Consider the following 461,373-nt stretch of genomic DNA (forward strand, 5'->3'; position numbering starts at 1 on the left):
GGTCCATGCAGGCGAGGCAGATGGCGCGGCGATTTTTCACCGGAAGGTCTCGAGTGGCAAGCTGCTGCAATTCTTGCCATCCATCGAACCCTGCACGGTCGCGATGGAGGCTTGCGCCGGCAGCCATCAATGGGGTCGCGATTTCGCAAAGCTTGGGCACGACGTCAAATTGATCGCGCCGATCTATGTCACAGTTAGCGCTCGCACCCTTCCTCAAGGATCGCCGCCCTCACGGAGAGCGGCGATAAATGAATCGTCTTGGGCGTCAGGCCGGCAGTTGGAAGATCCAGTTCGCGATCAGGACTATCGCCAGACCGCCGGCAAGTGCGACATAGGGAAGGATGCCCGCCTTTTTCGTGCCAAGGTCCTGACCCGTCAGGCCCAGATCGTCCATCGCTCCTGCAGGGAATTTGCCGCCGTCCCGCACATAATGGCGATAGGCAAAGACCGGGAGGATGACGGCGGCGAAGGCGAAGCCGACCCAAAGTGCGTTGGCATAACCCCAGACCTTTGCGCCGGCGCCTAGGAAGAGGGCATTGACGAAGGCGAGAACCGTGTTAAGGCCGATCAGCCAGCTCGGCGCCTTCCAGGGACGTTCGATGTGGCCGGAATCCATGCGATGGATCCAACCGGAGTTAAGGTTGAGGAAGTTGAAGATAATGTAGCCGACATTCGAGACGGCGAGCACGAAGAAGTAGCCGCCGACATCCGATGCGATCGCCAGAAGGAAGAGGTTGAAGGCGAAGTCCGTCCACATGGCACGGGTCGGCGCGCCGTTCTCATTCACATGGTCGAGGTATTTCGGCAGCCAGCCGTCTTTGGCGCCCTGATAGAGCGTGCGTGAGGATCCCGCCATCGCCGTCATGATCGCCAGGAAGAGTGCCATGATCATCAGGACGACGAGAAGCTGGGTGATAATGCGGCCCGCGCCGATCAACCCACCGAGGGCTTCCGCTACACCGGTACCGTCGATGATTCCAGGTGCCAGCATGCCGGCATGGCCGAGCACACCCTGGAAGGCGAAGGGCACGAGGAAGAAGAACAAGCAGCATGCCAGTCCGGAATAGAAGATCGCCTTGAAAGTATCGGTCTTCGGGTTCTTCAGTTCCCGGGTATAGCAGACGGCCGTTTCGAAGCCGTAAGTAGACCAAGCGGCGATATAGAGGCCGCCAAGGAAGAGTGTCCAGCCGCCGTTGCTCCATGTACCGTCCGCGTCTGAATATGCTGCCGTCGGTGGAAGGAGGCCTGTGACGTTCGCAGCAACGATCTGACCGCTGAGGATAGGGTAGATGCCGATCAAAAGCAGCGGCACGAGCACAATGATCGCCAGCCACTTCTGCACGCTTGCGGTTTCCGAGATGCCGCGATGCTGGATGGCGAAGATGATCAGCATCAGGATGCCGCCGATGAAGAAAGTGGCGTTGATGTTGGCGGTAGCGAGGAACGGAATGCCGAAGCTTGCGAGTGACCAATTGCGGACCGCCGGCGTCAGCGCCGCTACCGCATCCGTGCTCAGCAAGGCTTTGATGGCATCGTCCGGCGCCGTGCCGGCATGGGCTGTTATGTATTCTGCGACGCGCGGGCTATCGGCCGTGATTGAAGCGGCATGCGCGGCAATCCAGTCGAGGGCTGCTTGCGAGTCAGCTGCCGGAATCGGAAAAAATGCATTGAGAATATAACCGGCGGCGATGGCGCAACCGAGCGAAAGCACCGGCGACCAGGCAAACCAGTTGCACCAGACCGAAAGCGGCGCAATGAACTTCGAATATCGCAGCCAGGCGGTCGCGCCATAAACGGAGGCGCCGCCGGATTTATTGCCGAACATGCCGGCAATCTCTGCATAGGTGAAGGATTGCAGGAAGCCCATGATCATGGAAATGATCCATACGACAAAGGCGAGCTTGCCTGTCGTGCCTGCAATGCCGCCGATGGAGAAAAGGACGAGCGGCGGCACTCCCGCAGCCACCCAGAATGCACCCTTCCAGTCGAGGGCACGTATAAGCTTACCTTCGGTGCCGGCCGAAATCCCGGCGTCCACTACGTCTGTCATTGCTGAAGTTCCCCATTCGATTGTTCCGGACGTCTCTTCGTGCGTCTCCCTGAACGTGCCTCTCCCGGTATTTCCGGGGCCAGCCTGGTTTTTGGCGATCCGCGTTCCCGCACGGATTCTGAGCTTTGACCCTTGATGCATAGTGAAGATATTTTCTTTTTAGTCAATATGGGTTTACTTTCCGACGGCATTTTGTAACGTTGTTTGGCGGGCGAAAGCGTGCTTCCAACCCCATGAGGGTCAAATGCGAGATCTCCATCCGGCGATGACCGGGGTGCGGCCGGCGTCCCCGAGCATCGTCCGCTATCCGGGCATTCAAGCGCTGCCGCAGGGCACGGAGCGCTACCGCGTCAAGGGCGGCGGCTCGTTGGTCGTGCGCGTCGAGGTCGGTGACAACGTGACCGTCACCGACATGGAAGGCGGTCAGCCTTGTGAGCTTTCCTTCGTCGATGAGGCTGGGCGCTTCTTGTCGGTAGGTCTCGGAGCGACGTTCACCAATGCCGCCGAGGGACTGAAGGCCATCCTTTCGACGGGGGAAGACAGCGCTATCCGTACCCGCGCTGCGCTTGCCCGTCGCGGCGCTGATCTTGCGGCGGCCGGCGCGCTACATCTCTTCGGAGCGGCAGCGACGCCGGGAAGCTCCGCGGAATTCACCATCGCCCTGAAAGGTCTCTTGATTATCGCTGCTCCCGCAGGCGTGATGTTACCGGAGGCGCAGGATACGGCGACGCCGATCGAGATTAGGATCAGGCGGAGCCAGCTCATTCACGATTATTCCTCGGCCTTGCCCGAGCCGATGGCCGATCCGATCGAGGATATCCGCGTCAAGGCGGCAACAGCCTCAGCCTATTTCGTCCGCGCTGGCGAATTCATTCAGATCATCGACGTCTATGGGCGGCAATGCACGGATTTTCAGGCTTTCGCCGCCCGCAAGGTGGATAAAGGCCTCGATCTGGCCCTGGATTCGACGGTCACCCGCACCCTGCTCGGCCGCAGCTACCCGATGCCCGGCCTGCCGTCAAAGGCGTTCGATCGCGATTTCGAACCTCTCGTGGAGATCGTCCAGGACACGGTCGGTCGTCACGACGCCTTCGCAACCGCCTGCAACTCTCGCTATTATGACGATATGGGCTATCCCGGCCACGTCAATTGCACAGACAACTTCAACGCCGCGTTGGCGCCTTACGGGATTGCGCCTCGCAAGGGCTGGGAAGCGCTCAACTATTTCTACAATACAAACATCGATCACAATAACCAGCTGTACCTCGACGAGCCTTGGTCGCGCCCGGGCGATTATGTGATGATGCGGGCGCTGACCGATCTCGTCTGCGTCTCCTCCTCATGTCCAGACGATATCGATGCCGCGAACGGCTGGGATCCGACGGACATCCATGTCCGAACCTTTTCCGGAAAAGAGAAATTCTCACGAGCGGTAGCCTATCGCATGACACCTGACTCCGACGCTGAACTGACGCGCGAAACGGCCTTCCACCCACGCCTTTCTGCACTCACGAGGGATTACGCGGAATATCGCGGCTACTGGCTGCCGAACCGCTTTTCCTCCGAAGGCCCCGTCGAAGAATATTGGGCCTGCCGGGAGAGGGCAGTCGTCATCGACCTCTCGCCGCTGCGAAAATTCGAAGTGACCGGTCCCGATGCCGAGGAACTGCTGCAATATTGCCTGACGCGCGACGTGCGTAAGCTGTCGACCGGACAGGTCGTCTATTCGGCCATGTGCTACGAAAACGGTGGCATGATCGATGACGGTACGCTTTTCCGTCTTGGCGACAAAAACTTCCGCTGGATCGGTGGTGATGATGCAAGCGGCATCTGGCTGCGCGAGCAAGCGGAAAAGAAAGGCTTTAAGGCCTGGGTCCGCTCCTCAACCGACCAGATGCACAATATCGCTGTGCAGGGACCGAAGAGCCGCAACATCCTGAAGGAAATCCTCTGGACGGCGCCGCGCCAGCCGGCGATCGGCGAACTCGAGTGGTTCCGGTTCACGGTTGGGCGCATCGGGGACTTCGAAGGCGCGCCTGTCGTCGTCTCGCGCACCGGCTATACGGGCGAGCTCGGTTACGAGATCTTCTGTCATCCGAAGGACGCGCTTAAAGTGTTTGACGCGGTTTGGAAGGCAGGTGAGCCGCATGGCTTGAAGCCTATGGGTCTCGAAGCGTTGGACATGGTGCGCATCGAGGCGGGGCTGATATTCGCCCATCATGAGTTCACCGACCAAACCGATCCATTCGAGGCCGGCATTAGTTTCACCGTGCCGCTGAAATCCAAGGCGGATGATTTCATCGGCCGCGAAGCGCTGATTCGGCGCAAGGAGCATCCGCGTCATCTGCTGGTTGGGCTCGACGTGCAGGCCAATGAGGCGGTTGGCCATGGAGATTGCGTTCACATCGGCCGCGCTCAGGTGGGTGTGATCACCAGCGCTACCCGCTCACCAATCCTCGGCAAGACCATCGCTCTCGCCCGTATCGACGTCACGCATGCGTCTGTTGGAACGGCGGTGGAACTCGGCAAGCTGGACGGCCACCAGAAACGCTTGCCGGCGGTCATAGTACCGCTCTCGCATTATGATCCTCAGAAGACGCGGCCGCGCTCTTAAGCTTCAGCTCGACTTGAGCTGGGCGTTCGAGATAGCGCGGGCGGCCTCCTCAGAGGCGTTGGCAAGCGCGCGCATTTCGGCTGCAAGCACGGCAAAGCCCGACCCTGCCATACCGGCACGTGCCGCCTCGATGCCGGCATTGACGGCAAGCAGTTTCAAGTAGCGCAGTGATTGCAGGATCTCATTGGTTTTCGACGCCGTGACGCGCATATCTGCCGTTTGCTCGTCGATCCGCTGGTAAAGGGACTCAATGTTTATGATGCTGCCTTCGAGGTAGAGCAATTCGCCTTTTTCGTCCCAAACACCGCCGCCGGTTTCCGTCACCCAGATGAAATTCCCGTCCCGATGGCGGATCCGGTACTCCATCGTCCAGTCGGTACGCCGTTCGAGCGCCAGGCCGACGACCTGGTCCATGATCGGCACATCCTCCTCACACATGATGGAGGTGAAGGTCCGCGTCCGGTTGCCGATGATCTCGTCAGCGGGATGGCCGAAGATGCGCTCGATGCCGTTCGTCATCTCCAGCATAGTGTAGTTTTCGTCGGCACGGCAGCGGTAGAGAAATCCGCTCATGCGGCTAAGAATGCTCGTTTGAAAATCCATCATGGCCCGGTTCGAAGTGAGTGCAGGTGAAATTGCTTCGTCTCATTTCAAAAACCCACGAAAGGGGTCGTGATGAACGACCTTTTCGCGGTTAAGGGAGGACTTGGAATGCGTCAGTTGCGCAGATACTCTTCCATCGAATCGTCGAGAGCTTCAACCCAGGGCGTATGGTGCCTCGGCGACATATTTCCGGTCATCAGTGATCGATAGGCGTGATCACGAAAGCCCATGATACTTTCCGCCTTATGGTGTTCCCATTCCATGAAGGTTCTATTCGTGCCTTCGATGTCGAAGCTCGGGTAGTCGGTCTCGGCGAGCAACTCCTTCACGTAGTCTCCCTGATACCAGATCATCTGCTCGGCATCTTCGAGCATCTCCTCGCGGGCACGCCACATGTCGAAATTCGCCTTCAGTTCTGCTTCCGGCGGCAGCTTGATGCGGCCCATCATGACGTCGCGCGCCCACCAGGCTTGTACGTCGAACATGTTGAAGGTGTAAAATTGGTCCTGCATGCCGATGTAGAAGAGCTGTGGGTTCTTGTCGAAAACAACGCCCTTGTAGAGGCCGTCTGCCCAGAGCCGGTTAGCAGTCTTCAGTCGTAATTCGTCCGGCAGAAAGGGAAAGTGGTGCTGGTAGCCGGTGCAGAGGATCAGCGCATCGACTTCCTTCATGGAGCCGTCGAGAAAATGCGCAGTCTTGTTTTCGAGCCGGGTCAAGAGCGGCCGCTCCTCGAAATTCTCCGGCCAATTGAAGCCCATAGGCTTCGACCGGTAGCTCGTCGTTACCGACCTGGCGCCGTATTTCCAGCATTGCGAACCAATATCCTCGGCCGAATAGCTACGGCCGACGATAAGGATGTCCTTGCCCTTGAATTCCAGCGCGTCACGAAAGTCGTGCGCATGTAAAACACGGCCGTTAAAGGTCCTGACACCCTCAAAATAGGGAACGTTCGGCGTCGAGAAATGACCGGTCGCAACCACGACATAATCGAATTCCTCGTCATACATGCGGTCCTCGATGCGGTTGTGGGCCGTCACCGTGAATTTCTTCGTCTCCTCGTCGAAGCGCACCATGCGCACGGGCGTGCTGAAGCGCACCCAATGGCGGACATTCGCCTTTTCGACACGGCCCTTGATGTAATCCCAAAGCACCGCGCGTGGAGGATAGGAGGCGATTGGTTTGCCGAAATGCTCCTCAAAGGAATAATCGGCGAATTCCAGGCACTCCTTCGGTCCGTTCGACCAGAGGTAACGATACATGCTTCCGTGGACCGGCTCGCCATATTCGTCAAGCCCCGTGCGCCAGGTGTAATTCCAAAGCCCGCCCCAATCTGCCTGCTTTTCATAGCAGACGATCTCCGGGATTTCAGCCCCGTTCTGGGCAGCCGATTGGAAGGCGCGCAACTGTGCCAGTCCGGAGGGACCGGCGCCGATAACGGCAACTTTTGTCATGAAGCATTCCCCTCTTGGTATATTGCATTGCTTCGGCGCATCGTTGCGCGTTAATCCGGGAAGATGCCGGGGCTGGTGGGCGCCCCGTCATCATATTTCGCAAGCCAGTTGATCGTGTCCTCGCGGTAGCGGGTGAGCCCCTTGTAATCGATGAGTTCCGGTGGCAGGGTTCTCAGCACGCGTGGCATGCGTCGCGCCCATTTCGGCACGGTGACCAGCTCGCCCATGCTCATGAGGTAGCAGCGGATGACAAAGAGGATGGCGTTCGAACGCGGCAGGCGCCACAGGCTCTGCAGCTCGACGCGCAGATGTACCTTCTCGCCAACATTCTCTGGTGTTACGGTCGTGCGATCCGGCCCCCATTTGTGGTAGTTTTCTGGGCTGGTATCAAGCCGTGGATTGATCGTCATCGTCCAGTTGAAGCGGCGCGTCGGTTTGCCCTGCTGCAGATTCAGGAGGAATTTTAATGCGCGGTCGAAGACGCCGATCTGGTGGGCGAGTGGCACGGGTCCGTGCCACTCCATGAAATTCATGCCGATGTCGAAATCGAGCGACCAGTCGGCCTGGGTCGTCACCATCCCTGCGTCCATCCAAAGATTGCCGTCGCGCTGGTCTACGATGCAGAAATCACCCTGCGCCTGCCGCGTGATATATTCGAAGGGCTCGTATGGCAGCGTCGAGGCATCGCCGAAGGTGAAAGTGTCGTCGATGCCGAGCGGCCGGTTGATCCAGCGCCACTCGTCGCCATTCCTCGTGAGGGAGAAGTGCTCGGGATAGCCAGCTGCCTGCTCTTCCATCAGAAGCTCGAGCGTATCCCACTGCGCACTCATCATATGGGGGAGGGCCTGATAGCGGAGCGGATCCTCCTTCAGCACCAGCGTCCGGTCATGCATCTCGGCGACATAGTGCTCATCGACGTCGATCAGGTTTTCGAAGACGGTCCCCGGTCTGCCGCGCACGTGCGGCTCCATGTTGACGGAATACATGTACTCGTCGCGATCGAAGGGGAACGGGAAACGGCTGATGTTCTCCGGGCTGTTCCGGTAGCTGAAATCGTCGCGGAAACTTTCCTGCTTGAAGGCGATTGCCATGTCCGTTCTCCTTGTTCCGCTTTCAGGGCCGCTAGAGGTCGAGATGCAGCGTTTTCCCCTCGAAGCGGGAGACGCAGATCATCACCTTGCGGCCGGCCGCTTTTTCCTCATCGTTCAGATAGACGTCGTGATGCAGCAGCTTGCCATCGCAGGTGACGACCCCCGTCTCGCACTGACCACAGGCACCACCTCGACAGAGGAAAGACGCATCGACGCCCGCCGCTTCGATGGCCTCCAACATGCTTTCGTGATGGCCAACCCTCACGGTCTTGCCGGAGCGCACGAGCTCGACGGTGAAGGGCTTGCCCGGCAACGAGGAAAGGAAGCGCTCCGAATGCAGGTTCTGCTCCGGCCAGCCGGCCTCGATCCCGGCCCTTAAAACGCCGTCGATCATCCCCGATGGGCCGCAGACGTAAAGATGCGTGCCGAGCGGCTGGCTGTCGAGCAGACGGCCGAGCGGTATCGTTATGCCTTCGGCGTCGCAATAGATCTTGATCCGTTGCGAGCCGTAGCGCTCTGCCAGTTCCTTCCAATAGGCACCGCGATCGCGCGTGCGCACGGCATAATGCAGCTCGAAATTGGCGCCTTCGCGGGTGAACTGCTCCATCATGGCGATGAAGGGGGTGATGCCGATACCGCCGGCGATCAGCAGATGCTTGCGGGCCCGCCAATCCGGCTGGAAAAGGTTGACCGGATAGCTGACGTTCAGCTCGTCGCCTTCCTTGACCCTCTCATGCATGAAGGTGGAGCCGCCGCGCGAATCCTCGACATGCAGCACACTGATCTCATAGGCCGCGCAATCATGCGGCGGCGACATCAGCGAATAGGCGTTGCGACGCACATGGCCGTCATCATTCATCGCGACAATGATATGCGCACCGCCTGAGAAATATGGCATCGGCTTACCGTCCAGCCGCTCGAAGCGGAAGCGCTTGATGCGCTCGGCAACCGGCGTCACCTTCGTCACGCGGACGGGAACTTCAGTACCACCACTCAAAGGAACAACTCCTCTGGATCTGGCGCGCTGCCCGGCTCTTCCGCATCGATGTTGACGCCCTGAAAGGCACCGAGCCGTCGCGAATAATGATCACGCACGAGAAGCGTCAGTCCGCAATGGCTGCAGGTGAAGGGGCTCGCAGTCACGTCGTCAGTGATCCCTTTGCAATGCACGCACTGGACACGCCGCGCCAGCGAGCCGCGATGTTCGGTGATGATCGAGGCGTAATCCATGCCATGTTCGAGCCCCACCGTCATTGCCTGCCCGATGAAACCTTCCGTTCCAGCGATATAGAGGCGAATGCCCATGTGGGCGGTTGCCAGCAATCCCTTCAGCCGGAAGAGGAGCGTCGCAATCGTCGGCGCCGTCCAGAAGACATCTGTGCCAAGGCCGAGTAGCGTCGTGTCATGGCCTTTGCCCTTCGACCCGCACGCGACATAGAGGATTTCGCTCCGTGACAGGATCGTTTCGTCGAAGGCCCGTTTCTGGTCGATGAGCGCGGTCGCACCCTCACCTTCGAGCGCGAAGATATGCCGCTTGGCATGCGGCTCGATGGTCAGACCTTTGTAGACCGGACGGCTCTTGATGCCTGCAACGAGCATGGCGCGCTCCCTAACCTAAGGCGGTCCGCTTCTTCTTTTCCGGATCGTCAAAGGGAAGCGTATGCGCGCTGGCCATGGCCTTCACGCTCTTGCCGCGCACTTCGAGCTTCGTGTCATGAACAGCCTTGTCGACATCGAGGCGAGCGATCGCCATAGATTTCTTCGTCAGCGACGAATAGCTCGGGCAGGTGATGACGCCGACCTTTTTGCCGTCGGCCCAGACCTCATCGCCGAGATCGGCCGGGCGATCGGCATCGATCAGCATGCCGAAGATCTTGAAACGTTCCTTGCCTTTGAGGCGCGCGTGCTCCTCGGCACCGCGGAAGCCGGTCTTGCCGGGACTGACGGTGAAATCGAGGCCAAGTTCCCAGAGGCTGTCGCCGGGGGGCTGATCGGCAAAGGGATACATCTGCGAATTGTCATAGGGATAGAAGAGCAGATAGCTTTCGACCCGAAGCATGTCGAGCACGCTGAAGCAGCAGGGAATAATGCCCATATCCTTGCCCTCTTCGACGACCCGGTCCCAGACCATGACAGCATCCTGGCCGCGCACGAAGATCTCGTAGCCGCGCTCACCGGTATAGCCGGTGCGCGAGATCATTACCGGAGCGCCGAAGAGCGTCGCTTGCAGGTGATGGAAATATTTGAGGTCGCGGATGCCGGGCACATATTTGGCGAGGTAGTCGACCGCCAAAGGTCCCTGGAGCGAGAGATCATGTAGATCGTCGTCGAAGAGCACCGCACAATTGCGGCCAGCCGCCTGCTTGACGACCTCCTCGTGACCGGACCCGGACCCATGCACCAGCATCCAGGAATTCGGGCCTGTGCGGTAGACGATGCAATCGTCGGTGAAATGGCCGCGATCATTTAGCATCGTGGCATAGACCGAGCGACCAGGATAGATCTTCGTCATGTCGCGGGTGGTGACGTAGTCAAGCACAGCGATGGCATGGGGGCCGACCAGATGCGCCTTCTTCAAGCCGGAGACATCCATGATGCCCGCCTTGGTGCGGACGGCGACGTGCTCTTCCGAAATGTCCTTCTCATAAGTCCAGGCGGTTCCCATTCCGCTCCAGTCCTCAAGCTTCGATCCGAGAGCGCGATGCCGATCCGCCAAGGCGGAGAAACGCCAAGATAAAGCCATTCTCGTTCCCTCTTATTTCTTCTACGGAATATTTGTTTCCTGACTATATTCGTCTTTTGCGTCGTGGCAAGCCTGCCTGAGCACGGATTCCTTCAAATCTTCAGCGGCGTCTGCCCCCGGCGCGTTGGGCGGCGATGACGATGTTGGCAATCCGACGCCGCCAGGAACCGGGATGATGGTGCTTGCGACGGTTGAGGGAATTCCTCGACGGTGAGCTCACCGCCGAGCCCGGGCCTCGCCCTTGTCCGGTGCGCCAATAGAGTTGATGCTGGCGTCGACAACCGCGGCGACCGGCTTGACTCGTAGCTGCTAGGGCTTGCCCGGAAGACCGGATTTCGTTCGCGTTCGGAAAAGGACCAGCGGGTCTTTGTGGTCAACTTGCAAGAATAGTTTGTTCTTTTGGAGCAATCTATCCCGTCTTGCCCCGCTGGGGATAACAGATGATTGAGAGGTAGCGGCTCGGCAGTTTGACCAGCACTTCCGGCCCGTGCGGCGCATCGGCGTCAAAGAACAGGCTGTCGCCCGGCTGCATCGGAAAAAGCTGGTCGCCGTGGCGATAGACGACTTCGCCTTCCAGCATGTAGAGAAATTCCATGCCCTCATGCTGAAAGGTCGGGAAGACGTCGGAATCGGCCGTCAGCGTGATGAGATAGGGTTCGACGATGACGCCGCTGGAATTGTTGTCGATATGTCCGAGCAGATTATATTGATGTCCCGCCCGCGTGCCGCGCCGCTCGAGCTCGATGCCTTGGCCGGCTTTGACGAAGACGGCATTATGCGGCTCCTCGTAACGCCGGAAGAAGGCGGTGAGGGGCACGCCGAGGGCGCGGGAAAGCGATTGCAGCGTCGTGAGCGATGCCGAAATATTGCCGTTTTCGATCTTCGAGAGCATGCCGAGCGAAATACCGGTTGCGGCGGCAAGATCGGTGACCGTGATGCCGAGCCTCTTGCGATAGGCGCGAACCTCGTGGCCGATCGCCATTTCGAGGTTGTTTTCCTTCGGTTCGCGGACAGCATGCGGATCCTGGGAAAGAGCGATCCGGTTCCCGTGCGGCTGCTCCGCTTGGCTCAATTTGTCATCGGGCTTGGCCTTCATGCACCGTCCTTTCGCGTTTTCCTCTCCCCGGAAATCCTATCGCCGTAGTGAAATTTTCTCAACCGTGAAGAAAGTCAGGATCTGCGGATATGGCTGGCGCCATACCAATGGAGTGCGATAGGCGGCGCTGACATGCTGTTTAACTTCTGTGCTTCGCCATGGAACGATCGAGATGGAGCGGGCAGCAGTCGATGCGATAGGCGGCGCGGGCCGGCGCGTAGCGCGTGGCCGAGAATTTGAGAGCACGTTCGACCTCGGCAAAATCACCACGAACACCTGCTTCGATGGCAACGCACTTGATTAGGCGGCGTCCCCCTTGCCTCTCGTGGCGCGGCGAAGAGACGGCCATGGGTAATCGTCGCGTGCTTCAGCCAGGTATTGATCCGCAAGCCGTATTCCCGGATGGTTTCAGCCATCGTGGGCGGGCTCTGCGTCGGCGGTCTCGCCCTCATCACGCTCGCCGTCCTGTCTTCGAGCCACTCTGCCTGCTGATCGGCTTTAGCGCCTATTACACCGCGGCGGCGGAAGATCTACCTATCGCCGCCCTCCCACTTCGTCGACATGATAGAGCAGATCGGCAGGATCCTCGTATACCCGGATCGCTCCAGCATCCCGGAGTTCCTCGCGACCGTAGCCTCCACTCAACAACCCGACGCCGAGCGCCCTGCAACGGGTAGCCGCCAGCATGTCCCAGATACTGTCCCCGACAACAATGGATTTTTCGATCGCAACCCCTAAGGCCTCGGCCGCAGCGACAAATAGATCCGGATCCGGCTTGGCATATTTCACCTGATCGCGTGTGATCACGGGAAACGATCCCGGATCGACGCCAAGTGCCGCTAGATTGACTGCGGCCGTCTCCATACGGCCGCTTGTTGCAATCGCGTAGGGGATATTCTCACTCGAAAGCCATTGAAGCAGTTCGCTCGCCCCAGGCAGCGGTTTTATTTGCGCTCCCAGTCGGCGATACGCGGCCGCATGAAGCTGACGCAACCGTTCGTTCTTCTCGTCAGTAATCTCGATCCCGGTTTCTCGAAGCAACTGATTGGTGAATAGTCCCCCGCTCATCCCGATCTTTCTATGGATCCGCCAGATGGATAGTTCGATGCTCTCGGCCTCGAGTGCTTCTTTCCAGGCCAGGACGTGTTGGTAAACGCTGTCGACTAGAGTGCCGTCGAGATCGAAAAGGAAAGCGTGTTCTATCCGCATTTTCCATACCTCTTCCATTGTTCTTGTTCGATTCGAGCCGTGAACTTAGATGGACAGACTCGATTGTTCGGCAAGCGCCGATAAATTGGCAAGAGTCGCGGGGCTTCTTGTCGCCACGGACACCCGATTGCGCCGGCGCCACTAGATTCAGCCCCATTCGCCGCAGAGAAGCGGCACGATGGCGCTCGATCCTTTGCGGTTGTTTCGAAGTCAGTTAGTCTCTCTACATGAGGACACCGATCAAACGAGACGATCTCGAAAGCGCGAGAAGCGACCTTCTTGCAACGGCGGTTGGCTGGTTCAAGAGAGAGCAGGACGTCGTGGGTATTTTCCTGGGAGGGTCGGTCGCTGCTGGAAGCGCCGACGCCTATTCCGATATCGACTTGCGCATAGTCGTGCAACCCGAGCACCATTTGCACTATGTGGAGAGGCGCAGGGAAATTCCAACGCAGTGGCCGGGTTTTCTCTTCAACGAATGGCTTCCCAACACGCAGCATTGCGTGTCGCATTTTCAGCCATTCGGGAAGATCGACATCTTTTATTATGATGCCGCCAAGCTGACACCTTCGCCCTGGTATCGGCTGCCGATCAGGATTTTGCACGACCCCAGAGGCATCGTTACCGATCTCGTGAAGCGATCGGAAGAGCTGCCGTTCTTGGTCGGAGAGAGCGACGTGGACCTTTCAATTAGCAAGGGCTTGGCGGCGGCTCATGAGACATATCGGCGGGCGAAGCGTGGCGAGCTGTTTTACGCGCAGACGCTCTTGGACGAACTGCGTCACCACGTGATGCAGGCCGACGATTGGCTGCATGATCGAACTCCTGAGACGACAGTGATGGCGAAGTTCGACAATCGAGCGAGTGGGGAGGTACTTAGCAGTCTCGCGATGTCCTATTGCCCATGCCTAGACGAGGCGATTTTGGCGGCATTGTCCTCGCTCGCTCGCGCCTATCGCAATCAGGTGCTGGCGCTGCATGAGAAGTTTCAACTTTCCCGACCGCTGAGAAATGATGTCGCGGCTCTTGATATGGTCGCGTAACTGCATCCGCTTTAGAGCACTGCAGGCCCGCGTTCGTGCTCTATCGGACCATCAAACACTTTCACGGTCCCGTTCGGACTTAATTATGTGGATGAGAGGAACCTCGGCAGATACTGCTGAAATGATCCGCAATAGCGCTTTCGGCGTCATCTCATCGATGTTCAGTGCGCTAGAGCGTCCAGTCCTCCCAACTTTGGACTTCGCCAGCTTTATCCTCGCGGCAAATCGTTTCCAGCGCTAACGAGGCACGACTAGAGTGCCGTTGTTTATGCCGCAGGATTGAGTTGAATTCCGCCTATCACAAGGTGATGCCGAGCACGCTCTGGAACACGCAATCGCTGTTCTCGCTCGGGATAACGGCGATTGTTCTTTCGATCATCGGTGTCTTCACTGCCAATCGCATTACCCGGCCGCTGCGAGGGCTTGCCTCGGCCGCCGAGGCTCTTGGGCGGGGCGAGACCGTGGAGAAGCTGCCCGAATCCGGGCCCGACGACATCCGCCAGACAGCGGAGGCGTTCAATCGGATGCAGTCGCGGCTGCATCGTTTCGTTGAGGATCGGATGCGCATGCTTGCGGCGATCAGCCATGACCTGCGCACGCCGCTGACATCCTTGCGTCTGCGCGCCGAATTCGTTTCGGATCCCGACGTACAGCAACGCATGCTGGCGACGATTGACGAAATCCAGACGATGACGGAGGCGACGCTTGCCTTTGCACGAGGGGAGGCGACCGTCGAGGAAACCAGGACGATCGAGCTCAACGCGCTTGTTGGAAGCCTTTGTGACGACCTTGCGGAACTAGGGCAGAACGTGGAATTTTCCGAAGGCGCGAAGATCAACTATCGCTGCCGCCCCGAAGGCCTGCGCCGGGCCATCCGCAACTTGGTCGAAAACGCGGTCCGCTACGGCGGCGAGGCCAGGGTCCATCTCTTTCATACGCCTACGACGATCGACATCGTCGTCGAGGACGACGGCCCCGGCATTCCCGAAAACGCAACCGAACAGGTGTTCGCGCCCTTCTTCCGCCTCGAGCAGTCGCGCAGCCGCGAGACTGGCGGCGTCGGGCTGGGGCTTTCGATCGCCCGAGCCATCGTCCGCCACCACGGTGGAGATATCGTACTTTCCCAGAATCGGCCGGCGCAGAAGTGGCCGGGGTTGCGGGCGTCTGTCTCTCTGCCCAATGTGATGTCTGGTTGAAGTCGATGGGTAAGGTAGCAGTTGCCGCCGAAGTTTACGCCAGTCGATGACTGTATCTCATTTGACGTGTGCTACCCGCCGGCCTTAAGCCCGTGCCGTCTTTAGCTCGCTGATAGCCGCTTCGTTGTCTTCGCATCGAAAAGATGCACTTTCGTGAGATCGGTTTTACGGCGATGACATCGCCTGCTCGCAGGTCAAGCCGCTCTCGAACGTGCCCATTGAGTCTCGGCGCCTGGAGGTTCGATCACCGAACCTTGGCGCTTGTTTCTCCCTGATTGGCCAGGCGGTCTGGACGGATGCCATAGATGACTTCTTTTCCTCTCGCCATCGACACATTCCCAGAACCGGCAGCCTGCGCCTCCATCGGCAACGAATTCGAGTGGTCCCGAAGCGCTGATCGTTCCTTGATGAAGTTCATACCAGGCGAACCGACGAAACCGGCAACGAACAGGTTGGCTGGTCGGTCATAGAGCTCGAGCGGCGATCCAATCTGTTCGACGTAACCATCTCGCATTACAACGATCCGGTCGGCCGTCGTCATCGGAATGACGGGTCTTTAGTTCAAATCCTGTCAAGGCAATATCATGATCCTATGGCAGCTGAGAGCCGGTCACAGCGACGTAAAGTGCATAGAGCGAGCGGGTGGCCGCGATGAACAGCCGGTTGCGTTTGGGCCCGCCGAAGGTGAGGTTCGCGACGGTTTGCGGTACGCGGATCTTGCCGATCAGTTTGCCCGTCGGGTCGAAGCAATGCACGCCATCACCGGCGCTCGACCAGAGGTTTCCGTTCACGTCTGTGCGGATGCCGTCTGGAATGCCGTTGTCGATGAGGCAGAAGACACGGCCGTTCGCGAGCCGACTGCCATCGACCACGTCGAAAGCGCGGATGTGACGCGGTAGGCTTTCGTCATGGCTTGCTGCCGAATCCGCCACGTAGAGGATTGTCTCGTTGGGCGAGAAGGCAAGGCCGTTCGGCTGGATGAAATCCGTGACGACCGCCGCAAGCTCGCCGGTCGTCGGATCGAGCCGGTAGACGTTGCGGGTCGGTTGCTCCGGCTCCGCGCGATAGCCTTCGTAGTCCGACATGATGCCGTAGGTGGGATCGGTGAACCAGATCGTGCCGTCGAACTTCACCACCACGTCGTTCGGCGAATTGAGCCGTGCGCCCTCGAAACGGTCGGCGAGCACGGTGATCGAGCCGTCGACCTCGGTGCGTGTGACGCGGCGCGTACCATGCTCACAGGAGATGAGCCGTCCCTGCCTGTCGCGCGTATGGCCGTTGGTGAAGTTGGACGGTTGCCGATAGACGGAGACGCCGCTCTCGGGTGTCCATCGCATCATGCGCTGGTTGGGAATGTCGCTCCACAGGAGTTGGTTCGCGTCGTTGAACCAGACGGGACCCTCCGCCCAGCGGCAGCCGGAATAGAGTTCGTCGAGACCGGCGCTCATCACGATCATCTGCCGGAAGCGCGGGTCGTGGATTTCGTAGATGTCGGCCTCGGCCATGGCGGTCTTTCCGTTTATCGCATGCCAGGCCGGCGACCGCCGGCGAGCATGATGACGCTGATGATGATGAGGCCGGTCATGATGAGGCGGATGCCCGCGCCGAGCCCGTAGGTGTTGAGCATGGAAACGACTAGGAACATGAAAAGCGATGCGCCCCAGATGCCCGGCACGTTGGAATCGCCGCCGGCGACCGCCGTGCCGCCGATGACGACGACGGCGATCGACATCAGGAGATATTCCGAGCCCATGTTGAGCGCTGCGCCGCCGGAGAAGCAGGCGAGCAGATAACCTGCGACCGATGCGAGCACGGCGCAGAAAAGGTAGGTTACGAAGCGCGTGCCGTCGACCGGTATGCCCGCCATGCGCGCGGCCGGCATGCTCTGGCCGATTGCTGAGATCCAGCGCCCGTAGATCGTCTTCTCGAGCAGGAACCAGGCGAGGATCGAGATGAGGAGCGCGACGATCGCCACGTTCGGCGCGCCGAGCGTGTTCGACGTGGTGAACTCCGCAAGCACGCTCGGAGGCTTGATGCGCAATCCCCGATTCGTCCAGATCGCGGCGGACTGCACGATGAAGCTCATGGAAAGCGTCGCGATGATCGGCGGAATGCGCAGCGCCTTGATGAGCGCGTAATTGCAGAGGCCGACGACGAGGCCGATGACGATGACAACAAGAAGGCCGGGCAGGATCATGCCGTTTTCGACATTCATAAGCTTCAGCGCCACCGTGCCGGCAAGCGTCATGGTGGCGGGAACCGAGAGATCGATGTTGCCGGGACCGAGCGTGATGACGAACATCTGGCCGATCCCGACGATGACCGAGAAGGCCGCGAAGGTGAGCGCGGCCTGCGATAGGCCGAGCGTGCTGGCGCCGAGCGTCACCATGATCGTCAGGAACCACACGATAAAGGCGGCAAACCACGACCAGATCCAGGGTTTGCCGAAAAGGCGCAGGAGGGGGGTCATCGGCGTTTCTCCCGCTTCTCGAGGCGGTTCAGCATCAGGCGGAGCGCGAGCACAATGATCAGGATCGCGCCCTGAGCCCCGATCTGCCAGTCCGGCGAGAGGCGTAGGAAGGACAGGAACGAGCCGGCGAGCGTCAGGGTCAGCGCGCCGATTACGGCTCCGATAGGGGAGACGCGGCCGCCGATGAACTCGCCGCCACCGAGGATCACGCCGGCGATCGACAGCAGCGTGTAGCGCAGCGCGATATTAGCATCGGCTGAGGTGGTCAGGCCGACGAGGGCAATGCCAGCAAGAACCGCGAAAAAGCCGGCAAGGCCATAGGCGGCGGCGCGCGCCCCGACAATCGACCAGCCGGCGCGCTCGACAGAGCGCTGGTTGCCGCCGATGCCGCGGATAAGCACGCCGAGCGAGGACCGCATGACGACGAGATGGGCGAGGGCGGCGACGACAATGCTGGCGACGATAGCCATCGGCGCCAACGGGGGCTTGACGGTCATCAGCCAGCGCACCCAGTCCGGCGCCTGCCCACCCGGTGATGGCAGCAGCAGTACGGCAAGGCCGCCCCAGACGAAGCTCATGCCAAGGGTCACTACAATGGACGGCAGGTTGCGCAGATGGATGACGACGCCGAGCGCCGCATAGGTTGCGATCGCGCCGGCAAGGATCAGAACGCCGGTCACGGGGGCATCCCGCAGAAAGGTCGCGGTTACGCAGGCGATGAAGCTGACGAAGGTGCCCATCGATAGATCGAGATCGTTCACGGCCATCACGAGCATCTGGGCGATCGTCGCGAGCGCGATGGGCACAGCCAGGTTGAACAGCAGGTTGAGCCCGACATAGCTCATGGCGCGGGGCTGCAGCCAGAAGACGGCGGCGAGCAGCATCGTCAGCGACAGGGCGGGAATGGCAAGACGCATGGCGTCGGACGAGAGCCGGAACGTCATGCGGCGACCCCCTCGAAGGAGGCGGCGATAATGTTCGTCTCGTTGACGGCGTCGCCGGCGAGTTCGGCCGCGATGCGGCCCTCGCGGAAGACGTAGACGCGGTCGCAGAGGCGGACCTCGTCCATCTCCGTCGAGTACCAGATGAAGGTGCGGCCGTGCGCCGCTTCCTCGCGGATGATCGCGTAGACCTCCTGCTTGGTCCCGATGTCGACGCCGCGCATCGGATCGTCCATCAGGACAATCGGAGCGCGCGTCGCAAGCGCGCGCGCGAAGAGTACCTTCTGCTGGTTGCCGCCGGAAAGCGACAGGATGCGGTTGTCCATATCGGGCGTGCGGATCTCGATCCGCCGCTTCCAGTCGGCGCCTTTCGTCCCCTCTTCGCTTGTGAGGATGAGGCCGCGCCGGGACAGGTCGCCGAGCGATGCGATGGAGAAGTTGCGCAGGATGCTCCACAGCTCGAAGACGCCGTTGAGGCGGCGGTCGCCGGCGACGAAGGTGACGAGCGGATCACGCTCAGGCAGCCAGTTGCCGGACTGGGAGGCATGCAGGGCGAGCAGGAGCTCGGTCTGCCCGTGGCCCGCCAGACCCGCCAGTCCAATGATCTCGCCCTTGCGCGCCATGAAGGAAAGACCCGCTGCCTGATGAGACAGAATGAGCGGAGCGGTGGACTGTTCGCGCGCCGAGCGCTGCCCGGTCTCCTCTTTCGCAACGGTGCCCATGGCTTCCACGACGCCATGATGGTCGAAGCCGTGCGCCGGACGTTCGGCGACAACGCGGCCGTCCTTCATGACGACGATGCGATCGGAGGTTTCGAGGATCTCGTGCAGGATATGCGAGATGAAGATGACGGACCCGCCCGCGACAACGAAGCGGCGGACATGGTCGAGCATCTGGCGAGCAAGGCTTGCATCGAGCGACGAGGTCGGTTCGTCGAGGATCACTAGCCGCGGCGGAATGCCGGCGTCGGAAAACGCCATGGCGATCTCGACCATCTGCCGCTCGGCGATCGAGAGATCTCCCACGGTCCGAGTGCTATCGATGCCATGGCCGGGAAAGACGGTGTCGAGGCTCTTCTCAATGATTTTTGCGGCGCGCCTCCGCCAGCCAAAGCCACCGAGATCGCGATGCATGATGCGCGCGTTCTCGACGATGGAGAGGTTGGGGCACAGCGAAAGTTCCTGGAAGACGCAGCGCACGCCGCGGGCACGTGCGACGTTGATGCCATAGCGCTCCAGCCGCTCGCCGTCGCTCGTGACGCTTCCTTCGTGCGGTGTGAGGCCGCCGTTGATCACGCTGACGATCGTGGACTTGCCAGCTCCATTATGTCCGACGAGCCCGACGCATTCGCCCGGCATGACATGGAGCGTCACGCCGTCGAGTGCCCTGACCGCGCCGAAGCTCACCTTGGCGCCATCGACCGCGATCACGGCCTTCAATACGTCATTCATGCTGCCCGCCTGCTCGCAAAGAATGCCACGCGGCCATTTGCGGCCGCGCGGCAGTCGCCGGGAGATTTACTTTGCCGACTCGATGACCTTGACTGCATCTTCCTGCGTGTATTCGACGTTGGCAACGCCGCCGGCCTGGGTATTGGCGAGGTTCGTTTCGAGATTGTCCTGGTCGATGCGCAGGAAGGGCACGACGAGGTCCTTCTTGACCTCCTTGCCGTCGAGGATCTGCTGGGCGACCCAGAAGGCGAGCGTGGAGACGCCCGGCGCAATGGATACGGACATGGTCTCGTAGCCCTTCGCGTCCTTCTGCTCTTTCCACCACTTCAGTTCGTCTTCGCGGTTGCCCATGACAATGATCGGCATCTTCCGGTCGGTCGCGGCAATCGCCTGGGCCGCGCCATAACCGTCGCCGCCCTGGGTCACCACGCCGACGATGTCGGGCAGGCTTGGCAGGATGCCGGCAACAGCCTTCTGCGCCACGTCCTGCGCCCAGTCTCCGTGAACGGAGCCGACTACCTTGAACTGCGGAAACTGCTTGGCGCCCTCGTGGATGCCCGCCGAGATCTCGTCGTCGACGAAGACACCGGCAAGGCCGCGGATCTCGAGCAAGTTTCCGCCGTCTGGGAGCTTCTTCGACAAGTACTCCACCTGGCTGCGGCCCATTTCCTTGAAGTCGACGGCGATGCGCCAGGCACAGGGTTCGGTGACGATGCCGTCGAAGGAAACGACGGTGATGCCGGCGTCGCAGGCTTCCTTGACCGCGCCGTTTAGCGCCGTCGGCGAGGCGGCGTTCAGCACGATCGCGTCATAGCCCTGCAGGATCATGTTCTGGATCTGCGCGGCCTGTTCCGTCGCCTGGTTCTCGGCGGTGGTGAAAGCGTCGGCTGCGGCAACGACGCCAGTCTTCACGGCCTCGCCCGTCACCTTTCCCCAACTCGTCAGCATGGCTTGGCGCCACGAGTTGCCGGCATAGTTGTTGGACAGGGCGATCTTCTTTGCCGACGTCTCGGCAAAGGCGGAAACGGGCATCGCGGCGCAAGCTATAGCGGCCGATGCCAGAAGCATCTTACGGATTGTCATGTCTCTCTCCCTCATGATCGCGCCGATCAGCGGATCGCTTCACTCCTGCCTGCCCAAAATGGGTTCGAGTGAAAATTGTTCTTGCACTGAGCATCCTCCTCTCAGTAAGGGCAGGATGCGGGAGATCGACCGGCCTGTATAGGGGCAAGGCGGCAAGTCGTTTGCGGGTTTTGCGCAACAAGCTGCGGGTTTCCGCAAGACGGCGGCGCTTCCGCGGGCGCTTACTGCGAAGCGATCGCGGCGGGTTGAGGAGCCTGCTGCCGTCTCGGGGAGGAAATGACAATGCTGCATCTCGCACCCGCAGCCATGTTCGACCACTATCTCGGCATTTCCCGGCTGCTCGCGGGCCAGCTCGACTTCCGCTCGGCCATCCGTTCAGTCGCGGCCGAGGTCGCCCATATCATCCCGCACGATCATCTCGATGTCTGTGTGCTCCTTGAGGGCGGTAACTACCACACGGCCTACGAGACGGGCATCGAGACTGCCTGGGGCGACCTTGCCGGCGCGCCGGTGGTCAACAGCCCCATCCGCTCGCTGCTCTGGGGCGAGGTGGACTTTCTCCTGGCGGACGACGCCATGACGGACCCGCGTTTCCATTTCGAGGGCGCGTTCAAGCGGCCGATCGTCGAACAGTCGCTGAGGAGCCGCTTGCATGTACCGATGAAGGTGCAGGGCACGATCATCGCGGCGCTCTCCTGTTCGTCGCAAAGGGCAGATGTCTATACGATGGAGGATATCGAACGCGCCCGCATCATCGCCGACCTGCTGACGCCCTATTTCTTCGCGCTGCAGGCGGCCGAGCAGGCGCAGCGCTCGGCCATCGTGGAGGCGGAGGCCCGCGCCCGCGAGGAGGGCTTGCGACAAGGCGCGCTGAAGCTGACCGAAGCACTGGAGCAGGAACGCCAGCGGATCGGCATGGACCTGCACGACCAGACGCTCGCCGACCTGACGCGGCTCGCCCGCCGGATCGATCGGCTGTCGCGCAACGCCGAGGTGGCGCCCGAGGCGCTGGAGCCCATCTCCCGTTCCCTCCAGCATTGCATGCAGGATCTGCGGCAAATCATCGAGCAGGCAAAACCCTCCGTGCTCCAGCTCTTCGGCCTCGCCCAAGCGATCGAGCATCATCTGGATCGATCGACCCGCGACACGGGATCGGGCATCGAATGGGGCCTCGTCGACGAGACGCACGGCGCACTGGAGCGACTGGAACCGACTGTCAGCGTCGCGCTGTTCCGTATCGCGCAGGAGGCGATCAACAATGCGGTGCGCCATGCCGCCCCGCTGGCCGTCATGGTTCGGCTCGAGGCCGACGATGACCGGCTGTCGATCGAAATCTCCGACGACGGGACCGGGCTCGCCAAGACGCGGGGACGGATCGGCGGAGGCATCGACAACATGAAGACCCGTGCGCGGCTCATCTCGGCGCGCTTCACGACCGGGCCCGGCCACAACAATCGCGGGACTGTGGTGCGCGTCGTGCTGCCGCTGGTGCCGCACGACCCGGCGAGCGGGTCAAACTGAGGAGAAGCGCACGATGAAGGTTCTGATCGTCGAGGACGACCCGCTGCACCGGTCCTATCTGCACGAGGCGGTCAACGCTGCCCTGCCGGAATGCGACACGGTGATCGAGGCGGAAAACGGAACCGTCGGCGAGAAGCTCGCCCGCGACCACAAGTCGGCGCATATCGTCATGGACTTGCAGATGGCGAGCCGCAACGGCATCGAGGCGGCGCGCACGATCTGGAAGGAGCGGCCGGAAACCCGCATCCTGTTCTGGTCGAATTACTCGGACGAGGCCTATGTGCGCGGCGTCTCCCGCATCGTGCCGGACGGCGCCGCCTATGGCTATGTGCTCAAATCCGCCTCCGACGAGCGGCTGAAGCTTGCGCTACGCTCGATCTTCATCGAGAGCCAGTGCGTCATCGACCGCGAGGTGCGGGGCCTGCAGCAGAAGAGCCTCGGCCAGACGAACGGCTTCACCGATTCCGAATACGAGATCCTCGTCGATATCGCGCTGGGCCTCACGGACCGGGCCATCGCCAAGCGTCGGGGCCTCTCGTTGCGCAGCGTGCAGAACCGCTTGCAGCAGCTCTACGACAAGCTGGACGTCTACCAGACCGCGGGCGACGACCACGAGGACGGCCGCTTCAATCTCCGCGCCCGCGCCGTTGCGGTCGCTTTCCTGCGCAAACTCCTGAACTACAGCGCTCTGGAGCGGGCTGAGGCAGAGGTGCAGGAGTGGCTTGATGGATTGCATGACAGCCCGCGCGACAGGCATCGCAGGCGGGCTCGAACCTGAACTCGCCGCAGCTATCGATGTGTTCTTCCCATTATCGGCGATCGCTGATGGTTCGCACGATTTTCGAGAAGAATTCCCGGCGACCCGGTTGCCGCTCTCGCCTGATTGAACTGTCGATCCAAATACTACCCCGGCGGGCTAAAGCTGCCGATGTCTGCAGTTTACGGCGTGGTCGCTCCGCCAGGACCCGCGGGCGGTGGATAATTGACCGTCTCAAATCGTGTTCTGGCGGCAATCTTAAAACAGTCAGCCTTTTGAATTGTTCGGCGCCGCAGGCGCGAACACACTTTGGAATGCATGACGACCACAGGCGAGAGGTCTCGCAGCATATTCGCGCTGTTGGTTTGAAAACGACCTCGGATTGGCTTCGTTTCAAAGGATATCCGGTCCGCCGGGACGACCCGCCCATCCAGAACGGTATTTCGACTTGCTGGCCACGGCCGGTCGTTCTTTTGCGATCACGCCACGGAGCAGGTGAGAAGCCAAAAGGCCCGGTCCGTTGTCAAGCTCCTTCATCATCGCGCTGGGTGCGCAGATTGGAGACAACGCGCCGGTTCTGCACCTTGCACGAGCGCTCCGCGCACTCGCGGACTTCGCGGTCCTTGCCGTAACCCTTGGCCCACATGCGCCTGGCGTCCACGCCCTTCGAGGCGAGATAGGCCATTGCCGCATCGGCGCGCTTCTGCGACAGCGCCACCATTTTGGAGGCGGAACCGGAATCGTCGGCAAATCCCTGCAATTTGACCAGCCAATTCGGGTTCTTGTTGAGCCAAGTGGCTTGGTTATCCAACGTCGCCATGGCGACGGAATCGAGCGCGGCGGAGTCCTGCGTGAAGTAGATCCGTCGACCGGCATTGAGGATAAAATCCTCTTCGCTGCCAGCCGTGATGTTCTCGAAACCTGGCGCGGGATCGTTGGTCTGACCGGTCATCGGCGCCGCGGCAGGTTCTTCCATGGAGGCGATATGGGTGGTGGTGCAGGCGGCGAGCACCAAGAGCATGGCCGCGGCAACAACGCTCCTCGTGTATCCGATGGTAGCAGACATCTGGATGATATTCCTTATTGGACCGGGGCTATTTCGCCAACCTGAGCGGCATTTTCAGCCTGGTCGGCAATATGCGGCAGAACCTGCACAGCGGTGCCGATCGGGCAACGCTGGTAAAGATCGATGGCGTCTTCGTTGAACATGCGGATACAGCCGCTGGAGGCGTCCTTGCCGATGCTCCCCGGCTCCAGCGTGCCGTGAAAGCGATAACCGGTGTCGACGCCGTCGCGAAGCAGGTACATGGCGCGGGGGCCGAGTGGATTCTTCGGTGAGCCTCCCGCGACAAATTCGGGCAGTTCGGGATGACGCTTGCGCATTTCCGGTGGCGGCGTCCAGCGCGGCCAAAGCGATTTACGATCAATCGTGGCGCGGCCAAACCATTTGAAGCCCTCGCGGCCGACGCCGACGCCGTAGCGGATGGCTGTCTTGTTCTCCATGATCACGTAGAGAAAATGGTGCCTTGTATCGACAACAACGGTGCCGATAGGCTCGCTGCTGAAATATTTGACAACCTGGCGGTGCCACCGCTTATCGATCTTGGCGAAGTTGGTCTTTCGGAACGTCACGCCATTGTCGACGGCGGTTCCGGCAAAATAGGAAGACGCCTGGGCGAATGCCGGTTTTTGCACCGCGCCGGTGCCAAGTAAAGCCAAACCACCAAGTAACACATCCCTGCGGGTCCACACCATCGGCAATATCCCCCTCAAAGCCAAACAGCGAAGTGTCAGTAAATCAGATTTTGAATTGGCCACAACAGAAAACTCCGTTCCTGCTAAAAGACCGTGGTCGAGTTGCGGCTGTTCTGTATCTGTTTCGTTTGATCGTTACTTAGGAGGTTGCAACCAACAAACGCAAGGATCACTTGAACGGATAGACGAAGTTGTCAGCGGTCGTGACGCTGCGTCAAAAATATCTGTCATGTTTGCGAAGGCCACCCGCGCCTGTTCGACTGCGTGTCGCGCGCTAAAATCCGAATACTTGATTTTCACGGTCACCGTCTTGCCGCTGATCTCTGCGCCTCGCAGGTGCCTCAGACCTTCGGTAAGCGGCTTCAGCTCCGCCGTTGCAACGTCGAACTCGTCAATATCCTGGACGACGGTATCCTCGGCGCTCACAGATTTTCGGATCGGCTCGCCGTCGCATTCCGATGGAGGAGGCGAGTTCAGGCTGCCCTTGACGGCAGAAAAGTGAATCCCCATCTGCGGGCTAACCCGTTGGTCCGGGCCCCTCTGGCGAGAGCCTCGGCACTCTTGCGATGTCGGACCGTTTTCCGACAACCAGTGCCGATTGGGGGTTATCTTTGGATCTCTCGTTTTTGCTTGTCGAGTGGCTGGGAACGCCGCGAATATATTCGCGATCCTCGGTCTCCGAACCCTCTATTTTGCCCTCGCGGCGATGATCCATCGCTTCCGTTATCTGAAGCCTGCGCTTGCCGTCGTCCTCATCTTCATCGGCTCGAAGATCTTCGTCGCCGATCTTCTCGGTCTTGAAAAGTTCCCGGCCGCGGTGTCGCTCGGCATCACCTTCGCCATCATCGTCGCCGGGGTGGTCTGGAGCCTCCTCAAGACGCGGGATCAGCAGCAGCTTGCATGATCGGCGCTGCTCATAGGAACACCGTTAGCTACCGAACAAGAAGGAAATAGATATGTTCTCGGATTTCATCGGCTGGATTTTTGCCGTTCTCGTGGTCGATCCGCTGCAGGCTCAGATAGTGGAACAAGCCGAGCGCGCGAAGCTTCCCGTGGAGATCGTTCGCCAGTCCCAGTCCTGCCTCACGTCCCAAGGCCCGCAGCTGATCGATCGTGCCGCCGGCGACTACGGCTGGGCGGCGGCTACTGTCGTCAACATTGCGATCGGCCGTACATCGCCGGCGGAGCTTCTCGATAACCAAGACCCGCAATGCGCAGCCCTCCTTCGCGTTTTGGGGGGTGCCGGCGAGGGTGCGTAATACGATTGAAATGGCTTGAGTAAGATGTTCGAACAAGACGGGCACAAACAGTCGCGCGGAGTGGCCTCCGCGCAACTGAGGAAGATGCTGGAACTCGCCAGGGCGAAAGGCGGCCTCTCAATCGGCGAGGCTTTGGAATCCATGGGGCCGGCCGGCATCGCTTTCACGGTCCTGTTTCTGGCAATCCCGGCCCTGACGCCGATACCTGGCCCGTTCGGCATGGTGTTCGGCACGACGCTTGCTCTGGTCTCGCTCCAGATTAGCGCGGGCCGTCGGACGGTGTGGTTGCCTGCCATCGTCAGAAACCGTCAGGTTTCGTTCGCGACGCTTGATCTTATAGTCCGTCACTCGGTTCCGATGATCGCAAGGGTTGAGAAAGTCGTGCGCGCCGATCGGATAGAAGTCCTCACCGGGCCGACGGCGCAGGCCTTGCTCGGCTTGCCCATCTTCCTGCTCGCCCTGGTGATTGCCCTGCCGATCCCCTTGGCAACGTGCCGCCGTGTTGTCGCTGGTGATCCTGGCAGTTGCCATGATGGAGGGCGACGGCCTCGTCACTCTGATTGGGCTGCTGCTCGCATCGGCGACGATCGTCACAACCGCGGTTCTGCTCAACTTGATGGCGTCAATGGTCTTTGCGGCGTAAAGGCGCCACCTGGCGAGTGTCGACCTTAACGTCCTCAAGAGCCGTGGTCGCCTGCAGTCAGCCCGTTCCTATCTACTCCACCGGCGGCGGCGCCCGAAGCACGGCCGCCGGATCGTCCTGGCGCGGATAGGATGCGAGTGTACGGAAGCAACTGGCTTGCCCTGATCTTGCCGGCAGCCATCGTGGCGGCGCAGCGGAACGAATCGGGCCGGTTCGCCGCGCAGTTCCTTGGGCGTCCGGCGGGATTAAACACGCAAAGCCGCTTCGAGGGCAGATCGCGGATGCGCAGCACAGCCGATCCGAGCATGGCGCTGATGCCGAAGAGGTGATCGGTGAACCCGGACGACCTGAAGCGGCTGGCGCGTGCCGCTCGCGATGGGACTATCCCCGTGGTAGCATAAGCTCGCGATCTTGCGAGCGCTTCCGCGCTCGCTGTCGGCCGCTACGACGCTGTCTCCGTCGCGCGAGCCCTCATTCCGAACCGAAGCTGATCGTCGCCGATGGGCCGGTCTTAATGGTAGACACTTCACTTCGCATGTCGATCGTCAACCTCTTTCGCGGTGTGCGGAAATGGGGATGTATGCGCCGGCGCCGAGTATTGATGCTGCCTTCCCAAAATCGCCATGCAAGAACGGTTACAAAGCCGACGGTTATGCCTAAATACTCTGACATCTTCATCGATCCCGAACTCAGATGCTGCTCTCACTCCGCAATGTCAGAAAATCCTATGTGACCGCAGAAGGACCTCTTGAGATCCTGAAAGGCATCGATTTCGATCTCAATGCTGGCGAAAGCGTCGCGTTGACCGGGGAGTCCGGAAGCGGAAAGAGCACCCTGCTTCACCTTGTCGGCGGGCTTGACTATCCCGATGTCGGACAGATCCTTTCAGCGGGCCGAGATATTGCCGCTCTGGATGATCGGGAAAGGGCCCAGTATCGACGTTCGGCGGTCGGGTTGGTGTTTCAGCAGTTCAACCTGATTCCGTCGCTCGATGTCGCGGCCAACATTTCCTTTCATGCAAAGCTTGCTGGCCGGCACAATCCTTCCTGGGAGCGGCAGCTCGTGGAAAATCTTGGCATCGAGGCACTTCTCGCCCGATACCCCGAGCAGCTTTCCAGCGGCCAGCAGCAGAGGGTGGCGATCGGCAGAACGCTTGCCGCGCGGCCGCCCCTGGTTCTCGCCGACGAACCGACCGGCAATCTCGACGAAGCGACCGGGGACGCGGTGCTCGGCATCATGCTGTCGCTGACGAAGAGTGCAGGTGCTGCGCTGTTGATGGTGACGCATTCTTCGAGGCTGGCACAGATGCTCGACCGCAGCGTTCATCTCAGTGGCGGAAGGATCGCCTGATGCTCTGGACCGCCGCAACGGCTCTCGTTTCGCATTGGCGGCGTCGGCCTCTTCAGCTTGTTACGCTTATCCTCGGTCTTTCATTGGCAACCGCGCTTTGGTCGGGTGTCCAGGCGATCAACGCAGAGGCACGGGCGAGTTATGCCCGGGCAGCCTCCGTGCTCGACCAGAACGAACTGACGCAACTCGTACCGAGTAACGGCCATTCCGTTCCCCTAAGCACGTATTCCAAATTGAGAAGGGCAGGCTGGAATGTCTCGCCCATTATCGAAGGCGACCATCGCTTCGGAAATGTCCGTGTGCGGCTTATCGGCAGTGATCCGTTGACGATGCCAGCGCAGGCGCGGGGCTTTAAAACCGGGGAATGGAATGACCTGGCTGCCTCCATGGTGGATCCGGGTACCCTCGTGGTTTCCAAGGCGACCGCCCTGAAGCTCGAGGGGCAAACGCAGATGCAGGTCGAGGTGTCGCCGGACCTGCCGGACGGAGCCGCGTTCACCGATATCGCCGTCGCCGAGCAGGTTCTCGAGAGACACGGTGAGTTGAGTCGTCTCGTCGTTGCGCCGGAACAGCGACCGAATCTGCCTTCGCTTGACACTCTCGCACCCGAGGTCGCAGTCAAGCCACCGGGCGACCGGCCGGATGTCGCCCAGCTCACCGACAGCTTCCACCTCAACCTCACGGCATTCGGTTTCCTCGCGTTTGCCGTCGGTCTGTTCATCGTCTACGCGACGATCGGCCTGGCGTTCGAGCAGCGCAGAGCGACCTTTCGGACCTTGCGCTCTCTCGGGCTTTCCATGTCGTCGCTGAACCTCCTGCTGATGACGGAGCTTCTGACGCTGGCCTTCCTTTCCGGGCTTATCGGCGTCGTGATCGGATATTTCGTGGCCTCCCTGTTGCTCCCCGGTGTAGCGGCAACCCTTAAGGGGCTGTATGGGGCGAGCGTCCCGGGTGCGCTGACCATCCGGCCGGAATGGTGGGCAACAGGGCTGGGAATAGCGATCGGCGGAACGATCGTGTCGTCGGCCCAAAGCCTCTGGCGGGTCCGGCGCATGCCGTTGCTGGCTGCAGCGCAGCCTCGTGCCTGGGCCCGTGCGACGGCAATCGGTATCCGACTGCAGCTTTTGGGCGGGTTGGCTCTGCTGATCACATCGGCCACTTTGGCGAGTGTCGGACACGGGCTGATCGCGGGCTTCGCGGTCCTGGCTTGTCTCTTGCTCGGAGCGTCCCTGATGCTGCCGGGCATGCTGTCGGCGTTTCTTGCCATCATGCAGAGAAACTCGTCACGCGTGCTCGTCACGTGGTTCTGGGCCGATACGCGGCAACAGCTGCCTGGGCTTAGCCTGGCCCTGATGGCGCTGCTTTTGGCGCTCGCCGCCAATGTCGGTGTCGGCACGATGGTCTCCAGCTTCCGCCTGACTTTCATCGGCTGGCTCGACCAACGGCTGGCGGCCGAGCTTTACGTCACGGCGCGAGAGGAGAACGAAGCGATGCGCTTGCGAACATGGCTGCTGGACCATTCGACGTCGGTTCTTCCCATCTGGAGCGTCGAGGGTGAGGTGCTTGGAGACAGGCTGCAGATCTTCGGCGCGGCAGCAGGCGATCCGACCTATCGCAACAACTGGCCGCTCCTGTCGGGCACGATCAATGTCTGGGACCAGGTCGCCGCAGGGCAAGGGGCGCTCATCAACGAGCAGCTCTGGCGTCGCAAGCGGCTCGCAATTGGCGATAGTCTGGTCTTACCCGGCGAATGGAAACTCCCGGTCGTCGGGGTCTATTCCGACTACGGCAATCCAAAAGGACAGGTCATCGTCGGCGTCGAAGCCCTTGCGGCACATTACACTGACGTTCCAAAGCTGAGGTATGGCGTGCGTGTTCCGCCGGTCGACGCCCCGGCGCTGAAGGAACGCCTGACGACCGAATTCGGTCTGCCTTCTGAAAACATCATCGACCAGGCTTCCCTGAAGCGGCAATCTCAGGCGGTCTTCGACCAGACGTTTGCCGTGACTGGAATGCTCAATCTCTTCACCCTCGGCGTTGCAGGTTTTGCGATGTTCTCCAGCCTGCTGACCTTGTCGGGCATTCGGCTGCCGCAGCTTGCACCTGTCTGGGCGATGGGGATCAGGCGGCGCGATCTTGCCTTGCTCGAAGTGCTGCGCACTCTGGCGTTGTGGCTCGCGACCTTCGTTGCCGCGGTCCCCGTCGGCCTTGCGCTTGCCTGGGTGCTGCTGTCGATTGTCAATGTCGAGGCTTTCGGCTGGCGGCTGCCGTTGCGGATTTTTCCGATGGACTGGCTCGTCCTAGGGTTGGTGGCGCTGGCTGCGGCGATCCTGTCTGTCTTTATTCCACTCCGACGGCTGGCGACGGTCGCGCCATCGGATTTGCTGAGGGTGTTTGCCAATGAACGCTAGAGGTCTTCTGGCCGCCTTTGTTTTCGTAGCCACGGCAATCTCCGTTCCTGCCGCCGCTATTTCGCAAGGGTTTGCCGGACTGGGCTCGACCGCCGAGGGCTTCGCTGTTCCACGCCCCGGCATACAACTCCGCTTTCCGGCAGATCACGGCCCCCATCCTGAATTCCGCATCGAATGGTGGTACATTACTGCAAACCTTGAGAGTGAGGACGGGACGCAGTACGGCGTACAATGGACGCTTTTCCGCGCCGCCCTGGCGCCGAAGACCGAGGGCGGCTGGTCCGATCCTCAAGTCTGGATGGGCCATGCCGCGATCACCGCGAAAGATCGGCATCTCTTGGCTGAAAAACTCGCCCGCGGAGGGGTCGGCCAAGCAGGTGTCGTGGCCGTCCCCTTTTCTGCCTGGATCGATGATTGGGAAATGAAAGGCCTGCCCAAACCGGGCGCCGACCAGCTAGACAAGGTTAGCCTGCACGCAACCGGAAAAGATTTCGCCTACACGCTCGAACTCTGGGCCAGCGGTCCTCTCGTGCTGCAGGGAGACCAAGGCTATTCGGTGAAGTCGGCCGAAAGGCAGGCGAGCTACTATTACTCGCAGCCATTCTATGAGGTGTCGGGTTCTCTCGACATTGCCGGCAAGACCGTCCGGGTCAGCGGCAAGGCATGGCTTGATCGGGAATGGTCTTCGCAGCCCCTCGCTAAGGATCAGACCGGATGGGAGTGGTTTTCGCTCCACCTGGATTCCGGCGAAAAGGTCATGGCGTTTCGGCTCCGCGACGGCCGCGGCGGCTACACGTCGGCGAACTGGATTTCGTCGGATGGCAAGCCTACCCCTCTGCCGCCTGGATCTCTGCAGATAACCCCTTTGCGAACAGCACGCGTCGGCGACCGGGATGTCCCGGTTGCATGGCGCGTCCGGATCCCCGAGCGCGGCTTCGACGTCACGACTAGCCCTTTGAACGACCATGCATGGATGGCGACTACCACGCCCTATTGGGAAGGTCCAATTTCATTCAACGGAAGTGCTGGGGGGCATGGCTATTTGGAAATGACGGGATACTAACGATGATCGGCCGCGATATGCGCGGCCGAACTTTATGTCGCGCCTCGGGCCGGAGACGTCGAGATAGCGTCGAAGAGCCCCACCCTCCCAGGCGACAGGTTCGAAGCGTTCATCTGCACATACAGCCTCGCTGAAATGCAATTACGCAAGTCTCGCGGTGTTCCACTAGGCTGTGATCGCATTCGGCGCATCGGATCTCTCACTTCGTCCAACTTGCTTCAGCTCACAGAAGGGCAGCGAGGAGGATGCCACTGCAAATTAGCAAGGCGATGCCGCTCAGCAGATTGAGGGTCGCTCCCTGGAAAACGGCCCTTGAGAGGCTCCGGCTGAAGAGCCGGACCAACAGCGCCAACGCAGCAAAGTAGCATACATTAACTATCTGAAAAATCGCGCCCAACGCATAGAATCCCAGTAAGGTTGGCTGGTGGCCGAGCGGTAGAAATGCGGGAAAGAAGCCTGCGAAAAATATAATCGGTTTGGGATTGGAAAGCGTCAGCGCAATTCCCTTGGCAAATTGGTGCCGAGGCGGAACAACTTGACCGCGTTTGTCCATGCTGCCCTGGGAACTCAACGACTGCCTGATCAGCCCTATTCCGATGTAGGCTACATAAGCTGATCCAAGGACCTTGATTGCATCAATTAGAAAAGGCCATTGGGCGACGAGGGCCGCAAAACCTAGGCCTGCACATGTAATAAGGACTATGTCGCCAACGACAATTCCCGCAATGCCTCCGGCGGCGGCGGCAATGCCCCGTCCGGCCTGTCCCATCACAAAGAAGGTTGCTGGGCCTGGCACGAGGATTACGAGGCTAGAGGCAAGCACGAACGAAGCGATCGTTTCCATTGCGAACATGCTGGGCCTACCGTCCGTGCTCGAGGTGTGCGGCAATAACACCGGGCAACCACTGGGAAACATCTGGCGCTTTGTAGCCGAGAGAAATAGCCCTCGCGCTCGACATCGCGTAATCGGCCGGGAAGTCATATGGACTGAGTACTGCGGCGCGGCTAATCCCGGTCATGGACTCCGATTGAGCCTCTCTTCCCATGACTGATGCGACGGCTTGATGTATCTCCAGAGCCGTCAACGTGCCGTTCGCGCATGCATTGATCGCACCAGTAAAGGTCTGCTGCCCAGCCCAGTAAAGAAAGTCGGCAATTCCGGCGGGATTGAAAAACGAACTCGTGCCCTTGTTGATCGAATAGAAGAGCGGCCGGCCGCTGGATACCCGATCAACATAGCTTCGAAGCCGGCCGGTGAAATCGTCCGGCCCAGACAGAATATGCCCGATCCGAACGCTGACCACCGGCAATATGCCAGACTGATGAAACCAAACCTCAGCAGCGCGTTTGGCCTCCCCGTAGAGGCCTTCGGAGTATGTCTCGTCGCGCCAGGGAAAATCGGGATTTGTGCGCTCGTTGCTTAGATCGATGAGATCTTCGTCGAACGGCGCTTTTTTGGCCCAGAGCAATTGCGCATAGACCTCGATGGTCGACGCCATGATGTAACGGCCCACTCTCCCGGCGAAGACAGATTCCGATATCCGAGCGTCGAGCGGACTGTAGCACATCTGGTCGAAGATGACGTCATAGTCTCCTCTTCCAGCGAAAGCACGGTCCATGGCATCTTCGTCGCGCCGGTCCACCGTGACGCGGCTAACGGTAGACCCGAAGTCGTCCGAGGTGATCCCCCGGGTCGCCACGGTTACATTGAGGCCAGCTTCGAGAAGCCGCCTTACCAACAGCCGGCCGAAAAAACGGGTTCCGCCAATGACTAAGGCATTTTTTTGCATGGTGGTTGTAGCTCCTGAATTAATCCTTGATTCCCATGCATCTATTGACCGCGCAACCGACAAATACTAAGCCAATGAATAAGAATTTCTATGTCTTTATGGACTGACAAATGCGCAGCCTGGCGGGACTTCTTGACTTCGAATGCGCCGCGCGCTGGCAGAGCTTCAAGCTTGCGTCGCTTGAACTTCATAAGACGCCGGCTGCCGTGAGCCAGCAGATCAAGACTCTTGAACAAACGCTGGGCTTCCCCCTGTTCGAGCGGCACCCGCGCGGCGTGACGATTACCGATAAGGGCAAAGAACTTGCCGAGACTGTTGCCAAGGCAGTTCTGCTACTCGACCAGAAAATAAACGACCTTGCTGATGGCGGCGGTGACCGGGTGCTACGGGTTTCGACGACTCATTCATTCGCAATGAAATGGCTCATCCCAAGACTTCCGCGCTTCAACCTCGCCTATCCAGAGGTCGACTTTAGGCTGGAGGCGACAGATGAACCGGTACCGTTGAACTCGGGCAAATGTGACGTCGTGGTACGACATGCCAGGTATGAACCGCACGCGGCAGACGACCTGACGTTCCCGGATCGCTTCGTGATGGTCGCGAGCCCAAGCCTTCTTGAAAGGACAGGGCGCCCGGACCTCTTGATCGATGACATAGATGGCCTTCCAATAATCTATGAAGGTTCAACGCACCCTTGGATGCTATTGCTGGAAGCGCGGGGCATGCTTGGGAAGACATTGTCTTTCACCCGAGCCTTTAGCCATGCTGGGTTGCTCGTCCAGGCGGCGGTTTCGGGTGACGGGGTGGCACTGGTATCTGCAGCGATCGCGTCTGACGACATTTTGGCGGGCAGACTTGTTATGGCTGCCGATCTGTTCGTTCCGTCGTCCTACTGCTACAGGGTGCTGACGGCCTCCTCTAGTGCCACTAAGATCCAGGTGAAGCATTTCCGATCATGGATCGGCGAGGAAATGAGGCGATGCACTTAACCATGAGTCCGTTGCTCTACGAGTTCCCCAGATTCGTGATCCCTGCGGAAATGGCCGAGAGAACATGGCTGACCAAAAGGATCCACCGCCACTGCACTCGATACTTTTCCCCAATTGTCTGCCTCGCATGAGAAAAATGCACGGAAGTTTGACCCCTTTCGGCGCAGAACATTGACCCTTGCGGAGGCAGGGTATCTCATTTCTTCGATTGCTGAATTTAGTGGGCTGTTGAATGTTCAATGCAGACGGCGAACGTCTATGCCGAAATACACTCGTCAACTATGCCTTCGCGGCGGAGCCGTCATTCAGGCGTTTCTCCAGCTCTTGAATGCTCGAAAACACCTCGTCGGACGTGGGCGGAGTTTCAAAATCATGGCCGACATGCGCTCGTAGTCCGCCTCCAGCCGCTTGTGCACGTCGGCGCTCGGCACCAGACGATAGGTTGCAGGTATGGCCGGTCGTATCGATGATCGGGCGCCCGAAACATTAGCTCCTTGTGCTGTCGGCTCGCCTCGGCGAGCTCGCGCTTTGAAGCCGTTGCGACACCATAGTCGGCATGAGTCCAGATCTGATGGACATCGAAATACTGGCGCGAGTGCCGGTCGAGGTCGGGCACTGTTCCACCGCCATGACGCAAAGGTAGGCTGGATTGCGGAACGTCCAGAAGCGGAAAAAATTATCTTTTGTTAATTACAGGTCTCGCTGACAAGGTTCTATCCTGTCTCGCTGCAGGTCGAGAACCGCCGGCGATGAGTGACCACCGCGACACGACGGAACTGGACGACACTGCAGACGGGAGGATGAAAAGACAATCGTCCTCCAAATTCGGGAGATGCAAAATGCGCTCTTTGATCGTTAAGACGGCGCTCACCGCCATCCTTATATCTGTCCCACTAGCAACCGCCTTCGCTGCGTCCCATGCTTCCCGTAATTCGCACGGTGTGCGCGCCGGCGAGCATGATCGTCGCGATCATTGGGTTCGGACCGAGCCCGGCGACGATGACCCGCTGGTGGATCCAATGCCGATGTTCATCCCCGACAGCCGATTGCACACCATACTTGCTGAGATCCGTGCCGCCGACGGCCGTATCGCGGCTGACAGGGGCCGAAGGCTGCTCAGCGCCGCTGAAGTTCGTGATCTCCGTTCGGAAGAAGCCGCGATCCACAGGCAAGCCATCCAGATGGCTCTGAGCGACGGCATGATATCCCCGTTTCATTATCACGTGATAGAGCATCAGATCGCCAATCTCGATGGAGCGATTTCACGCGAGGCCCGCCACGCCTGACCGCTATCATCGCGCACCTGAAAGCCGCTCCTCTGGGCGGCTTTTCTCTTCCTTATAAGTGTTTTGAACTGGCAAGGTCAGAGTGGCCGGCGCCGATCGTGGGCCGCGCTCAGCAAGCGGCCAATTTTTGTAAGCCGTGGCGGCGGGTGGCTCTGCGTCTCGGCTGCCAATCGCTTGAGTGGGCTGAACTGGCCGACATTCGCATCGGAGTTTGAGTCATTCTTCGTGACAGAGGGAAGTTGCAACAATATACAGTCAATGTCGATGAAGAAGGACATGGCGATATTCCGATGAAAGACTGGCGACCCGACCTCAGCCGCAGCAACAGCCCCCGCTACATGGCCATCGCCGACCTTATCGAGATGGATTTGCGCAGCGGTCATCTGGCCATCGGTGATCGTCTGCCGCCGCAGCGCGAGTTGGCGAAACATCTGGATATCGATTTCACCACCGTAGCGCGTGGTTATGCCGAGGCGCAGAAGCGCGGACTGGTGGATTCGCACGTCGGCCGCGGCACGTTCGTCACCGGCGGGGCCGACAAGCGCCGGAGCTTTGGGTCCGACACCGTCCCCGATCCGCGCCGTACGTCTGCGATCGACCTTTCGATGAACATGCCGCCGGAGCCAACCGATCCGGAATTGATTACGCGGATGCGCGAGGGCATCTCGGCGGTGGCTTCCAGCCTTATCCCGCTTCTGCGCTATCAGGGATTTGGCGGCTCGGGCATGGACAAGGAGGCCGCAGCCGCCTGGCTCAGCCGTCGCGGCCTTGTCCCTTCGCAGGAGCGTATTTTCGTGACGCCCGGCGCTCACCCGGCGCTGCTGGCGATTTGCGGCCTGCTGGCAAAGCCCTCTGAAACCATCCTGTCGGAATGCATCACCTATCCCGGCATCCGCTCGATTGCGGCGCAGCTGCGTCTCAATCTTTCGGGTTTGCCGATGGACGCTGACGGCATTTTGCCGGAGACCTTTGCCGAAGCCTGCGAGAGATTGAAACCTAAGGGAATTTATCTCAACCCGACCCTGCAGAACCCGCTTACCCTGACTATCCCGGAGCGGCGGCGCGAAGAGATTTGCGCGGTGGCGCGCAAATATCACATCCCGATCATCGAGGATGACGCCTATGGCTTCATTCCGCTGCATGCGCCGCCGCCGTTTGCAGCAATGGCTCCGGACCTCACCTGGCATATCGGCGGCTTGGCGAAATGCATTGGCGCCGGGCTCCGGCTGGCCTATGTCGTTGCACCGGATACCAAGGCGATCTGGCCCTTCGTCAGTGCCATGCGTGCCAACAATGTCATGGCGTCGCCGCTCAACATGGCGCTTGCCACGCGGTGGATCGAGGATGGCACCGCCGATGCCATCCTTCGATTCATCCGCAAGGAGGCAGCGGCACGCCAGGAACTGGTCGCAGCCATCCTTCCGCCCGGTAGCTATCGTGGCGATCCCATCAGCTTCAACATCTGGCTGCCGCTGACGAACGGCTGGACGCGGTCGACCTTCGGTAGCCACATGCGCGCCTCGGGCATTGGCGTCGTTGCCAGCGATGCATTTACGGTCGAAGGTCAGGCGCTGGAAGCGGTGCGCGTCTGCCTTGGAGGCCCTATCGACCGCGAGAAGCTCCAGGGTGCTCTTGAATTCATGGGGCACGCACTCGAAGGCTCGCCTGAACTCGCGGCGTCCTTCTTCTAGGTTGTTCCGCATGTCAATTGATCCGAAGTGAGAGCACCGCGGCAATATGCCATATCGCACCAATTGGAGAAATGTACTTATTTTGAATGCAGTCAATGAATTCAGTCAATACATGCATACGTGCATGCACTGTATAAGGATCGTTCGTCATGCAAACGGAGTGGCCACCAATTCCGCCGACGACAACCGGGCTCAAAGGACGATGCCCGCGCTGTGGCCAGGGGCACATTTTCAACGGCTTTCTGAAAATTAGGCCCGAATGCGAAGTCTGCGGCCTCGACTACGGTTTCGCCGATCCGGCGGATGGTCCCGCATTTTTCGTCATCTGCTTCGCTTGCGTGCCAAGTGTCCTGCTCGGCGTGTGGCTCGAGATCCAGTACAGCGCGCCCTTGTGGGTCCATCTGCTGGTCACCGGTCCCTTTATGCTGGCTACTTGTATCCCGCCCTTGCGGCCGCTGAAGGGATGGTTGGTCGCCAGCCAATATTTCTACAAGGCGGAAGAGGGCAAGCTAGCCCGCACCTCTCCTGCGTCGAAAGAGGTTTAAGCCCCGTTCCCGCCGCATACGCAAAGCTGGCTCATGCTATTGGCAGCCGGGCACACTGAATTCGAAACCTCGATCAAGCTACTTGAGAGCAACGCGCATAAATCGGCGGCGTTACTCAAGCTCAATTCAGATCGCTGCGCGTGGTTCGAATACGCTCAAGGCGAGCGCGGGAGCGTTAGCTGCTTCGCCAATCTTCTTATACGAGCGTTGGCGCCGCGTCTCAGCGTGAGCTATCCATGGCGCGCTCATGTTGACTCCGTCTTTCACTCAGCTCAAAAGAACTCTTGCCTACAGAGGGAGATAACTGATGGCTGACGAGAACAATACGGGCTCCATTACCGAAGTCGCAGAGAAGGATGCAACGGCAAAAGTGCCGGCGCCTAAAAAGCCGCGCGCACCACGGGGCCAGAAGGCCCCTGCCGGAGCAACGGTAGCTGCATCACTTGGGAAGACTGCGCAGCTGCCGAGTGGTCGCAGGAAGCGTGGTCAAGGAGCCGGGCAGGCAAAGCTGACGCCCCAAGAAATGCAAATCACTGGCAAGAGCACGAGCAAGGACGCCATCAAGGACACCGGTAGAAAGCCGACGCCAAAGCAAATCGCGCAAACAGCCAAGACGCCGCTACCAGCTCTCGATGAGATGGCAGATCTTGCTCAGCTTGAAGAAGAGAATAAAAGGCTTCGCAAAACCCTGGCAGATAAGCTTCGCGCGGAAAATACCGACCTGCGCAAGCGGCTCGGGCTCGTCTGATCGACTAGGGTGGGAGCGATTGGGCGATCGACGGTAGAAAAACTCGCCGGCCCCAGTCGCGAGCCCGGATCTAAAGCTGCGGCAACGCCCTGCTGCGGATTGCTCGAGGTTGAAGCACTATGAAAACACCATGGAAATTCCTTGCTCAGTTAGCGTCGCGAAGACGGCCGACAGAAACACGAGAGAGTTCGGTTGGGGATGATGCCGATACCGAGGCGAGCGAAAGCGGCGTACGACACGCCTCGGCGCTTTCGTCAGACTCAACGGAAGTATCCGGTCGTCCTGACCACGATGAGAATCCTGCTGTTGATCTAGTGGCAACGACGACTTCAGATGAACCCGACAGCGATCTCGATGTTCCCCAGGCAATCTCGCCGCCAAAAGATGGGAAAGAGGTCCAGAGGCCCACTCGTCATGAGATTAGCCGACCCGGTGCCGATGCGCATGCGTTGGTGCCGGAAAGCAAGCCAAGTAAAAAATCTCCACGAACACCGCGGACAAAGCGGCCAGAACGCCGCCCGAAGAGAACCCGCGCCGACATGGTTTCGGGGAGCGCTACCATCGCAAACAGTGATCAAAGCGCGCAATCCTCGTCCCCTCGAGAGGCTTTCTTCGATGAGGTGGCAAGCCTGGACGAGGAGATCACGCAACTGAGAATCCAATTAGCGCAAAAGCTGCATTTGCAGAATGTTCAACTTGTAAGGATGCTTGAGCGATTCGACGGATCGTGAGCCTACATATCTCCTGGCGGTTGCCCGGACAAACCGGGTGGCCTGGATGGCAGAGATATCACTATCGACGATCCGCGCTCCGAGAGGATCACGCCAACATCTCCGCATAGCTGTCGCGGCAGTGGCTTGCAGAAGGCGCTCTCCACTGGCGGGCGGTGCCGGAGAGCGCCTTCCTTCACGCAGCGGCATCGCAATAATCACGCGGTCGGTTGTCGCTGGTCGATGATCGCTCCGATGCAGGCTGCAAGCGTGAGCGCTACGGCCGCAAAAGATGCCCATGCCTCCGGCGCTCCCATGCTCCAGAGGGTTAGGCCGCTCAAGAAGCACCAGAGGAGGGGGATCGGAAGGAGCAGAGGTAAGAACTTGCTGCGGGCGAGAAGCAGAAAGCCCAACGTTCCGATCGCTGTCGGATCGGGCGCGACGCCAAAGATCTCGGACGAGGTCCAGACCCGTCCCTGCAGCGGCGCAAGCAGCGGCTGCCCGGCGAGCGCGAAGGCGAGAAGCGCATATCCCGTCCAGGCGGCGGGTCCGCGCCGGCAAAAGACAAGACCGTTAAGCAGCGTGCCGATGACGAGGAGAAGCAGGGCCTCAACGGCAAATGCGGGTGCGACGTAGGCGGCGGTCCAGTTTATGGTCGCGTAACGGTTCCATAGAAAAGACCATCCGACGAGGGCCCAAAGGATCGCGAGAACGAGCGCGACGAAGCGCCCGGAGGCAGAAGACTGTCGCACGATAAGGGTAACCATTGCAAAGCCGGAAGCCAGTGTGAGCGCCTGTAGCGGCCATAGGATCGCATTGTGCAACTCGAACATCCGCCAGTAGACGCGTGGCGAAAAGAGCAGAAAATCCTCAAGGCTGTAGGTCCACCATTCCGACATCAAAGATCCTGCACATGGGCTGCCATGCGCTCGCGAGTGGCGGCGTCTGGCAAGGGGCCTGTCGCCGCCGCGACGTTCTCACGCACATGGTCGGCACGGGTCGTTGCTGGGATCGCGACGGTGACGGCCGGGTGGGAGAGAATGAATTTCAGGAGAAACTGAGCCCAACTCGATACACCTAGTTCGGCTGCCCATTCGGGCATAGGTTCGCCGTCGAGCCGGCTAGTCAGCGCGCCTTGCCGGAAGGGCCGGTTGATGATCACGGCAATTCCACGTTCCGCCGCCAGCGGCAGGATCCGCTCTTCCGCCTCGCGATCGATGATATTATAGGAGAGTTGCACAAAATCGATGGCTTCGTGCCGCATGATCTGTTCAAGAAGATCATGACGGCGCCCTTCGGAGGTCGTAATCCCGACATAGCGCACGGAGCCAGCCGCCTTCATTGCGAACAGGGTTTGCAGATGCGCCTCCCAGGCAAGGAGGTTGTGGACCTGAATGAGGTCGAAGCGCGGCACATCCCAGAGACGGCGGGATTGCTCGATCTGGCTTGGACCGTCAGCGCCCGCGGACGTCCAGACCTTCTCCGCGGAAAAAAGCGCCGCTGGTTGCCCGAGCTTTTGCAGGCCATGGCCGATGACTGGCTGCGATGATCCGTACATGGGCGAAGAGTCGATCATGCGTCCGCCAGCCTCGAAGAAGGCTGCGATGACGTCCGCGCATTCGTCCCTAAGCGTCGGATCGTCGCCGACATTGAAGGTGATCCAAGTCCCAAGTCCGACGGCCGGAATCGCCTCGCCCGTCGAAGGGATGCGGCGCGCGACAGGCCGCTGATCCTGGGAATGTGCCAAGAGCGGCGGGAAATTTATTGCGGCCATCACAGCTAGGGAGGCCTGCACCAGCATTCGACGTGTCGTCAGCATCCGGTCTCCGTGATATCGGCGGCAACTGGCGAACCCCATGAGGCGATGGCCGATCTCGATCGTCTCGGGCTTTTACCGGGATTTTAGAACGTTGCCGAGGGTCTGCAAAGCGTCGGCCGCAGCCGATAATATAATGATACCCGCCGGCAGTCGTTGTGGACTTCGCCGAGCAACGGCTTTCAGCGACTCTATGGCGGAATGGAATGTCGCGAGGCGCACGTCGTATCATCTCGGACGCGGACGCATGCGCCCTCGCTAGGACGCGAAGCCGAGCCGCCGGACACGTTGCCACAATCTCGCCTATGCCCACCGCCCAGGAGCTTGTCTTCAGAAAGTGCCGTCTCGAGAGTTGGCCAAGGCTGGCAGCCACGAGTTCCCGTTCCGCGGCGCCGAATGGACCGAAGGTCCGCCGAACCGGGCCTTCGAGCTGAAGCCGGTGAGGGGCATTGAGTTCCGGTTTGGATTAGGGGTTGCGTGAAACAAGGGCAATCTGCGTCGCGTGAGGTAACTTCGCTCTTAGATGATGCGCGATTGACTCCGACAACCTTTGTGCGACTGTGCGCAAACCGGAATCACTTGCCAGAAAATGTCCGCAACCATGACACCCGAACGATTTTCCGAATGCCTTCTGCACATCCGTTGGACGCCGATCAACATTGCGTCCGCGCTTCAATGCGAGTTGTCATGGATCGAGGCGCTTGAAGCGGGAAACGAGGAAATTCCAGAGGGTCTGGCAGCTTGGTTGGAGACGCTGGCGCAAGCACACGAAGCTCTGCCGCCACCAAAGACATATCGCGGCAAGAGGTCTCAGTTATAAGCAGGGCGCCGGAACGGTATAGCGCTGTGAAGCTTGGCGCACTTGCATCCGACATAGGTGCGCCCGTACAGGCCTCCTTAAAACGTTCTCTCGCCCGCGCCGGGTCGACCGCCACTCTCCATCTCGATGAAATCTTCCTAGATTCCTGCAGCCGTATGCTCCTCTTCGTCACATGCTTGCTTGTGAACTTTCCCAGAAGTTTGACCCCTTTCGGCCCAGAACATTGACCCTGGCGGAGGTAGGATATCTCATTTGTTCGATTGCAGATTTAAGCGGGCTGTCGGGGTCAATGTCCAATTCATACGGTGGGGTCAAACGCTATGCCGAAACACACTCCGACTGCGGCAAGGAAGAATAACTATGGACAAAGCTATGGGAGCCGACCTCCGGGAAAGTACTATCAGGAGCCCGCAATCGAGATCGAACGCTTAGCGTCCGCTAACGATAGACCAGAAATGACGCGGTACCGTGCCTCCACAAGATTGTATATTCCGAAAGCTGCCAACCCAAAGGCGACGGCGATGTAGAGGAAGGATCCTAACGGAAGCTGGAGGAGCCATTCCAGGGCATCACCCATGCTTCCGGCTTGTCCCGGATCCACTCGGAAACCTGCATATGCGAAAAGTACGCCGGTAACCACAAACACTACGCCGCGAGCGACGAGACCGTAGATGCATACCAATGTCACGATACGCTTGCTATCAGGTATCTGAACGTAGCGCTCGAACTTCCTGGTGATGCCCTTCACAGCCGTCACGATCCCGCCGATGACCAAGCCAGCCCCAACGGCGATCGCAAAGTAGGAACCGAACGGCTGCGACATAATCCATCCTGCCAGACCCTTCTCACCGGAACCCTCGCTACCTCCTCCCAGGAACAAGGCATTCCCAAGTGCGTATCCGGCTAGCCCGAGATAGGTGATGGCGCTGCCGAGGAGCGCGGCCCGGATCGCCAAAGCCGTTCCGTCCCTCCCGTGGCCGTCGCTATCCGCTAGGGACTGGGCCAACCTCCAGGCAACAAATCCTAGCAGACCGAGGCCAATCAATCCGACCCAGACGCGGCCGAGCGGCTGGCCAAGGAGCGTTGAAAGCGCGGACTTCGTTTCTGGTCGGCCCCCCTCCACGCCGGAGAAGAGGGCGAGCCCTGCCACAAGGAGAAAGACCACGCCGCGCGCCGCATAGCCGCCTTTGGCAAGTACATCAAATCGAAATTCTTTGGTCATCGGCGTTCCCTGTCCGTCGCAATGCGCGATGTTAACGCGCCAACCCTCCGAAAGTTTGCTGAAGGACTCGCAGAGGTCCCCATGGATCGTAGACATCGACCTCCTTTGGTGGATAGCTAGTGGACCTGTGCCGTCACTGCCTTACAGGCATGGAGGATGCGATGCTGCGCAAGGGCGAACGGACGTTCGTGGTACGGGAAACGGGAGGTTTCGTCGCGCACCTCAACATGCCGGGGTGGCTGAATCCGAAGCCGACCGATCATGGCCAAGGCCCTCTCGCCATGGTCGTTGAATCCATCCTCGATCCTGGTCGCCTGATCGAGATGCACGAGCATAAGAACGACGAAATCATTTCCTGGGTGCCCGAAGGCGTCATGCGTCACAACGACAAGGCCGGTGGCCGACTGGTGATCGATCGCGATCATCTCATGGTGATGAATGCCGGAGTAAGCTTTTGGCATTCCGAAGAGACGATGGCATCCGATCCACCTCTGCGGATGCTGCAGATATTTGTTCGCCCTCGGGCGGCCGATCTCGAGCCGAAGATCCAGCACGGACCGATCCCGGTGACGGCGGCAAACTCCTGGCGGCACCTGGTCGGTCCGGAAGGGGAGGAGGCGCCATTTTATGTCCGTAACGCGATCGACTTCTTCGACGTGCGGCTGGATTCGGGCGCACGGGTGAAGTTCCCGCAAAAGCAAGGCCGGGACCTCTATTTTTACGTCTTCAGCGGTTCCGTGGTCGTCGATACGCAGACCTTTGCCGGAGGAGAGCAGGGGCTTCTTTCATCTGATGATAACCCCGAATTAGAGGCGAAGGCTTCAAGCAAGTTGGTCGCCTTTCTTCTGGATTCGAACGCACCGGTCACGAAGCGCGGGACTGTTGGCGACCATAAGAAGATCCCGTCGTCAATCGTCATTCGGGCGTTCCTGCGATGGCGGAAACTTCGCCACAGGTGGCGTCTTTTCGGATCGTGATCGACCGGAGATCGCTGCCTCAGGTCTCTTGCTGCATTTCCCGACGTTCCAAGGGTCGCGGAACAAACAGGCAGGCTGGAACGATCAATAAGGCAGTCATCAGCATGACCAAGAAGGTAGAATGTAGTGCATGCTGAAGGACGAGCCGGAGCTCTTCTGCACTAGCGACGACGGCACCCGTGCCATTCAAGAGCGCCCGCAGTTGCTCCGGCGTTATCGCCTGGCCGCTGGCGGTGTGCGCCAGGCCATATGTCAGTACTGCACCGAGCACGGCTGCGCCGAGCGTGCTACCGAGGTTGCGCGAGAAGACGTTCGAGGCGGTAGCACTGCCGCGCTCAGACCAGTTCACGCTTTCCTGAGTGAGGATCAAGGCACAGATGTTGAGCAATCCCATGCCGAAACCCATCACCAATGAACCAGCGCCAGCCAGGACAGCCGAACTCGAGGGCGTCAGCAGAACCAGCAGGCACGTGCCCGCCGGAATGCAGACGCTGCCGGCGATCATGATGGGTCGCAAACCGAAGCGGGCAAACTGACGGGATGCGATCGTTGCACCGCAGGGCCAACCCAGCAGCAACATGGTCAACGCGAAACCTGCCACGAGAGGCGAGCGGTTGAGAACCGTCTGCACGTACATCGGAAGGAAGGTCGTCAGACCCATGATCGACATACTTGCGAAAAAGACCGCCAGATTTGCGAACGCTATCGGCCGTTTCAGCCACAGGTCCGGAGCGACCATGGGCGCCTCGGCACGACGCTCCTGCCAGATGAAAGCCGCCAGAGTGACGAAAAAGACGACGAGGGCAGCGATGGCTTGGCCGGAAACGGCACTTTCCATTTCCGTCAAAGCAATCATCAGGGAGGAAATCGAAATGGCGAAAAGTGCGGCGCCGAGCACATCGACAGAGACCACTCGGGTCTGCTTCTCCTCGTGCAAAAACAGGATGAACCCCAATGCGGCGAGAAGTCCGACCGGCACGTTGATCCAGAATACCCAGGCCCATGGGAGATTGTGAATGATCAGGCTGCCGAGGAGCGGGCCGACGACGGCAGACAGCGCCCACACGCTTGCGAGGTAGCCTTGGACCTTGCCGCGCTGGTTTCCGGGAAAAAGATCGGCAACTACCGTCATGGCGACGGGCTGAATCGATCCTGCACCAATACCCTGGAGCAGCCGAAAAGCAATCATCGACGGCATCGACCATGCGAAGCCGGCAAGCACGGATGCGAACAGGAACAATCCGATACCCAGGAGGATCATCGGTTTGCGGCCATAAATATCCGCGAGCTTGCCGAATACAACGGTTGTCGCCGTCTGCGTCAGCAGGAATGACGAGAAAACCCAGGAATAGAGGTTGATCTGCCCCAGCTGGGCGGCGATTTGCGGCATCGCCGTCGAAACGATCGTTGCTTCGATGGCAATCATCGCCATGCTTGCCATGATCGCGACCACAACGAGCCCGCGATGGGAAGTTTTTTCAGACATAGATGGCTCTTCAGAAAAAAAGGGGGGCCGTGAGGGGCTTGGCAGCGATGACGGGCTATTGCATGAGGACCTAACTACTCCTCAGGTCCCTCGCGTCAAGCAACGATTTGAGCGCTACCGACCCAGGCTACCCAGCAATATCTATTCCTGCCGATCATCAGGTCTTGTTCGCAGGCAAGCAGAGACGTGTTGGACTTAAATTGCGATGGAATCAGAGAGTTGCTGACCAAAATCAGGTACGAAAGCACCATGGATCGCAAGTGAATCGCCGGATTCGACTGAGCAGACTGACGTCAGCTTGGAGATGCGTCTTAAGCGCGCGGATGACCGAACAAAGCGAAACTCCTTGACATTATTCCGTCCATGCGCGTTACCGATCAATCACTCGCGGTGGATTGGATCAATCCAGCGGACCTCTTCCGGCTTTTCGACCGGTTCGATATCAAGGTTGACGACCACCGGTTCCTGGCCCGAGCGGACGAGGACGCATTCCAGGGTCTCGTCCCGACTGGCGTTGATTTCTTGATGGGGAACGAATGGCGGCACGTAGATGAAATCGCCAGGACCAGCTTCAGCCGTATACTGAAGCTCCTCTCCCCACCGCATCCGGGCTTTGCCCTTGACCACGTAGATGATGCTTTCGAGATCGCCATGATGGTGAGCGCCGGTCTTGGCATTGGCATGGATCGTCACGGTGCCGGCCCAGATCTTCTCCGCTCCGGCGCGCGCCTTGCTGACGGCGGTGGCGCGGTTCATGCCAGGTGTCTGCGCCGTATTCGGATCGAGCGAATTGCCGGGAATGACTTTGACACCATTCTCGCGCCAATGGTCTTGCGCATGATGGTGCTGGTCGTCGTCGTGATTGTGGTCGTGAGTCACTCTATTCTCGATTCTCGTCTGTTTTGGGATCTGGTTTGCTCGGTCAGGCGGCCTCCCGTAGGTTGAGTTTGCGAACAGCGTCGATGACATCGGCAGGCTCGGTGCGGACCAGCCGGCCGGGTCTGACATCTGATCGACAACAATGGTCGCCTGCATCGGCAGTTCCCAGTGCCGGTACACCGTTCACCTCGCCGATCGGAGAACCACTGGCGATCGAAGACCGCTTCGCTGGTTCGTCGAGAGTGTAGATGATACCGAAGCGGTGACCAAGCCTATTGTCCGTGTCGCTGGCGTTCGGAAAATCGAACTTGTGGCGCTCGCCAATCTCGGCCGACCTTAATCAGTTCGAATGGTTCGACGGTATCGCCGGCCTTGACGAGACCGTCGCGGTTGCTCGTATCGACCAGCAATTGACGCTGATCGACATTGATCTTCAGTTTATCGGGCGCCATCTGGTGCGTCGGCAGCTCACGTCTTACCGAAATCGAGGTGGCGCGGCACTATGGCAGCCGCTTCGTGACCGCCGCGGGATCACGCCCGGGGAACCGATGCCGCCGCTCTCCGCATAGTCCAGACGGATCGCGGATCGTCGTCACCCTCGTCTGCGACGGCCTCGATCCCGGCATCACCCGCCGGCACATGACCTGACCGCGAGACTAGCAGGAACTACGCCGCCCGGCATCCGCTCGTGCGGCTCCATTGGGTGCTTGCAGGAGCGGACTGCCGTTCCTATCTCAATTGCGGGAGCGTAAGAGGAGTGAAAAAAATGGCCCCGTCATCAGTTGAACCTTCCTGTTACGAAATCGAGATATTGCCGCCGCAACGATGCGGGACGTCGCAGAGCTCCTTTATCTGTCTGTGTTGCCGCCGAAGCCAGCTTATGGACCCGGACGGCTGCGGAATCTGCGACGATTGCCTGAGCCCTGGCCTGCTTCCTGAACGTCCTTCGGCAGTTCACAGCACGATGTTCTCCGAGAAGCTCGCCCTATCACGTGTAGGGGTGGCGAGAACAACTAAAAGATGACGCGTACATCAACGACAAACTAATAGTTGACGGCGCGGCTTAGGTCAGTTATATGTCTGATTGTCGAATTTTGCTTGCTAGCTTGGTTATCGCGCGATTGGCACCGCGGCCTGAACGAACTTCCTTTCAAAAATCGCTATCCCGTCCGCATCGCTTTGGCGCTGCGGTTCTTCAATATTGCTATGAAAGGGTTCATCATGACCACTGGCACAGTTAAATGGTTCAATTCCACCAAGGGCTTCGGCTTCATTCAGCCGGACAACGGCGGCGCTGACGCCTTCGTTCACATCTCTGCCGTCGAGCGTGCCGGAATGCGCGAACTCGTCGAGGGCCAGAAGATTGGTTTCGATCTCGAGCGCGACAACAAGTCGGGCAAGATGTCGGCCTGCAATCTTCAGAACGCTTAAATCGATATCTGCTTTCCTTTGACCACGGATGTACTGGCACTGCCGGAAGCAGGTTATCAATTCGGGGCCAGGCGATTTGCCTGGCCTTTTTGCTTTCGCTCGCGCGTCGAGCCTGCCCTATCGGAGCCAAGATGACAGAGACCTACAGCAAATCTCGCCAACAGGCGGAGATTGCCTTCGGCAGTATCCAGACGCAGTTCTTCGCAAAGAACAAGGCGGTCGAAGAGCTCGACTCCGTTGCCAAGTCCCGAGAGGCGAAGACCTTACGGCTTCGTGAGGCGCGCCTTGCAAGGGAACTCAATGACCCCGTGTTGGCAACCTCCGCCCTGCTTGCAAAACGCGCCAAGGCCAGATGACCGCTATCACACCCCCATTTGGATGAAAAATAACGAGCTTTCAGACCGGCGCGCCGAAGCTGCGGGGGCCAAGTCAGCTCAGCTTGACGCATATCGTGTCGCAAAGACTGTGGCCGAGCCCGATCGGGTGGCAAGGCAAGGCCGAGCGCACGACGATTGCTGCGGCGCGGGATGCTCGACGCCTCGAGCGCACGCGACTGAAGCTCGATGAGCGGAGCCGCCTTGAGATGGAAGCAACTGGCTGCTGGGCTAGCCGAAAATCATACCCGGGAGAGCCGAAAAGGTTCGCATCGCAGGTATGCCAACCGCAAGGCAAAACAAGCGTAATTGATCGGCGGCGCTCGGAGATCGCCCTCGCTGAGACTTCCCCGCATCGCCCTGTCTTGAACGTGAAGCACCCTGGAGATGCACCTGTGCGGTTGAAGGGGCACCAACAGCATTGGCCAGAGGCATGCTGACAGTTCACTCACACCAAAGGAAGCCTCAATGGCACAGGATACGAAGGAACTTCAGTCGATCAATACGGCCTGGCAGATCGCTATCCAGGAAATTCTGCGCATGGTTATCAGAGACATGTATCACGGCGGCGGCGAGGCTTCATTCAAGACGCATATCAAGCGTATCGAAGAGGCAGCCGTGGACAGCATTTACACGGACCTGAGGCTGCGGGGGACAGATGAATGGACGGAAGTCCTGGTTAAGGAAAGGGCGAGTAATTTCGTTACGACCCTGCTGACCTCGTTTACATATGATCGGACATGACAACAGCTGCTGGCAATCTCCAGCCGGCTCTGCCGTGAGCAGTCCGGGAGCAAACGAGCTGATGTCATCCTCTTCGGCCGCGCCGGCCACGCGGCCTGTGAGCTGCTTCTGAAATTGTCTGCAACGATCGTCGGTCAGGCGGATGTGGAAGTGGAAAGCGGGGCTTCCCGATCGTCGTAGCATGCCCATGGCGCACCCGTGCCGCTCTGACGATCGTGGCATTGGGCAATCTCCGGATCCGGCTCCATCGTCTGCATGGATTAACGGGCCTTGTACTTCGCGTCGAGATCATCCATGGCTTTGACATTACCGGCAGACCGACCGTTCTCGTCGAAGGTATGGGCAAGAAACGCATCAGCGATCGACTTTGCAAGCTCCGTTCCGATGACGCGGGCTCCCATCGTGATAATCTGCGCATTATTGGAAAGCGCGGCGCGCTCGGCAGAATAGGTGTCGTGCGTCAGGGCGGCGCGGATGCCCGGAACTTTGTTGGCCGAGATGCAGACACCGATGCCGGTGCCGCAAACGAGGATCGCTTTGTGGTAGGTGCCGTCGATGACGCCTGAGGCGACGCGATCCGAGAGGTTGGCGTAGAAAGGATCGGCACCGGCGCTGGTGTGCGAGACTTCGTGCACTTCGAAGCGGTCTTTTAGATGGTCGGCCAGAACTTTGGCGAGGCCTTCGCCGGCGCTGTCTCCTGCAATGGCAAGCTTCATGGTTCTTTCTCCTCAGAGTTTGGCGGCGCATTTTGTCAGGATGTCGAGGTAGCCTTCGACATTCCAGGCCGAACGGCCGATGAAGAGCCCGTCGATATGCGGGCTCACGATCAGTTCTTCGCAGTTCTGTGGGTTGACTGACCCGCCATAAAGGCAGGGGATCTTCCGGCCGAGCACAGCTTCGGCAACGGCGATTATTTCAGACTGGCGGGCATCTGCGTAATCCGCAGTCGCCGGAATGCCGTTTTCGCCGATCGCCCAGACGGGCTCGTATGCCAGCAGGATCTCGGCGCTCTTCTGGCCGCTCGAAAGTTTCGAAAGTGCACCACGCACCTGGGCCGCTAGGATTTCGGCAGCCTTCCCGCTTTCACGGTCGGAGAGCGTCTCGCCAATACAGATCAACGGAATGAGACCGTGGCGAACGGCCGCTTCGGTCTTCAGGCCAACTGTCTCGTCGGTCTCTCCAAAATGTTCGCGCCGCTCTGAATGGCCGAGCTCGACGAGATCGAGATCGCAGTCCTTCAGCATCACCGGCGAGACTTCGCCCGTCCAGGCTCCCTGGTCGGCCCAGTGCATGTTCTGCGCGCCGACCTTCACGGACGTTTTGGCAAGCATTGCCTTGACCTCGCGTACCGCCGTGAAGGGCGGAATCACGAAGCGCTGGATGCGCGGGTCGCGCGCGGCATCCGCGGCTTCGAGGCCGCGCGCGAAATGTTGAGCTTGCGCAAGCGTCTTGTTCATCTTCCAGCTGGTGCCAATCCAGAAGCGTGGTTTTTCGGTCATGTCGGATCCTGCGTTGATGCGATGGTGAGCGTAATGCCCGCCTGCTCGAATTCCGCCAGGAAAGCAGCATCCGGTGCGATGTCGGTTATAACGGCGTCGAAGTCGGCGAGATCCGCCATGACATGCAGTGCGGTGTGGCCAATGCGCTGGTGGTTGACCAGGAGGCAGGTCCTGGCCGACGACGCGATCATCGCCCGCTTGGCGCGCACGACGTTGTCGTCCATGTGGTAGGCAAGCCTGCCGCTGACGGCTGGCGTGGAAATGAAGCCGATGTCGGCCCTTAGTCGCGACAGTGCCTCTTCGGTGACGACGCCGAGATAGGCGTTGAACTTCGCCGAATAGATGCCCCCGAGCGCGATCAGCGTGATGCCGTTTTCGCCTTTCAGTCGCTCCATGATCGCCGCGTTGTTGGTGATCAACGTCAGCGGACGCTTCTGCAGCAACATTTCCCCGAGCACGGCCGCCATTGAGCCATCGTTTACCATTACGGTCATTCCCGGCTCGACCAGTTCCAGCGCGGTCTGTGCCATTGCGAGCTTGGCCTCAGTGCCCTGGCGCTCGCGAATGCGAAAGTCGCTTTCGAACTGCATTCCGGCATCGATGGTCGCGCCCCCCCGAACCTTGCGCAGGACACCTTCCTGCTCGAGATCGTCGAGATCGCGATGGATCGTCATCTTCGACACGGCGAAGCGATCGGCAAGATCGTCGAGATCGACGGTCTTGTTTTCGACGAGCAGGTTGACGATCAACTGCTGCCGCTCTTCCCTCCTCATCTCGGTCTCCGCCTTGTTTGATAACAAAATAACGATTATCTCGTGATAATCAACACTAATTGTGTTATTTTGCGATGAAAACTTGTTGTCTTGATATGCTAATCCAACAGTGCCTGCGCGGTTCGCTCGTCTGTTATAAGCCCGAAAAGGCGGCGGCTGTTGAGAATTGCCCGGATGGCCGGCACCTTCGCCTGTCCACCCGCCAGCGCCACAAGCCGCTCGCTCGTGGTTTTGGGGAATGACGCGGAGAGCGTGCGCGCTGTTAGCGTCGTCTCAAGGATGTGGCCGTCGGCGTCGAAAAAGTGCCCGAGGATTTCGCCGACACCGCCTGCGGCGGCAATGTCCTCCATTTCACGGGGCTCAACCACACCGGACAAAACAAGCTGCGCCTCTGCATCGACAGTCCCCAGGCCAACGAGCTTCAGATCGGCGTTGTTGGCCAGATCGAAGACTTCTTTGACGGCACGCTGCGCCTTCAACACTTCGCGGTCCTCGCCGGTATTGGCGAAGAAGGGAACCGGCATGACATAGGCATGGGTACCGGTCTTTTCGGCGATACGGTGCATCACGTCATAGGGATTGGCGCCGTAGTTTCGTGTCAGGCCGCCAAGCAACGAGACGAAGCGCAGGCCCTTCGCGTTCACCCTCGGCATATACTGGACGGCGGCGGAAAGCGTGCGGCCGTGACCAAGGCCGATGACCGTATTGTCGCCGCGCTCGATCTCGCGCTTGAGATAGCCGGCGCCTGCATGGCCGAGAGCGCGAAGCGGTAAGCCTTCCTCGCCGAGATCGGGTGCGACCTCGCAATATTGGAGCCCGAACCGTTCGGAAAGCCGCATCTCCAGCTCGACGCATTCGACGATATCCCCGTCGATGGTGACTTTGACGACGCCATCGGCAACCGCTCTCGCGATCAGGCGATGCGCCTTTACCGATGGCACGCCGAGGCGCCGGGCGACGTCGGACTGCGTTAGCCCGCCCGCATAGTGAAGCCAGGCAGCACGCACGGCCAGCGTATCATCGGCGTCCGTCATCACGGTTCCCTTTCGAATGTCACAGGCGGCGATTCCGCCGCATCGCAGTGCTGCCTTTTAAAGATGCCCGCCTTAGATGTTCAAGTCGGCGACGCCAGTGTCGATATGCGGCGCCCAGAAGGCGACGCTTTCGGCGATCTGCGGGATGACCTGACGATCGTTCGGCTCGCGTTCCTTGAAGGAGAGTTCCAGGCAAATTTCATTGTCCTTCGCCCCACCTTCGGCAAGTGCCTGGAGCAGAGGCGCGGGCTGAATGCGGCCCTTAGCATTGAATTCTGCAGTAAAGGGCCGGTGTCCGCCCTTGTCCATCAGGCTCTGCTTGATGTGGATGATCGGCGATACCGGCGGGACGGCCCGTGCCCAGGCATAGGGGTTGTAGTCGTCGGGGTTGGGGGAGGTGATGTCGCCATGATCGATATCCGCCATCATCCACATCGGGATGGCCAATCCGGCGGCTGCCAGCCGCTTTTGCAGCGACAGGCATGCGGCAATCGTCTCTCCGAACTCGCGACCGATGCTCATCGGTTCCCAGAAGATGCAGGAAAGGCCTGCGGCGCGTGCGTGGTCGGCTATCTCGGCCCAGCAGTCGATCGCGATCTTGACCAGTTCCTCGCGTCTGACCGGATCGTCGAAGTCCTTGTAGGTGAAGATTGCAAACTGCGTTCCGACGGAGTGGCCGCCGAGATCGGCGGTGATGTCGGCAAAAGTCTTGAACCATTCGATGTAATAGCGGCGCACATCGGCATCTGGATGTCCGAAGTGGTTGAGGCGACCATAGGGCCCCGTCATGCCTGATGTGATCCGCACACCCGTGCGCTTCAGCGCGGCGTTCATCGTGCGCGCCAGACGGCGGATCACGGGCGCCTGCCAGCTCGGATTGATGAATTCGTGGGTCAGCTGGAGGTCGCGGATCCTCAAGTCTCGCGCGACCGTCTCGATGAGGTCGTCGGGGTCTGCGAAGCGGTTCACAAGTGGATTGGTATTGAGCGAAAGGGTCAGCGGCATGGCAATATCCTTCAAGCTGCGGCAAGGCGGATTGAAGCAAACCACTCGTCAAAGGCTGCACGTTCCGCTTCGCTCAGATGCAGGTAATGCTTGGTGCGGCGGTAGAGGATGTCTTCGGCCGTCGCGGCCCATTCCGTCGCAACGAGATAGCGGGCCTCGGCCTCATAAAGCTGCCCGCCGAAATGCCGCCCGAGCCCTTGGATGCCAGTCGCACCCGCAATCACATTCTTCGTGCGGGCGCCATAGAGACGGCCGTAGTGATGCACGAGCTTGCGCGGCATCCATGGATAGGCATCGCGCAGGCTATTGGCGAAGGTCTCGTAGTCGGCATTCGGAATTTCGCCGCCGGGCAACGGCGCCTTCTCCGTCCAGTCTCCGCCCATGTTCGGAAAAATATGCCTGAGACGTTGCATGCCCCGTTCGGCAAGTTCTCGGAATGTGGTGATCTTACCACCGAAGACGTTGAGCAGAGGAGCGCCGCCCGTCTCGTCGAGATCGAAGACATAGTCGCGGGTAACGGCGGACGGATTGCCCTTGCCGTCGTCGAAAAGTGGACGAACGCCGGAGAAGCTATGCAGCACATCCTCCCGGCGTAGCTTCTCCTTGAAGTAGCGATTGACCGCCTTCAGCAGATAATCGATTTCCGCATCGTCGGCGGACACATCCTCGGCGCGGCCTTCATAGGCGATATCGGTCGTCCCGATCAGCGCCTTGTCGCCCTCATAGGGGTTGATGAAAATGACGCGCTTGTCGTGGTTCTGGACCAGATAGGCATTGGAGCCGGCCCAGAACTTCGGCACGATGATATGGCTACCCTTCACGAGACGGACGTTGCGGCCGGAGTTCGAGCCGGTGACACGATTGATGATGTCCATCACCCAGGGGCCGGCGCAGTTGACGAGACATTTTGCGCGGAAGGTTCGCGTCTCTCCGGTGAGGCTGTTTTTTGTGGTAACGATCCAGCTGCCGCTCTCACGACGCGCCGAGATTGCTGCCGATCGAGTGAGAATAGTAGCGCCCTTTTCCGCCGCGCTGACCGCATTCAGGATCACGAGGCGGGCGTCATCGACCCAGCAATCGGAATACTCGAAGCCGCGCGTGTATTGATCGAGGATCGGGGTTCCCTCCGGATCGCGCAGCAGATTGAGCGTGCGTGTCCCCGGCAACTTTTTGCGGCCGCCAAGGTGATCGTAAAGGAACAGGCCGAGCCGCACGAGCCACGCCGGACGATCCTGCGGGCTGTGTGGCAGGACGAAGCGCATCGGCCAGATGATATGCGGCGCGGCATTGAGCAACACTTCACGCTCGATCAGCGCCTCGCGCACCAGGCGGAATTCGTAGTATTCGAGATAACGCAGACCGCCATGCACCAGTTTGCCCGAACGAGACGAGGTTCCCTGTGCCAAATCGTCCTTATCGCACAGCGCGACTTTCAGCCCGCGGCCCGCAGCATCGCGTGCGATTCCCGCGCCATTGATGCCTCCGCCGATGACGAAGAGATCCAGGAGGTCGGGTTCAGTCATGTCATGCTCCTTCGATGCCTGCTGCATCAAAACTTGATTTACTCGCCTACCGGCGATGTCGTTGCGGCTCGGGCGAGCTTGCCCCAGGCAGGCGCCATTGCCTGGCGCACATCGGTGTAGGCGGAAAATAGCCGGTCGAACCGGGCAGCCTCGTTTACATCCGGAATCTCCGCGTCGCCGAGCAGCGGCGTCACCCAGTCGGCAATGCATTCGTCCATGCTGGAATAGACGCCGACGGCCACTGCGGCCATCATCGCCACGCCGGCGGCCCCCGTCTCATCGCGGCGCGACTGGCGGATCGGTGCGTTAACGGCGGCCGAGAGTGAACGGCGAAGGGCGAGCGAGCGTGTTGCGCCGCCCGTGACCCGCAACTCTTCGGGCATCGCGCCCATTGCCGCGTAGCAATCGCGGGTGGCAAGCCCCAACCCTTCGACCACACTGCGCAGCAGGTCGGGGAAGCCGTGGCGCGTAGAAAGCCCCGTGAAGCCCGCGCGCGCATTGGCGTTGACGAATGGCCCACGTTCCCCAGCTTCGGAGATGTAGGGATGGTAAAGCACCGAACCCGGCCGGCTTTCCGCAAACCAGCCGTCGATGCGCGCAATCAGGTCTGCATGCGAAGCAGGCTTGCCCGCCTCGGCCATCAAGTAGGCGGCGACGTCCAGGATCCAGTCGATGTTGATCGTAGCGCCCATGTTGGTCTGGACCTGGGTGACGATGCCGGGGATGGGCAGGGCGATCACATAGCCCGTTCCCTCATGATTGAGCTGAACGTCAGCAACGGGCTTGGCACGCATGTGCACGCCCGTCGAGCCGATCGTCGAGCAGGCGGCATTGCGAGCGCCGCTGCGCACGCCTGCACCGAGCGCCGTCATCGCCATGTCCACATAACCAAGGCAGACCGGCGTACCGGCAAGAAGTCCGCAGGCCCTCGCCGCCTCGGACGTCAGCGGGTGACTGATCTCGGTGCCGTCGATGATTTCAGGCAGAAGCGCCCGTCTATGGCTCAGGCCGAGCGCATCGATCACCACCGCATCATATTGCCGGGTCCGGAAGTTGCCGAAGGTAAAGCTCGCTTCGGACGGATCGGTCGCCCGCACGGTTGTCAGGTTGAGATAAAGCCAGTCCTTGCAGTGCAATGCCGTCTCCGCTCGGTCGAGAAGGTCCGGTGTGAAGCGATCCATATGGGCGAGTTGCGCACCCTGCTGGCAAGTGTTGAGGCCGGTGCCCGTTGCCTCGAAGCGGGCACGGTTCTCATTTCCGCCGGCAAGCGACGTGACGGTCGGTGCGGCGCGCGCATCGAGCCATAGCCAGGCATCAGCGACCGGCGTATTGCCGCGGCCGACGAGCCAGGTGCCGTCGCCTTGGCCGGTGACCGCGACGGCTGCGGTGCGTGATGCGAGATTGGGTACTTTTTCTCCGAGGCCACGTAACGCGCTGGCGCAATCAAGCCAAGTCTGACCCAGCGACTGCGTTGCGGAGCCGTCGTCTCCCGTCGTGTATCTGTTGCGTACGGAGGCCGTGGCGATCTGGCGTCCGGACAGATTAAAGGCCACCGCCTTGATGACGGAGGTACCGGCATCTATCCCGATGATGATCTTCTCAGTCGATGTCATCGCAGGACCATCCCGCCTCTGTTGCGAGCGCCTCGGCGGCTGTTACGCGCGTCCAATTCATCTGAAGTCCTCCCGATCGGCAAGATTCGTTGGGGATTCGGCATCCGGCTGCCAACTACTTCGGTCCTTCTGGCCTGCGGCAAGCTGCTCTGCCTTTTGAAAATCCTGGATGGAATATGTGGCCGAACCTCCGACAGGTCGTTGCGGAACATAACATAAAGATACCATAAGGCTAGTAAGATTTTGCTGGCATTGAAATTTTTTTCAGCTAGAATAAATCGCATAAGAGTGTAGAAAGCCGCTTGCGAAGTGATGGGCCGCAACGTCATCATCGCCAGTCTCCGCTGCGCCGGATCTGAATAATACGCAATCTGTACAGCGAGTTATATGCCTCTGCCGGGTACGAAGCGTAGAGGAAAGTTTGTGCGTTTGCTTCCAATTATTCCGCGCTGCAGCGGGAAAAACTGAACGCGAAGTCACGCGTTTTTGCTCAGGTTCTCACCAAGTAGCCGTTGACACGTGTCGAAAATTATAACATCGTTTGCGACGTAAATAACATAGTTCTATCACGGAGGTGCGCTTCCGGATCGAGAGCTGCAGGTCCAGGTGGTTGGAGGAGTCAGTCGCCGGTCTTGCTGAGGAGGCTTCCAAATGAGGATTTTTGTCCACGGTTGCGGTCCTGCCGGTGATTCGCCGATTTTTTGCTCTGGTGCGGCACAACGGGTCCGCCGGTCTGCGATTGCTGCCGCGCTCGCCCTTCTTTCCTCGCCATTCAAGTCAAAGGCCGTCCGGACATGAGTACACCGCCTGATTATGCAGCATCAAAGCCGAGCAGCGGCAATTTCAAACTCATCGCAAGCGCAGCGCTTGCCGTCATCGTCGTTGGAGCGATTGCGCTCGATACCACGGTCGTCAAGATCGGCTCCGCCGACGATGTCCGCCAACAGGCATTTTCCGCGGAGACTTTCGGCGCAGACCAGTTCCCGAAGATTAAGGCGAATGTCGAGGATCGGGCCGTTGCGGTCGCCGAGCTTGCGGCCGCAATCGCTGCCGACAAGAAGGCAGCCGCCGAAAAATACGGCACTGCGACGAGCACCGGACCGGTGATTCCGGTTACGCTGACGGGTGTCTTCGGCGCCCGCAAGGCGAACATTAGCGAGATAAAAGTCGATGGGTTGCCTCCCGAGACGGTGGTCCGTGTCCAGACCGGTCCTGCGGTCAATGGCACGGACCTCCGTGACGCGACCGGAACCATCGAATTCGGGCAGTTTACCAACCAGATCCAGTATCAGGATGCCGGTTCGGCCATCAACAACGAGATGAAGAAGACGGTCTTTGCAGGCCTCGATCCTGACACGCTGGATGGAAAGACGGCGACCGTGGTGGGTGTCTTCAAGCTCATCAACCCGAAGAACTGGCTCGTCACGCCGGTGAAGGTCGAGGTCAAATGAGCCAGCCGCTATGCAACTCCGGAAGCCGGGGCGAGGTCGTTCTTGCCGCTCGCAACATCGCCAAGTCCTATGGCAATGTTCACGCCCTGAAAGGAGTGAACTTTGACATCCACCGCGGCCAGGTCACGACTCTGTTCGGAGAGAACGGCGCGGGCAAGTCGACTTTGATGAAAATCCTTTCGGGGGTCGTGCAGCCGAGTTCTGGCGAGATCATCCTCGACGGCTCGCCTGTCAGCTTTGCATCGTCGACCCATGCGCGCGGGTGCGGGATTTCTATCATTCACCAGGAGCTCAGCCTGGCACCCAATCTCAGCGTCCGTGACAACATCTTCATGGGTCGAGAGATCATCAAGGGTGGGGTTGTCGACTTCGCCGAGGAAGAGCGCCAGACACGTGCGCTCATGGAAGAGCTCGAGGAAGACATCGATCCGCTGACGCGTGTCGAGGATCTCCGCCTCGGCCAGCAGCAGATCGTCGAGATCGCGCGCGCCCTTTCTATCAATTCGCGTATCCTCATCATGGACGAACCGACTTCGGCTTTGAGCGCCACCGAAGTGGAAGTGCTCTTCAAGGTCATCCACGACCTAACCAGCCGCGGCGTCTCGATCGTCTACATCTCGCATCATCTGGAAGAGGCCCTGCAGATCACCCACCACGCCGTTGTCCTGCGCGACGGGAACATGACGGCCTATGCGGAGCGCAAGGATATCGACCTCGAATGGATCGTCCGCAACATGGTCGGCGATAACTTTGACCTTGGCAATCCACCGCAAGGCCATCAGTTCGGCGCAGTGGCGCTTTCCATCGAAAACCTGAGTGTTCCCGGTCCTTTCGGCGCTGCCTATAATGCGGTCGACCGCCTATCGCTGCAGGTGCGCACCGGCGAGGTCGTCTGCATATACGGGCTGATGGGGGCCGGGCGGACCGAACTCCTTGAATGCATTGCCGGTCGCCTGCGTTCGAACGGCGGCAAGGTTCTGCTCGAAGGACAGGACGTCGGCGGGCTCAGCATCGCCGGACGCATCGCCGGCGGTCTCGTCCTTGTACCCGAAGATCGCCAGCGCGATGGCCTGGTCCAGACGATGACGGTCGGATCCAATCTGTCGCTTGCGAGCATCGGCGCCTTTACGAAGGGGCTGTTCACCTCCGGCCACCGGGAGCGCGATCTCGTCAACGATGCGATCCGCCGGGTGCATGTGAAGACCGATGGCGGCGCGGCAGCGATCGGTTCGCTGTCCGGCGGCAACCAGCAGAAGGTCGTCATCGGCAAGATGCTGGCAACCCAGCCGAAGGTGATCCTGCTCGACGAGCCGAGCCGCGGGATCGATATCGGCGCCAAGGCCGAAGTGTTCAAGCTGCTCGCGGAGCGCGCCAAGCAGGGACTGGCGGTCATCTATTCGACATCCGAAGTCAATGAATGCCTGAGCATCGCGCACCGCATCGTCGTTATGCACCGCGGCAGGATATCGGCCGAGTTTGGCTCGGACGTCACCAAGGAAAAGATCATGGCAGCCTCCGGCGAAGCCGTGGTCGCGCACTAGCCTGGAACTATGGAGCGCTGAGTATGTCAGTCACAAACATCGTCGAGAAGAAGTCAGTTTCCACCAGGCAGAAGCGCAATACCAACGTCGTGCGTCTCATCCTGGAAGGCCGGGCATTCTTTGCGCTGATCGTCATCATCGCAGTCTTCTCGTTCCTGTCACCCTACTATTTTACGCTGAACAACTTCCTGATCATGGCGTCGCACGTCGCGATCTTTGGCATTTTGGCAATCGGCATGCTGCTGGTGATCCTGAACGGCGGCATCGACCTGTCGGTGGGCTCGACGCTGGGGCTCGCAGGCTGCATCGCCGGCTTCATGATGCAAGGCGTCACGCTCAACTATTTCGGCGTCATCCTCTATCCGCCGGTCTGGGCCGTCGTCATCATCACATGTGCGCTTGGTGCTTTGGTGGGTGCCGTCAACGGCGTGCTGATCGCTTACCTCAAGGTGCCGGCCTTCGTCGCTTCACTGGGTGTGCTTTATGTAGCCCGCGGAATTGCGCTATTGATGACCAATGGCCTGACCTACAACAATCTCGGCGGCCGCCCGGAGCTCGGCAATACCGGGTTCGATTGGCTCGGCTTCAACCGGCTCGGAGGCATCCCGATCGGCGTGATCGTGCTTGCGGTTCTGGCAATCGTCTGCGGCATCGTGCTGAGCCGCACGGCCTTCGGCCGTTGGCTCTATGCCTCGGGTGGTAACGAACGTGCGGCCGACCTTTCGGGCGTTCCCGTCAAGCGCGTCAAGATCGTCGTCTATGTGCTGTCGGGTGCCTGTGCCGCGATCGCCGGCCTGGTGCTGTCGTCGCAGCTGACCTCCGCCGGTCCGACTGCCGGCACCACGTACGAACTGACGGCCATCGCAGCCGTCGTCATCGGTGGTGCAGCGCTGACCGGCGGCCGCGGTACGGTTCGCGGCACCATGCTCGGGGCCTTCGTCATCGGCTTCCTCTCTGACGGCCTCGTAATCATCGGCGTCTCAGCCTACTGGCAGACCGTCTTCACCGGCGCGGTGATCGTTCTCGCCGTCCTCATGAACAGCATCCAATACGGCCGCCGGGTCAAATCGTCCTGACGGCTTCAACTGAACTTATCCGCGACGGCAGGCTGGATTCCATGAAGGCCGATTGGGGAAAGCACCGCCGGGTCTCCGGCAATAACTGAGCTCACTAATGGGAGAGAGACTATGTTTAAAAAAGGCATGCGCATTCTTTTTGCCGCCGCGACTGTGGCGCCGCTTCTTGCAAGCTCGGCCTGGGCGGCCGGGATGATGACGATCATCGTCAACGACCCGTCGAACCCGTACTGGCTGACAGAAGGCAACGTTGCCAAAGCCGCCGCCGAAAAGCTTGGCTATACCGCCTCGGTCAGCGCGCACAAGGGTGACACCAACACCGAAAGCAACCTGATCGATACAGCCATCACCAACAAGTCGGTTGCGATTATCCTTGATCCGGCGAATGCTGACGGTTCCGTCGGTGCGGTGAAGAAGGCCGTTGCCGCAGGCATTCCGGTTATCCTCGTCAACGCGGAAATCAACCAGGAAGGCCTGGCGAAGGCGCAGCTCGTTTCCAACAACGCCCAGGGTGCAGCACTCGGTGCCCAGCAGTGGGTCGAAGCTATCGGCGACAAGGGCAACTATGCCGAACTCTTCGGCGCACCGTCGGACAACAATGCCGCGACGCGCTCCAACGGCTATGAGACCGTGCTTTCGCAGTATCCGGACCTGAAGAAGGCTGCCAAGGAAGTCGCCAACTGGGACCGTACTCAGGGCCATAACAAGATGCAGTCCATGCTGCAGGCAAACCCGGACATCGTCGGCGTCATCTCTGGCAACGACGAAATGGCGCTGGGCGCCATCGCCGCTCTCAAGGAAGCCGGCAAGCTCGCCAACATCAAGGTCGGCGGTTTTGACGGTTCTCCGGATGCTGTTGCGGCCATCAAGGCAGGTGAACTCCAGTACACCGTCCTGCAGCCGGTTGCCGTGTTCTCCGAAGAAGCGGTGAAGCAGGCAGACAGCATCATCAAGACTGGCAACACCGGTGCAAAGAGCGAGAAACAGCTCTTCGATTGCCTGCTGATCACCAAGGACAATGTGGATAAGTACACGGGTCCGTTCGTCTTGTCGCAGTAATCATCGAAGGGGCGCTCGAAAAGGCGCCCCTTTCAGCGACGGCGGCACAGGCTGCTCGGCTCTTCGGATGCCGGAAACGCTAACTTGTGGGCCGCAACCGCCCGTTCCATGTCGCCTTTTTGCCTTGGGGCGGCAATCACTGTACGAAGCTGGGATCCAGAGTTCAGCGACAAGGGTGACCCGTGACACAGAAGACGAGCCAGGGCGACGATCTGTTGGACCAGCTTACGAGCGACAGCCGCCAGACGCGCCAGATCGCTCGCCGGCGCATGATTGCCGAGGCCGTCATGAATGAAGGCTCGATGCGGATAGAAGACCTCACCGACCGTTTCGGGATCAGCCTGATGACTGCTCATCGCGACGTGGACGAACTTGTCAGCCGCGGTCTCTTCAGGAAGACGCGCGGCATCGTCACTGCGGCTGCCACCAATCTCATAGAATCAAGCGAGGTCTATCGCTCGAACCGCCAGTCGGCGGAGAAGAAGCTGATCGCCGAAGCGGCGATGCAGTTCGTTGAGCCGGGGCAGGCCATTTTTTTCGATGATTCGACCACGGTATTACAGATGGCGGCGCATCTGCCGTCGAAGGTACCGGTCACGGCCATCACCAATTCGCTGACGCTCATGAACGCGCTGAAGGGCATGCACGACGTGACGCTGCTCGCACTCGGTGGACAGTATTACAACTGGTGTAACGCCTTCATGGGTCGCATGACCATAAACGAGATCAGAGGTCTCAGGGCCGATGTCGCGTTCATCTCCATGTCGGCGATCAGCGACGGCACGGTTCTGCACCAATCCCCGGAGACGGTCGATACCAAGCGTGCCATGTTCGACTGTTCCGTCAAGCGCATCCTGCTTGCTGATCACACGAAGTTCGAGCAGCGGGCGCTTCACAGTTTCGCGGCACTGGACGAGTTCGACGTCGTCATCGTCGACGACAAGACGCAGCCGGTGCACATCGACCGCATGCGGTCCAGAGATATCAACGTTGTCATCGCCAAGGGCGCCGGAGGGCGCTCGTGACCGGACAAGCCCGTTGCTGATAGCGAGGTAAAAGCGAATGCCGAGTCTGCTCGGGATCGATAGTGGCCTGACGGTCACCAAGGCCGTCATCTTCGATATTGACGGCACGCCGCTCGCAGTCGCCCGGCGCCGCGTCACGCAGTTTATCCCAAATGCCCGCCATATCGAACGGGACATGGACGAATTGTGGAGCGCGACGGTTGACGCGATTCGGGAGGCGATCACCCTCAGCAATCGGCCGGCAAGCGACATCCAGGGCATCGCGGCAACGGCCCACGGGGATGGCATCTATCTGCTCGACCACGAACGGACACCTTTGGGCCGGGCCATCCTGTCCCTGGACAGCCGGGCCGGTGCCGTCATCGATCGGTGGATGGAAAGCGATGTCGCCGACCAAGCCATCGAGCTCACGGGTCAGATCCCGCATGTCTCCGCACCATCGACACTGCTTGCCTGGATCCGCGACATGGAACCCGAGCGGTTCAAACGCATTGGTCATTTCCTGAGCTGCAAGGACTGGCTGCGGTTTTGCCTGACAGGCATCGTCGGTACGGATCGCACGGAGGCAAGTACCTCCTTTACCGATGTGAAGACACAGGAATACAGCCAGGAGGCCCTGAGGCTCTTTGGGCTGCAGAAACTTGTCCATGCTCTGCCGCCGGCCGCGCGTTCCGATCAGATCATCGGGCGGGTGACACGTGAGGCGGCGCATCTGACCGGCCTTGCCAAGGGAACGCCGGTCGTTGCCGGGCTGCATGACGTCACGGCCTCCGCGCTCGGGGCAGGCGGCTATGCCAAGGGCGTCGTCGCCGTCATTGCCGGTACCTATTCGATCAATGAGACGCTATCGTCGGAACCGCGGGTCGACCGGCGTTGGTTCTGCCGCAACGGCATCGCGCCCGGCATCTGGAATAACATGTCGATCTCGCCGGCATCGACCGCGAATTACGACTGGTTTCTCGACAAGCTGTGCGCCGGCGAGCGGACGAAGGGCGAGGCGCAAGGCAGCTCCATTCACGCGTTGCTCGCGCCGGAAATCGATGCGGCTTTCGATCGGCCATCGACGGCGCTCTTCCATCCCTACCTGTTCGGCTCGCCCTATGGTGCTTCGGCAAGTGCCGGCTTCTTCGGCCTCGGCGGCTGGCACGATCGCGGCGACATGCTGCGGGCCGTGCTTGAGGGTATCGCTTTCAATCATCGCATCCATGTCGATGCACTTGGCGACGGCTTTGAATTTGAAGAGGCAAGGCTTGCCGGGGGTGTCTCGCGCAATCCGCTGGTCGTTCAAATGTTCGCCGATGTGCTCGGCATACCGGTGACCGTGACCGAAACGGATGAGGCCGCCGCCTGGGGTGCTGCTCTTTGCGCCGGATCGGGCGCTGGCGTTTATGCTGATCCGCAGAGCGATCCGCGCGACATCTCCCGCATCGCGAAGACGTGCCAGCCGGATGCGGCACGCAGCGCGGACTACGACAAACGCTACCGGGTCTTCCGCCAGATCGCCGACGCTATGACGCCCCTTTGGCCGAAAATTGCCGGCCTTGCGCCGGAGCAATCGGTAACCGACGAGGCAGAACCCCGGCACTGATGCGTGGGCGATTTAGGACGACAAGATCATGACTCCCGACATGCAGCAACGCTTCTCGAACCTTGGAGAGGGCGACATCGACGTCCTGATCATCGGAGCGGGCATCAATGGTGCCGGACTGTTTCGCGACCTTTCGACGCAAGGCGTCAATTGCGTGATCGTCGACAAGGCCGATTTCGGCTCCGGGACGAGTGCTGCGCCATCGCGCCTTATTCACGGCGGCCTGAAATATCTCGAGACGGGCGAGTTCGGCTTGGTCGCCCAGTCGACGTTGGAGCGCAATTTGCTGCTGAAGAACGCTCCGCATTGCGTCGAGCCATTGCCTACTTTCATACCGGTATTCTCCTGGACACGGGGTATTTGGGCAGCGCTGCGCACGCTGCTTGGCTCCAAGACTGCGCCACGCAGCCGGGGGGCCGTTCTCATCAAGATCGGGCTTAGGCTCTACGATTTCTTTGGATCACGCGACCAGGTCATGCCGCGCCATCGGCTGATCCTGAAAAAGAAGGCGCGCAAGGAAATGCCGGACCTCACCCCGGCAATCGTCGCCGGCGGAATTTATTACGACGCCAAGATCAGCAGGCCTGAGCGGCTCGTCTACGAACTCGTCATGGACGGGCTCGAGGCAAATACGAAGAGCCTTGCCGCCAATTTCGCGACGCTTGCGGCAGTCTCCGGCGGGCGGCTGACATTCAGGCAACCGGACGGCGGCGAATTTGCTGTGTCTCCCAAACTGGTGGTGAACGCCGCCGGTCCCTGGATCGATCATGTCAATGGGGCGCTCGGCGCTCCCTCTCGGATGATCGGCGGTACCAAGGGTTCCCACATTCTGCTGGATCATCCTGAGCTGGTTCGCGGCCTGAACGGCCACATGATCTATTTCGAGGCCGATGATGGGCGCATCTGCCTCGTCTACAGCTATCTCGGGATGGCGCTCATCGGTTCCACTGATATCCCTGCCGACGACCCGGATAATGTCCGCTGCGAGGAACCGGAAACCGAATATTTTCTCGATAGCGTCCGCTCGCTGCTACCGACGCTTCGCTTCGATCGTGATCAGATTGTCTACAGTTATAGCGGCATCCGTCCGCTGCCGGCCTCCGACGCGACCGCCCCGGGGCTGATCAGTCGCAATCATTCCGCACCGGTGAAGGAGCCGGAAGAAGGCAGGCCGTTTCCGATCATCTCGCTGGTCGGCGGAAAGTGGACTACTTTCCGCGGTTTTGCCGAGGAAGTTGCCGATTCCGTTCTCGCGCGCCTGCAGCATGTTCGCAAGCAGTCGACCCGCTACCTGCCGATCGGTGGCGGAAAGGCCTTCCCAATGGATGTGCAGCAACGAAGCGTCTGGATCAAGGAAATCGCGGCGCGGACCGACGCGCCGGTCGAGCGCGTGGACGAACTGCTTGGCCGCTACGGAACGACGGCTGCGGCCGTGCTCTCTTTCTCGTCGGCATATTCCGATGAACAGCGGCTGACGGGCGCGGGGCACTACAGTTTCAAGGAAGTCGACTGGATTGCTCGAAACGAACTCGTCGTACACCTCTCAGATATCGTCCTTCGGCGCACGACGCTTGCTATCGAAGGCCGCTTGAAGCTCGAAGGCTTGCGGGAAATCGCCGGTGTCGCCGGGGCTGCGCTCGGCTGGAACGCCGAACGCATTGCAGGCGAGATCGAGGACGTCGTCAACCAGCTTGAAAATTTCCATGGCCAGACGCTCGCAAGCAGGATGCCTGCCGCCGGGCCTAAGCAGACACAGCACCCCGCGTCAGCATAGGCTGCAGCTCAAGAGAAGACCGGATCGAGCGAACCGGATTTGTAGCGCTTGGCCATTTCCGACACAGGAAGCGGCGCAATCCGGCTTGCCATTCCGGCCGTGCCGAACTGTTCGAAGCGCTCCTTGCAGAGCTTGCTGAGCGCAGCCATCGCCGGCTTAAAATATTTGCGCGGGTCGAATTCGCTCGGATCTTCCTGCAGCACTCGGCGGATCTGGCCGGTCATCGCCATCCTGCCATCGGTATCGATGTTCACTTTGCGCACGCCGTTCTTGATGCCGCGCTGGATTTCTTCGACCGGCACGCCCCATGTCGGCTTCATCTGGCCGCCGTACTTGTTGATGATCTCCTGCAGTTCGATCGGGACTGACGACGAGCCGTGCATGACGAGGTGCGTATTCGGCAGTTTGCGGTGGATCTCTTCGATGACGCTCATCGCCAGCACGGATCCGTCCGGCTGGCGGGTGAATTTGTAGGCACCATGGGACGTGCCCATGGCGATCGCCAGCGCATCGACCTTGGTTTCGCGCACGAATTTTACGGCCTCGTCGGGGTTTGTCAGCAGCTGGTCATGCGACAGCTTGCCTTCGGCGCCGTGGCCGTCCTCGGCCTCGCCCATGCCGGTTTCCAGCGAGCCGAGAACGCCGAGTTCGCCCTCGACTGAGATGCCGCCGAAATGCGCCATGTCCGTCACCATCTTGGTGACGCCGACATTGTAGGCCCAGTCAGCCGGTGTCTTGGCATCCGCCTTCAGCGAACCGTCCATCATCACCGAGGTGAAGCCTGCCTGGATCGCCGTCATGCAGCTCGACGGATCGTTGCCGTGGTCGAGATGAACGCAGACCGGAATATGTGGATAGATCTCGACGACGGCATCCATCATGTGCTTCAGCATGATGTCGTTGGCGTAGGCGCGCGCTCCGCGCGACGCCTGCATGATAACCGGTGCACGAGACGCGTCCGCGGCCTCCATGATGGCGAGTGCCTGCTCCATGTTGTTGATATTGAAAGCGGGAACGCCGTAGCCTTCCTCCGCAGCGTGATCGAGCAGCTGCCTCAGCGTGATGCGTGCCATTCAAGATTTCCCCATATCGATGGTCGAACGGAACGCCGCCATCCTGTCGAAAGTAGAGCCCCCGGCGCGCTGGCTGTTCGCGCGCCCAATTTGTAAAGGGCAGAATGGCATAGGAGGAGGAATGTAACAAGCAGGAATAACAATATCACAAGCAGTATGATATTTGCGGGGAACCATCTTCGCATGCGCTCAACCGATCGGAGCAGCGTGGGCGCAGGGAGTGACAAACCCTGGCTGCGTCAGTAATCTCGCGCGACTAGCCGGCAATCCCGTTGCGACAACCGAAACAACGCCTATAGAGAGGAACCATGAAGCGAACCTGTTTTGCGGCCACGTTGGTGGTGGCGTGGAGCCTGACATCGGCACTGACCTTCGCGGCGGACGACGCTCTATCGGAAATCAAGAAGGCTGGCGTGATCAAGATCGGCACGACGGGCGACTACAAGCCCTTCAGCTACAAAGCTGCTGATGGCACCCTCACGGGCGCGGACATCGCCATGGCCAAGGATCTTGCCGCCGATCTCGGGGTCAAGGCGGACTTCGTTACCACGACCTGGAAAACAATGTTGGACGATTTCAAGGCCGGCAAGTTCGACATCGCACTCGGCGGCATTACCGTAAACGCCGCTCGTGACGAAGTGGGCGACTTCTCGGTGCCCAATGTGACCGACGGAAAGCGACCGATTGCCCGCTGCGAGGACAAGGAAAAATACACCACGCTTGATGCGATCGACCGGCCCTCCGTGCGGGTGATCGTCAATCCGGGCGGGACCAACGACAAGTTCGCCCACGAGCATTTCGACGAGGCGTCGATCGAGGTGTTTCCCGACAACAAGACAATTTTTGACCAGATTGCGTCGGGCAGGGCCGATGTGATGGTCACGGACGGCGTGGAGGTGGACCTGCAGTCCAAGCTGCATGCCAGCGTCTTGTGCCCGGTCGCCGTCAAAGAGCCGTTCACGCATTTCCAGAATGCCTATCTGTTGCGCGAAGACCCCGCCTTAAAGGCGGCGGTGGACGCTTTCATGCGCAAGCAACTGGAAAGCGGTGGGTGGAAAGAGAAACTCGACGCGGCAATGCAGTAAGGAATCTCTGCTGCGTAATAGCGGACGAAAAGAGTATTGTCCGCACTCATCTGCTGGGATCATCGGCAGCGCTCAGCGGAACCAATAGGCCTAACTTGACGTCCCTCAGCACTACATTCGTGTGCATGCGCCGGATCTGCGGGTTTTCTTTCATGATCAGCGCCGCGATGTCGTCATAATGTTCGACGTCGCGGGCCGTGATAATGGTGATCAAGTCCACCGCTCCGGTAACGTAGTAAACTTGCTGGATGTGATCCTGCTTTTCCGCCCAAAGGCGGAACTTCGCTAGGGCATCGTAGTTGTCACGCTCGATCTCCAATCCGGCGATGAACACCATCGGTGTGCCCGTCGCCTTGCGATCGACGACGGCTACTTCTGCCTTGATGATGCCGTCCTCGCGCAGGCGTTTCAGCCGCCTCTGCACCGCCGAGGTCGAAAGCCCGACCTTTTCGGCGATGGTTTCCGCCGTCAGCTGACAATTGCGCTGAATGATGTCGAGAATATCGCGATCAAAGCCATCCAATCTTTCCATGCTGCTCCCTCCGCTTTCCGACGGCGAAATTACCCGGCGACACCGGTGTTCTGTCATATTAAACGCATTTGAAACAGATTTCTGCATAATAAATGCAAAACAATCAGAATTTGCGCGCAAAAACCGCAGCTATCCGCGATATTCTCCAAACATTATTTGAACCGGTACCGCGCATGACAAAACCGTCTATCCAGGCACTTCGTGTGGATGATCTTCACAAGAGCTACGGCCCACATGAAGTCCTCAAGGGCATTTCGACAACAGCCCGTAAAGGCGACGTGATTTCGATCATCGGTTCGTCGGGCTCCGGGAAGAGTACATTCCTGCGCTGCATCAATTTGCTGGAGATACCGGATCGGGGCCGCATTGTCGTGAACGGCGAGGAAATCGCTTTGAAACACAGCCGCAGCGGGCAGATGCAGCCGGTGAACTGGCGGCAGATCGAGCGGCTGCGCACCGGCCTCGGCATGGTTTTCCAGAACTTCAATCTCTGGGCACATCGAACGGTTCTTGAGAACGTCATCGAAGCACCGGTCCAGGTCATGGGATATGCTCGCCGCGAGGCCATCGAGAAGGCGGACGCTCTCCTCAATAAGGTTGGGCTCTACGAAAAGCGCGACGCGTACCCCGCCTTTCTTTCCGGCGGCCAGCAGCAACGGGCGGCCATCGCCCGGGCGCTTTGTGTCGATCCGGCCGTCATGCTGTTCGACGAGCCGACCTCGGCGCTCGATCCCGAGCGGGTCGGAGAGGTGCTCAAGGTGATCCGCGAGCTCGCCGAGGAGGGCCGCACAATGCTGATTGTCACCCATGAGATGCGCTTTGCCCGCGACGTCTCAAGCCACGTTCTCTTCCTGCATCAGGGCCTGATCGAGGAGGAGGGATCGCCTCGGCAGATCTTCGACGCCCCACTCAGTGCCCGCTGCCGGGAATTTACCGGCATGCTCGCCCATCATTGATCCGCCGCTTGGTCACAGATACCCCCAAACAGGAGAAATCCACGAATGAAACTGCTCCCCCTGCTGCTCGCCGGCGCCACGCTTGCCATTTCTGCCATCACGGCTCAGGCTGAAGTCCGTTTTGGCGTCATGAACGAATCGTATCCTCCCTTTTTCGCCAAGGATGCCTCCGGTGAGTGGCAGGGCTGGGAAATCGACCTGATGAACGCCGTGTGCGAGCAGATGAAGGAGAAATGCTCAGTTGTCGAGGTATCCTGGGATGGGCTCATTCCGGCGCTGCAGAGCAAGAAGTTCGATGTCATCTGGTCGTCGATGTCAAACACTGCAGAGCGCTCGAAGGTCATCGACTTCACCGACAAGTATTACAACACGCCGAGCACCTTGATCGGCCCAAAAGACCAGAAGCCGGGCGCGACGGCCGACGACGTGAAGGACAAGACTCTCGGCATTCAGGTCTCAACCATCCAATCGGAATACTACAAGAAGTATTTCGCCGATGTCGCTGACGAGAAGACCTATCAGACCCTGGACGAGGCATTCCAGGATCTTGCCGCCGGCCGCATCGACTATGTGTTCGGGGATTCCCTTGCCCTTGATGCATTCCTGAAAAGCGACGCCGGCAAGGATTGCTGCGTCAAGATGGGTGACGTCGCCGACGACGGGGCGATTCTCGGAGCCGGCGTTTCCGGCGGCCTGCGAAAGGAAGATTCCGAGCTCAAGGCAAAGCTGAATGCTGCGATCGCCGCCGTGCGCGCCAGCGGCAAGTACGGTGAAATCACCAAGAAATATTTCGCCTTCGACATCTACGGTACGAACTGACCTCGATCCCGGATCCGGCCGGACGATGGCAACCGAACCACGAGGCATATTAGACCTGCTTTCCCCCTATCCGCCCGGATGGGGTGGAACCCTGCTTGTCGGTGCCGTCTCCACGATTGCCATCTCCGCCGGCGCTTTCCTGATCGGCATTCTGCTCGGGACGGGAGGCGCGCTTGGCAAGCTTTCCGGCAACAGGCCGCTCGGCTTGCTGCTCAATGTCTATACGACAGCTATCCGCGCCATTCCGGAACTGATTTTGATCGTCGGGCTCTATTATGCGGGAATGGACGGCCTCAACCGGCTTTTGGCCGGGCTCAATCTGCCTGCGATCGAAGTGAACGGCTTCGCCGTCGCCGTCGCCGTGCTCGGCTTCGTGCAGGGTGCCTATATGACGGAAGTGCTGCGCGGCGCGATCCTCGCCATCCCCGTTGGTCAGATCGACGCGGCGAAAGCCTTCGGCATGGGGCCGATGCTGCGTTTCCGCCGAGTCATCCTGCCGGCATTATTGCCAAATGCCCTGCCGGGCCTTGCCAATCTGTGGATGTCGGTCACCAAGGACAGCGCGCTGGTTGCCGTCGTCGGCTATCAGGAACTGGCGCTCGCCACTCGCCTGGCTGGCGCGAGCACCAAGCATTATTTCATCTTCTTCCTCGCATCTGCCCTTCTCTATCTCGCTCTCACGCTCGTCTCCAATATCGTCTTCAACCTGATCGAGCGCCATGTGCGGCGCGGACAGCCGAAGCCTGCCTAAGGAGCACACGGCATGACCTTCTCGTGGATAGCCTCCTATTGGTCGCTTCTATTGGCGGGCGCCGCGCAGACGGTGCTGCTGCTGGTGATCTCGGTCGTCTTCGGATTCGTCCTGGCGATCGGCCTCGCCTTCGCGCAGGTGAGCGGCGGCCCGCTGACGCAATATCTCGCTCGCGGCTACTGCACCTTCTTCCGCGGCACGCCGCTGCTCATCCAGCTCTGGCTTTTCTATTACGGCGTCGGTTCGCTGCTGCCAATGATCCCAGGCCTGCGCCAGAGCCTGTTCTGGCCCATCCTGCGTGAGGGCTTCTTCTTCGCGGCCGTGAGCTTTACGCTAAACTATGCCGCCTACGAGGCGGAAGTGCTGCGCGGCGCGCTGCTCGCAGTGCCCAAGGGCGAGTTGGAAGCGGGCCGAGCCTTCGGCATGCGGCCCTTCACTCTGATCCGGCGCATATGGCTGCCCCGGGCCATTCGCATCGCATTGCCGACAATCGGCGGCGAAATCGTCATGCAGCTCAAAGCGACACCACTCGCATTTACCGTCACAGTGATGGATCTCTACGCGGTGGCGAGCAAGGTGCGCCAGGACACGCTGCTCGTTTATGAGCCGCTGATCGTCGTTACTGTCTTCTATCTCATTCTCACGGCAATCATCGCTCGCGCCTTCCGCCTCCTCGAGGCGCAGGTGCCATCGCGACGCTAACGCCAACGCGGAAATGAACGGTCATGACTCCACACCTTCCGGACTTGTTTCGCCGTGCTGGCAGAAATGAGTGCTGGAAGGCCGTCCGCCAGAGACGCTTCCGGTTGTCGATCGGCTCGAAACTGCGGACGACATCATCGCCCACTCGCGGCCAGGCTTTGCGGCCGGCTTTGGTTCAATTCCCCTACGGAGACTTATCCATGAGCAGACTGTGCATTCTCGACGGCGGCATGAGCCGCGAACTCCTGCGCCTCGGTGCCGAACTGAAGCAGCCGGAATGGTCGGCACTGGCGCTAGTCAATTCGCCAGACATTGTCCGAAAGGTCCACGAGGAATTCATCGCCGCCGGCTCGGACGTCGTCACCACCAACAGCTATGCGCTGGTGCCTTTCCACATCGGCGAGGAGCGGTTTCAGAAGGAAGGGGCGGCGCTCATCGCGCTCTCAGGCCAATTGGCACGCAAAGCCGCCGATGCCGTCAAGGATCGGAAAGTCCTGGTTGCTGGTTCGCTGCCGCCAATCTTCGGGTCCTACGAACCCCAGAACTTTGATCCTTTGCGGGTCCAGGACTATCTCAAGGTGCTAGTTGAACAGCTCAGCCCCTTTGTGGACCTGTGGCTCGGGGAAACCCTCAGCCTGATCGCCGAGGGCGAGGCTGTGCGCACTGCAGTCGCCGCAAACGGGAAGCCGTTCTGGATCTCGTTCACGCTGGCCGATGACGAGGTACAAGTAAAAGGAGGTGAACCGAAGCTGCGTTCCGGCGAGCGGGTCGACGATGCGGCGAATTGGGCAGCCTCGTCTGGCGCGCAGGCGCTCTTGTTCAACTGCAGCAAGCCAGAAGTCATGCGGGCGGCGGTTGAAACAGCATCTCGTGCATTTAAGACTAGGGGCTCCACGGTAGAGATCGGTGTCTATGCCAATGCCTTCGAAGGGGAGCAAAATGATTCCGGCGCGAATGAAGGCCTCCATACTACCCGCAACGATCTGAACGATGATGGCTATTCGCGCTTTGCCTGCTCTTGGGCGGAGGCCGGTGCAACAATAATCGGCGGCTGTTGCGGCATTGGTGCCAGGCATATCCATCGCCTTAAGCAGACCCTGGCGGGTGAATCTGTATGAGCGAATGCTGCAAAGCCGCGTTTGTGTCGCAGGTTTCCTAAGTTTACACAGCCGAGGCTGTGATGAGTGTACGACCGATCAGGAGGCATATACCTTGAATCTTATGCGTCGCGTGCTTTTGGGATCGATGTGGACCATGATCGGCTGGAAACCTTCGTTGGCGCAGGAATTCGGTCGAGATTCGTCTGACGGGGAAACAACGACGCAAACCGAGGCGAAAGGATCGTCAGTAACGCCCCGGCATGTTCTCTGTTTTCTCGGCAACGAGCGCAACCTGACGCCTTTGTCCGGTGCGGCATCGCAGGCCATCCGCGACTTCGCCACGGGATTCAGCGTCGACGAGGACTATTCTCAGGCCGAGCCGGATGATCGTGTGGAGCAGTCATTCGCCGTGTGCTGGGATCGGGTCGAACCTAGAGCGTGGAACGCGGCAGACGAGGAAGGCGTCGCCAATCACCAATCCGTGCTCTATGTCCTTGGGCCGAGCATGACCCAGGTGGAGACGGTGAAGGTTTCGATGGCAGCCGCGCGCCTTGTCGGACGGTTGATCGACGCGGGAGCGGTTGCCGTAAAGGGAGAAAGCGCTGGCGTCGCCCATGGGCTTGATCGATGGAGAGAACTGATACGCCAAGGAGCCGAAGCGCTCAAGGCCGGCGACCTTTTGGCTCAACAGCGGGTCGGACGCCTGGCTTTCGCGAAACGCACGCTATCAGCTCGGGGATATTTTGAGAGTGTCGGTTTTCATCTCGTGGGGCTTCCGGAAGTGTATGTGCCGGAACCGGTTGGCTCTGAAAGGCAGGCTGTCGCCACGATGGATGCGGTCGCTGACGAGATCGCAAAGCGGGGGCTCGAGCCGACACTTAAGATACGCCATGCAACCCTTTCCTTTGCTTCAACTTACGACGTGGACGAGTTCAAGTTCAATCCATATGGAATTGTCAGGCTCGCCACGTGAGCTGGGCGAATCCAGGCGAGGGGCCGTCGTCAAAAAGAAGGCGGTAGGCCCTCATGTTTGCCCACCGCCCTCCGCCTCCGAGCGTTCGCCGCCACGCGCTCAAGAGAGAGGCTGAGTCTATCTCAGCGGGGCCTCGGTTTGTATCGAAGCCGACAAACAAATGCATAGTGTCATCCAACAGTCACATAGCAATTGTGTGTTGTGATTACCGTCACGCAAATGTCATTGAAGTTGCTGCGGTCGTTGTCGCCATTGCTGTGGACAAGCTGTGGATAATCGGTGGATAACGCAATCAGTCAGCGCATGATATGGTCCCCAAATCCGATCCCATGTTGCCTATCCGTTCCGAATCTCTTCATCTTGTCGGTGCCTGCTGTCGACCTCCGCCGCAAACGTCGTCGACCGCATGCTACGGGCGCTCCGACATGAAGTCGTGGAGCGCCCTTTCTCTTCCGGCAAGATCGCTGCAAAGCTGGCGGGTGAGCCAGAACCCGATATGTTGCATTACCTTGTCGTGCAGTCGCTGGATCAAGTAATTGCCGAAGCCCCCCGTGATCCTCCGGCACCACCAGAGGCGTCGTTCTCTGAGCATTACCGTGACTACTACGGGAGCGCGGCTTGCGCGGACATTTGCGGATACTGATAAGTCTGCTACCGTCTTCCTTCTATCCAAACGGTGCTTCAACTCCCGGGAATTTCGGGCAGACAGCCCCGCGCGATCACGTAAAGCGCACTCTTCAGTGAAAGTGCTTTAATCGCACATCTCTGCCTGCACGCAAGAACTGACAAAAAGGCTTGCGGAAGATGAGTTGGTAGGCAGCACCGGAGGTGTAGTCAGCGGAGAACCTACGATTGTCGGTCTACAACCTACAACGTCGGACGCAAATATAGGTGACTTATCTTTCCCCCGTAGGTATCCAAAGCACAGGGACGACTTGTCCAGGCCGCCATGTCACAACGCGACATATCCCGTTTCCGATCTTTGCAGGAACTTGCCATCGAACGCGGCACCCTCTACCCCTGCATCGGGACGCAAGGGCGAACTCTAGGGCAATGGAAACGTCCTGGGCTTAGTGGAGGATGGAACCGAGACATCCCGACGACGATTGAATGGGCGAAAATCAGAGCTCGGTCGTCAGTGTAATTCAAGATATCAGAGCTAGAATATGAATGTGAAGAACTGCCACAATTTCCATGATTTCCGCCAATTGGCCAAGCGGCGCCTCCCCGGGCCGATCTTCAATTATATCGACGGTGCGGCTGACGACGAAGTCACCTATCGTCGCAATACGACATCCTTCGGTGACTGCGACCTGGTGCCTAACGTATTGCGCGGCGTGAGCGATGTAGACATGTCGGTGACGATCATGGGCCAAAGGCTAGCAATGCCAGTCTATTGCTCGCCGACGGCGCTGCAGCGGCTGTTTCATCATCAAGGCGAGAGGGCGGTGGCTGCAGCAGCAGCCAAATACGGCACTATGTTCGGGGTGTCGTCACTGGGAACTATCAGTTTAGAAGAAGCACGTCAGATCAGCGACGGGCCGCAAGTCTATCAGTTCTATTTCCACAAGGACCGTGGCCTGAACCGGGAAATGATGGCACGCTCCAAGCAGGCCGGCGTAAACGTGATGATGCTGACCGTCGACAGCATCACCGGCGGCAATCGCGAACGCGACAAGCGCACGGGCTTTTCGATTCCGTTCAAACTGAACCTCGCCGGCCTCACCCAGTTCGCGGTCAGGCCGGCTTGGGCCATCAACTATCTCATGCATGAACGTTTTCGTCTGCCGCAACTCGACAGCCACGTCGACATGAGCGGCGGCGCCATGTCGATCAGCCGCTATTTCACGGAAATGCTGGATCCTGCGATCTCATGGGCCGATGTCGCCGAAATGGTACAGCATTGGGATGGACAGTTCTGCTTGAAAGGCATCATGTCGGTTCAGGATGCTCAGCGAGCAGCCGAGATAGGATGTACCGGCATCGTGATCTCCAACCATGGCGGCCGCCAGCTGGACGGCTCGCGTAGCGCGTTCGACCAACTCGCCGAAATCGTCGACGCGGTCGGCCACAAGATCGACGTGATGATGGATGGCGGCGTTCAGCGTGGCACCCATGTGCTCAAAGCATTGTCATTGGGCGCGAAAGCTGTCGGCCTAGGTCGATACTACCTATTTCCGCTCGCCGCCGCGGGGCAAGCGGGCGTCGAACGCGCGCTGGATTTGATGCGTAGCGAAATCGCGCGCGATATGGCGCTTATGGGATGCACGTCCGTCGATCAGCTCACAAGACAGAACCTGCGCTTCCGTCAAAACCTCCCATATTAGATTGACCAGCAACCAACTCGCTCAAGTTTTGGCGACTTCGCCCGTGCCGCAAACGACCCATCCTGCCTGCGGGTTTGTTTGTAAAACCGGCTTCCTGATCGTGGAAAACCTGCTGCGGGGATAGGCGCGGCGTCGGTTCCATCGAGACGCAAGATGCGAATAGCACGGTCGATCTGCCGGTGGCGGACCGCATGCATGTGCAGTGGCGATAGCGGAACATCTGCGCTCATGCAGAGTTGAGACGCGATGAAACATGATGGTGACCATCAGCCGACGTCCAATCTATATTGACTGGCTTCAAGGGAAGATGCCCCAGATGCCAGCAAGGCCACCTGTTCGGGAGCTAAAAGCTTGCTCCCCCTGCGATGTGTGGGGTCGACTATTCCTTCCCCGACCCGGCGGATGGACCAGCTTATTCCTCCATGATTCTCGTAGCGGTCCCGGCACTAGCTTTGCCCTCTGGTTCCAGCTTGGGATCCGCCCCTTTGGCTGCATGTGTTGTCACGTTACCAATTCCCTTCTCGCATGCGTCCTCCTCTCAGACCGCTGAGGGGCTGGCTCGTCTGCTCCCCGTCTTTTCATAAAGCGGAGGAAGGAAGTATCGATGTCGAGCGGCACACCGCCGCGGCTGAGCTTCGTTCATAGTAGCTACCAGCCGACCTTGGGTTTCGAAATGCGAGAACTGCCGGCGCTCGCTTTTCCAGGCCTCACAACCTGCATGCAGCTAGACAGCCATCGATTAGTCAATGCCGCTCGGCAGTTTTGCTTTCGTGGCATTATAAAGGCGCCGGGCCCTGCGGCGTTGTGGAACAAGTTGCCGGTACCGGCCATTTGTTGTCCATGAAAACAGCCCTGCCGATGTCGCTGCTCGCTCTGGTCTTCACCGTTGGTGGTGGCGGCGCGCAGGAACTTCGGCGCGAAGCCATCGATGCCGCTTCGATTGCTTCCATCGTTGCAGAAGGGCCGACTAAGGCGCCCGCCGATCCAGATCCAGCGGTCGTCCGTCTTCAGGTCCTGCTCGACCGCGCGGGCTCGTCTCCAGGTGTGATCGACGGCTTCTACGGCGAGAATGTCCGCAAAGCCGTGGCCGGGTTCGAGATGATGAACAGCCTTGTCGTCGATGGTAAGCCGGATCCGGAGGTGGTCGCCCGCTTGGAAGGCAATTCGCCCATCGTTGAGAGCTACGTCGTCTCGGCAGAGGATGCCACGGGCCTCGTCGACAAGATCCCTGAAGATTACGACGAGAAGGCGAAGATGCAGAGCCTTGGATACACCAGCGTTGCCGAGAAGCTTTCCGAGCGGTTTCACATGGACGTCGGCCTTATGCAAGCGCTTAATCCCTCTTCGCGGTTCGCTCCTGGTGACACGGTTTGGGTCGTGACGCCCGGCCCTCCGAAAGAAGGAAAGGTCGAGAGGATCGAGGCCAACAAGAAGACAGGGCAGATCTTGGCCTATGCCGAAAACGGATCGCTGCTTGCAGTCTATCCTGCGACGATCGGAAGCGAAGACAATCCGGCCCCGTCGGGCAAGCACAAGGTGAAAGGCGTCGCGAGGATGCCATCGTACAGGTACGACCCAAGGCTCAACTTCAGGCAGGGGAAGAATAACAAGGTTTTGACGATACCAAAGGGGCCGAACGGTCCGGTCGGCAGCGTCTGGATCGACCTGACCGAGCCGACTTATGGAATACATGGGACGCCTGAACCAAAACTCATCGACAAGGTTGGATCGCACGGTTGCGTGCGTCTGACGAACTGGGACGCCGAAGAGCTGGCCGGAATGGTCAAGCCAGGAGTCGTGGTGGAATTCGTCAATCAAGGTCCGGCCGCTCCTAAGTGAAGCGTATGGCATTTCGGTCGGTCGAAAAAACCGTGCGACTGGCGGTAATGAGCGCCACCCTTGCTCGGTCGCGGATTTTGGCCGGTCTTTCCGCTTTTGACGAGTGCTTGGCTCACGGCAAGCGATGCCTGAGCGCCGCCTCGAAAGTGGGCGGGGTTGTTTCTGGCGATCGACGTGCAAGGTATACGAACTGCGGCGCTGGCGTTGACCGAGTGTCCTAAGGGGCTAGCGCTCACGACAATTATGGCCGCGTTGACAAGTGCTCGGAATCCAAACACCGCGGGCGCCAGTTTACACTGTGTTTACCAACTTTAAGGCGAATAATAGCCCTATATGATTAATTGACTTCGCCTTCTAGCTGTACGAATTATCCCGCGGGCTGGAAAACGGAGGGTGTTGCCAATGGCAATCGTTTTTCAATCACACGGGGGTACAGAGCAAAAGCGCACCGTTTCTATCTCAAGCCTTCGCGCCGGGCCGCCAGCGACAGGTGACGTCGCGGTCGACGAAGAGGCGGACTTCGGCTATTTCGTACCGCCACTGGATGCGCCCGAGAATTACTTGCCCAGCACGGCGGAGACGGTGGGGGAACTCGATGAACTGGGCGCAATGTTGATCGACGTTGTCGCTACGCCGACGAGTGAGGACCCGACTGAAGATTCTACGCTCCCGCCGGTTTTCACATATTGGGGGCAATTCCTGGATCACGAGCTGACAGCCCGAACCGATCGCGAAGGGGCGATTTCGAGCATGGTCAACGCACACCCGCCTGTCGCCTCGTCGACAGTGGAGAGCCAGTTCAGGAACGCCCGCTCGCCCCGCTTCGATCTTGATAGTGTCTACGGCGGATCTGCCGTCGGTGACGGAATAGATGCAGACGTTGTCAAAGTGATTTCTGGTCTTCGCCACCCCACGCTGAAAGACAAAATGCGTGTCGGAACAGCGATCGAACCGGGGCCTTTGCCCGACATGCTCGACCAACATCGAGACCTGCCTCGGTATGGCCAGGTCCAGTCGTCTGTCCGGGAAGCGGCTTTACGTCTGGCTCAGGCGGCGATGAACCCTGAGGCGTTTCAGAAATTCTCCGATACGTTGCCCCAGCGCGCGATAATCGGGGATAATCGCAACGACGAAAATCTCGTCGTTGCGCAGTTCCATCTGAGCTTTCTTCGGTTCCACAACAAGGTCATCGACTACCTTGCGTCGCACGACACGGGCTGGATCGCCGATTTCAGCTCAGCGCAGGCTCTAACCAGACTCCATTATCAGTGGCTGATCGTTGATGGATATCTCAAGGGCGTGTGCGACCCGGTTGTGGTGGACCGCGTCGTCAACGATCGGGCATCTCATTTCTTCAAGTTTAGAGCCGAATTCGATGCCCGAAGGCAGAATACCCGACTTGGAAATGCCTTGCCGTTAGAATTCTCCGCGGCGGCTTATCGGTTCGGTCATTCCATGGTCAGAGCCTTCTATGACTACAACAAGAACTTTGGGCGACCGGGCACTGGTTTTCTACCGCGCGCCACCTTGCGGTTGTTTTTCGAATTCACCGGCGGCGGCGGCAGGCTGGATGACGAGAAGAAGCTGCCCAAGAACTGGATAATCGACTGGGCGCGCTTTACAGGGGTCGATCCCCACGACGGGAGCGACGGCGAGCCGGCCCGTCTTGCCAGAAAGATCGACACGGAACTCGCTCCGCCATTGCATACGATGTTCAAGGAAGGCGAAGACCAGGGCGATCAACAGCTCAAGGCGTTGTTCAAGAACCTGGCAAGGAGGAACCTTCGTCGAGGCTACAATCTCAGGCTTCCGACGGGCCAGGCGCTACACAAGCATCTCAAACAAATCGGCGCAGTGGAGTCCTCGCCGATCCAAGATGTCTCAGCCCTGTTTGCCACGAAGCCCGATTTGCAGAACTTCCTCGCCAGCACCGCGTCGCGCTTCCACGAACGCACACCCCTGTGGTTCTACATTCTTACCGAAGCCGAGGCTGCAGGTGGAAACCGATTGGGCGAAGTTGGGAGCTGTCTCGTGGCATTGACATTCGTGGGCGTGCTGCTTGCCGATCCCGACTCGGCCCTTTCGCGCGGGTTCACGCCCGATCAGAGCCCTCTCAAGATGCCGGACAACGCACCGATCGACTCGATCGCCAAGTGGATGCAGTTCGCCGCGGTTATGCAGTAGGGGCTCTTGACACTGCTGCCTCGCCGCATCGCGGCGAGGCAAAGAGACATACTTGCTGCTTTGGAAATCACCGGAGACGAGCTCAAGGCTGCCGCCGGCAGTGGCCGGCACGACCAACACCGTCTAACCGGCGTGCTGACGGCGTCCTGTCCGCTGGTGTCGCTGATCTTGGCATCGGCTTTGCGCCGGAATGGACCGAGGGCTGCCGAACCGGTCCTTCGAGCTGAAGACGGTCAGGAGCATCGGTTCTAAGGATCGGATTGGGTGTTGCCCGGAACAAGTAAGATCCGATGACTCGTGCGAGGACATTCGTCGATATTGCACGGTCGTTGGTACAGATGGTGATGTGAGGGGGCATCTCAGTGCCTCCAGCCGAACAGCTTGCCGGACGCAGTCGATCCCGGTTTCCGCCTTTCCACGTGGCGCTCGCTAAACCCCTGCGGCTGCCCTTACCGGCCCACACTGAGCTCGAACTGGCTCTGCGCATGGGCGCTTGCGCTTTGTATGCTCATTGTTTGAAGTAGCGTGCTTGCTGTGGCAGGTACGACGTCGACCCGAATGGCCGGCAACTGTTCTTCCCGGCGGATCGAGTTGGCGGCCGCGTTGCCCACGCGATTTCCGGCGTTCTGTGTGGCGTTGACGTATTGGCGGTGTCACGAACCCATGCCGCGGATCGTGTTACCGCAGGCGGAGAGTGAAAGCAGGATGCCGCAGGCGGCCGCAATTGTTGTCACGGTCTTCGTCATCTTCTCTTTCCTTTTGCCATGATCAGGGTTGCTCACGGGTGCCGGGCGCGGCCTCGCGCTGATCGGCATCTTCAAGGTCGGTTGCAACCAGGAACGCGTCGGTATGTTCGCGTGCGGCTTCTCTCAGGGCGTCCAAGCTTGGAAGGTCGTCGCCTTCGATTTCCCCGGCCTCCCGTTCGATCTCCCCCTTCGCCTGGATCCAGTGATCTTCCTGACGACCCTCAGGTCGTCCTTCTCGCTCCCAAATGGCATGAGCTCGTCTCCGCACTTCGTCTTCGTGGATGGAGCCATGCCGTCCTCCATATTCATCAATACTCTGCGATCGAGCGTCATTTTGCTCTCCTGCCATGTCATTACCTCCAATACCGATTTCTGGTGGAGACGGACGACCTGCCCAGCAGGTAGCCAATGCCGAAGGCTGCCGCTCCAATACCGAGGATGAGTGAGCTTGCGGCCTGCGGATGGTCTGTCACGCCGACTGCGACAGCGTTGGCCTCCCGCTTGATTGCGGAGGCCGTGTCAGATGCGACTTTCCGGATGCCCTCAGGTTTTTCAACTGGCGATCCGGTGAAGCCGGCTTCGAGTTCATTTGCCATTGAGTTTTCCTTTCATAAAAGGAGAACTGGCGGGGAGGGGTGTCGGTTCCTCAGTATTTTACCGGCCGATGCGGATACTCCCGAGGTGGTCCGGACAAAGTTCCTGATCGCGTCCAATGAGGCGTTTGCAGGATGCGGCTTTTAAGATCGGCGGTTAGATGCCATTCAGGCGTCTGCTTAAAGAGCGAGCCAATGGCGATCGTCGCAAGAACTCCGGACCATATGCGGCAGACGCATAGCTGCGGTGACGGATTGTTTCTGTTTTAAAACGATTGAAACACCTATATTCCAATCATCGAAACGACGCCAGAGCCCAAGCACGGTTGCTGACGTCAGACAGCCCTCGGGAAAGGGGATTTATCATGAACGTGGCACGCTCTTTCAACAACTGGCGCAAGTTCCGCCAGACCGTTTCCGAACTTGGCCGGATGTCCAGCCGTGAATTGCAGGATCTCGGCATCGACCGCGCCGATATTCGTAGCATCGCCCGGGCATCGATCGCTCGCTAATAGCGCTGCTCCAAGCTCGCCGACACTGCCGACGCCCGCTCATGCGGGCGTTTTCGCGTCAATTTTCATGTTACCATATTCTCTAGGGCTTTTGCCGGTCGCGAGCCTGGTGGCTTGTGTTTCTTGCATAGCTGCAGTGCAACATAAAGCCTATCAACCGCCGAGCGATCGCGTATGATCTCTCTCAACGAAGCAATTGCATCTCCTCCCGCAGAGCTTCGTGTTTCAGGCGGCCCACTCCTCCTCCCAAGGGACGTCTGTAGGAACGGCGGCACTCCTCCTCCCAGTCGCTGTTCGGTTTTTTTGAGAAAGCCTGCCGCACCTCCTCCCGCGGCAGGCTTTTTCGTTTCTGGGCTCTGCTTGAGCACCACGTAGCGATGGTAGCGTATGTGAATTATAATTCACGAGATGAATTATATTGACAGGCGCGGCGCATTGCGTTTAGCTACCCCTACCGGACTTCGAGGAGGAAATCCGGTCATCACTGCGATCACCGGCGCCGGTCTGGCGCCCTTCGGGCTTTTTTGGGAGGGGCTTTGGCCCCGAGGAGGACACTTGCGCACTTTTTTCAGCACGACCGCGATGGCGGTCCTTGCGTCGACACTCTTTGCCGGTTCCGCGGCCGCCGAAACGGAAAACCCGTTCCGCTGCAAGCCGGGCGAAAAATACGTCATGAACGTCATGGTGTCGGGCGTGGAATACTGGTTCCCCGTCTATGAAATGTTCAAGCAGGCCGGCCAGCAGCTCGGCTGTGAGACGGAATATACCGGCACGCCGGAATATGACGTCAACAAGCAGATCGCCACCTTCGACCAGGCGTTGGCACAGAACCCGGCCGGCATTCTCGTTCATCCGATGAATTCCGATCCCTTTATCGAGCCAATCAACCGCGCGATCGACCAAGGTACGGCGGTCGTCACGTTTGCGGCCGACTCGCCGCTTTCCAAGCGCGTCTCCTTCATCACCTCGGACAACACCCGCGAGGGCACCTATGCCGCCGACGCGATCGCCGAGAAGATGGGCGGCAAGGGTGAATATGCGGTTCTTGAAAATCCGGGCCAGGACAACCACGACAAGCGTATCGCCGCCTTCATAGCCCGTATGGAAGAGAAGTGGCCGGACATGAAGCTCGTCGGCCGCGCTGCTTCCAACCAGGACCCGACCAAGGCTTATCAGGGGCTTTCGAGCCTTATCCAAGCCAATCCGAACCTCGGCGCGGTCTTCATGCCCGAAGCGAACTCGGCGATCGGCGCCGCACAGGCAAACAAGGAAAGCGGCGGCAAGGTCCTCGTCATGTGCGCAGATGTCAACGCCAACATCCTCGACATGATCAAGGCCGGTGAAGTCTTCGGCTCGATCAATCCGAACCAGGGCATGCAGGGCTATATGGGCTTCATGCTGCTGTGGTTCGCCGAGCATCCGGAACTGATCGACCCGATGAACGACGCCAAGCGCTCCGGATTCAACCCAATGAGCATCCCGGTCGTCGATAACGGCCTGTCTATTGTGACGGCGAAAAACGCCGACGACTTCTACTGGGACAAATACCTGAAGCGTCGCGGCACGAAGGGTATCGAGGAATAAGCTTCTGAAGATCGCCATCCGCACCCTTGAGTGCGGATGGTCGTGATGGAGAGGGAGGAAGACGATGGCAGAGCCGGTGCTCAGCATTCATGGCGTGACCAAGCATTTCGGGGCGGTGAAGGCGTTGACCGACGTCGATTTCACGCTGGAGCGCGGCGAAGTCCATGCGCTCTGCGGCGAGAACGGCGCCGGCAAATCGACGCTGATGAACATTATCGCCGGCGTGCTGCAGCCGAGCGAAGGCGAAATTCGCGTAGATGGTAAGGTCGTGCGCATATCCTCCCCTGCCGCCGCCCAATCGCTCGGCATCGGGCTCGTGCATCAGGAAATCGCCCTCTGCCCGGATGCGACCGTGGCCGAAAACATGTTCATGGCGGCGACCAACTGCCGCCGTGCTCCCTTCATGAACTATCGCGCGCTGGAGCGCGATGCACAGGCCGTCATGGATCGTCTCGCCGCGATCGACGTCCGCCGCAAGGTCGCGGACCTGCCGATTTCCAGCCAGCAACTGGTCGAGATCGCCAAGGCTCTGACGCTCGACTGCCGCGTACTGATCCTGGACGAGCCTACCGCGGCGCTGACCGAAACCGAGACGCGGCAGCTTTTTGCAATCATCCGCGACCTCAAGGCGAACGGCATTTCGATCATCTATATCAGCCATCGCATGGCGGAGATTTTCAGCCTGTGCGACCGGGTTACCGTGTTCCGCGACGGCCGCTACGTGTGTACCGACCACATCGCCCACATCACGCCAGACGACGTGGTGCGCCGCATGGTGGGGCGCGAGATCACGCAGCTCTATCCGGACAAGCTCCGTGCGGACGACGCGTCCGGGGAGGCGATCCTCGAGGCCGACAATATCGGTGACGGCGAGCGGTTCCATGATGTGAGCTTCGACCTGCGCAAGGGCGAGATCCTCGGGATCGGCGGCCTCATCGGCTCCGGCCGCACGGAAATCGCCGAAGGCATCTGCGGGCTCAAATCGCGCTCGGCGGGCACGGTGCGCCTGCATGGCAAGGCGCAGTCGATCCGCGCCTATTCCGATGCCGTGAAGGCCGGCATCGTCTATCTCTCCGAGGACCGCAAGGGGTCGGGCGTGTTTTTAGAGATGTCCATCGCACAGAACATCTCCGTACCGGACCTTAAGTCGCTGACCAATCCGATCGGTCTGCTCAACCGTCGCGCGGAAGCCGCACTGGCAGAGAATTTCGCGCGCCGGCTTGGGGTGCGCATGGGCGGCATTGAGGCGCCGGTCAAATCGCTCTCCGGCGGCAACCAGCAGAAGGTTGCGCTCGCCAAGCAGCTTGCGGTGAAGCCAAAGGTCATCCTGATGGACGAACCGACGCGCGGCATCGATGTCGGCGCGAAAACCGAAATTCACCGCCTACTACGCGAGCTTGCGCGGTCGGGCATCGGCATCATCGTTATCTCTTCGGAAATGCCGGAGCTCCTCGGGCTATGTGACCGCGTGCTTGTCGTCCGCGAGGGGCGCATCGCCGGCGAGCTCGGCGTCGACGAGATGACGGAGGAGGCCGTGATTCGCCTCGCTTCGGGGGTGGGCACGGCAAAGGCGGCGAGCCATGCCGCGTGAGGACAAAGTGGGAGAGACGGGAATGGCAATCGACACGTTGGCGACAGGCGCACCGAAGACAGCGTCCTTCAAACGCATCGGCACAATGCGCGAGGCGGGGCTGATCGCGATCATCCTCGCGCTCTGCGTGATCATGAGCTTTGCCTCGCCGCACTTCCTGACGCTTGGCAATTTCCGCGCCATGCTGATGAGCTTTTCCGTTGAAGGCATCGTTGTCGTGGGCATGACGATCCTGCTCATCGTCGGCGGCATCGACCTCGCGGTCGGCTCCGTGGTCTGCTTCGCGATGGTGCTCTCGGGCTCGCTCTTCCTCGCCGGGCTCGACCCGTGGACGGCCTCGCTCATCGGCATCCTCGCGAGCAGCACGATCGGTGGCATAATGGGCTTCTTTGTGACGGTCGTGGGTCTCAACCACTTCATCACCTCGCTTGCGGCAATGGTGATCGTGCGAGGCCTTTGCCTCATTATCACAAAGGGCACGCCGCTCTCGCTCTTCACGCTGCCGGCGGGCTTCAAGGCGGTGGGGCAGGGCACGTTTTACGGCGTACCCTACGTCATCTTGATCTTCGTCGCCGTCGTCATCCTGTTCGATTTCCTGCTGCGCCGGGCCACGGCCTTCCGCAAAGTCTTCTATACGGGCAGCAACGAGAAGGCCGCGCTCTACTCCGGCATCAAGACCAATCAGGTGAAATTCTGGGTGACGGTGCTCTGTTCCACGCTCGCCGGTGTCGCAGGCGTCATCTACATGTCCCGCTTCGGCGCGGCGACCCCCACCTTCGGCGTTGGCATGGAACTCAACATCATCGCTGCGGCGGTGATCGGCGGCGCCTCGCTCAACGGCGGCTCCGGCACGATACTCGGCGCCATCCTCGGCATCGCGCTTCTATCTGTCGTCACCAGCTCTCTGATCCTGCTCGATGTTTCAGTCTATTGGCAGGACATGATCAAGGGGTGCATTCTGCTCGCTGCCGTTTCGATCGACCATTTCCTGCACAAGCAGAAAGCTGCCTGACATGCCAATTGCGAAATTGAAACCCAAGACGACAGTACCGCGCGAGGAGATTGTCATCGCCCGCCAGATGCACCAGGCGCTCGTCCTTCACTTTATGGAGGGCCTGACGCAGGCACAGATCGCCGGCCAGCTCGGCATCTCGCAAGCCACCGTCAACCGCCTCATCAAACGCGGCCGTCAGCTCGGCCTCGTCGAGATCAAGATCAAGTCCCCGGTCGAGCCGCTGGTCGACATGGAGGAGCGGCTTCTGGCACTCGGCGGCATCAGCCGCGCGATCGTGGTCCCGACCGTCTCCGACAATCCGCAGACCGCGCTCCAGGCAGTCGGGGAGGCGGCGGCGCGCCTACTGATGGAGGAGCTCGGCGACGGCGACACAATCTGCATCACTGGCGGCAAAGGGGTGAGCGCCGTCGTCGCCGGTCTGCAGCCGCCGCGCCGTTTTGATGTCGAGGTCATTCCGGCAACGGGATGCGTCCAGGGCAAGCACTATACCGACGTCAACCATGTTTCGACCCTGATGGCCGACCGGCTCGGGGGTCATTCCTACCAGATCCACGCGCCCCTCTTCGCCGACGATGCCGAGCAGCGGGCGATGCTGATCAACATGCGCTCTGTCGCCGACGTCTTCAAACGTGCGCGCGAGGCGAAGGTGGCGGTGGTCGGCATCGGCTCGATCCTAACGGACGACTCCAGCTATTACGACCTGCATCCCTCCTCGAGTACTGATCGGGTGGCGATCGAGCGCTCGGGCGCAAGCTGCGAATTGCTTGCCCATCTGCTCGATGACCAGGGCCGGGTCTGCGACTACAGCCTCAATCGTTCGCTGGTGTCGCTTACCCTGGCGGAATTCGCCTCGATCCCGATGAAGATCGGCGTCGCCAGCGGCCCGAACAAGGCGGGCCCGATCCTCAGCGTCCTGCGCGGCAACCATCTCGACACGCTTGTCACCGACGAGGCGACCGGGGCACGCATTCTTGAAATTGCATCCAAGGAAGGGGTTTCGGCATGAGCGGCGAACAACTGATCCGCGAGATCGGGCGCTCCGGCGTCAAGGCGTCGGCCGTTGGGCTCGGCACCTGGGCGATCGGCGGTTGGATGTGGGGAGGAACCGACGAGGCGCAATCCATCGCCGCCATTCAGGCCTCGCTCGAAGCCGGCGTAACCCTGATCGATACGGCGCCCGCCTACGGGCTCGGCCGCTCAGAGGAAATTGTCGGCAAGGCGCTTGCCGGCCGGCGTGACAAGGCAGTGATCGCCACGAAATGTGGCCTCGTCTGGCACACGCATAAGGGCAATCACTTCTTCGACCAGGACGGTAAGCCGGTTCACCGCTATCTCGGCGGGGATTCGATCGTCCATGAAGTGGAGGACAGCCTGCGCCGGCTCGGCACGGATTATATCGACCTCTACATCACCCATTGGCAGGACGTGACGACGCCGGTCGAGGAGACCGTCGCGGCGCTGGAGGAACTGCAGCGGGCCGGCAAGATCCGCGCCATCGGCGCCAGCAATGTCAAACGGTCCGCGCTTGAGCAGTACATAGCCACTGGCTCGCTTGACGCGATCCAGGAGCGGTACAGCATGATCGATCGAGAGATCGAGGCGGACCTTTTGCCGCTCAGCGTTGCAAACGGCGTATCGACGCTCAGCTATTCCTCGTTGGCGCTCGGGCTACTTTCGGGCAGCATCGGGCCGGACCGGATCTTCTCCGGCGACGATCAGCGCAAGGACAATCCGCGCTTTTCCGTCGCCAACCGGCAGAAGGCCCGCGATTTCTCCGACGCGATCCGGCCCGTCGCGGAGCGTCACGATGCGAGCATCGCCCAGACGGTGATCGCCTGGACACTGGCGCAGCCAGGTGTGACTTTTGCCCTTTGCGGCGCGCGCAACCCGGCACAGTCACTCGACAATGCCCGGGCCGGCACGCTTCGGCTGTCTCCGGAAGATCTCGCGGCCATCGACGCCGCCCTATCGGCGAAGCTGGCCAACATGGACGGATAACGGATTGTCATGATGAACCGCGAACAGACATTGGACGGGCTTCGCCGAAGCCCGAAGGTGGACGTGTGCGTCCTTGGCGGCGGCATCAACGGTCTCAGCGTGTTCCGCGAGCTGGCGCTGCAGGGCGTCAACGTGCTCATCGTGGAAAAGGGCGACTATTGCTCCGGGGCCAGCGCCGGGCTCTCGCGCATGGTGCATGGCGGTCTGCGCTACCTGGAAAACGGTGAGTTCAACCTCGTGCAGGAATCGCTCGTCGAGCGCGACCGGTTGCTGCGCAATGCCCCTCACTATGTCGCCCCGCTGCCGACCATGGTGCCGATCTTCGATATCTTTTCCGGGCTGGCAAACGGCATCGTGCGCTTTCTGGGGCTCACCCGTCGGCCGAGCCGCCGCGGCAGCGTCGCCATCAAGGCTGGACTGAGCATCTACGACTTCCTGACGCGCAAGCGCGCCCTGATGCCGCGCCATCAGTTTCGCGGTCGCAGGAGCACGCTTTCGAAATGGCCGGCGCTCAATCCGGCGATCCGCAACTCCGCCACCTATTATGATGCCTGGGTGAGTCACCCGGAGCGCATCGGCATTGAGCTCCTGCTTGATGGGCTCTTGGCCGGCCCGAGCGCCGGCGCCTTGAACTATGCGACGATCGAGCATGCACCGGCCGGGGCGTTTCTGCTGCACGACGGGATTTCGGGCGAAACCTTGGCAATCAAGCCGTCACTGGTCGTCAACGCGACCGGCGGCTGGATTGACATCGCCAATGGCGCGCTCTTTCCTGAGGCAGCTCGTCCCGCGCCGCTGATCGGCGGCACGAAGGGCTCGCACCTCATCATCGACCATGCGGGGCTTCGCGACATGCTCGATGGCCACATGATCTATTACGAGAACGAGGACGGGCGCATCTGCATCCTCTTTCCTTATCTCGGCAAGGTGCTCGTCGGCTCAACGGATATCCGCGTGGACGACCCCGGAACGGTGCGCTGCGAGGCCGACGAGCGGGACTATATCCTGCAATCGCTCGCCTTCGTGTTGCCGGGTGTCCGCATCCGCCCGGAAGAGATCGTCTTCCAGTTCGCAGGCGTGCGCCCGCTGCCGGCAAGCAATGACAGCTTCACCGGCCGCATCCCGCGTGACCATTACTGCACCGTTCTCGAAGGCCGCGACGGCGGGCCGCCAGTGCTCTGCATGATCGGCGGCAAGTGGACGACCTTCCGCTCCTTCGGCGAACTCGCCGCGGATATGGCGTTGGAACGGCTTGACCGGAACCGCCGCCTCGACACGGCCGACCGCACTTTCGGCGGCGGACGGGCATTTCCGGTAGACCGTAGCGGCTGGATTCGGGACCTGTCGGAATCGACAGGCCTTTCCCTCGATCGCGCCGCAACGCTTTTCGAGCGCTATGGCACAGATGCGAAGGTCGTCGCCCGCTTCACCGCCGCGGGGCCGGACAACCTCTTGCCTCATGCCGGCTACAGCGCCCGGGAGCTCCTGCATCTCATCCGCACGGAGGCGGTCGAGCATCTGGACGACCTGCTCCTCCGGCGCACGACACTTGCCATCACCGGTGAGCTTTCCCTCGACATGGCCGAAATCGCGCTCGACCTCCTCGCCGACGAGAAAGGCTGGCCAGTACAGCGCAAGGACGAAGAGCGCACCCGTTTTCTCACCCTCATGCGCGAGCGCCACGGCGTCGCGGAGGCAACCCTTTCCGCAAGGAACAAACAAAGGAGTGAACCATGCGAGACAACCGCAAGATCCGGATGAACCGGCTGTTCGGCAACGGCCGTTGCCTGGACGTGGCGATCGATCACGGCGTGTGCAACGAACCGTCCTTCCTCGATGGACTCGAGAACATGCCGGCCATCGTCAACGCGCTGGTCGATGCGAAGCCGGATGCGATCCAGATGAACTACGGCCAAGCCGACCTGCTGCAGGACATTGCCGGCAAGGAGAAGCCGGCGCTCGTCATGCGCATCGACATGGGCAACCCCTATAACCGGATCCGCCATCGCGACATGTGGGCGGTGTTGCAGAACGAGGCGGAGCCGCTGATCGGCCCGTTGCAGATGGATGCCGCCTGCGTGGTGGTCAACCTCTTCATGCTGCCGGACGAGCCGGATCTCTTCCGCCAGTGCGTGCAGAACATTTCTCGCGTACGGGCAGACTGCGAAAAGTACGGCGTGCCGCTGATGATCGAGCCGCTCGTCATGCAGCCGGTCACCGAACGCGGCGGCTACATGGTCGATGGCGATGCCGACAAGATCGTCACGCTGACGCGGCTTGCCCGCGAGATGGGCGCGGACATAGTCAAGGCGGACCCGACGACGAATACGGAAGATTTTCACCGCGTGGTCGAGGCTGCGCGCTGCCCGGTTCTGGTGCGCGGCGGCGGCAAGGAAGACCTGCGCGCCGTGTTCGCCAAGTCCGCGGCCTTGATGCGGCAAGGCGCAGTGGGCATGGTCTATGGGCGCAACATCTACCAACATGCCAATCCGAGCGCCGTCGTGCGCGGGCTCATGGCGATCGTGCACGAGGATGCGAGCAGCGAGGACGCCTTCGCGCTCTATCAGCAGGGGTGAAGGCGTAACCAACCGAACCTGGGAGGGGTTGCGAATGGGAGACTATCTTTTAGGGATCGACGCCGGCAACACCGTCATCAAGGCGGTGATCTTCGACCGGACGGGCCAGGAACTGGCGCATGCGGGGGAGGAGGGCCACAGCCGCATGCCATACCCCGGCCATGTCGAGCGCGATCTCGGCGAGCTCTGGGCCCATGCCAAGCGCGTCATCCGCACCTGTCTGGACAAGGCGGGCATCGCGGCGACCGATATCGCCGCAATCGGCTGTGCCGGCCATGGCAACGGGCTTTATGCGCTCGACCGGAACGGCGAACCGTTCCTCGCCATCCAGTCGCTCGACACGCGGGCGATAGGTCTCGTCGAAGAATGGGCGGCGGAAGGCGTGGGCGACCGGACCTATCCGATCGGCCGCCAGCGCCCCTGGCCGTCGCAGACGCCAACGCTTCTTGCTTGGCTGAAGCGTCACAGGCCGGAGCTCTTCGAGCACATCGGCACGGTGTTCTTCTGCAAGGATTTCGTCGTCAACCGTCTGACCGGCCGTCGCGTCAGCGAGGTCTCGGACATGTCCGGCGCCGGCCTTATCGATCTCGCCGCCCGCCGGTACGACCGGACGCTGATGGCTGCCTATGGGCTGGCTGACTGCATGGACCTGCTGCCGCCGCTCATCGAAAGCGCCGACATCGCTGGCACCGTGACTGAAGAGGTCGCAGCGCAAACCGGGCTTGCAGCCGGCACGCCAGTCATCGGCGGGTTGTTCGACGTCGTCGCTTCAGCACTCGGCTCGGGCGTCTCGCGCACCGGCAGCGCCTCGATCATCGCAGGCACCTGGAGCATCAACCAGGTGATCATCGATCGCCCCGCCCTCGACGGGCCGGTCTTCATGTCCGCGACCTTCGACCGCAGCCGTTACATGGCGATGGAAAACAGCGCGACCTCGGCCGCCAATCTCGAATGGCTGGTGCGGGAATTCTTCGAGGGGGAACATCAGGATGGCGTATCGCCCTTCGACGCCTGCTGCGCTTTGGCGGCTGCGATCGAGCCTGCGTCCGACGATCCACTCTACCACCCCTATCTCTACGGTGCCCAGCAGGACGGCCATGCGCGGGCGGGCTTTTATGGAGTTGCGGGCTGGCATGGCAAGGGGCACCTGGTTCGCGCGCTTCTGGAAGGCGTGGCCTTCGGGCATCGTCAGCACATCGAGACGATCCGCAAGGCGGGCGCCATCTTCGACGAGGCCGTGCTGTCGGGCGGCGGATCGCGCAGCCGCCTCTGGCCGCAGATATTCGCCGACGTGCTGGGTATGCCGGTTTCCGTCGCTGTCTCGCGGGAAACGGGCGCGTTGGGCGCGGCGATTGCGGCGGGAACGGGCGTCGGCCTCTTTGCAGATTTCACGGAAGGGGCGAATGCCATGGTGCGGGTCGAACGGCACTACAAGCCGAACGATGCGCTGACGGCGCGCTACAACAGGCGCTATGCGCTCTACAAGGATATTGCAGAAGCGATGACCCCCCTCTGGCGGCGGCTTTCGGCAACCAAAGGCCAGGTGGCGGGAGCTGCGGCATGACCATGCATAGCACTGAAATGCCGGTGGACGAAGGCAGCTACGATTTCATCGTCGTGGGTGCCGGCTCGGCCGGATGCGTCCTGGCAAACCGGCTGTCCGCCGATCCGAAGAACCGGGTCCTGCTGCTCGAAGCCGGCGGCTCGGATCGCTACCATTGGGTCCATGTGCCGATTGGCTATCTCTATTGCATGGGCAACCCGCGCACCGACTGGATGATGAAGACGGCCGCGGAAGCCGGCCTCAACGGCCGCGCGCTGAACTATCCGCGCGGCAAGCTGCTTGGGGGCTGCTCGTCGATCAACGGCATGATCTATATGCGCGGGCAAGCCGCCGACTACGACGGCTGGCGGCAGGCCGGCAATGTGGGCTGGGGCTGGGACGACGTACTGCCCTACTTCTTGAAGTCAGAAGATAACTATCGTGGCAAGTCCGCCGCGCACGGCGCCGGCGGCGAATGGCGCGTCGAGCGCCAGCGCCTCTCCTGGCCGATCCTCGACGCCTTTCGCGACGCGGCGGAAGAACTCGGCATTCCGAAAACCGGCGACTTCAACGACGGTGACAACGAGGGTTCGGGTTATTTCGAGGTCAACCAGCGCGGCGGGGTGCGCTGGAACACAACAAAAGCCTTCCTGCGGCCGGCGATGAAACGCACGAATCTGCGCCTGCTCACAGGCGCCGAAACTGAACGACTTGAATTCAACGGAAAGACGGTCACCGGCGTGCGCTTCCAGCATCGCGGCCGCCTCTGTTTCGCTCGCGCATCCCGAGAAGTCGTGCTGTCGGCTGGCGCGATCAACTCTCCGAAGATCCTGGAGTTGTCCGGCGTCGGCCGGCCGGAGGTGCTCTCGGCCAACGGCATTCCCGTCCACCACGACCTTCCGGGTGTCGGAGAAAACCTTCAGGACCACCTTCAGATCCGCACGGTTTTCAAGATTGAAGGCGCGCGCACACTGAACCAGCTCTATCACAGTCTCTTCAGCCGCGTCGGCATGGGTTTGCAATATGCCATCAGCCGGTCCGGCCCGCTCTCCATGGCGCCGAGCCAGCTCGGTATCTTTGCCAAGAGTGATCCGGCCGTCGCGACGGCCGATCTCGAGTACCATGTCCAACCGCTCAGCACCGATCGGCTTGGCGAACCGCTCCATCGCTATCCGGCTGTAACGGTGTCCGTCTGCAATCTCCGGCCCGAAAGCCGCGGGACGGTGCATGTGACGACGCGCGACGCGGCGCTGCCGCCAGAAATCCGCCCGAATTATCTCTCCACCGCCGGCGACCGGATTTTGGCGGCACGGTCCATCCGCCACGCCCGCAGCCTTATGAAAACGAAGGTGCTCGCGCGCTTCCGGCCGCAGGAAATCCTTCCCGGTCGGGAGCACGACAGCGACGAGGATTTGATCCGCAGGGCGGGCGACATCGCGACGACCATTTTTCACCCAGTCGGCACATGCAAGATGGGGAATGACACTTTGGCGGTGGTGGATCCGACGCTGAACGTGCACGGGATCGATAGATTGCGTATCGTCGACGCCTCTATCATGCCGACGATTGTCTCCGGCAACACGAACTCACCGGTGATTATGATCGCGGAGAAGGCTTCGGGAATCATTCTGAAGCGGTTGTGAGCATTAATTGAAAATGTGCCAGCGCTGACGTTCGCGTTCAATCGCAGTGAGCGAGGCTCCAGTTCTGATCCGTTTAAGGCGCCTAATCTGTGCAGAGCGATTCTACGAGAGGCGAGCCAGTTTCTGTGTTGTGCTGGTGATTGTGCGGCAGATCAGCCGCCATGGACCATCACTTGACGAGTCCACCCATGAGCTTAAGACCGAGACTTGATCCAGCCTCGCGGGTTCTCCGGCAACCGACCCCTCTCTGTCGTCTTCGTCATCGCATAAAGAATGGGGACCTTTTTCCCAGAAAGGGCGCTCGCCATTGAGCGTCATCACATCTGCGGTTCGACGGGAATGGATCCGATTGATGCGTCTCTTTCAAGCGCACGACGGCGCACGGCATGACCTCCACTCATGTCAAAGGCGCTCCTGTGTGGTTAGATTTGGCGGCTGATGGCTGTTGCCTGCGACCAGACGACCGTCCAGACGCCGTCGCGATGCTCGTAAGCGTCCGTGTGCCAGTAGTCTCCGGGCGGAACGGGATGCCCGTTGAATACGACTTCGAGGCGTGCGCGGTAGCGTATCACCGCCGCGAAGCTGTAGAGGCGGACCGCGATGTCACCCGCTTCCCAGGCGCGATATTTGATCTGCCCGGCTGCGATCGCACCGAGATATTCGTCCCCCAGCGAAACGCTTCTTCCTCGGAGCGTGGCTGCCGTTGAAACCGCTTCTCTGCCATTGCGAGCTATCGTGGTCAACGACGCGCAGGGTTGAGCGCCTCCATTCACCCATCTATGTCCGCGGCTGTGCACCGCCTTGTAATGCAGACGGGCACCTCTTATCTTTTGGCAATCACCCACATATCCCATACCGCGCGGCTTGCTCCTGATGAGGTCGACAATCCGCGTGTCAAAAGGGCGGCCGAGGTGTGGCCGCCTGTACTGCTAAGGTACTCGATTGAACAAGACAAGCATTGCTACCGCGCCTGCGGTCATGAAGCCGCGCGAGCGCGGTGACGTCGTCGCTCGGCCGGACAACAACTGGAAGCCGTACCCCTGCCTTCTAACGCGCAGGGAACTGGAGGCGATCATTGCCAAGCAACTCGGCTGAACATAAACCACAATGATAAGGGAAGAAGCAGATGCAGGTCATCGTCAGAGAGATGTCGAACAGGCCAGCCGCGCGGTGAAAAAGATATACAGCGCGAAGGCCTGTTCCTCGAGATGAAGGAACGCCGCGCTTACGAGAAACCGTCGGAACGTCGGGTTCGCGAACGAGCCCAGGTGATTGCCAAATGGCAAAAGGCAGTCCGCAAGAAGATGCAGCGCGAGGGCCTTCTGCCTATCGCCATGCGCCGAGCGTCTGCCCGTAAATGATTTTGGCCCGCCGGCACATTGAGCCGGCAGCCGAAACCTTGAAAGGTCGAACGATGGAAGAATTGCACAGCATAACAATCTCGGACGAGCGGCTCGAAGATTGCCGCGATGTCGTCGAGCCTGATCTGCAGGATCTGATCCGCACTACGATCGCTTCTGGCTTCTCGGCCGAGGAAGTCCTGATTGCGATCAGCGAACTGGTGGCAGAAGATTTCGCCGCAGTCGTCAAAACGCCGCGTGTCCACTGACACGCCGGCGAGGAACTGACCATGAGCATTTCGCCGCAAGGAGACTTGTTTGCTGAAGCGGAGACGCGATTGCCCGAGGGCTTCCGCTATCAACCCGCCGTCGTTCCCGAGGCGGTCCAGTCGGATCTGCTTCGAGAGATAAGACAATTGCCGCTGAAACCCTTCGACTTTCATGGCTTTGAGGGCAAACGAAAGGTCATCTCCTATGGCTGGAAGTATGACTTCGATAGGGAGCGGGTGAGGCGCATTGACGACGTTCCGCCGTTCCTTTTGCCCGTGCGCACCCTTGCGGCAGATTTCGCCGGTATCGAACCCGATGGATTGCAACAGGCGCTGATCACCGAATATGCGCCGGGCGCGCCGATCGGCTGGCATAAGGACAAAAAAGTGTTCGGCAGGGTCGTCGGTGTCTCATTGCTATCGCCATGTACTTTCAGGTTGAGGCGCCCCGCCGGCCCGAACTGGGAGCGTGTCTCGGTGATTGCCGAGCCGGGCTCCGTCTACCTGCTGTCGGGTCCCGCCCGGAGCGAATGGGAGCACTCCATCCCGCCTGTCGGGCAGCTTCGCTATTCCATTACCTTCCGGGAGATCGGTTGACGGAACCGTGCAGATTCCCTGAACAACGGCGCGATGATCTGGTTGGCCTCACGGTCTTGAACAGTCGGAGACAACTCCCAATATCATTTCGTCAGGATCATTGGTGGCATGAAAGGAGGAAAAGATGCCGCTCAACGATGTTCCATGGACCCGGCCGGTAAGGATTCGGCTGCAATGCGGTTTGGAGCGGACCTTCACAGGCGCTTACGACGCGTTGGATTTTCTCGAAAACGAATGGCCACTGCGCCACGGAGAGCGCCATGAACGCGCGGTGAAGACGTGCCGGGGTGCCCTCAACGGAACCATTCCCGCTGTGATCGCGCGCGAGGCATTCCTGGCGGCTTGTCTCGAAGCCGGCATGCCTGCCGTCATGGCCCCGTGGAAGAGAAGGCCGGCCATCCACGCGGCCCGGCCAGCACGTGTAGCCATTATCTAGAGCATCAGCGATGGTCTCGTCTCCGAAGAGACGAGGCCTGGTACAAGCTTCCTGTTTTCCAATGATCGGCTGGAGGAACGCCATCATGGAACTTCCAGCTGCCAACCAGCATTTCGCTGTCGGACGCTGTTTGCGGGAACAATCATGGCCAGTGACAAACTATCGACCTATCGATCGAAGCGCGATTTTCAAAGGACTGCTGAGCCGAGCGGTGAAGGGCGCATTGCGCGCAGCAATCGCCCTCGTTTCGTCATCCAGAAACACGACGCGACCCGCCTTCACTACGATCTGAGGCTCGAGTTCGATGGGGTCTTCAAGTCCTGGGCCGTCACGAAAGGCCCGTCTCTCGACCCGCACGACAAGCGGTTAGCGGTCGAGGTGGAGGACCACCCACTCGATTATGGCGATTTCGAAGGGACGATCCCGAAAGGCCAGTATGGCGGCGGTACTGTGATGCTATGGGACCGCGGCTATTGGAAGCCGGAAGGAAAGAAGAGCCCGAAGCAAGCTCTGGAAAGGGGCGACTTCAAATTCACCCTCGAAGGCAAACGCCTGCATGGCGGCTTCGTGCTGGTGCGCATGGGCAACGATCGCGAACGTGGTAAGCGAACCAACTGGCTGCTGATCAAGCACCATGACGCGTTCTCGGTCGAGGAGAATGGCGCGGCGATCCTGGAGGACAATGACACATCGGTCGCCTCCGGCCGAACAATGGAGATGATCGCCGCTGGCAAAGGGCGCAAGCCCAAACCATTCATCGTCGCAGGAGGCGACGTTCAGGCTGATGCGGTCTGGGACAGCCATCAAGGGCTGGCCGCTGACGAGCGAAAATCGGATGTGCGAGCCGGCAAGGCGTCGGTTTCGCCTGTCGACCTGCCTGACTTCGTCGCGCCACAGCTCTGTCAGACCCTGGAGCGCCCTCCCGTGGGCAAGGGCTGGATCCACGAGATCAAGTTCGACGGTTACCGGATCCAGATGCGCGTGCTGGACGGTGAGGCGACACTGAAGACCCGCAAGGGCCTCGACTGGACAGCCAAATATCGCGAAATAGGCGAGGCGGCATCTGCACTGCCCGATTCGATTATCGATGGTGAGATCTGCGCCCTCGACGAGAATGGTGCGCCCGATTTCGCAGCCCTGCAAGCGGCGCTTTCGGAAGGCAAAGCCGGCGATCTCGTCTACTTCGCATTCGATCTTCTTTACGACGGTGGTGAGGATTTGCGATCTCTGTCAGTTGTAGATCGGAAGGCGCGGTTGCAGAGCCTGCTGGCCGAGGCAGGCAATAATCCCCGCATCCGGTTTGTCGAGCATTTCGAGACTGGCGGCGACGCGGTCCTCAGATCTGCCTGCAAACTGTCGCTGGAAGGCATCATCTCAAAGCAGGTGGACGCGCCGTATCAATCCGGCCGAACCGAAACCTGGGCCAAATCCAAATGTCGGGCCGGCCACGAGGTCGTGCTCGGGGCTTATGCCAAGACGAATGGCAAGTTCAGATCCTTGTTGGTCGGCGTCTACCACGGCGACAACTTCGTCTATGTCGGCCGCGTCGGTACCGGATACGGCGCGAAGAAAGTGGAAACGCTCCTTGCGAAGTTGAAGGCGCTCGAGACGACGAAATCGCCCTTTACTGGCATCGGCGCGCCGAAGAAGGGGGCGGAGGTCACTTGGCTGAAGCCCGAACTCGTGGCGGAAATCGAATTCGCAGGCTGGACCGCCGACGGTCTTGTCCGCCAAGCTGCTTTTAAGGGACTGCGCGATGACAAGCCGGCCAAGGAAGTCGAGGCCGAACGGCCGGCGAAGCCTTCGAAAACCGACGTGCCCGGGCCGGCTCTGCTAGTTCCGGCGGCCAGGTCAACGCGGCGGAAGGGTGTTAAGGCGGACGTGATGGGCGTGCTGATCTCCAACCCGGACAAGCCGCTGTGGCCGGATGCCAATGACAAGGGACCCGTCACCAAGGAAGAGCTGGCCCGTTATTACGAAGCCGTCGGCTCCTGGATGATCGAGCACATCAAGGGGCGGCCCTGCTCCATTATCCGCGCGCCCGACGGGATCGGTGGCGAGCAGTTTTTCCAGCGACATGCCATGCCTGGCACCTCGAGCCTTCTCGAACTGGTAAAGGTCTTCGGTGACAAGAAGCCTTATCTGCAGATCGACCGGATCGAGGGTTTGGCTGCCGTCGCTCAGATCGGTGCTGTCGAACTGCATCCTTGGAATTGCGAGCCGCAGCAGCCGGAAGTGCCGGGACGGCTCGTCTTCGACCTCGATCCTGGTCCGGACGTACCCTTTTCCACAGTCGTTTCAGCAGCCCGCGATATGCGTGACAGGCTTGAGGAACTCGGCCTGATCAGTTTCTGTAAGACAACTGGCGGCAAGGGCCTTCATGTGGTCACACCGCTTGCCATCAACAAACGCAAGCCACTCTCCTGGTCGGAGGCGAAAGGGTTTGCGCATGCCGTCTGCCAGCAGATGGCGCGCGACCATCCCGAGCTCTATCTGATCAAGATGACCAAGAGCTTGAGGAACGGCCGGATCTTCCTCGACTATCTGCGCAATGACCGCATGGCGACGGCGGTTGCACCATTGTCACCACGGGCCCGAGCGGGCGCCACCGTCTCGATGCCGCTGACATGGACGCAGGTCAAATCCGACCTCGATCCGAAGCGATTCACGGTCAGGACTGTGCCGGTTCTGCTCGCAAAGACATCGGCTTGGCAGGGCTATTGTGATGCCCAGCGGCCGCTGGAGCAGGCGATTAAGCGTCTGGGCAAGACAAGAGCCGCCGCATGAGCGGCATCTGCAATCACTCTGCTGCGCATCGTATTGCCTTGATGGCCTGAGTTGCCGTCATGCCAAAGCGCACGACGGCTGGCTTATCGCCATAGCCGATGATTTCATGCTGGCATCCAGCTCGCGCTTGAGAAGTGGCTTCACCTCATCATTGACGAGCCGAAGCCGCTCTCCTCCAGGGAAGCAATCGCCGCCTATATCATCTCGACGCCTTTAAACAGGTTCCGCGAAGCGCGGCTCGCCTGTTCCTGCGCCGACGGTGTGATCTATTACCATCACCAATCCGTCACATCGAAGACGGCCGCGTTGTCTTGGACCTCCCGAAGCCCCTTGTAGGAAGCGTGTCGTAGATTGCGGTCATGCGTCCAGCCGCGAAATTCGATCTCGACGATCAGTGTCGGCTGCGCGAAGACGAAGCGCTTGCCCTTAAGCGGAACCACCGGCATGTTCGTTCTCAGCTGATCGAGCGTCTTTTTCAAATACTCGGCATCGCTCCTGGTGAAACCGGTGCCGACCGACCCGACATAAACCCAGTCGAAGCCCTTCTTGCCGGCCAATAGCAGACTGCCGATGCCGCCGCGCGCTGATGCCGATTGTTCATAGCCGACGACCATGAAGCTTTCACTCTGGATGCACTTGATCTTCAGCCAGTCGCCAGTCCGACCGCTGCGGTAAGGCTGATCCCGATGCTTGGCTATGATCCCTTCCAGGCCGACCTGGCATGCGTGCTCAAGGAGATCTTCGGCTGGCAGTTCTATCGCTTCGGAAAGGCGGATCGTCCCATTGCCGCCTTCTGGTATCAGATCTTCAAGAAGGCGCCGGCGCACGGCAAGCTCGGTGCGAGTGAGATCGTATCCGTCGAGATAGAGAAGATCGAAGGCGTAGAGGATGGACTCGGTCGAGATCCGTTTGCCGCCCCGACCTCCGAGCGAACGCTGCAAGGCGCCAAAGTCCGACCGGCCCTGATCGTCGAGAACAACGGCCTCGCCGTCGAGAATGGCGGTCGTCACCCCGAGGTCTTTTGCCGCCGCGGCGATCGAGGGAAAGCGGTGCGTCCAGTCATGGCCGCCGCGGGTAATGATGCTCACACCCTTTGGTTCGATATGGATCGCGAGCCGATAACCGTCCCACTTCACCTCGTAAAGCCAATCCGGTCCCAGCGGAGCCACGCTCTTCAGCAGCGCGAGGCAGGGTTCCACGCGCTGCGGCATCGGATCGAAAGGCAGGTTCGGCTGCTCAGGATCGCGCTTGCGGATTGGACGAGACTGCAGCGCCGAATGAGACACGTCGAGCAATGGCAAAGAGGGTCGGCGCGGGCGCGTCATGAGGCTACTGCCTCTCCGAGCGGTTTTCAGCTTCGACCGATTTGCGCAATGCATCCATGATGTTGATGACGTTGGTTGGCGCCGGCTCTTCCTTGTCCTTGCCTTTCGGCTTTGCCCTGGCGGGTTTCTTCATCAGCTTCTTCTTCGCCTCGATGATGTCGAGGAGCTTATCCTGGACAGGGTCGGAGGCCATCATCGGGTTCCAGGGTTGTGTCTGCTTTTTGATGAGTTGCTGGACCAGGGGCATCAACTCATTGTCGGTCATCTCGTCATCGATCTTCTCGAAGTAGGTCTCGGCGTCGCGGACCTCATCCCCGTAACGCAGCGTCCAGAGCACGATGCCCTTACCGCGCGGCTCAAGCATGACGGCGCGTTCCCGCCGCGAGATGACAAGTCTGGAAATACCGACCATATTCTCGGCCGCCATGGCGTCGCGAATGACCGAGAAGGCTTCCTGGCCGACAGGATCGTCCGGCGACAGGTAGTAAGGCGTGTCGAGCCAGATCCATCCAACGCTATCGCGCGGCGCGAACACCTCGATGTCTATGGTTTTGGTGCTCTCGAGTGCAACATTTTCGAGTTCCTCGTCTTCGAGAATGACATAGTCGTTCTCGCCTTTTTGGTAACCTTTGACTTCGTCTTCGTCCTTCACCTCCTTGCCGGTGACGGAATCGACATAGTGGCTCACGACGCGATGCTGGGTTTGCCGGTTCAGCGTGTGGAAGCGCACCTTTTCGTTTTCCGACGTGGCCGGCATCATCTGTACCGGGCAGGTAACCAGCGAAAGCTTCAGATAGCCTTTCCAGTAAGGGCGGAGAGCCATGGTGTCCTCTTCGATCAGCCAGCACGACGCTGGTGGGCGCCACCAGTGCTGCGGGCCGTGGATGCGGCGGCCCGATTGGCTTTTTGCCGGCCTTTGCCGGCGGTGGCGTTTGCCGCAGTGCGTTTGCTCTTGGCAGGCGTGGACATTCCGGCACTTTCACGCAGGGCCTGCAGAAGATCGCCCGGTTTGGATGCTGGGGGTGCCTCTTTCTTCGGCAGCGTGCGGCCTTCCATCTTTGCTTTCACGAGCTCGGCCACCGCCTCCTCGTAGCGGTCGTCGAACTGTTTCGGGTCGAACTCACCCTTCTTGGTGTTGATAATGTGCTTTGCCAGCTCCAGCATCTCGCCTTCAATCTTCAGGTCCGGCATCTCCTCGAACGCCTTTTCGGATGAACGCACCTCGTAGTCGTAATTCAACGTCGATCCAATCAGGCCCTTGCCGTGCGGTCGGATAAGTAGGGTGCGCAGGCGCCGGAACAGGACCGTGCGAGCGATTGCGGCGACCTTGGCTTTTTTCATGCCGTCGCGCAGGAGCTTGTACGCATCGCTGCCCATCTTGTCGGGCGCAAGATAATACGGTTTGTCGAAATAGACGTCGTCGACCTCGTCGCAAGGAATGAATGCCTCGACCTTCAGTGTCTTGTCGCTATTTGGAATCGCAGCTGCGACTTCTTCGGGTTCGAGGACAACATAGCGCCCGTCCTCGATCTCGAAGCCCTTCACCTGTGCACCGCGCTCCACCGGATCGCCGGTTTCGCTATCGACGAATTCGCGGCGGACGCGATTGCCGGTCTTGCGATTCAAGGTATTGAAGGCGATCCGCTCGGAGGACGAGGCGGCCGTGTAAAGCGCGACCGGAAACGCAACTTCACCGAACTTGATGTAGCCCTTCCAATTCGCTCGCGGGGTAACCATTTATGCGGACTCCTGACTCCAACTAATCGCGAATCAACCGAATCACTGATCGATTGTTCCGATTCGAAACGAATCTAATTTCAATGACTTAGCCTTGCGTCGCGGCTCGTTTTCCGAGTCATCATCATAGCCTTGATTCGATACATCTTTTTGCCCCGGCGTGCGTTCTTCGTTAGTCGCAACTGACGGATGGATGATGACCAAGCCCGAACTGATCGATACAGGCAGCGACGAACGCTATGTCCGCCGCAATGAAAAGGGACAGCTCAAGGAGAGCGACGACCTCGGCGGCTCTCTTTCTGCCGATCGCCGCCGGACGGCAAAACCAAAGCAAAATCTGGTGAGGGCGACCGGGGCGATTGGAAGGTTAAGCACTGACCAGGTTTCGCCGTTGAACTGGCATCAACGGCGGGTAAGAGCTTTAAGCGTCTGCGCGGCGAAACGGGGGGATGTCATTGAAGTGCTTCGATCGGTTCCCCGATCGTCCGGATTGGTCGGTGCTATGCGGCCACTTGCATTGTGACTTGTCTCCAGTCTTGATGAGGTTACTCGCGAAGATTCCCATGAGAAATTCGCCAGCGGTCAAGGCAGGAGTGGCGATTCGTGCTATAGGGCTGAATCGGTGAGATGATGCAAAGCATTGGGAGGACCTGGAATGGTTGAAGCCGGCTCCAATAGCCGTCTAACTGGCGGTTGCCGTTGCGGCGCCGTTCGATATGAGTCGGATCGACCTGTTCACGCCGCGATCTGCCACTGCGAGGACTGTCGTCGTTCGTCCGGTGCGCCGATGGTCGGTTGGATGGGGGTAGAGGCCGGCAGCTTCCGAATTACCAAAGGCGAACCTCGCATCTGGTCATCCAACGGCCAAGCGCACCGCCATTTCTGCGCGACATGTGGAACAGGCCTTATCTATCTGAACGAAGCCCTCATTCCCGGGATCGTTGACGTGCAAATTGCCACCCTCGACGACCCAACGATGGTTGCCCCTGACATTCAGGTTCAGGTCGCCGAGCGCTTGCCTTGGTCCGCGCACATTCATGCGCTTCCAATATTCGATCGGTATCCAGATTGAGGCGGCCGCGAGAGGAAACCGCGGAAGAGAATGCTCAAGCCTAAGCCGCGAGAGGCGGGTAATATAGTCTTTCCAGCTCGGTCTCTCCTGAATGAAGGTTCCAATGACGCGTTGGGGAGGCCATCGGCTTAATGCAAAAACGGAGACATTATGCGCCGTACAACGGCACCCCTCTTGACCCCATTTTGCCACTAAGGGATCGCTGAATGGCAGCACCGCGGATGGGTTCGGGCCGGTGAAAAGCTTACAATATTTGAGCGCGGTCGCAGTGGATTGAGGCTACTCGACAAGCTGGATCTCCGGTTTCGGCTCGTACCAGCCATGGCGGCGCCGTGACCAGAAGATCGCAGCTGGCGGCGCGAAATCTGGCTCGGCGAAACAGCCAATCGAGACGACGATCTGCTCGTCCAGCACCTCAGCCTCCATGTAGATCAGCGTGCCGCAATTCGGGCAGAAGATCTGATCCATCCAGCGGCCCTTGTCGGTGAGGCGCCGGAAGCGCCGTCGCTCGCCGTCGTCGGCGATGATGGCCCGTTTGCGATAACGCGCCCGGTAGGAAAATGCCGAACCAGTCGCTTTCTGGCAGTCCAGACATGCGCAGGCATAGACCCGTTCCGGCGCGCCGCGGAGGCTCAGCTTCAGGCTGCCGCAGGAACAGCGTGCCGTGCGGACGACGGGCTTTTCCGCACCGGTCATGGCGCCCTCATGAAACGAGCCAGTATCGCGAAATCGTCGCCGACGTGACCATTTTGGATGGCGGTTCTGAAGAGGCTGTCGAAGGCATCGGCAAGGACCGGATTCAGGCCGCGCTCGGCGTTGATATGCCGCAGATGCTGGAGAGCGACATTGTGAGCAGCGATTGTTGCAAATGTTTCATCGTCACCGCGGTCGCGGCCGTCGCGGACCCGTTGCATGAGGTCCCGCTCGGCCCCGTCGATGACCGGCTGGACGAGCTTGAGGTACCTCGCGTAGGTGTCGGCATTAATGTTTTCTGCCCTGTTAATGGCGAGCGCTTGAAGCGTGCCGAACAACGTGCCCCACATCTGCCCAAGAAGGGCGCTGTCGAGGGCCGATGCAGCCCCGAAATCCTCGCTGAGGAAGGCGGATTTGCCGCCGAGCGCCACAAATACCCTTTCGTGCTTTTGGTAAAGCGACTTCGACCCGGCGAAGAGGATCAGCGTTTCGGGTTCTCCGATGACATTTGGTGTCGCCATAATGGCTCCGTCGAGATAGGCGATCCCGTGGCCGGTCGCCCAGGCGCCGGTGTCGCGCGCCGCTTTTGGGGAGCCCGAGGTGAGCTGCACCAGGAGCTTGCCCTTCAGCGTCTGTGTGACCTCCGGCTTTCTCAGCTGTGCGTCGGAGGCAGCATAGTCTAGCAGGTTGACGAAGACGATCTCGGCCTCAGCCGCCGCCGCTTCCGGCGTTAGTTTCGGCTGCACACCGAACGGCGCCAGCGCTTCCGCCTTCGCCGCCGTTCTGTTCCAGACATGCACCTCATGGCCGCTTTTTGCGAGCGTCCGAACAAGTGAAGCTCCCATCCGGCCCGCGCCGAAGAACCCTATTGTAGTCATCGAATTGAACTCCAATATTTGAGACGTCATTTGATACGGCTGCAAGTCGGTGAGGTAAATTGCGTTCCTTCAGGTAAGCGGTTACTCTGCAGTAAGGGGAGAACGGAAATGAAACGCCTGCCGGACGACGATTGCGGCTTTGCAAGTGCACTCAACGTGGTCGGTGGAAAGTGGAAGACTGACATCCTCTGGGAGATCAATCTCTCGCCCCGCCGCTTCGGCGAGTTGAGGCGCATCCTGTCAGGGATCAGCGAGAAAGTCCTCGCCCAGCAGCTCCGCGAGATGGAGGCGGACGATCTCATCAGCCGCGGTATTTCCGGGGAAGGTGCAGCGGGTGGAATATTCTGCGACCGAGTTCGGCCGCAGCCTCAACCATGCCGTGACCGTGATGGCACACTGGGGTAAGGCATACGAAATCCGCATGGCGGAGAAGGCAGAGCAGGAGCGTCGGCCCGTCTTGGCGATGGGGGCTTGAGGCAGATCCTGCCGAAAAATCGCCGTTCCGCGCTACGGCTTCACCGTATTTGTTGAGCAGCCGATGACGCTTGTCTTGTCGCTCAAGCGGGACAGCACCACCACCACTGCGGGTAAAGTTTCAGTTCTATGGGAGCCGCCAGGCCAGTTCGTGGGACCTTCTTTCAAGCATCGTGCTGGATCATGATGCCGTTCTGTCCGTCGGAATAAGGGCATCTGCGAATCACCGGCGAGTTCGGCGGCGGGACCCCGCGCGAAGGCGTGGATCGCACCAGTTCGATCTTGGAATTCGCGACGTGAGCGGCAATCAGCCAGATCACGTCTTGTTCAAAAAATGTTGCGACGCAATATGCTGCGAGACTCTTTTTTTGCTCTCGTTCTGCCCTTTATTGTGCATCTGCGAACAGATCGCTTCTGCAACCCGCCGGATGAGAGACATCCTCCCAGTCCGACGTCCGGCCAGAAAGAGGATCCGATATATGGGTGACTTCCTGAAAGGTATCTCCAGTTTTCGTGGCGCCGTGTTTCCGAATCATTCGGCCCTTTACCGCAAGCTGGCGCGCGAAGGCCAGCAGCCACATGCCCTGATGATATCTTGTGCCGACAGCCGAGTGATGCCGGAAACGATAACACAGTCCGGTCCAGGCGATCTCTTCGTCTGCCGCAATGCCGGCAATATCGTTCCCCCCTTCTCGACCCTCAATGGTGGGGTCTCTTCCGCAATCGAATATGCCATCCTGGCGCTCGGCGTCAGCGACATTGTCGTTTGCGGTCACTCCGATTGCGGGGCGATGAAAGGGCTGTGCCACCCGCAAATGCTGGAACCAATGCCGAATGTCGCAGCCTGGCTGCGGCACAGCCACGCCGCCTATTCGATTGTTTGCCAAGCCTATCCCGACGATCTCTCCGAAACTGACCGCGTGCGTGCGGTAGCAATGGAAAACGTCGTCGTGCAGCTCGACCATTTAAAGACCCATCCGTCGGTGGCTGCGAAGCTTGCGACCAACGAGATCACGCTGCACGGCTGGTTCTTCGACATCGGGACGGGCGAGGTCCAAGTCTATGACGGGGTTTTGGCGACGTTTACCGAGGTGCAGGAGGGCGAGCCGCTGCCGGTCGCCATCACAGGACGAGACCACCCGCATGTCATGCCGCGGGTTGCCGCAACGCTTGGCGGGGAGTAGTGCCATGATAAACAACGGCTCTGCATTCTCGCGCGACCTCGCTTCGTCTCTGGTGGTTTTTCTTGTCGCCATTCCGCTCTGCCTGGGAATTGCGATCGCCTCCGGGGTACCAGCGGCCATGGGGCTTATCTCCGGTATCATAGGAGGCCTCGTTGTCGGCCTGCTGGCAGGCTCGCCTCTTCAGGTCTCCGGGCCTGCCGCCGGTCTTGCCGTCATCGTCTTCGGCTTCGTCGAACAGTACGGCGTTGCCATGCTCGGTCCCGTGCTGCTCATCGTCGGCCTCCTGCAGATCTTGGCGGGTTTCCTCAGGATCGGCTCCTGGTTCAGAGCAATTTCGCCGGCCGTCGTTCATGGCATGCTGGCCGGCATCGGCATTTTGATCATCCTCGGACAGGTCCATGTGCTCATGGATGCCAAACCTGCCGCCGGCGGCATCGAGAATGTCACCGCGATAAACGAGAGTGTCGGTAGATTGTGGGGCGCCAGCGTGACCAACGAGGCCGTCGCGCTACTGGTCGGTCTAATCGCCCTCCTCGCCATGGTCTGCTGGGAACAATTCCGGCCCAAATGGCTGGCGCTGGTTCCGGGGGCGCTTGTCGGGGTTGCTGCCGCGACGGTCCTGACGACCACTCTTGAACTCCCGATTGCCCGTGTGGAAGTGCCTGCCTCACTGGCAGAGAGCATATCGATACCGACGGCCGAGAATTTTGGCCAGCTAGCGCAGCCCGGCATTATCTTGACGATCCTGATGATTGCCGTCATTGCGAGCGCCGAAACGCTTCTTTCGGCGGCCGCTGTCGACCGCATGCATGACGGGGGACGCACGCGCTTCAACAGGGAGCTTTTCGCCCAAGGCGTCGGTAACGGGCTTTGCGGATTGCTTGGGGCATTGCCTATCACCGGTGTCATCGTCCGTTCATCGTCCAACGTCCAGGCTGGGGCTCGCACGCGGACCTCGGCAGTATTGCATGGCGTATGGATCCTCGGCCTTGTTGCGCTTTTGCCGGGATTGCTGGAAATGGTACCCTTGACGGCGCTCGCCGCCGTGCTGCTCGTCACCGGCTGGCGGCTGATCAGCCTTCACCATGTGCGCCACCTGTTCGAACACCATGGTCTCATGCCGGTTGGAATCTGGGCCGTCACGGTGGCCATGGTCGTCCTGCAGGACCTGCTGGTCGGGGTGGCGCTCGGCCTTGCGCTGTCGATCCTCGAGATTCTTCCTTATCTGCGCCGAAAGCTCGCAATCAGGCATTCCGAGGTCGACGATGAAATTCATGTCCGACTGGGCGGAGCGGTCACCTGCAAGGACGTGCCGGTGCTGCTTAGCACGCTCGAAGGGCTGCCCGAAGGCCGTAAAGTCAGTATTATCGGCAAACACCTGCTCTACATGGATCACACTAGTGCAGAGACCATCAGCGAATGGCTCAGGCGCGAGACGAAATCCGGCCGAACCGTAGAGATTCATCCGCCTCAGGCGGCGCGTCATCCTCGCCTTAAGCCGCTATTTGCACGTTTCTCTGCAGAAGCCGCCTGATTGTTCGCGGGAGGGCAATTCTTCCGTTGCCCTCCCGTCTAAAGCCCGTCTCACTGAACCGGCAGCCTGTAATGAACCCGCCATGATGGCGGGAGCTAGAGAACGCTCCAACCGGGTGCGATCACGTCGCATTTGTGGATTTTGCTTCCGTAATTGCGAGGATGATTTGCCGCAGAAATGCCACCCAGCTCGTGGAGCTCTATGGATTGCGCGGTGCCCAGGCCCACCTTATGGCCCAACCGCGCAAGAACGCGAGCCCCGCTCGCATGAAGCCGGCTGCTCAGAGACAGAGCCTTTGGAAGAGTTCGTTTTTAGATCCTCTTCCGCATCGATTTCTCCGTCAGGCTCCTCCGGCCACTCAATCGATTTCGCGACCCTTGCCGTAGTCTTCGTCGGAAACCTTCTCCATCCAGGTGACCGAACTGCCGTTTAGGGCTTCGGCCACTGCAAAATGTGTCATCGGCTCGCCTGCCGAGGCGCCGTGCCAGTGCTTGACCAGCGGCGGTATCCAGACCACGTCGCCCGGTCCGACCTCCTCGATAGGCTTTCCTTCTGTCTGAATCCAGCCGCGGCCGGAGATGATGAAGAGCGTTTGACCAAGCGGGTGGGTATGCCATGCCGTGCGGGCTCCAGCCGGGAAGGATACTGTCGCTCCTCCTATGCTGGCGGGCGTATCGCCCCGATAGAAGCCAGAGGTCTCAACCTCGCCCGTGAAATATTGTTCGGGAGCCCTGGCCCGGCCCTGATTGACGCGGGTTATCTTAAGATCGGCAGAGGCCGCAGATGCTTTAGAGGCGGCCTCCCGACTATCGAACGCCCGCTGGAGCACCTGAACTGCGGACATGGCTCGTGGCCAACCCGCGTAGAAGGCAACCTGGGTTACGACCTCGGATGCTTCCGCGCGGGTCAAGCCGTTGTCCATCGCCCGGTTCGCATGGAAAGGAAGCTGCTCCGGTTGTCCAATGGCAATCAGCGCCGACATCGTTACCAGGCTGCGGTCGCGGGCCGAAAGATCTGGCCGCTGCCAGAGGTCCCCGAAAAGCACGCGGTTTGTGAGATCGGCAAGACCCGCGGCGGTCGGAGCGACGGAGGCATTGACCGTCGCTGCGCGAGCCGCCTCGGCGGCAGCCTCGAGCTCGATCCGGGCCGTCACACTGTTCTTGACCGGAGCGATGTTGCGCTCGTCAAATACCGTTTTAGTCTCTGCTACGGCGGAGATGGCGTTCGGCCAACCGGAATAAAAGGCGAGCTGGGTGATCAGTTCGCCAATCTCTTCGGCTTTGACGCCGTTGTCGAGGGCGCGCCGGACATGACCGCCGATCTGCGCCGTCTTGCCAGTCGAGATGATCGCCGAGACGGTGACGAGGCTGCGATCGCGAGATGCAAGTTCTGCTCGTTCCCAAACCTCGCCGAAGAGCACATCGTCGGTGAAGTGAGCAAGGCCGGGCGCGACGTCGTAGACGGCGGGTGGAGCGACCCGGCGACGTTCCTGAGCCTCGACTCCTGCCGCGGCGAGAGCGGAAATGGCGATGCCTGCGGCAATGTTCTTCATCTGGCTTTCCTCTTCCATGGTCTTATCCCTGTGACGCGCTAAGCTCTCTAGGAGCGCGCCCTTTGTAAGGTGTGAGATGGGCGACGCGACCCATTCGATTAGATGGCTGCATTCAGTTAGGTCCATATTTCCCACGGGACTGTGTACCCGTCCCGCCGCAGTTGCGGGACGCCGACGTTGCAATTAGACCCTGAGCAGCGTCTTTATTGCGCGGCGTTCGTCCATCGCGCTATAGCCTTCGGCGACATCGGCAAGCGGCAGTTCGAGGTCGAAAACCCTGCCTGGGCCGATGGTGCGGTCGAGCACCAGGTCCATCAGCTAGGGCAGGAAACGGCGGACTGGGGCCGGACCGCCGAGCAGGCTCTTCTGCGCGAAGAACAGGCCCTGTCGGTCAAGCTGCACGCCGTGCGGGACCCCGACGAAGCCGATCTTGCCATCCGGGCGGGCACAGTTGTGCGTCAACCCGCCCAAGCGTCAGCGCCCGGTAGTAGCCATCAATTGTTCCGGATAGCGTTCCCCCTCGATTTCGATCGTCGCGGCGGCATCCTCGATCTCGGCAAGGTCCGCGGCCGTCAGGGCGACGTCGACTGCTCCCAGATTCTCTTCTAGGCGATGCAGCTTCGTGGTGCCCGGAATCGGCACGATCCACGGCTTTTGGGCAAGCAACCAGGCCAGAGCGATCTGAGCGGGCGTCGCGCTTTTCTCTCCTGCGATGCGTTTCAACAGATCGACGAGGGCCTGGTTCTTTTCAAGCGCTTCAGGAGTGAAGCGCGGCAGAATTTTACGGAAGTCATTGTCTCCGATCTCCGTGTCCTTGCTGATCGCACCGGCGAGGAAACCCTTGCCGAGGGGACTGTAGGGAACAAGACCGATACCGAGTTCCTCGCACGCGGCCAGGATTCCGTTGGTTTCCGGCCCGCGGGTCCAAAGCGAATACTCGTTCTGTAGTACTGCAACGGGCTGGACGGCGTGGGCGCGGCGGACCGTCTGCGCGCCAGGTTCGGACAGTCCGAAGTGCCTGACCTTGCCCTCTGCGATCAGTTCTTTCACCGCGCCGGCGACATCCTCAATCGGCACGTTCGGATCCACGCGGTGCTGGTAAAAGAGGTCGATGACCTCGACACCGAGCCGCTTCAGCGATGCGTCGCAAACCTCGCGTATGTGTTCCGGATGGCTGTTCAGTCCCGCCATCTTCCCGTCTTTGATGTTGAAGCCGAACTTGGTTGCGATGACCGCGCGGTCGCGGACCGGCGCGAGAGCTTCACCTACGATCTGCTCGTTCGTAAATGGGCCGTATACCTCAGCCGTGTCGAAGAAGGTCACGCCGCGTTCGACCGCGGCGCGGATGAGCGCGACGCTGTCCTGCCTGCTCAGGGAGTGACTGTAACTGAAGTTCAGCCCCATGCACCCGAAGCCGAGAGCCGATACCTCCAGGCCACTCTTTCCAAGGACACGTTTCTGCATTTGCTTTCTCCATTTTTGCGTGGTGGGGTCGGGGCTACACCTGCCATGGCGCAATCTCCGATGATGATAAAACGCGTGACCTAAAATTTAGCGCTGGTAGGGACGAGCTGTTAGGTGCTAGGTTCGGCATGAACCTATGCTGTGGATTCATGAATGAAGCGGGACGAACTCGGGGATCTTGTCGCCTTCCTCGCTGTCGCGGAGGAGCGTAGCTTTACCCGCGCGGCTGCACAGCTCGGAACTTCTCAGTCTTCGCTGAGCCACACCGTGCGCCGTCTGGAAGAGCGCATGGGCGTGCGGTTGCTCACACGAACGACGCGTAATGTCTCTCCCACTGATGCAGGCGAGCAACTGGCCGAAACTCTGCGCCCAGCCTTCAATGACATCCGGAGCAGGATCGATGCCCTGAGCGCGTTGCGTCAGCGGCCCGCCGGAACGATACGCGTCACGTCCAGTCGACACGCGGCCGAGACCATACTCATGCCTGCCGTGAAACGTCTGATGGCCGAATTTTCTGAGATCAACGTGGAAATATCGATCGAGCAAAGGTTCGTTGATCTGGCCGCTGAGCGCTTCGATGCTGGCATACGGCTTGGAGAGGGCGTTGAGAAGGACATGATCGCTGTGAGGATCGGACCGGAGCTTCGCATGGTGGTTGCCGGATCGCCGCAGTACTTCGAGCGTCATACGAAGCCTCGGACACCCCACGACCTGACGCAGCACTCCTGCATCAATCTGCGCCTTCCTACGCTCGGCGGGCTCTACGCATGGGAATTCGAGAAAGATACACGTCCGCTGAACGTCCGCGTCGACGGCCAATTCATCTGCAATGATGTGCCGATGATAATCGACGCCGCTTTGAGCGGTATCGGGTTGACGTGTCTCCCCGACGATCATCTCGGTCCGCTGGTGAAGGAGGGTAAATTGGTTTCGGTGCTGGAGGACTGGTGCCCTCTATTCCCTGGCTATCACCTCTACTACCCGAGCCGCCGCCTGGCTTCGCCCGCGTTCGCGCTTCTGGTCGACGCTTTGAGATATCGCTCGGCCTAGAGCCAAAGAAAAAACAACTCTGAGTGTTACACCAGCTCTCGGGCAGTGCTCCTTCGGCAGCACTGTTTACAAATCGAAGCCCCGTCGATTTGGGATTTGGCGGAGCTGATTGAGACGGAGGAATGTCCATGAAACCGCGAATTTCTGTCTTGACGCTGGGTGTTGCCCATCTTGAGCGCTCGCTTGCCTTTTACCGTGACGGCCTGAAACTGCCCACTCAAGGGATCGTCGGCCGTGAGTTCGCGCATGGCGCCGTCGCGTTCTTTGACCTTTCCAGCGGGGTTAAACTTGCGATTTGGGCTCAGGATGATCTAGCCCACGACAGCGGTCTGACGAAAGCGCCCGCGAGCAGCACCTCGTTCTCGATCGGCCACAACGTCTCGCATCGACGTGAGGTTGACGAGGTCATGGAACAGGCCCGGCTTGCGGGAGCAGACATCGTAAAGCCCGCTGAGGAAACGTTTTACGGTGGATACGCTGGATACTTTACTGATCCGGACGGCCACCTTTGGGAAGTGGTGTGGAATCCGGCCAATCTGCCACCGCAGGATTGAATGACTTGACGTCCGCTACTGCGAACGGAACGGATGCCCGCATCCTGGCCAACGCGCCGCGCCGGGGGATGCTGCCCTGCAGATTGTGCGGCCGTAGGCTCTGAGCCCTGCACAGTACAGAACTCAGCCCTTAAATCAGCCGGCCTTCTAAACTGTCCAACTTAATGGGGTCAGTTCAAAGGCGGGCCTCCTTGATCCGAACGATCACTTGTTCAGAGCATCCTTCACTGCCTTGGCCGGCGTGAAGGCGAGCTTCTTTGCGGCAGCGATCTTGACGGTGGCCCCGGTTGAGGGATTGCGGCCTTCGCGCTCCGGCGTCTCCTTTACCTTGAACTTGCCGAAGCCCGGGATCGAGGTCTCGGCGCCAGATGTGGCGGCCGACGTGATGGAGGCGAAGACCGCCTCTACGACGGCTTTGCTCTGGGCTTTGGTAAGGCCATGTTCACCGGCAATCTTGTCTGCGATTTCGTTTGTCGTCGTCATGTAAGATGGTTCCTTTTGAATGTTTCCTATCCACCTTGACACATCAGCTTCGCAAAAGGGTAGAGAGGGATCGGGTTCAACGGCGTCAATCCACTGATTTGATGCGTACTTCCCTTCGGCGGTCATGAAACGAGAGGCTGAATTGCAGCGTGTGCGTGAATGCCTAACATCCTGCTCGTTGAGCTCTGGGAGCGTTGAAGCCTATGGGACGGGAAACGAGACGGTGCGTCCACGAGCTACGATTGGATCCAGACGAAGAGTATCGTTCGCTATCCGTATCTCTTGGCCCCCTGGCGAGACCGAAGAACGCAAAAGGAGGGTCGCCTCAGGTGTTCGTCTGGCCGACCTGAGGACCGCAAAACACCAAAGCGGAGATTTGGCTTCAGGCGCCGAGGCGCACTTTGCAGATGGGTCGGCAAGACGCAATGATAAAAGCGCTCTGTCGATTGGTGAAGGTCGAATGCGGCGCTGCGCCTCATCGGTTGGTGCGCACCTAAACTCTTTACGTGCACAATTTGTAAACTGAAACTGGACTTCGGGCGGAAAGTCGTCTGGATCCCAAACTTCACCTCGATCCCGCGAGGCTCCGGATTCACTTTCGAGCAGTTCCGCTGCCCTTTCGGCCGCGCCCACTTCAAAGTGACAGGCAATTGCGCGTGAAGCGCTGTGTGACAAAGGATGCATGGCCGGCATAACCTTGCACTAGCCTGTCGGAATGCCATTCATGAATCAGATCGATAAGAGTATGCAGCAGGAAGGCCTAATCATCGCTCGTTTCTGCTCTACCTAGCCTGCTGGCGCCTTTACCGGATCGACTGGACGCGCCCCCATGCAATGAGCGTGAAGTGGAGCTGCACATGCATAACCCCATTCAACTCGAAATCTCCCGTCGGGATTTACTTATCTCGTCTGCCGCGACCGTCGCGGTCACCGGCGTTGCAGCCGGGGGAGCGGCGGCACAATCTGCGGAAACCGCAATGCACTACACAACGAAGATGTCCTTCACCGTCAACGGCGAGAGGCGTGATCTCGACGTTGACAATAGAACAACGCTCCTCGACGCGCTGCGCGAACACCTCCATCTGACGGGTACGAAGAAGGGATGCGACCACGGTCAGTGCGGCGCGTGCACAGTCATGGTCGACGGCCGTCGCGTCATCTCGTGTTTGACGCTTGCCGTCATGCATGAAGGCGACCAGATTACGACGATCGAAGGTCTCGGAAAGCCAGGCGATCTCCACCCGATGCAGGCGGCCTTCGTCAAGCACGACGGATTTCAGTGCGGCTATTGCACGCCTGGGCAGATCTGTTCCTCCCTGGCGGTGCTAGAGGAGATCAAGGCGAACATCCCGAGTCACGTCACTGGCGACCTAACCGCCAAGGTGGCTGTCACCCCGGCCGAGATCCGCGAGCGCATGAGCGGCAATATCTGTCGTTGCGGCGCCTATTCCAACATTGTCGACGCCATCGTCGAGGTCGCGGGGACAAAAGCATGAGAGCCTTCACCTACGAACGGGCCTCGTCCGTCGAGGCCGCGGCCCAAGCGGCCGCCTCCAATCCGGAAGCGAAGTTTATCGCCGGGGGCACTAACCTTCTCGACCTCATGAAGCTCGAGATCGAGACGCCGACGCATCTGATCGACGTGAACGGCCTCGGATTGGACAAGATTGAACCCACTTCGGAGGGCGGACTGCGTATCGGAGCCCTGGTTCGCAACACGGACCTTGCGGCACACGAAACCGTTCGTCGAGATTACGAGCTCCTGTCCCGAGCGCTCGTCGCGGGCGCTTCCGGTCAACTCCGCAACAAGGCGACGACGGCGGGGAACCTCTTGCAGCGCACGCGCTGTCCGTACTTCTACGACCCGAACCAGCCGTGCAACAAGCGTCAGCCAGGCAGCGGCTGTTCGGCCATCGGCGGCTTCACCCGCCAGCACGCCGTCGTCGGCACGAGCGACGCCTGCATCGCCACCCATCCGAGCGACATGGCGATCGCCATGCGAGCGCTGGATGCCGTGGTCGAAACGGTAAAGGCAGACGGCAGCCAGCGTTCCATCCCCATCGCCGACTTCCACCGCCTGCCGGGCAACACCCCGCATATCGAGACGGTTCTCGAACGCGGCGAGTTCATCACAGGGGTCATTCTCCCACCGCCGATCGGGGGGCGTCACATCTACAGGAAGGTCCGCGATCGCGCCTCCTACGCCTTCGCACTCGTTTCCGTGGGCGCGGTTATCCAACCTGATGGGACCGGTCGCGTCGCCGTCGGTGGCGTTGCCCATAAGCCTTGGCGCGTCGAGGCGGCCGAAGCCGAGCTGCCAAAAGGGGCCCGCGCCGCCGCTGGTGTCCTTCTCGCGGACGCCCGTCCTACCGAACAGAACCGTTTCAAGGTCGACCTGGTCGAGCGCACGCTCGCAGCGGTCATCTCGCAAGCCAGGGGGTAGCCATGCAGTTCAATACGCCAGCAACTACGAACCCGATCGACCAGCTCAAGGTCGTCGGCCAGCCGATCCACCGCATCGACGGCCAGCTCAAGACGACAGGCCGGGCGATGTACGCCTACGAATGGCACGATGCCAAGGTGCCGTACGCCTACGGCTATCCCGTGGGCGCGGCTGTCGCCAAGGGCCGCATCAAATCCATGGACGTCTCTGCCGCAAAAAAGGCGCCAGGCGTCATCGCCGTTGTGACCGCGCCTGAAGTCGGCGAACGGAAGAAGGGCAAGTTTAACACCGCCAAGCTCTTCGGCGGTGACGAAATCCAGCATTACCACCAGGCGATCGCCGTCGTCGTGGCCGAAACCTTCGAACAAGCCCGCGCAGCCGCAGCACTGGTAAAAGTCGACTATGCCGAAGAGAAGGGCGCCTTCGACCTCAGAGAGGCGAAGGAATCGGCGGTGAAGCCGGACGAGTCCCAGCAGCCGGACTCAGCTGCCGGCGACTTCGATGCGGGTTTCAGGACGGCTCCGATCACTTTCGACGAAACCTACACGACGCCGGACCAGTCCCACGCGATGATGGAGCCGCATGCCTCCATCGCAGCCTGGGATGGCGACGAGCTAACAGTCTGGACCTCGAGCCAGATGATAGACTGGTGGCGGTCAGACCTGGCGACCACCCTCGACGTGGAAAAGGAGAAAATTCATCTGATGTCGCCATTCATCGGCGGCGGGTTTGGAGGCAAGTTATTTCTTCGTGCCGACGCCGTCCTTGCCGCGTTTGGAGCAAAGGCTGCGAAGCGACCTGTCAAAGTGGCGCTGCCGCGTCCGTTCATGATGAACAACACGACCCACCGCCCGGCGACCATCCAGCGCATCCGCATCGGAGCGGAACGCGACGGCAAGATCACCGCGATCGCCCATGAAAGCTGGTCAGGCGATCTGAAAGGCGGACAGCTCGAGACGGCCGTCAATCAGACCAGGTTGCTCTACGCCGGCGCGAACCGCATGACGGCGATGCGGCTGGCGACGCTCGACCTTCCCGAGGGCAACGCGATGCGTGCTCCAGGCGAAGCGCCTGGCTTGATGGCGCTGGAGATCGCCATCGACGAGATGGCCGAGAAGCTCGGTCTCGATCCCGTGCAATTTAGGATTATCAATGACACCCAGGTCGATCCCGAGAAGCCCGAGCGGCCGTTCTCGCACCGCGATCTCGTCGGATGTCTGAAGCTCGGCTCCGAGCGGTTCGGGTGGAGCGCGCGAGGAAGACCGGGGTCGAAGCGTGAGGGCAACTGGCTGATCGGCATTGGCGTCGCAGCCGCCTTCCGCAACAACCTGCTGCTTCCTTCCGGAGCACGCGTCCGCCTCGACCGGGAAGGGGGCGTTACCGTCGAAACCGACATGACCGATATCGGAACGGGCAGTTACACCATCATCGCGCAGACTGCGGCCGAGATGATGGGCGTCACCGTCGACAAGGTCGCGGTCCGGCTTGGCGACTCCCGCTTTCCGGTGTCCGCCGGTTCCGGCGGGCAGTTCGGGGGCAACTGCTCGACGGCGGGTGTTTACGCAGCCTGCGTGAAGCTGAGGGAAGCCATTGCGCAGAAACTTGGTTTCAATTCCGAGGATGTCGTCTTCGAAAACGGCGAGGTCCGCTCCGGCAACCGGTCGGTGTCACTCGCAGAGGCAGCGGGCGCCGAGGGACTGGTTGGTGAAGATACGATCCAATGGGGCAAGCTTTCCGAAACGCACCAACAATCGACCTTCGGCGCGCACTTCGTCGAGGTCGGCGTGGACGTCGCCACGGGAGAAACGCGCATCAGACGGATGCTGGCGGTGTGCGCGGCGGGACGCATTCTCAATCCGATTACCGCGCGCAGCCAAGTGATCGGCGCGATGACCATGGGGGCGGGCGGGGCTCTTTCGGAGGAGCTCGCGGTGGACGCGCGCCGCGGCTTCTTCGTCAATCACGATCTTGCCGGCTATGAGGTACCAGTGCATGCCGACATCCCTCATCAGGACGTTATTTTCATGGACGAGACGGATCCGATGTCGTCACCGATGAAGGCGAAAGGGGTCGGTGAGCTCGGCCTGTGCGGTGTCTCCGCCGCAATCGCCAACGCCATCTACAACGCGACCGGCGTCAGGGTCCGGCACTATCCGATCACAATTGACAAACTGATCGGCGGCCTTCCAGACACCGCTTAGCGCAGGCAACACGGAACCGCCGTGCACGAGGTCTTGAGCCGCCGTCGACATCAGGTGCAGCATTTACCCGGAAATCCTTGCGTTCGACTTCTGCGAATGTAGGCACAACACCGAACGTCGTCGAGGGACAAGCTGGTTGTCGCAGCGCCATCACATCACCCGCTCGCTGTTTCGAACCTTTGCCGGCTTGCTGATCTGGCTGGACACGATTTCCACAAGGCACGACGCTTCATGGGAGGATTACAAACGCCTGCAGGACGGCGGGTTTCGTACCGAATATCGTCCAGGAAGCAAGGCACATGCATACGATTTTGAGCTTGGTCGCCGCTGGGCTCGGCGTATCGTTGGTGCCCGTGGGCGCGACGACGATGAAGATCGCTGGTGTAGCATTCATCCCACTGATTGACGCACCTGTAGAGCTGGCCTGGGAACTGGCCATGGGATGGCAGCCACGAGGTGCGCGAAAAGCACTGCGAAACTTCCTGGAAGCGGTACGATCAACAAGTCAGGAGCTGAAGTCCGAAATAGCCTGCCTCCCTAACCAACGCTCAAACTCATGACGTTTCGAGGCATAGCTGCCGTCCCGCTCCACGGTTCGGAAGAGGAGCCGCTTTAGTGAGTAGGTACGGAAGAATAACCCCTTTTCGGAGGAGCACATGGACCCTGGCGGAGGCAGGATATCTCATTCGTTCGATTGCAGAGGTTAGTGCCGCCGGCGTCAATGTTTAAAGCGCGCGGTGGGGCCGAACGCTATGTCGAAACACATCCTTGAAAACGAGGGGAAGCCTCGGCTTTCAACGAGTTGCACAAGCCACTCGTCGGCGCTCACGGTCTTCGAGTGAGCTCCGATGCGGTCTTCGTCAGCCGTCCCGCTTCTGGCCTTGCGCTTCCGATCCTAGAGACGCAAGCGTTGGCCAACCGGCGGAAAGTCCGCCCGCGAATTTGGCCCAGGGATGGCCGAGAACGGGGCGCTTACTGTGCTTGCCGCTCAATTCGCCGCTGCTCTGCCTACCCGATTTCCGGCACTTTGGGTGGCATCCACGGTATTGGCAGCATCACGCCCCACGCCGCGGATAGTGTTCCCGCAAGAGGAAAGGGCGAGAAGAACGCAGCAGGCGGCGGCGATTTTTGTCGTCAGTAACATTGCATAGATCCTTGGAGTTTAAGGCCGTTTGCGAATTCGCGACGCCTTCTGTTGGTCGACATCCTTGGTACTCTCGGAGAGAAACATGTCGGTGTGCCTGCGCGCAGCTTCGCGAAGCGCGTCCATCCTCGAAAGGTCGTCTGCGTTGGCGCCGGCTGCGCCTTGACCGATCTTCGGTAAAGCCTGGCCCCAGTGCTCAACGCTTTTGCCCTCTTGCCGGCGTTCCTTCTGTCCGGCGCGCAGGCATAAAGGCCGTCCTCCGTTTTCATTGACACCCTCCCATCGGGCACCTTTTGTTCCGCTGATCATGATGATCTCCTTCCATGAGAGGAGAACTGCCGGGGAGGGCGTGTGTTCCGTCGCGGCGAGAATAAGCGCGGCGCGCCTAGAGGTAGTTCCTCGACACCCGTCATATTAAACCTTCCTCTTCAGCGAGGCTTGCCTGAAGGAGAGGGATCGCGTCCTTCAGACCCAGCTGCTTGGCCCAGGCGATCAGCGTGCCGTAGCGGTCGATTTCGTAGTGTTCGACGGCCTGGGCCGCAGAGATCAATCCTGCGTCGAGTGCGGCAGAGCCCTTGAACTCTTCGATGATCTCTTCGCTTTCGGCGATGATGCCCTTCAGGAAACCCACTTTGCCTTCCTCCGATTGCGCCGCGCGCGCCATCCTCGGCAAGGCTTTGAGGATTTGCTTCTCGGCGAAGTAAATGTCCTTCAGGGTGTCGTCGAACAGGTCGGTTTAGCGTCTTTGCAGCCATTCTGCTCTCCTATATGGGGTAAGTCGCCAACCCGCCGCGTAGGGCGTCGCGGGATGTTCCGCTCAGCAACGATAGGCGCATTTTTCGAGCTCGCCTCTGGATGCAATCAATCGGAAGAATGGAATTCCGGCCGGCAACCAGCTCATACCTGCGCCGGCTGGAACTTAAAGCGCACCATGGTGTTCTCCGGTCATGGATCGGACATGAGGTCCGCAAAAAAGGAAACACCGATGAAAAACATCATTCTCGTGGCGGCCCTCGGGGCATCCGCGCTCTCGGCATTTGCCCAGACAACCCCCGCTCCCTCGTCGAACGGAAATACCCCTGCGGTAGCGACCCCGGACACGAAGAACCCGGCGGCGCCTGTCGAAGGTGCCAACAGCTTTACCGAAGCCCAGGCCAAGGAGCGCATCGAGAACGCAGGTTACACCGATGTCAAAGGCCTGAAGCTCGATGACAAGGGGATCTGGATGGCGTCCGCCACCAAAGACGGCAAATCGTTATCGGTCGCACTCGACTACCAAGGAAATGTAGTCGCCAAGTAACCAGCACCATCAAGGAGAAGAACAATGAGAACTGTAAACGGACTATTCGACGACTATTCCGACGCGCGCTCGGCCGTGAATGAATTGGAGTCGGCCGGAGTTCCCTCCGATGATATCAGCATCGTCTCGAACAAGGGGCGCGATCAGGATAACGCCTCTGGCGCAGCAGAAGGTGCGGCGACTGGCGCCGGTATCGGCGCGGCGGTGGGTGGCACCGGTGGACTACTTGCCGGGTTGGGCCTTTTGGCCATTCCAGGTGTCGGGCCTGTCGTTGCAGCCGGTTGGTTGGTCGCGACCGCGGCTGGCGCCGCTGCTGGCGCGTTAGCTGGCGGAGCTGCGGGCGGTCTGATCGGAGCGCTCACCAGTTCGGGAGTCTCGGAAGAAGATGCTCACCTCTATGCAGAGGGCGTGCGTCGGGGCGGGACGCTTGTGAGCGCAAGGGTGGACGAGGGTCGGGTCGCTGAAGCCGAAGCCATCCTCCGGCGTTCCAACTGGGTGGATCCGAGCGAACGCCGCCGTGCCTATATGGAGGAGGGCTGGACACGGTTCGACGACAGCCTCGATCCCTATAGCCCCGAGCAGATCGAACAGGAACGGAACCGCTACCGCCGTACCGCACCCTAAGGAAAGCGCAGGATTGAGAGCACGAATCTCTTTGGACTCTGCTTATGATGTCGTGCGACTTGCGTTAGGCGGGACACTTTTTTCGGGAAGCGGCAACCAGACGACTGGCGATCGCGCCTGGGCCCCACATCGAGCCTTTCCATAACCGTCCGGTCGTTGCCCCCGAGCCCTGGGGCACGTGGTTCGATCTCATCCGGTCAGAAGCGGGACTCCTGCGACCCTATGGGCGGGCAGCCCTGGAGGTAGCAGCTTGGGTCAGCAAGCGATTGAGCGAGACGAGATGCCTGAGGGATGGAGTGGGCAATGCCTTCGCATTTGATCCGCGACACCAATTATGATGCGGCGAGCCGCACACTCTCGGTCTGGCTGGTCACCAGCGAGAACCGCTACGACTACGAGGATGTTCCTCCCGAAACATATGCGGCGTTCCGGCGGGCCTTCTCGAAGGGACGGTTCTTCAACGCCCATATCAGGAATCGGTTCACATATCGAATTTCCAAGGAGGAGTGACGTGTTGGCCCTCTGGTGGTTGGCGCTGCTGGGTGTGGCGAGAAGGGTCCGAGCCACTAGGGACGGTACGCCCGTATATGGCAGACGGTTGACCTGAACCACTGCCGAGCGAGCGTTCTTGTCCTGTCTGGAGGAAAAGACCTAACGCCGGATTGTCGTGCGTAGCAGCGATTGCACGGGCAGAACGTGCCAATCGCTATCGGCAAATCTGTGCCAACATGTATCGACTGTTTCATCTTGCTCGCGAAACCACTTAACTTGACCAGCTAAGTTCGGACTGGCAGTCGACGTACCCTCATCGGTACATGGCGCATAGGAGTGAGAGCTGCGATTGGGCCCAATCGCGGGCCATCTGTTGGGTTTCTGTCAGTCCGGACAAGAGCGCGCCAATTTCGCCGCTGATTTCAAGGTTCGTATCTCTTATCCGGCATTCAACCGTATCAAGCGTTATCGTGGCCACAACCTGACTGTCGAGTGGCGGCGTCTGAAAAAGCGCCTCTGAATCAGCCTCGCACGTCAGCAATGCCCTTGCTGTGACTGAGGAGACACTGCTCGAAACGGAGCAGAAATCGACCGACTCCACCTGAAGCCGGGCGGTTTGATTTGGGCCGACGGGAATCTGTTCGCACAACTGCAAGGAAGCAATTGACTTGGCGATCCTTGGCCACTCTGGGTTGTCGAGGGCTGATCGGCAGTCTGCTGAAACTGGAGCATAAGACCAAAACGAGATTGCTGCCGCAAGGCAGCAAGCTTTGGATTTTCTGGAAAATCGTCCCCTCATTGACCATCCTCGTTGGCCGAGAGGTCGATTTTACGCTACTTGGGGACAGTCAACAAAGGGTTCCCTCCAAAAATTGAGAACTGGGCTCTTGGAGGCTGCCTTCGGTAGCGGCCGCAGAAGTCCTGCTTCGGGTTTGTGAGCTCCAGCCGGTGCCACCAGCGTGCGGCTTCAGGACGACGATCTGTCGTGCACGACGCGGGGTGGCTGCTTTCGCCCTCCCGCCAAAGGCTGCCGATAGCCATGAACGGTGCGCCGACAAAGGTGAACCGATGCTCCGCCTTACGATATTTCGTGACCAGCCCCGTATCGCCGAACTTGATGTCGTCGGCCAGAGGCAAATCGAGCTCGGATTGGTGATCCGGTAGTCCGAGCGCGAGATACTGCATCATTTTGCAGTGGCGCCATCGAGCGGCGACTGACCCCGCCAACGGATAGTTGGCTGCGCTCCGATCGAGCCGCTCAGGTCTTGTCTGTCATTACGGCCCGCAATGTCTCGTTGATCCGATCCTGCCAGCCGGGGCCGTCTTCCTGGAAATAGGCGAGCACATCGCTGTCAATCTTGAGCGAGACAAGCTCTTTAGTTTTTGGGAGCGCTGGCCGGTCGATCGCAGGTGCTGCGGCCTTTCTCGCTGGTTTGAACAGCGCTTCGGCCGCGTCCATTGGATTGAGGGGTCTACGAGGCGGGTTTGCCATGAGCGAATCTTTCTATTCTGACAGCAGCCGTAACCGTCTGATCTGTTAAAGGCATATCACCTTTTCGCCGGTCATGTGAACCGCTCCTACCCGCCGAAGATGTGTGCAAACGATGTCTCGTTACTTGAAATGCCCGCGTCGCCATCACACCTATCGAGCGCCTTTTCGTTTTCAGACGGGTGCCTGACCGCCTGAGTCATTGATTTGTCCTCGTGGAATGCCGGAAGTCCGAAAGCTAATTTGATGCGTGCAGATGGGGGACGCATCCCTTGAAATTGGCAAGCACAGGCCGTCGTCGCGCCGAAGCGGCATTCTGACACCATTTGCCGCCCTCTCCGAGTTGGCTTCGAGCGATGACTGGCGGGCGAAGGACGAGGCAACCTGAAAATCTGTTTCCAGATCAGTGTCTCTTAGTCGAGGAGTTCAAGCACCTTCAGGAAGTGCGGATGACGACGGATCGGGTCGAGATCCGAGTCGTATTTCACCCACCTTTTTGTTTCGTGGGTGGCGCGCGGGAGAAGCTCCACTAGCAGGCCGATGGCTCGTTCATGTTCACCCTCGAGCGAGTAAAAGCAAGCCACGTTGTATTTCGCCAGGCGGTCGTCGGGATCGATGGTCAAAGCGCGTCCTGCCCATTCCTTAGCACGATCAAGCTCACCAAGGGCCGCGAGACCCAAAGCCCCCAGGTAGGCGGCCCTCGCGTTTTCCGGACGCAAAACGAGCTCGCGCTCGGCGCGTGCAACACCTTCACGCGCCGCTATCTTCATTTCCTGCTCGCGCCCGAGCGATCGGAGAACGTTAATGAGCACAAGCAAGGCCTGGTAATCGTCAGGCTTGATCTCTGCGGCGCGCTGGAAAAGCCTGGCCGCTTCGTCCAGTTTTCCCTGGGTGAAGCAGGCGCGGGCATAGAAGTAATAGGCTTCAAACAGATTGGGATCGAGGGCAATTGCCTGATCGAACTCTGCCATCGCTTCCGGATGTCGCTCGCGAAGCGAAAGAGCGAGGCCGCGTGAAGCATGCGCTTCTGCGAGACCGCTCTCAAGATCCAGCGCCTTGGCGCTGGCCGCCAGAATGCCGTCGATTGAGACATCAGCGTTATAGTGAAGGAAGAGAAAGGAATCGCAGTCCGCAATTCCGGCGTAGGCCCGGGCATAGAGTGGGTCGAGTTCGACGGCCATGGCGAACATGCGCTTCGCCAGGACGTAATGAGATTTGGAGTGCCAGTGCAGGAAATGCCGTCCTCTAAGGTAGTACGCATAAGCCTCGAAACTCCCGGTCGGGGCCTGACCGATGACCTTCTTCTCCTCGGGCAACAGCTTGACCTTCAAGTGGTCCACGATGGTATGGGTGATCTCGTCTTGAAGGGCGAAGATGTCGGTGAGATCACGGTCGTAGCGATCGGCCCAGAGATGACCTCCGCCCTTTCCCTCGACGAGCTGCGCGGTGACGCGCACACGCGAGCCGGCCTTGCGGACGCTTCCTTCCAGAATATAGTTCACCCTGAGATCCTGGCTCACCTGCTGTACCTTCGCCGGCTTGCCCTTGTAGGTATACACCGTATTGCGCGCGACGACGAACAGACCGGAGATTTTCGACAGGTCAGTAATTATGTCCTCAGTGATCCCATCACTAAAATATTCTTGCTCGGGGTCGCCGCTGATGTTGTTGAATGGCAGGACCGCGATGGACGGCTTTTCGATCTCCCAAGGCTCATCTTGGCTTGCATCCGAGCCGCTCGGAGCCGGAGGAAAGTCCAGGGAGATACCATAAGCGCGCACGGGCCTGTCGATGTTCTTGAGCGTCTGCTCGCCCATGTCCTCGAACCGAAGATCGAGCCGGTTGCCGACATTATCTCGGACGGCTGCAGAGACCGCGATTCCGCCCGGCGCCGCTATGCTTTCGAGCCTCACCGCCACGTTGACGCCGTCCCCGAAGATGTCGTCGCCCTCAACGATCACGTCCCCAAGGTTGATGCCCATGCGAAGCTTTATTCGGCTGCGCTGCGGCACACCCGCATTACGCTCTAGCATGCCCCGCTGGACTGTGGCCGCGCAGGTGACCGCATTCACGACGCTCGGAAATTCCGCCAGAAATCCGTCGCCGGTGAGCTTCACGATGCGACCCTCACATTCGGCGATCTTGGCGTCGATCAGTTCCTTGCGATGCGCTTTCCAAGCCGCGTGAGTGCCTTCCTCGTCCCGGCCCATGAGTCGGCTATAAGTTACAACGTCTGCGGCGAGGATTGCCGTCAAACGTCTGTGCACCGTCGGATCGTCCATGTGACCATCTCGTCTCCGTGTACTGCCACGCTCGGGGTGCCATATTTCCAGGCCGATCCGATCATACTCCAGCGGTTGATGAATGTCTCTTTTTGCTGCCGCCAAGACCGCGAACTTGCGCTTTCTGGTCGTTACCGACCGCCGATATTCAGAGGGTGCGGATCAAGTTCCATAGTTTTTACGCGGACTTACGAGAGAGCCTTGCTCTTCCAAAGAGTTGAAACCGCAGCGCGTCGAGATCTGGCTCACGGGCTAAGGAAAAAGACGGCAATCGACATGACTGCGGCCGGTTTTCGGATGCCGAGTAAGCTAATCCACTCTGTTGAGGTCTAACTGGATACGTGATCTGGACGGTGGCTTTTGGGATTCCCTCCGGGAGATGAGACCACGGCCTTGGAACCACGACGGTTTTGGCTATAACTGATAGGGTTCCAACGAGGCTCTTCCATGACGAAGGTTTTCAATCCGCCGTCGGTTCGCCGACCCTTCGGAAACTATAATCACGGCATGCTGGTGCCGCCCGGAGCTTCGTTGCTGGTGACATCCGGCCAACTCGGGATCAGCCTCGACGACACGGTGCCCGGGGACGTGACGGCGCAGGCCGCGCTGTGCTTCGAGGCGATCAGGGCTATACTCGAAGAGGCGGATATGAGCTTTGCCGATGTCATCCGCATTTCAGGCTTCCTGACGCGGCGCGAGGATTTTCCGGCCTATATGGCCGTGCGCGACCGCTTTACCGCGGACCTGAAGCCCACGTCGACGCTGATCATCGTCAGTGGCTTTACCCGGCCGGAATTTCTGGTCGAGGTCGAAGTGACCGCTGCTAAGGTTTTCTAGAAACGCTCCATTGCCGTCTTCACCTTACCAAGGAATGCAGCGCGCGTTTCCGCCGTGCAGTTGTTCATGTCGTAATGGGCGAGGAAAGTGACCGGCCTCAGTGGGTTTATCTGGGCGCGCAGCACCCGCTTGACGATCTTCTTCGGCGGATTGCCGGCGACGAAGGCGCGAAAAGGCGTGGCGCCGTAAGTCAGGACGGCTGCTAGTTTTTGGATGTGCCGGAGCCGCGATTGCACCTGTCCGTCAACCAGCTCGAAAGATACACCCGGTAGCCAGACGCGGTCGAAATATCCTTTGAGGATCGCCGGGAAACCGAAATTCCACACGGGTGTGACGATGACGAGCCCTTCCGCCTGCTTGAGGCGATCGACATAGGGTTTCACCAGCGCGATATTCCCCGGATATTCGTGATAGACGAGGCGATCGTCACGGGAGAGCACCGGATCGAAGCTTTCCGCATAAAGATCGCAGCCATCGACCGTGTGTCCGGCCGTGGCGAGACTTTCGAGCGTCTGTCGGTAAAGGGCTGCACCGTAACTTGCTTCCACCGGATGGGAATGAAGGACGAGAACCCTCATGAGGGCTCCATGATGCTGGCAAGACCCGGGAACAGATAGTTCTTGCCTGCCGAGAAGTCGAAATTCGGGTTCTCCCAGGCAATCATCTTGCCGGGATTGAGTAAGCCCTTTGGGTCCGTTTCATGCTTGAAAGCAAGCTGAACCTTGTCGGTCCGCTTCATGCCGCCCTCCTCCAGCGTATAGCGGTGCGGATTGAAGATCGGGCAGCCATGGTCCTGATGGATCTGAATGATTTTTTCGAGCCGCTCTTCCGTCGTGTAGCGCACCAGCGGCAGGCCGGAGCACTGGATCTGACCGTCGAACCTGATGAATTCGAGATGCCCAGGCACTTCATCGCCGAAGATTTCGACCATCTTCTGAACCTTCTCGACATGGTCCGGTCCCGGATACTGGACCTGAAGATAGGTGAATTTCGGATCGATCTTCAGCGCACGGAGCGTCGTGTGGTTCCAGGCAAGCTCGTAGGCATGCGGAATACCCCGCATGCTCTCCACCTTGTCGGAACGGAAAATGATCTCGCCGTTCTGCGATGCCGCAAAGGCAAGGAACGCATCCATGGAATGCGGCGCAATCATCAAGACGACGACTGACTGATCCTTGCGGATGTAGGGCCTGTGGCGGGTGAAGTAGTCATGCGGGATCGGGGCGGCAATCGGCGCGATTTCCTTGACGAGGATGCCGTTGCACCGCGCGAGCTTATCGGAGAAGCGGACGGCCGTCATGAAATCGTCGTAGCCGACCAGCACGTCCACCCAATCGTAGGCCGGCGCGAGCGGCATTTCGATCTCGGTGATGATGCCGTTCGTGCCGTAGGCGTGGCTCACCTTCTGCAGGTCCCAGCCCGTCAGGTCGAGCACCCGCGGTTCTGCTTCCATGGTAACGACGCGCAGCCGCAGGATATTGCCGAGGTCGCGCAGTCCACCCCAGGTGATCGAGCCGACGCCGCCGGAGCCGCCAGCAATGAAGCCACCGATCGTTGCGGTCTGGGCCGTCGACGGGTGGAAGCGCAGTTCCTGGCCGGAATGGGCCCTCGCCTCTTTGTCCAGTTGCGCCATGACGATGCCCGGCTCGCAGATGACGCGCCCTGGATGGATTTCCTTGATCTTGTCCATGGCCGCAAGATTGAGCACGATACCGCCGGAAAGCGGCATGGCCTGGCCGTAATTGCCGGTGCCGGCGCCGCGCGGCGTCACGGGTACGCCGTGTGCGAAGGCGACCTTCAGCGCCTGGATCACCTCGGCTTCATTTTTCGGCGTGACGACGAGATCAGCGGTCACGTTGTCGAGCTGGGCCTTCAGGATCGGCGAGTACCAATAGAAATCGCGGCTCTTTTGACGCACGAGCGCTGGATTGTCCTCGATGGCTATGCCTGCAAGTTCCTTTTTGATCTTTTCGTAATCCGGCATGTCAGGCTCCAACGACACTATCGAGTTCACGGTAATCCGGCAGGCTGCGGTCGATCACCTTGCCGCGCCGAAGCACGACGCGGTCAGACTGCGGACGGGAGAGAAATTCGCTCCAGCGCCGGGCGCTGAAGAGGACGAGATCGGCCGGGCTTCCGGGGGCGATCCGGCCGATATCCGGGCGGCCGACGATCGACGCTGGCGACGTGGTGATGATGCGAGCAGCCGTATCCAGAGGATGATCGAGATGCAGGATGCGTACCGCCTCGCGGAAAACCTCGACCGGATCAAGATCGCCATAGGCATAGAACGGGTCGCGGGTATTGTCGGAGGCGACGGCGGTCTTGACTCCGGCTTTGGCAAGCTCCTTGAAGAGCGTTACCCCACGCCATCGCGGCGTGCGGTCCGGATAGCGATCCTGGAGATACATGTTGCACATCGGAAGCGAGATGATCGACAGGCCGGCCCTGGCGACCAATTCGACAGTTCTCTGAGCAAGACCGTCGTCCTGTCGGGCGAGCGAGCAGCAGTGGCCTGCCGTGACCTTGCCCTGAAAGCCGTTGCGGATCACCGAGTCGGCGATTGCTTTTAGCGTTTCGGCGCCCGGATCGTCCGTCTCGTCTACATGGAGGTCGACGTCGAGCCCACTGTCTGCGGCCGCACGAAAAAGCGTATCCAACTGCCAGACGAGGTCTGGTCCCACCTTCGTGACCCCGCCAAGCAGGCCGCATTTATTGCGAACGACCGTCACGAGATCGGCGAAATAGGCCGCATCGGTCATGAGCTCCATGGGAAAGAGCGCGACCGCTTGCAGTGTAATCCTATCCTTCCAGGCATCCCGCACGTCGTCGAAGACATCGAAGGAAATCCTGTGCTGCGGAGCGATAGAATCGAGATGCGTGCGGATGAGGCTGGTGCCGTGGGCGTAGGCGGAGCGTAGCGAGAATTCCATCCGCATTCTGACGTCTGTGGCGGACCAATGCGCCTCCCGATCGACGCGCACCGCCTCCAACGCTCCCATGAAGGTGCCGTCGAGGTTGGCGTTGCGGGACCATATATGTCCCTTGTCGAGATGCGTATGAGCGTCCACGAAGCATGGCCAGGCCATGCCGCCCTTAAGATCGGACCTTGCATAGTCCGCGGGTGCTTCGCCTGGCGGCAGAACGGCGGAAACCAGACCGTCTGCGACGACGATATCAGCCCTGACGAGACCCTCTTCGGCCGGTGCGGCGTACCCGCTGACAGCTGCCGCCGGAAGCGTCGCATTGCTCAGCACGAATCGGCCGGCATTGGGAGGTGAGATGAAGGAATAGGTCATCAGTTTTCCCGTCTCAGGCTGCTTTCATGCCAGCGATGCAGGCTGAGCCACGAGATGAAGGACGTGACGGCAAAGATTGCGACGCCGAGCAGCGACAGCATCAGCAAGGCCGCGAAGAGTCGGGGTATGTTCAGCCGATACTGGGCCTCGAGCAGGCGAAAGGCGAGGCCGGAACCGGCGCCGGCTGAGCCGGCGGCGAATTCCGCCACAACAGCGGCAATCAGCGCAAGCCCGCCACCGATCCTGAGCCCTGTCATGAAATAGGGCTGGGCTGCAGGCAGCTTGAGATAGAGCAGCGTCTGCCAACGCGAGGCACCGTAAAGCTCGAAGAGATTGATCAGATTGTGATCGACGCTTTTCAGGCCCTGGACCATGTTGGAAAGGATCGGAAAGAAGGCGACGAGGAAAGCGCAGATGAGGAGCGCCACCTGCGTCGATGGTGCATAAATGAGGATGAGAGGCGATATAGCCACAATCGGTGTTACCTGCAGGATCACTGCAAGCGGGTAGAAGGCGATCTCGATCCACCGGGATTGAACGAGGAAGATCGCAAAACCGACGCCGCCGACCAGTGCCAGCATCAGCGACATGAAGGTGATCTTGGTTGTGACCCAAAGGGCGGGGGCGAGCGTGCCCCAATCGGTGGCAAAGGCATTGGCCACAGCGATCGGTCCGGGGAGGATATAGGGCGGAACACCGGAGAGCTTGACATAGAGCCCCCAAATCAAGACAACGACGGCTATGACGGCGAAGGGTACGGCAATGCGAAGCGCCAGATCACGCCGCTTGGGGTTGGGCCGATTGGGGATCGACGGCGCGAAGGCTTCGGCTGTGTCCATCTTCAACGATCTTCCTTTGCGGCGTTAATTGCCCCGATCAGCGAATGGGAGACCGTTTCGCAGGCGCGCCGGTATTCTTCCGAGGTGCGATAATGCGCGTCGCGCTCCCGGCTCGTCACAAGCGAAAGATCTGCATGAACCCGGCCGGGGCGCGCCTTCATGACAACGATGCGGCTAGACAGATAGGCGGATTCGAAGACGGAATGGGTGACGAAGATCACGGTGATGCCCGTCTCCTTCCAGAGCCGCAGTACATCGTCGTTCAGCTTCTGACGCGTGATTTCGTCGAGTGCCGCGAAGGGCTCGTCCATCAAAAGAAGTTTCGGCTTGGTTACGAGCGCACGGGCGATCGAGACGCGCATCTTCATGCCGCCGGAGAGCTCGCGCGGATAGGCGCCGGCGAAATCATGCAAGCCGACGGTCGCGAGCGCACTCATGATCTGATCGCGTGCCGCGGCCCTTGAAACCCCGCGCAGCTTTAGTGGCAGATGGACATTACCGAAGACATTCTTCCACGGCATCAGCGTCGGCTCCTGGAAGACGAAACCGATATCGCCTTCGGGAAGTCCCTTTGCGTTGATGCGCGAACTTGGCCAGTCGATGCCGCCGGACGTGATATCACCAAGGCCGGCGATGATGCGAAGCGCAGTCGACTTGCCGCAACCCGACGGGCCGAGCAGGCTGATGAACTCGCCAGTCTCGACCGTGAGCGACATGCCAGAAAGCGCGACCGTTCCGCTGGAGAAAACCTTCGAAACGGATTGCATGGCGACCAGCGGCCGTTTGCGTTTTTCAGTCAGCGGCGCCGTCTGGACTTCGGCTAGGGGCATTGCGGGTCTCTTTGTTTGAAGAGGATGCAGCTTGACGCTTGGCGCGGCAAGCTCTTCACACAGCCCTGTGGCTTACTTCTTGAGCGACATGCCGGTGCCCTTGCAGACGAACTTGGTCGTAAAGGCCTTGGTATAGTCCGTGTCTGCCTTGAAGATCTTGATCGCCACCATTTCGTCGAAGAACTTCTTGTAGTGCGCGTCGGTGATGCAGCCGATGCCCTTGTCCATGGCGTCGCCGGATTCAACGATGCCGAATTCCTTCATCTTGGCAATGGAATAGGCGATCTGACCATCCGTCATTTCCGGATTGTCATTCTTGATCAGTTCATTCGCCTTGCTGTTGTCACTGTAAAGGTAATTGTACCAGCCTTCGATCGAGGCATCGACGAAGCGCTGGACGATGTCCGGCTTCGTGTCGATCATCATCTGGGTCGTTGTGATCATCGTGGAGTATGGGGTATAGCCGTTGTCGGCGAGCAGGAACACCTTCGGCTCCCAGCCCGTCTGCTTCTGGATTTCGTAGGGTTCGGACGTCAGGTAGCCTTGCTGGGCAGACTCCTTGTCGGCGATGAACGGTCCAGGATTGAAGTTGTAGGGTTTGTACTGTTCGTCCTTGAAGCCGTTGTAATTGGATTTCATCCACTCGAAGTAGGTCAGGTAACCGTCCTTGCCGAGGAAGAGCGTCTTCAGCTTGGCCAGATCCTCGAACGTCTCAATGCCGGCATTAGGATGCGCAATCAGCACCTGCGGGTCTTTCTGGAAGATGGCTGCGACATCCACCAAAGGAATGCCTTGCTCGACGGCGGTGATTTCGCCCTGTGTGCCGCCCATGTAGAAGTCAATCTTGCCGGATATCAGCAGCGCGCTGTTTGCTGCATTCGGGCCGCCCTGAACGATGCTGACGTCGAGACCGTACTTCTCGTAGGTGCCGTCGGCGACCGCCTGATAGAAGCCACCATGCTCGGCCTGCGCCAGCCAGTTGGTGCCATAGCTTACCTTGTCGAGCGCGTGGCCCGGCACGGCCGCGGCGATCGCGCCCCCGATACCAAGGAATGCGGTGAGTGCAATGTTTTTCAGTGCATTGGACATGTTCGGCGTTCCCCTATGGTGCCAGGGATTGCCCCTACCGGCACCCCATTTTCTTCATTTGAGCGATTGCGTTGCTCTTTGAAAAGCATCAAAATTCGTCCGCAACGATGCCTTTTTGGCATCTCAAACGGTGCGCGTTCCTTATTTGGGCTGCGTGCTTAAATTTGATGCACCGAGGGCGCGCGATGCTGCATTCCAGGAAGCTTCTCTACATCAACGAAATTGCGCGGTCGGGCTCTATTCGCAAGGCAGCGGCACGGTTGAACGTTGCTTCCTCTGCCATCAACAGGCAGATCCTGGCGCTGGAAGCGGAAATGGGCGCTCCGCTCTTCGAGCGCCTGCCGCGCGGCCTCAGGCTGACTGCGGCCGGCGAACTGTGCATAGAACACATTCGCGAGGTTCTGAAGAATTACGATCGTTTGGAGGGCCGCATCCGCAGTCTCAGGATGCAGCAGGCGGGCAAGGTGCGTCTGGTAACGACGGTCGGGCTTGCCGCTGGGCCGCTGGCGGAAATCATCAGCCGCTTTCAGTTGGAACATCCGCGTGTTTTCTTTCAGATCAGAAATGATGCCGGCACGATGACGGTCAATCCCGTGCTGTCGGGTGAGGTGGATATCGGCCTCGGCTTCAATATTCCGGCGACACCTGGAATACGCACTCTCGGAACTTTCGACATTCCGATCGGCGTCGTCCTGCCACCCGGCCATCGGCTTATCGGTCAAGGCCCGATCAACCTGACGGACGTGGTGCAGGAGCGACTGGTGCTGGCCCAACAGGGCACCAGCCTGCGCGAAGTGATCAATCTTGCACTTGCGCGGCTCGATGTTCATGTCGAGCCGGTGCTCGAGACCAATGCTTCGGAGATGCTGAAGAAGCTGGTGAAATGCGGAGCAGGGTTATCGATGCTCAATCCGCTCGACGTGATCACCGAGTGCCGAAAGGGCGAACTGGTTTTCCGTCCGGTCGCCGAGCCACATGCGCGCCAGCAGCCGATGAAGTTGTTTGCCCGTGTGCGTGCGCCGCTGGACGCCGCAACGAGCCTGTTCGTGGAATACCTGCTGGCAGAGCTTGCCGGCCTTGTACAGGAACTTCAGGTCAAGGGGCACATCGCGCCCGACAAGCCGGCTGCCAGTTGACCTTACTTCGTGTAGAGATTTGAAAGAGGATAGAGCTTCAAATCATAGAGCATCTCGATGAAGCCCTTCACTTGATGGCGGCAGATGGCTGCGCCCTTTTCCGCCGTGCCGCGCGAGGCGTCGCCGACGACGCCGTTGGGATTGAGATCATGCGCAATCCACGCCAACGAATGCGGGGGTAAAGGCTGAATATAGTTCGACCGTTCCCGCATCCATTCGGCTTTCGAGGCAAAATTCTGCGCCTTGTCCATGCGCACCAGGTCCGGCCGGAAACGCAGCATCAGGGAGGTCTCCACCTCGCCGCCGTGAATACCGTATTTTGCTTCGTGTTCGCTGATCATGCCTTCCGGATGTCCGAACCGGCCCCACTGCGTCGACAGCACGGCCATCTGGTGACGGACGCGCAATTCGCGCGCAACGATGCTCATGATGTCGACATTGCCGCCATGCGAGTTGACGATTACCATTTTGCGGATACCAGCTTCCGCGACCTTTGCGCCAATCGCAGTCCAGACCGGGATCAAAAGTTCGGCTCCAAGCGAGAGCGTGCCCGGGCCATAGATATGTTCGTTCGCCTTGCCGATCTCCTGCGTCGGCAGGACCAGTATGTCAAGGTCTTCGGGCCGCTCCTTGCGCAACTCCGCAAGCATTCCGTGTGCGATTGCGACATCGGTGGCGATTGGCAGATGCGGCCCATGCTGTTCTGTCGACGCGATCGGCAGGATGGCTATGGTCGTGTCGCAAGAAAGCGCCGCGAAGTCAGAGGTATTGAGCTCGTTCCAGTAAAATGGCATCGCCATTGCCGCGTCCCTTCCTTGGCCTTCCACTATTGAGTAGGGAACCTGCGTGCATGCGAAAAGCATCAATTTGCGCCAATGCCGATGCCTTTTTGCGAGAGGTGCCGAGAGTACAGTCTAAGGCTTGCCCAGGTGGCGCTCGGAATAATTTTTCGGACGCAGGTGCTCGACCACAATCCGAAGAGAAAATGCGGTTCGAAACGCGCGCGTTCGGCCAATGGGCGGTTGCGCTGCAACGCAGGTTCATGGTCGAACTCTCCTCACACCTGAATTTTCAAAAGCCGCTTGGCGTTATGCTAGCGTTCGAAAGGCTCGCCGAGCGAGGCGACGCCATTCAGCTTAAGCAGGCGGCGGTCTGCCGAAATGATGCCCAGCACGATAATCGTGACGAGATAGGGCAGGCTCGCAAGCAGTTGTGATGGGACGTCCAGTCCGGCCGCCTGGGCTGCGAGACCCGTCAGTGACACGGCTCCGAAGAGGCACGCCCCCAAAAAGATCCGACCGGTGAGCCACGTCCCGAAGACGACGAGCGCGATTGCGATCCAGCCACGACCGGCGATCATCCCATCGGCCCAAAGCGGTGTGTAGACGACCGACGCGTAGGCGCCGGCAAACCCTGCCATCGTTCCGCCGAATGCGATGGCGGCGAAGCGGACGGCGATGACTGAATACCCGACAGCATGGGCGGCTTTGGGGTTCTCGCCGATCGCCCGGACGACAAGACCGGCCTTCGTATAGGCAAACATCGCCCAGATGGCGAATGTTGCGGCAAGGGAAAGCCAGACGACGGCGTCTTGGACGAAAAGGTTGCCAATGACTGGGATATCGGAAAGCCATGGAAAGGCAAACTTTGGAAGCCCCTTGACCGTGAGGCTTTCATAGGTCTTGCCGAAGAGCGCCGAGAGGCCTTGACCGAGAATGCCGATCGCTAGACCTGTCGCTACTTGGTTTGCCCGAAGTCCGACCGCGATGACGGCAAATACGATTGAAAGCGCGGCGCTGCCGAGACCGGCGGCGACGAAACCCAAGAGATGGCCCCCACCATGATAGACGATGATGAAGGCGAGCACCGCACCGAACGCCATCAAACCCTCGGCGCCGAGGTTGAGAACCCCGGCTCGCTCGACCACCAGCTCGCCGAGAGCTGCAAGGAGGAACGGTGTCGCAGCCGCGAGCATCCCGGCAAGAATGAACTCGATGGCGTTCATGGCTGGCTCCGATAGGCGGAAAGGCGCCATTCGAGACGGTACCGCACGAAGGCGACGGCGATGAGATAGGCGACGAGGAGACTACCTTGAAATACGCGGACCGCGGCAATCGGCAAGTTTGCCGACACCATGGCATTGTCCCCCCCGATGTAGAGCGCCGCCATGAACAGCGCAGAGACCACGATCCCGATTGGATGCAGACCGCCGAGATAGGCGACGATAATAGCCGCATAGCCATAACCCGTCGAAATCGAGCGCTGCAACTGGCCGAGGGGACCGGCAACCTCGGCTGCGCCAGCAAGCCCTGCGGCGCATCCGCCGATGAGAAGGGAAAGCCAGATCGCCCACCCTTCGTTAAAACCGGCGTAGCCGGCGGCACGCGGCGCGAGGCCGCCGACCTGGAGCTTATAGCCGGTGAAGCTCTTCTGCATGAAGATCCATGCCACCATCGACAAGACGATCGTCAGGAGCAGGGAAACGTTGATGCGGGTGCCGGAGATCAAGATCGGCACCATCGCGTCATACTGGAACATCACAGATTGAGGAAAGTTAAACCCGTTGGGATCCTTCCAGGGACCAAGCAGCAGGTAGTTGAGCAACTGCGCAGCAACGAGGCTCAGCATCAGGGAAACGAGGATCTCGTTCGCGTTGAGCCTGACGCGCCAGAAGGCGGTAAGCGATGCCCATGAAGCACCACCGAGTGCGCCAAGGAACAGCATCAGTGGCCAGATCCATTGACCCGTCGCCTGCGGGAACCATACGGGGATGGCCGAGGCGACGATCGCACCCAGAATGAACTGGCCCTCGGCACCGATGTTAAAGACCTTGGCGCGAAAGCCGATCGCCAGGCCCTGCGCGATGAGGAGAAGGGGGCCTGTCTTTAGCATGACTTCGGAGAACGACGCCCAAGAGAGGAAGGGTTCGAGAAGCATCGCGTAGAAGACAGCGACCGGATCGCGGCCCATCAACACGTAAAGTCCAAGATTGAGAATGGTAGCCACCCCCAGAGCAACGGGAGGTGCAAGCAAGGTGGCGGTCAGCGAGGCGCGCTCCCGACGGACAAGGGTGGGAAGGATAGCTGCCAATAAAGCCCTCATGCCAGAGCCTTCTCCTGCGAAGAATGTGCACCGATCATATATCGGCCGATGTCCTCCGGCCGCGTGTCCCGTGTGACGAGAGCCGGGCTCAGCGTGCCGTGGTGCAACACGTGAATGATATCGCAGAGTTCGAAAAGCTCTTCGAGCTCCTCTGAAATGATGAGGATCGCCATGCCTTCGTTACGCAGCCCGACAAGCCGCCTGCGGATGGCCGATGCAGCGCCGATGTCGACGCCCCATGTCGGCTGTGCGATGAACAGTAGTTTCGGAGACAGCATGATCTCTCGGCCGACGATGAACTTCTGCAGATTGCCGCCAGAGAGCGAGCCGGCTTCCACCTCTGGGCCGGGCGTGCGGACATCGTACTGGCGGATGCACTCATCGGTGAATGCCATCGCCTTCGCTTCGTCAACGAGACCGTATCTGAGAAGGTTGAGCGGATGAGCAGTCAGCAGGCTGTTTTGGGTGAGGGACATTTCGGGTACGGCGCCACGCCCAAGCCGGTCTTCGGGAACGAAGGCAAATCCAAGCTGCCGGCGTGCAGCCGCATCGAGCGTGCCCACGTCCTTTCCCATCATGTAGATCCGCTCGCGCTGTTCTCCTGGCAGGACCACTTCGCCGGAAATGAGCGAGGCAAGCTCGCTTTGCCCGTTGCCGGAAATTCCGGCTATGCCGAGGATTTCGCCCGAACGAACCGTGAGGCTCAAAGTGGAGAGCGGCACGGCAAAGGGGTCATCCGGCCGATAGTCGAGGCCTATGATTTCAAGCCGCTTTTCCCCGCCAGAAATGGGCAACGCCGGCATTGGCTCCGGCATGTCGCGGCCGATCATCATGCGGGCCAGGTCATGAGCATCGTGTTTTCGCGGATCGACATGCCCGGTAACGCGCCCGCCGCGCAGAATGGTCGCCCTGTCGCAGATCGCGCGGATTTCCTCCAGTTTATGCGAGATGAAGAGAATGGAGACGCCACCGTCGCGCAGGCGACGCAATGTCTCGAAGAGTCTCTCCACCGATTGCGGCGGCAGGACGGAGGTCGGCTCGTCGAGGATCAGCAGCTTCGGGTTTGTCAGCAGACAGCGGATGATCTCCACCCGCTGCCGCTCGCCGACGGAAAGCGTGTGCACATGGGCGAGGGGATCGACTTCGAGCCCGAAGTCGCGCCCGATCTTCCGGATGCGCTCAGCGAGATCGGCTTTCCGGCCCGGAACGACCAGTTGCGTGTTCTCCACCACCGTCAGGGTCTCGAACAGCGAGAAGTGCTGAAAGACCATGCCGATACCCTTGCGCCTCGCCTCTGCAGGGGATGCGAGGCTCAAAGGTTCTCCTTCCCAGATGACGGTTCCGCTGTCCGGTTGCTCGACGCCATAGATCAGCTTCATCAGCGTCGATTTACCCGCCCCGTTTTCTCCGAGGATTGCATGGATCGACTGCGGGGCCACGTCCAGGTCGATGGCTTGATTGGCCCGGTTCTGGCCGTAGCTCTTGGAAATGCCGCGCAGCGACAGGAGCGGAACGGTCATGGCTCACTTCGGCAGAGGCGTAGCGACGCCCTTGACGTGCCAATTCATGGCGACGACCTCGCCATCGGTGAGCGTTGCACCGGAGGGCGCCGCTTCGCTGCCATCGGCCTTGGTGATCGGCCCTGTGAAGGGAGTGAAGCTGCCGCTGGCGATCTTCGCCTCGATCTCCTTGATCTTGGCCATGGCGTCGGCCGGGATATCCGGATTCCAGTCGACAACCTCGACGACCTTTTCAGCGACGCCGAGGAAGGCATTGCCGCCCTTGAACGTGCCGGCGATATGAGCGTCCACCGAGGCCTTGAAGAACGGCGACCAGTCGGTTGCGACACAGCCGAGATAGGTCTTAGGCGCGTACTTCTTCATCGACGAGTTGAGGTTGAACGCGTAAACGCCGGCTTCCTCGCAGGCAGAGATGACCGACGGCGTGTCCTGCGCATTGGAAAAGATCACATCGCACTTCTGCGCCATCAGCGCCTTCGCAGCTTCCTGCTCCTTGGCCGGATCGAACCACGAGTTCACCCACACGACCGACACCTCGATATCCGGTTTCACCGACTGGGCACCGAGCGTGAAGGCATTGATGGACGTGATCAGTTCCGGGATGGCAAAGGCGGATACTGAGCCTAACTTACCGGTCTTGGAGAGCGCAGCGGCAGCCATGCCGAGCAGGTAGGTTCCCTGAAAATACTTGGCTGCGAAGGGCGAGAAATTCGGTGCTACCTGGAAGCCGGAGGCATGCAGCACGGTGACCGCCGGATTCCGGCGGGCGATCTGCAGGGCGCCGTTCTGATAGCCGAAGGAGCCGGCGATCAGGAATTTGTTTCCGTCGGCGACCGTCTTGTTCATGATGCGGTCGGCATCCGGACCTTCCGGAATGTTCTCGATGACCGTGACCTTTACCTTGTCGCCGTACGCAGCCTTGACGGGTTCGAGGCCGGCGGCAAGGGCGTGTCCCCAGCCAACGTCACCGACCGGCGAGGGGATCACGAGAGAAATACCGAGCGGCTCGTCGGCTGCCATGGAGGACCGGCCGCCAAGTACGCTTGCGAGGCCGGAGGCGGCAACAGCCTTTATCAATGTTCTGCGGGTGAGGTTTTTCAGCATGTCAGTTCCCCTGTTTCGTTTTTAGAATTCCATTGTCGCGAGAGCGGCCTCGGCTTCGGCGAACAGCCGCATTTCGTCGAGCCCGATGAACTCGCCCTTGGCCCAGACGATGCGTCCATTGATCATGGTCATGTCGGTAGGCATTCCGATGCCTACTTTGGCAATCAGGCTCAGCGGGTCATGCCGCGTGCCGATGTAGTCCATGCGCCGGGTGTCGATTGCAAAGAGGTCGGCGGCCATCCCGGCAGCAAGCCGGCCGACATCCCGGCGGCCGAGGAGGGCCGCCCCGCCGGTCGTCGCATAGCCGAGAAAATCGACCGGAGGCGGGACGGGATGGGCGCGTGTCGAGGCTGTCAGGCACTGCAGCATGTAGGCGGAGTGCAAGCAGTGCATCAGGTTTGAATTGTCGTTCGAGGCGGCTCCATCGCAGCCGAGACCGACGCGGAGACCGAAGGCCGACATGGCCGGAATATCGGTGACCTCGGCGCCGACCAGATAGACCGGCTCGGGGCAATGGGAGACACCGGTGCCGCTTGCCGCCATCATGCGCAGTTCGTCATGGGTGAGTTCCCAGCAATGGGCATAAAAGGTATCGGGACCGGCAAATCCAATTTCTGCGCAGTAATCCACCGTCCTCATGCCGTGCCGAGCCTCGATGACGGGGCTTTCGCCTTCGCCGACATGGGTATGGAGTTGCACGCTGCGGTCGCGCGCCAGCGCTGCCGCCTCGACGAAGGTCTCTCTATAGCAGTTGACCGGCTGACAGGGCGCGACCACGACCTGCCGCATGCTGAAGGGGCTTGTATCGTGGTAAGTGTCGATCAGGCGCGTACAATCGGCGATGAATTCGTCCGTCGTCTCCAGCATGGCGTCCGGGATGGTCGAGCCTTCGGACTTCGGCAGCGTGTTGCCGCCGCGGCCCGCATGAAAGCGCATGCCCAGCAGGTCGGCTGCCTCGAACTGACGGTCTATCAGTTGCTTGCCAGCGCGGCGCGGGAAGCAGTACTGGTGGTCGAAGGCCGTCGTGCAGCCGTGCTTGATCATCTCCGCCATGGCGGTGACAGAGGCATGGTAAAAGCAGTCCTCGGTCAGGCGCGAGAAGATTGGATAGATGCGATCAAGCCATTCAATGACCGTCAGCTTCGTCCAATCGAGATCCGCCCGGTTGCGCACGAAGCACTGGAAGAAGTGGTGGTGGGTATTGACGAGCCCCGGATAAACGAACCAGCCGGTCGCGTCTTGGGTGATGGTCCCGGCCGGCAGCTCTCCCTTGTAGAGGTTTTCGCCGATCGCTTCGATCGAAGGACCGTTTGTCAGCAGGTCCACGTTCCGGCAGACACGCAGCCCCTCGCCATCGTTGGCGATGACGGCAGCACAGTTCGTTAGGAGATAACCGGCCACGTCACACCTCGCCCGGTTCTGCGTAGGGTTCGGGCGTTAACTCGTGCAGCCTATGGATGCCAGGCATCTCGACAAAATTATCGAGGCTGCGGATTGCACGCGACCAGAGCCTGATGGCGGGATAGGGGTCGAGCGGGATGCCGCCATCCGGCGCGAGCGCCACGTAGGGAAAGCAAGCGATATCAGCAATTGTCGGGCGGTTCGACGCGAGGAACTGAAATCCCCGCAAGCCCTGTTCGACCAGGTTCGCTTCCAGTTCGCGAAGCGCAGCAATCCCTTGTGCTTGAAGCGAGGCGATGTCCCCCGGCCCCAGAAGCATTTCATGAAGGCGCGCGCCTCCGAGGTTGGCGGTCAGCCGGTGTGAGAACGAAAGCCATTGCTGGACGCGCGCTGTTTCTTCCGGCGTGCCGCGGCCCAGCCACTTTGGCGCCGTCTTGGCGGCGAGGTAGGTAAGCATGGCGGCGGATTCGGTCAGGATCAGATCCCCATCTTCCAAGATCGGGATCGAGCCCGCCGGATTAAGCGCCATGAGCTCGAGGCTGCGATGCTCGGCGCCGGGATGAAAATCTACTGGCCGGATTTCCAGCTTCACGCCGGCCAGTGCCGCCATCAGCCGAACTTTGTAGCAACTGGGTGAGAGAACGTAATCATAGAGCTTCATTGCGCCACCAATTGTGCCCCATAGGTGTAGTGGTGGCGTTTCAGCCAGCGTCTGTAAGCGATCGAAGTCAGGTCGGCTCTGGTGGGGATTTCCATTCCGGGATCGAGGGGCAGGAGCCTGGGGATCTGGTTTTCGAGAATGGACCGGTCCTGCAGGAAGATCGTCTGCTGAAAGTGAATGAGGTCGGTCATCGGCGTGACATCGTCGAAGAGCGCCATCCACGGCCAGACGTCGCACAGGTCTTCGGCGAGGGGTTGGACGAAGAGGGCGATAACATCCCATTCACCAGGGCGGGGCGGACAGGTCTTGTAAAGGACGGAGCAGGTCGGCGCCGGCACGCGGTACATGTATTCGGTCGTGATGCCGCCGCTTGCCGACTTGGCAGCCTGCGGTTGGTAGAATTTGACCTGCGTGGCCCAGACCTCATCTACTTCATCGCGGATTTCGACCTTGTAGTCCTGAACCTCGGTGTGTGGCTCCGCGCCTAAGATGTCGGTGTGCACAAAGGGAAAGTGCGCTATGTCGAGAAAGTTCTCCACTGCGCGCAGCGGCGAGCAGCGCACGCGAGCGACACCCACATCGACAAACCGGCGGCCGGGCTGATCGGCCTCGGGGATCGGAAAAAGATCCGTTCGAGGTTTGCCGAGAGAGGACCAGATGTGGCCGTAGCGGAGGCAAACGGGGAGAAAGCGCCCGTCGCCGGATTTCACGTTGATGTTTCCGTGGGCGTCAAGCGCCACTTCGATAGGCTCTCCCATCAGGGCGGTCTTGCGCCCATCGATGTCGAGCTGGCTGAAGAGACCGACGGGATACCACTCGTCGATCATCGCGTTTTGCCTCATGACGCTTTCCCTTTCGTCTGAAGCTCCTCGGCCATCCGCCGCAAAGTTTCGGATGCCCGTGACGCGGCAATGCGCGCGGCCAGGCAGCTATCATTGTCCAGCAGGATATGAATCAATGTCTGGCCGTTGTCTTGCGGGACGAGCAACAGCCGGATCGTCTGGCTATTCTGCGCATGCCAGACAAGGCCTTCCGGGCCTGCCTTTCCGTTCGCAGCAGCCTCGACCGCCTCAGTACCGGCATCTGCCACCAGGGAGCGCAATGGAACAAGGCCTTCAAGCCGCGGGGGCCCAGCCATAAGTTGCTCTGCGGCAACCCAGATGACGCCGTCAGACTCTTCGACCTGTTGCGTCTCCAAGCGGATCGTTTCGGGCGGCGTGAGGCCTGGATGGGCCGGGATGCGCAGGCAGGTTCCGGTCCGGGTGTAGCTCCAGCCGTGATAGATGCACGAAAGTGCCTCGCCACGCACGAAGCCGTGAGACAAGCGCATGCCGCGATGCGGACACCGGTCTGCCGATGCTGTCACGTGCCCCGACCGACTTCGCCAAAGAGCAATCGGCCCGGCTGGCGTCCGTGCCGGAATAACGGTTCCCGCTGGCAAATCCGCGGACAGGGCGACTGGCGTCCAAGAGCCCGTCGTGTCAGACAGCATCACTCGGCTTTCTATATAAAATCAATGGCCTGGTTGGTGAAGCCGCGGCTAAGCGTCGGCGGTCCGCCAATCAGTGTGGTCACGTTTGCATAATTTTTTCGCATTGGCAATATTGATTAAATATAAGGCATACAATGCGCATGCAGCCAAAAAAGGATCGATCGCGACGTCAGCCGGCTCCCCTGTCGATTGGTGTGCGGTGTATCGTCTCGACCCAGACATCGATGGGCCCGAGCAAACATCCGATCTCCATCATGTCGATCAGCTCCACGGGCCCGGTGATGTCGAGCTCGACCCGATCGGAACTGGTATGGGCGATCGCCTGCGCAAGCCCGAGCTTAGCGGCATGGCGTCGGATCCAAGGAAGGAAGGAGGCGGCGTCAAGTTCGCCGAGGATCGTCATTCGCTCCCGAAAGTCGCTTTGATGTTGGTCCGTCATGAAAGGCCCTAAGCTTGGTATCTTGGCATAGAGCATAGCGCCCAGGTGGACTTATGAAAGGGTGGTCATCAAAGCGCGCCTCAGCCGCGCTGGCTGTCGCGTTCTGCGGCTCGTGTCACACAAGGCTGCGCGCCTCTATCGGTAGGCACTGCCCTTTGCCGCCGATCAGTCACGCAAAGAAAAGGCAAGCAGCGCTTTATAGTTCGTTCTCCTGGCCGGGATCCAGCAGATCAACAAGCCGCGCAATTCTTCCCGTCGGCAACGGACGGCCTTCATCGGCCAGAGCTTCTTCAGCATTCACCCAGGCCCAGGCTTCTGCCAGTTCCTTTGCCGAAGCTCCTGTCGCCAAAATGTCTGCAAGCAAGACCTCGTCAACCGGGCCGATGATGGCCCTTACTTCTCCTGACGATAGGGTCATTTCAATCACCTCCCTCACGTTCGGCACTTCATGACTGCGGCTGTGCCAGCACACTGTGTCGCTGCTGGCAGCCAATAGGACACGCATCGCATCCAACCGCGGCAATGCCGCGCCGGGTAAAAGCCCGGCGCGGGTCGTCGTCATGTTCGATCAAGCCACCTGCTTTTCGCCTTCGATCTGTAGCGGCCCAGTCTCCTCTTTGGCCTGCTTGGCCTCATTCGTTCCGATAGCAATGCGCCGCGGCTTCATCTCTTCGGGGATCTCGCGTTTCAGCTCGACCGACAGAAGGCCGTTCTTCAGGCTGGCACCAAGCACCTTGACGTGGTCGGCAAGCTCGAAGCGTCGTTCGAATGATCGGCCGGCGATGCCGTGATGCAGATATTGCATATCCTCCTTGTCGGGCTTCGCACCGGCAATAACGAGCACGTTTCGCTCATGTGTGACCGACAGATCTTCCTCGGCGAAACCTGCAACTGCCATGATTATGCGGTACTCGTCCTCGCCTGCCTTGACGATATCGTAAGGCGGCCAGGTATCGACAGCTTGAAATCGCTGCGCATTGTTGAGGAGATTGAAGACGCGGTCAAAGCCGATGCTGGACCGGTAAAGCGGGGCGAAGTCGAATTCGTTTCTCATAGCCATATCCTCCGTAAAGCAACATGGAATGGAGACGCATGGAAACTCGCGTCTCCAACATCAGCCCCGTACGGGCGGCTGACGGAACTGATTTGGTTGCGGAGTTTTCAGGTTCAAGAGCGTTCAGACAAAAATTGGCACTCCAGGCCCGAGAGTGCTAAAAAAGCGTCGCCGCCGTTCTTGAAATGCCGTCTTCCACATTGTGACAGCTGCGCCTAAATAATGAGCAGTTGCCGCTCGGTGCCGCTGTGAGAAAGCCGAGACAATAGAAAAACCTTTATAGAATCAATTTAGCAGAAACTGGCACGCGTCTTGCTTTGACAATACTGAGTTGGTGGCTAGGGTTCCGGCGCTTGACAAGCGTGCTGGTCCGAGAGCTGCCGTCGGTGGGAGAGAAATCCCGCCGGATGCACGGCGGGACAAAAGCCCGGGAGACCTCGTAAGCCAAGGGATTGGCGGCGCGATGGTCTTTGCCAATCCCTTTTTGAAAAAAGCAAAAGGGGAATTTCAATGCAGACTTTTTCGAAGCTTCTTTCCATCACCGCCTTGACCGCCTACTTCATCCTGGGCCTCGGCCCCACCGTCGAGGCTGCCCAAAAGACCGAGTTCAAGGTTGCATGGTCGATCTATGTGGGCTGGATGCCCTGGGGCTATGCTGCCGATCACGGCATCGTCAAGAAATGGGCCGATAAATACGGCATCAAGATCGACGTGACCCAGTTCAACGACTACGTCGAGTCGATGAACCAGTATACGGCCGGTGCCTTCGACGCCGTGACGCTCACCAACATGGATGGCCTTTCCATTCCGGCCGCCGGCGGCGTCGATACGACCGCCGTGATCGTCGGCGACTTCTCGAATGGCAATGACGCCGTAATTCTCAAGGACAAGACGAGCCTTGCCGATATCAAGGGCCAGAATGTCAATCTGGTCGAGTATTCCGTCTCGCATTACCTGCTTGCTCGCGCGCTCGAAAGCATCAAGCTGACAGAGCGCGACGTGAAGGTCGTCAATACGTCCGACGCCGACATGGTCGCCGCCTATAAGACGCCCGACGTCACCTCCGTCGTCACCTGGAATCCGCTGGTCTCCAGCATCCTTGAGGATCCTTCGGCCAAGAAGGTATTCGACAGTTCGCAGGTTCCTGGCGAAATCATCGACCTGATGGTCGCCAATACTGATGTGCTCAAGGACAATCCGAACTTCGGCAAGGCGCTGGCAGGCATCTGGTATGAGACCGCGGCGCTGATGGAGGCGGATACGCCGGACGGCAAGGCGGCCCGCGAGACGATGGGGTCGGCCTCCGGCACCGACCTTAAAGGTTTTGAGGCGCAGATCGCTGCGACCAAGCTCTTCGCCAAGCCCGCTGACGCCGTCGCCTTCACCGTGTCCCAGAGTCTTCCCAAGACGATGGATCTGGTGCGCAACTTCCTCTTCGAGAAGGGCCTGCTCGGCAACGGTGCGCCGTCGGCGGATGTCATCGGGATCGAAATGCCGGACGGCAAAATCCTCGGAGACAGCGGCAACGTCAAGCTGCGCTTCACCGAGACCTACATGAAGGCGGCCGCTGACGGGACGCTCTGAAGTTCGACCGGCGGCGCGGGAAAACTGCGCCGTGTCATTCCTTCATCAGCGGAGCTTTCCTCATGCGCTGGATCAATATCAAGCCAAGTCGGGGCGCGCAATTTGCCCTGATGCTGATACCCTTCGTGCTGCTGATCGTAGCCTATGCCTTCGGCTCGGCGGCGCGCCTGTCCGAGAATGCCAACGACAAGCTGCTGCCCACTCTCTCCGGCTTCGCCCAGGCGATCGAACGCATGGCCTTCATCGCGGATCAGCGTACCGGCGAATACCTGTTCTGGTCGGATACCTGGGCGAGCCTGATCCGGCTTTTCGCAGGCCTCGGCATCTCCACAGCGACAGCGCTGCTGATCGGAATGCTGATCGGCATGCTTCCGTATCTGCGGGCGCTCCTCGCTCCCTTCATCGCTGCCGTCTCTATGGTGCCGCCGCTGGCGCTGCTTCCGATCCTCTTTATCGTGATGGGTCTCGGCGAGATATCCAAGATCGCTCTTATCGTGATCGGCGTCGCGCCGACGATGATCCGCGACCTGGCGCTGAAGGCGCTGGACTTGCCGCGCGAGCAGGTCGTCAAGGCCGAGACGCTTGGCGGCTCCTCGTGGCAGATCGCCTTGCGCGTGGTTCTGCCGCAGATCCTGCCGCGGCTGATCATCTGCCTCAAGCTGCAGTTGGGGCCTGCCTGGCTCTTCCTGATCGCGGCCGAAGCAATTTCCTCGGAATCCGGCCTCGGCTACCGCATCTTCCTCGTCCGCCGCTATCTGGCGATGGACGTGATCTTTCCCTATGTCGTCTGGATCACGCTCCTCGCCGTCTTGACGAACTACGTCCTTGATCGCATCCGCGTCGCCGTCTTCCCCTGGTCCGAACTGGAGAAGCAGGGATGAGCGAACTCAGGATCGAAAATCTCTGGAAGGAATATGGCGACCAGATCGTGCTCGAGAACGTGTCGCTGAGCGTCCCCTCGCGCGCCTTCGTCGCACTTGTCGGGCCTTCCGGCTGCGGCAAGTCGACGTTCCTGCGTATGTTGCTCGGTCAGGAACAGCCGACCAGGGGCCGGATTTTGCTCGATGGCGAGCTTCTTCCGGCGCAGCCCGGCCCCGATCGTGGTGTCGTCTTCCAGCGCTATTCTGTCTTTCCGCATCTAACCGTGCTCGGCAATGTGTTGCTCGGCAAGGAACTTTCCGGCGCGCGCTACATGGCGAAGCTCTTCGGAGCGGCGCGGCGCAATGCGATTGCCGAGGCGCAGCAATTGATCGGCGAAGTCGGCCTGGCCGGGGCGGAGGACAAATATCCGGCACAGCTTTCCGGGGGCATGCAGCAACGGCTGGCCCTTGCCCAGGCGCTAATCATGAAGCCCAAGGTAATGTTGCTTGACGAGCCATTCGGCGCGCTCGACCCGGGTATCCGCGCCGAGATCCACATACTGATGAAACGGCTCTGGCACGAAACGCAGATGACCGTCGTCATGGTTACCCATGACATGCGCGAGGCTTTCACGCTTGCAAGCCGCGTGGTCGCCTTCGAGCGGCGCCGCGATCGACCCGAGGAGAAGCTGCACTACGGCGCGACCATCACTAAGGACATCTCAATCTGGCCGCCACGCCAAGCCGGAGCGCCTTCGATCTTCAGCCCCGACCGGGACGGCCTGGTCGCTTACCAGGGGCATTGCCGGGACGACCTGGCTTCGTCAGGAGAAACCCAGCCATGACACGCGTCAGACGTTCGCCGGAAGAAATCGCTGCCAACCGCGCGCGTTACGAGGAGCATCAGAAGAAGGGGCTCGAATTTGCACCCAAGGCACTGCCCGGTGCAAGCCCATTGCCGGCGCCCGGGATCGCGCCCGACAAGATCATCCACCGCGAGGTAATCCCCGGTGGCTGGTATTGGTCGACCCATATCAAGAAGCACGAGGCATTCCGTGTCAGCCTCGATAGCGGATTCTCGACCATTTCCCTCATCGCCTGGAGTACCGCCGACACCAGCGAGCGGTTGAACCTGCCCGATACAGTGAAGGTGCAGTGGACAACTGCTCTGGGGAAAGGCCGTGTGATTTTCTCTGACATGGGGCGGGTGATGTTTTCGGTGACGGAAGACTCGTCCGGCGCCCACGACGGGCTGATGGGCGGTTCCACATTCACGTCGAACGCGGCAAAATACGGAGAGGGGACACGCAACACCCGTGACAACCTGATCCTCCTTGCAACCAAAGCCGGGCTCGATAAACGCGACATTCCGCCGGCCCTTGCACTCTTTGCTCCGGTCCGCGTCGACCGGAACGGGGCATTTTTGTGGAAGCCGGAACTTCTGCACGAAGGCGATTATGTCGAGTTGCGCGCCGAGATGGATATGATCGTCGGCTTTTCCAACTGCCCCCATACGCTCAATCCGGACACGGTCTATCGACCCAACCCGGTGACCGTCACGCGTATCGCGGCGACCGAGCCCCCGAGCGGCGACCTTTGCCGGACTGCGACCGCCGAGGCTGTTCGCGGCTTTGAAAACAACGCGCGGGCAGCCGTGTGAGGGAAACATGACCATGACCGATTTCATTCAGACAGCGCCGGGCCGTACGCTCGAAAACGCCGCACAGGACCATTACATCCCGGCTGAGGCACCATTTTCGGCGGTGGTCCGGAAGGGCCAGACCATCCGTATCGAGGACACATACGGCCAACAGGCGATCGACACGCTGTTCTACAATGCCGAGGACTTTTCCGAGCGCTACTCCAACCAGGATACGATGCGCGAACAGGGTGCGGCCTATATTTCGACCGGCACGAGGATCATCTCCAATGAGGGCCGGGTGATGCTGACAATGACCGCCGACAGTTGCGGGCGCCACGATACGTCCGCTGGTGCCTGCTCCTGCGAGAGCAATACGGTACGCTTCGGCCACGGCACCAAATATCTCCATGCCTGCCGGGACAATTTCGTTCTTGAAGTCTCCAAGCACGGCATGAGCAAGCGCGATGTCGTCCCCAACATCAATTTCTTCATGAACGTCCCGATCGAGCCAAGCGGCGAGATGACGATCGTCGACGGGATCTCCGCGCCGGGTGACTATGTGGAACTGAAAGCGGAGATGGATGTTTTGCTCGTCATTTCCAATTGCCCGCAGATCAACAATCCCTGCAACGGTTTCGATCCTACCCCGATCCGGGTGCTGGTCTGGGACAGCGAGATCTAACATGTTCAAGAAGGTTCTGATCGCAAACCGGGGCGAGATCGCTGTCCGGATCATCAAGACGTTGCAGCGCATGGGTATTGCATCGGTCGCTGTCTTCTCGGATGTCGACCGCTTTTCCAAGGCGGTGTTGATGGCAGACCAGGCGGTAAGGCTCGGCCCGGCGCCGGCGGCCGAAAGCTACCTCGACGTCGAGGCCGTCATCGCGGCCTGCATGGCAACAGGTGCCGAGGCCGTCCATCCCGGCTACGGCTTCCTTTCGGAGAATATCGACTTCGCCGAGCGGCTGGCAAAGGTAGGCATCGCGTTCATTGGCCCGACGCCCGGCAATATCGCGGCTTTCGGGCTCAAGCACACCGCCCGCGAACTGGCGCAAGCCTGCGGGGTGCCGCTACTTCCCGGCAGCGGCCTCCTGGAGACGAGCGAAGCCGCGCTCACGGCCGCAGCCGACATCGGATATCCGCTGATGCTGAAATCGACCGCCGGCGGGGGCGGCATCGGCATGCGACTCTGCGATGACCCCGAACACCTGACGGCGGCCTTCGAGAGCGTGCAGCGCACTGCGCGCGCAAGCTTCGGTGATGCGCGCGTCTATCTCGAGCGTTTTGTCGCCAAGGCCCGCCATGTTGAAGTGCAGATCTTCGGCGATGGCAATGGCCGAGTGATCGCGCTTGGCGATCGCGACTGCTCGTTACAGCGCAGGAACCAGAAGGTGATCGAGGAGACACCGGCGCCGGGATTGCCGGATGTGGTTCGCACGCGGCTGCATGCCGCGGCCGTCGCGCTCGGCGCCTCCGCCGGCTACCGCTCGGCGGGAACGGTCGAATTCATCTACGATCCTGCGCGTGAGGAATTCTACTTCCTCGAGGTCAATACCCGCCTGCAGGTCGAACATCCGGTGACCGAGGCCGTCTTCGGCATCGATCTCGTCGAATGGATGATCCGCCAGGCGGCTGGGGAGGATATGCTGGCCGGTAACGCGGCCCTTATACCCAGCGGCGCGGCCATCGAAGCGCGCATCTATGCCGAAATGCCGCATGCGGAGTTCAGGCCAAGCGCTGGACTGCTGACCGAGGTCGTCTTTCCGAAAAACGTGCGTGTCGATGGATGGATCGAGACCGGCACCGAGGTCAGCCCCTATTACGATCCCATGCTTGCCAAGGTGATCGTGAAGGCCGAAGATCGTCCCGCCGCAATCGCGGCACTCGGCAAGGCTCTTAAGGAAAGCGCGATTTCCGGAATCGAGACCAATCTCGATTATCTGAGGGCGATTGCGGCTTCGCAGCTCCTGTTAAGTGGTGATGTGGCGACGACGGCGCTCAATGATTTCGCCTTCGTGCCCGAAGTCGTCGAGGTGATCGCGCCAGGCGCCCAGTCGAGCTTACAGGAATTGCCCGGGCGGCTGGGTCTCTGGCACGTCGGGGTACCGCCATGCGGGCCGATGGACGAGCGATCCTTCCGCCATGCCAACCGGCTGGTCGGAAATGCAGACGAGGCGGTAGCTCTCGAACTCACCGTATCCGGCCCAGTGCTCAAATTCCTCGCGGATGTCAGGATCGCACTTGCCGGCGCGCACATGCCGATGACCCTCGACGGTACGTCGATTCCGCAGGGAGCGGCGATCCTCGTCAAGGCGGGCCAGACGCTTGCGATCGGGACGATTGCTGGCGCCGGCCAGCGTTCGTATCTCGCCGTCGCCGGCGGATTTGCAGCACCAGTAGTGCTCGGTTCACGAGCAACCTTCGGCCTGGGACAGTTCGGCGGCCATGCGACCGGCACGCTTCGCGCCGGACATGTGCTGCGGCTTGCCCGCACGCCGCAGCCGACATCGAAGCCGGCCAACGACCCAGCCGAGCTCACGCGCGCCTGGGAGGTCGGCGTCCTCTACGGCCCGCATGGCGCTCCCGATTTCTTTTTGAAGGAAGACATCGAAACGCTGTTTTCGACGGAATACGAAGTCCATTTCAACAGTGCCCGCACCGGCGTGCGGCTGATCGGTCCGGCGCCGACGTGGGCCCGCGCCGATGGTGGCGAGGCGGGGCTCCACCCGTCGAACCTGCACGACAATGCCTATGCCGTCGGCGCAATCGACTTCACCGGCGACATGCCGATCATCCTCGGCCCCGACGGCCCAAGTCTCGGCGGTTTCGTTTGCCCGGCGGTGATTGCGCGCGACGAACAATGGAAGATGGGCCAATTCAAACCGGGCGACAAGATCCGCTTCCACGCGGTGAAACGCACCGGAGACCCGATCGCCGGGCCGATGGTCAAGCGCATCGGCGATGCCGCCGGCTGCCCGATCGTCGGACGGAACGAGACGGGGCCGGTCCCCGTGATCTATCGCCGGCAGGGAGACGACAACCTGCTGGTCGAATATGGGCCAATGCAGCTCGACATTGCGCTCCGCTTGCGTGTCCATCTTTTGATGCAGGCGATCAAGGAGGCGAAGCTCACCGGGCTTATCGATCTTACCCCCGGCATACGATCGCTGCAGATCCACTATGGCGGAAGCGGCCTCACCCGTACACGCCTTCTTGGCCTGCTCGCCGAGATCGAAGCTTCCCTGCCGCCGGCGCAGGCGGTGAAGGTGCCAAGCCGGATCGTGCATCTGCCGCTCTCCTGGAACGATTCAGATGCCGAACTTGCGATGCGCAAGTATCAGGAACTCGTCCGGCCGAATGCGCCCTGGTGCCCGTCGAATATCGAGTTCATCCGACGCATCAACGGCCTGGCCGACGAACAGGCGGTGCGCAAGGTCGTCTTCGACGCCAGTTATCTCGTACTCGGGCTCGGCGACGTCTATCTCGGCGCTCCGGTTGCCACACCGGTGGATCCCCGGCATCGGCTGGTGACGACAAAATACAATCCCGCCAGAACCTGGACGCCGGAAAACGCCGTCGGCATCGGGGGCGCCTATATGTGCATCTACGGCATGGAAGGTCCCGGCGGCTATCAGTTGTTCGGCCGGACGATCCAGGTCTGGAACACTTGGCGCCAGACGCCGTTCTTTTCCAAGGACAAGCCCTGGCTGCTCGATTTTTTTGACCAGATCCGCTTCTTCCCCGTGAGCCACGAGGAACTGACCGAGGCGCGCGCCGCCTTCCCTTATGGCGGTTATCCAGTCCGCATCGAGGAAACCGAATTCAGCTATGCGGCCTATGAAGCGGAGCTTTCTGCCAATGCTCAGGCGATTGGCGCCTTTAAGGCCAATCAGCAATCGGCGTTCGAGGCCGAACGCAAGCGCTGGAAGGATCTTGGCCTTGACAGCTTCGTCGTCGACGAGGGCAGCGGCAGTGGGCTTGGGGGCGAAATACCCGATGGCTGCTTTGGCGTCGAAAGCGCCGTACCCGGAAACGTCTGGAAGATCCTCGTCGAGGAAGGCCAGCCGATCGCCGCCGGTCAGACGCTCGCCATTATCGAATCCATGAAGATGGAAATTAATGTGACCGCCCATGCCCCAGGTCGCGTCCGCGATCTGCGCGCAGGCCCCGGCCGCAACGTGAAAGCCGGCGATGTCCTCGTCGTGCTGGAGGAAATCTGATGCTCCCTACCATTCTCGATCTCGCTTCGCTCCAATCCGCCTATGCAGCCGGACTTTCGCCCCTTGATCTCGTCGAGCAGGTGATCGCCCGAAGCAGAGCTGCCGATGATCCGGCGATCTTCATCACACAGACCCCCGACGATGATTTACGCGCCGCCGCCAGGGATCTGATGGCCCGCGCTCCCGAGCCAAACAGTCTCCCGCTCTGGGGCATCCCCTTCGCGGTCAAGGACAATATCGATGTTGCCGGCTTGCCGACGACGGCGGCCTGCCCGGCCTTTGCTTATCGCCCCGAGCAGGACGCGACGGTGGTGGCGCGGCTGACAACCGCCGGCGCGTTGGTGATCGGCAAGACCAATCTCGACCAGTTCGCCACCGGCCTCAACGGCACGCGGTCTCCCCACGGCGCGCCGCGCTCGGTCTTCGACAGAAACTATGTGTCGGGCGGCTCGAGTTCCGGGTCGGCCGTAGCCGTTGCTTCGGGCCTGGCGAGCTTCGCGCTCGGCACCGATACGGCCGGTTCCGGCCGCGTGCCGGCAGCCTTCAACAACCTGGTCGGCATCAAGCCGACGCCGGGGCTCGTGCCGAATGTCGGCGTGGTTCCCGCCTGCCGCAGCGTCGATGTCGTCACCGTCTTTGCCGCGACGGTCGGCGACGGCGTTGCGATCCGCAAAGTGATGGAGGGTTATGACGCCGCCGACCCCTTCTCACGCAAGGCAGTTCCCGCCAGCCTGCCCGCCTCCGGCCTGAGAATCGGCGTGCTCGACGGAGCCGAACGGGAATTCTTCAGCAACAAGGATGTCGAAGGCCTCTATGATGCGGCCATCGAAAGGGCGCGTGCTCTCGGTGCCACCATCGTTCCTTTCGATTATGCCCCGTTCCGGCAGGCGGCCGAATTGCTGTATAACGGCCCCTGGGTCGCCGAACGGCTGGCCGCGGTGAAGGATTTTCTCGCGACGAATGCCGGTGATTTTGATCCGACGGTGCGCACTATCATCCAGGGTGCGAAAGCCTATGATGCCGTTGCCGCCTTCGAGGGCAGATACAAGCTTGAAGCGCTCCGGCAGAAGACCAGGCAGGAATGGCAAAAGGCGGATATTTTGATGCTGCCGACCTCGCCGACTACTTATACGGTCGAGCAGATGATGGCGGATCCGATTGTCAAAAACGGTCATTTCGGCCGGTACACCAACTTCGTCAACCTGCTCGATTGCGCGGCGATCGCCGTCCCAGCCGGATTTGATGCGGACGGCCACCTGCCGGCCGGTGTGACGCTGATCGGCCCGGCCTTTACCGACGACGCTCTCGCCCCTTTAGCCGACGCCATGCACCGGACCTTGAACATGGGGATGGGTAAGGACCGCGCGGCCGTCATCCCCGAGGTAAGCCACGTGCCGCAGGCCGATGATCGCTCGGTGCCGATCGCTGTCGTCGGGGCACATCTGACTGGCATGCCGCTCAATTCCGAGCTCACGGGAGGAGGTGGGCGCCTTGTCAAAACTTGCCGGACTGCAGGTGACTACCGGCTATTTGTCCTTCCGAATACAGCCCCGCCAAAACCCGGCCTGGTGCGCCAACCTGGGTATCAGGGAAAAGGCCTCGAAGTCGAAGTCTGGGCGCTGCCTCCGGAAGCCTTTGGTCGCTTCGTGCAGAATATCCCCGGACCGCTCGGCATCGGCAAGCTTGTTCTCGATGATGGCTCCAGCGTCTCAGGATTTATCTGCGAAGCCTATGCTGTCGATGGTGCGCACGAGATTACCGAACTCGGCGGCTGGCGACACTACATGCGAATGAAGACCGAAACAGAGGAAATGGACAGAGGATGAGGACATCACTGGCGAGTCGGCCCCCCGCGCAAAGACGACGCTCCCCTCCGAGACTAGGTATGGCTTTTTTGCCTTCGTGTCGTTCGCCTCGTGCGATCCCCAATGGATAGCGGCCTTACACGACGTTATGGGAGGACGTGAAGCGCTGAGTTCACAACCAGGCGCCGCAAGCAATAGCCCTCACAGAAGCAGCACGATCTAGCGAAAGCCACTTGCGGCCTGGCACATCACGCCACGCGTGGCCGAAGGTTTCGAACTGGAAATAGTAGTCAGCCGGTTCTTTTTTCGTCGCCCGCGAGAGACGAAGGATGGCCACCGGGCGGTGGCGCGCAATCATGGTTGAGCCTCTCGACCAATGTATCCGACGACTTGATGCCACAGCTAACAAGCTCAATGGCGCGCTTGACCGCGTCCTGGCCGCGCTCGCTGTGGATTTCAACGCGATGTTTTTGCGACCACCGGCGCAGGGCGGAGGTGATGAGATCGACCTCTTCGTCCGTGAAGGAGAGGAGTTCAAAGAGAACCATGACGCCCTCCCATGAAGCAAAACAGTCGTCCGAATACAACCTCGTCGGGGCCAGGAAAAACTATGGCAGAAAGCACGAACGGCTAAAAGGCATTGTGCGTTTTCGGACATACCGGATCCATCAAGCCAGCCACGGCGCTGCCGGACCGGCTGTTGGTCAGCAGCGTTGAAAGCCAGCCGCAGGGCCAGCTTGACTGATCCAGAGCTTCACGCGCCCAGGATCTTGGTACAACGGCCCCCGCGCTTACCCAACGCGATGTTTCGAGCACAAAAGGACTGAGCGCTGATCTCCCTACGCTGGAAGAGGCGCGTCCTGCGGGCGCTGCTGCTCGGTCCGGGAAGAGGCGGCTTCGCCAAGCACACCGAGATCGTCAGCGGACGTGTCACCGACAATCGACACTGCGAATTCCGAAAGCCGGCGGCGCAAGCGAACTGAGTATTGCGCTTCATTCGGCGTTAAAGAAACATCTTGAATTCAATCGAAGTCTTTGCCACCTGATCGATCGTTTTTTTCATCATGGGAGATCATGACGTATGACGACGACCGCCACGCACGACACTGCCGAAAACCACATCTTCGAAGCCGATGTGGCGCGCCTTCTGCATATGATGGTGCATTCGGTCTATTCGGATAAGGATGTCTTTCTGCGTGAACTGATCTCGAACGCCGCCGATGCGTCCGAGAAGCTGCGGTTCGAGGCGATTGCCACACCCACAATGCTTGCAAACGATCCGGACAGCCGGATCACGCTATCGCTCGACGAGGAAAAGCGCCAGTTGGTCGTCGAGGACAACGGAATTGGTATGAGCCGTGACGAATTGATCGAGGCGCTCGGCACCATTGCCCGCTCGGGAACCCGTGCCTTCATGGAGCGCATTGAGGCCAACAAGACCGGCGAGAGCGCACAACTGATCGGACAGTTCGGTGTCGGCTTCTATTCCTGCTTCATGGTTGCCGAACGCGTCGACGTGGTTTCCCGGCGTGCGGGCGCCGATGAGGCTTGGTTGTGGTCGTCTGATGGTCGGGGCAGCTATAGCGTCAGCCCCGTGGACGTGGTGGATGCTCCGCCGCGTGGCACGCGTATCACTTTGCATTTGATGGAGGACGCCAAGACCTACACATCCCGTTGGTCGGTCGAGCGGATCGTCAAGGAGCAATCCGGCCACGTTCCCGTGCCGATCACGATCATTGAAAAGCCGGGCGCCGAACCGATCCAGCTCACCGACGGTACGGCTCTTTGGACTCGTTCGAAAAGTGACATTTCGACCGAAGAGTATACGGATTTCTACCGCGGAATTTCCGGACAGTACGACGAGCCTGCCGTGACTGTTCATTTCCGGGCCGAAGGACGGCATGAGTATACTGCACTAGCCTTTGTTCCGGGATCGCAGCCGTTCGACATGTTTGATCCTGACCGCAAGGGCCGGATGAAGCTTTATGTAAAGCGTGTCTTCATCACCGATGACACCGAACTCATGCCGCGTTATCTTCGCTTTGTGAGAGGCCTGATCGATACCGCAGACCTTCCCCTCAACGTTTCGCGCGAGATGATCCAGGCGAGCCCCATTCTGGCGGCGATCAGGAAGGGCGTCACCAGCAGGGTCGTAGCAGCAATCGAAAAACTCGCCGAGACCGATGCGGACGCCTTCATCAAGTTTTGGGAGAATTTCGGTTCAGTCGTTAAGGAAGGCATTTACGAGGATTTCGAACGCCGCTCGCAGCTGATTGCCCTATCGCGCTTTAGAACCACGGCCTCGAGTGACGGGTATCGCTCTCTGGCAAATTATGTGAAGGATGCCAAACAGGATCAGAGCGCAATTTATTATTTGACCGGCAGCAATCTGGATCAGCTGAAGGCATCGCCGCAGCTAGAAGGATTTCGCGCTCGCGGCATCGAGGTCCTGCTGTTGACCGACTCCATCGACAGCTTCTGGGTGATGAATGCACCCGAATTCGAAGGAAGGACCTTCAAATCGATCACGCAAGGGGCAGCTGACCTGGCGCAGTTCGCCACGTCCAATGACGAAGCAGCCACGAAGAGCGAAACGTCGGCGGATCTCGAGAGCTTCATCGCCTTTGCCCGCGAGACGCTCGCAGACCAGGTGTCGGATGTTCGTGCCTCCGATCGACTGACGGAAAGTGCGGTTTGCCTTGTCGCATCTGAGCAAGGCTACGACCGCCAGATGGAAAAGATACTGCAGGGCGCAGGGCGGCTCCAGTCGGCTGCAAAGCCCATCCTGGAGATCAATCTCGAGCATCCGCTGGTGAAGGGAATTGCTGCCAAAGACGACGGCTCTTCGCTAAGGGAGGATGCAGCATTGCTCCTGCTTGACCAAGCACGGATCCTTGATGGCGACAGACCCGTCGATCCCCGTGCCTTTGCCGAGAGACTGACACGGGTATTCCAAAGAGCGTTGCAATCTTGATGGAGAGCTGGCGGTAGGCTTACTCTGCCGCAATAGTCAACATCACCGGTAACGCTTGCGGAACCGTGCTCGACATGGGCAGGACGCGGTACGAATGTCACCTTGCCGGCGGACGGCATGTCCGCCGGGAATGGGCCACGTAACTGTTTTCTTTGCTGCGATAGACGTCCGGCAGGATAAAGATCTCATCGGCGCGGCCGTAACCGCCGTCCTTCACCTCCTCGATTAGTACCATGGTGTGCGGCCTTGCGGCCTCTGAAAAATACTCGACGAGCATGTTCGTCGTGCGGTGCACGATCTCCTGCTTCTGGGCGCGGTTCAGCGCGCCTTCCGGCGTCTTGATGTTCACGAATGGCATGGTTTTATCCTCGGTTCGGGCTTGCTTCAGATCATGCCGCCATTGACGCGAAGTACCTGGCCGTTCACCCAGGCACCTTCGGAGCTGGCCAGGAAGGCAACGACCGAAGCGACATCCTCCGGTTGGCAAAGCCGGCTCAGCGGTATCGTTCTGACGATGGACTGGACCAGTTCATCCGATTTGCCGGTCATGAACATATCCGTTTCGACCGGGCCGGGCGCGACCGCGTTGCTCGCTCTGAGACGTGGCTGTCTTACTACTCCTTCGCTTAAGCCTTTGGGACAGGCTTCGATGCGCGAGAAATATGTTATTCTTCGATCTCGCGCGCTCTCGCAGACCATCGACGCCCACGGGACGTGCGTTCCGCCAGTCCTATTCTGGCATCTGGCCCTGCCCCGTCTGCCCCCAGCCCGCAGGGCCTTTTTTGTGAGGGGTATCACTGCGAGCCGACGTTCCACCACTTTGGAGGAATTGAATGGGTCATTCCGTCTGGGCATTGCGAGCAAGCCCAGTCGTGCATCGTGCTTTCATCTGTCAGCCCGAGCAGTAATCCCGAACGCTGCAAGAACTACAATTTGCTTGTGGAAATGGTCCTATGAGGGAAGTCAGCTGGGGATCCGAGCGACATCCCGATATGTCAAAGGGCTGCGCGGCGGCGCGCTCTTCTAGACGAGTGGCCTACCACCTTGGCCGTCGACGATCACGAACGGCTGCCGCGGAAGCATGTGTCAATCCCGAAAGAAAGCAGCCATCGCAATGCCTTGTGCGCGACCAGCCTACGCGCAATTCCCTGTTGCCAGCATTGTTATCGATAACATACCATGTCTTGCAAGTTCACAGAGCTTTGGGAGGAGCGCCGATGTCGAGCGAAAAACTGCTGGAGTTTCGCTCCATCACCAAGGAGTTCGGCGGCACTCGGGCCTTGTCGCAGGTATCGCTGGATTTGCATCCGGGGGAGATCCTGGCGCTTCTTGGAGAAAACGGCGCGGGCAAATCGACACTCATCAAGACCTTGGCCGGCATCTACAGGCCGGACGGCGGCGATATTCAGTTCCGTGGTGAACCCTATGTCCATCGGCCGCCAAAGCCTAACGAACGTCAGCCTCTCGCCTTTATCCACCAGGACCTTGGCCTGATCGAATGGATGACGGTCGGCGAAAATGTCGGATTGGCGCAGGGTTTCTCCATGCGTTCGCGCCTGATCGACTGGAAGCGAACGGAGGAGCGGGCCAGGGAGGCGCTGAATCTCGTCGGCTGCGACTTTGATCCGTCGACGCGTGTCCAGGATCTCACCCGTACCGAAAAGTCGCTTGTGGCGATTGCCCGCGCGCTCGCCGTCGAAGCGGACGTGCTTGTTCTCGACGAGCCGACCGCCAGCCTTCCGGCTGATGAGGTGGAGCGTCTCTTCCATGCAATCCGTCCGCTGAAAGCGCGAGGGGTGGCGATGATCTACGTTTCGCATCGGCTCGATGAGATTTTCCGCATCGCCGACCGGGTCGCGGTCTTGCGCGACGGACGCCTGGTTGGCCAGAAGCCGGTGGCACAGACGACGCCGGACGAATTGATTGAAATGATCGTCGGCCGCAAGACGGACCAACTCTTCGCCAAAGCGACAAGCAATCCGGGCGAGACGATCGTCAGCATTCGGGATCTTGCCTGCCGCAGCGCCGGACCTGTCTCCTTTGATATCCGGAAAGGAGAGCTGCTTGGGTTGGTTGGCTTGCGCGGCGCCGGTCAGGAACTGATCGGTCGGGCCCTTTTTGGCTGCGAAGCTTTTTCCGGCGCAGTAAATGTCGGTGGGGCGGTACCGGACCTGTCGAGCCCGGTCGCTGCAATGAGGTCCGGCATAGGCCTGATTGCGCGCGACCGCACCGAAGAATCCGTTGCCATGTCGCTGTCGCTTCGGGAAAACACCTTCCTCAATCCGGCAGCGTCCGGACGCAGGCTCCTTTCTTTCCTGACGCCGTTTAAAGAAGCGTCCCTGGCGCGCACGATCGGCGAGAGTGTCGGATTGAGGCCGAACGACCAGAGCATGCCGATCGAGGCGCTATCGGGGGGCAACCAGCAGAAGGTGGTTGTCGGCCGCTGGCTTGCAACTGGTCGCAAGCTCCTGATCGCCGAGGATCCGACCGCAGGCGTCGATGTCGGCGCCAAGGCCGACATCTATCGGCTGATCGCCCGTGCACTTGAGGCGGGTCTGGCTGTCGTCGTCGTGTCGACGGATTTCGAGGAAATCGCACATATCTGCCATCGTGCCTTGGTGTTTTCACGCGGACGGATTGTACGTGAATTGCAAGGTGCGGATTTAACCACATCGGCGGTGATCGCTGCCGCGTCGGCTTCAGAGGCCGCTTGAGTTCCGGGAGAAGATAATGCAGTCGATCGAATCCACCGCCCTTGAGCCGACCCGAGCCGAACTGGCGGGCCTCAGCTATACGCAGAAGCTCCTGCGGTTCCTGCCGGTTTACGGCCTGGTCATCCTTACTTTGCTGCTTATCGTGCTGTTTTCGCTTCTCCTGCCGCAGACCTTTCCGACGGTTCTCAATCTTCGCTCGATCGTCTCCGACAAGGCGATCATCGCTCTCCTGTCGCTGGCGGCCATGATCCCGATGGCTGCCGGCCGCATCGATCTTACGGTCGGCTACGGCATCGTGCTCTGGCACATTCTTGCGATCAGCCTGCAAACCGTGTTCGGCGTGCCTTGGCCGGTCGCAGTCGTCATCGTGCTTGCGCTCGGTGCTATCACCGGCTTCCTCAACGGTCTTCTGGTGGAGGTCGCACGCATCGACTCGTTCATTGCGACGCTCGGCACCGGCACGGTCCTCTACGCGCTGGCACTCTGGCACACCGGCGGGCGCCAGGTCGTTGGCGTCTTGCCGGAGGCTTTTTACTCGTTGAACGGCACCATGGTATTCGGCCTGCCGATCACCGGCTTTTATGTGCTGCTGCTTGCCGTTGCGCTCTGGCTCATTCTCGAATATCTGCCGATTGGCCGCTATATCTATGCGATCGGCGCCAATCCGAAAGCGGCAGCGCTGAACGGCATTCCGGTCCGCCGCTTTGTCATCGCCGCTTTTGTCTCCTCGGGCACCCTTGCTGCGCTTGCAGGCGTCCTGCTCGCCTCTAAGCTGCGCATCGGCCAGGCCAGTGTTGGCCTCGAGTACCTGCTGACGGCGCTCGTCGGTGCCTTTCTCGGCTCAACCACCATCAAGCCTGGACGCGTCAATGTCTGGGGCACGATGACCGGTGTCATCATTCTTGCCGTCGGCATTTCCGGCATCCAGCAATTCGGTGGCTCGTTCTTCGTCGAACCACTCTTCAACGGCATCACCCTGCTCGTGGCCATCGGCATCGCCGGTTATGCGCAGAGGAAACGGGGTGCAGTTGGAAAAACGGCAGCCACCAATCCGGCATCTGCAAACCCACCGAAAAACTGATCGCCGTCGGCACACAAACTTCAAAGGGAGGAAGAACCATGAAACGCAGAACGCTTATCCAGAGTTCCGTCGCCGCACTGGCCTTGATGCTCGCGGGACCGGCACTGGCAGATGCCATGTCCGACGCCAAGGCGGTGGTCGAAAAATATGCGACCCGCGTCACCACCTGGGACGGACCGAAGACAGGACCCAAGGCGCAGTAGGGAAAGACGATCGTCGTGCTCGCCGGCGACCTGAAGAACGGCGGCATCTTGGGCGTTACCACCGGCGTCGAGGAGGCTGCAGCCGCCATCGGTTGGCAGGTCAAGGTTCTCGACGGTGCGGGCTCGATCGGCGGCCGCACGGCAGCGTTCGGCCAGGCCATGGCGCTGAAGCCCGCCGGGATCATCATCAACGGCTTCGATGCCGTCGAGCAGGCGCCGGCTCTTGAGCAGGCAAAGGCTGCGGGAATTCCGCTCGTCGCCTGGCACGCAGGCCCGGTCATCGGCCCTGACGAAAAAACCGGCCTTTTCGCCAACGTCAGCACCGACGCGATGGAAGTTTCCAAGTCGGCCGCGGACTGGGCCTATGCAGATGCGAAGGGCAAGCCAGGCGTCGTGATCTTCACCGACTCGACCTATGCGATCGCCATCGCCAAGGCCGACAAGATGAAAGAGGAGATCGAAAAACTCGGCGGCAAGGTTCTTGAATATGTCGATACGCCCATTGCCGAAACCTCCCAGCGCATGCCGCAACTGACGACATCGTTGCTGCAAAAATACGGCGACCAGTGGACTCATTCGCTCGCCATCAACGATCTTTATTTCGACTTCATGGGCCCGTCGCTGGCAGCCGCCGGCAAGGGTGGTACAGACGAGCCAATCAATGTCGCTGCCGGTGACGGCTCGGAATCGGCCTACCAGCGCATCCGCGCCGGCCAGTTCCAGAAAGTTACGGTCGCCGAGCCCCTCAACCTGCAGGGCTGGCAGCTTGTCGACGAGTTGAACCGCGCCTTTGCCGGCCAACACTGGTCTGGCTATCTCTCCCCGCTCCATGTCGTCACCGCCGACAATGTCGAATTCGATGGCGGCACCAAGAACTCGTTCGATCCAGAAAACGGTTACCGCGACGAGTATAAAAAGCTCTGGGGCAAGATGTAGCAGCCTCCCTCCCGGAAACTGGGCACCGCGAATGGTGCCATTTTTTTGCACGTTGCGTCGCAAGCGATATTGACGGAAGGATGAACGGGCGATCGATTATCGTTTCGTCGTCGTGTTGCCCTGGATGAGCTGGATCTCAGCCCGCCACGATCTGTTCACGTGCACGTGTGCAAGTATATTCAAGAGCGCCTGAGCCGCCGTCTTTCCGATCTCGGCGCGAGGTACATCAACGGTCGTAAGTCTGGTTCGGACCGTGTTGGGGAGGGACGTGCCGTTAAATCCCACCACGGACACCTGCTCTGGAACTGGAATTCCCGCTTCGTGCAGATAGGAGAGGCCACCAAGCGCCATCGCGTCGTTCAAAAAGTGAATAGCCTGGATCTCGGGATGATCGCGGATCAATTCCTGCGTAAGGGCGCGTCCTGTTTCGGCCTGTCTCGGCCGATTTTCGCAAACCATGCTGATCACGTCGATGTTGGCGCTCGCAAGCGTAGACCGCAAGGCAAGGTAGCGCCAGCGGGCGCAGAGATCCTTCTCCAATTCGGCGCCGACATAGGCAACGCGCCTCAGGCGGCGCTCCAGGAAATGCGCAGCAACGAGTTGCCCTGCCTCCATGTGCGAAGGGCCTGCGCTGAAATCGAGATCTTCATTGTCGCAATCCCACAATTGAATGGCCGGGCAGGTACGTCTTTCTAGCAATTTGTCGCAAGCGGCGCTTCGTGCCATGCCGCCATTTAGCAAAAGCCCTGCCGGGCGGAAGGACAGCATCTCGCGCACGAGGTCTGCTTCGATGCCGGGATCGAAATGCGATTCTCCGATGAAGGTATGAAGTCCATTGGGGCGCAGGATGGCGTTTACCCCACTCAGCACTTCGGAAAAGACGATGTCGCTCATCGAGGGGATAATCACTGCTACCATCCGGCTCTTGCGCGAACTCAATGATCCGGCAAGGTTGTTCGGCAGATAGCCAAGCTCGTCTGCGGCACATCTCACCCTTTGTTGCGTCGCCTCGGAAATGTTGCCGACGCCTCGCATCACCTTTGAGACTGTCATGCTGCTTACGCCTGCCTTTGCCGCCACATCAAGCAGCGTGACGATCCGTGTCTTATCCTTTGCCACTTGCCTCGTCCCCACGCCTTGAAAAGTAAAAACTGGCTTGACAGTCCGATTGTTATCGATACCATAAAATGAGGTTAACGATAACCCTTGCATGATTTAGATGCAATGCCCGGTGCAAGGGAGTCCAGAGGAGGCGAGCAATGGAGCGGTTTCTGTCGCTCCAGAGATCGCATGCACGAGCAAGAGCTCAGTCAAATAAGGTGGAGGAATGTCATGAATGTTCTTAACTCTATGCGCGCGGTTGTAATGGCAGCCGCACTCGCCATCACGTCCTTGGCGATGACCGCCGAAGCCGGGGCGGTCACGCTCAATGACATCATATCACGCGGCACCGTCCGGATCGGCGTTCTGACCGGTGCGCCGCCGATGGGGATGGTGGATGAAAAAGGTAATCCGACCGGCTACGACGTTGACGTCGCCAACTTGATTGCCGGATATCTCTCGCTGCCTGTCGAACTCGTCCCACTGACGCCGCCGGCCCGCATTCCGGCGCTCCAGACCGGCAAGGTCGATTTCCTCGTTGCGACGCTGGCCCCGACAGGTGAGCGGGCCAAGACCGTCATGTTTACGCAGCCCTACAGCGCCTTTAACATGGATATCATATCCGGTCCCGACCAGAAGTTTGCGAGCCTTGCCGATCTTCAGGGCAAGCGCGTCGCGGTCAATCGGGGTTCGTCACAGGAAACCGCTCTTCGCAAGGCGGCGGTCCCCGGCATGGAGATCGTGGTTTTCGAAGACGACTCCACCAGTGCGCAGGCGCTGATTGCCGGTCAGGCGGACGCGGTCGCACTGCCGTCGACTGTGGGAGAAGCGATCATCAAGCAGCGTCCTGACGCTGGCCTCCAGGTCGGCTTCACCTTCTTCCAGCAAGGCAACTCGATGGCGACGAAGCTCGACGATTTCGAACTGCGTCAATGGCTGAATACGTCGATCTATCTGATGAAGATCTCCGGCGATCTCGACAAGATCGCGACGAAATGGACAGGCCGTCTGATGCCGACCCTTCCGTCCTTCTGATTGAGCTTGCGTGAGAGCCTGCCGGTGAGGCACCGGCAGGCCGCGAAACTTCGACGGAGCTCGCTTATGTCCTACACATTTCAATTCGGCGTGCTGGCCCAGTATCAGGGCGAAATCCTGAGCGGTATCTGGCTGACGATCAAGCTGTCGATCCTTTCGATCGTTCTCGGTTCGGCAGCAGGTGTCATGCTTGCATCCTTGCGCTCCATAAAGGGCGGTGCCGTGCGGTATCTTGTCGATGCCTACGTCGAGGTGATCCGCAACACGCCCTTTCTGGTCCAGCTCTTCATCGTCTATTTCGGCCTGCCTGGGCTTGGTATTCGCGTGGGCGCCGATACGGCGGCGCTGATCGGCATGACCATCAATCTTGCCGCCTATTCAACGGAAATCATCCGTGCCGGCATCGAGGCCGTGCACAAATCTCAGATCGAAGCGGGCGAGGCGCTTGGCTTCTCGCGTTTCCAGATCTATCGCCACGTCATTCTGGTGCCGGCGGTCGCCAAGGTTTATCCGGCGCTGTGCAGCCAGTTCGTGTTGATGATGCTGGCCTCCAGCATCTGCTCGGCAATTTCGACCCATGAGCTTGCCGCCTCGGCCGCTTTCGTCGAATCGCAGACCTACCGGTCTTTCGAAGTCTATATTGTCGTCACGCTGATCTATCTCGCGCTGGCGCTGGCGCTGCGCGCAGCCCTGGCATTCATGGGCATGTGGCTTTTTGGCAGGCGGGTTGCCCGCCGCACGATGACGGCCCTGCCGGAGGTGCCGGCATGACGCTGAGAACATTCGGTTTCGATGAATTCGGTTTCCTGCTGCAAGCACTGCAGTGGACCATTCTCCTGACGGTCATCGCCCTTGTCGGTGGAGGTCTGCTCGGCTTTGCCGTGGCGCTTGCCCGAACCTCACCCGTCAAGGCCGTGCGCTTTGCCGCAGGTTCCTATATTCAGGTTATCCAGGGCATTCCGGTGCTGATGATCCTGTTTTTGTCCTATTACGGCCTCAGCCTTGCCGGGCTTGAGCTGCCGCCGCTCTTTGCCGCCGGCGCATCGATGACGATCTACGCATCAGGTTATCTCGCGGAAATCTGGCGCGGCTGCATCCAGGCGGTGCCGAAGCAGCAATGGGAAGCGTCGGAATCGCTTGCCATGACCCGCCTTCAACAATACCGCTACATCATCCTGCCGCAGGCAATCCGTGTTTCGCTGCCGCCAACCGTCGGCTTTGCGGTGCAGGTGGTCAAGAATACGTCGATCACATCGATCATCGGCTTCGTCGAACTCGCCCGCGCAGGGCAGCTTGTCAATAACACGACTTTCCAGCCATTCCGCGTCTTCATCGCGGTGGCCGCTCTTTATTTCGTCGTCTGCTACCCATTGTCCCAGCTGTCGCGTTGGCTGGAAAGGAGGCTTCATGCCGGAAGTAATCGTTGAAAATGTTCACAAGAGCTTCGGTGCGCTCGAGGTTCTCAAGGGCGTATCGCTCAGCGTCGGGCGCGGAGAGGTCTTTGCACTGATCGGCCGGTCCGGTTCTGGAAAGAGCACGCTGCTACGCTGCATGAACGGTTTGGAAAAGATCAACTCCGGTCGCATCGAGATCGCCGGCCATGCGCTTGGAGGAGATGCAAAGGCGCTGCGAAGCCTGCGCACCGATGTCGGCATCGTCTTCCAAAGCTACAACCTCTTTCCACATTTGACCGTGGGCGAGAACATCATGCTGGCGCCCCGCATTGTCAAAGACGTTGCGAAGGCGGAGACACGGGAGATCGCCCGCGAGGTTCTCCAGCTCGTGGGCCTGTCGGAAAAATTCGATGCCTATCCGGACCAGCTTTCTGGCGGCCAGCAGCAGCGTGTGGCGATTGCCCGTTCCCTTGCAATGCGCCCGAAGGTGATGCTCTTCGACGAAGTCACCTCTGCGCTCGATCCGGAACTGACCGAGGAAGTGCTGACGGTCATGGAGAAATTGGCCCGCGATGGAATGACCATGATACTCGTCACGCATGAGATGGGTTTTGCGCGACGGGTGGCTACGCAGACGATCTTCATGCACAAGGGCACGATCTGGGAGCAGGGGGCATCCAAGGAGCTGTTTGTTAATCCACAGACGCCCGAGTTGCGGCAGTTTGTGAAATCGGACGTTAAGTAATCGTGACAGCGGGTGGGCAAGCAATCTTCTTCCGGCCCGCTATTTCCTCAGCGGCTTGTTTGACGCAGAATCAAATCCGGTCGGATCGTTATCACGCCCGCGCTGTCCGAAAGCGACCCGTCCAGGACGTCGAGAATGAGCCGCGCCGTTTTTGCTCCGATCTCGGCTGCAAAGGCATTGATCGTTGTCAGACTGGGAACGCAAATTGCGCCGATCTCGTAGTCGCCGAAGCCGCCGATGGCAATCTGGTCCGGCACCGCAATGCCGCGCCGTTGACATTCGGTAAGGGCGCCGAAGGCCGAAAGATCAGAAACGCAGATGACCGCTTCGGTATCTGGGAAATGCTCCAGCAACCGGCCCATCGCGTTCGCGCCCTCGCGCATTGAAATCGGCGGCGGCCCGGCGGCAATCAGGCGCGTCGCGTCCAACCCGTGATCCTCCATCGCGGTTATGAAGCCGGCTCGCCGATCGCTGCCGCGTGTGTCTCGATCAGCATCACCACCAATGAAGGCGACCTTTCTATAGCCGACGGTGACAAAGTGATCGATCATCTCGCGCACCGCCAATGCGTTGGAAAACCCGACCACGTGTCCAATCGGGTCTTCCGGAAGATCCCAGGTTTCAATGACGGGGATGCCGGCATTCGACAGGAGTTTGCGGGCTCGCGATGTATGCTTGCCGCCCGTTACCACGATTGCTTCGGGCTTGCGCCGCAAGAGCTGCTCGATCAGCCGCTCTTCTTCACGAACGTCGTAGTTCGTGTAGCCGAGCAGGACCTGCAAGCCCTTATCCGACAAGCCGTCCGACAGCGCCCGCACCGTATCGGCGAAATTGGCATTGTTGATCGAGGGGATCGTAACGGCCACGAAGTCGGTGCGCTGTGATCGCAGATTGGAAGCCGTGCTGTCGAAGACGTAACCAAGTTCCTCGGTTGCGCGTCTGACAGCCTCGCGTGTCTCTTGGCTGACGGAGGTGTCGCGCTTGAAAGCGCGCGACACCGTCATCGGCGACACGCCTGCCATGCGGGCGACATCCGCCATGGTTGGTGGTTTACGAATATTGGGCATTTGCATCCATGTTATCGTTACCAGATTGATACAACCGCCTTTACGCTTAATTTGCAAGCAGGTTGTGATTTCGCCTCGTTCAACGCGAAGCCAAAGGCCGATGCTTTGGGCCTCGACGGTTCGGTCTTTGGGTCTGCCCCTTGCCGGTAGTCGAACAGCCAAGAGGGCAGCTAGCCGCCACGGCGTCGAGCTTAGAGCGGGAATTCGTTCGCCTGGGTCACATGATGATGGATTCGCCCGTCAAAAAAGCGCGCCAATACCTCCTCCGTCGCTGCCTTGGCCGCAGTGCGGGCTGGACTTGCAAGCGCGGCCTCGACGGTTGCGAGATCGGGATAGTTGATCGCAAGGATCATGGGAATTTCCGGCGCTCCTTCATCGCGGGCATCGGCGAAGGTTACCCGGACATCGAGGGCGCCGGGAAAGGCCTTCCATTTCGGCAGGATGTCGTTGAGCACTGCGGCCCGAAACGCCTCCGTTTGACCGTCCTTCACTTTTCCTTCGAAGAGGGCATAGCGTGTTATCATTGTACGATGTCCTTGTTGGGTCCCTTGAAAAATTCCATAAGGGCGGCCTGGTCCTCACCGCCGAGACCGGCGGCAGTCAGCATGCGGTGAATTTCGGCGCACAGCGCCGTCAGCGGCATGGCGGTGTTGGTGCGGCGGGCGAGATCCTGCGCCCCGCTCAAATCCTTGACCATGTTGTCAATCCGGCCGGTGCGACGGTAATCTTTGACGACAAAGCGCGGCATGTATTCTTGCAGGATTGCGCTGTCGGCCCGGCCGCCTTTCAATGCCTGCGGGATCTTTGCCGCATCCACGCCGGCGTCGAGAGCCAATTGCGTCGCTTCCGCCACGGCCAGAAAATTGAGCCCGCAGAGAACCTGGTTGATCAGCTTCGTGGTCTGGCCGGCGCCGGAAGGCCCCATATGCGTGTAATTCGAGGCAACGTGCCGCAGCACCTCATGTGCATCAGCGACATCTTGTTCCTTGCCGCCGGCCATAAGCGTAAGCTGTCCGACCAATGCCTTGGGCGCGCCGCCCGACAGGGGACTGTCGACCCAGCGCAGGCCCTTTTCCGCCGCGTCGGACGCCAGGGCTTTCGTCGCCTCCGGGTCGATCGAGGACATGTCTATGATGACAGTTCCGGGCCTGGCGCCGCCTGCAACGCCGCCTTCGCCGAAGACGGCGAGCCGGACGATTTTCGCCGAGTTGAGGCTGAGGATGACATAGTCCGAGCCGGCGGCTGCTTCCGCCGCGCTTGCCGCCGGTAGAGCGCCTTTGTCGACCAGGTCGCGCATCTTGGTCGTGTCGAGATCAAAGACCGTCAAATGATTCCCGGTTTCGACGAGCCGCGTTCCGATGGCGCTGCCCATCGCGCCGGCGCCGATCAATGCAATCTTGTTCGTCATGTTTTCATTCCTTCCAATTGCGTGACGATTGCTTCGACGATCGCGCCGAGCGGCCGGTCGATATCTACGCTGAACGCGTTTTCGTCCGCGTCCGGTGGTTCGAGCGCTGCGAACTGGCTCGTCAGCAGGCCGGCCGGCATAAAATGACCTTTTCTTGCATTCATTCGCGCCTTGATGACCTCGGGCGTACCGGCAAGATGAACGAAGGTGATCGTCTCTCCGGAAGTTTGCGTGATGTGAGCGCGGTAGGCTCGCTTGAGCGCCGAACAGCCGACGATCTGCGGCCCTTCGGACTTGGCCAGAGTCTGGCCCACGAGGGTCAACCATGGCCAGCGATCCTCATCGTCCAAGGCCATGCCGCGGCTCATCTTGTCGATGTTCGCCGACGGGTGAAGGTCGTCGCCATCGAGATATGCCGCCCCCAATCGTGCGGCGAGCGCGGCCCCGACCGAGGACTTGCCGCACCCTGCAACCCCCATCAGCACCATTCGCTGCGGAACCTCAAAGAGAGGCCGTAATGCCACCGTCAACATAAAGCACATGTCCGTTCACAAATGAGGATGCGTTGGAGGCGAGGAACACGCAGGCGCCGACCAGTTCGTCCACCTTGCCCCAGCGGCCGGCCGGCGTGCGCTTTTCCAGCCAGGCGGAAAAGGCGGAATCGGCAACCAATGCGGCGTTCAATGGCGTATCGAAATAGCCGGGCGCAATGGCATTGCATTGCAGCCCGTATTTGGCCCAGTCGGTTGCCATTCCCTTGGTCAGATTGCCGACGGCGCCCTTCGTCGCCGTGTAGGGTGCAATGCCGGGACGTGCCAATGCAGTCTGTACGCTGGCGATATTGATGATCTTGCCCGCTCCGCGTTTGATCATGTGCCGTGCGACCGCTTGGCCAACGTTGAAAACAGTGGAGATATTGGTCCGCATAAGCTGCTCGAACGCGTCCGCCGGAAAGTCCTCGAGAGGCGTGCGATGCTGCATTCCCGCATTGTTTACGAGGATGTCGATCGCACCGATGGTTGCTTCGAAGCCATCCACTGCTGCGCGAACGGCCTCATGATCGGTCGCGTCGAATGCCAATTGATGCGTGCTGCCGCCGAAACCTCTCGCGGCTTCCGCAAGTTTTGCGGCGTCGCGGCCATTGAGCACGATTTCGGCACCGGCATTGGCAAGACCGCGCGCAAGGGCAAGGCCGATCCCCTGCGACGATCCCGTGACGAGGGCTCGGCGGCCCGTCAAATCAAACAAGTCCTGCCCCATTGGCTTCCCTCATTTTTTGTCTCGACATTCGCAATGCTCACCTTTATGTTATCGATAACATTAATTGTCAAGGGACGGAGACACCGAAATGAGCAAACCCCAGATCCTTCAAGTCGGGCCCTATCCGGAATGGGACGAAGCGCCTCTGAATGCTGCATTTTCGGTTCATCGCTACTTCGAGGCCTCCGACAAGTCGGACTTTCTTGCTGCTGTCGGTCCCAATGTCCGGGCGATCGCTACGCGAGGCGAACTCGGGGCCAGCCGGGCCATGATCGGGGCTTGCCCCTCACTTGAGCTGATCTCTGTCTATGGGGTTGGTTTTGATGCCGTCGATCTGGCTGCTTGCCGGGAACGTGGCATCCGCGTCACCAACACACCGGACGTGCTGACGAGCGACGTAGCGGATCTTGGCGTGGCGATGATGTTGTGCCTGTCGCGCGGCATGATTGGCGCGGAAAGCTGGGTAAAGGACGGAAGCTGGGCGGCAAAGGGGCTCTATCCGCTGAAGCGTCGCGTGTGGGGCCGCCGCGCCGGCGTACTCGGCCTTGGCCGGATCGGCTATGAAGTGGCCAAACGCCTTCAGGGCTTCGATATGCAAATCGCTTATTCCGATGTGGCGCCAAAAGATTTTGCCGCCAATTGGGAATTTGTCGCCGATCCGGTAGCGCTCGCGGCGCGTTCGGATTTCCTGTTCGTCACTTTGGCCGCTTCCGCCGCCACCCGCCACATCGTCGGCCGCGAGGTGATTGCGGCTCTCGGCGGGGAGGGGATGCTGGTCAATATCTCCCGCGCTTCCAATATCGATGAAGAAGCCCTGCTTGATGCACTCGAATGCGGTGCGCTGGGCTCCGCCGCCCTTGACGTGTTCGAAGGTGAGCCGAAGCTCAATCCACGGTTTCTCGCCCTCGACAATGTGCTCTTGCAGCCACACCACGCATCTGGAACCATCGAAACACGCAAGGCCATGGGACAGCTTGTTCGTGACAATCTCATGGCGCATTTTTCCGGTCAGCCCCTGCTGACCCCGGTTCTTTAAGGAGCGCGCCGATGAAAGCCATTGTCATTCACGGTCCGAAAGACCTGCGTATCGAGGAGCGCCCGATCGAAGCGCCAGGTCCCGGAGAAGTGCGCCTGCGCCTTGCGACCGGTGGCATCTGCGGCAGCGATCTGCACTATTACAATCACGGCGGCTTCGGCGCAGTCAGGCTGCGGGAGCCGATGATCCTTGGTCACGAGGTGTCCGCGTATGTGGAAGCACTCGGCTCGGGCGTTGAGGGATTGAAATCGGGCCAGCTCGTCGCTGTTTCTCCGTCCCGGCCGTGCCGATCCTGCCTATATTGCCAGGAAGGGCTTCACAATCAGTGCCTCAATATGCGGTTTTATGGCAGTGCCATGCCTTTCCCGCATGTCCAGGGAGCATTTCGAGAGGTTCTCGTCGCCGATGCCGTTCAATGCGTGTCGGCGGACGGTCTTACCCCAGGCGAAGCGGCGATCGCAGAACCCCTGGCCGTTACTCTTCACGCCACTCGCCGGGCGGGAGAAATATTGGGCAAACGGGTTCTGGTGACCGGCTGCGGGCCGATCGGCCTTCTGTCGATCCTCGCAGCCCGCCGTGCTGGCGCTGCCGAAATCGTCGCAACGGATCTCTCGGATTTCACCCTCTCGCTGGCACGCAAGGTCGGCGCGGACAGGACCATCAAAATGGGAGGCGAGCCGGATGCGCTGACCCCTTACGCAGCCCAAAAGGGCTCATTCGACGTCCTGTACGAGTGCTCCGGTGCCGCGCCTGCCTTGGTTGCCGGCATCGCTGCTCTTCGCCCGCGCGCCGTCATTATTCAGCTTGGCCTTGGTGGAGACATGAACCTCCCGATGATGGCGATTACAGCCAAGGAGCTGGACCTGCGTGGTTCCTTCCGCTTTCACGAGGAGTTTGCGACCGGTGTCGGACTGATGCAAAAGGGGCTGATCGACGTGAAGCCGCTGATTACCCACACACTTCCCCTATCAGACGCTGTGACGGCCTTCGAACTGGCAACTGATAGGAGCCAGGCGATGAAGGCGCAGATTGCCTTCAATTGACACCAGTCCCAACTCGCGTCCGGCTGTCCGAATAAGAATGGCCCGGTAAATCTGGGAGAAGAACGCAATGCCATGTTTCGAAGTGCTTGATCCGCTGTTTAGCACCTATGTGCTCGGCAATGCGCCGGTCAAGCAGATCGCCACCGGCTTTGACTGGGTCGAGGGCCCGGTCTGGTTCGGTGACGCGGGATTCCTACTGTTCTCGGACATTCCGAATAATCGCATCCTTCGCTGGTCCGCGGGCGCTGGGGTATCGGTATTCCGAGAGCCGTCAAACTTTGCCAATGGCAATACGCGCGACAAGCAGGGCAGACTGGTGACATGCGAGCATGGAACGCGGCGGGTGACACGGACGGAACTCGACGGTTCCGTCACTGTAATTGCAGACAGCTACCAGGGCAGGCGGCTAAACTCCCCTAACGATGTGGTGGTAAAATCGGACAATTCGATCTGGTTTTCCGATCCGCACTACGGGATCATGACCGACTACGAGGGCTATCGTGCCGAGCAAGAACTGCCATGCCACGTCTACCGGGTGGAGCCCTCCGGAAAAATCGAAGCCGTTCTGACGGATTTTGCCTGCCCGAACGGCCTGGCCTTTAGTCCAGACGAATCTCGCCTTTATGTTGCCGATACCGGGCGGATGTTCAGCTCAGATCCGCGACATATCCGGGTCTTCGATGTTGCGTCCAACGGCAGGCTTGCCGGCGGAGAGGTGTTTTGCGCCATCAATCCCGGATGCGCGGATGGTTTTCGGATCGATGGTGAAGGTAACCTGTGGTCTTCGGCAGCCGATGGGGTGCACTGCATCGCTCCAGACGGTCATCTGATGGGCAAGATCCTCGTCCCGGAGCTTGTGTCGAACCTTTGCTTCGGGGGTCGTGCAAAACATCAGCTCTTCATCGCTGCGACAACGAGCATTTATGGAATCGTCCTCAATCGAAGAGGCGCTCAAAATCCGTGAGTTCACCCGATCGCGCGATCAAATCTGAAATCGAACACGACGGTTTTCAGGTCGAACCTTTTCAAGGCGATTTTGCTGGTGCATTTGTCTCGCACACCGCCGTTGAAGCTGCCTGTTACGCCCCGAACGACTTTGGAGGTTGCTAAAGCAGTCCGGTGGTGCAACCGACCGCTCATCGCCTCATGTCGACAAACCTGCCCCCTGAAGATCACCGCAGCCAGTGCTGCCCCTTCGAAGCTTGCGGCAGCCTCAAGAAGCCACCGGGGCACCCACGAATGCGAAATAGAGCCAGGCGACCGCAAACAAAACAAGCACGCCGAGTACAATGAGAATCTTGCGAAGACGGGGATCTCGCTGACGGGGCGGCCTGGGCTTGCGAAACTTGATGACATTGTCGTCCATCACACAGGCTTAGCGCGATTGCCGGGCGAAGTGCAAGTCGATCGAAATTCCGCCGCCTCTCTTAAAGCTGCGTCAAAATCCGTCGGCATCTCTTGCGGCCCTCGTGCACGATCCGCTCCAGTACTCGGGCTGGATCACCGGCTCCTGTGACGATCTGCTGGGGAACATCTCCGCAGACCTGATCGACCTTGGCGGCAAGTTGGCCAACGCGCTTTACGGTCGATGCCGGGCTCAGCCCAGTCTCTTCGGCGAACGCTTTCCACTGCTTCCCATGTAAATCCGCCGCGAGAAAGCTGCCGCCAATATTTTGCGGCAGGTGTTGATCTACCCGGTCGTAGATTGCCGCGCAGATCAGATCGTAGGGCGCAAGCTTTGCAGTTCCGCCCGCACCGATCAGGACTGAGCAGTTCTTCGCCTGGGAGTCGGAATTGCAGATCAACACGAAAGATCACTGCGTCCAGCAGCCCCCAGGCGCTCTGCGGGAGAGACGAGATCGGCGACGGCCTTAAACATCTGTGGTAGCGTGACGCCGGATCCACCTGCCGCATTCTCATATTCCTGCGATGGGAAGTGACCGGTGCGCTGGCAAAGATCCTCCTGATGGAGCGTGCGGATTTGCAATCCCTAGGACTTGGGAAGACTTGTCGGCGACGAAGAAATGTCGGATGCCTGAGCGTCTCGAGCGCGTCGGACCATCGCGAAAGAGACCGATGGTTCAGAACTCTGCAGTGTCTGTATCGGGGTTCGTGGGGCGCTCTTTGCCTCTCATGGTCTGGGCGTCGCCAGCCGCTTCGGAAGAACCGGTTATATATCGGTGTGCCTGGGCGGCTCGAGTTCGTCTGCAGATCCTTGCCAGCCCGCCTGGAGTTCGCGACTGAGAGAAGAGTACAACAAGCGGGAGTATGTGCCGACCAGCCAGAAGGTCGAAACCTATAGCAAATGCTTCTCATCGAAGTCGCGACAGCCAAGGTAAAGATGAAGAGGCCGTGCGTCGTCAAGAGATCGATAACGCCACCATGAGCGCTGCGGCCCAGAACAGGGCCGACAGTTCAGCTGCCACCATGAAACCAACAGCGGTATCGCTCATAATCTAAACCCTCCTTAGGCAACCTCCATTGCTGAAAGGAAACTATAGGGCACAGCTGGAGGTTCGGCTACCCAACGGGTGTCAACTATTCCTCGAGCAATCGAATCAAGACCCGGCCGGGAGGGACGAGTTTCGCAGAACGCCTTCACGTAAGCAGGGAGTACATCAGAACGCCGACGGAACCCCAGAAAACAACCATCACGAGTGACATCGCAACAACGAAGATCTTAGCCATAGCGAAAACTCACAACCCTTTTGCGTACAAACATATTGTAGCTGCCGAGAGGTGGTATCGGCACGAAGTCTGAGAAACGGTCGGACTTTGGTCTGATATTCGCTCTTTACACCTGCCCGACCGGGCCTGACGGTGTTTCGGCGCGGCATTTGAGCCCATCTCCATGAAGGACCGTGGCAAATCTGGCAGCCGCAATCCTAAAGGAAAGGGCCGGGCGACACGCGCACCGGCCCTTCCCGATCAATCGACGACGGCTGCCAGTACATCCGTGGTCAGCCGTCAGTACGAATTTGATGAATCCATGATAGCGTCTTCGACGAGAAGCGCTATTACCCAAGGGTAGTACATTTGGCGGACGTACCGGTCACCACCCCACTGGCCGAGGGAGGGCCCATCGGAGATGGGCTCGGGAATGTCCTCATCGGTGCCCGACAGTGTGCTCTGACCGCACACGCGCCGGTCGCAGCTATCCTGGGCGCAGAACAGGGCGGAACATTAGGCCGGGATTGAAAGGCACGCCTGTCATTGAAGAGAACGGATCGGGCGATTGGGAGGGACACCTCTTCAAGAACTAGCTAGATTGGATCAATCGACAACGTTTCCACACTGGCACAATTTTAATTCCCTGAGGCGCAAAGGAAAGATCATGAATAAAGCCGTTAATGCGAAGGAGCCAAGTGCAGTCGACATAGAAGTCGGAAGGCGAATCCGTATGCAACGACGGGTGCTTGGCATGAGCCAGTCAGCGCTTGCTGAACGGGTCAGTGTCACATTTCAGCAGGTGCAGAAATACGAGAAGGGAAGCAACCGGGTGGGGGCGAGCCGGCTTCAGGGCATTGCCGACTGTCTGAACGTGCCTGTTTCATTCTTTTTCGAAGGAATGGCCGGAGCGGATGAAAGTGAATCAGGTTTAGTGAAGGGCATGGACGATCTGACGGGCTTTATTTCCACCGCCGAGGGGCTCGCGCTAAACCGCGCATTCCTTGCTGTAAAAGACGCCCGAATACGGCAAAAGATCGTGGGTTTGGTAAAGTCGCTTGCGTCGCTGGAAGGCGACGACTGATACTCACGGATTCCAAGAATAGGATGCTTCCGGCCCATGGCGGTTGTAGGCTTGCTGTTCACTTCAGTTGTGAAAACCGACAACAGCAAGATGCGGTGGTTGGGCCGGAGGCGAGGCGACAGCCGGGCAATTGACGTGGCCTGGCCGCCATTCACGTAGTTTCCGCCGCTTAAGCAGGACCGATCATTAATCCTCACACCCTTTGATCCGGGCGACTTTGCCGCCAGGAGATAGACCGAAACGACAAACGACCGGCATGGCGGGCGTGTAGGTAGCGGTGCCCCTCAACTCGACGCGTGCCCCGTCCTTGGAAAAAGTCATTTCTGGCGTGCCTATGCTGTAGAAGCCACCTTTAACCAATTCCAGGGAATGGACGATTTGGGCGTCATCTGTTTCAGTCGGCACTGATTTCCATTCCACCACGACGCGCGACGATACGTGCTCAAAGCCCTGGTTCACAACGATGATGCGGTAACTTCCTTCGCCGACGCCGTCTTCTTGCCAGTGTCCGCCTTCAACGACAGACACGACATTCGTGTCTACGAAGGTTTCGGCGAATGCCGCGTTTGCAACGAGCAGAAAAATGCCCCCACATAACCTCGGGATCGTTGGGTACGCGCCGCCGACACATTTGCCGTTCATCATCATCATCATCAACAACGCAAGAATACCTTTAGTAGAAAGGCCTGATCCTAGCACGATCAAGACGCCTCGCGAGCCGCGATTGCGCCTCGCCCGGCAGAGGATCCAAATCAGCCGCCGTCGACCACGCACGAGCAGCGAACTCTTGACCGTCGCGCCCGCCTCCTGTCTGCTGACCCTGCCATTCGACCCGAGTGAGGGGACGCCAAGAGGTGGAAAAGACCGACAAAACGATGGAGGACGCCGACAGAAATGCCATTAATGCATGGAAGGCTGCGCTCGATCCGACGACGCGCAAACGGGCGCTGAAGCTTCTGACGAAGGAGGTGGATGATATCTTTCTGCCGCTCGGCTTTGTCCGGAAAGGGGTCCGCTGGCATCGCACCGGCTGGTTCGCGACGACGTTTGTCGAGATCCAGAAGAGCCGCTATGGCAATGCCTGCTTCATCAACTTCGGCCGAGACGCGAGGGATGCCGACTGGCGCGCGCCGAGCTACCGCAACAACACGCATTGGCGAATCGCATCGCTCGCGCAGAGGGACGCCGCCTGCCGGCTCGACCAGCTTCCCTAAGCCGAGCTCGATGGTGCTTCGGAGCTGCGTCTCGAGGTGGTCTTCCTCCTGCGCAACGGGGCAGCGCCCTTCCTTGAGCAGGCGCAGGGATTGTTTGGTTCTATCCTGCGGCCCCGGCGATCCGTTGAAGATGAACTCCGCCGCAGGCCCGCCGCTGTCTTCCGACGCGTACTGTCGGCGCTGCTGTTCGGTCGCGACGACAACAGGGGCGCCGGGAGCGGCCACTGATCTTTTCAGGCCTCAACTTTCTTCCTGATTTGTTCGAGCGGATGTCTTATAGCGACTTTGGCGGATGATGCAGTCCGGAGAACCATTTGAGAATTAAGCCGAGATAGCGAATGACGCAGCAGTTCGATCTGTTTGATGCTAACGGGGCAGCACCTGCAAAGGGCGCAGGCTCATCGACGAAGCGCCATTCTCCGGCTGCGTTGAGCGAAGATGATATGGTGCGGCAACTCCACGAGACTGGCCGCTACCGTATCCTGAGAAAACTCGAGCCGCGTTTGGTGATCACGGTTGCGCGACCCGGATTTCCGCTGAAAGGCGTGATCATCGACACTGAAACAACCGGCCTTAATCATCGCAAGGACGAGATTATTGAGATTGGCGCGGTTGCGTTCACATTCGATGAGACGGGAAATATCGGCGATGTCATCGGCGTCTATAGCGCTCTTCAGCAGCCCAGCATTCCAATCCCGGAGGAGATCACACGTCTCACCGGTATCTCCGACGACATGGTGGCTGACCAGATGATTGATCTTTATCAGGTTCGTGCCGTCATCGAGCCTGCTGATCTCGTAATTGCCCACAATGCCGGCTTCGACCGGCCGTTCTGCGAGACGTTTTCACCAATCTTTGCCGGAAAAGCCTGGGCTTGTTCAGTCTCTGAAATCGACTGGGCGTCGCGCGGCTTTGAAGGAACAAAGCTCGGTTATCTGATTGGGCAGGCCGGTTATTTTCACGAGGGCCACCGAGCGGTTGATGACTGCTTTGCTCTCCTTGAGGTTCTCGCGGAGGGTGGAGGAGAATCGGGACGAACACCTTTTGCCGAGCTCTACGAAGCAAGCCAGCGATCACGCGCCCGCATCTTTGCGGAAAACAGCCCCTTCGACATGAAGGATCAATTGAAAGCACGCGGCTATCGCTGGTCGGATGGCAGTGACGGCCGTCCGAAGTCCTGGTGGATCGAGGTTGCGGAAGACGCACTCGATGACGAACTCCGCTATCTGCGTACGCAAGTCTATCGCTGGGATGACGCAGATCCACCGATCAAGCGTCTCACCGCCTTTGACCGCTTCAGGGCGGCCTAACAACCGCTCGGTGCGCATCGCGCATGGCTGGACGACCGATCCGCGACTGGGTTTGCGCCGGAGCATCTGGCTAACCGACGAGAGAAACCGCGGTCCTGGGCCGCAGCTTCTGCCCGCAATCGCTCCTGCGAAGCGATCAAGGCTGTCCAAAAGTGCTGCGAGCCCGGGGCTTGCCAGCACACCGGCGCTGGGTCTGCGGCAACCTGCTTCCCGTCAATCAATCGTGTCGTCGCAAGAAAGTCGAAACCGTCTCCAGGCAGAGTGCCTTCTCTTCCACATGCGGCATGTGGCTCGACTGCTCGAAGAGCACCCATTCGCATCTCTCAATGCGGTCGACATAGGGCTTGACGACCAGCGGGGTCGCCTCATCGAACTTGCCCGAAATCAGCAGCGTCGGGGCCTCGATGAGCGGCAGCCTATCTTCGATCGTCCAATCCTTCATCGTGCCAATGACATGGAACTCCGTTGGGCCGTTCATGTTGCGGTAGACGGTGTTGTCTTCGTCCATGATGGCGAAGGTGCGGGCGACTTCCGGCGGCCAGGGTACGATGCGGCAGACATGGCGATCATAGAAGACGCGCGAGGCGGCGATATATTCGGGGTCGGTAATCGTTCCGGCCTGCTCGTGCTTTAAGAGCGTATCCTGCACCTCCTGCGGCAGTTCCTCGCGCAGCCGGTTGGCTTCCGAAACCCAGGTATGCATGTTGGCTGGGGAATTGGCGATGACGAGCGCCTTCAGGCCCCTTGGCCGGCGCACGGCATGTTCCGCGCCGAGCATGCCGCCCCAAGACTGGCCGAGGAAGGCATAGCGGTCGTGAATGCCGACCTGCTTCAGGAGCGCATCCAGCTCTTCCAGAAAGAGCGCCGGCGTCCAGAAATCCGGTCCTTTTTCCCGCAGGCGGGTGGAATTGCCGTTACCGAGCTGATCGTAGTGAATGACCGGGCGGCCGTCGATCTCGGTAATCCCGGTGAAGGAATCCACATAGTCATGGGTGCAGCCAGGACCGCCATGGGCGACAACGAGTGGCAGCTTGCCGCTGTCGAGCGAGCCGGTGATGCGATACCAGGTCTGGTACTCGCGAAAGGGCAGAAAGGCTTCCTTCGACGCAATTGCGGCCACATGGATCTCCATTCAGATTCGAAGTGTCACAGCCGCCTTTGCGCGCCACGAGTGACACGCGACGCTGCGGCGAGCAATTGAGAAAGCATAGCGTGGTGCTTTAGAGCGCGGCAGCTATCACAAGTTATAGGATGAGCGCTCTTCCAGAAGGCGATAATGGGTGGCGCGAACCACGGCCTGCGTGCGGTTCTTGGCGCCGAGCTTCTTGGCGGCGGCGGTCAGATGCATGACCACCGTTGGCACGGAGCGATCGATGATGCGCGAGATTTCCTTGGCCGAGTATCCTTCGGCCGAATAGCGCAGGCATTCGCGCTCCCGTTCCGTCAGCCTGGCCTTGCCGACATGGAAGACGTCGGCATCGAAGAGGTTGTAAGCCGCTTCATGGAAGACATGGGCGAGCAGATTGAAATCGGCGATATAGCGCAGGGCGTGCCGCTCGAATTCCTTGTTGCCCCCGAAGCGGATGCCGGTGACTGTGGCATAGTCACCGCGCGGCATATGAATGGGCACCGTCACACCGGTCGACATATCCCTTTCGCTCAGATAGCGGGCGACGGGCGCGGTGTCCTCGGTCATGAAGCGGCGGATCAGCGTGTCGGCGTCGGCATCATAGCTCCAGAAGAAGGGTGTCGAGGTGCGAAGCGCGACCTGCTGCACCGGGTCGATGCGGAAGTAGCCGCGGTTGAACCAGTAGTCATGCATGTCGCCGCAAATGTTGCGAAGCTTCAGCAGCGACGGAATCATGATCGCGCCGTCGAGATCGTAAGCCACCGGGGTATAGTCATATATCAGCGCTTCGAAGCCGATTGTCTTCATGGCCTCGAAGATCTGATCGATGCGGCCATCCAGTGTCTGATGAGCCGTAAACTGGCGTCTGATGGTTTCGATTTCGTCAAGCATCGGCTGACTCCGGCTCGTATTCCCTGGCGACCCTATCACTTCTTATAGCTGGCGCGGACCGTCGTTTGAGATAAAAATTTAGACATGCTCAAATATTGAGCAAGGAGAATCTTCGCCGGAGTGGTCAATGTGGCGTGAAATCGAACCCGAGGCGCGACACCAAATCGGAGTCGATGGCTATAAGGTCGTCGCCTATAGCTTCGGCTCCGGCCCCGAGACGATCTTTTGCCTGAACGGCGGGCCGGGACTGCCCTGTGACTATCTGCGCGATGCGCATTCCTGTCTTATCGACAGAGGCTATCGCGTGGTGGCCTTCGACCAGCTCGGCACGGGCGCTTCAGACCGCCCGACCAGTCCGGCGCTGTGGACGATCGGGCGCTATGTCGAGGAGACGGAGACGGTGCGCAAGGCGCTGGGGCGCGGCAAGGTGCACATGCTCGGCCATTCCTGGGGCGGTTGGCTGGCAATCGACTATGCGCTCACTTACCCTCAAAACCTGCAGACGCTGATCCTCGAAGATACGGTCGCGGACATGCCCCATCTCATTACCGAGCTGGAGCGGTTGCGCGCGGCGCTCGGCCCCGAGACGGTTGCCATGATGCAGAAGCACGAGGCCCAGGGCACCTACGACCATCCGGAATATCTCGCAGCCATCACTATATTGAACTACCGCCACGTCTGCCGGTTGCCGGAATGGCCGGCGCCGGTGCGCCGGTCGCTCAACGACTGGAACTTGGGGCCATATGGCACGATGCAGGGACCAAACGAATTCCTCTATATCGGCAACCTCAAGGATTGGAGCCGTATTCCCGACCTGCCGCGCATCACCGTGCCGACACTGATCACCACGGGCGAGCACGACGAACTGACGCCGGCCTGCGCACTGAAGATGAAGCTCGCCATTTCGAATGCCGAACTCAAGGTCTTTGCCAATGCCAGCCACATGCCCTTTTACGAAAATCCCGGAGACTACTATCCAGCGCTGATCGATTTCTTGTCGCGGCACAGGCGGAACTGATGCAAAGAATGGCGACCGACATCCGAACAATACGGAGGCGCTGACATCACCATGCATCGCTATAGGTTCGTCCTCACCCGATCCTTGCAATTTTTGCCCGTCATTTTCGGCATCAGCGTCATCACCTTCATTCTGGTGCGGCTGATCCCTGGCGATCCGGCACGCAACCTGCTCGGCTCGCGCGCCACGCCGACGGCGATCGCCAATATCCGTGCCCAGTATGGCCTCGATCAGCCTATGTGGCTACAATATCTGTATTTTCTTAAAAACCTCGCCAATGGCGAGATGGGCAAATCGATCCTCTACAAGATCGACGTGCTGAGACTGATCGTCACCCGCATCGAGCCGACTGTTGCGCTCGTTACCACTAGCGTCGTTCTGTCGATCCTGATCGCCGTGCCGATGGCAGCGATTGCCGCGCGCAATGCCGGCAAGGCGCCCGATCATGCGGTGCGTATCGTCTCTACCTTCGGCATCGGCTTCCCGCCCTTTTGGCTCGGGCTGATGCTCATCATCCTCTTCAGCGTCGAGCTCGGCCTGCTGCCGGTCTCGGGCTATGGCGCAACAATTGGCGACAAGCTCGCGCATCTGATCCTACCGAGCTTGACCGTGGCCCTGTCGCTCTCGACCGTTTTGACGCGCAGCCTCAGGGCGGCGATGATCGAATCTCTTAAATCCGACGTGGCGACGGCAGCGCGCGCCCGTGGCATGCCCGAACGCATCGTCTTCTGGCGCCATGTCGTACCGAATTCGCTGGTGCCGACCGTCAATCTTCTCGCGGTCAATATTGGCTGGCTCATCGGTGGCACCGTCGTCGTCGAGAGCGTCTTTGCGCTTCCCGGCATGGGACAGCTTCTCGTCCGCGCCATCTTCTCGCGCGACTATATGGTGGTCCAGGGCGTTGCCATGGTTTTCGCCTGCGCCACCGTGCTCGTCAATTTCGTCGCCGATATCGTCACCGTTGCGATCGATCCGAGGGTGAAGCTATGAGCGTCGATACCCTGTCTTCAGGCTCCGTCGGCTGGCGGACGATCTTCAGCAAGCACTTGATGCTTGTGACCGGCGCCGGCATCTTGCTGTTCTTCGTCCTGCTGGCGACAGGCGCGCCGGTTCTGGCACCCTATGACCCAATCCTTCACAACGGCGACGCCCGCCTGCAGGCGCCTTCGCTGCTTCATCCGTTCGGTACGGATAATTTCGGCCGCGACGTGCTTTCCCGCGTCATCTGGGGCACGCGGATCGACCTGCAGATCGCGCTGATCGGCGTCGCTTTCCCCTTTCTCATCGGCACCGCTGTTGGCACCATCGCCGGCTTTTTCGGTGGCATCGTTGATGCGCTGTTCATGCGGCTCGTGGATATCATCCTCGCCTTTCCCTTCCTGGTGTTGATGCTATCGATCATCGCCATCCTCGGACCGGGGCTCGGCAGCTTTTACCTCGCCATGGCACTGGTCGGCTGGGTTTCCTATGCCAGGCTGATCCGGGCGCAGATGCTGGTGCTCAAGAACAGCGACTATGCGATGGCCGCCGTCAGCCTCGGCTTTTCGCGGATGCGCATCATGTTCCGACACCTGCTCCCGAATGCGGTTGCCGGCTCGATCGTCTTTGCGATGTCGGATGCGGTGTTGGTGCTGCTCAGCGGCGCGGCCGTCAGCTATCTCGGCCTCGGTGTGCAGCCGCCGGTCGCCGAATGGGGTGTTATGGTGGCGGAGGGCCAGAGTTTTGTCACCACGGCCTGGTGGATCACCCTGTTTCCTGGGCTTTCCATCGTCTGCCTCGCTTTCGGCTTCAGCATGCTCGGCGATGCGTTCGGCGAACGGCTCGGAGTGCACGAATGAGCGCGTCCGTTCTTTCCGTCCGCGACCTGACCGTCAAAGCGCATCTCGACAGCGGGGTCCGCATTCTGCTCGATGCCGTGTCGCTTGATCTCGCAAAAGGCGAAATTCTGGGTCTCGTCGGCGAAAGCGGCTCCGGCAAGAGCCTGTTCTGCCGCTCGCTCGTCCGCCTCCTGCCCTCCTCGCGACTAACGATCGAGAGAGGCATCGTGCTTCTGGAGGGCCGTGATCTCATCGCCGTCAGCGATGCTGAGATGCTGAGCGTGCGCGGCAGCGAAATCGGCATGATCTTCCAGAACCCCACCAGCCATCTCGACCCAGTCATGCGCATAGGCGACCAGATCGCAGAAGGCATCCGCTATCATCAGGACCTCAATGGGCGCGATGCGCGCGCGGCCGCCGTCGAGATCCTGGCGCAGGTCGGCTTTCCGAATCCCGTTCGGCACTTTGACAGCTATCCGCACGAATTTTCGGGCGGCATGCGCCAGCGCGCGATGATCGGCGTGGCGCTTTCCTGCAATCCGAAAATCCTGATCGCCGACGAGCCGACGACGGCGCTAGACGTGACCATCCAGGCACAAATTCTCAACCTTCTGATGGATCTGCGGGACAAGCGCGGGCTGTCCATCATCCTCATCACCCACGATCTCGGCATCGTGGCACAGACGTGCGACCGTATCGCCGTTATGCGTGGTGGCAGGCTGCTGGAGGAAGGCCCGAAGCGGGCGATCCTCTCCCGACCGAAAGACTCCTACACGATCAATCTGATCCAAAGCCATCCGTCCATGCCAGAGATTGGCGTCTCCGTCGGGAGCGAGACCGCGCGCTCGGCAGGAGCGTTGAAGCCGCTTCTTGAGATCGACGACTTGCACGTGCGCTTTCCTTCCGGCGGCAGGCTCTTGAAAGGAGCTGCCGCCAAGACCGTCAACGCGGTTTCCGGCGTCAGCCTGCAGATCATGCCGGGCGAGACGGTCGGCATCGTCGGCGAATCCGGTAGCGGCAAGAGCACGCTTGCCCGCGCCGTCCTCGGCCTGACGCCGATCTCTTCCGGCCATGTCAGTTTCGACGGCATCGACCTTACCCAGCAGAGGAGGGCGGGACTGGCTAAGCTGCGGCGGGAGACGGCGATGGTCTTCCAGGACCCGTTCAACGCGCTGAACCCGCGGTTGACGATCGGCCAGACGCTGGCTGAGGTGCTGACGGTGCAGGCCACGGTCGCCAAACTCGACATTCCAGCACGCATCGGCGAATTGCTCGACCTCGTCGGGCTCGACCGCGAATTCGCACACCGAAAGCCGCGCAGCATGAGCGGCGGCCAATGCCAACGGGCCGGCATTGCGCGGGCACTGGCTGTAAATCCCAAGATGATCGTCGCCGATGAATGCGTGGCGGCGCTAGACGTGACCATCCAGGCGCAGATCATCGGCCTGTTCCGGGATCTGGCGGCCAAGATGGACCTGACGTTGATCTTCATTGCCCATGACCTGGCGATTGTGCGCCATCTCTGCACACGCACCGTCGTCATGTACCGCGGCGAGGTGGTCGAGGAGGGGCCCGTCCGAAGAGGTTTTTTCGCGGCCGAAGCATGCCTATACCGCCGCGCTGATCGCGGCGATCCCAGATATCGATCCGGATAAGCCTCGGTTCAAAGGTGTCGAGCCGACGCCGGGCGAACCGATCCAATCCATCAAATGCATGCCATAACAACGAAGGGAACGACATCATGACAATCAGGTGGAAATCTATCGGGCTTGCCGCCTTCGCCGCTGCCCTCACCCTCAGCGCCAGCTATGCGCAAGCGGCCGGCGTTCTGACGATCGGCCGCCGCGAGGATTCGACGACATTCGACCCGATCAAGACGGCGCAGAACATCGACAACTGGGTCTTCTCGAACGTCTATGACGTGCTGGTGCGGGTCGACAAGACCGGCACCAAGCTGGAGCCTGGCCTTGCCGAAAGCTGGACCACCTCGGATGACGGCCTGACCTATACATTCAAGATCCGCGATGCAAAATTCTCGGACGGAACGCCGCTGACGGCCGAAGATGCCGTCTTCAGCCTCCTGCGCATTCGCGACGACGAAGGCTCGCTCTGGAGCGATTCCTACAAGGTGATCGACACTACGGTCGCGACCGATCCGCGCACGCTGACCATCAAGCTGAAGAACCCCTCCGCGCCATTCCTTTCAACGCTCGCGCTTCCGAACGCCTCGGTCATCTCCAAGGCGGGCATGGAATCCCTGGGCGCTGACGCTTATGCCGAAAAGCCGATCGCTTCCGGCGCTTTCACCGTGGAGGAATGGCGACGCGGTGACCGCATCATCCTCAAGAAAAACCCGAGTTTCTGGCAGGCGGATCGGGTGAAGCTCGACGGAGTCGAGTGGATCTCGGTACCTGACGACAATACCCGCATGTTAAACGTTGAGGCGGGGGAACTGGATGCGGCGATTTTCGTGCCTTTCTCGCGCGTCGAGGAACTGAAGAAGGATCCGAACCTCAACGTGCTCACCGATCCCTCGACCCGCGAGGACCATCTGCTGATCAACCACGCCCATGGCGATCTCGGCAAGAGGGAAGTGCGCCAGGCGCTCGACATGGCGATCGACAAGAAGGCGATCGTTGATGCCATCACGTTCGGACAGGGTACGATCGCTAATTCCTACATTCCGAAGGGCGCGCTCTATCACTATGCCGACAACCTGCAGCGGCCCTACGACCCGGAAAAGGCCAAGCAAATGCTGGCGGATGCCGGCGTCTCCAACCTGACGCTCACTTATCTGCTGCGTGCCGGCGATGAAGTGGATGAGCAGACGGCCGTGTTGATCCAGCAGCAGCTCGCCAAGGCCGGCATTACCGCCAATCTTCAGAAGGTCGATCCCAGCCAGGAATGGGATATGACTGTCAACGGCGACTACGATATTTCGGTCAACTACTGGACCAACGACATTCTCGACCCGGACCAAAAGACGACCTTCGTTCTCGGCCACGACTCCAATAACAACTACATGACCAACTACAAGAGTGATGCGGTGAAGGACCTCGTCGCCAAGGCGCGTCAGGAACTGGATCCGGCCAAGCGCGCGCAGATGTATTTCGATCTGCAGAAGATGGCCAAGGAAGACGTGAACTGGATCGACCTATATTACAGCCCCTACATCAACGTCGCGCGCAAGAACGTTGAGAATTTTTACCAGAACCCGCTTGGCCGGTTCTTCCTGGAAGACACCGTGAAGAACCAGTAGTTGTTGTCTTCATACCTCGCGGCAGGGGGTCGCGCGCGCGACCCTTGGCCTCTTACGTGACATCAAAGCGCTCGAGCATCTTCTTGAGCTGCAGGTTCTGTGCATGAAGCCGTTCTGCCAGTAGCCTCTTGAGCCGCTTGTTTTCTGCATCAAGTGTAGTTACCTCCTCGAGGGAAACCGCATCCCCAGCCGTTACGGCTTCCACGCTTCGGGGCTTGTTCCTCCTCATCGCAACATGCGCGGTCGCGCGGAGGGGACCGCGCTTAACACGCTTTCGAGGAGTGTCGCTTGATGTTCGCTTGGGCTGAAACACCGGCGGGCTCTCCTGCACCGGTTCAACAACTTCGGCAGTCGCAACAGTCGTCTCACTTTGCTTTGGCACGTCGACCTTTGCGCCGTCACCTAATGATGTCGATGCTCCCGCAACGCTGGCCTCGCCTGCGTGTCCGCCAGCAGAGCCCGAGTTCATCGTATCAGACGCTATGTCTTCTCCGCCCTCGTCAGGCCTACCAGGTGCCGCATTTGAATTGAACAGATGCGGCGCCTTGTCTTCCGCTTCACGAACCAAAGCCTTGAGATCGGTGTCACCCCAAATTGAGTTCGTCCGCGCCTTCGTCTGTCGTCGACCCGACTTGAATTCAACAACGAATTTCCGTTGTGGCGTTTTCATATGGTTTCAACCTTGAGCAAATCGCTAAATAGCAGGCGCCGATCAGCGCGACTGCGTTCCTGCTGGCGAACCCATATATCGCCTTGCCGCGCGCTTCAACTGGCCAGTGTCCGAGAGAATGACGATACTTAGCGCCAAAATCCCGTCGCAAACGGTCATTTGAACAGGAGACATTTGCTCCCGCGATCGCTCTCCTCAACGGAGAGACTGGAGGCGACCAAGCCTCTGGAGTTAAAAAAGATCAGGCGGCCAATCGAGAAGATGACCGCCTGCGTCGTTCTCAGATCAATCCAGCCCGAGCCTCTTGCGCAGCTCCGTATTTTCCGAGCGCAATTTTTCCGCCAGAAGCTTGCGAAGCTTCTGGTTCTCTTTTTCGAGCTGGACAAGATCTGCCAGCTCATCGCCGGCCGGAACAGGCTTTGCGTTCCTTTGAACAACGGGCGTCGCGGTCCGTTTCCAGTTATAGTAGGTTTGCTCCGATATGCCGGCACTCTTGATCGCATCCTTGAGGGTGCTTTTGCCCTCGGTGATTGCCTTTTCGATCAGCTTGAGCTTGCCGGTTTTTTCCTGTTCGCTATACGTCCTGGGCTTGGCGACCTGCGACTTTGCGGCACTTGCCTTTGCCGCGGCTCGCGCCGGTTCGACGGTCGTCTTCTGACGCTGTGGTGGCTTCTGCTTCTTGGCAGCGGGTGCTTTTGCCTCTGCATCCGTCGCCTCAACTGCAGCAACCGGTCCTGTGGTGTTCTCGTTGGCCATCATTACTTCCTCTCTATTCGATCGCCTGTTTTCGGCTGGTTGAACTCCAGAGTCAACACTACCGCCAGCCTCCTCATTTGCAGTCGTTGAAGATGGGGAGGTATTCTGCCGGCGATCGCTGCGCGACTGGCGCTTAAACTCGCTCTATCCTGAAGAACGCGCATGCTTTTGCTTAGGGTATATCGCCCATTGGCGACGTCGACTCCTGATTGCTTCCTCGACTGGTGTGAGATCTCTGACAAGCTCGAAACGGCGAATTGTCTCCGCAGCAACCGCAAGCTATCGTGGAAGTTCGCGACGGAATACGAATTAGCCAAAGCGCGATTATGGCTAGCGGTGAAACTCTGACGCTTGGTACGCGACACAGACTTCCACTTGAGATCTATTCCAGCCGCCGATCGGAATACCCGGCAAGAGGCGACCGGTACCCGAAATAATCCCAACTTGGTCGGAAAGTTGTTCACCTTCGTCGATTCAAGACTGCTCGCAACGTTGCGGGCCGGCGCTCGTGATTTGGAGATTAAGCCACATGGCTGAAAGCTGACTGAAGGCTTGGGCTGCTAGTGTTGTCGTCGCATCGTGGAGGAGAGACACGAGCCCGTGTGTTATTGGCGATGCTGAAAACCATCAGGAGGATATAGTCTATGCGTTGTACACGCGCGCTTTTTCACACCGCTGCCGTTTCCGTCTTCCTTGCTGGCGCCGCTATGCCAACCGCGAATTCGGCCAATGCTGCTGACAAGATCACGATCATGGTCGGCGGCTATGAAAAGCAGATCTATTTGCCGGCAGCATTGGGAGATGGGAATGGATCAGAGCGCATCAGACCAGTCCTGCCCTCAGGAGACCTTCAACGCGATGGTTAAAGTCCTGGGGGTTTCTGAATGGAAGGACGCGACGGCGGCGCTCGATAGAGAAGTCAGGGTTTATCTGCAGCGCCATCTCCCAAGCCTGTCGACTTTCCTCCAGCCGGCCTAGGTGGCCGTAACATGACGCAAGCAGCGCATAGGCGGTCTCAGATTGGGAGTTTCGTGCGAGGCGCTGCTTGATCGCAAAAATCGCTCGCTCATACTCGCCGAGAGAAAAGCGCGCATCGGCGAGAAACTGGAGAAGAACTTCCGGATAGTGCGGGTCCAAGCGCATGGAAGCATCAAGTGTCTCGAGGGCATCTGCGGGATCGCCGGAGAATATCTGGATATGGGCCATCAACATGAGGAGTTCGGCGGAGTTGGGCGAAAGCGCGAGGCCTCGTTGCGCTTCTGTCAGCGCCCTCTCCAGTTCCCGATTCCACATGCAAGCCATCCCCAGTGCGAAGTGGCCGTCGGGCTGTTCTTCGGCGGTCTCCACTGCCTGCTGCGCGAGTTCCAGTCCGAAGCGCAGTGAGTCCTCCGGATCGGTGCTCCAGGCGTTGACGTAGTCGAGCACATGGGTGAAAGAAATGAGTGCCTGGGCAGCAACATATCCTGGATCGATAGCGATGGCGTCGGACGCCAAGCTGCGTGCTGCGACATTTCCGGTTCGTGTATGTGCGGACGCCTGCTCCCGCCCACGCAAAAAAAACTCATATGCCTGGACATTGACTGCGCGCGCCCGAGTTAGCCGATCCCGAACGCCACGCGTGAGGTTCAGTTTGAGCGCGGCCACGATCTCCTGTGTGAGTTCGTCCTGAACCGCAAAAATGTCGGTCAGGTCACGATCATACCGGCTGGCCCAGACATGTCCGCCGCTGCTTGCATCGATCAATTGCGCTGTGACACGAACCCGGTTGCCGGCCTTGCGCACGCTGCCCTCGAGCACGTAGCGGACGCCAAGCTCCCTGGCCATCTGTGGCACAGAGGCTGCTGCATTTTTGTATACGAAAGACGAGTTGCGGGCGATCACGTGCAACTCCGACAGCTTCGAGAGGTCGGTAATGATGTCCTCGCTGATGCCGTCGGAGAAATATTCCTGTTCGGCATCGCCGCTCATGTTGTTGAACGCCAATACGGCAATGGAGATTTTATCGAGATTGGCCGCAGTCAAAGGTATTTCTGTTGCGGGCGGCGGCGTTTGTACCGCCGCTGGGGGGACCGTTCCGATCTGGAGGGAATAGACCCGCATCGGCTCTGAAATATTTTTCAGATGGAGCTGGCCGAGATCAGTCACCGCAAAATCAAGCCGCGCTTTCACCTGGCGGTAAGCATCTTCGGAGAGATAGATCGTGCCGGGCTTGGCAATTCCTTCTAAGCGCGCAGCGATGTTGACGCCGTCGCCCATTAAATCGCCGTCGCTTTCCTCGACCACATCGCCCACGTGGATCCCGACCCGGAACTCGATGCGCTGCTCATGCGACACGCCGGTATTGCGATCGATCATGGCCGTCTGCACCTCGATCGCGCAGCGCACGGCGTCCACGACGCTACGGAACTCGATAAGAATTCCGTCCCCGGTGCGCTTGACCACGCGGCCATGATTGACGTCGATAGTCGGGTCGATCAGATCGCTGCGCAGCGTCCGCAGCCGCGCTAGGATGCGATCCTCGTCCGCACCAGCAAGACGGCTGTAGCCGACTACATCCGCAACTAGGATCGCCGCAAGTTTTCGCGTCTCACTCATAGCTCCAGTTCCCGTCGATCCAGATTAGCACATAGGCCTGCGAATGCCTCGCATAGGAGCGAATTTATATGAGGTTTAGAGGTGAGGGGGCCTGTCAGTTCGAGAAATTGCGCCTAAGGTCTGCGGCGAGCGGATTGATCGCGCGAGCAACCCGCCCCTGCTCCTTTTAGCGGGCACGGATGTGGCGACCGCCGAGGGAGAAGACCAGGCTTCGTAGTGACCTCAGTTCCTCGATGACCGGCGCCATGCGCCCGAACTCCACTCGCACAATCTGGAGTAGTGGATCCGGACGCCGAAGCGTTGGCGCATTTGCCAACGAATTGCACTCATTTCAGCGAGGGTCGTCGGAGTGACCTTTCCCGAGAAGTTCGGCTCTCGGCATTGGCGGCACTCAATGAGGACTTGCAGTAGGTCGTATGACGATTTGGCTCACATCAACATCTCCTAGCTGGTCGTCTGCATAGGCTTGAGCGCCGATTCCAATTCCTCTGCCGGCATGGTTAGGCGTCTCGCTGCCGGAACCGAGAGCCCTGCCGATTATAATTTTCAAGGTGATCAGGACCGGCGCCGCGGCAATGAAGAAAAGGGAAAGAGTAAGAAATGCGGTGTCGAAGGCGATGATGCTCGCCTGTGCAGTCACTTCTCTTGTGAGGATCTGCACAGCAGCTTTAGCAGCGACGCTCAACTCCATCCCATGCGAGGTGAGGCTATTGGTCAGCAGGGCAAGTCGTTCGGTTACAGCCATGCGGCCCGGGACGATGTATGTGGCGATGACGCCCTTATTCAAAGCCGTTTGGTGATCGAGAAGCGTCTGCATGACTGCCACGCCGAAAAGCCCCCCGGTCTGGCGGCCGACATTGAAGAGCCCAACCCCGTACGCGATTTGCGGCCCCTCAAGATCGAGCAACGTGATCAGCGTGATCGACAGAAAGAGGAAACCTAGCGCAAGACCACGCAGGAGGATGGCCGGCATCAAGTCCGAAAAGCCGCTTTCGCCGTTGGAACCGGATAGCATCCACATGGCTACGATAAAGCCGAGGATACCGAAAGGTACCGTGATGATCGGTGGGAGCTTGCCCCGCCTGACCAGGAAGGTGGTTAGGAGGAGTGCGCTGATGAACATCAGTGTGCTGGGAAGCAGCAGCATGCCCGCTTCAGTCGGAGTCATGCCAAGGACGGAAATGGCGAAGGACGGTATGAGATAGGCGCTGCCGAACAGCGCGAAACCGGCTGCAAAGCTTGCGATGAAGCCAAACGCAAATCCGCTGTTCCGGAAAATCGCAAGATCAAGAATGGTATCGGAGCCCGTCGCGCAAAGCTGAAAGGCTATGAACAAGAGCAAGGATACGACGCCCACGAGCAACAAGTGCACGATCATCGGCTCTTCCAACCAATCCCAACGGCTGCCTTGATTGAGGACAAAGGTCAGACAAAATGCGGCGATGGTAAAGAGCACTGCGCCCAGCCGGTCTAGTCTAACTGCTCGTGTCTGCGCATCAGCGCCAAGATCCGTCGACGCAAGAAGTGCCAGCGCCGACAGGCCGATTGGCACGATGCTCAGGAATATCCATGTCCACGACAGGCTGTCGAGCAGCCACCCCTGCATGTAGGGCGTGAGCGTTGCAGGGGCGACCACCGCTCCGAAGGCAAAAAAGCATTGAACGACAGGCTGAAGCGAACGGGAGAAAGTCTGGAACAGCAATGTCTGTCCGCTCACCAGGAGCGCTCCTCCGGCCAGCCCTTGAAGAAGTCGCAGAACGACGAGGGTATCGAAATTATAAGTCAATGCGGCCGCTCCACAAACGAGCGTCATGATCCCTGTCGCGGCGCGAAGGCACGTCTGTGATGAAAGCCTGCCCATGAGCCAGGGGGTCAGCATAAAGGCGGTCAGCTTGGCGGCCGTATATCCAACTTCCAGCAGCGCGAACTGGTCGAGGGTTGCGTGGGTATCGCCGATCATGTCGAGCCGGGCCGTGGACAAGGCCGTGCCGGCCACCGCCTCAGTGAGCGCGGCGAAGACAATGCCGGCAACAACAAGCAATGTCGGCATGGTTCCGTGGGAGGCTCTGGTGTTGACCGGTGCGACTTGGTCCGGATCGATGACCACAAGCTTCATGACGTCTCCCCCTCTTCTACGGTGCGGATCGATACACGGGCAGAAAGACCAGGCACGAGGCGCACCTGCGATGGGATACTCGTTAGCCTGATCTTGACTGGCACGCGCTGAACGACACGAACGAAATTGCCTGTCGCGTTGTCCGCCGGGATCAGACTGAAGGCAGCGCCGCTCCCGGGCGCGAGGCTGTCGACAGCGCCCCGAACCTCTGCGTGGGGGTAGCCGTCAACGGAGATACGCACCGGCTGGCCCACACGAATATGCTCAAGTTCAGTCTCCTTGAAATTGGCGACGATCCAAACGTCATGGATAGGGACGATGTCGAGCATCGGCGTTCCAGTGGTGACAAATCGGCCAACACGCACCTGACGATTGCCGACGACGCCGTTCACCGGGGCGCGCACCGTCGTGTTGTCGAGATCGATCTGAGACAATGTACGAGCAGCCTCAGCTTGAGAAAGCGCTGCTTGGGCAGCATCTCTTTGGGCGGCCAGAACGTCCAGCTTTCTACGCTGGGCCTCAATTCCAGCTTGTGCGGCGCTGACAGAAGCGTCAGCTTGGGCGATGCCCGCTTCGCTTTCTTCGAACTTTGCCTGGCTGACAGTGCTGGCGCGTATTAGCGAGCGATAGCGGTCGAAACTCTGCATCGCCAGTGTCTGAGCGGCGAGTGCGGATTTGAGTTGGGCTTCACTTTGAGCGATTACGGCTTTTTGGAAGCGTGTCTCGGCTTCCAGATTCACGAGAGCAGCCCGGGCGGAAGCAACATTGGCATCTGCCTGAGCCAGCCGAGCCCTGTAGTCCCTATCGTCGATACGAAAGAGAATATCGCCTGCCTGGACCATGGCATTGTCGGTAACGCCCACCGCAAGGACATAGCCTGCGACCTTCGGCGCCAGAGACGTGATGTCGGCCCGGACATAGGCATTGTCGGTTGCCTCCTCAAAACGGCCCGTTGTCACCCATTGCCATCCCCAGGACCAAACAAGCCCCGCGATAAGGGCAGCCAGAGCTCCCAGAGTTCCGATTTTGATCATGTGTCGCATCTGTGGATCCTAACTGGTACTGATCGTTACCATTGACAAGTACGGTAACGTACCGTATCCGTCAAGTTGGTAACAACAGGATGGACAGGATGGCTACCAGGACAGCAAAAAGATCGTCTTCAGATGATCGGCGATCTGCGATTCTGCAGGCCGCTGCCACCGTGTTTTTCGAGCAAGGCTATGCCGCTACCAGCGTGGATGCGATCATTGATCGGGTCGGCGGGTCGAAACGGACCATCTACAGTGAATTTGGAAGCAAGGAAGGGCTGTTCACTGCCTTGGTGTCCGAGGGAGCCGATAATGCGCTCAGCACGTTGGCAGTTGAAGAAATCGTCGGTCGCAATCTCCGTGAAACGTTGACGCAATTCGCTCGCAAACTTGTTGAAGTCTACATGTCGCCCATGATGATCGGCGTATACCGCGCAATCATGGCGGAGGCTTTTCGCTTCCCTGATCTTGCCAGGGCCTTCTATGATCGAGGACCCGGTCGCGCCTCATTTCGTCTCGCCGAAGTTCTGGAAGAGGCGAGCAAACGGGGCGAAATCGAGGTCGAGGACTGCAAATTGGTTGCAGATCATTTTGCTGGTATGTTGCGCGATAATACACACCTGCAAGTCGTGCTCGGCTTGCGCCCGCCCTTGGGTCCTGAGGCGATAGAGGAAGTCGCCGGTTCGATCGTGGCGATTTTTCTTGATGGAATTCAAAGACGGACAGCGTCGGGCGGCTAACGGCCTCCCGCCACGCGCGAGGGCTTTGGAGTGAGCCCGCAACCAGTCCAAAGCACCCTGGCTTGTCCGCTGTTGCTGATGAAAAACCGTCAGACTCTCCGGCAATCAAAGTCATTTCGACCCCGTCGGCATAGGTTCTGGTCACTTCCGACGCGTCGTAGTGTACAAAGCTCGGGGCAGGCTCTTCGTCTCGGGAGGGAAGAGCGATCCAGGCTTGAATGCCGAGGAGGTCGCTTCCGATGGCCCGGATGTCTGGAGGCGTCCGCTCGGAATGCACGATGCCCGATCCGGCGGTCATCCAGTTAATCTCGCCAGGGTGGATGGTCTGCACCTCACCCAGACGGTCTCGGTGGAGAATCTCTCCATCGATTAGGTAAGTCACGGTCGCAAGGCCTATGTGGGGATGCAGCGGTACGTCGAAGCCATGACCGGCTCTAAACTCAGCAGCGCCGATTTGCTCGAAAACGACGAAAGGACCGACCAAGTATCGATGTTGAGACGGCAAGGCACGCTGTGCCTTAGAGCCATCTCCAAGATCACGAACTGGTTGCAATACGATAGTTTCGATGCCGATCATGGCTTTCTGTTCCATTGTAGCAAGCAACTCAGCCGCCATATGAAGCCCGGTGCCACACGACAGGTGACATCACGAAAGTGGGCGGAGCCGGACAGGTTGGACGCTCGGCTGCCGCTTCGTTGGCTGCAGGGCGAAACCGGAAAGACCCCCGCATTCGTCATCTCTGTCATGTCCGGTTAACGCGGCTCACGGCATCAAGCTGCCACGAGAACGCCCGCCTCGACCAGCCACACAATCGATCAGGAGCGCCAAGCCGACGTATGTGTGCATCAATCCTCACGTGAGCCATCGGCGCAGGTGCATAGCCTGCCCCGGCAGGGTGATTAACGCTTTAGCGTACCCCTCGTAGACGGCTTGGTTTGCGAGGGCAGATTGATCTCTCGATTAGCAACCGGTGCGATCAGGCGACCTGTCCCTCGGTATTATCTGCTCTCGTCCTTGATCTGATCGATCACAACCGCGCTCTCCTCATAGGTTCCTTTATGTTGACGGCGTGGGTTCATGTGTCGATCGGTCAGACCATTTTTCACGACGAGAACGACCGGATTGGGCGGCCTTGGCCTGCCCACAGTCAAACGCTTTGTCTAGGAGGCGGGAGGAAACATCGGCATCAAAGCGAACCAGGCGTCGGCACGGTCGTTGTGCCGCGTTTGCCGGTTCCATGGTCAAAGGCTGAACATCGATCAACACCATCAAAGCCGGCGGGCGAATAGTACTCACACCGGCACTTTTTCAAAAGCAGGAGCAGCGATTACATGGGTATGCTTGCAGGCAAAGTCGCCGTCATCACGGGCGGAAACAGCGGGATCGGACTGTCGGCGGCGAAGACCTTCGCTGCTGAAGGCGCGCAGGTCGTCATTACGGGCCGGCGCCAGCAGGCGGTCGACGATGCGATTGAGCAGATTGGTGCGGGAGCGCTGGGGATACAAGGCGACGTTGCAGATCTTGCCCACCACGACCGCATTGCGAAAGAAATCGCAAATAAGTTCGGGGCGCTCGACATCTACATGGCGAACGCGGGGATCAACACGATCACACACTCGGCCGAGGTTAGTGAAGCGGAATATGACGCGCAATTCGCCGTCAACACGCGAGGCGTCTTTTTTGGCGTACAGAAACTAGCACCGATTATGCGGGATGGCGGCGCGATCATTCTCACTGGTTCGATTGCCAGCGAGAAGGTGCTCGACGGACATGCCGTATACGCGGGTTCGAAGGCAGCGCTCGGTGCCTTCGCTCGGTCCTGGTCGATCGAACTGAAGTCGCGCGGCATCAGGGTCAATGTGCTCAGCCCAGGGCCTGTCGACACCGAAATCCTGGCCAAGCTGGGCATTCCGGCCGAGCAACGGGAGACCTTCGAGAAAGCCATGGCGGAAGCGATACCTCTGGGGCGTATGGGGTTGCCGGAGGAACTTGCGAAAGCTGCGCTCTTCCTGGCAACGGACGCGAGCAGCTTTGTCACAGGCGTCAACCTGAGGGTCGACGGTGGTATGACACTGCTTTGACCCCGGTATGGCCACGCACGCGACCGCGTCTTGCGAGTGCGAAGCCATCGAAGCGCCTGGCACAGACGACGGTTATCTGTGTTTCGCCATCTGAAAACGCCGATCGCGGCACTGCGATCATCAGGCTGCGACCTCTCGTCCGCGCTCCTTCATCAGGCTGCGATCCCACACGGGCTCGCCACGGAAGCGCTCGACCATGATGTCGATCAGCACGCGCACCTTGGCCGGCACGTATGGTCCTGGTGGGCGTACCACGTAGATAGCGCCGGCATCCATCGGGTAGTCGAGCAGCAACGGGACGAGCGCTCCGCTCTTGACTGCGTCAGAGACCATGAAAGAGGGGAGCTCGGCGATACCGAGACCAGCGATCGTCCAGTTCAATATCGCTTCGCCATTGTCGGTGAAAAGACGCCCTTTCGGACGAACTGAAATCATGCGTTTGCCTGCGCGGAATTTCCAGTCAAGCGCCGAACGGCCCGAGTAAATGAGGCACTCGTGAGCGTGCAGATCCTCGGGCTTTTCGGGACGGCCGTAGCGCGCAAGATAATCGGGACTGGCGACAATGAAGGGCCTGACAGAGGCGATGCGGCGCGCGATCAGGCTGGAGTCGCGCAACTCGAAGAGACGGATTGCGACATCATAGCGCTCGCCGATAAGGTCGACGCCACGATCGCTGAAGGAGACCTCGAGTTCGAGCCGCGGATGGCGACCGGCGAGCTCGGTCAATACGGGGACGAGGTAGCGCTGTCCGAAATTCAGCGGCGCCGAGAGCCGCAGCCGGCCAACCACCTCACCGGCGTGCATTGCAACTGCTTCGCGCGCCTCATCGAATTCCGATATGATCCGCTCGCTGCGCTGCTTGAATTCGAGGCCGGCCTCTGTCGCGCAGATGCCACGCGTGGTGCGGGTGATGAGGCGGGTGCCGAGGTCAGCTTCCATACGTGCGATGCGCCGGCTCACGATCGACTTCGACACCCCGAGCCGCCTGGCGGCGCGGTTGAAGCCGCCGCTTTCGACCACTTCGATGAAGCTTCTAAGGTCATCCAGGTCGGTCACAAGTGTTCCCCCCGATGCAACAGCCTGCTGCCTGAAACGAGCATTGTGCTGCCCGGTCGGCCCCGCTACCCTACCGATATTGCATTTGCCAGATTTCAGGACGGTATCATGATGAGCAATGTGCTGTCATCACGGCAGTGCGCTGCGCGATGTATAGGGCTTCCATAACGCGGATGAACCCGAGGTATGCCTTGCTTGCTATAACTCGGACTGATACAGTCCGTGTAATGGCGCATTTGACGGTGAGCGTGGAATATGGATTGCACTGCCTGCTCTGGCTCGTTGGTTCGCCCGAGGCGCCGGTGAGCAGCCGTGACCTGGCTGACTTCCAGGGGATTTCTCCAAGCTTCGTGGCCAAGATATTCCCGAAGCTCGAGAAAGCCGGAATCGTGCGGGCCTCGGAAGGGGTGCGGGGCGGATATCTACTTGCCAAAGCGCCCGAGAGTATCAGCATTTTGGATGTCGTGGATGCGATCGAGGGGCAAAAACCACTCTTCGATTGCCAGGAGATTCGCGGACGCTGCGCTGTATTCGGTAATCAGCCGCCGAAGTGGGCGACGGCAGGGGTCTGCGCGATCCATGCGGTGATGCTCGGTGCGGAGAAGGCAATGAGGGATTCTCTGGCCAGTCAGTCGCTGGCGGATGTGGGACGCGTCGTGGGCCGTAAGGCGCCGCGTGATTTTTCGAATGAGGTTCGTGATTGGCTTGACGAACGGACTAAGTCTCGTAGCCGCAAGCCCGCGGCGCGTGATCTGTCTTCCTGAGGGCTACCCAAGTGCCGACGGAGCTCGGGAGACCAAATCTGGTCCACCCTCAGGCGATGGCTGAAATGCGTGACGTCCGGCGAGCAGAAGGAGATGTGGCAATGAAGCGAGACTTTAATCGCCCGCCTGGGATTTCCCGGTTTGCAGGCCAGGATTGGACGCAATCACAGCCGGAACATTGGTGCGCCGACGGCAAGGCCTTTCGTTTTCAGAGCTTGCCGAGTCCGGAGGTAGCCCCATGACAACGCTCGCCGCAGATACCGATTGCCCGTTGGTCCTCGTCGTTGACGACGACGAGGAGGTGCGGAGCTCGCTTCAGGAGCTCATGTTGTCCGTCGGTCTCGAAGTCAGTTGTTTCGCCTCGTCGGGCGAACTGCTGGAAGCGGAGCTCCCCGAGCGGCCTGGCTGCCTGGTGCTTGACGTTCGCATGCCAGGATCGAGCGGCCTGGACCTTCAGTATCAACTCGCTGCAAGGGGCAGTCCAAAGCCAATCATCTTCCTGACCGGCCATGGCGACATTCCGATGACGGTGCAGGCGATGAAGGCCGGAGCCGTCGATTTCCTGACAAAGCCGGTTCGAGACCAGACCCTGCTCGACGCGGTGATAGCCGGGATCGAACGCGATGTCGCGCAGCGGGCACAAGCGCAGACGATCAAGCAGCATGCCGGGCGGTTTGCGACCTTGACGCCCCGCGAGCGGCAGGTCCTGCGCGAAGTCGCCCACGGCCGCCTCAATAAGCAGATCGCCTTCGAACTCGGAATCAGCGAGATCACCGTGAAGCTCCATCGCAGCAACGTGATGCGTAAGATGCGGACCATTTCTGTCGGTGAGCTTATCCGCGCCTGGGATACGCTGCCCGCCGACCTTCGCGAAAAGTGCCAACCCTAGTCATGGGTATGTGGAGGGATTAAGCGGCACTTTTAGAAGGCGCTCTGAGAAGCCCAGTTGCAAGGCTGTCCCTTTGTTCGAGCCGCCTGTCGTTGCGGTGGTTGAAGGACGTCGCGCCCATGCGTGAGGTCCTTCCCGAGCTACTCCAGGTTCTTGGCCTGCCATGGCCTACTTTCGATCGGTGGCAGGCGTCTACGCGATTATGTTGAGACCCGTGACGTCGTCGATGGCGCAATCGTGCGTCGGCGAAATGACGCGAATGCTCGTCTGCGACAACTTCATAGGCTTTGCCTTCATCATGCCGGATAGTGTTGTGCTATCGACGATCAGAGGGTCGGAGGTAGGTCGCCAGCCCTTCAAGGCGGCAGAGACCTGGTTCCAGTACTGCGCACTTCTTCTCCATGATCTACGGACCTTTGACGAACCCCGTAAAAGCCGCTCGAAACCGACGCGTCGGCGATGGAGATTTGCACGCGCTGTCGTCCACCACATTTACTGATACCCAAGGCGGTCGACGGTCGACCTGGAGCAAATCCGGCCAATTCCAAGGATGGCCGGCTCAGGTTCGTTTCGACCGGGATTTCCAATCACCCGATATATGCGACCTACACTCTGGCATCATATGGCCGATGCTTGCGTTCGATAGGCTGGCCCGCCCGGCTGGCGCATTCTCCTCAGACTGGTCACGACGACCGCAGGAGGAAAAAACAGGTGCGAGACATCATCAGAGTTCTGGCGCTTGCCACAGCGGCGACCGTGTCGGGAAGCGCGCTGGGACAGCCCACACGTCCGCAGGACAAGCCGACCATCGTGCTCGTGCATGGCGCTTTCGCTGAATCTTCGAGCTGGAGCGACGTCATTGGCGAATTGAGAAGGATGGCTATACGGCCATCGCCGCGGCCAATCCGCTTCGCAGCGTCACCGGAGATGCAGCGGCCGTTTCGTCCCTCATCCGCTCGATCTCAGGCCCAATCGTGATGGTGGGCCATTCCTATGGTGGGCCGATCATCACGGAGGCTGCCAACGGCAACGCCAATGTGAAGGCCTTGGTCTATGTAGCCGCTTTTGCACCAGATACTGGCGAATCCAGTCTTACACTCTCGGGAAAGTTTCCGGGCAGCACGTTGGCGAGCGCGATTTCGGCGATCGCCCTGCCGGATGAAGGCCAGGATCTTTACATCCAACAGGACAAGTTCCGTGCTCAGTTCGCCGCTGACGTGTCCGAAGATCAGGCAAAGCTGCTGGCCGCAACCCAGCGGCCCATTAGACAGGCCGCCCTGGCCGAACCCTCGGGTGCCGCCTCATGGAAGAAACTTCCTTCCTACATGGTCTACGGCTCGCAGGACCGCAACATCCCGCCTGCTGTCATGAACTTTATGGCGGCGCGCGCGCACGCGGTGAAGACTGTGGTCATCGAGGGGGCTTCCCACGCTGTCATGGTTTCACATCCCACCGAGGTCGCCTCGCTCATCGAAGAGGCCGCAGCGGCTGAGTAAGTGCCTGGCGGCACAAGGACTTCTTTCGATCCAGCGACGCAATTTCAATAATGCAAACGAGGAGAATGGGCATGAAAATCGTCGTTGTCGGTGGAACCGGACTGATCGGTTCAAAGACTGTGGAAAGATTGCGCAAGAAGGGACACGAAGTCCTGGCAGCATCCCCGAATTCGGGGGTCAACACCATAACCGGGGAGGGCCTGACCGATGCTCTGGCTGGTGCGCAGGTGGTGGTCGACCTGGCGAACGCGCCATCGTTCGAAGAAAAGGCCGCTATTGAGTTTTTCGAGACATCCGGGCGAAACCTCCTTGCAGCCGAAAAGCCTGCCGGCGTTCGCCATTACGTCGCGTTATCGGTCGTTGGCACCGACCGCCTTCAGGCAATGGGCTACTTCAGCGGCAAGATGCTTCAGGAAAACCTGATCAGGAGTTCGGGAATTCCCTATACGATCGTTCACGCCACCCAGTTCTTCGAATTCATTGGCGCCATCGCCCAATCCGGCACCACGGGGTCGACTGTTCGACTGTCACCAGGCGCCTTGCAGCCGATCGCAGCTGACAATGTCGCCGATGCCATGGCTGATGCGGCCCTGGCAGAGCCCCAGAACGGCATGATCGAAATCGCCGGTCCGGAGCGAGCGCCTCTCAGCGACTTCGTCACGCGCTTTCTGAAAGCGACCAAAGACGCGCGCGACATCGTGGTCGATCCGCACGCCCGCTACTTCGAGGTGGAGATCGACGACCGGACGCTCGTTCCCGGCGATGGCGCACGCCTCGGGGCAATCCGGTTCGAAGACTGGCTCCGCCATTCCACGCAGCAAAGATAGTCCCAGACAAGAACCCTCGCGGTTCGCCGATCCATTGGGTCGGTGAAGTGACGATTATACGGAGACAAAGATGACGATGCGAAGTTCGGATTGGAGAAGGCAGCGCTCAGCTGACATTTGCCGATTATGCCGCAGCGGCGCCATGTCCGGTCTCGAATGAAACACCTGGCGTAGCAGGCCATGGCCCGCGGAAGCTCTCAGGAGGGCGCAATGCGCATCGAACGATTATATCCTATGACAGTGGCTCGTTTGAAGGTCATCGATGTCAACGCCACTTTGCAAGCTGCGGCACTCTCGCTTTCCAGCCCCGGGATTGGCTTGGCCGTCGTGAGCGGGGAAAATGGAAAGGCGACGGGCGTGCTGAGCAAATCCGACCTCGTTCGCCATCTCACGTACCGAGAACCTGCGGAGGTTTCAGTCGAGACGCTCATGAGCCGGAATATCATTTCGTGCGATCCCAATGAGGAGCTCCATGCAGCCTGGGAGATCATGGTGGCGCGTCGGCTTCAGAACATGCCGGTGCTTGGTGCGGGTTCGAAGCCTCTCGGCGTGCTTGATATTCGCGACGTGATGAAAGTCCTCTTCGAGCAAGAGCAGCTGCAAGAACACATGCTCGCGAACTACATCGCGGGTATCGGCTACCAATAACCAGTCGCGGTTCGAAGATGCTGGTCTGCAATCATTGCAAACCGATCTGCCATTTACGCCAAGAGATGACCATCATGCTGCAGGATTATCTGAGTGAAATCGCGAGCGCTCCCCTGGCTTGGATGATCTTTCTCGGATTGGCTGGAATAGTCGTATGGCATCTGCTTTCGGCTCGGCGCGCGAACCTCCGGCTGGTCGTACAAATTGCCTTCTTTACTGCCATGACCGCCGTCCTTGTCCAAGGCGGGATCTCTCCCAGCCGAGCGATCTTCGCCAGCTGACCTGGGTTTATGCTGTCGAAACCATTGCGGATCTGAGGCATGAAAAATGCGAAGGGGCGCATTGAAGCCGATTTTTCCTGCCCCTAGTTTGCAAGGATGAGGGTTTGGGTCAACCTCTCGGGTATTTTGATGCCGGGACAAAAAAGCTCCAGGCCTCGGTGCTTCCTGGACTGCCTGGCGACCTCCAAGAAGGGCTTCACCGACAAGCTGCCGGACCCTATTCTTCGGAATAGGTGTTTTTGTCGCTTGCTTCCACGTATCCTAAGCGCAGAAGCGCAGGACCTATTCCGGCTTTCGTGAGGAGGGTCCACTATAGTCATGGGGCATGCTGGGATTAAGTTGGGGTATGATTAAATCAGCCCGGATATTGGGTAAAGGTGCCGGACGAAGCGCTGACAGTGCCCAGACTTCCTTTGTCCGACAGGAGCTGCCGATGAGGTGCGTCTGGTCGCATCGTCCCCAATTCTTGCACCTGGGGCTTTTTTTTGCAGCTTATGTGTTGGGTTGCGCATTCGCTCAGTCGCTCGCAATCGTACCTGGAACAGGTATCTCCATTTGGCCTGCGAGCGGACTTTTCATTGCCACGCTTGTCGTCGCCTCCAGGTACAGCTGGCCGTGGTGGGTGCTGGCGGGGTGCCTGGCTGAACTGTTCAGCAATTTCTTGTGGTTCCATAGTCCGCTGCCTGCAGCCTTCCTGATCTATATCGGCAACGCGCTTGAAGCGGCGGTTGGCGCTTGGCTTGTGAATCGGACCTGCAGGCGGCCGGTTCGGCTGGAAACCTTGCAGGAAGTACTCGCATTCGTGGTACTGGCCGCCGGAATTGCGCCAGTCGTAGGCGCGACGGTGGGAAGTGCGACACTTGCGTGGTTTGGCATACAATCGCAGACCTTCGTGGCGGCTTGGCCACTATGGTGGGTCGGAGACGCCACCGGGATCCTGATCGTAGCGCCACTGGCGCTGGTCGTGTTCCAGAACTGGCGCGGTAGGATCGAGCTCTCGTCCGCGCGATGGATGGAAGCTTGCGTCCTTGGGCTGATCTTTCTTGGTGTCGCCGCCCTTTCCTTGAGCGGTTATCTACCCTTCGCCTACATCATCATGCCGCCCCTTCTTTGGGCTGCGGCGCGCTTTGAGTTCAGAGGCGCCGCCGTCGCCTTGACCCTCCTTGCTCTCATCACGGCGGTATTTACAATATCCGGCGCCAGCCAATTTGCCGGCGATGCCGAGTCCTTGAAGCACAAGCAGATAATGCTGCAGCTTTTTCTGGCCATCTCGGCATTTTCTGCGCTCATCGTTGCCGCTATATCCCGGCAGCATCAGCTGGCGCTACTCACGTTGCGCCAAAGCGTGGTGGCATTGCGCGACCGGGAGCGGGAGCTCTCGCAGCTCGTGGACATGGTTCCCGTCCAGATCAGACGTTTGACGCCCGAAGGCAAGCCGACATTCTTCAACAAGCGCTTGCTTGACTTCTTCGGCTTGAACGACGTGGCCGAACTGGATAGGCCGGACATGAGCCGGATGGCGGCAGCCATAGAGTCTCTGGTCCATCCCGAAGATGCAGCCCGTCTGCTAGAGACGGTCCGACACTCCCTAGCCACCGGTGAGCCATACTCCATGAAATATCGTATGCGTCGCGCGGACGGCGCGTATCGCTGGGTTGATGGCCGCGGGGAACCGTTGCGGGATGAAGGCGGCGTGATTGTGCAATGGCTGGCCATTTCCATCGACATCGATGATGAGGTGCGCGCGCAGGAAGCATTGCGCGAAAGTGAGCGGCAGCTCCGGCAGCTCATCGACGCCGTGCCCGCTCTGATCTGGAGCACGACGCCTGAAGGGACCCCGTCCTACATCAACAAGCGGCTCATGGACATGGTCGGCGTCACGCTCGAAGACTTGACCGCGCCGGACGCCTCGCGGTCCTTGGCCGATGTCCACCCGGAAGAAAGGCAGGCGGTGGAGCAGGCGCTCGCGCGCTCGTTCGAGACTGGTACCTCCTTCGCGATGAAGTATCGTCAGCATCGGGCAGATGGAACCTATCGCTGGACCGAGGGGCGTGCGGAGCCGCTGCGCGACCCCGACGGCCGGATCGTGCAATGGTATGGCGTCTGTCTCGATATCGATGACCTGGTGACGGCGCAGGAGGCTTTGCAGCAAAGCGAGCGTCGCTACCGCGACCTGTTCCACTATATGCCGATCGGGCTCACGCAGGTGGGTGCCAGCAAACTTATTCCCTTGTTCGAGGAGTTGCGGGCGCAGGGCGTGACGGAACTCCAGACCTACATCGACGAGCACCCCGAATTCCTGCCGCGCGCCGTGGAAGCTCTGGAGGTTGAGGAGGTCAACCAACATCTCATCGAGATGTTCGGTGCAAAAAATGCCGAGGAGATGCACGGGCCAATTACCCGCTACTGGCAGCCGAGCATTTCCACCATACGTCGCTCCATTGAGGCGCGTTATCGCGGCGAGGAGGTCTTCCAGGAGGAGACCCAGGTGGCGCGAATGGACGGCAGCGTCATCGACGTTCTCTTCACAACCGCCCGTCCCGGCGCCGTCGCCGACAAGAGTCTGGTCGGCTTTATCGATATCACAGAACGCAAGAAGGCTGAAAAGGCTCTGCTCAACCGGGAACGGGAGTTCTCGCAGCTCGTCGACATGGTTCCAAGCCTGCTCTGGCGGCTAAGTCCAGAGGGCGAGCCGGTTTTCTTCAGCAAGCGCATGATCGAGTTCTTCGGTTTGGACGTAGGGGATTACGATAGGCCGGAATCGAGCGGGCTGGCTGCCGCCATAGCCGCGCTCGTCCATCCCGATGATACAACCCGGCTGGCGGAGGCGCTCAATCACTCCTTCGCCACCGGCGAGGCCTTTTCCCTGAACTATCGCCTGCGTCGTGCGGATGGGGTCTATCGCTGGATGTCGGCCCGCGCCGAGCCGCTGCGCGATGAGGGCGGGCGCATCCTGCAGTGGTACGGCCTCTGTCACGACATCGAAGATCAAATGCATGCCGAGGAGGCGCTGCGCGAGAGAGAGCGTTTTCTCTGGCAGCTGGTTGAAACGCTGCCGGCCTTGATCGATTGCGCGGCGCCGGATGGTGAGCCGGTCTATCGCAGCCAGCAGCTCCGCGAATTCCTCGGATACGAGCTTGAAGAACTGGACGGCGCAGGAAAGTCCCGGCTGGCCGGCACACTGGACGCCGGCGTTCATCCAGACGACGTCGCAGGCGTTAAGGGGCAGTACGCCCATTCTCTGTCCACCGGTGAGCCCTATGCGCGGAGACATCGTCTGCGGCGCTTCGATGGTGAGTATCGCTGGGTCGAAACGCGCGCAGCGCCGATGCGCAACGCCGACGGCGCCATTGTGCAGTGGAACGTCATCTGCCTGGATATCGACGGTGAGGTTCGAGCTCAGGAAAAGTTGCTTCTAACGCAAGAGAGCCTCGCCCGCGCTAGCCAGGCGGCCAGCCTTGCCGAACTTTCGGCCTCCATCGCACATGAGGTCAATCAACCTCTGGCGGCTGTGATGAACTATTCAAGCGCCTGCCAGCGTTGGCTCACAGCCGATCCACCAAATATCGAGCGAGCTCAAAAAACGGTGGAACGTATCATTCACAGCGCAAATTCCGCCGCCGACGTCGTCAGCCGCATTCGCGCCTTGTTCAGGCAGTCCTCAGACACGCGAGATTGTACGACCCTCGGCGGCGTCATCACCGAGGTGCGCGATCTCGTGGCCGAGGAGGCGTCACGGCGCCGCGTCCGCATGAGCATCGAGGTCGAGGACGATCTTCGGCTTGTCGCGTTCGATCGCGTCCAGGTTCAGCAGGTTATGATCAATCTCATTCGCAACGGCATGGACGCGATGGCGTCAGTTCAAAATGACAGGGTTCTTCGGATACGGGTACATCGGATGGGCGACATGGTTCAGACCGAGATCAGTGATCGTGGCCGTGGCGTTCAGTTTCCTGACAAGATATTCGAGCCGTTCTTTACGACGAAAGAGAACGGGATGGGCATGGGGCTTGCGATCTGCCGTTCGATTGTCGAGGCGCATGGTGGACAGCTATGGGCCGAGAAAAACGAACCACACGGAGCGAAATTCATCTTCACATTGCCGGCCGAAATGAACACAGCTCCATGACAACAAATGATCCATTCGTATGGAGCGTGAATGACGATGCGCGCATCCGAACGGCGTTCAGCCAGGCGGCAATCGGCCAGGATCGGGAGAAGACCGGAGCGTCCTGAACTTGATGCGCCGAGGAAGGGCTGCCGCTTACGGGAGCGGTGTCTTTAACAGATAGGTCACTGCAGAACTGCGGATCAGCGGGGTCATGCAGCAAATCCACACAAGGAACGTTATGCGGAGGATAGCGGAGTTGGAAATGTCAATAACTCACTCGCGTCAAGCGAGAGGGAGCAGAGCATGAGCAAAAAAAGACCTGTCGTGGCGGTTGTTGATGACGACCCAAGGGTACTTGAGTCGCTGGAAGAACTCCTGGAGTCCGGGGGCTACGTGGCACGCAGCTTCTCTTCCGCAGAATCGCTGCTTACGAGCGGGCTGTCAGGCGTGGATGTCCTCATCACCGACATAGGAATACCAGGCACGGATGGCTTTGAACTTCGTGACTTGGTGAAGAAGGCGCATCCGGAATTGCCGGTGTTCCTGATCACAGGCCGCCATGAGATCGCGGATCAGGGCCGCGCCCAGGGCATCAGCGGTTTTTTTCGTAAGCCCTTCGATGGCCGAGTGCTGCTTGCCGCCATCGGCGAGGCCTTAGGCAGTTGAAAAGGAATTCATCGCGGGCCTGAAAATCGATGGAGGTTTCCGACAAAACTAGCGCATCAACGATCGTGACGTCGGTGAAAGCCTCAGCACCTCGCTCGCCCGCCACGTGCGTCGCATGATTTGCGGTTCGATTTCCTCGGTCCACTTCCGCGACGCTGCAAGTGCGCCGAGATGAGTGGCGTAAGCTTGCGGCGTCGGGAAACGGTAAAGAGCGACAAAAACCGATTCTCCTTCTCGGATCGGGAGCCTTGGGAACGTGTTGGCGCTGTGTTCGCTCATGAAGGTTGCAGGGACAGTCGCGCCACTTTCGAGAAGCGGTAAGCGGAGCTCATTTTCGAAGAAGGCAGAAAAAGCCTCCTCTTTACCCGGCGCAGTGTAATGGATCGCGCAGAGAAACAGCGCGGACGACTCCAAAGTGCTGCCGGAGCGCGGCCGCTCTGCGGCGCACGGCTGAGAACTCGGGTCGAGGTTGGCGGGGCGCAGCAGCAGAACATTGTCGGAATTGACCATTGTGCCGTTGGCGACATCACGATGGCGCGCCCAGACCGAGCCTCCGTAAAAGCGGCCGAGGGCCTCTCTTCGCGACTCCATATTCGCAAAGCCGCGCAGCCAGACGAAGCTGTCGGTATCATCGAGATCGCGAAACTGAGCGACGACGCGTATGCCAGCCTCCTCCTGTGTCTCCAGGAATTCTCGATCGAAAACGTCGATCAGCGTTTCGCGCGCGCCCGGATGGAGACGGTACTGGCGGAGTTCGAAGACTGAATCGGCTGACGTGGGTTTACGCATTGATCCCTCAAAAAACAGGATAGCTGTCCTGTTTTTAATTACAGGTCGATTGTCCTGTTTGTCAAGTTATGTTACAGAACCCTTCAATGGCGAAACGTCTGCAGAAGCGAAGATCGAACGATCCGGAAGGCGTAAGAAGGCGAATTGTCGAAACCGCTTTCAACGCCTTCACCACCCGCGGCTACGGCGTTACTACCGTTCAGGACCTCAAGGCGGCGGCGCGTGTAACAGGTGGAGCGTTCTCACATCACTTCCCGACCAAGAAGGAGCTGGGTCTTGCAGTTTTGAACGGCAATGTCGCCGACGCAGTCGAGCAAACTTGGATCAAGCCGATATCACAGGCTAAGACGGCATCCGACGGCATAGAAGCCATATTCACCGAGATCATCCGAGAACTGGATCAACAGGGCTTTGTGTCTGGATGTCCGCTCGGCAACATGGTGAGCGAACCGGTCGGACAAGATGGCGCCATGCGGGAGGCCGCCATCGCAATCCTCGCGCAATGGAGAAGTCAACTTGCGCAAAAGATCCGCGCGGATCAACTCGCCGGACGCTACGCGCACCTTGATGCCGAGGCCGCAGCAATCTTCATAATTGCTTCATACTGGGGGGCAATGGGGATCGCGAAGGCAAGCCAGAGCAGTTCTGCTCTCAAAGACTGCGGCCAGGAACTATTGAGATACCTTGATCAGAAGCCATGAAACGACAGCGGCGCAAAGTCCGCGGCGCGCATCTTGACGACTCCGAAGTATTCAGGAGGCGGCTTTCAGCGAAGATCACCTGATTTTGGGCGGCATCTCCTTTGAAACTGGCTGATGGGAGCGGTCAGTGTCTGCAGCTGTTCTCCGGCTCTGTCCGAAGCTATGCTGACGCTGGTGCATATGGATCACCATGGCCGTTCTGAGCTCAATCGGGAGGCACCATTGTGACTGAGAACGAAGTAGATGTGGCGATCATCGGCGCTGGCGCAGCCGGTATAGCGGCGGGCCGGCACCTTATGGCGGCGCGACCGGACCTTTCGCTCGTCGTTCTGGAGGCGTCCGCACGTATAGGAGGGCGAGCGCGGACGGAGCATTTCGGTGCGGGACTCGGCGCCCTTGACGTCGGATGCGGATGGCTGCATGGGGCAAGAACGAATGCCTGGACGGCGATCGCCCGGAAACTGGGGCTTACGATCGATGACGCCCGCGCCCCATGGGACGAGGGAGGTCGCCAGCTCGAAACAAACGCTGACGCCAGGCCCGCAATCCGCGCCCTCGAAGCATTCTTTGAGAGGATCAATTCCCATGAGGGCGAGGATGCGGCGCTTTCGAGCATGCTCCCGGCTGGCGGCAGGTGGAACGAGTACGTCCATGCGGTCGGTGCGTTCATCACCGGAGCCGGACTTGAAAGATCGTCGGTTGTCGACCTCCAGCGGTATGAGCCCGGTCCCGGTCCCGACTGGCGAGTACGTGAAGGCTATGGAACGGTTGTCTCCGCCTATGCCGGACCCCTTGCGATCGAGCTGCAGACCCCCGTGGAACGCATCGACCACCGCGCCGCGGATCACGTCGCTATTTCGACATCGAAAGGCGACCTCCGTGTCAAGGCGGTAATCGTCACTGTCTCTACGAATGTGCTTGCGAGTGAGCGCATCGCGTTTCTCCCGCCGCTTCCCAAAAAAATCGATGCAGCCTCCCGCCTGCCCCTCGGCCTTGCGAACAAACTGTTCATGAAGGTGGAAAGGCCAGACGCCCTACCGCTGGACAGTCATCTTCTAGGCTCCTATCGCGAACGCCGGACAGGTGCCTACCAGATCAGGCCCCTCGGAAATCCCGTTGTGGAGGGATATTATGCAGGGGATTTGGCACATGACTTAGAACGTGGGGGGCCGAAGGAGGCGTTCCAGTTCGGACTTGCGGAGCTGAAGCGCGCTTTGGGATCCGACATCGGACGGCAGCTCTCATTGATCTCCTTTTCGGCTTGGGGCTCCGATCCGCACATCGGCGGCTCCTATTCATACGCCAGCCCAGGAGCGTCTGATCTTCGCAGAACGCTTGCCGCTCCGCATGGCAATCGCATCTTCTTTGCAGGTGAAGCCTGTTCGACTGGACGCTATTCGACTGCACACGGCGCATATGATACGGGAGTGATGGCGGCGCAGGAGCTTATGAAGACCATCGCCTGAAGGGCCCGGGCAAGAATTTCAGCACGCGACAGGGACCAGGCATTCTCGCGGGGACACGAGGAATGCAGCGCGTGATTTCAGATCTCCTCAATCTTCCGATCTTCGAGAGGCAAAACAGAAAGCTCTCGCCAGTCGATCTCCTCAAGCAGCAGATTGTACTCATCGACGTTGAGTTCATTCTGGGAACGAAGTCGCTCAAGCTCCATGCGTTGGGCGGCAATCGAGCCCAACGCCAGTTTGCGGTAGGTTTCAAGCGAGGAGGGTCCTTCAACATTGAAAAGTGCTTTCTGCTCGATCAGAAACTTGCTTCTCAAAAGCTCCGCCTCCGGGCCGGACTGATCCTCCAGTACGCAGATGCCGGCCTTTGTGATCTGCGCGCGACGGCCCCGCAGCTCCTCGGCTGCCGCTGCGCGCCCGTCGAGACCCAGCCATCGGATCAAGGGTGAAAGCGTCAGTCCTTGGATGACGAGTGTTGCAAGAACCACCGCGAAAGCAGTCAGCACGACTGTGTCGCGCTGAGGAAAATCGCTCGGCAGCGCGAATGCTGTCGCAAGGGTGACCAGTCCTCGCATTCCGCACCAGCCGGCGAGAACCGCCTGCTTGATCGTCGCTGGCTCCTTTCGTCCGCGGCGGCGTGCAAGGCGAGCCAGGATACGGTTATAGCCGATGCAGACCGCAAACCGGACGAGAACGACGATCGCGACGACAAACGCAGCGAATGTGCAGGCCTGGCCGAGCTGACCCTCCGGCATGCCTGCGATGATGCCCCTGATCTGCATGCCCATTAATAGGAATGCCATGATATTGAGGACGAAGACGACGGCACTCCAGACCGCATAGGACTGGACCCGCATGCGCGCAGATGTCGCGACGCTGCTTGCCATAGCCATGGCCATGGCCACGACCGCAAGCACCGCCGACAGCCCCAGATGTTCGGCAAGAATCCAAAGCAGGTACGTCTGGACGAACTGAAGCAGGTTTCCGCCCAAGGTGCCGGACACGAAACCGGAAAGATGCTTGCCGACGAAAGCCGCCAAAATACCGAGAAGTATGCCGCCGGGAGCCGCAAGGGCGAAATGTAGGCCGACGGTGACACCAAGATTCCCCGTTGAATGTACCGCGAGCGCGGCCCCGAAGATGAGGAGGGCGGCCGCGTCGTTGAAAAGGCTTTCGCCTCGCAGCACGGCATCTGTGCTGCGAGGTATCGCCACCCCTGAAAGGATCGCAGTCGCCGCTGCTGCGTCGGGCGGTGCGACAATGGCCCCAAGGACGAGCGCGGCCGCAAACGGCAGGCCAGCAAGCCAAGATCCTGCAAGCGCAACGGCGAATGCTGTGACAATCACTCCACCGATGGCAAAGACGAGCAACGGCAACCAGAAACGCCGGGCAGTTCGGACTGAAAAGTCAAATGCCGCGTCCATCAGCGCGGGGGCGATGAACAAAGCAAGGGCGGTCTCAGGTTCAAGTGAGACATATGGGGTTCCCGGCACAAGCGCAGCTGCAGCGCCCGCCATTGCCAGCAGGGAAGGATAGGGAAGCGACAGACGTCGCGAAACCTGCAGTAGCAGGATCGCCACGAGAGACAAGACGAGGAGGCTTTCAAAAAAGCTCATAATCGACACTATCCCATCTCTTTGTTGTCCGGCATGTCCTGAAACGATGTTGGCCGGTCTGAGTGCTTCAAAAGCATCGAGCGTTGCTGCGGGGCGTCCTGATCGGTTTCATCTTCCATGGCAGACTGTGAATCGAAAACAGGATCTCGATGTCACTCGGCGCCCAATTCGGTTGATTTCATCACAAATTCTCGGCGGCATCCATGATGGCCGTTCACCGGCGCCGAACACGCTGAAAATCAGCTCCCGAAGCCCGGCCGCGAAAAATACCGTCATGGCAGGTGAGTATTGGCCGTGCGAAAGACGAGCGGCACTTCATTGGAGCCAGGGAGGCGGCACCGGCCATTTGCCGAGAGCCGCTTTCTTGCCGAACGGGTTCGGCACCAAGGCTGCTGCAGCCTTGCCGTCATAAGACCAATTTGGTGTCCATCTGAACAGCACGCCAGACGCGTTGGCGTAAAGCCCGATCAGTGCATGAGCTTTTGGCGTTCGGCGCGCCGGTGCAGCCACTGGATAGTTGCGAGAAACAGCGTTGAGAATAGGATCAGCAGTGTTGCGACGGCGGCGATGGTCGGGCTCAGTGTCTCGCGAACGCCGCTCCACATCTGACGGGGCAGGGTGCGTTCCTCGGAGCCGGCGATGAAAAGTGCAATCACCACCTCGTCGAAGGACGTGACGAAGGCAAATAGCGCACCCGACACGACACCCGGTGCGATGATCGGCAGCATGATGCGCAGCACGGCTTCAAGGGGCGTTGCGCCAAGACTTGAGGCCGCGCGCATCAAATTGTGATCAAAGCTCGCAAGTGTCGCCGTCACGGTAATGACGACGAAGGGCGCTCCGATTGCGGTATGGGCAAGGACCAAACCGGTCAAGCTGTTAAGCAGACCGACGGCTGCAAAGGCATAATAGATGCCGACCGCCGAGACGATGACCGGTACGATCATCGGTGAAATCAGAATGGCAGTCAGTGTGGCGCGGAAGGGGCATTCCGGCCGGCTAAGGCCGATTGCTGCCAACGTCCCGAGTGCGGTTGACACCAGTGTGGTGCAGACGGCGACGATGATGCTGTTCTTCAGAGCCAGTTGCCAGACTTCGGAGGAGAAGAATTCCTCATACCAGCGCAGCGAGAGGCCTGGCATCGGATAGGTGAAGAAGGGCTCCACGTTGAACGACAGGGGCACGATGGCGATGATCGGCGCGATTAGGAAGACAACGACAGTGCCGCCGGCAATCCATAGCAGGATGGGAAGCAGGCGTTCGACGGAAAGGAAGTGGTTCATCAGCCTATCCTTAGACGATCGATGCCGACCATGCGATTGTAGACGGCGTAAAGGATGAGCACGGCGACCAGGAGGATGGCGCTCAATGCCGCCGCCATCCCCCAGTTGGTCACCTGGTTCGAATAGTAGGCAATGTAGTAACTGACCATTTGATCGCGCGGACCGCCGACGAGCGCTGGGGTGATGTAGTAGCCGAGGGCCAGGATGAAGACCAGAAGTCCACCGGCGCTGACGCCTGGCATGCTCATCGGCAAATAGATTCGCCAGAAGGCCGATAGTGGTGGCGCCCCCAGCGAGGAGGCGGCGCGCAAGTAGATCGGGGGGATGCTCTTCATGACGCTGTAGATCGGCAACACCATGAATGGGAGAAGGATATGCGTCATCGCGATCAAGACGCCGATGCGGTTGTAGATGAGTTCCAGCGGCTGCGATGGGTCGATGACGCCAAGCCATGCAAGAGCGGAATTCACCACGCCGCGGCTCTGCAATAGCACGACCCAAGCGCTCGTACGCACCAGCAGTGATGTCCAGAAGGGCAGGAGCACGAGGATCAGCAGAGTGTTGGCGGTGCCCCCCTTGGACCGGGCGATCAATGCCGCAAGCGGATAACCAAGCAGCAGGCACAGCAGCGTCACCGAAGCACTGACGGCGAAGGTGCGCAGCAGTACATCGACATGAACGGCGTTTTCGGGTGCGACTGTCGTTATAACGCTGGTCTCGTCGCGGCTCATGTCCAACGCTGCGAGCAGATAGAAATCGGTAAGCTCAGGCATTGCCTGCCTGAGAAGATGCCAATAGCGGGGCGTTGCCCATTGAGCGTCCGCTGCGACGAAGGCATCCTTGTAGGGCGCCTTTGCATTGCGGATCGTGCGCGCGGTTTTCAAAAGCATCGAGCGCATGCCAGTTTCGTAATAATTGAGCCGTTTGGCGATCTCGGCCACATCCTCGCGGGACGATGCCTTCAAGTCGGTTGCGAGGGCGGCATAGACCGCCTCGTCTGGTACGCCTCTGCCGTCCCACGAGGAAAGCATTGCGACGGTGTTCGGCAGCGTTCGCGCCACTTCGCGGTTGTCGACGCTTCGGGTAAGAAGCATGCCGATCGGCAGGATGAAGATCGCCAGCAGGAAAAGCATCAGCGGCGCGACGAGAAGCAAGGCTCTCATCTGCCCCTTCCGTCGCAGGCCACGCAGCCGGCGGGCAAGAGGCGCCGTGTCGATGGCATTGTTGATGACGTCGTCGGTAAGCATGAGCGCCATGGCACACCTTCATTCGCAAAAAAATGGGCGGGCAGGCCCGGGAGGAAAAGCCCGCCCGCCGAGCGAGGACTATTGCGCCAGCCACTTGTTGAAGCGTTCTGTCAATTCCTCGTCATGGTCGGCCCAGAATTCTGCCGAAACCACGAACGCGTTCTTGGTGTTTTCGGGCGCCGTCGGAAGGTCGGGCAGGATGTCGGCCGGAACCTTGGCGATCGCCGCCTTCAGCGTCGGGCCGTAGGAGATGTACTGCGACTGCCGAGCCATGACGTCCGGGGTCATCGTATAGGCGATGAATTTGTCGGCCGCCTCCTTGTGCGGCGATCCCTTCGGCTCGGCCCAAAGGTTGAAGTCCATCCCCTGGCCATCCCAGACGATCTTGAAATTCTTGCCGCTGTTTTTGACGGCATCGTAGATGCGTCCGTTCCACGCCGTGGTCATCAGCACTTCGCCGTCGGCCAAAAGCTGCGGCGGTTGGGCGCCGGCCGTCCACCAGACCTTGACATCCTTCTTGATCGAATCGAGCTTCTTGAAGGCGCGATCGACGCCTTCGGGCGAGCCGAGGACGTCATAGACCTTGGCCGGCGCGACGCCATCGGCGATCAGCGCGAATTCCAGCGTCGTCTTCGGCGCTTTGCGCAACGCCCGCGGACCGGGGAATTTTTTCGTGTCGAACAGATCGGCCATCGTCGTCGGCCCGCCGTTCGGAAATTTTGATGCATCATAGGCATAGATCGTGCCGAAAACGATGGTGGCCGCCGCACAGTCCATTGCCGCGCCATCAATGAAGGCCTCCTTGCCGCCGAGCTTGGAATAGTCGATCTCTTCCAGCCATCCTTCGTCGCAACCCTGCAGCGCATGTCCTGGTTCGACATCGACGACATCCCAGGTGACCTGGCCGGTTTCCACCATGCCCTTCAATTTCGCGGTGGATCCATCCCACTCGTCCTGCAGGATCTTGACGCCGGTCTCCTTCGAGTAGGGACCAAAGAAGGCTTTCTCCTGGCTTTTGGTATATGCGCCTCCCCACGACGTTACCGTGATCGTATCCCCAGCAAGGGCAGGTGCGCTCATGGCGAGACAAAGCATGGAGGTCTGAAGCAGTATCGAGATGCGGTTCATATTTGTTCCCCTGTTCTGGTTGAATGCAGTTTAGGCTTTTCGCTCTCACGATAGAGCCAGCGCCCGGCAGTCTTCCGGCGCCCAGCCGATGACGATGTTGTCCCCGGAGGCCCGAAACGTGTCCGCCAATGCAGCCGGCAGCTTTATACGGACGTCATCGCACCCGCAGGCCTGGACGCGCAGCCGCAGGTGATCGCCGTGGTAGATCAGTTCGACGATCTTGGCCGTGAAGCGGTTGGGACTTTCGGCAGGAGACGACAGCGTGATGCGCTCCGGGCGCAGCACTAAGGTCGTGCGCGTCCCCTGTTTCAGCCCGTCACCGGCAAGAGCCGAGATGATGGAGCCGTCCGCGGTCCTGATCCGGCAGGTCTTTCCGACAAGCTCGACCACTTCGCCCGCGATGGCATTGTTCTCCCCGATGAAGGTCGCGACAAACGGGTTTGCCGGCGCTTCGTAAAGGGCGTGCGGCGAGGCGATCTGCTGCAGCGTGCCGTCATCGAAGACGCCGACGCGATCCGACATGGTCAGTGCCTCGCTCTGGTCGTGCGTCACATAGACGACGTTGATGCCAAGACGGCCGTGCAGGTGCTTGATTTCGAGCTGCATGTGTTCGCGCAATTGCTTGTCAAGCGCGCCGAGCGGCTCGTCCATCAGTATCAGTTGCGGCTCGAACACCAGCGCACGGGCCAGTGCGATGCGCTGCTGCTGGCCACCGGAAAGCTGGTTCGGCCGGCGCGTTTGGAAGCTTTCCATGCGCACCATGTCGAGTGCGCGGCGCACGCGTTCGGCCGTTTGCGCCTTGCCGAGCCGCCGCATCTTGAGTGGAAATGCCACGTTTTCGCCAACGGTCATGTGCGGGAAAAGCGCATAGTTCTGAAAGACCACGCCGATGTTACGGCGGTGCGGCGGTACGCTATCGATGCGGTGACCGGCGAGCGTGATGGTGCCATGGGTCGGAGCCTCAAAGCCGGCAAGCATCATCAGTGTCGTGGTTTTGCCCGAGCCGGACGGGCCAAGCAAAGTGAGAAATTCACCTTTTGCGACACTGAGGTCGAGCCCGCGCACGACGTAGCTTTTGCCGTCATAGGATTTGCGGACGCCTTCAAAGGCGATGAAAGGCTCATTCATGAAAATCCTCCGGTCACCGGTCAGGTTCTTTGCCTTTTGTCTCGGTGTGCGATCGATATTGTCTCGCTGGCGTCAACTTTGTCAAGCAAGACAAATAATTTTGTATGGCGATCAACTGCCCCTCGAAATTCATAGAAAAAAATGATAGACAGCAAAGAGATAAGGGAAAGCAACGAGAACGAGTGCATTTTCCGCCATACCAGCGGATCGGCGTTCGAAAGCAGATGCGGAAATTTGTATGCCGAGAGATATGCAGGAGAACCACACAAAGAGCGGGGTGCTGAAGCGACCGGCGCGTCGGCCCGCCTATCTCGAGCTTGCCGGCGAGATTGAGGCAAAAATCCGTTCCGGCGAGCTTTCGCCCGGAAGCCAGTTGCCGCCGCAACGGGATCTGGCAAAGGAGCGTTCGGTCAATGTATCGACTGTCACCAAAGCCTATCGCGAGCTGCAGAACCTCAATCTGGTAGTGGGAAGTACGCGCCGCGGGACGATTGTGATGAGGGAAGGTGCGATGCCGCGCGTCGATCGCGCGACACCGCCCAGCGGCGTCATTGACCTTACCGTTAACCGCCCGGCTGTCGATGATTTCCAAAAACGCCTTGCCGAAACACTCCCCACACTTGCGGCCGATTCGCGCTTCCAGGAAATGCAGGAGTACCAGCCGCCCGAAGGAGCCGCCTGGGCACGCGCCGCCGGCCGGCGCTGGATCGGGCTCAACGGCTTTGAACCATCCGCTGACGACATCGTCGTCACCAGCGGGGCCCAGCACGCCCTCCTGGCAGCCGTCAGCAGCCTGATCGAGCCTGGCGACGTAGTCGTCTCGGACCGGCTCACCTATTATGGCCTGAAGGCGCTCGCGCAGATGTTTCGCTTTCGCATCGTTGGCATCGGCAGCGATGATGAGGGCATGTCGGCAAGCGAGCTTGAGGATATCTGCCGGCGCGAAACGGTCCGGGCGGTGTTCGCCGTTCCTTCGATGCACAATCCGAGTGTCGTGACGATGAGCGAGGCGCGGCGCCGCGAATTGGTCGCCGTGGCCGAACGCCACGACGTGGTGATCATCGAGGACGACGTCTATGGACCGATGCTCGGCACCCGAGCTCCGACGCTCGCCACGCTTGCGCCGGAAAGGACCTACCATATTTCGGCCCTCTCTAAGGCCCTGGCGCCGGGCCTGCGCGTCGGCTATCTGACCTGCCCGCCGGGGCTTGCACAGGTGACTGCCGAAGCAGTGCGCACAACGGCCTGGATGCCTGCGCCGTTGCCGCTCCTCATCGCAAGCCGGTGGCTGGAGGATGGCACCGCCCAGGCCATTTTGAAGGCCCAGCTTTCCGAACTTCGGGCGCGCCACACGCTTGTTACCACTATTCTGGCAGGCCACTCCTTTGCAGCGGATCCCCGCTGCATGTTTGTCTGGCTGCGATTGCCGGCCCCCTGGCGGGCAGAAGATTTCGCCGCCAACCTGCGTGCTCACGGCGTCGCGGTCATGCCGGCTGCTGCCTTTGCCTGCGATCGGCAGCCGGTCGAGCATGCCGTCCGTGTCAACATTGGATGTGCCGCCTCGCGCGAAGAGTTGACGACGGCGCTGCGGATCATCGCTTCGACACTCGCCGACCGTCCCCGGGCGTTGATCGGTCATGTCTGAGCAATCGGGCGTGACAAATCTGGAAATCGCGCCGCTGCCGGAGACGGAGCGGCGACATGTTCTCGTGATTGGTGCCGGTTTGGTGGGCCTTGCTTCGGCGCTCTGGCTGCAAAAGGCAGGGCATCGCGTCACCGTCATAGACCGCGAGCCACCGCTCGCCGGCGCATCCTATAAGCAAGCCTGTTCATACGGGAATGCCTGCACGATTGCGCCTCATAGCGTCGTGCCCGTCGCAACGCCCGGCATTGCCTGGCGGGTGCCAGGGATGCTTGCAAACCCGCTTGGCCCACTTGCAATCGTCTGGCGCTACCTTCCGCATCTGGCACCTTGGTTGCGTGCGTTTGTGGCATCGAGCAGCAAGGATGAGGTCGAACGGATCGCCGCTGTGCTCTCCGGCCTTCTTATGCAGGCCGATGCCGGCTGGCGGCCGCTTGTCCACGAAGCAGGCGCAAAGGCGCTTGAGCGGCGCCATGGATGTCTTTATCTCTATAAGACAGAGGCGCAGTTTCAGGCGGCGGAGCCTGAAATGCTCTTTCGCGAGCGTCACGGTGTTGCCCTGGAGCGGCTGGACGCCGCGGCAATCCGCGATCTCGAGCCCAATCTTGCACCACTATATTGTCGCGGCGTATTGTTCCGCGATGCCTATACGATTTCGAGCCCGAAGCTGCTGGCCTTCGCGCTTGCCATGGTCGTCGGCGAGCGCGGCGGCACGTTTGTCGGCGGCGACGCCAGCGGGCTGGAGATGACAGAAGCAGGCGTCCGCCTCCGGGCCGGTGATGATGAAATGGGTGCCGATCACGCCGTGGTGGCGGCAGGTGCGTGGTCAGGCACGCTTGCGAGGCAGATCGGCGACAGGGTCCTGCTCGACACTGAACGAGGCTATCACGTGCTCTTCCCGTCGGCCGGCTCTCTCTTGGCGCGCCCCGTCTGTTATCCGGAACACGGATTCTACATGACGCCGATGGCAGATGGCCTGCGCGCTGCCGGCACGGTGGAACTCGGCGGCCTCTCCGCCCCGTCCAATGCCGGCCGCACGGCCATGATCCGCAGGGGCGTCGAAGCGCTTCTGCCTGGTGCGGGAGAGGGCACCTTGGAATGGCTCGGCTTTCGTCCATCGATGCCGGATTCGCTGCCGGTCATCGGTAACTCTCCGACATCACCGAACGTGACCTACGCCTTCGGGCACGGCCACCTCGGGTTGACGCTGGCTGGCATCACCGGGCGGCTCGTGGCAGATCTCGTCTCAAAGCGGAAACCGTCGATCGATCTGACGCCGTTCCGTTCCCAGCGCTTTAGCCATTTTGGCGCAAGCCGATGATAGGCGACTGCTGGCCCAAGACTGGAAATCGGCGCGCTTAGCTGTACTTCCATGATCTTCCCTAAACGGCACCACTCGATGCGTGGCTGATCGGCGCGGCCCCGGACGGCGCAGTCTTATACGCGCTGCCATGGCGGCAGTATCGACTGCAATCAGCGGCTTTCCGGACCCTCTAGGACAGGCGGCCCACAGCGCGCACCACAGTCGCCAGATCGTCATCCGGTCAGCGAGCTCCGGTACCCAACCCGGCGCCATGTCCGGAAATGATGGTCAATTGCGCCAGTAAAAAAAAGGAACAAGCACGGCGGCCTTGCAGTTAATGCTGAAAAGGTTAGGGACTCACAATGAACACGCGCCCGCAATTCGTGTCGCGAAGCTCGCAACTTCCGCCGCAGATCTACTACGTGCATCCCCTGATGTTGAAGGGTTTGGCGGCGTGGAGAGAGGTTTTTGCGCATGCAAGAGACCTTGGTTTTGACACGGTCCTGACGGCTCCACTTTTCGAACGCGGTCATAACAGCAGTGTCTTTGTCACGAAAGGCTTCGATCGCCTCGATCCGGCATTGGGGCTGGGAAGTTCTGTCACTGAGGCCGTCGGAGCCTTGGTCCAAGCCGCAACAGACAACAAGCTCAAGATCATGCTCGACCTGGCCATTGATCGGGTGGCGGTCGACGAGGCTTCAGGTTCAGTCGTCGCCGATCCGCGCGTGCCGCCGCACAAAGCCGGCAGCCAGCGCATCGATCCTACACGTGATCCTGGCCATCTCGACGACTGGCTCGCTCGGATGAGGCTGCTTACCGGCCTCGGAATTGCAGGCTTTCGCTGCCTCGGCATCGCAAGCCTGGCGCCGGAAGCCTGGTTCAACATCATCCTGTCGATCCGCAAGTCTGCGCCAGAAACAACCTTTCTGGCCTGGACGCCGGGCAGCGACTTCGAAGTCCGCAAGGCCCTGGAAGGAACCGGTTTTGATGGCAGCTTCTCCTCGCTGGCATGGTGGGACCTCGAGGAACGTTGGATCATGGAGGAATACCAGATCCAGCGGCAGATCGGTTATCAGATCACCTTTCCGGAAGCGCCGTTCGGCAAGCGCGTCGCCCACGGCACCGACAGCTGGGAGGTCCTACAGCGCAAGGCCGTCCGAGCATTGCGGCTGTCTTCCACGTTTGCCAGCGGCCTGATGATCCCAATGGGCTTCGAGTATGGTGCCGCCGCACCGCTTGATCCGATGCATGGGGACGGGACCGGCCTGCGCGGCCTTCGCGAACGGGGCGCGTTCGACCTTTCCGGCGATATTCGCGCCGTCAACGCCTGGACGAACAAGACGGCTGCCGGTTTCGCGCGTCGGCCGCTCAAGCTCATCTCCACCAGCCAAACGCCGGCCGTTGCACTGATGCAGACGGATCAGGAGGATGTGCCAAGCTCACAGAAAGTGCGTGTCGTCGTCCTCAATCGTGATCTGCGGCGCAGCGTCGGCGCTCCGTTCAATCTTGTGCGGGAGGCTGCATCCTCATTTCTGCCGCTGAGCAACCCGCAGGCCGACGATGAGATCCTTGACGCCCAACTGAAGTTGAAACCGGGTGAGCTTCGCGTTTTCGAAGGACTGTCGTCCGTTCCCATCATTGACGCACTTGCTGTACCCGCAGCCAGCGAGGCCGCGGCGTCTGCAAGATTGGCAATCGAAAAAATCACGCCGGCGGTCGACGAGGGACGTTTCGTGGTCAAACGCGTTGTCGGCGAAACGATAAAGGTTGAAGCCGATATTTTTGGAGACGGTCACGACCCCCTGTCGGCGGCGCTTCTTTGGCGCCCGGCCGACCAGAGCGGGTGGAACGAAGTCCGCATGGAGCTCGTCGAAAACGATCGCTGGCGTGCGGAATTCGTGGCAAAGCGCCTAGGGCGGCACGAATTCGTCGTGGAAGCATGGCGCAACCCCTTCCAGATCTACCGCTATGAACTCGTCAAGAAGCACGAGGCACGTCTCGATCTCAGGCTGGAAATCCAGGAAGGCATCAACCTCGTGCTGGACGCGCTCGATCACGCCGACGGCCAGATCAAGAGCCGACTGAAAGTCTTGTTCGACGAACTGACGGAGACGCAGGATGCACGGCGCACCGAAATCCTGCTCGCCACAGAAACCGCCGAGCTGATGGCGGCGGCAGATAGGCGTCCTTACCGGCTCCGGTCTCAAGTCATCCCGCTCGATGCCGAGCGTTCGGCTGCCGCCTTCGCAAGCTGGTACCAGATATTCCCGCGCTCCCAGAGCGGCGATGCGGACCGACACGGCACATTCGATGATGTTATCAAGCGGTTGCCGGCCATTCGCGCAATGGGCTTCGACGTGCTCTACTTTCCGCCTGTTCACCCCATCGGTACAACAAATCGCAAGGGTAAGAACAACAGCCTGCGTGCAGAACCAGGCGATCCCGGCAGTCCGTACGCGATTGGCTCGCAGGCGGGCGGCCATGACGAAATTCACCCCGAACTCGGCAGCTTCGAGGACTTCCGGCGGTTGGTCGATGCCGCCAAGGACGACGGCCTGGAGATAGCGCTTGATCTTGCAATTCAAGCTTCCCCCGATCATCCGTGGCTAAAACAGCATCCGGGCTGGTTCGACTGGCGACCGGATGGGACCATACGTTATGCGGAAAATCCTCCCAAGAAATACGAGGACATCGTCAATGTCGACTTCTACGCGGGTGAGGCAGTCCCGTCATTATGGATTGCGCTGCGCGACATTGTTCAAAAGTGGGTCGACAACGGCGTAAAGCTGTTTCGGGTCGATAATCCGCATACTAAGCCTTTCCCGTTCTGGGAGTGGCTGATTGCTGACATCCGATCCCGGCACCCGGAGGTCGTATTCCTGTCGGAAGCCTTCACGAAACCCAAGGTGATGTACCGGCTCGCCAAGGTCGGATTCTCGCAGTCCTACACCTATTTCACCTGGCGCAACGCCAAGTGGGAACTGGAACAGTACATGCGTGAGATCACGACGGAAGAACCCAAGGAATTCTTCCGTCCGCACTTCTTCGTCAATACGCACGACATCAACCCTGACTTTCTGCAAAATGCGCCTCGTCCGGCTTATCTCATCCGTGCGGCGCTCGCAGCGACACTGTCGGGACTATGGGGGGTCTATAACGGTTTTGAGCTTTGCGAGGGTCGCCCGGACGCCAAGCGCAAGGAATATGCCGACTCAGAAAAATACGAGATCCGGGCCTGGGACCACGATCGGCCGGGCAACATTAAGTCCGAAATCACGATGCTCAACCGCATCCGCAAGGAAAACCCGGCTCTGCATTCCCACCATGGCCTGCAGCTTCTCACAGCCTGGAACGACAACATCATGTTCTACGAAAAGGCGAGCCCCGGGCGCGAGAACGCTCTGCTGATCGCTGTCAATCTCGATCCGCATAATGCCCACGAGGCAGATGTGGAAATTCCGCTCTGGTCATGGAACCTCGCGGACCATGCCGCGCTCGATCTCGAAGACCTGATCGACGGTCACAAATTCACCTGGACCGGCAAGGTTCAGCGCCTTCGGCTCGATCCCCACGCCGGGCTGCCGTTTTCGATCTGGCGTGTGAGATAAGGGAGGAAAGCAAAATGGACGTCGCAACCACAAGCCGTAGTCAGACGCAGACCGAGACGCAGACAAGCACGCAAGATTCCGATCCCCTGTGGTACAAGGACGCTGTCATTTACCAGCTTCACATCAAGTCGTTCTTCGACGCCAATGGAGACGGCATCGGTGACTTCGAGGGACTGCATGAGAAGCTCGATCACATCGCTTCGCTCGGAGCCAATGTCATATGGCTCTTGCCGTTCTTCCCGTCCCCGCGCCGTGACGATGGATACGATATCGCCGACTACACCAATGTCAGTTCGGACTACGGCACCATGGAGGAGTTCGAGGCCTTCGTCGAAGCCGCACATCAACGTGGGCTGAGAGTCGTTATCGAGCTCGTCATCAACCACACCTCCGATCAGCATCCGTGGTTCCAGCGGGCGCGCCATGCGCCTCCCGGCTCGCCGGAGCGCGACTTCTACGTCTGGTCGGACACGGATCAGAAGTTCCCGGAAACCCGGATCATCTTTCTTGACACTGAAAAGTCCAACTGGACCTGGGATCCTGTCGCCGGCGCCTATTATTGGCACCGGTTCTATTCCCACCAGCCCGACCTCAATTTCGATAATCCGCTCGTACTGAAAGAGCTTCTAAGCGTGATGCGCTTGTGGCTGGAAACCGGAATCGATGGTTTCCGACTGGACGCAATCCCCTATCTGGTCGAGCGCGAGGGGACAATCAACGAGAACCTGCCAGAGACGCATGGAATCCTGAAGAAGATCCGTGCAGCGCTCGATTCCACTCACCCTGGCAAGATGCTGCTTGCCGAGGCCAATCAATGGCCAGAGGATACCAGCGACTATTTCGGCAACGGCGATGAATGCCACATGGCATTCCACTTCCCCTTGATGCCGCGCATGTATATGGCAATCGCCAAGGAAGATCGGTTTCCAATCACCGATATTATGCGTCAGACGCCCGAAATCCCGGAGAGTTGCCAATGGGCGATCTTCCTGAGAAATCATGACGAGCTGACACTCGAGATGGTCACTGACGACGAACGGGACTATCTTTGGAACATCTACGCCGCTGATCGCCGCGCGCGCATCAACCTCGGAATCAGGCGACGTCTTGCGCCGCTGATGGAGCGCGACCGCCGCCGCGTCGAGCTGATGAACGCGCTTCTGCTTTCGATGCCCGGTACTCCCGTGATCTACTACGGCGACGAGATAGGCATGGGCGACAATATCTATCTAGGCGACCGCGATGGCGTGCGAACGCCGATGCAATGGTCTCCGGACCGCAATGGCGGCTTCTCGAAGGCAAACCCCGCGCGCCTCGTTCTGCCGCCCATCATGGATCCGCTTTACGGCTATGAAGCGGTTAATGTCGAAGCGCAGGGGGCCGATGCCCATTCGTTGCTCAACTGGACACGGCATATGCTGGCCTTGCGCAACAAGCATACTGCATTTGGGCGCGGTTCCTTACGGTTCCTGTCGCCCGGCAACAGGAAAATCCTTGCTTATCTTAGGGAATACCAAGGCGAAACGATCCTTTGCGTCGCCAACCTGTCGCGCCTGCCGCAAGCCGTCGAGCTGGATCTTGCCCATTTTGCCGGTTACATCCCGATTGAGCTGACGGGCATGTCTCCTTTCCCGCCGATCGGTCAACTCACTTATCTGCTCACGCTGCCCCCTTATGGTTTCTTCTGGTTCCAGCTCAGCCAGGAGACTGATGGCCCCGCATGGCGCGCCGATCCTCCCGAGCAGATGCAGGACATGGTGACCATGGTCGTGCGTCGCGACCTGCAGGAACTGCTCGATGAGCCCCGGCTTTCAGGTACGCTTTCGAGCGAGGTGCTGCCGGCCTATCTCGGCAAGCGGCGCTGGTTCGCCGCCAAGGGCGAGAGGTTAAGGCGTGCGTCCCTGATTTCCGCCATGCCGTTTCCATTCGCCGGCAACATCTTGTTTGCAGAACTGGAAGCGGAACTGGAAGCTCGCAATGAGACATACCTGCTGCCGCTTGCCGTATCGTGGGATGACAGCCAGCCCAGTGCTCTTGCCCAGCAGCTTGCCCTTGCCCGTCTCCGTCAGGGCCGTCGCGTCGGCTTCCTGACTGACGGATTTGCGATGGAAGGTCTTGCACGCGGCGTCATACGAGGCCTCTGTGACCGTGCCGTCATTGCCGGTCGCGCTGGCAAGCTCGAGTTCTTAGGGACCGCGCAGCTCGACTGCATGAGCGTCGATGATGACATACAAGTGCACTGGCTCTCTGCCGAGCAATCCAACAGCTCGCTGATCGTCGGCGATATGGCGATGGTAAAACTCATCCGCCATATCTTCCCCGGTGTCCATCCGGAAGTGGAGATGACGCGCCGGCTGACCAGCGTCGGATATGCCAATACCGCGCACCTGCTCGGCGAAGTCGTTCATATCACACCCGATGGCAGCCGATACACGCTGATTATCGTGCAAAGAGCCATTCGCAATCAGGGCGATGCGTGGAATTGGATGCTGGCCAATCTGCGTCGCTCGACCGACGAGGTCGTGGTGACCGGCGTTGACGGCAAGGCGGCCGACGAGCATTTCAAGCCGCTCGTCGCGTTCGCTGCGACCGTTGGCAAGCGGCTCGGCGAATTGCATGCGGCGTTGGCGCGGCCGACCGAAGACGAAGCCTTCAAGCCCGTCCGCATCACCGATGAGGACGCCGCTCGCTGGGCAAACGCTGTAAGGGAGCAAATTCGCGGCAGCCTCGCCATGCTTAAGGCAAGCGGCGACAGTCTTGCGCCGGCGCTGGCGCAACAGATCGGCTTTCTCGTCCAGCAGCGCGAGGATCTCTTGAATGCTGTTGACGATCTCGCCAGGGCTGCGGTCGGTACGCTGATGATCCGAAATCACGGCGATTTCCACCTCGGCCAGGTCCTGGTTGCGGAAGGGGATGCCTACATCATCGATTTTGAGGGCGAGCCCGCACGCGATCTTGCCGAACGCCGCGCAAAGACCAATCCCCTGCGAGATGTCGCGGGCCTCCTGAGGTCGTTTAGCTATTTGGCGGCATCCGCCGATCTTGACCTGGAACGGGTAAGCGAGGTGGAAGACCAAAGACACAGCGCACTCGTTAGGCGCTTCGTCGACTTGGCCGAGCAGGCGTTCCTCGGTGCTTATTTCGGAGTGATCGAAGACGTGCGCGAACTCAACATTCCGACCAATTCGCGCAGTCGCATCCTCGATCTGTTCCTGCTCGAGAAAGCCGCTTACGAGATCGCCTATGAAGCGCGCAACCGACCCAACTGGCTGGCCCTGCCGCTTGGCGGTTTCTCGGCCATCGCATCGAGACTGCTGGAGAAAGTCGCATGAGATACGAGCGCACAGACTTGATGATAGGCACTGTCCAGGAGGGCCTTCAGGCTCTCGTCGAAGGCCTTCACGGTGATCCATTCTCGATCCTTGGACGCCACCAGTATGGCGATCTTACCGTCGTAAGAGCCTTGTTGCCCGGGGCAGCATCCGTCGACGTGGTCGAGGCTGACACCGGCCGCGTGCTGACGAGACTGGAGACGATTCATGAAGGTGGCCTCTTTGCCGGGGCAATCGGTAGCACGACGAATTACCTCTTTCGCATCAACTGGCCGGATGCCGTACAGGAGACGGAGGATCCTTATTTTTTTGGATTGCTGCTCGGTGAGCTTGACCTGCATCTAATTTCTCAGGGCACCCACTATGATCTCGGCCGCACGCTCGGGGCCATTCCGATGGAGATCGATGGCATACAGGGCGTGCGATTTTGTCTGTGGGCACCCAATGCGCGGCGGGTTTCCGTGGTTGGCGACTTTAACAGTTGGGATGGTCGCCGGCATCCGATGCGACTGCGTCCTTCAGCCGGCGTATGGGAACTCTTCATCCCGCGCCTGACGCATGGAGAACGCTACAAGTTCGAACTCATTGATGCCAACGGCAATCTCATGCCACAAAAGGCCGACCCGGTTGCCCGTGCCAGCGAGGCTGCACCTTCTACGGCTTCGATCGTCGCGCCCTCAAAACCCTTCCGCTGGAGCGATGAAGACTGGATGCGTGCTCACCGCGCCGAGCGCGCACTCGAAGGCGCAATTTCAGTTTACGAGGTGCATCTTGGCTCCTGGCTTCGGATTGCCGAGGAGGCAAACCGGTCCCTCGACTGGGTCGAATTCAGCCAGAGGCTGGTTCCCTATGTCCAAGATCTCGGCTTTACGCATATCGAACTGTTGCCGATCATGGAACATCCGTTCGGCGGCTCCTGGGGCTACCAGCCACTTGGCCTTTTTGCCCCGACCGGCCGTTACGGCCTTCCGGATGACTTCGCCTATTTCGTCGACCGCTGCCATGCTGCCGGCATTGGCGTCATTCTCGATTGGGTGCCGGCACATTTTCCAACCGATGTCTGGGGGCTTGCCCGCTTCGATGGCACCGCGCTTTACGAGCACGAAGACCCGCGCGAGGGCTTCCACAAGGACTGGAACACTCTGATCTACAATCTCGGGCGCAACGAGGTGAAAGGGTTCCTGATCGCGAGTGCCCTTGAATGGCTGGAACACTATCACGTCGACGGTCTGCGCGTCGATGCGGTCGCCTCAATGCTTTACCGCGACTACAGCCGCAACGAGGGCGAATGGATCCCCAACGCATATGGCGGACGCGAGAATCTTGAGGCGGTGGAATTCTTCAAGCACCTGAATAGCATCATCCATCATCGGTGCCCGCATGCCTTTACGGCTGCCGAAGAGTCGACCGCCTGGCCAGGGGTCACGACGCGGCCCGAGGACGGTGGCCTCGGCTTTGATTTCAAGTGGAACATGGGCTGGATGCACGACACCCTGCATTACATGCAGGAAGATCCAGTTCACCGCAAATACCATCATGCGGCGATGACGTTCGGCATGATCTATGCCTATTCCGAACACTTCATGCTGCCGCTTTCCCATGACGAGGTTGTGCACGGCAAGGGTTCGCTTTTCGCAAAGATGCCCGGCGATCACTGGCAGCGGCTTGCAAATCTGCGCGCCTATTACGGCTTCATGTGGGGACATCCAGGCAAGAAACTCATTTTCATGGGTTGCGAGCTTGCCCAGGAGAGTGAATGGGACCACGATGGTTCCGTTCATTGGGACCTGCTCGACAGTCCCGCTCATGCAGGTATTCAGCGGTTGATCCGTGACCTCAACAGGCTCTATGCGCAAGAGCCGGCGCTACAGTTCAGCGACCTTCATGCCGCTGGCTTCGAATGGGCAGTCGCAGACGACGCGGAAAACTCCGTCTACGGCATGCTTCGCAGTTCGCCCGACCGCTCGTCGCTGATGCTGATTATGTCCAATCTCACCCCTGTTCCGCGCTACGGTTACCGGGTCGGTGTGCCCACGGAGGGCCGCTGGCAGGCGGTACTCAATACCGACGCGGCGATCTACGGGGGGGCCAATCTTGGCCAGACTGAGGTCTGGGCAGAACGCCAGCCAAGTAACGGCAAGGAGTATTCCGTCCTTCTGACACTGCCGCCGCTCGCAACGGTCTTCTTAAGGCACAAGGAGTAACGCTCTTCCATCTGCGCTGGGGTGGTGCCGGACGCCCAGGCGCGTCCGGCACCTGGTCGTGCTTTCAGGGAATACTGCGGCGAAGCCGATTTACCGCGATGGTATGCGGCGCTTTTGTCAGACAAGAAGCGGCCAGACGCTTGGCTTCCGAAGGCTTCTCAGCGCGACTGGGAAGGCGAGCCTTTGCGCAAGAGTTTCTCGACGTGACTGAAAGGCAGAGGTTTTCCGAAGAAATATCCCTGAATTTCGGTGCAGCCGTGCTCCCTCACTTGATCGAGCTGGTCGGTCGTTTCGACGCCTTCGGCAGTGGTCGTGATACCGAGGCTGGATCCCAGATCGACCACCGCCTTCACGATGGCGGCGCAATCCTTGGAATCTCCAAGTTCACGGATGAATGATTGATCGATCTTGATCTTGTCAAACGGAAAAAGCCTCAGATAGCTCAAGGAGGAATATCCGGTACCGAAGTCGTCCATCGCGATCCGCACTCCAAGTCCCTTGATGTGGTGCAGGGTTGCCAGGGCCGTCTTGCTGTCAGTGAGGAGGACGGATTCGGTGATTTCGAGTTCAAGCTGAAAAGCCGACAGACCGGAATCAGCAAGGGCAGATATAACCGTATGGGTAAGCGAGGGGCTTCTGAACTGGACTGGGGAAAGGTTCACCGCAACCCTTACATGCCCCGGCCAGCTTGCGGCATCTTTGCAGGCCTGGCGCAACACCCATTCCCCGAGTGGCACGATCAAGCCGGTTTCTTCCGCCAGCGGGATGAATTCAGCCGGTGAAACCAGGCCCCGCTCGGGATGGTGCCAACGCAAGAGCGCTTCGAAGCCGACAACCTCTTCGGTTCCTGCATTGACCTGCGGCTGATAGTAGATTTCGAACTGGCTCCCTGCGATAGCCTGCCGAAGGTCGACTTCGAGTTTGCGCCGCTTCTGGATGCCGGCATCCATTGCAGGCTCGAAGAAGCAATAGGTGCCTCTGCCATCCGTTTTTGCTTTGTAGAGAGCGGTGTCGGCATTCTTCAGCACACCATCTGCCGTGTCGCCGTCGTCAGGAGCTATCGCAATGCCGATGCTTACCCCGATTTGAACAGGCTGCCCCTCGACGACAAACGTTTCGCCGATAGCATTGACAAGTCTTTGTGCAAGTGCCGCGGCGCGTTCCTTCGTTTGGACCTCCTCCTGAAAGACGACGAATTCGTCGCCGCCCAGCCGAGCAATGCTATCGCCCTCACCCAGGCATGTCTTCAGCCTGTCGGTTACGGCCTTCAGCAGGAGGTCGCCGACGGCGTGCCCCAATGTATCATTCGCACGTTTGAAGTGGTCCAGATCCAGGCATAACAGCGCGCAGCGCTTGCCCCCGTTACCAAGGGCCAATTCCTTTTCAAGCTTCTCACGTAAAAGCGTGCGATTGGGCAGGCCAGTCAGCGGGTCGTGACCAGCCATGTGTTTGATCTGTTCTTCGGCGCGCACGGATTCGGTGACGTCTTCATGGGTTGCGACGTAGCCGCCGTTTTCCATCGGGTTATGTGTGATCTTTATCACCCTGCCATCCATCAAGACGATATTCTCACTGGCGGCGGAACCCTTTAGCGCGGCTTCGACGACAACATCGAAATACGCCTCCTGCTGAACCGGCGCGTTTCCAGCTGTTTGCCGATAGTCGAGGATTTGCCAAAGAGGCGTCCCCGGCCGTGTCAACGTTTCGGGCAGGTCGTACAAGCGACAATAGCCTGCGTTGCACAGCAACAGGTTCTTGTCAGCATCGAACATGCACAGACCGTGCGGCATGTTTGCCAGTGCCGCATCGAAGCGGCGGTTCTGATCGGCCATATCCTTTCTTATGCTGGCCAGCGCCGAAATATCATCGCAGCTGATCAACCATCCGCCGTCGTCCACCGGCGTGGAGGTCAGCGAGACGATCCTCTCACCGACTGAGATCTCTTGATAGAACAAGGTTGAACATGTGAGGAGATGCGTGAGCCAGCTCTCTTGACTGTCGTCAGATTGCTGCGTCCGGCCAAGGATCGGAATCTGAGCAGCCATCCTTGTCGCACTGACGCCGACTTCAATAGCCCCTTTGGGGGCCTGCAACAGTTTCCCTATCCGATCGTTGAAAATCACAACCCGTAAGTCTGCATCCAGCAGCGCGACACCCTGCTGCATAATCTCCAGAATACGGAAGGAACTAAGCATAATCTACCTTTGCAACAGCCGACATAAAACGCAACCGTAAAGTGCGCCGGATGCAATCACAATGCCTTTTTTTCAAAATTGCTCAACCAGGTCGTGTCGGCGATCGCTTCTGCGCGTGCAAACAAGCCGACACTTCCGGCATGATTGCCGTCGTGCTTCGCTCCGCAAGTGCTTATATAAGGGCCAGGTTCTGCCATTGAGAGAAACAGCGAGCTAGAGACTGACGGAGATGCTGCGAGCCTTAACGGTTCGATGCCGTCTGAACGGAGCAAAGGGTGCGGTCGAGACCGCCGCAATGCTCAGACCGCGTAGCGGTGGCGCATTGTTGCACAAGGTGCACCCAGAATTCTTGAAAACGGGTTCGTTCTGACTCCGGCGAGCGCACGACGCACCTATATCTATTAGGAGCCACGCAATGCGTTAAGCGAAGAGGAAGAACTTGAACGAGATCCACATCACCAAGCGAGAGAGGGAAATCCTGACGCTCATGTGCGACGGAAAGAGCGCGCAGGAGATTGCGATCATCCTCGGGTGCTCGGTGCATACCGTGCGAACGCATATCGAAGCGCTGAAGGATACATTTGCAGTCTACAAGGACACAGCTCTGGTGGCCGCGGCGCTAAGGACAGGCGTGATTGAATGATGAAAGTGTCACGCCTGTTCTGCAACGTGCACAGGGAAATGGCCGGCGCGGCGCGGCAGTTCGCCTGTTCCGGCTGCCGTTTGAGGGCGGCGCCATTCCTTCAGTTTGCCCGTAAACGCATTTTTTCATTTTGATGCAGGCGAAGACCCGGTATTGCATTGTCGATCGTATCGGGAATGGCTTGATTTGAAAACAGGACGGCGGCTTTCGGTATCTGGCGCATCGAGGGGGCGGGATCGCAACGATGATCGTCCAGGCATCAGCCCGGTCGACATTGCAGATCACAATTCCCGCACGGCCATGGGGCTCCTGCGCCGCTTTGGGCCGCTTACCCGCCAGGAGCTTTCCAGGCATCTTGGGCTCACGGAGCCGGCTATAACGGGGATTATGCGCCGCCTGGCCGATGCGGGTCTGGTCAGCGGGAAAAAGCGTCCCACAACTGCGCACTACACGGCGCTCGAGTTCTCGTTGCGAGCCGACGCCGCATATTCCTTGGGAATCCGCCTCGGTGCGCATGGCGGCGAAGCTGTCGTCATGGATCTTGCCGGTAGGATCCTTCAACAGCACGCCTTCACAAAACCCGAAGAAATCAAGAAGGCTGTTTTGCACATCCGGCATGCCGCTGGCCTCTCTGGCAGACTGCTGGGATGCGGCATCGCTCTCTCGGCCGGGTTGGCACTCGATCGGAAAGCCATTGAGGATAGCCTTGAATTGGACGTTGGCCCGCTCTTTTTTCTGGATGACACCGAGGCGGCGGTCAATGCCGAGCGTATGTTGGGCATAGGCGACCACGAAGGCGGTCTGGTGATCGTCATCGTCGACGAGACTGTGCGCGCCGGGCTTTTGATCGGCGGGCGGCCGTTTCGAGGTGTTCACGGATTGGCGGGCCAGATCGGCGACATGCGCTCGGGTGTTGATGGCGCGAGCCTGAACGAAGTCGCGACGTTGCCCTCGCTCAAAGAGTACCTTGCAGCCCACCCGGGCGAAACGGATGGCTGGGTGGCGATTGCTGCGCGCCATCTTCATGAGGCGGTCCTGGCGATTTCAGGATTTATCGCTCCGGGCGCCATCCTCATCGGTGGTGCTCTGCCCGACGATGTTTTCGAGGCAATCATTGCGCGCCTGTCGCGCGAACGGGACGACAAAATTCGCGATCTCGTGATCGCGCCTTGGATACCCTCCGTGCGGCGTGCGTCCTTTCCGTGGGCAGGGGTCGCCGTCGGCGCGGCATTACGGCCGTTTTCCGACACACTTTTGCCCGCTGACCGTCCATGATCTTTCGGGCGTGGCTTGGCGCGCCCTGCCAACCGTCACGCAACCGTGACCGGGTCCTGGGACTGTCGGCTGCTGATTGGATTTCGAAACCTCTGACCCGGTTCGGCGGATGGCAACCCCAGACGATGGGCAAGCGGGATTGCGGCAGCACCGAGAGCCGCGGCATCTTCCGAGCCGGCCGCCCGGTGAAGGGACGGCGCTCGTGCGCCAAGCCGGGTAATCTCCTCGTGGACGTAGACAAGCAGTTCATCGATTAGACGGACAGGAAAGCGGCCACCGATGAGAACGCCTTCCGGATCAACGATCATGCCGATATCGACAATTGCTTGGGCAAGCTTGACGCTGATCTTTCGCAGCCAGCTGCTGACGCGGCTGCGTCCCGCATTGTCGAGGTTGAGAAGATCTCCCGGGGTTGTCGCTTTGATGCCGTTGCGCTCAAGATAGTCAAACAGGATAAACAGCGAGAACATTTCGCCCAGCGGCTGGGTGCTTCCTGCAAACGGGCCATCATCAAAGACGACCGGCAGCCAGCCAATTTCTCCGCCGATTCCGCTGGCGCCTTTATGACGGACCCCATCTATGACGAGGCTGCCGCCGAGACAGGCATTGGCGAGGATGTAAAAGAAACTGCCGATTTCCGTGCCGAGACCATACTCGATTTCACCGAGTGCAGCAGCGTTGGCGTCATTGTCGATGAACACCGGATGATCGGAAATTGCCTCCAGCGCACCGCGCACGTCATAGCCAACCCATTGCCGGTATTCTGATGGAAAGCCGACGACTTTAACCTCTCCGAGCCAGTCAGGAATAGCAAGGCCAATCCCCGCCAGACGAGCTTCTTCGATGACCCTGCGGCGTCGGAAGGAGGATAGCGCGTCTGCCATCAAGCCCGCGAAGTCGTCCGGTAGCAGAAAGCGCCTTTCGTGATGGATGCGTCCGCGCACCGTGCCGGCTGCATCCACAGCGACGATCGTCAGGTGATCGCGATCGATATTCGCGCCGACCGAAAACACGCCTTCGGGATCGATCTCCAGCTCGATGGCAGGTTGTCCGCGCAGGCCGTGCCTGCGGCGCGCCTCCATAACGAGACCTTCATCGAGCAATCGATCCACGATGCGGGTGACGGCTTGTTTCGTCAGCCGCGATTGGTGGGCAAGCTCCGTGCGCGAGATCGGGGCGCCGCGATGAATTGCGGCGAGAATCATGGCCCGATTGGCCGCCGCAGCCTGCTCCGTATTCGAGCCCGACAGTATCAATCCCGGTATCCCTTCGCCGTGACCTAATCTCAACGCAAACTAGGCGATTGTAGTGGATGCGAAAAGCGCCCCAAGAGCGCTGTTGCATCGAGCCGTATCGCATCAAGTCCTGGCTATTCGCCAGCTCTTGACCTCAAAGGGGCGCAAACCGGCATTCGGCACCTCCATCGGCTCTTCGAGGATACTGACGACGCCCATGTTCTGCCAGCGCGGCGGAAGGCGTAACTCAAAATTCCCGCGCCGCCCGGCAGGCTCGTACACGCGCACGATGAGGCCATCGCCGTCCTCCGAGGGCTTGACGGCGGAAAGTGCCGCATCAATCCCGACGGCGGCAAGCGGCTGCCATCTGCCCGTTGCGCGATCTGTGACGGCGACGGCCAACAGCGGTTGGTTTAGATCTTCGGCCTCCTCCCTCACACCCCCTTCGTACCACGTGCCCTCATGTGGCATCAGTGAATAGGTGAAAGTCTGGATGCCTTCGTCGGCAAGCGGATCGGGATAGACCGGCGCGCGCAGGAGGGAGAGGCCCAGGACATTGCCGCGCACGCTGTGGCCATACTTTGCGTCATTGAGGATGGCAACGCCAAAACCAGGCTCCGAAAGATCGGCAAAGCGGTGGGCAGGTGCTTCGAACATCGCAGCGTCCCAGGACGTGTTCGAATGGGTCGGACGTTCCACGACCCCGTAGGCGCATTCGCAGGTCGCCCTCGCGTGACGCACGGCAACGCCCGTGAGCGTGCGAAGGAAGACACGTCGGTCATGCCAGTCGAGTTCTGTCTGTATGTCCAGCCGCCGCGCGTTGGCACCAAGCGACAGAACCTGCGTGACGCGCGAGTGGCGCCAGGTTCGAACGATCTTGATCGCCGCCCGGTGGGGACCGTTCTCAATCAGTTCAAGGCTGTCGAGATGAGTGATCTCTTCGCCACGAGCCGCGTAGTCTTCTTCGACATCCCAGGCGTCCCAATTGCGCGGCTTGTCGGCAGGATAGACGAAAAGCCGATTGCCGCAGCCCTCAAGCGCCTCACGGCCTGTTGGCTTGTGCAAAATGCTGGCGATCGAGCCGTCGTTGGCAAGCCTCACTTTCAGGACAGCGTTTTCCAGATAGTCGCGCCCAACCGAAAGGCCGGTCTTTGGCTGGAGAGCTTCGGTCGCCAGAACAGCAATCCCAAGCGGCGCGATCTGTCCCTCGGCCGAGATTGTGCTGCCGTCTGATAGCGTCAAGCGGATGGGACGCTCAGACAGCGACGGATTGACCACCAGAACATTGTTGCCTTCTCCAACCGGCAGTTGCGCGGCTATCGATTCCATCGCCGCCATTTGAGTTGAGCGCGCCTCTGCCACGACTGCGTCGAGTTCGTTGGCGGCATCGACATAGACCTCGGCAATCGAGGAGCCGGGCAGGATGTCATGAAACTCGTTCTTTAAGACGACACGCCATGGGCGCTCCATTGATGCCGGCTGCTCGCCCCCCAGAAGATAAGCAAGGCCGGCCAGCGTCTCGGCGGTAACCAGACTGCGCTCTGCTTTTCGGTGCAGCCGCTTAACGGCGCTCTGACTTGTGAGCGTTGCGCGGTGCAGTTCGAGATAGATTTCGCCTTGCCAGACTGTCAGGTCCTTCCTGGCTGCCGTGTCATGCGCATCCTTGAAGAAGTCGTGGACCCTTGTCCAGCGTGCTTGCGGCAAAGCCGGGAAGAAGCGCAGTTGCTCTTCCCGCATAATCATTTCCGGCGTCACGCCGCCGCCGCCATCGCCATAGCCCACAGCAAGCAGCGTGGTTTCGTGCTTGTCCTTCTGGCGGAAGTTCTTCCAGGTCGGCACGAAACAATCCGGGCGCACGAAGCCATTGTAGCCCTGCATCGGATTGTCGAATGTGTGGGCAAGGACCCTGCTGCCATCGAGCCCTTCCCACCAGAAGAGGTCGGCCGGGAACTGATTGGTTTCCGACCAGTTGACCTTGATCGTGAAGAAGCTGTTCATGCCGCCTTGACGCAGGAGCTGGGGCAGGGCGCCGGAAAAACCGAAGCAATCGGGAAGCCAGCAGACGGTATGGCGAATCCCGAAGGTCTTTTCGAAATAGCGCTGGCCATAAAGGATCTGCCTGCTGAGGCTCTCGCCGGTCGGCATGTTGGTGTCGGGTTCGACCCACATGCCACCAAGCGTTTCCCATTGGCCTGCCTTTGCCCGCTCGATGATGCGCGCCAGCAAGCCTGGATCGTCTTCGGCAATCTGCGCATAGTAGTGGGCTGTGGACTGATTAAAGCGGAAATCGGACGATTGCTCCATGAGCGACAACGCCGTGTGGAATGTACGGCGCATCTTCCGCCGGGTTTCGCTGTAAGGCCAAAGCCATGCAAGATCGATATGCGCATGCCCGGTCAGTGCGATTGCGCCTTGCGGCGGAAAACGCTCGCGCAGTTGCTTGAGCTGTCCAACAAGTGTTTCGTAGGCTTCGAGCACGCTGGCCCGCTGGCTCTGATTAAGACCTTCAGGTGAAACCTCAAGTGGCGGCAACTGCCAGATCTTCTGCTGGACCGGCGAGGGCGCCGTACGCGCGACATAGGCGGCGGTGGCCGACGGCCAGTCGAGGCCGCGCATGGCGTGTTCGGCGACATCCAGGAGATGCGGAATGACCTCGTGGCCGTCGAGGATTTCGGCCGCCTCGGTGATCTGCCGCAAGAGCAGCCAGAGCCTGTCAACGGCAGTGTCCAGCCAGATGACTGCACCACGTTCCAACCTCGGGTGCCGCACGGGTTCTCCAAAGGGCAGGCGCGCGACAGTTTCGGAAGAGATGCGGATGCTGCGCGAAGGGACAAGGAATTCCCGGTGATAGGGATCGAGGCCGAGCCGTGTCTCATTGCCCGTCTCGTCGGCGATCGTGATCAGGCTTTCGCCGCCAAGGTCAAGCACGAGCCGAGCGTCGTCAAGGGGCCAATGGCCGGGCAAGGTGATTGCGCCGGAAAAGCGCACCGTGCCGTTTTTGCGTGGCCATGAGTCGCCGATTGCGATCGGCTCTCCTTCAAAGGTCCAGCCGTCTATCTCAATTGTTTCGCGCGAACGCCAGTATTCCAGCTCTGCGATACGGACGCGAATGCGGTCGAGGCGTTGGGTCAGAGTAAGCGTCATGATGAGATCCTGAGATGTGAATGCAATGTCAGCCCTTGACGGCGCCCTCCGTCATGGCGCCGAGGATGAGCCGCTGGAGGGCGAGAAAGGCAACAATGGCTGGAACGACCGATACAAGGCAGGCCGCCGCCAGCAACTGGAGGGAGGAGTCGTTTTGTGTTCCGGCATACTGGAATATCCCGACGCCAATGGGCATGAGCGATTCCTTGCTGATGAGAAGAAATGGGACGAGAAACTGCGACCAGCCGGCGATGACCGAGATGATGAAGGCTGAGGCGATGCCTGGTGCCGACAAGGGAAGGATGATGCGCCAAAAGACGCTAAAATGACCGCAGCCGTCAATGACGGCAGCTTCGTCGAGGCTCTTCGGAATGCCGTCGATTGAGCCCTTCAATATCCACGTCACCATTGGTACCGCGAGTGCAATATAAACCATCGTTGCACCGAAATGGCTGTCGGTAAGGTGAAGTGCTGCCATATAGCGGTAGAGCGGCACCATGATCACAAGCGGTGAAATCATCTGAAAGGCGAGCAGGACCATCATCCAAGCTCCCTTGCCGCGAAACGGAAATCGGGAGAAGGCATAAGCTGCAGGCAGCGCCACGATCAGGCAGCCGATTGCGCTGCACGAGGACAGGATCAACCCATTCCAAAGATATCCTGCAAACTTGTCGGAGGATAAGATGGCACCGAAATTTTCCAAAGTTGGCGCTTTGGGGATGAGACGGCTCACGCCCAGAAAGATTTCCTTGCGCGTTCTTAGCGCAAGCGACAGCGGCCAAAGCAACGGCCAGGCGAAGAAAAGAAACGTTATAGCAAGGAACAGATAGCTTAGCGCATCGCCAATGCGATCTTGTCTGAGAGGCCTCAAGTCGGTTCTCCTCTTGGCAGAAAACGGGCATAGACGAGTGCAAGGCCAAGGCTGATTGTAAGCATCAGGATCGACAAGACCGCGCCGGCTGCAAGGTCGTAATTTCGGAACACGACATTGAAGGTGTATAGCGAGAGAACCTCGGTCGCGCGGCCGGGGCCGCCGCCGGTGAGCGAAATGATTGCGTCAAACGTGTTCAGGGTCTGGATCGTGATGAGGATCATGTTGACGAGGATAGCGGTCCGCAGCTGGGGTAGAGTGATATAGATCAGCCGTTGCCACGGATTTGCGCCGTCGACTTCGGCAGCCTCGTAAAGAACAGGATCGATGGCCTTGCTCGCCGCATACATCACAACCATCGAGAACGCCGTGCCGCGCCAGACATTGGAAATTACGACCGACCACATGACCATGTGCGGATCCGACAACCACTGCACAGCCGGAACGCCGATCAGGCGCAAGAGACTGTTCAATCCGCCAAACGGCGCTTCGTTGAAAAGCATTTTCCAGATGATGCCGCCGGCAATGCCCGGAACAACCCAGGCGACGAGGGCTGTTGTTCGCACGATCGTCGAGCCGAAGAGCCGGCGCTTTTCGCTGTGCAAAACAATCAAGGCGATGAAAAGCCCGAAGAATTGCTGCACAACGACGCTCGACGCGGTGAAGACGAATGTCACCCACAGGATTTGCAAGAGCTCGGGCTTTGACAATGTGGTGACGATCGTCTGCAGCGTATATTCTTCGTCCGTGCCAAGCAGCGAGACGTTGGTGAACGCAAAACGAAAGACGTCAAGCAAGGGGTAAAGATAAAAGACGCCAAGGACAAGAATGAGCGGCATAAGCCAAGGCAGCGGGGAGGGACTATGGCGTCCGGCGGCTTTCCTGCCGATCCTCTGGGGGCCTCTGGCGGCAATGCTTGCATCCATCATCGGTCCGATCCGGCCATTTCATCGTTAGGCAGCGGTTGCACGGGCTTCCTGGCGGCACGAGGCGTTCCGGCCCGCGCCGCCAGGTGGTGTTCAGCTGCGTTTGAAGGCGCTAAGCGAAGCGCCGAATGCCTCGTCCACGGCGGCCTCGGTTGGCTGGACGCCCGTCAGCACCTTGCCCATCATGATCTGAATCTGATTTGAGATTTCAGGATAGACGGGTGCGCCGGGCCTTGCCTGCCCGAACTTCAGCGCTGCCGCAAAGGTCTTGTTGGCGTCTGAGGAAAACACCTCGTATTTGTCATAGAGATCGGCGCGGGTCGGAAGCTGTTCCTGCAGCGCATTGGCAGGTCCCATATAGATATCGCGGGCAAGTTCTGCGCAGAGCTTCACCTTTTCAGTGTCCTTGCTGAAAGCCGCCACCGTCCAGCCGCCCGTGCCCGTTGAGCGCTGGTCCGCTGCCGGGCCAGGAAGCGGGGAAAAAGCCCATTTCGCGAATTCATCGGCATCAAGCGCTGTTTTGAGCTGCGCGTATTGCCAGTTGCCACCGACGAATAGCGCCGTCGTGCCGGCCGCAGCCGCTGCATTGAAGTCGTCATAGTTGCCGATTGTCGCCACGCGTTTCGGAGCGGCTCCGGACTCAACGAGATCGCGGTAATAGTTGACGGCTTTGATGAACTTGTCGCGATTTTCGCCCTCGCCAAAGATCGGCTTGCCATCGTCATCCACCAATTTGCCGCCTTGGGCCCAGAAATTGGCGAGCCAGTCGAATGTTGTTCCTTCATAGCGGCCGCCGTTGAACAGAACGCCTTCCATTCCCTGCTCGACCGAGGAAAGGGCCGCCTTCTTCAAGTCGTCCCAGGTCTGTGGCGCATCAGGAACAATTTCCTTGTTGCGGTAAAGGACACGAAGGTCCGTCGACCACCACCATGCGTAGATGTTGCCGTCCGAGCCGGTTATGCCTTCGCGGATAAAGGGGAAGAGCTGGTCAATTTCCTCTTTGGTGAAGTAAGGTGAGAAGGACTGCAAGACGCCGGCTTTCTTGAAGAGCGGCAACACGAAGGAATCGACGGCTGCACAATCGGGGGCCGATCCCGATTTGGCCTGCTCGAGCATGCGCGCTTGTTCCTGTCCGATATCCCCCGACATCATCTGCAACTCGATCTGCCAGTCGGAATGCTTGCCGATGAAGTCGTTGAACAGCTTGCTGTAGCCTTGGGCGTAAGCCGGCTCGTTGTTGCGCGGACCATCCGTGGTCATCCGGAAAATTAGCTTGTTGGGTGCGTCGGACTTGCCGACGATGTCGCCCGTGATGGCCTCTTGTGCCGGGCTGTCATGCGGCGCGGCTAAGAAAGTGGTCGCCGCCAGTGCAAGAATGAGTGCTGTATTCCTCACGAGTATCTCCTCCCGGGTCAGGATCCGATTTGAGCCGCTGCCTCCAACAACGCTCCGATCCGCGAAAATAGATTAAGTCACATTCATTTGGTGTCAAGGTTCGATCGGGCTGGAAATATTGATCAAAAAAATATCGCTTCTGTCGGCTCCCCCGGACTGAAAAAAGGCTCTGGCTCCAATGTCTTTACGAGCAAGCAGGCAATACGGAAATTCCCTGTGTCATTTCCGGCGGCGACGCGCTGAGATCTCAGCCTGGACCCGATCATGTCGATCGATGTCTGGCGTTGCCGATGCTTGCATACATGCCCGTGGTTCGAAACTCTGTGGGCGTGATGCCGTAAACGCGGCGGAAGACCTTGGAAAAATAGTTGGAATCTTCGAAGCCGCACATGATCGAGACCTCCTTGACCGGCAGGAAGTCGGCCTTCGTCAAAAGTTTTGCCGCACGCTGCAGCCTTTGCTGCAGCACATATTCGGCAGGCGGCATGCCTTCGCTTTCCGCGAAGCTGCGGGAAAAATGCGCGCGGCTGAGGCCGACGATGCCCGCAAGTTCGCTCACCGGCAATGGCTGGTCGAGATTGGCGTGGATATGATCGATCACCGGCTGCATGGCGCTGAGGTCTGCCGCAAAAGCCGGAGAACCGAAGACGTCGTCATAAAGCGCCATGGCCGCCTCATAAGCGATCGCCGACGCTGCTCCGGGCGTTGAAGCACCCTTGACAAGGCGAAGGCTGCAGTCGGCGAGATGATCAATGGTCGATGGCTTGAGCCTTAGAACCGGACCGGCCAGCCCAAGTACCATCTTGTGGATTCTCAGCGTCTCCTCACCGTGCATCGATATCCAGAAATATTCCCAACGGTCGCCCTTTTCGAGCCAGTAGCGGTGATTGTGTGGCACGAGAACCAAAAGCGTATCGCCGCTTTGGAGCCTGTAATTGCGGTTCTGGTAGCGTAGGCGGCCCGTGCCGCTGATTGTGTGCTGCAGCACGGTAAAGGGGGTCTGGCCGCGCCGCCTGCCGTCCCAGTCGTAGACTTCGTTTTCCCGCACCTCATAGCCAGCACTCGTCGGCATGGCGTGCAGGCGCTGGCGCCCACGCGGCAGGGAGATTGTCCTCATGGACTGGCCGTTGGCGATCAAATCCCGCAGCACAAAATTACCCTCGAAAGCATAATCCTTCTCTGGCCACCTCCGCGAATATCCGCATAATCCCCCTTCATTAGAGGAAGAGATTGCGGTCGAGAGAACGGCCGGGAGGAAATATAGGCGTTATTTATGCTTTTTCGGACTGCATGCGCCGGCATGTGGTCTTTCCTCTCCTGCCCGTCCTTTACCTAGCATCTGATCAGGTTGAGGTGAAGATTATGAGTTTCAAAATCGCTATCATCGGGGCAGGCAGCGTCGGCTTCACCAAGAAGCTGTTTACGGACATCTTGTGCGTTCCCGAGTTCAAGGATGCCGAATTCGCGCTGACGGATCTCAGTGAACATAACCTTCAGATGATCAAGGCGATCCTCGACAAGATCGTTCAATCGAACAAGCTGCCGACCAGGGTCACGGCGACGACCGACCGCCGCAAGGCACTCGAAGGCGCTCGCTACATCATCAGCTGCGTGCGCGTCGGGGGGCTCGAAGCCTATGCCGACGATATCCGCATTCCGCTGAAATATGGCATCGACCAATGCGTCGGCGATACGATCTGCGCCGGTGGCATCCTTTATGGGCAGCGCAACATTCCCGTCATTCTCGATTTTTGTAGGGACATCCGCGAAGTCGCTGAACCCGGCGCAAAATTCCTGAACTATGCAAACCCGATGGCGATGAATACGTGGGCTGCGATCGAATATGGCAAGGTCGATACGGTCGGTCTGTGCCACGGGGTGCAGCATGGGGCCGAACAGATTGCCGAGGTTCTCGGCGCAAGGTCGCTTTCGGATCTCGATTACGTCTGCTCCGGCATCAATCATCAGACCTGGTTCATCGACCTGCGCCTCAACGGCCGCAAGATCGGCAAGGACGAACTTTTTGCGGCCTTCGAAGCGCATCCGGTCTATTCGCAGCAGGAGAAGCTGCGCATCGATGTTTTGAAGCGCTTCGGCGTCTATTCGACGGAAAGCAACGGGCACCTTTCCGAATATCTGCCGTGGTATCGCAAGCGTCCGGAGGAAATCACCAAGTGGATCGACATGTCCGACTGGATCCACGGTGAGACAGGCGGCTATCTCCGTCACTCGACGGAAACGCGCAACTGGTTCGAGACGGAGTTCCCGCAGTTTCTTGAATCGGCGTCGAAGCCAATCGATCCGTCCAGGCGCTCCAACGAGCATGCAAGCCATATCCTTGAGGCGTTGGAGACCAACCGGGTCTATCGCGGCCACTTCAATGTCAAGAACAATGGCGTCATCACCAACTTGCCGGCCGACGCTGTCATCGAGTCGCCCGGTTTCGTCGATCGCTTCGGCATCAACATGGTCTCCGGCATCACCCTTCCGGAAGCCTGTGCGGCAACGTGCATCTCGTCGATCAACGTTCAGCGCATGTCCGTCCATGCGGCGATCAGCGGCGATATCGAACTGTTGAAGCTTGCGGTGCTGCACGACCCCTTGGTCGGCGCCGTCTCGACGCCCGAAGAGGTCTGGCAGATGGTCGATGAAATGGTCGTGGCTCAAGCCCGCTGGCTGCCGCAATATGCCGACGCTGTGCCGGCTGCGCAGGAGCGTCTGTCGAAATCGAGCGTGAAGACGCGTGATTGGGCCGGCGCTGCTCGTCGCAGCGTGCGCTCGATCGAGGAGCTGCGCGCCGAAAAGGCGGCCTTGAAACAGGCCGTTTGAACTTCGTGGAAGGCGGGTTGCGGCGGTTTTCCGGGAGGAAAAGCTGTCGCCTCAGACCTGATTTCACGCCGCTAGAGGAGAACGGAGAGCGCAAGCGCTCCGAACAAGAGGGAGAGACGATGAGACATTTTCGCAAAATTGGCGTTCTCGCCGGACTGGCGCTGAGCGTCTCGGCCGCGGCCTTGAATGCCTATGCATCCGAACCGACCGTTCCGCCGGCGCCGGCACCGTTTCCGGCTGAAGGCAAGATCAAATACGTTGCCCGCGACTCCATTTTGGAGTTCAAGGCGCTGCCGGAATATAACGAGCCCGACTGGGTGAAGAAGAATTTCGTCGACACTGGCAAGCTTCCGCCGGTCAAGGATCGGCTTCCAAAGGAGCCGCTGGTCTTCAAGACCGAAAACATGCCCGATGGTATCGGCGTATACGGCGATACGATGCGCCATGTCATCGGCGGGCGGCCGGAAGGGTGGAACTACGGCGCGGGCCAGACGCAGGGCTGGGGCGGTATCGATATCGGCCTTTCGGAATGCTTGACGCGCACCGCACCGCTCTTCCAGGTGGAGGCCAAGGATACCGAGCCGCTTCCGAACCTTGCCAAGAGCTGGGAGTGGTCCGAGGACGGCCACAAGCTGACGATGCATCTGATCGAAGGCGCGAAGTGGTCAGACGGTGCCCCTTTCAACGCCGATGACATCATGTTCTACTGGGAAGACGAGGTTATCGACCCGAACGTCTCGCCCCTCGGCGGGGGCGCATCGCCGGAAGCCTTCGGCACCGGCACGACCCTGAAGAAGATCGATGATTATACCGTCGAATGGACCTTCAAGGAGGCCTTCCCGAAACAATATCTCTACACGATGGCCTATCCCAACTTCTGCCCGGGTCCATCGCATCTCCTGAAGCCGCAGCATCCCAAATATTCGAAGAACACGTACGACCAGTTCAAGAATGCGTTCCCGCCAGAATATATGAATATGCCGGTGATGGGCGCCTGGGCGCCTGTCGAATACCGGCCGGACGACATCATCGTGCTGCGCCGCAATCCCTATTATTGGAAGGTCGACGAAAAGGGCAACCAACTCCCCTATCTCAACGAGCTGCACTACAAGCTTTCGACCTGGGCGGACCGTGACGTTCAGGCGGTCGCGGGCTCGGGCGACTTCTCGAACCTCGAACAGCCTGAGAATTTCGTTGCTTCGCTGAAACGTGCTGCCGAAAAAACGGCACCCGCCCGTCTCGCCTTCGGCCCCCGGTTGATTGGCTATAACCTGCGCATGAATTTCTCGGCCAACGGCTGGGGCGATCCGGATGCGCGTGGCCAGGCGATCCGCGAGCTGAACCGCAACGAGGATTTCCGCAAGGCTGTCACGATGGCGTTCGACCGCAAAGCCATCGGCGATTCGCTCGTCAAGGGACCTTTCACGGCCATCTACGCCGGCGGCTTGTCCTCCGGCACGAGTTTTTACGATCGGCAATCGACCCTCTACTATCCATACGACCTTAAGGGCGCGAAGGCCGGACTTGCCAAGGCGGGCCTGAAGGATACGGATGGCGACGGCTTCGTGAACTTCCCCGCCGGGCAGGCGGGCGGAAAGAACGTCGAAATCGTGCTGCTCGTCAACAACGACTATGCCACCGACAAGAGCCTCGCAGAAGGCGTCGTCGGCCAGATGGAGAAGCTAGGCCTCAAGATCATTATCAATGCGCTCGACGGACCGAAGCGCGATGATGCGCACTATGCCGGCCGCTTCGACTGGCTGATCCAGCGCAACACCACGGAACTGGCTTCGGTCGTGCAAAATACAGAGCAACTCGCCCCTGTCGGCCCGCGCACCAGCTGGCATCACCGTGCCGGCAAGGACGACCAGCTCGACCTGATGCCCTTCGAGAAAGAGCTTGTCGATATCGTCAACAAATTCAGGACAAGCCAGGACAATGACGAGCGGGTCAGGCTGATGAAAGAGTATCAGAAGCTTTCGACGGAGCACGTGAACACCGTCGGCCTCACGGAATATCCGGGGGCACTGATCATCAACAAGCGCTTCTCGAACATCCCGCAGGGCACACCGATCTTCATGTTCAACTGGGCTGAAGATTCCGTCATCCGCGAACGCCTGTGGGTGGCTGCCGACAAGCAGCAGAAATATGAACTTTTCCCCGAGCAACTTCCCGGCAAGCCGGGAGAAAAGGGTCCGCTGAACTAGTGCTCCCTCCCAAATGAAAGTGAGCTTCCGGCCGCGCGTGGCGCGCGGCCGGTCATAACCAACAAGCCGGCCGCGCTGCCGAAGAGCGACTGGCGGCAAGGAGAAGCGAACCGTCCGATGTTACGATTCCTGCTCGTGCGCATAGCCTCAGCGATCCCTGTGCTCCTCATCCTGAGCGTGGTGACCTTCGCGATCATTCAGGCACCGCCTGGCGATTACTCCGATTACATTCGCTCCCAGCTCATCAACCAGAGCGGAGCCTCCTATGCGCAGGCGGAGGCGCAGGCCCAGGCCTACCGCGTCGAGCACGGCCTTGATCAACCGATGGTCATCCAATACTTCAACTGGATCGGCGGTATCGTCACCCGCGGCGATTTCGGCTACAGCATGTACTATAACAAGCCGGTTGCCGACGTCGTCGGAGAGCGCCTGCCGCGCACGCTGCTCTTGGCCCTCGTGTGCCATCTCTTTGCCTCCGTGCTCGGCATCACCTTCGGCATCTGGGCGGCGACACGCCAATATTCCTGGATCGACAGCCTTCTTTCCGGCATTTCATTTCTCGGCATGACGGTGCCGCGCTTCTTGATGGCGCTGATCATCGTCTACCTGCTGGTTTTCCAATTCAACATTTCCGAGATCGGCAGCTTCTTTTCGCCGCAATACGGCGGCGCGCCATGGTCGTGGGCGAAGTTCGTCGATCTGGTCAGTCATGTCTGGCCAGTCGTTGCGATCGCCACATTCGGGGGACTCGCCTACAATATGCGCGTCATGCGCGGCAATCTCCTTGATACGCTGAACGCGCAATATGTCGAAACGGCCAAGGCGAAAGGGTTGACCGGCAGCGCGGTCGTCATGCGCCATGCGGTGCCCAACGCGCTGCATCCACTCGTCATGTACCAGGGCGTCGTGCTTCCCTACATGCTGACGGGAGAAATCGAGACGGCGATCATTTTCGCCCTGCCGACCGTCGGTCCTGCCATCGTCGGCTCTATGGCGATTGGCGATGTCTATGTTACCGCGACCTTCATGATGGTGCTGTCGGCAACGCTGATTGTCGGCAACATCATCGCCGATATGCTGCTTGCCCTGCTCGACCCGCGTGTCCGTCAGTCTGTAGGAGCCTGATATGTTCGCCTTCGACTCCTCCCTGCCACCACCGCACGAAGAAACCATCAAGAAGCCGCCGCACGGCAACGAAAGCTACATCGCGCTCGTGTGGCGCCGTCTGAATCGCTCCTGGACAGGCATGATGGGCCTCATCCTCGTCGGGCTGCTGATCATCATGGCCGTGTTTGCGGATTTCTTCGCGCCGATGGATCCGAAGGCAACCGATGTGGGCTTCGCGCCGCCGCAGGCCATCAGCTTCCACGACAAGGATGGCAACTTCGTCTTTCAGCCGCGCGTCTATGCGCTCGCCGATTCCGAAGAACTCGACCCCGTCACCTTCCAGCCGATCGTCGGTCCGGATTATGACAATCCCCGCTACCTCGGCTTCTTCGTGAAAGGGGCGGACTACAAGCTTTTCGGCCTCATCCCGGCGAACCGGCATTTCTTCGGTTCGACAGATGGCCAACCCGCGCATTTTCTCGGCACCGACAAATTTGGACGCGACGTGCTTTCGCGCGCAATCATCGGCTCGCGCATTTCGCTGGTGATCGCTCTCACCGTCGTCTTTATCGTCACGCTCGTCGGCACGACCGTCGGTATGGTCTCCGGTTACTTCGGCGGCACATTCGACATCTGGGTTCAGCGCTTCGTCGAACTGGTTCTCGCATTTCCTCAACTGCCGCTTTATCTGGCGCTGACGTCGCTGATCCCGGTGACGGCTCCGACCAACGTCTTCCTTGCCTTCGTCATCGTCGTCATGTCGGCACTCGGCTGGGCGCAGATGTCGCGGGAGGTTCGCGGCAAGACGCTGGCATTGGCGCGCATCGACTATGTGCGGGCGGCGATGGCCGTCGGGGCGACTGACCGGCGCATCATCTTCCAGCACATCTTTCCGAACGTGATGAGCCACGTGATCGTATCGGTGACACTGCACATCCCGAGCGTCGTGCTGCTCGAATCCTTCCTCGGTTTCTTGGGCTTTGCGGTGAAGCCGCCACTGATCTCCTGGGGTCTCATGCTGCAGGATACGGCGAATTACTCCGTCATCGGCACCTACCCTTGGATCCTTGCCCCTGTCGGCTTTGTGCTTGTGACCGTCTTTGCCTTCAATGCGCTGGGCGATGGCCTGCGCGACGCAGTCGATCCTTATTGAGGTGGTGAAGATGGCCCTTTCTCTCGTCAATTCCTTTGCGCCGCCCGTTCGCCATGATCATGATGGCCGCAAGGAAAGTCCAATCATCGACGCGCGCAATGTCGCGGTGACCTTCAAGGTCGAAGACGGTTTCGTCGAGGCGGTCAAGGATATCTCGTTTCAGCTCTATCGCGGAGAGACGATCGCGATCGTCGGTGAGTCCGGATCCGGAAAATCGGTAACCGCGCGCACGGTGATGGGGCTTCTTTCGAAGCGCGCCGTTGTCTCGCCGAAATCGACCATCGACTATGATGGCGCCAATATCCTGAAATTTTCCGAAGGCGCCCGGCGCAAGTTGCGCGGCAACCGCATCTCGATGATTTTCCAGGAGCCGATGAGCTCGCTCAACCCGATCTATACGGTCGGCAGTCAGATCGTCGAGGCAATCCGTGTACACCAGAAGTTCGGCCGCCGGCAGGCGGAAGCGCGGGCACTGGAGCTTCTGAAGCATGTGCAAATTCCCGATCCCGAAGCCCGGCTGAAGCAATATCCGCATCAGCTGTCGGGCGGCCAGCGCCAGCGCGTGATGATTGCCATGGCGCTCGCCAACGATCCGGACGTCCTCATAGCCGACGAGCCGACGACAGCGCTTGACGTCACCGTGCAGGCACAGATCCTGAACCTTATCCGCAACCTCCAGAAGGAACTGCGCATGGCGGTGATCCTGATCACCCACGACCTCACGGTCGTCCGGCAGTTCTCGGACTATGTCTATGTGATGCAGCATGGCGAGATGCGGGAGCACAACACGACCGAAAGGCTCTTTGCCAATCCTCAGCACCCTTACACGAAGCATCTGCTCGGCTCCGAGCCGCGCGGTCAGGCCAACCCATTGCCGGAAAATTCCGAGATCATTCTTGATGCCAGAGGGGTGCGCGTTTCCTTCATGCTGCGCCACGGCACGTTCTTCAAGCCGGAAATGAAGGAACTCGTCGCTGTCGACAACCTGAGTCTCACGCTTCGCCGTCATGAGACGCTTGGTCTCGTCGGCGAATCCGGTTCCGGCAAAACGACCTTCGGTCAGGCGCTGGTCCGGTTGAACGATCCGGACGGCGGAGAGATCTATTTTGACCGCCAGCCCATCCACGGCCGCTCGCGCGCCGAGATGAGGCCGCTACGATCGCGCATGCAGATCGTCTTCCAGGATCCGTTCTCGTCGCTCAATCCGCGCATGACAATCGGCCAGATCATCGAGGAGGGGCTGGTCGTCAACAGGCTAGGTGCGACTAAAGCCGAGCGCATGGACCGGGTGCGCGAGGCGTTGATTGCGGCCGGCATGCCGGGCCATATTCTCTCGCGCTTCCCGCATGAATTCTCCGGCGGCCAGCGCCAGCGCATCGCCATCGCCCGCGCTATCGCCCTCGAACCTGAATTTATCTTGCTCGATGAGCCGACGTCGGCGCTCGATCTTTCCGTCCAGGCGCAGATCATCGAGCTCTTGCGCAGGCTGCAGGACGAGCGGGGCCTGAGCTACCTCTTCATCTCGCACGATCTTAAGGTCGTGCGGGCGCTGTGCCACCGGGTGATCGTCATGCAGCATGGCCGCATTATGGAAGAGGGGCCTGTCAACGAAGTTCTATCCAATCCCAAGACCGCCTACACGGAACGGCTGGTGAAAGCCGCTTTCGAGGTAGCATGATTGCCGAATGCCGGAGGTTATAATGGCACGAAATCCCAAGATCACGTTTATCGGAGCAGGCTCCACCGTCTTCATGAAGAACATCGTCGGCGATGTCTTGCAGCGTCCGGCGCTGTCGGGCGCCACGATCGCGCTGATGGACATCAATCCGCAGCGTCTCGAAGAAAGCGCCGTCGTTGTCAACAAGCTGATTTCGACGCTGGGCGTAACGGCCAGGGCCGAAACTTATTCCGATCAGCGCAAGGCGCTGACAGGCGCAGACTTCGTCGTCGTCGCCTTCCAGATCGGCGGCTATGAGCCCTGTACCGTCACTGATTTCGAAGTGCCGAAGAAATACGGTCTGCGCCAGACCATTGCCGACACACTCGGCGTTGGCGGCATCATGCGCGGGCTTAGAACCGTGCCGCACCTTTGGAAGATATGCGAGGACATGCTCGCCGTCTGCCCGGAGGCGATCATGCTGCAATATGTGAATCCGATGGCCATCAACACCTGGGCGATTGCGGAAAAATATCCGGCAATCAAGCAGGTCGGCCTCTGCCACTCCGTCCAGGGCACGGCCATGGAGCTGGCGCATGACCTTGACATTCCTTACGAGGAAATCCGCTATCGCTCGGCCGGCATCAACCATATGGCCTTCTATCTGACGTTCGAGCACCGGCAGGCGGATGGTTCCTACAAGAATCTCTATCCCGATCTCGTCCGCGCCTATCGTGAAGGCCGTGCCCCGAAGCCCGGCTGGAACCCGCGCTGCCCCAACAAGGTGCGCTACGAGATGCTGACACGCCTCGGCTATTTCGTCACCGAGAGCTCGGAGCACTTTGCCGAATACACGCCCTACTTCATCAAAGAGGGCCGAGAGGACCTGATCGAGAAGTTCGGCATTCCGCTCGACGAATATCCGAAGCGTTGCATCGAGCAGATCGAACGTTGGAAAGGACAGGCCGAAGCCTACCGCTCGGCCGAGAAGATCGAGGTCGCACAATCGAAGGAATATGCTTCCTCCATCATCAACTCGGTCTGGACTGGCGAACCGTCGGTCATCTACGGCAATGTCCGCAACAACGGCTGCATCGCCTCGCTGCCGGCAAACTGCGCCGCCGAAGTGCCCTGCCTGGTCGACGCCTCGGGCATTCAGCCAACCTTCATCGGCGACCTGCCGCCACAGCTGACAGCGCTGATCCGCACCAACATCAATGTTCAGGAGTTGACCGTCCAGGCACTGATGACGGAAGATCGCGATCACATCTACCACGCTGCGATGATGGATCCGCATACGGCAGCTGAACTCGACCTCGACCAGATCTGGTCGCTCGTCGACGATCTTCTTTCCACCCACGGTGACTGGCTGCCGGCCTGGGCGAGAACAGCCAAGAAGGTGCAGGCAGCCTAGAGTGCAGGCGACGCCCTTCAGGCAGCTCGTTTAAGCCGGCGAGGCTTGTCGCCGGCTTCGCCTTCAGTCTGCCGGATCGGCCACTTGCCTCTTGATGTCTCCCAGAAAGGCGAAAGTTCCAAGGCCGCCCGCCCGCGCATGCGGATCACGATCTGGGGCGAAGCTCAGCGCCTCAGGACGTTTTACGGTTTTTTCTTATAAGATCTGCGCCGGCGACAGATAAAGGTAAATAACGAGGCAGGTTGCCGCGATTGCGACCATGGTGGCCGGGCGAAGAAATGTTCTTGCGACCGAAGCAACAGCGAACCCGGACGCCAAAATCGCGCTTCCCAGCAAGACGCCGCGGCCGGAAAAGGCCAGAGCGAGGGCTGAGACGCAGATGGCTGTCGCCAGCATGGTGAGCGTGATTTTCCGTGGAGCCATCTCGGGATACGCGGCGAAAGCCGGCAAGCATCCCCTCACGCTGAAGCCGATTGCGATGCTCAGAAAAACAAAAGGCAATACCATCGCCCGGAACCTTTCAAAAAGAACGCGCATCGCGAAGCAAGCGGCGTGCCATTTGTTTGCCGTGCGTTGCTCACTGGCGTCATGCGGCGCTGCCGATATATTGCGCTCAATGCTCAAAGAGCATGCAGGATCCGCTCACTGGCGAATGAGTTCCTTGCGTGCCGCTGACCGCTAACGCATCGCCATCGACGCCCAAGCGAGGTCGACGGCCCCCGGCTGGGCATCGTCACAAGCTGCGAGCATTTCGGCAAGTTGCGCAATTTCCTTCTCAGCAGCGGCTGAAACTTTGAAAAATCCGTTCTCTACAGCGACTTGATCGTATTCTGTTTATGAGAATAATAGCGGCTCGATATTCTGAAATCGAGACTTTACGTGGATTTTCCGTCGCTCCGTGTCTTTCTGTCCGTCGCCGAACATCGAAGCGTGACGCGCGCTGCCGCGGCGCTTGGGCGCGTCGCTTCGAATGTTACGACGCGAATCCAGCAGCTGGAGGAGGATCTCGGTGTCTTGCTCTTCAATCGGGATGGAAAGCAGATGACCCTCACCCGCGAAGGGCGGCTGTTTTTGTCTTACGCGAAGCGTATGGCGGCATTGGCTGACGAGGCGCGCCATTCGTTGTCGGCCTCCGGCCGGCCGGCGACTTTGCGTGTCGGTACAATGGAGAGCACGGCGGCAAGCCGGCTACCGCACATTCTGCCACGCTTCGGAACCGTTGCTCCTCATATTTCTCTTCGGCTGACAATGGGTGCGACGCGGGATCTCGCCCGTGCCGTTTTGGCAGAGGAACTCGACTGTGCCTTGATCGCATTGCCCATCGGCAAGCATGCAGCCGCCTGGCTTGCCGACGTTGATTTTTGCCAGCTTGAGCTCGCGCCGCTCTGGAGCGAGGAGGTTCTGATCATTCTTCCTCCGGATCATCCGCCAGTTCGTAACGCCGCGGACATCACCGTTGGCACACTCGCGGCCCTTGAGGCCGGATGCACCTATCGGCGCATGGCCGAGGATTGGCTTGGCCGTCTTCCGCCGTTCATGACGATCGAGATGTCATCTTACCACGCCGTGGTTGCGAGTGTCCTTGCAGGAGGCGCCGTTGGTGTCGTTCCAGCGTCGATCCTGTCGCAGCTGCAGGTGTCCCGTGACATGATCCAGACGGTTGTTGCGGGTTCAGCGCAAACCTCGTTTCTCACACATAAGAATGCGGGGTCTTCAGAGCTGGATACGTTTCGAACGGCCCTTCTTTCCGCTGGTGGGGCAAGTTCATAACCGTTGCCATCGCCCGATCCATTTGTCGGGTGTGGGCCCACATCTCATTGACAAATCCACAGGTGATCTATGCGTTTCCCACATCGTGAAGCCTTGTCCGGCTGGCGTTTTCGTCTGTTTGCGCCCATCCTTGCCGGTGCGACACTTCGCGAGCGGCTGGTTGCATGTGTGGGTGCGCTTGCATGCATCGCCCTGACGGGCCTCATTTGCGGTGGCCTCCTCGGCGAGGGTCCTCACCTTCCGCTGATTGTCGCGCCGATGGGGGCTTCGGCTGTGCTGCTCTTTGCTGTTCCGTCAAGCCCATTAGCGCAGCCTTGGCCGATTATCGGTGGAAACACGATCTCTGCTTTCATGGGGGTCATTGCCGCAAATCTCATTCATGACCCAATCGTCGCAATTGGTGTGGGCGTTTCGCTTGCGATTGCGGCGATGTCGTTCACCCGCTGCCTGCATCCACCCGGCGGAGCGGCGGCCCTGACCGCAGTCCTCGGCGGTGCGCCTGTCGCAAGTTGGGGTTTGCTCTTCCCGTTCGTGCCGGTGGGCTTGAATTCGTGCATCCTGGTGGCACTTGGGCTTCTGTTTCACAAGTTGTCCCGGCACAATTATCCGCATGTTGTCGTCAGCGCGGCCAACACGCATCATACGAAGGATCCGCCCGCAAACCTGCGGGTCGGATTTCGTGAGGAGGACGTCGATGCGGCGCTCCAGGTGCTGAAGGAAACGTTCGACATCGATCGTGCAGATCTGAGCCGGCTTTTGCGAGAAGTCGAAATTCAAGCGACGGTCCGGTCCAACAAGGACCTGAAATGCGCAGACATCATGTCGCGTGATGTCATTGCAGTCAGCCCCGACACCACTGTTGAGGTGGCGCATGCGCTGCTGATCCGACACAATGTCCGCACACTGCCGGTCAAACAGCCTGACGGCAAGCTCGTAGGCAGCGTCGGACTTCGAGAACTCGCTTTTGCGGCCGGTCCGGTTGAGGCTCTTATGGCGCCATCGGCGACAACTTCGGCTGACGCGCCTGCGCTCGGCCTTTTGCCAGTCCTGACGGACGGGAAAACACACGCCGTTGTCGTGATCGACCAGGCGTGGCAGATCATCGGGCTGATCTCGCAGACCGATCTTCTCGCTGCAATGGCGCGTCTCGTTCCGACGGACCGCGTCGCCTGGGAGAGTGTCGCCTAAAACTGGGCGACGTTCTCATCGTGAACCTCGCGGGATACCCCGGCGTTCAGGCCGGGGAGGAACGCGAGAGCGGCGTTGGCCGCTTCGCGCTGGGATTTGACATATTCGGCGATCACCGAGAGCGGTGCGCCGCCACAGCTTGCCGCAAAGGAGGACGGCGACCACAAAGCGCCGTTGTGGTAGCGCCCGGTGATTTCCGGGCGGCTCTCGCGCAGACGTCGGCTGGATACGCCTTTGCGGCTGTTGACCAGCTTCGACAGGGCGATCTTCGGAGGGTAATGCACCAGCAGGTGAACATGATCGTCCTCGCCGTCGCATTCGATCAATTCGGCCTCGAAGTCGCGACACAGCTTGGCGAAGATGCGCCGCAGGTTCGGATTGCCGGTTCTGACAGAACGTCATGGCGGTATTTCGTGACAAAGACCAAATGACCATGGAGCATGTAGACGACATGCCTGCCGGTGCGATCCACGGTTGCGCTCCTTGGAGCAATTGATAGAATCGTAACATGATCCACCGCGCTTTCCGCTACAAGCGCGCTCCGACCGGCGAACAGGAAGTCCTGTTGCGGCAGTTCGCGGGTGTTGTGCGGCTGGTCTATAATCTGGCGCTGGAGCAGCGCAGGGACTGGTGGCGGCATTACCGGCGGCAGACCGGGAACCGCTTGAACTCCATCGCCCAGGCGCGGGAATTGACCGCACTGCGGGCCGCGTTCGACTGGATTGCCGCCGTGCATGTGACGCCCCAGCAGCAGGCCCTGCGCGATCTGGATAAGGCGTATGCCAACTTCTTCGCCGGGCGCGCAGGATATCCCGCGCCGCGCAAGAAGGGCGTGAACGGCGCCTTCCGCTTTCAGGGGCGGGAGATCGAGGTCAAGCGCCTGAACGGCAAGTGGTCGGCCGCGCGCCTTCCCAAGATCGGCTGGGTGAAGTTCCGCGACACGCGGCGCCTGCGTGGCAAGACCATGAATGTGACGGTGAGCCTGGCGGCGAACGGCTGGCACATCGTCTTCGCCTGCGAAATCGACCATGCCGTCCCGCCAAACGATTTGCCCGCCGTGGGGATCGACCGGGGCGTGGCGAACACGCTGACGCTTTCGACCGGGGAGCATTGGTGGATGCCTGCCGGCCTTGCGGAGATCGAGCCCAGGAAGCGCCGGGCCCAGCGCGTTCTGGCGCGGCGCAAGCGCGGGTCGAACCGCCACGCCAAGGCCCGCCGCCGCGTTGCAGCCTTGCAGGCCCGTGCTGCCCGCATCCGGCAGGATTGGCGGCACAAGGCCAGTCTTGATATCGCCCGTCGCTTCGCAACGGTCGTGCTGGAAGACCTCGCCACGCGCAACATGACGCGCAGCGCCAGGGGGACCGTGGACGCGCCCGCAACCAACGTCTGCAGAAGGCGGGCCTGAACCGGGCGATCCTCGAACAAGGCTGGCACGGCTTTGAAACCGTGTTGGCCGACAAGCTCGAAGAACGGGGCGGATACCTGTGCAAGGTCGATCCCCGCCACACCTCGCAGACCTGTTCGGCCTGCGCAGCCGTGGACAGGGAAAGCCGCGAAAGCCAAGCGTCTTTCCGCTGTTGCCAATGCGGCTTGCGCGCCCATGCCGACCACAATGCTGCAATCAACATCCTGCGTCGGAACACGGCGTCTATGATCGTGGAGGAAGGGCAGCCGCTCTCCGTTGAAGCGATAACGATCGGCGGAGCTTCGCGCCGCCTCGGAAATCCCCCGCTTGCAAGCGGGGGAAGATGTTAACGGCACCTGCCTTAAGACGTCCTGATCCTGATCGATGATCCGAGAAAATCTCGGCTGAGACATGACGAACACCGGCTGCGCCCGGCAATGATGAGTTTCGTGTTCCAGGCCCAAGCCCATCAGATGCGCGCTGGCGCTTTCACTGCTTCGACAGTCAGCCCGGCCAAGAGGTCTTCTCAATGGCAGTTTTTTAACGGCCAAGCGCATTCTTGTCACCGGAGGTACAAGCGCATCGGACTTGCCGGAGCAAGGAGAATTGCCGCCGAAGGCGGTAGCGTCTGCGTGACGGGTGTCAGGGACGATCACCTTGCGCAGGCAAGCAGGGCATTTCCCGCAGGAGTTCCCGTGCAAGGGACTTGCAAGCACGGTTTGAAGACGAGCTACTCAGCAATGTGCTGTGCCCCTCGGTCGTATCGGATCGGCCGGGGAGGCGGCTGCGGCGGCGCGGTTTCTACTTTTTGGCGACGCCTCGTACGTTACCGCTAGCCAATATGCCGTTGATGGCCGCTTGACGATGCGATGAAACCGGGGGCGGTTATTGTCATTCATTTTTCTGCCGCCATCGCACCCAGCAACTTCGGAAGATCGCCGAAGCGCGCGATGACGCCGAAGACGAGTGCTGCGATTGCGACAAAGAGGACCGTCACCGAAGCCATGGTCGGCGTATAGCCATAGCGCAGCGCGTTGAAGATCTTGATCGGCAAGGTTTCCATGGTAAAGCCGACGGTCATGTAGGCGACGATGTATTCGTTCAGCGAAAGCACAAGCGCAAAGGCGTAACCCGAAATCAGGTAGGGCCGGATCAGCGGCAAGACGACCGTCGTAAATATCGCCCGCTCATTCGCCCCCATCGTCGCCGCCGCTTCGACGAAGGAGCGATCGATTGCGGTGAAGCCGAGCGACAGCGTCACCAGCGGCAATGTGACGAAGAAGATCGCGTGGCTGATCACGGCGGTCCACGGTGCGCCGTAAAAGCCGGTGGTCGCCCAGAAAGTCAAAAGGCCGAGTGCGGTAATGACGGGTGGCAGGGTGAAAGGTGCGACGCCCAAAAGCTGGAAGATGTTCGCCCATGGCGCAATTCTCCGCCACAAGAACCAGGCAAGCGGCAAAGCGATGAGCACTGCAAGTGCTGCGGACAGAACCGCAAGCGTGAGCGACGCAAAAAGCGCGTTGCGCCATTCCGGATTGGTGAATATCTCACCGTACCAGCCAAGCGAAAAGCCCTGGGGCGGGAAGGTGAGGCTCTGTTTCGCATTTACGGATACCCCGGCAACGACGATCATGGGTGCCGCCAGGAAAAGTCCGATGAGCGAAAAATAAAGACGGCGGAGCAGCGTGTTCATGCCGCATCTCCCTTCCGGCCGATCAGCACCGTCAGCCCGACCATGGCAAGCGTCACCAGCACCAGAAAGACGGCCATTGCGGCGGCGAAGGGCATGTTCGACTGATAGACGGCCTGATCGGTGATCAGCACAGACAAGGTCCAGTGCGACGGACGGCCGAGAATCTGTGGCAGCAGATAGGAGCCGAGCGCAAAAATGAAGACCATGATGAGCGTTGCGATAATGGTGTTGCGCAATGTCGGTAGGACGACCGTGAAAAATGCCTTGACCGGCGATGCGCCGAGCGTGCGCGCCGCTTCCGTCAAGGTTGGGTCAAGCCGAACGAGCGCGGGATAGAGGATCAGGATCGTGTAAGGCAGGGCCTGATAGACCATGCCGGCCAGCACTGCGCCGAAGCTCGGCGTCAGAGCCACGGGCTGCTGCATGAGGCCTGCCATGACAAGCAGATTGGTGATGCCGGCGGTGCGTGAGAACAACGTCGACCACGCAAAGCCGATGATGACTTCGGAGAGCGAAAGGATCGCCAGCATCGCCACCAGCCAAATCACCTGAGCTTTGCGTCCCATGCGCGTCAGCAGATAGGTGAATGGAATGCCAAGCACGATGCAGCAGATCGCGACGGCGATTGCAAGCATCAGCGAAAAGCCCAGCACCCTGCCGAAAAACAGACTGACGAAGCGGGCGTAATTGTCGAATACGAAGGCCGGCGTGTAAAAGCCGCCCTGCTGCCGCTGGAAAAAGCTGACGGCAATCATCGTTGCGAAAGGAATGACGAAGAAGACCGTCAGCATTCCGGCCGGGAAGGCAAGCGGCCAGTAATCGGCAATTTTTTGTGGTGGTTCACGCCTCATTTCTGCAGTACCACGCAGACTTCCGGCGAGAGCTTGACGCCAACCTCCTGGCCCACGGTGACGGCCGGCCTTTCGCGCGGTGTCGAAACGGCGACGACCTGTGTTCCGGATAGATCGAGGAAGGTCTCGATCGTGCCGCCGAGATCGCGAATGAAGGTTACCTTGCCAGCAATAGTGTCGCCGCCTGGCGCTGTCAGATGCACGTCCTCCGGCCGCACCGAGATCGTTGCCCTGTTAAGGCCGGGAGGAAGCAGAACGCCTTCGATGACCTTGCCGAAGACCGTTGCGCGGCCGGCGCTGTCGGCTTCTGTCGTGAGCAGGTTGGTCGAGCCGATGAAATCGGCGACGAAGCGGTCGGCGGGACGGCGGTAGATCTCGATCGGGCTTGCTGCCTGGCGCAGTTCGCCACTGTTCATGACGACGACGGTATCTGCCATCGTCATTGCTTCGCGCTGGTCGTGGGTCACGACGATCGTCGTGATGCCAAGCGTCTGCTGCAGCTGCCGGAGTTCCACCTGCATCGCCTCGCGCAGTTTTGCATCGAGGGCCGACAGGGGTTCGTCGAGCAGGAAGAGCTTCGGCGAAATCGTCAGTGCACGGGCAATTGCGACACGCTGGCGCTGGCCGCCAGAAAGCTTGTTCACCGGCCGGTCTGCATAGCCGGGCAAATGGATCAGCGACAGCAGCTCATCGACACGCTTCGTCTGGGCTTCCTTGGCCGTGCCACGGATCCGCAGCGGATAAGCGATGTTCTCGCCGACGGTCAGGTGAGGGAAAAGCGCGAGGGACTGAAACACCATCCCCAGATCGCGCTTGTGTGTAGGGACGGCCGTAATGTCGTTGCCGTCGAGCACAATGGCGCCGCTCGTCGGCATGTCGAGACCGGCTATCATGCGCAGCAGCGTTGTCTTCCCGCAGCCCGAGGGTCCGAGCAGGCAGACGAACGTGCCATGCGGAACGTTGAGCTGCACATTGTCGACGGCGGTGAAGGCGCCGAATTTTTTGGTGATATTGTTGAGTGTCAGTCCGGACATAAATCCCCCGCATGGGCCACGTGCTTAGGACGACTGCCCCCGCATGAGCCTTGGCCGTCAAAGGCGCAAGGCGCATGCATTGTTATGGGGCGTTCAGTCTCGAAAACTCAACCGACGATGAGTTCCGTCCACTTCTGGTTCAGCCAATCGGACTTGGTCTGATAAAGATCGTAGCGCGGCGTAATCGGCTCGATGTCGGAGGCGACGGCTGCAAACTCCTTGTCGGTCAGGTCAAGCAACTCGCGCTTGATCGTTGGCGCGGTGCCTACCTTGCGCGACATCAGTGCCTGGATCGCCGGCTGGCACATGTAGTCGATGAAGATATGTGCCTCTTCCGCCTTCTTGGAGGCACGCGACAACGCCCAGCAGCCGGAATCCTGGATGCCGCCTTCCTTAGGGAAAGTCGAGCGGACGGGGAAACCATCGGCGGCCGCAAGGCCGGTGACGTCGTGATAATACTGTCCCATCGGGATCTCACCGGACTTCAGCGCCTGCTCGAACTGTGCCTCGTCGCGATACCACAGGCGGACATTCGGCTTCACCTCGGCAAGCTTTTCGAACGCCTTCAGGAGACCCTCTTCCGTATCGAGTGCGTTCGTGCCGCCAAGATGCGTCTTGGCCGTCACTTCCAGCAGGAACGAGTTGGAAACAAGGGCAAGCAAACCGAGTTTGTCGGCATTTGCCGGATCCCAAAGGGCATTCCAGGAGGTCGGCGCTTCTTTAAAGACGTCGGTATTGGTGACGAGCGTGATGTACCACGCGACGGCCCCGACGCCGGCAACACGGCCATCCGGATATTTGTTGACGAAGCGGTCGATGAGGCCGGAGGCGTTCTTGAGCTTTGCTGTGTCGATCGGCGTCCACAGTTCGGTCGCCTGGCCCTTGAGCATTGCGACCTGCGACATCATCGAAAGGTCTGCAGGCGCCTGGCCGGCCTTGGCAGCCTGTTCCAGCTGCACCAGCCAGGCCTCGCCCGTCGGTTCGGCCACCGATTCCACGGCAATGCCGGTTGCCTTGGTGAATTCCGGGAAGACGTTCTTGTCGAACGAATCCTTGAAGTAGCCGCCATAGACGCCGACTTTCAGCGACTTGTCCTGCGCGCGCAGAATGGAGGGCATGGCGAGCATGCTGGTGGCGGCGAGGCCGGTTGCCAGCAGGTTTCGGCGGCTGACCGCCTTGTCGAGAATGGTTTTCATGGCTTTGTTCCCTCTTTTGTTTGGTCTGTCATGTTGCAGTTTCCGGTCGTTGCCGATTTTTAGCCAGCCTTGCTGCCGATGGACGGGCTGAAGACCATCAGGCTCAGGATTTCGAACAAGACCTGGGCGCCGGCATGGGCGGTATTCGTCGTCGCGTCATATTGCGGGGCCACCTCGACAACATCTCCGCCGACAAGATTGATCCCTTTCAGGCCGCGGATCAATTGCAGAACTTCCCGCGTCGTCAAGCCGCCGACTTCCGGCGTGCCGGTGCCGGGCGCAAAGCTCGGGTCGAGGCTGTCGACGTCGAAGGAGAGATAGGTCGGCGCGTCGCCGACGATTTGCTTTGCCCTCTCGATGATCGCGGACATGCCCATGCCTGTCACCTCCTCGGCGTGGATCACGGTCATTCCGGATTCGTAGGAAAACTCCCAGAGATATTCTGCCGAACCGCGGATGCCGATCTGCACCGTGCGTGTCGGATCGAGCACGCCATCGAGAACGGCATTGCGGAATGGACCGCCGTGATGGAATTTTGTCTGGTCGAAGGCGCCGCCGGTATCACAATGCGCATCGATGTGGATCATGCCGACCGGCTGCTTCTTGCCGACTGCCTTGAGGATCGGGTGAGTCATCGAGTGATCGCCGCCGACGCAAAGCGGTGCGACGCCTGCATCGACGATCTGGCCGATGCGTTTTTCGATGTCGTCATGGCTGAGCTCCAGCCGGTAACGGCTCTGGAAGGGGACGTCGCCGATATCGGCTGCGCGCAAATCAAACAGCGGCGCCGTGCCCAGCACATGGTTATAAGGACCAATGCGCTCGATTGCGCGCAGTGCACGCGGTCCGAAGCGCGATCCCGGACGGTTGGTGACGCCGAGATCCATCGGAACGCCGGTGATTGCGACCTGCAGATTGCCGAAATCCGGCTCGTCGGCGGCAACCTGCATGTAGGGTGCGCTGAGGAATGTCGGAACGCCGGCATAGGGCGCAAGGCGCGTGCCGGTTTTTGAAAAGATCTTGTCGGCTACCTTGCGAAAGTCAGGATCGAATATCTCACCGCCGTGGCTGTCGGCAAATTTTGCGCGCAGTTCTTCGAGCTTCGTCTGGTTCCAGACCATTCCGGTTCACCTCTTGTCTTTAACGGCGGGGAAGCGGAACCTTGCTGCGGCATCACGTCATACCCTCGTCGTTCTTGCTTTTTCTGCATTACCCAACAAAAAGGTTGGAAATGCAACTCACATTGTTATAGCAGTAAGCGTGAGTTTTATTCACATACAAATTGCCATGTTCAACCGACTGCCGCCTCTGAATTCTCTGCGTGCTTTCGAGGCAGCTGCCCGCCGGGGCTCGGTCTCGGCGGCTGCGCGCGAGCTCAATGTTACCCATGGTGCCGTCAGCCATCAGATCAAGGCGCTGGAGGCGGTCTTCGGCACGCCGCTCTTTGAGCGCAATGGCAAACGGCTGAAGCTTACCCCGCAGGCTGCCCTGCTGTTGCCGGCTCTGACACATGCATTCGAGAACATTGCGGCGGCAACGGCCCTGGTGACCCGCCCGTCGACAAGCGGGAGTCTTAGAATTTCATGCGTTCCGGCTTTGCTGTCGTTCTGGCTGATCCCGCGCATGCACCAGTTCAGCGAACAGTTTCCCGATATCAGCCTGACGCTCGTCGCCTCCAATGATCCTGAGCTGCTTTACTCGCCGGATATCGATGTCTGTATTCTCTATGGTGATGGGACCTGGCTTGACTGCTGGGCGCGTCTTTGGAGCAACCTGCAGCTTTTTCCGGTCGTCAGCCCAACACTGATGAACAGCCGGGCAGTGCGTTCGGTGCGCGATCTGCGCGACCATGTTCTGCTTCACGGCGACGATGGACGCGAATGGAACACGTGGCTGGCGGCAGCTGACGCGCTGGACATGCCGCGGGGCAGGCAGCACTTCATGAGCGATGCGCGGCTTTCGACGGAAGCGGCCTTGAGCGGGCAGGGGGTCGCACTTGGCGATACGATTACGGCCGGTAGCCTGATTGCTCAAGGCGAACTCGTCGTGCCCTTCGATCTCTCCGTTCCGGCCAGTGATGCCTTTTATGTCGCCTGCCGAAACGAAGTGCGCTCCGCGCCGATCGTCAAGGTCTTTGTCGACTGGTTCTTCTCAGCGCTCGAAAGCGACCGTGGAGCAGAACTGCAGGCGTCCGCCCGGCGTGCGATCCGCGGGCGCGGACGCGTCGACGCCCTGGCGGCGGCTGAAAGCTTCACGCCTGTCTCCCGCGCCCGCGCTGCGGCACAACGGCCCATCAAGCGCCGTTTGAAATCCTGATCGATCTCTCAAGGAAAGCCCTGGAATGCCGCTTGCTCATCCAAATCCGCTCGTCGCCCGTCTGTCGCCGCCGCCCATCCCCTCCGTACTTGCCTGGGCGGGTGACTATGATGGTGCCAAAGGGCCGCTGATTGATCTGTCCCAAGCTGTACCCGGCTATCCGGCGCATCCCGAGATGCTGCGGCTCCTCGGCGAGGCGGCCGCCTCCCCGGCCATGACCAGCTATGGGGCGATCGAGGGGGAGGAGGTGCTCAGGAAGGCTTATGCGACACATGTGTCGGCGGTCTATGGCGCGAGCGTTTCTGCCGCCAACATCCATATTACCTCCGGCTGCAACCAGGCCTTCATGTGCAGCACCATCGCGCTTGCCAAGTCGGGCGAGACGATGGCGCTCACCAATCCCTTCTATTTCAACCACGAAACCACGCTTTCGATGCTGGGGATCGGACGTGTTCTCGTCGATTGTGATGCCGCAAAAGGCTTCCTGCCGAGCCTGGTATCGGCAGAAGAGGCCCTGTTGTCGGGAGCGCGTGGCCTTGCCGTCGTTTCGCCGAACAATCCGACCGGTGCTGTCTATCCGCCGGCGCTGCTTCGCGAACTCTTTCAGCTCTGCCAAAAATATGGAGCGTGGCTGATCCTGGACGAAACCTATCGGGACTTTCTGCCGACCGATGCCGGAGCGCCGCACGACCTGCTCTCCATCGAGGGCTGGGAAGAGACGCTCATCCTCCTCTACAGTTTCTCCAAATCCTTCTGTATTCCGGGACATCGATTGGGGGCGATCACAGCAGGTCCGCGCATCGTCGGCGAGATCACCAAGATCATGGACAACATGCAGATCTGCGCCCCGCGGGCGGCTCAGGTCGCCGTAGCGGCAGCGCTTCCGATTCTGGCGGAATGGCGCGTGGCAAATCGGCTGGAGATCTCCCGCCGCGCCGATGCGCTGAAAGCGGTCATGGCAGCAACGGACGGCTGGTCGATCGCCGCCGTCGGCGCCTACTTTGCCTTCATCCGGCATCCTTACGACAACACACCTTCCGCAGCGGTGGCGGAAAGGCTGGCGAAGGATGCTGGAGTGATCTGTATCCCCGGAAGCTACTTCGGCGAGGGACAGGAGAATTATCTCCGGCTTGCCTTCGCCAATGCCGATGTTGGCGTGATCTCGCAGTTGCGCGGCCGTCTGCGATAGGCGGCTTCCGCGCAATTTTGTGATAGTCTCGCCCCGACGGTCCGATGGAGTAGGGGAGAGGGCACCGATGAGGCGCTCCATAGGGAAGGCAGCCGAAAGACTTGCGCCGATCGCAGCTGCGTTCATTGCCAGTTTTTTTGGCAGCCACCGTGCGCATTCCCAGCCCGAATGGAGTGCCGCGCCGCCGGCATGTCTTTATTCTCTAGAGGCTTCGGCAATCGGGCCGGCCCTTTGCGTTAGAAAGGAGAGCTTCAGCGCCGACATCTGCACGGCCATCGATCATTTTGCGCGCGCTAACCGACTTCCTCCTGATTATTTTGCACGGCTCATCTGGCGGGAAAGCCGTTTCCGCCCCGATGCGCTAAGTCCGAAAGGCGCTGAAGGGATCGCGCAATTCATGCCGGGCACTGCCAAATTGCGCGGCTTGGAAAACAGTTATGATGCGCTGGGCGCGCTGCAGGCATCGGCGGCCTATCTTAATGAACTGCGTAGCCGTTTCGGTAACCTGGGGCTTGCGGCGGCGGCCTATAATGCCGGCGAAAACGGTCTTTCGTCATTCCTCGAACATGGCACGTTGCCTTTCGAAACACGAAGTTATGTCACGGCGATAACCGAACACAGCGTTGAAGAATGGAAAAACAGCCCGCCCGACAAAGCAGCACTTGAACTCGACAAGGACAAGACCTTCCTGGAGGCTTGCACCGCTCTTGCCGAAAGCCGCCGTTTAAAAAATGCGCCTTGGCAGCCCGAAGGCGAGTGGGCGCCCTGGGGCGCGCAACTCGCAGCGCACTTCGATCCTGCGGCGGCACGCAGTCTTTTCCTGGAAGACGTTCGCAAGTTGCCGGCGCCTCTGAACGCCGAGAAACCGCTGATTTTACGCCAACGTGACCGCAGCTTCGGTTCCCGGCCGCGCTATGTCGCTCGCGCTGCGCGCCAAACGAGGGCGGAGGCAAATCAGGTCTGCACCGAGGTGCGCAAGCGCGGCGGCGTCTGCCTGGTATTCAAGAATGAATAAGTGCTTTTTCTATTCGGCCCGAGAGTTCGAGGCCGCCGCCCGATCGGGATGAGCCGCAGCAAACGCACGCAGCCTTTCGCATCTCTCTGCGATGGCCGTCGCGCGCGGGTAGGCGGAAAGATCGACGTTCCATCGCCGAGCATTGTAGATCTGCGGCACGAGGCAAAGGTCAGCCATGGTGGGCTGATCTGCATGGCAGAACTCACCAGCTTCCGGCGCCTTCAGCATACGCTCAAAGGCGTCAAGACCCTCGCGGATGAATTTGCCCATCCATGCCAGCCGGGCAGCGTTCGGATCGTCCGATTGCTGCATGACGTGGGAAACGACGCTCAGATTGCAGATAGGATGTATGTCCATTGCGATGGCATAAGAAAGCGCCCTGACGCGCTGGCGACCCAAAGCATCCGAGGGCAGCAGGCCTGCGTTCGGCCGCGTTTCCGAAAGATACTCGATGATGGCGAGCGACTGCGTCAGCATCTCGTCGTCGATGGCAAGCACGGGAACCAGACCCTGGGGATTTCGCGCGAGATGAGCCGCCTGCTTGTGTTGGCTTGCCAGGAGATCGACGGGAACAGACCGATAAGGGATCGCCAGCATGTTGAGTGCGATCCGGACGCGATAGCTTGCCGAAGAGCGCCAGTAGTCGAAAAGAACGGTATCGCTCGCCATGTCTGGCCTCACTGCCTTTCGTATCTCGCAACGACCTGCTCGATGGCTCCGAAGATCGAGCGCCCATGCACATCCTTCATCTCGATGCGGACCGTATCGCCGAACCTCATGAAGGGTGTTGCAGCCGCGCCGGTCCCGATCGTTTCGATCATGCGGATCTCAGCGATGCAGGAATAGCCGGCGCCGCCTTCGGAGATCGGTTTACCCGGCCCGTCCTCCAGCTTGTTGGAGACCGTCCCGGAGCCGATGATGGTGCCGGCGCCAAGCGGTCGGGTCTTGGCAGCGTGGGCGATAAGCTCACCGAAATCGAAGGTCATGTCGATACCGGCATTAGCGCGCCCGAAGGGCTGGCCGTTGAGGTCGACGAGGAGCGGCAGATGCAGTTTGCCGCCATGCCAGGCATCACCAAGCTCGTCTATTGTTACCGCAACCGGCGAGAATGCAGAGGCGGGTTTTGACTGGAAGAATCCGAAGCCTTTTGCAAGTTCGGCCGGGATCAAGCCGCGCAGGGAAACATCGTTGACGAGCATGACGAGCCGGATGGCGCTACGCGCTTCGTCGACCGTGGAGCCCATTGGCACGTCATCGACGATGACGGCGATCTCCGCTTCCATGTCGATACCATAGGATTCGTCCGCCATCACAATGGCGTCGCGCGGCCCAAGAAAGCTGTCGGAGCCCCCTTGATACATCAAAGGCTCGGTCCAGAAGGTTGCCGGCATCTCGGCGTTGCGCGCCTTGCGAACCAGCTCGACGTGGTTGACGTAAGCTGAACCATCCGCCCATTGATAAGCGCGCGGGAGCGGCGATGCGGCATCGTGCTCGTGAAATCGCATGGCTGGCTGCGCGCCGGTTTCCAGACCCTCTGCAACTGCGGCTAGGCGTGGCGCAGCGTATGCCCAGTCGTCGAGCGCGGCCTGAAGCGTCCGGGCGATATGGCCCACATCGGAGCATTGGCTGAGGTCTTTGGAGACGACGACCAGGCGGCCATCTCGGGTGGAGTCCTTGAGCGTTGCAAGCTTCATGCGGTTGAGTTCCGTTTCTTGAATAGCCGGTAAACGGCTTCACTTGATGCCGGGCGTTCCGTCGAATTTGCGCTCCAGGCCGTCCCAGCATTCGAGATAGTTATCCTGCAGCGTCTCAAGCTCGGCTGCGTATCGTGTCAGTTGCTGCGGATAGCGGGTCTCGAACATGAAGGCCATCGTGCGGTCGAGCTTCACGGGTTGTAGATCGACGCTGGATGCCTTTTCGAAGCCCATGGCGTCCGGCCCATGCGGCAGCATCATGTTGTGCAGGCTCATCCCGCCCGGCGCGAAACCCTCCGCCTTGGCATCGTATTGACCATGGATAAGCCCCATGAACTCGCTCATGATGTTTCGGTGGTACCATGGCGGACGAAATGTATGTTCTGCCACCAGCCATCGCGGTGGAAAGATGACGAAATCGACATTGGCCGTCCCCTCTTCGCCCGAAGGCGCCGTCAGCACAGTAAAGATCGATGGATCCGGATGGTCGAAGAGGATTGCGCCGACGGGCGCGAAAGTGCGCAGATCATACTTGAACGGCGCATAGTTGCCGTGCCAGGCCACCACGTCGAGTGGCGAATGGCCGATCTTGGTCGCATAGAACTTGCCGCACCATTTGACGTGGAGACGGCACGGGATTTCCTTGTCCTCGTAGGCGGCCGCCGGCGTCTTGAAGTCGCGCGGGTTGGCAAGGCAATTGGCGCCTATCGGTCCGCGATCTGGCAGCGTGAACTTGGCGCCATAGTTCTCGCACATATAGCCGCGCCACTCGGCACCCTCGCCGAGGCGCGTTACCTTGAAGATCATGCCGCGGGGAATAAGGCAGATCTCCAAAGGCTCGACGTCGATGATGCCCATTTCGCTGAACACGCGGATGGCGCCAAGCTGCGGCACGACCAGCAATTCTCCATCGGCATTGAAGAAATAGTCATCAACCATGTCGGCATTGAAGACATAGGCATGGGCCGCCATGCCGGTCTGGGTCATGACATCGCCGGCCGCTGTCATCGTGCGGATGCCGGCGAGGAAGTTGAGTTCTTCCGCCGGCGCCGGGATCGGGTTCCAGCGCAGCTGGCCGAGCGGCAGCGAATGATCATCGAGACAGGGCGCTGACTTCCAGAAGGGATAACTGGCGTTGGAAAAACGGCCTGTATGGCGCACGCTCGGGCGAATGCGGTAGAGCCAGGAGCGTTCGTTGGTGCCGCGCGGCGCGGTGAAAGGCGAGCCTGACAGTTGTTCGGCATAGAGCCCGTAATTGCATTTCTGCGGGCTGTTCTGGCCCTGCGGCAGCGCACCGGGCAAGGATTCCGTCTCGAAATCATTGCCAAAGCCCGGCATGTATTTCGGAGTGTTGACGACGGCATGGGCAGCCGTGCTCCTCGTCTTGTCCAGCATCGCTTGCACCTCCTCTGCAGATATGGTTACAAACGTAACTGTCGATTTTGTAACTATCAAGGAAGCCATGGACACCGGCGAATTCGATCTCGAGCAGTTCCTGCCGTTTCGCCTCAATCGCGCCGCGGAATTCATCGCCCTGCGCTTTGCCGCCGCCTACAAGGCCAAATATGGCCTGACGCGGCCGGAGTGGCGCACGCTGGCAGCACTTGGGAGTTCAGGGCGTATGACGGCAAAGGAGGTCGGTGTTCATTCGACGATGCACAAGACCAAGGTCAGCCGGGCGGTTTTTTCACTTGAGAGACGCCGCTGGCTGAAGCGGACGCAGCACGAGGACGACCGCCGCGTCGAATATCTTGAGTTGACGGCTGCCGGAAGCACTGCCTATCGCGAACTGACGATGCTCGCCGTTAACTATTCGGCGGAAGTTGCGTCCCTTCTTGGCGAGGACGGCCTGAAGGCGCTTTCCTCCGGCTTGAATGCTGTGGAGGCTACCATGGTGACACGGCGCCGTTAGCTCCCATAGGCGCTAGCGTGGAGGGCCGCAGGTTCAAATCCTGCGGGCTTCGAATTGTCGTTGTTTTGCAAGGCCGCAAGGAACGGGTGGCCAGCGCCTCCACTGAGCATCCGCACACCGTTGCTCGGTTCTCAGCGATGATGAGCATAAGCGGAATCAGACATCCGCAAATGACGTACCTTCTCGCAGGTCACCCCGAGCCCCGCGGAGGTTCATGACATTCGAGCAAGCCAACGCGGATCGTGTCCATGGAAGTGGTGTAGCTCGCGGCTGATGGCCGTGCTTTCCGACATAGGGCCGGAGGGATATCAGCGTGCCACAGCGGGCAGACTGATTTGGGGATCATCGCTCATTTGCGCCATGGTCTCAAGTGTCAGGTATCTGGCGCGTTGGACGGCCCATTCATCATTCTGTTCGAGCAGCAGTGCGCCGACGAGACGGACGATGGCTTCGTCGTTCGGAAAGATGCCGACGACCTCGGTGCGTCGCTTGATCTCGCCATTGAGACGCTCGATTGGATTCGTCGAATGCAGCTTTGCCCGGTGCTCTTTCGGGAAGGTCATGTAGGCGAGCACGTCCTCTTCGGCATCGTCCATGATGGTGGCGAGCTTCGGCACTTTCGGCCTGATCTGATCGGCGACGCTGCGCCATTGAGCGCTTGCTGCCTCCGGGGTCTCCTGGGCAAAGGCCGTTGCGATGAAAGCGGATACGACCCGCCTGCCGCTCTTTCCGGCATGTGCCAGGACGTTTCTCATGAAGTGAACCCGGCACCTCTGCCAGGTGGCGCTGAGAACCTTGGTGACCGCGGCCTTGAGCCCTTCATGCGCATCGGAGACGACGAGCTTGACGCCACGCAGACCCCGGCGTGTCAGCCTGCGCAGGAATTCCGTCCAGATCGGCTCAGCTTCGGACGTGCCGACTTCCATACCCAGAACCTCACGCCGCCCGTCGCTGTTGACACCGACGGCGATGATGACGGCGACGGAGACGATGCGACCACCACGCCGGACTTTGAGGTAAGTCGCGTCGATCCACAGGTATGGCCAATCGCCTTCGATGGGACGATCGAGGAACGCCTTCACCTTGACGTCGATCTCTTCGCACAGGCGGCTCACCTGGCTCTTGGAGATGCCGCTCATACCCATCGCCTTGACCAGATCATCGACTGAGCGCGTCGAGATGCCTTGGATATAAGCCTCCTGGATAACAGCCGTCAGAGCCTTCTCCGCCATCCGACGTGGTTCGAGGAAGCTCGGAAAGTAGCTGCCCTTGCGCAGCTTGGGAATGCGAAGCTCGACCGTTCCGGCTCGCGTCTCCCAATCCCGATCACGGTAGCCATTGCGTTGAGCGAGCCGCATCGGGTTCTTCTCGCCGAAGTCAGCGCCGGTGGCTCCGCCAACCTCCAGCTCCATCAGCCGCTCGGCTGCAAAGCCAATCATCTCGCGCAATAAATCGGCATCGGCGCTCTTCTCAACAAGCGAGCGCACGTTCATCATGTCATTGGTCATCGGTGGTCTTTCCGTCAGGTTGGTCTTGAACAACCCGACCCTACCGGAAAACACTGATGGCCACCTTACTCCTCAAAACCTACACCACGTGCCGGGACACGATCCCAACGCGCGGCATCCTGTAAACCGTAGGGCGGTCACGATCTCAAACCTTGGAAGCAGATAGGTAACCCAGAAGCCTCCATCGGTGAATCTCCTTCGGCGAGCGGCGGAGGCTTCTTTCTTCGAAACGGATCACGCTTCATGTATGTTGTGGCGGATAGAGGAAGCACCCCGAATTGGGGCGCCAAGCGAGTCTTAAACAGGAGACTTCAGGCGGAGAGCGCGGTGCTGCAGCCTTCGGCGATCTTGCTGTCGGCTGAGGTTTGTCCTGGCATGGTTGCCCATCCGCCGGCTTCGATGAACTGGCGCTTCTTATAGCTGTCTGGAAGAGCCTTAAATTCAATTAGTTTTGCGGCGGCATCCGTCGCACTGTTGAACCGGTCAACGCATATGGCCGATGCAAGTTCTCCACGTGCTGTTTCGCCCGCAGTTGACGCTGCTTTGAGGGAAGTGCCGCCCGTCACCCAGCCCCCCCAGCTAAATCCGACGATGATCGTGGCGACTGCCGTGACGACACAAGCCCATACGAGGATCGTCTTCGATGGCTGATAGCTGTCGAAACGTTGGAAAATCGATGTTTTGCTGCTGCTCTGCATTGCCATTGGAATTCTCCTTGCCGATGTTGTTTGGTTCACCGCTGTGGCCGTCCTGGCCGAGCGGCTCAGGCACTGTCCTCAGTATCCCATGCCACCCATGCCGACGTTTCCGGCCGGCAGCGCAGATTCTCTTTCGGGAATATCGGCAATCACCGCTTCGGCGGTGATCAGAAGTGCTGCGATCGAGCCGGCGTCTTGCAAAGCGGTCCGCACCACCTTGGCAGGATCGACAATGCCAGCCTTGATCATATCGACATAGGTCTCCGTCTGTGCGTCGAACCCCTGGTTGTGATCCGTGCTTTCGGCGAGTTTCCCAACAACGATAGAGCCCTCGACACCGGCATTGTCGGCGATCTGCCGGATCGGGGCTTCCAGCGCCCTCAGCACGACCGAAATCCCCGCCGTCACGTCGGCGTTTTCTGCAGTTAGCCCCGCCAGTACCGACTTGGCGCGCAATAGGGCGACGCCTCCGCCCGGAACGATTCCCTCCTCGACCGCCGCACGAGTTGCGTTCAGGGCATCGTCGATGCGGTCCTTCTTCTCCTTGACTTCAATTTCGGTCGAGCCACCGACGCGGATCACCGCAACGCCGCCGGCGAGTTTTGCAAGGCGTTCTTGCAGCTTTTCCTTGTCGTAGTCGGAGGTGGTTTCCTCGATCTGCGCCTTAATCTGGCTGATGCGTCGAGCGATCTCAGATTTTTCACCTGCGCCGTCTATGATCGTGGTGGTATCCTTTTCGATCAGTGCCCGCTTGGTGCGCCCGAGCATATCCAGCGTGACATTTTCCAGCTTGATGCCGAGATCCTCGGAGATCATCTGGCCGGCCGTCAGAATGGCGATGTCCTCCAGGATGGCCTTGCGGCGATCGCCGAAGCCCGGGGCCTTGACGGCAGCGACCTTCAATCCGCCCCGCAATTTATTGACGACCAATGTGGCCAGAGCTTCGCCTTCGACATCCTCGGAAATAATAAGCAGCGGCTTGCCGCTCTGCACCACGGCTTCGAGGATGGGCAGCATTGCCTGCAGATTGCCGAGCTTCTTCTCATAGATAAGGACATATGGGTCCTCCAGCTCCACGCGCATTTTTTCGGCATTGGTTACAAAGTAAGGCGAGAGATAGCCCCGGTCGAATTGCATGCCCTCGACGACACTGAGTTCAGTATCGGCCGTCCTGGCCTCCTCGACTGTGATGACACCTTCGTTGCCAACCTTTTCCATCGCATCAGCGATCATTTTGCCTACCGTCGCATCGCCATTGGCGGCGATTGTGCCGACCTGGGCGATTTCGCTCGATGAGCTAACCTTCGTGGCGCGCGCTTTGATTTCCGTGAGTACGGCCGCAACGCCAAGATCGATGCCGCGCCTCAAATCCATGGGGTTCATCCCGGCCGCAACAAGTTTGGCGCCTTCGCGAAAGATGGAGGCTGCGAGCACCGTCGCGGTTGTGGTGCCGTCGCCCGCAAGATCGTTGGTCTTGGATGCCACTTCGCGCACCATCTGCGCGCCCATGTTCTCGAACTTGTCCGCAAGTTCGATTTCCTTGGCGACCGCGACGCCGTCCTTGGTAATGCGTGGCGCGCCATAGGACTTGTCGATGACGACGTTGCGGCCTTTGGGGCCTAACGTTACCTTGACGGCATTGTTGAGCACCTCGACGCCGCGAAGCAGACGATCGCGTGCGTCGGTGGAGAAGATGATTTCCTTGGCAGACATTGTCTGTGGTCCAGTTCGGTCTTGAGAGTCGGGGTCGGAATTCGGCGGATCAGGCGGCCGTGTCGGCGGTCGCCTCGGTCTTTTCGACGATGCCCATGATGTCGCACTCCTTCACGATCAGGAGATCTTCGCCATCGATCCCGATCTCGGTTTCCGCCCACTTTCCGAACAGGATCACGTCGCCGGTCTCCACTTCGAGCGGCATCAGTCGCCCATTTTCGTCGCGCAAGCCCGGCCCAACGGCGATCACTTCGCCTTCCTGCGGCTTTTCCTTGGCGGTGTCGGGAATGATGATCCCGCCCCTCGATTTTAGGTCACCTTTCGCGCGCCGTATGACGACGCGGTCGTGGAGAGGACGGAATGTCATGAGGGATCTTTCTGCGGTCGGCGCATAGGGCGGCCGCATCTATTACATAACATCTCTGGCACTCGATTGGTAGGAGTGCCAAGAAATATTATCTGCAAGCGGATAATCCAAATCATTATCCGTTAGAAAATACAACAAGCTCTAGGATAATCCGCGGATTTTTTGTTCGATTTTCATGAAGTATTTCAGGAAGGATCACGACAAAGAACTTCTCGAAAGTCTATCAGCGACGTTGAGCCATACACTGCTTCTTTGCCGGACAAGGATACTTCGCGTTTCAGTGGGACATCATCACAGCTCGATTTCGCTGAGCCATGTCCTGACCTCGTTGAGAGTTCGGCGTTCCTGGTCCGCCTCCATTGAGAAGGGAGGCTCGATCTGAGCGCCCCGTGCATGGGCTGCAAGGACGGTCATACTATTGCCAAGACCATAACCTCCATGGGTGACGAAGGGCCGGACCGTCTTGCCCAAGAGATCATGCATGCTCAGAAATGAGCGGATCACCGGTGGGACGGTCTCCCCCCAGATCGGAAAACCGAGGAATACTGTCTCATAGGTGGCCATGCCAGGAACCGTCATCTTCAGAGGTGGCTCAAAGCCGCTATCCCGCTCCTGCCGTGCTTGCTCTACTGTCTGCTCGTAGTCGTCCGGATAGGGCCGCGACGGAAGGATTTCGAAGAGGTCTGCAAGAAGCGTCCGCTGCAGGGTTCCGGCGAGGACACGAGTGTTTCCCGTGCGGGAGAAATAGGCGACAAGGATGTTTGAGGGCGCGCGCTGTGGCGTACTCGTCAGCTGCGCGCTCGCGCACGTCCCAGCACCCAAAGACAACAGAGCGGGAGCGGCCAGCAACGCGCGTCGGGATATGTCTTTGATCATATTGACTTCAGCCTTCGCGTAAGGGTGTACACTCAGAGTGCCCGTCGCTCACTTTGCGGCGGGCCGCTAAGGCTAGGCGGGCAATTATGTCGAGCCTGCCGGTCACGTTTTTGGAGGCGCTTCGACACCCGAAAAGACCAGGACCTGGTCTGGAAGACGCGCTCCCCGACTTTCAATCGTTGACGCAGCAGCATTGAGCTCGGTGAGTTCGGCCAAAGTGAAACGAACCGATGCTGCGCTGATATTCTCGAGCATGTGCGGCATCTGCGTGCTACCGGGAATCGGAACAATCCAGGGCTTCTGCGCCATCAGCCAGGCCAGAGCGATCTGGGCAGGGGTCGCCTGCTTCCGTTCGGCCCACGTCTTCAAAAGGTCAACGAGCGAGAGATTGTGCGGCAGGTTCTCAGGTGAGAAGCGGGATTCCACTCGGCGAATGTCGCCCTCTGCAAAGCGCGTCCTTGCGTCAATCGCGCCAGTTAAAAAACCAACCCCAAGAGGGCTCCACGGCACAAACCCGATGCCCAGCTCCTCGCAAAGGGGGAGTACCACCTTCTCAGGCCCGCGCCACAGCATCGAATATTCGTTCTGTACGGCGGTGACCGGAAGCGCGGCATGGGCGCGACGCAACGTGTTCGGTCCCATTTCGGAGAGGCCCCAATGCAGCACCTTGCCTTCGTCCATGAGGACCTTAACTGCGCCGGCGACGTCCTCGATGGGGACCGCGGGGTCCACACGGTGCTGATAAAGGAGGTCGATCCGGTCGGTCCGCAGGCGCTTGAGCATGCCGTCGACGGCCAGCTTGATATGGTCAGGGCGGCTATTGAGACCCGGGCGACGCTCGCCCGTTTCAAGATCGATGTTCCACCCGAACTTGGATGCGATCACGACTTTGTCCCGGAATGGCTCGACGCCTTCACCGAGAATCCGCTCCACCTCATGAGGTCCGTATGCCTCGGCCGCGTCATAGAAGGTGACACCGCGTTCGAAGGCCGTCCGGATGATCTTGATCATCTCCGGCCGGCTAGGGATCGTGGTCTGGTAGGTCCGGCTCATGTTCTGGACGCCGATGCCGACGCTGGCAACTTCCAGTGCCCCGAGCTTTCGCCGCCCGCTCTGCGTGGACTCGGCTGGGCTGGTCAAGGCACTGGTCTGAGCGGACGCAGATGCAGCATTTCCGGGTAGGAACGATGCTGCTGCGAGGCTTCCCGCTGTCCCCAGAAAGCCACGTCGTCCCATATTCATGTTTTGCTCGTTTGTCATGTCAGATGGTCCTTTCATCGCGGGACGGCATCAGTCTTCGATCCGAAGGGGATACGTCTTGGTATCGACGTCATCCGGGTTCGGGCCGCTGCGGACGCCTGTGTCCAGGGCATCTATTGCCGCCATCTCGTCCACGGACAGAACGAAGTCAAAAACGTCGAAGTTCTCGGTGATGCGTGCGGCGCGGACGGATTTCGGGATGGCGGAGAAACCATGTTGCAGATGCCAGCGGAGGATGATTTGTGCCGGCGTCTTGCCGTGTTTTTCGGCAAGATCCGCGACCGCAGTATGCGACAACGGGCTCGGCGCGGCTTCCGGATGGTCGGAGACGTAGCGCATCACGCCGCCGATCGGCGACCACGCCTGGGTGGCAATCCGGAGCCGCTGATGCGTCGCTCGCAAGTCTTCCTGTGTAAAAAAGGGGTGCAGCTCGACCTGATTCACGTGGGGAACGAAGCCGGTGCGGTCGATCAGGTCGGCCAGGAGCTCGGAGTTGAAATTGGACACGCCGACGGCGCGGGTGCGCCCCTCGTCGAAAACACGCGCCAGAGCCTTCCACGACGCGACCGTCCGCTCCCACTCATTGGGCATCGGCTGATGCAGAAGATAGAGATCGATTCCGTTAAGCCCGAGCTTGCGCATGCTGCGATCGAAGCCGCGCAGCGTCTCGTCATAGCCGTAGTCGCTGATCCACAGCTTGGTGATGACGAAGACATCCGCGCGGTCAACGGTACTCTGACGCATGGCTTCGCCGACCTGCTCCTCATTCCTGTAGGCTGCGGCGGTATCGATCAGCCGGTATCCGGTGGCGAGTGCGGTCGAAACCGCCTGCACGGTGTCTTCGGGACTGCTGCGATAGACGCCGAGGCCTAGGAGCGGCATATCGATACCATTGGACAGAGTGGTCTTTTGGGTGTTGGAAGTCATTGCTGTCTTTCTTGCGGATATGAATCAGCGATTGACCAAGCGCTGGTGCGAAGCAAAATAGCGGTCACCGAGCACTTGGATGCCGGCAGGGCTTGCTCTGTACGAGCCAGGTCATTAGCCGTCAGTTCCACATCCGTTGCTCCGAGATTTTCTCGAGCCGGTGAGCTTGGTAGTGCCGGGGATCGGCACGATCCAGGTTCGCTCCGCGAGCGCCGGCGTGACACCCTTGGCTGAGGTATAGATCCGATGAGGTCGACAAGCGCCTGGTTGGCCTTGAGCGCCTCGGGAGCGAAGCGTGGCACAATGCGCCGAAAATCGTTTTCGCCGAAGGTAGTGCTTGCAGCCGAGGCCGATGGCCGAGACTTGGAGATTGCTGTTGCCGAGCGCGCGCTTTTGAATGTCGTCCTCCTTTGAGATCCGATTTGGTCTGAAAGCTGCCGGTCGGGCCCGCGATGCCGCTCGGTGAGCCTGCGGGGGCTTCGAATGCGATGAGGACAACATAACGCTCGCATCAACTCTCGATTAGTCGCTATAATCGGCATTGCCTTATAAGTTGGTCTAATGAATGCAGATCGAAAACTTCAACAACCTCGCCGCCTTCGTCGTCGTTGCGAAGGAGCGGAGCTTCACCAGGGCCGCCGCCAAGCTCGGCGTTTCCCAATCCGCTCTCAGTCAAACCGTCAAGGCTTTGGAAGCGCGTTTAGGGTTGCGGCTGCTGACGCGCAACACGCGCAGCGTCTCGCCCACAGAAGCAGGAGAGCGGCTGCTACAGTCGGTCGCGCCCCGGTTCGAGGATATCGCGCAGGAAATCTCAGCACTCAGTGCCTTGCGGGAGAAGCCCGCCGGGATGATCCGCATCACAGCGGGTGAACATCCAGCGGTGACGATTCTCCAGCCTGCATTGGCGAGGTTTCTCCCGGAGTATCCGGACATTCACGTGGAGATCGTGGTCGACTATGGCCTGACCAATATCGTCGCAGAAGGCTATGATGCCGGCGTGCGGCTTGGCGAACAGGTCGCCAAGGACATGATCGCTGTCAGGATCGGTCCTGAAATGCGCGTGGCAATCGTCGGATCGCCCGCCTATTTCCAGAAGTATCCGCGGCCGGAGACGCCGCAGGATCTGACGCAGCATAACTGCATCAACTTCCGGCTACCGACCTATGGTGGCCTTTTCCCGTGGGAATTCGAAAAGGGTGGGCGCGAACTCAAGGTGAGGGTCGAGGGTCAGCTCGTCTTCAATAACATGGCGTTGAGGTTGAACTCGGCTCTCGCGGGGCTAGGGCTTGGGTATGTTCCCGAAGACGAAGTTCTCGAACACATCGCTGAGGGCCGCCTGATCCGGGTGCTTGAGGACTGGTGTGAACCGTTCCCCGGCTATCATCTCTATTATCCCAGCCGCCGGCACTCCTCTCCTGCTTTTGCCCTGCTTCTTGAGGCACTACGCTATCGCGGCCGGTGAACCAGGGCGTTCTTCGCCCTATCGAGGGGAGGTTTTGCCTTCGGATTGGCGCATGCCGCGACGCCTGAAACAACGTCATCGACAGTGCTGCAGGTTGCACACCATCACGAGCCTGGATCGAGATGCCTTGCATCACCGCCACCAAATGACGCCCCAGACGGGAAACGCCATAAGTGCCGGCGAAAGGCTTGAGTATTTTCTGTAATCCTCTCTTTCATGGCCTCACGCCGGGTTGCGGCTTCGCGGGCGAGAATTTCAACCTCCAACGGGTGATGAGTTGCAGCGAATGCTTGTCATCAACGGCATGACGGCGCGCGCAGTTTACGAAGGTTTCGTGAAGACCCAAACCTCAGATCTGGAGCCTACGTTCCGCGGCTTTCCCGGCCCCATTCTCCCTGACGCACGGCAAGCACGATCGGCTTGTCCGTACGGCCATGTCGGAACGAGTAAAAGCGACCCACAAGGACAGCCGCTTGTCGATCTTTGCCAACAGCGGCCATTCGCACTTTTACGAGGAGCCCGACCGCTTTGGGCGTGAACTGGCGACGTTCGTGAAGGCTGCAAATCGGGGGTGAATATAACGGCCGGCCGGCTAAGCAGATTGGTTGATGCTGGGGCGCAGACCAGGGACGAAGCTATGGCGGCGCGCCCGTCGAAACCAAAACCTCGGATCTTGCCGAAAGACCGGTGGACGAGCTTTCCGGCGGGCAACGCAAGCGTGTCTGGATTGCCATGCCGGCGGCGCTTCGAGACCTTGGCGAGCGGCTCAGCCACATCAGAATCGCAGTGGTTTGTCCGCCGACGACAATAATCTTGTGAAAAATCCGATACTAGGGCACAATTTATAAATGCACCTGAAGTGCAGAGCTATCTCAAATCCGGCCGTCTCGCGCCGAGTGACAGCTCGCGTGGGAGGGTCGCGTCGATGGATCAGGGGTTCTTTCTTCTGTTCGCTACGGTGTCCGTGATCACGGCCCTGACCGTGGTCCTGGCGCGGAATCCGGTTCACTGCGCATTGGCGCTGATGGCGTGTTTCCTGCAGATTTCGGCAATCTTCGTCCTGCTCGAAGCGCCGTTGCTCGCGGTCATCCAGATCTTCGTATATGTCGGCGCAATCATGGTCCTGTTCCTATTCGTGATCATGATGATCGATGTGCGCGAAGCAAAGTTGCAGCGGTTCTTACCGGGGGGCAACCTGCCGGCTCTGGTGATGCTCGTTCTGCTTGGGATCGAGATGTCGGTACTGGTGCTCTGGAGCGATCGCTTTTCGGTCACTGTTCCCGTAGGCGGCGGCGATGAGATCAGGCAGCTCAGCACGACGCTTTTCGCCGGTTATCTTCTGCCGTTTGAGGTCGCCTCCGTCATCCTGTTGGTGGCTTTGGTCGGCGCCATCGTGCTGGCGCGGAAGGAGCAGGGGTGATGGTTCCGCTATCGTGGTATATTCTGCTCGGGGTGGTCCTGTTCGTGATCGGAGCGGCGGGCGTGCTGCTCAGGCGCAATATTCTGGTCGTGCTGATGTCGCTGGAGTTGCTGCTAAACTCGGTCAACATCAATTTCATCGCTTTCGGGCGCATCTACGACGACTTTCGCGGGCAGATCTTCGCCATCTTCGTCATAGCAATCACTGCGGCCGAGGTTGCCGTTGCTCTTGGCATCCTGGTCGCCCTTGTGAGGAACAAATCCACCCTCAAGGTCGACGACGTGACCATGATGAAAGGATAACGGCTTGGACCCGGTGATATCGATCAGGCCGCTGCTTGCCGTCGCCGTCCCGGGCCTGACCGCCGTGGCAGTTCTTCTTTTGAATAACCGTGAGAAAATCCGCGATCTCGTCTCGCCGCTGGCCGCGATCGCCCTGTTTGCGATTGTTGCCTCTATGGCGCCCACGGTGTTGGCGGGCGGAACCGTCGATTTGCGCCTGTTCGAGATCCTGCCGGGGGCCGACTTCGCTTTCCGGGCGGATGCGCTCGGCATGGTGTTCGCCACGGTCTCGTCACTCCTATGGATCGTCGCCGCGGTCTATTCCGTCGGCTACATGCGGCACTTGAACGAGCATGCGCAGACCCGATTCTTTGCCTGTTTCGCCACCAGCCTCGCGGCGGCCGTCGGAGGCGCCTTTGCCGCCAATCTGTTCACGCTGGTGATCTTCTACGAGGTGCTCAGCCTCGTTACCTATCCGCTCGTCTACCACCACGAGGACGAAGAGGGATGGGCGGGCAGCCGCAAATACCTCGTCTATCTGATGGGCGCGTCGAAAAGCGTGCTGCTTGCCGCGCTGGCACTGACATATTCCATTGCGGGGTCGCTCGACTTTGTGGAGGGGGGGCTATTGGAGGGAGTCAATGCCTCGGCGCCGCTGCTGACGGTTGTCTATTTCTGCTATCTTTTCGGCTTCGCCAAGGCTGCGGTGATGCCCATGCACGCCTGGCTGCCGGCCGCTATGGTGGCGCCAACACCTGTCAGCGCACTCTTGCATGCAGTGGCTGTCGTCAAGATGGGTGTGTTCTGTGTGCTGCGGGTGGTGTTCCATGTCTTCGGCGTCGGGCTGGTCGGAGAACTCGGCCTCGGCATCGCCACGGCCTATCTGGTTTCATTCACGATCCTGATGGCGTCGGTCTACGCCCTGACACGGGACGACCTGAAAGCTAGGCTCGCCTATTCGACGGTTTCCCAACTCTCCTACATCGTGCTGGGCGCGGTCCTGTTGTCGCCGGTCGCAATGGTCGGCGGGATCATCCACATTGCAGCGCACGCATTTTCAAAGATCACGCTGTTTTTTTGCGCCGGGTCGATCTACTGCGCATCGGGAAAGCGCAACATCAGCGACATGGCCGGCATCGGCCGCCGGCTGCCCTGGACGATGGGGGCATTCTTCGTCGCCTCGCTCAGCATGATCGGGGTGCCGCCGACCGCGGGATTCGTCAGCAAATGGTATTTGACGCTGGGGTCGGTGGAGGCGGGACAGATGGCGTTCCTGGTCGTACTGCTGGTGAGTTCGATCCTGAACGCCGCCTATTTCCTGCCGGTCAGCTATGTCGCCTTTTTCGGGACCGAGTCGCAGGAGAGCCGGACGACGGTCCGTGAAATTCCGATGATCACGATCCCGCTTGTTGCGACCGCCATCCTATCGGTGCTGATGGGCATCTTCCCCGATTATTTTCTTACCCTGGCGGACGGAGTGGTCAGATGATCAAGCGCGTGGTCGACTTCTTTGGTGACGAAGAATGGGCAAGGCAGCGCCGCCGACTGTTCTATCTGGCACTCGTTCTGATCGTCGCCGCCGACTTTCTGGTTTCTCGCGAACACGCCGAATACCTTTGGGAGCGCCTGCCTGGCTGGTCCGCCGTCTACGGTTTCGGCTCCTGCGTTCTGCTCATCTTCGTATCCAAGTTTCTCGGCCATCGGATCGGGCTGATGCGGCGCGAGGACTATTATGACTGACTTCATCCATCCGGCTCTCCTCTTCATTCTCGGTGCTCTGCCGATCCCGTTCCTCAGGGGATCGATCGGCAAGGCCTATCTGCTGCTGATCCCGACGCTGGCGATCCTTGCCGTGCTCGCGATGCAGCCGGGCAGTTATGGCGAGGCGAGGTTTATCGGGCAGGAAATCCTGATTGCGAAGGTCGACAGGCTGAGTATCGTCTTCGCCACCGTTTTCACCGTCATGGCGCTGATCGGCACGGTCTACGCGTTGCACCTGACACGCCCCGGCCAGCATGTGGCCGCATTCATCTACGTCGGCAGCGCACTCGGCGTGGTGTTCGCCGGTGACTACCTGACCCTCTATCTGTTCTGGGAAGGCATGGCATTTTCCTCTGCCTATCTGGTCTTTGCCCAGGGAGGCGACAAGGCGATCCGGGCGGGGTTCCGGTATCTCATGGTCCATATCACCGGCGGGGTCTGCCTGCTCGGCGGCGTGGTTCTCCACGGGCTCGCCACGGGTTCATCTCTTTTCGGCCCGATCGAGGGAGAAATGGGCGTGGCCGTCTACCTGATCCTTGCCGGATTCATCCTCAACGCCGCAGTGCCGCCGCTCAACGCCTGGCTCACCGACGCCTATCCGGAGGCGACCGTCACAGGCGCGGTGTTCATGAGCGCCTTTACCACCAAGACCGCCGTCTACGTGTTGGCGCGGGCGTTTCCGGGGACCGAGCTTCTGGTCTGGCTCGGCACCGCGATGGCGCTCTACGGCGTTATCTACGCGGTGCTGGAGAACGACTGCCGGCGACTGCTTGCCTATCACATCGTCAGCCAGGTGGGGTACATGGTGGCGGCCGTCGGCATTGGGACCGAGATGGCGCTGAACGGAGCCACCAGCCATGCCTTCGCCCATATCCTCTACAAGGCGCTTCTGTTCATGGGTGCGGGGGCGGTGATTCATGTCACTGGGCGGCGTAAGCTCACCGAACTCGGCGGGCTCTACAAGACCATGCCGCTGACCTTGACGCTCTACATGGTCGGCGCCTTAGCGATCTCGGCATTTCCGTTCTTCTCGGGTTTCGTCACCAAGTCGATGGTCGTGGCCGCCGCTGGGCAGGATCACCGCGCGCTGGTCGTGCTCGCGCTGACGATGGCATCGTCCGGGACGTTCCTGCACACCGGGCTCAAGCTCCCGTACTACATGTTCTTCGGTAAGGACCAGGGCCTAGGGGCCAGGGACCCGCCCGGCAACATGCTGGTTGCGATGGGTATGGCGGCGGTGCTCTGCATTGCGATCGGGGTGTTCCCGCGGCCGCTTTATGCATTGCTACCCTATCCGGTCGACTTCGAACCATATACGGGTCTCCATATTACGGAGAGCCTCGGCGTGCTGATGTTCACGGCACTGGGTTTTGTTATTTTCCTGCGAGCGCTCGATCCCGAGAATACGATCAGCCTGGACACCGACTGGTTCTACCGCAAGGGTGCGCGGTACTTCATGTGGCTCGCCGAAAGGCCGCTGGCGCGCTACGAGAAGGCGGTGAGCGAGGTGTCTGAGACCACGGCGCTACCTTTCCTGCACGGGTCGGCACGAGAAGGATTGCGGATCGACCTTAACGGTGTGGACGCCGTCGTGAACGGCGTCGCCCGTTCAGTCCTGCGCGGGGGCGCTGCGTTGCGGCGGCTCCAGACCGGTGTCGTGACCCATTATGTGCTGGCGATGATCGCCGGACTGATCGCGGCCGCCGTCGTTTTCGCCGTGGCTTGGCGGTAGGGGGTGCGATGGGATTGCCGCTCCTCAGTCTCATTGTATTCACGCCTGCCGCCGGGGCAGTGGTTCTAATGTTTCTCCGCAGCGAGGATGCGGTGCGCTGGACAGCGCTGGGTATCACCGTCCTCGACCTGGCTCTCTGCATCGCAATGCTGGCCAGCTTCGACCAGACGACCCACGAGATGCAGTTCACCGAGATACACCCGTGGGTGCCTACGCTCGGGATCACCTACGCGCTCGGTATCGATGGGATCAGCGCGCTCTTCGTGTTCTTGACCGCGCTGCTGGGGTGGATTTGCGTGCTCGCCTCGTGGGTCGCGATTGACAGCAAGGTGAAGGAGTTCATGGTGAGCCTGCTCGTCATGCAGGCGCTGATGCTGGGGGTATTCTGCGCCCTCGACCTGTTTCTGTTTTATGTTTGCTGGGAGGCAATGCTGATCCCGATGTACCTGATCATCGGCGTGTGGGGCGGTGATGGCCGGGTCTATGCCGCGTTCAAGTTCTTCCTCTACACGCTGGCGGGCAGCCTCCTGTTCCTGATCGGTGTCATCGTGCTCTATTTCCACGGCGGTAGGACCTTCGACATTCTCGCGCTCACAGATCAGGATTTGCCGTTCTGGGTTCAATCCTGGCTTTTCTTCGCCTTCCTGATCGCCTTCGCCGTGAAGGTGCCGATGGTCCCGGTTCATACCTGGCTGCCGGACGCTCATGTACAGGCGCCGACGGCTGGCAGCATCATCCTGGCCGGAGTGCTCCTGAAGATGGGCGCCTACGGGTTCTTGCGGTTCTCGCTGCCGATGCTGCCGGAGGCGTCGGTATATTATTCGACGCTGATGCTGGCGCTTTCGGCTCTTGCCATCGTCTATGGCGGATTACTTGCGCTGGCGCAGGACGACCTGAAGAAGCTGGTGGCCTATTCCAGCATCAGCCATATGGGTTTCGTAACGCTGGGGATTTTTGCGCTGAACTTCCGCGGGCTCGAGGGCGGCATCCTGCAAATGTTCAATCATGGCGTAACGACGGGCGCTTTGTTCCTCTTCGTCGGCCTGATCTACGAGCGGACGCATACGCGCAGTATCGCCGACTACGGCGGGCTGATGAAGGTGGCGCCGGTCTACACCGCGTTTCTGGCGCTGTTCACCTTGTCGTCGATGGCCTTGCCGGGGACGAATTCGTTCGTCGGCGAGTTGCTGGTGCTGTCGGGCGGATTTGCGGCCAACCTGGCCGCCGGCGCGGCCGCGGTCGTGGGCGCGTTGCTGAGCGCGGCCTATCTCCTTGGCATGTATAGGAGAGTAGCACTTGGTCCGGCCAGCATCGGCGCCCGCTTCAAGATACGCGACGTAAACGCCCGCGAGATGGCTGCGATCCTGCCGCTGGCCGTCTTCGTGCTTTGGGTCGGGCTCTATCCGAAACCCTTTCTCAACATCATCGACGTCTCGGTGAAGCATTTGCTCGCGCACGTGCACACCAAGGGGAGCGGCCAATGACCGCCGCCGCGCTTTTCCAGTCGGCTTTAGCGAGCCTGCCCGAGATTGTGGTGATCACTGGAGCCTGCATCCTGCTGATCCTTGGCCAGCTTGTGCGGAAGGGGCAGGAACATGTCTTTGTCTGGGCTTCCGTCGCCGTCGTGCTGATTGCGGCCTTGGGGACACTCATGCTGGCGAGCGAGGTACGGCCGGCCTACACGGGCATGTTCGTCGCCGACGGCTTTGCGGTCTTTTTCAAGTTCGTGTTCTACTTAGCCACTGTTTTGACATTCTTCCTGTCGCGAAAATATGCCGACATTGAGGGGATTGAAAGTAGCGAATACTATGTTCTGCTGCTCTTCGCCCTTTCGGGAATGATGATCATGGCCTCGGCGACCGATCTCTTGTCGCTTTATGTGGGTCTCGAACTGATGGTGCTCTGCACCTATGTACTGACCGGTTTCTTGCGAAGAGAGCCGCGTTCGAACGAAGCGGCACTGAAATACGTGATCCTTGGCGCGGTCTCGACCGCGATCTTCCTCTATGGCGTTTCGCTCGTTTACGGGCTCACCGGCACGACGCAACTGGACGGCATGGCGGCCGCGGTGACCGGCGATCCGCTCGATCCCGGATTGCTGCTGGCGGTGGTCTTCATCGTCGCGGGGTTGGTCTTCAAGGTCGGCGCGGTGCCGTTCCATATGTGGGTCCCGGACGTCTACGAGGGCGCGCCGACGACGATCACGGCTTTCATGTCTGTGGGGCCGAAGGCTGCGGGGTTCGCGGCGATCCTGCGGGTGTTCCTCAACCCGCTGGTTGCAGCCTCGGACGCCTGGGTCGTTGTCGCCGTCATTGCGGTGGTGACAATGGCACTCGGCAGCTTCGTGGCGCTGGTGCAGGACAATTTCAAGCGCCTCCTGGCTTATTCCAGCATCGCCCATGCCGGGTTCGCCATTTTCGGCGTGGTGGCCGGCGGTGCGGACGGCATCGCCAGCGTGATGCTCTACCTGCTGATCTATTCTTTGATGAACCTCGGCATTTTCGGCATCGTCATCATGATGCGGAACGGCGATTTCTCGGGCGAGATTATCGAAGACTACGCGGGCTTTGCCAGGTCGCATCCCGGGCTGGCGCTTCTGATGCTGCTCTATCTGTTCTCGTTGGCCGGCATTCCGCCGACGGCCGGGTTCTTCGCCAAGTTCTACGTGCTGGTCGCGTTGGTCGAGCGGGGTTTCGTCATGCTGGCGGTGATCGCAGTGCTGCTGAGCGCCGTCGCCGCCTACTTCTACATCCGCATCGTCATGGTGATCTACATGCGCGAGCCACGCAGGGCGTTTGACCCGGCTCTGACGCCTCTAGTTCGCGCGACGCTCGCCCTCACCGCCGTCGGCACTCTCGGAATCGGCCTATTTCCGGAACGGTTCCTGAGGCTTGCTCAAGGTGCGGTGTTTGGAGGCTGATCTATTGGATTTGCAATGATTCCCCCGAGGGAATACACTGTCAATTGAAGAAAGGAGCGCCCAAGTCACTTACTGGGGCGACCGCATCGCCGGCCCGAATGGGGCCGGTCGCGGCCTGAGCAAGGCCCTCGGTGGGTGACCGGGGAAATGCGACATGTCTGCAATGGAATTCCTGCCGGTACTCTTCATGGCCGCCGGAATTGTTCTGGTGGCGATGACGACGCTTTTCGTTTCCTCGCTGCTGCGTCCCTCCAATTCCTATCCCGCAAAGAACATGCCCTACGAATGCGGCATGGACCCGTCGGGCGAGGCCGCCGGGGGCCGCTTCAGAGTGCCGTTCTTTATCCTTGCGATACTGCTGGTGGTCTTCGATGTCGAGGCAATGTTCCTCTTTCCCTGGGCCGTCGTTCTGAAAGAGATCGGGTTCATCGGCTATGTTGAAATGTTCGTCTTCATGTTGCTGCTTCTCGTGGGCTTCGCCTACGCTTGGCTGAAGGGAGCGTTGGAATGGGAGGAGTAAACAACGCGATCCGCGATAGCGTACTGTTCACCACGGCCGACAGCATCATCAGCTGGAGCCGGAGGTCGGCCCTATGGCCTGAGACCTTCGGCATTGCCTGCTGCGCCATCGAGATGATCTCAGCCGGTTGCGCGCGTTATGATCTCGACCGGTTCGGCGTGGTGTTCCGCCCTTCACCACGTCAGTCCGATGTGATGATCATCGCCGGCACCGTGACCCGGAAATTCGCGCCCGTCGTGCGTCGGCTCTACGACCAGATGCCGGAACCGCGCTGGGTGATCGCAATGGGCACCTGCGCCATTTCGGGCGGTGTTTACAACACCTACGCCGTGGTGCAGGGGTCGGAGACTTTCGTGCCCGTCGACGTGCATGTGCCCGGCTGTCCCCCGCGGCCCGAGGCGTTGATGCATGGCTTCCTCCTGCTTCAAGAGAAGATCAAGAGGACCCGCGCGCTGGCCGGGACGCCTCTGGATCGGGTTGTAGCATCATGAGTGTAGGGCGGCCTCTCAATCTGGGTCCGATCATGGAGCGTTTCGGGGGATCAATCGAGGACCTCGGCTGCGCGCACGGCATTCACGTCTTTGCTGTTCCTCCCGAGATGATCGTCGAGTTCTGCCGGTTCCTGAAGGAACACCCAGCGCTGCGATTCAACTTCCTCTCCGACATCTGCGGGGTTGATCACTATCCCGAAACGCCGCGATTCGAAGCGGTATACCACCTCTACTCGCTGCCCAACCGGTGGCGGATTCGCATCAAGTGCTGGCTTGGCGATCCGCCGCAGCTTTCCTCGGTTACGGGCGTCTGGCGCACCGCCAACTGGCATGAACGCGAAGCCTGGGACATGTACGGGATCAGGTTCGAGGGTCACCCAGACCTGCGCCGGATCTACATGTGGGAGGAATTCGAGGGCTTCCCGCAGCGCAAGGACTTTCCGCTGCGCGGATACAAGGATAAGTTGAACCCGTTTGGAGCCGAAGGCCCGCCGCCGACACAGCCGGACCTCGCCACCAGGGATATTCCGCAAGGAGGCCGTTCCGCGCCGGAGAGTTGAGATGACTGAAGTCACCGAGCTCAGCAGGCCTGAAGGCGAAGCGCTCAATACCAGGGAAGTGCTTCTCAATCTCGGCCCGCAGCACCCCAGCACTCATGGGGTTCTTCGGCTCGTCCTCGAACTGACCGGCGAATACGTCGAGCGCGTCGACCCGCATATCGGCTATCTCCACCGCGGCACCGAAAAACTGGCGGAGAGCTTCACCTATACCCAGATTTTCCCGCTGACGGACCGGCTCGACTATCTCTGCCCACCTTCGAATAACCTGGCGTTTGCGCTGGCCGTGGAGAAACTCCTCGGCATAGAAGCACCGGTACGGGCGCAGTATATTCGCGTGTTGATGGCCGAGCTGGCACGGATCTCGGGCCATCTCCTGATCACCGGCGCACTGCCGATGGACCTTGGCGCCATGACCGCGTTGCTCTATGCGATGCGCGAGCGCGAAATGATCATGGATCTGTTGGAGATGATTACCGGGGCGCGGATGCATACCTCTTTCTGCCGGGTCGGCGGTGTGCGCGAGGACCTGCCCGACGGGTTCCTCCCCAAGATCCGGGAATTCTGTGACATTTTCCCGAACCGCATTCGCGACTATGACCGGCTGCTCGAGAACAACCGGGTGTTTTTGAACCGCACGCAAGGGATCGGCGTAATCGCCGCCGAGGATGCCATCGATCTCGGCCTGAGTGGCCCGAACCTGCGCGCCTCGGGCGTCGATTGGGACATCCGCCGCGACGAGCCTTATGAGATCTACGATCGGCTCGACTTCAATGTCATTACCCGCAAGGAGGGCGACTGCTATGCGCGCTGGCAGTGCCGTGTCGAGGAAATGCGCGAGAGCATCCGGATCATTGAGCAATGTCTCGACCAGATGCCCGAGGGGCCGTTCCAGATCGACATGCCGACAATCGCCTTCCCGGTGGACAAGGACAGGGTGCACTGCTCGATGGAGGCATTGATCCAGCATTTCGACCTCTCGGCCTACGGCTTCAAGGTGCCGAAGGGCGAGGTCTATTCGGCGATCGAGGCGCCAAAGGGCGAGCTAGGCTTCTACATCATCAGCGACGGATCGCCCAAACCGTTCCGCATGAAGGTGCGGGCACCGTCCTTCGTCAACCTTCAGGGACTCTTTGGAGTGACGAACGCCCGCTATCTGGCGGACATGATCGCCGTGCTCGGCAGCCTCGACCCGGTGATGGCCGAGGTGGACAAGTAGCAGGGAGGTTCAAATGCGATGACTATGCGCGAACAAATCGAGGCGGCGGCGGCGCGGTATCCCGACCAGCGCTCAGCGATCATGCCCGCGCTTTTGATCGCGCAGAGGGAGCATGGCCATTTGCCTGGTCAAGTGCTCGAAGAAGTCGCCGATATCCTTGGTGTCGAGCGGATCTGGGTCTACGAACTGGCGACCTTTTACACACTCTTCCATATCGAGCCGGTGGGCATGTTCCACCTGCAACTCTGCGACAACGTTTCCTGCATGCTGCGCCGCTCCGAGGAGCTGCTGAGGCACTTGGAGGAGGTGCTGGGGATCAACAAGGGCGGCACGACGCCGGATGGACTGTTCACGCTTTCGACCGTCGAGTGCCTCGGTGCCTGCGAGATGGCTCCGGTGATGCAGGTTGGCGACGATTACCACGGCAACCTTGATGTCGCGCGGACAGACGCACTCCTGGACAGCCTTCGCGCCATGGCGAGGCAGGTCGAAAGTGTTGAGCCCGCCTTTGCGCGACCGCCGGGAGAGTAATGCCATGTTCGAGCCGGTTCTTCTCAAGAATGTCGACGTGCCGGACAGTCATTTGCTGTCGACCTATGAGGCCGGCGGCGGCTATCAGGCACTGGCCAAGACCCTGCGCGAGTATACGCCGGACGAGGTCGTCGACCTCGTCAAACAGTCCAACCTGCGCGGCCGCGGCGGGGCCGGATTCCCGACGGGCATGAAATGGAGCTTCGTGCCGAAGCGGGCCGGCAAGCCGAAATATCTGTGCTGCAACGCTGATGAGGGCGAGCCCGGAACCTTCAAGGACCGGATCATCATGGAGCGCGATCCACACCAGCTCATCGAGGGGCTGGCGGTAAGCGCCTACGCGATCGGAGCCGAAACCGCCTATGTCTACATCCGTGGAGAATATGTGACGGCGATACGCCGCCTGGAGCAAGCGATATCCCAGGCTCACGAAAAGTCCTATCTCGGAACGCGTGTTCTAGGCTCTGATTTCAAGTTCACCGTGCACGTTCACTGCGGTGCCGGCGCCTATATCTGCGGTGAGGAGACCGCGATGCTCGAGTCGCTTGAGGGCAAGCGGGCGCAGCCGCGATTGAAACCGCCGTTTCCCGCCGTGGCCGGGCTCTACTCCAGCCCCACCGTCATCAACAATGTCGAGACGCTTGCTTGCGTGCCGCATATTGTGATGCGCGGGCCGGCCTGGTTTCGGGGCATCGGCCCGGATAAGAGCCCCGGCCCGAAGCTCTACTGCCTGAGTGGGCAGGTGCGCAAACCCGGCCTTTACGAACTGCCGATGGGCATACCACTGCGCGAACTGGTCGAGCAGCACGCTGGCGGTCCGTTACCGGGGCGCAGGATCAAGGCTGTAATTCCGGGCGGGGTCTCGGCGCCGGTAATACCTGAGGGCGGGCTGGAGGTCGGGATGGATTTCGACTCGCTTGCTGCCGCCGGCTCGATGCTTGGTTCGGCCGGCGTTGTTGTAATCGACGACTCGACCTGCATGGTCAAGGTCGCCACCCGGATCATCGAGTTCTTCCATCACGAGTCCTGCGGCAAGTGTACGCCATGCCGGGAAGGATTGAACTGGGCCGTAAAAGTACTGCGCCGCATTGAGACCGGGGAAGGCGGGCCTGGCGATCTGGAGCAGCTGGAGATGCTTTGCAAAGGCATTTTCGGCAATACGTTTTGTGCTTTGGGTGACGGTGCCGCGATGGGATTGCGGGCGGCGCTTAAGCATTTCCGCGACGAGTTCGTCGCCCATATCGAAGAGCGGAGGTGCCCGTTTCACTGAGAGCGTGTGTTTGAGGCGGGCTTGGAGGAAGCATGGTTAGCGTTACGATCGACGGACAAACGCTTGAAGTCGAGGCTGGCTCCACGGTGCTCATGGCGGCTGAGCGTTTGGGCATCGACATTCCAACTTTCTGTTACTGGAAGCGGCTGCCGCCGCTGGCCTCCTGCCGCATGTGCCTGGTGGAGATTGAGGGGTTGCGGCGGCTGCAGCCGTCCTGCGCCACCACGGTCACCGATGGCATGGTCGTGCGGGCGAATACGCCGCTGATCGACGAAACGCGATCTTCGATGCTCGACATGCTGCTTGCCAACCACCCCCTTGACTGCCCGATCTGCGACAAGGGCGGCGAATGCGAGCTTCAGGACATGGTGATGGCATACGGCCCCCGCAAAAGCGAGTTCCACGATCTCAAGCGTGTATTCCACTCCGAGGACATTCGTCTCAGCCCGGTCGTCATCATGAACGTCAACCGCTGCATCCAGTGCCAGCGTTGCGTCCGGATGTGTGAGGAGGTGGTCGGCGCGGTCGCGCTTGGCACCGTCGAAAAAGGCATGGATACGGCCGTCACCGGCTTCGAGGGTAGCCTTGCGAGTTGCGATCAGTGCGGCAATTGCATCGAGGTCTGCCCGGTCGGCGCTCTGATGAGTTTCCCCTACCGCTACAAGGCACGGCCCTGGGATCTGGTCGAGACCGACACGGTCTGTCCGCATTGTGGCACCGGTTGCCAGTTGACGGTGGGCACACGCAAGGGCGAGTTTATGCGGGTACGCTCGAAGTGGGGCGAGGGGGTCAACCGCGAAACGCTTTGCGTGCGGGGACGCTTCGGTCTCGATTTCGTCTCGGGCAGGGACCGGATCGAGCGGCCGATGATCCGTCGCGATGGCACTCTGGCTCCGGTTTCCTGGGACGAAGCGGCGGACTATCTGCGCCGGCGGCTGTCGGCCGTCGAGGACAAGGCTGCAGGGGGGCTGGCCTCGCCGCGCCTGCCCAACGAGGTGCTCTATCAGTTCCAGAAGCTGATGCGGACGGTATTCCGGACCAACAACATTGATTGCTCGTCGCGCTGGTCCGCGCCCTTCGATACGCTCGGGCCTTTACTGGCAGCCTTCTACAGCCGCGCACCACTGGAAGAGGTGATCGCCAACGACTGCGTGCTCGTCGTCGGCGGCAACGTGACCGAGGAGAACCCGGTCACCGAATACCTGCTGCGGGACGGCGCGCGGCGGCGGCAGACCGCTTTGCTCATGCTTTCGGCGCGGCCCTCCCGTCTGGAGGCCGATGCCCGCGTTGTGGTTCGCGTGCCGCCGGGCGGAGAAACGGCGAGCCTTGCGGCGGTGGTAGCCGGGCTCGTGGAAGCGGCCGGTCACGCCTTGCCGGGCGAGACTTTTGCAGACATCGAAGCGACGGTCGGCAGGCCGCCGGTGAATACCGGTAGTGACGGGCCGGCTCGTCTGGCCAGTGCGCTCAAGGAAAGCCGAAGCGTCACTGTGCTTGTCAGCGTCGAGCTCCTGAGGTCACCCGAAGCGCGCGCGACGCTGCAGCAACTCAACAACCTGCTGCAGGTTCTCCGCCTGCTCGGCAAGGGCCTGGCGATGCAGTTCCTCTTTGATCGCGCCAACCAGCTGGGCGCCTGGGACATGGGTGTTTTGCCAGCGGCTTTGCCGGGGTTGTGGGCGGTCACCGATGATGCGACCCGTACAACCCTTGCACGGAACTGGGGTGCCGAAATCCCGTCTGAACCCGGCGCGGGTCTCGACGCCATGCTGGAGCTCTGCGTCGGTGGCGGGATGGGCGCGCTCTACCTCGCCGGAGCAGACCCCCTGATCGCCTACCCCGACAGGGATTTCGTGACGCGAGCGCTTGGCGCCGCCGATCTCCTGATCGTGCAGGATACCTTCCTAACGGATACGGCGGGCCTGGCCGAGGTTGTTCTGCCCGCGGCAGGTTACGGCGAGGAATCCGGGACGTTCACCAACAACGAGGGTCGGACCCAGAAGATCCGCAAATTCCGCGAACCGGCCTTCGAGGCGCGAGGCAATCTGGCGATCTTCGACTTCGTCGCAGCGCTGCGCAGCCAGACGCTGCAGCCCTCGACAGAAGGCGGAATTTTCGACGAGATTGCCCGGCGGGTTCCGGCCTATCAGGGGTTGACGCAGGATGGACTTGGCGCTGACGGCGCGTTCACCAAGGCGGTCCCGCTGCCACCGGCTGGCGAGTTCTTCGCGCCGCCGCCGGCCGCGAAAGCAGCCACCGGACTGATGCTGATTACCGGCAACTGCCTGTTCCACAACGGATATCTTTCCGAACGCTCGGAGATCCTGAATACGGTCGCTGATGACCCCTATGTCGAGATGAGCGCGCAGGATGCCGCCCAACTTGGCTTTTCGGATAGCGATCCGGTGGTCGTGCGATCCGCTCTGGGAGAATTGACGGCGAAGCTCAAGGTCAACAGGCGCTTTCCTAAGGGCCTCGTATTTCTCCCCGAGAACTACAGGGCCCTACGCCTCAACAGACTGATGCGTCGGGGTGTATATCCATGTCCGGTGGAAGTTCACCGGGCCACGGCGTCCGCCTGTCTCACTGGTTCTACGTCGAACCCTAAGGATCGACACCAAGGCATGGACGGTGGCTTGCCTGACCCTGCATCGGGCCTTGATCAGTGATACCTGTTCCCGCAGATGTAATCCTGCAGATCCTGTTCCGTGCGCTCCGCTTCGTCGAGCCTATGTTTGACCACATCGCCGATGCTGACTACGCCGACAACGTTGTCCCCATCCATGACCAGGACATGACGCGTACGCCGCCGGGTCATGATTCCCATCGCGACCGGCAGCAAATCCCGGGTCGAACAGGTCGCTACATTGCGGTTCATGATGTCCGCGGCTCGCATCATCGCCGCCGCGGCCCCGTATTCGGCTACCGCATTGCAGCAATCCCGCTCCGACAAGGTACCAAGGTATTCGCCGTCTGATTGGCTGACGACGACGAAGCCTATATTGTTCTCGCGAAACAGTCTCAGGACTTCCACCATCGACTGATCGCGATTGACCGCGATGACACCGACACCCTTGTTCTTCATGATTTCGCCGACAAACATCTGAGCCTCCTGTCCGAGCGCATTGTTTGACAGCTGGCGCGTCTTCACGTTCGCCGTATATTCCGCCACCAGTTGTAGCCCTGCGTCTCTTTGGTTTCGACGAGCACGTCCTTCTCCGTATTCAGGCGCGCGGCAATTACGCCGCCACCGGTTGCCGCCTTGCCCGGTTTGGCGAGCAGATCGTCGCGCCCGATCACCAAATCACGCGAGGAAAAGCTCGAGAATTCGTATTGTTGGCCAAGCGCGATCGCGTCCGCTGGACAGGCGTCCTCGCATAGCCCGCAGAATAGGCACCGGGCCGTGTCGATCTCGAATTTTGCCGGGTGACGGTTGCCCTTTTCGTCCTCGTAGGGGATGACTTCGATGCAGTCGCAGGGACAAATCCGGGCGCAGAGTTCGCAGGCCACGCATTTGATCTCGCCCTCTTCGTCGCGCGTCAAGAAGTGATGCCCGCGGTAGCGCGGGTAGGGCAACCATTTTTCCTTGTCCGGATACTGCATGGTGACGGATCTGGCGAACATGTAGCCGAAGGTCAGCGCCAAGGCTTTCGCCAGATCGCCGAAGAACGCCCAGCCGATCCATGTTCCAATACTGTCCTGCGCGCGCGACATCATCGCCCCCGCTATGGAGCCGCTGCGGCCCCTAAATGAAAGCAATTCCGGTTATGATTATGTTCGCCATCGATAAAGGAAGCAAGACTTTCCATCCGATCGCCATCAGTTGGTCGTAGCGGTAGCGGGGGAAAGTGAAACGGAACCAGATAAACAAATAGACGAAGAACGAGACCTTGAGCAGAAACCAAAGGAGCGGTGGCAAGGGGATCAGTACGCCGTTCCAGCCGCCGAAGAACAGGATCACCACCAGCACCGACACCAGCAAGACGATGGCATATTCGCTGATCATGAAAAACGCAAAGCGGATACCGCTGTATTCGGTATGGAAGCCAGCCCCCAGATCACCTTCCGCTTCCGAAAGGTCGAATGGAATGCGCTGTGCCTCGGCCAGTCCGGCAACGAAGAACACCAGGAAGCCGATCGGTTGGTAAACGATATTCCAGACATCGGCCTGCGCCCGTACGATTTCGAGCAGGCTCATGGATTGCGCCAACATGACCACGCCGATGACCGCAAACCCCATCGGGATCTCATAGCTGATCATCTGCGCGCAAGTCCTGAGGCTGCCCAGAACAGCGTATTTGCTGTTCGCGGCCCATCCGCCGAAGATGACACCGTAGACCTCAATGCCGATCACAGCGAAGACGAAAAGGATCGCCACATTCATGTTGGAGACGTAGAGCGTGATCTCGGCACCCAACACCGAGACGGTTTCGCCGAACGGGATCGCGACGAACACCACGAATGGTGGGGCGAGCGCCAGGATTGGCGCCAGTTTGAACAGAAAGCGGTCGGCCTCGTCCGGGATGTGGTCTTCTTTGGTCAAGAGCTTGATTCCGTCCGCCACCGGCTGCAGCAGCCCGTGCCACCCGACGCGCATTGGCCCCATCCGCTGCTGGATGTGCCCAGCGATCTTGCGTTCCAGCCAGGTCAGCGGCAAGGGCAACAATAGCAGGATCGCGATCAGAAACGCGACCTTGAAGACGATCAGGCCGAGGGCGACGATAAGTTCCATGATCCGCGGCTACTTATTCATCGGTTGAAACGCGCGACCGGATTTTTGCCCGGCTATAGACTGAGCACTTGTGCAGTTATCAGCTTGATAGGGTACAGCGGCGACGCGCTACTTGCAAAGCGGAAATCAATTCTGCCTTCCCCGATATGGCAAGAACCGCTTTTAACGGGTTTGTATGAGCCTACCAAGGTTGTTGAAAGGCAGAGCTTAGGTCCCGCTTTGGGCGAGGGAACGGAGTCTGACAAAAATAATCACAGAATCCAACGCAAACAAATTTGTCGCTGCAATTTCAATAAGATCAATATAATAAGAAACCTATGAATAAGGCTTACGGCCTACTGCGCTGGTGGACTGGCAATCCCTGAAAGTCCTTGAGCGTCGCTAATACGATCGACGTCTTGACATGCTGAACGCTGTCGTGCGGCAGGAGCACGTCGTTGACGAAGCGCGAAAGTCCGGCAAGGTCAGGCGTCACGACCTTGAGGTGGTAATCCATTTCACCGGTCAGGGCGTAACATTCCAGCACCTCCGGCAGGTCCGCAATCAGTGTTGCGAAACGCTTGGCGTTGTCGCGGTTGTGGGTCGCAAGGGTTACGGCGATGACGACCATGAGGTCGAGCCCCAGCCTGCCGCGATCGAGCACGGCGCGATAGCCGTGGATAAAGCCCTCCGCCTCAAGCCGTGTCCTCCGGCGCGAACATTGTGATGGCGAGAGCGCGATTAATTCCGAGAGCTCGTTGTTGGTGAGGCGGCCGTCGCCTTGCAATTGGGCAAGGATTTTTAAATCGTATCTGTCGAGCTGTTCCATTTGTGCGCGTTCTCCCATTTTTTTGCATGAAACATGTATTGAATCGCTAGAACTGCGCGTGAATGCAAGCACCATGCGTAAAAATCCCGTCATAATGCCATCCAGGATCCTGGTTGGAGGAAAGAACGATGGGCCCCTATCCGCACGACGCGCCGCCGACAGGCATCACTGCCGACAATCCGGCTGGCACTGACGGTTTCGAATTTGTGGAATTCGCCCATTCGGAGCCGGAAAAACTGCGCGAGCTTTTTATCCGCATGGGCTACAGTTGCGTTGCCAAGCACCGCACGAAGGACGTTACCGTCTGGCGCCAGGGCGATATCAACTATCTGCTCAATGCCGAGCCCGGCAGCCATGCCATGCGCTTCGTCGCCGAACACGGCCCTTGCGCGCCCTCCATGGCCTGGCGTGTCACCGACGCCAAACATGCCTTCGACCACGCGGTTTCAAAGGGGGCGACGCCGTATGAAAGCAAGGACAAGGCCGTCGATATCCCGGCCATCGTGGGCATCGGCGGTTCGCTGCTTTATTTTGTGGAAACTTACGGCGAGAAGGGCACGCCCTATGATGCAGAGTTCGAATGGCTGGGTGAACGCAACCCGAAGCCGAAAGGCGTTGGCTTTTACTACCTCGATCATCTGACCCACAATGTCTATCGCGGCAATATGGACAAGTGGTGGGAGTTCTATCGCGAGCTCTTCGGTTTCCGCCAGATCCATTTTTTCAATATCGACGGCCGCATTACCGGGCTGATGAGCCGGGCAATTACGTCTCCTTGCGGCAAGATCCGCATCCCGCTGAACGAGTCCAAGGACGACACCAGCCAGATCGAGGAATATCTGCGCAAGTACAAGGGCGAGGGCATCCAGCATATCGCCGTTGGTACGGAGGCAATCTACGACGCGACGGACAAACTCGCCGAAAACGGCCTGAAATTCATGCCCGGGCCGCCCGATACCTATTACGAACTCTCGCATGAGCGCGTACACGGCCATGAGGAGCCGATCGAACGGATGAAAGAGCATGGCATTTTGATCGACGGCGAGGGCGTCTTGGATGGCGGCACGACCCGCATCCTGCTGCAGATTTTCTCGCGAACCGTCATCGGACCGATTTTCTTTGAGTTCATTCAACGAAAGGGCGACGAAGGCTTTGGCGAAGGAAACTTCCGCGCTCTGTTCGAATCGATCGAGGCCGACCAGATCCGGCGCGGCGTGCTGCGCCCGACGGCTGCCGAATAACCAGAGCCGCGTTTGAGCGGCGATTGACGGATCGCCCCTCTTACATTTTTGGTGTTTGTCGAACGATTATATCATGCCGGCGAGGATGCCGACGCCTGCTATAGCGGCTAGGCCGCCGGCAAGGCGCGTGACGATGAAGCCTCGGCGTTCGCCGATGCGGCCGATCGCATAGCCAAGCCCGAGTCCGACAGCGTGCAGAAGAGCGGTCGCGATCAAAAAACCTCCCCCGTAAGCAGCGCCCGCAGCACTTTCCGGCATTTCGGTGCCGTGGGCATGGCCATGGAAGATCGCAAACAGCCCGACCACGGCCATCGCAATGGCTGCTGGGGCCTTGACGTTGAACGCCACGACCGCGCCGAGAAGGACCACCGATAACGCGATACCCGCTTCAACAAATGGGATATCGATGCCGGCAACACCGAGCGCGCCGCCGAGGGCCATAACAAGGACGAAGGTTGCCGGGACAAGCCAAGTTGCGCGACCGCCAAGCTGATAGGCAAAGACGCCAACCATGATCATCGCAAGGACATGGTCGATACCCGATACGGGATGGGTGAAGCCATGCGCGAAGCCTGCTGCTTCGCCGGCGACGGGATGGGCATAGGCGGCGGCTGGAAGCGCTGTTGCGACCAGTGCCAAAAGGCCGCTCTTGAGTGTTGATTTCATTAATCAATTCCCCATTGAGTTATAGAATGCGTTGCGGGCGCTGGATCGGGTAAGCACGGTGAATATCGCGGGGCAATGCTATGTGAAAGACGCCGGAAACGTCAACGAAAAAAATGTCGAATATGGATGTATTTCAATAGTTTATCAGTAGTGCATTTGCGGCATGCATCTGCCTAATAGGCGGGCACTCATCGCCTTACAGGACGCGTCGATTCCCGCAAATTGAGTTCGACAGGCCATAATTCATGAATATCTGAAACCGAGCGTCCCGCCAGCAGTTGCAAGGTCAGGTCGGCGCACCTTGCGCCTGCTGCTCTCATCGATGATCGGCTTGCCGAAAGTGAGGGTGCCATATTTTCCGCCGTCAGGTAGGGAAACACGTCGTCATGGGCGATGACAGAGACGTCCTCGCCGATAGCGAGGCCGAGGGATCGGACGGCGCGATAGACGCCGAGTGCTGTCATCATCGAACCGGCCACGAACGCCGTTGGCGGATTGGAACTCTCCAGAAAAAAGCGGGCATGTCTAAAGCCAAGCTCGTCGGTGAATGTGTCGTGGGCGATCAGCTGTGCGTCCTGCTCAAGAGCCCGCCCCTCGAAGGCCTTGCGGAAGCCGATATCGCGGTGGATGGAGTAAGTCAGTCCTTTGCGGCCGTTGATCATCGCGATCCTGCGGTGGCCGAGGTCGAGCAGATGCTCCGTCGACCGGCGGATTGCCCCTTCATTGTCGATGTCCAGCCATGCATGGGGAACGGCGATATCCGATCGCCCATGCACGAAGAAAGGAATTTTGAGCCTGTCCAGAAGCTCGATGCGCGGGTCGTTCGGTTTCGGAGAGTGGACGATAATTGCATCGACGCGCCGGCTTTCGGCAAGCCGTCTATAGGTCTGCATCTCCTCGTTAAGATCGCGATCGGCCATCGGGATCACCAGGATATCAGTATCCTCCGAGGCCAGTCTCTCCGCCATGCCGGCCATGAATTCGGCAAAGTGGAATTCACCGGAGCGTCCCATAATGACCCCGATCGCGCCGACGCGGCCGGTCTTTAGCCGGACGGCGTTGACGTCCGGCCGGTAGCCGAGCCTCAGGGCTTCCGCAACGACGCGTGCGCGGGTTGTCTCGCTTACCTCCGGATAGCCGCTCAGCGCTCGGCTTACCGTTGTCGGCGACAGGCCGACTTGTTTTGCGAATTCCTTGAGCTTCATTCGAACACGTTAGGTTGGATCCGCGCGGATCAATGACGGATTGTTGAGCGCTCGGCAATCTCGTCTATCACTAACTGCGGGTATTTGAAATCGGTTTCAAATGTTTGAAGGCAATAATGAGGAACGATCAGTTGCTCTGATCATCTAATTTAAGAGTTTAAACAGTTGATACAAAACATAAAAATAGAAATTTAGCGACATTGTGGATCTCTGAGGTGGCGCTCTTGACGGTTGAAAAAACTTTTGTAATGTTCCGTCTAGCCAAATCGATTTCAATTTTTCGTCTGGCAACGGGAGGATGACATGAAATATCGTTTGATGGCCGCCGTTTCGGCGGTGAGCATGATCTGTACCTTGAATCTTGCGGCTGCAGCCGAGCTTTCCTTCGCGGCGAGTTCGACGGGCAATAACCTCGAGTTTTTCCGCAAGCAGTTTGCCGTCTTCGAAGAGAAGACGGGCCACAAGGTAAACATCGTGAGCATGCCGTCGTCGAGTTCTGAACAGTTCTCGCAGTACCGTCTGTGGCTTGCCGCCGGCAACAAGGACGTCGATGTCTATCAGACCGACGTCATCTGGGCACCGCAGCTTGCCGATCAGTTCGTGGACCTGAAGGAAGCTGCCAAGGACGTCGTCGAGCAGTTCTTTCCTTCGATCATCGCATCGCAGACGGTCAACGACCGTCTCGTGGCGCTGCCGATGTATACCGATGCGCCGGCGCTTTATTATCGCAAGGACCTGCTTGAGAAATACGGTAAGCAGCCGCCGAAGACCTGGGACGAGCTTGCCGAGACCGCCAAGGAGATCCAGGAAAAGGAACGCGCGGCCGGTCAAAAGGACATGTGGGGCTTCGTCTTCCAGGGGAATTCCTATGAAGGCCTCACCTGCAATGCGCTGGAATGGGTGAAATCCTCCGGCGGCGGGCAGATCGTGGAGCCGGACGGCACGATCTCGATCAACAATGAAAAGGCAGCAGCCGCAATCGACCGTGCGAAGGGCTGGGTCGGCACGATCTCCCCGCCTGGCGTGCTCGCTTATCAGGAAGAGGAGTCGCGCGGCGTCTGGCAGACCGGAAATGCCGTCTTCATGCGTAACTGGCCCTATGCCTACTCGCTCGGCAATGGCGCCGATAGCGCGGTGAAGGGCGAGTTCGACGTAACGACGCTTCCCGTCGCCGCGCTCGGCGACAAGCCGTCTTCAGCGCTCGGCGGCTGGAATCTCGCAGTTTCGAAATATTCTGACGAGCAGCAGGCGGCCATTGAGCTCGTCAAGTTCCTGGCGTCGAAAGACGTTCAAAAGGCACGTGCCATCGAACTTTCCAATCTGCCAACCCTGGTGGCGCTTTACGACGACAAGGATGTCGCTGCCGCGCAGCCTTTCATGCCGGAGTGGAAGCCGATCTTCCAGGATGCCGTACCGCGTCCTTCGGCGACAGCCAAGGTGAAGTACAACGAAGTGTCGTCGAAGTTTTGGACGGCAGTACACAACACGCTGTCCGGCAACGGGACCGCGGCTGAGAACCTTGAGCTTCTCGAGGCCGACCTGACGACCCTTAAGGGCGATAACTGGTGATGAGCGGGACCGGCGGCCGGCAGGCCGCCGGTCCCGCTTCAGATGTCTCGAGCACGGATAGCCTTTCCATGAGCGAAATCGCAGTTTCACAAGCGCTCAAACCGCCAGCCTCCGCTTTGAGGTCGGCGAGCGAATTGCGCTCCGAGCGTGTCAGATCGGCCTGGCTGTTTCTGGCACCGACGCTTTTAATATTGGCTGTGGTGGCCGGGTGGCCGCTGTTTAGAACGATTTATTTCAGCTTCACGAATGCGTCGCTGACCGATCTTGGCAATGCTCAGTTCATCGGTTTCGGCAATTATCTGTCTTGGGTCACGCTGAAGAGCGGGCGAACCATCTATCGTGGGCTGCTTGCCGATCCCGTCTGGTGGAGCGCCGTCTGGAACACCGCCAAATTCACGGTGGTCTCGGTCATGACCGAGACGACGCTTGGCCTTATCGTTGCGCTGGTCCTGAACGCACAGTTTGCCGGGCGCGGCATTGTGCGCGCTGCAATTCTTATTCCCTGGGCAATTCCGACGATCGTTTCGGCAAAAATGTGGGCCTGGATGCTCAACGACCAGTTCGGCATTTTGAACGATATCCTCCTTGGTGTCGGCCTCATCAGCGAAAAGATCGCCTGGACTGCCAATCCGGAAACGGCAATGATTGCGGTTCTGATAGTCGACGTCTGGAAGACGACGCCCTTCATGGCGCTTCTGATCCTTGCCGGACTGCAGATGGTACCGGCGGATATCTACGAGGCTGCCAGGATCGACGGGGTCAATCCCGTCAAGGTCTTCTGGCGGCTGACGCTGCCGCTGATCCGGCCGGCCGTTATGGTCGCCGTGATCTTCCGGATGCTGGATGCGATGCGCATCTTTGATCTGATTTATGTGCTGACGCCCAACAATGCCCAGACCAAGACCATGTCGGTCATGGCGCGTGAGAACCTGTTCGACTTTGACAAGTTCGCCTATGGCGCAACCGCTTCGACAGTTCTCTTCCTCATCATCGCGTCCGTCACCGTACTCTACATCTGGTTCGGGCGCGTCAAACTCGGTGGGGAGGACCGTTGATGCTCTTGCAGATCACGAAGAATACGCTCTTTTACCTGCTCGTCGCGGTGATCGTCCTTCTTGCCGTTTTTCCTTTCTACTACGCGATCCTCACGAGTCTCAAAACCGGCACGGCGCTTTTCGAAGTCAATTACTGGCCGAGGTCGATTTCATTCGGAAATTACACATCGGTGATGAACCAGGGCGGCTTTGTCCGAAGCCTTGGAAATTCCATAATGGTTGCCTTGATCGTGGTTGCCGCGTCGCTGCTGCTTTCGATCACCGCATCTTTCGCCTTGGCGCGAGTGAATTTTCGCGGCCGGGCGCTGCTGATGCTGACGATCCTTTCAGTGTCGATGTTCCCGCAGATCGCCGTACTTGCAGGCCTTTTCGAGCTCATTCGGTGGATCGGCATCTTCAACACGCCTTTCGCGCTAATTTTTTCGTACATGATCTTCACACTGCCGTTCACCGTGTGGGTACTGACGACCTTCATGCGCGACCTGCCGATCGAGATCGAGGAGGCCGCGATCGTCGACGGTGCTTCGCCATGGGTCATCATCACCCAGGTCTTCATGCCGCTCATGTGGCCGGCGCTTGTGACAACCGGCCTGCTTGCCTTCATCACCGCTTGGAACGAATTCCTCTTCGCGCTAACGTTCACATCATCGAATGCGCAGCGGACCGTGCCGGTTGCCATTGCCCTGCTTTCGGGCGGCAGCCAATTTGAAATTCCTTGGGGCAACATCATGGCGGCGTCGGTCATCGTCACCGTGCCGGTTGTTGTTCTCGTCTTGATATTCCAGCGCCGGATCATCTCGGGACTGACCGCCGGCGGCGTTAAGGGTTGAGGGAGTAGACCATTGGCACAGATACGCCTAGACAATATCCGCAAGAGCTTCGGCGCCTTCGAGGTCATCAAGGGTGTTACGATGGACATCCGCCGCGGCGAGTTCATGGTCTTCGTCGGTCCCTCCGGATGTGGCAAATCAACGCTGCTGCGCCTCATCTCGGGCCTTGAGGACATTACGTCCGGCACGCTCTCCTTCGATGACGAGGTAGTAAACCAGCGTGCGCCGTCGAAGCGAGGGATCGCCATGGTGTTCCAATCCTATGCGCTTTATCCCCATATGACGGTTTTCGACAATATGGCCTTCGGCATGAAGCTTGCGGGACGGACGAAGGATGAATGCCGGCATAGGGTGGAGCAAGCCGCCGGCATGCTGCAGCTATCGCCCTATCTGGACCGTCTGCCGCGTCAGCTATCGGGCGGGCAGCGTCAGCGCGTCGCGATCGGCCGGGCGATCGTTCGCGATCCCAAGGTCTTCCTCTTCGATGAGCCGCTGTCGAACCTCGATGCCGCCCTGCGCGTGGCGACAAGGCTGGAGATCGCCAAGCTGCACCGCAGCATGCACAACACGACGATGATCTATGTGACGCACGATCAGGTTGAGGCCATGACGCTTGCCGACCGTATCTGCGTGCTGAGGGACGGCGTTGTCGAGCAGATCGGCACGCCGCTTGAGCTTTACGAGAGCCCGAATTCAATCTTCGTTGCCGGCTTCATTGGCTCGCCGAAGATGAATTTCCTGTCCGGCGGCCTGGCGCAGCCCTATAATACCCATACGATCGGCGTGCGTGCAGAGCATATCCGGATCACGCCGCAAGCGGCAGTCTGGAACGGAACCGTCATTCATTCGGAGATCCTCGGTTCCGACAGCTTTGTCTATCTGGACATCGGTGCAGATGAGCCGCTGATCGTGCGTGAGACCGGCGTTTCCGGCCATGAGCCGGGCCAGAAGCTCGGCGTTGCGCCAGTAGCCGGCCACATACACCGTTTTGACCAATCTGGCCGCGCGCTTGCGAAGGCATCCATGCGCGCTGCCTGACTATCCACCAAGGATCGATCCACCTCCCAGGCTCGGTCCTCTTCACATCGCAAGGAGTAACGACCGTGCCTATTCGCACCATTGTCTGGGGTGAAAACATCCATGAGAACACCAATGCCGTCGTCAGGGAAATTTATCCCGAAGGCATGCACACCACGATTGCCGCTGCGCTGAACAGCGACCCGGCAATCAGGGCGACGACCGCGACGCTGCAGGAGCCGGAGCACGGCCTGTCGGAAGCGCGGCTTGCCGAAACCGATGTCCTCACCTGGTGGGGCCACAAGGATCATGGCGCAGTCTCCGACGAAGTGGTCGAACGCGTCGCCAAGCGGGTCTGGGAAGGCATGGGCCTGCTGGTGCTTCATTCCGGGCATTTTTCGAAGATCTTCAAGCGGCTGATGGGAACACCCTGCGCGCTGAAATGGCGCGAGGCAGGCGAACGCGAGCGGCTGTGGACCATCAATCCGCGCCATCCGATCGCTGCCGGCCTTGAGGAGAACTTCGTCCTTGAAAACGAGGAGATGTACGGCGAACAGTTTTCGGTTCCCGAGCCGCTGGAAACAGTGTTCATCTCCTGGTTCCAGGGCGGTGAGGTGTTCCGGTCCGGGATGACCTGGCGGCGTGGGGCGGGCAACATCTTCTATTTCCGCCCCGGTCACGAGACCTATCCGACCTATCACGACCCCAATATCCGCAAGGTGCTGATCAACGCTGTCAAATGGGCTCATAATCCGCAGGGCGACCTCAAGACCATCACCGATGCCCCGAACGTTCCGGTGGAGAAGGCGCACGAACCGATTGTGGAGCGCGGCCCGAAATTGCACCAGGCCGGCGAAGCCGGTTATCGCTGAGGGGGCAAGGATGAGACTTCTTGTTCTTGGTACAGGCTCGATGGCGAAGAGCCAGGTCAGTCATTTCAAATTGATCGAAGGCGTCGAGGTCGTCGGCGCTGTCGACACTGATCCGTCACGCCTTGCCGAATTTTCCGATCATTTCGGCATTGAGAAACGTTTCCTCGCGCTTGAGGAAGCAATCGCCTGGGGAGATTTCGATGCCGCCACCAATGTAACCCCAGACCGAATCCATCATCCGACGACGATGGCGCTGATTGCCGCCGGCAAGCACGTCTTCTGCGAAAAGCCGCTGGCCGAAAACTACGCTGACGCTCTGGAGATGACGACTGCCGCGGAGACGGCCGGAGTGATCAATATGGTCAACCTCACCTATCGCAACGTCGCGCCGCTGCAGCGGGCTCGCGAGATGGTGCTCGCCGGTGAACTCGGTACGATCAAGCATGTTGAAGCATCCTATCTGCAGAGCTGGCTGGTGTCGCGGGCCTGGGGGGATTGGCGCACGGAATCGCGCTGGCTCTGGCGGCTTTCGACCGGTCACGGCTCGAACGGTGTGCTTGGCGATGTCGGCATCCATATCCTCGACTTCGCCGCCTATGGCGCGGCAACCGATATCGACCACGTCTTTGCGCGGCTCAAGACCTTCAACAAGGCGCCAGGTGGCCAGATCGGCGAGTATCTGCTCGATGCCAACGACAGCTTCACGATGTCTGTCGACTTCGCCAATGGTGCGCTCGGCGTCATTCACGCGACCCGCTGGGCGACGGGTCATCTCAATGAGCTGAAGCTTCGCATCTACGGTGAACGGGGCAGCCTCGAGGTCATTCACCGGCCGAACGGCTCGCAGCTGCGCGGCTGCTTTGATGAGAACATCGAGACGGCGACCTGGGCCGATATCGATGTTGCGCCGGTGCCGACCAACTATCAGCGTTTTGTCGAAGCGGTCGCGACCGGCAAGCAGCTTGATCCGAATTTCCGTCATGCCGCTAACCTGCAGAAGGTCATCGATCTCGCGATCGTCTCGGAAAAGGAGCGCCGTGAGCTCAATCTGCTGTCGGAGGAGGTCGGCATGACGCCCGGACCGGAAGGCGCCGGCAACGTGGAGGTGCTGCCGATCGCGGTTTAAGCGCTTGCCGCACGAAGCCCCATGCGGCCTGTCCAAAGGGCCGTATGGCCGGATGTTGAAGTCCCGCCTTGATGAAGCATGACCGAGGGCCGGGCGCAAATGCCAACGTGCCCGTCTGGTCGGGTGCAAGCACAAGGAGGCAACAATGAAGCTGATCATACTTGGCACTGGCTGGTGGGCGAACACCCATGCCACGAGTTTTTCGGAGATCGCAGGCGTGGAGATCGTCGCGGCGGTCGATAGTGATGATGTGCGCCTGCGCGCCTTTACCGCCCGGCACAATATTCCGCTCACCTTCAATTCACTGGAGGATGCGCTTGCCTGGGGCGAATTCGACGCAGCGACCAATGTCACGCCGGACCGCGTGCACTATGCCACGACCTTGGCCCTGCTTGCAGCCGGCAAACATGTCTTCTGCGAAAAGCCGCTGGCTGAGAATTTCGCCCAGGCTGCAGAAATGGCCGACGCCGCCGAGAGGTCGAAGCAGATGACGATGGTGAACCTCACCTATCGCAATGTCGCTCCGCTGCAGAAGGCTCGGCAAATGGTGCTGAACGGCGATATCGGTCAGATCCGGCACTTCGAGGCTTCCTACCTTCAGAGCTGGCTCGTGTCGAAGGCCTGGGGCGACTGGACGACGCAGCCGCAATGGCTCTGGCGCCTGTCGAGCAAGCATGGGTCGAACGGCGTTCTCGGGGACATTGGCATTCATATCCTCGATTTCGTGGTTTACGGGGCGGGAAGCGATATCAAGACCGCGGCTGCGCAACTGAAGACCTTCGAAAAGGCGCCGGGTAACAGGATTGGCGAATACGAGCTCGACGCCAACGACAGCTTCGTGATGATGGCCGAGCTGCAGAACGGCGCTCTGGGCGTCATCCATGCCAGCCGCTGGGCGACCGGACACCTGAACGAACTACGGCTGCGGGTCCACGGCGACAGGGGGGCAATCGAAGTCACCGACACGCCGAACGGCGCGACGCTTAGAATCTGCGCCGGCGCGGATGCCGACAAGGCGATCTGGCGGCGGGTGCAGGTTGAACCCGTTGCGACGAACTTCGAGCGGTTCGCCGAGGCCGTGAGGACCGGCGTCGGACAGGAGCCATCCTTCCGGCATGCCGCCAGTCTCCAAGAGGTCATCGACCACGCGCGCAACTCCGCCGCCAGCCTGCCCACCCTGATCATCGCCGCTCAAAGCGGACAATATGACACGGTGGCTGCCGGGGAGCGTCGTCGTTAGACAGTTGCGGTCACGTGTCACGCGTCACTGGGTTCGACACTCACCAGATCGAAAATCAATGACTTAGGCACCCATCGCGACACGATTCTTGACACAAACGTCAGATGAAATTGACACTAAAAATAAGGGGATGGCGGGCTAAGCGATCTTACCGGCTGAATTCGTTGAATGAACCGGCATCGTAGAGGCCACAAAAAAGCCTCCTCTGCGGTTCGCCCGGGGAGGCTGGGATTGATGAAAGGGAGCGTTCGAGACTCTATGCAGCAATCAATTCGGCAAGCGCTTTCCTGGCGTCTTTTCTTTCGTAGAACACCACAGGCCCCGCCCTGACTTTCGGAATATTTCGGCTCTTCAAAATTTGCGCCACGCTCCCGGTCGTCATTGTTGTTCCCTCGGAGAGACCGGTCGACGACGCATACGTGGCATGGAATTTGTTGACCTCATTCCTGTCCAAGAAAATTGTGCTGGAATGATATCCGGGGCGCCGAAGTTTGTGCGCGGTCAGTACGCCCTCCCTTGTCATCAGGTAGACCGTCTGAGCTTCGACTCCGATAAGCGCTGCAGCTTCTTCTGCAAACATCCATTCTTCGCCAACCTGGAAGTGGCTTGCCGCTTCGACCGGGTCGACGAAAATAGACGCCAGCCCAGGCAACTTCAGGTCGTAGTACACACGGGACAATTTCCGTTCCAAAAGCAGTGCAACGACATCGGCGTATGAGGTGTGAGTTTTCAGCGGTGCCTTCGCCAACGCGACCAGGCCGTCACGAGAAGCAACTGCTGGCACGCTTCGCGCCGTGTCGATCACGCTTTGAAGTTTCATCTTGGAGTATCGGGCCAAACTTTCTGGGAATAGCTTCGCGAAGAGATCGTCCTTGACGACAAGACCGCGATCAACAAGCTGCACAAAAGCAGCCCTAGTGATTCCAAGAAATGGTTTTGCCTCAATAGGCAAAACGACGTCGGCCAGATACTGCCTAGCCTGTTCGAAGACAGAGAAGGAAAAAACCGTCGCCGTCGCGTCTGTTTCCCCGGCGAAGTGCAGCAGAACAGTCCGCACTAGCGGTGCGCTTCCGCCCAACATTTCGCGTGCTGTACGGAGATATGAGAGCGGGCGGCCCCGTCCATGCGGGGCCGCCCGTGTCGAGCGACCTCTCAATTCTGAAGTCCGCAATCGAGCGGCGTTGTGCCTTCGTTTCGGCCGTTCCGGGTGACAATTCCGATGCTCAAAGCGGACGTATGGTGCCAGGAAGAGACACTCGTTACTCTCCTTGCGGGCACGGCTCTTAAACGGCTTGCTTGACGAGGATGCAGACGGGACTTCCGATGCGGCCACCTGATCGTTTTCTGCCAGCATTCCACTGGCGCGATCAATACGGAACGTAACATAGCAACTGGATTGTGCCCGATCCGAGGCAGGATTACACTGCCACTCGTATCCCGTCTTGTTCGGAACGACGGCGTCTACGACCGGCAGTGGAGAAAGCCGGGAAGGAGGGGGAATGGACAAGGCAGCTCCCGCGGCCCAGTTTGTGCCCGTTCCTCCCGCCCTGGCCGCGCAGCTCGCCCGCGCCGCGGCCGCGGCGGCCGGGGCGATCGGCCTTGCCGTCCTGCTCGGCTGGGCGCTCGACCTCAGCGTGCTGACGACGGCCGGGATCGGCCGCGCCATGCAGCCCTGGACCGCGGTGGGCTTGGTCCTCGGCGCCCTCACACTCTGGCTCGCCGCCTCTCCCGAGCGCGGGACCCAGGTGGCCTTGGCCGTATTGACACTTGCGCTGGTCGCGATTGCGGGCGCGCCGCTCATCCAATATGTCACGGGCCTCGATCTCGGCACCGACCGTCTGCTGTTCCCGGAGTCCGTTGTCGCGTCGCAGACACGCCGTTTCACCCCACCCGGACGCATGACGCCGCTCACGGCGCTGGGCCACCTGACGATAGCCGCGGCGATGCTGCTCGCGCTGCGTGCGCGGGGGCGAGTGGGGCGCCTCGCCTTCTCCATGCTGGCCACGGCAGGGCTGATGACGGCCGGGGTTACACTGCTCGGCTATGCCCTGGGCCTGGAGCCGCTCAACGCCCTACTCATGAAGCATGTCCCGCCCTTGCACACGGGGATCGCCCTCGGCCTGCTGGCGGTCGGGGCGCTCGCCCTTCGCCCCGAGGTGGGCTGGGTGTCCAGCGTGGCTAAGCTTGGCCGCGCCGGCTGGGTCGCGGCCGGGCTGCTCGGCGCCGCCGTTCTGCTGATGGCCTATGGCGCCCAGGCCACCCTGCGAGCCGGCACCGCGGCCCAGGACGCCGTGGGAGCGGCCCTGCGGCTGGAGGTGCTGCTCTCCACCCTCAAGGATGCCGAGACGGGCCAACGTGGTTACCTCCTGACCGGCAACGAAGACTACCTCCAGCCCTACCGGGCCGCGCTTGCCCGTCTGCCGGACGAGTTGGCCACCACCGACGTGGAACTGCCCGAGGGGCAGTCGGCCAGCCTGGTGCACCTCCAGACGCTCGCCGACGCGACGCTGGCGAATATGGCGGAGACCATCGCCCTTCGCCGCTCAGGCGACGCGGCAGGGGCGCTGGCGGTGGTGGAAACGGGCCGCGGCAGGGCCATCATGGACGAAATCCGTGCCACGGCCGGCGCGTTGAGCGGTGCGATAGCCGCCGAGGCGGACGCGGCCCGGGCGGAGGAACTGCGCGCCGCAATGCTCGCCGGCGTGGGTGGCCTCGGGCTCGTCGGGCTGGCCTTCTGGGCCATGGCTGCTGCCGCGGAGGCGCGCCGGGCGGCGGAGGTCGTGGCCCGGGAGAGCGGGCAGCGGTTCCACGAAATGCAGATGGAGCTGGCGCACGCGAACCGCGTCGCTACGATGGGCCAGCTCACCGCCTCGATCGCCCATGAAGTCAAACAACCGATCGCCGCGACGTTCACCAATGCCCAAGCCGCGCTGCGCTGGCTCGGCGCCCAGCCGCCGGAGCTGGAGGAGGTGCGGCAGGCGCTCGCTCGCATCGCCAAGGACGCCAACCGCGCCGGCGACGTCATCGGCCGGATCCGCGGCCTCATCGGCAAGGCGCCGCCGCAGAAGGATGCCTTGGCGATCAACGAGGCGATCCGCGAAGTCCTTGCGCTCCTCCAGGGCGAAGCGGTCAAGCACGGCGTCTCGATACAGACGCGGCTGGCGGAGGGCCTGCCGCTCATCCAAGGCGATCGGGTGCAACTGCAACAGGTGATCTTGAACCTGATCGTCAACGCCATCGAAGCAATGGCCAGCCTGGGTGACGGGGCACGGGACTTGCTGATCAGCACCGAGGCGGATGCTTCGGGCGCCGTGCGCGTCAGCGTACGCGATTCCGGCCCGGGGCTCGACCCGCAAAGAGTGGAGCGCTTGTTCGAGGCGTTTTACACGACCAAGCCCGGTGGCCTGGGCATGGGGCTGTCGATCTGCCGCTCGATCATCGAAGCGCACGGCGGACGGTTCTGGGCATCTGCGAACGAACCGCGGGGGGCAGTGTTCCAGTTCACCCTGCCTCCAGAAACGGCCGACACCCTACCTGCCGAGCAAGCCGGCCAAGCGCCCGTAATATAGTGTTGCGGGTCAGGGGAGCGCAGCGCATCCGGATCCCTCTGGAGCAGTTGTCAAGCGAATCGAGGAATTGACCCCTCCCATTGCCTCACCGAGGAATGTTACCGAGCACTGCCGACGCCGAAGTGCCCGTATCCCCTGCCGCCGCGGCCGCAGAGGGCAAGCTTTCGATCCAACCACCATCTAATTTAGGATGATCAGCCCAGCCATTTCCATGCGCCAGGCCTTCACCCTCCGCGCCGACGAACCGGCCGTATCCGACCAGCCGACGCACGATAGCACCGTTCTTTTGCTCCACATGCGCTTGATCGTTCTTTCGATAAGCGCGGGAGCGCGTCACTTCCAATTCCTCGCTGCGGCACCACGAGACGACAAACGCGTTCATGAATGCGCTGTCGTTGTCGAAGTCGACACCTAGCAGCGGAAAGGGAAACAGCGAGCGGGCCTGTTTGATCGCCACGATCACATTGCCGCTGTCACGCGTGCGGACCGGAACACATTCGGTCCAGCCCGTGGCGATATCAGTCAGCACCATTGTCTGCACAAAGCTGCCGGACGAAGACGTGCCGGAATGCGCCACAAATCGACCTCGACGAAGCCGGGCGGCGCATCATTCCAATCCCCAAAGGTGCGGACCGGAACCGATCGGCGGACCGCCGAACTCATACCGGCCCGACGGCGCTGACCGCCGCGCGCGACCATACGGACCTCCGTCAAAAGCCGATCCATCGTTGCCGGACTTACTGTCATCAGCTTGGAGCGCAGCGCGTCATCGAGCTCGTGCCGGCCATGCCGCTCAAATGCAGGTAACAATACAGGTATCAACGCCAGATGGCCTCTTCTGACGAGTCGCCGGAACCCGGATCGCATGCTTGCGATGATAGCCGGTCACTGCCACGAACTCATCCAAGATGCGGCGCTTGTCGCTGCGGCTTCCCAAACGATACCGTTCGACGATTGCGGCCACCAGCTCCGATCGTGTCGCCATACTGATCCGCCTCGCCATCCACCCTCCGAACCGGGACAGCGCGCCATGGCCATCCCAGTCGGAGCATCGACACTATCGGTAACATTTTGCTTGAGGCGATGCGGGGGTCAGTTTTTGATTTCGCCCGACAGTGACTTGCCGCGCATTTGGTGGTACCTGCTACTGGATGCCGGATCACCCGGTGTCGGCGGGCGAGTCAATCAGCGAAGGTCCGCTCGGGGTCGCGAAGCGGAAGATCGTGTTTTAGGGAACCGGGTCCCCAGCTAATTCTTGTGCGATCGTAGATTGCAATTCCCGCCTGACAACAAATGGGGCCACCTGCCAGAAAGAAGTGGAAGTAACTGCAAAATCGGGGGAATCCGGAAGACGTCGGTGATCCAGAAAATCGAGCGCTACAAGCCCAAATTGTGCCTGCCTGGGGAGCCTGGATTCTCACTGTATTTTCAACGGGTTATCTTGAGTTCCTGAATTCACCTATTTTTCAAGCCGCGAGCGACCGTGGATGCCAGATATGTGCCCTGGCTTTGGGCATCAGTCAACAGGAGGGGCTAGCGGGAATAATTTCCGCTTTCGGGTCCGAAGTCGCCGACTGGCGATTGCCGCATGCATGACCGCTTTGCGCCTCCGCTCCGGCCAGAAAGGCCGGTGGAGCCACTTCCCAAGAGCAGACGTTCTCGAGGCGAGTTTCCCGACCCGCGCTACTCGCCTAGTCGCTTCGACCATCGTGACGAGTTGAGGAAAGCGGCGCGAGAACGAAAACCGCGTCTGGGAATCGAAGGACGTGAACATCTGCAGTCTGCCGCTGACGGCGCCGACCGATGAAGAGGGATCCGTAAAGGGCTTTCGGCCAGGGTTGACCGCGCGGATGTGGGCTCGGTTACAGGACTTCCCGGACAATTGGGAGTTTGTGGGCGGCAGGACGGCGGTTGCATATCAGATCGGCAATGCGGTCCCACCTCGCCTGGCCCAGGCTGCCGGATTGGCCCTGTTCGCTGCGCTGCAGAATGTGGAATTCGAGTGGGAATCGCTTCTCTGGCCTAGAGAACGCGCGCGCCTTGGGGTCGAGGCGCCTTCGCTCCAGCCTGCGGATTGTGAAGTATTAACTAGAGACGCTTTCGATCTCGCGTAAGAACCACGCTTCCGTGATTTGTTCAACTTAATCATCTGATCGATCTTCAGGATGCCGATCGAGCCGCCCCGATCGAAATCTTCGAAGAGCTGTTTGAATCTGCGAATTGCCTTGCTCGCAGTCTTGTAGACCTCGTCGGGCTCTCCGTACGGGTCTGGATTGGAGATGTGAAGACCTAGACCGCGCCGCTCGCCGTACGATGCCCAGATTACAGTCTTACCGTTGGAAACCTCAAGCCGAGTAAGTGCTCCGTCCAGACCGAAATGGACCCCAAACTCAAGTCCGGCTGCCCTTCATGCGCATCGGAGACGACGAGCTTGACGCCACGCAGACCCCGGCGTGTCAGCCTGCGCAGGAATTCCGTCCAGATCGGCTCAGCTTCGGACGTGCCGACTTCCATACCCAGAACCTCACGCCGCCCGTCGCTGTTGACACCGACGGCGATGATGACGGCGACGGAGACGATGCGACCACCACGCCGGACTTTGAGGTAAGTCGCGTCGATCCACAGGTATGGCCAATCGCCTTCGATGGGACGATCGAGGAACGCCTTCACCTTGACGTCGATCTCTTCGCACAGGCGGCTCACCTGGCTCTTGGAGATGCCGCTCATACCCATCGCCTTGACCAGATCATCGACTGAGCGCGTCGAGATGCCTTGGATATAAGCCTCCTGGATAACAGCCGTCAGAGCCTTCTCCGCCATCCGACGTGGTTCGAGGAAGCTCGGAAAGTAGCTGCCTTTGCGCAGCTTGGGAATGCGAAGCTCGACCGTTCCGGCTCGCGTCTCCCAATCCCGATCACGGTAGCCATTGCGTTGAGCGAGCCGCATCGGGTTCTTCTCGCCGAAGTCAGCGCCGGTGGCTCCGCCAACCTCCAGCTCCATCAGCCGCTCGGCTGCAAAGCCAATCATCTCGCGCAATAAATCGGCATCGGCGCTCTTCTCAACAAGCGAGCGCACGTTCATCATGTCATTGGTCATCGGTGGTCTTTCCGTCAGGTTGGTCTTGAACAACCCGACCCTACCGGAAAACACTGATGGCCACCTTACTCCTCAAAACCTACACCACGTGCCGGGACACGATCCGGTCGTCGTTCGCCGACAACTGAAGCGCCGCTATGTTAGTCAGTTCTTTGCAGGCCTCAAACCTTGTCTGATTGGCATGGAAGCCTGCGCGACTGCCCATTATTGGGGGCGTGAGTTGGCAAAACTCGGGCACGAAGTACGGCTGATGCCGCCACGCTATGTGACGGCTTTGCGCTCCCGGAAACCGATGCGGAACTGGTTGTCCATCTTTATATCGGTCCCGAGACCGACATCCTGGTCGATGACGTGGATGAGGCGTTTAAGGAATTCTTGGCCGCCGGCGGAGAGGCTGTGCAACCGCCATTCGAAATCGCGGTCGGGCGATGCGCCAGGGTCCGCGATCCTTTCGGCAATATAGTTGTGATCTTGGACCAATCGAAAGGGACGTTGGTCACGGACGCGAAGCGGCGTGTCACGGGCGTCAAGCGGGCCAGTAACCACGCGTGAACGTCGACTTTCGGCCGATTCTGTTGAAAAACTCCGGGGTTGGGGCGCACAATTTCGGCGTGTCTCGGCCGGATTGCACGCTGCGGCCGCCGCCTCGCGTGCCGAACGCCGTCAACTGGACCATGACTGCGCGAGCCCGCTCGATTGCCTCGTCCTCATTGAGATCGGAGCCGCCAGCCACGCGAACAGTGACGGCATCTCCGTCATCACCGATAAGTCGACCTTCCAGCCGCGATTGTCGTGCTTGATCCTTGTATCGGTCAGATGCATATCAGCCCGCCTTCCGGTTCTTGAGATCTGCCTCACCAGCGCTTTGCGTTCAAATGGGCCAGCCTTCTCGCATTTCGGCAAAACTTACTGCGTGCATTCGGGGTGCAGTTTCCTTACCATACCCGCCTTGCACGGGATGTGTCAGGCGCCGACCCAAGCGGCCGGGGGACGCAGGTTTCGTGCCAACTGGAGGCTGATGACGCCGCGGTTCGCCTCGACGACCCGTCGGGATGAGATCGGACGCATTTGAGCGACCAATGCATAAAGCAGCGCGAGATCGGAGACGTCGTCCTTCTGGTGGCTTATTGCATCACCATAATGCCGCGTGGCTTCGCTGATGAAGTCCGAAAAGAGCTTTTCCCGCTTGGCGGCATCGATCTCTCGTTGTTTTCCCTCACCTGTGAACGGTGCGTCATCCTGGCGGTCGCGAACGAGGCAAGACCGCCGATCGCGACGCCGGCGAGGGGCCATCAGGGCAGAGATGTATGCGTCCATGAGAATTCCCTTTCGGAACGAACGCGGCGTACATCGGGAAGATGACGCGGCCGAGCGCTTCTACCCCGCCAGCGGAGGACCTACCCAAACGCCTTCTGGCACCGCGGGGATGCTGTTCACCAATCCGTCGAGCATTCCTTGCAAGACGTTCTCGGTCAGCTCCTCCATCTTGTCGCCGGGGCCGACGAGGCGGTCCGCCAGCAGCAAAGTGAGACCGTGCATTTGGGACCAAAAAACGAGAATCGCCCCATCGATCGTGGGGTTATTAGCCTCGGTATCTGCAATTGGGCGCCCGAGAGCGCCGTCGGAAATCGCCTCTACTATGAGGGCTTTCATGTTGTAGGCCGCGGTTCTTTCGACCACCGGACGCCGCCCATCGTCCTGACCGGCAAGGTAGCCGCCGAACATCAATCTGTAGAGCGCCGGATTGTTGACGCCGACGCAGACATATGCGCGGGCCATGGCTGCCAGCCTCTTGCGCGGAATGTCGAGTTCCCTGGTCGCTTCGGCCATCCGCTTCGCCAGCAGTTCGAACCCAACCGCCGAGACGGCGGCCAGCAATTCGCGCTTGTCGGCGAAATGTTTGTACGGGGCGTTGTGACTGACGCCGGCCCGACGGGAGAGCTCACGAAGCGAAAACTCGGTGCTTTGGGATTCGCTGAGGACATCGAGCGCGGCCTCCACGATCGCCCTGTGTAGGTCGCCATGGTGGTAGCGGCGCTGCTCTGTGGTGGAAATGTCTTGGGTCATATCCGTCCAATTAGGTTTGCAAGTTGCTCCTGTCAACATTTTTGCAAGAGCATGCTGACATTACCCACTCTAGTCAACAAGTTGTCGTTGTCAACATCGTTACACGCATCAGGTTGAATTCTACGTCACTTACATCGCCTTAGTCCTTGTATCGCGCACGACTCACTTTCCTTCTTCCTTCCGCCTTGGGTTTCACGCTGGAAGAGCGGATGCGCAAGCTTGAACGCGTCCTTCCCGCAATGTCCGGATTAACGCCATCGGATATCCAGAGTGAACGAGTGTATAATGGCTGTAGAGGGAGCCTCCGCCTAGGATACGGCTACTCGGTGACAAAGGAGCCGTTATGACGGTGCCAACATGTATCGCCAATCGCTCTTTGCGCTCGCCTAATACTGCCGTTGTTCTGACCTCGTCGTTGGTACACGGATCGTTCAGTACCGGGGGTAATGTAGAAGGCAACGTCTATGACCGTTGTGCCCCTCTCATGCGCTTCCTGCGGAGGCACTGGAGGACCTTTCCACGCACCCGGCCGCCAAACAACTCACCCTTGTCGGCGAAGTGCTTATGGGGCGTTGTGACTGACGCCCGCTCGACGGGCGAGCTCCCGAAGCGTGTTTACGATCGCCCGGTGCAGATCACCGTGGTGGTGGCGGCGTTGCCTGGCTCTGTCATTAGAGTTGGTCATAGTTGTCAACCTACGTTGGAAAGTTGCCTGGCGTCAACATTCGGCGCAGCCTGGCAATCAATGTTGACGACGCCAACTTTTTGCCATTATTTGACGGTTAAGTGGGCGTTGTCAACATTTGCAAGACCGCTTGCGCAGATCAGATTGGAGATATCAAATGAACCCTGAAGAACGCAGCTTAGCAGTATCGGAATCCCGCACGAGCGGCGGCACCTGGGGCATGCGCTATCCTGGCCTTGTCATGGGCAAGGGCGGCAAGAACGAGGTCAAGGAGTTCACCGGCATGTGGCCGCTGAAAGCCGACGCCGATTTGGTGGCGTTCACCGACACGCTTAGCCGCGAGGTCCCAGTCTGGGGTGGGCCCGGAAAGACGTTCGCGGAGGCGACGACGATGCTCGGCTTGATCCGGACGGCGCGTTGGTTCGTCGCTAGGACTCAGGACTTCAATGGTTATGCCCTGTTCTTCATCTCTCAGTTCGACGGCAGTCTCGAGAAGTACCTCGACGACTTCGTTCTCAACGGGAAGGATAACCTGACGAAGATCTGGGGCCAGTGCGTGGGATGTCCGGCCGGTCCGGATGCCACCGCCCAGGACATCGTTGAGTACATCGCCCGCGGTCAGATCAAGACGCTGGCCTGCTACGACGTATTTCCGAGCCTGAGCCTCAGCCAGATCTACAAGGCCGCCGACTGGTACGAAAAGACCCAGAAGTTTCAGCGCGCGGTGGCCAGGGGCGGCAATATCGAGGACCAGGTCAACGCGTTCTTCAAGGAACTGGCCGAGCCCTACAAAGAGGTCCTGAGTGGCGCCGTGATCGACACAAATGCAGGGCGTCAGTGGCAGTACGAGGACGTCGCGGAATATCTCAGCAAATCATAAGAAGCGAACGCAGCGTAGCTTCGACTGGCTGAGCGGCAGTGGGATCAACCTTGAGCACCAACCTGGGGTTTGAACTCACCTGCCGCCATGGCGGCCAATAGTTACCATCGAGGATTATTGAAATGAGCACTTTAACGGCTTCGCGGAGCCTAACGGCTGCTGACTTGAAGGCCAATCTTCACGACATCCAAGACAATGTCGTGGCACCAATCCTGCTGCGGTTTGGGCGCCACATTTTCCTGAAGTTCACGGACGGGACAAAATCGCGCGAGTGGTTGCAGCGCATGTCCCACCGCGTCAATGCCCGCCAAGCGGAGCATGGAACGGGATTCACCGTCAATATCGGGTTCACTCATCAAGGGCTAAGGGTGCTCGGCCTCACTCAACGCTCGCTGGACAGCTTCCCCGAGGCGTTTCGGGTCGGCATGCAGGGCCGTGCGCGTGCTGTAGGCGATGTCGGACCACACACGCCGGAACATTGGGAGGGCGGCCTGGGGAGTTCCGACATTTGCGCAATGGCGTGGCTGCGAACCGATTCCGACGAGGGTAGAGAAGAAGCAACCCGAATTATCCGGGAAGAAATCGAGGTGACCGGCGGAGTCGAAATCCGGTTCATTCAGGACACCAAGGCGCTCGCCCATGAAAACGGAATTGGGTCCGAGGGTGAACATTTCGGCTTTGCCGATCCAATTTCGCAGCCACCGATCGAGGGCGCGGACGCGCCTTTTTATCCTGGCGACGGCGTTCTGGAGAAGGATGGCACATGGCGCGCGCTGAAACCAGGAGAGTTCGTGCTCGGCTATGAAGACGAGATCGGGTCGGCCGGTACGCAGATGCCTGAACCGTTCGAGCTGCGGCTCAATGGAACATACATGGTGTTCCGCAAGCTCTATCAGGATGTGGCAGCCTTTCGCCGATACCTGGCAACGGCCGCGCAGTCGCTCTACGGCAGCGACGATCAGCATCACCGGGACCTGGTTGCTGCGAAAATCATGGGTCGCTGGCCCAGCGGTTGCCCGCTCGACCTGTCGCCCGAACAGGACGATCCGGCCATCGCGGCCGACCCTAATCGGCGCAACAACTTCACTTATGAAGGGGACGACAAGGGCTTGCGCTGCCCGATCGGTTCGCATCTGCGTCGCAGCAACCCGCGGGCCACTCCCTTGAAACGGGCGACTGCGGTGAGGCGGCACCGGTTGGTTCGGCGCGGCGTCGAATACGGTCCGCATCTCGAAGATGGCGCGCTCGAGGACGATGGTATCGATCGCGGCCTGGTCAACCTCTTCATTCAGGCCGATATCGAAAGGCAGTTCGAGTTCGTCCAAACCGAATGGATGAAGGGCGGCGAGTTCCTTGGACTTGATCCGAACGAGCAAGACCCGATCAATGGTGTCGGCGGCGAAGGGACGCAATTCTCCGTGCCCGGCGCCAAGCGCCCCTTCTTGTTCGACCTGCCTACTTTCGTTGTCGTCAAGGGTGGCGAGTACCTATTCGTGCCCGGGCTGAATGCGCTCAAGGGCATTATCGAACAGAAATTCTGAAACAGCGGAAAGAGGCGAACTCAATGTCAGACCATTTCAGCGGCCCCGCGGTGATGGACGATCCCGCAGTGGACATCACGGATTTCTATGCGTTTCCCAGCCCCGAGCGTCCGGGAAAACTCGTGCTCGTCATGAATGTATTCCCCATGGCAACACCGCAGGCATACTTCAGCGATGTGGTTGCCTACCGCTTCCGGCTGCGGCCGCTGACGCGGTCGGGCGGCAATATCACGCACGGTACGCCGGAATATACGATCGACGTAACTTTCAATGACCTGCCGGCGGGAAATTCGCTCGGGATAGGGAATATCGCCACATCGGACGGACGCAGCGCAAGCTTCGTGGTTGGGGACCCGCTGGAAAAGGACGGAATGCGCGTCTTCGCAGGATTGGTCAGCGACCCGTTCTTCATGGACGTCGAAGCTACTATCCGCACTGACATGTCAGGCAAACTGGCCTTTGGCAAGCAAGGCACCAACACTGTACAGTTTCGGGATGTCCTGACGATCGTCGTAGAGGTTCCGATTACTTCGACGGTTGAAAGCTTCGGGGGGAGTAGCCTGGTTGGCGCGATCGCGGAGACCATTGTGCCGCGCCGCGCCAAGCCGTTCCGGATGGAACGTCTCGGCCGGCCGGAGATCAAAAACGTCCTCTTGGGAAACACGACACGCAATCCGATGGGCGTCGAGCTTCGTGACCTCTACAACAAGGAGGACGCATTTTCCCTCTCCAGGGAATATCGGCCGCTTTACGAGTCGCGCATTGATGAAACCCTCGCGTTCTTCGACGGTCTCGATGGTGAGATCGCGTGGCCCCCGGCAGCAGACGGGCGTCATCCCATGCTCGATTTGCTCATGGCCGACTACCTGATTCTGGATCTCGCTCATCCCTTCGCGCCGGGCAATTTCCTCGAAATCGAACGAGCGGTGCTCGGAAACCGTCCGCACGCGAGTGCCGGCGGTCGATGGCTCGACGACGACATTCTTGACGAGATGCTCACCCTTTACGTGAACGGCGGGCGAGGTGAGCGGCTGGGCGACGGTGTCGACGGTCCTACCCATCCGGCCACTCCGGTCTTTCCTTACGTGCGCAAAGCTAACAAGCGGACCGATCTTCCGGTGCCCGCATTCGTGGAGAATTGAACATGAACATTTGGGCTGCATCTGGCAACGACAAAGACCAGGCCACCGATGGGTTCCTGCAGTATCCGGTGATGCCGACGCTGAGGCCCAGCTACCCGCGCGGCCCTTGGCACTACAAGGACATGCACCAGCTCGTCGTCACATACGAGAGCACTGCGGAGGCCATCCGCGCGGTGGTCCCAAGCCCCCTCCAACCCGCCGAGGGCAACCGCGTCACCATCGAGTGGCGGCGCATGACGGAAGTCAGCGGTTTCGGGCCGTACACCGAGGTCGGCCATTCGGTGGCCTGCACCTTCGAGGGTAAGCCGGTCATCTACGTCTTCCAGGCATACCTCGATAGCGAATCGCCGACGCTCGCCGGCCGCGAGATTCTCGGCTTCCCAAAGCGGTACGGCGAGCCCGACCTGAAAGCCGTACGAGAGGTGCTGACCGCCACTCTGTCCTATGGCGGCACGCAGGTCGCCCTTGCGACGATGCCGTATCGCATGATCGACCTGTCGGATCGCTTGGCCGATATAGAGCAGGAACTGCAGACGACCCAACTCGTTCTCAAGCTGCTTCCCGACGTCGACAACCACACGCCGAAGGTCGCCCAGCTCGTCCGGGTCAATCTCTACGATGTCCGGTTGAAGGGCGCCTGGGGAGGACCCGCAGAGCTGCACATGATCCCGCATGTCGGCTGCCCGGTCGCGGCGCTTCCGGTCGTACGCGTGCTCGAGGGCCGGCAGCATCTCTGGGACATGACGCTGAGCGACGGTGAAGTCGTGCTCGACTACCTTGAATCCGAGCGCCGATAGGTTCGATCAAGAATTCTAACTTCGCGAGTGGAGCTCACTCCACCGTCATTACTGGAGAATTGAACATGGACATGTTGAAGGGTAAGGGCGCCGTCGTGACCGGCGCTGCATCCGGCATCGGCAAGGCTATCGCGACGGCATTTATCCAAGCGGGCGCGAGTGTGTTGCTCTGCGATCTCAATGAGAAAGCGCTTGATGATGCCAGCCGCGAACTGGGTGATCGCGCAGTAGGCCGTATCACCAACGTCTCAGACGAGACTCAGGTCGAGAGCGCGTTGCGCGCCGCCCAAGAGACTTTCGGCTCGTTGGACATCGTCGTCAATTGTGCCGGGTTTGGCGCGATCACGCCGCTGACGGAGCTGACCGCCGACAAGTGGAACGCCGTTCAGGCCGTCACTCTCGGCGGGGTCTTCTTCGGCGTCAAGCACGGCGCCCGTCTTATGATCGAGCAAGGGCGACCGGGCGTCATCATCAATATTTCGTCGGTGAACGGTCGGCAGCCAGGCGAAGGACAGGCAGCTTACTGCGCGGCGAAGGCTGGAGTGGACATGCTCACACGCTGCGGCGCCTTGGAACTCGGCAGCAGAGGTATTCGCGTCGTAGGCATCGCGCCGGGCCTTGTGGAAACGCCTTTGACGAGGAAGGAGCTTGAAGATCCCGCCATGCGCGATCTCTTTCTGGGCGTCATCCCGATGAATCGCGCGGTTGCAGCGGAGGAAATTGCCGCGGCTGCCGTGTTCCTCGCATCGGACAATGCAAGATCGATCAATGGTGACACGATTGCGATCGATGGCGGCTCGTTGACGCGCGGTTATCCGGCGCTGTTGACGGGTGCCAAAGGCCACAACTGATGATGCTCGAGCGCGGGCGTTATACAAGCGGGCGGATCGCCCTCGCCAATCTGTCGGCGTCGATTGATGGGCTGGAGCGCGATCGTTTAGAAGGCGCGGCCTTCGACAGCCTGCTTGCGCTGTCGAAGCTTCTGTTTCTTCGGGGAGAATTGCTTGGCCGTATCGCGGACCATGACCGGGCGGAGTCGATCGCCACCGAAGCGGTTGACTTGTCGCCCGGCTCCGCAAGAGCGCTCTATCTCCGCGCACAGATCGCGGGGCGCTTCCACTGTTTCGCGAAAGCGAAAGCACTTCTCGATCAAGCGCTCGCGTCTGGACATTCGAAACAGGAAATCGATGTCGAAACGGCAGCGCTTTTGCAGGCAACGGGACACTATGACGAGGCGCTGGTTCTGCGTGCAGAACTCGCCAAGCACGATCCCGGGATAAATACGCTTGGAGGTCTTGCGACCCTATTGGCGGAAATGGATCAATGGGACGCGGCGGAAGCCTGCTATTCGGCCGCGCTCGATGCCGACGATGGGGTTTCCCCTATTCCTTGCGCGCAACTGCTCTTCGAATGGGGAGTGAGCGCAATGCGTCGCCGCGATTTGGATCGTGCGGAGGCTGTCTTCGCAGAGCTCGACGCGATACTGCCGGCACATGTTCCGGGACGGGGGCATCGTGCCGAGGTGGCGCTCGCGCGCGGAGAGCTGGACGTCGCGGCAGCGCTCATCACGCCCCTGGTGGAATCCTCCGACGATCCTGAATATCGCGCGGTCTATGCCGAGATCCTCGCCGCGCGTGGTGACAGCGATGCCGCCACGGAAGCAGAGCTAGCTGCAGAAGCCTACGAACTGCTTCTGATGAAACGGCCCGAAGCGTATGCCGACCACGCGGCCGCCTTCTTCCTGGGCATCGGCAAACGCCCAAAGCGTGCGCTCGTGCTGGCGTCGGCCAATCTAAAGCTCCGCGACACACCAAGATCGCGCAAGCTGGTTGCCAAGGCGCAGCATGCTGCGCATCCAGTCACGCTGGTCCACGAGGTGGCCACATGAACGCCGAGACTACCGCGGCCATTAACCGGTCATTGCGGTGCAAGGTGGTTGTCATCGGGGCTGGTTTCGCCGGCGTGGAAGTCGTTCGCGCAATGCGCAGCAGCAATGCGGACATTACGCTCGTCGACCGCAACAATCATCATCTATTCCAGCCGTTCCTCTTCCAGGTCGCCACGTCGATCCTGGAGCCTGCGGAAATCGCCACGCCTATCCGTTCGCTTTTGCACGAGCTGCCCAATGTCCGGGTGGAAATGCGCGAGGCGATGCGCATCGATCTCTCTCGCCGGATCGTCGTCATGAGCGAAGGCGACGATTTGGCCTATGACTTCCTCGTCGTCGCAACGGGAGCGCAGACAAGCTATTTTGGCCACGAGTTGGAATGGGCGGAACACGCGCTTGGATTGAAGTCGCTCGGCGACGCCATTGCCGCCCGAAATCGGCTCCTGAAGGCGTTCGAGCGCGCGGAGATGGAGCCTGATCCCAGGAAACAGGCGCGCGACATGACAGTGGTCGTCGTCGGCGGCGGACCAACGGGCGTCGCGATTACGGGCACGATCAGAGAGTTTACCCAAAGAACACTGGCATCCGACTTTCGAAATATTGACCTCCGGAAGGCGCGGATCGTGCTGGTTCAGTCTGGGCCAAGATTGCTGCCCGCATTCAGCGAACGGCACTCGGCCTACGCTGCCCGCGCGTTGGAACGTCAAGGGGTCGAGGTAAGGCTGGGCGTTCCCGTAACTCACGTGGACGCGGCGGGCGTCGTCGTCGGCGGCGAGCGCATCGCGGCTGCGACCGTTTTGTGGTGCACCGGCGTCCAGGATGTGCCGCTGGCGCGCACGCTCGGCGCGCATGTCAAACCAGACGGAACGGTAGCGGTCCTGAAGGATTTTTCAGTGCCGGGACATCCCGAGTGTTTTGTTGTCGGCGATGCGGCCCATGTCACAGGCCCCGACGGCCTGGCGATGCCGGGCCTGGCGTCGGTTGCGCAGGATCAAGGCAAATACGTCGGCAGACTTATCGCCGCCCGGCTTGCGGACACAGCCAATCCCAGGCCTTACGTGTCATTCACGCCGAGCAAGCTGGCGACCATCTCTCGAAACGCCGGCGTCGCGGAATTTCGCGGTCGTTCGATCATCGGCTTTCCCGCCTGGTTGTTGTGGGGGCTGCTGCATCTTCGAACCTTGTCCGGCGGCGGTCATGCAAGGCTGTCGATCCTGGCGAACTGGGTGCGCCTTCTAACCACCTACCGCCGCAGCGGACGGCTTATCGTCGAGCCGTCCGAGCTTGGAGTCGGTCGCGGCGGCCACGCGCCGGCAGGTAACGAAATCCCCGAAGATGCGATCTGGAGAAGATAAATGTCGAAACCATCCACACCATCCGACAAACCCCAGAGACACGGTCCTGACCAAGGAGGCACGCCTTCAAGGCCCCACCAGATCGTGGTCGTCGGCGGCGGGATTGCCGGACTTGAAATTGCCTCCAAGCTGCCGGGAAGCATACGCAGTACCTCGATCGCCGTGACGCTGGTCGACAGGGAACCGGCCTATGTGTGGAAGCCGATGCTGCATACGATCGCTGCCGGAACCACGGACGTTTCCCAGCAGGAAACCTCCTATATCTCCCAAGCCCGCAACCGACGTTTCGTGTTCGAGACGGGAGAACTCAAGGGCGTCGACCGGAAAGAGGGCAAGGTCTATCTGAACCCGTTGGAGATCGACGGTCGCCCCATCTTGCCGGAGCGTGCAATCTCCTATGACACATTGATCCTGGCGACAGGTAGCGAGGCGAACGACTTTGGAACCCCAGGCGTGCGCGACCACTGCCTGACGATCGATAGCCGTTCCCAGGCGATGAACTTCAATCGCGAGGTGATGGCGCGCATGCTCGAAGCGCTCGCGGCCAAGAGCACACTGCGCATCGCGGTGGTCGGAGGCGGCGCTACAGGTGTCGAACTCGCCGCAGAGCTCGTCCAGCTCGCCGATGTCTCCGCCTATTACGGCGCAGCAGGCCTGCGCGACCAGGTCAAGGTAACGCTGATCGAGAGTGGGCCACATCTTTTGGGTGCGTTTCCCGATCGTGTGGCGACCGCCGCCCGCGAGCGTCTCGAGAGGCTCGGCGTCGCCGTCCTGACGGGCGCGCGGGTCGTCGCCGCCGAGGCTGGTTGCCTTCGACTGGCGGACGGAACACAGATCAACGCCGAGCTGAAGGTATGGGCGGCCGGTGTGAAGGCTTCAGACGCCTGTGCCTCGTTCGATGGCCTCGAGGTGACACGCAACAACCAGATCGTGGTGGGACCTACCCTGCAAACGACGCTTGATCCCCGGATCTTTGCCGTCGGGGACTGTTCCAGTCTTTCCTTGGGAGATCCCGGCAGGCCGCTACCGCCCGCAGCACAGGTCGCGCATCAGCAGGCTTCGCATTTGATCCGCCATCTTCCTGGCTGGCTGGAAGGGAAGGAACTACCCTCGTTCTCCTACAGGGATTTCGGTTCGATCGTATCGCTAGGCGGCTATGGCGCCTATGGCTCGCTTGGACAATTCGGCCTGTTCACGGGCGGCTTCATACGCGGACGTGTGGCCCAGCTCGGTCACGTTCTCCTCTACCGCAGCCATCAATCGCGGCTGCACGGATTCTGGCGTGGCGGGCTGATATGGCTCGCGGACATGATCAATTCCTACGTCCGAGCGCGCATTCGATTGCCCGACTGATGATGGAGCGCCGTGGCCGGACAAACGCTCCGTGCCACGTTCGATCGCGCTCGCTGACCGCTATGCGAATTTCACCGCACCAAAGGCTCCGACATGAGTCCCTTCTTTCTGATGACCCTTCTGGCCTCCGGGCTCTTCGCAGGCTTTGTTCACGTGGTTTCCGGCCCGGATCACCTTGCCGCCATCGCACCATATGCCGTCGACGCCAAAGCTCGGGCCTGGCGGACAGGGATTCGATGGGGGGTCGGACACAGCGCCGGCGTCGTTGGCGTGGGGCTGCTCGCGCTATTGCTGCGGGACGCTCTGTCCATAGATATTGTCTCCGCATGGGGCGAGCGTTTCGTGGGCGTCATGCTCTGCGGTATCGGAATCTGGGGACTAAGGGCAGCATTTGCCGACCGGGCCGAAACTCATTCCCATGAGCATCGTGGGCATTCGCATGGTCACCGGCACAAGCATCCGGCCTTTGCTGTTGGCACGGTGCACGGACTCGCCGGGAGTTCGCACTTGCTCGGCATCGTGCCGGCGCTGGCATTGCCCACGAATACCGAAGCGGCAGCCTATCTCCTCGTGTTCGGTCTCGGCACGATCGCCGCGATGGCGACCTTTTCAACTTTCATCGGCTGGCTCGCAGGCCGGCCGGCCGCCCGAAGCGTCAACGTACAAAACGCGCTGATGGCTTCGTTTTCGATGATCGCCATTGTCGTCGGAGGCGTCTGGTTTTGCCAGGGCATCTGAACAGTCCCATTCACCAGGCAGCGGCAACAAGGTCGAAAGTAGCGACCGTGAAAAGCGTGTGGGAAGGAAACTGCACCCCGAATGCACGCAGTAAGTTTGCCGAAATGACATCGGCGGGGAGTTGAATCTGATCACTGCATTAGCCTATTCGATGATCGCGGTCTTCATGACCACGATCATGACCCGCGCTCTCTCTGCGCTCATCGCCTTGATCCTCGTGCCGTCTCTGTTCGCCGTGGCAGCGGGCTTCATGCCGGCTCTGCCCGACATGATGATCAACGGCATCAAGTCGATCGCACCCACAGGCGTACTGCTCCTGTTTGCCATCCTGTACTTCGGCCTGATGATCGATGTCGGCCTGTTCGATCCAATCGTTCGCGTCATCGTGCGCGTCTGCCATGGCGATCCTTTGCGGGTGATCGTCGGCTCGACATTGCTCGCCGCTGTCATCTCGCTCGACGGTGACGGATCGACAACCTATCTTCTGTGCATCACCGCGATGCTGCCGCTGCACCGCAAGCTCGGGATCAATCCATTGATCCTGCCGCTCGTCTCCATGCTGCCCAACAGCATTATGAACATCGCTCCCTGGGGAGGGCCGACGGCTCGCGTGCTCGCTTCTCTCCATCTCGATTCAGGCCAGGTGTTCGTGCCGCTGCTTCCGTCGATGGCCTTCGCGAGTGCAGCATCGATCGCCATCGCGTGGTACTTCGGCCTGGAGGAGCGCAAGCGGCTCGACAAGATTGGCTTCGTGTACACGGGGCCGAAGGTCTCGGAGCGCAGCCTTATTTCGGAGGATCACATGCATCCGCCGCGCGAGCCGCGCTCGGTTCCTCTGTGGCGGCAAGCATTCAACATCGCCCTCACAGTCGCCCTTATGGTTCTGCTGGTGCTTGATGTGGCGCACCTTGCCGTCTTGTTCATGCTGGCGTTCGCTATCGCCGCCACGGTCAACTTTCCGAACCTAGCTGATCAGCGCGAGCGGCTTGCGGCGCACTCTGCTAGCGTGCTGGCCGTCGTCTCGGTCATATTTGCGGCCGGCGTATTTACCGGAATCCTTCAGGGCACAGGCATGACAGAGGCGCTGGCCCACAGCATTGTCTGGCTGATCCCGGACAACCATGGCAACCTGCTTCCGCTCATCACCGCGCTGATAAGCGGCCCATTCACATTCTTCCTCTCGAATGATGCCTTCTATTTCGGGATTGTCCCCGTGCTTGCCGAAGCCGGCAAATCCTATGGCATTGCTCCGGAGGTGATCGCCAGGGCCTCTCTCATCGGGCAGCCACTGCATCTATTGAGTCCGCTCGTGCCGGCGACCTACGTGCTGGTCGGCCTGGCGGAGGTTGAGTTCGCTGATCACCAGCGCTTTGCGTTCAAATGGGCAGGCCTTCTCGCAGCGCTGATGCTGCTGGTTGCCCTCGCCACTGGTATCGTCAGCCTCATTTGAACCTGCAGTGTATTCCGAAGCTACGGGCTGTTGATTTGCACTGATGGGTTGGATGCGCCTCCCACCGGCATCGCAGCGTGCCAAAATGATGATGCCCGGTGCGGTCGTGACTTCGCTGCCTGGGTCGGTCTTGTCCCACGACAGCACTCGAGCGGAGGCAAACAGAAGCTTGGCCGCACCTCAAAGATGGGTCAACGTGATATCCGGCGACTCCTGATCATCGGTGCGATGTCCGTCCTGCATGGGATGACCGGTTTGCCAGTGACGCAGTCGATATACTGGGAGACCAGCCGGTTGCCGGTCGTCTTGTTGAGCGTGTGGAAGCGAACCTTCTCGCTTTCCGACGTCGCCGGCGACATAGAAACGGGACAGGTGACCAGCGAAAGCTTGAGGTAACCTTCCAATACAGGCGTGCCATGACTTATCTGCTCAGCTAGCCTTGCTGCGCGCCTGGGCGCCCGACGCCGATTTGGAAGTATTGAACGACCGGACCTCGTAGTCGAAGTTGAGGGTCGTCGCACAGTTGTCCTCCCTCACTTGCTCCGAGACCTCGCTAGATGCGCGCCGCAGGTGAACGTGACGATCCTGCCGGCGACGAGAAGATCTTACGGCTCAGATCGACGTCGGACGGGTAGACGTAACCCTCGGCTCCTGTCTGGACATTCCTCATCGTCTTCGTGCCCAGTTGCTGTTCGAGGAGCGCGATGTGTTGATCGTCGCGCCCGACCACCCGCTCGCCGGCCGCCAGATGACCGTGGAGCAGCTATCCGCTCTACCTCTCATCGTGGTCGCGGCTGGCGGGATTGAGTTTGCGCAGTTATCGGAGCGCGGCTTGAGCCGCCGCACGGAAATGTTGGACCGCGCGGCGCTCGCAGGCGAGTTCGCCAAGATCGGTGCGATCCGAAGCTGATATGCTTTGAAAGGATTCATCATGACCACAGGCACAGTAAAATGGTTCAATTCCACCAAGGGCTTCGGCTTCATTCAGCCTGACAACGGCGGAGATTGGCGCTCTCCTTGTCATAAGGGTAGTCGAAGTCATAAGGGTAGTCGAAGACACGCCCTCTTGACGGCCAGGTGAAGAGGATCGGCGCGGCGTCGGTTCCGGAGTCATGGACGATCTGCGCGAAGCGGAAGACCGCGTCGGCATAGGTGTTGTTAAATCGGTGTACGAAAATGATGACCTAACGCCTGGAGTTTCGATTCCTGTGGTACCAGTCCAGGGCCTGGCCTTCGGACTGGACTTTGGCGACCTGCGTGACCGCAAACTCCTGTTCCGGATTCGGCGGCATGCGTGAGGGCCACTGCACCTCTCCGATCTTGCGGTTCCGGTCGGGAGGTATATGGAGACATCGACGCTGTTGAGGGAAATCGCCGTCCCGCGGCCGCCGGAATAGAGTTTGCCGGGATCCTCCGACGGCTTGCGTGTGGTGGCGACGAGCATGGCGACCCGGCTCGCGTCCGTCGGGGCGACGGCAAGAGGCTGAAGGCGCAACCCGGTGCAAGGAGCGAGAGGGCCATCAGGACCGGGATGGTTCGCCCTATCCCAGCACAAAAAATATCTGGCGGCGGTCGTCTTGGCGAAGCCAAGCCTGGTGAGGCCCTAGGCAATTCGCCCAGGGAGCGGGAGCGATGTCGTCATCTCAGTCTGCTCGACTTCACGAGGAATCCGGAACCAGGCGACGTAGAGCGCCGGCAGGAAGAGAAGCGTCAACGCCGTTCCCACGACGATCCCGCCCATCATCGCGTAGGCCATGGGACCCCAGAATATCTCGTGCGAGATCGGGATCAGGGCCAGAGTCGCGGCCGCGGCAGTGAGCATGATCGGCCGCATACGGTGCTCGGTCGCCTCCACCACCGCCTTCCATGCCGACACTCCCTCGGCACGCAGCTCCTCGATCTGGACGATAAGGATCACGGAGTTGCGGATGAGGATGCCGACCAGCGCGAGGACGCCCAGGAGTGCGACGAAGCCGAGAGGGGAATTGCTGGCGAGAAGCGCCACGACGACGCCGATGAGGGCCAACGGCGCCACCGAAAAGACCAGGAACAGCCTGTGGAAGCTCTGAAGCTGGATCATCAGGAGCGTCGCCATGATGACGAACATCGCCGGTGCCACATTTGCGATCGGCCCCTGGGACTTGGCGCTTTCCTCGACCGCGCCGCCGACCTGAACGGAATACCCGGCCGGCAGGCTCTTCTCAAACGTTGCAATCTTGTCGGACAGATCTTTCACAACGGTCGCCGGCTGCGTCGCATCACTGATCCCGGCCTTGATCGTGATCGTCGGAAGTCTGTCGCGCCGCCAGATCGTCGGCTGTTCGAGCTCATAGTGGAAGGTTGCGACCGATGACAGCGGGACGGACTGGCCGCTACTGCTCTGCAGTTGCAGGTCGAGCAGCGTGTCGATCGATTCTCGCTCCTTAGCGGCGGCACGGCCGACTACATCGACCAGATAGATGTCGTCCCGGACCTGCGTTATGGCGTCGCCCTGTACGACGGTGTTGAGCGCCATGGCGATGTCCTGGGACGAGACGCCGAGCTGTCGCGCCTTGTCCTGCAGCACGTCGATCTTCACGACGCGGGCCGGCTCGTTCCAGTCGAAGGCGAGGTTCTTCAGCGAAGGATCGGTGCCGACGATAGACGCCAGTTTCTGTGCCAGGTCGCGCACCGTCTGGAGATCCTCGCCGGACACGCGGTACTGGATCGGCTTGCCAACCGGCGGTCCGACTTCCAGAAGCTTCACATAGGCGTCGGTGCCGGGAATAGTCTTTTGAAGGTAAGCTTCCACTTCCCCCTTCAGCTTGTCCCGAACATCGAGCCCCTTGGTGACGATGACGGTCTGGCCGAAGGCAACGTCAGCCGGCTGCACGTCGAAGGAAAGGATGAAGCGCGGCGCGCCTCTCCCGACATATGTCGACCAGTGCTCGACCGTAGGATTGTTGGCCAGCATCTCGTGTTCGAACTGAGCCATTTGGCGGCTCGTTTCGGCAATTGAGCTGTTCTGCGGCAGATTCCAGTCAACGATCAGTTCCGGCCGATCCGAACTCGGGAAGAACTGCTGTTGCACCATCGTCAGGCCGACGATCGATCCTGCGAAGAGGACGACGGTGGCGATGATCGTCATCCAGCGCCAGCGCAGGCAGAACTGCAGCAGGTTCGAAAACGCCTTCGCGAACCGGCCCTTGTGTTCGGCATGCTTCTTCATCGTCTTCGGCAGCAAGGTCACGCCGATGAGGGGCGTGAACACTACGGCGACGATCCAGGATACGACGAGCGATACGGTGATGACGACGAAGAGGGTGAAGGTAAACTCGCCGGCGCTGCTCTTGTTGAATGCGACCGGTATGAAGCCCGCAACAGTCACGAGCGTGCCGGTCAGCATCGGAAAGGCCGTGGACGTGTAGACGTAAGTGGCGGCCTTCCTGAGACTGTCACCCATTTCCAGCCGTGCCACCATCATCTCGACGGCGATCATGGCGTCGTCGACGAGGAGGCCGAGCGCGATGATCAGCGCTCCGAGCGAGATACGCTGCAGGGATATGCCTGTATAGAGCATCACCATAAAGGTGATACCGAGAACGAGCGGGATCGCGATTGCCACGACGAGGCCGGCCCTGAACCCGAGACTGATGAAACTGATCGCGAGCACGATCGCGACCGCCTCGAACAGCGCCTTCGTGAAGCCACCCACTGCCTCGTCAACCACTTTCGGCTGGTCGGAGACCTGTTCAACGGAGACGCCGACCGGAAGATCCTGTACGATCTTGCTCATCGTCTTTTCGAGCGTTTCGCCGAAGGCAAGCAGATTGCCGCCCGTCTTCATACCAATCGCAAGCCCGATGGCCGGCTTTCCGTTGAAGCGGAAGAGCGACGTCGGCGGGTCGACGTAGCCGCGGGTGATCGTTGCGACGTCCGTCAGCGGAAAGAAGCGATCGTTTACCCTGAGGTTGATCCCGCGCAAGGTATCTTCGGAGATGAAACGCCCGCCGACGCGCAGTGCAATGCGTTCCGGTCCTGTCTGGATGAAACCTGACTGGGTGACGGCGTTCTGCGCCTGCAGCGTGGCAATGATGTCGGCCTGATTAATGCCGAGGGCGGCGATCTTCCGGGTGGAGAATTCGAGATAGATGACCTCGTCCTGCGCACCGATAATGTCGACCTTGCCGACGTCCGGAATCTTGAGGATCTGCGTTCGGGCACCTTCGGCGAAATCGCGCAGTTCCCTCTGACTAAGGCCGTCGCCCGTGAAGGCAAAGATATTGCCATAGACGTCGCCGAACTGATCGTCGAAGAAGGGACCGACGACACCTTGCGGGAACTCGTGCTTGATATCGTCGATCAAGTTGCGGACCCGCGACCAGGTGGGCTTTACGTCCCGCGCGTTTGTATCCGGCAACAAGTCGACGAAGACGGTCGTCTGACCGGCGGTGGTGATACTGCGGGTATGTTCCAGATTGTCGAGTTCCTGGAGCTTCTTTTCGATACGGTCGGTAACCTGCTCGGTCACTTCCTGGGCAGAGGCGCCAGGCCACTGGGCCTGGATCACCATCGTCTTGATCGTGAAGGACGGATCCTCCTCGCGACCGAGCCCAAGATAGGCAAAAGCGCCCGCCACGGCGAACATGATCATGAAATACCAGACGAGCGAGCGATGCTCGAGCGCCCAGTCTGAAGGGTTGAATTTATTCACCGGCGGGCTCCTGTTCGCGTTTCACCTTCTGTCCATCGACAAGTTCATTGACCCCGGCGACGACGACTTCTTCTCCTTCGCGCAGCCCTGATTGAACCCGGACGAAGCGGGCACCAGCCGGCTTGTCGAGTTGGACCGGTCTGAGCTTGACCGTTGCTGTCGACCGGTCCACGACCCAGACGTGGTCGGCGCCATCCTTGTCGCATATGGCGGAGATCGGCAGGGTGACTGATCCCTTCTTTCCTTCAGCCAAGGGCTTGACAGTGACCACCGCACCGAGTCTGAAAACCTCAGGTGCCTGATCTATGGCGAGCTTGACCCTGTAAGTGCGGGTACTGGGATCAGCCTGGGGCGCGATCTCGCGCACCTTGCCCACTGTCTCCTGCTTGGGGTCTAGTTGGAGCGCGACATCGAAGCTGTCGCCCACGCGCCCAGATGAAAGTAGCGCTTCCGGAACATCGATGACCACATCACGCTGTTCAGGACGCGCCAGTCTCAGGACCGGTTGGCCGGGCGACACTGTCTGGCCCATTTCTGCGAACGTGGCGGTGACGACACCGTCAAACTCTGCCTTCAACTCCGCATAGCCAAGCTGCTCCTGCGCCTTTTCGAGGCTGGCTTTTGCTTTTTCGACGTTGGCGTCCGCCGATTTCAGTTGCTGCTCGGCAAGATCGTGATCGGCAACGCTGGCGGCATTTGTGTCGAAGAGAGTTCGCTTGCGCTTTTCGTTCAAGACCGCATTATCAAGCTGTGCCTGAGCGTCGCGCAGGTCGGCTTCCGCACTCCTGACCGCAAGCTGGAGACTGAGGGGATCGATCTCGGCAACGACCTCGTCCTTCGAGACGAGATCGCCGACATCGACCTTGCGCGATATGATCCGTCCGAGCGTTCGAAACGCCAGGTCGGTCTCGATGCGGGCGTGCACGACGCCGGGCAAGCCTTGGATATTCTCCGGCTGAGCGGTGGCTATCACTGTTTCGACGGGACGGGGGGCCACCTCCTCACCGGCGATCGAGCTTTGCTCACAGCCGACAAGGAGCAAGATCGACAGTAAAAGTGGAAGAGATGTGTATAAGCGGTTGATGTTCATCTCACTTGCCTATCCCAAGCAACTGCCTGGCCTTCCCTGAGAAACTTTCCGCCCTCCGTTACGATCAGATCCTTCGGGGCGATGCCGCCGGTCACGACGAAATCGCTTTTGCGGTACCGGTCGACCGAAATCTTGCAGAGGGAAACGGTGTGCTTTTCGGTGTTGACCAGCCACACGGCTGGTTCACCGTCGGCGGAGGTAATCGCGTTATAGGGCAGCACGATTCCCTGGCGCGGAGAGGAGTGGATTTCACCGACCACTGGCGTACCGAGCGGCCATTTCGTGCCATCCTGAAGCGCCACCTTGATCCGGATCGTGCCTGCCTTGGTATCTATCACGGGGGATACTTCCCGGATTTTCGCAGCTACTTTGTCAGGCTGGTCCCCGACTGGCGCCACGTCGACGTCGGCCAACGGGGGGCCGTTCAGGAAGAAGGCCTCGAAGACGTCGAACACCGCGTCTCTCGGACCGTCATCCGCGAGTGTGAAAGCGGACTGCGCCGCCGAGACCACCTGTCCGACTTCGATGGTGCGTGCGGTGATGACCCCGTCCGCGTCGGCTTTCAACTCCGTGTAGGATAGCGCATCCTTGGCCGTCGCCAGCGCGGCCTCGGCGGACTCAAGAGCCGCCTGGGCGCTCAAGAGCTCTTCTTGAGCCGAGTCGAAGGCCTGCTTGGCAATTGCTTGCGATTGTATGAGGCTCTTGGATCGCGCGAAGGCGAGCGTCTTCTGGGTGAGAACCGCCTTCGCCGACTCCAATGCCGCCCGGGCGACACTCAAGTCTGCCTGTTGTTCCGTGTCGTTGAGGCGGGCAAGAACCTCGCCGGCGCGAACGCGCGATCCGACGTCGGCCCGCCTCTCGATCACGCGGCCACTGACGCGAAAGGAGAGTTCGGTCTGGATTCGCGCCTTCACCTCACCGGTGATTTCCGCACCCGGCTGATATTGACCCAAAGCGGCGGCAACGGCGCGCACTTGCTGCGGCGGTGGCGCCACCTCGGCTTTTTCTTCGCAGGCAGCCAGAGATGCGCAGGCGAGGGCAATTCCCAACAATCGAAAAGGCTGCATTTCTTGCTCCGTTACGGTTTGAACCAAAAGAGAGTTGCGCTGATACCGCGTTCGGCCGTCATTTCCTTCAGGTCGCGCAGGCTCAGGCCGTATGCTAGATACCAACGCACGCACAGCAAGATCACCGACTGCTCGAAATGCCGAAACCGCGAAGCGATCATTGCCTGTGACATCATAAACCGCCTTCGGGATCGCTCCTGCCGCCGTCTTGAACCCGTTCGCATCCGGCAAGCCAGTATCTGAACAACCGCATCGAGCAGGATCACCGGCGCATCAAGCGACGCGTCAGACCGATGCTCGGCTTCAAGTCATTCAAATCGGCGGCGGCAACATTGTCCGGCATTGAGATGATCCACATGCTACGCAATCGCCAGTTGCATGATACTCACAGTGACGACCTGTCACTCGCCGAACAGTTCGAAAATCTGGCCGCCGCATCTGACCAGCCACAGAAACCGTCCAGCTTCGCAACTACCTTAAATTTTGAAACAGAACCGCGGAGCCGGCGTCCACCAGCAGGGCGAACAAGCTGTTCCACGGGATGCCGAGCAGCGGGGCGCCCTGTGCTGGCGAACTCTTGCAACTGGCCGTGCATCGACCACCTTCGCACTTGTCCGCGATGGGTGCCCTACCTGACTGTCAATGCAGCACGAGCCTCGGAATCTTTTTTAGTAAAGAAACCAGAGGTTAGCACGCATCGTTGCCGGGTTGTTCATGAGAACCCGCTCGACAGTTTAACACGAGTCAAACGGGCCAAGATTCAAGTCCAACCGGAAGCAAGCGATCAGGCACGGGCGTCACGTGAGACTGCTGCATCGAGATTGGCAATCTGACGCTGTATCACGTGATAGCGGTGGGTGGGTAGCACGCCATCGTTCCGAGCCGCCTGGACGGCTTCACTGCGAACCATGGCTACCTCCGAACGGAGATCCCGAACTTCCGCGGGGCTGAGCAGCCCACGCCGGTGGTCAGCCACGATACGACCATCGACGGCATGGATCTCGCCGAGGACCGTGTCCAACCGGGTTTCCGAGACGAAGATGGGCATCGGATCTACAAGGGGGTCGTCGTGGTGGAACTCGTGTTGATCCCAATGATCGCGATGGTCAAACCCGCCGGCGCGCGAGTCATGTGAATCGTGGGAAGCAGAACCCGAGGGAGCGGCATAAGCGGCTGCGAGAGGGGCAGACATGAGGATGGCGGTGAGCGCCGTTGTAACGATCAAAGAGCGCATTTTTTGCATCTTCTGAAATGTGGAGGCCGACTTTCTTGTCGTCCTCCTGCTGGCAGGTCGTCCAGTTCCGTCGCGTCACGGTGGTCATTCCATCGCCGGCGGTTCTCGGCCTGCATCGAGAGCCTAGAGCCTTGCCGTCGCGAGGTGTAATTAATAAAAGATAATCTTTCCGGCACTGGACATTCCGCAATCCGGCCTAACTTCGTCGCGATAACTAGCGTGCCGCAGAACGTGTCGAATATAGGCGCCGCCTTATTGCAAAAGGTCGGCTGGACTAGGATCAAGTTGCAGAAACTGCTTCATTGCAGTCCGGTGCGCATGCCTTCCGCGAACCATGGTACCTATCGTTGGTGAGAAGGCGGTATCGAAAATGCGATACTCAAAGGGGTGCATCACTTCCCTATAGGGGAACGTTGTGAAACCGTCCTACGTCCTTCATTTGCCGAGTCGATGCAAACGGCACCGAAGTGATCGCCTATGCGATCTGGCTGTGTATTTTCCGCTTTCCACTCAGCCTCGCCTGGGTATACGACTGTCGGCTTCTGCATATCCAACAAGTCTTCACGCCATCAAGCGAATGGATGGCCGTCTACATTGGAGCCGACAGGTTCATTGGCACGCAAGGTATCATCGAGTCAGACAAGCATGATCGAGTGGAATGGCGAGACATCACCACAGGTGCGGAGCCCGTCGTGCCTTATGTCCTCGCTGCGCTCAGATCGCCGATTAAGGCAAAGTCTTCTATTCTCGCCTGTAATCGCACCTGATGCTTCGCAGGAACGCGTTGCGTCGCGAACGTCGATGACGGTCTTCTAAAAAGTTGGGCGGCTGCGGTGACCAGTTTCGTTTTGATCACCGTGCCATAGAGCAACGGCTACTCGTCATCCGAAACTTCCCGAATGCAAACGGTTTGGTTTCCAGTGGCTGTTGGAATTTTTTCGTCGCTCGGGTGGTATTCAGTTCGTCAAACTTGCCTGCGTCGGCCAGTGAAATGATCTCAGCACGGTTTTCCCGGTAGCGGAAAGTAGTGGGTGGAAAATCGTCTCGATACCGAACGTGTGGACTCTGCTGCTCGGACGCGGCACACGTCCCTGCTAAGGGGGTAGGCTCTCCGGCGGCGACCGATACGAAGGCCCCGATCGGTGCCTTGGCCGGTGCGGCGGATGCAACGTACACGACGATGCCACATAGACAGATCAGATATATCCCGATCGGGAATGCGAGACTGTCTAATGGGGATTTCTGGTCTTCATCCTCATAGCGCTTCATTTGAATGCTCCTGAAAGAAGAGGTGCGACCGGGCCTTCAAGAAGGTTGCAGCGACCGGCGACGATCTCACGCTACTGGCTCTGCTCGCGCTAAGTAATTGTCCTTTTGTATAGGCTCACCCGTGAAAGTCACCGCTGACCCGAGGTTTCATGATCGGGAACGCCGGCGTGGCGGGCGCTCGGACTCGCTGAATCGAGCACCCTGAGGGCAACTCGGCGTGGAGGTTCGCCGCGTCCATATGGGTCGAAGATCATCTGGTTGAGCACGACGCTCTCGCAAGCGATATGTGATTGCTTGACCGCTGGGCGGCGGCGGACCCGATGGTGCACCTTCCGTCATCAATGACAGCCGCAATGATAGCCGCGCGGACCGCGCGGACTAGAACGTGGAGATAGAGCCACACATCTGACAACGGACTGCACATCGGGCACGCCAACGTCCCCTAATGGTCGCCCGGAGTCGGGTTCCCGACCTGAGGAGAGCGAGGAGGTTGGCCCGCACACCGATGGCGATGGCGATAAGGCGGTACCCGCTCTTTAGCCTGCTCAGTGGCAATCAGGGGACATCGACGACTTCGTCATTTACGCGGGCGAGTCCGTCGGGCCTGTGCGCGAGATTCTACCAGCGTCTGACATTGTCAGAGCCTTGATCGAGGATGCAGCACAGATCGTGGCGCAGCGAGCCGGGCACTGCAGCGGCCGCTCGACAAAGGCTTGAGAGGACGCCGTCGGTGTGATTCTGAGGGAACATTCAAGGCGTCGTGGCCCACGAAACTACGATGTTGTGGCATCTGTAGGCGTCGTCAGGATTGCAGGCATCGCCTTGAAATGAGATCGGAGCGACGATCTCGTTCGGCGAGGTGGTCAGAAAACCGAACAGCTCACATTCACGCTCGCCATCGCGGACACGCCGAACGCCTAGATGACCGCATAGGCAAACAAGATGCCAATTAAGACAATCGCGACGAGTCCGATCATGAAGCAGAGATCGGCAAACACCTCAAGCTTTCGGCTAAGTGCCGCCTTCTCCTCGTATCGCAACGATAGATAGGATGCTACCGAACTGATCAGGAAGATTACGGCGGCAAGAGCTGCGTACTCGTCGACGTGGCTCCGCCCAGCTTGTATCTCCGTCACCTTAACAAGGCCGACCAGCGTCATGCAAATGCCGATCATCGTGCTCGAAGTTGGCAGAATATGATGCGACAGAGGACTTCTTATGCGTGGGTCTTTGCCTGACATCTGAGCCTCCAACTTCGCCGAGGGAATTTACCGCGCGTTCGAGAAGCAAGCCGGCTTCGTCGACATCGTCCTCGCATGTCGCCCGCATCAGCCTCCGCCACCCGAGAATGACCGAAATGTCTGGCAGCCATCGTCATGACCGCCCGCATGCTCGCGTCAGAACCCTGTTGTCGAGGTCAGTTTCGTACTCCGCATAGGCGAAAGCGCAGAGTTCCAACGGTCTCGCCGCCATGATTTCCGCTACTTCGCGGGAATCGGGAATGTACGAGCTTCTGGCGTAGCGATGATCGGAGTCGGAATTTCCCGACACGAGAAGGTCGGCCTGTCGGGCGAAATGAAAACTGACCCCCCCTAACGAAGCGAAGAACTGACCCCTCGTATCAACACGAGGAGTGATGGATGACGATCGAGATTTCAGGGCATCCTGCATTGTCGCGAACGATGCAGGGCGGGGATATGCTTCAGTCGTCCGATGCTCGGTCGACCGGGCTCGGATGCCGTATTGCGGGGGATGCTGCCCAACTCGCAACCCCTTCGGGCGTAGCGAGGAAGCGTCACGTGTCCAGGCCTCGTCCGTCGAGAGAACTTCGCAGGCGGAACCGCCGCCAAGCAGGGGCGGATTTCCTTCGGGCGTTGGTCGCCGCCCGGTTGCGGGGATGACCGCCTCAGAAACGTCGGGGTGACCTCGACGACGCACGGCGCGCCGGGCAGGACGAGGCCGCGATGAAACGTCACCCGTCCGTTCCGCCAGCACGCCTCGACCGCGTAATATCCCGGAGCGGCATCGAGCGGTCTGACACCGTCGTAATTGAGGCGGAAGTCGGTATATATATCCCTCGTCTACGGGGAGTCCTTGTGGGTCGGCGACCTGCCTGACGCGCACGGCCACGCGGTCATCGCGCGTCCATGGCGTTTCAGAAACCTTGACTGTCAATTGGTCCATCTGCCGATCTCCATTCCGTATGGAATGTTTGCGCATCCGCTCAATGCACTCTTGCAGCCGCGATGACATGCCTTGACGATCCCGCGAGCGCCAGAAAGGGCACGTCGGCGCCTTGAGCGCCGACGCATGCCTTGCATTCGTTCGGATTGTGCCATCCCGCATCAATAATGCGGCTGGCTGGCAACCGCACCGCCGATCAGTGCGCCAACGCCGAAGGCAGCAAACGGATACCAAAATCCGTCCCTATGGCGGCGGTATCCTCGGTGATAGTCGCGCTCCCCGCGATAACCGTGCCAGTAACCCGAGTCGTGGCGGTGGTACTGTACCTGCTCGATGTTAGAGGCCCATGGAGCAGTTGTGGGTATTGGCATTGCCGCTGCCGGCACCGATGTTGCTGCAATCAACAACCCAAGGGCGCCGGCGATCAGGGATTTCTGCTTGTACATCTCGGGGAATCCTTGGAGGAGGCGGACGCGATGACGATTTTAGCAACGCGGTTCACGATGGTATGCTTTCATCTGCTGAGACGGTCGGCTGTCCTGCAGGGGATCGTCTGCGTTACTCCAATGAGTTGGGCCTGCCGAAGAATCGATTCAATGGCTACGCCTCTGAAATAGAATTACAAATTGTTCATCTGGATTGATCTTGAATTGTCGTTTTGTAATGTTTGCCAGAGCGCAATCGTTGCTTGGCAAACAACGTTTCTATCGATGGCCTAGCGACGGACGGCTAAGGCCTTCATGGGGCGGGTTTTGATACTGGTGTTGTCTCCTTTCATCGCCGCTTCCACAAAGCGGATGACATTTGCCAACCATGTCGTCGTCCCACATATCATCGTGACCAGAGTCCTAATTAATCAGCATCTGCCTTGGATCGGGAGCAATGCGATATAGCGCCTCACCCGAAGACAGCGGGATGTGTCAACACTCAAAATGCTGGGATCGACGTACCTGGGGGGATTCTCAATCTGTGTGGGCCGTCACCTCTCGAAGCGCGAGCCTCTTCGGCACTTCGCGCAGCCATGCCCGGAGCCATTCCTTCGCCTCGACTCGCACGGAAGCCTGCTCCTCGGGAGAGTGGATCCGGTTCCCCGCCAGTACAAGGCCGCGCTGCCATGTGAACTACGACCTTGGGTAAATCTCGGTTGCCGGTTAGTCGCTTAAGTCGGTGGATCTTGGAAGAGGGAATTCATGCAGGTCAATCCTGCTATCTCGCAATGTTCGCGCATCAACCGGCCAAGTTCGGTTTTTGAGCGGTCCATATCTATGGGCGCTGATCTGCCACAGGCTTCTCGATGCACCCCGTGCCGAAAGATGTCGATGCCGTCGAAAAGACATCCCGATGGCCTTCCAGTCATTAACGGGGCACCGGATTTCCGAGACGATGGATTTCCGGATGACTTATCCTTCGCGAAAAGGTCGCGCATCGCCGCAATCCTACGATCGGCGAGCCGGATATCTGTTCAATGCTGGTTCGCGGAAGGCATGCGCACCGGACTGCAATGAAGCAGTTTCTGCAACTTGATCCCAGTCCAGCCGACCTTTTGCAATAAGGCGGCGCCTATATTCGACACGTTCTGCGGCACGCTAGTTATCGCGACGAAGTTAGGCCGGATTGCGGAATGTCCAGTGCCGGAAAGATTATCTTTTATTAATTACACCTCGCGACGGCAAGGCTCTAGGCTCTCGATGCAGGCCGAGAACCGCCGGCGATGGAATGACCACCGTGACGCGACGGAACTGGACGACCTGCCAGCAGGAGGACGACAAGAAAGTCGGCCTCCACATTTCAGAAGATGCAAAAAATGCGCTCTTTGATCGTTACAACGGCTGCTCAGCCCCGCGGAAGTTCGGGATCTCCGTTCGGAGGTAGCCATGGTTCGCAGTGAAGCCGTCCAGGCGGCTCGGAACGATGGCGTGCTACCCACCCACCGCTATCACGTGATACAGCGTCAGATTGCCAATCTCGATGCAGCAGTCTCACGTGACGCCCGTGCCTGGTCGCTTGCTTCCGGTTGGACTTGAATCTTGGCCCGTTTGACTCGTGTTAAACTGTCGATAACTCCCTGATCTCAGCCCCAGCTCCCATTTCGGCGCAATGCAGCCTGCCAATTGCGGCGGCTGCAGAGAAGGTACACTCATGGCCGCTCAGCATCCCGTCACAAACAAGACGCACCGCCTTAAGGAGCGTCCGCCGTTCGAGCGCATCGCGCTGTTGTTACAAGGCGGAGGGGCGCTTGGTTCGTATCAGGCGGGTGTCTACCAGGCTTTGGCGGAAGCCAACCTGCATCCGGACTGGGTCGCGGGCATCTCCATCGGCGCTATCAACAGTGCCTTGATCGCCGGCAATCCGCCCGAAAGGCGGGTGGAGGCGCTCCGCAGCTTCTGGGAGACGATAACGGCCCCGGCTCTCGGGATCCCCGCGCTGTTTTCGGCCATGCTGGGCGCGATTGGATTCAAGGGTGATTTCGCGCATGGCCTGCTCAATCAGGCACACGCCTTCGCCGTCCTCATGGACGGCGCGTCAGGCTTCTTCACGCCGCGTCCGGTGCCGCCCTTCTTTTCCGCCGCCGGCAGCATCGAGGCCGAAAGCTTCTACGACGTCGCACCGTTGAAGGCGACGCTGGAGCGGCTGGTGGACTTCGACCGCATCAACGCCGGAGCCATGCGTTTCAGCGTCGGCGCCGTCAATGTGCGCACCGGAAATTTCGAGTATTTCGACACCACGACCCACGATATCCGCCCCGAACACATCATGGCGAGCGGCGCGTTGCCGCCAGGCTTCCCGGCTGCGAGGATCGACGGCGAATATTACTGGGACGGCGGCCTGGTCTCCAACACACCCCTGCAATGGGTGCTCGATAACTCCCCGCGCGAGGACACGCTAGCCTTTCAAGTCGACCTCTGGAGCGCGCGGGGCGAAATGCCGCGTGACCTCCTCGGCCTCGAACTGCGGCAGAAGGATATCCGCTTCTCCAGCCGCACCCGCGCGGCAACCGACCAGTTCAAGAGGCAGCAACGTCTGCGTCGCGCCCTTGGCCATCTGGTGGAACTCATCCCGCATGAGGCCCTGCTGCAAGCCGATCCGGAGATCAAGCTTCTCGTCGATCAGGCCGACGAGAAGGTCTACAACATCGTCCAGCTCATATACCGGGCCAAGAACTACGAAGGCAGCTCGAAGGATTACGAGTTCTCCCGCCTGACCATGGAGGAACACTGGACCTCCGGCTACAACGACGCCGTTCGAACACTGCGCCACCGCGAGGTGCTGCGGCGACCCGACACGCCCGACGGCGTGGCCACTTTCGACTTCGAATGAGATTTCAACAAAGAGAAGAGCACGACCATGAAGATCGCCGCCGTCCGCGAAAATGCCTTCGCCATGCCGCTCAACAATCCGGCCTATCCGAGGCCGCCCTACAAGTTCTACAACCGCGAATTTGTCGTCATCAACTACCGGACGGATCCGGAGGCCTTGCGCACCGTCGTGCCGGAGCCGCTGGAAGTGATTGGCGACACCGTCGCCTATGAATTCATCCGCATGCCCGATTCCACAGGTTTTGGCGACTACACGGAGACTGGACAGGTCATTCCGGTGCGCTTCACCACGCCATCCGGCAAGGTGCAGGAAGGCAGCTATGTGCATGCCATGTATCTCGACGACAACTCGCCGATTGCCGGCGGGCGCGAGATCTGGGGCTTTCCGAAGAAGCTGGCAACGCCGAAGCTGTCGCACGAGCAGGAGACGCTCGTCGGAACGCTGCACTACGGCCCGGTTCTCTGCGCGACGGCGACCATGGGCTACAAGCATCGCGAGCTCCCCCTGGAGCCGCTGGCAATGGCGATGGCGAAGCCCGCCTTCATGCTGAAGGTCATCCCGCACGTCGACGGCTCTCCCCGGATTTGCGAACTCGTGCGCTACTATCTCGAGGATGTGACGCTGAAGGGCGCATGGGCCGGGCCGGCGGCCCTGCAATTGTTCGAACACGCGATGTGCGACGTCGCGCGGCTACCCGTGCGCGAGGTCACGTCGGCCAGCCATTACATCGCCGACCTGACGCTCGGTCTCGGTGAGGTCGTATTCGACTATCTCCAAAACGACTGATCCCCTGCAACTGAAAGGAATTATCCATGTCTCGATTTGATGGAAGAGTGGCGGTCATCACCGGAGCCGCGAGCGGCATCGGCAAGGAGATCGCGCTTCGCTTCGCCGCCGAAGGCGGCATTCCCGTGATTGCCGACCTCAATCTCGACGCCGCGAATGCAACGGCGGCCGAGATCAAGGGCAAGGGCGGCGATGCTTTTGCCGTGGCGATGAACGTCACCGACGAGGAGCAGGTGGAAAAGGCCGTTGGCGAGGTGATCGCCACGTTCGGCAAGGTCGACGTGCTGGTCAGCAATGCCGGCATCCAGTTCGTCAAGCCGCTGGTCGACTTTCCCTTCGAGGACTGGAAAAAGCTGCTTTCGATCCATCTCGACGGCGCCTTTCTGACGACCAGGGCTTGCCTCAAACACATGTATGCCGCCAATTACGGCCGCGTCGTCTACATGGGTTCCGTGCACTCCAAGGAAGCCTCGAAGCTGAAGGCGCCCTACGTCACCGCCAAGCATGGCCTCATCGGATTGGCCAAGGTGCTGGCCAAGGAAGGGGCCGAGCACAACGTCACGGCCAACGTCGTCTGCCCCGGCTTCGTGCGCACGCCGCTGGTCGACAAGCAGATCCCTGAGCAGGCGCGGGAGCTCGGCATCAGCGAGGAGCAGGTGGTCAAGTCGGTGATGCTCAAGGACACGGTCGACGGCGAGTTCACCAGCACCGACGACGTGGCCGACGCTGTTCTCTATTTCGCGGCGGCCAGGTCCAATGCAGTGACCGGCCAATCGCTGGTCGTCAGCCATGGCTGGTTCATGCAGTAGGATCCATAGCGCACATCCGGACGGCACCCTTTGCGGTGCCGTCCGGATGCAGGTTAGCTTTGTCGCTCGGCCCGACTGCGTGGATCCCGGTGCGATTTCAGCACACTGCTCGCCGAGCGCTCACATGATCATCGCCTGCGCCGCCGCGTGAGGCGCGTCAGCTCGTTTTGGCAGGAGGTTTCTTTGGACGCACAAATCTCGGCTCTGATGGGGCTCGCCGGCGTGGCCATAGGCAGCTTGACCTCGTTCGCCGCCACTTGGCTGACACACGAATCTGGGTTGAAAGCCAAGCATCGCGAGGTTGAGGTTGCCAAGCGAGAGAAGCTCTTTTCAGATTTCATTGCCGAAGCGACGCGGCTTTTTGGAGATGCACTGAGCAATCAGAAGGACGACGTATCCGACCTCGTACTCCTGTACGCACTGGTCGCCCAAATGCGTCTAATTTCATCCCGTCCGGTTGTGGATGCGGCCGAACGGACTATGGATTATATCATCGAAGCCTACCTTGCACCTAATCGCTCCCTGCACGAGATCGCTGACCTCGCCCGTTCCGGCGCGATGAACTTTCTTTTCGATTTCAGTGAGGCATGCCGAATGGAGTTGGTGGCAGGACGGCCGCCTACCCAATGATTGACGAAGCAAAGCCTGTGGAGTTTCGCCAGTAGCACTGCAATGTCGGAGGGCGCCTGCTCGGCCATGGCGGACGATGATGTCAAGCCGCTACAAATAGCTGTAACCTAGTAAAAGGAAATTCCGTCATGCTGGAGAACAAAGTTAATCGCCAGATAATAATCTGGACAACAATCATCGTGGCTTTTTTAGCTCACTTGTTAAATCAACTCTTTGATCTCGCTCCTCGGAACGTGCAGCCCTTTCTGGTTCGGCCAGGAGAAGCGGAAACAGAGAGCCGATTGTTGAAGAAGAGTGTTCTGACCACCCGTTTCTCGCCGGTCGAGGTGACGAGTTTTCCCATGGATCACCGCAAGTCCGGATTCACTAGAGCGAGCCTCGGCGTTCAAGTCGAGGGACATTTTCATTCCGGATCTTCATATCGATACGCTGAAGGTAAAAAGCCGGAATTTTCACTAAGGAATCCAGCGCGATTGCTCTGCTTGATAGAGAATTCGGCGAACGTTCGAGCGCTGTTGCAATTGACACGACACGTACCAACGGCCCCGGGGCGTACTTCAAATTGGCAAACACAGCAATTCGCTTCGGACTTCCAAGATTTTGCTTCGGGCTGCTAAAGCTATCTTGCAAGTAGGTCGTCAGGATCACAGGTTACGCCGCCAATTGCCGGGTGTCGCGCCGACGATAGTTGAAAACACGCGCGTGAAATGGCTTTGATCCGCGAAGCCACAGGCGATCGCCACTTCGGCAAGCGGCGTATTCGAGGTCCGCAGCAGGTCGCGGGCACGGTCTATTCGTTCGCTGAGGAGCCATTTATAGGGCGTCATGCCGGTCGTCTCACGAAAGGCGCGAATGAAATAGCCGCGAGACAGATCGCAAGCCTGCGCAACCTCCGAAATCGAAATGTCGCCGTCGAGATTTTCGAGAAGCAGACTTTCGCCAGATGCTCTTGCGAGCGCGACAGGCTTCGTGGTCGGGTGGAAGTCGCGATTGGCCGGCCGCCATAGCGGTGGACCAAATAGGTGCCGACGGCGGTCGCCATCTGGTCGATGAATTGCGCGCTTGCCTCCTCGGGTTTTTCGAGTGCCGGGATCAGTGCGCGAGCGAGATTGGCAAGCACGATATCCTTCGAACCGGTTTCGGCTGCGAGCGACGTCACACCGGTAAGTTCCGCCTCGTCGGCGATCCTGACGAAGGACGCCGGTGAAATTTCGAACAGCAGGAAATCGAAAGGATCGATGAGATCTGCTTTGTAGGCTTCCGAGAGATCGCGGACATAGATCGAGTTTTCCGTGAAATCGTGGGTGGTCGCATGATGTTGATGAAAGATGCGCCGCCTGTGCCCACCAAGCGAGACGCCGACGACATAACCGCGATCGCTGGCTGGCGTTGTGACCTACGCGAGTTGCATATCCCTTGTTCCCTTGCGGAAAAACTTGATATCCGCCCCGGTAAGAGTTTGGTCAGTGTACAATTTATTGGACGGGCATCTGAAGATGTCGCTTGTCTTCTCAGCGGAGGATTTCGTCTGACCAGTGGGTGTGGAAACCAAGACGGACCCTTTCTCTATGGATTGTCGCTTGTGATCCATTTGAACACTAATGTTCAAGAAAAAATATTCTAAACGCTATAGAAACCTTTAAGGCAGGTTCTGGGCAGTACAGCTTCTAGTTTCCAGAGAATTTCGACGTTGTCCTAGAAGCTATAGCAACTGGTCGACGCGAATTGATCCGCCTCCATCGTGCCGGTGAGATCGATGATGAGACGTTGCGCGAACTCGAGCGCGACCTCGACCTGGAGGAACTGAGCGCGATTTCTGCGAAGGCATGAGTACATTTGCGGACGGGCGAGGCGATATCTTTCTGGCAGTCACGGGACTTCATTAATCGGCACATTGCAACGGTAAAGGACACACGAGAACTGGCACGGTGAGCAGTGGCATTGGCGGGGCAAGCGTTAGAAAGCGCGGTCGCGCAAGCCTATACCCAAGTATGGTAGGGGCCGTCGCGTCTTTCCGCTATGTCGAAGGAAGGCCCCTGCGGGGAGGTCGGAGTGGAGCGTCTACGCGGCGCGGCTGCCGCTAGTTGGCAGCTTAGCCTCGAGACGATCCTCGCAAAGCAGCCAAGCCAATCTGGCCACAGGAGAAGCGTTAGTGCATACGGCATTGGTGATTGGTAGCGGCATAGCAATGCTCTTTCTCTTCCTCCTCCTCAGTAAACTTTGGGGTGGCGTTGATCCAGATTTTGCCTTTGCGGCGAAAGCCTTCGTAGCCGTTTGGTTCCTCGTTTCCGTCACGAACCTGTGGGTCGGAGTGACGAGGGCCGGTTACTCAGTAGCGGATGAGCTTCCAATTTTTTGTCTGGTGTTCGCCGTGCCCACTTTGATCGCTTGTTTTACTATTTGGCGCTCGCTATAGGGCGACCATGCCATGTCGTTTTGCGATCAAAAGGGTTGTTCTTCAGCGAAATCAGCTAGCTCAAGGCTATCGGTACCGCCGGGTATAAACGCTAACATTGCGGCGGCAAGCAGCAGCCAAGTTGGGAGGCTGGCGGGATGCGCGGAGGTTTCCTCCGCGCGATCTTGGTCGTCACGGTCTGCTTGCGATCAGCACATGCCACCATTCGCACGAACGGTCTGACCATTGACCCATCCACCATGAGGACCGGCGAGGAACGATACGACATGGGCGATGTCATCCGGCTGACCGAGGCGTTCAAGTGGGTTCATCTTAGCCATACGATCGATCGTTTCGGGGCTCTTGCCTTCAAGGAACAATTCCGTCGCGACTGGCCCCGGTGCAACCGCGTTTACTGTGATACCGCGGCCGCGCATCTCCTGAGCGAGAATCTGGGTAATCGCTTCAACAGCGGCTTTGGTAGCGCAGTAGATGCCGTAAGTCGGCAGGCGTACCCCGATGACACTGGTCGTGATATTGATGATGCGGCCTCCGTCACGGAGACGACGCGCGGCTTCACGGCAAGCGTTGAAAGTGCCTTTGACGTTGATCGCCATCGACTGATCGAAGGTCTTGTCGTCGTATTCGGCGATCTTGGCGAGCTTGAGGATACCTGCGCTGTTGATGACCACGTCTACCCCTCCAAAGGCCTTCTCGGTTTCGTCGAACATTGCGATGACCGCAGCAGGGTCGGCAACGTCGGCCTGCACGACTATCGCCTCACCACCAGCTTTGATGATCTTCTCGGCGACGTCACGGGCCGGACCTTCGTTGCCCGCATAGTTGATCACAATCTTAAAGCCATCACGCGCCAAGTGAAGCGCCAGTTCGGCACCGATGCCGCGCGATGAACCAGTGATGAGTGCTACTTTTCCATTCTTGGTCATGATCTTGTCCCGTATGTTCAGCACCGCACCGTTCGGCGGCAAGGACAAGCTAGGCTTTTGAGGCCGATAAAAATAATGCATAGTGATCAATCAAACCATGACAGAAAGTATGCCTATGTCTTTTGATAGCCGGTTGCTGAGCGGTATCGGAGTTCTTTCCGCCGTGATCGAGGCAGGGAGCTTTGCACGTGCTGGCGATGCGATGGGATTGACGCAGCCAGCGGTTAGCCGCGCGGTGCAGCGCCTAGAGGACCGTGTCGGCATACGGATTTTCAATCGCACAGCCCGGGCAATCTCGCTGACGGACGAGGGGCGGAGGTTCTACGAAGCAGTCGCTCCTCACCTTGCCGCCATCGAGGAGGCGGCCGTTGTGGCTGGAGGTGCGAAGGCTGCGGTCCGAGGCAAGCTTCGCGTAAACGTAGATGGCACGTTTGGCCACTTCGTCCTATCACCCAAGATCGGCGAGTTCCTCGAACGTCACCCCGACCTTTCGGTTGAGATCAATGTCCGGGACCGAATGGGTGACCTAGTTGCCGATGGGTTTGACGTGGCGATCCGCTTTGGCATCCCAGAGGTTTCATCTCTCAAAGCGCGGTTGCTCCTGGAAACCCGGGTCCTGACCTGCGCTTCCGAGTCATACGTGAAGCGACACGGCACTCCGCAAGGCCCTCAAGATCTAATCCACGGCCACCAGTGCGTTCTCATCCGGGATCCAGCCACCGGTCGACCATTTGAGTGGGGGTTTCAACGAGGAAAAGACATTGTTCCCGTCATTCCTGCTGGCCAACTGATCGTCAATGACACCGGCTCGCTCTTGGCTGCCTGCCTTGGTGGTCAAGGCATCGCGCAGCTACTGGAAGTCTACGCGAGGGACTACCTTGGAGAAGGAAAACTCGTCCACATTCTACCTGATTGGTCCGATGAGACATTCCCGCTCTATGCTTATCACCACGCCTCCAATCTCATGTCCGCGAAGGTCCGGGCATTCTTGGATTTTGTGAAAGAACTTACGTCATGACGCACTGCGTCGTGCGGATGATCAGCTGCTAGAGGCGGGCACGAGCGCGTTCGTCCAACTTCCGTAAAACCAAATGCTGGGAGGTTCTACACCTACGTATAGTTATGCGGGGCAGGGGGTCCCTTATGCTGAAAACGGCTTCTGAAACGGCCGCGTCTGTTCTTGGTCAGAGCCCAAGGATGCTCGATTTCTTTTACGAAAGGACCCACCATGAATCGTCTGAGATACCTGTTCGCCGGAGTTGCTTGCTTTCTTCCGGTGACCGTAAGTTCTATTGCGTCAGCGGCCGAGGCTGCTAACGAGCCTTACCGTCAGCCGGCATGCGTTGGCCATGTCACACCAGCGACCCCGGACGTGGCCAAAGACCCGGATCTTGCCCCGGCCGTTCGCGATTTCCTCGTGAAGCTCAACAAGAACGCGTCGCCATTCTGGGAGCTGCCGCAGCCCAAGCCTCAGGACATTCTCACGCAAATTCAGGACCAGACGCCAGTCGACATGGCAGGCGTTACCACGACCGAGGTTCCGATTACGATCGACGGCCGTGAAGTCAACCTGTTTGTTATGAAGCCGATTAACCCGGCCCCTAACCCGGGTGTAATTCTGTTCCTGCACGGCGGCGTGTGGATTGTTGGCAATTTCGAGAATCACAAGCGCCTGCTTCGCGACATCGTCGTTCAGTCTGGTCAGCCGGCAGTTTTCCTTCAGTACACCACACTTCCAGAAGCGCGCTATCCTGTCCAAATCGACCAGGCATACGCAACGCTTGATTGGGTCACCAAACACGTAAGCGAAATCGGCGGCGATCCAAGCCGTATCGCGGTCGTCGGCAACTCTGTCGGTGGCGACATGACCGCTGCGCTGTCCCTGATGGCAAAGGACAAAAAGGGACCAAAGATCAGCTACCAGGTTCTGCTGTGGCCTGCGACCGATGCAAGCGTCGATACCTGCTCCTATCTCGAGTATGCGAACGATCGCTTCCTGAGCCGAGACTTCATGAAGTACGGTTGGGAGCGCTATGCGCCAACCGAAGCCGAGCGCAACAACCCCTATGTTTCGCCGCTTCGTGCAAGCCTCGACCATCTCAAGGACCTTCCGCCGGCTCTTGTGATTACGGATCAGAACGACGTTCTCCGCGACGAAGGTGAGGCATATGGACGCCGCCTTCAGGACGCTGGCGTTCCGACTGTCTCAACGCGCTATGAAGGAACCATCCATGACTTCGGCCTGCTGAACGCTCTTGCAGATCTCCCGACGACAAAGACGATGATCAGCGAAGTCGCGAACGGTATCCGCGAGCACATTGGCAACTAACCGACTAGAATGCGCGGCGAACAGTCGTCGCGCATTCTTGCTACTTTGGCTGACGCTTAGTTAGCCTACTGCTGTTTTTCAATGTTTATGATGTATTAAATCACTGTAATACATTATCTACCGCAATGAAAATGTAATGAACCTTTAATTTGCAAATATAGCATCACCGATTCATATCTAATCCACGCGATGAGTTCCGGCTTCACGCGGTTTGAGCAACTCTTCTCAGCATTGATACCGTGACGAATATTATCAAAAGCCGCCGCTCGGCGGCACTCCTAGGCGCAGCAATCGTTGTTGGCGCAGCCTCTTTCCCTCTCGCTTACGAAACATCTTCTGCAACCGCCGCCCCCGCGAGTGCATCGATAGTCGGCGCTACCGCCAACAACTCCTTCTCCTCCATCGTTGATGCAGACAAGCCTGCCGTCGTCACTATTGTAACGACAATGAAAGGAGCAGCTGAGAACGAGCAAAACGATGCCCCGCAGATGCAGGAGCAGTTCAAGGGCATCCCTGTTCCTCATTAAGCTCCGGACCGGCAGTCGGGCGAACGTGCGCAGGCGCTTGGATCCGGCTTCATCGTCAGCCCGGATGGCTATATCGTCACGAACAACCACGTGATCGCAAACGCCACCGACATTAAGGTCACTCTGGACGACGGAACAGAGCTGCCCGGCAAGCTCGTTGGCGCGGATCCCAAGGCCGATCTCGCCGTCGTCAAGGTAGACGCGAAAAAGGAACTTCCGACTGTAGCGTGGGGTGACTCCGACAAACTTCGACTGGGCGATCAAGTCCTTGCCATCGGCAACCCATTTGGGATCGGCACTACCGTCACGGCCGGTATCGTATCCGCTCGCGGCAGGGATCTGCACAGCGGTCCATATGACGACTTCATCCAGATCGATGCCCCCATCAATCATGGGAACTCCGGTGGGCCGCTTGTAGACGGTGACGGTAAGGTCGTCGGGATCAATACCAGCCACTTACCTAAATGTGGAATCGTTTGAATGATCATTAGCAATGTCCGTTACAACGTCGGTTGTCGGGGGTATTGCCGATGCTGGAGATTTTTGCGGAAGACCCAAAGCGGCTTCGACTTGCCCTTGCGGACTTGCACTTCGAATAGTCGCCAAACGCGAAGAATTGGGGATCGGGCCTGCTTTCGGCAGTGAAGTGCGATGACAACTACGCGCAAATTGCGGGCGCGTCCTTGCCCACAGTAGATGACCGGGTTGGGCCGCAGGCGGACCTTTCATCCGCGCCGGATTCTTATCCCGGCAGCGAACGGTGTGCCGACTGGGTCTTCGGTCCGGGTGGCAACGTCGTCGAGCGGTCGCAACGGCCGAGCTTTGCACCAACCATCTGGAAGCGCCTTAGCTGTTCTTCCGGGGGCGTCCGCCTTTGGCACCGTTGGCACGGCTTGCCTCTACCTTGGCCGTTGAACGGGATTGACCGCCTCGGCGCTGCGCATCCATGAACTTCGCAGTGCCGAATATGCCGTTCATCAACCCGGCGATGGTAAAATCCAGGTCCAGGCTTTCCCAATGCAGGCCGGTCTCGCCGAGAAGCTCGACCTCCGCCAACTGCGCAACGGTTGCATTCTCCAGGCCCTGCATCGATCGGGCAGGCACCATGAACGCAGCACCGTTGGTGAAATCCACGACGATGCGACCGGATGCCTCATCGAAACGGGCTGATGCCGGGATGGGCGCGCGGGCACGTTCTGCCTCCCCCTTCACGGTAGCTTCTCGGTAGTGACGATCTTCAAAGACAACTTCACCCATGGATGCTCTCCCATTTTTCGATGAACAGGCGCTTGTTCGCCTGAACAATGGCAACGGCTACGCTCAAATCCCGCTTCTTCATTCCCCGGTTTGATATCACGGTGAGATCGAGGATATTGATGCGGGCTTCCCCATGTCCATAGACATGGGTGTGCGCCGGTTCGTGGTCATCCGTGTAAATGACAAATCGCATTCCTGCTTCGCGGAGAACGGTGACCATGCTCCAAAATAACCTAACAACTTGGGTTTTTCAAGAGGCGTAAGGCGCTCGACTGCCAGCTTTCGAATGCGAAAAGGCACCGACGAAACTTTGCGGTGATGTGGAACCGCCCCACAAATCGATTCCACATTTGAGTAAGTGGCTGGGGGATCAATACGGCGATCTATTCGCCGAACGGCGGCAGTGTCGGCGTCGGTTTCGCCATTCCCGCAGACGAAGCCAAGATGATTGTCGCCAAGCTACAGAAGGACGGCTCCATCGATCACGGCTACCTGGGAGTCCAGATCCAACCGGTGTCGCAGGATGTCGCTGACGCGATCGGTTTGGCAAAGCCCGCCGGCGCGCTTGTCGCAGACGTGACTAAAGGGTCGCCAGCTGCCCGTGCCGGTGTCGAGCAAGGCGACGCGATTACCGCTGTCGGAGAGAAGACAGTCTCCACTCCCAAGGACCTGTCGCGCCTCGTCGCGGATCTTTCGCCTGGAGACAAGCAGACCATTACGGTCTGGCGTGACGGAAAGAGCATCGATCTCAAGGTGGCTATCGGCGGAAGCGACGACGGTAAGCCGGAGAAGGCATCGTTCAAAGACGGCGGCAAGGCAGTCCCGGCCGGTCCGCGGATTGGGGTGTCGCTCGGCGACCTGACGCCACAGGCCCGTGAACGGATTGGTGTCTCAGAAGATGTGGAAGGTGCCGTAATCGCGGAGATCGCACCTGACAAGCCTGCGGCCGAGGCCGGGCTCAAGGCCGGAGATATCATCTTGTCGGTCAACGGCAAGGCGGTACACGATGCCAGTGAAGCCAAGTCCGCGGTTGCGACCGCGGCGAAGGACGAGAAGAAGTCAGTGCTGCTGCTGATCCAGCGCCGCGAAAACAAGACCTTCGTGGCTGTGCCGTTCGCGGCAGCATAACTGGCAAGCTGGGGCCGGCGTACGCACCTACGCCGGCCCTTTTTCCGATGAGCTATACACTGAGTGCCGTTAGCCGATCTGTTGTCGGAAAGCTAAACGGGCACTTTGCTCATTCGCTCCGGGCCGGCGTGCTCCATCCCCGAGGAATCCATACGGCGGAAGACGTTGTCGCTGCGATCGCCAGTAGGATCGCCGCGAACTGATCGACTCTCACAGTGTCAAATCCCTCGACATAGCCCAAAACGAAGCTGGCGCAGGTCAGGACGACGCAGACGAGACCGACCTACGTGACGATCCCTCTGTGAAAAATCCTTGTCGACAGGACGATAATCGGAATGTAGAGGACCGTGATGACGGAATCGAATGGGCCGAGGATGTCCAAAAGGAAGACGATGGCGAGACAAATTGGCACAAGGGCCAATGGTAAGTTCTTGCGCAGTTGTTCAAGTTGCATTTAGGAATCTCCGACGATCAAGTGTAGGAACCGTTCGAGTAGGTGTCATAAGGCGAGGCAGCGTTTGCATAGCTGGCCAAATCTTTTTGTTGAAGAATGTGACGCGCAGTGCTTTTCCGCCACGCTTTAGGCGTCGATCCAAAGTGCCTACGAAACAGCCGGCAGAGGTGTGCCTGATCCGCAAGGCCACAATCAATCGCTATATCGCAAAGAGGACGATCGGTTACCCGTAGCAGTTCCTTCGCCCGCCCCATGCGAGATCTGAGGACGTACTGGTAGGGGGATTGATTGAACGCTGTCTTGAACGCAGCCGCGAAATGGCTGCTACTCAACCGCACAACCCGGGCGAGGTCATCAATGGTGATGTGACTGGAAAGGTTCGCGCCAATAAAATCCACCACCCGTTTTCGCTGCCAGGGTGCCAACGTTCCGCGCTTGCGGGCCTTCTGAATTGGGTCTGCATTCGGGCGGGTGCAATCCGGGATGTAGGCGACAAAGGTCTCAGGGCTACGAGAATTTTCTAGATACGATATCAAGGGCTTGCCTCGGTCTATTTAAGTCATCCGAGTTTGCACACGCGTAGCCACGAGATCGATTAAACCAACGTCTTCTTCCTTTGGACCTTGGTATAGGAGCTTACGCCCGGATTTGATCAGAGCACGGCTCGGGGTCGGAAGGCCAGCGTCCAACTGATTTAAGTCGTCGCCCAAGATAATGTAGAGATGCGGCACTGTCTCGCGCCGCATTGATCAGTTAGCCGGCCGTCCGGCAATCACCCCTTGATGAAGGCAAGTAGGTCGGGATTGATGACATCGGCGTGAACGGTAAGCATCCCGTGTGGATAGCCATCATAGATCTTGAGGACGCTTCCCTTGATCAGCTCGTGCTGAAGCAGGCTGGCGTCCTTGTAGGGCACAACTTGATCATCGCTGCCTTGGGTGACGAGCGTAGGCACATGAATCGCCTTGAGATCATCCGTCTGGTCGGTCTCTGAGAAGGCCTTGATACCCTCATATTGGGCCTGAGCGCTTCCCATCATACCCTGCCGCCACCAATTGTTGATGATGCCCTGAGAAACCTGCGCGCCGGGACGGTTGAAGCCATAGAACGGCCCTGCCGGAACGTCGATGTAGAATTGCGCACGATTGGCGGCAAGCGCTTCGCGGTATCCATTGAACACCTCGATTGGAGTGCCATCCGGGTTGCTGGGTGTCTTGAGCATAAGAGGGGGGACGGCGCTCACCAAAATCGCCTTTGCAACTCGGCCCTGCGGCTGCCCATATCGAGCAACGTAGCGAGCAACTTCTCCGCCGCCGGTCGAGTGACCAATGTGGATCGCATTCCGCAAACTCAGATGTTCTACGACGGCCGAGGCATCTGAAGCATAGTGGTCCATATCGTTGCCATAGCTGACCTGCGTTGAGCGACCATGGCCGCGGCGATCGTGAGCAACAACGCGATACCCCTTGCTCAGAAAATACAGCATTTGGTTATCCCAATCGTCAGCTGAAAGCGGCCAGCCGTGATGGAAGTGGATCGGCTGAGCGTCTTTCGGACCCCAATCCTTATAGAAGATTTCGATCCCATCTTTGGTCCTGACAAACTCCCCGCCCAAAATGCTGGATCCGATCGATTGGTTATGGTGTCGCTTTTTTTCTGCGGCTACTGCGGGGGCGGCTACCGCTGCGAGCGAGGCAGCTGCTCCGCCGACAAGCGCCTGCCGGCGAGAAAGTGGAAGTTTGATTTCATTCTGCATTGGTTAAAACTCCTTTGGAACCCAACGGCGCATTCATTGCGTCCCCACGATAGGTGCCTTGGCAGAGCCAGGATTGTTCATTTCTTGGATTTTGGACTTGGAGTTTGCGCTTTTGGAGCGGCGTAACCGCCAAATAATCATGCGGTCGTCATACTCGGTGACGACCGCATGATTACCTTTGCCTTTTCACTCGATCGGAGTGGTACTTTATGACGCGCTGGGCCCAGGAGCGTTCGGTGCCGCACGCTCGTCGGCACCCTTACGCGCACAAAACAATCTCAGCCGCTCGAGGTAGAGATAGACCACCGGCGTGGTGTAAAGTGTCATTACTTGACTGATCAGCAAACCGCCCACGATAGCGTAGCCAAGTGGCTGGCGCAGCTCAGACCCAGTCCCGTGGCCAATCATCAGGGGAATACCGGCGAGCAACGCGGCAGCGGTCGTCATGATGATCGGGCGGAAGCGCAGAAGACAAGCCTGTCGGATGGCATCCTCCGGAGAGAGTCCCGACTGGCGTTGCGCTTCGATGGCAAAATCGACGATCATGATCCCGTTCTTCTTCACGATGCCGATGAGTAGGATCACGCCGATGAGCGCGATTACCGTGAAGTCAAAACCAAATACCCAAAGCATCGCGAGCGCGCCCAGTCCTGCGGAAGGAAGGGTCGACAAAATCGTCAGCGGGTGGAAATAGCTCTCGTAGAGAACGCCCAGGATCAAGTAGATGACGATGATGGCGGCAAGGACCAGAAGGGGTTCTGTGGCGAGCGACGACTGATAAGCCTGCGCGTTACCTTGGAAGGTCCCAACGACCGTTGCGGGTTTGTTCATTTCGTCCTCGGCCTTTGTGATGGCTGCAACCGCTTGACTGAGAGCGGCCCCCTTCGAGAGATTGAAGGACAGCGTTACCGACGGAAACTGGCTTTGGTGGTTAACGGCGAGGGGGGCATCTGGCTCGGTCGTTTGCTTAACCAGCAGATTTAGCGGAACTTGCTCCCCGGTGAGCGGAGACTTGAGGTAAAGATCATTTATGGCGGCTGGCGAATGCTGAAACTCCGGAGCGACCTCTAGTACCACATGGTAGCTATTCAGATCGCTGAAGTACTGGGTGACTTGCCGTTGGCCGAATGCGTCATCCAGCGTGTTGTCTATCACCTGAGGCGGGATGCCAAAACGCGACGCCTGATCGCGGTCGATCTCGAGTGTTACCGTAGCTCCGCCATTCTGCTGATCAGTAGCAACATCAGCTAGTTCCGGGAGCGTCTTGAACTTAGCCAAGAGCTTGTTCGCCCATTCGTTCAATTCAGTAGGATTACCGTCCTGCAAAGTGTATTGGAATTGCGTCGCCGAGCTTCGCCCGCCAACGTTGATGTCCTGAGCAGGCTGGAGGAACAGCTGCGCACCTTCCAGCTGCGCAAGCTTGGGACGTAGCCTCTCGATAACCCCCATCGCCGAGGCGTCCCGGTTGTCGAGGGGCTTGAGCGTGATGAACATCCGGCTCACGTTGACAGTGGAACCAGCACCCCCGCCAACTTGCATGCCGACGCTCGCGACAGCTGGATCACTTTGGACAATACGGTCCGCTTCGAGCTGAAGGCGGGACATCTTTTTGAATGAAATGTCTTGTGAGGCTTCAAGGACGCCGGTGATTAGGCCGGTGTCTTGGGTAGGGAAAAAGCCTTTGGGAATCTGGATGAAGACGAATGCAGTTGCCCCGAGGGATGCAAGAAAGATTAGGAAGGTAATCCTGTGAAAGCGAAGCGCCGCATCCAGCGAACGATGGTAAGCCGACAACATACGGTCAAATCCCCGCTCGAAGAACATGTAGAGCCGCCCATGACCGGCCTTGTCCTCCCGCTTGAGAAACCGCGAACTCATCATCGGCGTGATAGTCAGCGAGATAAGAGCTGACACCACGATCGTCATGGTGACCGTGATCGCGAACTCCCGGAAGAGTTCTCCGACGATGCCCCCCATGAGCAGCAGTGGGATGAAGACGGCAATGAGCGATATACTGATCGAAATGATGGTGAAGCCGATCTCACTAGCGCCGTCAAGCGCTGCCTGAAGCGGTGATTTTCCCATCTCCATGTGCCGCTGTATGTTTTCGATCATCACAATGGCATCATCGACAACAAATCCAACCGCGATGCTCAAGCCCATGAGCGAGAGGTTGTCTAAGCTGAACCCTGCGGCATACATCAAAGCAAGGGTCGTCATGAGCGCGAGCGGTACCGTCACGCTCGGAATAACCGTGGCCCAAAAACTCCTAAGGAAAATGAAGATCACCGTGACAACCAAGACGATCGTGATCATTAGCGTCGTCTCGACGTCGAGGACCGAAGCTCGGATGGTGACCGTCCTGTCGCTTAGAACCGCCAAATGGATGTCTGCCGGGGCCAACACTTGAAGTTTGGGCAACACGTCCTTGATCTGATCGACCGTGTCGATAACGTTCGCGCCCGGGAGCTTGAAGACCGCGAGCAAGATCGCCGGCTTGCCGTTTGACCACGCTGCAAGTTGCGTATTCTCAGCTGCGTCGATCGCACTTCCAATATCTCGGATACGAACCGGTGCGCCGTTTCTATAAGCAACAATCGCATCGTTCCAAGGAGCCGCTTGAAGTATCTGATCGTTATCGTAGACCGTGTAGGTTCGCTCGTTTCCTTGAATGCTTCCCTTTGGAGCATCCGTAGTCAGCGTAGTAACCGCGCTGCGGATATCTTCCATTCCGAGGCCAAGCTCGGCAATCTTGTGAGGTTCGATTTGCAGGCGCACGGCGGGCTTCTGTTGGCCGAAGACTAATACCTGCGAAACACCGTTCAGCTGACTGATGTGCTGCGAAAGGATATTTTCGGAGAAATCGTCTACCTGCGTCAACGGCGCAGTATCCGAGGTCAGGGCGAGCACCATCACAGGAGGGTCGGCGGGGTTAACCTTGCGATACGTTGGCGGCGATGGCAAGCCCGTCGGCAACTGACCGCCGGCGGCATTGATAGCGGTCTGCACGTCTTGTGCGGCACTATCAACGTTGCGAGACAGATCGAACTGAAGGGTGATAGAGCTATTTCCAAGCGTACTACTGGACGTCATCTGTGTAACGCCAGGGATCTGCCCAAACTGCCGCTCTAGAGGCTGGGTTACCGACGACGCCATCGTTTTGGGATCGGCTCCCGGAAGCTGAGTGGAGACCTGTATCGTCGGAAAGTCGACTTGAGGAAGGGGAGCCACAGGCAACAACGGATATGCCGCCACGCCCACAGCGAATAGTCCGACCATAAAGAGCGACGTCGCGATAGGTCTTTGAACGAACCAAGAGCTGATCGACATTGGCTAATTCACCTTAGCTGGGGGAGCTGTGACCGCTTGAGTCTGCGACGGCGCGACTCTCGTGCCCTCTTGCAGTCGATATTGGCCTTGAGTGACGACGGTATCCGAAGCCGCCAGACCGCCGGTGATTGCTGCCTTGCCGTCTTCGATTGGCCCTGGGGTGACACGGCGAACCGAGACAGTGCTGTCGGGATTGACCACATAGACGTAAAAGCCGTCAGCTCCACGCTCTAGCGCAGCCGACGGCACGGTCAACGAACCCTTCAACGTTCGTTCCCGGAGCCTGAGTGTCACGAATTGCCCCGGCCATAAGGCGTTGTCCGTGTTCTGGAACTCCGATTTGATGCGCATCGTTCCGCTCGACTGATCGATCTCATTATCGATTAGAGAGAGGGTGCCGGTGGAGAGTTTGGTTGACTTGTCGCTACTGAGCGCGATGACTTCCACCGGTCCCTTCTCGAGTGCAGATCGAACGGAGGCTAGGTCTTCTTCACGAAGGGTCGAAATTACAGATATCGGCTGCACCTGGGTGACAACCACTATTCCACCGGAGTCAGTGGTTTGGATCTGGTTTCCTGCATCGATCAACCGGATGCCCGTGCGCCCGTCGATCGCCGAAGTAACTTGGGTATACGAAAGAGAGACATCCGCAGCAACCTTTGCCGCATTGTCTTGGGCTAGCTGAGCGATAAGCTGATTCACCTGGCTCTGTTGAGCTTCCAGGGTTTCTTCAGTGGTAATCCCCTGAGCGGTCAGCCGCTGATCTTTGCCAAGCAGAAACTTCGCATTCGCAAGGTTGGCCTCATCTTGTTGTATCTTGGCCACCGCTTGATCGACGACGGCCTGGTATGGCCTTGGATCGATCACCGCGAGCAGGTCTCCCTTCTTCACGTTCTGCCCCTCGGTGAAGTTGACGCTCTGTAGCTGCCCATCGACGCGAGCTTTCACGGTGATGGTATTGAAGGCTTGAACAGCACCCAGGCCGTCCAAATAGACCGGAATATCGGCAACAACAGGCTTCGCAACTTGAACCGGCACAGCGATTGACGGCGCTACGGACGCGTCCGCGGCAAAGGATGTCTCTGCAATTGAAGCACAGACGGCGACGCCATAGAAAAACCCCAAGCAGCTCGACCTGAGCGATGATTGCCAGGAAATCCTCTGCGGAACGTTCAGCATTCAACTCTCCGTCGACCAATAACTTCCGGAGATGTTAATCTTGGCCGTGCGAACCGGAAGCTATACCGAGGTCTAGTTGGGATCGAACGAAGGCTTAGGTTCCCGCCTTCATTCCGGAGCAACCGCTCGCGTAAACCACAAGATTCAAAGCCTCCAATACAGCAAATGACGGCCCGATCGGCAACGTGTAGTCCCGTTGACCCGAAGTCATCTACCGCTGCTATCAACGTCAGGGATGGAGAGGAGGTCTTAGCCGGGAAGCGCCACGAGCGGTCATCCAACAGCAGAAACTTGAGGTGCCCTTTCAAGGCCTCCCGTCAGTGAACTCAACCAGGTCCCAGAGATTTCCGTAGAGGTCTTTGAAGACAGCGACCAAACCGTAATCGGCTTCGTCTGGTTCACGCGCGAACTCCACCCCGCGATCAACAAGCAACCGACAATCCCGCCAAAGGTCGTCGGTCCTCAGAAATAGCAAGATGCGCCCTCCAGCCTGATTGCCGATTCATTGGGCCTGATGATCGTTGGAAGCGCGGGCAAGTAGGACTGATCACCCCTTACTTCCACTTGGACCAACAACCACCCAACGCTTTTCCTGCTCCGGGTGATAAGTATCTTCGATCAGATCAAAGCCTAGCTTCCCGACGAAGAACGAAATTGCTTCATCGTAGTCTCGGACGACCAGCGCAATATGAGCGAGAACCTGCGGCATGAACCACTCCTCGGTACAACACCGACGACGGAGCGACAGTCACCACATCGGGGAAGCGAAAAGAGGAGACATCGAGCGGTAGGAAGCCGCGACCCAATTGGTCGCGGCTGGCCATTTGTTTATACAATGTCTTGCAGCTGCGCCTCTCCGTTGTGCAGAAAGCACGCCTTGCTAAAAAGGCCTAGATCGACGAAATTTGGAAGGCGAACGTCATCAATGTCAGGAAGTCGTTTGCCTTCCGCCTCAAACGACCTGTCTATCTGCGAAATGAATCCCAGAACGACACCAGTCCCTCGTGCAAACTTACCCAGAGCTTGTAGCTGCTCGGAGAGCATTGGTTTGCTCCGCTGCTGGTCAAGCAGTTGAAGGTAGTCAATGACCGCGACTGTGCCAGGTTCTAGTCCCGACATGTGCTGGATGATGTAGTCGGCGCTGATCTGATCAGATGTGAAAATCTGAACGCGGTCAGCAATATCTCCTGGCACCTCCAGCGATCTTAGGTGCTTCCGCACCTGTTGTTCCGTAAACTCTAACGTAAACATCAAGGCTTTGCGACCGTTGCGAGCTGCGTCGATCAGTAGTCGAAGACCGAGCTTGGTCTTGCCGTGTCCGGGTCGCCCTGCAAGTAGCAGTAGGTCCCCATCTTCGAGACGCGCCAGGATTGTTTCGGAAAGGGACCCCGACGACATACTGGCTGAAAGCAAGCTCCACTTCGAAAAGCCCTCGGTTCGAGCGATTTGGTCTAAAGCCTCATTCAGAGAAACATCGTTGTTCCGTGCCATCAGCTTGGCCCGTCGTTTGAGCTGATATATCGGTGCAGAAAGCTTCATCAAAAACCTCCATTGCGAGCGGAACCGCAACCCCTCCTAATGCGATGCTCGAACAGATGGTTCGCTGAATTTGCGTCACCCTACATGTACGATGCTTTCCCGAAAGGAGGGGGGAGGCTTAGGTCGAGCCTGTGCTTGAACAATTAGCGAGTTGCGCGATTCGCAGCAAGGATGATGGCCGGTTTTGGCGGGCTCAAGGGATGAACGCGCCGCTCGGCTGGGCGTATCCCACCGGTCGGCGAGATAACCGAGAACACAGATGGCGATCCTCGATTAAAAACCGGCCGATCGACTTCATAGACTTGCCAGTCTGCCAGCGGTCCCAGACTTCCGATCGCTGAGCAGCAAAAAGATACAGTCGACTGCGACGCTTCATGTGCATACTCCTCTTTAGCAAAAAGAATAGTGTGTTGCGCACGCCAAACAATTTTGCCAGCGGCTATCACAAGGGTTTTGCTATGTGCTCACTCAGCAGCGGCGTGCTCAAGATCGGAATAAATAGGAAGGCGCATCCGGAAGATCGCTCCACCGTCGATGTGGTTATCTGCATCTAGCGTGCCTCCTCGAGCCTCGAGCATCGTACGGCAGATGGACAGCCCCATACCCATCCCGGCACTTTTGGTCGTGTAGAATGGCGTGAACAGCTTTTCCTTCGCAGCTTCGGTGAGGCCAGGCCCCGTGTCATGTACAGCGACAGCGACATGGTCATTATCGGCGTATTCGGTTGCAATCCGAACGACTCTCGTTGACGACCTGTGCTCGTCCATCGCCTGTATGGCATTGGTCACCAAGTTTATCAGGATTTGCTGAAGCTCGATCTTGACTGCAGGGATTGCCGGGATGGGCTGGAGATCGTCGAGGTCAACCGCCGCGTTGCTGCGTTGAAGATCATGCTCCATCAGAACGATGGTTTCCTCGACCAACTTGGTGAGGTCGATATCTTCAGTCTTCCCGCTTAGGGGTGTCAGCAAGTTACGTGCATTCTGTATTATGTCGCTCGCACGGCTACTGTCACGGATCAACCTCTCAGCGGACCGCCTGACGGCCGGGAGATCGGGCGGGCTGCGGTCGAGCCACCGGAGCAGCGTTTGGGAATTGACACTGATAGCACCGAGTGGCTGATTAAGTTCGTGTGCGAGTGACGCGGACAACACTCCAACAGCCGCTGCTTTGGAGGCTTTGGTAAGCTCTCCCTGGGCTTCAGCCAAGGCCTTCAAAGTCAACTCACGTTGGGTAACATCAACCATCGTAACAACGATGCGTCTAAAGGCAGCGGGGTTTTCGGGAAAGCTAATACTGAGGAGAACGCGCTTTTCTTCACCTTCATCGGTTTTCGCGTCAGCTTTGCTCTCAAAAATACGGCGTCCGTCTAAGATCGCTTGCAAAATGCCCATGAATGTCTCCTCGCCGGATACTATGGACTGATGCAGCGCACCGACGGTCGCCGAAGTGGTGCCCAATATCTCTCTCGCCGCCTCGTTCGAGGCCACGACACCTATCAGCCCTGCACAATGCGCGATAAATGACGGGTTTTCGCGTGAATAACTCTTAATGTCGACCACGCCTTGGTCCTTTAGGGACATAAGGTACTCGTAGAGTCTGGAGTAGTCCCGCTCCCAAAGTGCGACCCGGGTGCTGTCGAATATAGAGCGGTATCGGGCTTCACTATCCCTTAGCGCGGAGTTCATTGACGTCAGTGCAGTACGTGCTCTCTCGGTCTTGAGAAGAAGAGCAGTGGTGACGAACAGCGTGGATAGGGCGACGATCAGTCGAAGGGTGGACTGCACGTCGCCGTTTTCCCCATGGGTCATTCCGAACGACAGGACTGTCAGACCAACGCAACCTGCTGCGACTGAGACTAGGCCGGAGGGGCCCGCCACCTGTGCCATAAGCAGAAGGCTTACCACATACAGAACAGCCACCGCCCCCTCGATATCAGTGTAGGTATCGACATAGAAAATGCATGCAGAGAGGAGGATCGCGGCAGTAACGAACAGCACGCACTGCACGTGGTCGCGGAAAGCGGTCTCGGATCTTGTGTCTTTCAATGGACCACGCCCCTATAGAATAGACTGACCCTAGGAGCGGGCCGCCGCCAGGTCGTTCCCAACTGGTTCGGATTTCGTTCCATTAGGCGAGGAGTACTCTTACAGAGGTACTTTCGCGTATCGCACAGGAGTAGGCGCAAAGATCATGGGCACGAATAGCGAGATTGTCTGCATCTGCCCGCTGGAGACCAGGAAGGCGAACACGCAGCTCTACTTCAATGCCGTAGCCGTCGCCCTTCGTACCAAAGGCCACAGTTGCCTCAGCCTGGGCATCGCTCGGAAGTGCGACCCCCTCTTTGGAAGAGACCAAACGCAGCATCGTCAGGAAGGAAGCCGCGTGGCAGGCGGCAAAGAGCTGCTCCGCGGTTGCACCGCGACCGTTAGTACCTCCCAACTCAACGGGCGTTGACAGGTCCAACTGGAGATTGCCGCACGGAGTGACGATCTGCGTACGCCTTCCAGCGACCGCTGTGGCTTGCGTTGTGTAGAGCATTTTTTCGATTTGCATAAACATCCAGATCCTCTTCCACGACAGTATCATAGCCGAACGCACTGTACCGTCGCTCCCAAACGGTTCCATTTTGGTTCTCAGTTGCGCAGGCACTCTTCCATGTTTCAGCCGGTTTGGCTAAATGGAGCCCAGATGGCCTCGTCCCCGACGGCATCATGAGAAAGTTTTGATGAAGGCCTTTTCAACGTTCCAGCTCGACATCGCTAATCAGTGCCTTTGGTCCGTTGCGAATGGTCCTGAGGAGCGAGTCTTGCTGGCCCCCAAGGCTTTCACGCTTCTTGCCTTTCTTGTCGAGCACGCAGGTCGCTTGGTTAGGCATGAAGACATTCTTGATGCCGTCTGGGCTAAGACGGTCGTCGAACCTCAAGCGGTGAAGAAGCACATTGCCACGCTTCGCGGGGCGCTGGGCGACGATCCAAAAAATCCTCGATACATCGAGACCACGGCAAAGCGTGGATATCGCTTCATCGCTCCCGTCTTCGAGATGGACCGGCAGCAAGTCGCTACAAATCGAGGTGCCTCGAGCGCTATCGTGGGACGAAATAGCGCTTTGGCGGAGCTTCACCAGTCTTGGCAGCATGCTTCCCAAGGTTCGGCTCAGATCGTTTTCGTCACCGGGGAACCCGGGATCGGCAAGACTGCCTTGGCGGAGGAGTTTAGAAGGCAGATTGCGGCTTCTGACTTGTCGGCTGTGATTTCCCAGGGGCAGTGCGTAGAGGGATTCGGGAGCAAAGAGCCCTATGGTTCACTTCTCGATGCCCTGGGCCGACTATGTCGCGGCGCGCACGGCGAGATGGTCGTCGAAGCGTTGAGGTCCAATGCTCCAACTTGGCTATCCCAGCTTCCAAGCGCTCTGAGCGCAGAGCAACGAGTGGCTTTGCAGCGCGAAATCATGGGCGCGACCCGCGAGCGAATGTTGAGGGAGATCGCGGACGCTCTTGCAGCGATGGCTACCAAGAACACCGTGCTGCTTGTTCTCGAGGACGCGCAGTGGATAGATGGTTCTACAGCTGACCTAATTTCCTATCTCGCTCGCCGTCGCCAACCCGTCCGGCTCATGCTGCTTCTGACCAGCCGCGACTTGCGCGCCGAGGGAGCCGACCATCCGATCAAAGCTCTGCTTCCAGACTTGCTCATCCATCGTCTCTGCTCCGAGGTGACGTTGGAGCCACTCAATGAGGGAGACATCGAGTCCTACCTGAAAGCGCAGGCAGACAGTGCTGACGTGCCGGCCGGGTTGGCCGAACTCCTGCGTCGTCACTCGGAGGGCAATCCTCTGTTCATGGTGGCCACGCTAGAGGACCTCAAGAAGCGACAGATTGTGTCTCTCACAGGCGGACAATGGCATCTCCATATCTCCCTCGAGCAGCTGGAATTCGAAATTCCCGCCGATCTGCGCCTAATGATCCAGACGTCGATCGAGCAGCTCCCTTCGCGCGAGATCGACGCCTTGGAGTACGCCAGTGTGGTCGGCCTGTCCTTCTCCGCTGCCAACGTCGAACCATCCGCTGCCGACGCACGGAGCCTCGATGATCTTTACGAGGGACTAATAAAGCGTCACCGGTTGATAAAATGGGTGGTCACTCTGACATATCCCGACGGCACCCGTTCCGAGATTTATGAGTTTGCGCATGCCGTGCATCGCCAGGTTCTGTACGAGCGGCTGACGCCTGGCCGGCGCGCAACAATTCACGGCATGGTCGGGGAACGGCTGGAAGCGCTTTACGCGCCCAAGATCGATGACGTTGCCCCCGAGCTTGCATTTCATTTCGAGCAGGCGCGAGATTGGTCCAAATGTGTCTTCTATCTGAAACTATCTGCTGACATTGCCGGCCGTCGCCGCGCACACTCGGAGGCCGCAAGGATGCTTGTGCGCGCGATGGAACTTCTTCCGCGAGTTCCAGGCGGCGCACTCAGCGATACGGAAGCGCAGCTGCTTACTGCGCTGGCGGCGCACCGAATGGCCGCCTTCGACCCAGAAGCTATCGGGACATATGAGGTCTTGGCGGCAAGAGCAGCGGAATCAAACCTGGTCGATATCCAGGTGAGGGCTCTCCTAGACCTTTCGTTTTATCTCTCGCTCGTTAGCGGGCCACGGTGCCTGGAGACTATTGGCCGTGTCTTGCAGTTGAGCCAACAGCAGCCGCCACAGCTCCGTCAGCGTACCCGGGCGACATGCGCCCTGCGCCGGCTATTTGCCACAGGTTGGAATGAGAGCGATGCCAGGGAATTCCATCGGAACTATGATTTTGATACTGCGCAGGGCATCGTGCCTGCCTTTACCGACCTAGTTGACATGAGCATGGTATGCTGGCTTTCCGGTCGATATCGTGAAGGCCTTCAACTGGCGTTGGACGTTCGGAAGCGAATGTTTGAGCCCGACGTCGTTCCCGATCTGGCTGACTTCGAAATGGCGGGCGCTCTTGCGGCTGCAAATCGGCTTTTCCTCGGCCAATGGGAAGATGCGATTGATGGACTTCTGGACGAGATGCAGCTCGCCCGGAAGAACGAAAATACCCACCGCACGATGTGGGCTTACTGCACTCTCGCCTGGGTCCACCTGCATACCTTGGACTACGAGGGCGTTCTCCAGATCTGTTCGGCTGTAGCCGGATCATTTCCAGATTCCGATCTCGCGTCGGAGAAGATATCCGAAATTCCCGCTTTGCGTCACGCTGCATGGATTTGTGCGGGTTCCGCTGCCGCTGAAATTGGACAGTTGGAGCTTGCCAGGAAGCTGTTGCTTGCGGCTGAGTCGGAGATGGATACCTCGCCGGTAATCATTGATTGGTACTGGCGTATGCAGCTCGAACTGGGAAAGTGCCGCCTCCTTTTGTCCGAAAACAGCCTTGAAGCCGCCCAGGCTACCGCGGCCCGCTTGCTTATGATCGCGAACTCTACAGAGGAAAAGACCTGGCAGGGTCTTGCACTTGATCAAGCAGCGCGGGTTGCGATTGCAAAAGGGGACCAGGACGGTGCGCTAGCCCTCGCAACGAAGGCGCTTTCGGTAATCGAAAACTTTGAAGGACCGCTTGCAAGCTGGAGAGTTCACGCCACCATAGCTGAGATCCATCTGCTACTGGGAAATGACGACCTGTCACGAGAGCATAGAACTATCAGCGGGGGAATGGTGAACCAGCTCGCAGAGTCGCTTGGAAAACATCAGGACCTGCGTGAGATATTCGAGTCCAAGAGCCGCGGTAGGTCGTGATCTGCCGGCTGCATCTCGCCGCCGCTTCAGGTCGGGGCCGATGCAGGCTCGTCGATTTGGGGCAAGGACTCAACGAGAATATCCGTCGTCAAGCGAAGGTGTTTGTCCATCAATAAAGCTGCGAGGTCCGCATCGCGTCCGATTACGGCATCGAATATGGCCTGATGTTCGGCGGCGACATCGCGATCCACTGTCCGCATCGGCACCGAGAGACGTCGATAGCGTTCCGTCTGCGCGTACAGTACCGTCCGTATTTTCAAAAGCGAGGGGCTTCCGCAGGCTGCGACAATAGCTCCGTGGAACTGTTGGTGGGCACTTGCCCATCGCTCGCTGAGAATCTGCTTATCACCGTCCATTTCGGTCTCAGGTAATCGCTGTAGGCGATGGAACGCGGCGACAAGCCCTGTCTCCCATTCGATGTCGCCGTGCTCTATCGATGCCCGGATGCACAATTCCTCGATTTTGATGCGGGTCTCAGTAAGGTCGACAAGATCCGCAATCGAAACCTCAGGGACGCGGAAGCCCTTCTGCGCCGTGGCAACGGCCATATCTTCCGCAGCAAGGCGGGAAAGCGCTTCGCGAACGGCCCCGAGGCTAACCGCGAGGTCGCGTGCGACCTCATTGATCCGAATCTTCGCCCCGGGTCTGAGCCGACAGCTCAGAATGTCGGCTTTCAATCGCTCGTAAACGTTGTCGGCCTGAGTAAGCGCCGGCTGGATCGCCATCAAACCCTCGCATTGATTCTAAAATCTATTTCATATGCAGATATAGGTTTTCCTTTTAAAAGACCACCGGGGGTAATCGCTTTCAACGTTTCTCGAACAACCGGTGAAATCTGGGAGCCGCCGTTACAGCGACAGCGAAAAGCACTGCCGAGAGAATGACTTGTTGCGAGGTTGGCGAGACGCTCAAGGCGTTCAGTCCTGCGTTGAGCAGGCAAAGGATCAATGTCCCGAATGCAATCCCCATTGGGCTTCCCCGGCCGCCGGACAGCGAAACGCCACCGATAATCGCAGCAGAAATCGCGGGCACCAGAACATCCGTGAGGCCAGACGGCGATGCCACGGATAGCCCGTAGCTAAGTAGTACTCCACTGGCTGCAGCGAGGCCGCCTGAGATCGAAAAGACCGCAACGACTATCCACCCTGTCCGAACACCCGCGATCTCAGCTGCCGCACGATCGGATCCTGTCGCGGTGACATCAACCCCGATGCGGGTCCACGTGAACGCCGCGGCGGCAACGGCAACACATCCGATCGCAAACAAGCTGCGCCATGAGAAGATGGCTAGGATCGGTTCGTTGATCGCCGCGGAGAAGGCTGGCCGATCGAGTGACACCGTCAAATTGCCGGTGACGATGTAGGCGAGGCCGGCCGCTGTCATCAGTACGCCAAGCGACACGGAAATAGAGCTGAGACCAAGCTTCGTAATGACGACTCCCTGAATGAGCCCAATCCCGAGGCCCGTGAGAATACCGGCGACGGTACCAGTCACGGGATCATGGGTGCCTACGGACACCGCAATGCAACCAGCGAGGCCCATTACGCTGCCGACCGAGAGATCGAACTCGCGAGATATCATCGTTAGTCCAAGACCGAGTGCAACGGGAGCAATAGTCGCAAAGTACTGCATAATGCTGAACAGGACGAATTGCGGGGATGCCGTTCCCTGCAAAGCTAGCGCGGCGGCAAGCACAATAGCTAAGAGCGCAAAAAGGAAGCCAGGGCGCTTGTCGTCATCGAAGAAGTCACGCATCGATCAGTTCCTCCGTCCAAGACCTTGAAGAATAATAACCGCCAGTACGGCCAGGCCTATCGCCAGCCGCTGAAATTCCATGCTCATGCCCTGCAGGAGCGCTAAGGCGTTGATGATCGCGATCACTCCCATGCCAAGGAAGGTCTGCGTGATGGATCCGCGTCCACCGCCGATCGAGGTTCCACCGATTAGCACGGCGGCGATTGCCGTATACTCAAAGCCGCGCGCGGTCTGCATATCTGCCACGCCGAACCGCGAAGCAATCACGATGCCTCCGATACCGGCAAGGGCTCCCGCCAGAGCATAGGCGACCACGGTGACGCGTGTTACGTGGATTCCGGCGGCCTCCGCCGCTCGCCCATTGCTTCCGACAAGCAATAGTTCATGACCAAACCGCGTGAAGGTGAGGATTAGCTGGCAGAGTATCGTCAAGGCTCCAAAGAGCAGGAATGATACCGGAACACCGCCGAGACGCCCCTTGAGGAACTGATAGTCGAGATTAGGGGCATCCACCTTGGGACCGACTACGATTTGCGCCATTCCGATGAGCAGGGCATATGTGGCAAGGGAGACAATTATGGGGTTCGCCCGCAGCGCCCCGATGATCCAGCCCTGAAGCGCAGTTATTGCAGCGCCGGCGAGGATCGCGGCTAGGGCTGCTGGCATGAGCCCGTGGCCAAGCGTGGCCATGAAAACTATGCCGGTGACAGACGCGGTAGCTCCGATGCTGAAGGACATGATGTTGCCGCCAAGTGTGATAAGCGTCATACCGAGCGCGACACACCCGACGAGCGATATCGCGTTCGCAAGGGCAATCAGGCTCGGCCTGGATAGGAAGCCTGGAGTTGAGATCGCGAGGCCGATTAAGAGTGCGAGGGCGCAAATCTTGGCGACAGTGATGGCCGCCGGCATCCTGGAATGGGCTCGCCCGATCGGCTCGGCGATCGATGATGAGATTTCGCTGGTCACGCTCATGCTGCCTCCCGCGTATTTGTGATTTCCGAAAGGATGACAGTTTCTTCGAACTCGCCCCGTGCGTGCTCGGCAACGATGCGCCCCCGGAACATGGTGACCACTCGATCTACAAGGCCAACAACCTCCTCAAGGTCGGTTGAGGCCAAAAGAACAGCGTTGCCTTCGTCGCAGAGCCGCCTGAGCGTTTGGTAGATTTCCGCACGAGCGCCCATGTCGACACCGCGTGTCGGCTCGTTCATCAGGATCAAGCCGGGCGATCGACGATCGGAGCATCTTCCAATCGCGAGCTTTTGTTGGTTGCCACCGCTCAGACGGCCCGCCCCAAGATACAGACGAGTGGTGTCAAAGCTGACCCGCCGGGCTAGCACTCCGGCGATGCGCCTAAGCCCACGAGGGGTAAGAACCCCAATCCGCGACAATTCATTCAACCGCGAGGCGATCAAGTTTGTATGGGCAGGTTTATCCAGGAAGATGCCTTCGGCGGCACGATCTTCGGAGACGAACCGGACGCCGGATTTCAAGACGGTAGCGGATGCACCAAGCCGCAGTCTGCGGTCATCAACCTTGACCACACCGCGGGCGTTGTGGACGAGCCCTGCCAGCGCTCGAATGCTCTCCGTCGCTCCGGAGCCGATCTGCCCGACGACGCCAACGATCTCGCCAGCACGCACCTGTAAGCTAAAATCGTCAACGACTCCCGGCACACGCAAGTCCGTTACCTCCAGCATGACAGCGCCGGGAGGGGTTGTGGATGCCGGATATACCTCCGTTAACTCGCGGCCAATCATAAGTTCCAGCAGACGATCGCGGGGCATGTCCTCGACCGGTTCCGTCGTGATAACGCGGCCGTTGCGCATTACGGTGACCGAATCGCAGAGTTCGTAAACCTCGGCCATTCGATGAGTGATGTAGATCACCGAGCAATTTCGACTTTTGAGCCGGCGAACCGCGCCGAATACCTTTGCGATCTCGCGCTCGGACAAGGTTGCCGTGGGCTCGTCGAGGATGAGCAGCGACGCTTTACGGACAAGACCCCGCGCGATTTCGAGCAGTTGTCGTTCAGCAAGCGCCAATCTGCCGGCCTTTGCGTCGAGTGCGATTGCCTCCAAGCCTACGGCGTCTAGCGCCTCCCGGGCCAGACTGGCAGTAGAGATGGTACGTCTGGCAAGCGGTGCGCTTGCGTGCCCAAGCCAGAGATTGTCGTGCACGGAAAGATCAGGAGCAAGGCTCAGCTCCTGCGCCACAAGCGCCAGGCCGGCTCGTTGAGCATCGACGGGATTGGCGAATGAGCGTTGACTTCCATCTATCTCGAGTTTTCCCTCGGTTGGCTTGAGCACGCCGGTGAGTATCTTCACCAGCGTGCTCTTTCCTGCACCGTTTCCACCGCACAAGGCGCGGACCTCACCCGGCCTGATATCCAGCGACACGTCCTCGATCGCAGTAATGCTGCCAAAGCGCTTGGTCAGTCCCCGTGCCGCTAGGCGCGCGGAATCGGCGGAACCGGGCAGGTTCGTCATGGTCTTCTCCTGTCGATGTAGGCTACTGGGGCAGCTCAGAAGCTGCAGGCGGCGGCGTAATGCTCAAGATTGTCCGCGGAAATGACTTCCAGCGGTGTCGTGACGCTAAGCTTTGGAACCTCTTTGCCAGAGAAGTAATCCGAGATCAGCTCTGCCGCCTTGGGGCCGTCGTAGGAGGGCAATGGGCCGCTCAGCGTGGCATATTGCTTGCCAGCCTGCATGTTGCGGATACCGGATTCCTGGCAACCGCCACCGATAACAAGCAGTTGCCCGGGAGCGTTGCCCATTTCGATCCCCGCGCTGTCCGCAGCCTGGATGATCGCGTTGGCCATCGCGTCATTCATTCCATAGATCGCATCCAGCCCGCCCTGGGTCGCGTATTTTGTGAATATCTGTCCCGCGACCTGTTCGGTCACCGGTGGAATCCACTGTGCGTCCTCGACTTGGACCAAAGTTATCCAGGGCTCCTTGGCGAGGCGTGCCTTAAACCCTTCGAGACGGCGCGGTGCAATTCCCTCTGCCAACGATCCCGTAATCGCGGCGACCTTGGCGGATGTCCGCCCGCCAGCTTTCAAGCCAGCAATCATCGCCTCTGCCGCCAACTCTCCAGACCTGACGTCGTCAAGCGCCATTGTTCCTACATAGAGGCCGTCGCCTTTATCGACTTGAGAGATGACAAGAAAAACCGGCACACCCGCCGACTTCGCCCGCTGGAGCCCCGGTGTCACTGCGCCAGAACTAAGCGGCTGGAGCACGATCATATCAGGCTTCTGGCCAATCGCGTCGTCCAACTGCTGCGCTTGCAGCGCCGGATCGAAAGGGCTTGTCAGCTGGTTTACCGTCATGCCCGCCGCTATGGCCTTCTCGTCGAAGGCCTTCGAGAATGCGCTGATAAGTCGGTCCTCAGTAGGGCCCGTGAGCAGTGTCAATTTCTTTCCCGCAGGCTCCGCATAGGCAAGTGAACCCACGCATCCGATAGACAACGCGGTACAGAACAGCGTTTTGATAAGCATTTCTACTCTCCTCCATTTTGAATTTCGCCGGCTCCCTCCGGCACGTTCGTCTTAGCTGCTTACCGCCTCCAAGCTTTGGTTGGCCACCGCCGCGAGCAAAGGCGACTGCAGTAGAATCTCGCTGGTTCGCTTGAGATGCGACCGCATAAGCGTGCAGGCGGTCTCAGCGTCACGGGCAAGGGCGGCCTCGCAAAGTTGACGGTGTTCGCCTGCCACATCCCTGTCTTGTGTCCGCAAAGGGACCGATAGCCGTCTATATCGCTCCGCTTGTAGGCAGAGCGAGCTGCGGAACTTGTTCATCCAAACGCTCTTTGAGCCGGCGACCAGCGCGGAATGAAATGACTCGTGCGCCTCCGACCACTCGATACTCAATCGGGAGCCTTCCTCGCCCTCGAATTCCGGAATCCGAAGCAATCTATGCAATGCCCCTACAAGAGAGGCTTCCCATTCCACGTTGCCCTCGGCGATCGAGGCGCGAAGACAGATATGCTCCAACGCTATCCGCGTTTCGGTCAGGTCATTAAGTTCGTCTGCCGAGACCGAGGCGACACGGTAACCCCGTTGCGCTGTCGCTATGACGATTTCCTCAGCCGCCAGACGAGATAGGCCTTCGCGTACGGCCCCAAGGCTTACCGCCATTCCGGCTGCGGCGACATTCATCCGAATTCTTTCCCCGGGAGCAAGTACTCCGCTGAGAATGGCCGACCGCAATTGGGTCTGAGCGTGGTCGGCCTGGGTGGTGAATTCGGGGTCCCTTTTCATGGATAGTTTATATGCCACAAAAAGGATTTAGTAAAGTAAAATCTATTTTATGGCGTGGAAGCTATTTTATGGTGATCCAGCTCCCTGAGACGTAGAAGCGGCGACATAGACAGCTCCGTCCAACACGGGCTTCGTGGGATCGCTCCGGTCTGCCTTGCAGACGCAGAAGAAGAGTGTCCTCCGGTCCTCGCCAGCGCCGATGCAAGCGATGGCGTTCATTCCTGGGAACTTGACCAAGTCGACCTCCGAGCCATCAGGGGCGATGCGAACAAACTCGCCCATGAAAAGGAGGGGCACCCAAAGGCAGCCATCGGCATCCAGTGACAGACCGTCCGGTTCTCCGCGCAGGTTCGCGTGAACCCGTCGGTTCTTCAGTGTGCCATCCTGAGAGATGTCGAACGCCGAAACCCGCTTTCCGAAGGTTTCAGCTACGTACAGGGTCGCTCCATCCGGGCTGACAACGAGCCCATTGGGAAAGAATATTTCTCGAGCGACCTGCTTGAGTCCCTTTTCCGGATGATACGCCCAAAGGCAGCCGCTCTCTTCAGGAGCGTCGACGCCGAAACGAAAGCCGGTTTCCCCAAAATACGCCCACCCGTCGGGGTGAACGACGAGGTCATTCAGGTAAGACTTGTCGGCACCTGGGAGCGACGCCTTAATTTCGATAGCGCCGCTGTGGGGATCGACGCCCAGAAGCTGTCGACCGATTCCGGTCGCAAGGAGAAGGGTACCGTCCTTGCTGAAATCCATGCCAGCCGGACGTCCTTCGACTTTGCACAATGATTCCACAATTCCGTTGGGAGCAATTTTCGCAACGCGGAAATTGTGGACGTCGGAGATGTAAAGAACGTCGTCGCGCCATCGTGGAGACTCCGGCCAGGAAAGACCGCTCGCAAACAGCCGGGGCTCAATAAGCATCGGCACGCTCCTCGCTCTGCTTATCTGCTCGGGCCGACGCACGGACATCGCTTACCAGATGCAGTTGGTCCAGAAGATCGTCAGCCAGCGAGCCAAGGTCGGACAGCTTCTCGCTCGCGCCGAAGACATAGAAATCGGGCCGTTGGATCAGCACCTCTATGTTATTTTCCCGGAAGTATGTTCCGTAGGCACCGTCGATATCCTGGATGTCGGCGTCCGCTTCCGGACCGACATAGACGAACCAAACACCGATGCGTTCAAGCGCGTCTATCCTGCTCTGGGAGAGGACAGAAGCCGGATTGGCGACCGTACTGATCACGACAAAGCGCGTGCTCGGGAAGAACTCGTCGAAGAGCGCCCTCTTGCCGTCTTTCAAAACCGGTGCCTGGAGACTTAGCGTGCCATTCAGGTAGACTGGAGAGCCAGTTTCCGGAGAAGCCAGAATTCCCTCAACGAGCTTCGGGAAGTCCGGCATCGGCGGCATCCAGCCAGAGCGGAATTTTTCATCACGAAGCCGAGCTTCTTCTTGGTCGAGCGTGCAGGGTACCTTGCCGGCCTCAAGCGAAATGATCGTCCAATCGCGGGTATGCGGCGAGCGCTCCTGTTCATAAGTATCGAGAATCGAAGGTTCAGAGATACCGCGAAGGACGAGATCCAGCTTCCAGGCGAGGTTTTTGGCGTCGCGCAGGCCAGAGCACATCCCCTGTCCCATGAAGGGAGGGGTAGTATGGGCGGCATCGCCTGCGAGGAAAATTCGGCCTTTGCTCCATTCCTGAGCATGACGAGCCTCGAAGGTGTAAACAAGTTGGCGAATGATCTCCACGTCGTCGGAGAATACGTTCTGTTCGGCCAAAAGCTTCCACGCCATTTTAGGCTGTTCCAGATCCGCTGCGGCTTCACCCGGCAGCAGAGCCCATTCCCAACGGCGATGGCGCTTTCCAAGGGGTAGGACAGTCACAGGACGGCGGGGATCGCAGATCTGCCCGCAGTCGAAATCCAGGGAGAACTCGCGCTTCTTGCGGGCGTCGACTACAAGCCATTTTTCGTTGAAGCCAAAATCGTCCCGGTCGATCCCCAGCATTCGCCGAACGCCGCTGTTTGCGCCATCGGCTGCTACAACATAACGGGCACCGATCGTCTGGATCTCGTTCGTCGCGATCGGCCGCGCTTGACCTGACACCATTTCCGATCGAGCGAGTGTGAGCACTACGCCGTCCGCATTCTCAATCATGGACTGTGCTTCCCAACCCAGCAGCTGGCTTACCGTCGCTGCTGAGGAGACCTTTTCGCCGAGCGCAGTCTCAAATACCGGCTGGAACTGCATATAGTCCGAATTGTAGCCCGAGATGCCCTTCGCACCCCAATCGAACTCCAGAAGAAGCTCACGATCCTGATTGACCCAAACATACTCGGTCGTGGGATAGCTATCCGCCAGCATCGCGTCTGCCACGCCAAGCGACTGGAAAAGGCGGACAATCTCGTGGTCGACGTGACCGGCACGCGGCAGCGCATATAGATCGCGATGCCTCTCGATGATGACTGTCTTTAGATTGAGCTGGGCGGCAAGTGCCGCAAGCGCGAGACCGACGGGTCCGCGCCCCACGATGGCGAGATCATAGTAATTCATGGTTGCTCCTCCTGTGACCGCACCTCCGCGGCAACATGGCAAGAGGGATAGCACACCGCTAAAAGAAAGAAAATATATTTTTGTTTGACAAATCTTTTATGCTGACTGATATCTATCGCAACAGATGGAGGATAGGCGATGAGATTTGTACGTTTTGAGTTGGAAGGTAACGAAGGATTGGCCGTTGAGAACAACGGTTCGCTCCGCGGGCTATTGGTAAACGATCCCGAATTTCCAGGGACGCTGGACGCGCTTGTGGGAGCTGACGGATCAGGCCTCGCAGCGGCAGGCGAGACCCTTGCATGTGGAAAGACGATTTCCCGGGAAGGAATTCGGTATCTCCCGCCGTTTTCCCGCGCATCGAAGATCCTGTGTGTGGGCCTGAACTATCACGACCATTCGGCGGAATCCGGATATGCGCAGCCCAAGTACCCGACGGTTTTCGCCCGGTTCAACTCGAGCCTCATCGGACATGGCGACGATATCATTCGCCCCGAAGTTTCCGACACGCTCGACTTCGAAGGTGAACTGGTCGCGGTCATCGGCAAAGGCGGATTCAAAATTTCGGAGCAGGATGCCCTTGGGCATGTCATCGGCTACTCCATTTTCAACGACGGCTCGATCCGCGAATACCAGCACGCTACGCCGCAATGGACGATTGGAAAGAACTTCGACTCCACCGGAGCGTTTGGTCCTGTTTTCGTCACGGCCGACGAGCTTCCTGCAGGCTGCAAGGGACTGTTCCTTGAAACACGCCTTAATGGCCAGGTGGTTCAGCGGGCCAACATCGACGACATGGTATTCAGTGTCGCATCGCTCGTGTCTATTCTCAGTCAGACGATGACCCTGGAGCCTGGCGATGTAATCGTTACGGGCACACCTGCGGGGGTTGGGGCTGGGCGTAAGCCGCCGCTCTGGATGAAGAGCGGCGATGTCTGCGAAGTGGAGATTGATCGAATTGGCCTATTGGTGAATTCTATACGCGATGAAGTCGCCGTCGGCAGGGAGGCCGCCTGAACTTCAGCCAAGGCAGAGAAGAGGAGGAGCTTCAATGACGGCGATAAAAGGTTTCGTGAATGCGGTAAGGAGGCCGGGAGTACTCGGCATCCATTCTATGGACAGTTTCAACATCCAGGTTCCTGACCTGCGCGTTGCAAGCGACTTCTACTCCGCTTTTGGTCTGGATGTTCGGGAGGAGGGCAATTCGCTCGGTCTCTACACACACGATCATACGCACTGTTGGGGAAGCCTGACGGAGGGACCGCGCAAAAGGCTCAGCCATCTCTCATTTGGCGTGTTCGAGGATGACTTCGACACATTCCGGAAACACGTCGAGACCAGCGGGCAGGCTCTTATCGATCCTCCACCGGGCTTCCACTCAAACGGAATCTGGTTTCGTGACCACGACGGCAACATTGTTGAGATCCGGGTTGCGGAAAAGACATCGCCAAACGAGAAGTCCGATTTCACAAGCGTATCGGTTCCGGCTAATCAGGCCGGGGCTCCTCTAAGATCACAGGCCCCAGTGGTCCAGCCGCGACGCCTTGCGCATATCCTGATCTTCACACGGGACGTCGACAGAGCCGTAGCGTTCTACTGCCGGGTCCTGGGTCTCAGACTTTCCGACCGGTCTGCTGACGGAATCGCCTTCCTGCATGGCGTCCACGGCAGTGATCATCATCTTGTCGCCTTCGCCAAATCCGATGCGCCGGGTCTGCATCATCTCAGCTGGGATGTTGGCTCGATCAACGAAATCGGACTGGGAGCCATGCAGATGGCAGACAAAGGCTTCGTCAAAGGCTGGGGCCTTGGTCGTCACGTGCTCGGCTCAAACTACTTCCACTACGTTCGCGATCCGTGGGGAAGCTACGCCGAGTATTCGGCCGACATCGATTACGTCTCCGCCGACTACGATTGGCCGGCGGCGGACCATGCGCCTGAAGACGCGTTCTACATCTGGGGGCCAACGCCGCCCAAAGACTTCACGGTCAACTACGAAGGCGACCGTCAGCTCTAACGACTGAACGCACCTACAATCTGTCATCATTCAATCCACGGAGATCATCACGATGGAATTCCTCAAACGTGGCCGTTCGGCCGAACTGCGTGCAGAAGATCAGGCAAAAGTCCGCGCGACCGTCGAGACCATTCTCGCCGATATCGAAAAACGGGGCGACGAGACAGTGCGCGAGCTGTCTGTCCGTTTCGACAACTGGGATCGAACAGACTTTCGACTGACAGATGCCGAAATCCGGGCGTGCATGTCCGAACTTTCGAGCCGTGATATAGAAGACATCAAGTTCGCCCAGGCTCAGGTTCGGAACTTCGCGGAGAAGCAGCGCGCTTCTATGGTGGATATCGAGGTCGAGACACTGCCCGGTGTGGTCCTTGGCCACCGCAACATTCCAGTCAATTCTGTCGGTTGCTACGTTCCGGGCGGTAAATATCCGCTTCTCGCCTCGGCGCACATGTCGGTGATCACGGCTAAGGTTGCCGGTGTTCAGCGCGTCGCGACCTGCGCGCCCCCATATCAAGGCAAACCAGCCCCGGCGATCGTCGCGGCACAGCACCTTGCCGGAGCAGACGAAATTTACTGCCTCGGCGGCATCCAAGCTATCGGCGCAATGGCCCTTGGAACCGAGACAGTCGCTCCCGTGAACATGTTGGTTGGTCCAGGTAACGCATTCGTCGCCGAAGCTAAGCGCCAGCTTTATGGTCGTGTCGGTATCGATCTTTTTGCCGGCCCCACGGAAACGCTCGTCATTGCAGACGACACTGTCGATGGTGAATTGTGCGCCACCGACCTTCTGGGGCAGGCCGAACATGGACCCAATTCGCCTGCGATCCTTCTGACGAACTCGCGCAAGCTTGCGGAGGAAACGATTAAGGAGATCGAGCGGCTTCTACAGGTTCTTCCAACAGCCGGCGTTGCGGCCAAAGCCTGGGAGGACTATGGCGAAGTAATCGTCTGCGACAGTTACGAGGAAATGGTGCGGGAGGCCGACCGCATCGCTTCTGAGCACGTACAGGTGATGACGCGCGATCCAGATTATTTCCTGACAAACATGACCAACTACGGTGCGCTCTTCCTTGGTCCGCGCACAAACGTCGCTTACGGCGACAAAGTCATCGGCACCAATCACACGCTGCCAACGCTCGGAGCGGCCCGATACACCGGCGGACTTTGGGTGGGCAAGTTCCTCAAGACCTGCACTTTCCAACGGGTGACCACCGACGCGGCTTCCGCGATGATCGGCGAGTACTGCTCAAGACTTTGCATGCTCGAAGGTTTCGCGGGCCATGCCGAGCAAGCGAATATTCGAGTTCGCCGATATGGCGGCCGTAACATTCCTTACGCCGCCGCAGCAGAGTGACCACGCGGACGCCGATCAGGCGTCCGCTTCCCCCAAGATCAGAGAACGGACGAGACAATGACGATACAACTGCCTGTGACCCCTTCGTTCAGGCTTGACGGCCGCCGTGCGCTTGTAACGGGCGCGGGCGGAGGTCTGGGCCTCGCCGCTTCAACCGCATTGGCCTCCGCGGGTGCGACCGTGACGCTGTGCGATTTCAACGCTGACGGCGTTGGCAGGGTAGCGGATACCATGCGAGAGGCTGGCTTGGCGGTCGAGACACTGGTCTTAGACGTGACAGATCTTGATGCAGTCCGCGGGGCAATCTTCTCTGCACCCGCTTTCAATGTTTTCGTCAACAATGCAGGCACCAATCGGCCAGGTCCGTTCGTGGAGGCTTCCCCAGATAACTTCGATCTGATGATGAACCTGAACGTCCGTGCAGCGTATTTCACCGCCCAGGCGGTTGCGCAGCGAATGATAGCGGCCGGAATTGCTGGCTCGATCATCAACATGTCATCGCAGATGGGCCACGTCGGAAGCGCGGGCCGGTCCCTGTACTGCGCTACAAAATGGGCGATGGAGGGTTTCAGCCGCTGCATGGCACTGGAGCTTGCCGAACATCAAATCCGGGTCAACACGCTCTGCCCTACTTTCATTGAAACCCCGATGACGAAGCCGTTTTTCGAGAATGCAGAGTTCAAGAAGGATGTTCTGTCGCGTATCAAACTGGGCCGTCTTGGGAAGGTTGAGGACCTGATGGCTCCGATCGTCTTCCTCGCGAGTGACGCGTCAGCCCTGATGACCGGCTCGGCACTTATGCTCGACGGAGGATGGACCGCAGATTAAAAAGGAGACGACGAAACCAGGCGAAAAAGGACTTTGGACCTCGGGGTCGTCAATTGACGTTAGCTATCAGCATGCGCGCCTGCAACCACCCCGCGAGGGGCCCCGAAAACTTTTCTAAAAATAGTGCTCGGAAAACCACTTATGCCGTGCCGCGGCTCTCGTCAGGCTGTCACGTGTCCGATGCCCGTCACGAAACAGACGCACCAGGATCGCCTCAGATAACGCAACGTCCGGATCTCTCGGTTCCAAGAATCGGGTCTCTCTCCAGTCTCGAAGAACGTCGTTGATAACATCGGTATCGAGGGGCCCATACAAAGTGCCAAAAAACGCCGTCATTTACGCCATCTTTCAAAACAGATTATTTGTGTCGGGTTGGTAGTGCGCGGCTACGATATTTTCCGTCGATGGGGCTCGCTACTAGACCCTGGTATAGTGGCGTTAGCTGTGAGTCTTGACACGTAACCGGCGTCCCGCCCTCTCACTTTGAAGTCACACATATCATCCACGACCAGGTGAGAACGCGATGACGGGAAGCTGTCAATTCTGCAGCTGGTGGCTCCTGATTTTAGGATCGAGCGCTACCATTTCGGTCGCGATATGTTGAAATGATAGACGCAAATCGAGCCGAAGATGCCGCAGCGCACGCTTCTTCGGAAGAAGACAAGCCGATGGCGAAAGCCTTCGTTAGGCTAAGCACCACAGGGGTGAGCAGACCGACGCCGGTGACACACTACACTTAGGTCTAGCGCCGATCCACCCTGTGTATGATTTCCCAACGGCTCGCCGAGAATGCATCTTGGGGTCCAGGTACAGGACCAACAAGGAGAGCGGACGTGTCGTCACAGATCGTGTGCAAGAAACACGAAAAATTTTCCCTTAGCTACCTCGTCGCCGTGGCTGCATCGATCATGCTCGCGTCATGCTCGACGACAACGAGCAACGTCGAGACCAAGGAAGACAAGCTTGCAGCGGCCGGCTTTGTCCAGCGGCCTGCGAATACGCCGCAACGCCGAGTAATGCTCAAACGCCTGCCGCCGAATAAGTTTCTCGAGCGGACCCGCGGGAACACCGTCAACTACGTCTATGCTGATCCTGTCAATTGCAACTGCCTCTATGTCGGCACGCAGAAAGCATATGACACCTACCGCCAGACGCAGCTTCAGGAGAAGATTGCGAACCGCCAATTACTCGCGGCACAGACCTACGCTGACGCAGACTGGGACTGGAACCGCTGGGGTCCCTATTTCCGGAACTTCGATGGTCCGTTCGGGCCGGGATATGGTTGGTAAAGGCATCAACTTGCTAGCAATACGCTGGCCAGACGCCCTGCGTGTGGTTGAACCCCGCTGTCGTCCGGCATGAGCCTTTCTCCGAAGTAATCCAACTCGACTGGATGCAAAAGGCATCCGGCCGGTAACTACACCCACTCACCTAATCCAGGCTGGCTCCCCATAGAGTGTCGGTGCGCCTTGCCATCAACTCCTAAGAAAGGATCAATCATGAGTGAAAATGCAAAAGTTGCAATCGTCACAGGTTCCTCGCGTGGCATTGGTGCCGCTGTCGCAGAACGTCTAGCTAAGGACGGTTACAAGGTTGTTGTGAATTATGCTGGGGGCGCTAGCGCTGCCGACAAAGTAGTTTCAAACATCAAGGCTGCTGGCGGGGAAGCGATCGCTGTGCAGGCGGACGTTGCGAAATCGCTCGCTGTTGCGCGACTGTTCGATGAGGCGGAGAAGGCATTTGGCGGAATTGACCTTGTGGTCAATAGTGCCGGTGTCCTGGACTTGGCGAAGATCGCTGAATTCACGGACGAAATGTTCGATAAGACAATGTCGATCAACGTGAAGGGCACCTTCAATTCGTGCCGCCAGGCGGCAAAGCGGGTGCGCAGTGGTGGTGGCATTATCAATATCTCTACGAGCGTGATCGGAATGCGGCTGCCCACCTACGGCCTTTATGTTGCTTCCAAGGCAGCCGTTGAGGCGATGACCCAGGTACTCACTCAGGAATTGCGAGGCCGGAACATTACGGTCAACGCTGTTGCTCCGGGTCCAGTCGCGACCGAGTTTTTCCTTGAAGGAAAGAGCGAGGAAGTCATCGCGCGCATGGCTAAGATGAACCCGCTAGAGCGCATCGGTCAGACCGATGACATTATCGGCGTTGTCTCGTTTATTGCTGGACCTCAGGGCGGTTGGATCAACGGTCAGGTCGTCCGCGCCAACGGCGGGATGTGCTGATAATCTCAGGGATTGCTTCTGTAGCTTCACGACGGCCGAGAGGGCGTCGTGAAGGACAACCGCGCTTCTAGCGTTCTCGAATGTTAGCCGTTCTGACAACCTCTTCGTCAATAGCCGTTCGGCACTGGAAAAGACGTTCCGAGCATTCGCAAGGGAACTTTGATATCGAGTACCTCTACGACTGGCAGGAGGGGATCTATCTGATGGTCCCGTCTCCGAACAGCGCTCTCCCGATGCGATCCAATCTATCCAGGCTTGATACAGTCCAACAAGGCGCTTACTGCCCGGCTGAACCACCAGGGTGTCGAGATACGCAACGCAATCAATGCTGACCAAGAAGCTGACGGCAACCAGAACCCCTGACCTATCTACCTCGATTGCCGTACGGAGAACTGACAATGTCTGAAGCAAGCAGTCTAGTCGTCGACGCAAGTGGAAGTGAGAGTTTCTCAATCGCGCCCGCGATCGCCGTACAAACAACGAGTCTCACCAGAGAAGCAGGAGGCAGGGTGCTTGTCGGCGATGTGTCCGTCGCTGTGACTGAGGGAGAGATCTTGGCTGTCGCAGGACCTAGCGGGGCGGGAAAGTCGTCGTTTCTCAGGCTACTAAATCGCCTGGACGAGCCAACCGGCGGAACCGTCCGGATTCAGGGAACGGATTTCCGAAGCTTTCCAACATCTGAACTTCGGCAAAGGGTTGGCATGGTCATGCAAAGCGCTAACCTCTTTCCCGGCACCGTCGCACATAATCTGTCTTACGGACCTGCTCAGCGCAACGAGAGCCTCAGCCTCGATCGCATCGATGAGCTGCTGAGCAAGGTTGGTCTCGCAGGGTACGGTGATCACCAGGTCGAAACGTTGTCCGGCGGGGAGGCGCAACGCGTGTCGTTCGCGCGTATTTTGGCGAACAAGCCCACTATCCTCCTGTTAGACGAGCCGACTTCGGCTTTGGATGAGGTCTCCGGCCGCGCCATCGAGGAACTCGTGATGGAAATCAGCACCGCTGACAGCCTGACGTGCATCATGGTCACTCACAATCCCAAGCAAGCCGTCAGGATGGCCAAACGGACAATGTATATGGCTGCGGGGAAGCTGGTCACTATCGCCGCGACACAAGAGGTTTTGGATGCTCACGGATCTGTTTAGTCATCAGGTATTGATCGGGCTAGCGCAAGCCGCCGCCGCGGTACTTCTGTCGCTTGGCACCGTGGCACTCTGTCGCTACTTCGACGTCAAAGTGGCGCGCGAAACTGCAGTTTCCCTTGTACGCGGCTTAATTCAGATGTCTCTCGTTGGCGTCTTGCTGGGTGTCTTACTCAAGGGGAACCTGCTCATTGGTGCCGTCATTCTCATGGGTATGATCGTTGCGGCGGCCGTAACCGCCTCTCGTCGCTTCAAGGAACTGCCCTACGCGTTTGAGATAGCCTTATACTCCATTGGGGCCGGCGGTGGAGCAACCATCCTCTTTATGCTTCTCATCAAGGCACTCGACGCGAACATTGGCGTCTTGGTGCCAGTTGGCAGCATGATCATCGCCAACTGTATGAACGCCTGCGCCCAAGCAATGGAGCGTTTCAAGGCAGATGTCGTCAGCCATGCAGGGCAGGTCGAAGCAGCTCTCTGTCTTGGCGCAACGCCAGCAGTGAGCGTGTCGCCATACGTGCAGACGGCTGTCTATGCAAGTCTGTTGCCGCGGCTGGATATGTTGAAGTCGCTCGGGCTGGTATGGATACCGGGTGTCATGGCCGGGATGATGGTATCGGGCGCGAGCCCACTCTACGCCGGGGTATATCAATTCGTTATTGTTGCTATGATCCTTGTTGCCTCTGCGATTTCCGGTATGGGTGTTACTGCCCTGATGCAGCGTCGCGCGTTTTCACTGGCTGGCCAGCTCGTCTTGCGGTCTTAGCTCCCTATTGCGATACGAGACCCGGAGGCACGCCTCTTTCTTGCCCTGTCCTAATCCGCCTAAAGCGCTCCGACTGCGAGATGCCGGGCTCCGTCGCTGCCAGCGATCACTCGGCAGTTTTGAGGTATGGTCCACGAGGCTTTGCTATGCCCTTCAGACTTTCAGCTAGCTTGGACCGCGATACTCCCAGGACTTGCGCCGCCGTCTTCATCGGGAACAGCCCTTCGGCAACAAGATCGGCCGCGATATCGGTTTTTTTCAGTGGGCTTTGGAAAGGGCTTCGCGGAGAATCTCGTTCAGGACTTCTCCGGCGTTGCCTGTCATCTCAGGCAGGAAAAGCGCGACTTCACGGCCGTACATTCGAAAGATGCAGGTCAGTTCGTCTCCGGTGAGACGGAAGTGGCGGTTGCCTGCGAGGGTCTTATCGCCACGCGAACAAAGCGGTGGCATCCGCGTATCGCGCCACTCGCTGTGTCCGATCAAACCCTTGCGACGTCGCTCCAGGCCCTGGCGCGTACCGAAGGCCAATCGTTCATCGGGTGTGGCTTTCCTGAGGTCCATACCTTCCAAGGTCGCGCAATGCAGGATCCAAGCATCTACAATGCCTCCGGCGAACCGCCGCTTGACGAGATCAGGCAGTTCTGTTTCAGCGCAATGCCATTCGATACGGTATTTGCATACGCGGTCCGAACCGCCGCCGAGAACACCCGGCGAACGTCGCGAAGAAAGACGACGTCATCGTCGCAGCAGCGATATGGAATGGAAATGGTCTGCAAGGAAACATGATCGAGCCAATGTCTCTATGAGACGTCGAGACCGCAGTGGCGGTCAATCGCTGGCGAGGATCATAGTGCAACTTCGTGATGAAACGTCGGAAACAGCGAGACCGAGTCAACCCGGCGGTTCCACACTGAAATTCGAATAGCCCCCTTTCTCCAAAGTGGCGTACGAGCCTGATGTCACGATCAGCATCGGTGCTCGATGGCATGCCATTCAGCCGAAGTGTTCGCCTGTCGCAAGCTCGCAACGCAAGGTGCGCTGACTGCCACTATATCTCAGGAGAAGATCGTCCCGATATGTCCGCGACTTGGTCTGCAAACACACCGGAGATTATCTAACGAATGATAGAAGCATCGATAACACGGTGTCCTCTTTCCCTGACAGTCATAGGGTTCTCCTCCCGTGCAAGGGCCAGCGATAGTGTATAGCGGCAATTTTCATTGGTATCGTGGATACCAATAGTAACCGAGACCTTGTTGTCGCGTTCTATGATCGCCACTTTGCTGAATGTGAACATGATCGCTTCCTCGCGTTTGATTTGTTGAATTGATAGATTACGCGGTGGTTCGATGAGATAAATCATACATACGTTTAGGCTGGCTAGTGCTCCAGGATATCAATGCCCGATGGACTTAGCGTCGCCCTGGTCTGATGCCTTTTCGAGCGCCATCATCAATAACGGGACGTTGACGGGCTTGGCGAGGAATGCCACCGCGCCGGCTTTCATAGCTGCGGCATATGTGCGCTCATCTTGGCAGGACGTGACAAAAATCATTGCAGGCGGGTTCGGCTCGCTGACGAGCAGACTCTGTAGCTGGATTCCGGTTCGTCCCGGCATGTTTACGTCGAGCAGCATGCAGGAGATAGACCGCCTGTTTGCGTCAGTAAGAAACTGTTCCGCAGATTTGAACGAGCGGCTCTTGAAGCCGTACGAGTCGAGAAGGTCAATCAAAGCCTCTCGGATCGACTCGTCGTCATCGACGATCGCTACTGCGGATTTCTGTGCCATGACCTCGACTTTCAGAACTCGTTGCTGCCAAGTCAACATCAGCGAAAAATAAGCGCTTTAATACCATACGAGAGTCTATCACCGCTTCTCGAATGGTGTGGCACGAATAGTCCACCAGAATTCATAACTCGTTAGCTGGCGCGCGGAGATGGACTGCGCCTAAGCATGACACGGCAGCCTGACTATCCAGAGGATTTTGCCGCCGCCATGCTTTGGTCTGGGATGGGCTACACCTCCAGTTAGGTCTGAAGAGTAAGTAACTGATTAAAAACGCTAAACATGATACGAATTCCAACGCACCGTTGGGGCCTACACCTTTGTATAGATGCATTTCCCGTCGCGGGAAAAGATGATCGTCGATGCAGTTTCGGGGCATCTAGCCCCTGCCAACAATGCCAGACAGGAGTCATCGATGCCATACTTCCGCACGAAAGATGGAACGCAGATTTACTACAAGGACTGGGGGAAGGGGCAACCGGTGGTGTTCTCCCACGGATGGCCGCTGTCCTCCGACGCTTGGGACAGCCAGATGCAGTTCTTGGCTTCGAACGGCTGCCGTGTAATCGCCCACGACCGCCGCAGCCATGGCCGTTCCGATCAGACTTGGGAAGGCAATAACATGGATCAGTATGTCGCCGACTATGCTGAAATTCTTGCGCACCTCGATGTCCAGAACGCAGTACTGGTGGGTCACTCAACGGGTGGCGGCGAAGTCGCGCACTACATTGGAAAGCACGGTACGAAGCGTGTAGCAAAGGCGGTTCTCGTTTCGTCAGTCCCGCCTCTTATGCTCAAGACAGAGAAAAATCCCAACGGAACCCCCATCGCCGTGTTTGATGGCATTCGCAAGTCGGTCCTGGAGGATCGCTCGCAGTTCTACAAGGACCTCACCATGGCCTTCTTCGGCTTCAATCGCCCGGGAGCGACAGTTTCGGAAGGTGTCCGAGAGTCGTTCTGGCTTCAGGGCATGCTCGGCGGCGTCAAAGGTCAGTATGATTGCATTCATGAATTCTCCGAGATCGATTACACCGACGATCTTAGACAAATGACAATTCCGACATTGGTCATCCATGGCGACGACGATCAGATTGTGCCGATCAAGGCCGCAGGTATCCGTTCAGCCGAGATCGCCCCGAATGCGACCCTCAAAATCTACAAGGGCGCGCCGCATGGTCTCCCGATCACCCGTCACGACGACTTGAATCACGACCTGCTGGCCTTCATTCGCGGGTGAGGAGGTGCGGACGCCGCATCAACCACCGCTATTAAACCTTAGAAAGAGAACCCATGTCTCATCATCTAGACTCCCCAATTGCTCGCCAGGACATCCGACTGGACATTACCGATCTCTACGCATTTCGAGGTGAAATGGGCACTGTCCTTGCCATCAACGTTTGTCACTCCATTTTTGGAGAAATCCCTGTGCCGGGATACCACCCCGAGGGGATGTACGAATTCAAGATCGATACTGATGGCGACGCGGTGGAGAACGTGACCTATCGGCTCACGTTCGATGATCGCGACGAAGAGGCCAAACAGCGCTGGGTCCTGCGACGCGTCACCGGAAACGACGCGGTGAATCCAGACGCTCGGGGTGACTTTGTCGCCGCGGGGATGACCGACCAGATCGTAAAGACCGACACGGGCTTGAAGGTATGGGCCGGTCGCGCGGGAGACCCTTTCTGGATCGAACCCGACGTGTTGCATGCTGTTGGCCATGCCTTCCAGGACGGCACCAAGGCCGATCTGTCGACGTGGGATCCGGCCAAGGCGAAGAACCTTTTCGCCGGCCATTCCGTGTACTCGATCGTTCTGGAGATTCCGGACGCTGAACTCGCGGCTGCCGACAACATGAATGGAAAAATCGGTATATGGGCGGTGGCTACTCTCGCTACCGACGCCGGCGGTTGGCGCTCTGTGAACCGAGTTGGCCTGCCGATGTTGCCACCGCTCTTCACACAGTTCAACGAAGACCTCGGCAACCGGCTGAACGCTGGTTGTCCATCCGACGACTTCGCTATCTACTCCGACACGGTTATCAAGTCGGTCGCGGGGGTGGTCGCTGCCTACGGTACCTCCGAGGATCCCAAGGGCTACGCACGACGCTTTGCCGAGCGGCTCCTCCCGAACATGCTCCCCTACAAGGTTGGCACCCAAGCAGTCTTCGGCTTCTCGGACTGGAACGGGAGATCGCTTACCGATAACGTGCCAGACGTCATGTTCTCGCTGGCATCCAACACCCCGATCAGCCTAGGAATTGGCAAAGAGTCGGTGTCATCAAAGCCCAGCAAAACCTTTCCCTATATGCCGGCGATCAGCTAGCTCGCGTGAGGGGCTCGCCGAACCTGGTGGGCCCCTTGTCGAAGCCTTCACGTGTGCCCACGCCCAACGAGGAAATACCATGCTGGCGAATGCCCTTGCGAGCCTACTGTCCAAACTATCCCTCCTTCGACTTCCGAACCGGTGGAAATTGAGTAGCGATCTCGCAGGCGTGATCCTTGTCATAATCCTCCTGCATGTCATCGGATGGTTCACGATCATCGCCATCGTGGCACCTCAACATATCGGTTTGGGCACAAAGGCGTTCGGCATCGGCACGGGCCTGACGGCGTACATGCTCGGCGTCAGGCATGCGTTCGATGCCGACCATATTGCAGCAATCGACAATACGACCAGGAAACTGATCCGGCAGGGCAAGCGTCCTCATTCCGTAGGGTTCTGGTTTTCATGCGGCCATTCAAGCATCGTTTTCGCCCTCGCAGTGCTGCTCGCGCTGGGGATTCACGCCGTTGCGGCTCCAGTCCTCGATGAGAACTCCCGTCTTCACGCGATAACGGGATTGATAGGAACCGTCGTTTCTGGGGGCTTCCTGTATCTGGTGGCTGCCTTGAATCTAGTTGTGCTTTACGAGATTTGGACACTTTTTCAGCAGGTGAGAGCAGGGGACCACCCTGAGGAAGATCTCGAGCACAAGCTGCGGAAGCGTGGCCTCCTCAGCAGGCTATTAGGTAGAACCATGAGTCTGGTCAGCAAGCCATGGCAGATGTTTCTTGTTGGCGCGCTATTCGGGCTTGGCTTTGATACTGCAACAGAAATCACGTTGCTGATCTTGACGGGTTCAGGTGCCGCCTCCGGCCTCCCATGGTATGCGGTTCTCTGCCTCCCAATTCTCTTCGCCGCCGGTATGTCCCTGATGGATACGATCGATGGGTCGTTCATGAACGCAGCATACAGCTGGGCGCTCGTAAATCCCGCACGGCGCATCTATTACAATTTGGTCGTCACTGGGCTGTCTGTTGCTGCTGCACTGCTGATCGGGACTGTCGAGTTCTTGGGCCTACTTACTGATCGCTTTGATCTACGCGGAGCGTTCTGGGACACCATCTCCGCGGTTGACTTGAATTCAATGGGGTTCGTGATCGCGCTGATGTTCGGCGCGACCTGGATCGTGGCCTTCCTACTCTGGAAAGTGGTTGACTCTGACATTGGCGGGGGTGGGGCGCTTAGGTCCGTTGCCGCGCCTTCCGCCTCGGACGACGCAGTCTAACGACCAAAATTCTCTCGCCTAGCCGGTCAATTGCAAACAAGAATCGAATGGTAAAACGCCGGACCATAGCTGGAAGGTGCCCCACACAGATCGGCCTTGCTGCTGTTCTAATAGCCGATCCAAACTTCGAGGAAATCGCCAGCGTTATCGAGTGGCTCGTCGCCGCGGGGTATAGGGCTTGCACCGTACGAACCATCGCACAGGCGAAGCAAGCGCTCCGAAAACAGCGATTCGATTTTGCGCTCGTTGAATTGCATTTCGGAGACGGCGATCCATTCGCGCTTATAAGGATGATTGCTGAGTTACAGCCTCGTTGCAGGATAGTGGCTTGTAGCCGCTTTTGCACCATCGCCAGCGCCATTGCAGCCGTGAAGGCTGGCGCAGCGGATGCTCTCCCGAAACCTCAGACAGCAGATATTTTGCTGCGTGTACTCCTAGGCATAGGGTTCGAGGCAGCATTCCCCGAACTCGTGTGCTCCCGGGACATTCGTCAAGACCATATAATGGCTGTTTTGGACGTTTGCGGCCAAAACGTCAGCAAGGCCGCCAAACTACTCAAACTAAATCGGCGAACGCTCCAAAGGATGCGCAGGCGATCCCAGCAGGATTAGGGCCTGTTGGCAAAGTGGATTCCCAAATTACTCGGGGCATGATTCAAGACTGGCTTTTAGCAGGCGGTTTTGGCTCGCGGCGATCTGACGGATTTGGAATGGCGGATGATTGAACGGCTGTTGCCTGCCGAGCGGGGGAGGAAATCTCGCCCCTCCCATGACAACCGGCGATATCTCAACGGGATGCTCCATGTTCTTCGGATCGGCTGCCCGCGGCGCGACATGCATGAGCGCTACGGCAAGTGGAATTCCGTCTATGTGCGCTTCCGTCGCTGGGCGGAGCAAGGCGTGTGGGACGCACTTCTTGAAACGCTTGTCGAATTGGGCTGACGGATGACCGGCAGCACATGATCGATAGCACTACAGTTCGCGGCCACTGGGAGGCTTCACGACGAAAATCCACGCCCGCGCAGACGCTTGAAGAACGTCCTCTCGGCTTCATCCTGACAGCTGGCGAAGCGTCGGATTGCAAAGCCGTTCCTGACCTGCTGACTATGCCGATCGGCAAACCGAAACTGTTTTTCGCCGACAAGGGCTATGATAGCGATTTTCTGTGCGAAAACTGCTGATCCATGGGATCAGGCTCGTTGTTCCGCCGAAGACCAACCGGAAAGACCCGCCCGCCTGCGACTTTCGAGCCTATAAAGATCGTAACCGTATCGAGCGCCTGTTCAACAAGCTCAAGCAGTTTCGGCGCGTGGCCACCCGCTATGATAGGACGGCGAGGTCGTTCGCTGCATTCCTCGCTCTTGCTGCCGTTCGCGCTTGGCTGCCATCATTCACCGGGGGGCTGCAAAAGCCATGACGTAACCGGAGCCTTCACAACTCGGACATCTTTGTAGGTCGAGCTAATCTTGCTCAGCACCGTTTCGTCGTCCGTATCGACCTCGTAGAATGTGCTGTCGACCGCCCGGATTACCACCCACGTTTTATCCAATTGTGCGGGTGGCAGGCCGACGAACTCCCCCAGATAACCTGCCGCGTATTCTCAGCCAACGCGGCTAAATCAGAGCCCGAAAGCTGGGCATTGTCTTGCGCCAATCCTTCAAGCTGTATGCCGCCTTCACCTGTAGCCTCAAACTATTCGTGCCCAGGTTTGGATGACTTGACCGTCGAAACGATCCAGTTTGCATCCAACGATTGCGGAGCCAAAAGCCGCAGCAAGTCTCTGAGATCAAGCGCGAGGACCTGGTCTTGGAGATCGTAAATCCTAAGTGTCGCCATGACGTTCCCCCGAAATCAAAGCTCGCATCGGCAGCGGCACTTTGTCAACAGGGCGAAGTTATCAAATTGGCGCAAGCTCTTCTTACCCAGCTGACTATTTAGCTTCACGAATATATTGCTTTTATGGGATATTCTACCATTGTAGATATCGTGCATCGCGGAGGATCTATAGCGTTCCCGCGAGACCCAGCAGAACGGAATCTTCCCAACGGTTGCGAGGCAACCCCTGCCATGTCCTCGTGCAAACCGGCGACTCTTCATGCTGACCACTGCAATCGCTGCTTTAAGCCGTTTAACCCCGCGGAAGAGTAACAGCGCGACCACCTGACTCGCACTTCCCTAGATCCATACGAACGCGATCAAAAGAACAGGCGCGTTATAAACGCGCCTGCTCGTTCATTTCAGCTATCAGTGGGTCTGCTCACCAGAGTTAAGCAGCTTCGCCACGTCCCGAGTGGGATCCCGGGTCAACCATTCTTTTTTGGATGAAGAAGGTCTTCAAGGCCGATACGGCGGAACATCTCCTGGCGAACACGATCAGCCACACCGTTAACGACTTCTGCACCGTCTTGGGAAGGATCGATGTGGACGCGGAACGGACGGGTGCCAAATGGAGCAGAGATCACGCGGGCGATTGCTCTTGCAACTTCGCTCGGATCCGCGTCCGCCGGCTCAAGTTGTGCCAGTCCATGAACAGACGCATCGACGATACCCTTGTAAGGACCGTTGTCGTACTCGGCGGCGACCTCCTGGTCGCTCGGACGACCGGAGTGGGCGAAGTGGTTGGTACCCTTGGTGAATGCACCCGGCACGATGATCGAGGTCTCGATACCCCATCGGGTCAGTTCTGCTGCGTAGCTGACAGCCAAGGAATCCATACCCGCCTTCGCGGCGAAATAGGGGGCTAGGTAAGGCGGCGTGCCACCGCGAGTGCTGCTGCTCGATACCCAGACGACCAAACCGTTGCCCTGCTGACGCATATGCGGCAAGACGGCGCGGTTGACGCGCTGGGTGCTAAGAACGTTGATGTCATACAGCTCGGCGTACTGCTCAGGCGTAAACGCCTCAGCCGGGCCAAGCACCATGTGGCCCGCATTGTGAACGATGACATCAATGCGACCGTGCTTGTTGATGATCGTCCGGACCGCATGGTCCGCGGAGTCGTCTGACTGGACGTCCAGTTCAATCGCATGCAGCTCGACACCATTGTCGCTCGAGTACTTTTCGATCTCGGCGACTTGGTTAGCGTTGCGCCCAGCCGTTTCGCGCATACTGGCATACACGATATCACCGGCCTTGGCTGCTTCGCGGGCAGCCATTGCACCAAAACCACTGGATGCGCCGGTAATGAGAATGACCTTTTTCATGTAAAATCTCCTTCTTAAAGTTATCTGATAACTCAGGCGAAACCGCCGTTTGCACGGACGACCTGACCGTTGACCCATGCGCCATCGGGACCCACGAGGAACGAAACGACGTTGCTGATGTCTTCCGGCTGGCCGAGGCGTTCCAGCGGAGGCATCTTGCTGAGGTGATCGATTTGCTGCTGCGTCTTGCCGTCCAGGAAGAGCGGAGTAGCGACTGGGCCAGGTGCGACAGCATTGACAGTGATGTTCCGGCCGCGCACTTCGTTAGCTAGGACTCGCACCAGGCTTTCGACGCCAGCTTTCGACGCCACGTAAGCGCCGTAGCTCGGGAAATTGGTGGCGACGACGCTTGTGGAGAAGGCCACGATGCTTCCATTCTTTTCGATCGCTTTCGCAGCCTCGCCGAGAATTATGAAGCTGCCGCGCAGATTGATCGCGATGACCTTGTCGAACAGTGCGACATCGCCGGTCTCAATCGTCGAGAGAGGCATAATACCGGCGCAATGTACGACCGACGTGATGTGACCCAGGGTCGACTTGGTCTTCGCAAACATGTCGGCTACAGCGGAAGCTGAAGTGATGTCCGCATCGACAGCAAACGCCTTGCCACCTTTGTCTTCGATTTGCTTGACTACCTCGAGTGCGTGTTTGGGGTTACCAGCATAGTGTGCAGCGACTGCAAAGCCATCTGCGGCCAGACGAAGAGCAACTGCTCCTCCGATTCCGCCGGATGCCCCAGTAACGATCGCGACTTTGCTCGTATTCGACATGACCGATCTCCTTGCTTTTTGGTCCAAGGTGACGCTAGATTCTTTGTGAGAAGGACACACCTGTACTGAGGTGTAAGAGGACGAGACAGATGGATAGTACGCCTCGCGCAGCTCACGCACGCCCGTAGGTGGCGAGCTTTGCAGCAATGTAAGCTGAGAGGCTAGGGCGCAAAAATTAGTGGAGCTGTGCGCCGACGCGAAAGTAACTGTATGGATGTCCAGGCTCTCGGCGATCTTAGCGACCGTCTTGGTCGCACGCTGCGCCAGGAGGCGCGCCAAATCGTCAGAAACCGGTGAAGAGACAAATTCCTCAAGAGCTTGCGCGATTTGCTTGAGAAGAGCACCCATCTCATGTCGTTGTTGATCGGCAGCAAACTGTGCCAGCGACCTCATTGTCTCCGCGATTTCGACAATCCGTTTCTGCTGCGACACAGCAGCGGGTCTTCTTTGATCGACATTTTGGTTGCGAGGGACGCGGGTGCCAGGGAGCGAAGGACGAGAATCGAGGCAACGGCCTTCGACAAGGTCTTCATTGTGCTTTTGCATCAGGAGCAAAATGAGCCGCTGCGTCAGCGGTGTCTCGTGGCGACGCGAGTGTGATCGATTGGGATGCCGCCCGTGTCTTGAGGTTATTGAAGGGTGTCTGCAAATTCTGCGGGGCGGTCGGTACATTCTATTTGCCCCCCTCGACGCTACTGCCGTTAGGAGCAAGCTCGACCATACGAACCAACTCTGCAACTGACCGCACGGCCATTTTTCGCATCACGTTCCCGCGATGTAGTTTTACTGTTATCTCGGTTATCCCGAGCGCATAGGCAATCTGCTTGTTCATCATGCCCTGAACGACAGCGTTCATCACTTCCCGCTCCCTTGCCGTTAGCGAGCGAATTCTGCCTTCCACCAGTTGAACGTTCCGCTGCATGTTCCGCCAAATCTTGTCGCGCTCGATAGCGTTAACCACGGCATCCAAGATCTCCTGATCCTTGAACGGCTTTGGCAGAAAGTCGACCGCGCCGGCCTTCATCGCCCGCACGCTCATGGAGATGTCTCCGAAGCCAGTCATGAAAATGATCGGCATCGTACAACCAAGATTGGAAAGATGAGTTTGAAAATCTAGTCCGCTTATACCTGGCAGCCGAACGTCGAGGACGATGCATCCGGATCGGTCCAAATTCGCCTTGGCCAGGAAATCGGCTGGACTTTCAAATGTGATCGCCTTGAGATTCATCGACCCAAACAGATCAAACAGGGCTTCTCTCATAGAGACATCGTCGTCGACGATATATATGACCGGCGTCTCTTTATCATCTATGGCAGCGGCCATGGGAACCTCTTGTAGCGTAAGTAATGCTCTTGCTTATCATCAGCGTCCTGGTCTCTATTGATGCGCAGCGAGAAGGCGAACAATGGTCATCCCGATGACGAGTCCCGCTATCGCGAAAAGTAACGAAGCTGCCACGTAGAGGACTGCGCCTCCTGTCTGGCCGCGCTCCCACAGGCTAACGGAATCGAGGGAAAACGTGGAGAACGTGGTGAACCCGCCGAGGGTTCCGGTCGTCAGGAAGATTTTGAGGCTGGGTGACAGGCCGGCCCTAAGCGCAAAGCACGCGACTATTGCGCCCATGACGACCGAACCTACGATATTGACGGCGAGGGTGCCAAACGGAAAGTCGGAACTGGTGATGCGGGGCAAGGCGAGGTTTACGAATTGCCTTGGAACGCCGCCAATCCCAGCACCCAAAAATACAAGAAGATAAGCCATTTCTGGTTTCCCACATCCTTCACAGGAAAGTTTGTTTGCTTTGCGCCGGCAAGCATTACCAGCTCGGCCACGCGGTCTTCCCTGACTGCTCGGCCTTCATTCAGCCGCATGCATTTGAGGAGCGTGATCCCGGACGACCGCCGGCAATGTCGAACTCAGACTCCCCTTTAAGGAGTCGAAGCGTTCCGGCGTCTGCGGTTCGATGAAGAGAGCGCGTATGGATGGGAACTGGGAGTGCAAACCGTTCTCCACCTCAACGATGGCTGCCTCCAGTTCCTCGGTTGATAGATGGGCGTCGAACCAGACACTTACGGCGACCAAAAGCTGCTCGGGTGCAAGGTGGACACTGACCATCCCGTTCACCCGCCGGACGCAAGCGCATTTTTCGATTTGATTGATGATGCTGTTTGCGACAACCGGATCTGCAGGTAGGCCAATCAGCAGTGCCTTGCTATCCGCTGCAAGTTTGAAGGCGGCCAGGGCCAAAATCACGGAGATGACGATCGAGGCAATCCCATCGTACCGAGGGTCCCCTGTCAGCTGGGACGCAATGATGCCGGAGGCCGTGCAGGCAAGTCCGACAAGCGCAGCGACGCCGCCAACGACGATCGTCAGCGTCGTCGGATCACGCCGGCGATACATAAAGGCGAACAGAGTTTCTCGACCTCGGCATCCTGCCGCACGACGGATTGAGATCCAGAGAGATATGGCGTCGACAACCGCCGAGAGCGCCAGGACGACATATGTCACCCACTCATTCTCCAACGGGCGTGGAGACGCTACCTGCCGGAAACCGGCAAGGAGAGTTACACCAGCGCCTACGGAAAAGATCAGAACCGCGACGACAAAGTTCCAGAAATATACCTCACGACCATATCCGAGTTGGTGTAGAGGGGAGGCCTTTCTAGATGAAACGATCAGGCCATAGCAGAGAATCACTTCTGTACTCGCATCGATCAGGGAGTGGATGCCTTCGCTCGACATCGCCGCGCTGCCAGAGAAATACGCGGCTACGAACTTTATCGTGGCGATCACGAGATCGCTGATCAGTCCAATGATGACGATCGTCAATCCGGCTTTGGTCTTTGCGGCGAGCTTGAAGCCTAGATCCAGACTGAGCTGGGTCACATTGCTCTCCATTATTGCGAATAGTTGTCACGGTCTCGCTCGTTTCAGTGGACAGCGTTACCTGCCTAATCTCCGATCCGGCAGTAGAAGCCCTCGTGAGGGACACAGAAACCGATCCGAGCCACACCGATAACCGTAACCTCGTCGGAGGTACGCGGTAACCATACCTTGGTGTGGGCGAAGCTGAACCTTTGCCAAGTGGTCGTCGATGAAGCAAAGCCATAAGGTTTCTGTGGCTGCGTTAGACAGTCGTCCATCTATCACGGAGAAAACACATGCAGCGTACATCTGCGACGGCAACCCGAAATTCGCCTTTGGCGACGCCGAGCGGCTTCGAGGCAAACACGACGAAGAATATCGCGGCAGCATTGACGACGCTTCTGGCGGATGTCTTTACTCTCTACCTCAAAACCAAGAACTTCCACTGGCATATGTCAGGCCCACACTTCCGGGACTACCATCTGCTCCTCGACGAGCAGGGCGAGCAGATTTTCGCAATGACTGACGACATTGCAGAACGAGCCCGGAAGGTCGGCGGAACCACACTACGCTCGGTCGGCCATATTTCTCGGCTGCAGCGTCTCTTGGATAACGACGCCGAATTTGTAACCCCCGAAGATATGCTCGCCGAACTTCGCGACGACAATAAGCAGCTCGCAGTAGCGCTTCGTGAGTTGCATGAAATGACTTCCGATCTCGGTGACCATGCGACGACGAGCCTTATCGAAAACTGGATCGATGAGACTGAGCGTCGCCATTGGTTCCTTTTCGAGACGACCCGCCGCCTTTGACACCAGGTTGCGGATCCGGTCGCTCTACAAGTTCGGCTCGCCCTGATTTTTTAGGGCGTAGCCGACCGCTATTCAGTTCGTCCGCCCCATTCAGCCCCGAGGAGCAGTAATGTCCGTTTCCCCTGATGAGAGCGTCAAGAAGCGGTCATTTCAAAAGCTTTGCCACAAGAGGATTGGGCCGGCGTGCATCGACAATTTCCCAGCCAATTTTGTAATAGAAACCCACTGCGTCGGGCGCTGCGTGGGCTTCTAGCCTGACTGCCTCGTGAGCCATGGCTAGTCTCTCGACGGCGGTCATCATGGCTCGGCCGATACCTTGCCGCTGGCGCTCCGCAACGATTGCAACCGTGCGAACCACCCCATTCCCGTTCCCAGTGAGATCAAGACGGACGGCACCGACGCACTCATTGCCATCGACAAAAATCAGCGGAATATGCTCCGGCTTTCTGTCGTCAGGATGGTGATCGTCGTATCCAGACAATCCGCGCAGATCGAACAGCACATGCCGTCGAATCTGATGATACGCCTCCCATTCAGATTGGCTCGATACCTGTACCAGCTTCAAATCAGCAGCCTCTCGCAGAGAACGATTATAGGGGCGGTCCATCGGGGCGCAATGACCGCAATTGGCGCATTTTTGCCATCTCTGTCACAGCGGTATTATTCGAAACTGCAATACGCGCATGGTCAAGGCGCGAGGCAAACAGCGCTATCCAATTGCGACAGCGCAGCCCGAACGAGCAGAAAGCCAAGAGCCCAGGGCAAGGTCGGCGCGAGGGCCGCGAGAGCAAGGCCATGCTGGACGGGATGTGAGTGAAGACCATCGTGTTTACGAGACCGATGCGCTTCGACAACCGCGCGGCCACCGGAAACGAAAACGCCGACAGCACACCGGTCCAGAAGAAGAATACGCCCGCCTGCGAGAGCGACAGTTCGAAGCGCTCGAAGAGCCAAAGAGCGAGAAGCGACTGAACCGCGGAGCCCATTGCACGCTTAGTGTGACGGGCCAAGTATTCTGACCGGTGCAATCAAGATGGCTTGGCCGACCGCACGAACAACATTGGTGTCCATGAATTGGCCTCCGCTGTCGTTATAGCTCAGGTGAATGTTCAAGAAGCAGCTCAGTGCAAAGATCGCCAAGCCGACACATACAATGGCGCGCTGGTCAATGAAGCGTTGGAGAAGCGGTACAAGGGGAATAATGAAGAGTTGAGGAACGCCGGCTGAGGCCAGGACTGCGCCGGTCTGTTCGGCGTTGTATCCTTGGACTTCCGTGAGGTACGCCGGCAACACGTAGATTGAGCCGAACAGTGCAAAACCAACGATTATGTTCGCCAACGTGCCTAGCCCAAAATTCCTCATTGCGAGAAGCCTGAGATGCACTGCGGGCTTCTCGACCACGAGTTCGATTATGGCGAAGATGGTGAGGGAGCCCGCAGCGAGAAGAGATAGATGCAAAATGTAGGTCGAACCAAACCAGTCGTCCTGATTTCCTTCGTCGAGAACCGTCTGGAGTGAGGCGAGTCCTACGGCCATAAACGAAATTCCCCACCAGTCTCCTTCTCTGAGGAGCCCCAGGTCCATCTCACGGCGCTCAAGCGTCGGATAAAGGAGCGCGAACATAATCGCTCCTGGAATTAGATTGATGAAGAAAATGTATTGCCAACCGTAGTTCTCCGTGAGGTAGCCGCCGATGGTTGGCCCAATCGCGGGACCGAAGGTCGCGGTTAATGCGAAGGAGGCGAGCCCGATCGGTTGTTGGCGCAAGGGTATTGTCGTCAAGACTCGAGTAAAGGCCATCGGGATCATGACGCCTCCCGAAAAACCCTGCAGTCCTCGCAAGATGATCATTTCGCTGAGGTTACTCGCGAACGCGCATCCAACCGAGAAGACCAGGAAGAGGCCCAAGTTGCCAAGCAAGAAGCGCCGAAACGAGAAGACGCGACTTAGGTAGTCAGTAAGCGGAATCATTATGATCTCGCCGATCAAGTAGGCCGTGGAGATCCATGTGCCGTTGTCTGACCCCGTGCCGATACCACCCTCGATGTCGGGGAGTGACGCATTGGTGACCTGGATGTCCAGGACCGCGATAAGAGCACCGACCATGCATCCAGCGACCGATAGCCACTGCTGCAGACTCGCGCTGGCCGTCGCATCGACGGCCGAAATTTCAGTATTTTCCATACCGCGCTGCCCCCTCGACTACTGGGTCACGGCAGCGTTGGCATTCCGTCCGACCGTAATCGTTGCCGTCACGGACATGCCCGGCAGGAGCCGCCCTGCAAGCGGATCGGTCTTATCGATGGTAATTTTAACCGGCACACGCTGGACAATCTTTGTGAAGTTGCCCGTTGCGTTGTCGGGAGGAAGCAGGGAGAACTCCTGCCCGCTGGCTGGCGCGACACTGTTTACTGATCCTCGAACCGTGGTTCCCGGAAACGTATCGACGGTGATAGCGACTGATTGCCCTGGCCTGACATCCTCGAGCTGCGTCTCTTTGTAGTTCGCGACCACGTAAGCATCATCCACGGGGACGACTGCCATGAGCTGGGCACCGGGCTCGGCAAACAACCCCACACGAATAGACCTCGCACCGATTACCCCGTCAACCGGCGCGCGGAGGACCGTATAGCCTAGATTTAGCTGCGCCTGAGCGAGGGCGGCCCGGTTGTGCACGAGTGTCGCCTTCGCTTCGTCCAACTGCGCTTTTAGGGTGTCTACCTGCTTCTTCGCCGCCTCCAGCGCAGCTTGGTCTTTGGCAACCGTGGCCTCAGTCGAACCAGCCTGCGACGCGGCTTGCTGAGCTTCTTGGATCGACCCAGAACCGCTCTTCACGAGTGACACAAACCGTTCGTTATTCTGCTGAGCAAAAAGGTTAGAGGCTTGGTCGGTCTTCACGGTCGCTTCAGCCTCAGCGATAATTGCCTGCTGCTCATTAAGTTCAGCCAAGATACTGGCAATATTCGCCTCAGCTTGAGCGACATCGGCCTTGGCCTGATCGAGAGCATCTTGATAGTCTCGGGGATCGATCGTGGCGAGAGTTTCACCTGCCCTTACGCGCTGATTATCATTCACGAGAACCGTCTTAATGTAGCCGGAAACCTGAGGCGCGATAGAAACTATATCAGCTTGCACATATGCATCATCGGTAGACTGCTGGTACTGCCACACCGCCCAATAGAGCCAACCGGTATATGAACCCAGGCCAAGCACAAGGAAACCCAACCCGCCGTAGAGTGCCTTTCTCCACGAAGGCGTGTGCGATATGGGAGATTCGATGGCGCTACTTACGGTGTTTTTTCCACCCGCGGTGGCCGACGCTTGGGGTTCTTTTATGGGACTCATCGCTGCCTCCTGTCTGACTGGGGGATTGATTTTCCAGCCCGCCGGACACCGTCTAGGAGGACTGGGACTTCCGCCCTGAGGACGGATTATTTTCAAACTAAGGATCGCGCTGCCGCGGCGAAATCATACGGACGTTGGCCTTGCCAATACCTTTGTTCAGGTGGCTAGTACCCAGACAACCCCTTCGAGATCAGATTTCTGGATGCCGAAGCCGAGGCTTACGCTTTCACCTTCGGCTAAGTCGAGCCACTCGATGTTGGCCCGCGACAGTCGCCGCGAGCCTCCACAAACCAAAGTCTAGGATGCGGAAGACGTCAGTATGATTTCTCCAAATTGCGCGGGGACATAAGTTTTCCCTGTCACCGCAAACAAGGTGGCAAGCCGGGGAACAGCCCCGAAACCCGAAAAATCGCTGCCCATCAGGTAGCTAAAAGCCCCTTTGGAAGGAAAATCAAATGAACCGCGTTACGAACTTTGCCATGGCCGCCATCATTTCGTCTGTTGCTTTCGCAGGCGTAAGCTATGCAGACAGCCTCGAGATGAACGACGGCCCCCAGATCGAAAAGACCCTGAGCACCTTCAAGAACGAGTTCGATGTTAAGTATCTGAATGACTATCAGAACCAGAAGGATCAGCCGGATGCCCAAGACACGGCGATTCCGCGCTCCGCTGACGGCGTCAAGAACATTCAGGCTTCGATCAAGGAAAACAAGCCGCTCGTTGAAAAGCTTGCAGCCAAGGGCATCAAGGTCGACGACGTTGTTAATGCCCAGCAGGCTGCCGACGGCAGCATCACCTTCTTCATTCGCTGAGATGTCGAATGGCCCGGAGCACGAGCGCCGGGCCATCTCTATCTCCCTGAGGCTTTTACTCCGTCACTTTTCTACGCCAACTAACCGGCGTATCGCCGATAATCTTTTTGAAGGCGCTACTGAAATGCGCTTGGTTCGCGAAACCTAAAATCAGTGCGACTTCGGCTGTCGATAGTGAACCCTCCAGCAGCAGCCGTTGAGACTCCTCAATACGCCGTCGCAATATGTAAGCGTATGGCGGATGGCCCGTGGCCGTTCGAAACTGCGCGGCAAAGTGAACTCGGCTCAATCCAGCGACCGCGCTCAGTTCCGAAAGATGGATAGTCTTCGTGAAGTTCGCCTCAATATACTCTAAGGTGCGCTGGAGACGTCCTTTTGAAAGAGTTGCCGCCGAGAGCTTTTCGACTTTGGTTCCGTCTCCTCCGGTATAGCGATCGATGAGCCATGAAGCGAGGGCCAGGCCGGCACCATCGACGAACGCCGGCCCATACTTTCCGCTATCCGATTCAACACTTAGCAGTGCTCGAGTCAGTGACTGCACAACGGGATCTTCGATGAAGTGTAAATCGAAGAGCATGATATCGGAGGTGGGTGGCTTTCCATGAACTGTTTCGAAGCACTCAGCGAGCAGCGCTTGGGAGAAGTAGATGCGGAAGAGGTCGAAGTTCTCGTGATAAATCGATTGGCGACGCTCCCATACGGGACCTTGCAAAAGCACCTTGTGCTGCCGAACGATGCCGGACGTGACTGGCTTTGACCCAACTGTAAAATCAATCGCCGCCGATCTAACCGAGAAGGTTACGAAATGCGCGTCGTTGACGTCATCTGCCACAAGTTCGAGGGGCTTGGTGATATCCTTCTTAGACCAGCGCGCGAGCGCTATGCCTGACCCGCTATGTTCTTGCTTGGCCTGAGGTTCGGGAGGTTTTTGCCACCGGGTCTCCGACTGAATTACGCGTGATCGCTGACCTCTGTACGATTCACGTGCGGTCGCTGTCTCCTCAGTCATAGTGGTGTTCCGTTACGCTATTTCAGGGCACACTTCGGACTCTCCGAAAGCGGCCCGCAAACCTTGCCATTTGGGAAGGTCTACGTCTTCCCTCAAATTGCTATATTAATTGCCTCAGAGAGCAATTTCGGAGCATTCCTACCGCAGGCTAGGAACCGGCCGCGAAGCGCTCGGCGAACTCTTCAAGACCAACTTCGGCTTCAACGCCGTCACCCCACATAACCAGATACATACCAACCGCCAACGCGAGAACTGCTATGAACAGCAAGTAATACGCATGGGCCATCGAACTGAACGGAAGGAGCGACGCGATGGCAAGTGGCGTGAGGCCACCGAAGACTGCATAAGCGACGTTGTAGGAGAAGGATACGCCAGTGAAACGCACCTGCGCGGGGAATGCCCGGACCATGACGTATGGGACGCCCGCAATTATGCCTACGGACATCCCCATAATCGCGTAAAGAAAAAAAAGGGCCGCCAATGAAGTACCTGCGTAAGTGTAAAAGGTAAAGGTGCCTGTCGCGAACAGCACGCTTCCCCCAATGAAAAACCGTCCTGACCCCACGCGGTCAACAATTGCACCGCCGGCGACAGCGCCAATGATTACAAATAGCGTTCCGAAGGTCGTTGCACTGAGAGACTGCTGAGCAGTGTAGCCATACACCTTCTGCAACAGAGTAGGCGTCATAAGCGTCGTCACAATGATACCGGCGGTGACAACCCACGTGAGGAGGATGGATATCACGATTGACTTCAGGTGGTCGCGCAGTACTGACTTCAATGGAAGCTCGGCAGCTAGAGAACGCTTCTGCTTTAGCTCGGCGAAGACCGGTGTCTCCTGGAGCCAGCGGCGAAGGAGAACAGCTAGCAGCCCAAATATTCCGCCAAGGAAAAAAGGAAGACGCCAAGCGTATCGCACGATCTCATCGGCAGAGAAGAAAGTATTGGTGATAGTGGCAACAAGCGAACCAAGCAGGATTCCGAGAGTAAGCCCTGCGGCGATCAAGCCACACGCGAACCCCACATGGCGCGAGGGAACGTGCTCGCTAACGAAAGTCCATGCTCCTGGAACTTCCCCACCAATGGCCGCTCCTTGGAGTATACGAAGAACAATGAGCAGAACGGGAGCGACCATGCCAATGGAGCCGTAGGTTGGCAAGGCGGCCATTCCAAGCGTCGATAGAGCCATCAGCATGATCGAGAATGCGAAGGCACTCTTCCGTCCGAACAGGTCACCGAAATGCGCCAATGCAATGCCACCAATAGGTCGCACGAGGTAGCCAGCGGCAAAGATTCCGAACGTTTGAATGGCAACCAGCCATTCCGGGATATCCGGCGGGAAGAAAACCTTGCCGAATACCGCAGTGAAGAAGACAAAAATGATGAAATCATAAAACTCGAGTGCACCACCCAGGGAGGACAGGCCAAGTGTCTTGAGGTCCTGCAACGTGAGGGGACGCACTGCGGGTGATACGTTGTTAAGCTGCATAGTGTTCCCCTCAAGAAATAAACGCTCCGCGGGATTTTATGCAGATGGCGCGCCGTATTTCAAGAGATGCTAGCACGCCTGGATGCTTGTTTACTTGCTATGTGCTTGAGGCGTCCCACCTCCGAAAGCCCTAGCCCAATGTATAGTGTCTAGTATGGTGCGATCCTCGTACAGTTCGCACAAATTGAACAAACGGGGACGATGATGACATCCTTTGATTTCATTCATACGAGCAAGCATCGCGCTTCGACGAAACGGCACGCTGTGATTATTGCCGATCCCGACGTTGAGCCGAACTCACCACTCGTTGAGCGCTTGGTCGCGAATGGACTTTATGTGTGCCTAGCAGATACGGCTGACGCGGTGCGGAGGCATTTGCGCGAAAGAACAATTTCCTATGCTGTCGTGGAACTCGTGTTCGACGACGGTTGCGGTATTGAAATTGTCGAGAGCATTGCGAAGAGCTATCCGCGGTGCCGCACGCTCGTTCACAGCCGATTTTGCAATCTCTCCAATGTTGTTGCGGCTATCAAGTCGGGAGCCAGTGATGTTCTTCCAAAGCCGGTCGACTTAGACCTTCTAATCGACGTTCTCTTGAACAAGGAGACCAGCCAACCTAACCTCGTTCCGTCATTTGCTACTCCCGATAGCCTCAGACACGAACACATCAGGGATGTTTACATGTCCTGTGGTGCGAAAGTGGCGCGCGCTGCGCGCCAGTTGTCGATGCATCGGAGGACGCTGCAACGGCTTCTCAAGCGCTCACCCTTGCTGTGACGTTGATATGTCGTCCTCGCGTCCGATTTCGTCTCTCACCAGCCGCCTTTCGTATAAGGACGGGCGGTTGTTTTCAGGCACGCGCGCCGTCCCGGAGGAAGTTCCAATCGCAATTTCCTACGCTGGATCTGCGGGTTTCGGTAATTCGCGGACAGGGATTCCATTAAATCCCGGACAGCGATTTCACTAAATCCGGGACAGCATTTCCGCTAATTCCCGGACAGCGATTCCGGTAAATCCCGGACAGTCTTTCGGCGATAAAGAGATCGACTTTCGCACGCGCCGTCTTGCCATTCTGGACCCCGATTTGAAAGGGGTGCGGTGAATGGCGAGACGGAAGCAGGCGAGGCTTACGAGTGTGAAGGACATTCGATCGATATTGAGACTGACGCACGAACAGGGCCTTTCCGTTCGTGCGATATCGGAACGGCTGAAGATCAGCAAAACGACCATTTCAACCTACCTACTGCGGGCGCGTGAGGCCGGGCTGACGGGCTGGCCGTTGCCGCCTGGGCTTGACGAGGACGCTGTTTTGCAGCGCCGCCTGTTCCATCGTCGCGGCCGCCCGCCCCAGGACATGCACGAGCCCGACTGGGGCAAGATCGCCAGCGAACTGAAGCGAAAGGGCGTGACGCTGACGCTGTTGTGGCAGGAATATCGCGGACGGCACCCCAACGGTTATGGATATACATGGTTCTGTGAGCGTTTCGCCGCTTTCGAACAGCGCGCCAGCGCCACCTTCCGCAATCGCCACATTGCCGGCGCGGCGATGCAGACCGACTACGCCGGCCACACCGTCCCGGTGATCGATCCGGCGACGGGCGAGATCCGGCTGGCGCAGATCTTCGTCGCCGTTCTGCCCGCCTCCTTGTACACCTTCGCCTATGCAAGCTTCACTCAACGGCTGCCGGACTGGATCGAGGGTCAGCAACGGGCACTGAGCTTCTTCGGTGGCGTGACGAAAGCGATCGTCTGCGACAACCTCAAGGCCGGCGTTGCCAAGCCCTTGTGGTTTGAGCCGACCATCAACGCCACTTTTGCAGCGTTCGCCGAGCATTACGACACGACGATCCTGCCGACCCGTCCAAAACGGCCAAAGGACAAGGCAAAGGTCGAAGGCAGCGTTCTCATCGTTGAGCGCTGGATCCTGGCGCGGCTGAGAAACGACCGCTTCTTCAGCCTCGTCGATCTCAACGTGCGGATCAGCCAGCTTCTCAACGATCTCAACAACCGGCCGATGCGACGGGTTGGCAAATCCCGACGTCAGCTCTTCGAGGAAATCGAGGAAGACGCGCTCGCACCCTTGCCGGCAACTCCATTCGAATATTCCGAATGGAAATCGGCAAAGGTTCATCCCGACTATCATGTCGAGGTCGACAAGTGCTTCTATTCCGTTCCCCATCGTCTGATCGGCCGCCAGGTCGATGTCCGGCTCACAAGCCGGATCGTCGAGATATTCCACGATCACCAACGTGTCGCCAGCCACCGCCGGACGTCGCAGCGAGCTGGTCATGTCACCGTCAACGAGCACATGCCCAAAACGCATCAGCATTATGCCAACACCACACCGGCAAGCCTTGTGAAGCAGGCCGCAAAGATTGGTCGCAGCACGGCGATCCTGATCGAGCGGCTGATGCGCGACAGGCCCCATCCCCAGCAGGGATACCGCGCCGCTCAAGGCGTTCTATCGCTCGCGCGCCGGTTCGGGCCTGAGCGTCTTGAGGCGGCGTGCGATCGGGCACTGACGATCAATGCGCTCAGCTATTCCTCCGTCAGCACCATCCTCAAATCCGGCCTCGATCAGGCTCCGCCCGTCGCCGAGCCGGTCAAGCCGCCCCAGCGCACGGCAACATCCGCGGCAGCTCCTATTACCAGTGAAGAAAGGAAGACACTCACATGCTCACACATCCAACCCTCGACCAGATGCACGCACTCGGTCTATCCGGCATGGCGGCAGCTTATCGCGAACTGGCCAATCAGCCCGAGGGCAGCGATCTCAACCGCGATGAATGGCTGGGCCTGATGCTCGACCGGGAGATGGCCGTGCGCGGCGACAAGCGCCTGACCAGCCGGCTTGCAATCGCCAAACTGCGCTTCCCCGACGCTTGCATCGAGAACATCGACTTCGCCGCCCATCGCGGCCTTGACCGCCGACAGCTTCTCACCCTGGCCCAAGGCGAATGGCTCAAAGCCCATGAGCACTTGATCCTGACCGGACAAACGGGAACGGGCAAAACCTGGCTTGCCTGCGCCATCGGACGGCGGGCGGCCCGCCTCGATTATTCCGTTCTCTATGTCCGGATGCCCCGTCTCTTCGAGGATTTGGCGCTGGCGCGCCTCGACGGTCGGTTCCCTCGATTGGTCGACAAGCTCGCGCGTGTTCAATTGCTCATCCTCGATGACTGGGGAACCCATGCGCTCAGCGATCAGCAGCGGCTCGATCTCCTGGAAATCTTCGAAGAGCGCTACCGCCGGAAATCCACTCTGATCACCGCCCAACTCCCCGTGGCGCAGTGGCACGAGATGATCGGGGAGCCGACGATCGCTGACGCCATCCTCGACCGCATCGTCCATAACGCCCATCGAATTGCACTCGAAGGAGACAGCATGAGGAAGCAAAAACCACGACCGCTCTTGACCGAAGCGCGAAACGCCGAAATCAATAACCCATGACATCAACCAGGCGAACGAAAGTCGATCCCCCGAGACTGTCCGCGATTTAGTGAAACGACTGTCCGGGATTTACCGGAATCGATGTCCCGTTAATCCGAAATCCGCACTGGATCCTCACACGCTGTGATGATGGCGACCCCGGACAACCTTGAGGATTTTGCTATCGGTTTCAGTCTTACCGAAGGAATTATCGGTAGTGTAAACGAGATTTCCTCGATCGACATCGTCGATACAGAAGTGGGGATCAACATCCAGATATTCCTCACCGACGACGCCACCGAGACGCATATTGCGCGGCGGCGTAGCATATTGGGGCCGGCTGGCTGTGGTCTCTGTGGCATTGAGTCTATCGAGCAAGCCATGCGAGCCGTTCCTCGGATACTAGACTCCAGCTTTGCAATAACAGGCCATGACCTCGCTCGCGCCGTATATCTACTTGCAATCTCGCAGCCGCTCCACGCCGAGACCCGGGCAGTCCATGGCGCGGGCTTCTATACGCCAGCTGAGGGGTTGATCACGGTTCGTGAGGATGTTGGGCGACATAACGCACTCGACAAACTCTGCGGTGCCATGACGCGCACTGGCACCGACCCGAAACGCGGCGCGGTCGTGGTGACGAGCCGAATATCGGTAGAGATGGTCCAGAAGACAGCCATTCTCGGCTGACCGCTCCTAGTTGCGATTTCAGCGCCAACCGCGATGGCTATTCGCGTTGCTCAGGAGGCCGGAATTACCTTGGTAGGCCTTGCTGGAGGCGACGATTATGAAATCTTCACGGGCAAGGACCGCATCTTGCTTTCTGCTCCTACCGGGGAGCTTCGCCATTTCGGCTAGCAGAGCGCGGGTGCATCTTGTCTCGAGCCAGTTGGCGGGGCTCGCATTGCGTTGGCTGCCGTGGGAACTGCTGTCGGTGTGCGGCCAGTAAAATAGGCTTCCGGAAGGTGTGAATGGGCGGAGATGCTTGTCTAGGTGCGTGACGTATGGCTCGTCATTAGTTTTCAGCAAACGAGTTATCTATCGACTGCCTAAGCGCTTCCAGCCGCCTGCCGAAACGCATGACATCCTCCACATCATCTCGCCTAAACTCGCAACGCAAGCTGTGCGACCGCCTGGACAGACGACTCACTAAGCACAAGCTCAATAGCAGTAATCCGTTTCCCTTCGACCGGTGAGGCTTAGTGAACGAGAACATTGCCTGCCTCCTTAGGCCGGTTTTGAATAAGCAACACATTTCTGGCCAGCCACGGTGAACCTTGCCGTAGTCTCGCTCCGATCAGCGCGCCAGCGCTGACTCCAGACAGCCGATCAGCCTTTCGATATCGACGGGCTTACCAAGAAACGCAAACGCGCCTCCGCTGAGTGCGGAGTTGCGAGTCCTGTCGTCCTTGTATGAAGTGACGAAAATCATCGGCGGGCGTTCCGCCCGTTTGTTTAGCTCTGCCTGCAGTTCGATCCCGCTAAGGCCGGGCATCTTCACATCGACGAGCATGCAATCGATTGTGGAGCGCGGCTCGAAGGCGAGAAATTCTTCCGCCGACGCGAACAACCGAGACTCGTAGCCGCAAGACTTAACGAGATCATCCATGGCTTCACGGATGGCCTGGTCGTCGTCAACCACGGCTATGGTAGGAACTGGGGGCAAGAAACCGACCTTTTCTTATTTGTTTGTCGCTGCCAATATGCGCGTCTGCCGGGTCAAAAGATACCATACTAAGATACAGGTGGCCGCACGCCTTCGCTGAGAATTTCGGTCTTCCTCACTAGCTCGGCTACCGATCGAACATCCATTTTCCGCATTACGTTGCCACGGTGCAGTTTCACAGTGACCTCGCTGATGCCGAGTTCAAAGGCAATCTGCTTGTTCATCAGTCCCTTCACGACTGCCTCCATCACTTCGCGCTCGCGGGGTGTCAGGCTTCCCGCCAGTGACGCGATTGCCTCAGCTTGAGCGCTCTGCCGACGGCGCGCAAAATCGCGCTCCATCGCGGTTGAAACGGCGTCTAGAATGTCCTGATCTTTGAAAGGCTTGGTAAGGAAATCAACGGCTCCGGCCTTCATAGCCCGAACACTCATAGGAATATCCCCAAAGCCGGTCATGAAGACGATCGGCATTTTGCTACCTATCCGCTCCAACTGCGCCTGGAAATCCAGACCGCTGACGCCGGGCAGGCGGACGTCAAGAAGAATGCAGCCCGGACGATCAAGGTCCGCCGTTTCCAAGAAGGCAGTGGCGCTTTCGAATGCTTCAGCGCTAAACTTCATCGAACGAAACAGGTCCGTCAGTGCTTCACGTATGGAGAGATCATCATCAACGATGAACACCACAGGCGCAGGCGGCTCTTTTTGCAGCTTACGCACGTCAGGCATTGTCCATCTCCGGCTTAATTAGCAGGGTCATCTCAAATATCGCGCCGCCTTCTGGGTGGTTGAAGGCATCAAGCCTGCCGCCCCTAGCCTCTAGTGTCGTACGACAAATAGACAGGCCCATCCCCATTCCCGTGACCTTCGTTGTGTAGAACGGGGCAAAGAGCCTATCTTTAAAACCCTCGGCAATTCCGGGGCCAGTGTCACTAACCGCGATACTAATGTGCTCAATATCCGGTCGCGACGTCGCTATGCTAACGACCCTCGTGGAGCTGTCAGCCTCATCCATGGCCTGAATCGCGTTGCTGAGCAGATTGATCAAAACCTGCTGGAGTTCGATCTTCACGGCCGAGACCGGAGGCACATGAGTCATTTTCCCGACCTGCACCGTGGTGCCACTCCGCTGAAGTTCGTGCTCCATAAGAGCCAAGGTCTCATTGACCAGTCTCTCCAGGTTGATGTTTTCAACCTTCTTCGTCGATGGAGACAGCAGGTCGCGGGTGTTTTGGATGATCTCGCTCGCGCGCTGGCTGTCTCTGATCATTCGTTCGGCAGACCGACGCACCGCCCCGAGATCTGGAGGATCGCGATCAAGCCACCTCAGGAGCGTTTGCGAATTCACGACAATCGCTCCCAGCGGCTGGTTGAGTTCATGGGCAAGCGACGCCGACATCGCCCCAACCGTTGCAGCTTTTGATGCCTTAGTCAGCTCTGCCTGTGCTTGGGCCAGCGCCTGTTGCGCCATCTCACGCTGCGTTATGTCCACCATGCTGGCGACAACACGATTGAACGCAGAAGCATCCTCCGGAAACGCGATACTGAGGAGCACAAGCTTGTCCTCGCCATTGTCCGCCCGCACCTCAACCTTGCCCTCAAAAACCCTCACGCCATCCATGATTGCCTGTAGCACGTCAAGAAACCTGTCATGGCCCGTGATAATGGACCGACGCAAGGTACCATGCGCCGAAGACTCGGGCCCAAGCAACTCTCTCGCTGCTTCGTTGGCAGCGACAACACCGATAAGTCCGATGCAATGATCCACGAAGGTCGGGTTGGCACGCGCATGCGCCTTTACGTCGGTCACACCCTGCGCCCTTATATCCATCAAGTGGCTGCGCAGCTTAGAATAGTCTCGCTCCCAGAGTGCAACGCGCGTGCGATCGAAAATGGAGCGGTATCTTGCCTCGCTTTCCTTCAATGAGGAATTGCTCGAGAGCAGGGCGAGACGCGAGGACTCCGTTTTGACGAGTAGCAGCGTGGTAACGAACAGCGCCGAGAGAGCTACGATCAATCGGACAAAAGATTGGAGATCAGCATCGTCTCCATGCGTCATCGCATAGGAAAGGAACGTGAGACCGGCACATGCGGCGGTGATGACAAAGAGGCCAACGCGTGTTGTCGCCTGCGCGGCAAGCAACATCGTCACGACGTAGAGAACCGCAATAGCACCCTCGATGTCCGTATATGTATCCACGTAAAAGACCGCGCCGGCAAGCGCGATGGCAGCCAGGCCAAAGACCACGTTGTGGCCGTCATCTGCACCGCGGGCGCGGAGTAAAGTTGACCCTATAGACATTGTTCCCCCAGGCTATTTGTAGCGAGCATATCCTGTTTCCCGGGCAACCTAACCTATACATAAGTGTGGTTTACGGACCGGACGCGCCCATGTCGTCAGGTCGTCTTTCCTAAGTTCGCCCCCACAGGTGCCGGCGTTGAGTGATTAAAAGCTGGGTGAAATGGCCCGATAGGCATAGCTCTCATAAGAGCAACTATCACCAGACCAGCTATAGCGAACCAGAACGACAGAACGAAGAGGTCCGCATACGCAAGCACGTAGGACTGTCCTCGGACATGGGCAGCGACAGTAGCAAGGGCCTCCGCATTGGCGCGTCGCGAGGCCCCAAATAGCGTTTCCAGCCGATGGACGGCCTCGTGGAGACCGCCGGACGAATCCGCGACAGAGCCGCCGAGGATGTTAGAATGGAATTGCTCACGTTGTCGCAACCACGTATTTAATAGGCTGCCCGCAAGTTCGACGCTCCCTAGTCGAACAACTTGGATATAGGCCGACGCAGCCGTAGCACGCTTCGGATCTGTGTTTGCCAACAAATAGACCACAATCGAAAAGAATGTGAACGACTGCCCGGCCGTGTACAACATGACGATTGGGAGGAAGTTCCAGGGCGACCATTCGACTGTCACTCTTGAACCAAGGAGTGCCCCAACAGCCATCCCAACAAAGCCGATGAGCGTGCAAATTCGCGAATCGATATGCCGTAGAAAATAGATAGCCAACGCGATGAACGCAAAAACAGGGATAACTCCCCCGATAACGTAAAGTTGGGAAATCGCGATGGGTCGGAGCCCTATAACGGTTCCCAGGAAGGATGGCACGATGATCGCGCCCGCCGAATTGGAAAACGTAAACGCGATGATGATGGCGTAGCCCATCCCAATATTACGCGAAAGAATGACACTTGCGTGTGCCCAGGGGAGTTTCACTACGCTCTCGTTGACTACGAATCCAATGGCAAGGACCGCTCCGCCCAAGATGAGCGATGTCACAATGCCCGAGTTGAACCAGTCAAGCCGGTTTCCCTGATCGAGGGCGACATAAATCATTGTCATCGAGCAGCCGAGCAGAAGCATTCCACCCCAATCCGCATTCTCGAGCAGGTTCGCGTTTATCTCTTCCTTTGGAGCGGCGATAATCAGCAGAAGGGCGATTATTGGTGCGACGAGCACATCCTGCCAATAAAGCCATTGCCAACCCAAATAGTCCCCATAGACGCCCACGAGAACAAAGCCGAGGTTTTGGGAGAGCGGAACGCGAAGAGCGTAGATCGCAATCCCGATCAACCAGTACTTCATTTCGAGGTTCCGAAAGATAACCATGATTGTTGCCGGTATGAACACTCCAAGCAGAAGCGCTCTGAAGGCATGGAAGACAAAAAGTGTTGTCCCATCGTGGAGTAGCGGGATCGCAAACGAGATACCTGCATAGACAAGGCTCGATGGAATCATTATCCGCCGGATCCCGAAAACCGTGCAGAGCCATGCTACTGCCGAAGAAATGAGAATCTGCGGCGCGTTAGCGACGGTGCTCAGCCAGGAGGCCTCGTCGACACCCAACGAATACACGCCCCTCAGGTCCGGCAGACCCACGGCGAATACTCTGGTGTCGAATCCCACCACGAAGGAGGCCAGCAGCAGCGCCGCGACAATGAGCCGAGGATTGCTTGTGGCGGTGCCGCTCGTCACCGGTCCGAAGGCGGTTGGTAAGGTGCTCATGGCGTTCCGTTAGCGGAAGTATCGACATTGACGACCGCCGACATCCCAGGTCTCAACTGATCGATTAGCGGCTGTCCCGGATCGAAATCGATCCTCACAGGAATACGCTGAACTACTTTTGTGTAATTGCCGGTCGCATTATCGGGGGGAAGCAGGGCGAATATGGAACCGCTCGCAGGCGATAGGCGAGCGACTTTCCCCTCGAGCGTGCGGCCGGGAAACGTGTCAATTTTGATCTTGGCCGTGCGGCCTGGGGTCATGCGGGCGAGCTGAGTTTCCTTGAAGTTTGCAGTGACATACACGCGCGGAAGCGGAACCTCCGAATTTATAGCCGTACCGGCTGCGACGAAATCGCCTTGATGAACCAAGTTACGACCAAGAACTCCGTCAAATGGCGCATAGACCCTCGTGTAGCCCTCATGGATTTGCGCGGTGTCTAGGCTTGCTTGCGCGGCCGAGACTTGCGCCCGCAACAGCGGGGCCTGTCCCTCTAGCACCTTGAGCTGCGCCTTCTGCTGCGCTATCGCGGCAGCGGCGGATTTGACTGACGCTTGAGCTTGGAGATAGGCCAACTGCGCCTGTTGGAGATGCTGCTGCGATGTAGCGTCGCCTAGGCTTGTCTGCCTTTGAAATTCAAGGTCCGTCTGCGTTTGCTGCGCAAGCGCTGACGCGTTTTGGGCTTCGGCCGCCTCCACCGCTGCCCTCTGCAAATCGATTTGATTAGCGAGATTCGCGAGTGAAGCGTTTGCCGACGCGACATTTGCCTTTGCCAAGTCTACGTCGGCATCATATTCCCGCGAATCAATCTGAGCGACCAACTGACCCTTTGCTACTCGCTGGTAGTCGCCGAACGGCGTACTGAGCACCGTGCCAGAAATTTGTGAGCTGAGTGTTGAGACATCGGCATTGACGACGGCGTCGTCTGTAGATTGGTGAGAAGCGCCAGCGACCCAATGGTTCCAGTCCGCGACGACCATAGTCACGCCGCCGCCAACCGCCACGACTGCAAGAACGGGAATGGCGACTCGACGGATTGTTGATACCAATCCATTCGGAGGCTGCGGGTCCGACCGCGGCGAGTCGCTGGCAGGTGCACGACTGGTCGGCAGCGGTGGACTTAGATTCGCGATGCCAAGCTGATCAGCCATAACGGTGCTCACTTCTGATTGAGGTTCGCGAAAATCTTTGCTCGGGCAGGGGCGGGTGTCGGGACGAATGAAACGTGCCCGCTGCTTTGGGATTGCGCCCAGTAGCCCAGTGCCACAAAGACCGCACCGCCTAACAGATTGCCAAATGTGACCCACACCAAATTGCGGATCGCACCAGCAAGAGTGACACTAGCAGGATGACCGCCAATCAACGCCATGGAGAACGTAAACATGTTGGCAACAGAATGCTCAAATCCAGCCGCAACAAATATCGTGATGGGCCAGAAGATTAGCATGATCTTGGCGGCTGCATTGTCTGTTCGACCACCCATCCAGATAGCCAAACAGACGAGCCAATTGCACAAAATGCCTCTGGCGAAGAGTTCAAGCGAACTAGCGGACATCTTTGCCGAAACGGCCGCAAAGAAGGCCTGATTCCCATCACCAAGAAGGACGCCACCACCCGCCATATGAAAGAGCGCCGCAAGGATTACGGCACCTACTAGGTTGCCGATCCAAGTACTGCACCAAACCAGTGGTACGTCCCAAATGCGGCCCTGTCCCTTCAAAACGGCAAGCGGCATGCACATTGCAGTTCCCGTAAATAACTCGGAGCCAGCAAACACGACGATCGTTAACGCCGAGGAAAACACCACGCCCATAACAAGATGTGCCCAAGCCGGATCGGCGTGCGCGCCGGCTGTGAACATTATGATATCGCCAAATCCGATATAGGCACCGGCCATTGCCGCGCCAATCAGAAACGCGAGGAACTGCCCTCGGACACTGCGCGCTTTATGTCCGCCGGCTTCGGCGAAGCTTGTGATGGAATCCTGGTACATGCCGCGATCCCCGCATCTTGCCCGACCGGACCCGGGCAGTTCGATTTCTATGGAGAAAGGCTAGCCGCACTCCGACCGGCGTTGAACCATACCTTGGTCTAGGTCCGTAAGCGGATGGTGTAGATCTGACTTCAAGCCAAGTACGAGTGCCGTTGCGATCGAGATCGAAACCATCCCGCGGTACGGGGGATCGCGTCTGCGAGATCTTTAAACCCGAAGGCTCAGCCGTTGCTAGGAGCTATTGTGACCGGCACCCCTTTATAGGATGGAGTTCCAGAAAGATGGTCAAAGTGACGTAACGACATAACCGCGTTCAACTCCGGGTAATAGCCGGCGGCCGAACCCTTGGGGATGTTGTACTCAACGGCCGTGAAGCCGCGCACCAAGTGCGCTGCCTCGCCAGCTCCGATGAGTCCACGTATGTCGATCCGGTCGCCATCCATGAGACCAAGGCGTGCGAGATCGTCCTTGTTCATGAAGACCACGTCCCGGCGGCCGAAGACGCCACGATAGCGATCATCAAGGCCGTAAACCGTAGTATTGTACTGGTCGTGGCTACGGATGGTTGTTAGGACAAGGGCGTCTGGGTTCTTGAGCAAAGGGTCTTCGTCCAGACCGGTGGCAACAAGGAAGTTCGCCCTTCCGTTTTCCGTGTTCCATCGACGAAATGATGCAGCCACATCGAGGCGGAAACCGCCTGGCACCCGTACACGTCGATTGAAATCGTGAAAGTCCGGGAAGACCACTTCGATCTTGTCTCTGATCCGGTCGTAGTCAGCTATCAGGCCGTCCCAATCGATGCCATAGCGATCACCAAGCGTGGCTTTGGCTATGTTGGCAATAATGGCTGGTTCTGACTTCAACGTATCGCTTGGCGGCTTGAGGAACCCTCTAGAGGCGTGCACCATCGACATCGAATCTTCGACGGTCACGGCCTGCGGGCCAGAAGCCTGAACGTCGAGATCGGTGCGACCAAGACAGGGAAGGACCAAGGAGGTCTTTGCGGTCAGGAGATGTGATCGGTTCAATTTGGTGGCAATGTGAACCGCGAGATCCAATTTCCGCATGCCGGCCCATGTCGCCTCAGGGTCTGACATCGCGACGGCGAAGTTACCCCCAAGGCAAACGAGCGCTTTGGACTCACCTGCGATGATAGACTCTACCGTCTCGATAGCGTTGTGCCCCTTATCCCCCGTTGGTCGGAAGCCAAAGGCTCGCTCGATACCGTCGAGCAACGACTTGTTTGGGATTTCTGTGATCCCGACCGTGCGGTCACCCTGAACATTCGAGTGACCACGAATAGGAGCAATGCCAGCACCTTGTCGCCCAATGTTCCCACGGAGCATCAGCAGATTGGCGATTTGTTGTACGTTTCCCGTACCGTTGGCATGTTGTGTAATACCCATCCCGTAGCAGACGATTACGTTTTTCGCATTTACGTATACATCGGCTGCACTCTCGATAGCATCCTTTGCGAGACCGCTAACCGAAACGATCTGGTCCCAACTGGTGGCCTCGATGTCGGCAAGGACCGCTTCTAAACCGATCGTGTGCTCAGCAATGAAGGCACGATCAAGGACGCCGGAACCGCCTGCGGCAATTTCGACCGCATCACGCTCGAACACCGCCTTCATCATACCCTTGAGCACTGCAAGGTCGCCTCCCGTGCGTAGCTGGTGGTAGGCAGAGGCAATCGGCGTCGAGGACATCGTCACCATTTCGACAGGGTCTTGCGGCGCTGCGAAGCGCTCCAGCGCCCGCTCCTTCAACGGGTTGAACACCACGATCGGCACGCCGCGGCGCGACGCATTATGTAGCGTGGTCATCATTCGGGGATGGTTAGTGCCTGGATTGTGACCGAAGCTAAATATCGCGTCAGCATAGTCAAAATCCTCCAGCGTCACAGTTCCTTTGCCCACACCGATCGACAGCGGAAGCCCGACACTGGTCGCCTCATGGCACATGTTGGAACAGTCGGGAAAATTGTTGGTGCCATAGGCCCGGACGAAGAGCTGGTAGAGAAATGCGGCCTCGTTCGACGCGCGACCGGACGTGTAGAACTCAGCGCTATTTGGATCATCAAGCTTATTCAATTCAGCCGCGATCAGAGTGAAGGCTTCCTCCCACCCAATTGGCTCATAACGATCGGTTTCGCTGTTGTAGTGAAGCGGTGTTGTCAACCGCCCGGCGTCTTCAAGTTCGTGGTCCGACCAGTTCCAAAGTTCCGACACCGTGTTGCTTGCAAACAACTCTGGCCCTGATCGCTTGGCTGTAGACTCCCAGGTTATCGCTTTTGCGCCGTTTTCGCAGAATTCGAATGACGATGTGTGCTTTGGATCTGGCCAGGCGCAACCAGGGCAGTCGAAACCGTCCGGCTGGTTCGCCTTGAGGAGCGTCATAGTCCCCTGGGCAACGACCCGCTGGTGCGCAAGGGTCTTGGCAACTGCTTTGAGAGCACCCCAACCTCCGGCAGGCTGATCGTATTGTTCGATACCTTCGGGACGCTGATCCTTCACGTCGAAACTCCTTCTATCCTGCCGGGTGGCCCAAGGGCCGAAGATGAGTGGCACATCCATCGTCAATTCTACCAACGGCAGAGGGCATCGCACACTATACTCAGGCATAGGGTACCTATTTGACACACAGCCAGCCGGCTCCACGAGGCTATTTCACACTTGCGCATGTAGTGCGGTGACCGGTCCGAGGCAGTTGGCTTTGAGCTGCGGGCACTAATTCTCGTCATCGGAATTTAGCCCGCTCGCAAAAAAAGGCCGTCTCCGGCGGATGGAGACGGCCTTAGCGGATCTTGGGAGGATCCATGGCCTCGGCGGAGGGGGAGGGACGCCGAGGCCGGTAGCAGGGAGCTGCTACCCGCCTCATTGAGGGGTTGAGGCGATGGGTTAAAGGTAGGCCGATCCAGCAGCCGGCATAACTAAACTTAGGTATTGGAGCGACTAGACCCCTGCAGAGTAGCCGAACTAATTCTCTGACAAATGGAGCGTTATGGAGCAGTTGCCACAAGAATCCGATGAGAGCTGACGCTATCTCCTGAGGGGGGCTCTGGGAGTGTTGCGTATGGTGGATGTCGTCTTGCATCAACCATAAGTAAATTATCCCCATGGCGTGTGATGCTAACCAGTGTAGCGTGACGGGAGCGGCCCGCCGGACTTATGCGAGCAAGGCTGGTATGTCGCTTCCGGCCCCGAGGTGCTCAGAATGATACACCGTCGAGAAGCCTTCTTCATTGCCGTCATCATCGTGGCTCTGCTGCCAACGCAGGCAATGTCCGCCAGTATCTTATCTGGCAACTCATCGCCGCTATGTCTCGTTCCGGTCAAGAACGGCGAGCCAACTAAAGCCGACGTCTACCAGTCGTTTCGGCTAACATCGAAGGTCGTCGTCGTGCGCGGCTTGGATCGCCCGATTATTTTCCCACTAAACCGCGGTGGTGTCTGGACGATCAACACCACTGGGGCGTACGTCCCGTTCGGAGGCAATTTCCCCGACCATTATCAAGACCAGTATGCCACCGACACGTCGACGGGAGACGTAATTGGCGTGAGCTGGAAACTCGGAGTTTTCAGGCTTCGACCAGGTGAGACACAGTTCGAACGCGTATTCGCGGCCGACGGAAAGCCGTTCATCCATCCTTTTTCTGTGGCGTACGTGGCGCGTTTAGGAGGCACAGTCATCTCGGATAACTCGGGCCTTTATCTGCTCCGGCCCTCTGGGCAGGTCGAGCGGCTCTACTGGGATACCCGCGTGGGTGGGAAGTCGCCGGGACGAGTGTTCGATCTACCCGAACTGAAGCTGCTTTTGTTCACCGCAGAAGGTTATATCTATGCGAGGGACGACAACGGGAACTTGACGATTTTCGACAAAGGTTTTGGAGGCGTTCAGGCCGCTCGTGTCACTGCGGACAGAAGAATATTCCTAGAGCGCATCGATCAAAATCTTGTCGTGCCCTGGCCTCCGAAGGACCCGACGCGGCCCGCCACCCAGCAAGCCTCTCACACTTACGAGAACTTTGGAGGCATTGAAACCTACGTCGGCACATTGGTCAGAGTGCACGACAAGCAGATGTCGGTCGACTTGCCGCAGAGAGTTTATAACCCGCCGACGGAGTTTCCGGGTGGCGTTATGGTGGCTAACGCGGGTAACGACGGTCTTTACACGTTGAACGCCGAAAACAGATGGGATTTGGTTGACCAGAGCCGCGAGATTGCCGGGAATGTCATCTACCTCTTCCAGCTTCCCATCGAAAACCAAGCCGTCTTGGTCAACGGCAGGGAAGGACTTTTCCTTCTGGTCCGGAAAACCGATGCGCGAGCGGTCGCGTGCTTGAGGTAAATTGCCGGTAGAAGGTCATCTCGTTGACAGACACCCGCGCCGCGATGTCCGGCGGTTGGCCAAGGGACTGAGGCTAACCGCAATTCTGTTAGTAATGAAAGGGTTTGGCTCCGTCATCGGCCGCGTGCGCATTTGGCTCTACAGGATGCCTGGGCCGATCTAGTGGCATTAATGCCGGACAAATGCGTAGTTCGGTCCGAACAGATCGGAAGCCCTCACTGCTTTTGATCATGAAGAGCCCAACCTAACCCGATAAGGCTGGGCGATATGCACGCATTTTCTCGGCTCATGTACTGTGGCGCTGCACCGCGACACGGGGATGTCTGAACTCGATAACGGGCAATCCTTATATGCGAGGATTCGAGACTGCTTGCCTTATTTCCGATCGTTGGAGGGAACTGGCGCTACATGCCATTTCTGCCGATCGAACCCTTGGGCCACAGCGGGCCTTGTGCCGCATCGTGTCCACTCACAGACCGTTCGCAACGCTTGGAGCGTGAGCGTGTAGCCACTATACGTTGGTCTGGGATAAACTAGACGACTATTGAATAGATGCTCAGGCCCTCGTTCGTATCATCCAGACATCAAGTTTTTTTTCTGGATACATTCGACCATGGCTACAGCGAGTTCCCCCTTCATTTCGGAAGATTCCTTCGAAGCGAACTTTCTTCCGGTAACACTGGTGGTCGGGTGCCTTGGGGCCTCGCCGACGAAGAAAGCTGATGCCGCTGGCGGCCCTGGTGTCCGACGCGTTCTTTTGAGCGACGGGTTCGATCAGAACTGCCTCTCCGACGCGCGATTTGTATATTGCTCCTCCGGTCACGTCCTTATCAGCAGCGAAGACCACCAAGAGAATATCGTTGCCCATCCCGGCGACCTCGTTGCTCTTCGTTACAATGCCGTCGCCACCATCCTCAACCTAGATGATCTGGTCGCAGAGTTAATTGTAGCTGATACGACCTCTGATCCTATCTCCGTGAGTATGTTGGCCAGAGGCGAATACAGGCTAGGAAATCGTCTTTCGCTGAGTAGAAGAACTTGCGCTGCGCAGTCCGCCGTTTCATGGGATTCAACCGTACGGAGTTCCGTCTTTGAAGGCACGGTGTTTATCCCGCCGCAGGCACAGACGACCATCGCGATCCTCTCAAAGCGGCAAGTCCATGGTTCCGTGGTTGAGTACCAGCTGAACCCGACGGTTTGCGAGCTTGGCTACGTCGTATCTGGCCGAGGGCGCATCACGCTCGCTGACAGGAATGGACAGGTTGATACGTTCGAAGCACGGCGTGGCGATGTTTATTGTATGCCGGCGGGCTCGTCGTGCTGCACCGAGACCCTTGGCGACGGGGAACTATCCATGCTGGCCATCTTCGAGAGAGCAGACGAGGCCACCGGGACGTGGCGCTCGATAAGCCTCGACCTCAGCGTCAGCATAGTCAGCCTCGAGCTAGACGCGAGGCCAGAGCGGCACGTCGCCCAGACCAATCTCAGCCCGAAGGCTCGTAGGAGCATCAAGATCGCAAGCAACTGGCCGTCGATGGGAGGTAACTCGCTCCCGAGAACGGCATAACGAAATACTGCGGGCAACCCAAAATCCTCGGCCCAAAGTGTCTTCCCAAACGCAAACCAACCCCTCTCAAAGGAGTATCCCATGCGAAACATTCTCTCTCCCACTCTCGCCCTCGCAGCTCTGTCGCTGCTTGCCTCTTCCCCTGCTTTCGCGGCAGAACACGTCGAGGCGGGAAAGGTCGATTGCGACCTTTCTGCGGGCATTGGCGTAATCGTTGGTTCGCAACAGGAAGTGAGCTGCGTGTTCACCCCTTCGGGTTCGGGTCCTAAGGAAGACTATAAGGGTAAGATCACCGAGTTCGGCATCGATATCGGCGAGATCGGTAAAGCCAAGATGGCGTGGCTGGTGTATGCGCCGGCGTCGCGCAGCAAAAACGCGCTGGCCGGCACGTATAGCGGCGTAAGCGCTGATGCGGCCGTCGGTCTGGGCTTGGGTGCGAAGGTCCTTGTCGGAGGTGACCACGGAACGATCTCGCTCCAGCCAGTCTCTGTGCAGGCCGAAGAAGGTGTCAACATCGCGGCTGGCATCACCGCGCTCACGCTCGACGCGGCGAACTGATCCAACAAGGCGGTGCGCGTCGCTCGACTGATCGGCGCGCACTTTGAGCGACGAGTGACCTTTATGAGAGCAGTTACTCCCGTCCAGGAATTTTCAGCGAGGCTACCGTGACCGAGACTTTCGGAAACGAACCTGCGAGCGTAGAGCACGATCAGATCGCGACATTCGAAACGAATGGCGGCAGAGCCTCTCTCGTTGAGGTGGAAGACTTTACGAAAAGTCTCAAGGAGACCGGAGCCAAATCCGTTCGCTTGGTGGATGCGATAACGGGCGCGCGCTTGAGACCCAAGGATGCCTGTCGCGTTGACGATTTGCGACCAGCGCTCGCGGAATATGTCTGCAGCATCTATCCCAACGTAGGAGCCGATGATTACATCGATCGGCGGGCCATCGATGACCTTCGAGGTCGCTACGTATCCGAACTTCTCAGGGACGAGAAAGGTGAGCTTTCATCGCTAGAAACGGAAGTTGTCGATAGTCTGAGAACGCACGATACTCTCACGGAGAATATCGAGAACGAGTACGACGGCCAACGTCCGGTGGGTGATCGGATAGCCGACGGAGTGGCAAGTTTTGGCGGCAGCTGGACATTCATCATCGGTTTTATCGTACTTCTGGCTGGATGGATGGGCGTGAACGTCGCTCTCGGAGCTAGGGTTGCCTTCGACGCATATCCCTTCGTCCTCCTCAATCTGGTGTTGTCGACAATCGCAGCATTCCAAGCGCCGGTCATCATGATGAGCCAGCGCAGGCAGGAATCAAAGGATCGGCTGCGGGCCACGAATGATTATAAAGTCAACCTCAAGGCAGAGCTTGAGATCAGGCATCTACATGAAAAAATTGACCATCTCCTCAATAGACAGTGGGAGAGGTTGACCGAGATCCAACAAATCCAGATCGAAATGATGAACGATCAGGCGAGGGCGGCAAAGCGCATGCTCAAAGCAACTAGGACAAAGTCGAAGAATGCCGAACAGTCGCGTCCGCGAGCTACGGAAACGTGAGGCGCTTCACTCTCGAAGAAGCTACACCTAAGTGTAGTATCGATATCAACCGAGGTTGGTACGGTGGTGAAAAGCCCACTAAAAAAACCGCGTAACCACCCGGAATGTATTTAGAATTGCCACATCGGTGGGACGTACCTGCTCCTCTCGTCGCGGCCCAAAGCATGTGCGTAGCCGCGATTTTTAACAATACCCATAGGTAGCAAGATGCCAAAGGACCTCATCGAGTATTCCACGCCGATCGGCGATCAGGTGGCCTACACCACTTGCTATATGTGCGCATGCCGGTGCGGCATAAAAGTTCATCTGCGCGATGGGCAGCTCCGATACATCGAGGGAAACCGGGACCATCCGGTGAACCGGGGCGTTCTTTGCGGGAAGGGTTCTGCCGGCATTATGAACGTGCTTTCGCCTGCGCGCCTGCGCAAACCGCTGAAACGGGTAGGCCCGCGCGGTTCCGGCGACTTTGTCGAAATCGAGTGGGACGAGGCAATGGCGATCGCCACGGATCGCCTCCGGAATATCAGGCAAACCGATCCGAACAAGCTTGCCCTATTCACGGGTCGGGACCAGTCGCAGGCTTTGACCGGTTACTTTGCCCAGATGTTCGGCACCATGAACTTTGCCGCCCACGGAGGGTTCTGCACAGTCAACATGGCCGCCGCAGGTCTCTATTCTGTAGGCGGATCATTTTGGGAATTCGGCGAGCCGGATTGGGAACATGCAAAGTTATTCCTGATGATTGGCGTTGCGGAAGATCATGATTCCAATCCGATCAAGCTGGGGCTTGGACAGCTCAAGGGCAGAGGGGCCAAGGTGATGGCAATCAACCCGGTGCGTACGGGATATGCCGCCATCGCCGACGAATTCATCGGGATCACGCCCGGCACGGATGGTCTGTTGATAATGGCGCTGATCCACTGTCTTCTTGCCTCCGGCAACATCGACGCGGAATTTCTCGTCCGTCAGACTAACGCGCACTATCTGGTGATCGATGCTGCGGGAGACGCAGACCACGGTCTTTTCGCACGTGACGGTGAGGGCCTTCCGCTGGCTTGGGATCGCGGCCGGAACGCGCTCGCACCGGCCGAGGAACCGGAGATCGATCCCGCGCTCCTTGGATCCTTTACACTTTCAGACGGCAGGACTGCCCGGCCGGCCTTTTCTTTGGTTGTCGATCGCTACTTAGCATCAGAATACAGCCCCGAAGCGGTCTCCGAGCGATGCGGGGTGGATGCTCAAACCATTCGCCGCATTGCTGCAGAAATTGCGGAGGTCGCCTTCAATCAACCGGTCGTCATTGACCAGCCCTGGACCGACTCATCCGGGCGCAAACACGCCAAGATGATAGGTCGACCAGTTGCGATCCATGCGATGCGCGGAATCTCAGCCCACTCAAACGGTTTCCACACCTGTCGCGCGATCCACCTGCTTCAGATGCTGATTGGTGCAATCGATACGCCGGGTTCTTGGCGCTACAAGTCTCCCTATCCAAAGCCGGTCGGGGCCGGCCTTCCGCCAGGCGGAGGGCTCAGAAAGGAAAACGGTGCGTTAGCCGCGCCGCCCTTGGGCCTTCCTCAGTGCCCTGAAGATTTGCTGGTTGACGAAGCAGGGGAAGCGCTCAGGCTTGATCGCGCCTTCTCGTGGGATGCTCCCTTAGCGATCCATGGATTGATGCACATGGCAATCGGCGAGGCACATCTGCAAGACCGCCAGGAGATCGACACGCTGTTCCTCTACATGTCCAACGTTGCTTGGAATTCAGCGATGAACCCGGGTGATGCAATGCACATGTTGACCGATCGCAACGACGATGGCGGCTACCGTATCCCTTTCGTAATCTATGTTGACGCGTTCTTCTCGGAAACAGTCCCATACGCGGATCTCGTTCTACCGGACACGACGTATCTTGAACGCTACGACTGCATCTCGCTTCTCGATCGGCCGATCGGCTCGGCCCACGGGCCGGCGGACGCCATCCGAATACCGGTTCTCAAGCCTGATCGCGATGTGCGTCCGTTTCAGGACGTCATCATTGACCTAGCCGGCCGCCTGGACTTGCCAAACTTCAGCGATAGCAGCGGAAAGCCGATCTACTCATCTTACGCAGACTACATCGTTCGTCACGAACGGAAGCCAGGTGTGGGACCGCTCGCCGGCTTCCGTGGGCGCGAAGGAGAAGACATCGGGCGCGGTGAACCTAATCCGGATCAGCTAAAACGGTACATCGAGAATGGCAGCTTCTGGCGGCACTATCTTCCTGCGGAACAGTTGTACTTCAAGTACTCGAACAAAGCCTATCTAGAGGGCGCGAAGGCGATGGGTCTGATCGACAACGATGCAAAGATCACCCTGCAGCTTTACTGTGAACCCCTACAGAGGTTCCGATTGGCGGCCCAAGGCCACGGCGATGTCCAACCACCGGAGCGTGTGCGTGAGCGGGTAGGCCGTTTTATGGATCCACTTCCGATTTGGTATACCCCGGTAGAGGAGACCTTTGTCGACCGAAAGCGATATCCATTTCATGCGGTGACCCAGCGTCCAATGGCGATGTATCACTCTTGGGGTTCCCAGAACGCCTGGTTGCGTCAAATCCTCTCCGAGAACCGCTTGTACATCGCTCGTGATACGGCTGCAGGCTTGGGCATCGAAGACGAGGACTGGATCCGGGTCGAAAGCCGAAACGGCAGTCTGAAATGTCGCGCCCGCCTAATGGATGGCGTCAATCCGAATACCGTCTGGACCTGGAACGCGATTGGCAAGCGGTCCGGCGCATGGACGTTGGACAAGGACGCACCCGAGTCCAACACGGCATTCCTGCTCAACCACATAATCTCAGAGTACTTGCCGGCCGATCAAAGTGGGAGACGGGCATCGAATAGCGATCCCGTTACGGGGCAAGCCGCCTGGTTTGATCTCACCGTGCGGATCGAGCGCTGCGAGCCAGACGAAGTCGAACAAACACAACCGCACCCTGCAAGTGTCTCGGCCCCGTTCAAATCATTTCATCCACCGATATTGCGCTTTGGCTCGAAAAAGAAGGGAACGACGTCGTGACAAGCTTACCAAAATCTCAAGAGAACGCGCGGAAGCTTGGCCTTGTAATCGATCTTGATACATGCGTTGGCTGTCATGCCTGCGCAGTCAACTGCAAGGAATGGAACACGGGAGGACATTATGCACCGCTCCCCGACTACGACCCGTACGGAAAAGAGCCCGATGGCGTCTGGTTCAACCGGATCCATTCATACGAGGCAGGTTCCGCCTCAGAAAGCAAGACGGTAAACTTCCCACGGTCGTGCCTTCATTGCGAGCAGCCTCAATGCGTCACAGTCTGTCCAACAGGGGCGTCGTACAAGCGCGCAGAAGACGGCATCGTGTTGGTCAACACGGATATCTGTATTGGTTGCAAACTCTGCTCCTGGGCGTGCCCCTACGGTGCGCGCGAATTCGATGAAGACAAAGGCGTGATGAAGAAATGCACGCTCTGCATCGATCGCATCTACAACGAGACACTGCCGGAGGCGGAGCGCGAGCCTGCCTGCGTGGCAACCTGTCCCTCGCGAGCCCGGCACTTCGGCGATCTGGGCGATCCGAACAGTGATGTATCGAAGTTAGTAGCAGAGCGCGGCGGGGTCGATCTGATGCCGGAACTGGGGTACAAGCCGACAAACAAATATCTGCCCCCTCGGAAGTCGACCATTCCCAGCAAGCCGCTGGAGAATTCGACTTCTGACGGCGGAAACGCCTTGCTGCGCTTGCTTGACAGGGTACTATCGCGATGAACCCGGCAAGCTCTGTTCTTCTGCTGACGACATTGACCGGGTTCGGGTATGGCCTCCTGGCTTGGCTTGGGCTCTTGGTCGCATTCGACCTTATACCGCCTTCGCCGTTGTTTCTTCCTGCAGCGGTAGTTGTGGCGCTCGCGTTCTCCAGCGCTGGCCTCATTGCCTCGACGCTACACCTTGGTCGCCCTGAGCGCGCTTGGCGGGCGTTCAGCCAATGGCGATCATCCTGGCTTTCCCGAGAAGGGGTCGCCTCACTTTCGACCTATCCACCCGCACTCGGCCTCGCGGTCTCCTGGTGGCATCTCGGACCGAATGACCTGCTGACGCAAGCACTTGGACTGTTTTCGGCGTTTCTCGCATTAACGACAGTTGGCTGTACGGCCATGATCTATGCCAGCCTGAAACCTATCCGTCAGTGGCACAATGCTCACACAGTTCCCGATTACCTCATATACGCAATGTTCTCCGGAGCGGTGTTGTTATCTTCGCTTTGGTCGTTTTGGTTCGGTTTTTCTCTCATGCTCGCCGGCGCGGCAATAGCGTCAGCCATCATAGCGATCGTTGCCAAGGTCGCGTACTGGCGATTCATTGATCGACAGCAGCCTCTTGCCACTCTCGCGTCAGCCACCGGGCTCTCGTCCCTAGGTTCAGTGCGTCCACTAGACAACCCCCACTTCACGGAAAACTACATCCTGAGGGAGATGGGCTATCAGGTTGCTCGAAAGCATGCCGCCAGGCTTCGCAGGATCGCCTTGGCGCTCGCATTTCTGGTGCCGGTCTTACTAACCTGCCTTGCCGCTTCGAGTGTCATCCCGACTGTGACCGCCGGCATGGCGGCCCTTTTGGCGCTCGTCGGTCTCTTCGTCGAACGATGGCTCTTTTTTGCAGAGGCGACTCACGTTTCGACCATCTACTATGGACGATAGACATGTCACTGTTTTCTGAACAATTGCCTGACGAGGCCCTGGCCAAGGTAACCACATCACCGGAGCCGGGAAACCCGGAACCCATCGAGCGGGAACCAGATTACCGATTTACGCTGGCCAACGAACGGACATTTCTAGCTTGGATCCGCACTGCCCTCGCGCTGTTGGCGGGTTCGATAGCAATTATCCAGCTTATTCCGCACTTCAGGGTGCCGCACGTGCGCGAAGTGCTCGGAGGCTTTCTGGCCCTCACGAGTATTGCTCTCACGATGTACAGTGGTTGGCGTTGGTATGCCGTCCAACGTGCGATGCGCAGAGAGGCGGCTCTCCCTCCGTCGCATGCCGTTTGGCTGCTGATCTGCACTATTGTTTTCGTGGGAACAATCATCTTGCTTCTCGCGATCGGCCGGGCATCGGGAGGTTGACCGTGCAGTCGAAGGTCGACGACAACGCGCGAGTAGGCCAATCAGGTTCGCAAGCCGCGCGCACTGACCTGTCGTGGCTGCGCACGTCCCTTGCTATATTTGCGAACGGTGGGCTGTTGCTATTGCGTCGAGATCTGCAAGCCCCAACCAATCTACAGATCATTGGTGCCGTCGGAGCCTTCATGCTCGGCATACTGACGTTGATCGTTTACTCGCGGCGAGATGCTCTGCTCACGATGTATCCGTTGCCCCCGGTTCACACCGACCCGCGGCCAGTGATTATACTTGTATCCGCCACGTTGCTCTTAGACCTCATCGCTTTTTCGCTGATCGCAGCCGGGACCTAATTCGAATTGCGCCAAGTCGGACTGAGAATGCGCAACCCGTAGCATTTTGCTTGATGGGACGTGGCGAAGGATAGGAGCGACGCTTGATATGCCCGGATGCCGCGTCAATGACCTATAGCGCCTTTGGACAGGCCCTACACTCTGCCTATCTACGCAAATGGCGTGGCACCGAGACGCTTCAAATCCCGCTTACACATCGATTATCGGTCGCGAGAAGTTCGTTCGTCGTTGCGGCTTGAGCGGCCACGAGGCCGGCTCCGTTACCATTGCCCGCCGGGCGATGGGCTATTCCGAGAAGCTGCCCGGTCCTCGACGGGACACGCGATCTCCAACTCGGTAATCAAGGTCTATATCGCTCCCAGCGGCACATCATGGGAAGATCGGTTGCCGATGACATCCCGCAACTGGATGCGGTCTATATAAACACGGCCTTGCGCGGGATCATGTTCCGGATGCGAAAACTGAAGATCAAGATGCTGAGGCATCCGCAGGGCCTGCTCGACGTTTACGATGCCAAGCGGCACATAGCCCTGATCGCCTCTGGTGACGATTTCGATAAGCGGTGACACGGTTTTTCTGTTCTTCATATTACGGCTCTATAAATTAGATGTGGTAGAAGCGGAGCCAATCTAGGCAACATCGCAGGCTGGCAACGTGCGAACGCTTCCGATCTCCGCAGACAAAAGCGGGGACTGTTTAAATTGCCAATAAAGACGATCCCAAAGTGACTCGTCGGGGTCCCGACCGAGCAAAATATCGATCGGATCTATTCGATCCGTTAGGTGCGGCCTAGGTTCAAAATTACCCTTTTGCATCAATGTTGTATCGCTCATTCTTAAATCCTCTAGTTGTTGATAACAAACTAGAAAATTCGGTTTCCCGGCGGAACCCAATAGGGGTTTAGTGCTGACTATACGAACGTATTGCCCCCGCAGACGAAGGTTGGATTCAAAGGCACCGGCGGCGGTTTTAAGCTCCAGGACACAATCAATTCTGGAGCCTGCGATGCATCACAAAACGATCATTACATGCGTAATCGCGGCAGCCTGCATCTGCATCCCTACCGCGGGCTACGCAAACCTCGACCCTGCGGTTTCCAAGTTTGTCGTTCCTGGCCGCCCAGCCGCAGATCTCACCCTTACCTTTAGAAAGCAGGTCAAGTTGGAGAGGTCGGCGTTCGAGCTGGTAGACGAGCACAACGTCCGGATACCGATCGACAACGTAGTGATCAACGCGGCCGGTCGGGACGTAGTTGTTTCACTCGACCGTGGCCTCAAGCCAGGCAGCTACAAGGTGCAATGGCGGGCCTGCTACGAGGACGGCCAAGTTGAACAGGGCACCTACAACTTCGAAGTTCGACACTAGGAGCACGAGCACATGCGGATGCTGATGCTATCGATAATGGCCCTAATGCTTGCAGGGGTCTTCGCCCCGCTCTTTGTGGCTTGGGGAACCGAACAGATCGCTCCCGGGCAATCCCTACAAGAGGCAATCGATTCGAGTGAAGGCAATTGAGTTATGAAAGTCTACAGCAAGAACGAGTCCGCGATCAAAGCACTCACTCCTGAGCAATTCAGAATTACCCAGCAGAATGCTACCGAGCAACCTAAACCCGGCATCTACGTGGATGTGGCTTCCGGAGAGCCATTGTTTGCTTCCTCCGACAAATATGAATCCGGCTGCAGCTGGCCAAGCTTCACGAAGCCAATCGGTGATCGAAACATCGATGAACGCACCGATCGCTCCGACGGGTTGTTCGTCGTGAGGTTCGGTCGGCACACGCTGATAGCCATCTCGGGCCCGCAGGTCGAAGCCGCCACAGAGTAAAATAGCACCTCACCTATGGACTCTTCCCAAGTGACCCAAGGGCTTGTCTTTATCCAAACTCAAAAAGGAAAGTGTTATGTTAACAGTCGCATCAAGCGTCGGCTTCGCCGGCTCGGCCAGACATCTTGAGGGTAGGTGGGGTTGGTTTGTCGCCTTGGGCGTCGGCCTTCTCGTCGCCGGTGGCATCGCCAGCGTTAACTTGTTTCTCTCAACCCTTGCGTCGATTATCTACATTGCCGCGATGATGTTGGTAGGCGGGATAATGCAAATGCTCCATGCCTTCACGTCACATGGATGGAAGCGTCGAGCGCTTTACGCCCTGAGTGCCATATTCTACGCCGTAGCAAGCGCGATCATGGTCTACGATCCTATTCTCGCTGCTGTCTGGGTGTCACTTGTTATCGGCGTCCTTCTCATTGCCTCTGGACTGATACGACTGTTTGCCGGGTTTCGCGACCGATCGCGGAAGGGATGGATTTGGATCGCTGCCAGCGGTGTTTTAACCCTAACCGTCGGCGCGATCGTACTGTGGACCTGGCCGGTAGTGGGTCTCTTGCTGTTGGGAGCTTTGCTCACGGTGGACCTTATTTTTCAGGGGTGGAGCTACGTGGCCTTTGGATTGGGGTTAAGAGCGAAAATTCAAAATTCGAAGCTCCGCCCCGTGTGACGAACCGTCACGTTCTAGAGCAACAAAGTTGTACTGGTCCCAATGTTGGGACAGGACATTCCTCGTTGCTGATGCGCGCCTTTCCCTGACGCACCCGGGTAAGCATCTGCATCAGATGCACCTCGCTCGCCACTTCTAACAAATCCCGTTTGATCGCCATTTTCTCGACGTCTCTCCAAGGCCCCATACCAAAGTGTGATCTCAATATTAGCGTGAGCTGCTAGGATCGCGTCACGTTATTGTGTGCTTGACCAACGGGTAATTTTTAAACGATTAACTCTGAGCCGCGGTGAAGAATTGCTTGAGGTTGCACAAGCTTGGCGCTTGGTCCTGGCCTCACGCCGTTTCTTCGGTGCTGCACTTGGTTCCGTAGGGGATTTCTAGGATGCCGCCGTCGAAGACCTCGGGTTTGAGGCCCCATGGAGAGAGGAAATATAACAGTTCAGAGCTACTCCTTTCGTCCATCGGACGCGGTTGGCCGAACATAGCCGCCGAACTGCGTTCTCATGGCGCTGGCATTGTTCCCGCTGTAGCGCCACAGCAGATGGAGATAACAATCGCGGTTGATGGCAACGCGGACGGCGTAGTCTCCCGCTCGGGCGCAGGCCAACGGCAGGCGACGCGCGCGACTGACGGCGCAATCTGGCTGTCGCCCGTCGGTGTCGGTGATAACGAGATAGATATCTCAGGAAACCTGCCACGAATCTTGCATCTCTATCTGTCTCCAGAGCGTCTGCTTGCACTCTGTGATGACTACAACCTCCCCAAAATGCCCGCTCATTCGATCCGCTACGCGGCCGGAGTTGAAGACGAAGTGATAAAGCATCTAGGACTAGGGTTGCTCGCTGAGTTGAGTGCCGAAACCTGGGCCGGAACTATGTTCGCCGAAATGTCTTGCCTGGCATTGGCTTCGCGCTTGATACAGAGCTACTCGGATGTTGGGGAGTGGCGGCCATTCGAAAATTCAACGAAACCGGATGCGGACAGAATTCGTCGAGTGGTGGAGTACATCGCGGACAATATCGAACGTGATATTTCGATAAAGGAACTGGCAGGGGTTGCTTGTTTGAGCGTGTTTCACTTCTGTCGTATGTTCAAGGCGACGCTCGGTATGCCACCCCATCGCTTTGTTAGTCTTCAGCGGCTCGAGAAAGCCAAGAGAATGCTGAGCGATGGTCATCTTTCCCTGAGCGAGGTAGCGCTGCTTGCCCGCTTCTCCAACCAAGCAAGCTTCACAAGGGCTTTTCGCCGCGCTGTGGGAATGACCCCTGGCGAGTTTCGCCGACAGCCAGCCTAACGGCCTTTTGTAGCCCTATACGGCCATCATGGGCCTCAGCTCCCCTGGCGCTCCTGCGCTGGAAAGAGGAACCGAGAATGTAAAGCTAGCGCCCGGACCATTGGTCGGTGTTGCGAGGATTCGTCCGCCGTGTGCTTCGATAATCGACCTGCAGATCAACAGACTAAGTCCCTTGGCCTCTGGCTTGGTCGAGTGGACGTCGCAGAATAGGCCGGCTGCCGTTTCAACATGAATGCCGGTGCCAGTGTCACGAATTTCCAGTGCTATGCACGGCGTCCTCGTGCCTTCGATCGTTCGCCAAGAGCGGATTGTCAGCGTGTGAGGGCGATCGCGGACCATCGACATCGATTGAACCGAGTTAACCAATAGATTGATTAGTACATGCTGTAGCTGAACTCGGTCACCCACCACCAGCGCTGCGGTGCTTTCGAGCGCCAGGTCCACCTTAATGTTCTTCTGTGCGAGCTGAAATTCGAGAAGCGATAGGGTGTCCTTCACGAGTTCGTTCAGATCTTGGTCAACGCGCGCGACGGGTCGGTTCGAGGCAAGAGCATCAAACCGGTCAATCAGTTCGCCTGCACGCTCGGCATTCTTGAGGATCTGTATAAGCGACTCCCGGGCGCGAAGATGATCCGGACGCTTGCGGTTGAGCCACCTGAGACCAGCGTGGCTGTGAATCTGGATGGCAGAGATCGGCTGTCGCATTTCGTGAGCGATCGACGCTCCGATATCGGCAACCGTCGTCAATCGCATGAGATGATTGACATCTGTCCCGGTAAAATCGGGGAAGTCATCAATCGATAGCGAGTCCGAGAGGCCGGTGGGGACGGCCGGTATAAGACCCTTCACCTTGGCGGAAACAGCGGTCACCAGAGCAATAGCCAGCAATAAGATTGCCAACTGGGCCGAACCGGTATGCCCAGAAACGGTTACGTCCGAAATAAAATACGCTCCAGCCGCTAGCACAATGCTCAGAAGTCCAACGAGGACCACCCCGACCCTAGAAAATCCTATCACGGCAAGTGCGACGGTAGGGACGTAGAGGACGTCAACTCCCCAGTTGTATCCAAGCGCTTCTGTCAGGAAAATGGCGGCCATCGCTACAGGGACGGATGCCTGAACAGGTCTATCCCAGCGTCGGTTGCTTTCCATGGCTTGTCTCCTTCCATTGATCGCCGCGTCTGGAAAAACTGCCAGCAGCGGCGTCGACCTGAACAAGCACCTCCTGTCTCCGGCCCATCCGGCGCAGTCGATGATCCTGTCATGGATCGACGGGGAGACTATGGACGACACGCCGGTGGAGATTCTTCTATGATCGGAATCGCGGATTGCAAAAATGCAGGGATTTGGGACGAGCGTTCGCAAGTTGTTCTTGTTCGTGGCTCCGACAAGAGGACCGGTGCCATAGCCGCATTTTTCGCCTGCGACCTGCGACGCCAATGTTACTTCCATCGGGGAAGCTATCCGGTATTTTCCCGACGGTCGACGTCTCCAGGCATCACCGATGCTACGGCGGACCACCCGCTTGATTGAACAAAATAAGGCGTTACACCCAGTGACGCACGGCGAAAGGCTAACGAATGCCGCAGAATAAAGCACCGGGAGCAAGCCGAACGTCCTCCCACGCGAGCCTTCGCTTTGTATCTAACGAAATCGAGTGGCGGCAGCTGCCCATCAGCGGGGGCACAAACGGGAACTCCTCTATCGCGGTGAGCAGATGGCGTTCTTTCGAGGAGCAGGAACGGCAGGTTCGCGCCGAGGGAGACGGCCACAGGTTTCTCGTGAAGATCGTCCTTCGTATTGCCAACCTGTCCCTCAAAATGAACGGGAAACCAGTCCACCACGGCATCGCAACACCTGGCATGCTTCAGTTAAGTGGACCAGACGCATTAGCGGAATGCGCTTTTAAAGGTCCATTCGACATTCTTCATCTTCACGTGCCAATCGGTCTAATAGAGTCGTTGATGGGTGGGGGGAAATCAGAAGACTGGCTATCAGCATTTCGAGATCGAGGCTTTTTTTGGGATAGAGCAGCAGAGCATCTTGGCCGGACGCTCGTTGCCGCTAATCTAAGTCCCAAGCCAGTGGACCCGGTTTTTGTTGAATCCATCGCGACTGCGGTTATTGCCCGAGTACTGTCCGCTCTAGGGCCAGAGAATGAGGATGCTGCCCGGCCCGAGCTAGTCAAGTGGCGGCTCATGAAGGCACTGGACTACGTTGAGGCTAATCTAGGTTTGCCAATCGGGCTGGCGGATATGGCAGACCAGGTCGAGCTGAATTCTGCTTACTTTGCCGCTCAGTTCAAATCAAGCACGGGATTGTCGCCATACGACTACGTTCTTCGCCGACGAATTGAACGAGCGCAGGAGATGCTCCTCCGGGATGTCACGTTGGCCGAAATAGCCGTCGCCGTCGGCTTCAAAACACAATCGCATTTCACGACTGCGTTTGCGCGGGTGGTCGGCCAAACGCCGCATACCTGGCGGACAGCTCAGGGCGAGGAGGATAACTAGCTCAGATCGACACGCTACACCTAAGTATGGTTCCGCTCCAACCGGTCTGCCCCCTAAAGATATCCTGCACAGGTCTTCCGGCGACGCTGTCAGTCGCCTTCGATCGAACCCAAATCAGGCAATACGGAGACTACCATGGATAAAAAGGTTGTTGTCATCACCGGCGCTGGTTCCGGGTTCGGACGTTTAGCGGCGATCGAGCTTGCGCAGGCAGGCCACAAGGTTTTTGCCTCAATGCGAGACATTGCAGGACACAGCCAGGACAAAGCTATCGACATCCAATCGATCGCGGCCAGCAGTCAGCTTGACCTCCATCCACTTGAGATGGACGTCCAGTCAGAGGAAAGCTGCCATTCTGCGGCTGACTACGTCTTGGGATCAACCGGCCGTATAGATGTTGTCATCAATAATGCGGCAATGATGATGGCAGGGATCACCGAGGCCTTCCGGAGCGAACAGCTGGCACGGATCTTTGATCTCAATGCCATTTCCTGGGTTCGCGTCAATCGAGCCTTCCTGCCCGCCATGCGCCGCCAAAACAAAGGCCTCCTGCTGTATGTCGGTAGCGGAATTACGCAAATCCCCGATCCCTTCACAGGCCCTTATGCTGCAAGCAAGGCGGCCGGAGACGTCCTTGCTCAGATCATGGGGCTCGAAAACAGTCGGTACAACATCGAAACCGTCATCTGCATGCCGGGGGCCTATACATCGGGTACCGACCACTTCAAGCATGCTGTGGGGCCTGGTGACCCTACAGTAGCCGACCAGTACGACAGGCTTCATGGCCTAGCTAGCGAGTTGGCCAGCAAGCTGGACTCGACGAACGTCCCGGGCGCTAGAACCGACGCTAAGGAGGTCGCCGAGAGAATTCGCGAGGTGGTCGACATGACTCACGGCACAAGACCATTCCGCTTCGAGGTGGATCCTCAGCAGCGACAGGCCATGATCGTTGCGTCGAAGGCTGCTCAAATGCGCGAGGTATTCTTTCGACGCTTGGGAGTCGAAGATTTGCTGAGGGTTCCGCAGGCGGAAGGCACCAACGAAGGCAATACACGAGATCCGGGACTATTCGACGGCAAAATCACCGGTGTGGCGGCGACACCGCATACATAACAGCAACCATACGGCTGGGCACCTAGGTATTTTCCGGAACATCCTAGGACCACGGAGTGTTGGGACTTTGAGTGAGGCGGTCAATGATTGGCCGCCTCATCATTATTATTGGCCGAGATTAGGTGTACGCATGCAAGTACATCAAGCCGCGTTCCGGTTCGTATCGCCTCCACGGTCTAAACGACTTGCGGCAACGGCGCGCCAACTTCTTCATAAAACTTGAGCCACGATGGTGAGCTTTCGACACCTGCTTTTGACAATTGTCATGCAGGAGGCCCGTAACCTGCTCTTAGGTTCCGATACGTCTAAACCTTTGTACAGATGCGCTGACTAGCCCGAACACCTAGGTTTTCCCTATCGATACTACAACGGAATATAGATGCCGCTCCGGACTGTGGTTCAGAGAGGGATGGTGTCTTCGTTCTTGAAATCGATTGCCGACCGCGACTTGTACTGCAGGAGAGCCGGACAGTTCTCTCCAGCAACTCGGCAGTTATGATCTCGCGGCACCGGTACAGCGCGAAACCAAAAAGGAGAGCCCAATGGGAAAAATCCTCTGCGTCCTGTTCCCAGATCCCAAGACCGGCTATCCGCCGGAATATGCCCGCGACACCATTCCCGTGATCGCCGGCTACCCGAACGGTCAGACGGTGCCGTCTCCGCGCGGCAAGCTCGGTTTTCAGCCGGGTGAACTCGTTGGCTGCGTGTCAGGGGAGCTTGGGCTGCGGCCATATCTCGCGTCTCACGGCCATGAACTCATCGTGACCAGCGACAAGGACGGTGAAAACTCCGAGTTCGACCGACACCTTCCCGGCGCGGACGTTGTCATCTCGCAACCATTCTGGCCAGCCTACCTGACCGCTGAACGGATCGCGAAAGCAAAAAATCTCAAGCTTGCGCTCACCGCCGGTATCGGTTCCGACCACGTTGACCTGAAAGCTGCTGCCGACCATGGCGTCACAGTAGCTGAAGTGACCTTCTCCAACAGCATCAGCGTCGCTGAACACGTCGTTATGACCGTGCTATCCCTCGTCAGAAACTATCTTCCTTCTCACGAAGTAGCCAACAACGGCGGTTGGGATATCGCAGATTGCGTGAGCCGTAGCTATGACCTCGAAGGCATGCACTTTGGTACGATTGCCGCAGGCCGCATCGGCCTCGCAGTCCTTCGTCGCCTCAAGCCGTTCGACGTTCATCTTCACTACTACGATCCTCATCGCCTGCCGGCGAACGTCGAGAAGGAGCTGAACCTTACCTATCACTCGACTCCCCAGGATCTGGTCAAGGTCTGCGACGTCATCAACCTCCAGACCCCGCTCTATCCCTCGACCGAGCATATGTTCGATGACAAGATGTTCGCACTGATGAAGCGCGGGACCTATCTGATCAATACGGCGCGTGGCAAACTCTGCGATCGGGATGCCGTCGTCCGTGCGCTTGAAAGCGGCAAGCTCGCAGGCTACGGCGGCGACGTCTGGTTCCCACAGCCAGCACCGGCAGACCATCCATGGCGGACGATGCCGCACCAGGGCATGGTGCCGCACATTTCCGGCGCTTCCCTCTCTGGTCAGGCTCGCTACGCGGCCGGCACGCTCGAGGTCCTCCAGAACTTCCTGGAAGGCACGCCTATCCGGCCTGAATACCTGATCGTCGACGCGGGCAACTTGGCGGGCACCGGGGCCAATTCATACAAGCTCGCCTAGTCTTGCTTTTTTACCGCCAGAACGCGACGTCGTGACCGAGAACGGGCATTCCCGTCTCGGTCATCAATTGAAGACAATCCCACAGATAGGACTTCAGATGACCAAGAAAGAAGATATTCAGCCGATCCGCGGAACGAGAGGCGCAGATGACCTAGGCCCGCGAAACATCGAACTGGTCCTGCAGAATCCGGACGTGCTGATCCCACCGGAAACTGACAACGGTTCCCTGCCTAATCTCAAATTCCCGTTCGCGATGGCACACAACCGTCTGGAAGACGGTGGCTGGGCACGCGAGATTACCCTGCGCGAGTTTCCTGTCTCGAAGTCGATGGCTGGTGTGAACATGCGTCTCGGCCCCGGTGTGGTCCGCGAACTGCACTGGCACAGAGAGGCCGAGTGGGCATACATCCTTCAAGGGACGGCTCGACTGACTGTCGTTGATCCTGAAGGTAACCTCTCTATCGACGACCTCGTGCCCGGCGACGTGTGGCTTGTGCCGGCTGGCGTGCCCCATTCGATCCAAGGGATGGAAGAGGGCACCGAGTTCCTCCTCGTGTTCGACGATGGCAATTTCTCCGAGAACGAAACTCTGCTGATCACCGAATACATGGCCCACACGCCTCCAAGCGTACTCGCGAAGAACTTCGGCGTAGCCAGTGAGAACTTTGCCGACATTCCGAAATCTGAAAAATATATCTTCAGGCTTCCGGTGCCCGGTCCACTCGACGCAGTGCGCGGTCTCCTGCCCAACAGCCCGCCTCCGCAGTCTTATGTGTTCCATTTGTCGGAAATCCCGGCCCAGCAGTATATGGGTGGTTCAGTCAAGACGATCGACGCACATAACTTCCCCGTAACGACACTGTCCGCGCTCATCATCGAGATCGAGCCCGGCGGGATGCGCGAGATGCATTGGCATCCGGACGCCGACGAGTGGCAGTACTACATCGAAGGCGAAGCTCGAATGACCGTGTTCGATGCCACGTCGAAGGCCCGAACCTTCAACTATCGCCCTGGTGACGTTGGCTTCGTCCCGCGGACGCTGGGTCACTACATCGAAAATACCGGCACCACACCGGTTAAGGTCATCAACGTCTTCAACAGCAGGTTCTGCACTGATGTTTCGCTCAACAGGTGGATGGCATTGACGCCGCCTGATCTTGTCCGCGGACACCTCAACCTCAACGAAACCGTGATGAAGGCATTGCGCAAAACGCGCCAAGCCGTGGTGCGTTGAAGCCGACGGACCTCACGGTGACCGACGGCTCGCGTTCTAGGCGATCCGTCTAGGTTTTCACTCAAGCGCGTGAAAGCTTGTTCACGCGGAGCGATTGCTTGGGCGCTGTCCCTATCAAGACAAGGAACCTTCTATGAAATTCAAACAAGCAGCATGCCTCGCTACCATCTCGTTCGGCTTGCTCGTTTCAAATGCCTTCGCGACGGATGTGGCCATAACAAACCATGTTCCCCATCAGAAGACGGTCGGCCAGGTGTCGCAATCGCAGCAGGCCCCGGCCGCATCGCTCCTAGTGATCAACTCACAGGGGGCGAAGCTGGAGGGGAACAAACTCGTCCTGAGTGGCGTCGCAAAGAACTCTATCGTTTTTGCTGACAGGCCCACTCAGGCAGCCGGTCATCTGGCAACCGACGACCTCATCAAGCAATGGGGGCAGGGGCCAGACAGTTTCAGTGCGGACCCTCCCAACGCGACGATTTCGGTGTTGAGTAGTGGATCCGACGCTGCAGACGCCGTTGTTACCCTCAAGTCCGCAAAGCTCGATGGTGATACCCTGACTTTTGATGTCGCGGTGCTTGAGGGGAGCCTTGGCGGCGCAACGGGCCCTGCGGCCTTGTTCATCGATCACTGGCATGGTTGGAACAACGCTGGCTGGTATGGCCTCGGACTTGCTTCCGGAGCCGCTGTGCTAGCCGCGCACGCCACTCGGCCGCATCCTGTCTACGCAGTGCCCTACTATGATCCCTACTACGTCCCGAGCGCATGCCCGCCGGGTTTCTGGCTGGGTCCTTGGGGTGATTGCCGAGACACTCCCTATCACGGACAACTGCCGAACGGCCGCTGGCAATAGCAAGCGACTTGCCTCCGTATCGATCGCTCAGCGGCTGATACGGAGGCAATCGATGGAGACCTATCTGGTGAGCAACATGGAAACTGCACGTCAACATCCCCCGGACGACCTCGCGACAAACCGCGCCTTCTTCGAGCTTCTCACCGGAAGCTACGAGCGGCTGACGAAACGGCAGTTGGTGGGTCCAGGACAGGGGCCAGATTGGCTCTATTTAGAGGCACCATTTGTCGTCGTCGCCCACAACTCGGACCCCGACCCGCAGTTCATCTATGCCAACGTCACGGCTCAACGGTGCTTCGAATACCCATGGAAGGAATTCGTGGCGCTGCAGTCGCGGCTGTCCGCCGAAGCACCTGACCGCGAGGAGCGGCAGGCGCTGCTCGATGCGGTACGTAGACAAGGCTACATCTCGAATTACAGGGGGCTACGCGTGCGAAAGTCCGGCACCCACTTCTGGATGGAGGACGGTTTGGTGTGGGAGTTGTTGACCGAGGGCGGAAAGCGGCTCGGCCAAGCAGCGACGTTCTCCAGATGGTCGGAAGCATAACACGCGATCGAGAAACATCGGATGGGTGTATTGCGACGTCGACGGGACCATTTCGAAAGGCGATGTGACCGACGCCGTCCTGGGCCGTTTCGCGCTTCCTGAATGGCAAGAAATAGAAGATCAGTGGACAGCGGAAAGCTAACGTCGGCCGAGCGCATGAAGCGTCAGATACGGTTGGTCCAGACGCGACGCGACGTCCTGGACCGGTTCCTGGACACGATTGGTATCGACACCTGCTTACTGTCGTTCGAGGAGTACCTAGCGGCTTAATATTGGATCGGCTTCGTATGCGCCGTGGGACCAAAGCATAGAAGTCAACCCTGTGTAATGGCCCCATAAATTTCCGGACAGGATCTCCCACTTAATAAGTGTGCGAGGTAATGTGCCCATTATGACCAGTCACCCTCCTAAGATAGAAGTCCTGTCCGGGCCTGAGCGCCGCCGTCGCTGGTCGACCGCCGAGAAGCTTGCCATCATTCAGGAGACGTATGAGCCGGACGCGACAGTCAGCATTGTTGCTCGTCGCTATGGCATCCAGCCGAACCAGTTGTTCACTTGACCGCGAGGCCATCGCTCATGTTGCCACCACTGAAGGCATCAAAAGCGAAGACGTTCAGGACCTCGTCATCACCGCCGTCGAGAACCGCTTCGGCCGGATCAACGCCCTTCCAAAGCCCATCGAATGGCTGACCGATAACGGTTCGTGCTTCATTGCGAAGGACACGAAATCGCTGCTGATGGACATCGGGATGGAGGCTTGCTCGACACCCATACGTAGCCCTCAGTCCAACGGAATGGCCGAAGCCTTCGTCAAAACCTTCAAACGCGACTACGTCTCGGTCAATCTCATCCCGGACGCCGAAACGGTCATTGCCCAACTGCCATTGTGGTTCGAGCACTACAACACGCTTCACCCGCACAAGGCTTTGGGATATCGATCACCGCGTGAGTTCTTAAACCGTCAAACAGAAGTCTGATCCTGTCCGGTTTTTATGGGGGCAACTCCACCCTGAGGGTAAACGCTACCTATGCGTAGGTATGATTGTGCAGTGACCGCTCCGATAGTTTAGTGCGAAAACAGTTCGCGCCAAACAACTGGAACGCCTCACAAATCGCGACCGCGTCCCTAAATTTTGGAGAAAAATGGCAATGTCTGTCGATGTAAAATACAAGACAAGCGCAACCGCCACCGGCGGCGGGCGCGACGGAAAAACCACACTTGCCGACGGCACACTTGCATTTCAATTGACTATCCCCAAGGAGCTTGGCGGCCCCGGTGGCGACGGTGCGAACCCGGAAAAGCTGTTTGCGTTAGGCTACTCGGCTTGCTTCCTCGGTGCCCTTCGGCGCGGTGCCGCACAGCTCAACACCCATGTCCCACAAGGTTCGACTGTCTCCGCGACGATTGGCATGGGACCCCGTAGCGAGGGTGGTTTCGGTATCGCTGCCGCGCTCGATGTCTACCTGCCAGGAATGGACGAGGCCGAAGCAAAGCATCTGGTCGAGGTAACCCACACCATCTGCCCCTACTCGAACGCGATCCGAGCGAGCGTTGATGTGGAATTCACGGTTCGCACCTAAATCCGGACGGGCACTATCAAGAAGGGACGCACCGATGACGATGTGGTCGTCAAGAAAATACGCCTTAATGCTAGTCACTTACGTCGCGTTCGTAGGCGGAGTGATGGCTCACGGCCCAACCCCAGAGACGCAACGCTCCTCGGCGGAGAGTGGCGCGGAGACCGATTTCCTCAGGGAGAGCGATGCTGCCATGGATAAGATGATGGCCAATATGGAGGTCACGCCATCCGGTGATGTGGATCGTGACTTCGTCGCCATGATGACACCTCACCATCAAGGCGCAATCGATATGGCGCTGGCCGTGCTCAAATACGGCAAGAACGAGCAACTCAAACGTATCGCCCAAGAAATCATAGTCGACCAACAACAGGAGATCGCGGTGATGAAGCTCGCCATTGGCGACCCATTGCCGCCATCAGCGCCGGCACCGACACAGATCACCCCCTTAGCGACACCCAGTGGAGCCATGCACAGCATGGATCCCAACATGAAGATGTAAATCGAAAGGTTTTTCATGACTTTGCGCACATCCTTCGTCGCCGCCTGCTTGGCAGGCAGTATTCTCGCACCCCTTCCAAGCTTTGCTGGCCAGGCTCCATTCGCCTCGAGCGATCCGAATATTCCAGTGAGCAGCAAGGATCGCGTCTATGCCGCCGAGCAGTTCTCTAACACCGTATCGGTGACAGATCCCGCCACCAATAAGTTGCTCGGCGTTATCAAATTAGGCGATCCGCAGCCCGGCAACCTCAGCCCACTCTACAAGGGGCAGGTACTCGTCCACGGCATGGGGTTTTCGCCTGACAAGAAGACCATTGCGGTCGTGTCGATCGGATCCAACTCCGTCACTTTCATCGACACCGCTACCAACACCGTCAAACATACGACTTACATCGGGCGCTCTCCGCACGAGGCATTCTTCACTCCCGATGGAAAGGAAGTCTGGGTTACCGTTCGTGGCGAGGACTACATCTCAGTCATCGACCCGACGACGTTCGAAGAAAAGATGGAGATCAAGGTGCCGGCAGGCCCAGGCATGCAAATTTTCTCACCAGACGGGAAATACGGCTACATCTGCTCGTCGTTTAATCCTAAGACCGTGGTGGTTTCGGTGGCCGACCATCAGATCGTCGGCCATGTGAAACAAGCGAGCCCATTCTGCCCAAACATCGCAGCGTCGCCTGACGGCAAACAGGTCTGGTTCACACTCAAGGACACCGGCAAAGCCCAGGTCTTCAATGCGCAGCCTCCTTTCGATCTGATCAAGACGATTGACACTGGCCCGATCACGAACCACGTCAATCTCGTCACGAACAAGAACGGAAGCTTTGCCTACATCACTGTGGGTGGTCTCAATCAGGTGAAGGTTTACCGCACCGATAATTTCGAGCAGGTCGCCACCATACCGGTTGGGAACCTACCCCATGGGGTTTGGCCGTCTGGTGACGGGACCCGCGTCTATGTCGGCCTCGAAAATGCAGACGCATTGGCGGCGATCGACACCCTCGATAATAAGGTCATCGCGACCATTCCGATCGGCCAAGCCGCACAGGCTGTCAATTACGTGCCAGACGCCGTTCCAGAAGGTGACGGCACCAAGAATCTGGTTCCTCTCGGCATCGCTGGCGAAGCCACGCATCTGGCTCTCGCTGTCAAAGGGGAAAAGGACACCACGCCTACCTCTGTGTCTCTCTTTGACCAGGGACTTACCCAGGTCCTCCAGGCATCTGTCACGGGGCTTCAGCCGAAAACAGCTTACGTCCTCGCTCTGTCGGAAAAGTCAGACGGAAGCGGGCCTCTAGAGCCGCTCTCGCGCTTTATGACGAACCCGGCTGGGTCGGCAATCGTCAACGCTGTCGGCCCTATCCGACAGATCGTCGAGGCAAAGCACAGTGATGAACGCCGGTATCTCGTCGTCGCATCGTTGACGAATGAGAAGCCCGATAAAGTGCTCCAGGTGCAGGCGAACTGACCCGCTGCGCTAGTAGCGATAAGAACCTAATTATGTGGCCTTGTCTGCCTGACCACAACAGGTCTGGCCGAAGGCCGGATAGTCAGTCAAGACAGTTGCGCAGAACGCTCCTCTTGGCAGATCCCATGAGATCGTTGAGGTGGACGTCGGAAAACCCGAAACGAGGTGTACAAATGAGCGAAGAGCGCCGCCCTTTCCGCCATACACAGCAGAGACCGCAACTCTCAAAATTCGAGCTGCAGAGGACGCCTGGAACAGCTGTGATCCGGACCGAGTATCACGCTCCTACACGCTGGATAGCCAATGGCGCAACCGATCAGAATTCCTCAATGGCCGCGCCGCTTCCTCGATTTCCTTTCGAGGAAGTGGGCCAAAGAGTTGGAGTACAGGTTGATCAAGGAACTGTGGGCCATAAACGACAATCGCATTGCAGTGCGCTTTGCGTATGAGTGGCGCGACGATTCCGGTAACTGGTTCCGATCATACGGCAACGAGAATTGGGAATTCGCCCCGAACGGCCTAATGCATCGCCGCTTTGCCTGCATCAACGACCTCCCCATCAAGGAACAGGACCGAAAGTACAAACGGGATCGAACCGGCCCACGCCCGGCCGACCATCCGGGTGCTATTCGCGAACTTTTGAGCTAGCGTAAATAGTTGCACCGAAATCGGCTATATGCCGGATCATCCGTTCTCTCTCCCGTACTGTGCTGCTGCAACTGCGTCATTGGGATTGCACCGACGACGTCGGAACCTCTCGTGCACTGTGGCGGATGGTCGTACTATAAAAGGCTGTAGCGCTTCCCTCCCAGCACGCATGCAACTGCAGATGAGAATGCATGATAGCGGGCCCAGTGTACCAGTAAAAGCGCCGATCGAAGGCGTGTGTCCCACTTGGAGCACTAAGCCCGTTCGGGTCGCCCGGGGCGCGCCTACAGGAAAGGCTCGACCGTAGGGTTTGCATGATCGCGTTTGCCGTCACCATTACCTTGACTACAAGCGCGCGAAATCAACCAGCCCCAATCCAGATCTTGACGAGACCCGCAAAGGCACCGATGGCCAAGACACTGCAGATCCAGAGCCCTACGAACCAAACGATCCGTGACCATGCCTTCGGGCTCATCAATGGTAACCCTCTCCGGGTTGGATTTTTCCTCGGAAAACCCAATAGGAGTATGCCGAGTACATTACGATAATCGGAAGCAGCACACATGTTCCAACAAGCAAGAACGCAAGGCTTTCAGCTGGAGCGGCAGCCTCCCAGATCGTAAGCGTCGTCGGGACTATGTAAGGATAGAAGCTTATGCCAACGCCGATGTAACCGAGTGTGAACAACGCAAGTGCGCAAACAAATGGCAAAGTATCGTTTCCGCGGCGTAGTGCTCGCATGAGGACGAACACGCACGCGATAACAAGGAGGGGCACCAGCACCGAAAAGATGACGGTAGGATTGCCAAACCAACGATCCAGGTAGGCTTGGTGGAGCCATGGCGTCCAAGCACTAACTATGGCCATAGCTGCAACCGTCAGGAAAAGTGAGGGCGGTGCAATACGCCTCGAGTGAGTGCGGACGTCCCCGGACGTCTTCAAGATAAGCCATGTCGATCCAAGGAGCGCATAGCCGACGACAACCGCACAACCTGTCGTGATGGAAAAAGGCGTCAACCAGTCAAAAAAGCCACCGCTATATGCGCGGTTGCTTACGTTGATGCCTTGCACGAGCGTGCCAAGTGAGAGGCCCTGGCAAAAGCCCGCAAGACAAGACCCCCCAAAGAAGGCAAAATCCCAGAATACGCCTTGCGTGGTTCGCCAGCGGTATTCAAAAGCCACTCCACGAACAACGAGACCGAGCAGCATGGCGATAATTGGCGCGTAGAGCGCAGGTAATATCGTCGCGTAAGCGAGCGGGAAAACAGCGAAAAGCCCGCCGCCGCCCATGACCAGCCAGGTTTCGTTTCCATCCCAGACGGGGGCGACCGTGTTGATCATCTGATCTCGTTGCTCACGGTTTCGGATAAAGGGAAAGAGAATACCGACGCCGAGATCAAAGCCATCCATCACCACATATGTCAGGACAGCGAACGCAATTATGCCTGCCCAGACGAGAGCGAGATCAATACTCATGAGGCCTTCCTTTAATGATACTAAGTGCGGGCCCTGGCACGATACCCGTGGCGCGGATTGGCGCATCGGATAGCACCTCTGCCGTATCTTGGGGCATCGTTGCCATAAGGCGGACAATGTAGAACGTGCCGACCGCATATACGCAAAAATACACAACAATAAATGCGATGAGGGAAGCCGCGACCCCGGCAGGATGCACTGGGGATGCGGAATGCGCCGTTAGGAGATGGCCGTATACGGTGAAGGGCTGCCGGCCGACCTCGGTCGTGATCCAACCAGCGAGAACCGCCACAAAGCCTGTTGGCCCCATAACCACCGCCGCGCGAAGCAACCACCTGTTCGTGAAAAGCGTTCCGCGGTAGCGATTCCACAAGCTCCACACGCCGAGGGCAAGGAAGGTCACACCTAGTCCAACCATTACGCGGAACGACCAAAAAACGACCGCAACGGGTGGCTGCAGCTGACGAGGGACCGTATTAAGCCCCGTAAGAGGTCCGTTCCATGAGTGCGTTAGAATTAGACTTGATAGATGAGGAACTGACACAGCGTAGTCAATCCGCTGTTCATCCTGGTTTGGAATTCCGAAGAGTACCAACGGGGCTCCATGGGGATGGCTTTCGAAATGGCCTTCCATCGCCATGACTTTAGTCGGCTGGTACTCGAGTGTGTTCAGGCCATGTTGATCGCCCGCAAAAATCTGAATCGGGGCAACGATCGTCGCCATCCACATCGCCATAGAGAACATCTTCGCCGCTCTCGGGGGAGCCGCCTTATGGAGTAAGTGCCAAGCGCCCACAGCGCCGACGACGAGAGAGGTCGTAAGATATGCGGCCAAGACCATATGCACGGCGCGATACGGAAATGATGGACTGAATACCGCCTTCCACCAGTCAATGGGAGCAAACTGCCCAGCCATATTGACCGAGAACCCGGCTGGGGTCTGCATCCATGAGTTTGCCGCCACGATCCAAGTCGCCGAAATCAGTGTGCCCAGCGCTACGAGACCGGTTGACATAAAATGCAAGCCTTCCCCTACTCGGGGAAGCCCAAACAACATGATGCCGAGAAATCCCGCTTCCAGGAAGAAGGCGGTGAGAACTTCGTATCCCATCATAGGGCCGATGACGGGGCCTGCCTTGTCGGAAAAGACGCTCCAGTTCGTACCGAACTGATATGACAGGACCACCCCAGAGACGACTCCCATACCGAACGCCACTGCGAAGATGGCTTTCCAAAAGTCGAACAATTCCAGGTAATCGCGATCGCGGGTTTTCAGCCACAGCCCCTCAAGAACGAATAAGTAGCTGGCTAGCCCAATTGAGAATGCCGGAAAGATAATATGAAATGAGATTGTGAAGCCAAACTGTATCCGCGCCAGCGTTGTGGCGTCAAAACCTTCGAGCATGTCGATCTCCGATCGAGTGCAGATTGCCAATGTCGGAGCCACAACGCGTTGCAAAGAACTATCCGCAGCCGGCTGTTAGGTATCGGCAAGGCGGAAGTTGAGTGCCTGTCCAAGCCGGCCAGGTGCAGTCAATCTCTGAGTTCTTGCATCACCGAAACTATGGCTCTTTCGAATTCCGCTAGACAGTAACCATCGCGGGAGCGCCGCTAAACTATACGTAAGTGTAGAAGGTGGCTGCCTAAGTATGATAGCAGGTTCGCTCCGGGATGGTCCTGTCATAGGACAAAGTTCCCCCAATCCCCCTAGGCGCGATCAATCTGTCGCCGGCGACCGTCGCGTCTGCTAGCTGGTGGCGGAGTAGAAGCCATCGCGGGTTGCGCGCGGGGCCTGATTCAGAAATGAGTTCACACCTGTGGACCAAGATGAAGGGATCCCAACAACTACGGGCTGGCAGTTTTTATCGCTAATTCTCGGAACGCTATCTTGGCTGTCGTTTTGCGGTCAGCATCCCCATGCTCGACACGACTTCTCCAGCGGTGACAATATGCGCTTTGGCGAGATAGGTATCGAATTCCCGTTACGAAAGTCGGCATGGCTTTAGCCTCCAGCATCGTCCTCTCGCGGCGAACCAATAAGGTCTGAGACTTGTTTGCCGATATGGGTCCTGCCAATTTGCCTTGAGACCAAGAAGCTTATATTCCCGCAGCCCGGTGAGCAGGCTGAGTAATTGCGACATGCGTTGACGAAATAAACGCACATCTGTTAAGGCCCTTTTGGTCGTTGCTTATCTCAAGTTGCCCTGTGCCATCGCCCCGAACGGAATCTTAGCGATCTATCAACGCCAGGAGTATTACGTTGTATTGACTTGACTGTGTGTCCAGTTGAAATCAGACCAGCTCAAAAAAGGGAAACAATGATGGCCGAAGAAACCACTGCCGCCGCAGTTACGGAAGCCCCCGCAACCGATTCCGTTGCTACTCCGCCGGTGAAGAAACAGCGCGCACCGCGACGCCCGAAGGGAGTAGCGGAAGCAAGCGCGACTTCGTCACCAGCCGCCAGCGCAAAGCCCGGTCGCGGACGTAGAAAGCAGACCGAAATTACTGTGGAGGCGACACCGAATGCGGAAAAGAAGCGTGGCGGAAGGCCAGCCAAAAGCGCAGCAGCTAGCGTAAAAGCTTCAAAGCCGCAGCCGGCGAGCCAAACCCCCAAGGTTCAGGCCGTCGATGCGATCCCTGCAGAAAGCATTGCCGAACTCCTAGAACTCGAAGCAGAAAACCAGCGCCTGCGTCAGGCACTGTCCGATAAGCTTCGCGTAGAGAACGCGGATCTCCGGAAGCGTCTTGGGCTTAATTGACCGATCGCTATTCTGCCCATAATCGAATCGGATAAAGCTCAAGCTTTGTCCGCTCATCGGCTCGTGAAACGAGCCGATGATAATCTTGAAAGATGCGGTCGCGCGGATTGCCGGAGGCTCCCCATATGAGATCACCCTGGAAATTCATTGCGCAGCTCACTTCTCGTAGACCTCTCGACAACAAAAGTGAGGAGTCTCTCGATGCCGCTCCCGAAGAAAAGGTCGCTGTGCCTCAAAGGGCCGTCGAGGAAGTAGAGTCTTCGCCGGCACCGCCGATTGAGACCGGCATCTCCCGCGACGACTTCCCAGTTGAGAGCACTGAGACAGGCGCGCCTCCTCAGACTAATGGTGTTCCGCTTACAGCGGAATTTCCCACAGGTTCAGAGATGACCGAAGCCTCCGCAGAAGCGGAGGGGCAGCAAGACCACCTGACGGACGCAACGCTAGATCAGCCCCCGTTGACGGCAACAAAGCCGTCCTCATTAGCAGCACCTAAGAGGCGTGTCGTTAAGCCAAAGAGCACTCAAGGCAAGCAACAGCCAGTGCCGACGAGGGGAGAACCAGTTGCGGAATCGCGACTGCCCCGGGTCTCGCCGTCAGACCAGATGACAGGGCTAGATGATGACATCAGGCAGTTGAGGGCTCAGCTGGCCGAGAAGCTTAAACTCCAGAATGAACACTTGAAGCGGATGCTCGATCGCTTCGACCGCAAATGAGCGTTGGCGTGCATCTAGGATGAAGAGCATCGCCGATCGCTCTAGAGGCCCGACCGTGGTCTGACGGCAAGACGTAGCGAAAGAGGCAATCTTATCGCCTTGCCAGCATTGGTAAGATCAAGCCCCATTCTGTCTCTTGAGGTGGTCCAGACGGCTCGAATCCCAACTTCTTGTAGACGGCTATCGCCCGTCCATTGTCTGGATGCGGATCGGCCGCGATCACAGGTTAAAATGCCAGCGTCGGATCACGCTCAATAACGCCATGTCGATCACTCCATAGCTCCCGCTGAAAACACGCGGAGCAAGGTTCAAAACATGGGTCAATTCTCGATGAAAATATCTCGCAATGCCGGGTCACTTCTCAGTGCAAATCAACAATGTGCGCACCAACAGCGTCCGCGACTCTCGAACCAGGGCGCGCGGTAGCGTTCGGAGTGGGCAGGTTCGCAAGTAGGCTGGCGGCAACTTGCCGCCATCCTCAGCGCCAAAGCGCGCCCACATGGCGGAGTTTACGGAAGAGCCCCAAAGTCTACCCTACGATATCCCTCGACCATTGAGCGCAACCCCTCGGGAGAGATTACCTCAACCTTGTCTCCCCATTGGTAGAGGTGCCACGTCATCTCGAGCCATCCCGCCGCGTGAAAGCGCACGATCAGGCTTCCATCATCCATTGGCTCCAGAACCTGTGTGGGGTGAAAACGAAACTCCCCGGCGCGCGCGGCCGCCTCTGGAGCAAACCGCCAGACGACCTCGCCATATTGAGCGGGGTCCTGATAGACGCCGAATGATTGGGCCGCATAGTCGTCCAACGAAAACCCGTCGGCCATCGCGAAGCTCTCATCGAGCGCCTCTGCCGAATGAATTCGATCAGTCCGGAAGTTGAGGATCATATCTCCGCGCGATGGCTGCCTGGCCACGAGATAGCTGCGGTGACCGAGCAGGAGTCCGTGAGGCTCGATAATTCGCTCAGGAGAGTCCGTCTCTCCATAGCGTAGTCGCAGGCGAAAGGGGCCACGGAGCGCCTCGATAATCGCATCGAGAACCATCGGCTTGAGGTTTACGCGCGGCCCGGGCGTCGTCACCGACCCCATCGCCGTCAGAACTGCCTCCGCATCCGCTTCCGTCCTCAGCGCGTCTCTCGGCGCAAGGCGAGACAGCAATGCTTCCCGCAAATCGTAAAGTGCCTTGGCGTGCCGCGCCCGACCTTCTGCATGAGCGGCACGACCCGCAATTTCCAATGCCTCGATCGCGGTCTCTTCCTTTGGCCTAAGCCGATCGAGCATCGGATCGGCCACTCGCCACCGGCGACGGCGATCAGGCCCATCCTGCCATTCAACGCCAGTGAACACAGTTTCAAGCGCCTCGGTCATGCGCTGTGCAGTCCGGTGCGTTACGTCGAATTCCTCGCAGATCTCTTCAAGACTCATACCCACGCGCCGCGTCGCTGCAAGTCGGGCGAGGCGGATCAAATCCTGGGCTTTCGAGAAGGACATCTTCACTCCTACTCTGGGTGACAGAAAATGACACCCACACCTATTACAACGCTATTCACGGGCGGTCGAGAGTTGAGCCCGCAAAATCCGAGCGTGGGCGTCCTCCGAAGGCCGCGCGAGAGAATAGGAGAATGAACGATGGCCAAGATCATGAAAATCGAGCGTCTATTGCGATGCGACGGTGACATCCCATTGGTATCGCCGCCGGCGAAGGGTGCCGGCATCGTAGTGAGGAACTCGGAACTCCGCATCTCTGCGCCGGCACATCAGTTCCGTCCGGGACGGTATGTCGGCGAGCCAGGCTTATGCCTTGCGGTCGTGGAAGGAGTTCGAACTCGGATCCAGCGAGAGTTTCGGATCCTGCGCCGCAAGGGGATCTCGTCGTTATTCCAGCGGATCGCCGGCTCGCTTCCCCGGTCATTGCGATCACGGGCTTGGTGCTAACGCTTATGCCTCGCTTGCCAGATTGACTTTACGCCATCGGTATTGCTCACGTTGCAACCCAAGAGAGCCCGCATCTCCCGCCGGTTGCTTAAAATCGAAGAGGCCTATTCCATGAGATACGTAGACGGCAACATGCTCTTCTCGGCAACGGATCTCATGCGGTTCATGGGCTGCGCTCACTCAACGACCCTTGATCTCATGCATCTCCGCGGGGAGGGCCCTGAGCCGCGCGAAGATACCGAGGATGCCGCTTTGTTGCAGAAACAGGGTGATGCCCACGAAGCTGCTCACCTTGCTCGGCTTGGATCAGAGGGACGCGAAATCGTCGAGATCACGCGCGGCAACCTGGCCACTAATGTCAAGGCCACCAAGGAAGCTCTGATGTCGGGAGCAGAGGTGATCTTTCAAGGCGCAATGCTTTCAGGGAAATGGGGTGGCTGGTCGGACTTCCTGGAAAAGGTCGACTGTCCGTCGAAGCTGGGAAACTTCAGCTACGAAGTTGCCGACACCAAGCTCAAGCGTCGCCCGCATCCCAAACACGTTCTCCAGTTGGTCCTGTATTCCGACCTTCTGACTGAGATCCAGGGTCTCGCCCCGGAGTTCGCTCACGTCGAACTGGGCGATGGGACACGGGCAACTCTTCGCCTCGCTGACTACTCGGCTTACGCTCGCATGGCACGGTCCCGGCTAGAGAGTTTCGTGGCTGACCCAAAGTCGACGAGGCCTGAACCGTCCTCTGAATGCGGGCTTTGTCGTTGGGCTGACCACTGTGAGTCTGTCTGGGCCGCAGAAGACAGCTTGTTTAATGTGGCCAACATCACACGAGGCCAAGTGAAAAAGCTCGAGGTCGCCGGCGTCACGACGATGGCCAAACTTGCCGAGCATGGCGGGCCAATCCGTGGGATGGCGTCGGCCACCTTCGAGAAGCTACGAGCCCAAGCCCGCCTACAGCACGCCAGGAAAACAGGCGAGCCAACCTACGAGCTGCGGCCAGCGCTCCCAGGCAAAGGATTTGACCTCCTGCCGAAACCGCAGGATGGCGACCTTTTCTACGACATCGAGGGCGATCCGCACTACGAAGGCGGCCTCGAATACCTTCACGGCGTCTGGTTCGACGGCGATTTCCGCTCTTTCTGGGCTCACGACCACGGCGCGGAAGCAGTGGCGCTCGGCGAGTTGCTCGATTTCTTCCGAGCGAGGTTAGTCGCTTACCCAGGGGCACGCATCTATCACTACGCGCCGTATGAGATCACGGCACTTCGACGCTTAACCGCAAAGTACGGGATTGGGGAGGCGTTTCTCGATCGCTTGCTGCGCGAGCGGCGTTTCGTCGATCTCTACGCCGTAGTCCGCAGCGGGCTGCTGGCGTCAGAGCCCAACTATTCGATCAAATCTCTTGAAGCATTCTACGGACTCAAGCGGGAAGGGGAGGTCAAGACCGCCGGCGGCTCCGTCGTTGCCTATGAAGCTTGGAGAGAGAATAGCGAGCAAACCATTCTCGATGAGATCGAAGACTACAATCGGATCGACTGCATCTCGACCGAGATGTTGCGTAATTGGCTGGTGTCGATCCGTCCAGAGGGCGAGTGGCCGCAGTTCACCACGGATGCGAGCGACAAGGAGGTTGTCGAGGATGAGGAAACCAGGGAGTTTCGGGATCGGATCGCGGCATCGGGCCTGCCACAGGACCGCCAGGAGATGCTTTTCAATCTCGGCCTCTTTCATAAGCGCGAGGCCAAGCCTGCATGGTGGGCAATCTTTGATAGCCTTGGACAGGAAGAAGACGAACTCATCGACGATCTGGATGCACTCGGGGGCTTGGTGGCAACGGGACCGCTTGAAGTCGTCAATCGCTCTGTGATCAGGACATATATCTTTCCAGCCCAGGAAACCAAGTTGCGGGCAGGACGTATGGCGACAGTGCCGACGCCAGACGGCTTCGCCTCTGTATCCATTGAGGACTTGGATCGCGCTGAACGCAGAATCACAGTCAAAATCGGCGTCAAGAAAGCAGGTTTGCTCGCCGACCAGTTGACCCTGCACCCCGACCCTCCATTGAACACCAAGGTTATCGCTGCTGCCATTGCCGACGTGGTTCGCGATCAATGCGGACCGCGCCGCTATCAGGCGGTGGACCACCTTCTGTCGGCGGCAGCGCCACGCTTATCCGGTGAGCAGGGGGAGGTTCTACAGGGTAGCGATCCTGTGGCGGGTACGATCGCGGCCGTGCATCGAATGGACGAAACCGTGCTGCCGATCCAAGGTCCGCCCGGCACCGGAAAAACGCATGTAACAGCGCGCGCAATCCTGTCGCTGGTGGAGGCGGGATACCGCGTTGGCGTTGCCTCCAATAGCCATGAAGCCATCCGGAATGTGTTGATGGGGTGCATCAAAGCTCGCGATGAAAGCGGGTATCCATTGCCCTTGGACATTGTTCACAAGATTTCCGGTGAGGACGACGGCTATCCCCAAGGGTGCAAGGTCCGGCGCACGACTGAGAACAGGGTTGCCGAGGAAAGCGGCCAGATCGTCGGAGGAACCGCATTCTTCTTCTCCCGCGACGAGAATATTCAGGCGTTCGATTGGCTTTTCGTGGACGAGGCAGGACAAGTCAGCCTGGCCAACATGACCGCCATGGGGCGCGCGGCCAGAAACTTCGTCCTCGTTGGTGATCCGAGACAGGTGCCACAGGTTATCCAAGGCGCACATCCTGAGCCCGCGAATCTCTCTTGCCTCGAATGGATGCTCGCTGGGCACCCCACGGTGCCGCCGGATCGCGGGATTTTTTTGGCGACCACCCGGCGCATGCATCCGGACGTATGCCATTTCATTTCTGAGCAAGTCTACGAAGGTCGATTGGTAAGCCATCCAGATACCGCGCGCCAGCGCGTTTTCGAGACCGGGTTTCCGGAGGCGGGTGCCTTTTGGGTACCCATCTCACACGACGGAAACGCTCAGATTTCCGCGGAAGAGGTCGAGGCAATCGCGAAAGCAGCCAAGGCGTTTCTTGGTGGCCGTTTGACAGATAAGGACGGCGTGACGAGGAAGATTGACCACAACGACATCATTGTGGTCGCTCCCTACAACGCCCAGGTCAACGCGCTGCGCGATGCGTTGCCTGCCGGAATCCGTGTCGGCACCGTCGACAAGTTTCAAGGCCAGGAAGCGGCCATCTGCCTCGTTTCAATGACTGCGTCGACGATCGATGACTCTGCTCGCGGGATGGAGTTTTTGTTCTCGCTCAATCGGATCAACGTGGCCATTTCACGGGCGAAGTCGTTGGCTTTGGTCTTTGGCGAGCCACGCTTGCGGGAAACCAAGTGCAAGACCATCGAGCAGATGCAGTTGGCAAATACGCTGTGTGCGTTGCCCAGCGTTGGTAATTGGCGAGGATGAACAGACCTTTGCAGGATGCTTTGCGGCACACCAGCTGTCGCCTGGCGACCGGTAGTGTTCGCGATTGATGGAAGGTGACTAGGTCAGCTACGAAGTCGGGCAAGACCGCAGGGCCGGCAAGTCCAAGGCAGAGAACGTTTCGGTCCTTTGATTGCTTGGAGCACGGCTCAGAGATCTCGCGATTCCTGCGGGATTTCCCCAGCGCAACACAAATTGACTTCTAAGCGGCGTTTTGGACACCAAGCCGCTCACGAAGGGCGAGCCTCAGCCCGCCGCCCCACATTCTTCTGGACCTTCACAACCTCATTCCTCGTCAAGAGAAAGAAATGGGCGTCATCAAGACGGTGGGCAATATCGCCATTGTCCGTCATGTAATCGACCTTCTTTCCGATCGCATCGCCGCCCACGCGAAACTGCTCGATAACAACACATCGGCTTCCAGTCTCGCTGGCACATCTGAAGCGCCGGCCGTTTCGATATCGTCGCATCCACCTTCTCCTTTATAACGAGCATCTTCGACCTACGCCCTGAAATCGCAACCCATCTGTAGGTATAGCCGCCAGTCAAGCCTGAGGAGCAGAAGCGCATAGCTATGCTAAGCTCCGTGCTAGAAACGGTTCTCTTAATGCGTCTGACGCTTAGTAGATCAGGAAGTCGGATCACGACGCGTTGTCGAGCGCGTCTCGCTGTTTGATCAACTCGTCGTACAGTGCCTGCTGCTCTTCGAGACGCTCCTGGATTAAGTCGTCATCCGCCGCGCCGCTGACTCCGGCAGCCTGCTCGATGAGGGTCCTGATGTTTTCGCTTACTTCGGCAATTCTGGCGTCCAGGTCGTCTCGTGCTACGGATTCAGCCATGGATTTGTCCTTTCGATAATATTCAACTGTAGAAGCGGGGGGCACGTGCTAAGCGGCCTGGCCTGTTGATTTCTATACCAGGCCCTTGCCAGTTGGCCGCGGCCTCTAGAAGCCGCGCTATGAGGCGGCGGTTAAACGAGGTCGAAGCGATCTGCGTACATTACCTTCGTCCAAGCCGCGATGAAATCCTCCACGAACTTTTCCTGAGCATCGGCCTGCCCGTAGACCTCAGCAAGTGCTCTGAGCTGGGCGTTTGATCCGAAAACAAGATCAACGCGCGTTGCTGTCCACTTGAGTTCGCCGGACTTTCGATCGCGGCCTTCAAAGGCGTTTTTTGAGCCCGGCACCGCTGACCAAGCGGTAGCCACGTCGAGCAGGTTCACGAAAAAGTCGTTCGTTAGTGATTCCGGACGCCGCGTGAATACCCCATGCTGCGAACTGTTGAAGTTTGCGTTCAGGACACGCAGACCACCGACGAGGGCCGTCATCTCGGGGGCTGTCAACGTCAAGAGCTGCGCTTTGTCGACAAGGGCGGCCTCCGGAGAGAGCGGAGAACGCTCGCTCTGGTAGTTGCGAAATCCGTCAGCGGCTGGCTCAAGATAGGTGAACGAATGCACATCCGTCTGCTCTTGTGTCGCATCCGTGAAGCCGGGAATGAACGGAACCTTGGTGTGGTAGCCAGCGTTGGCCGCAGCCTTTTCAATTGCCGCCGAGCCGCCCAGAACGATCAAGTCGGCGAGTGACACTTTCTTTTCGCCAGACTGCACTTCGTTAAATGCCTTCTGGATGCGTTCGAGAACGGTCAAGGCCGATGAGAGCTGTGCCGGCTCGTTGACCTCCCAGTCTTTCTGGGGAGCAAGGCGAATGCGTGCGCCGTTTGCGCCGCCTCGCTTATCCGAGCCACGGAAGGTCGATGCCGATGCCCACGCCGTAGAAACCAGTTGTGGGATCGAAAGGCCGGACGAAAGGATTTTCTCCTTGAGATCGGCGACGTCCAATTCGTCAGTCGGCTTATATTCGACCGCAGGGACCGGGTCTTGCCAGATCAGCTCTTCATCTGGCACCTCGGGCCCGAGATAGCGTACGCGCGGTCCCATATCGCGATGGGTCAACTTGAACCACGCCCGGGCGAAGGCATCTGCGAACTGGTCCGGATTCTCAAGGAACCGTCTCGAAATCTTCTCGTAGATCGGATCAAATCGAAGGGAAAGATCCGTAGTCAGCATGGTCGGAAGATGATGTACCGAAGCATCGGCGGCATCTGGAATAACCCTCGCCGCGTCCTTCGCGACCCACTGGTGAGCGCCGGCCGGACTTTTCGTCAGCTCCCAATCGTAGCCGAACAGGTTCTCGAAGAAGTGGTTGCTCCACCTGGTGGGAGTTTGTGTCCATGTGACTTCCAGGCCGCTGCTGATCGTGTCACCACCGCGACCGCTCCTGTAGCTGCTCTGCCAGCCGAAACCCTGCTGTTCGATACTAGCTTCTTCCGGTGCTGGTCCGACGTTGGCGGCATCACCTGCGCCGTGGGTCTTGCCGAACGTATGGCCACCAGCGATTAGCGCCACTGTTTCTTCGTCGTTCATCGCCATTCGCGAGAAGGTTTCGCGGATGTCGCGGGCGGCGGCTAGCGGGTCGGGGTTCCCGTCGGGGCCTTCTGGATTGACGTAGATGAGGCCCATCTGCACCGCTGCGAGCGGCGTCTCAAGCCGTCGGTCGCCCGAATAGCGGCTGTTCGGCATGTCGCTGGTCGCAAGCCATGACGTTTCGGGTCCCCAAAAAACATCTTCTTCAGGTTCCCATGTGTCTTCGCGCCCGCCCGCATATCCAAAGGTCTTGAAACCCATGGACTCAAGCGCGACATTACCCGTGAGGATCAGCAGGTCTGCCCAAGAGATCTTGTTTCCGTATTTTTGTTTTATCGGCCAAAGCAGACGGCGCGCCTTGTCGAGGTTGACGTTGTCCGGCCAACTATTGAGCGGCGCGAAACGTTGCTGGCCGCCTCCGGCACCCCCGCGACCGTCGCCGATGCGGTAGGTGCCGGCGCCGTGCCAAGACATACGAATGAAGAGGCCGCCGTAGTGTCCGAAATCCGCTGGCCACCAGCCCTGCGAATCCGTCATCAAGGCGTGCAGGTCCTTTTTCAGCGCTAGCCAGTCGAGCGTCTTGAACTCTTCGGCATAGTTGAACCCTTTGCCCATCGGGTTCGACAGCGAAGAGCCTCGGTGTAGAACGTCCAAGTTAAGCTCGTTCGGCCACCAATCTCGAATTGACTTCCCGCGGGGTGCCGAATGGGCAACCGGACATTTGCCAGCGGTGTCAATTTTCGTATCCATTTCGTTTCTCCGTGAGATGCCTGCGGCTGCGTTTGGGGGAGGGCGAAGTTTTGAATTCGAGTTGGCCTATCGGCCGACAATCTCGCGGCTCTCAGTGATGTGGTGACACGCCTACACCGTCAGGCATGCCGAAAGTCGCAGCCCTTTGAGATGCAGGCGGGGAAAACTGGGCGAAAAAGAACCTCACACCCTGAGCCGTGCTTTCACGTTATCAGTCACCGCCGTCGCAGGCGCTCATATCCAAGTATAGCCTCGTCAATACCAAGGTAGGTATGGTCCGCAGAGCTGCGCTCCGCTACGGCCGACACCCAGCCGCACTCGCAGAGCCTCGTCGTTGGCACTCGACGAGCACTTCACAGTCCAACCTGGACAAGAGTTTAGTGCGCGCTGTGAGGAACTTGGGGAAGGCAGGCAGCTAGCGCTTATTAAGTTGTTATTGGCTTTTCAGGGGTAACGCTGGTTGCGCATTGAACAAAGGGTCCTGAAGAGGTTTTTGATGTCGTACTTGAAGATAATGGCTCCGGCCGCTCTGATCCTCTCGATGGGGGTCTTTCAGGCCTGGGCAGGTGGCGAGAGGACATTTGGGTCGGCCGGAATTAGAGCCGAGGCAGTTAGTGCTTCAGCCTCGAAATCCAATGCCACCCTCGTGGTGACGTTAGTGATCACGAATGAGTCTTCGATCGCCAAACAACTTTTTATCGCCGAGGAGCCGACGGCAGTCGATAATGAAGGTCACAGTTTCTCACTCAACCCAAATATCTATCCCGTGGGAGGCATCTATGTCTGCAATAACCCTACAGAATGCCTCAATAATCAGAAAGAACGGACAAATGATAACGCGACAATAGTGGACGCCAACCACTCAATCACCGTCACACTCGCGTTCCCATTTGGCGCAGGAAAGGCCGAAATCGGTGATACGGTATCAGTGGGTCTGCTGGTCCATGCACGCAGCGCTGTAGCTGAGGGCGATCCAAGCGCAAAGTGGAGGACGGTTTCGCTTGGCGTCCCAGATATCAGTTTGCGGGGGGTGTAACCGCTTGCTGCGGGGTAAGAGGACGAAGTTGCAAGAGCTTCTGCGCGACATCTCCGTACAGGCCGGCGATCGCTTCATCGCGATCACCTTGCACCCGAAAGACCGAATCGAAGTTCGGCAATGATACCGCTTTGCTTTCTGTGTCCCGCCAGACCCAAATTAGCTTTGTCGTTACAGTCGCTCTCGCTTCCACAATGCCCGTTCCACGCGTCGAATACGCAATATCCTTCAGTCTTACCCTTACATTCAGAATTGGGTCGGTCGTCCCCACGGCATAGCCGGATCGTTTGAACGACGTCGTCAAACTCTGCGCGAGCGCCTGGTCATAACGGTCGTCTCCGGCAGTGAACACGATTGGCACGGATTTGCCTTTGTCGGACCCGAGGCCTGAGATGGTGAGGTCCACGATATTGACGGCGTCACGGAGACTTTGCACCGTCGAGGCGTATTCCTTGGATGGAAAAGGCTGATCAGTTTCCGTCCGTTGGACCAAGCTGACGAGCAGTGCACGATCGGCAAAATCACCGGGTCGAAACCGCTCTTGAGCGAACAACAATTCGTCTAAGGAAGGAAGACCTAGTCTAGGTTTGGAGCTGGCCGCTGTCTTCGTTTCGGGACCGTGCTTGAACACGTTCGCCATTGTTGTAGGTAGGGCCAAATAAATCGTAACTTGGTTCTTCACCGCCAATACTGCTGCCGGAGCGGTCACTATGAAAACCATTGCAGCCTTTAGGATAATTATCCGTGGGCGTGATCCAGGGAGCTTTCTGGCAACACTCATTGCTAGCGCCCATCCGCCCCCACCTACTTCTAATAGCGAATCCACAACAGGGACGCCGATACTTTTCAATAACTTAATAGAACGGACCACGTTGACGACATCATGAAAGTTGGAGGTAAATCAACCTAGATCTTTCGTCTGAACAAATCGTTCCAGCTTGCGCTCGTTAGGCCGAGCTGGAAGAACTGCTTATGCTTAGATTTCTGTTTGGGGTTTGCGCTTCCCCCGGGGCGTCGCTGCGGCCGCTAGACGGCACAAGGGATGACTGGCCGGGACTTGCTTGGGTTCAGGAGGATGTTCAACTCATTGCCTAGCTGCCATGCGCCCTTGGCGTCGTCTGAGGGCCAGCCCCTCTAGACGAAGAGCGCCGCGCGACATCGGCCTGTTTCGCCTTCCGGCCGACCAGAAGCCTTTAAGATCACTCCCTGAATGGAAGGCTCGTCCCCGCCAATTTGATCCACAATGCTGTCAGTCACCGACACCGACCCGCCGAGAAACTCTGCGCCGTCCTGGTATTTGGGAGTTTGAACAAGAGATAGCGATAATAGGCTAGACTCGTCAAACTCCAAATGGGTTGGGAGATCGCGCGACCGCCGTTCCGAGCAATACTGTTTCACTCTGCAGCGTCTCGGAATCTCGACCATGTCGAAAGTGCTACTTCAACGATGAACTCGAAATCATCCGGCATGTGATGCTGATCTGAACCGGTCACTAGCACCGTCCAGAACTCTCGTTCTTGACCGAACTCAGTGGAAATTCGGACAACTTCGGGCGTTTGCCCGCCGACCTTTCTGGAGACTGCCCAGAAAAAGCAACCCGGCTTGAGACCTGCCAGTCCGATCATGCCCGTCAACTCCTGTTGGACTGCCTTTATACGACGAGATGCGACAGGCGCGAACACCGGTTATGCATTGTCCCCAGCCCACCTTTGATGGATCGCTTGAGGCCACTGCTCCGTGGAGCCGTGGTCGTGAGATAACTCTGCGCCTTCCGCGGAATAAGCTGCGCTGGTGCTATCCGCGACGTTTCCGGAGCGGCGCGCGCCAAGATAGCAATCAGCGCTACTAATGGTTTGGTCGCCCTTCATCGGCGATTTGGCGAAGAGGTACAGCATGAGTATCTCGGCGCAGTCTCTCGAGTTATTTCGGAAAAACTTCCGCCAAGAGGTGCTAACGCTCGTCTTAGGCGTTCGCTTACGTCAAGACCGGCTTGCGTGAGCGCTTCGCGCTTGGAATCTATTTCCTCCAAGCCCCGATCCCATCCACCTCGTGGATTGGGATCTGCAAAAAGCAGATCGCGCAGCCTCGCCAACTTCCGCGCTCGCGCAATCATCCGGCGGGCGGTTGATGGCACGGGAGGCGAGTCTGGAGGCTCTTCGACCGGCTCAGGAACAAACGGAGGTCCCAACTCCGGATCAGGGGTGGGGACGAACGGTAACCGCACCGGCACAATCGGCAACGGGACCGACACGGGAGCTGTAGGAGGAAAATCGTCCAAGGGGCGGCCAGTCGAATACCGGCAACGCGAACAACCGGGATCCGGGCACGATCGGCAGCCCGTCATCCGTCAACGACGGCGCAGGAAACTTCCATGTCCGATAGACAACTCCCGACAAACTGCCCTTGATGGCATACGCGGTCGCAAAAAAACCCAACGGTGTCGGCATTTCGAATCCCGTTCGCTTGCGGTCGATAAGAAGCTTCCGAACGCTCAAACACGGTAGCTGTTGCCAGTTGGTCAGCCAGCCGGCATATTGGAAGTGAAAATAGCGGTACGCATATAATCTAAAGCATAACAGAATATGTTCTGGATTATGAATCGCGTTGTGCGGTGGTAATATATCTTTTGAAGGCCAGTTGAGGCGATCATTACATCAGCAATACGTAGACAATATAATAGTATACATTCAATTTATGGTATGTTTCTACGACTCGACGTTTTACGCCGGATGATAAAAATAACTACTATGCATTTTTTCGACCTTAGGACATTATTGGTGGCTCCCTACACAAAACCTCCTCCGGAATATCGTCGAAGGAGGCATAGTTCAGATTGTAGAGCCGCGAATAGAGTTTGCCGTTCGTCATCAGCTGCCGGTGATCGCCGCTTTCGATGAGCTCGCCATTTTGCAGGACGATGATACGGTCGGCCTCCCGGATCGTCGCCAGCCGGTGGGCGATGACGAGGCCGGTGCGGTTTTCGAGAAGTTTAACCAGCGCCTTCTGGATCAGCATTTCCGTGTAGCTGTCGATATTCGCCGTCGCTTCATCGAGCACCAGGATCTTTGCATCGGCAACGAGCGCACGAGCGAAACTGAGCAGCTGCCGCTGGCCGAGCGACAGGTTGCCGCCGCGCTCGCCGAGCACGCTGTCGTAACCTTCGGGCAGGCGCATGATGAAGTCGTGAGCACCCACGGCCTTGGCGGCTTCGATCACCTGTTCGCGCGTCGCCTCTGTCTTGTGATAGCGAATGTTGTCGAAGACGCTACCGGTGAAAAGGAAAGGTTCCTGCAATACCATGGCGATCTGATCGCCGAGTGAATCCTGCGTCAGCTGGCGTACATCATGCCCTCCGACCAAAACCTGGCCCTGCTGCACATCATAAAACCGGTGGATCAACGACATACAGCTCGATTTGCCTGAGCCGGTCGGGCCGACGAGGGCGACTGTTTCGCCGGGGTTCACCTTGAAGCTCACCTGCTTCAGCACCGGGTGCTTCGGATTGTAGCCGAAGACGACGTCGCGGAATTCGACTGAACCGTCCATGTCTTTCGAAAGCGCCATGGCGTTCGGTGCAT

The 461,373-nt window shown here is 59.0% G+C and carries 392 protein-coding genes, 52 pseudogenes and 1 riboswitch (1 of these 445 cut by a window edge); of the genes and pseudogenes, 241 read left to right on the forward strand and 203 right to left on the reverse strand.

Translation table 11 applies throughout. The features are described from left to right. Nucleotides 1-265 precede the first annotated feature (265 nt). Entirely contained in the window at nt 266-2,050 is a 1,785-nt protein-coding gene (locus tag QA644_RS22830; protein ID WP_283073458.1) for an APC family permease, read from the reverse strand. Between the two features lie 244 nt (nt 2,051-2,294). Between QA644_RS22830 and QA644_RS22835 the strand changes: the two genes are divergently transcribed. Continuing rightward, nucleotides 2,295-4,664 carry a DUF1989 domain-containing protein gene (locus tag QA644_RS22835; protein ID WP_283073459.1) on the forward strand — a complete coding sequence of 790 codons (2,370 nt, stop codon included), beginning with the start codon at nt 2,295-2,297 and terminating at the stop codon, nt 4,662-4,664. Between the two features lie 3 nt (nt 4,665-4,667). On the opposite strand, the gene QA644_RS22840 is transcribed toward QA644_RS22835, so the two are convergent. The 8 genes from QA644_RS22840 to QA644_RS22875 all read right to left on the reverse strand — a co-directional run bounded on the left by QA644_RS22840 (nt 4,668) and on the right by QA644_RS22875 (nt 12,857). Beyond that, nucleotides 4,668-5,267: a PAS domain-containing protein gene (locus tag QA644_RS22840; RefSeq protein WP_283073996.1), complete on the reverse strand. Its 600-nt coding sequence runs from the start codon at nt 5,265-5,267 to the stop codon at nt 4,668-4,670. A 113-nt stretch (nt 5,268-5,380) separates the two neighbouring features. Continuing rightward, the gene (locus QA644_RS22845) at nt 5,381-6,718 is read right to left on the reverse strand and encodes an NAD(P)/FAD-dependent oxidoreductase (protein ID WP_283073460.1); all 1,338 of its coding nucleotides are present in this window, start codon (nt 6,716-6,718) and stop codon (nt 5,381-5,383) included. 50 nt (nt 6,719-6,768) lie between these two features. After that, nucleotides 6,769-7,809 (reverse strand): DUF3445 domain-containing protein, encoded by a 1,041-nt coding sequence (locus QA644_RS22850; RefSeq protein ID WP_283073461.1) that lies wholly within the window; start codon nt 7,807-7,809, stop codon nt 6,769-6,771. 31 nt (nt 7,810-7,840) lie between these two features. Further along, nucleotides 7,841-8,806, reverse strand: a complete 966-nt coding sequence (locus tag QA644_RS22855) for a PDR/VanB family oxidoreductase (protein ID WP_283073462.1) — start codon at nt 8,804-8,806, stop codon at nt 7,841-7,843. Then, on the reverse strand, nt 8,803-9,408 hold the full coding sequence (locus QA644_RS22860) for a dimethylamine monooxygenase subunit DmmA family protein (RefSeq protein WP_283073463.1): 606 nt from the start codon (nt 9,406-9,408) through the stop codon (nt 8,803-8,805). The genes QA644_RS22855 and QA644_RS22860 overlap by 4 nt, the downstream gene beginning before the upstream one ends. Nucleotides 9,409-9,418: 10 nt before the next feature. After that, nucleotides 9,419-10,552: an aminomethyltransferase family protein gene (locus QA644_RS22865; protein WP_283073464.1), complete on the reverse strand. Its 1,134-nt coding sequence runs from the start codon at nt 10,550-10,552 to the stop codon at nt 9,419-9,421. A 409-nt stretch (nt 10,553-10,961) separates the two neighbouring features. Continuing rightward, nucleotides 10,962-11,648: a helix-turn-helix domain-containing protein gene (locus tag QA644_RS22870; RefSeq protein ID WP_194731605.1), complete on the reverse strand. Its 687-nt coding sequence runs from the start codon at nt 11,646-11,648 to the stop codon at nt 10,962-10,964. A gap of 534 nt (nt 11,649-12,182) precedes the next feature. Continuing rightward, nucleotides 12,183-12,857: an HAD family hydrolase gene (locus tag QA644_RS22875; RefSeq protein ID WP_283072997.1), complete on the reverse strand. Its 675-nt coding sequence runs from the start codon at nt 12,855-12,857 to the stop codon at nt 12,183-12,185. Between the two features lie 227 nt (nt 12,858-13,084). Between QA644_RS22875 and QA644_RS22880 the strand changes: the two genes are divergently transcribed. Then, complete coding sequence (locus tag QA644_RS22880) at nt 13,085-13,897, forward strand: nucleotidyltransferase domain-containing protein (RefSeq protein ID WP_283073465.1); 813 nt, start codon at nt 13,085-13,087, stop codon at nt 13,895-13,897. A 169-nt stretch (nt 13,898-14,066) separates the two neighbouring features. Here QA644_RS22880 and QA644_RS35200 read toward each other — a convergent pair. Further along, nucleotides 14,067-14,189 (reverse strand): annotated as a pseudogene (locus QA644_RS35200) (LysR family transcriptional regulator); the annotation flags it as partial. On the opposite strand from QA644_RS35200, the pseudogene QA644_RS22885 reads away from it, so the two are divergent. Further along, nucleotides 14,182-15,093, forward strand: a pseudogene (locus QA644_RS22885) (ATP-binding protein); the annotation flags it as partial. The pseudogenes QA644_RS35200 and QA644_RS22885 sit on opposite strands and share 8 nt — an antisense overlap. 244 nt (nt 15,094-15,337) lie before the next feature. Here QA644_RS22885 and QA644_RS22890 read toward each other — a convergent pair. The 6 genes from QA644_RS22890 to QA644_RS22915 form a co-directional block, all read right to left on the reverse strand. Continuing rightward, nucleotides 15,338-15,607 carry a hypothetical protein gene (locus QA644_RS22890; protein WP_283073466.1) on the reverse strand — a complete coding sequence of 90 codons (270 nt, stop codon included), beginning with the start codon at nt 15,605-15,607 and terminating at the stop codon, nt 15,338-15,340. A gap of 76 nt (nt 15,608-15,683) precedes the next feature. Continuing rightward, nucleotides 15,684-16,598: an SMP-30/gluconolactonase/LRE family protein gene (locus QA644_RS22895; RefSeq protein WP_283073467.1), complete on the reverse strand. Its 915-nt coding sequence runs from the start codon at nt 16,596-16,598 to the stop codon at nt 15,684-15,686. Nucleotides 16,599-16,612: 14 nt separating this feature from the next. Next, on the reverse strand, nt 16,613-17,563 hold the full coding sequence (locus QA644_RS22900; protein ID WP_074071352.1) for an ABC transporter permease: 951 nt from the start codon (nt 17,561-17,563) through the stop codon (nt 16,613-16,615). After that, on the reverse strand, nt 17,560-18,507 hold the full coding sequence (locus tag QA644_RS22905; RefSeq protein ID WP_283073468.1) for an ABC transporter permease: 948 nt from the start codon (nt 18,505-18,507) through the stop codon (nt 17,560-17,562). The genes QA644_RS22900 and QA644_RS22905 overlap by 4 nt, the downstream gene beginning before the upstream one ends. After that, complete coding sequence (locus tag QA644_RS22910) at nt 18,504-19,955, reverse strand: sugar ABC transporter ATP-binding protein (RefSeq protein WP_239601331.1); 1,452 nt, start codon at nt 19,953-19,955, stop codon at nt 18,504-18,506. Before QA644_RS22910 ends, QA644_RS22905 begins: the two co-directional genes overlap by 4 nt. A 66-nt stretch (nt 19,956-20,021) precedes the next feature. Then, complete coding sequence (locus tag QA644_RS22915; protein WP_092584620.1) at nt 20,022-21,038, reverse strand: ABC transporter substrate-binding protein; 1,017 nt, start codon at nt 21,036-21,038, stop codon at nt 20,022-20,024. 282 nt (nt 21,039-21,320) lie between these two features. On the opposite strand from QA644_RS22915, the gene QA644_RS22920 reads away from it, so the two are divergent. Further along, nucleotides 21,321-22,559, forward strand: a complete 1,239-nt coding sequence (locus tag QA644_RS22920) for a sensor histidine kinase (protein WP_283073469.1) — start codon at nt 21,321-21,323, stop codon at nt 22,557-22,559. Between the two features lie 13 nt (nt 22,560-22,572). Further along, nucleotides 22,573-23,337, forward strand: a complete 765-nt coding sequence (locus QA644_RS22925; RefSeq protein WP_283073470.1) for a response regulator transcription factor — start codon at nt 22,573-22,575, stop codon at nt 23,335-23,337. Nucleotides 23,338-23,839: 502 nt separating this feature from the next. Here the strand turns inward: QA644_RS22925 and QA644_RS22930 are convergent. The 3 genes from QA644_RS22930 to QA644_RS22940 form a co-directional block, all read right to left on the reverse strand. After that, nucleotides 23,840-24,382, reverse strand: a complete 543-nt coding sequence (locus QA644_RS22930; RefSeq protein WP_283073471.1) for an OmpA family protein — start codon at nt 24,380-24,382, stop codon at nt 23,840-23,842. A gap of 14 nt (nt 24,383-24,396) precedes the next feature. After that, nucleotides 24,397-25,071 (reverse strand): L,D-transpeptidase, encoded by a 675-nt coding sequence (locus tag QA644_RS22935; RefSeq protein WP_283073997.1) that lies wholly within the window; start codon nt 25,069-25,071, stop codon nt 24,397-24,399. Nucleotides 25,072-25,206: 135 nt separating this feature from the next. Continuing rightward, a complete protein-coding gene (locus QA644_RS22940; protein WP_283073472.1) occupies nt 25,207-25,581 on the reverse strand; it encodes a hypothetical protein in 375 nt (124 codons plus the stop codon). 145 nt (nt 25,582-25,726) lie between these two features. On the opposite strand from QA644_RS22940, the pseudogene QA644_RS22945 reads away from it, so the two are divergent. From QA644_RS22945 to QA644_RS22955, 3 genes and pseudogenes are all read left to right on the forward strand, one after another. Beyond that, nucleotides 25,727-25,975, forward strand: a pseudogene (locus QA644_RS22945) (TerC family protein); the annotation flags it as partial. 52 nt (nt 25,976-26,027) lie between these two features. Next, the gene (locus QA644_RS22950; protein ID WP_283073473.1) at nt 26,028-26,330 is read left to right on the forward strand and encodes a hypothetical protein; all 303 of its coding nucleotides are present in this window, start codon (nt 26,028-26,030) and stop codon (nt 26,328-26,330) included. Between the two features lie 24 nt (nt 26,331-26,354). Beyond that, nucleotides 26,355-27,002, forward strand: a complete 648-nt coding sequence (locus QA644_RS22955; protein WP_283073474.1) for an exopolysaccharide biosynthesis protein — start codon at nt 26,355-26,357, stop codon at nt 27,000-27,002. A 64-nt stretch (nt 27,003-27,066) separates the two neighbouring features. Here QA644_RS22955 and QA644_RS22960 read toward each other — a convergent pair. Next, nucleotides 27,067-27,319: pseudogene (locus tag QA644_RS22960) on the reverse strand (Tn3 family transposase); the annotation flags it as partial. An 82-nt stretch (nt 27,320-27,401) separates the two neighbouring features. Between QA644_RS22960 and QA644_RS22965 the strand changes: the two are divergent. The 4 genes and pseudogenes from QA644_RS22965 to QA644_RS22980 form a co-directional block, all read left to right on the forward strand. After that, nucleotides 27,402-27,541: pseudogene (locus tag QA644_RS22965) on the forward strand (ABC transporter ATP-binding protein); the annotation flags it as partial. A 125-nt stretch (nt 27,542-27,666) separates the two neighbouring features. Further along, nucleotides 27,667-28,323 carry an ABC transporter ATP-binding protein gene (locus QA644_RS22970; protein WP_283073475.1) on the forward strand — a complete coding sequence of 219 codons (657 nt, stop codon included), beginning with the start codon at nt 27,667-27,669 and terminating at the stop codon, nt 28,321-28,323. After that, on the forward strand, nt 28,323-30,734 hold the full coding sequence (locus QA644_RS22975) for an ABC transporter permease (protein WP_283073476.1): 2,412 nt from the start codon (nt 28,323-28,325) through the stop codon (nt 30,732-30,734). The genes QA644_RS22970 and QA644_RS22975 overlap by 1 nt, the downstream gene beginning before the upstream one ends. After that, nucleotides 30,724-31,797 carry a lipocalin-like domain-containing protein gene (locus QA644_RS22980; RefSeq protein WP_194731578.1) on the forward strand — a complete coding sequence of 358 codons (1,074 nt, stop codon included), beginning with the start codon at nt 30,724-30,726 and terminating at the stop codon, nt 31,795-31,797. Before QA644_RS22975 ends, QA644_RS22980 begins: the two co-directional genes overlap by 11 nt. Nucleotides 31,798-32,020: 223 nt before the next feature. Here QA644_RS22980 and QA644_RS22985 read toward each other — a convergent pair whose 3' ends face one another. Further along, on the reverse strand, nt 32,021-32,641 hold the full coding sequence (locus QA644_RS22985) for a LysE family translocator (protein WP_283073477.1): 621 nt from the start codon (nt 32,639-32,641) through the stop codon (nt 32,021-32,023). 16 nt (nt 32,642-32,657) lie between these two features. Then, a complete protein-coding gene (locus QA644_RS22990; protein ID WP_283073478.1) occupies nt 32,658-33,587 on the reverse strand; it encodes an NAD-dependent epimerase/dehydratase family protein in 930 nt (309 codons plus the stop codon). Between the two features lie 110 nt (nt 33,588-33,697). On the opposite strand from QA644_RS22990, the gene QA644_RS22995 reads away from it, so the two are divergent. Continuing rightward, a complete protein-coding gene (locus QA644_RS22995; RefSeq protein WP_283073479.1) occupies nt 33,698-34,576 on the forward strand; it encodes a LysR substrate-binding domain-containing protein in 879 nt (292 codons plus the stop codon). Nucleotides 34,577-34,855: 279 nt separating this feature from the next. On the opposite strand, the pseudogene QA644_RS23000 reads toward QA644_RS22995, so the two are convergent. After that, nucleotides 34,856-35,192: pseudogene (locus QA644_RS23000) on the reverse strand (nucleotidyl transferase AbiEii/AbiGii toxin family protein); the annotation flags it as partial. 223 nt (nt 35,193-35,415) lie between these two features. Here QA644_RS23000 and QA644_RS23005 point away from each other — a divergent pair. The 5 genes from QA644_RS23005 (at nt 35,416) to QA644_RS23025 (ending at nt 39,577) form a co-directional block, all read left to right on the forward strand. After that, entirely contained in the window at nt 35,416-35,862 is a 447-nt protein-coding gene (locus QA644_RS23005; RefSeq protein ID WP_239601302.1) for a hypothetical protein, read from the forward strand. Nucleotides 35,863-36,152: 290 nt separating this feature from the next. After that, complete coding sequence (locus QA644_RS23010) at nt 36,153-37,553, forward strand: PLP-dependent aminotransferase family protein (RefSeq protein ID WP_283073998.1); 1,401 nt, start codon at nt 36,153-36,155, stop codon at nt 37,551-37,553. Between the two features lie 149 nt (nt 37,554-37,702). Further along, entirely contained in the window at nt 37,703-38,098 is a 396-nt protein-coding gene (locus tag QA644_RS23015) for a DUF983 domain-containing protein (protein WP_194731571.1), read from the forward strand. A gap of 307 nt (nt 38,099-38,405) precedes the next feature. Further along, on the forward strand, nt 38,406-38,846 hold the full coding sequence (locus tag QA644_RS23020) for a SyrB-like regulator (protein WP_283073480.1): 441 nt from the start codon (nt 38,406-38,408) through the stop codon (nt 38,844-38,846). A gap of 119 nt (nt 38,847-38,965) precedes the next feature. After that, a complete protein-coding gene (locus QA644_RS23025) occupies nt 38,966-39,577 on the forward strand; it encodes a hypothetical protein (protein ID WP_283073481.1) in 612 nt (203 codons plus the stop codon). 197 nt (nt 39,578-39,774) lie between these two features. Here the strand turns inward: QA644_RS23025 and QA644_RS23030 are convergent, their stop codons facing one another. Both QA644_RS23030 and QA644_RS23035 read right to left on the reverse strand, forming a co-directional pair. Then, entirely contained in the window at nt 39,775-40,455 is a 681-nt protein-coding gene (locus QA644_RS23030) for a DUF6064 family protein (RefSeq protein WP_283073482.1), read from the reverse strand. Beyond that, nucleotides 40,455-41,375, reverse strand: a complete 921-nt coding sequence (locus tag QA644_RS23035; RefSeq protein WP_283073483.1) for an aldo/keto reductase — start codon at nt 41,373-41,375, stop codon at nt 40,455-40,457. The genes QA644_RS23030 and QA644_RS23035 overlap by 1 nt, the downstream gene beginning before the upstream one ends. A gap of 391 nt (nt 41,376-41,766) precedes the next feature. Here QA644_RS23035 and QA644_RS23040 point away from each other — a divergent pair. Continuing rightward, a pseudogene (locus tag QA644_RS23040) lies at nt 41,767-41,850 on the forward strand (transcriptional regulator); the annotation flags it as partial. 123 nt (nt 41,851-41,973) lie between these two features. Then, nucleotides 41,974-42,192, forward strand: a complete 219-nt coding sequence (locus tag QA644_RS23045; protein ID WP_074073006.1) for a hypothetical protein — start codon at nt 41,974-41,976, stop codon at nt 42,190-42,192. A gap of 400 nt (nt 42,193-42,592) precedes the next feature. On the opposite strand, the gene QA644_RS23050 is transcribed toward QA644_RS23045, so the two are convergent. Further along, nucleotides 42,593-43,414 (reverse strand): DUF1206 domain-containing protein, encoded by an 822-nt coding sequence (locus tag QA644_RS23050; RefSeq protein ID WP_283073484.1) that lies wholly within the window; start codon nt 43,412-43,414, stop codon nt 42,593-42,595. Nucleotides 43,415-43,575: 161 nt separating this feature from the next. Here QA644_RS23050 and QA644_RS23055 point away from each other — a divergent pair, with 161 nt between their 5' ends. Then, nucleotides 43,576-44,391: a pirin family protein gene (locus QA644_RS23055; RefSeq protein ID WP_283073485.1), complete on the forward strand. Its 816-nt coding sequence runs from the start codon at nt 43,576-43,578 to the stop codon at nt 44,389-44,391. Between the two features lie 19 nt (nt 44,392-44,410). Here the strand turns inward: QA644_RS23055 and QA644_RS23060 are convergent, their stop codons facing one another. Further along, nucleotides 44,411-45,877, reverse strand: a complete 1,467-nt coding sequence (locus QA644_RS23060) for an MDR family MFS transporter (protein WP_283073486.1) — start codon at nt 45,875-45,877, stop codon at nt 44,411-44,413. A gap of 381 nt (nt 45,878-46,258) precedes the next feature. Then, the gene (locus QA644_RS23065) at nt 46,259-46,756 is read right to left on the reverse strand and encodes a cupin domain-containing protein (protein ID WP_022714004.1); all 498 of its coding nucleotides are present in this window, start codon (nt 46,754-46,756) and stop codon (nt 46,259-46,261) included. Nucleotides 46,757-47,064: 308 nt separating this feature from the next. Between QA644_RS23065 and QA644_RS23070 the strand changes: the two genes are divergently transcribed. From QA644_RS23070 to QA644_RS23090, 5 genes and pseudogenes are all read left to right on the forward strand, one after another. Then, the gene (locus QA644_RS23070; RefSeq protein ID WP_283073487.1) at nt 47,065-47,325 is read left to right on the forward strand and encodes a hypothetical protein; all 261 of its coding nucleotides are present in this window, start codon (nt 47,065-47,067) and stop codon (nt 47,323-47,325) included. A 652-nt stretch (nt 47,326-47,977) separates the two neighbouring features. Further along, nucleotides 47,978-48,187: a cold-shock protein gene (locus tag QA644_RS23075; protein WP_003588915.1), complete on the forward strand. Its 210-nt coding sequence runs from the start codon at nt 47,978-47,980 to the stop codon at nt 48,185-48,187. A gap of 131 nt (nt 48,188-48,318) precedes the next feature. Then, nucleotides 48,319-48,543, forward strand: coding sequence for a hypothetical protein (locus QA644_RS23080; protein WP_074071378.1), 225 nt, complete (start codon nt 48,319-48,321; stop codon nt 48,541-48,543). Between the two features lie 22 nt (nt 48,544-48,565). After that, a pseudogene (locus QA644_RS23085) lies at nt 48,566-48,755 on the forward strand (DUF6481 family protein); the annotation flags it as partial. Between the two features lie 274 nt (nt 48,756-49,029). Next, nucleotides 49,030-49,305, forward strand: coding sequence for a hypothetical protein (locus QA644_RS23090; RefSeq protein WP_283073488.1), 276 nt, complete (start codon nt 49,030-49,032; stop codon nt 49,303-49,305). Nucleotides 49,306-49,565: 260 nt separating this feature from the next. Here QA644_RS23090 and QA644_RS23095 read toward each other — a convergent pair whose 3' ends face one another. From QA644_RS23095 to QA644_RS23125, 7 genes are all read right to left on the reverse strand, one after another. Continuing rightward, a complete protein-coding gene (locus QA644_RS23095) occupies nt 49,566-50,021 on the reverse strand; it encodes an RpiB/LacA/LacB family sugar-phosphate isomerase (protein WP_194731563.1) in 456 nt (151 codons plus the stop codon). Between the two features lie 12 nt (nt 50,022-50,033). Beyond that, nucleotides 50,034-50,804 carry a triose-phosphate isomerase gene (locus tag QA644_RS23100; protein WP_283073489.1) on the reverse strand — a complete coding sequence of 257 codons (771 nt, stop codon included), beginning with the start codon at nt 50,802-50,804 and terminating at the stop codon, nt 50,034-50,036. Beyond that, nucleotides 50,801-51,577, reverse strand: a complete 777-nt coding sequence (locus QA644_RS23105) for a DeoR/GlpR family DNA-binding transcription regulator (protein ID WP_194731561.1) — start codon at nt 51,575-51,577, stop codon at nt 50,801-50,803. Before QA644_RS23105 ends, QA644_RS23100 begins: the two co-directional genes overlap by 4 nt. A 98-nt stretch (nt 51,578-51,675) precedes the next feature. Next, a complete protein-coding gene (locus QA644_RS23110) occupies nt 51,676-52,611 on the reverse strand; it encodes a sugar-binding transcriptional regulator (protein ID WP_283073490.1) in 936 nt (311 codons plus the stop codon). 72 nt (nt 52,612-52,683) lie between these two features. After that, entirely contained in the window at nt 52,684-53,616 is a 933-nt protein-coding gene (locus QA644_RS23115; protein WP_074071384.1) for a TIM barrel protein, read from the reverse strand. Nucleotides 53,617-53,627: 11 nt separating this feature from the next. After that, nucleotides 53,628-55,139 (reverse strand): glycerol-3-phosphate dehydrogenase, encoded by a 1,512-nt coding sequence (locus tag QA644_RS23120; protein ID WP_283073491.1) that lies wholly within the window; start codon nt 55,137-55,139, stop codon nt 53,628-53,630. Nucleotides 55,140-55,177: 38 nt separating this feature from the next. After that, nucleotides 55,178-56,752 (reverse strand): FGGY-family carbohydrate kinase, encoded by a 1,575-nt coding sequence (locus QA644_RS23125; protein ID WP_283073492.1) that lies wholly within the window; start codon nt 56,750-56,752, stop codon nt 55,178-55,180. Nucleotides 56,753-57,546: 794 nt separating this feature from the next. Here QA644_RS23125 and QA644_RS23130 point away from each other — a divergent pair. From QA644_RS23130 to QA644_RS23160, 7 genes are all read left to right on the forward strand, one after another. Next, nucleotides 57,547-58,203 carry a DUF2291 family protein gene (locus QA644_RS23130; RefSeq protein ID WP_283073493.1) on the forward strand — a complete coding sequence of 219 codons (657 nt, stop codon included), beginning with the start codon at nt 57,547-57,549 and terminating at the stop codon, nt 58,201-58,203. Beyond that, the gene (locus QA644_RS23135) at nt 58,200-59,744 is read left to right on the forward strand and encodes a sugar ABC transporter ATP-binding protein (protein WP_283073494.1); all 1,545 of its coding nucleotides are present in this window, start codon (nt 58,200-58,202) and stop codon (nt 59,742-59,744) included. The genes QA644_RS23130 and QA644_RS23135 overlap by 4 nt, the downstream gene beginning before the upstream one ends. Before the next feature lie 23 nt (nt 59,745-59,767). Beyond that, nucleotides 59,768-60,820 (forward strand): ABC transporter permease, encoded by a 1,053-nt coding sequence (locus QA644_RS23140; RefSeq protein ID WP_283073495.1) that lies wholly within the window; start codon nt 59,768-59,770, stop codon nt 60,818-60,820. Between the two features lie 111 nt (nt 60,821-60,931). Continuing rightward, nucleotides 60,932-61,879 carry a D-ribose ABC transporter substrate-binding protein gene (locus tag QA644_RS23145; RefSeq protein ID WP_074071389.1) on the forward strand — a complete coding sequence of 316 codons (948 nt, stop codon included), beginning with the start codon at nt 60,932-60,934 and terminating at the stop codon, nt 61,877-61,879. A 182-nt stretch (nt 61,880-62,061) separates the two neighbouring features. Next, a complete protein-coding gene (locus QA644_RS23150; protein ID WP_074071390.1) occupies nt 62,062-62,904 on the forward strand; it encodes a DeoR/GlpR family DNA-binding transcription regulator in 843 nt (280 codons plus the stop codon). A gap of 37 nt (nt 62,905-62,941) precedes the next feature. Further along, the gene (locus QA644_RS23155) at nt 62,942-64,492 is read left to right on the forward strand and encodes an FGGY-family carbohydrate kinase (RefSeq protein ID WP_283073496.1); all 1,551 of its coding nucleotides are present in this window, start codon (nt 62,942-62,944) and stop codon (nt 64,490-64,492) included. 28 nt (nt 64,493-64,520) lie between these two features. Next, nucleotides 64,521-66,266, forward strand: a complete 1,746-nt coding sequence (locus tag QA644_RS23160; protein WP_283073497.1) for a glycerol-3-phosphate dehydrogenase/oxidase — start codon at nt 64,521-64,523, stop codon at nt 66,264-66,266. Between the two features lie 8 nt (nt 66,267-66,274). Here QA644_RS23160 and fba read toward each other — a convergent pair whose 3' ends face one another. After that, nucleotides 66,275-67,339 (reverse strand): class II fructose-bisphosphate aldolase, encoded by a 1,065-nt coding sequence (gene fba, locus QA644_RS23165; protein WP_283073498.1) that lies wholly within the window; start codon nt 67,337-67,339, stop codon nt 66,275-66,277. 308 nt (nt 67,340-67,647) lie between these two features. On the opposite strand from fba, the gene QA644_RS23170 reads away from it, so the two are divergent. After that, nucleotides 67,648-68,424, forward strand: a complete 777-nt coding sequence (locus QA644_RS23170; protein WP_194731553.1) for a transporter substrate-binding domain-containing protein — start codon at nt 67,648-67,650, stop codon at nt 68,422-68,424. A 46-nt stretch (nt 68,425-68,470) separates the two neighbouring features. Here the strand turns inward: QA644_RS23170 and QA644_RS23175 are convergent, their stop codons facing one another. After that, nucleotides 68,471-68,956 (reverse strand): Lrp/AsnC family transcriptional regulator, encoded by a 486-nt coding sequence (locus tag QA644_RS23175; RefSeq protein WP_283073999.1) that lies wholly within the window; start codon nt 68,954-68,956, stop codon nt 68,471-68,473. Nucleotides 68,957-69,129: 173 nt separating this feature from the next. On the opposite strand from QA644_RS23175, the gene QA644_RS23180 reads away from it, so the two are divergent. The 9 genes from QA644_RS23180 (at nt 69,130) to QA644_RS23225 (ending at nt 80,607) form a co-directional block, all read left to right on the forward strand. Further along, nucleotides 69,130-69,912, forward strand: a complete 783-nt coding sequence (locus QA644_RS23180) for an ATP-binding cassette domain-containing protein (protein ID WP_283073499.1) — start codon at nt 69,130-69,132, stop codon at nt 69,910-69,912. A gap of 45 nt (nt 69,913-69,957) precedes the next feature. Next, nucleotides 69,958-70,731: a transporter substrate-binding domain-containing protein gene (locus QA644_RS23185; RefSeq protein ID WP_283073500.1), complete on the forward strand. Its 774-nt coding sequence runs from the start codon at nt 69,958-69,960 to the stop codon at nt 70,729-70,731. Nucleotides 70,732-70,756: 25 nt separating this feature from the next. Beyond that, nucleotides 70,757-71,482 (forward strand): ABC transporter permease subunit, encoded by a 726-nt coding sequence (locus QA644_RS23190; protein WP_283073501.1) that lies wholly within the window; start codon nt 70,757-70,759, stop codon nt 71,480-71,482. A 12-nt stretch (nt 71,483-71,494) separates the two neighbouring features. After that, complete coding sequence (locus tag QA644_RS23195; RefSeq protein ID WP_239601265.1) at nt 71,495-72,184, forward strand: ABC transporter permease; 690 nt, start codon at nt 71,495-71,497, stop codon at nt 72,182-72,184. A gap of 200 nt (nt 72,185-72,384) precedes the next feature. Then, a complete protein-coding gene (locus QA644_RS23200) occupies nt 72,385-73,302 on the forward strand; it encodes a homocysteine S-methyltransferase family protein (RefSeq protein ID WP_283074000.1) in 918 nt (305 codons plus the stop codon). Nucleotides 73,303-73,396: 94 nt separating this feature from the next. Beyond that, nucleotides 73,397-74,257 (forward strand): hypothetical protein, encoded by an 861-nt coding sequence (locus QA644_RS23205; protein WP_283073502.1) that lies wholly within the window; start codon nt 73,397-73,399, stop codon nt 74,255-74,257. A gap of 1,166 nt (nt 74,258-75,423) precedes the next feature. Then, nucleotides 75,424-76,584, forward strand: a complete 1,161-nt coding sequence (locus QA644_RS23210) for an alpha-hydroxy acid oxidase (RefSeq protein ID WP_283073503.1) — start codon at nt 75,424-75,426, stop codon at nt 76,582-76,584. A gap of 840 nt (nt 76,585-77,424) precedes the next feature. After that, complete coding sequence (locus QA644_RS23220) at nt 77,425-78,423, forward strand: L,D-transpeptidase (protein ID WP_283073504.1); 999 nt, start codon at nt 77,425-77,427, stop codon at nt 78,421-78,423. A 402-nt stretch (nt 78,424-78,825) separates the two neighbouring features. Continuing rightward, a complete protein-coding gene (locus QA644_RS23225; RefSeq protein ID WP_283073505.1) occupies nt 78,826-80,607 on the forward strand; it encodes a heme peroxidase family protein in 1,782 nt (593 codons plus the stop codon). A gap of 656 nt (nt 80,608-81,263) precedes the next feature. Here the strand turns inward: QA644_RS23225 and QA644_RS23230 are convergent. The 3 genes and pseudogenes from QA644_RS23230 to QA644_RS23240 all read right to left on the reverse strand — a co-directional run. After that, nucleotides 81,264-81,353, reverse strand: a pseudogene (locus tag QA644_RS23230) (entericidin); the annotation flags it as partial. A 22-nt stretch (nt 81,354-81,375) separates the two neighbouring features. Then, nucleotides 81,376-81,702: a DUF2934 domain-containing protein gene (locus QA644_RS23235; protein WP_083635933.1), complete on the reverse strand. Its 327-nt coding sequence runs from the start codon at nt 81,700-81,702 to the stop codon at nt 81,376-81,378. Between the two features lie 4 nt (nt 81,703-81,706). Beyond that, complete coding sequence (locus QA644_RS23240) at nt 81,707-81,949, reverse strand: hypothetical protein (protein WP_040114960.1); 243 nt, start codon at nt 81,947-81,949, stop codon at nt 81,707-81,709. A 362-nt stretch (nt 81,950-82,311) separates the two neighbouring features. On the opposite strand from QA644_RS23240, the gene QA644_RS23245 reads away from it, so the two are divergent. The 10 genes from QA644_RS23245 (at nt 82,312) to QA644_RS23290 (ending at nt 94,408) form a co-directional block, all read left to right on the forward strand. After that, a complete protein-coding gene (locus tag QA644_RS23245; RefSeq protein ID WP_074071407.1) occupies nt 82,312-82,458 on the forward strand; it encodes a DUF1127 domain-containing protein in 147 nt (48 codons plus the stop codon). A 555-nt stretch (nt 82,459-83,013) separates the two neighbouring features. After that, the gene (locus QA644_RS23250; protein WP_283073506.1) at nt 83,014-84,042 is read left to right on the forward strand and encodes a substrate-binding domain-containing protein; all 1,029 of its coding nucleotides are present in this window, start codon (nt 83,014-83,016) and stop codon (nt 84,040-84,042) included. Between the two features lie 64 nt (nt 84,043-84,106). After that, the gene (locus tag QA644_RS23255) at nt 84,107-85,633 is read left to right on the forward strand and encodes a sugar ABC transporter ATP-binding protein (protein WP_283073507.1); all 1,527 of its coding nucleotides are present in this window, start codon (nt 84,107-84,109) and stop codon (nt 85,631-85,633) included. A gap of 22 nt (nt 85,634-85,655) precedes the next feature. After that, nucleotides 85,656-86,645 (forward strand): ABC transporter permease, encoded by a 990-nt coding sequence (locus QA644_RS23260; protein ID WP_183923502.1) that lies wholly within the window; start codon nt 85,656-85,658, stop codon nt 86,643-86,645. Nucleotide 86,646: 1 nt separating this feature from the next. Further along, a complete protein-coding gene (locus QA644_RS23265) occupies nt 86,647-87,654 on the forward strand; it encodes a sugar-binding transcriptional regulator (protein WP_283073508.1) in 1,008 nt (335 codons plus the stop codon). Next, nucleotides 87,651-88,646: an aldo/keto reductase gene (locus QA644_RS23270; protein WP_239601248.1), complete on the forward strand. Its 996-nt coding sequence runs from the start codon at nt 87,651-87,653 to the stop codon at nt 88,644-88,646. Before QA644_RS23265 ends, QA644_RS23270 begins: the two co-directional genes overlap by 4 nt. A gap of 12 nt (nt 88,647-88,658) precedes the next feature. Then, nucleotides 88,659-90,407 carry a glycerol-3-phosphate dehydrogenase/oxidase gene (locus tag QA644_RS23275; RefSeq protein WP_283074001.1) on the forward strand — a complete coding sequence of 583 codons (1,749 nt, stop codon included), beginning with the start codon at nt 88,659-88,661 and terminating at the stop codon, nt 90,405-90,407. Further along, complete coding sequence (locus QA644_RS23280) at nt 90,380-91,222, forward strand: class I fructose-bisphosphate aldolase (protein ID WP_283073509.1); 843 nt, start codon at nt 90,380-90,382, stop codon at nt 91,220-91,222. Before QA644_RS23275 ends, QA644_RS23280 begins: the two co-directional genes overlap by 28 nt. Nucleotides 91,223-91,256: 34 nt before the next feature. Then, nucleotides 91,257-92,786 carry an FGGY-family carbohydrate kinase gene (locus QA644_RS23285; protein ID WP_283073510.1) on the forward strand — a complete coding sequence of 510 codons (1,530 nt, stop codon included), beginning with the start codon at nt 91,257-91,259 and terminating at the stop codon, nt 92,784-92,786. Then, entirely contained in the window at nt 92,783-94,408 is a 1,626-nt protein-coding gene (locus QA644_RS23290; RefSeq protein ID WP_283073511.1) for a GMC family oxidoreductase, read from the forward strand. The genes QA644_RS23285 and QA644_RS23290 overlap by 4 nt, the downstream gene beginning before the upstream one ends. A 422-nt stretch (nt 94,409-94,830) precedes the next feature. On the opposite strand, the gene QA644_RS23295 is transcribed toward QA644_RS23290, so the two are convergent. Continuing rightward, on the reverse strand, nt 94,831-95,151 hold the full coding sequence (locus tag QA644_RS23295; RefSeq protein ID WP_246763467.1) for a nuclear transport factor 2 family protein: 321 nt from the start codon (nt 95,149-95,151) through the stop codon (nt 94,831-94,833). A gap of 199 nt (nt 95,152-95,350) precedes the next feature. On the opposite strand from QA644_RS23295, the gene QA644_RS23300 reads away from it, so the two are divergent. The 6 genes and pseudogenes from QA644_RS23300 to ligD (QA644_RS23325) all read left to right on the forward strand — a co-directional run bounded on the left by QA644_RS23300 (nt 95,351) and on the right by ligD (QA644_RS23325) (nt 99,837). Then, complete coding sequence (locus tag QA644_RS23300) at nt 95,351-95,503, forward strand: hypothetical protein (protein WP_194731539.1); 153 nt, start codon at nt 95,351-95,353, stop codon at nt 95,501-95,503. Nucleotides 95,504-95,534: 31 nt separating this feature from the next. Continuing rightward, nucleotides 95,535-95,769, forward strand: a pseudogene (rpsU, locus tag QA644_RS23305) (30S ribosomal protein S21). Between the two features lie 53 nt (nt 95,770-95,822). Further along, complete coding sequence (locus tag QA644_RS23310) at nt 95,823-96,017, forward strand: hypothetical protein (RefSeq protein ID WP_283073512.1); 195 nt, start codon at nt 95,823-95,825, stop codon at nt 96,015-96,017. A 21-nt stretch (nt 96,018-96,038) separates the two neighbouring features. After that, nucleotides 96,039-96,614 carry an alpha-ketoglutarate-dependent dioxygenase AlkB gene (locus tag QA644_RS23315; RefSeq protein ID WP_283073513.1) on the forward strand — a complete coding sequence of 192 codons (576 nt, stop codon included), beginning with the start codon at nt 96,039-96,041 and terminating at the stop codon, nt 96,612-96,614. A gap of 124 nt (nt 96,615-96,738) precedes the next feature. Continuing rightward, nucleotides 96,739-97,050, forward strand: coding sequence for a DUF982 domain-containing protein (locus tag QA644_RS23320; protein WP_194731537.1), 312 nt, complete (start codon nt 96,739-96,741; stop codon nt 97,048-97,050). Between the two features lie 144 nt (nt 97,051-97,194). After that, nucleotides 97,195-99,837, forward strand: a complete 2,643-nt coding sequence (gene ligD / locus QA644_RS23325; RefSeq protein ID WP_283073514.1) for a DNA ligase D — start codon at nt 97,195-97,197, stop codon at nt 99,835-99,837. A 275-nt stretch (nt 99,838-100,112) separates the two neighbouring features. Here the strand turns inward: ligD (QA644_RS23325) and ligD (QA644_RS23330) are convergent, their stop codons facing one another. Genes ligD (QA644_RS23330) through QA644_RS23340 form a run of 3 tightly spaced genes read right to left on the reverse strand, consistent with a single transcriptional unit; the run spans nt 100,113 to nt 102,899 of the window. Next, a complete protein-coding gene (ligD, locus tag QA644_RS23330; RefSeq protein ID WP_283073515.1) occupies nt 100,113-101,162 on the reverse strand; it encodes a non-homologous end-joining DNA ligase in 1,050 nt (349 codons plus the stop codon). Nucleotides 101,163-101,166: 4 nt separating this feature from the next. Next, nucleotides 101,167-101,985, reverse strand: a complete 819-nt coding sequence (locus QA644_RS23335; RefSeq protein WP_283073516.1) for a Ku protein — start codon at nt 101,983-101,985, stop codon at nt 101,167-101,169. A gap of 14 nt (nt 101,986-101,999) precedes the next feature. Further along, entirely contained in the window at nt 102,000-102,899 is a 900-nt protein-coding gene (locus QA644_RS23340) for a Ku protein (RefSeq protein WP_283073517.1), read from the reverse strand. Nucleotides 102,900-103,095: 196 nt separating this feature from the next. Between QA644_RS23340 and QA644_RS23345 the strand changes: the two are divergent. Next, nucleotides 103,096-103,277, forward strand: a pseudogene (locus QA644_RS23345) (hypothetical protein). A 277-nt stretch (nt 103,278-103,554) separates the two neighbouring features. Continuing rightward, a complete protein-coding gene (locus QA644_RS23350; protein WP_283073518.1) occupies nt 103,555-103,971 on the forward strand; it encodes a GFA family protein in 417 nt (138 codons plus the stop codon). A 279-nt stretch (nt 103,972-104,250) separates the two neighbouring features. Here the strand turns inward: QA644_RS23350 and QA644_RS23355 are convergent, their stop codons facing one another. Together QA644_RS23355 and QA644_RS23360 are read right to left on the reverse strand one after the other, a co-directional pair. Next, nucleotides 104,251-104,667, reverse strand: coding sequence for a GFA family protein (locus QA644_RS23355; RefSeq protein WP_283073519.1), 417 nt, complete (start codon nt 104,665-104,667; stop codon nt 104,251-104,253). After that, nucleotides 104,664-105,542, reverse strand: a complete 879-nt coding sequence (locus tag QA644_RS23360) for an NAD(P)-binding domain-containing protein (protein ID WP_283073520.1) — start codon at nt 105,540-105,542, stop codon at nt 104,664-104,666. Before QA644_RS23360 ends, QA644_RS23355 begins: the two co-directional genes overlap by 4 nt. A gap of 108 nt (nt 105,543-105,650) precedes the next feature. Here QA644_RS23360 and QA644_RS23365 point away from each other — a divergent pair. The 3 genes and pseudogenes from QA644_RS23365 (at nt 105,651) to QA644_RS23375 (ending at nt 108,734) form a co-directional block, all read left to right on the forward strand. Then, nucleotides 105,651-106,017, forward strand: a pseudogene (locus QA644_RS23365) (helix-turn-helix domain-containing protein). 478 nt (nt 106,018-106,495) lie between these two features. Continuing rightward, entirely contained in the window at nt 106,496-107,200 is a 705-nt protein-coding gene (locus QA644_RS23370) for a carbonic anhydrase (RefSeq protein WP_194731526.1), read from the forward strand. A gap of 4 nt (nt 107,201-107,204) precedes the next feature. Further along, complete coding sequence (locus QA644_RS23375) at nt 107,205-108,734, forward strand: SulP family inorganic anion transporter (protein ID WP_283073521.1); 1,530 nt, start codon at nt 107,205-107,207, stop codon at nt 108,732-108,734. 358 nt (nt 108,735-109,092) lie between these two features. Here the strand turns inward: QA644_RS23375 and QA644_RS23380 are convergent, their stop codons facing one another. The 3 genes and pseudogenes from QA644_RS23380 to QA644_RS23390 all read right to left on the reverse strand — a co-directional run bounded on the left by QA644_RS23380 (nt 109,093) and on the right by QA644_RS23390 (nt 111,750). Then, nucleotides 109,093-110,286: a carboxymuconolactone decarboxylase family protein gene (locus tag QA644_RS23380; RefSeq protein ID WP_283074002.1), complete on the reverse strand. Its 1,194-nt coding sequence runs from the start codon at nt 110,284-110,286 to the stop codon at nt 109,093-109,095. 183 nt (nt 110,287-110,469) lie between these two features. Beyond that, a pseudogene (locus QA644_RS23385) lies at nt 110,470-110,733 on the reverse strand (IMP dehydrogenase); the annotation flags it as partial. Between the two features lie 27 nt (nt 110,734-110,760). Continuing rightward, complete coding sequence (locus QA644_RS23390) at nt 110,761-111,750, reverse strand: aldo/keto reductase (protein WP_283073522.1); 990 nt, start codon at nt 111,748-111,750, stop codon at nt 110,761-110,763. Nucleotides 111,751-111,903: 153 nt separating this feature from the next. On the opposite strand from QA644_RS23390, the gene QA644_RS23395 reads away from it, so the two are divergent. Both QA644_RS23395 and QA644_RS23400 read left to right on the forward strand, forming a co-directional pair. After that, complete coding sequence (locus QA644_RS23395; protein WP_074071423.1) at nt 111,904-112,800, forward strand: LysR family transcriptional regulator; 897 nt, start codon at nt 111,904-111,906, stop codon at nt 112,798-112,800. A gap of 128 nt (nt 112,801-112,928) precedes the next feature. Next, on the forward strand, nt 112,929-113,354 hold the full coding sequence (locus QA644_RS23400) for a VOC family protein (RefSeq protein WP_074071424.1): 426 nt from the start codon (nt 112,929-112,931) through the stop codon (nt 113,352-113,354). A 204-nt stretch (nt 113,355-113,558) separates the two neighbouring features. On the opposite strand, the gene QA644_RS23405 is transcribed toward QA644_RS23400, so the two are convergent. Beyond that, the gene (locus QA644_RS23405) at nt 113,559-113,837 is read right to left on the reverse strand and encodes an HU family DNA-binding protein (protein WP_074071425.1); all 279 of its coding nucleotides are present in this window, start codon (nt 113,835-113,837) and stop codon (nt 113,559-113,561) included. 857 nt (nt 113,838-114,694) lie between these two features. On the opposite strand from QA644_RS23405, the gene paoA reads away from it, so the two are divergent. From paoA to QA644_RS23425, 4 genes are all read left to right on the forward strand, one after another. After that, complete coding sequence (gene paoA / locus QA644_RS23410) at nt 114,695-115,333, forward strand: aldehyde dehydrogenase iron-sulfur subunit PaoA (RefSeq protein ID WP_194731522.1); 639 nt, start codon at nt 114,695-114,697, stop codon at nt 115,331-115,333. Then, entirely contained in the window at nt 115,330-116,280 is a 951-nt protein-coding gene (locus QA644_RS23415) for a xanthine dehydrogenase family protein subunit M (RefSeq protein WP_194731521.1), read from the forward strand. Before paoA ends, QA644_RS23415 begins: the two co-directional genes overlap by 4 nt. A 2-nt stretch (nt 116,281-116,282) precedes the next feature. Further along, the gene (paoC, locus tag QA644_RS23420; protein ID WP_283073523.1) at nt 116,283-118,481 is read left to right on the forward strand and encodes an aldehyde oxidoreductase molybdenum-binding subunit PaoC; all 2,199 of its coding nucleotides are present in this window, start codon (nt 116,283-116,285) and stop codon (nt 118,479-118,481) included. A 239-nt stretch (nt 118,482-118,720) separates the two neighbouring features. Then, complete coding sequence (locus QA644_RS23425; RefSeq protein ID WP_283074003.1) at nt 118,721-119,041, forward strand: LysR family substrate-binding domain-containing protein; 321 nt, start codon at nt 118,721-118,723, stop codon at nt 119,039-119,041. A gap of 428 nt (nt 119,042-119,469) precedes the next feature. Here the strand turns inward: QA644_RS23425 and QA644_RS23430 are convergent, their stop codons facing one another. From QA644_RS23430 to QA644_RS23440, 3 genes are all read right to left on the reverse strand, one after another. Next, a complete protein-coding gene (locus QA644_RS23430) occupies nt 119,470-119,625 on the reverse strand; it encodes an entericidin (RefSeq protein ID WP_239601195.1) in 156 nt (51 codons plus the stop codon). An 18-nt stretch (nt 119,626-119,643) separates the two neighbouring features. Beyond that, nucleotides 119,644-119,934, reverse strand: coding sequence for a hypothetical protein (locus QA644_RS23435; RefSeq protein WP_283073524.1), 291 nt, complete (start codon nt 119,932-119,934; stop codon nt 119,644-119,646). A 100-nt stretch (nt 119,935-120,034) separates the two neighbouring features. After that, nucleotides 120,035-120,355 carry a DUF892 family protein gene (locus QA644_RS23440; RefSeq protein WP_283074004.1) on the reverse strand — a complete coding sequence of 107 codons (321 nt, stop codon included), beginning with the start codon at nt 120,353-120,355 and terminating at the stop codon, nt 120,035-120,037. 255 nt (nt 120,356-120,610) lie between these two features. On the opposite strand from QA644_RS23440, the gene QA644_RS23445 reads away from it, so the two are divergent. From QA644_RS23445 to QA644_RS23455, 3 genes are all read left to right on the forward strand, one after another. Continuing rightward, nucleotides 120,611-120,925: a PepSY domain-containing protein gene (locus tag QA644_RS23445; protein ID WP_074073016.1), complete on the forward strand. Its 315-nt coding sequence runs from the start codon at nt 120,611-120,613 to the stop codon at nt 120,923-120,925. A 24-nt stretch (nt 120,926-120,949) separates the two neighbouring features. Continuing rightward, on the forward strand, nt 120,950-121,549 hold the full coding sequence (locus tag QA644_RS23450; RefSeq protein WP_283073525.1) for a general stress protein: 600 nt from the start codon (nt 120,950-120,952) through the stop codon (nt 121,547-121,549). A 303-nt stretch (nt 121,550-121,852) separates the two neighbouring features. Continuing rightward, nucleotides 121,853-122,059, forward strand: a complete 207-nt coding sequence (locus QA644_RS23455; RefSeq protein WP_074073017.1) for a KTSC domain-containing protein — start codon at nt 121,853-121,855, stop codon at nt 122,057-122,059. Nucleotides 122,060-122,875: 816 nt separating this feature from the next. Here the strand turns inward: QA644_RS23455 and QA644_RS23460 are convergent. The 3 genes from QA644_RS23460 to QA644_RS23470 form a co-directional block, all read right to left on the reverse strand. Then, nucleotides 122,876-123,229, reverse strand: coding sequence for a hypothetical protein (locus QA644_RS23460; RefSeq protein ID WP_283073526.1), 354 nt, complete (start codon nt 123,227-123,229; stop codon nt 122,876-122,878). Nucleotides 123,230-123,299: 70 nt separating this feature from the next. Continuing rightward, nucleotides 123,300-123,533, reverse strand: a complete 234-nt coding sequence (locus tag QA644_RS23465) for a BrnA antitoxin family protein (RefSeq protein WP_074071434.1) — start codon at nt 123,531-123,533, stop codon at nt 123,300-123,302. A gap of 410 nt (nt 123,534-123,943) precedes the next feature. Continuing rightward, nucleotides 123,944-125,812 (reverse strand): tetratricopeptide repeat protein, encoded by a 1,869-nt coding sequence (locus QA644_RS23470; RefSeq protein WP_283073527.1) that lies wholly within the window; start codon nt 125,810-125,812, stop codon nt 123,944-123,946. 447 nt (nt 125,813-126,259) lie between these two features. Between QA644_RS23470 and QA644_RS23475 the strand changes: the two genes are divergently transcribed. After that, entirely contained in the window at nt 126,260-126,649 is a 390-nt protein-coding gene (locus QA644_RS23475; protein ID WP_074071436.1) for a RidA family protein, read from the forward strand. Here QA644_RS23475 and QA644_RS23480 read toward each other — a convergent pair. The 6 genes from QA644_RS23480 to QA644_RS23505 form a co-directional block, all read right to left on the reverse strand. Next, a complete protein-coding gene (locus tag QA644_RS23480) occupies nt 126,646-127,227 on the reverse strand; it encodes an NAD(P)H-dependent oxidoreductase (protein ID WP_239601192.1) in 582 nt (193 codons plus the stop codon). The two genes, QA644_RS23475 and QA644_RS23480, sit on opposite strands and share 4 nt — an antisense overlap. Beyond that, nucleotides 127,224-128,633 carry an FAD-binding oxidoreductase gene (locus tag QA644_RS23485; protein ID WP_283073528.1) on the reverse strand — a complete coding sequence of 470 codons (1,410 nt, stop codon included), beginning with the start codon at nt 128,631-128,633 and terminating at the stop codon, nt 127,224-127,226. Before QA644_RS23485 ends, QA644_RS23480 begins: the two co-directional genes overlap by 4 nt. Before the next feature lies 1 nt (nt 128,634). Further along, nucleotides 128,635-129,948 (reverse strand): cytosine deaminase, encoded by a 1,314-nt coding sequence (locus QA644_RS23490; RefSeq protein ID WP_283073529.1) that lies wholly within the window; start codon nt 129,946-129,948, stop codon nt 128,635-128,637. Continuing rightward, the gene (locus QA644_RS23495) at nt 129,948-130,787 is read right to left on the reverse strand and encodes an ABC transporter permease (protein ID WP_283073530.1); all 840 of its coding nucleotides are present in this window, start codon (nt 130,785-130,787) and stop codon (nt 129,948-129,950) included. The genes QA644_RS23490 and QA644_RS23495 overlap by 1 nt, the downstream gene beginning before the upstream one ends. Nucleotides 130,788-130,789: 2 nt before the next feature. Then, the gene (locus QA644_RS23500) at nt 130,790-131,617 is read right to left on the reverse strand and encodes an ABC transporter ATP-binding protein (protein WP_283073531.1); all 828 of its coding nucleotides are present in this window, start codon (nt 131,615-131,617) and stop codon (nt 130,790-130,792) included. A gap of 72 nt (nt 131,618-131,689) precedes the next feature. Continuing rightward, nucleotides 131,690-132,706, reverse strand: a complete 1,017-nt coding sequence (locus QA644_RS23505; RefSeq protein ID WP_283073532.1) for an ABC transporter substrate-binding protein — start codon at nt 132,704-132,706, stop codon at nt 131,690-131,692. Between the two features lie 185 nt (nt 132,707-132,891). On the opposite strand from QA644_RS23505, the pseudogene QA644_RS23510 reads away from it, so the two are divergent. Then, a pseudogene (locus tag QA644_RS23510) lies at nt 132,892-133,903 on the forward strand (LysR family transcriptional regulator). On the opposite strand, the gene QA644_RS23515 reads toward QA644_RS23510, so the two are convergent. The 12 genes from QA644_RS23515 to QA644_RS23570 form a co-directional block, all read right to left on the reverse strand. Then, complete coding sequence (locus tag QA644_RS23515; RefSeq protein WP_074071444.1) at nt 133,845-134,642, reverse strand: creatininase family protein; 798 nt, start codon at nt 134,640-134,642, stop codon at nt 133,845-133,847. The pseudogene QA644_RS23510 and the gene QA644_RS23515 overlap by 59 nt on opposite strands. A 293-nt stretch (nt 134,643-134,935) precedes the next feature. Continuing rightward, nucleotides 134,936-135,847, reverse strand: a complete 912-nt coding sequence (locus QA644_RS23520; RefSeq protein WP_283073533.1) for an ABC transporter permease — start codon at nt 135,845-135,847, stop codon at nt 134,936-134,938. Continuing rightward, on the reverse strand, nt 135,844-136,944 hold the full coding sequence (locus QA644_RS23525) for an ABC transporter permease (protein WP_283073534.1): 1,101 nt from the start codon (nt 136,942-136,944) through the stop codon (nt 135,844-135,846). Before QA644_RS23525 ends, QA644_RS23520 begins: the two co-directional genes overlap by 4 nt. Then, nucleotides 136,941-138,464 carry an ABC transporter ATP-binding protein gene (locus QA644_RS23530; RefSeq protein ID WP_283073535.1) on the reverse strand — a complete coding sequence of 508 codons (1,524 nt, stop codon included), beginning with the start codon at nt 138,462-138,464 and terminating at the stop codon, nt 136,941-136,943. Before QA644_RS23530 ends, QA644_RS23525 begins: the two co-directional genes overlap by 4 nt. Before the next feature lie 3 nt (nt 138,465-138,467). Continuing rightward, entirely contained in the window at nt 138,468-139,565 is a 1,098-nt protein-coding gene (locus QA644_RS23535) for a BMP family ABC transporter substrate-binding protein (protein WP_239603630.1), read from the reverse strand. A 24-nt stretch (nt 139,566-139,589) separates the two neighbouring features. Then, nucleotides 139,590-140,969: an amidohydrolase gene (locus QA644_RS23540; protein WP_283073536.1), complete on the reverse strand. Its 1,380-nt coding sequence runs from the start codon at nt 140,967-140,969 to the stop codon at nt 139,590-139,592. Nucleotide 140,970: 1 nt separating this feature from the next. Continuing rightward, on the reverse strand, nt 140,971-141,630 hold the full coding sequence (locus QA644_RS23545) for a glutathione S-transferase family protein (RefSeq protein WP_283073537.1): 660 nt from the start codon (nt 141,628-141,630) through the stop codon (nt 140,971-140,973). Then, nucleotides 141,627-142,472, reverse strand: coding sequence for an aromatic ring-hydroxylating dioxygenase subunit alpha (locus tag QA644_RS23550; RefSeq protein ID WP_194731505.1), 846 nt, complete (start codon nt 142,470-142,472; stop codon nt 141,627-141,629). Before QA644_RS23550 ends, QA644_RS23545 begins: the two co-directional genes overlap by 4 nt. Then, the gene (locus tag QA644_RS23555) at nt 142,469-143,122 is read right to left on the reverse strand and encodes a Rieske (2Fe-2S) protein (RefSeq protein ID WP_283073538.1); all 654 of its coding nucleotides are present in this window, start codon (nt 143,120-143,122) and stop codon (nt 142,469-142,471) included. The genes QA644_RS23550 and QA644_RS23555 overlap by 4 nt, the downstream gene beginning before the upstream one ends. A gap of 169 nt (nt 143,123-143,291) precedes the next feature. After that, nucleotides 143,292-143,561, reverse strand: a complete 270-nt coding sequence (locus QA644_RS23560; protein ID WP_194731503.1) for an acylphosphatase — start codon at nt 143,559-143,561, stop codon at nt 143,292-143,294. A 196-nt stretch (nt 143,562-143,757) separates the two neighbouring features. Continuing rightward, nucleotides 143,758-144,123, reverse strand: coding sequence for a hypothetical protein (locus QA644_RS35205; protein ID WP_349254137.1), 366 nt, complete (start codon nt 144,121-144,123; stop codon nt 143,758-143,760). A 6-nt stretch (nt 144,124-144,129) separates the two neighbouring features. Next, nucleotides 144,130-144,615 (reverse strand): Hsp20 family protein, encoded by a 486-nt coding sequence (locus tag QA644_RS23570; protein ID WP_283073539.1) that lies wholly within the window; start codon nt 144,613-144,615, stop codon nt 144,130-144,132. 327 nt (nt 144,616-144,942) lie between these two features. Next, nucleotides 144,943-145,051: riboswitch (guanidine-I (ykkC/yxkD leader) on the forward strand. 74 nt (nt 145,052-145,125) lie between these two features. On the opposite strand from QA644_RS23570, the gene QA644_RS23575 reads away from it, so the two are divergent. From QA644_RS23575 to atzF, 7 genes are all read left to right on the forward strand, one after another. Continuing rightward, the gene (locus tag QA644_RS23575; protein ID WP_194731502.1) at nt 145,126-146,199 is read left to right on the forward strand and encodes a putative urea ABC transporter substrate-binding protein; all 1,074 of its coding nucleotides are present in this window, start codon (nt 145,126-145,128) and stop codon (nt 146,197-146,199) included. Nucleotides 146,200-146,261: 62 nt separating this feature from the next. Next, on the forward strand, nt 146,262-147,080 hold the full coding sequence (locus QA644_RS23580; RefSeq protein ID WP_239601176.1) for an ABC transporter permease subunit: 819 nt from the start codon (nt 146,262-146,264) through the stop codon (nt 147,078-147,080). Next, nucleotides 147,077-147,904, forward strand: coding sequence for an ABC transporter ATP-binding protein (locus QA644_RS23585; RefSeq protein WP_283073540.1), 828 nt, complete (start codon nt 147,077-147,079; stop codon nt 147,902-147,904). The genes QA644_RS23580 and QA644_RS23585 overlap by 4 nt, the downstream gene beginning before the upstream one ends. Continuing rightward, on the forward strand, nt 147,901-148,719 hold the full coding sequence (locus QA644_RS23590) for an urea amidolyase associated protein UAAP1 (RefSeq protein WP_283073541.1): 819 nt from the start codon (nt 147,901-147,903) through the stop codon (nt 148,717-148,719). Before QA644_RS23585 ends, QA644_RS23590 begins: the two co-directional genes overlap by 4 nt. Nucleotides 148,720-148,732: 13 nt before the next feature. Continuing rightward, complete coding sequence (locus QA644_RS23595; protein ID WP_194731499.1) at nt 148,733-149,383, forward strand: urea amidolyase associated protein UAAP2; 651 nt, start codon at nt 148,733-148,735, stop codon at nt 149,381-149,383. Nucleotide 149,384: 1 nt separating this feature from the next. Continuing rightward, nucleotides 149,385-152,921 (forward strand): urea carboxylase, encoded by a 3,537-nt coding sequence (uca, locus tag QA644_RS23600; RefSeq protein ID WP_283073542.1) that lies wholly within the window; start codon nt 149,385-149,387, stop codon nt 152,919-152,921. Then, nucleotides 152,921-154,747, forward strand: coding sequence for an allophanate hydrolase (gene atzF, locus QA644_RS23605; RefSeq protein WP_283073543.1), 1,827 nt, complete (start codon nt 152,921-152,923; stop codon nt 154,745-154,747). Before uca ends, atzF begins: the two co-directional genes overlap by 1 nt. A 269-nt stretch (nt 154,748-155,016) precedes the next feature. Here the strand turns inward: atzF and QA644_RS23610 are convergent, their stop codons facing one another. Then, nucleotides 155,017-155,274, reverse strand: coding sequence for a hypothetical protein (locus QA644_RS23610; protein ID WP_283073544.1), 258 nt, complete (start codon nt 155,272-155,274; stop codon nt 155,017-155,019). A 533-nt stretch (nt 155,275-155,807) separates the two neighbouring features. Between QA644_RS23610 and htpG the strand changes: the two genes are divergently transcribed. Continuing rightward, on the forward strand, nt 155,808-157,700 hold the full coding sequence (gene htpG / locus QA644_RS23615) for a molecular chaperone HtpG (protein ID WP_283073545.1): 1,893 nt from the start codon (nt 155,808-155,810) through the stop codon (nt 157,698-157,700). Nucleotides 157,701-157,797: 97 nt separating this feature from the next. Here the strand turns inward: htpG and QA644_RS23620 are convergent, their stop codons facing one another. Then, entirely contained in the window at nt 157,798-158,058 is a 261-nt protein-coding gene (locus QA644_RS23620; protein ID WP_283073546.1) for a 4-oxalocrotonate tautomerase family protein, read from the reverse strand. Nucleotides 158,059-158,084: 26 nt separating this feature from the next. Beyond that, nucleotides 158,085-158,288: pseudogene (locus QA644_RS23625) on the reverse strand (SDR family oxidoreductase); the annotation flags it as partial. Between the two features lie 629 nt (nt 158,289-158,917). Here QA644_RS23625 and QA644_RS23630 point away from each other — a divergent pair. The 3 genes and pseudogenes from QA644_RS23630 (at nt 158,918) to QA644_RS23640 (ending at nt 162,634) form a co-directional block, all read left to right on the forward strand. Next, nucleotides 158,918-160,414, forward strand: coding sequence for a sugar ABC transporter ATP-binding protein (locus QA644_RS23630; protein ID WP_283073547.1), 1,497 nt, complete (start codon nt 158,918-158,920; stop codon nt 160,412-160,414). 16 nt (nt 160,415-160,430) lie between these two features. Then, a complete protein-coding gene (locus QA644_RS23635) occupies nt 160,431-161,495 on the forward strand; it encodes an ABC transporter permease (RefSeq protein ID WP_283073548.1) in 1,065 nt (354 codons plus the stop codon). A 38-nt stretch (nt 161,496-161,533) separates the two neighbouring features. Then, nucleotides 161,534-162,634, forward strand: a pseudogene (locus tag QA644_RS23640) (substrate-binding domain-containing protein). 96 nt (nt 162,635-162,730) lie between these two features. Here QA644_RS23640 and QA644_RS23645 read toward each other — a convergent pair. Next, on the reverse strand, nt 162,731-163,753 hold the full coding sequence (locus QA644_RS23645; protein WP_239601161.1) for a LacI family DNA-binding transcriptional regulator: 1,023 nt from the start codon (nt 163,751-163,753) through the stop codon (nt 162,731-162,733). Between the two features lie 213 nt (nt 163,754-163,966). Here QA644_RS23645 and QA644_RS23650 point away from each other — a divergent pair, with 213 nt between their 5' ends. From QA644_RS23650 to QA644_RS23665, 4 genes are all read left to right on the forward strand, one after another. Beyond that, nucleotides 163,967-164,770: a transporter substrate-binding domain-containing protein gene (locus QA644_RS23650; RefSeq protein WP_283073549.1), complete on the forward strand. Its 804-nt coding sequence runs from the start codon at nt 163,967-163,969 to the stop codon at nt 164,768-164,770. A gap of 66 nt (nt 164,771-164,836) precedes the next feature. Next, the gene (locus QA644_RS23655) at nt 164,837-165,541 is read left to right on the forward strand and encodes an amino acid ABC transporter permease (RefSeq protein ID WP_074071468.1); all 705 of its coding nucleotides are present in this window, start codon (nt 164,837-164,839) and stop codon (nt 165,539-165,541) included. Further along, nucleotides 165,538-166,197: an amino acid ABC transporter permease gene (locus QA644_RS23660; RefSeq protein WP_074071469.1), complete on the forward strand. Its 660-nt coding sequence runs from the start codon at nt 165,538-165,540 to the stop codon at nt 166,195-166,197. The genes QA644_RS23655 and QA644_RS23660 overlap by 4 nt, the downstream gene beginning before the upstream one ends. Then, nucleotides 166,178-166,909: an amino acid ABC transporter ATP-binding protein gene (locus QA644_RS23665; protein WP_194731489.1), complete on the forward strand. Its 732-nt coding sequence runs from the start codon at nt 166,178-166,180 to the stop codon at nt 166,907-166,909. Before QA644_RS23660 ends, QA644_RS23665 begins: the two co-directional genes overlap by 20 nt. Nucleotides 166,910-166,956: 47 nt before the next feature. On the opposite strand, the gene QA644_RS23670 is transcribed toward QA644_RS23665, so the two are convergent. From QA644_RS23670 to QA644_RS23690, 5 genes are all read right to left on the reverse strand, one after another. Beyond that, nucleotides 166,957-167,976: a LacI family DNA-binding transcriptional regulator gene (locus QA644_RS23670; protein WP_074073021.1), complete on the reverse strand. Its 1,020-nt coding sequence runs from the start codon at nt 167,974-167,976 to the stop codon at nt 166,957-166,959. 191 nt (nt 167,977-168,167) lie between these two features. Further along, entirely contained in the window at nt 168,168-168,500 is a 333-nt protein-coding gene (locus QA644_RS23675) for a hypothetical protein (RefSeq protein ID WP_074071471.1), read from the reverse strand. Continuing rightward, on the reverse strand, nt 168,497-169,384 hold the full coding sequence (locus QA644_RS23680; RefSeq protein WP_283073550.1) for an NAD(P)-dependent oxidoreductase: 888 nt from the start codon (nt 169,382-169,384) through the stop codon (nt 168,497-168,499). The genes QA644_RS23675 and QA644_RS23680 overlap by 4 nt, the downstream gene beginning before the upstream one ends. After that, nucleotides 169,381-169,872, reverse strand: coding sequence for a gluconokinase (locus QA644_RS23685; protein WP_283073551.1), 492 nt, complete (start codon nt 169,870-169,872; stop codon nt 169,381-169,383). Before QA644_RS23685 ends, QA644_RS23680 begins: the two co-directional genes overlap by 4 nt. A gap of 13 nt (nt 169,873-169,885) precedes the next feature. Further along, the gene (locus QA644_RS23690; protein WP_283073552.1) at nt 169,886-170,644 is read right to left on the reverse strand and encodes an SDR family oxidoreductase; all 759 of its coding nucleotides are present in this window, start codon (nt 170,642-170,644) and stop codon (nt 169,886-169,888) included. Nucleotides 170,645-170,732: 88 nt separating this feature from the next. Here QA644_RS23690 and QA644_RS23695 point away from each other — a divergent pair, with 88 nt between their 5' ends. The 3 genes from QA644_RS23695 to QA644_RS23705 all read left to right on the forward strand — a co-directional run bounded on the left by QA644_RS23695 (nt 170,733) and on the right by QA644_RS23705 (nt 173,687). Continuing rightward, the gene (locus QA644_RS23695) at nt 170,733-171,680 is read left to right on the forward strand and encodes a 2-hydroxyacid dehydrogenase (protein WP_194731486.1); all 948 of its coding nucleotides are present in this window, start codon (nt 170,733-170,735) and stop codon (nt 171,678-171,680) included. Nucleotides 171,681-171,691: 11 nt separating this feature from the next. Further along, the gene (locus QA644_RS23700; protein ID WP_283073553.1) at nt 171,692-172,723 is read left to right on the forward strand and encodes an L-idonate 5-dehydrogenase; all 1,032 of its coding nucleotides are present in this window, start codon (nt 171,692-171,694) and stop codon (nt 172,721-172,723) included. A 67-nt stretch (nt 172,724-172,790) separates the two neighbouring features. Then, the gene (locus QA644_RS23705; protein ID WP_283073554.1) at nt 172,791-173,687 is read left to right on the forward strand and encodes an SMP-30/gluconolactonase/LRE family protein; all 897 of its coding nucleotides are present in this window, start codon (nt 172,791-172,793) and stop codon (nt 173,685-173,687) included. A gap of 463 nt (nt 173,688-174,150) precedes the next feature. Here the strand turns inward: QA644_RS23705 and QA644_RS23710 are convergent, their stop codons facing one another. Then, a complete protein-coding gene (locus QA644_RS23710; RefSeq protein ID WP_283073555.1) occupies nt 174,151-174,531 on the reverse strand; it encodes a HipA domain-containing protein in 381 nt (126 codons plus the stop codon). A gap of 1,526 nt (nt 174,532-176,057) precedes the next feature. Between QA644_RS23710 and QA644_RS23715 the strand changes: the two genes are divergently transcribed. Continuing rightward, entirely contained in the window at nt 176,058-176,474 is a 417-nt protein-coding gene (locus QA644_RS23715) for a helix-turn-helix transcriptional regulator (protein ID WP_074071477.1), read from the forward strand. A gap of 186 nt (nt 176,475-176,660) precedes the next feature. Here the strand turns inward: QA644_RS23715 and QA644_RS23720 are convergent, their stop codons facing one another. Beyond that, complete coding sequence (locus QA644_RS23720; protein WP_283073556.1) at nt 176,661-177,179, reverse strand: hypothetical protein; 519 nt, start codon at nt 177,177-177,179, stop codon at nt 176,661-176,663. A gap of 149 nt (nt 177,180-177,328) precedes the next feature. Here QA644_RS23720 and QA644_RS23725 point away from each other — a divergent pair, with 149 nt between their 5' ends. After that, nucleotides 177,329-177,688: a DUF4304 domain-containing protein gene (locus QA644_RS23725; RefSeq protein WP_283073557.1), complete on the forward strand. Its 360-nt coding sequence runs from the start codon at nt 177,329-177,331 to the stop codon at nt 177,686-177,688. Nucleotides 177,689-178,026: 338 nt separating this feature from the next. Further along, entirely contained in the window at nt 178,027-178,998 is a 972-nt protein-coding gene (locus QA644_RS23730) for a 3'-5' exonuclease (RefSeq protein WP_283073558.1), read from the forward strand. 217 nt (nt 178,999-179,215) lie between these two features. On the opposite strand, the gene QA644_RS23735 is transcribed toward QA644_RS23730, so the two are convergent. Both QA644_RS23735 and QA644_RS23740 read right to left on the reverse strand, forming a co-directional pair. Beyond that, nucleotides 179,216-180,130 carry a proline iminopeptidase-family hydrolase gene (locus QA644_RS23735; RefSeq protein ID WP_283073559.1) on the reverse strand — a complete coding sequence of 305 codons (915 nt, stop codon included), beginning with the start codon at nt 180,128-180,130 and terminating at the stop codon, nt 179,216-179,218. Between the two features lie 105 nt (nt 180,131-180,235). Then, nucleotides 180,236-181,018, reverse strand: coding sequence for a LuxR family transcriptional regulator (locus QA644_RS23740; protein WP_074071482.1), 783 nt, complete (start codon nt 181,016-181,018; stop codon nt 180,236-180,238). A 127-nt stretch (nt 181,019-181,145) separates the two neighbouring features. Here QA644_RS23740 and QA644_RS23745 point away from each other — a divergent pair, with 127 nt between their 5' ends. From QA644_RS23745 to QA644_RS23765, 5 genes and pseudogenes are all read left to right on the forward strand, one after another. Next, complete coding sequence (locus tag QA644_RS23745; protein WP_283073560.1) at nt 181,146-182,036, forward strand: proline iminopeptidase-family hydrolase; 891 nt, start codon at nt 181,146-181,148, stop codon at nt 182,034-182,036. Nucleotides 182,037-182,087: 51 nt separating this feature from the next. Further along, on the forward strand, nt 182,088-183,026 hold the full coding sequence (locus tag QA644_RS23750) for an ABC transporter permease (protein ID WP_283073561.1): 939 nt from the start codon (nt 182,088-182,090) through the stop codon (nt 183,024-183,026). Continuing rightward, complete coding sequence (locus QA644_RS23755) at nt 183,023-183,874, forward strand: ABC transporter permease (protein ID WP_283073562.1); 852 nt, start codon at nt 183,023-183,025, stop codon at nt 183,872-183,874. Before QA644_RS23750 ends, QA644_RS23755 begins: the two co-directional genes overlap by 4 nt. Beyond that, nucleotides 183,871-185,575: pseudogene (locus QA644_RS23760) on the forward strand (ABC transporter ATP-binding protein). Before QA644_RS23755 ends, QA644_RS23760 begins: the two are co-directional and overlap by 4 nt. Before the next feature lie 19 nt (nt 185,576-185,594). Further along, complete coding sequence (locus QA644_RS23765) at nt 185,595-187,112, forward strand: ABC transporter substrate-binding protein (protein WP_283073563.1); 1,518 nt, start codon at nt 185,595-185,597, stop codon at nt 187,110-187,112. A gap of 52 nt (nt 187,113-187,164) precedes the next feature. On the opposite strand, the gene QA644_RS23770 is transcribed toward QA644_RS23765, so the two are convergent. Both QA644_RS23770 and QA644_RS23775 read right to left on the reverse strand, forming a co-directional pair. Next, nucleotides 187,165-187,782 carry a hypothetical protein gene (locus QA644_RS23770; RefSeq protein WP_283073564.1) on the reverse strand — a complete coding sequence of 206 codons (618 nt, stop codon included), beginning with the start codon at nt 187,780-187,782 and terminating at the stop codon, nt 187,165-187,167. Nucleotides 187,783-188,067: 285 nt separating this feature from the next. Further along, nucleotides 188,068-188,538 carry a transposase gene (locus QA644_RS23775; protein WP_074071489.1) on the reverse strand — a complete coding sequence of 157 codons (471 nt, stop codon included), beginning with the start codon at nt 188,536-188,538 and terminating at the stop codon, nt 188,068-188,070. Between the two features lie 644 nt (nt 188,539-189,182). Between QA644_RS23775 and QA644_RS23780 the strand changes: the two are divergent. After that, nucleotides 189,183-189,341 (forward strand): annotated as a pseudogene (locus QA644_RS23780) (ABC transporter substrate-binding protein); the annotation flags it as partial. A gap of 19 nt (nt 189,342-189,360) precedes the next feature. Here the strand turns inward: QA644_RS23780 and QA644_RS23785 are convergent. From QA644_RS23785 to QA644_RS23795, 3 genes are all read right to left on the reverse strand, one after another. Then, a complete protein-coding gene (locus tag QA644_RS23785; protein ID WP_283073565.1) occupies nt 189,361-191,133 on the reverse strand; it encodes an adenylate/guanylate cyclase domain-containing protein in 1,773 nt (590 codons plus the stop codon). A gap of 391 nt (nt 191,134-191,524) precedes the next feature. Continuing rightward, nucleotides 191,525-193,249: an MFS transporter gene (locus QA644_RS23790; RefSeq protein ID WP_283073566.1), complete on the reverse strand. Its 1,725-nt coding sequence runs from the start codon at nt 193,247-193,249 to the stop codon at nt 191,525-191,527. Then, on the reverse strand, nt 193,246-194,292 hold the full coding sequence (locus QA644_RS23795; RefSeq protein WP_283073567.1) for an HlyD family secretion protein: 1,047 nt from the start codon (nt 194,290-194,292) through the stop codon (nt 193,246-193,248). The genes QA644_RS23790 and QA644_RS23795 overlap by 4 nt, the downstream gene beginning before the upstream one ends. 89 nt (nt 194,293-194,381) lie before the next feature. Between QA644_RS23795 and QA644_RS23800 the strand changes: the two genes are divergently transcribed. Next, entirely contained in the window at nt 194,382-195,020 is a 639-nt protein-coding gene (locus QA644_RS23800; protein WP_283073568.1) for a TetR/AcrR family transcriptional regulator, read from the forward strand. A gap of 265 nt (nt 195,021-195,285) precedes the next feature. On the opposite strand, the pseudogene QA644_RS23805 reads toward QA644_RS23800, so the two are convergent. Beyond that, nucleotides 195,286-195,636 (reverse strand): annotated as a pseudogene (locus QA644_RS23805) (pirin family protein); the annotation flags it as partial. A 716-nt stretch (nt 195,637-196,352) separates the two neighbouring features. Between QA644_RS23805 and QA644_RS23810 the strand changes: the two are divergent. Then, entirely contained in the window at nt 196,353-197,102 is a 750-nt protein-coding gene (locus QA644_RS23810) for a glucose 1-dehydrogenase (RefSeq protein ID WP_283073569.1), read from the forward strand. 120 nt (nt 197,103-197,222) lie between these two features. Here QA644_RS23810 and QA644_RS23815 read toward each other — a convergent pair whose 3' ends face one another. After that, nucleotides 197,223-198,158, reverse strand: coding sequence for a LysR family transcriptional regulator (locus QA644_RS23815; RefSeq protein WP_283073570.1), 936 nt, complete (start codon nt 198,156-198,158; stop codon nt 197,223-197,225). Between the two features lie 227 nt (nt 198,159-198,385). On the opposite strand from QA644_RS23815, the gene QA644_RS23820 reads away from it, so the two are divergent. The 5 genes and pseudogenes from QA644_RS23820 to QA644_RS23840 all read left to right on the forward strand — a co-directional run bounded on the left by QA644_RS23820 (nt 198,386) and on the right by QA644_RS23840 (nt 202,782). Then, entirely contained in the window at nt 198,386-198,922 is a 537-nt protein-coding gene (locus QA644_RS23820) for an Rrf2 family transcriptional regulator (protein WP_194731972.1), read from the forward strand. A 238-nt stretch (nt 198,923-199,160) separates the two neighbouring features. Then, the gene (locus tag QA644_RS23825; RefSeq protein WP_283073571.1) at nt 199,161-199,811 is read left to right on the forward strand and encodes a response regulator transcription factor; all 651 of its coding nucleotides are present in this window, start codon (nt 199,161-199,163) and stop codon (nt 199,809-199,811) included. Between the two features lie 756 nt (nt 199,812-200,567). Then, nucleotides 200,568-201,307, forward strand: a pseudogene (locus tag QA644_RS23830) (alpha/beta hydrolase). A 71-nt stretch (nt 201,308-201,378) separates the two neighbouring features. Continuing rightward, nucleotides 201,379-202,134 (forward strand): SDR family oxidoreductase, encoded by a 756-nt coding sequence (locus tag QA644_RS23835; protein WP_283073572.1) that lies wholly within the window; start codon nt 201,379-201,381, stop codon nt 202,132-202,134. Nucleotides 202,135-202,344: 210 nt separating this feature from the next. After that, entirely contained in the window at nt 202,345-202,782 is a 438-nt protein-coding gene (locus tag QA644_RS23840) for a CBS domain-containing protein (protein ID WP_283073573.1), read from the forward strand. Nucleotides 202,783-202,835: 53 nt separating this feature from the next. Here the strand turns inward: QA644_RS23840 and QA644_RS23845 are convergent, their stop codons facing one another. After that, entirely contained in the window at nt 202,836-203,024 is a 189-nt protein-coding gene (locus QA644_RS23845; protein WP_283073574.1) for a hypothetical protein, read from the reverse strand. Between the two features lie 472 nt (nt 203,025-203,496). Here QA644_RS23845 and QA644_RS23850 point away from each other — a divergent pair, with 472 nt between their 5' ends. Both QA644_RS23850 and QA644_RS23855 read left to right on the forward strand, forming a co-directional pair. Then, complete coding sequence (locus QA644_RS23850; protein ID WP_283073575.1) at nt 203,497-207,192, forward strand: PAS domain-containing protein; 3,696 nt, start codon at nt 203,497-203,499, stop codon at nt 207,190-207,192. A gap of 285 nt (nt 207,193-207,477) precedes the next feature. Then, on the forward strand, nt 207,478-207,840 hold the full coding sequence (locus tag QA644_RS23855; RefSeq protein ID WP_239601118.1) for a response regulator: 363 nt from the start codon (nt 207,478-207,480) through the stop codon (nt 207,838-207,840). Nucleotides 207,841-207,888: 48 nt separating this feature from the next. On the opposite strand, the gene QA644_RS23860 is transcribed toward QA644_RS23855, so the two are convergent. Beyond that, on the reverse strand, nt 207,889-208,629 hold the full coding sequence (locus QA644_RS23860; protein WP_283073576.1) for an NIPSNAP family protein: 741 nt from the start codon (nt 208,627-208,629) through the stop codon (nt 207,889-207,891). Between the two features lie 86 nt (nt 208,630-208,715). Between QA644_RS23860 and QA644_RS23865 the strand changes: the two genes are divergently transcribed. Both QA644_RS23865 and QA644_RS23870 read left to right on the forward strand, forming a co-directional pair. After that, nucleotides 208,716-209,330, forward strand: a complete 615-nt coding sequence (locus QA644_RS23865) for a TetR/AcrR family transcriptional regulator (RefSeq protein WP_283073577.1) — start codon at nt 208,716-208,718, stop codon at nt 209,328-209,330. A gap of 224 nt (nt 209,331-209,554) precedes the next feature. Then, nucleotides 209,555-210,796, forward strand: coding sequence for an NAD(P)/FAD-dependent oxidoreductase (locus QA644_RS23870; protein WP_283073578.1), 1,242 nt, complete (start codon nt 209,555-209,557; stop codon nt 210,794-210,796). A gap of 77 nt (nt 210,797-210,873) precedes the next feature. Here the strand turns inward: QA644_RS23870 and QA644_RS23875 are convergent, their stop codons facing one another. The 5 genes from QA644_RS23875 to QA644_RS23895 form a co-directional block, all read right to left on the reverse strand. Next, nucleotides 210,874-212,409: a cation:proton antiporter gene (locus QA644_RS23875; protein WP_283073579.1), complete on the reverse strand. Its 1,536-nt coding sequence runs from the start codon at nt 212,407-212,409 to the stop codon at nt 210,874-210,876. A 467-nt stretch (nt 212,410-212,876) separates the two neighbouring features. After that, nucleotides 212,877-213,692: an ABC transporter permease gene (locus QA644_RS23880; protein ID WP_283073580.1), complete on the reverse strand. Its 816-nt coding sequence runs from the start codon at nt 213,690-213,692 to the stop codon at nt 212,877-212,879. Further along, the gene (locus QA644_RS23885) at nt 213,692-214,939 is read right to left on the reverse strand and encodes an ABC transporter permease (RefSeq protein ID WP_283074005.1); all 1,248 of its coding nucleotides are present in this window, start codon (nt 214,937-214,939) and stop codon (nt 213,692-213,694) included. The genes QA644_RS23880 and QA644_RS23885 overlap by 1 nt, the downstream gene beginning before the upstream one ends. 78 nt (nt 214,940-215,017) lie before the next feature. Beyond that, nucleotides 215,018-216,067, reverse strand: a complete 1,050-nt coding sequence (locus QA644_RS23890) for an ABC transporter substrate-binding protein (RefSeq protein ID WP_283073581.1) — start codon at nt 216,065-216,067, stop codon at nt 215,018-215,020. Nucleotides 216,068-216,112: 45 nt separating this feature from the next. Beyond that, on the reverse strand, nt 216,113-217,195 hold the full coding sequence (locus QA644_RS23895) for an ABC transporter ATP-binding protein (RefSeq protein ID WP_283073582.1): 1,083 nt from the start codon (nt 217,193-217,195) through the stop codon (nt 216,113-216,115). A gap of 250 nt (nt 217,196-217,445) precedes the next feature. On the opposite strand from QA644_RS23895, the gene QA644_RS23900 reads away from it, so the two are divergent. The 5 genes from QA644_RS23900 to glgB all read left to right on the forward strand — a co-directional run bounded on the left by QA644_RS23900 (nt 217,446) and on the right by glgB (nt 229,284). After that, the gene (locus QA644_RS23900) at nt 217,446-218,840 is read left to right on the forward strand and encodes a PLP-dependent aminotransferase family protein (protein ID WP_283074006.1); all 1,395 of its coding nucleotides are present in this window, start codon (nt 217,446-217,448) and stop codon (nt 218,838-218,840) included. After that, nucleotides 218,833-220,158 (forward strand): FAD-dependent oxidoreductase, encoded by a 1,326-nt coding sequence (locus tag QA644_RS23905; protein WP_208645065.1) that lies wholly within the window; start codon nt 218,833-218,835, stop codon nt 220,156-220,158. The genes QA644_RS23900 and QA644_RS23905 overlap by 8 nt, the downstream gene beginning before the upstream one ends. Before the next feature lie 344 nt (nt 220,159-220,502). After that, nucleotides 220,503-223,748, forward strand: a complete 3,246-nt coding sequence (locus tag QA644_RS23910; RefSeq protein ID WP_283073583.1) for a maltotransferase domain-containing protein — start codon at nt 220,503-220,505, stop codon at nt 223,746-223,748. A gap of 14 nt (nt 223,749-223,762) precedes the next feature. After that, a complete protein-coding gene (gene treS / locus QA644_RS23915; RefSeq protein ID WP_283073584.1) occupies nt 223,763-227,080 on the forward strand; it encodes a maltose alpha-D-glucosyltransferase in 3,318 nt (1,105 codons plus the stop codon). Then, complete coding sequence (gene glgB / locus QA644_RS23920; protein WP_283073585.1) at nt 227,077-229,284, forward strand: 1,4-alpha-glucan branching protein GlgB; 2,208 nt, start codon at nt 227,077-227,079, stop codon at nt 229,282-229,284. The genes treS and glgB overlap by 4 nt, the downstream gene beginning before the upstream one ends. Nucleotides 229,285-229,442: 158 nt before the next feature. Here glgB and QA644_RS23925 read toward each other — a convergent pair whose 3' ends face one another. Next, complete coding sequence (locus tag QA644_RS23925; RefSeq protein ID WP_283073586.1) at nt 229,443-231,479, reverse strand: EAL domain-containing protein; 2,037 nt, start codon at nt 231,477-231,479, stop codon at nt 229,443-229,445. Between the two features lie 487 nt (nt 231,480-231,966). Between QA644_RS23925 and QA644_RS23930 the strand changes: the two genes are divergently transcribed. The 3 genes and pseudogenes from QA644_RS23930 (at nt 231,967) to QA644_RS35215 (ending at nt 233,397) form a co-directional block, all read left to right on the forward strand. Beyond that, nucleotides 231,967-232,122, forward strand: coding sequence for a helix-turn-helix transcriptional regulator (locus QA644_RS23930; protein ID WP_074065708.1), 156 nt, complete (start codon nt 231,967-231,969; stop codon nt 232,120-232,122). A 300-nt stretch (nt 232,123-232,422) separates the two neighbouring features. After that, nucleotides 232,423-232,497, forward strand: a pseudogene (locus tag QA644_RS35210) (hypothetical protein); the annotation flags it as partial. Between the two features lie 399 nt (nt 232,498-232,896). Next, a complete protein-coding gene (locus tag QA644_RS35215; RefSeq protein ID WP_349254149.1) occupies nt 232,897-233,397 on the forward strand; it encodes a hypothetical protein in 501 nt (166 codons plus the stop codon). A gap of 35 nt (nt 233,398-233,432) precedes the next feature. On the opposite strand, the gene QA644_RS23940 is transcribed toward QA644_RS35215, so the two are convergent. From QA644_RS23940 to QA644_RS23965, 6 genes are all read right to left on the reverse strand, one after another. Then, a complete protein-coding gene (locus QA644_RS23940) occupies nt 233,433-234,602 on the reverse strand; it encodes an ROK family transcriptional regulator (protein WP_083636049.1) in 1,170 nt (389 codons plus the stop codon). Nucleotides 234,603-234,755: 153 nt separating this feature from the next. Then, complete coding sequence (locus QA644_RS23945; protein ID WP_283073587.1) at nt 234,756-237,776, reverse strand: glycoside hydrolase family 38 C-terminal domain-containing protein; 3,021 nt, start codon at nt 237,774-237,776, stop codon at nt 234,756-234,758. A 28-nt stretch (nt 237,777-237,804) separates the two neighbouring features. Continuing rightward, complete coding sequence (locus tag QA644_RS23950) at nt 237,805-238,647, reverse strand: carbohydrate ABC transporter permease (protein WP_283073588.1); 843 nt, start codon at nt 238,645-238,647, stop codon at nt 237,805-237,807. Then, on the reverse strand, nt 238,644-239,573 hold the full coding sequence (locus QA644_RS23955) for a sugar ABC transporter permease (protein ID WP_156886669.1): 930 nt from the start codon (nt 239,571-239,573) through the stop codon (nt 238,644-238,646). The genes QA644_RS23950 and QA644_RS23955 overlap by 4 nt, the downstream gene beginning before the upstream one ends. 93 nt (nt 239,574-239,666) lie before the next feature. Then, nucleotides 239,667-240,968, reverse strand: a complete 1,302-nt coding sequence (locus QA644_RS23960; protein ID WP_074071521.1) for an extracellular solute-binding protein — start codon at nt 240,966-240,968, stop codon at nt 239,667-239,669. 262 nt (nt 240,969-241,230) lie between these two features. Then, nucleotides 241,231-242,118 (reverse strand): AraC family transcriptional regulator, encoded by an 888-nt coding sequence (locus QA644_RS23965; RefSeq protein ID WP_074071522.1) that lies wholly within the window; start codon nt 242,116-242,118, stop codon nt 241,231-241,233. A gap of 212 nt (nt 242,119-242,330) precedes the next feature. Here QA644_RS23965 and QA644_RS23970 point away from each other — a divergent pair, with 212 nt between their 5' ends. The 6 genes from QA644_RS23970 (at nt 242,331) to QA644_RS23995 (ending at nt 251,335) form a co-directional block, all read left to right on the forward strand. After that, nucleotides 242,331-243,797, forward strand: a complete 1,467-nt coding sequence (locus QA644_RS23970) for an alpha-glucosidase/alpha-galactosidase (RefSeq protein WP_283073589.1) — start codon at nt 242,331-242,333, stop codon at nt 243,795-243,797. A 119-nt stretch (nt 243,798-243,916) separates the two neighbouring features. Then, the gene (locus QA644_RS23975) at nt 243,917-246,004 is read left to right on the forward strand and encodes an ABC transporter substrate-binding protein (RefSeq protein ID WP_283073590.1); all 2,088 of its coding nucleotides are present in this window, start codon (nt 243,917-243,919) and stop codon (nt 246,002-246,004) included. Nucleotides 246,005-246,121: 117 nt separating this feature from the next. Beyond that, on the forward strand, nt 246,122-247,129 hold the full coding sequence (locus QA644_RS23980; RefSeq protein WP_283073591.1) for an ABC transporter permease: 1,008 nt from the start codon (nt 246,122-246,124) through the stop codon (nt 247,127-247,129). A gap of 1 nt (nt 247,130) precedes the next feature. Beyond that, nucleotides 247,131-248,264 carry an ABC transporter permease gene (locus QA644_RS23985; protein ID WP_283073592.1) on the forward strand — a complete coding sequence of 378 codons (1,134 nt, stop codon included), beginning with the start codon at nt 247,131-247,133 and terminating at the stop codon, nt 248,262-248,264. Between the two features lie 10 nt (nt 248,265-248,274). Beyond that, nucleotides 248,275-249,942 (forward strand): ABC transporter ATP-binding protein, encoded by a 1,668-nt coding sequence (locus QA644_RS23990; protein ID WP_194731444.1) that lies wholly within the window; start codon nt 248,275-248,277, stop codon nt 249,940-249,942. 22 nt (nt 249,943-249,964) lie between these two features. Then, nucleotides 249,965-251,335, forward strand: coding sequence for an alpha-glucosidase/alpha-galactosidase (locus tag QA644_RS23995; RefSeq protein WP_283073593.1), 1,371 nt, complete (start codon nt 249,965-249,967; stop codon nt 251,333-251,335). A gap of 195 nt (nt 251,336-251,530) precedes the next feature. Here the strand turns inward: QA644_RS23995 and QA644_RS24000 are convergent, their stop codons facing one another. After that, on the reverse strand, nt 251,531-251,959 hold the full coding sequence (locus tag QA644_RS24000) for a hypothetical protein (protein WP_283073594.1): 429 nt from the start codon (nt 251,957-251,959) through the stop codon (nt 251,531-251,533). Nucleotides 251,960-252,214: 255 nt separating this feature from the next. Between QA644_RS24000 and QA644_RS24005 the strand changes: the two genes are divergently transcribed. Then, entirely contained in the window at nt 252,215-253,105 is an 891-nt protein-coding gene (locus tag QA644_RS24005) for a LysR family transcriptional regulator (protein WP_283073595.1), read from the forward strand. Nucleotides 253,106-253,174: 69 nt separating this feature from the next. Next, on the forward strand, nt 253,175-254,293 hold the full coding sequence (locus QA644_RS24010) for an HPP family protein (RefSeq protein ID WP_283073596.1): 1,119 nt from the start codon (nt 253,175-253,177) through the stop codon (nt 254,291-254,293). Here the strand turns inward: QA644_RS24010 and tnpA are convergent. Beyond that, a pseudogene (gene tnpA, locus QA644_RS24015) lies at nt 254,290-254,735 on the reverse strand (IS200/IS605 family transposase). The gene QA644_RS24010 and the pseudogene tnpA sit on opposite strands and share 4 nt — an antisense overlap. A gap of 66 nt (nt 254,736-254,801) precedes the next feature. Between tnpA and QA644_RS24020 the strand changes: the two are divergent. The 3 genes and pseudogenes from QA644_RS24020 to QA644_RS24030 form a co-directional block, all read left to right on the forward strand. After that, complete coding sequence (locus QA644_RS24020) at nt 254,802-255,698, forward strand: transposase (protein WP_283073597.1); 897 nt, start codon at nt 254,802-254,804, stop codon at nt 255,696-255,698. A 44-nt stretch (nt 255,699-255,742) separates the two neighbouring features. Then, nucleotides 255,743-256,048 (forward strand): zinc ribbon domain-containing protein, encoded by a 306-nt coding sequence (locus QA644_RS24025; RefSeq protein ID WP_283073598.1) that lies wholly within the window; start codon nt 255,743-255,745, stop codon nt 256,046-256,048. A 397-nt stretch (nt 256,049-256,445) separates the two neighbouring features. Next, nucleotides 256,446-256,571, forward strand: a pseudogene (locus QA644_RS24030) (oxidoreductase); the annotation flags it as partial. Nucleotides 256,572-256,593: 22 nt separating this feature from the next. Here QA644_RS24030 and QA644_RS24035 read toward each other — a convergent pair. From QA644_RS24035 to speB, 5 genes are all read right to left on the reverse strand, one after another. Further along, the gene (locus QA644_RS24035) at nt 256,594-257,391 is read right to left on the reverse strand and encodes an ABC transporter permease (RefSeq protein ID WP_283073599.1); all 798 of its coding nucleotides are present in this window, start codon (nt 257,389-257,391) and stop codon (nt 256,594-256,596) included. Continuing rightward, nucleotides 257,388-258,242 carry an ABC transporter permease gene (locus QA644_RS24040; protein WP_022716722.1) on the reverse strand — a complete coding sequence of 285 codons (855 nt, stop codon included), beginning with the start codon at nt 258,240-258,242 and terminating at the stop codon, nt 257,388-257,390. Before QA644_RS24040 ends, QA644_RS24035 begins: the two co-directional genes overlap by 4 nt. Further along, nucleotides 258,239-259,276: an ABC transporter ATP-binding protein gene (locus QA644_RS24045; protein WP_194731441.1), complete on the reverse strand. Its 1,038-nt coding sequence runs from the start codon at nt 259,274-259,276 to the stop codon at nt 258,239-258,241. Before QA644_RS24045 ends, QA644_RS24040 begins: the two co-directional genes overlap by 4 nt. A 107-nt stretch (nt 259,277-259,383) precedes the next feature. Further along, nucleotides 259,384-260,463 carry an ABC transporter substrate-binding protein gene (locus QA644_RS24050; RefSeq protein WP_156886670.1) on the reverse strand — a complete coding sequence of 360 codons (1,080 nt, stop codon included), beginning with the start codon at nt 260,461-260,463 and terminating at the stop codon, nt 259,384-259,386. A gap of 68 nt (nt 260,464-260,531) precedes the next feature. Next, nucleotides 260,532-261,593: an agmatinase gene (gene speB, locus QA644_RS24055; RefSeq protein WP_283073600.1), complete on the reverse strand. Its 1,062-nt coding sequence runs from the start codon at nt 261,591-261,593 to the stop codon at nt 260,532-260,534. 166 nt (nt 261,594-261,759) lie between these two features. Here speB and QA644_RS24060 point away from each other — a divergent pair, with 166 nt between their 5' ends. From QA644_RS24060 to QA644_RS24070, 3 genes are all read left to right on the forward strand, one after another. Then, entirely contained in the window at nt 261,760-262,788 is a 1,029-nt protein-coding gene (locus QA644_RS24060) for a LysR substrate-binding domain-containing protein (protein WP_283073601.1), read from the forward strand. A 25-nt stretch (nt 262,789-262,813) separates the two neighbouring features. After that, nucleotides 262,814-263,977: an aminotransferase gene (locus QA644_RS24065; protein ID WP_283073602.1), complete on the forward strand. Its 1,164-nt coding sequence runs from the start codon at nt 262,814-262,816 to the stop codon at nt 263,975-263,977. A gap of 109 nt (nt 263,978-264,086) precedes the next feature. Further along, the gene (locus QA644_RS24070; protein ID WP_283074008.1) at nt 264,087-264,992 is read left to right on the forward strand and encodes a lytic transglycosylase domain-containing protein; all 906 of its coding nucleotides are present in this window, start codon (nt 264,087-264,089) and stop codon (nt 264,990-264,992) included. Nucleotides 264,993-265,001: 9 nt separating this feature from the next. Here the strand turns inward: QA644_RS24070 and maiA are convergent, their stop codons facing one another. The 3 genes from maiA to hmgA are packed head-to-tail and all read right to left on the reverse strand — an operon-like array spanning nt 265,002 to nt 268,081. Continuing rightward, complete coding sequence (gene maiA, locus QA644_RS24075) at nt 265,002-265,661, reverse strand: maleylacetoacetate isomerase (protein WP_283073603.1); 660 nt, start codon at nt 265,659-265,661, stop codon at nt 265,002-265,004. 8 nt (nt 265,662-265,669) lie between these two features. Further along, a complete protein-coding gene (locus tag QA644_RS24080; protein WP_283073604.1) occupies nt 265,670-266,686 on the reverse strand; it encodes a fumarylacetoacetate hydrolase family protein in 1,017 nt (338 codons plus the stop codon). 39 nt (nt 266,687-266,725) lie between these two features. Next, the gene (gene hmgA, locus QA644_RS24085; protein WP_283073605.1) at nt 266,726-268,081 is read right to left on the reverse strand and encodes a homogentisate 1,2-dioxygenase; all 1,356 of its coding nucleotides are present in this window, start codon (nt 268,079-268,081) and stop codon (nt 266,726-266,728) included. Between the two features lie 67 nt (nt 268,082-268,148). Here hmgA and QA644_RS24090 point away from each other — a divergent pair, with 67 nt between their 5' ends. Beyond that, complete coding sequence (locus QA644_RS24090) at nt 268,149-268,598, forward strand: MarR family winged helix-turn-helix transcriptional regulator (protein WP_239601089.1); 450 nt, start codon at nt 268,149-268,151, stop codon at nt 268,596-268,598. 308 nt (nt 268,599-268,906) lie between these two features. Here the strand turns inward: QA644_RS24090 and QA644_RS24095 are convergent, their stop codons facing one another. The 8 genes and pseudogenes from QA644_RS24095 to QA644_RS24130 form a co-directional block, all read right to left on the reverse strand. Further along, nucleotides 268,907-270,106: an IS256 family transposase gene (locus QA644_RS24095; RefSeq protein ID WP_283070916.1), complete on the reverse strand. Its 1,200-nt coding sequence runs from the start codon at nt 270,104-270,106 to the stop codon at nt 268,907-268,909. Between the two features lie 311 nt (nt 270,107-270,417). Further along, complete coding sequence (locus tag QA644_RS24100) at nt 270,418-270,810, reverse strand: hypothetical protein (protein WP_283073606.1); 393 nt, start codon at nt 270,808-270,810, stop codon at nt 270,418-270,420. Nucleotides 270,811-270,882: 72 nt separating this feature from the next. Further along, complete coding sequence (groL, locus tag QA644_RS24105) at nt 270,883-272,517, reverse strand: chaperonin GroEL (RefSeq protein WP_283073607.1); 1,635 nt, start codon at nt 272,515-272,517, stop codon at nt 270,883-270,885. Between the two features lie 49 nt (nt 272,518-272,566). Then, entirely contained in the window at nt 272,567-272,884 is a 318-nt protein-coding gene (locus tag QA644_RS24110; protein ID WP_283073608.1) for a co-chaperone GroES, read from the reverse strand. A gap of 291 nt (nt 272,885-273,175) precedes the next feature. Beyond that, entirely contained in the window at nt 273,176-273,760 is a 585-nt protein-coding gene (locus QA644_RS24115; protein WP_283073609.1) for a flavodoxin, read from the reverse strand. A gap of 102 nt (nt 273,761-273,862) precedes the next feature. Further along, the gene (locus tag QA644_RS24120) at nt 273,863-275,020 is read right to left on the reverse strand and encodes an aldo/keto reductase (RefSeq protein ID WP_239601085.1); all 1,158 of its coding nucleotides are present in this window, start codon (nt 275,018-275,020) and stop codon (nt 273,863-273,865) included. Between the two features lie 30 nt (nt 275,021-275,050). Further along, nucleotides 275,051-275,947 carry an aldo/keto reductase gene (locus QA644_RS24125; protein ID WP_283073610.1) on the reverse strand — a complete coding sequence of 299 codons (897 nt, stop codon included), beginning with the start codon at nt 275,945-275,947 and terminating at the stop codon, nt 275,051-275,053. Between the two features lie 24 nt (nt 275,948-275,971). Beyond that, a pseudogene (locus QA644_RS24130) lies at nt 275,972-276,279 on the reverse strand (aldo/keto reductase); the annotation flags it as partial. A gap of 233 nt (nt 276,280-276,512) precedes the next feature. Here QA644_RS24130 and QA644_RS24135 point away from each other — a divergent pair. The 15 genes from QA644_RS24135 (at nt 276,513) to nuoG (ending at nt 292,774) form a co-directional block, all read left to right on the forward strand. Next, nucleotides 276,513-277,409, forward strand: coding sequence for a LysR family transcriptional regulator (locus QA644_RS24135; RefSeq protein WP_194731430.1), 897 nt, complete (start codon nt 276,513-276,515; stop codon nt 277,407-277,409). 925 nt (nt 277,410-278,334) lie between these two features. After that, a complete protein-coding gene (locus tag QA644_RS24140; protein WP_040115122.1) occupies nt 278,335-278,829 on the forward strand; it encodes an NADH-quinone oxidoreductase subunit J in 495 nt (164 codons plus the stop codon). Further along, nucleotides 278,829-279,131, forward strand: a complete 303-nt coding sequence (gene nuoK / locus QA644_RS24145) for an NADH-quinone oxidoreductase subunit NuoK (protein WP_074071540.1) — start codon at nt 278,829-278,831, stop codon at nt 279,129-279,131. Before QA644_RS24140 ends, nuoK begins: the two co-directional genes overlap by 1 nt. 4 nt (nt 279,132-279,135) lie before the next feature. Beyond that, nucleotides 279,136-280,599, forward strand: coding sequence for a monovalent cation/H+ antiporter subunit D family protein (locus QA644_RS24150; protein WP_194731428.1), 1,464 nt, complete (start codon nt 279,136-279,138; stop codon nt 280,597-280,599). Continuing rightward, the gene (locus tag QA644_RS24155) at nt 280,596-280,850 is read left to right on the forward strand and encodes a hypothetical protein (RefSeq protein WP_239601081.1); all 255 of its coding nucleotides are present in this window, start codon (nt 280,596-280,598) and stop codon (nt 280,848-280,850) included. The genes QA644_RS24150 and QA644_RS24155 overlap by 4 nt, the downstream gene beginning before the upstream one ends. Continuing rightward, on the forward strand, nt 280,843-282,603 hold the full coding sequence (locus tag QA644_RS24160; protein ID WP_283073611.1) for a Na(+)/H(+) antiporter subunit D: 1,761 nt from the start codon (nt 280,843-280,845) through the stop codon (nt 282,601-282,603). Before QA644_RS24155 ends, QA644_RS24160 begins: the two co-directional genes overlap by 8 nt. Before the next feature lie 8 nt (nt 282,604-282,611). Continuing rightward, nucleotides 282,612-284,087 (forward strand): NADH-quinone oxidoreductase subunit M, encoded by a 1,476-nt coding sequence (locus QA644_RS24165; RefSeq protein WP_283073612.1) that lies wholly within the window; start codon nt 282,612-282,614, stop codon nt 284,085-284,087. Beyond that, nucleotides 284,084-285,523, forward strand: a complete 1,440-nt coding sequence (locus QA644_RS24170; RefSeq protein WP_283073613.1) for an NADH-quinone oxidoreductase subunit N — start codon at nt 284,084-284,086, stop codon at nt 285,521-285,523. The genes QA644_RS24165 and QA644_RS24170 overlap by 4 nt, the downstream gene beginning before the upstream one ends. Before the next feature lie 154 nt (nt 285,524-285,677). Then, the gene (locus tag QA644_RS24175; protein WP_074071546.1) at nt 285,678-286,043 is read left to right on the forward strand and encodes an NADH-quinone oxidoreductase subunit A; all 366 of its coding nucleotides are present in this window, start codon (nt 285,678-285,680) and stop codon (nt 286,041-286,043) included. Next, nucleotides 286,031-286,534 (forward strand): NADH-quinone oxidoreductase subunit B, encoded by a 504-nt coding sequence (locus QA644_RS24180; RefSeq protein ID WP_283073614.1) that lies wholly within the window; start codon nt 286,031-286,033, stop codon nt 286,532-286,534. The genes QA644_RS24175 and QA644_RS24180 overlap by 13 nt, the downstream gene beginning before the upstream one ends. Beyond that, nucleotides 286,531-287,094, forward strand: a complete 564-nt coding sequence (locus tag QA644_RS24185; RefSeq protein ID WP_283073615.1) for an NADH-quinone oxidoreductase subunit C — start codon at nt 286,531-286,533, stop codon at nt 287,092-287,094. Before QA644_RS24180 ends, QA644_RS24185 begins: the two co-directional genes overlap by 4 nt. A 1-nt stretch (nt 287,095) precedes the next feature. After that, the gene (nuoD, locus tag QA644_RS24190) at nt 287,096-288,310 is read left to right on the forward strand and encodes an NADH dehydrogenase (quinone) subunit D (RefSeq protein WP_283073616.1); all 1,215 of its coding nucleotides are present in this window, start codon (nt 287,096-287,098) and stop codon (nt 288,308-288,310) included. An 18-nt stretch (nt 288,311-288,328) separates the two neighbouring features. Continuing rightward, a complete protein-coding gene (gene nuoE / locus QA644_RS24195) occupies nt 288,329-288,841 on the forward strand; it encodes an NADH-quinone oxidoreductase subunit NuoE (protein ID WP_283073617.1) in 513 nt (170 codons plus the stop codon). A 4-nt stretch (nt 288,842-288,845) separates the two neighbouring features. Beyond that, nucleotides 288,846-290,111: an NADH-quinone oxidoreductase subunit NuoF gene (nuoF, locus tag QA644_RS24200; protein WP_239601074.1), complete on the forward strand. Its 1,266-nt coding sequence runs from the start codon at nt 288,846-288,848 to the stop codon at nt 290,109-290,111. A 32-nt stretch (nt 290,112-290,143) separates the two neighbouring features. Beyond that, nucleotides 290,144-292,774 (forward strand): NADH-quinone oxidoreductase subunit NuoG, encoded by a 2,631-nt coding sequence (nuoG, locus tag QA644_RS24205; RefSeq protein ID WP_283073618.1) that lies wholly within the window; start codon nt 290,144-290,146, stop codon nt 292,772-292,774. Here the strand turns inward: nuoG and QA644_RS24210 are convergent. The 4 genes from QA644_RS24210 to QA644_RS24225 all read right to left on the reverse strand — a co-directional run bounded on the left by QA644_RS24210 (nt 292,768) and on the right by QA644_RS24225 (nt 295,645). Continuing rightward, entirely contained in the window at nt 292,768-293,208 is a 441-nt protein-coding gene (locus tag QA644_RS24210) for a CBS domain-containing protein (RefSeq protein ID WP_194731419.1), read from the reverse strand. The genes nuoG and QA644_RS24210 overlap by 7 nt on opposite strands. Before the next feature lie 44 nt (nt 293,209-293,252). Beyond that, nucleotides 293,253-293,819 carry an NADH-quinone oxidoreductase subunit I gene (locus tag QA644_RS24215; RefSeq protein ID WP_239601072.1) on the reverse strand — a complete coding sequence of 189 codons (567 nt, stop codon included), beginning with the start codon at nt 293,817-293,819 and terminating at the stop codon, nt 293,253-293,255. A gap of 31 nt (nt 293,820-293,850) precedes the next feature. Then, nucleotides 293,851-294,837 (reverse strand): NADH-quinone oxidoreductase subunit NuoH, encoded by a 987-nt coding sequence (gene nuoH, locus QA644_RS24220; protein ID WP_074071553.1) that lies wholly within the window; start codon nt 294,835-294,837, stop codon nt 293,851-293,853. A gap of 328 nt (nt 294,838-295,165) precedes the next feature. Continuing rightward, complete coding sequence (locus QA644_RS24225; protein WP_283074009.1) at nt 295,166-295,645, reverse strand: Lrp/AsnC family transcriptional regulator; 480 nt, start codon at nt 295,643-295,645, stop codon at nt 295,166-295,168. A 128-nt stretch (nt 295,646-295,773) separates the two neighbouring features. On the opposite strand from QA644_RS24225, the gene hppD reads away from it, so the two are divergent. After that, nucleotides 295,774-296,886, forward strand: a complete 1,113-nt coding sequence (gene hppD, locus QA644_RS24230; protein WP_194731417.1) for a 4-hydroxyphenylpyruvate dioxygenase — start codon at nt 295,774-295,776, stop codon at nt 296,884-296,886. Between the two features lie 66 nt (nt 296,887-296,952). Here the strand turns inward: hppD and QA644_RS24235 are convergent, their stop codons facing one another. Together QA644_RS24235 and QA644_RS24240 are read right to left on the reverse strand one after the other, a co-directional pair. Further along, nucleotides 296,953-297,552, reverse strand: coding sequence for a HupE/UreJ family protein (locus QA644_RS24235; RefSeq protein WP_283073619.1), 600 nt, complete (start codon nt 297,550-297,552; stop codon nt 296,953-296,955). A gap of 188 nt (nt 297,553-297,740) precedes the next feature. Continuing rightward, nucleotides 297,741-298,757, reverse strand: a complete 1,017-nt coding sequence (locus QA644_RS24240) for a substrate-binding domain-containing protein (protein WP_074071557.1) — start codon at nt 298,755-298,757, stop codon at nt 297,741-297,743. A 303-nt stretch (nt 298,758-299,060) separates the two neighbouring features. On the opposite strand from QA644_RS24240, the gene QA644_RS24245 reads away from it, so the two are divergent. From QA644_RS24245 to QA644_RS24275, 7 genes are all read left to right on the forward strand, one after another. Continuing rightward, nucleotides 299,061-300,326 carry an ABC transporter substrate-binding protein gene (locus tag QA644_RS24245; RefSeq protein WP_194731415.1) on the forward strand — a complete coding sequence of 422 codons (1,266 nt, stop codon included), beginning with the start codon at nt 299,061-299,063 and terminating at the stop codon, nt 300,324-300,326. 68 nt (nt 300,327-300,394) lie between these two features. Further along, the gene (locus tag QA644_RS24250; RefSeq protein WP_283073620.1) at nt 300,395-301,381 is read left to right on the forward strand and encodes a sugar ABC transporter permease; all 987 of its coding nucleotides are present in this window, start codon (nt 300,395-300,397) and stop codon (nt 301,379-301,381) included. Further along, nucleotides 301,381-302,211 carry a carbohydrate ABC transporter permease gene (locus QA644_RS24255; RefSeq protein WP_239601068.1) on the forward strand — a complete coding sequence of 277 codons (831 nt, stop codon included), beginning with the start codon at nt 301,381-301,383 and terminating at the stop codon, nt 302,209-302,211. The genes QA644_RS24250 and QA644_RS24255 overlap by 1 nt, the downstream gene beginning before the upstream one ends. Before the next feature lie 12 nt (nt 302,212-302,223). Then, the gene (locus QA644_RS24260; RefSeq protein ID WP_074071560.1) at nt 302,224-303,249 is read left to right on the forward strand and encodes an ATP-binding cassette domain-containing protein; all 1,026 of its coding nucleotides are present in this window, start codon (nt 302,224-302,226) and stop codon (nt 303,247-303,249) included. A gap of 65 nt (nt 303,250-303,314) precedes the next feature. Further along, nucleotides 303,315-304,100, forward strand: coding sequence for a ThuA domain-containing protein (locus QA644_RS24265; RefSeq protein ID WP_194731412.1), 786 nt, complete (start codon nt 303,315-303,317; stop codon nt 304,098-304,100). Nucleotides 304,101-304,110: 10 nt separating this feature from the next. Continuing rightward, nucleotides 304,111-305,226: a Gfo/Idh/MocA family oxidoreductase gene (locus tag QA644_RS24270; RefSeq protein WP_194731411.1), complete on the forward strand. Its 1,116-nt coding sequence runs from the start codon at nt 304,111-304,113 to the stop codon at nt 305,224-305,226. Between the two features lie 145 nt (nt 305,227-305,371). Further along, complete coding sequence (locus QA644_RS24275) at nt 305,372-306,466, forward strand: Gfo/Idh/MocA family oxidoreductase (protein WP_283073621.1); 1,095 nt, start codon at nt 305,372-305,374, stop codon at nt 306,464-306,466. A gap of 256 nt (nt 306,467-306,722) precedes the next feature. Here QA644_RS24275 and QA644_RS24280 read toward each other — a convergent pair whose 3' ends face one another. Then, complete coding sequence (locus tag QA644_RS24280; protein WP_283073622.1) at nt 306,723-307,523, reverse strand: hypothetical protein; 801 nt, start codon at nt 307,521-307,523, stop codon at nt 306,723-306,725. Nucleotides 307,524-308,703: 1,180 nt separating this feature from the next. Here QA644_RS24280 and QA644_RS24285 point away from each other — a divergent pair. Then, nucleotides 308,704-309,069 (forward strand): annotated as a pseudogene (locus QA644_RS24285) (CHASE3 domain-containing protein); the annotation flags it as partial. 180 nt (nt 309,070-309,249) lie between these two features. Continuing rightward, nucleotides 309,250-310,035: pseudogene (locus QA644_RS24290) on the forward strand (ATP-binding protein); the annotation flags it as partial. A gap of 85 nt (nt 310,036-310,120) precedes the next feature. Here the strand turns inward: QA644_RS24290 and QA644_RS24295 are convergent. Next, entirely contained in the window at nt 310,121-310,612 is a 492-nt protein-coding gene (locus tag QA644_RS24295; RefSeq protein ID WP_283073623.1) for a hypothetical protein, read from the reverse strand. Between the two features lie 216 nt (nt 310,613-310,828). Further along, the gene (locus QA644_RS24300) at nt 310,829-311,038 is read right to left on the reverse strand and encodes a hypothetical protein (RefSeq protein WP_283073624.1); all 210 of its coding nucleotides are present in this window, start codon (nt 311,036-311,038) and stop codon (nt 310,829-310,831) included. Between the two features lie 847 nt (nt 311,039-311,885). Between QA644_RS24300 and QA644_RS24305 the strand changes: the two genes are divergently transcribed. Next, entirely contained in the window at nt 311,886-312,149 is a 264-nt protein-coding gene (locus QA644_RS24305; RefSeq protein WP_283074010.1) for a DNA cytosine methyltransferase, read from the forward strand. Between the two features lie 289 nt (nt 312,150-312,438). Here QA644_RS24305 and QA644_RS24310 read toward each other — a convergent pair. Next, a pseudogene (locus QA644_RS24310) lies at nt 312,439-313,131 on the reverse strand (IS256 family transposase); the annotation flags it as partial. Nucleotides 313,132-313,219: 88 nt separating this feature from the next. Between QA644_RS24310 and QA644_RS24315 the strand changes: the two are divergent. After that, nucleotides 313,220-313,399 (forward strand): annotated as a pseudogene (locus QA644_RS24315) (IS110 family transposase); the annotation flags it as partial. Here QA644_RS24315 and QA644_RS24320 read toward each other — a convergent pair. The 5 genes and pseudogenes from QA644_RS24320 to QA644_RS24340 form a co-directional block, all read right to left on the reverse strand. Then, the gene (locus QA644_RS24320) at nt 313,393-313,677 is read right to left on the reverse strand and encodes a hypothetical protein (protein WP_283074091.1); all 285 of its coding nucleotides are present in this window, start codon (nt 313,675-313,677) and stop codon (nt 313,393-313,395) included. The pseudogene QA644_RS24315 and the gene QA644_RS24320 sit on opposite strands and share 7 nt — an antisense overlap. After that, nucleotides 313,658-313,953 (reverse strand): annotated as a pseudogene (locus tag QA644_RS24325) (hypothetical protein). The gene QA644_RS24320 and the pseudogene QA644_RS24325 overlap by 20 nt, the downstream one beginning before the upstream one ends. A 210-nt stretch (nt 313,954-314,163) precedes the next feature. Beyond that, nucleotides 314,164-314,448, reverse strand: a pseudogene (locus QA644_RS24330) (hypothetical protein); the annotation flags it as partial. Between the two features lie 60 nt (nt 314,449-314,508). After that, nucleotides 314,509-315,198 (reverse strand): TetR/AcrR family transcriptional regulator, encoded by a 690-nt coding sequence (locus tag QA644_RS24335; protein WP_283074011.1) that lies wholly within the window; start codon nt 315,196-315,198, stop codon nt 314,509-314,511. A 537-nt stretch (nt 315,199-315,735) separates the two neighbouring features. Continuing rightward, nucleotides 315,736-315,883 (reverse strand): annotated as a pseudogene (locus QA644_RS24340) (TetR/AcrR family transcriptional regulator); the annotation flags it as partial. A 157-nt stretch (nt 315,884-316,040) separates the two neighbouring features. On the opposite strand from QA644_RS24340, the gene QA644_RS24345 reads away from it, so the two are divergent. The 11 genes and pseudogenes from QA644_RS24345 to QA644_RS24395 form a co-directional block, all read left to right on the forward strand. After that, complete coding sequence (locus QA644_RS24345; protein WP_283073625.1) at nt 316,041-316,763, forward strand: hypothetical protein; 723 nt, start codon at nt 316,041-316,043, stop codon at nt 316,761-316,763. A gap of 122 nt (nt 316,764-316,885) precedes the next feature. Further along, nucleotides 316,886-318,304, forward strand: coding sequence for a peroxidase (locus QA644_RS24350; RefSeq protein WP_283073626.1), 1,419 nt, complete (start codon nt 316,886-316,888; stop codon nt 318,302-318,304). Nucleotides 318,305-318,357: 53 nt separating this feature from the next. Then, a complete protein-coding gene (locus QA644_RS24355; RefSeq protein WP_283073627.1) occupies nt 318,358-319,446 on the forward strand; it encodes a DUF4331 family protein in 1,089 nt (362 codons plus the stop codon). A gap of 2 nt (nt 319,447-319,448) precedes the next feature. Then, a complete protein-coding gene (locus QA644_RS24360) occupies nt 319,449-320,243 on the forward strand; it encodes an acetoacetate decarboxylase (protein WP_283073628.1) in 795 nt (264 codons plus the stop codon). 65 nt (nt 320,244-320,308) lie between these two features. Then, a complete protein-coding gene (locus QA644_RS24365; protein ID WP_283073629.1) occupies nt 320,309-321,094 on the forward strand; it encodes an SDR family NAD(P)-dependent oxidoreductase in 786 nt (261 codons plus the stop codon). Continuing rightward, complete coding sequence (locus tag QA644_RS24370; protein ID WP_283073630.1) at nt 321,094-322,131, forward strand: hypothetical protein; 1,038 nt, start codon at nt 321,094-321,096, stop codon at nt 322,129-322,131. The genes QA644_RS24365 and QA644_RS24370 overlap by 1 nt, the downstream gene beginning before the upstream one ends. Beyond that, on the forward strand, nt 322,128-323,486 hold the full coding sequence (locus tag QA644_RS24375; RefSeq protein WP_283073631.1) for an NAD(P)/FAD-dependent oxidoreductase: 1,359 nt from the start codon (nt 322,128-322,130) through the stop codon (nt 323,484-323,486). Before QA644_RS24370 ends, QA644_RS24375 begins: the two co-directional genes overlap by 4 nt. Beyond that, entirely contained in the window at nt 323,487-324,839 is a 1,353-nt protein-coding gene (locus QA644_RS24380) for an NAD(P)/FAD-dependent oxidoreductase (RefSeq protein ID WP_283073632.1), read from the forward strand. Nucleotides 324,840-324,932: 93 nt separating this feature from the next. Next, nucleotides 324,933-325,577: a sulfite exporter TauE/SafE family protein gene (locus tag QA644_RS24385; RefSeq protein WP_283073633.1), complete on the forward strand. Its 645-nt coding sequence runs from the start codon at nt 324,933-324,935 to the stop codon at nt 325,575-325,577. A gap of 127 nt (nt 325,578-325,704) precedes the next feature. Further along, entirely contained in the window at nt 325,705-327,027 is a 1,323-nt protein-coding gene (locus QA644_RS24390; RefSeq protein WP_283074012.1) for a citrate:proton symporter, read from the forward strand. Nucleotides 327,028-327,123: 96 nt separating this feature from the next. After that, nucleotides 327,124-327,267, forward strand: a pseudogene (locus tag QA644_RS24395) (transposase); the annotation flags it as partial. Between the two features lie 8 nt (nt 327,268-327,275). Here the strand turns inward: QA644_RS24395 and QA644_RS24400 are convergent. Further along, nucleotides 327,276-327,386 (reverse strand): annotated as a pseudogene (locus tag QA644_RS24400) (Ku protein); the annotation flags it as partial. 296 nt (nt 327,387-327,682) lie between these two features. On the opposite strand from QA644_RS24400, the gene QA644_RS24405 reads away from it, so the two are divergent. Together QA644_RS24405 and QA644_RS24410 are read left to right on the forward strand one after the other, a co-directional pair. Beyond that, complete coding sequence (locus tag QA644_RS24405) at nt 327,683-327,937, forward strand: LysR substrate-binding domain-containing protein (protein WP_283074013.1); 255 nt, start codon at nt 327,683-327,685, stop codon at nt 327,935-327,937. Between the two features lie 21 nt (nt 327,938-327,958). Continuing rightward, a pseudogene (locus tag QA644_RS24410) lies at nt 327,959-328,030 on the forward strand (cold shock domain-containing protein); the annotation flags it as partial. Here QA644_RS24410 and QA644_RS24415 read toward each other — a convergent pair. After that, the gene (locus QA644_RS24415; protein WP_349254141.1) at nt 328,008-328,208 is read right to left on the reverse strand and encodes an alpha/beta hydrolase; all 201 of its coding nucleotides are present in this window, start codon (nt 328,206-328,208) and stop codon (nt 328,008-328,010) included. The pseudogene QA644_RS24410 and the gene QA644_RS24415 overlap by 23 nt on opposite strands. Between QA644_RS24415 and QA644_RS24420 the strand changes: the two genes are divergently transcribed. Next, complete coding sequence (locus QA644_RS24420) at nt 328,140-328,325, forward strand: hypothetical protein (protein ID WP_283073634.1); 186 nt, start codon at nt 328,140-328,142, stop codon at nt 328,323-328,325. The genes QA644_RS24415 and QA644_RS24420 overlap by 69 nt on opposite strands. Nucleotides 328,326-328,630: 305 nt before the next feature. Here the strand turns inward: QA644_RS24420 and QA644_RS24425 are convergent, their stop codons facing one another. From QA644_RS24425 to QA644_RS24440, 4 genes and pseudogenes are all read right to left on the reverse strand, one after another. Then, a complete protein-coding gene (locus QA644_RS24425; RefSeq protein ID WP_283073635.1) occupies nt 328,631-331,720 on the reverse strand; it encodes an efflux RND transporter permease subunit in 3,090 nt (1,029 codons plus the stop codon). Beyond that, nucleotides 331,713-332,810, reverse strand: a complete 1,098-nt coding sequence (locus QA644_RS24430; RefSeq protein WP_283073636.1) for an efflux RND transporter periplasmic adaptor subunit — start codon at nt 332,808-332,810, stop codon at nt 331,713-331,715. Before QA644_RS24430 ends, QA644_RS24425 begins: the two co-directional genes overlap by 8 nt. Then, the gene (locus tag QA644_RS24435) at nt 332,807-333,877 is read right to left on the reverse strand and encodes an efflux RND transporter periplasmic adaptor subunit (protein ID WP_283073637.1); all 1,071 of its coding nucleotides are present in this window, start codon (nt 333,875-333,877) and stop codon (nt 332,807-332,809) included. Before QA644_RS24435 ends, QA644_RS24430 begins: the two co-directional genes overlap by 4 nt. 38 nt (nt 333,878-333,915) lie before the next feature. Then, nucleotides 333,916-334,050: pseudogene (locus QA644_RS24440) on the reverse strand (IS6 family transposase); the annotation flags it as partial. 57 nt (nt 334,051-334,107) lie between these two features. Between QA644_RS24440 and QA644_RS24445 the strand changes: the two are divergent. Continuing rightward, nucleotides 334,108-334,242, forward strand: a pseudogene (locus QA644_RS24445) (DDE-type integrase/transposase/recombinase); the annotation flags it as partial. A gap of 419 nt (nt 334,243-334,661) precedes the next feature. On the opposite strand, the gene QA644_RS24450 reads toward QA644_RS24445, so the two are convergent. The 6 genes and pseudogenes from QA644_RS24450 to QA644_RS24475 all read right to left on the reverse strand — a co-directional run. Then, nucleotides 334,662-335,111 (reverse strand): hypothetical protein, encoded by a 450-nt coding sequence (locus QA644_RS24450; protein WP_283073638.1) that lies wholly within the window; start codon nt 335,109-335,111, stop codon nt 334,662-334,664. An 852-nt stretch (nt 335,112-335,963) separates the two neighbouring features. Then, entirely contained in the window at nt 335,964-336,380 is a 417-nt protein-coding gene (locus QA644_RS24455; protein ID WP_283073639.1) for a hypothetical protein, read from the reverse strand. A 788-nt stretch (nt 336,381-337,168) separates the two neighbouring features. Then, nucleotides 337,169-337,298 (reverse strand): annotated as a pseudogene (locus QA644_RS24460) (SOS response-associated peptidase); the annotation flags it as partial. Continuing rightward, a complete protein-coding gene (locus QA644_RS24465; protein WP_283073640.1) occupies nt 337,298-337,621 on the reverse strand; it encodes a hypothetical protein in 324 nt (107 codons plus the stop codon). The gene QA644_RS24465 and the pseudogene QA644_RS24460, both read right to left, overlap by 1 nt. A gap of 1,104 nt (nt 337,622-338,725) precedes the next feature. Then, the gene (locus tag QA644_RS24470) at nt 338,726-339,010 is read right to left on the reverse strand and encodes a hypothetical protein (protein WP_283073641.1); all 285 of its coding nucleotides are present in this window, start codon (nt 339,008-339,010) and stop codon (nt 338,726-338,728) included. Nucleotides 339,011-339,279: 269 nt separating this feature from the next. Next, a pseudogene (locus QA644_RS24475) lies at nt 339,280-339,481 on the reverse strand (hypothetical protein); the annotation flags it as partial. 957 nt (nt 339,482-340,438) lie between these two features. Here QA644_RS24475 and QA644_RS24480 point away from each other — a divergent pair. From QA644_RS24480 to QA644_RS24505, 6 genes are all read left to right on the forward strand, one after another. Further along, nucleotides 340,439-340,588, forward strand: a complete 150-nt coding sequence (locus tag QA644_RS24480) for a hypothetical protein (protein ID WP_283073642.1) — start codon at nt 340,439-340,441, stop codon at nt 340,586-340,588. 115 nt (nt 340,589-340,703) lie between these two features. Beyond that, entirely contained in the window at nt 340,704-341,882 is a 1,179-nt protein-coding gene (locus QA644_RS24485; RefSeq protein ID WP_283073643.1) for a patatin-like phospholipase family protein, read from the forward strand. Between the two features lie 27 nt (nt 341,883-341,909). Further along, the gene (locus QA644_RS24490) at nt 341,910-342,668 is read left to right on the forward strand and encodes an acetoacetate decarboxylase (RefSeq protein ID WP_283073644.1); all 759 of its coding nucleotides are present in this window, start codon (nt 341,910-341,912) and stop codon (nt 342,666-342,668) included. Between the two features lie 26 nt (nt 342,669-342,694). After that, the gene (locus tag QA644_RS24495) at nt 342,695-343,477 is read left to right on the forward strand and encodes a 3-hydroxybutyrate dehydrogenase (RefSeq protein ID WP_283073645.1); all 783 of its coding nucleotides are present in this window, start codon (nt 342,695-342,697) and stop codon (nt 343,475-343,477) included. Between the two features lie 183 nt (nt 343,478-343,660). Further along, nucleotides 343,661-344,107, forward strand: a complete 447-nt coding sequence (locus QA644_RS24500) for a hypothetical protein (protein WP_283073646.1) — start codon at nt 343,661-343,663, stop codon at nt 344,105-344,107. A 128-nt stretch (nt 344,108-344,235) separates the two neighbouring features. Beyond that, the gene (locus QA644_RS24505) at nt 344,236-344,724 is read left to right on the forward strand and encodes a hypothetical protein (RefSeq protein WP_283073647.1); all 489 of its coding nucleotides are present in this window, start codon (nt 344,236-344,238) and stop codon (nt 344,722-344,724) included. Between the two features lie 27 nt (nt 344,725-344,751). On the opposite strand, the pseudogene QA644_RS24510 reads toward QA644_RS24505, so the two are convergent. Continuing rightward, a pseudogene (locus QA644_RS24510) lies at nt 344,752-345,581 on the reverse strand (AraC family transcriptional regulator). Nucleotides 345,582-346,259: 678 nt separating this feature from the next. On the opposite strand from QA644_RS24510, the gene QA644_RS24515 reads away from it, so the two are divergent. Further along, nucleotides 346,260-346,523, forward strand: a complete 264-nt coding sequence (locus tag QA644_RS24515; RefSeq protein WP_283073648.1) for a hypothetical protein — start codon at nt 346,260-346,262, stop codon at nt 346,521-346,523. 188 nt (nt 346,524-346,711) lie between these two features. On the opposite strand, the gene QA644_RS24520 is transcribed toward QA644_RS24515, so the two are convergent. Further along, a complete protein-coding gene (locus QA644_RS24520; protein WP_283073649.1) occupies nt 346,712-347,449 on the reverse strand; it encodes an SDR family oxidoreductase in 738 nt (245 codons plus the stop codon). Nucleotides 347,450-347,564: 115 nt separating this feature from the next. Between QA644_RS24520 and QA644_RS24525 the strand changes: the two genes are divergently transcribed. The 3 genes and pseudogenes from QA644_RS24525 to QA644_RS24535 form a co-directional block, all read left to right on the forward strand. Further along, entirely contained in the window at nt 347,565-348,467 is a 903-nt protein-coding gene (locus QA644_RS24525) for a LysR family transcriptional regulator (RefSeq protein WP_283074015.1), read from the forward strand. A 210-nt stretch (nt 348,468-348,677) separates the two neighbouring features. Then, complete coding sequence (locus QA644_RS24530; protein WP_283073650.1) at nt 348,678-349,778, forward strand: alpha/beta hydrolase; 1,101 nt, start codon at nt 348,678-348,680, stop codon at nt 349,776-349,778. Between the two features lie 239 nt (nt 349,779-350,017). Then, nucleotides 350,018-350,758: pseudogene (locus QA644_RS24535) on the forward strand (trypsin-like peptidase domain-containing protein); the annotation flags it as partial. A 393-nt stretch (nt 350,759-351,151) separates the two neighbouring features. Here QA644_RS24535 and QA644_RS24540 read toward each other — a convergent pair. Both QA644_RS24540 and QA644_RS24545 read right to left on the reverse strand, forming a co-directional pair. Next, entirely contained in the window at nt 351,152-351,562 is a 411-nt protein-coding gene (locus tag QA644_RS24540) for a DUF2442 domain-containing protein (RefSeq protein ID WP_283073651.1), read from the reverse strand. Beyond that, nucleotides 351,555-351,782 carry a DUF4160 domain-containing protein gene (locus QA644_RS24545; RefSeq protein ID WP_283073652.1) on the reverse strand — a complete coding sequence of 76 codons (228 nt, stop codon included), beginning with the start codon at nt 351,780-351,782 and terminating at the stop codon, nt 351,555-351,557. Before QA644_RS24545 ends, QA644_RS24540 begins: the two co-directional genes overlap by 8 nt. Nucleotides 351,783-351,928: 146 nt before the next feature. On the opposite strand from QA644_RS24545, the pseudogene QA644_RS24550 reads away from it, so the two are divergent. Continuing rightward, nucleotides 351,929-352,690 (forward strand): annotated as a pseudogene (locus QA644_RS24550) (PDZ domain-containing protein); the annotation flags it as partial. 283 nt (nt 352,691-352,973) lie between these two features. Here the strand turns inward: QA644_RS24550 and QA644_RS24555 are convergent. From QA644_RS24555 to QA644_RS24590, 8 genes and pseudogenes are all read right to left on the reverse strand, one after another. Continuing rightward, on the reverse strand, nt 352,974-353,144 hold the full coding sequence (locus tag QA644_RS24555; protein WP_283073653.1) for a hypothetical protein: 171 nt from the start codon (nt 353,142-353,144) through the stop codon (nt 352,974-352,976). Between the two features lie 772 nt (nt 353,145-353,916). Beyond that, complete coding sequence (locus QA644_RS24560; RefSeq protein WP_283073654.1) at nt 353,917-354,900, reverse strand: alpha/beta hydrolase; 984 nt, start codon at nt 354,898-354,900, stop codon at nt 353,917-353,919. A gap of 207 nt (nt 354,901-355,107) precedes the next feature. Beyond that, nucleotides 355,108-358,230, reverse strand: coding sequence for an efflux RND transporter permease subunit (locus QA644_RS24565; protein ID WP_283073655.1), 3,123 nt, complete (start codon nt 358,228-358,230; stop codon nt 355,108-355,110). A gap of 3 nt (nt 358,231-358,233) precedes the next feature. Next, entirely contained in the window at nt 358,234-359,409 is a 1,176-nt protein-coding gene (locus tag QA644_RS24570; RefSeq protein WP_283073656.1) for an efflux RND transporter periplasmic adaptor subunit, read from the reverse strand. A 304-nt stretch (nt 359,410-359,713) separates the two neighbouring features. Then, a pseudogene (locus tag QA644_RS24575) lies at nt 359,714-360,118 on the reverse strand (VOC family protein). A gap of 119 nt (nt 360,119-360,237) precedes the next feature. Next, nucleotides 360,238-360,948 (reverse strand): DNA helicase, encoded by a 711-nt coding sequence (locus QA644_RS24580; RefSeq protein WP_283073657.1) that lies wholly within the window; start codon nt 360,946-360,948, stop codon nt 360,238-360,240. A 464-nt stretch (nt 360,949-361,412) separates the two neighbouring features. Continuing rightward, nucleotides 361,413-362,996, reverse strand: coding sequence for an ATP-binding protein (locus QA644_RS24585; RefSeq protein ID WP_283073658.1), 1,584 nt, complete (start codon nt 362,994-362,996; stop codon nt 361,413-361,415). Nucleotides 362,997-363,078: 82 nt separating this feature from the next. Then, nucleotides 363,079-363,510, reverse strand: a complete 432-nt coding sequence (locus QA644_RS24590) for an Ohr family peroxiredoxin (protein WP_283073659.1) — start codon at nt 363,508-363,510, stop codon at nt 363,079-363,081. A 247-nt stretch (nt 363,511-363,757) separates the two neighbouring features. Between QA644_RS24590 and QA644_RS24595 the strand changes: the two genes are divergently transcribed. Next, complete coding sequence (locus QA644_RS24595) at nt 363,758-366,718, forward strand: AAA family ATPase (protein ID WP_283073660.1); 2,961 nt, start codon at nt 363,758-363,760, stop codon at nt 366,716-366,718. Between the two features lie 26 nt (nt 366,719-366,744). On the opposite strand, the gene QA644_RS24600 is transcribed toward QA644_RS24595, so the two are convergent. From QA644_RS24600 to QA644_RS24630, 7 genes are all read right to left on the reverse strand, one after another. Further along, nucleotides 366,745-367,443 carry an FCD domain-containing protein gene (locus QA644_RS24600; RefSeq protein ID WP_283073661.1) on the reverse strand — a complete coding sequence of 233 codons (699 nt, stop codon included), beginning with the start codon at nt 367,441-367,443 and terminating at the stop codon, nt 366,745-366,747. Nucleotides 367,444-367,525: 82 nt separating this feature from the next. Beyond that, nucleotides 367,526-368,473 (reverse strand): ABC transporter permease, encoded by a 948-nt coding sequence (locus QA644_RS24605; RefSeq protein ID WP_283073662.1) that lies wholly within the window; start codon nt 368,471-368,473, stop codon nt 367,526-367,528. A 3-nt stretch (nt 368,474-368,476) separates the two neighbouring features. Continuing rightward, a complete protein-coding gene (locus tag QA644_RS24610; RefSeq protein WP_283073663.1) occupies nt 368,477-369,448 on the reverse strand; it encodes an ABC transporter permease in 972 nt (323 codons plus the stop codon). Further along, nucleotides 369,445-370,965 carry a sugar ABC transporter ATP-binding protein gene (locus QA644_RS24615; RefSeq protein ID WP_283073664.1) on the reverse strand — a complete coding sequence of 507 codons (1,521 nt, stop codon included), beginning with the start codon at nt 370,963-370,965 and terminating at the stop codon, nt 369,445-369,447. The genes QA644_RS24610 and QA644_RS24615 overlap by 4 nt, the downstream gene beginning before the upstream one ends. 35 nt (nt 370,966-371,000) lie before the next feature. After that, nucleotides 371,001-371,978: a sugar ABC transporter substrate-binding protein gene (locus QA644_RS24620; protein ID WP_283073665.1), complete on the reverse strand. Its 978-nt coding sequence runs from the start codon at nt 371,976-371,978 to the stop codon at nt 371,001-371,003. An 828-nt stretch (nt 371,979-372,806) separates the two neighbouring features. Beyond that, nucleotides 372,807-373,658, reverse strand: coding sequence for an SMP-30/gluconolactonase/LRE family protein (locus QA644_RS24625; RefSeq protein WP_283074016.1), 852 nt, complete (start codon nt 373,656-373,658; stop codon nt 372,807-372,809). Then, nucleotides 373,648-375,285 (reverse strand): bifunctional 3-(3-hydroxy-phenyl)propionate/3-hydroxycinnamic acid hydroxylase, encoded by a 1,638-nt coding sequence (locus tag QA644_RS24630; protein WP_283073666.1) that lies wholly within the window; start codon nt 375,283-375,285, stop codon nt 373,648-373,650. Before QA644_RS24630 ends, QA644_RS24625 begins: the two co-directional genes overlap by 11 nt. A 138-nt stretch (nt 375,286-375,423) precedes the next feature. Between QA644_RS24630 and QA644_RS24635 the strand changes: the two genes are divergently transcribed. The 8 genes from QA644_RS24635 (at nt 375,424) to QA644_RS24670 (ending at nt 383,632) form a co-directional block, all read left to right on the forward strand. Next, a complete protein-coding gene (locus QA644_RS24635) occupies nt 375,424-376,302 on the forward strand; it encodes a fumarylacetoacetate hydrolase family protein (RefSeq protein ID WP_283073667.1) in 879 nt (292 codons plus the stop codon). Between the two features lie 34 nt (nt 376,303-376,336). Next, nucleotides 376,337-377,302, forward strand: a complete 966-nt coding sequence (locus tag QA644_RS24640; protein WP_283073668.1) for a VOC family protein — start codon at nt 376,337-376,339, stop codon at nt 377,300-377,302. Nucleotides 377,303-377,354: 52 nt separating this feature from the next. Continuing rightward, entirely contained in the window at nt 377,355-378,659 is a 1,305-nt protein-coding gene (hisD, locus tag QA644_RS24645; RefSeq protein ID WP_283073669.1) for a histidinol dehydrogenase, read from the forward strand. A 57-nt stretch (nt 378,660-378,716) separates the two neighbouring features. Continuing rightward, entirely contained in the window at nt 378,717-379,487 is a 771-nt protein-coding gene (locus QA644_RS24650; protein WP_283073670.1) for an SDR family oxidoreductase, read from the forward strand. An 833-nt stretch (nt 379,488-380,320) separates the two neighbouring features. After that, nucleotides 380,321-380,776, forward strand: a complete 456-nt coding sequence (locus QA644_RS24655) for a hypothetical protein (RefSeq protein WP_283073671.1) — start codon at nt 380,321-380,323, stop codon at nt 380,774-380,776. Nucleotides 380,777-380,986: 210 nt separating this feature from the next. Beyond that, a complete protein-coding gene (locus tag QA644_RS24660; protein ID WP_283073672.1) occupies nt 380,987-381,724 on the forward strand; it encodes an SDR family oxidoreductase in 738 nt (245 codons plus the stop codon). Nucleotides 381,725-382,122: 398 nt separating this feature from the next. Beyond that, nucleotides 382,123-382,869 (forward strand): phosphate ABC transporter ATP-binding protein, encoded by a 747-nt coding sequence (locus QA644_RS24665; RefSeq protein ID WP_283073673.1) that lies wholly within the window; start codon nt 382,123-382,125, stop codon nt 382,867-382,869. Continuing rightward, nucleotides 382,850-383,632 (forward strand): ABC transporter permease, encoded by a 783-nt coding sequence (locus QA644_RS24670; RefSeq protein ID WP_283073674.1) that lies wholly within the window; start codon nt 382,850-382,852, stop codon nt 383,630-383,632. Before QA644_RS24665 ends, QA644_RS24670 begins: the two co-directional genes overlap by 20 nt. Before the next feature lie 133 nt (nt 383,633-383,765). Here QA644_RS24670 and QA644_RS24675 read toward each other — a convergent pair. Further along, nucleotides 383,766-383,926, reverse strand: a pseudogene (locus tag QA644_RS24675) (IS3 family transposase); the annotation flags it as partial. 652 nt (nt 383,927-384,578) lie between these two features. Between QA644_RS24675 and QA644_RS24680 the strand changes: the two are divergent. Further along, nucleotides 384,579-384,706, forward strand: a pseudogene (locus tag QA644_RS24680) (IS3 family transposase); the annotation flags it as partial. Nucleotides 384,707-384,746: 40 nt separating this feature from the next. On the opposite strand, the gene QA644_RS24685 reads toward QA644_RS24680, so the two are convergent. Then, complete coding sequence (locus tag QA644_RS24685; protein WP_283073675.1) at nt 384,747-384,929, reverse strand: hypothetical protein; 183 nt, start codon at nt 384,927-384,929, stop codon at nt 384,747-384,749. A 99-nt stretch (nt 384,930-385,028) separates the two neighbouring features. Continuing rightward, entirely contained in the window at nt 385,029-385,421 is a 393-nt protein-coding gene (locus QA644_RS24690) for a response regulator (RefSeq protein ID WP_283073676.1), read from the reverse strand. Between the two features lie 412 nt (nt 385,422-385,833). On the opposite strand from QA644_RS24690, the gene QA644_RS24695 reads away from it, so the two are divergent. From QA644_RS24695 to QA644_RS24720, 6 genes are all read left to right on the forward strand, one after another. After that, a complete protein-coding gene (locus QA644_RS24695) occupies nt 385,834-386,655 on the forward strand; it encodes an alpha/beta hydrolase (protein WP_283074017.1) in 822 nt (273 codons plus the stop codon). Between the two features lie 53 nt (nt 386,656-386,708). Further along, on the forward strand, nt 386,709-387,743 hold the full coding sequence (locus QA644_RS24700) for a DUF4331 family protein (protein ID WP_283073677.1): 1,035 nt from the start codon (nt 386,709-386,711) through the stop codon (nt 387,741-387,743). Between the two features lie 79 nt (nt 387,744-387,822). Beyond that, nucleotides 387,823-388,968 carry a HoxN/HupN/NixA family nickel/cobalt transporter gene (locus QA644_RS24705; RefSeq protein ID WP_283073678.1) on the forward strand — a complete coding sequence of 382 codons (1,146 nt, stop codon included), beginning with the start codon at nt 387,823-387,825 and terminating at the stop codon, nt 388,966-388,968. Nucleotides 388,969-389,684: 716 nt separating this feature from the next. After that, nucleotides 389,685-389,909 (forward strand): transposase, encoded by a 225-nt coding sequence (locus tag QA644_RS24710; RefSeq protein ID WP_283073679.1) that lies wholly within the window; start codon nt 389,685-389,687, stop codon nt 389,907-389,909. Nucleotides 389,910-389,926: 17 nt separating this feature from the next. Continuing rightward, nucleotides 389,927-390,148, forward strand: a complete 222-nt coding sequence (locus QA644_RS24715) for a transposase (protein ID WP_283073680.1) — start codon at nt 389,927-389,929, stop codon at nt 390,146-390,148. After that, on the forward strand, nt 390,133-390,384 hold the full coding sequence (locus QA644_RS24720) for a transposase (RefSeq protein ID WP_283073681.1): 252 nt from the start codon (nt 390,133-390,135) through the stop codon (nt 390,382-390,384). The genes QA644_RS24715 and QA644_RS24720 overlap by 16 nt, the downstream gene beginning before the upstream one ends. 886 nt (nt 390,385-391,270) lie before the next feature. Here the strand turns inward: QA644_RS24720 and QA644_RS24725 are convergent. From QA644_RS24725 to QA644_RS24745, 5 genes are all read right to left on the reverse strand, one after another. Next, the gene (locus tag QA644_RS24725; RefSeq protein ID WP_283073682.1) at nt 391,271-392,170 is read right to left on the reverse strand and encodes an SDR family oxidoreductase; all 900 of its coding nucleotides are present in this window, start codon (nt 392,168-392,170) and stop codon (nt 391,271-391,273) included. Nucleotides 392,171-392,202: 32 nt separating this feature from the next. Next, nucleotides 392,203-392,940 carry an SDR family oxidoreductase gene (locus tag QA644_RS24730; protein WP_283074018.1) on the reverse strand — a complete coding sequence of 246 codons (738 nt, stop codon included), beginning with the start codon at nt 392,938-392,940 and terminating at the stop codon, nt 392,203-392,205. A 673-nt stretch (nt 392,941-393,613) separates the two neighbouring features. Continuing rightward, nucleotides 393,614-394,264 carry a response regulator transcription factor gene (locus QA644_RS24735; protein WP_283073683.1) on the reverse strand — a complete coding sequence of 217 codons (651 nt, stop codon included), beginning with the start codon at nt 394,262-394,264 and terminating at the stop codon, nt 393,614-393,616. 54 nt (nt 394,265-394,318) lie between these two features. Further along, on the reverse strand, nt 394,319-394,702 hold the full coding sequence (gene crcB, locus QA644_RS24740) for a fluoride efflux transporter CrcB (RefSeq protein ID WP_283073684.1): 384 nt from the start codon (nt 394,700-394,702) through the stop codon (nt 394,319-394,321). Between the two features lie 96 nt (nt 394,703-394,798). After that, nucleotides 394,799-395,773: a cation diffusion facilitator family transporter gene (locus QA644_RS24745; RefSeq protein WP_283073685.1), complete on the reverse strand. Its 975-nt coding sequence runs from the start codon at nt 395,771-395,773 to the stop codon at nt 394,799-394,801. 332 nt (nt 395,774-396,105) lie between these two features. On the opposite strand from QA644_RS24745, the gene QA644_RS24750 reads away from it, so the two are divergent. Continuing rightward, entirely contained in the window at nt 396,106-396,621 is a 516-nt protein-coding gene (locus QA644_RS24750; RefSeq protein ID WP_283073686.1) for a DNA starvation/stationary phase protection protein, read from the forward strand. Between the two features lie 145 nt (nt 396,622-396,766). Here QA644_RS24750 and QA644_RS24755 read toward each other — a convergent pair whose 3' ends face one another. The 4 genes and pseudogenes from QA644_RS24755 to QA644_RS24770 form a co-directional block, all read right to left on the reverse strand. Then, nucleotides 396,767-397,228, reverse strand: coding sequence for a GNAT family N-acetyltransferase (locus tag QA644_RS24755; RefSeq protein WP_283073687.1), 462 nt, complete (start codon nt 397,226-397,228; stop codon nt 396,767-396,769). A gap of 104 nt (nt 397,229-397,332) precedes the next feature. Continuing rightward, nucleotides 397,333-397,595: pseudogene (locus QA644_RS24760) on the reverse strand (MFS transporter); the annotation flags it as partial. A gap of 43 nt (nt 397,596-397,638) precedes the next feature. After that, nucleotides 397,639-398,805, reverse strand: a pseudogene (locus QA644_RS24765) (DHA2 family efflux MFS transporter permease subunit); the annotation flags it as partial. An 18-nt stretch (nt 398,806-398,823) separates the two neighbouring features. Then, the gene (locus tag QA644_RS24770) at nt 398,824-399,966 is read right to left on the reverse strand and encodes an HlyD family secretion protein (protein WP_283073688.1); all 1,143 of its coding nucleotides are present in this window, start codon (nt 399,964-399,966) and stop codon (nt 398,824-398,826) included. A 455-nt stretch (nt 399,967-400,421) separates the two neighbouring features. Between QA644_RS24770 and QA644_RS24775 the strand changes: the two genes are divergently transcribed. Then, on the forward strand, nt 400,422-400,778 hold the full coding sequence (locus QA644_RS24775) for a hypothetical protein (RefSeq protein WP_283073689.1): 357 nt from the start codon (nt 400,422-400,424) through the stop codon (nt 400,776-400,778). A 55-nt stretch (nt 400,779-400,833) separates the two neighbouring features. Here the strand turns inward: QA644_RS24775 and QA644_RS24780 are convergent, their stop codons facing one another. Beyond that, nucleotides 400,834-401,787: an AraC family transcriptional regulator gene (locus QA644_RS24780; protein ID WP_283073690.1), complete on the reverse strand. Its 954-nt coding sequence runs from the start codon at nt 401,785-401,787 to the stop codon at nt 400,834-400,836. Between the two features lie 148 nt (nt 401,788-401,935). Then, on the reverse strand, nt 401,936-403,276 hold the full coding sequence (locus tag QA644_RS24785; protein WP_283073691.1) for an MFS transporter: 1,341 nt from the start codon (nt 403,274-403,276) through the stop codon (nt 401,936-401,938). 204 nt (nt 403,277-403,480) lie between these two features. Between QA644_RS24785 and QA644_RS24790 the strand changes: the two genes are divergently transcribed. From QA644_RS24790 to fdhD, 4 genes and pseudogenes are all read left to right on the forward strand, one after another. Then, on the forward strand, nt 403,481-404,053 hold the full coding sequence (locus QA644_RS24790) for a response regulator (protein ID WP_283073692.1): 573 nt from the start codon (nt 403,481-403,483) through the stop codon (nt 404,051-404,053). A gap of 325 nt (nt 404,054-404,378) precedes the next feature. Continuing rightward, nucleotides 404,379-405,931 (forward strand): annotated as a pseudogene (istA, locus tag QA644_RS24795) (IS21 family transposase). Between the two features lie 18 nt (nt 405,932-405,949). After that, nucleotides 405,950-406,726 (forward strand): IS21-like element helper ATPase IstB, encoded by a 777-nt coding sequence (gene istB, locus QA644_RS24800; protein ID WP_283073693.1) that lies wholly within the window; start codon nt 405,950-405,952, stop codon nt 406,724-406,726. Nucleotides 406,727-406,834: 108 nt separating this feature from the next. Continuing rightward, nucleotides 406,835-407,560, forward strand: a pseudogene (gene fdhD, locus QA644_RS24805) (formate dehydrogenase accessory sulfurtransferase FdhD); the annotation flags it as partial. Nucleotides 407,561-407,999: 439 nt separating this feature from the next. Here fdhD and QA644_RS24810 read toward each other — a convergent pair. The 7 genes from QA644_RS24810 to QA644_RS24840 all read right to left on the reverse strand — a co-directional run bounded on the left by QA644_RS24810 (nt 408,000) and on the right by QA644_RS24840 (nt 416,887). Further along, complete coding sequence (locus QA644_RS24810) at nt 408,000-408,368, reverse strand: response regulator (protein ID WP_283073694.1); 369 nt, start codon at nt 408,366-408,368, stop codon at nt 408,000-408,002. A gap of 68 nt (nt 408,369-408,436) precedes the next feature. After that, nucleotides 408,437-409,093 carry a response regulator transcription factor gene (locus QA644_RS24815; protein ID WP_283073695.1) on the reverse strand — a complete coding sequence of 219 codons (657 nt, stop codon included), beginning with the start codon at nt 409,091-409,093 and terminating at the stop codon, nt 408,437-408,439. Then, nucleotides 409,086-410,666 carry an ATP-binding protein gene (locus QA644_RS24820; protein ID WP_283073696.1) on the reverse strand — a complete coding sequence of 527 codons (1,581 nt, stop codon included), beginning with the start codon at nt 410,664-410,666 and terminating at the stop codon, nt 409,086-409,088. Before QA644_RS24820 ends, QA644_RS24815 begins: the two co-directional genes overlap by 8 nt. Nucleotides 410,667-410,761: 95 nt before the next feature. Continuing rightward, a complete protein-coding gene (locus QA644_RS24825) occupies nt 410,762-412,381 on the reverse strand; it encodes an MFS transporter (protein WP_283073697.1) in 1,620 nt (539 codons plus the stop codon). Further along, nucleotides 412,378-413,529 (reverse strand): HlyD family secretion protein, encoded by a 1,152-nt coding sequence (locus QA644_RS24830; RefSeq protein ID WP_283073698.1) that lies wholly within the window; start codon nt 413,527-413,529, stop codon nt 412,378-412,380. Before QA644_RS24830 ends, QA644_RS24825 begins: the two co-directional genes overlap by 4 nt. An 8-nt stretch (nt 413,530-413,537) precedes the next feature. Beyond that, entirely contained in the window at nt 413,538-414,371 is an 834-nt protein-coding gene (locus QA644_RS24835) for a formate/nitrite transporter family protein (RefSeq protein WP_283073699.1), read from the reverse strand. Between the two features lie 221 nt (nt 414,372-414,592). After that, complete coding sequence (locus QA644_RS24840; RefSeq protein ID WP_283073700.1) at nt 414,593-416,887, reverse strand: FdhF/YdeP family oxidoreductase; 2,295 nt, start codon at nt 416,885-416,887, stop codon at nt 414,593-414,595. Between the two features lie 700 nt (nt 416,888-417,587). Between QA644_RS24840 and QA644_RS24845 the strand changes: the two genes are divergently transcribed. The 9 genes from QA644_RS24845 to QA644_RS24885 all read left to right on the forward strand — a co-directional run bounded on the left by QA644_RS24845 (nt 417,588) and on the right by QA644_RS24885 (nt 427,336). Continuing rightward, on the forward strand, nt 417,588-418,721 hold the full coding sequence (locus QA644_RS24845; RefSeq protein WP_283073701.1) for a hypothetical protein: 1,134 nt from the start codon (nt 417,588-417,590) through the stop codon (nt 418,719-418,721). A gap of 613 nt (nt 418,722-419,334) precedes the next feature. After that, nucleotides 419,335-420,288 (forward strand): cupin domain-containing protein, encoded by a 954-nt coding sequence (locus tag QA644_RS24850; RefSeq protein WP_283073702.1) that lies wholly within the window; start codon nt 419,335-419,337, stop codon nt 420,286-420,288. An 81-nt stretch (nt 420,289-420,369) separates the two neighbouring features. Then, on the forward strand, nt 420,370-420,846 hold the full coding sequence (locus tag QA644_RS24855; RefSeq protein WP_283073703.1) for a DUF992 domain-containing protein: 477 nt from the start codon (nt 420,370-420,372) through the stop codon (nt 420,844-420,846). Nucleotides 420,847-421,046: 200 nt separating this feature from the next. Further along, the gene (locus QA644_RS24860) at nt 421,047-421,850 is read left to right on the forward strand and encodes a DUF1003 domain-containing protein (protein ID WP_283073704.1); all 804 of its coding nucleotides are present in this window, start codon (nt 421,047-421,049) and stop codon (nt 421,848-421,850) included. Nucleotides 421,851-422,057: 207 nt separating this feature from the next. Then, entirely contained in the window at nt 422,058-424,907 is a 2,850-nt protein-coding gene (locus QA644_RS24865; RefSeq protein ID WP_283073705.1) for a molybdopterin oxidoreductase family protein, read from the forward strand. After that, a complete protein-coding gene (locus tag QA644_RS24870; protein WP_283073706.1) occupies nt 424,904-425,635 on the forward strand; it encodes a 4Fe-4S dicluster domain-containing protein in 732 nt (243 codons plus the stop codon). The genes QA644_RS24865 and QA644_RS24870 overlap by 4 nt, the downstream gene beginning before the upstream one ends. Then, nucleotides 425,632-426,564, forward strand: coding sequence for a DmsC/YnfH family molybdoenzyme membrane anchor subunit (locus QA644_RS24875; RefSeq protein WP_283073707.1), 933 nt, complete (start codon nt 425,632-425,634; stop codon nt 426,562-426,564). The genes QA644_RS24870 and QA644_RS24875 overlap by 4 nt, the downstream gene beginning before the upstream one ends. A 2-nt stretch (nt 426,565-426,566) precedes the next feature. Continuing rightward, complete coding sequence (locus tag QA644_RS24880) at nt 426,567-426,989, forward strand: DUF202 domain-containing protein (RefSeq protein WP_283073708.1); 423 nt, start codon at nt 426,567-426,569, stop codon at nt 426,987-426,989. Nucleotides 426,990-426,991: 2 nt separating this feature from the next. After that, the gene (locus tag QA644_RS24885) at nt 426,992-427,336 is read left to right on the forward strand and encodes a DUF202 domain-containing protein (protein ID WP_283073709.1); all 345 of its coding nucleotides are present in this window, start codon (nt 426,992-426,994) and stop codon (nt 427,334-427,336) included. 347 nt (nt 427,337-427,683) lie between these two features. Here QA644_RS24885 and QA644_RS24890 read toward each other — a convergent pair whose 3' ends face one another. After that, nucleotides 427,684-427,923, reverse strand: coding sequence for a hypothetical protein (locus QA644_RS24890; RefSeq protein ID WP_283073710.1), 240 nt, complete (start codon nt 427,921-427,923; stop codon nt 427,684-427,686). Nucleotides 427,924-428,341: 418 nt separating this feature from the next. Here QA644_RS24890 and QA644_RS24895 point away from each other — a divergent pair, with 418 nt between their 5' ends. The 4 genes and pseudogenes from QA644_RS24895 to QA644_RS24910 all read left to right on the forward strand — a co-directional run bounded on the left by QA644_RS24895 (nt 428,342) and on the right by QA644_RS24910 (nt 431,127). Continuing rightward, entirely contained in the window at nt 428,342-428,701 is a 360-nt protein-coding gene (locus QA644_RS24895; protein WP_283073711.1) for a copper resistance protein CopC, read from the forward strand. Between the two features lie 153 nt (nt 428,702-428,854). Beyond that, a pseudogene (locus tag QA644_RS24900) lies at nt 428,855-429,135 on the forward strand (peptide-methionine (R)-S-oxide reductase); the annotation flags it as partial. Nucleotides 429,136-429,239: 104 nt separating this feature from the next. Next, nucleotides 429,240-429,830, forward strand: coding sequence for an HdeD family acid-resistance protein (locus QA644_RS24905; RefSeq protein ID WP_283073712.1), 591 nt, complete (start codon nt 429,240-429,242; stop codon nt 429,828-429,830). 385 nt (nt 429,831-430,215) lie between these two features. Continuing rightward, a complete protein-coding gene (locus QA644_RS24910) occupies nt 430,216-431,127 on the forward strand; it encodes an AraC family transcriptional regulator (protein WP_283073713.1) in 912 nt (303 codons plus the stop codon). 15 nt (nt 431,128-431,142) lie between these two features. Here QA644_RS24910 and QA644_RS24915 read toward each other — a convergent pair whose 3' ends face one another. After that, the gene (locus QA644_RS24915) at nt 431,143-432,579 is read right to left on the reverse strand and encodes an ATP-binding protein (protein ID WP_283073714.1); all 1,437 of its coding nucleotides are present in this window, start codon (nt 432,577-432,579) and stop codon (nt 431,143-431,145) included. A gap of 329 nt (nt 432,580-432,908) precedes the next feature. Here QA644_RS24915 and QA644_RS24920 point away from each other — a divergent pair, with 329 nt between their 5' ends. The 11 genes and pseudogenes from QA644_RS24920 (at nt 432,909) to QA644_RS24970 (ending at nt 443,285) form a co-directional block, all read left to right on the forward strand. Further along, entirely contained in the window at nt 432,909-433,640 is a 732-nt protein-coding gene (locus QA644_RS24920) for an AraC family transcriptional regulator (protein ID WP_283073715.1), read from the forward strand. A gap of 135 nt (nt 433,641-433,775) precedes the next feature. Beyond that, nucleotides 433,776-434,753 carry an SDR family oxidoreductase gene (locus QA644_RS24925; protein WP_283073716.1) on the forward strand — a complete coding sequence of 326 codons (978 nt, stop codon included), beginning with the start codon at nt 433,776-433,778 and terminating at the stop codon, nt 434,751-434,753. A 542-nt stretch (nt 434,754-435,295) separates the two neighbouring features. Next, a complete protein-coding gene (locus tag QA644_RS24930) occupies nt 435,296-436,456 on the forward strand; it encodes an NAD-dependent formate dehydrogenase (RefSeq protein WP_283073717.1) in 1,161 nt (386 codons plus the stop codon). Nucleotides 436,457-436,553: 97 nt separating this feature from the next. Next, complete coding sequence (locus QA644_RS24935; protein ID WP_283073718.1) at nt 436,554-437,690, forward strand: cupin domain-containing protein; 1,137 nt, start codon at nt 436,554-436,556, stop codon at nt 437,688-437,690. A gap of 133 nt (nt 437,691-437,823) precedes the next feature. After that, complete coding sequence (locus QA644_RS24940; RefSeq protein WP_283073719.1) at nt 437,824-438,540, forward strand: hypothetical protein; 717 nt, start codon at nt 437,824-437,826, stop codon at nt 438,538-438,540. A gap of 76 nt (nt 438,541-438,616) precedes the next feature. Then, complete coding sequence (locus tag QA644_RS24945; protein WP_283074019.1) at nt 438,617-439,087, forward strand: MEKHLA domain-containing protein; 471 nt, start codon at nt 438,617-438,619, stop codon at nt 439,085-439,087. Nucleotides 439,088-439,478: 391 nt separating this feature from the next. Further along, nucleotides 439,479-440,064, forward strand: a pseudogene (locus QA644_RS24950) (integrase core domain-containing protein). Nucleotides 440,065-440,236: 172 nt separating this feature from the next. After that, nucleotides 440,237-440,668: an organic hydroperoxide resistance protein gene (locus tag QA644_RS24955; protein ID WP_283073720.1), complete on the forward strand. Its 432-nt coding sequence runs from the start codon at nt 440,237-440,239 to the stop codon at nt 440,666-440,668. A 34-nt stretch (nt 440,669-440,702) separates the two neighbouring features. Then, complete coding sequence (locus QA644_RS24960; RefSeq protein WP_283073721.1) at nt 440,703-441,167, forward strand: DUF305 domain-containing protein; 465 nt, start codon at nt 440,703-440,705, stop codon at nt 441,165-441,167. Between the two features lie 15 nt (nt 441,168-441,182). Beyond that, nucleotides 441,183-442,637 (forward strand): YncE family protein, encoded by a 1,455-nt coding sequence (locus tag QA644_RS24965; protein ID WP_283073722.1) that lies wholly within the window; start codon nt 441,183-441,185, stop codon nt 442,635-442,637. A 139-nt stretch (nt 442,638-442,776) separates the two neighbouring features. Continuing rightward, a pseudogene (locus QA644_RS24970) lies at nt 442,777-443,285 on the forward strand (nuclear transport factor 2 family protein). Nucleotides 443,286-443,759: 474 nt separating this feature from the next. Here the strand turns inward: QA644_RS24970 and cydB are convergent. Together cydB and QA644_RS24980 are read right to left on the reverse strand one after the other, a co-directional pair. Next, nucleotides 443,760-444,761 (reverse strand): cytochrome d ubiquinol oxidase subunit II, encoded by a 1,002-nt coding sequence (gene cydB / locus QA644_RS24975; RefSeq protein ID WP_283073723.1) that lies wholly within the window; start codon nt 444,759-444,761, stop codon nt 443,760-443,762. After that, on the reverse strand, nt 444,751-446,166 hold the full coding sequence (locus QA644_RS24980) for a cytochrome ubiquinol oxidase subunit I (RefSeq protein ID WP_283073724.1): 1,416 nt from the start codon (nt 446,164-446,166) through the stop codon (nt 444,751-444,753). Before QA644_RS24980 ends, cydB begins: the two co-directional genes overlap by 11 nt. Before the next feature lie 913 nt (nt 446,167-447,079). Between QA644_RS24980 and QA644_RS24985 the strand changes: the two genes are divergently transcribed. Then, nucleotides 447,080-447,520 carry a hypothetical protein gene (locus QA644_RS24985; RefSeq protein ID WP_283073725.1) on the forward strand — a complete coding sequence of 147 codons (441 nt, stop codon included), beginning with the start codon at nt 447,080-447,082 and terminating at the stop codon, nt 447,518-447,520. A 125-nt stretch (nt 447,521-447,645) separates the two neighbouring features. Continuing rightward, nucleotides 447,646-448,236 carry a hypothetical protein gene (locus tag QA644_RS24990; protein WP_283073726.1) on the forward strand — a complete coding sequence of 197 codons (591 nt, stop codon included), beginning with the start codon at nt 447,646-447,648 and terminating at the stop codon, nt 448,234-448,236. A 509-nt stretch (nt 448,237-448,745) separates the two neighbouring features. Here the strand turns inward: QA644_RS24990 and QA644_RS24995 are convergent. After that, nucleotides 448,746-449,729 carry a WYL domain-containing protein gene (locus QA644_RS24995; protein ID WP_283073727.1) on the reverse strand — a complete coding sequence of 328 codons (984 nt, stop codon included), beginning with the start codon at nt 449,727-449,729 and terminating at the stop codon, nt 448,746-448,748. 555 nt (nt 449,730-450,284) lie between these two features. Here QA644_RS24995 and QA644_RS25000 point away from each other — a divergent pair. The 3 genes and pseudogenes from QA644_RS25000 to QA644_RS25010 all read left to right on the forward strand — a co-directional run bounded on the left by QA644_RS25000 (nt 450,285) and on the right by QA644_RS25010 (nt 454,075). Then, on the forward strand, nt 450,285-453,569 hold the full coding sequence (locus QA644_RS25000) for a TM0106 family RecB-like putative nuclease (RefSeq protein ID WP_283073728.1): 3,285 nt from the start codon (nt 450,285-450,287) through the stop codon (nt 453,567-453,569). Between the two features lie 64 nt (nt 453,570-453,633). Next, nucleotides 453,634-453,720: pseudogene (locus QA644_RS25005) on the forward strand (cold-shock protein); the annotation flags it as partial. A 175-nt stretch (nt 453,721-453,895) separates the two neighbouring features. Then, nucleotides 453,896-454,075 carry a hypothetical protein gene (locus QA644_RS25010; RefSeq protein WP_283073729.1) on the forward strand — a complete coding sequence of 60 codons (180 nt, stop codon included), beginning with the start codon at nt 453,896-453,898 and terminating at the stop codon, nt 454,073-454,075. Nucleotides 454,076-454,228: 153 nt separating this feature from the next. Here the strand turns inward: QA644_RS25010 and QA644_RS25015 are convergent, their stop codons facing one another. Together QA644_RS25015 and katG are read right to left on the reverse strand one after the other, a co-directional pair. Next, nucleotides 454,229-454,426 carry a hypothetical protein gene (locus QA644_RS25015; RefSeq protein ID WP_283073730.1) on the reverse strand — a complete coding sequence of 66 codons (198 nt, stop codon included), beginning with the start codon at nt 454,424-454,426 and terminating at the stop codon, nt 454,229-454,231. A gap of 131 nt (nt 454,427-454,557) precedes the next feature. After that, complete coding sequence (gene katG / locus QA644_RS25020) at nt 454,558-456,747, reverse strand: catalase/peroxidase HPI (RefSeq protein WP_283074020.1); 2,190 nt, start codon at nt 456,745-456,747, stop codon at nt 454,558-454,560. Nucleotides 456,748-457,255: 508 nt separating this feature from the next. Between katG and QA644_RS25025 the strand changes: the two genes are divergently transcribed. Then, complete coding sequence (locus tag QA644_RS25025) at nt 457,256-457,795, forward strand: hypothetical protein (RefSeq protein ID WP_283073731.1); 540 nt, start codon at nt 457,256-457,258, stop codon at nt 457,793-457,795. On the opposite strand, the gene QA644_RS25030 is transcribed toward QA644_RS25025, so the two are convergent. From QA644_RS25030 to QA644_RS25040, 3 genes are all read right to left on the reverse strand, one after another. Further along, nucleotides 457,776-458,516: a hypothetical protein gene (locus QA644_RS25030; protein ID WP_283073732.1), complete on the reverse strand. Its 741-nt coding sequence runs from the start codon at nt 458,514-458,516 to the stop codon at nt 457,776-457,778. The genes QA644_RS25025 and QA644_RS25030 overlap by 20 nt on opposite strands. 673 nt (nt 458,517-459,189) lie before the next feature. Beyond that, nucleotides 459,190-459,420 (reverse strand): hypothetical protein, encoded by a 231-nt coding sequence (locus tag QA644_RS25035; RefSeq protein WP_283073733.1) that lies wholly within the window; start codon nt 459,418-459,420, stop codon nt 459,190-459,192. 1,138 nt (nt 459,421-460,558) lie between these two features. Next, nucleotides 460,559-461,373, reverse strand: the final stretch of a protein-coding gene (locus QA644_RS25040; protein ID WP_283073734.1) for an ABC transporter ATP-binding protein. 1,078 nt of this gene lie beyond the right edge of the window; the window shows 815 of its 1,893 coding nt (coding positions 1,079-1,893); its start codon lies off the right edge, out of view; its stop codon occupies nt 460,559-460,561.

This window comes from Rhizobium sp. CC1099, assembly GCF_029714385.1.
GTDB lineage: Bacteria > Pseudomonadota > Alphaproteobacteria > Rhizobiales > Rhizobiaceae > Rhizobium.

Excerpts from the sequence above, each read along its gene's own strand:
- QA644_RS22830 (WP_283073458.1), bottom strand. The coding sequence starts at position 2,050 with ATGACAGACGTAGTGGACGCCGGGATTTCGGCCGGCACCGAAGGTAAG.
- QA644_RS22835 (WP_283073459.1), top strand. The coding sequence starts at position 2,295 with ATGCGAGATCTCCATCCGGCGATGACCGGGGTGCGGCCGGCGTCCCCG.
- QA644_RS22840 (WP_283073996.1), bottom strand. The coding sequence starts at position 5,267 with ATGGATTTTCAAACGAGCATTCTTAGCCGCATGAGCGGATTTCTCTAC.
- QA644_RS22845 (WP_283073460.1), bottom strand. The coding sequence starts at position 6,718 with ATGACAAAAGTTGCCGTTATCGGCGCCGGTCCCTCCGGACTGGCACAG.
- QA644_RS22850 (WP_283073461.1), bottom strand. The coding sequence starts at position 7,809 with ATGGCAATCGCCTTCAAGCAGGAAAGTTTCCGCGACGATTTCAGCTAC.
- QA644_RS22860 (WP_283073463.1), bottom strand. The coding sequence starts at position 9,408 with ATGCTCGTTGCAGGCATCAAGAGCCGTCCGGTCTACAAAGGTCTGACC.
- QA644_RS22865 (WP_283073464.1), bottom strand. The coding sequence starts at position 10,552 with ATGGCTTTATCTTGGCGTTTCTCCGCCTTGGCGGATCGGCATCGCGCT.
- QA644_RS22870 (WP_194731605.1), bottom strand. The coding sequence starts at position 11,648 with ATGAAGGCCAAGCCCGATGACAAATTGAGCCAAGCGGAGCAGCCGCAC.
- QA644_RS22875 (WP_283072997.1), bottom strand. The coding sequence starts at position 12,857 with ATGCGGATAGAACACGCTTTCCTTTTCGATCTCGACGGCACTCTAGTC.
- QA644_RS22880 (WP_283073465.1), top strand. The coding sequence starts at position 13,085 with ATGAGGACACCGATCAAACGAGACGATCTCGAAAGCGCGAGAAGCGAC.
- QA644_RS22890 (WP_283073466.1), bottom strand. The coding sequence starts at position 15,607 with ATGCGAGATGGTTACGTCGAACAGATTGGATCGCCGCTCGAGCTCTAT.
- QA644_RS22895 (WP_283073467.1), bottom strand. The coding sequence starts at position 16,598 with ATGGCCGAGGCCGACATCTACGAAATCCACGACCCGCGCTTCCGGCAG.
- QA644_RS22900 (WP_074071352.1), bottom strand. The coding sequence starts at position 17,563 with ATGACCCCCCTCCTGCGCCTTTTCGGCAAACCCTGGATCTGGTCGTGG.
- QA644_RS22905 (WP_283073468.1), bottom strand. The coding sequence starts at position 18,507 with ATGACGTTCCGGCTCTCGTCCGACGCCATGCGTCTTGCCATTCCCGCC.
- QA644_RS22910 (WP_239601331.1), bottom strand. The coding sequence starts at position 19,955 with ATGAATGACGTATTGAAGGCCGTGATCGCGGTCGATGGCGCCAAGGTG.
- QA644_RS22915 (WP_092584620.1), bottom strand. The coding sequence starts at position 21,038 with ATGACAATCCGTAAGATGCTTCTGGCATCGGCCGCTATAGCTTGCGCC.
- QA644_RS22920 (WP_283073469.1), top strand. The coding sequence starts at position 21,321 with ATGCTGCATCTCGCACCCGCAGCCATGTTCGACCACTATCTCGGCATT.
- QA644_RS22925 (WP_283073470.1), top strand. The coding sequence starts at position 22,573 with ATGAAGGTTCTGATCGTCGAGGACGACCCGCTGCACCGGTCCTATCTG.
- QA644_RS22930 (WP_283073471.1), bottom strand. The coding sequence starts at position 24,382 with ATGTCTGCTACCATCGGATACACGAGGAGCGTTGTTGCCGCGGCCATG.
- QA644_RS22935 (WP_283073997.1), bottom strand. The coding sequence starts at position 25,071 with ATGGTGTGGACCCGCAGGGATGTGTTACTTGGTGGTTTGGCTTTACTT.
- QA644_RS22940 (WP_283073472.1), bottom strand. The coding sequence starts at position 25,581 with ATGGGGATTCACTTTTCTGCCGTCAAGGGCAGCCTGAACTCGCCTCCT.
- QA644_RS22950 (WP_283073473.1), top strand. The coding sequence starts at position 26,028 with ATGTTCTCGGATTTCATCGGCTGGATTTTTGCCGTTCTCGTGGTCGAT.
- QA644_RS22955 (WP_283073474.1), top strand. The coding sequence starts at position 26,355 with ATGTTCGAACAAGACGGGCACAAACAGTCGCGCGGAGTGGCCTCCGCG.
- QA644_RS22970 (WP_283073475.1), top strand. The coding sequence starts at position 27,667 with ATGCTGCTCTCACTCCGCAATGTCAGAAAATCCTATGTGACCGCAGAA.
- QA644_RS22975 (WP_283073476.1), top strand. The coding sequence starts at position 28,323 with ATGCTCTGGACCGCCGCAACGGCTCTCGTTTCGCATTGGCGGCGTCGG.
- QA644_RS22980 (WP_194731578.1), top strand. The coding sequence starts at position 30,724 with ATGAACGCTAGAGGTCTTCTGGCCGCCTTTGTTTTCGTAGCCACGGCA.
- QA644_RS22985 (WP_283073477.1), bottom strand. The coding sequence starts at position 32,641 with ATGGAAACGATCGCTTCGTTCGTGCTTGCCTCTAGCCTCGTAATCCTC.
- QA644_RS22990 (WP_283073478.1), bottom strand. The coding sequence starts at position 33,587 with ATGCAAAAAAATGCCTTAGTCATTGGCGGAACCCGTTTTTTCGGCCGG.
- QA644_RS22995 (WP_283073479.1), top strand. The coding sequence starts at position 33,698 with ATGCGCAGCCTGGCGGGACTTCTTGACTTCGAATGCGCCGCGCGCTGG.
- QA644_RS23005 (WP_239601302.1), top strand. The coding sequence starts at position 35,416 with ATGCGCTCTTTGATCGTTAAGACGGCGCTCACCGCCATCCTTATATCT.
- QA644_RS23010 (WP_283073998.1), top strand. The coding sequence starts at position 36,153 with ATGAAAGACTGGCGACCCGACCTCAGCCGCAGCAACAGCCCCCGCTAC.
- QA644_RS23015 (WP_194731571.1), top strand. The coding sequence starts at position 37,703 with ATGCAAACGGAGTGGCCACCAATTCCGCCGACGACAACCGGGCTCAAA.
- QA644_RS23020 (WP_283073480.1), top strand. The coding sequence starts at position 38,406 with ATGGCTGACGAGAACAATACGGGCTCCATTACCGAAGTCGCAGAGAAG.
- QA644_RS23025 (WP_283073481.1), top strand. The coding sequence starts at position 38,966 with ATGAAAACACCATGGAAATTCCTTGCTCAGTTAGCGTCGCGAAGACGG.
- QA644_RS23030 (WP_283073482.1), bottom strand. The coding sequence starts at position 40,455 with ATGTCGGAATGGTGGACCTACAGCCTTGAGGATTTTCTGCTCTTTTCG.
- QA644_RS23035 (WP_283073483.1), bottom strand. The coding sequence starts at position 41,375 with ATGCTGACGACACGTCGAATGCTGGTGCAGGCCTCCCTAGCTGTGATG.
- QA644_RS23045 (WP_074073006.1), top strand. The coding sequence starts at position 41,974 with ATGACACCCGAACGATTTTCCGAATGCCTTCTGCACATCCGTTGGACG.
- QA644_RS23050 (WP_283073484.1), bottom strand. The coding sequence starts at position 43,414 with ATGACCAAAGAATTTCGATTTGATGTACTTGCCAAAGGCGGCTATGCG.
- QA644_RS23055 (WP_283073485.1), top strand. The coding sequence starts at position 43,576 with ATGCTGCGCAAGGGCGAACGGACGTTCGTGGTACGGGAAACGGGAGGT.
- QA644_RS23060 (WP_283073486.1), bottom strand. The coding sequence starts at position 45,877 with ATGTCTGAAAAAACTTCCCATCGCGGGCTCGTTGTGGTCGCGATCATG.
- QA644_RS23075 (WP_003588915.1), top strand. The coding sequence starts at position 47,978 with ATGACCACTGGCACAGTTAAATGGTTCAATTCCACCAAGGGCTTCGGC.
- QA644_RS23080 (WP_074071378.1), top strand. The coding sequence starts at position 48,319 with ATGACAGAGACCTACAGCAAATCTCGCCAACAGGCGGAGATTGCCTTC.
- QA644_RS23090 (WP_283073488.1), top strand. The coding sequence starts at position 49,030 with ATGGCACAGGATACGAAGGAACTTCAGTCGATCAATACGGCCTGGCAG.
- QA644_RS23095 (WP_194731563.1), bottom strand. The coding sequence starts at position 50,021 with ATGAAGCTTGCCATTGCAGGAGACAGCGCCGGCGAAGGCCTCGCCAAA.
- QA644_RS23100 (WP_283073489.1), bottom strand. The coding sequence starts at position 50,804 with ATGACCGAAAAACCACGCTTCTGGATTGGCACCAGCTGGAAGATGAAC.
- QA644_RS23105 (WP_194731561.1), bottom strand. The coding sequence starts at position 51,577 with ATGAGGAGGGAAGAGCGGCAGCAGTTGATCGTCAACCTGCTCGTCGAA.
- QA644_RS23110 (WP_283073490.1), bottom strand. The coding sequence starts at position 52,611 with ATGACGGACGCCGATGATACGCTGGCCGTGCGTGCTGCCTGGCTTCAC.
- QA644_RS23115 (WP_074071384.1), bottom strand. The coding sequence starts at position 53,616 with ATGCCGCTGACCCTTTCGCTCAATACCAATCCACTTGTGAACCGCTTC.
- QA644_RS23120 (WP_283073491.1), bottom strand. The coding sequence starts at position 55,139 with ATGACTGAACCCGACCTCCTGGATCTCTTCGTCATCGGCGGAGGCATC.
- QA644_RS23125 (WP_283073492.1), bottom strand. The coding sequence starts at position 56,752 with ATGACATCGACTGAGAAGATCATCATCGGGATAGATGCCGGTACCTCC.
- QA644_RS23130 (WP_283073493.1), top strand. The coding sequence starts at position 57,547 with ATGAGTACACCGCCTGATTATGCAGCATCAAAGCCGAGCAGCGGCAAT.
- QA644_RS23135 (WP_283073494.1), top strand. The coding sequence starts at position 58,200 with ATGAGCCAGCCGCTATGCAACTCCGGAAGCCGGGGCGAGGTCGTTCTT.
- QA644_RS23140 (WP_283073495.1), top strand. The coding sequence starts at position 59,768 with ATGTCAGTCACAAACATCGTCGAGAAGAAGTCAGTTTCCACCAGGCAG.
- QA644_RS23145 (WP_074071389.1), top strand. The coding sequence starts at position 60,932 with ATGTTTAAAAAAGGCATGCGCATTCTTTTTGCCGCCGCGACTGTGGCG.
- QA644_RS23155 (WP_283073496.1), top strand. The coding sequence starts at position 62,942 with ATGCCGAGTCTGCTCGGGATCGATAGTGGCCTGACGGTCACCAAGGCC.
- QA644_RS23160 (WP_283073497.1), top strand. The coding sequence starts at position 64,521 with ATGACTCCCGACATGCAGCAACGCTTCTCGAACCTTGGAGAGGGCGAC.
- fba (WP_283073498.1), bottom strand. The coding sequence starts at position 67,339 with ATGGCACGCATCACGCTGAGGCAGCTGCTCGATCACGCTGCGGAGGAA.
- QA644_RS23170 (WP_194731553.1), top strand. The coding sequence starts at position 67,648 with ATGAAGCGAACCTGTTTTGCGGCCACGTTGGTGGTGGCGTGGAGCCTG.
- QA644_RS23175 (WP_283073999.1), bottom strand. The coding sequence starts at position 68,956 with ATGGAAAGATTGGATGGCTTTGATCGCGATATTCTCGACATCATTCAG.
- QA644_RS23180 (WP_283073499.1), top strand. The coding sequence starts at position 69,130 with ATGACAAAACCGTCTATCCAGGCACTTCGTGTGGATGATCTTCACAAG.
- QA644_RS23185 (WP_283073500.1), top strand. The coding sequence starts at position 69,958 with ATGAAACTGCTCCCCCTGCTGCTCGCCGGCGCCACGCTTGCCATTTCT.
- QA644_RS23190 (WP_283073501.1), top strand. The coding sequence starts at position 70,757 with ATGGCAACCGAACCACGAGGCATATTAGACCTGCTTTCCCCCTATCCG.
- QA644_RS23195 (WP_239601265.1), top strand. The coding sequence starts at position 71,495 with ATGACCTTCTCGTGGATAGCCTCCTATTGGTCGCTTCTATTGGCGGGC.
- QA644_RS23200 (WP_283074000.1), top strand. The coding sequence starts at position 72,385 with ATGAGCAGACTGTGCATTCTCGACGGCGGCATGAGCCGCGAACTCCTG.
- QA644_RS23210 (WP_283073503.1), top strand. The coding sequence starts at position 75,424 with ATGAATGTGAAGAACTGCCACAATTTCCATGATTTCCGCCAATTGGCC.
- QA644_RS23220 (WP_283073504.1), top strand. The coding sequence starts at position 77,425 with ATGAAAACAGCCCTGCCGATGTCGCTGCTCGCTCTGGTCTTCACCGTT.
- QA644_RS23225 (WP_283073505.1), top strand. The coding sequence starts at position 78,826 with ATGGCAATCGTTTTTCAATCACACGGGGGTACAGAGCAAAAGCGCACC.
- QA644_RS23235 (WP_083635933.1), bottom strand. The coding sequence starts at position 81,702 with ATGGCAGGAGAGCAAAATGACGCTCGATCGCAGAGTATTGATGAATAT.
- QA644_RS23240 (WP_040114960.1), bottom strand. The coding sequence starts at position 81,949 with ATGGCAAATGAACTCGAAGCCGGCTTCACCGGATCGCCAGTTGAAAAA.
- QA644_RS23245 (WP_074071407.1), top strand. The coding sequence starts at position 82,312 with ATGAACGTGGCACGCTCTTTCAACAACTGGCGCAAGTTCCGCCAGACC.
- QA644_RS23255 (WP_283073507.1), top strand. The coding sequence starts at position 84,107 with ATGGCAGAGCCGGTGCTCAGCATTCATGGCGTGACCAAGCATTTCGGG.
- QA644_RS23260 (WP_183923502.1), top strand. The coding sequence starts at position 85,656 with ATGGCAATCGACACGTTGGCGACAGGCGCACCGAAGACAGCGTCCTTC.
- QA644_RS23265 (WP_283073508.1), top strand. The coding sequence starts at position 86,647 with ATGCCAATTGCGAAATTGAAACCCAAGACGACAGTACCGCGCGAGGAG.
- QA644_RS23270 (WP_239601248.1), top strand. The coding sequence starts at position 87,651 with ATGAGCGGCGAACAACTGATCCGCGAGATCGGGCGCTCCGGCGTCAAG.
- QA644_RS23275 (WP_283074001.1), top strand. The coding sequence starts at position 88,659 with ATGAACCGCGAACAGACATTGGACGGGCTTCGCCGAAGCCCGAAGGTG.
- QA644_RS23280 (WP_283073509.1), top strand. The coding sequence starts at position 90,380 with ATGCGAGACAACCGCAAGATCCGGATGAACCGGCTGTTCGGCAACGGC.
- QA644_RS23285 (WP_283073510.1), top strand. The coding sequence starts at position 91,257 with ATGGGAGACTATCTTTTAGGGATCGACGCCGGCAACACCGTCATCAAG.
- QA644_RS23290 (WP_283073511.1), top strand. The coding sequence starts at position 92,783 with ATGACCATGCATAGCACTGAAATGCCGGTGGACGAAGGCAGCTACGAT.
- QA644_RS23310 (WP_283073512.1), top strand. The coding sequence starts at position 95,823 with ATGGAAGAATTGCACAGCATAACAATCTCGGACGAGCGGCTCGAAGAT.
- QA644_RS23315 (WP_283073513.1), top strand. The coding sequence starts at position 96,039 with ATGAGCATTTCGCCGCAAGGAGACTTGTTTGCTGAAGCGGAGACGCGA.
- QA644_RS23320 (WP_194731537.1), top strand. The coding sequence starts at position 96,739 with ATGCCGCTCAACGATGTTCCATGGACCCGGCCGGTAAGGATTCGGCTG.
- ligD (WP_283073514.1), top strand. The coding sequence starts at position 97,195 with ATGGCCAGTGACAAACTATCGACCTATCGATCGAAGCGCGATTTTCAA.
- ligD (WP_283073515.1), bottom strand. The coding sequence starts at position 101,162 with ATGACGCGCCCGCGCCGACCCTCTTTGCCATTGCTCGACGTGTCTCAT.
- QA644_RS23335 (WP_283073516.1), bottom strand. The coding sequence starts at position 101,985 with ATGGCTCTCCGCCCTTACTGGAAAGGCTATCTGAAGCTTTCGCTGGTT.
- QA644_RS23340 (WP_283073517.1), bottom strand. The coding sequence starts at position 102,899 with ATGGTTACCCCGCGAGCGAATTGGAAGGGCTACATCAAGTTCGGTGAA.
- QA644_RS23350 (WP_283073518.1), top strand. The coding sequence starts at position 103,555 with ATGGTTGAAGCCGGCTCCAATAGCCGTCTAACTGGCGGTTGCCGTTGC.
- QA644_RS23355 (WP_283073519.1), bottom strand. The coding sequence starts at position 104,667 with ATGACCGGTGCGGAAAAGCCCGTCGTCCGCACGGCACGCTGTTCCTGC.
- QA644_RS23360 (WP_283073520.1), bottom strand. The coding sequence starts at position 105,542 with ATGACTACAATAGGGTTCTTCGGCGCGGGCCGGATGGGAGCTTCACTT.
- QA644_RS23370 (WP_194731526.1), top strand. The coding sequence starts at position 106,496 with ATGGGTGACTTCCTGAAAGGTATCTCCAGTTTTCGTGGCGCCGTGTTT.
- QA644_RS23375 (WP_283073521.1), top strand. The coding sequence starts at position 107,205 with ATGATAAACAACGGCTCTGCATTCTCGCGCGACCTCGCTTCGTCTCTG.
- QA644_RS23380 (WP_283074002.1), bottom strand. The coding sequence starts at position 110,286 with ATGAAGAACATTGCCGCAGGCATCGCCATTTCCGCTCTCGCCGCGGCA.
- QA644_RS23390 (WP_283073522.1), bottom strand. The coding sequence starts at position 111,750 with ATGCAGAAACGTGTCCTTGGAAAGAGTGGCCTGGAGGTATCGGCTCTC.
- QA644_RS23395 (WP_074071423.1), top strand. The coding sequence starts at position 111,904 with ATGAAGCGGGACGAACTCGGGGATCTTGTCGCCTTCCTCGCTGTCGCG.
- QA644_RS23400 (WP_074071424.1), top strand. The coding sequence starts at position 112,929 with ATGAAACCGCGAATTTCTGTCTTGACGCTGGGTGTTGCCCATCTTGAG.
- QA644_RS23405 (WP_074071425.1), bottom strand. The coding sequence starts at position 113,837 with ATGACGACGACAAACGAAATCGCAGACAAGATTGCCGGTGAACATGGC.
- paoA (WP_194731522.1), top strand. The coding sequence starts at position 114,695 with ATGCATAACCCCATTCAACTCGAAATCTCCCGTCGGGATTTACTTATC.
- QA644_RS23415 (WP_194731521.1), top strand. The coding sequence starts at position 115,330 with ATGAGAGCCTTCACCTACGAACGGGCCTCGTCCGTCGAGGCCGCGGCC.
- paoC (WP_283073523.1), top strand. The coding sequence starts at position 116,283 with ATGCAGTTCAATACGCCAGCAACTACGAACCCGATCGACCAGCTCAAG.
- QA644_RS23430 (WP_239601195.1), bottom strand. The coding sequence starts at position 119,625 with ATGTTACTGACGACAAAAATCGCCGCCGCCTGCTGCGTTCTTCTCGCC.
- QA644_RS23435 (WP_283073524.1), bottom strand. The coding sequence starts at position 119,934 with ATGATCAGCGGAACAAAAGGTGCCCGATGGGAGGGTGTCAATGAAAAC.
- QA644_RS23445 (WP_074073016.1), top strand. The coding sequence starts at position 120,611 with ATGAAAAACATCATTCTCGTGGCGGCCCTCGGGGCATCCGCGCTCTCG.
- QA644_RS23450 (WP_283073525.1), top strand. The coding sequence starts at position 120,950 with ATGAGAACTGTAAACGGACTATTCGACGACTATTCCGACGCGCGCTCG.
- QA644_RS23455 (WP_074073017.1), top strand. The coding sequence starts at position 121,853 with ATGCCTTCGCATTTGATCCGCGACACCAATTATGATGCGGCGAGCCGC.
- QA644_RS23460 (WP_283073526.1), bottom strand. The coding sequence starts at position 123,229 with ATGATGCAGTATCTCGCGCTCGGACTACCGGATCACCAATCCGAGCTC.
- QA644_RS23465 (WP_074071434.1), bottom strand. The coding sequence starts at position 123,533 with ATGGCAAACCCGCCTCGTAGACCCCTCAATCCAATGGACGCGGCCGAA.
- QA644_RS23470 (WP_283073527.1), bottom strand. The coding sequence starts at position 125,812 with ATGGACGATCCGACGGTGCACAGACGTTTGACGGCAATCCTCGCCGCA.
- QA644_RS23475 (WP_074071436.1), top strand. The coding sequence starts at position 126,260 with ATGACGAAGGTTTTCAATCCGCCGTCGGTTCGCCGACCCTTCGGAAAC.
- QA644_RS23480 (WP_239601192.1), bottom strand. The coding sequence starts at position 127,227 with ATGAGGGTTCTCGTCCTTCATTCCCATCCGGTGGAAGCAAGTTACGGT.
- QA644_RS23485 (WP_283073528.1), bottom strand. The coding sequence starts at position 128,633 with ATGCCGGATTACGAAAAGATCAAAAAGGAACTTGCAGGCATAGCCATC.
- QA644_RS23490 (WP_283073529.1), bottom strand. The coding sequence starts at position 129,948 with ATGACCTATTCCTTCATCTCACCTCCCAATGCCGGCCGATTCGTGCTG.
- QA644_RS23495 (WP_283073530.1), bottom strand. The coding sequence starts at position 130,787 with ATGGACACAGCCGAAGCCTTCGCGCCGTCGATCCCCAATCGGCCCAAC.
- QA644_RS23500 (WP_283073531.1), bottom strand. The coding sequence starts at position 131,617 with ATGCCCCTAGCCGAAGTCCAGACGGCGCCGCTGACTGAAAAACGCAAA.
- QA644_RS23505 (WP_283073532.1), bottom strand. The coding sequence starts at position 132,706 with ATGTCCAATGCACTGAAAAACATTGCACTCACCGCATTCCTTGGTATC.
- QA644_RS23515 (WP_074071444.1), bottom strand. The coding sequence starts at position 134,642 with ATGGCGATGCCATTTTACTGGAACGAGCTCAATACCTCTGACTTCGCG.
- QA644_RS23520 (WP_283073533.1), bottom strand. The coding sequence starts at position 135,847 with ATGAACGCCATCGAGTTCATTCTTGCCGGGATGCTCGCGGCTGCGACA.
- QA644_RS23525 (WP_283073534.1), bottom strand. The coding sequence starts at position 136,944 with ATGAGGGCTTTATTGGCAGCTATCCTTCCCACCCTTGTCCGTCGGGAG.
- QA644_RS23530 (WP_283073535.1), bottom strand. The coding sequence starts at position 138,464 with ATGACCGTTCCGCTCCTGTCGCTGCGCGGCATTTCCAAGAGCTACGGC.
- QA644_RS23545 (WP_283073537.1), bottom strand. The coding sequence starts at position 141,630 with ATGAAGCTCTATGATTACGTTCTCTCACCCAGTTGCTACAAAGTTCGG.
- QA644_RS23550 (WP_194731505.1), bottom strand. The coding sequence starts at position 142,472 with ATGAGGCAAAACGCGATGATCGACGAGTGGTATCCCGTCGGTCTCTTC.
- QA644_RS23555 (WP_283073538.1), bottom strand. The coding sequence starts at position 143,122 with ATGCTGTCTGACACGACGGGCTCTTGGACGCCAGTCGCCCTGTCCGCG.
- QA644_RS23560 (WP_194731503.1), bottom strand. The coding sequence starts at position 143,561 with ATGACGGACCAACATCAAAGCGACTTTCGGGAGCGAATGACGATCCTC.
- QA644_RS35205 (WP_349254137.1), bottom strand. The coding sequence starts at position 144,123 with ATGACGACGACCCGCGCCGGGCTTTTACCCGGCGCGGCATTGCCGCGG.
- QA644_RS23570 (WP_283073539.1), bottom strand. The coding sequence starts at position 144,615 with ATGAGAAACGAATTCGACTTCGCCCCGCTTTACCGGTCCAGCATCGGC.
- QA644_RS23575 (WP_194731502.1), top strand. The coding sequence starts at position 145,126 with ATGCAGACTTTTTCGAAGCTTCTTTCCATCACCGCCTTGACCGCCTAC.
- QA644_RS23580 (WP_239601176.1), top strand. The coding sequence starts at position 146,262 with ATGCGCTGGATCAATATCAAGCCAAGTCGGGGCGCGCAATTTGCCCTG.
- QA644_RS23585 (WP_283073540.1), top strand. The coding sequence starts at position 147,077 with ATGAGCGAACTCAGGATCGAAAATCTCTGGAAGGAATATGGCGACCAG.
- QA644_RS23590 (WP_283073541.1), top strand. The coding sequence starts at position 147,901 with ATGACACGCGTCAGACGTTCGCCGGAAGAAATCGCTGCCAACCGCGCG.
- QA644_RS23595 (WP_194731499.1), top strand. The coding sequence starts at position 148,733 with ATGACCGATTTCATTCAGACAGCGCCGGGCCGTACGCTCGAAAACGCC.
- uca (WP_283073542.1), top strand. The coding sequence starts at position 149,385 with ATGTTCAAGAAGGTTCTGATCGCAAACCGGGGCGAGATCGCTGTCCGG.
- atzF (WP_283073543.1), top strand. The coding sequence starts at position 152,921 with ATGCTCCCTACCATTCTCGATCTCGCTTCGCTCCAATCCGCCTATGCA.
- QA644_RS23610 (WP_283073544.1), bottom strand. The coding sequence starts at position 155,274 with ATGGTTCTCTTTGAACTCCTCTCCTTCACGGACGAAGAGGTCGATCTC.
- htpG (WP_283073545.1), top strand. The coding sequence starts at position 155,808 with ATGACGACGACCGCCACGCACGACACTGCCGAAAACCACATCTTCGAA.
- QA644_RS23620 (WP_283073546.1), bottom strand. The coding sequence starts at position 158,058 with ATGCCATTCGTGAACATCAAGACGCCGGAAGGCGCGCTGAACCGCGCC.
- QA644_RS23630 (WP_283073547.1), top strand. The coding sequence starts at position 158,918 with ATGTCGAGCGAAAAACTGCTGGAGTTTCGCTCCATCACCAAGGAGTTC.
- QA644_RS23635 (WP_283073548.1), top strand. The coding sequence starts at position 160,431 with ATGCAGTCGATCGAATCCACCGCCCTTGAGCCGACCCGAGCCGAACTG.
- QA644_RS23650 (WP_283073549.1), top strand. The coding sequence starts at position 163,967 with ATGAATGTTCTTAACTCTATGCGCGCGGTTGTAATGGCAGCCGCACTC.
- QA644_RS23655 (WP_074071468.1), top strand. The coding sequence starts at position 164,837 with ATGTCCTACACATTTCAATTCGGCGTGCTGGCCCAGTATCAGGGCGAA.
- QA644_RS23660 (WP_074071469.1), top strand. The coding sequence starts at position 165,538 with ATGACGCTGAGAACATTCGGTTTCGATGAATTCGGTTTCCTGCTGCAA.
- QA644_RS23665 (WP_194731489.1), top strand. The coding sequence starts at position 166,178 with ATGCCGGAAGTAATCGTTGAAAATGTTCACAAGAGCTTCGGTGCGCTC.
- QA644_RS23670 (WP_074073021.1), bottom strand. The coding sequence starts at position 167,976 with ATGCCCAATATTCGTAAACCACCAACCATGGCGGATGTCGCCCGCATG.
- QA644_RS23675 (WP_074071471.1), bottom strand. The coding sequence starts at position 168,500 with ATGATAACACGCTATGCCCTCTTCGAAGGAAAAGTGAAGGACGGTCAA.
- QA644_RS23680 (WP_283073550.1), bottom strand. The coding sequence starts at position 169,384 with ATGACGAACAAGATTGCATTGATCGGCGCCGGCGCGATGGGCAGCGCC.
- QA644_RS23685 (WP_283073551.1), bottom strand. The coding sequence starts at position 169,872 with ATGGTGCTGATGGGGGTTGCAGGGTGCGGCAAGTCCTCGGTCGGGGCC.
- QA644_RS23690 (WP_283073552.1), bottom strand. The coding sequence starts at position 170,644 with ATGGGGCAGGACTTGTTTGATTTGACGGGCCGCCGAGCCCTCGTCACG.
- QA644_RS23695 (WP_194731486.1), top strand. The coding sequence starts at position 170,733 with ATGAGCAAACCCCAGATCCTTCAAGTCGGGCCCTATCCGGAATGGGAC.
- QA644_RS23700 (WP_283073553.1), top strand. The coding sequence starts at position 171,692 with ATGAAAGCCATTGTCATTCACGGTCCGAAAGACCTGCGTATCGAGGAG.
- QA644_RS23705 (WP_283073554.1), top strand. The coding sequence starts at position 172,791 with ATGCCATGTTTCGAAGTGCTTGATCCGCTGTTTAGCACCTATGTGCTC.
- QA644_RS23715 (WP_074071477.1), top strand. The coding sequence starts at position 176,058 with ATGAATAAAGCCGTTAATGCGAAGGAGCCAAGTGCAGTCGACATAGAA.
- QA644_RS23730 (WP_283073558.1), top strand. The coding sequence starts at position 178,027 with ATGACGCAGCAGTTCGATCTGTTTGATGCTAACGGGGCAGCACCTGCA.
- QA644_RS23735 (WP_283073559.1), bottom strand. The coding sequence starts at position 180,130 with ATGGAGATCCATGTGGCCGCAATTGCGTCGAAGGAAGCCTTTCTGCCC.
- QA644_RS23740 (WP_074071482.1), bottom strand. The coding sequence starts at position 181,018 with ATGCTTGACGAAATCGAAACCATCAGACGCCAGTTTACGGCTCATCAG.
- QA644_RS23745 (WP_283073560.1), top strand. The coding sequence starts at position 181,146 with ATGTGGCGTGAAATCGAACCCGAGGCGCGACACCAAATCGGAGTCGAT.
- QA644_RS23750 (WP_283073561.1), top strand. The coding sequence starts at position 182,088 with ATGCATCGCTATAGGTTCGTCCTCACCCGATCCTTGCAATTTTTGCCC.
- QA644_RS23755 (WP_283073562.1), top strand. The coding sequence starts at position 183,023 with ATGAGCGTCGATACCCTGTCTTCAGGCTCCGTCGGCTGGCGGACGATC.
- QA644_RS23765 (WP_283073563.1), top strand. The coding sequence starts at position 185,595 with ATGACAATCAGGTGGAAATCTATCGGGCTTGCCGCCTTCGCCGCTGCC.
- QA644_RS23770 (WP_283073564.1), bottom strand. The coding sequence starts at position 187,782 with ATGAAAACGCCACAACGGAAATTCGTTGTTGAATTCAAGTCGGGTCGA.
- QA644_RS23775 (WP_074071489.1), bottom strand. The coding sequence starts at position 188,538 with ATGGCCAACGAGAACACCACAGGACCGGTTGCTGCAGTTGAGGCGACG.
- QA644_RS23785 (WP_283073565.1), bottom strand. The coding sequence starts at position 191,133 with ATGAGTGAGACGCGAAAACTTGCGGCGATCCTAGTTGCGGATGTAGTC.
- QA644_RS23790 (WP_283073566.1), bottom strand. The coding sequence starts at position 193,249 with ATGAAGCTTGTGGTCATCGATCCGGACCAAGTCGCACCGGTCAACACC.
- QA644_RS23795 (WP_283073567.1), bottom strand. The coding sequence starts at position 194,292 with ATGCGACACATGATCAAAATCGGAACTCTGGGAGCTCTGGCTGCCCTT.
- QA644_RS23800 (WP_283073568.1), top strand. The coding sequence starts at position 194,382 with ATGGCTACCAGGACAGCAAAAAGATCGTCTTCAGATGATCGGCGATCT.
- QA644_RS23810 (WP_283073569.1), top strand. The coding sequence starts at position 196,353 with ATGGGTATGCTTGCAGGCAAAGTCGCCGTCATCACGGGCGGAAACAGC.
- QA644_RS23820 (WP_194731972.1), top strand. The coding sequence starts at position 198,386 with ATGGCGCATTTGACGGTGAGCGTGGAATATGGATTGCACTGCCTGCTC.
- QA644_RS23825 (WP_283073571.1), top strand. The coding sequence starts at position 199,161 with ATGACAACGCTCGCCGCAGATACCGATTGCCCGTTGGTCCTCGTCGTT.
- QA644_RS23835 (WP_283073572.1), top strand. The coding sequence starts at position 201,379 with ATGAAAATCGTCGTTGTCGGTGGAACCGGACTGATCGGTTCAAAGACT.
- QA644_RS23840 (WP_283073573.1), top strand. The coding sequence starts at position 202,345 with ATGCGCATCGAACGATTATATCCTATGACAGTGGCTCGTTTGAAGGTC.
- QA644_RS23850 (WP_283073575.1), top strand. The coding sequence starts at position 203,497 with ATGAGGTGCGTCTGGTCGCATCGTCCCCAATTCTTGCACCTGGGGCTT.
- QA644_RS23855 (WP_239601118.1), top strand. The coding sequence starts at position 207,478 with ATGAGCAAAAAAAGACCTGTCGTGGCGGTTGTTGATGACGACCCAAGG.
- QA644_RS23860 (WP_283073576.1), bottom strand. The coding sequence starts at position 208,629 with ATGCGTAAACCCACGTCAGCCGATTCAGTCTTCGAACTCCGCCAGTAC.
- QA644_RS23865 (WP_283073577.1), top strand. The coding sequence starts at position 208,716 with ATGGCGAAACGTCTGCAGAAGCGAAGATCGAACGATCCGGAAGGCGTA.
- QA644_RS23875 (WP_283073579.1), bottom strand. The coding sequence starts at position 212,409 with ATGAGCTTTTTTGAAAGCCTCCTCGTCTTGTCTCTCGTGGCGATCCTG.
- QA644_RS23880 (WP_283073580.1), bottom strand. The coding sequence starts at position 213,692 with ATGAACCACTTCCTTTCCGTCGAACGCCTGCTTCCCATCCTGCTATGG.
- QA644_RS23885 (WP_283074005.1), bottom strand. The coding sequence starts at position 214,939 with ATGCTTACCGACGACGTCATCAACAATGCCATCGACACGGCGCCTCTT.
- QA644_RS23890 (WP_283073581.1), bottom strand. The coding sequence starts at position 216,067 with ATGAACCGCATCTCGATACTGCTTCAGACCTCCATGCTTTGTCTCGCC.
- QA644_RS23895 (WP_283073582.1), bottom strand. The coding sequence starts at position 217,195 with ATGAATGAGCCTTTCATCGCCTTTGAAGGCGTCCGCAAATCCTATGAC.
- QA644_RS23900 (WP_283074006.1), top strand. The coding sequence starts at position 217,446 with ATGCAGGAGAACCACACAAAGAGCGGGGTGCTGAAGCGACCGGCGCGT.
- QA644_RS23905 (WP_208645065.1), top strand. The coding sequence starts at position 218,833 with ATGTCTGAGCAATCGGGCGTGACAAATCTGGAAATCGCGCCGCTGCCG.
- QA644_RS23910 (WP_283073583.1), top strand. The coding sequence starts at position 220,503 with ATGAACACGCGCCCGCAATTCGTGTCGCGAAGCTCGCAACTTCCGCCG.
- treS (WP_283073584.1), top strand. The coding sequence starts at position 223,763 with ATGGACGTCGCAACCACAAGCCGTAGTCAGACGCAGACCGAGACGCAG.
- glgB (WP_283073585.1), top strand. The coding sequence starts at position 227,077 with ATGAGATACGAGCGCACAGACTTGATGATAGGCACTGTCCAGGAGGGC.
- QA644_RS23925 (WP_283073586.1), bottom strand. The coding sequence starts at position 231,479 with ATGCTTAGTTCCTTCCGTATTCTGGAGATTATGCAGCAGGGTGTCGCG.
- QA644_RS23930 (WP_074065708.1), top strand. The coding sequence starts at position 231,967 with ATGTGCGACGGAAAGAGCGCGCAGGAGATTGCGATCATCCTCGGGTGC.
- QA644_RS23940 (WP_083636049.1), bottom strand. The coding sequence starts at position 234,602 with ATGATTCTCGCCGCAATTCATCGCGGCGCCCCGATCTCGCGCACGGAG.
- QA644_RS23945 (WP_283073587.1), bottom strand. The coding sequence starts at position 237,776 with ATGACGCTTACTCTGACCCAACGCCTCGACCGCATTCGCGTCCGTATC.
- QA644_RS23955 (WP_156886669.1), bottom strand. The coding sequence starts at position 239,573 with ATGGATGCAAGCATTGCCGCCAGAGGCCCCCAGAGGATCGGCAGGAAA.
- QA644_RS23970 (WP_283073589.1), top strand. The coding sequence starts at position 242,331 with ATGAGTTTCAAAATCGCTATCATCGGGGCAGGCAGCGTCGGCTTCACC.
- QA644_RS23975 (WP_283073590.1), top strand. The coding sequence starts at position 243,917 with ATGAGACATTTTCGCAAAATTGGCGTTCTCGCCGGACTGGCGCTGAGC.
- QA644_RS23980 (WP_283073591.1), top strand. The coding sequence starts at position 246,122 with ATGTTACGATTCCTGCTCGTGCGCATAGCCTCAGCGATCCCTGTGCTC.
- QA644_RS23985 (WP_283073592.1), top strand. The coding sequence starts at position 247,131 with ATGTTCGCCTTCGACTCCTCCCTGCCACCACCGCACGAAGAAACCATC.
- QA644_RS23990 (WP_194731444.1), top strand. The coding sequence starts at position 248,275 with ATGGCCCTTTCTCTCGTCAATTCCTTTGCGCCGCCCGTTCGCCATGAT.
- QA644_RS23995 (WP_283073593.1), top strand. The coding sequence starts at position 249,965 with ATGGCACGAAATCCCAAGATCACGTTTATCGGAGCAGGCTCCACCGTC.
- QA644_RS24010 (WP_283073596.1), top strand. The coding sequence starts at position 253,175 with ATGCGTTTCCCACATCGTGAAGCCTTGTCCGGCTGGCGTTTTCGTCTG.
- QA644_RS24020 (WP_283073597.1), top strand. The coding sequence starts at position 254,802 with ATGATCCACCGCGCTTTCCGCTACAAGCGCGCTCCGACCGGCGAACAG.
- QA644_RS24035 (WP_283073599.1), bottom strand. The coding sequence starts at position 257,391 with ATGAACACGCTGCTCCGCCGTCTTTATTTTTCGCTCATCGGACTTTTC.
- QA644_RS24040 (WP_022716722.1), bottom strand. The coding sequence starts at position 258,242 with ATGAGGCGTGAACCACCACAAAAAATTGCCGATTACTGGCCGCTTGCC.
- QA644_RS24045 (WP_194731441.1), bottom strand. The coding sequence starts at position 259,276 with ATGTCCGGACTGACACTCAACAATATCACCAAAAAATTCGGCGCCTTC.
- speB (WP_283073600.1), bottom strand. The coding sequence starts at position 261,593 with ATGGTCTGGAACCAGACGAAGCTCGAAGAACTGCGCGCAAAATTTGCC.
- QA644_RS24060 (WP_283073601.1), top strand. The coding sequence starts at position 261,760 with ATGTTCAACCGACTGCCGCCTCTGAATTCTCTGCGTGCTTTCGAGGCA.
- QA644_RS24065 (WP_283073602.1), top strand. The coding sequence starts at position 262,814 with ATGCCGCTTGCTCATCCAAATCCGCTCGTCGCCCGTCTGTCGCCGCCG.
- maiA (WP_283073603.1), bottom strand. The coding sequence starts at position 265,661 with ATGGCGAGCGATACCGTTCTTTTCGACTACTGGCGCTCTTCGGCAAGC.
- QA644_RS24080 (WP_283073604.1), bottom strand. The coding sequence starts at position 266,686 with ATGAAGCTTGCAACGCTCAAGGACTCCACCCGAGATGGCCGCCTGGTC.
- hmgA (WP_283073605.1), bottom strand. The coding sequence starts at position 268,081 with ATGCTGGACAAGACGAGGAGCACGGCTGCCCATGCCGTCGTCAACACT.
- QA644_RS24090 (WP_239601089.1), top strand. The coding sequence starts at position 268,149 with ATGGACACCGGCGAATTCGATCTCGAGCAGTTCCTGCCGTTTCGCCTC.
- QA644_RS24095 (WP_283070916.1), bottom strand. The coding sequence starts at position 270,106 with ATGACCAATGACATGATGAACGTGCGCTCGCTTGTTGAGAAGAGCGCC.
- QA644_RS24100 (WP_283073606.1), bottom strand. The coding sequence starts at position 270,810 with ATGGCAATGCAGAGCAGCAGCAAAACATCGATTTTCCAACGTTTCGAC.
- groL (WP_283073607.1), bottom strand. The coding sequence starts at position 272,517 with ATGTCTGCCAAGGAAATCATCTTCTCCACCGACGCACGCGATCGTCTG.
- QA644_RS24110 (WP_283073608.1), bottom strand. The coding sequence starts at position 272,884 with ATGACATTCCGTCCTCTCCACGACCGCGTCGTCATACGGCGCGCGAAA.
- QA644_RS24115 (WP_283073609.1), bottom strand. The coding sequence starts at position 273,760 with ATGATCAAAGACATATCCCGACGCGCGTTGCTGGCCGCTCCCGCTCTG.
- QA644_RS24120 (WP_239601085.1), bottom strand. The coding sequence starts at position 275,020 with ATGACAAACGAGCAAAACATGAATATGGGACGACGTGGCTTTCTGGGG.
- QA644_RS24125 (WP_283073610.1), bottom strand. The coding sequence starts at position 275,947 with ATGACTTCCAACACCCAAAAGACCACTCTGTCCAATGGTATCGATATG.
- QA644_RS24135 (WP_194731430.1), top strand. The coding sequence starts at position 276,513 with ATGCAGATCGAAAACTTCAACAACCTCGCCGCCTTCGTCGTCGTTGCG.
- QA644_RS24140 (WP_040115122.1), top strand. The coding sequence starts at position 278,335 with ATGGATCAGGGGTTCTTTCTTCTGTTCGCTACGGTGTCCGTGATCACG.
- nuoK (WP_074071540.1), top strand. The coding sequence starts at position 278,829 with ATGGTTCCGCTATCGTGGTATATTCTGCTCGGGGTGGTCCTGTTCGTG.
- QA644_RS24155 (WP_239601081.1), top strand. The coding sequence starts at position 280,596 with ATGATCAAGCGCGTGGTCGACTTCTTTGGTGACGAAGAATGGGCAAGG.
- QA644_RS24160 (WP_283073611.1), top strand. The coding sequence starts at position 280,843 with ATGACTGACTTCATCCATCCGGCTCTCCTCTTCATTCTCGGTGCTCTG.
- QA644_RS24165 (WP_283073612.1), top strand. The coding sequence starts at position 282,612 with ATGGGATTGCCGCTCCTCAGTCTCATTGTATTCACGCCTGCCGCCGGG.
- QA644_RS24170 (WP_283073613.1), top strand. The coding sequence starts at position 284,084 with ATGACCGCCGCCGCGCTTTTCCAGTCGGCTTTAGCGAGCCTGCCCGAG.
- QA644_RS24175 (WP_074071546.1), top strand. The coding sequence starts at position 285,678 with ATGTCTGCAATGGAATTCCTGCCGGTACTCTTCATGGCCGCCGGAATT.
- QA644_RS24180 (WP_283073614.1), top strand. The coding sequence starts at position 286,031 with ATGGGAGGAGTAAACAACGCGATCCGCGATAGCGTACTGTTCACCACG.
- QA644_RS24185 (WP_283073615.1), top strand. The coding sequence starts at position 286,531 with ATGAGTGTAGGGCGGCCTCTCAATCTGGGTCCGATCATGGAGCGTTTC.
- nuoD (WP_283073616.1), top strand. The coding sequence starts at position 287,096 with ATGACTGAAGTCACCGAGCTCAGCAGGCCTGAAGGCGAAGCGCTCAAT.
- nuoE (WP_283073617.1), top strand. The coding sequence starts at position 288,329 with ATGACTATGCGCGAACAAATCGAGGCGGCGGCGGCGCGGTATCCCGAC.
- nuoF (WP_239601074.1), top strand. The coding sequence starts at position 288,846 with ATGTTCGAGCCGGTTCTTCTCAAGAATGTCGACGTGCCGGACAGTCAT.
- nuoG (WP_283073618.1), top strand. The coding sequence starts at position 290,144 with ATGGTTAGCGTTACGATCGACGGACAAACGCTTGAAGTCGAGGCTGGC.
- QA644_RS24210 (WP_194731419.1), bottom strand. The coding sequence starts at position 293,208 with ATGTTTGTCGGCGAAATCATGAAGAACAAGGGTGTCGGTGTCATCGCG.
- QA644_RS24215 (WP_239601072.1), bottom strand. The coding sequence starts at position 293,819 with ATGTCGCGCGCGCAGGACAGTATTGGAACATGGATCGGCTGGGCGTTC.
- nuoH (WP_074071553.1), bottom strand. The coding sequence starts at position 294,837 with ATGGAACTTATCGTCGCCCTCGGCCTGATCGTCTTCAAGGTCGCGTTT.
- QA644_RS24225 (WP_283074009.1), bottom strand. The coding sequence starts at position 295,645 with ATGGAACAGCTCGACAGATACGATTTAAAAATCCTTGCCCAATTGCAA.
- hppD (WP_194731417.1), top strand. The coding sequence starts at position 295,774 with ATGGGCCCCTATCCGCACGACGCGCCGCCGACAGGCATCACTGCCGAC.
- QA644_RS24235 (WP_283073619.1), bottom strand. The coding sequence starts at position 297,552 with ATGAAATCAACACTCAAGAGCGGCCTTTTGGCACTGGTCGCAACAGCG.
- QA644_RS24240 (WP_074071557.1), bottom strand. The coding sequence starts at position 298,757 with ATGAAGCTCAAGGAATTCGCAAAACAAGTCGGCCTGTCGCCGACAACG.
- QA644_RS24245 (WP_194731415.1), top strand. The coding sequence starts at position 299,061 with ATGAAATATCGTTTGATGGCCGCCGTTTCGGCGGTGAGCATGATCTGT.
- QA644_RS24250 (WP_283073620.1), top strand. The coding sequence starts at position 300,395 with ATGAGCGAAATCGCAGTTTCACAAGCGCTCAAACCGCCAGCCTCCGCT.
- QA644_RS24255 (WP_239601068.1), top strand. The coding sequence starts at position 301,381 with ATGCTCTTGCAGATCACGAAGAATACGCTCTTTTACCTGCTCGTCGCG.
- QA644_RS24270 (WP_194731411.1), top strand. The coding sequence starts at position 304,111 with ATGAGACTTCTTGTTCTTGGTACAGGCTCGATGGCGAAGAGCCAGGTC.
- QA644_RS24275 (WP_283073621.1), top strand. The coding sequence starts at position 305,372 with ATGAAGCTGATCATACTTGGCACTGGCTGGTGGGCGAACACCCATGCC.
- QA644_RS24300 (WP_283073624.1), bottom strand. The coding sequence starts at position 311,038 with ATGGCGAGGCGGATCAGTATGGCGACACGATCGGAGCTGGTGGCCGCA.
- QA644_RS24305 (WP_283074010.1), top strand. The coding sequence starts at position 311,886 with ATGTGGGCTCGGTTACAGGACTTCCCGGACAATTGGGAGTTTGTGGGC.
- QA644_RS24335 (WP_283074011.1), bottom strand. The coding sequence starts at position 315,198 with ATGACCCAAGACATTTCCACCACAGAGCAGCGCCGCTACCACCATGGC.
- QA644_RS24345 (WP_283073625.1), top strand. The coding sequence starts at position 316,041 with ATGAACCCTGAAGAACGCAGCTTAGCAGTATCGGAATCCCGCACGAGC.
- QA644_RS24350 (WP_283073626.1), top strand. The coding sequence starts at position 316,886 with ATGAGCACTTTAACGGCTTCGCGGAGCCTAACGGCTGCTGACTTGAAG.
- QA644_RS24355 (WP_283073627.1), top strand. The coding sequence starts at position 318,358 with ATGGACGATCCCGCAGTGGACATCACGGATTTCTATGCGTTTCCCAGC.
- QA644_RS24360 (WP_283073628.1), top strand. The coding sequence starts at position 319,449 with ATGAACATTTGGGCTGCATCTGGCAACGACAAAGACCAGGCCACCGAT.
- QA644_RS24365 (WP_283073629.1), top strand. The coding sequence starts at position 320,309 with ATGGACATGTTGAAGGGTAAGGGCGCCGTCGTGACCGGCGCTGCATCC.
- QA644_RS24370 (WP_283073630.1), top strand. The coding sequence starts at position 321,094 with ATGATGCTCGAGCGCGGGCGTTATACAAGCGGGCGGATCGCCCTCGCC.
- QA644_RS24375 (WP_283073631.1), top strand. The coding sequence starts at position 322,128 with ATGAACGCCGAGACTACCGCGGCCATTAACCGGTCATTGCGGTGCAAG.
- QA644_RS24380 (WP_283073632.1), top strand. The coding sequence starts at position 323,487 with ATGTCGAAACCATCCACACCATCCGACAAACCCCAGAGACACGGTCCT.
- QA644_RS24385 (WP_283073633.1), top strand. The coding sequence starts at position 324,933 with ATGAGTCCCTTCTTTCTGATGACCCTTCTGGCCTCCGGGCTCTTCGCA.
- QA644_RS24420 (WP_283073634.1), top strand. The coding sequence starts at position 328,140 with ATGGACGATCTGCGCGAAGCGGAAGACCGCGTCGGCATAGGTGTTGTT.
- QA644_RS24430 (WP_283073636.1), bottom strand. The coding sequence starts at position 332,810 with ATGAACATCAACCGCTTATACACATCTCTTCCACTTTTACTGTCGATC.
- QA644_RS24435 (WP_283073637.1), bottom strand. The coding sequence starts at position 333,877 with ATGCAGCCTTTTCGATTGTTGGGAATTGCCCTCGCCTGCGCATCTCTG.
- QA644_RS24450 (WP_283073638.1), bottom strand. The coding sequence starts at position 335,111 with ATGCGCTCTTTGATCGTTACAACGGCGCTCACCGCCATCCTCATGTCT.
- QA644_RS24455 (WP_283073639.1), bottom strand. The coding sequence starts at position 336,380 with ATGAAGCGCTATGAGGATGAAGACCAGAAATCCCCATTAGACAGTCTC.
- QA644_RS24465 (WP_283073640.1), bottom strand. The coding sequence starts at position 337,621 with ATGTCAGGCAAAGACCCACGCATAAGAAGTCCTCTGTCGCATCATATT.
- QA644_RS24470 (WP_283073641.1), bottom strand. The coding sequence starts at position 339,010 with ATGTACAAGCAGAAATCCCTGATCGCCGGCGCCCTTGGGTTGTTGATT.
- QA644_RS24480 (WP_283073642.1), top strand. The coding sequence starts at position 340,439 with ATGGTTCGCAGTGAAGCCGTCCAGGCGGCTCGGAACGATGGCGTGCTA.
- QA644_RS24485 (WP_283073643.1), top strand. The coding sequence starts at position 340,704 with ATGGCCGCTCAGCATCCCGTCACAAACAAGACGCACCGCCTTAAGGAG.
- QA644_RS24490 (WP_283073644.1), top strand. The coding sequence starts at position 341,910 with ATGAAGATCGCCGCCGTCCGCGAAAATGCCTTCGCCATGCCGCTCAAC.
- QA644_RS24495 (WP_283073645.1), top strand. The coding sequence starts at position 342,695 with ATGTCTCGATTTGATGGAAGAGTGGCGGTCATCACCGGAGCCGCGAGC.
- QA644_RS24505 (WP_283073647.1), top strand. The coding sequence starts at position 344,236 with ATGCTGGAGAACAAAGTTAATCGCCAGATAATAATCTGGACAACAATC.
- QA644_RS24520 (WP_283073649.1), bottom strand. The coding sequence starts at position 347,449 with ATGACCAAGAATGGAAAAGTAGCACTCATCACTGGTTCATCGCGCGGC.
- QA644_RS24525 (WP_283074015.1), top strand. The coding sequence starts at position 347,565 with ATGTCTTTTGATAGCCGGTTGCTGAGCGGTATCGGAGTTCTTTCCGCC.
- QA644_RS24530 (WP_283073650.1), top strand. The coding sequence starts at position 348,678 with ATGAATCGTCTGAGATACCTGTTCGCCGGAGTTGCTTGCTTTCTTCCG.
- QA644_RS24540 (WP_283073651.1), bottom strand. The coding sequence starts at position 351,562 with ATGGGTGAAGTTGTCTTTGAAGATCGTCACTACCGAGAAGCTACCGTG.
- QA644_RS24545 (WP_283073652.1), bottom strand. The coding sequence starts at position 351,782 with ATGGTCACCGTTCTCCGCGAAGCAGGAATGCGATTTGTCATTTACACG.
- QA644_RS24555 (WP_283073653.1), bottom strand. The coding sequence starts at position 353,144 with ATGCAACTTGAACAACTGCGCAAGAACTTACCATTGGCCCTTGTGCCA.
- QA644_RS24560 (WP_283073654.1), bottom strand. The coding sequence starts at position 354,900 with ATGCAGAATGAAATCAAACTTCCACTTTCTCGCCGGCAGGCGCTTGTC.
- QA644_RS24565 (WP_283073655.1), bottom strand. The coding sequence starts at position 358,230 with ATGTCGATCAGCTCTTGGTTCGTTCAAAGACCTATCGCGACGTCGCTC.
- QA644_RS24570 (WP_283073656.1), bottom strand. The coding sequence starts at position 359,409 with ATGCTGAACGTTCCGCAGAGGATTTCCTGGCAATCATCGCTCAGGTCG.
- QA644_RS24580 (WP_283073657.1), bottom strand. The coding sequence starts at position 360,948 with ATGAAGCTTTCTGCACCGATATATCAGCTCAAACGACGGGCCAAGCTG.
- QA644_RS24590 (WP_283073659.1), bottom strand. The coding sequence starts at position 363,510 with ATGTTTATGCAAATCGAAAAAATGCTCTACACAACGCAAGCCACAGCG.
- QA644_RS24600 (WP_283073661.1), bottom strand. The coding sequence starts at position 367,443 with ATGGCGATCCAGCCGGCGCTTACTCAGGCCGACAACGTTTACGAGCGA.
- QA644_RS24605 (WP_283073662.1), bottom strand. The coding sequence starts at position 368,473 with ATGCGTGACTTCTTCGATGACGACAAGCGCCCTGGCTTCCTTTTTGCG.
- QA644_RS24610 (WP_283073663.1), bottom strand. The coding sequence starts at position 369,448 with ATGAGCGTGACCAGCGAAATCTCATCATCGATCGCCGAGCCGATCGGG.
- QA644_RS24615 (WP_283073664.1), bottom strand. The coding sequence starts at position 370,965 with ATGACGAACCTGCCCGGTTCCGCCGATTCCGCGCGCCTAGCGGCACGG.
- QA644_RS24620 (WP_283073665.1), bottom strand. The coding sequence starts at position 371,978 with ATGCTTATCAAAACGCTGTTCTGTACCGCGTTGTCTATCGGATGCGTG.
- QA644_RS24625 (WP_283074016.1), bottom strand. The coding sequence starts at position 373,658 with ATGCTTATTGAGCCCCGGCTGTTTGCGAGCGGTCTTTCCTGGCCGGAG.
- QA644_RS24630 (WP_283073666.1), bottom strand. The coding sequence starts at position 375,285 with ATGAATTACTATGATCTCGCCATCGTGGGGCGCGGACCCGTCGGTCTC.
- QA644_RS24635 (WP_283073667.1), top strand. The coding sequence starts at position 375,424 with ATGAGATTTGTACGTTTTGAGTTGGAAGGTAACGAAGGATTGGCCGTT.
- QA644_RS24640 (WP_283073668.1), top strand. The coding sequence starts at position 376,337 with ATGACGGCGATAAAAGGTTTCGTGAATGCGGTAAGGAGGCCGGGAGTA.
- hisD (WP_283073669.1), top strand. The coding sequence starts at position 377,355 with ATGGAATTCCTCAAACGTGGCCGTTCGGCCGAACTGCGTGCAGAAGAT.
- QA644_RS24650 (WP_283073670.1), top strand. The coding sequence starts at position 378,717 with ATGACGATACAACTGCCTGTGACCCCTTCGTTCAGGCTTGACGGCCGC.
- QA644_RS24660 (WP_283073672.1), top strand. The coding sequence starts at position 380,987 with ATGAGTGAAAATGCAAAAGTTGCAATCGTCACAGGTTCCTCGCGTGGC.
- QA644_RS24665 (WP_283073673.1), top strand. The coding sequence starts at position 382,123 with ATGTCTGAAGCAAGCAGTCTAGTCGTCGACGCAAGTGGAAGTGAGAGT.
- QA644_RS24670 (WP_283073674.1), top strand. The coding sequence starts at position 382,850 with ATGCTCACGGATCTGTTTAGTCATCAGGTATTGATCGGGCTAGCGCAA.
- QA644_RS24685 (WP_283073675.1), bottom strand. The coding sequence starts at position 384,929 with ATGTTCACATTCAGCAAAGTGGCGATCATAGAACGCGACAACAAGGTC.
- QA644_RS24690 (WP_283073676.1), bottom strand. The coding sequence starts at position 385,421 with ATGGCACAGAAATCCGCAGTAGCGATCGTCGATGACGACGAGTCGATC.
- QA644_RS24695 (WP_283074017.1), top strand. The coding sequence starts at position 385,834 with ATGCCATACTTCCGCACGAAAGATGGAACGCAGATTTACTACAAGGAC.
- QA644_RS24700 (WP_283073677.1), top strand. The coding sequence starts at position 386,709 with ATGTCTCATCATCTAGACTCCCCAATTGCTCGCCAGGACATCCGACTG.
- QA644_RS24705 (WP_283073678.1), top strand. The coding sequence starts at position 387,823 with ATGCTGGCGAATGCCCTTGCGAGCCTACTGTCCAAACTATCCCTCCTT.
- QA644_RS24710 (WP_283073679.1), top strand. The coding sequence starts at position 389,685 with ATGATTGAACGGCTGTTGCCTGCCGAGCGGGGGAGGAAATCTCGCCCC.
- QA644_RS24715 (WP_283073680.1), top strand. The coding sequence starts at position 389,927 with ATGATCGATAGCACTACAGTTCGCGGCCACTGGGAGGCTTCACGACGA.
- QA644_RS24725 (WP_283073682.1), bottom strand. The coding sequence starts at position 392,170 with ATGAAAAAGGTCATTCTCATTACCGGCGCATCCAGTGGTTTTGGTGCA.
- QA644_RS24730 (WP_283074018.1), bottom strand. The coding sequence starts at position 392,940 with ATGTCGAATACGAGCAAAGTCGCGATCGTTACTGGGGCATCCGGCGGA.
- QA644_RS24735 (WP_283073683.1), bottom strand. The coding sequence starts at position 394,264 with ATGGCCGCTGCCATAGATGATAAAGAGACGCCGGTCATATATATCGTC.
- crcB (WP_283073684.1), bottom strand. The coding sequence starts at position 394,702 with ATGGCTTATCTTCTTGTATTTTTGGGTGCTGGGATTGGCGGCGTTCCA.
- QA644_RS24750 (WP_283073686.1), top strand. The coding sequence starts at position 396,106 with ATGCAGCGTACATCTGCGACGGCAACCCGAAATTCGCCTTTGGCGACG.
- QA644_RS24755 (WP_283073687.1), bottom strand. The coding sequence starts at position 397,228 with ATGGACCGCCCCTATAATCGTTCTCTGCGAGAGGCTGCTGATTTGAAG.
- QA644_RS24770 (WP_283073688.1), bottom strand. The coding sequence starts at position 399,966 with ATGAGTCCCATAAAAGAACCCCAAGCGTCGGCCACCGCGGGTGGAAAA.
- QA644_RS24775 (WP_283073689.1), top strand. The coding sequence starts at position 400,422 with ATGAACCGCGTTACGAACTTTGCCATGGCCGCCATCATTTCGTCTGTT.
- QA644_RS24780 (WP_283073690.1), bottom strand. The coding sequence starts at position 401,787 with ATGACTGAGGAGACAGCGACCGCACGTGAATCGTACAGAGGTCAGCGA.
- QA644_RS24785 (WP_283073691.1), bottom strand. The coding sequence starts at position 403,276 with ATGCAGCTTAACAACGTATCACCCGCAGTGCGTCCCCTCACGTTGCAG.
- QA644_RS24790 (WP_283073692.1), top strand. The coding sequence starts at position 403,481 with ATGACATCCTTTGATTTCATTCATACGAGCAAGCATCGCGCTTCGACG.
- istB (WP_283073693.1), top strand. The coding sequence starts at position 405,950 with ATGCTCACACATCCAACCCTCGACCAGATGCACGCACTCGGTCTATCC.
- QA644_RS24815 (WP_283073695.1), bottom strand. The coding sequence starts at position 409,093 with ATGCCTGACGTGCGTAAGCTGCAAAAAGAGCCGCCTGCGCCTGTGGTG.
- QA644_RS24820 (WP_283073696.1), bottom strand. The coding sequence starts at position 410,666 with ATGTCTATAGGGTCAACTTTACTCCGCGCCCGCGGTGCAGATGACGGC.
- QA644_RS24825 (WP_283073697.1), bottom strand. The coding sequence starts at position 412,381 with ATGAGCACCTTACCAACCGCCTTCGGACCGGTGACGAGCGGCACCGCC.
- QA644_RS24830 (WP_283073698.1), bottom strand. The coding sequence starts at position 413,529 with ATGGCTGATCAGCTTGGCATCGCGAATCTAAGTCCACCGCTGCCGACC.
- QA644_RS24835 (WP_283073699.1), bottom strand. The coding sequence starts at position 414,371 with ATGTACCAGGATTCCATCACAAGCTTCGCCGAAGCCGGCGGACATAAA.
- QA644_RS24845 (WP_283073701.1), top strand. The coding sequence starts at position 417,588 with ATGATACACCGTCGAGAAGCCTTCTTCATTGCCGTCATCATCGTGGCT.
- QA644_RS24850 (WP_283073702.1), top strand. The coding sequence starts at position 419,335 with ATGGCTACAGCGAGTTCCCCCTTCATTTCGGAAGATTCCTTCGAAGCG.
- QA644_RS24855 (WP_283073703.1), top strand. The coding sequence starts at position 420,370 with ATGCGAAACATTCTCTCTCCCACTCTCGCCCTCGCAGCTCTGTCGCTG.
- QA644_RS24865 (WP_283073705.1), top strand. The coding sequence starts at position 422,058 with ATGCCAAAGGACCTCATCGAGTATTCCACGCCGATCGGCGATCAGGTG.
- QA644_RS24875 (WP_283073707.1), top strand. The coding sequence starts at position 425,632 with ATGAACCCGGCAAGCTCTGTTCTTCTGCTGACGACATTGACCGGGTTC.
- QA644_RS24880 (WP_283073708.1), top strand. The coding sequence starts at position 426,567 with ATGTCACTGTTTTCTGAACAATTGCCTGACGAGGCCCTGGCCAAGGTA.
- QA644_RS24890 (WP_283073710.1), bottom strand. The coding sequence starts at position 427,923 with ATGAAGAACAGAAAAACCGTGTCACCGCTTATCGAAATCGTCACCAGA.
- QA644_RS24895 (WP_283073711.1), top strand. The coding sequence starts at position 428,342 with ATGCATCACAAAACGATCATTACATGCGTAATCGCGGCAGCCTGCATC.
- QA644_RS24905 (WP_283073712.1), top strand. The coding sequence starts at position 429,240 with ATGTTAACAGTCGCATCAAGCGTCGGCTTCGCCGGCTCGGCCAGACAT.
- QA644_RS24910 (WP_283073713.1), top strand. The coding sequence starts at position 430,216 with ATGCCGCCGTCGAAGACCTCGGGTTTGAGGCCCCATGGAGAGAGGAAA.
- QA644_RS24915 (WP_283073714.1), bottom strand. The coding sequence starts at position 432,579 with ATGGAAGTAACATTGGCGTCGCAGGTCGCAGGCGAAAAATGCGGCTAT.
- QA644_RS24925 (WP_283073716.1), top strand. The coding sequence starts at position 433,776 with ATGGATAAAAAGGTTGTTGTCATCACCGGCGCTGGTTCCGGGTTCGGA.
- QA644_RS24930 (WP_283073717.1), top strand. The coding sequence starts at position 435,296 with ATGGGAAAAATCCTCTGCGTCCTGTTCCCAGATCCCAAGACCGGCTAT.
- QA644_RS24935 (WP_283073718.1), top strand. The coding sequence starts at position 436,554 with ATGACCAAGAAAGAAGATATTCAGCCGATCCGCGGAACGAGAGGCGCA.
- QA644_RS24940 (WP_283073719.1), top strand. The coding sequence starts at position 437,824 with ATGAAATTCAAACAAGCAGCATGCCTCGCTACCATCTCGTTCGGCTTG.
- QA644_RS24945 (WP_283074019.1), top strand. The coding sequence starts at position 438,617 with ATGGAAACTGCACGTCAACATCCCCCGGACGACCTCGCGACAAACCGC.
- QA644_RS24955 (WP_283073720.1), top strand. The coding sequence starts at position 440,237 with ATGTCTGTCGATGTAAAATACAAGACAAGCGCAACCGCCACCGGCGGC.
- QA644_RS24960 (WP_283073721.1), top strand. The coding sequence starts at position 440,703 with ATGACGATGTGGTCGTCAAGAAAATACGCCTTAATGCTAGTCACTTAC.
- QA644_RS24965 (WP_283073722.1), top strand. The coding sequence starts at position 441,183 with ATGACTTTGCGCACATCCTTCGTCGCCGCCTGCTTGGCAGGCAGTATT.
- cydB (WP_283073723.1), bottom strand. The coding sequence starts at position 444,761 with ATGAGTATTGATCTCGCTCTCGTCTGGGCAGGCATAATTGCGTTCGCT.
- QA644_RS24980 (WP_283073724.1), bottom strand. The coding sequence starts at position 446,166 with ATGCTCGAAGGTTTTGACGCCACAACGCTGGCGCGGATACAGTTTGGC.
- QA644_RS24985 (WP_283073725.1), top strand. The coding sequence starts at position 447,080 with ATGATGGCCGAAGAAACCACTGCCGCCGCAGTTACGGAAGCCCCCGCA.
- QA644_RS24990 (WP_283073726.1), top strand. The coding sequence starts at position 447,646 with ATGAGATCACCCTGGAAATTCATTGCGCAGCTCACTTCTCGTAGACCT.
- QA644_RS24995 (WP_283073727.1), bottom strand. The coding sequence starts at position 449,729 with ATGTCCTTCTCGAAAGCCCAGGATTTGATCCGCCTCGCCCGACTTGCA.
- QA644_RS25000 (WP_283073728.1), top strand. The coding sequence starts at position 450,285 with ATGAGATACGTAGACGGCAACATGCTCTTCTCGGCAACGGATCTCATG.
- QA644_RS25010 (WP_283073729.1), top strand. The coding sequence starts at position 453,896 with ATGGGCGTCATCAAGACGGTGGGCAATATCGCCATTGTCCGTCATGTA.
- QA644_RS25015 (WP_283073730.1), bottom strand. The coding sequence starts at position 454,426 with ATGGCTGAATCCGTAGCACGAGACGACCTGGACGCCAGAATTGCCGAA.
- QA644_RS25025 (WP_283073731.1), top strand. The coding sequence starts at position 457,256 with ATGTCGTACTTGAAGATAATGGCTCCGGCCGCTCTGATCCTCTCGATG.
- QA644_RS25030 (WP_283073732.1), bottom strand. The coding sequence starts at position 458,516 with ATGGTTTTCATAGTGACCGCTCCGGCAGCAGTATTGGCGGTGAAGAAC.
- QA644_RS25035 (WP_283073733.1), bottom strand. The coding sequence starts at position 459,420 with ATGATCGGACTGGCAGGTCTCAAGCCGGGTTGCTTTTTCTGGGCAGTC.